Source organism: Pusillimonas sp. NJUB218, from assembly GCF_003788685.1.
Classification (GTDB): domain Bacteria; phylum Pseudomonadota; class Gammaproteobacteria; order Burkholderiales; family Burkholderiaceae_B; genus Neopusillimonas.
Genome location: NZ_NQMK01000001.1, coordinates 1 through 454577 on the forward strand (window position 1 = coordinate 1; position 454577 = coordinate 454577).

Here is a 454577-nt window from a genome sequence, read left to right on the forward strand (position 1 = left end):
CTCACGGCGCGTTTTCTTGCGTTTGCCGACGTACTCGGCTTCGGAAAAACTCAACTGGCTCATCGGGTTCACTCGGATCGGGCTGTTTTCAATAACTTATATTCTGACAGGTTCGTTGGACTTGTTCAGAGGTTCCCTAACTCGGCTGTATACCCCTCAAGATTTTGGTATCTATGGTGTTTTTGTAGCCGTTTGCGCCACGATGGCTGGGGTCGCCGGTGGTCGTTTGGAATTGGCGATTCCGGTGGCTAAGACAGCGGATGTTGCCACTACATTATTGCTCTTGACAGGGTTAGTCGCTCTTCCTGCAAGTATTGTGCTATCGGCGTTTGTGGCCTGGTTGGGGCCGCTCTTTGGGTTGGGGCCAGCCTTGGGCGGCGAAATGGCATATTGGTTGCCAGTAGCCGCATTTTCAATTGTTGTCTTCCAGGCCGTTAACTACTGGCTGTTATGGAATAAAGACTATTCAAGGGCGGCCAGAGCGCGGTGGGTGCAGGGCGGGGCTTTGGCTACCGTGCAATTAGGGGCAGGGTATTTGGCTTTTGGGTCCTGGGGGCTCTTGGTCGGCCACACTTTGGCTCAATTGCTGGGTGGGCTAATCGGGGGGGGCGCAACAGCGGCGAAGCGGGCGATGGATGTGGCTTCTCAACTGTCATGGAGAAAATGTACGGCTCTGCTGCGGGCACATCGAAATTATCCGTTTGTTATGGCGCCTGCAGCCCTGCTGAATATGTTGGGGCAACATATGCCTATCCTTTTAATTGGTGGGCTTTACGGTGTGAAGGCTGCGGGCTTCTATGCCATTGCGCAAAGGGTTTGTGGTGCACCTTTGGCGCTAGTGGGGCAAGCGATTGGTCAAATATTTGCTGCAGAGGCGCCGAACCTGATGCAGCGATCGCCCGAAAATATGTTGCTTACATTTTCCAGGCTTATTAGGTACATGTTTCTTGGGGGCGGGCTTTTTATAATAGTACTTGTCGTTGCTGCGCCTATTGTGGTGGGTTTCGTCTTTGGCAAGGAGTGGGTAGATGCTGGGGTTTTGATGCAGATACTCAGCTTTGTGTTTGTGTTGGAGTTTGTTGTGACGCCGGTATCGTTAACGTTGAGCTTTATGGGGCATCACAGCCGGCAATTATGGTGGGATGTAATTCGGCTGTCGGGTATTCTGGCGACCTTTGCATTGGCTACAGTGTTGGCGCTAAGCCTATACCAAGCCATGGTGGTGTTGGCCATCGTATTATCTTTGAGCCATATTTACCTGCTAAGGTTGATGTGGAACGGGTTAAAAAAACTGTCGCCTGAGGATGTGGGTTCGGATGCCAGTGCTTTGCGTGCGGACGAGATTGAACGATGAGAGTCAGAACGGGTGCTTTTGAAAGGTTGGGTTCCCTTTTGGCTTGGTTTCTTGGGGTTGTTTTTTTTCGCCTTTCGTTAGATGTTTCTTACGTTGCTTTTGTCAGCGTAGATCTCTGGGGGGATGGCTTTCCATACAGCCTGAATTGGGGGCGTGTGGTCGAGTCATGGGCCTTACTGGTTTGTATTGTTGTGATCACGCCCAGGCAGTTTAAAAGGCCATCAGACTTTCTGACTCTGATGCTGTGTGTGCTTTGCATGATTCCAATCACCAGTTATTACTGCTGGGCGGGGGGGGCAAGCGTTTGGTTTTGGGCGCTGGGGTTTCAGTATGTGCTGTTTTGCTTTGTTTTGGCAGGCACGAACCGTTGGAAGGTAAAAGTGTGGAGGCCCAAGTCGGGGGGGCGGTACGCCTCCGCACTCATCATCGCAATTCTGGTGCTGTGTCTGTTCCGTATACTTCAGGTTGGGGTTCTGGATCAGATTGCATTCGGCCTAGAGCCAGAGCTTATCTATAATCGACGAGCCTTTGTTTCTTCCCAGGTTGAGGTCGGGGTATGGGGGTACTTGGTCAGTTGGATGGTCAAAGTATGTGCAATATATTTGCTGGTCGACGGGGTTGCTAGTCGTAAGTGGGGCCGGGCGTTATTTGCGGGTGTGGCATGCATAATGTTGTTTGGCCTTTTTGCGCATAAAGCCATGCTGCTTGGGGCTATCACCGCAACATTGTTATTGTTGTTATGGCCGTTAATTTCAAGTCGCTTTGCGGTGGTTCCCGCTGGCCTGGCTCTTTTGATGTTGGCGATGTTTGCCTCCGTATCCATGCTTGATACCTACCTGTATCAAAGCATTTTTACTCGCCGTTTGTTCTTTATCCCTGCTCGGCTCGACTTTTTGTATTACGATTTTTTCTCGACACAACCCTCGCTACTATTTTCTAATAGCTTTTTAAAACATGTGTTTGAGTATCCCTTCGACAAACCTTATCCGTATGTTATAGGGGATCACTCGGGTATCGGGGGGGTAGATACGGCAGCTAACAATGGCTTTCTTGCGACCGGATACATGCAGTTGGGTTGGCTAGGCGTAGTTGTTTACCCGATTGTAGTTGCTGGTTTGGTAAGTTTGGTCAATGTGTTTGGTGCTAAGTCGCCGGGCTTTACCGCAGCGGTGTGTTTTTATCCATTTGCGGCATTATTTACAAGCAGCGACTTGCCGACGGCAGTGCTGACCCATGGGATTGCGCTTCTGCTGCTACTGTTGTGGCTAGACGGCGATAATTCTGTTCATGAACATGATGGGGAGTGTTGGGCTTCTCATCTACGCAATTAAAGCGTTAGTTAGGTAACTATATATATGTGTGGGATTTTTGGTGTTGTTTCGTCGGCACCGGTTGGTCAAGATGACCTTGGCGTATTGGTAACCCATGCTCAGCAACGCGGACGCGACTCCAGTGGCTTGTTGACCCTCTCGGGCGGGAACTATCATGTATTTAGAGCCGATTATCCAAGCACGAGGCTTGTTGGCGAGGTTCGGCCGTACCTATGTCATGTGGTACTGGGGCACAGTAGGCTGATTACAAATGGTTTGAGTGATAACCAGCCTGTTGTGCGAGACGGTGTTTGTGTTTTGCACAATGGTATCGTTGTGAACGATGAAGCCATTTGGCCTAAGCTTGGTAAGCAGCGCGAGCTACAGATCGACACCGAGGCAATCGCCGCCATTGCTTCAGCTCACCTCGACTCAGGACAAAGTTTGGAAACATTGCCCGAAAAGGTGCTCGAACTGTGTCGGGGAGTTGTTGCCTGCGCGTTGTCGATCCCTCGTCTGGGCAAACTCTGTCTTTTCTCTAATAATGGCAGCCTCTATATCGGGAACAAGGGGCAGGCAACATATTTTTCTTCCGAACGTTACCCATTGAGCGTCATCGGCTGTGAGAACATTGATCAGGTGCGAGATGCCGTTTTTGTCGACATCCCTATATCTTTCGACGATATTGCGGTCAGCGATCGTCGCGAACGCAAGACTAATTTAATCCCTGGGCTGTCCCTCTCGGGAAGGGAAGAGAAGCTGCTTGTCCATCGTAAGCATAATTTGCGTCGATGCACCAAGTGCCTGCTGACCGAGACGATGCCTTACATCAGTTTTGACGCCGCAGGTGTTTGTAACTACTGCCACCATTACCGTTTGCGTAATAAGCCGCGACCCAAAGAAGAACTGTTCGCACTGGTTGAGCCGTATCGACGCTTGAAAGGAGACGAATGTATTGTTCCGTTCTCTGGGGGGCGTGACAGTTGCTATGGCCTGCATCTTATTGTCAACGAATTAAAGATGCGCCCGGTTACTTATACCTATGATTGGGGTATGGTGACAGATCTTGGGCGGCGTAATATTAGCCGCATGTGCGCAGAGCTTGGCGTCGAAAATATCATCGTTGCAGATGACATTGATAAGAAGCGCAGGAACATTGCCAAGAATCTCGCGGCCTGGCTCAAGTCTCCCCACCTTGGGATGATCAGCATCTTGACGGCAGGCGACAAGCACTTCTTTCGCCATATCGAAACAGTTAAAAAGCAGACCGGCATTAGCCTTAATTTGTGGGGGGTGAATCCGCTTGAAGTGACCCATTTTAAAGCGGGCTTTCTGGGCGTGCCGCCAGACTTTGAAGAGAAACGTGTTTACTCGCATGGCGCTATGAAGCAGTTGCGCTACCAGTACCTACGTCTTAAGGCGATGATGCAAAGCCCCGGATATTTCAACAGTTCTTTATGGGACACTTTGTCGGGTGAATACTATCGTAGTTTTTCAGAAAAAACCGACTACTATCATATTTTCGATTATTGGCGTTGGGACGAGAGACAGATTGACAGCACCTTGGCTGAGTATGAGTGGGAGAAGGCACCCGATACCAATACCACTTGGCGTATCGGAGACGGCACAGCTGCTTTTTACAACTATATCTACTATACGGTGGCAGGTTTTACCGAGCATGATACGTTCCGTAGCAATCAAATTCGAGAGGGTGATTTGACTCGCGAAGAAGCGCTAGACTTGGTGCTAGACGAAAATAGGCCTCGGTACCCCAATATAAAGTGGTACCTCGACGCGCTAGGAATGGATTTCACCGAGGTGATTTCGGTGGTGAATTCAATGCCTCGGATGTATTAACGTGTCTTTGAAACCCTGTATTTGGTACGTGTCTAAGTATGTGGCCCCGCCAGCCAAGGTTAGCGCGGGTGGACGAGGTTATCTCATCATGCGGGAGTTCGCCCGCATGGGTTACCGAAGCGTGATCATCACTTCTGATTCGAACCGGCTGGCTGAGGTGCCTTCACTTGATTCACCCTACCTGCTTCAAGAGGCAGACGGCATCCAGCTGTGCTGGGTGCGAACGGCGAAATACACAGTGGCAAAATCACTGCGTCGCATCATTAGTTGGCTGGATTTCGAGTGGCGGCTTTGGCGATTACCTAAAAGTAGGTTACCCAAGCCCGACGTCGTTATAGTTTCTAGCTTGTCTCTACTGACTATTTTGAACGGTTTTCTATTGCGTCGGCGGTATCGATGTCGTTTGATAATGGAGATTCGCGATATATGGCCGCTAACAATCACGGAAGAGGGGGGCTTTAGCACCCGGAGCCCATTAGTCTTAGCCCTTGGGTTTATCGAGAAGCTGGGCTACCGCTATGCTGATGCTGTAGTGGGTACGATGCCGAATCTTGGCGAGCATGTCGCTGGTGTGTTGGGGAAACCGCGCACGACACACTGTATTCCAATGGGCGTCGATGAAACAGCTCTGGCGGCCAGCGAGCCTCTGCCAGCTGACTATGTCGAAAAATATATTCCACGGGATAAGTTTATCGTAGCGCATGCGGGCACCATCGGTATCACGAACGCACTGGACACGCTGCTTGATTGTGCCGAGTTAATGCGTGAGGATTCCCGCGTACATTTCCTTGTTGTTGGCGAAGGCGACTTACGCGAACACTATCAGCGCAAGTATGCTCACTTGGATAATCTTACCTTTGCGCCCCGAGTGCCCAAGCAGATGGTTCAGTCCGTCCTGTCATTATGTGATTTGTTGTACTTTTCGGTTCACGTTTCGACGGTCTGGAAGTATGGCCAGTCCTTGAATAAGGTCATTGACTATATGTTGGCAGGTAAGCCTGTAGTTGCGTCTTACACAGGTTATCCTTCTATGATTAATGAGGCTGGCTGTGGCAGTTACGTGCCAGCAGGCGATGTGGATGCGTTGGCTGCTGAGGTACAACGCTATGCCGATATGACGGATCTGCAGCGTAAGACCATCGGCGGTCGCGGTCGGGAGTGGATCCTTACCCATCGTCGCTATCAGACGTTGGCACAGAACTATCTGCCTATCTTGTTCGATCAGAACGATCTAAAGGTGTCGGGGTGAAGAGGCTCTTCGATCTAATCATGTCTTTGCTTTTGTTGCCTGTTCTGGCGGTGCCATTGTTGCTGCTGTGGGTCTTAATTCGTTTCAAACTTGGTAGTCCGGTGCTTTTTCGGCAGGTACGCCCCGGTATGCACGGGAATGCGTTCACGATGGTGAAGTTCCGTACGATGACGGACAAACGTGGTGAAAATGGTGAGCTTTTGCCGGACGCGCAACGACTTACATCGTTGGGGCGCTTTCTTCGCGCGACGAGTCTTGATGAGCTACCTGAATTATGGAATGTTCTGCGGGGCGAGATGAGTTTCGTAGGGCCTCGGCCTTTGTTGATGGAATACTTGCCGCTATATACCGCTGAGCAGGCCCGCCGTCACGAGGTGCGCCCTGGTATCACCGGTTGGGCGCAAGTAAACGGTCGTAATACGTTGAGCTGGGAAGATCGATTCAGGCTTGATGTTTGGTATGTTGATCATCGTAGTTTTTGGCTTGATTTGCGAATTTTATGGCTTACGGTGCGCAAGGTTCTAGCGCGCGACGGTATCAGTGCGCCTGGTGAAGCGACAATGCCCAGGTTCACGGGGGGGAAGTCGTGAAACGATTGGCACTGCTTGGCGCTGGTGGTCATGGCAAAGTTGTCGCCGATATGGCTGGGCTAGTAGGCTGGGATAAGATTTCTTTCTTCGACGACGCTTGGCCCCAGCTAATACGTAATGGACATTGGGGGATAGTGGGCGACTCTACTGTTTTGCTATCGCGTTTGTCGCAATTTGATGGTGTTTTGGTTTCCATTGGCGATTGTGAAATGCGCTGGGAAAGACATAGTGTGCTGCAATCTGCTGGTGCGGTTATGGCAACAATTGTTCATCCCGCAGCCATAATCAGCCCTTATGCGACGCTAGGCGCTGGCACGGTGGTCATGGCCGGTACGGTTTTGAACGTCGACGTCGCCATCGGTCAGGCTGCGATTATTAACACTGGCGCTACGGTTGACCATGACTGTCGCCTTGGCGATGCGGTGCATATCTGCCCAGGCGCGCATCTTTCCGGGAACGTACGGGTTGGCAATCGTAGTTGGGTGGGTGTGGGGGCAGTTGTAAAGCAAGGGATTGTCATTGGTGAAAAGGCCTTGGTAGGCGCTGGTGCCGTGGTGGTCAGGAATGTTGCCGCTGGGCTGACGGTGGTTGGTAACCCCGCGCGATCTGTCGTTGTCCCTACTAATTAGAATCGGAATAGAAAGCGATGCTGAATACGCCATTTTCACCTTGGCCGAGTTTCACTCTTGAAGAGGCCGAGGCCGTCCAGAGTGTCCTGCTTTCGAACAAGGTTAATTATTGGACCGGCAATGAGTGCCGTGAGTTCGAGCGGGAGTTTGCCGATTGGTGCGGGAGTCGCTATGCGGTAGCGCTGAGCAACGGTACGCTTGCGCTGGACGTTGCGATTAAGGCTCTTGGCATCGGGCCCGGGGACGAGGTTATTGTTACGCCCCGTACATTTATTGCTAGCGTTTCAAGCGTGGTCAATGCAGGCGCGACGCCGGTATTTGCAGACGTCGAGGCTGACAGTGGCAACCTCTCGGCGCGTACGATCGAAAAGGTACTTAGCCCTCGCACTCGTGGCGTTATTTGCGTGCATCTTGCTGGGTGGCCATGCGACATGGACCCGATCATGACCATGGCTGATGCACATGGCTTTCGTGTCATTGAGGACTGCGCGCAGGCTCATGGTGCCCAGTATAAAGGGCGTAGAGTCGGTAGCATTGGCCATATTGGTGCCTGGAGTTTTTGTCAGGACAAGATCATGACCACGGGTGGCGAGGGCGGCATGGTGACAACTAATGACGAGACCTTGTGGCGTGCGATGTGGGCGTATAAAGATCACGGCAAAAGCTACGCGGCCGTATATGAAAGGCAACACCCACCAGGATTCCGGTGGGTGCATGAAAGCTTTGGCACAAATTGGCGCATGCTGGAGATGCAAGCCGCGATAGGCCGGATTCAGTTGAATCGTATGCGTGCATGGCATGAACAACGGGCCTTTAATGCAACGACGATACTTGAAACCTGTTCTCAGCTCGAAGCGCTGTATGTCCCCGCTATACCCGAAAGCAGTACGCATGCTTTTTATAAGTGCTATGTCTACTTGCGTCCGGAGAGATTGGCGTTGGGCTGGAGTCGGGATCGTATCATTGAGGAAATTAATCGTCGTGGAGTCCCGTGCTATCAAGGTTCTTGCTCTGAGGTTTACTTGGAAAAGGCCTTTGAGGGCTCTGATTGGCGCCCTGAACCCAGGTTGCCGATAGCCAAGAGTCTAGGTGAGACCAGCCTAATGTTCCTCGTGCATCCTACATTAACGCCAGACGAAATCTTCAAGACTTGCGAGGCAATTAGATCGGTTGTGTCAGCCGCTACGGCTTGATTTGGGTTGTGGCGTTTGAAGGACAGATGGGAGTAGATTGTTTGTTCTAAAATCCAAGCGCGACGATCAAATTTTACGTCTTAAAATGTTACATGCGATGGGTTCCGTGTTTGCGGTATGGCTTGTTGCGTTGTTCTCTTAATTGCAGTTTCTTTTTTCACTATTGAGTTGCATGAAAAATTTCGCCCTCATCGGTGCCGCAGGGTACATTGCGCCACGGCATATGCAAGCCATTAAGGCTACCGGCAACGACTTGGTTGCCGCGCTAGATATTAACGACTCGGTTGGCATTATTGACAGCCATTTTCCAAATGCTGAATTCTTTACCGAGTTTGAGCGTTTTGACCGTCACGTTGATAAATTGCGGCGCGCAGATGACAACCGCAAAATCAATTATGTGTCGATCTGCTCCCCCAATTACTTGCACGATTCTCATATGAGGTTCGCATTGCGGTCGGGCGCCGATGCTATCTGTGAAAAGCCGTTGGTGTTGAACCCATGGAACATCGACGGCCTGTTAGATATAGAAAAGGACACTGGCCATAAGGTCAACACCATTTTGCAGTTGCGTGTTCACCCATCTATTGTTGCGTTGCGTGAACGCGTAAAACAAGGCGCAAAAAACGGTAAACACGATGTTGATCTGACGTACATCACATCCCGTGGGCATTGGTACTTGCAGTCCTGGAAGGGTGACCTGAAGAAGTCGGGTGGTATTGCTACTAACATTGGCGTTCACTTTTTCGATATGTTGCATTTTATTTTCGGTGAGTTGCAGGGTAATGTCGTTCATCACTCGTCCGATACAAAAGCTGCTGGGTTTCTTGAATACGAAAAGGCCCGGGTACGTTGGTTCTTGTCGGTTGATTTTGAGGATGTCCCAGAGGCGCAGCGCAATGCAGGCCAGCGTACGTTCCGTTCAATAACTGTCGATGGCGACGAGATTGAGTTTTCGGGCGGGTTTACCGATTTGCACACCCGTAGTTACGAAGAGATTTTGGCCGGTCGTGGGTTTGGTCTAGAAGAAAATCGCACGGCAATTGCAACCGTAGCTGAAATTCGCAACGCGGCAATTGCGCCGCTGGTTGGCGACTACCATCCCTTCCTAAAAAAATAAATTCCTAGGCCTGCGCGGCCTATTCGGAGAACAACAATGGATCTTGGGGATCAAAAAATCGCCATTATTGGCTTAGGCTATGTTGGCTTGCCGCTGGCGGTCGAGTTTGGTAAGCAACGTGCGGTGCTGGGCTTTGATATTAACGAAGCGCGTATTGCCGAGCTTCGGTCAGGAATTGACAGCACACTTGAGGTCACTTCCGCAGACCTGAAGGCGGCCCCGCACCTTGTCTTTAGCAGTCAGCGGGCTGACTTGGAATCGTGTGGCGTTTTTATTGTGACGGTACCCACGCCTATTGATACCGCCAACCGCCCAGACCTGACCCCGATTGTTAAAGCTAGCGAAACCGTCGGTAAAGCGCTTAAGCCTGGTGCAGTTGTTATATACGAATCTACTGTATTTCCGGGTTGTACCGAAGAGGTATGCGTTCCTATTCTGGAGCGTGTGTCGGGCCTGAAGTTTAACGTTGATTTTTTCTGTGGCTACAGCCCAGAGCGTATCAACCCAGGTGACAAGGTCAATACTTTAACTACCATACGCAAGATTACGAGTGGTAGCACGTCCGAAGTGGCGGAAGCTGTTGATGCTTTGTATGGCAGCATTATTAAGGCAGGCACCTGGAAAGCCAGTAGCTTGAAAGTAGCTGAGGCCGCCAAAGTCATTGAGAACAGCCAGCGCGATTTGAATATCGCGTTTGTGAACGAATTGTCAGTGATTTTTGATCGATTGGGCATTGATACCACCGAAGTTCTTGAAGCCGCTGGCACCAAATGGAATTTTTTGCCATTTCGCCCTGGGATGGTGGGCGGCCATTGCATTGGTGTCGACCCCTATTATTTGACCCACAAAGCCGAAGAAGTGGGGTACCACCCGCAGGTTATTCTGGCGGGGCGCCGCATTAACGATAATATGGCGCGTTATGCTGCTCGCAACGTCATTCGCCTTATGCTCAAGAATGGTATTGACGTAGCGCGTAGTACGGTCGGTATTATGGGCATAACCTTCAAAGAAAATTGCCCTGATATCCGCAATAGCAAAGTCGTTGATTTGGTCAAAGAGCTAAAAAACTGGAATGTAAACGTCGTTATTACAGACCCATGGGCGAATGCGGACGAGGTGCAGCACGAGTATGGTCTTGAACTAGGGGTTATTAACGACGCTAACCCAGTAGATGCTTTGGTGGTTGCTGTTGGCCACAACGAGTTCAGGTCTTTAACGTTACCCCAATTACGCGCCTTGTGTCGGTCGCCTCAACCGGTGTTGGCCGACGTTAAAGCTCTGTACGACCGGCATGCTGCGGTAGCGGCTGGCTTCACCGTCTTCCGTTTCTAAGCCCGCCATACGTTCAAGCGGCAATTCTTCCTCGGAGTTTTAATGAATTACAGCGTTCATCCGTCGGCCATTGTCGACGACGGTGCCCAGGTCGGCGAAGGCAGCCGCATCTGGCATTTTGTGCATGTGTGCGGCGGTGCCAAAATTGGTAAAGGCGTTTCGTTGGGCCAGAATGTGTTTGTGGGCAATAGGGTCGCAATAGGCGATAAATGCAAAATCCAGAATAACGTCAGCGTTTATGACAACGTCACGTTGGAAGAGGGGGTTTTTTGCGGCCCAAGTATGGTTTTTACTAACGTGTACAACCCACGTGCCCTGATTGAGCGTAAGAACGAATACCGCAATACGCTAGTTAAGCGTGGCGCCACTTTGGGTGCAAACTGCACCATTGTTTGTGGGGTAACTGTTGGCGCTTTCGCCTTTATTGGTGCCGGAGCTGTAGTTAACAAAGACGTTCCCGACTATGCGTTGATGGTGGGGGTACCTGCCCGCCAGTTGGGATGGATGAGTGAGTATGGTGAACAAATTCCGTTGCCCGTAGATGGGGCCGGTGAGTATCTGTGCCCCCATAGCGGGCAGCGTTATAGGTTAAATGGCAAAATTTTAAAGCGAGTGTCGCAATAACCGATTTAACGCAATCGTTAGCTTTTGCGGGTTAATTGGCGCTTCGTAGTAACTTAGGGCTGATTTTCAAAGTTACGGGTTTGCTTATCAACTCTATTAGTACCATGGCGCGTTGTTCTCCATCGTTCATCTGGTAAATTCCTTCAATACCCGAAAAGGCACCGCCGGTAATAAGTACTCTTTCACCGGTCGAAAGAAAACGTTCAGGATTGCAGTGAGCAGACGCTTCTTGTTGGCGTAGTTTCTCAATAAGGGGGCTATCTATTTTTTGGGGATCGCTGCCAAACATTACTAAACGACTGACTCCTCGAGTGGATCTGATAGGAGTCCAACTTTGGGCGTTATGGCTGTTGCCGAGTTGGATGAATAGGTACCTGTGGAATAAGGGCTCTTGGCAAATAATAAGGCGTCCACTTTTCAATCGCTCAGTCGTAATTAGCGGTAAGTAGCATGTGTATCCCTGTCGCTCAAGGTTCTGTAAGGCGCAATCCTCTTGGCGCGGTTTAGTGTGGATCAGGTACCACTGCATTCGTTATGCCTTGTTTTTACAAGCAAGTAGTGCTTATGTTGCCAGACTGCTTTGATTCAGCAGGTGGTTGGTACTCAGGTATCCATTGATGCAACAGATCGCGAACCTCTTGATCAGTAAAGTGTTTGCTAAAGTGCGAATGAATAAGGGTTGTAAGAAATGTGTCGAATTGCTGAGCAACACTGCGCGCTTGCGCAATGCGCAACTTGTCATGGTGGGTAGGCACGGTATGTTCGTTGTTCGCTAACAATTCTTCGTACAGCTTTTCACCGGGACGCAAGCCAGTGAACTGTATGGCTATGTCTTCCTCATTAAATCCAGATAGCCGGATCATATTTTTGGCGAGGTCGATAATTTTGATTGGCTCACCCATATCCAGCACGAAAATTTCCCCGCCTTTCCCCATAGAGGAGGCTTGCAGCACCAGTTGCGCAGCTTCTGGGATAGACATGAAGTAGCGGGTGATTTCGGGGTGTGTGACTGTAACGGGACCACCGTTGGCAATTTGTTCTTGAAATTTGGGTATGACGCTGCCGGTGCTGCCCAGCACGTTGCCAAAGCGCACCATTTGAAAACAGGTGGTGCCATTACCTTTGCGTTGCAATACTTCACAGGCCATTTCGGCCATACGTTTTGTGGCCCCCATTACGTTGGTGGGGTTGACCGCTTTGTCGGTTGAAATCAAAACGAAACGTTCGGCTTTCAGGCGTAGGGCATGTTGGCCTACTAGCCAGGTGCCTAGCGTATTGGTGCGTAAGGCCTGCCAGGCATTGTGGTCTTCCATTAGGGGTACGTGTTTGTATGCGGCTGCATGGAAGACGACTTGGGGTCGCCATTCGTCAAAAATAATTTGCAAGCGGTGGTTGTCTTTGACGTCGCCGGCCAGGGGCACAATGGTGGTGCCTGGGCTATTAGTACGAAACCATTGTTCAATACTGTAAAGCGCAAATTCGCTGGCATCTAAAAGCAGAATTAGAGCGGGATCAAAACGTGCCAATTGGCGACACAGCTCACTGCCGATTGATCCACCTGCACCGGTAACTAGCAGGCGTTTGCCTTTAAGTATTTCGGCGACGTTGCCTGCATCGATGTTGACGGCGGCACGGCCCAGAAGATCTTCAATTTTTACTGGTCGCATGGCATTGATTGCAACCCGCCCACTCATTAGCTCGTTCAAGCCGGGTACCGTAAATAGCTGTGCCTTGGCATGGCTGACGGCCTGTGTGACCTGCTGTAAAACGTTGCGGTTGGCTGACGTTGACGCCAGTATGGCGTGTTGTGCCTCGTGGCGAATAAGGGTTTGTTCAAGCGTATTGGTGCCGCCTTCAACCCGGCATCCCGCCACTTCCAGGCCCCATTTGCCGGGGTCGTCATCGACAATCGCAACAACTTGCCAGTCGGGGCTACGCTCTAATTCGCGTACTAGCATAGCGCCTGCCGTGCCTGCGCCTATAACCACTACGGGTTTGCCTTGGCCGCGTCTGGGGTTATATAGGCGGTGTTCTTTGTACATGCGCCAGGCAATGCGCCCACCCCCCATAAGTAGTAACAGCAGTATGGGGTACAAAAGCACAATAGACCGAGGTACTGTCACGTGTTGTGGGGCCAGAGAGGCAACAATTAACAGCACTACGGCTGAGCTAGCGACCGCTTTAAGCACCCGGCGAAGATCCGGAATACTGGCAAAAATCCACATGCCGCGATACAGGCCCGCCCATCGGCAGGCAATGGCTTGGGTGATTAATAATGGTATAAGACCAATCCCGAGTGATTTTTCGTAACCGTACGGCCACTCAAAATTGAAGCGTAATAGAAAGGCGCCCAGCCAAGCTGCGACAACGCAGAGCAGGTCGAATAGTAAAACAAGCGTAGAGCGCAACGATTTCATGTGTGACGATTTGATAATGCTTTAACTTGTGAGACAGTGTTCGGTAAGGGATTGCCTCGGTAGCAAATGTGTTTTTGCGCCGCTAAAGCGGCCAAAAAACGAAAGTTCACGGCGGATTATAGGGGGCGAGTGCGCGGGTTGAGCGTATTCACCCAATGGCGCGTAGAGACGTCGTGGGTGCCGCCAGTTTGGGCCTTGTGCAAAATTGAGTCTGTAATGTTGCTGGCCAACAGCTTGCCATACTCCACCCCCCATTGATCGAACGGGTTAATGTTCCAAAACACCGCCTGGGTGAATACTTTGTGCTCGTATAGGGCCAGCAATGCGCCCAGGGTATAGGGTGAAAGTTGCGGCAGCACAATTAGGTTAGACGGTCGCCCGCCCGGGTGGGTGCAGTGTTTGGCCAGGGCCTGGGCGTGTTCTGCAGTTAGGCCACGGGCCAAGCCCTCTTCGTAGGCTTGCTCTAGGGTTTTGCCGTTTAATAGGGCCTCGCGTTGGGCCAGGCAGTTGGCCAGCAGGCGGGTGTGGTGCTCGGGCCAGACGTGGTCGGCGTTTTGGCACACAATAAAGTCGGCCGGGGCGCCATCGCTGCCTTGGTGCAGCCACTGAAAAAACGTGTGTTGGGCGTCGGTGCCGGGCATGCCCCATACGGCGGGGCCCGTGGCCATGGCCACGGGGTTGCCGTTAAGGTCTACCGACTTACCTAACGACTCCATTTCTAGTTGCTGCAAATAGGGTACCAAGTAGCCCAGTCTGAAGTCGTAGGGGGCGATGTTTAACGACCCGTACCCTAGAATGCTGCGGTTAATAACGCCGGCCAGCGCCATTTGCACGGGGGCGTTGCTGGCAAATGGGGCGTGGGCAAAATGGTGGTCCATGGCGGCGGCGCCAGCATGCAGGCCGGCCACGGCTTCTGTGCCTACGGCCAGTGCAATGGTTAGCCCTACCGACGACCACAACGAAAACCGCCCGCCGACCCAGTCCCACAGTTTAAAGATGCGGCTGGGGTGTGCACCCCAGGCCTTGGCCACGTCGGGTTTGGCGGTAATGGCCACAATATGTTGGTAGGGGTCGGCAATGCCGGCGCCTTTTAGCCATTCGACCGCGCGCTGGGCGTTCTGCAGGGTTTCGCTGGTGGTAAATGACTTGGATGCCACCACAACCAGGGTGTCGTGCGGGTCTAGGCCGGCCATGGCGCCGGCCATGGCATGGCCGTCGATATTGGCGGCAAAGCGTACGTTGCGCCATGTGCCGGCGTAACCAAAAGCGCCTACGGCCAGGCGTACGCCCCAGTCGCTGCCACCAATGCCTATGTGTATGACATTGCGCCAGCGTCTTTCGGCGTCGGCCAGGCGCACAAAGTCGGTAACGCGCCGTCGTTCTTCGGCCACTTCGCGAACGGGGGCGGCGGCTCGCAGGGCCGTGTGCCACGCAGCGCGGCCCTCGGTAGGGTTGGCGATGCCGCCGTTTAGCAAAGCGTTGCGTCGTTCAGCAAATTGGTGGTGGTCTAACAGGGCCTGCGCGGCAACGGCAATGTCTTCCGACCAGCGCTGTGAACTGACGTCCAGTGTTATTCCTGCGGCTGGAATTAAGCGCAAAGTGTCTTTTGACAGCTGCGTTTGCTGAACGGCGCGTTCTAGGTTTTGCCAGAGGGTGGTGTGCATGGGCGTGTGGCTTTCAGGCGGCTGCGGCAACAAGGGTTGGGGAGCGCTCCAGCACGGCCATACAGGCAGCTTCGACGCGTTCGACAGACACCGATTGTATGTCGATTGTGCCCTGTGGTGGCGTTACGGCGCGGGTGTTCGGGCGCTGCCAAAACCATTCGGGGTTGGGCTCGTTAAACAGGCCTACGTAGGGGGTGCCTGTATTTTGCGCAATATGCGACGGCCCGCAGTCGTTGGCTACAATGAGCTTGGCATTCAGGCACAGGTCGGCAATGTCGGCCAGGGGGCGGCTAACCAGCAGGCGGAAGTTTGGAAGGTTAAGTTGTTGCAGTTGGGCCAGCTCGTCGGTCTCCGCGGGGCCCAAAATACAGGTAAAGGTGGTGTTTGGCCCCAGGTGGTGACGCAGGCGTAGGGCTAGTGCGGTGTAGTTGGCAATACCCCATCGCTTGAAGGTGCCGGCGCCGCCGCCCACCATAAAGACCACATCGGTGTGTTCGACGGGCGCGGCTTTTTGGCTGGCCAGCCAGGCCATGCTATGGCGTGCGGCCTGGCTAGGGTCAAACGGGCGTAGCGTGCCAAGCAGTTGCAGGTTGGCCAGGCCAATGTACTGGTCAATGTCTTTGGGCAGGCGGTGCGTCCATAAGAAGTCGGTGGCGCGTTTGTTTTTAAAGCCTAGCCGCACAGGTATGCGTTTGATGGCGCCCAGCAGGCTGTAAAGTTCGCTGCTGTGGTGCAGTGCAATGATGATTTCGGTGTCTTTGGCAATGCTGCGGTACTTTTGTGCGGCCGTGGTGGCGTGAACAAACTGATGTACCCACGGCAGTTGGGTGTAATAGTTGCCCACCGGGTCGTGCGCGACCACGGTTACCTGATGGTTGGGGTATTGCTGGTGCAACTGGTACAGCAAGGGGTAGCCCACCAATTGGTCACCCAAAGCGTGCATGCTTCGAATAAAAACTATGATGCTGGCCATGGTGTTTACGCGTGTTGCAGGTGCAAAATGTAGTTGCCAGCCGCGTTGGCAGTGTCAACAGGCAGCAGGGTGGTACGGCTGCGCAGGCCGCTAAAAAAACCGGGTTTGTGTTCGTTTAGCAGGTAAAGCTGGGTCCGGGCGGTTGTTTGTGCCAGTACGTCGCTTAGGTCAAGGCCGTCTTTCCAGTTTTCAAACACAATGTAGGCGCTAAGGCTGGGCGGCAGGGCCGTGGCAATGGCCGTTAGTACTTGTTTTTCGTAGCCTTCTACGTCAATTTTAATGGTGCCCTGGCGTGCGCCGCGGGCGTGCAGGTCGTTAAACAGCTGGCCCAGTTTTTCGGTGGCGGGTTCAACCTGTACGTCAAAAATGTCGTAATTTTTGGGGTCAAACGTACTGTAGCGGTCTTTGCCCGCCAGCAGGGCATCGTCATATTCGTTGTCGGCCGACTTAATAAAAGCCCCGCCCCAGTTGTGGGCAGGTACGTACAGTTGCAGGGTTTCTTTTTGGGTGCCCAGGGCATATTCATGAATATGGTAGGGGCGGTCGCGCAGCGCGATGCGGGCGTTGACGTGCAGAATATGCAGGCAGTTGGGGTTGGGTTCAAACAGGTGTACTTCGTTGTAATGCTGCCCCGATTGGCACGACGACAGCCCAATGTTGGCGCCAATATCCAGTAAAAAATGGTTGTGGCCAATGTGGGCCAGGTGGTCTAGCAGTTGCTTGGTTTCGGGCTCGTAAACGCCGTCGAGTATGGCGGGGGTCGATATCTGGTCGGTAGGGCGCAAAAACAGTGGCAGGGCACGCTTGGTTAGCCGTTTGTACAGGCTGTTGGCCCATTTTTGTTTACGGTGCTCGCGGCGGGTTTTAGCGTAGGCAAACTGCAGCAACGCGTTGTTTGGCGTGTTGTGGGGCATGGGCATGGGTAAACCGGAGTTGGCGCCCCGGCAATTGTGCCCAAGGCGGTGTTACAAAGTATATCGATAATTATAACGGGGCAGGTTGGCCCGGGGGGCGCTGGCTATAATGGCTTGCCCCTTTTATTGGTTGCTTGTGCTGGTAGTTACAGCGGTGGCGGCCCAGTCCAACAACTCAACATGACACAACCCGAAATCACACAAACGCAATGGGCTCGTAACCGCTACGGGCAGCGCATTCTTATCGACCCCCAAGACTTTATTGGCCGCAAGGTGCTGCGTAATGGGGTGTACGACCACGAAACCTTGGCGTTTGTCGAGCAGTTGTTTGCCCGCCTGCAGCCGCGTACGGTGCTGGATGTGGGCGCCAATATTGGTAACCATACTTTGGTGTTTAGCCGGTACGCGCAGCGGGTGCTGTCGTTCGAGCCGGGTCAAAAGGCTTTTGGTATGTTGCGCCAAAATGTACAGGTCAACCATTTGACGCACGTTAGTGCGCTTAATTTTGGCTTGTCTAACGCTAACTTACGGCAAACCTTGTATGTTGAAACGTCGGGTAATTTGGGCGAATCTAGCCTTACCTTGGCCAACTTGACCAGCCCGCATTTTGTAGAAGACCTGATCGAATTGCGGGTGGGCGACGAGGCGCTGGCTGAACAGGGGGTTGGCGACGTCGATTTCATCAAGGTTGATGTGGAAGGGCACGAGCAGTTTGTTCTTGAGGGGATGCGCAATACCATTGCGGTACAACGGCCTGTGGTCTTAATGGAATGGGAAATGGATAAAGACTGGGTGGTAGGGGCGCTGCAAGGCGGCGAGCTGCTGCCAGGTTATGTGGCTTACCCGTTAATTTGGAACACGAGTTGGGAATACTGGCGCACGCAGTCGCTGGGCTGGCTGCGCCGGTCGTGGTTACGGGTGTTTGGCCGCAAGCAGCGCGTGCCTTGTCCATTGGCGGTATGCGCAGGCTTTGGCCGGGTCAGTGATATTTTGCTGGTGCCCGAAGAAAAGGTGGGGGTAGTGGCGCCGTTGGTTTATACCGGGCGGGCGCCGTGAGCTTATCGGTGTGTTGTAAGCAGGTAAGCAGGAACAAGGAGTAAACCATGAAATCTCGCATCATGACGCGGGGAGCCCTGGCGGAGTACGGGGCCAGAAAGTCGTGGGCCAGTGTTTGGTTAGTGCCGCTTGTGTTGGCGTTGTCGGCGTGTGTGGGGCCAATTACCGATGATGACAACACTCCTGCAGGCACCGTCGAAACCATTACCGACGCCGCTAAACGCCCTGCCACTGCTGCCGAGCAACAGGCGGTTTTAAAAGCCTTGTCGTCGGTACCAGGGGCGGTATCAGTTCAGGTTGATGCGCTGCAGGTGCAAGACAGCATTGGCCCGGTACGCGCGTTTTGCGCGCGGGCCAGTGGCTTGGGCGAACGCGCCCAGGTAAAGGCGCCGACAGGTCTGCTCTCGGGTTTAAATCAGCCGACAACGCCGCCGGCCAATGTGTCAGGCATGCTTAAAACAGTCGACGGCAAAGACTTTGCGTTCGATTTTCGCTTCGGTACGTTTGCAGCCCAGCGCTGCGAAGCAATGGGGTTTTAATTTGGTTTGGTCGACCAGGTCAATTGGTTGTTTTGGTTGGTTTTGGTTTATGATGACATAACGCCGTATTTGCAATGAACCAATTTGAAGGTGTTTATGCGCACAAACCAAAACCCAAACATTGCCGGTAGCCAGGCATCTAACCTGATCGAGCTATTGCGTGCTCGTCTGGCTACACAGCAAGCATTGCCTGCCGAGCGGGTGTTGGCTGACGAGTTGGGTGTGACGCGCTATCAGTTGCGCCGGGCATTAACTGTTCTTAGAACCAAAGGTGAACTTGAGATTCCCGCTGCGCGCAAGTCGTCGCCATCTGTGCGAGGCCGTGAAGCGTTGATTCGTGATACGAATCCTCTGGAGGTGATTGAGTTGCGACTATTGCTGGAACCTGGTTTTGCGCGGTTGGCAGCACTTAGGGCAACCCCTCAAGACATTTCCCGTCTTCAAAAAGCTTGTCATACTCCGCCAGATGCCGATCGTGGCCAGACAGATCAGGCCTTTCATAAATTGGTGGCTGCGGCCTCTGGCAGCACGCTGATTGCTGATTTTTATAATTTGCTAAGGCAGGTGGGCAGTGATGCACGGCTGCATGTTTCGCGTCCGACGGCGCAAAGCGCCGAGCGCATAAAAAAGCGGGATGAGGAACATGCTGCGATTGCCGAAGCCATTGCTGCTCGAGACCCCGACCGCGCTGAAGCGGCGATGCGCGGTCATTTGCTGTATGTTCAAGCACAGATCATGAGCCGGATTAGCCCCGCATCGTACCCGGCTTCAACCCCTGCCGAGCGTGAAGTGGCCTGAGGACAGGGAGGGCTTAGCAGCACGATTCGCAGCAGACGTCGGGGTTTAGTAAGTTGTCCGGGTGCCAGCTCTTGCGACCAAAGCCAAGCGCGGCAATGAGCTGTTCGGCAAGTGTGCTTGAAGGGTCGGCCGATTCAACCGGTTGGTAGGGTGGAATGAACTGATGGGTAATACGCTCTGCCAGTTCAGGCCGATGTTTGCCGACAGCTTTGATGGCTTCTGCTCCCGAAAAGTCAATGATTCTGGTCTCCGGGCCAGCCACACGCATAAGTAGTTTCTCTATTGCTGATTGATTGGCGTCTTGCCAGTCGGCGGGTATAAGCAGCCAGTCAAGAGGCGCTTTTGGGTGGCTGTCGCACATGTCGAGATCGATCAGTATGCCTTCGGCCTGGGCGCTCTGTGCGCGCGCAAGCAAGCCTTTTGATAGGGGTGATGCGCCTAGGAACCCGATGCGTACAGCGTAAAGGCTTGACGTGAATAACGACCCTGAAAAGCGTCGTAATGGTTTCTTCCCTAAAACAGTTTCATTGTCGCTTTTTGCCAGGTTTTGAGCTTCGGTGGTCAACACGCGCCACATGATTTCTTCAAGGGGGTTTTGTGGCTTGGATGGAAAGCCGGTAGCACGAATACCGGCCTCGGTCAGGGCGCTTAAGTCTACGAATTTTGGAGTTTCGTTGGTTAGGCAGATGGCGCGCAGATGCGGCAGTTGGGCAATGATATCTCTTTCAAACTTGATGTTGTCTTCACTGGTAATGACGCCGGCGACATTCCGCATTAATTGCAGTGCGTGCTCGCTCTGTCCTGTGGGCATGCATGAAACTTGCACGTCGAAAAAGAACGAGAGACGCTGAAGCGCAGCCGACGATAGCGGGAAGGTGCTTAGAACGCGATGCTTATAAGAACCGAGCATAATTTTTGGTAGTGCTGTTGATGGAAATCAGAGAGGAGACTGCGCGTGCCCACGGATGAAATCGGCGGCACGCTCGGCGATCATGATGACCGGGGCGTTGATGTTGCCCGACGTAAGATCGGGCATGACAGAGGCATCGACGACGCGTAGACGGTCGACACCATGAACGCGCAGTTGGCTGTCAACGACGGCCATGGCGTCGTCGCTGGCGCCCATTCGACACGTGCTTGCCGGGTGATGCACTGTGATGGCTGTTTTCCTTATAAATGCGTCAAGCGCTTCTTCGGATTCGCAGGCCGGCCCGGGGGCGATTTCTTTGTCGATATACGGAGCAAGGCTGGGTTGTTTGGCGATTTCGCGTATGTGACGAATCGATGCCCGGATGGACTCCCAGTCTTTTTCGCTGGACAAAAAATTTTGAAAAATTTTGGGTGCTTGCGTGGGGTCTGCGCTGGCAAGTTCGATTTTTCCGCGGCTTTCCGGATGCAGAAGCACAGTTCGACATGCGAAGCCATCTTCAAACGGCTGCTTGAACGGTTTTAAATAGGGCCAGGCTGCCAGCGGCGCTGCAGTCAACAACATTTGAATATCAGGCGTTTGCATGCTGGCTTGGCTTTTCAGGAAAGCGACCAATCCACCCGGGACGTCGGAGGCGAAGCCTTTGCCAAACAGGTAGGCATTGATCATTGCGGGGCCAATTTTGTCCAGCCGCATCATTTTTAGGAAAGGGCTAGGCGACTTTCGTTTGTACATCACAATGGTTGACACATGGTCTTGCAGGTTTTGACCAACGCCTTTTAAATCCATTTGGCATTCGATGCCATGTCGATGTAAATGATTTGCGTCGCCTATGCCCGATAGCATGAGTAATTGGGGCGTATTAATCACGCCGCCGCTTAGCAGAACCTCGCGATCGGCATGAATGATTTTGCGCTGGCCGTTTTCAACGAGTTCGATGCCTGTGGCGCGTCCATTCTGGATAATGACTCTTGTGACAAGCGCATTAACCTTGATGCTAAGGTTTCGGCGCATTAGGGCTGGGCGCAAATAGGCGACGGCTGCACTGCAGCGTTTGCCGTTCTTAATGCTCATTTGCAGACGGCTGAAACCGACTTGGTGAGCTGTGTTGTAGTCGTCGGTCCAGCCGTGGCCTGCGGCCTTTGCTGCTTCGGCATACGCGGCGGTTAAGGGGTCTTCGTAAGTGCAGCGTTGCACGCCGATAGGGCCGCCACTACCCCGCTCGGTGTTGTTGCCTTGGGGAAAGTCTTCTTGTTTTTTGAAGTAAGGTAGTACGTTATCGTAAGACCAGTCGGGCAGGCTGTACTGACTTGCCCAGCGGTTAAAGTCTTGCGGGTTGCCACGAACCCAAGCCATGGCGTTGGTCGAAGAAGATCCGCCAACGACTTTACCCCTGGCACATTCAACCCGCCGGCCATCAACATGGGGTTCGGGCTCCGAAAAGTACATCCAGTCGTGCAGCCGCTTTTGGAAAATTTTGCCCCAACCCAACGGGATATGTATCAGAGGGTCGCGGTCCCAGTTGCCAGCCTCGATAATAAGTACCCTGGCTTCAGGGTCTTCGGTTAGGCGGTTCGCAAGCGTACAGCCGGCCGATCCGGCGCCCACGATGATGTAGTCAAAGCTTTGCATAGTCAGGCAACATTAACCTTAGGCTGCGACACGGCGCAGGCTGATGTGAATATTTTTCTCTTGGGTAAAGGCGAGCATTTCGCCGAGGCATTCGTCGCGCCCGATGCCCGATTGCTTATTGCCGCCGTAGGGTGCTCCCAGAAAGTGCTTGCCTACTTCATTAACCCAAACCGCACCGGCCTCAACGCTATTGGCAGCGCGATGCGCTCTTTCAAGGTCATTCGTCCAAATGGCGCAGGTCAGCCCGTACTCAAGTGCGTTGACCTCTTCAATCACTGCTTGTTCGTCCGTCCATTTCATGACGGCTAGAATTGGACCAAAGACTTCTTCTCGGGCAATGCGCATATCGGGTGATACGTCGGCGAAGACGGTGGGTTCAACGTAATAGCCGCTTTGTAATGCCGGATCGGCGGGCACATTTCCGCCATAGACCAGTCGGGCACCTTCGTCGTGGGCAGACTGAATGTAATCAAGAATTTTCTGGTGCTGGGCGGCGTTGATAACGGCGCCCATGGTGGTGTTGGGGTCGGTAGGGATGCCAGGGACGTATTGGGCGCAGTGTGTCTTTATGCGTTCAATAACGGCGTCGTAAATTTCAGCATGCACAAAGGCGCGGCTGGTAGATCCGCAAGACTGCCCGCACCAGGTGTAGTTCATTCCGTCAACAATGGCCTGTGCCACTGCATCGGGGTCAACATCGGGGTAGGCAATGAAGGCATTCTTGCCACCCAGTTCTAGTTGCACTGGCTTTAGCGTTTCGGCGGCTTGCCGCATGACTGCGCGCCCGGTGCCGACGCTTCCTACCAGCCCGATCATGGCGACGTCTTTGTGTGATACGAGGGCTGAGCCGACTTCGGCGCCACCAGGAAGAACAGAGAAAACGCCCGGCGGGAGCATGTCACCGATGATTTCGGCCAGTCGCAAGGCCGACAAAGGGGCTTGTTCGGGCGGCTTGATAATGACGGCATTTCCGGCTGCGAGTGGTGCTGCTGCTTTGCCGGCTGCGAACAGGAAGGGGTGGTTAAAGGCGACAATTCGTACTGCGACGCCGACAGGCTCGCGTACCGTGAGGTTGACGGCATCTGGCCCCATGGGGATGGAGTCCCCTTTAATTTCGGTGACCAGTCCGGCAAAAAATTCGAAAAGTGCCGCTGCTGTAAGTACGTCAGCGCCCATCTCTTTGACAGGATTGCCACAGTCGGCAGCATCGAGCAGAGCAATCTCTTGGGTGTGTTCACGCAGTTTTACGGCGATTTGTTTGAGGATGCGGGCACGAGCCAACGGCGGGGTATTGCGCCAGGTCTTGAAGCCTTCCACTGCATGCGCAACTGCTGCATCGGCATCTTGTTCTCCGGCAATAGCGACTTTGCCAAGGTTTTGCCCCGTCCCGGGGCTTAAAACGTCGACATAGTTGCCATCTTTCGGTTTATGCCACTGGCCACCATAGAAAAGCTCGCGGTGGGCAGGTAGCGTTAGAGAGATGCTGTGCTCGGAACGGGGATTATTCATGGCGATAGCTTGATGTTATTTACGAAGAGGGTTGGCAGCTTTTTGGAAGGTCATGTCGTAACCTGCGGTGCGGCTGGCATCTTTGGGTAGAACCTCTTGGGCCACCAGAATTTCGGCTGTGGCTTTCCATTGTTCGGGAGTAATAATGCCGATGCCTTGTTCTTTGGTTGCCGTGTCAAAAAAGGTAGAGATGTCGGCGGCCAACTGGTTCTTGAGCATGTCACGCTTGGCTGAGTACTCGGGGTTTGCTTTGATGATAATGTCGACAGCCTCGTCTGGATGATTGATGACATACTCGAAAGCTTTAAGGTAAGCCTTGGTAAAGCGCTGGACGAGGTCAGGGTTGTTCTTGATCATTTCTTCCGAAGTGAACATTCCAGAGCCGTAAGCGTTGTATCCGTAATCTGCCCCCATCAGTATCGACAGGCTGCCTTTACCGCCAGCCTTGGCTTCAAGCTCAGGAACTTCTGCGTTGATATAGCCAGGCACGGCGTCAACGCGGCCAAGCAACAAGAAGCTTTCGTAGGGTGGCGAAACCGTGCTTTGCTTAATGTCGTCAAGCGACATGCCGTTTAGCGAAAGAAAGGCTTTAAGGAAAATATAGGTTGAACCGGATGGGTGTACACCAAGATTCAGTCCTTTCAGGTCGCTGGGGCTTTTCAGGTCACGCTTTTCTTTGACGGCAATAAGGGCAAGAGGGCTACGCTGATTAACGGCGGCCAGTGCGACGGCTGGAACGTTACGAGCACGACCTACCATTAGTGTGGGCAAGTCGGCAAAGCCAAACTGTGCGTTGCCATTTGAGACAAGGCGAAGAGCGTCTGTCGAGCCCGAACCTCGGGTGATCTTTGTGATTTCAATGTTGTTTTCCTTGAAGAACCCTTTTTCGTTAGCGACGAAGAACATGGCATGGCTGCCACGAACGACATAGTCGAGCTGGATCGAAACCTTATCTGCGGCCTGAGCCGCAAAGCTTGCACTAAGTGCCATTGCTGCCCCAATTTTTGCTAAACCACTGAACAAGCGCTTTGACATAATGATGACTCCGTTTTTAAAAGTAAGTGACTACTTCATGGTGATGAACATTACTGCTTGACGTGCTGTACAGATATTGATTAACGACGGTGTTGTTACGACTTTGGTGCCCAGGTAATGAATCGCCATTCGACGAACTCGACGACGTAGTAACAAAGCATGCCGAGTATGGAAACCTCAACGACTGCTGCAAATACCAAGGCGGTTTCCATTTGCGTTGACGCGAACAGAATTAAGTACCCGAGTCCTGCAGATGCGCCCGCAAACTCACCTACGATGGCGCCGATGCTGGCGAGTGTGACCGCGATTTTTAGGCCTGACATCAGGTATGGCAATGAGTTTGGAATGCGCACGCGCCAAAGGATTTCGTTGCGGGTGGCCCCAACAGTTTTCAAAAGTGTGACCAGGTTAGGGTCGACAGATTGCAGGCCGACCAGCATGTTCAGGGCTATTGGGAAAAACGCCATAACAACGATAAGTAGTAGCTTGGGTGCCAGGTCGTAGCCAAACCACAAAATGAACAACGGCGCCAGCGCAATTTTTGGTACGTTCTGGAAGAGCACCATAAGCGGGTAAACGGCGCGACCCAGCCAGTCAAAGCGGACGATGATCAATGCCATGAAAACGCCTACGACCATCGATAACAAGAAGCCGTAGACGATTTCCTCGGCGGTAACCAGGGCAGATGCTGCCAGCAGGGCTTGCTGATTGATAAGTTCGTTCAGAATTGCGCTGGGTGCCGGTAGAACAAACGCCTCAATCGCAAATACGTGTGTAATGACTTCCCAAAGAATCAGGGTGATAGCGGTAAGAATGATGGTGGGCATAGCGCCATGCAACATAAGGCCCAGATTACTTTTTGGTTTGTTTTGGGTAGTCATGGTCGAGTTCTGAATAGTGGTCGTATTGCTCATGCTGCCGCCCTCATGCTGTGGCCGTCTTTAAGCAGGCGACGCAGGTGTGATGTGGCAATGCCAAATTTTGGGTTGGCATAGGTTGCATCGTCGCGTGGGTAGGGGATGTCGATGTTGACTGTTTCCATAATGCGGGCCGGGTTTGTTGCCATGACGTGAACGTCTTGCGACAAGAAAATGGCCTCGTCAATCGAGTGGGTAACTAGCACAATGGTTTTGCCGGTTTTTTGCCAGATCTCGAGCAAGAAGTCGCTCATTTCTTCACGCGTGATCGCATCAAGTGCGCCAAAGGGCTCATCCATCATCAGCACCTCCGGGTCCATCGCGAGCGCACGTGCAATCGATACCCGTTGGCGCATGCCGCCAGACAATTGCGACGGACGTTTCTCCAGCGCGTGGGACAGCCCCACAATGTCCAGCATTGCGCGGGCCCGCTCTGTAATTTCTTTATCTGAGCGGTCTTTGTAGGCAATTTGCATAAGCAGCTTGACGTTTTCCAGCGAGTTTTTCCACGGCATCAGGGTTGCCTCTTGGAAAACCAACCCGATCCGGCGCTGCTCAGACGCCAATTGAGGCGTCATTCCTGCAACCTGCACGGAGCCTTCGGTAGGGGGTAATAGCCCTGCCATGACCTTGAGAAGTGTGCTTTTGCCACATCCCGAAGGGCCGATCAGTGACACGAAGGCTCCGCGCGGGACGTCGAGGGTGATGTTGTTGAGCACGCGGTTCCGTTGTCCTGCGTGCGTGAAGTCGACCGACACGTTATGCGCCTGAATATGCAGGTCGGTGCCGGTTGCTTTTTGTGTTGACGAAGAATGCATGAGTAACCTCGGAATTGCGTGCTTTGAAAGGTTGTGGAGGGTTGGACGTTGACGGCGCCTTAACCCGCGGCTATTGCTTTCTGGAACGCAGGGCGGGCCTCAAGCCGTTTTACCCATTGCTTGATATTTGGAAAGTCTGGAAGGTCGTAGGGAAAGTTGATGCAACGACGAATAATTGGACCAAGCGCTAGGTCGGCCAAGGTAATTTGCGCACCCCCCACCCATGTCTTGCCGGCCAGGTGCGCCTCGAGTGTCTTGAGTTCGGCAGCAAGGTTGCTTGACGTGTCTGTGCCGCGTTCAGCGTCGGCTTTCTTTGCGTCTTTGAAGCCGGCCAGGTAAACGGGGTTGACCGTGGCAAGCAGCCAGTCCATCCAGGTTTCTACGGTGGAACGATCTGCGGGTGCGCTGGGGTAAAGTGGCGAGCCCTGTTTATTGGCCAAGTAGCGCAGAATGGTGTTTGATTCCCAAACAACGGTGTCCCCATCGATTAGTGTGGGCACCTTCTTGGTGGGGTTCATTGCGATGTATTCGGGCGTGGTTGTGTTTTCAAATTGGCGGCCATAATCAAGCCGCTCGTAGGGGGCATTAAGCTCTTCGAGTAGAAAAATGACTTTTTGAACATTGCCGGAGGTTGCTCGGCCAAGCAGTTTGTACATATGGGTGCCTCTTGAGGGTGTTGATGTGGAGTGAGGATCAAAGGGGGCGATAGGCGATGCAATCAATTTCGATTTTTGTGCTGATGGCGGCCCGGGCTTCGACGGTAGTGCGTGCCAGGCGACCTTCAGGAAAAAATTCTTTGAAGACGCCGTTGTAGCGGCCAAAGTCGCGCGGATCTTCCAGATAAGTGGTTACTTTCACGATGTCGCTCAAGTCGCAACCGGCCTCGTTAAGGACGCGACGCAGGGCTTCGAGTACTGTGCGGGTTTCGTGCTCGATCGTACCGGTAACCATATTGCCGTTCTCGTCTTTGGGAACCTGGCCCGAGACGAAAACGAAATCGCCTGCTCGAACGGCTGGGTGGAAGGGTAGATTCGGATTTTTCTTCCCATAGACCTGAATTGCGGGGTTATTCATGTAGAACTCCGATTTGCTTTAAATTTCTTGTGTGCGGCGCGGGGCGCCAGAGTTACTGGTTGGGTTAGAAGACATTGGTTTGAATGATGTCGACGCCCTGTTGGCGATCGAGCAAATAAATGAGGCCACGTGAGTCAAGCGTGACATCGTTTGACTGCGGCTGTGTGTACCCTTCAGGGGCATCGGGTTCGTAGAAGCCCACTTCTTTAGGTCTGAACGGGTCTGCAATGTCAATCAGCCGCAGGCCCTTGGCAAACCAGGCAAACGGAATAATTGAGGTACCAGTAAGACGTTCACTGGGCTGGTGGCAGCCTTCCATGGGGGGGCGAGGACTGCCATCGATGTCCACGCCATCAACCTGGAAGGTTGATATGGGCATGGGTTGACGCTCGTCGGTAATATCGTAGAACCAGGTAAACGCAGGGGGTGAAGGCCTAAGCTTGGCAACGTCTTCATCTGCAACTACTAAAATCTTTCGGCCTTTAATGAGTCCAGGCATGGGCATGGCTGTGTGTGTAGGATGCGGGTGGGCAGGGCTGCTGTTGACAGCAGCCACTAGTTTCGGCCGCGCCATGTCTTCAATGTCAAGGATAAAAAACCCGTGGTGCCAGTATGAAACGTAAAGACGGTTGCCTTCGCGCAAGGGGTGGTGACAACGCGGCATGACGAAGTTGTCCCACGGGTAGTGCTCGCCTGCTGCGACGTTTTGGCCGGGTATCCACCAGCGCCCGACCTCTTGCGGACTTGCGGGGTCGGCCAGGTCAAGGATTTTGACGATGTTGCCAACGAAGCCTGCCTCGGTGGGCGAGATGTACGCATAGCGACCATCGAAGCTGAACCGGTGTACGCCGCCACCTTGCCCTGTGACTTGCCACTTGCTGATAAGGCGAGGCTTGGATGGGGTGCTAACGTCGTAAATACCTAGTCCACCGCCAAAGTCGGGAGCGCCTTCCCGGAACTTTTCGTAATTTACGATCATGATCCCGTCCTGGACTCGCACTTTGTGGGAGTGCCATCCCATTGGGATTTCGAGCGTGAACAAATGTTTGGGGTTGCGTGGATCGGTGATGTCATAAGCCGATGTGCCGTGCGGGGGGCGCATGTGGGATACATACAGCGTATTGCCGTCACACCAGACCTGACCGCCGCCAGGGCAGTCGATGTGGCTGATGAGTGAAGTGTTCTTGGTTTGTGCCAAAGCCTGCCCCTTTACACCAGACGAAAAACATCGCCACCAGCAGTCTTGCCGAACCGCTGTAGCAAGCCAAATGCTTGCAAAGCGTTTTCGTCGCTGGCAATGAAGAGGATTGCCGGTTCGGTGCTGCTTGGGTTGCTGAATTGAACCCAGTGGCCACCGGGCGCGGCTAGTGTGTCGTGAAGGTGGCAGTTGAAAGTTTCATCGTCAATCTTGACGTTAGCCGATCCCTCCATGGGCGTGATGAGTTGGCTTGCTGTTTGTTTCAGCGGCAGCGTGGTTTCGCCCGGGCGAAGCATTTGCATGAAAAAAGTCATGGTTTTGTAAACAGGGCCGCCGTGTACCGGGTCGGTGTATTCGACTTTCAGGCCTTCATGATGGTTGTCGTCCCACTCGCGGTTGCGTTCAAGCAGTTCGCGTACAGCGTCGTAGCGATATACAAACATTGGTGCCGAGCCGCCAACACCGCGGAAGTGGTCGACAAATCGTGGCGTAAAGCCCCCGGTGCCGTAGACACGTGCGGAATAGTCGGGGGAAAACCGTGCGGATTGCTTCTTTTTCAGCGAGCCGTCTTCGACATAGTCGTGATCGAAAGACAGGGAGTTGAATGACTCAACCAGTGGGTAATCGAGTACCGATAGATTAATGGCCGGTTGGTCACCAACGTTGCCGTGGTTGTGCCAGGTATCGCGTGGTGTCAAGACCATGTCGCCTGGGCGAAACACGATATCTTCGCCTTCGACGCCAGTGAAGTTTTGTTGGCCCGTCAAGCCAAGACGGATGGCGCTAGCGGTATGGCGGTGGGCAGGCATGAGCTCGTTGGGGTCGTTAAGCCGGTATGCGGTGTAAAGGTTGGTGACTGTGGCTCGTCGCGGTTTCAGCCCTGGGTTTGTCAAGATCAATGAACGACGGTCACTGTCTTCGGTAGTAACCAGCTTGGCAGACTGCTGCAAGATGGGTTCGAGGTCATTCTTGAAGCTCCAGAGAAAGGGCAGCGCCTTGGGGCCACTTGCCATCAGTTGCTTGATTTCGTCGTGCTCGACGTCTGAGCGCTTGGCCCAGAACGGGAACATGTTTTTTGCATGAATGGCCTCGTACATTTGTTTGAGTTCATGCTCGCGGGCGTCGTTCGACAGTGAGTTATCGGCAACGGAAGTCATGTGAGTCCTTTAATGGTGTGGAAGGCAATGGATCGCTAGGTTTTAATGATCGTCAACCAGTTAATGAATTCAACCATTAAAAACCAAATGGGTCAACCGTAAATAATTAAATGGTTTTGGTTGTTATTTGGTTTTTTTTATTGCTTGTTGTGTTTGGCGTATTTATGGCACTTTTAAGTCTCTGTTTTTGATCTAAATAGTCAAACGGTTTATAATGTAAAATGTTGATTTTTAATAAAAATAAATATTTTATAGGGTTTGTACTTATTTTTCGTTGCGGTCTTTGAGCCAATTTTCAACCATTGAATATTTTTCTGTTCAACTAGTGTTTTCACTAATGAGTAAATATCGAAATATCAACCATTATTTGTTGGTTGAGGGCGCTGCAAAAAAATCCCCGCCATAGGGGCAGGGATTTTCAGTGCTCAAGTTGGAACTAGGCTATGAGAGGCTTTACTTGGCTGTTGGCATAACAAACTCTGCGCCTTTTTGGGTGGCCTCGGGCCAGCGCTGCATAATGCTTTTTTGTTTTGTGTAGAACCTCACACCCTCTTCACCGTAGGCATGCATGTCGCCGAACAGCGACTTTTTCCATCCGCCAAATCCGTGCCATGCCATGGGTACGGGTATGGGGACGTTGATGCCGACCATGCCGGCCTGTACGCGTCGGCCGAACTCACGCGCGATGTTTCCGTCGCGTGTGTAGCACGACACGCCATTACCGAACTCATGGGTGTTGATGATTTCCAGCGCTGATGCAAAATTTGGCGTTCGTATGCAGGCAAGTACCGGCCCGAAAATTTCTTCTTTGTAAATGCGCATGTCGGTAGTGACGTGATCGAATAGCGTGCCACCCGTAAAAAAGCCATTTTCGTGTCCGTCTACTTTGTGGCCACGTCCGTCTACAACCAGTTTGGCGCCTTCATCAACACCGATCTGTATGTAGTTTTCAATTTTTTCTAAAGATTGGCGCGTAACTATCGGCCCCATTTCTGCGTCTGCTTCCATGCCGTTTTTGATAATCAGGTTGCGAGCACGATCGGCGAGACGCGGGATGATCTTGTCGGCAACATCACCTACCAGAACGGCGACGGAGATGGCCATGCAGCGCTCACCTGCAGATCCGTATGCGGCGCCGATCAGGGCGTCGACCGCCTGTTCAAGGTCGGCGTCGGGCATGACGACAAGATGGTTTTTTGCGCCGCCCAGCGCCTGAACGCGCTTACCGTGCAGGGCGGCCTGCTGATAGATGTAATGTGCAATAGGTGTCGAGCCGACAAAACTGATGGCCTTTACGTTGGGGTTTTCAAGTAACGCGTCGACGGCGACTTTATCGCCTTGGACGACGTTTAAAACCCCATTAGGCAAGCCGGCTTTTAAAAGCAAGTCGGCCATGTAAAGGGCTGCCGAAGGTGCGCGCTCGCTGGGTTTAAGCACAAAACAGTTACCTGCGGCGATGGCAACAGGGAACATCCAGCAAGGTACCATGCAGGGGAAGTTGAACGGTGTTACGCCGGCGACCACGCCCAAGGGCTGTCGCAGTGTCCAGTTATCCATACCGGTAGACACTTGATCGGTGAAGTCCCCTTTGAGTAGCTGAGGGATACCGCACGCAAACTCAATGATGTCGATGCCGCGCGAAACCTCGCCCTGGGCGTCGGAGAAGACTTTACCGTGTTCGGCGGTGATGATCGCTGCTAATTGATCACGGTGTTCGTTCATGAGTTGCAGGAACTTGAACATGATGCGGGCCCGACGGATCGGGGGAGTGGCTGCCCAAGCTTCGAATGCTTGATGTGCATTTTCAACGGCAGCGTCTACATCGGTGCGTTCGGCTAGTAAAACCTGGCGGGCGACTTCGCCTGTTGCGGGGTTGTAAACAGCTTGCCGTCGCGAGCTTTGGCCTGTAGTGGTGTGTCCGCCAATGAAATGGCTGACAGTGTTTGCGTCGGTATAGCTTTTCATGGTGCTCCCTTTAAGTGATGGCATTGTTTTCTTACGATTGTGCGATGCGCTGATACGTATTTGCAGGCCAGTTTAGGGGGTGTTCGTGAGCGTGAATAGAGCGATGCGCTGGACTTATTGTTTAAAATATTAAACAATAAAGCAATGGATACGGGAACAATATCGCAATATTTGGGCCATATATATTGGCTGGCCATCTTGGCTGAACAAGGTAGTTATACGTCCGCATCACGCCGATTAAATGTCAGCAAGTCGGCAGTTAGTCAGCGCATAGCCGAGCTTGAGCGGTTGGCCGGGATTGCATTGGTAAGGCGTACCACACGCAGTGTGCGTCTTACAGAAGCCGGTCAGCAACTGGTCGAAATGACTCGTCAGTCGTTCGACCAAATTGCTGACAGTTTTCAAAGCGTCAAGGATTTGGCTGTCTCTCCTCAAGGAACGCTGCGATTAAGTGCGCCGGTGGCCTTCGGGCGACAGCATTTGGTGCCAGTGTTACCCAGGTTCTTAATGCAGTATCCGGGAATCAGGCTCGAACTGGATTTGTCAGATCACCTGTCCTCACTAGCGATGGAGGGCGTGGACCTTGCAATTCGACACACCAGCACGCCGCCGGATCTTGATGTGGCTTGGCCTTTATGCGTGACTGATTCGGTGCTGGTGGCAAGCCCTGGTTACCTTAAGAGCGTAGCGCCGCCTAAGTGTCCGGCGGACCTAATCCGACATCCATGCCTGCATTATCCTCGGCGTGATCGTGCCGTAACGTGGGTGTTCGAGCGACGGGATAGTCAGGGAGGTGACCCGGTTGCTTTAGCAGTCAGGGGGCCCCTGGCAGTGAACAACAGTGAGGCCTTAAGGGCGGCGGCCTTGGCGGGTTTGGGCATTGCGCTGGTGCCAGACTTTTCGGTCCGAGAGCACATTGCGAACAAGGCGTTGGTGCGCCTGTTGTCCGATTGGCGGATCAGCGGCAGTTATGGTGATCACCTGTATGTGATTAGGCCATACACTTTGCATGTGTCGCGTGCTACTCGGCTGATGGTGGATTACCTGAAGGAAGAGTTCAAAGATGGCTTTTCTTAAAGCTTGTCCTAAGCGCTGCTCGTCGTTATCTTCCTGGTCGTGTCGCGTGCTGTACGTCGGGCCATTGTGTCTTCCGTGCTTATCTTGACCATAGACCATAGTGTCTCTGCAAGCGGTGCCAGAGTTTTATTCTTTTGCCGAGCCAGCATTATCTTTCGGTTTTCAATGGGTGTCGGGCAATAGATTTGTAGGCCTGGCAGGCCCGTTTCCGGGATGGCCAAGCGCGGTACGATATTAATGCCAAGTCCCGCTCGTACCATTTCAAAGCCTGTTGTGACATGCCCAACTTCTTGCTCGACGCGGTAGGCAATATGGTGTCGGGCCAGTAGCGAATCAATCAAGCGCCTGCTGCCAGAGGCTTGGTCCAATAAAATCAATTTGGCATCGGACAGGGCTGACCAACGTACTTGTCTTTGGGCCCTTTCAGGTTTGCCCTTTGAGGTTATGCGGACTAGGGGGTGGTCGTCGGGGCAAACCACAACGAATGGGTCGACGAGTAGGGTTTCGCAGTGAAGCTCTCGCAGATGCGCCGCGTCTGGTTCGACAATGATGCCAAAATCGACTTCGCCCGACAAGATACTGCTTAGTACGTTTTGTTGAATGCGATCGACAAGTATGACCTGCAGGCCGGGTTCTTGTTTTGCGCAGTAGGCCAGGCAATGAGGGATGAGAGCAGCCGACAGTGTGGGGCTGCTTGCGACGCGTACCTTTCCTGTTCGATTGTTTGCCCAACTGTGTAGTTCGTTTAAGGTGTTCTCAAGGTCGTCAATCCAGCGAGGAAGTCTTTGGGCCAGAATCTGGCCCGCTGGCGTCAGTTTGACGTCTCGGGTTGTTCGATCGAACAGCCGCAAATTGACCTGCGTCTCAAGCTCGGTAATGGCTCGACTGACGGCTGGTTGCGTCAGGCCTATTAGTTCGCCCGCGCGGCTGAAATTGCGCTCGGCCGCAACGACACGAAAAACCTGGAGTTGTTTGAGACTTATATTCATGCATTAAAATTATATATCTATCTTATAAATTAATTTCCCTATTTTTAACGGATAGCGTTCAATACGAGCATGAAACGCATCCCTTTCCTTCCTGATACCTATACATTTTTACTTGTGGGCACGGTGTTGCTTGCAAGTGTGATGCCAGCTGCGGGGCAGTTTGCTGTTGTCCTTAAGTACACCACGGTGGCGGCCATAGCCTTATTGTTCTTCTTGCATGGGGCCAAGTTGCCTCGTCAGGCTATTATCGATGGGCTAACGCATTGGCGGCTACACGGCTTGATTCTGTGTTGTACGTTTGTTTTTTTTCCTCTGATGGGTTTCGCGTTACGACCGGTCTTGCTGCCGCTTGTTAATGCTGAGCTGTATCTGGGGGTGCTTTACTTGTGCATGTTGCCTGCGACAGTTCAGTCCGCTGTTGCCCTTACGGGGATAGCCGGTGGCAATGTGCCTGCCGCGGTGTGCAGTGCTTCAGCATCCACCTTGTTGGGGATTTTGATTACGCCGTTTTTGGTAAACGGTTTAATCGCGCCAACCACCGGGGCGGCATCGCCAATAGATTCGGTGCTTAATATTTTTGCGCAATTGATGTTGCCGTTTCTTGCCGGGCATTTCTTGCGACCCTACTTCGACACGGCATTTCGTAAGTCGGCGAAAGTCCTTTCCTTCGTGGATCGCGGGTCGATACTGCTGGTGATATATAGCGCTTTCAGTGCTGCTGTGATTGGGGGTATATGGCAGCAGGTTTCGTCGGCGATGGTCGTGGGGTTGGTTGTGATCAGTCTGGTGCTTTTGTTTTTGTCGATGGCTTTTGTATACGGCTTGGCGTCATGCTTCGGGTTTAACCGTGAAGACCGCATCACCGCGTTGTTTGGTGGCGCTCAAAAAAGTCTGGCAACTGGGGTGCCGATGTCCCAAGTGCTGTTTACGGCGTCAATTGCTGGCGTAATGGTGTTGCCCTTGATGCTGTTTCACTTGTTGCAACTGGTGGTTAGTTCGATGTTGGCGCAGCGCTGGCACCGCCAGCGTCGGTTGGGGCAGTTAAAAACGTAAGTTACAAGCTTTTTGTCGTGGGGGGCTGCAAGACTGCTGATGTTTTAAGCGTGCAAGACTGTGTCGATGGTCGTATTCAAGCGGCGCTTGATAAACTGACGGAACATTTCTTGAGTACTTAGCTTTAGGGCATCTTCACACCATGATTCTCGTCACCGGCGGGGCCGGTTTTATTGGCAGTAACTTTGTGCTCGACTGGTTAGCGGTTAACGACGAACCTGTCATTAATCTTGATGCGCTGACATACGCGGGTAACTTGGCTAACTTGGCGTCGCTGCATTCTGACCCGCGTCATATTTTTGTGCATGGCGATATTGCCGATGCGGCGCTGGTGGGGCAGTTGCTGGCCACGCACCAGCCGCGTGCGGTGGTGCATTTTGCGGCCGAGTCGCATGTTGACCGCTCTATTGCCGGGCCCGAGGCTTTTGTGCAAACCAATGTGGTGGGTACGTTTCGGTTGCTGGAAGCCGTACGCGCGTATTGGCAGGGTTTAAGTGCGGCCGAGCAGGCTGCGTTCCGGTTCTTGCATGTGTCTACTGACGAGGTCTATGGCACGTTGTCGCCCACCGCGCCGGCGTTTACCGAAGACCACCCCCACGCACCCAACAGCCCGTATGCGGCCAGTAAGGCCGGGTCCGACCACCTGGTGCGGGCCTGGCACCATACCTATGGTTTGCCGGTGGTTACCACCAATTGTTCCAACAATTACGGGCCGTACCAGTACCCCGAAAAGCTTATTCCGCTGTGCATTCAGCGGGCATTGGCGGGGCAAACGTTGCCTATTTACGGCGACGGGCAGCAGGTACGCGATTGGTTGTATGTGTCTGACCACTGTTCTGCCGTGCGACGTGTACTAGAAGCGGGCGAGCCGGGCCGTGTGTACAACGTGGGTGGCTGGAACGAAAAGGCGAACTTGTCGGTGGTGAATACGCTGTGCAGTGTGCTTGACGAGCTGCAGCCCCGCGCCGATGGGGCTTCGTACGCCACGCAAATAGCTTTTGTGACTGACCGCCCCGGCCACGATCGTCGCTACGCGATTGACGCCACCCGTATCGAACGTGAACTAGGCTGGCGCCCCGCTGAAACCTTCGAAACCGGCATTCGTAAAACGGTGCAATGGTATTTGGACAATACCGCCTGGGTCGCCGACCTAGCTGGCCGGGAGCGGGAAGTAGCCGTCAACCAAAAAATGCGTTAGTGGGTATGTGTACAGGCCTGGCTCGTCAAGCCGCTTGAAAGCAGTATGTGTGGCGGTAACCTCGCAAAACCAGGCCTCTTTGTACAAGGGCTGCGCTTTGCCAAAGGCCTGTGGCGTGAAAAGCGCAATGCAAGTTCCGCCTTCAGGGTCTCGGGCCGACATGTATTCAAATCCTTCGACCCCGGCCAATCGCATGTTGGCGCCGAGTTGCTGGCATTCTTCGTAGCGCGTGGGGTGGGTAAGTACGCCAGCATATTGCGTGAAGGGTGGGCGTTGTAGCCTGACCCCCTGCTGTGTTTTGTAGCTGGCGCCAAACATTGTGTGTTGTGACTGCAGCTTGGGGCTGGGTGGCGCTGCATCGATTGAGTGCCAGAATACAAACCGGTAGTATGCCGCCTCGGCCAGGGTGGTTTCGACGCTGGCAGCGCCGTAGAACAGACTAGGTTCGTGGCGCTGACCAAAACGTGAGCCCCACGGCAAGGGTGGGTAGCGAAACGGCGTTCGCAACAAATAATGCAAGGCCTGGCTGCCCTGGGGGTAGGGCGGCTTGGTCTTTTCCAGAAGGTCTTCCAAAATAGCCTGCTCTTCAAGCGTGTCGACGTAATTGCGCGTGGCAATTTGCTCTTGGCTTTCGACCAGGCGGTGCAGGGTGCCGTGTATTGGGCCAATGTGTGTGGCGCCGTTGCATTGCGCCCAGATCATTAGACTTTTCCCCTGATACTGTCGACAAATTGCAAAACCGTAACCAGACCCTGAACCGTTTTGATCTGTTGGGCGGGTATGCCGCCGGTTACCCGGTTTGGGGACGTCATGAAATGATGTGCCCAGGCTGAGTCGCCGCCGGTAAGGGCATACAAGGCCCTGGCTAACCGGACAAGTAATAATGCCAGTTCACCCTGTTTTGATTCGGGGTCGAGCTCCCCGTTGCCCTTTAAGCGACTGACGGCTGTGCGATGCATGCCAATGACATCGGCCAGATGCGACTGGTTAAGGCCCAGTTGTTGAGCGGCGTTGATGACCGCCTTGGCTAAAACGGTGTCAGGGGTAACTTGCGGTTGGCGATGTGCAGACATAACAACCCTTTGGTTGTGATATTTGCACTTAGTCTATATTAATTGTGCATATGGCACAATTGGCACAGCCTGTCTGTTAGCGCACGGGTGGGTGCTTGGGCAGCCGTCGGACCAGGATGTTTTCGGTGACGACCTTGTCCCATGCGCGGTGGACCGGGTCGAGCAGGTTGGCGGGGCGGGCAACGGGCTGGTTGGCGGGGGCGAGCTCGGCCGCCGGGTCGCAGGCCCAGACGGGGTTGGGCGTTAACGCCCACAAGCGGAAAATGTCTTGTTCGACAAAGCCTTCCCAGTGGTCGGCGCTTGTCCAGACCGGGTATTGCGTTTTAACCAGGTTGTGACAGGCTGCGTTGGTAACAAAATACCCGCGCGATTGACGCACCGTGCCGTAGGGCCGCATCATTTTGAAGAGTGTATTGCCAATGTCGCGGCGTTGGCTGCGGTAGGCCTGGGCCACGTGGGTAAGCTGCACCACAACGGGCTCGTACGAGCCGAACATGTGCTCGAGGCATTCGGCCGATTTTGTGTCGAGCAACTGCACCAGGGTTTCGGCGACATCGGCGTCTTCTTCAAGAATGACGGCACCGGGCAGGTGGTGGTTAAGAATATGCCGGTAAACATTTAAATGGCTTAGTGCCACTGTGACGTTGTCGGGCGTTAAAACGTCGCCGTATTCGGATTTGTTCTTGTGCGCGTTGATATACGACCCCAGGTTGCGATCGGTGATGTTGTCGCGTTCGACCATGGGGAAAAATGTAACACGCAGGCCCTTGGCTTCGAGGCGAGCGCGTATGGGCTCGCGGTGTGGGGCCTGGTCGGAAGAGCACAGAACGAAGCAGGGGAGCTGGTGCGACATGGTGTCGGGTGCCCGTTGGGTTTTGTTACGGTTTACTGGGTATTGTAATCCTTTGTTCGTGATTGTCGCAGAAAGTTCCCTGTAAATCGCCCGGTCAGATGGCCTGTGGGCGTCTAGCCGACAGCTAAAAATTTTTTCTGGTAGTTTTTATTGTTCTTTTTTATGGGTTTTTAACTGACGCGCGCGATTATCTTATATAGATAAATATGTCTATAAGTGTTTTCATATTGTCATAATTACAATAATGGTCATAATGCGCGTAGTTTGTCACACCGGTGACGAGCAAATCCACTTAAGGACACCATAGATGAATAAAGAAAAGAAGCTGTGGCGGTGCGGGGGTTTGGTTGTTGGGGCGGGCGCTGTGATGTTGCAGGCGGCCTTTGGCGCACAAATGGCATGGGGGCAAATGCAGTCGGCATCTGCCCCCGTTTTTTTCCCCGACGGGGTGTGGGAAATTCAGGCCGCCGACTATGTCAGTGCGGCCGATTTCCTTATTGGTGATGCAGCGTTGCTAGATGTGGCCGATGGCGCGCGGGTCACACTAAGCGGGCGCATTGCCAATGCGCCGGGTTCGCTCGACGGCCTGATCAAACTGGGCGGCGGCACACTAACGCTAACCGGCGACAGCAGCTACCGTGGGGTAACGCGTGTGTTGCAGGGCGGGGTGGTGGTAGGCGGCAATAGGGCGGTGGGGCCGGGCGTTCAGGTCAATACTGGCACCACGCTAACCTACGCACCGGGGGTAACCGTGGCCAGTAACGTGCAGTTCGATGCTATCGACATGACGACACAGCCGGTGCCTCCTGGGTATCGGGTGAACGACCCGGGTCGCAGCGCGGCGGTGGGTTGGCATGTTGACAGTGGCCAGGCTACGCATGACGGCATTGTCTCGGGTGCGGCTGCGTTCGAGAAGACCGGTGGCGGCCGTTTGGTGCTGGCTAAAGATGCTTTGGGCTATACGGGCGCTGCAGTCGTGCGGGCTGGCACCCTGGCCGTTAATGACTGGTTTGGCGGGTCGGTGCAGGTCGCCAGCGGCGCGAGGCTGGAAGGTACGGGGTCGATCGCGTCGGTTTGGGTGCGTGATGGCGCCACGCTGGCGCCGGGCGCCAGTATCGGTGTGCTTCGTGTGCCGGGTGATGTCCGCTTCGACGATGGTTCAACGTTGTCTATCGAGGTTGAGGCCGATGGGCGGCACGATGTGCTGGCTGTCGGCGGCAAAGCGCTGTTAGACGGTAACGTGCAGGCGCTGGCGGGGGCGGGCGACTGGCAGCCGTCAACCTCGTACCGGTTCTTGACGGCAGCAGGTGGTTTTGACGATACCCGGTTCGACGGCGTTAACAGTAATCTGGCGTTTCTGACGCCCACCCTGGTTTACGACGCAACGTCGGTGTCTTTGACGTTGGCGCGAAACGATGTTCCGATCGATGCCCCGGCCGTGACAGACGACGAAAATGCCGTGGCCGATATTATTGATACGCCGTCAGGGGGCGTGCCTGGGGTAAAAGACTTGCCCCAGGTTTACGACGCCATTGTGGTGTTGGACCGCGATGGGGCGCGTAGTGCCTATCGGCAATTGGCGGGTGCGTGGCCGGCTACTGTACGTGCCGGTGCGCTGGATGACAGCCGCTTTGTGCGTGAGGCGGTTCTAAGTAGCCGGTCGTGGGGTTGCGATGCTTTGTCGGCTGCGGGCAACCTTGCTGCGGCGTCGGGCGCGAAGTGCGAGGGTACCAAAGTATGGTCTAGCGCGTATGGTGCGCAGGGCAAAGGGCAGGCCGCGGGTAGTGTGGGCGATTTTCAGCGCTCGTTGCGGGGCTTTACGGTGGGTGTTCGGCATTTGGTTAGTCATTTGACCGAAGTGGGCGTGTTTGCCGGGGCAGATACGCGACGGGTTCGGCAAATGGCAGCGCCCGATGGCACGCTGGCTTTTGGTGCCTTTCAGGGCGTGGGCGATTCGGGCGGTGGCGCCGACACGCGCATTCATGGTTTGCATTTGGGGGCCGATGTCGGTGCCGTGCGCGGCCCGGTACAGATGGATGCCGGGCTTTCTGTTGCTTGGCACACGTTTAAAACGTCGCGTTCCCTTGAAATTGGCCGTTGGCGCGACACATTGCGCAGCGTTTCTAGCAGCCGCAGCATGCAGGTCTTTGGTCGACTGGCCTTGCTTGCGGGCTTGTCGCCTTTTGCGGGGCTCTCGCCTTTTATAGAGCTGGCGGTGGTGCACAGCTCGACAGGTGCGCACACCGAGCAAGGCGGTGCAGGTGCGTTGAACTACGCGCGTGCCAACGACTGGGCGGCATTCAGCGTTTTGGGTTTGACGGCGTCACATGCCTTTAAAACGGTGGGTGGTTTGGGTATGTTGCAGGCCGAGCTGGCCTGGCGTTATGCCCATGCCGATCGCCAATTCGAATCTCGGCAGTCGTTTCGCGATAGTTCACGCGGCACGATGTTTACGTCGCATGGCCATGGCATTGCTGCACATGCCTTGAAAGCCGCGTTTACAGTGTCGACCCCTGTGGGTAAGCACAGTGTGCTGCAGGCCGGTTATTCGGGGCTGCTGTCACCCAGCCGGCACGACCATGGCTTTAACCTGAAATTTCGGCATTATTTTTGAGTGCTCTGAGTTCCAGTCGTGTATAGCCCGACGCCCAAGACGCGAAACTCGGGATCCGAAATCTGGAACCCGGCGTGTGTTTAGCACATTCTGCCCCGGCTTTTGCCGGGGTTTTGCTATGATGGAAGCCGTTTTCGAATTTGCCGAGTGCCCGTCATGCAAACCGCCGCCGCCCCACAAGACTTGACCTGGACCGATGCCTTTTTGGTGGGTTATGACCCTATGGACGTTACCCATCGCGAATTCGTGGATATTCTTGGTGCCATGCTAAAGGCCGACGATGACCAGATACTGGGGCATTTGCAGGCGCTCATCGAGCATAGCGAGCGCCACTTTTCGCAAGAAGAGCATTACATGAATAGCACCGCGTTCCCCGCACGCGAGTGCCATACGAATGAACATAATGCGGTGCTTGGGTCAATGCGAGACGTTGCTGCGTACCTGCAAAACGGGGGCGACCCGTCTGAGGCGCGGCGCCTGGCAGCCGAATTGGCGCGCTGGTTTCCCAGTCACACCGATTACCTCGATGCTTCGTTGGCGCAGTGGGTCGCTAAAAAGCAGTTGGGCGCAGTACCCATCGTGGTGCGCCGGGGTATGGCCAACCACGAGGCCGATTAACGCTTTGGGTTGCTAGAACAAAGACACATGCCCGGGCTGAATAAGCTGTATCCACCGGTCGCGCAGCATGTCCATATAGCTTTCGGGGGCTAGCGTACCCGGGTAAAAACCCAAGGCCCACGCGTCGTTCATTGTCACCAACGCGGTCTTGCCGTTTTCTAAAATGCCCACATCAAGAGCGTACGAAATGGGGGCATCGAACGCCAGGTCTGACACCATTTGCGCAACCGTACTGCGCTCGGGCGCTGGGGCAGACTCTAGCCCTTTGTCGTAGCGTGCGGCACCTTTGATCAGCCCGCGGTGCACATAAAACCGCCATTCGCTTTGCCACGACACGGGCGGTGCATACCACACCGGGAAATCGTTAGGCAGGTTGCGTAGCAGCTCGACATCGTTGCGGGCCGCCAGTTCGGTGGGCGGCGCGTTGTGGTTTTGTGTGGTCAGGCTGTCGATTTGTCTGACACCTTCCATGTCGTAGACTCCACCCCGAAATGCCTTCGTAGATACGGCGGGCTTCACAAACCATTCGCCTTCAGAGGGCAGGTCGCCCTTGCGGCTTGCCTTAATGTCGCGGTGCAGCCATTTTTGCAAACGTTTGGGGTAGTTAAGCGCCGCCGGCACCTTGATGCCGGTCACCATCATGGCATACCGCATGAATTCGACTGAACCTACGGGTGTTGCCCCTTGCTTAAGGGCTGCGGCCGCACTGTCGAGCTGCTCGAGCGTTGCCCGAGCATGCGGCCAGTTACGCGTCATGCACGTTGAAATGCAGGTAAGGACTTCAACGGAACTGGGGTTATCGGGCGTGGCCTGAACGACAAATCTGCGAAGCATGTTGGTAATAGGAGGCGTAGGTTGAGCAAAGAGCACCCCGGGCGCCGGGATTGGGTAACTGCCGAGTTTACCGTGGATTACGTTTAGTCGAGTGGCTGCAATACGGGGGCAAAGCCGTGTCAATTAGGGGCATTGCCGGCGGGTACGGTATTGTCGTTCGTCTATCGCAGCTTGATTTTGTTGGTAAGTAATGCAGGCCGATTACGACCTGTGGCAAGCCGAACACTCGGGCCGAACATTTGACGTCCAGCCCGCACGCACGGGCTTGTAACGCCTACCTTTTTCCTGTTTGCTTTGCTATGGTTACACCCTGAACAAAACAACAATCGAAACTGAAGGGTGGGAGATGGATTCACGTAAGGCAATTGATACCAGCGCCGTTGGCATCATGACGGTGCTGTGCATGATTTGGGCGTTTCAGCAAATTGCCATCAAGGCGGCGGGGCCCGATATTGCGCCTATCCTTCAAATTGCCTTTCGCTCGGGCATTGCCATTGTGTTGGTGGGCCTGCTTATGCTTTGGCAGCGCGTGCCGGCGTCGTTCAGCGACGGTACTTGGCGCCCAGGGTTGTTGGTGGGCTTGTTGTTTGCCCTCGAGTTCTTGCTAATGGGCGAAGGTCTGCGTTACACCACGGCGTCGCACATGACGGTGTTCTTGTATACCGCCCCGTTCTTTGCCGCCATCGGCTTGCATTGGCGCTTGCCCGAAGAGCGACTGGCGCCCGCCCAGTGGGTCGGCATTTTGGTCGCTTTTGTTGGCGTGGCGGTGGCGTTTTTTGGCCCTGACAACAGCGACAACGCACGTCAGGCGGCCGACATGTTGTGGGGTGATTTTCTAGGCTTGCTGGCCGGCGCTGCTTGGGGGGCCACCACCGTAGTAATCCGCTGCTCAAAACTATCGAATACGTCGGCCACCATCACACTGATGTACCAACTGATTGGGGCATTTGTGTTGTTGCTTTTGGCTGCTGTTGTCTCGGGCCAGGCTAGTGTCAACCCAACGCCACTTGCCATTGGCAGCGTCCTGTTCCAGGGCATTGTGGTCTCGTTCATTACCTTCCTGACCTGGTTCTGGCTGCTACGAAAATACCTGGCTTCTCGCCTTGGCGTCTTCTCGTTCATGACCCCGATGTTCGGCGTTATCTTTGGTGTGTGGCTGCTGAACGAACCCCTGGACACCAGCTTCCTTATTGGCGCGCTGCTCGTGGGTATTGGTATCGTCACCGTCAGCGGCTACGGCTGGTTTGTGCAAGTGCTTAAAAAGCGACGGAGTTCACAGTGATTTGCGTCGCTGCATTGTTTGCTGCGTACTTGATTTCACTATAGTCCATAGCGTGCTGGCCAGTGGTGCCAGCGTTTTGTTTTTTTGCCGTGCGAGCATGACGCGACGGTGTCTGATTGGCCTGGGACAAATGACCGCTAATCCGGGCAGCCCGGTTTCGGGGACAGCCAGGCTGGGCACAACATTTATGCCCAAACCGGCGCGAACCATCTCGAAGCCGGTTGTCACATGACCAACCTCTTGTACCACTTGGTGTCGGACGTCCTGCCGATTGAGCACTTCGTCGATCAGGCGGCGGCTGCCCGAGGCCCGGTCTAGCAAAATAAGATCTGAGCCAGATAAGTCGGACCATGCGGGCGTCTTGTGACGGCCATTTTTAGGGTGAACCAGGGGGTGGTTTTCAGGGCAAACGACTACAAAAGGGTCGGTTAGAAGGATTTCGCAATCGAGCTCTCGCATGGTCGCCGAGTCGGGCTCAACGATAATGCCGAAATCGACCTCACCCGTCAGGATGCTGTCCAGGACATTTTCTTGAATGCGATCGAGCAATATCACGTGCAGCCCGGGTTCTTGTTGGGCACAAAGAGCAAGGCAGTGTGGCATGAGTGCCGCCGACAATGTGGGGCTGCTGGCTAGTCGAACTTTGCCTACGCGGTTGTGTGCCCAGCTATGCAGTTCATTCAGGGTATTTTCAAGCTCATCGATCCAGCGAGGCAGGCGTTGGGCCAAAATTTGCCCCGCTTGGGTCAGTTGCACATCGCGGGTGGTGCGATCGAACAGGCGCAGGTCTAGTTGGTATTCGAGTTCGTTGATGGCGCGACTAACTGCCGGCTGTGTTAACCCAACGAGTTCGCCGGCTCTGCTGAAGTTGCGTTCGGCCGCCACAGCGCGGAAAACCTGCAACTGTTTAAGACTAATGTTCATCCATGCTCAGTATTAATTTATGCAAAAAGATTATAAATAGATCAGATAAATTAATTTCATTATTTTTTGAAAGTGGCGTTCAATAGCGTCATGAAACGCGCTCCCTTTCTTCCCGATAATTACACGTTATTGTTGGCTGTAACCGTGGTGTTGGCCAGTTTGCTGCCGGCGTCCGGATTGTTTGCAGTCGTCCTGAAATACGTCACAACAGCAGCAATTGCACTGTTGTTTTTTTTGCATGGCGCTAAATTGCCGCGTCAGGCAATTATTGATGGGCTGACACACTGGCGCTTGCACGCATTGATTTTGAGTTGTACGTTTGTTTTTTTCCCCTTGATGGGGTTCATTCTGCGCCCGGTGCTATTGCCGTTGGTCGGTTCAGAGCTTTATTTGGGTGTGTTGTATCTGTGCATGCTGCCGGCAACGGTCCAGTCAGCGGTCGCACTGACCGGTATTGCGGGGGGTAATGTGCCCGCCGCTGTCTGTAGTGCCTCGGTCTCGACGCTGCTGGGTATCTTGATTACGCCGTTTTTAGTTAATGGTCTGATTACGCCAACGACCGGTGTCGGTTCGCCGATAGACTCCGTTATTGATATCTTCTTGCAGCTCATGCTGCCTTTCTTGGCCGGGCATTTTTTGCGTCCATATTTTGACGGCGCCTTTCGCAAGGCAGGAAAGGTGTTGTCTTTTGTTGATCGTGGCTCGATTTTGCTGGTCATTTACAGCGCTTTCAGTGCGGCCGTGGTCGGGGGGATCTGGCAGCAGGTTTCCTTTGCCATGGTGGCGAGTCTGGTTGCAATAAGCCTGATTTTTCTAGTCTTGGCCATGCTGTTTGTGTTTGGGCTAGCAAAGGCTTGTGGGTTTAGCCACGAAGATCAGGTCACTGCATTGTTTGGGGGCGCCCAGAAAAGTCTGGCCAGTGGCGTGCCGATGTCGCAGGTTTTGTTTGTTCCGTCGGTGGCTGGGGTCATGGTTTTACCGTTGATGATCTTTCATCTGCTGCAGCTAGTGGTTAGCTCGGCTTTAGCCCAACGCTGGCATCGCCAGCGCAAAGGGCTATAGCGCACAAGATGTTAATTTCAACTTTTCCAAACGTCGCCCTAAGATTTTTAGCGCTGCGCACGGTCAAGAAGTTATTCGGTAGCTTCGGCGTTTTCGGCGTCGGCGCTTAGCGGTTTCATACGGCTGGCCACCAGCAGGCCCACCTCAAATAGCAGGCATAAAGGTACGGCCAGCATGAACTGGCTAATGACGTCGGGCGGTGTGACGACGGCGGCAATAACGAAGGCGCCCACAATAACGTAGCCGCGGGCACTGCGCAGTTTTTCGGCAGTGGTTATGCCTGTTTTAACCAGCAGTACCACGGCAATGGGTACTTCGAAGGTCAGGCCAAAGGCCATGAACATGGTAATGACAAAGCTGACGTAGGCTTCGATGTCGGGCGCGGGGGTGACCGATTCGGGCGCGAAACCGGCAATAAATTCGAAGACGGTTTTGAACACGACAAAATAGCAGAACGCCATGCCCAGCAAGAACAGCAAGGTGCTGGACAAAATAAGCGGCAGGGCCAGGCGTTGTTCGTGTTTATAAAGCCCGGGGGCGACAAACGCCCACGCCTGGTAAAGCACCACGGGCAGCGCAATAACAAAAGCGGCAAGTAATGTGACTTTGATCGGCACCATAAAGGGCGTGATCACACCGGTGGCAATCATGTTGGTGCCGGTGGGTAACGACGCCAGCATGGGTTGAGCCAGGGCGTCGTAAATGGCCGATGCGCCGGGGTACAAGAACAGCGCAATAAACACGAGCAGAATCGCGCCTACGGCGCGAATCAGACGCGTACGTAATTCGATAAGGTGCGAAACAAAGGTGTCGGCGCTGCTGTCTTCAGTGGTCACGGCGTTGTTCCGGTGTTGCTGTTGGATGAGGCGGCGGGCGCCGCAGCTGCACGCTTGGCGTCTTCCGGCGCACTGGTGCTTTCCGGTGCATTGTGCAAGGCATTGGCGCTGTCTTGAGCTTGCGGCGTCTGTGCTTGGCCTGAGGCGCCGCTATTGCCATTGGCATTGTTTGCTGGCGATGTATTGTCGGCAAGCGCTTTATTTTGGGCTTCTTTGGCCGCAGCGTCGGGCTCGTAGCCGTCAAAGTCTACCAACGAGCTTTGCAACGACTTGCCGGCGTTTTCGACGGCGTCGCGGGCGGCTTTCATGGGGTCTTCGATGGTGCGCGAGGCATCTTCAATAGACGCTTTTACCGACGAGGCCGCTTCGGTAAATTGGTTTTTGACGTCGTTCAGGTCGCCCGCGTCCATCTCGCGCTTGATGTCGGTTTTGACATCGTTGACGTAACGCTGGGCACGCCCAAGCAAGTGGCCCAATGTGCGGGCCACTTTGGGTAGACGTTCGGGGCCGATGACGACCAGGGCAACAATGCCGATGATCATCAGTTCGGTAAAACTGATATCAAACATGACGGTTAACCGTTAGGGGTTGGGGAACACCGCAGACCCTGAAGATTAGGCGTCTTTCTTTTCTTTGGCCTGAACGTCGATGGTGTCGCCATCGATGGATTTTTGTGTAACTGATTCGGTCTTTTTGCCTTCTTCGGTGGCATCGGCCATGCCTTTTTTGAACCCTTTGACGGCGCCGCCAAGGTCTTCACCCATGTTGCGCAGTTTTTTGGTGCCAAAAACCAGGGCGACAATGACCAAAACGATAAGCCAGTGCCAAATGCTGAAACTACCCATGTTGCTCTCCGTGCGGTGCGAACCGCGAATGTGTGTGGTGTAAGTGTGTTGTAGTTATACGTGTACGTTTTGTGGGCTATGCGGCAGGTGCGACGCGTTGCGCCCAGGGGCGCGGGCCCCCAATAATATGAAAGTGCAAGTGCCCGACTTCTTGGCCGCCGTCGGCGCCGCTGTTGGCCACCACGCGGAAACCGCCGTCGGGTCCAGGCCGGCAACCGTTGTCGGCTGCAATTTTGGGGATGGCCGCCATCATTCTACCCAACCAGCCAGCATCGGCTTCGGTGATGTCTTGCATAGATGTGACATGGTGCTTTGGGATAACCAGCAAATGCACCGGGGCCGCAGGGTTGATGTTGTGAAACACGAGCATTTCTTCGTTTTCGAAGACCTTTTTGGAAGGAATTTCGCCGGCGGCGATTTTGCAAAACAGGCAGGTGCTCATGAATGTTGCTGAAAAATCTATTTTAAAACCCGGGGTGGGCATACGTTAAAGCCAAGGGCCATGTTGACGCCAGGTTAACGTGCCGCCCGCCAAAACTTGAGTGTATACGATTGCTCTTTTTACCACAGCTAGGGTATGCGATAGGGGGGCTTATTCGCTCCGCGCGGCTTTTTCGGCAATGCCTGAAGTGCCTTCGCGCCGGGCCAGCTCATTCAAAACATCTTCGGGCCGCAGGCCATAGTGTGCCAGTGCAACCATGCTGTGAAACCAGAGGTCGGCAGTTTCGTAGACGATTTTTTCGCGCGATTCGTCTTTGGCGGCCATGACCAGTTCGGTCGCTTCTTCGCCAATTTTTTTCAGGAAGGCGTCAGGGCCTTTGGAAAGCAGGCGGGCGCTGTATGACGACGCCGGGTCACCCCCGTTCTTGGGCAGGCGGCTTTCCAGAGTGTCGGCCAGACGGGCCAAAATATCGTTTGCAGTATTCATGATGAATCACTTTAGCAGTGGGGCGAGCCGTTCGTGCGCCAAGAGTTATTTGTAAATATGTTCAGGGTCTTTCAGGACGGGTTCGATGCTGTTCCAGACGGCGTCGTTGGGCGCTGCCAGTTGACCTGCCGCTGCGGCCGGCGCCGATAATACGTTGTCGATACCAATTGCCTGGCCCTGGTTGTCGTCAAGCCGCCGGTAAAAGCAGCTTTCGCGACCGGTGTGGCAGGCAATGCCGCCGTCTTGCTTTACCTTTAACAACAACACGTCGGCGTCGCAGTCCAGGCGGATTTCGCGCAGGTGTTGAACGTGGCCCGACTCTTCGCCTTTACGCCACAAGCGCCCGCGTGAACGCGACCAGTACACCGCGCGGCCCGTGCGAGCCGTTTCGGCAAGTGAATCGGCGTTCATCCAGGCCACCATCAAAATAACGCCGGTGTCAGCGTCTTGTGCAATGGCGGGAATCAAGCCTTTTTCGTCAAATTTGACGTCGGAAATCCAGGAATTCATGTCAGTAAGATTCTGCTTGATTAATGCTGCGCAAAGGGGCGCGACTATAACCGCACCGGAATACCGTGTTGCGCCATCAAGGTTTTGGCTTCGCGCACGGTATGGTCGCCAAAGTGGAAAATACTGGCTGCGAGAACGGCGCTGGCACGACCGGCGGTGACGCCGTCGACTAGATGCTGCAGGTTGCCGACACCGCCCGACGCAATGACCGGCACAGGTAACGCGTCGGATACCGCGCGGGTCAACTCAAGGTCGAAGCCCGATTTTGTGCCGTCGCGATCCATGCTGGTGAGCAGGATTTCGCCGGCACCGTAGGACGCCATTTTTTCGGCCCATTGCACGGCATCGATGCCGGTGGCTTTGCGGCCCCCGTGCGTAAAAATTTCCCAGCGTGGGGGCTCGCCTTCGGCCGACACACGGCGTGCGTCGATAGCGACCACAATGCATTGCGAGCCATGATAGTTGGCCGCTTCACGGACCAGTTCGGGGTTGCTGACGGCGGCGCTGTTGATAGACACCTTGTCGGCGCCGGCATTGAGCAGGCGCTGGATATCGGCCACCTGGCGCACCCCGCCACCGACGGTAAGCGGGATGAACACTTGCGATGCGACGGCCTCGATAATGGGCAGAATCAGGTCGCGGTTGTCGCTGGTGGCCGTAATGTCTAGAAAGGTCAGTTCGTCGGCGCCCTGTTCGTTGTAGCGACGTGCAATTTCGACCGGGTCGCCGGCGTCGACCAAGCCTACGAAGTTGACGCCTTTAACCACGCGGCCGGCGGTCACGTCGAGGCAGGGGATAATGCGGCGGGTCAGGCCGCTATCGGCCGGTGTGCCTGTTGTTGCCTGTGCGTTGTTGCCGGTCCCGATGCGGGCCGACTCGACGGGTTCTGACATGGCGGTCATTCTGTCTCGCCGTTCAGTTCGTCGGCCAAGGCTTGTGCCGCGCCGAAGTCGAGCGTGCCTTCGTAGATGCTGCGGCCCAGAATAGCGCCTTCAACGCCTTCTTCTTCGACGGCGCACAGGGCTTCGATGTCCTTCAGGTCGGTCACGCCGCCCGAGGCAATAATAGGAATACTGACGGCCTGGGCCAGCTTGACGGTGGCTTCGATGTTAACGCCCGACAGCATGCCGTCACGACCAATATCGGTGTAGATAATGGATTCGCAGCCGTAGTCTTCGAATTTTCGGGCAATGTCGTAAACGTCATGGCGGGTCAGTTTGCTCCAGCCGTCGGTGGCGACTTTGCCGTCGCGCGCGTCAAGACCCACAATAATGCTGCCCGGGAAGGCGCTGCAAGCATCGCGCAAAAAGCCCGGGTCTTTGACTGCGGCCGTACCGATAATGACATACGTAATGCCAATGTCTAGATAGCTTTCGATGGTGTTCAGGTCGCGAATGCCACCGCCGATCTGCACGGGGATCTCGTCATCCATGGCGCGCAAAATAGACTTGATCGCGGTCAGGTTTTTCGGGGTACCCGCCACAGCGCCGTTCAGGTCGACCAGGTGCAGGCGTCGTGCCCCCTGGTCGAGCCATTCGGTAGCCATAGCGGCTGGGTCTTCCGAGAAGATGGTTGCGTCGGCGAGGTCACCTTGGCGCAAGCGTACGCAATGTCCGTCTTTAAGGTCGATAGCGGGGATGAGAAGCATGATCTGAGTCAGTCAATCAAAAGAAGTGTGGGAGGTTGGCGTAACCGCTTAAGGGTTCCAGTCGACAAAATTGCGATAAAGGCGCAGACCCGGGTCGGCGCTTTTTTCGGGATGAAACTGCACAGCAAAAATGTTATCGGCAGCAACGGCGCAGGTAAAGGTCAAACCGTAGTGCGTTTGGCCTACGGTAAGGGCCGGGTCGGCCGGTTGCGCGTAGTAGCTGTGCACGAAATAAAAGTGAGTGCCGTCCTCAATGCCTTGCCACAGCGGGTGGGAGCGGGTGTGTTGTACCCGGTTCCAGCCCATGTGGGGTACCTTGAGCAGCTCGTGGGCCTGGTCGCCGTGCTGGCGCGATGAAGCAAACTGCGGGCCCTGAAATTTTTTGACCTGGCCGGGGAACAGACCCAGGCATGGTGTATTGCCTTCTTCGCTGGTGTCGAACAGCATTTGTTCGCCCACACACACGCCCAGCAGGGGCTTTGATCGGGCGGCTTGCAATACCGCATCGCGCAAGCCCGATTCGTTCAGGGTGCGCATGCAGTCGGGCATGGCGCCCTGCCCGGGGAACACAACGCGTGACGCGGCGGCGATGTCGGCGGCGTTACGGCAGATGCGCACGTCGGCATCGGGCGCGGCTGCTTGCAGGGCGCGGGCAACCGAGTGGAAGTTGCCCATGCCGTAATCAACAATGGCGATGGTATTCACGATGCTTACAGAACGCCCTTGGTGGATGGAATGACGTCGGTGGCGCGCGGGTCGATTTCAGTCGCCATGCGCAGGGCGCGGCCGAACGCCTTGAAGACGGTTTCGCACTGGTGGTGCGAATTGGTGCCGCGCAGGTTGTCGATGTGTAGCGTGACCAGGGCGTGGTTGACGAAACCCTGGAAAAACTCTTGTGTCAGGTCGACGTCGAATTGCCCAATGTGCGAGCGCGTGAAGGGTACATGGAGTTCGAGCCCGGGGCGACCGGAAAAGTCGATGACGACGCGCGATAGGGCTTCGTCGAGCGGTACGTAGGCGTGGCCGTAGCGGCGCAGGCCCTTTTTGTCGCCGACCGCGGCGGCAAAGGCTTGCCCCAGGGCAATGCCTACGTCTTCGACACTGTGGTGGTCGTCGATGTGCGTGTCGCCGTCGCAATGGATATCGAGGTCGATCAGGCCATGGCGGGCGATCTGGTCGAGCATGTGGTCGAGGAAAGGCACACCGGTGTTGATGCTCTGGCGGCCGGTGCCGTCGAGGTTGATGGACACGCGGATACGAGTCTCGTTGGTGTTGCGGGTGATTTCGGCGGTACGCATAATAATCTGTATAACTGGGGCTTGCGCCCCAAAAAGCTAGGTGTTGGCGGCGTCAAGCCGGTATTCGGCGCTAGCGGCGTGGGCTTGCAGACCTTCGCCGTAGGCCAGCGTGGCGGCAATTTTGCCCAGTGTTTGCGCACCCTGGTGCGAAACCTGGATAAGGCTGCTGCGTTTCTGGAAATCATACACCCCCAGCGGCGATGAGAACCGTGCCGTGCGGGATGTGGGTAGAACGTGGTTGGGGCCGGCGCAATAGTCGCCTAGCGATTCGGAGCTGAAACGGCCCATGAAGATAGCGCCGGCATGCCGGATGTTTTCGGCGACGGCGTGGGCATTTTCGGTAGAGATTTCGAGGTGTTCGGGTGCGATGTCGTTGGCTATGGCACAGGCTTCGTCGATGTCTTTGACCAGGATAAGCGCGCCGCGGTTAGTCAGGCTGGTACGAATGATGTCGGCGCGCGGCATGGAGGGCAGCAGGCGGTTGATTTCGCGTTCGACCTCATCCAGGTACTGGGCGTCGGGGCACAGCAGAATTGATTGCGCCAGTTCGTCGTGCTCGGCTTGCGAGAACAAGTCCATGGCGACCCAATGGGCCGGGGTGGTGCCGTCGGCGATGATTAATATTTCGCTGGGGCCGGCAATCATGTCGATACCGACCGTGCCGAAAACGCGGCGCTTGGCGGCAGCCACATAGGCATTGCCCGGGCCGACAATTTTGTCGACAGCGGCGATGCTTTGCGTGCCGTAAGCCAGCGCGCCCACGGCCTGCGCACCACCAATAGCCCAGGCGCGGTCGACCCCGGCGATGGCCGCTGCGGCCAGCACAATGGGGTTGCGCACCCCGCCCGGGGTGGGGGTAACCATGACGACCTCGGCCACACCGGCAACCTTGGCGGGAATGGCGTTCATGAGCACCGAAGACGGATACGCGGCTTTACCGCCGGGTACGTACAGCCCGACACGGTCGAGAGGCGTTATTTTTTGGCCCAGTACGGTGCCGTCGGCTTCGGTGTACGACCAGCTTTGGCTGCGTTGGTGCTCGTGGTAGGTGCGTACGCGCTCGGCGGCCGCTTCAAGAGCGGCGCGTTGGTCGGCCGGCAGGCTGTCAAGCGCGGCTTGCCATTCAGATTTGGGGATTTCGAGTGCGGCGACCGATTCGGCCTGAACACGGTCGAACCGATGGGTGTAGTCGAGTAGGGCTGCGTCGCCATGTTCTTGTACCTGACGCAGGATGTCGGCCGTGGCGCTTTCGATGGACTCGTCTTGTGAGGCATCGAAGGCCAACAACTGGCGCAACGTGGCAGCGAAATTTTCTGAGGCAGAACTAAGGCGTTTGATGGACAGCATGGTGACCCTGACAGCAAGAATTAAGCTAATACTATGACAAAAAAGGAGAATGGGGTCAAAGCGGCGGGTTGCAAGCGCACCCGCCGGGAGGGGAAAGCGTGGTTTATTTGTCGGCCGAGGCCCGTGCGAAGGCGTCGAGCAGCGGTTGCAGGGCGGCCGCGCGAGTTTTAAGCGAGGCCTGGTTGACGATCAGGCGTGAAGAAATATCGACGATTTCTTCGACTTCGACCAGGTTGTTGGCTTTTAAGGTGCCGCCGGTAGACACCAGGTCGACAATGGCGTCGGCCAAGCCCACCAAGGGGGCTAGCTCCATCGAGCCATACAATTTGATCAGGTCGACATAAACGCCTTTGCGCGCGAAGTGTTCGCGGGCGGCCTGTACGTACTTGGTCGCCACGCGCAGGCGCGACCCTTGCGAGACGGCGGCCTGGTAATCGAAGCCTTGGCGCACGGCCACACACAGGCGGCACTTGGCGATGTTCAGGTCGATAGGTTGATACAGCCCGCCCGGGTGTTGTGCGGCATGCTCGAACAATACGTCTTTGCCGGCAATGCCAAAGTCGGCCGCGCCGTACTGTACATAGGTGGGCACGTCGGACGCACGCACAATAATGAGACGCAGCCCTGGGTCGCTTGTCGGCAAAATGAGCTTGCGTGACGATTCGGGGCTTTCGGTAACATGAACGCCGGCCGCCTCGAGCAAGGGCAGGGTTTCTTCAAAAATTCGGCCTTTAGACAGGGCTAGCGTCAAGGGGGCGGTGGCAGAGGCGGGGCTCATGCGGGTTCCTGTTTGATGCGTTGGATGTCGGCGCCGATAAGGCGCAGCTTTTCTTCCATGTGTTCGTAGCCGCGGTCAAGGTGATAGATGCGTTCTACGGTGGTTTGGCCGCTGGCAGCCAGGCCGGCGATGACCAGGCTGGCCGACGCACGCAGGTCGGTGGCCATGACGGTGGCGCCCGACAATTCGGGCACGCCGGTAACGACGGCAGTATGGCCGTCGATGTCGATTTGCGCACCCATGCGGCGCAGTTCTTGCACGTGCATGAAGCGGTTTTCGAAGATGTTTTCGGCGATGACGGCGGTGCCTTCGGCCATGGTGTTCAGGGCCATGAGCTGGGCCTGCATGTCGGTGGGGAAGGCTGGGTATTCGTAGGTGCGGAAGCTGACGGCTTTGGGCCGCTTGTTCATTTGGCCGCGAATCCAGTCGGGGCCGCATTCGATGCTTAACCCGGCTTCGCGTAGCTTGTCGAGGACGGCGCCGAGGGTATCGGGTGCAGCCTGGCGCAGGGTGATGTCGCCGCCGGTGGCACCCACTGCGCACAAGAAAGTGCCGGCTTCGATGCGGTCGGCTACGATGGTGTGTTCGGCGCCGTGCAGCCGTTCGACGCCCTCGATGGTGATGCGGTCGGTGCCGTGGCCCTGAATGCGTGCGCCCATTTTGATGAGCAGCTCGGCCAAGTCGGTGATTTCGGGTTCGCGGGCGGCGTTTTCAAGAATAGTGCGGCCTTCGGCCAGCACAGCCGCCATCATCAGGTTTTCGGTGCCGGTCACCGTCACCATGTCGGTGCGGATGGTGGCCCCCTTTAAACGCTTGGCTTTCGCAATAACAAACCCGTGTTCGATACGGATCTCGGCGCCCATGGCTGTTAAGCCTTTAATGTGCTGGTCGACTGGACGCTGGCCAATGGCACAGCCGCCGGGCAGGCTGACTTTGGCTTCGCCAAAGCGTGCCAGCAACGGGCCGAGCACCAGAATGGAGGCCCGCATGGTCTTGACCAGTTCGTAGGGCGCTTCGAGGCTGGTGACGTTACCGGCATTCAGCGTAAGCTCGGCCGGGCCGTCCCAGTGGTGCTGTACGCCCATTTGCTGCAGCAGTCGCAAGGTGGTGCTGATGTCTTTGAGGGACGGCACATTGCGTAGCTGAACCGGGTCGGCCGTGAGCAGGCTGGCGCACAGAATAGGCAGGGCGGCGTTTTTGGCGCCCGAGATGACGACTTCGCCGTGCAGGCGATTGCCGCCTGTGATTAAAAGCTTATCCATTCGGGTTTGCGTTGTATTCGGCAGGTGTCAGGGTACGCATCGACAGTGCGTGGATTTCGCTTTTCATGCGGTCGCCCAGGGCTTTATAGACCAGCTGGTGGCGTGCAATCAGGCGTTTGCCTTCGAATTCGGGGCTGACAATAATGGCTTCGAAGTGCGAGCCGTCGCCCTGAACGTCGATGTATTCGCAGTTCAGGTTGTCGTTGATGTATTGGCGTACTTCTTGGGGGGTAGGCAACATAAGGGTTAGTTCCGCAGTTTGTAGCCCGCGGCCAGCAGGCGCAGTGTATATACGGCCAGTACGGCAAATACACCGGCTACAACGGCCAGGCTGGTCCAGGGCGAGACGTCGGATACAGAGAAGAACCCGTATCGGAAACCGTCGATCGTGTAGAAAATAGGATTGTAGTGCGAGACGGCCTGCCAGAAAGGCGGCAGGCTATGGATGGAGTAGAACACACCAGACAAGAACGTGGCGGGCAAAATCAGGAAGTTCTGGAATGCGGCGAGCTGGTCGAATTTTTCGGACCACAGGCCGGCAATAATGCCCAGTGTGCCCATAATGCCGCAAGACATCACGGCAAACACCAACACCCAAAGCAGGTTGGCCGGAGCCAGGGGCACGAAGAACATGGCGACCAGCCACACGCACAGCCCGACAGCCAGGCCACGGAAGATGGCCGCAATGAGGTAGGCCGTGAAGAATTCGCGGTGAGAAATGGGCGGCAGCAGCACAAAGACCAGGTTGCCCGTAATACGGCTTTGAATTAGCGACGAAGACGGGTTGGCAAAGGCGTTTTGCAACATGCTCATCATCATGAGCCCGGGGATAAGAAACGCGGTGTACGGCAGGGTGTCGTACACCTTGACGCGGTCTTCGAGCACGTGGGCGAAAACCAGCAGGTACAGCAGGGCGGTTAATACCGGCGCAGCAATGGTCTGGAAGGCCACCTTCCAGAAGCGCATGACTTCTTTCCAGAGCAGGGTCGGAAAGCCCGAACCCAGATCGCTGCGGGGCTTGAGTATGGGTGTGGTCATAACACCCCCAGTGCGTCTTCGCTGTTCATGATGCGTACAAAGGCGTCTTCGAGGTCGGTGCCGCCAAAGCGGGCAAGCAGGGCCTGGGTGGTGTCGAGCGCCACGATGCGCCCGCGTTTCAGCATGGCAATGCGTCCGCACAAGGCTTCGGCTTCTTCCAGGTAATGCGTGGTCAGCAAAATGGTGTGACCTTCTTTATTAAGCCGCGAGATGAATTCCCACAGGGTGCGGCGCAGGTCGACGTCGACGCCGGCGGTGGGTTCGTCGAGGATGATGACCGGCGGGCGATGTACCAGCGCTTGCGCCACCAGAACGCGGCGTTTCATGCCACCCGATAGCGCGCGCATATTGGTGTTGGCCTTGTCCGACAACCCCAGGTTATGCAAGATTTCGTCGATCCAGTCGTCGTTTTTGTGCAGACCAAAATAGCCCGACTGCAGGCGCAGGGTTTCGCGCACGGTAAAGAACGGGTCGTAGACAAGTTCTTGCGGGACGACGCCCAACGAACGGCGTGCTTCTTTGTAGTCGGTGATGACGTCGTGCCCGCACACGCTGGCGCTGCCGGCTGTGGCGCGTGCCAGACCCGACAAAATGGAAATTAGCGTGGTTTTGCCGGCACCGTTGGGGCCCAGCAGGCCAAAGAACTCGCCCGGTTCGATAGACAGGCTGACGTCGTTGAGGGCCTGAAAGCCGGGTTGGCCGCCGGCGCCGCGACGCAACAGCCCGCGCAACCCGCCGCTGCGGGGCGGGTAGATTTTGGAAACGTGTTCGAGAGAAAGAGCGGACATAGACAGAAAAAAGTGATGGGGCCCCAAGGGCCCCCGAAGCTTACCGCGTTTTAGCGCTGGTTGCGCTGATTGAGCGCCTTGATAAGCCCGTCGATACCATTTTGCGCAATTTGTTGCGCGAACTGGTTGCGGTAGTTCTGGATGAGCCAGATGCCTTCGACGTTCAGGTCGTAAATGCGCCAGCCTTCTGCCGCCTTTTCAAGGCGGTAGTCGACGCCGATGACTGGGCCATTGCTTTGCGACATGGTGGTACGAACAACGACGTCGTCGGCGTTAGGGTCGCCGCGAAAGGGCAACGGCGTGATGGACGAGACGTTGTCGGCCTGCTGCAGGGCGCCGCTGTAAGTGCGGATAAGCGTGCCTTTGAAGGCGGTGACCAGGTCAGCTTGCTGTTGTGGTGTGGCCTGACGCCAGTAGCGGCCGGCCGCCAGCCGTGTGGTCTTTTCGAAATTGACGTACGGCAGAATGTATTGGTTGACCAGTTCGTTGATGCGGGCGATGTTGCCGTTTTTGGCTTCGGGCTCTTTTTTAAGGGCCTGAAGAGCGTTGTCGGCCACGGTTTGAACGAAGTCGTTGGGTGGCGCTTTGGTGTTGACGGGCTGCTGGGCAGCCACCGATGTGTTGGCGACGGCCAGGCCCATACCCAGCAGGCCGATGCCCGCCAGGCGGCTGATACGGTTGACCAATGTGTGCAACAGGTTAGACATAAAACGTTTCCTTACTGGCTTGCAGGCGTTGTGGCTGCAGGTGCGGGGGCGTCATCATCGTCGATGCTGTAGTCGGGAACGGCCAGCCCTTGTTCGTCTTTGGGCAGGCCACGGCGTGTGGTGTGGTCGGCGTCGGCGTAACGGCCTTCGACCAAAGCTTTACGGCGCTGAATGTAGGCGTCGCGAATGAAGCTGTAGCGGTCGAGCGCGATTTCGTCGACGAGGCGGTCGGCCGGCAGCAGGCTGGCGCGCAGGTCGATAACGGCCAATGCCAATATGCTGTTACGCACAGGGATGTTGTCGATGGCGAAAATGGGCGAGTAGGGCGGGGAGATGTCGATGGCGAACCAGGCAGCGGTGCTGATGCCGTCGCGTACCGAACTGGAGCCCAGGAACGGCAGAACGACATAGGGGCCTGACTGGAAGCCCCAGACGCCCAGGGTAACGCCGAAGTCGTTGACGATGCGACGCGAACCGTTCATGGAGGCGACGTCGATACAGCCGCCCAGACCCATGGTGGAGTTGAACAGGACGCGGCCGAACATATTGATGCCGTCGTGTGCGCGACCTTGCAAGAAGCTGTTGATGGACGACCAGACGTCTTGCAGGTTGTTGAAAATGCCGTTGACACAGGTGCGGGCCGGCTTGGGTACGACGGTTTCGTAGCCGGTGGCAATGGGTTTGAGCACGGCGCGGTCGACCGTGTCGTTGAACGCGAACATGCTGCGGTTGTAGCTTTCCCAGGGGTCGTCGGGCGTGGGGTTGGCGACGTGGGCACAGCCCGAAATGACGGCGCTAAGGGCCAGGACAGAAGCCACTTTGCCGATGCGCCGGCCGGCGATTTTTTCGAAGATCTTGTTCATTATGGTTTCTTTCGGTTGGATTGCGCGCTTGGGGCGCCGTCGGGTCAGTTGGCCGGCTGGGCAGATTCGCCGTCGCTGCCTTTGTCACTGGCTGAACTATACAAAAATTTACTGATTAATTCTTCAAGAACAACCGCGCTTTGGGTGTACTGGATGGTGCTGCCCTGGGCAAGCATTTTTTCTTCGCCGCCGGGCGTAAGGCCGATGTACTGTTCGCCCAGCAGGCCCGACGTTAATATGGACGCGGACGAGTCAGTGGGAAAGGTGAACTGGGATTCGATGTCGAGGGTGACGACGGCCTGATAGCGCTCGTTGTCGAACGACAAAGCGGCCACACGGCCAACCACCACACCGCTGCTTTTTACCGGGGCACGCACTTTAAGGCCGCCCAGGTTGTCGAAGTAGGCTTGTACTTTGTAGGTGGGCGCAAACGAAAATGAACTGAGGTTGCCGGCACGCAAGGCCAGAAACACCAGGGCAATAACGCCCAGCAGAACAAAAAGGCCAACCCAGAAATCGGTTTTTTCACGCGTCATGATGGATCCGTTAATTGCTGAACATGAGGGCGGTAAGCAGGAAGTCGAGGCCCAGTACGACCAGGGCGCCGCTGACGACGGTACGGGTGGTGGCGCGGGCGACCCCTTCGGGGGTGGCCTTGGCTGTCCAGCCTTCGTACAGTGCGATCAGGGTAACGGCTACGCCGAAAATAAGGCTTTTAATGACGCCGTTGGCGACATCTTTGAAGACATCGACGCCGTCTTGCATTTGCGACCAGAAAGCGCCGGCGTCGATACCAATAAGCAGTACGCCCACCACCCAGCCGCCAATGATGCCCACCATGGAAAACACGGCGGCCAGAACGGGCATGGCGATGACGCCGCCCCAGAAGCGGGGCACCAGCACGCGGCGGATGGGGTCGACGGCCATGACTTCCATGGCGGCCAGTTGTTCGCCGGCTTTCATGAGGCCGATTTCGGCGGTGAGCGAGGTGCCGGCGCGGCCGGCAAACAGCAGTGCGGTAATGACCGGGCCGAGTTCGCGCGTTAGCGACAGTGCCACCAGCAGGCCCAGGGCTTCTTCGGAACCGTAGCGGTTAAGGGTGTAATACCCCTGCAGGCCAAGCACGAAACCAACAAACAGGCCCGAGACGGCAATAATAAGCAACGAGTAGTTGCCGATAAAGTGCACTTGCTGCGAGACCAGGCCGAAGCGTTTAAAGGCCCCGCCACTGCGCGCCAGAATTGCCATGAACAAACGGGTAAAGGCCCCCAGCGCGACGATGGATTCGCGGATGTGGCGACCGATGCTGCTGACGAAGGCGGTAAGACTCATGAGCGCCCTTGCGTGTCGAGCCAGTGTTTGAATGCCGGCGTTTCGGGGTAGTGGAAGGCGATGGGGCCGTCGGGCTGGCCTTTAAGAAACTGCACGATGTACGGGTCGGTAGATTGTTCCATTTGCCGGGGCGTGCCGTTGGCCAGCAGTTTGCCCTGACCCACGATGTAAACCTGATCGGCAATCGCGAAAGAGTCGGCCACGTCGTGCGTAATAAGAATGGACGCACAATTGAGGCGGTCGGTCAGGTCGCGGATAAGGCGGGCGGTAATGCCTAGCGAAATGGGGTCGAGCCCGGCGAAGGGTTCGTCGTACAAGATGAGTTCGGGTTCGAGGACGATGGCGCGGGCCAGGGCCACGCGGCGGGCCATGCCACCCGAGATCTCGGAAATTTTAAGATGCGCGGCTGCGCGCAGCCCGACGGCGTTGAGCTTGTCGAGCACTTTTTCGGTGACTTCTTTTTCGGGCAGTTGAAGGTGTTCGCGCAGCGGAAACGCTACGTTTTCGAAAACGTTGAGGTCGGTGAACAGGGCGCCTTGCTGGAACAAAACCCCCATACGCTGACGCAACTGCTGAAGCTGTTCGAGGGTGGTGTCGGCCAGGTTTTGCCCGAAGGCATGAATGGTGCCTTTTTGCGCAAAAATTTGCCCGGTGGCGGCGCGCAGCAGGGTGGTTTTACCCGAGCCCGAACCGCCCATCATGGCCACGACCTGCCCTCGACTCACGGAGATGTCGATTTCTTTGAGGACGGTGAAGTCGCCATAACCCAGGGCGACGTTGTCGAACCGCAAGAGTTCGCCAGAGGGCGCAACGTTGGAAGCCATAGACCCGATTAAAAAAGTTTAGCTACGGATTGTAGCTGATGAAGTGCCATCGGCTACGCCGAAAGACGTAGCCGATGGTGGGTTGACCCGCGTAATACGCTGTTAACGGGGCAGTGTGGTGACGCCCATGAGGTATTCGTCGACGGCGCGAGCGCATTGACGGCCCTCGCGAATAGCCCAGACGACCAGCGATTGCCCGCGACGCATGTCGCCGGCGGCAAAGACCTTGTCGACGCTGGTGGCGTAGTTTTCGGTATTGGCTTTGGCGTTGCCGCGGTTGTCGATGTCGACGCCAAAGGCTTTGAGCATGCCTTGAACGGGCGAGACAAAGCCCATGGCCAGCAAGACCAGGTCGGCCTGAAGCTCGAACTGCGAACCTTCGACTTCGCGCATTTTCATTTGGCCGGTGGCTTTGTCTTTAAACCATTCGACGCGCACAGCGACCAATTTTTCGACCTTGCCGCCTTTGCCTTCGAAGGTTTTTGTGGACACGGCCCAGTCGCGCTCGCAACCCTCTTCTTGGGACGAAGAAGTGCGCAGCTTGAGCGGCCAGTAGGGCCACACGACGGCTTTGTCTTCGGACTCGGGCGGTTTGGGCATGAGTTCGAATTGGGTGACCGAGGCTGCGCCCTGGCGGTTGCTGGTGCCGACGCAGTCGGAGCCGGTGTCGCCGCCACCGATAACGATGACGTGTTTGCCCTTGGCCGAAAGCTGCTTGGTAATGCGGTCGCCCGCGTTGGCCTTGTTCTGCTGAGTCAGGAACTCCATGGCGAAATGGATGCCCTTCAGGTCGCGGCCGGGGATGGGCAGGTCGCGTGGAGTTTCGGCGCCGCCGGAAAGCACGATGGCGTCGAACTCTTCTTTGAGCGATTCGGGCGTACGAACGGTGACGCCATCTTCGGCGTCGGTCTCGGCGCCAATATAAGTAGACGTCATGAACTCGACGCCTTCGGCTTCGAGTTGGGCGACGCGACGATCGATATTGGATTTTTCGAGCTTGAAGTCGGGGATGCCGTAGCGCAGCAGGCCGCCGACTCGGTTGTTCTTTTCGAATACCGTGACCGAATGGCCGGCGCGCGCCAGTTGCTGGGCACAGGCCAGGCCGGCTGGGCCAGAGCCGACAACCGCGACTTTTTTACCGGTTTTACGGGTGGGCGGTTGTGGGGTTACCCAGCCTTCGTGCCAACCTTTGTCGATGATGGCGTGCTCGATGGACTTGATGCCGACCGGGTCGTTGTTGATGTTCAGGGTGCAGGCGGCCTCGCAGGGGGCGGGGCAGATGCGGCCGGTGAACTCGGGGAAGTTGTTGGTCGAGTGCAGGACATCGAGCGCTTTTTCCCAGTGCTGGCGGTATACCAGATCGTTCCAGTCGGGGATGATGTTGTTGACCGGACAGCCGTTGTTGCAAAACGGGATGCCGCAGTCCATGCAGCGCGCACCCTGTTGTTTGGCTTCGTCGTCGGTAAGGGTAACGACGAACTCTTTCCAGTGTTTCAGGCGCTCGACGGGGGCCTCGTAAGACTCGTCGACGCGTGCAAATTCAAGAAAACCAGTAATTTTGCCCATTGTCTTTTCCTCAGGCAGCGATTTGTTCGGGGTTGGCGGCTTGCCACAGTTCTTTCAGCGCGCGGCGGTACTCTTTTGGCATGACCTTGACGAAGTTGCCGCGGGCGCGGGGCCAGTCGCTGAGCAAATCGCGCGACAGGAAACTGCCGGTGTAGCGGTAGTGGTTTTCGATCAGGCGACGCAAAATCGTGTCGTCGGTTTCGCGTTCGCCGCCACGGGTTTGGCTGTGCCAGATTTCGATCTGGCCGGCTTCGGCTTGCTGTGCATGTGCCAGCACGGGTTCGAGGTCGACCATGGCCATATTGCAGCGTTTGGCAAAGCTGTGATCGGGGTCGTAGACGTAAGCCACGCCGCCCGACATGCCGGCGCCGAAGTTGCGGCCGGTTTCGCCCAGCACCACGACCGTACCGCCGGTCATGTATTCGCAGCCGTGGTCGCCTGTGCCTTCGACAACGGCCGTGGCGCCCGAGTTACGTACTGCGAAACGTTCGCCAGCCACGCCGTTAAAGTAGGCTTCGCCGGCCAGCGCGCCGTACAGCACGGTGTTGCCCGCAATGATGTGGTCGGGGCCCATGCCGCGGAAGTCGTTGGGCGAGCGCACGATGATGCGACCGCCTGACAAGCCCTTGCCGACGTAGTCGTTGCCTTCACCAACAAGGTCGAGCGTAATGCCATGGGCCAGGAAGGCGCCAAAGCTTTGGCCGGCTGTGCCATTGCACTGGATGTGAATGGTGTCGTCGGGCAGACCGTCGTGGCCGTATTTGGCGGCCACCATACCGGACAGCATCGCGCCGACGGTACGGTTGCGATTGCGCACCGGGGTAATGAACGAGACCTTTTCGCCTTTTTCGATGGCGGGTTTGGCCCGTTCGATAAGCGTGTGGTCGAGCGCCTTGTCGAGGCCGTGATCTTGCGATTCGGTGTGGAACAAGGGGTGGGTAGACGGCACCTGATGGAAAACTTTGGAGAAGTCGAGCCCTTTGGCTTTCCAGTGTTCGATGGCCGAGCTCATGTTGAGCAGGTCGGCGCGGCCGACCAGTTCGTCGAACGTGCGAACGCCCAGTTGCGCCATGATTTCGCGGACTTCTTCAGCAACAAAGAAGAAGTAGTTGACGACGTGTTCTGGTTTGCCGGAGAACTTCTTGCGCAAGACCGGGTCTTGGGTGGCGACGCCGACAGGGCAGGTGTTGAGGTGGCATTTGCGCATCATGATGCAGCCTTCAACCACCAGTGGTGCTGTGGCAAAGCCGAACTCGTCGGCACCTAGCAGCGCGCCAATGACGACGTCGCGACCGGTTTTCATTTGGCCATCGGCTTGAACGCGAATGCGTGAACGCAGGTTGTTGAGTACCAGGGTTTGCTGGGTTTCGGCCAGGCCCAGTTCCCAGGGCGAGCCGGCATGCTTGATGGACGACAGCGGCGACGCGCCGGTGCCGCCGTCGTGGCCGGCGATAACGACGTGGTCAGCCTTGGCTTTTGAAACGCCCGTGGCAACGGTGCCCACACCGACTTCAGATACCAGCTTGACAGAAATGGAGGCCGTAGGATTGACGTTTTTAAGGTCGTGAATCAGCTGGGCCAGGTCTTCGATGGAGTAGATGTCGTGGTGCGGCGGCGGCGAAATAAGACCCACGCCAGGCACCGAAAAACGCAGCTTGGCGATGTATTCGGACACCTTGTGGCCGGGCAATTGACCGCCTTCGCCAGGCTTGGCGCCTTGCGCCATTTTGATCTGGATTTGATCGGCGCTGGTGAGGTATTCGGCGGTGACGCCGAACCGACCTGACGCGACCTGCTTGATGCGTGAGCGCAGGGAGTCGCCCGCCATCAGGGGGATGTCGGCTTCGATCAGGTCTTTGCCCAGGAACGAGGCCAGGGTGTCGCCCTTTTTAATGGGGCTTTTGCCGGTGGACATTTCGGCGCGATAACGCAACTGGTCTTCGCCGCCTTCGCCGGTATTTGACTTGCCGCCGATGCGGTTCATGGCAATAGCCAGTACCGAGTGGGCTTCGGTAGAGATGGAGCCCAGCGACATGGCGCCGGTGGCAAAGCGCTTGACGATCTCTTTGGCAGGTTCGACTTCGGACAAAGCAATGGCTTTGGCCGGATCGACCTTGAATTCGAACAGGCCGCGCAGGGTCATGTGACGACGGGATTGGTCGTTGATGAGCTGTGCGTATTCTTTGTACGTGTTGTAGTTGTTGGTGCGGGTGGAGTGCTGGAGCTTGGCAATGGAGTCCGGGTTCCAGAGGTGTTCTTCGCCGCGGATGCGGTAGGCGTAATCGCCGCCCGCGTCGAGGTCGTGGGCCAGGACGGGGTCGTCGCTAAAGGCCGCTTTGTGCAGGCGCAGTGCCTCTTCGGCGACTTCGAAAATGCCGATGCCTTCGATGTTGCTGGGTGTGCCGAAGAAGTACTTGTTGACCAGTGCAGAGCTGAGGCCGACGGCTTCGAAGATTTGGGCGCCGCAGTACGACATATAGGTGGAGATGCCCATTTTGGACATGACCTTGTTCAGCCCTTTACCGATGGCCTTGATGTAATTCTTGGTGACCGTGTCGGGGTCGCCCAGGGTAGCCAGGGTTTCGAGCGCCAGGTAGGGGTGAACGGCCTCTGCGCCATAGCCTGCCAGCAATGCGAAGTGGTGTACTTCGCGTACCGAGCCGCTTTCGACGACCAGGCCGGTGTTGGTGCGCAGGCCTTCGCGAATAAGGTGCTGGTGCACGGCCGATGTGGCCAGCAATGCGGGGATGGCGACGTGGTCGGCGTCGACCTTGCGGTCGGTGATGATGAGTACGTTGTAGCCGCTGCGTACGGCGTCGGCTGCGTTGGCGCACAGCGCGGCCACACAGGCTTCGACGCCTTCTGCACCCCATTCAACCGGGTAGGTGATGTTCAGTTCGTGGCTGCGGAACTTGCCCGACGTGATCTTTTCGATGTTGCGGATTTGTTCGATGGCCGCGAAGTCGAGCACGGGCTGTGCCACTTCGAGGCGCAGCGGTGGGTTGACGTTGTTGATGTCGAGTAGATTGGGCTTGGGCCCAATAAACGACACCAGCGACATGACGAGCTGTTCGCGGATGGGGTCGATGGGCGGGTTGGTGACCTGGGCGAACAGCTGGCGGAAATAGTTGTAGAACGCTTTGGGGCGGTTGGACAATACGGCCAGAGGCGCGTCGTTGCCCATCGAGCCGGTGCCTTCTTCGCCGTTTTCGGCCATGGGTTGCAGCACAAACTTGACGTCTTCTTGTGTCCAACCAAAGGCTTGCTGGCGGTCGAGCAATGGGGTGACGGAAGGCTCGGCCGAGCTGAATTTGGGCGCGGGGAGCGATTCGAGCTTGACGCGCAGGCGTTCGATCCATTGGCGGTAGGGGCGTGAGTTGGCCAGACGCGATTTGATTTCGTCGTCGCCGATGATGCGGCCCTGTTCAAGGTCGATGAGGAACATTTTGCCGGGCTGCAGGCGCCATTTCTTGACGATGCGGTGCTCGGGAATAGTAAGAGTGCCGGCTTCGGAGGCCATGACGACGAGGTCGTCGTCGGTGACAAGGTAGCGGGCGGGGCGCAAGCCGTTGCGGTCGAGCAGGGCGCCGATTTGACGGCCATCGGTGAAGGCCATGGCGGCTGGGCCGTCCCAGGGCTCCATCATGGCGGCATGGTATTCGTAGAAGGCGCGGCGGCTTTCGTCCATGTCGGCGTGCTGTTCCCAGGCCTCGGGGATCATCATCATCATGGCGTGGGCCAGCGAGTAGCCCGACATGACCAGCAGTTCGAGGCAGTTGTCGAAAGTGGCGGTGTCGGACTGGCCTTCGTAAACGATGGGGTACAGTTTTTTGAGGTCGTCGCCCAGCACAGCCGATTGCATGACGCCTTCGCGGGCGCGCAGCCAGTTGAAGTTGCCCTTTACCGTATTGATTTCGCCGTTGTGGGCGATCATGCGGTAGGGGTGGGCCAGCGGCCAGGCCGGGAAAGTATTGGTAGAGAAGCGCTGGTGAACCAGCGACAGGGCCGAAACGGCGCGGGTGTCGGCCAGGTCGCGGTAATAGATGCCGACTTGGTTGGCCAGCAACAGGCCTTTGTACACCACGGTGCGTACCGAAATAGAGGGTACGAAATACTCTTGCCCGTGCGCCAGCTTCATGCGGTTGATGGCGTGGCTGGCTGTTTTACGAATGACGTACAGTTTGCGCTCGAGGGCGTCGGGCACCATGATGTCGGGGCCGCGGCCAATGAACAATTGGCGGATGACCGGTTCGACGGCGCGCACGGTGGGTGACATGGGCATGTCGGTGTCGATGGGAACGTCGCGCCAGCCCAGTACGACCTGGCCTTCGTCGCGTACAGCGCGTTCGAGCTCGGTTTGGCAGGCCAGGCGCGAGGCGGTTTCTTTGGGCAGGAACACCATGGCGACGCCGTATTCGCCGGGCGGCGGCAGGGTAATGCCTTGGGTTGCCAATTCTTCACGGTAAAGCGCGTCGGGAATTTGAATAAGAATGCCGGCACCGTCGCCCATGAGTTCGTCGGCGCCGACGGCGCCGCGGTGGTCGAGGTTTTCAAGGATTTTCAGGCCTTGTTGAATAATGGCGTGGCTTTTTTTGCCTTTGATGTGGGCGACAAAGCCCACGCCACAGGCGTCGTGTTCGTTTTGTGGGTTGTACAGGCCTTGTGCGGCGGGCAGGCCGATGCGTGAGGCATCGATGGCCACTTCCCGGGCAACCGGTTGGGCAGGGTGTTGTGACATGGTTGGGCTCCTAGAGGGCTGCGCACCTGATGTTGTGTACGGGTTTACGCGCAATATTCCCGTGATGGCGTATAAATTAATGGGTTTGGCTTGTGCTGACAAGCGCTAATAATTGGGGTCTGTCCCTAATTATTATGCATGTTTGCTGGTTAAAAAATAATTGGGGACGGTCTTAATCAATTGTTGTGCATAGCTAAATTTTCGCCTTTCGGTAAGCATGGGTTTGGGGGTGGTGCTTCGGTTTGCACAAAAGCAGTGCAAAAAAACGCCCCGTTTTGGGGCGTTTTTAGGGGCATATTTAGGCTGCGCTATAGACGTTTTACGACAGTGAAGTGCCGTTGCGGTGCAAACAAACGCAGGCGCATTGGAGGGGGCGCGAGCCGTGCTCGTGGTGTCACACGCTGCTTTCTTGCGGCGTCACGTGTTTTTTGGGGCGTCCGCGTGGTGCGGGGGTAGCGCGACGCGAAGCGTTCAACGATTGCAAAAAAGTTTCGTGGCCCAGCGCCCACTGGCCGAACAGGGCGGACTCGATCTGCTCGCGCTGTGTGGTGCTTAGGCCATTAGCCAACAGTTTTCGAAAATGTGCCTGACGCTCAAAGGGCGTGTTGCCTAATTGCCAGTAGTCGGGGTGGTCGGTCGCCCAGGTGTGGGGTTTTAGGTTAAGCCCTGTGTGGTGCACGGCCGACGACCAGGGCCAGAATTCGGCTTGGTCAACGTAGCCCAGTCGAACCGGTAAGGCGTCTAGCCACACCATGACGGGCAAAATCCATTCACCGGGCTGTATCAGTGCGCTGCGGTAACGGCCGTCAAACACCCGGCCCAGTGCCAGTCGCGTGGCAAAACGCCGCCCAATTGATTGCACTAGCCGCGAGAGACCCCGCTGTGAAGTTGGTGTGGCCAGCAAGGCCAGGCGGTCGTTCAGCAAGGCCCAGCCATGTACTGTGACGCGTTGTTCGTGGGCGCATTCACGCAGCCAGGCCGCCAATTGCCCCAAGGGCTCGACCGGTGTTGGGTCGGCGGGGGCGGCCAGTGGTTGCGCAAAATGTACTTGCAGCAGTTGGGGGATGCCGGGGGCGTAAAGCCGCGCCAGTCTTGCCATAACCTGAAATGTATAGGGGTGTTGTTTTTGACGTCGCAAGCTTATTGCATAATACGGGCAGGGGCAATGCCGCTGCACGCAGGGCAATCCCAAAAATCAAATTATTTTCGTTTCGCGCTTTATTTTGTAGTGTTTACTACATAAAATGGAGTGACGTTGTCAGATTTTTTATTCAAACAGGGAAGGCTTTGGTGGTTCGTGCCAGGCATCCCGCCATAATCAGGAGTCAGTATGAAGACAAGAGCAGCCGTGGCCTGGAAAGCAGGTTCGCCGTTAACCATTGAAACCGTAGACCTGGCTGGCCCGAAAGAGGGCGAGGTTTTAGTCGAGATCAAGGCAACGGGCATTTGCCACACCGACTACTACACATTGTCTGGCGCCGACCCCGAAGGCCTGTTCCCCGCAATTTTGGGCCACGAAGGCGCTGGCGTGGTGGTTGATGTCGGCCCGGGCGTAAAGTCGCTAAAAGCTGGCGACCACGTTGTGCCGCTGTACACCCCCGAGTGCCGCCAGTGCAAATCGTGTTTGTCGCGCAAAACCAATCTGTGCACGGCGATTCGCGCCACACAAGGTAAAGGCGTGATGCCCGATGGCACATCGCGCTTCACCATCGACGGCAAGCCTGTTTATCACTACATGGGCACGTCTACATTTGCCAACCACATCGTCGTCCCCGAAATCGCGCTGGCCAAAATTCGCGAAGACGCGCCTTTCGACAAGGTTTGCTATATCGGTTGCGGTGTTACTACAGGTATTGGCGCTGTACTGTTCACCGCCAAGGTCGAGGCCGGTGCCAACGTCGTGGTGTTCGGCCTGGGCGGCATTGGTCTTAACGTCATTCAGGGTGCCAAAATGGTTGGGGCCGACAAAATCATTGGTGTCGACCTGAACCCCGAGCGCGAAGCAATGGCCCGCAAGTTCGGCATGACCCATTTCGTTAACCCCAACGATGTCGAAAACGTGGTTGACCACATTATTCAACTGACCGACGGCGGCGCCGATTACTCGTTCGAATGTATTGGTAACACCAAAGTCATGCGTCAGGCGCTCGAATGCTGCCATCGCGGCTGGGGTCAGTCGATCATTATTGGTGTGGCCGAAGCCGGTGCCGAAATCTCCACACGCCCGTTCCAATTGGTAACCGGCCGCGAATGGAAAGGTTCGGCATTTGGTGGCGCACGCGGTCGTACCGATGTCCCCAAAATTGTCGATTGGTACATGGACGGCAAGATCAACATCGACGACCTGATTACACACAAGCTTAGCCTCGAGCAAATCAACGATGGCTTCGACTTGATGAAAAAAGGCGAGTCGATCCGTTCGGTCGTGGTGTACTAAGCGACTGGCGACATCTGTCGGTGCGGTGCAGCGTCAGTGTTGAATGCTGTGTCGCATGTAGGTAGTTAAAACCGGGCCCAATGGGCCCGGTTCGTTAAAGGGGTAAAGAATGTCTGTCGAACTTGAACTTGTCAGCGAACACCGCTGTTTTGGCGGTGTGCAACGCTTTTACAAGCATGCATCCAGCGCTATTGGTTTGCCCATGCGCTTTTCGGTATTTGTGCCGTCGCAGGCCGAATCGGGCAAAGTGCCTGTATTGTTTTACCTGGCTGGCTTAACCTGCACCGAAGAAACCTTCATGATTAAAGGTGGTGCCCAGCGTTTGGCGGCCAAGCACGGCATTATGCTGGTCACTTGCGATACCAGCCCACGTGGTGCGGGCGTGCCAGGCGAAGACGACGGCTGGGATTTCGGTACGGGTGCAGGCTTTTACCTGAACGCCACTCAAGAACCCTGGGCAAAGCATTACCGCATGGAAAGCTATGTGGTCGACGAGTTGTTCAACATTGCCACCACGCAATTGCCGGGCGACGCAAGCCGCGCCGGTATTTTTGGGCACTCTATGGGTGGTCATGGTGCCCTGGTGCTGGCGCAGCGCCATCACCCCAAGTTCAAGTCGGTGTCGGCCTTTGCGCCCATTGCATCGCCAACAAAATGCCCGTGGGGGCATAAGGCGTTTGGCGGCTATTTGGGCAGCGACCAGGCCGCATGGGCGCAGTACGATGCGTCGTTGCTGATGGAAAAGTCGTCGTGCCCGTTCCCCAAAGGCATTTTGGTCGACCAAGGCCTGGCCGACAACTTCCTGGCCGAGCAGCTTTACCCCGAAGCCTTCGAAGCCGCCTGCGCCAAGGCGGGCCAGCCGTTAACGTTGCGTCGCCACGAAGGTTACGACCACGGCTACTACTTCATTTCTACCTTCATGGAAGACCACATGGCGTTTCACGCCGAGCGGTTGTAGGCGGAACGTTATTTGTTTATTTTCTCGTAACGTTCGATAAAGTTGGGGTCGCGTTCCTTCAAGTCTTCGTGACTGACGCGACCCGTTCGACGCATGTAGTCGTAAGCAAATGACACCGGGTCTAGGTGCATTTTGTCTTCAACACTTTCGTACCAGTCCAGGCTCAGTGCAGCAGCTTTCTGAAAGTCGGCTGAAGACGTTTTGCGCGCCCTGACAAAGCTGTCAAGAATTGCGGGTATGTCGCTATGGTGTGTGCGGCAAGACTCAAACAGTGCGATTGCGTCCTGCATGGCCATGCGAGTACCCGATCCCAAAGAAAAATGTACAGTTCGAAGGGCGTCGCCAAGGAGCACGATATTTTGGTGTGTCCAGTTTTCGTTACTGACGATATTGGCTGAGAACCATAAGGATCTATTTGACATCAAAGTGTTGCTGCCTAAGTCAGGCGCAAATACTTTCTCGCAGTACTGTCGACTTTCTTCGTCGGTCATCTTATCCAGCCCTGTTTTTTCCCAGGTTTCTGGTGAGATTTCAATTAGGAAAGTACTGAGGTCCTTACTGTATTGGTAGCTGTGCGCAATAAAGATACCGTCATTTGTTTCGCGGAAAATAAGCGATACGGGGTGAAATAACTGGCGCGTGCCGTACCATGCGAACTTATTGCGACGCATCTCGAATTTTGGCTTGAAGTGTTCAGCGAACTGGCTGCGCACAGCGCTATTGCCCCCGTCAGCCGCCACGATCAAGTCTGCTTCAGGCAAGGTATGGATATCGTCGATACGGCTTCCAAAATGGAATTTCACACCCAGTGATAGGCACTCTTGTTGAAGTACTTTTAGCAGATCAATACGAGAAGCCCGTGAAAAGTGGTTGTTTCTTAGCTGTACGTGAACGCCCTTATGTACAACGTCCATGTAGTCGCAGCGCTCATGGCCAGCCGTAAATTTGTCGTAGAAAGCTTCATCGGCTTTCTTTAAAAAGCTCAGCGCAACGTCCGAAAAAACGACCCCCCAACCGTAAGTTGCGTCAGCTGGATTCTGTTCGTAAATAGCAATATCATGTCTTGGCGATTGCTTTTTCATTAGCATTGCAAAGTACATGCCGGCGGGGCCACCGCCTACAATATTTATCTTCATTGATTTCCTCGTTTAAATGCCAACGTATCGTTTAACGATATGTTCGTCTGCGATTAGTGCGGCCGTGTCACCTTCCCAAGCAATACGGCCTTTTTCAATCATGTAGTGGCGATCGGCAAGTCTTGAAAGTGCCTTTACATCTTTGTCGATGACTAAAATTGATAGCCCCGCGGCTTTGATTTTTGCCAGCGTTTGCCAAATTTCTTGGCGGATTTTTGGGGCTAAGCCTTCGGTCGCCTCGTCAAGGATCAGCAATTTTGGGTTAGTCATCAGGGCTCTGCCAATGGCCAGCATTTGTTGTTCACCCCCCGATAATTGAGCGCCCCCATTGTTCCTGCGCTCTTGAAGTCGGGGAAACATTTCGTAGACGTCTTGTAGTTTCCATACTTGAGGATTGCCGGACCGTATTGCGGCCGTTGCGATCAAGTTCTCTTCAACAGATAGGCTAGGGAAAATCATCCGGCCCTCCGGCACCCAGCCAATTCCCATTGCTGCGATTCGATGCATGGACAAGCCACGAGTTTGCCGGGATGCCACTCTAACCTGCCCAGATCGTTGCGAAAGTTGCCCCATAATGGTTCGGATGAGGGTAGTTTTACCCATGCCATTCTTACCCATTAGCGAAATGACTTCACCGGCTTGGATACTGAGTGAAACGTTGAAAAGCACTTGACCTTGGCCATAGCCGCTGCATAAGTTATGAATTTCAAGCAGCGGTGTCGCACCCGTTGTGTTACTCATCGTCGTCTCCGAGATAGGCACGTTGAACGAGTTCGCTGTTGCGTACGTCTTCGGCAGTGCCTGTAAAAACGACCTTACCAGCAACTAAAACTGAAATTCGGTCAGCAAGTGCAAATACTGCATCCATGTCGTGTTCAATCAATAAAATGCCGTAGCTTGCTTTTAACTTTGTCAGCAGCTCAACCATTTGGCGGGTTTCTACAGGGCTAAGGCCCGCCATAGGCTCGTCAAGAACAAGAAGTTTGGGCTCGGCCGCCAGTGCAATTCCTAACTCGAGTTGTCGTAGCTCGCCATGCCCCAACTCGTCGCACGGGGTGTTCTCCAACCCGCCTAGCCCAACAGTTGAAAGAATGTGAGCTGCTGTGTTCTGGACTTCGCGGTATTGATTCGCTGCCTTCCAGAACTGGAAGCAATGCCCCTGCTTGGCTTTAACAGCCAGCGCGACATTTTCCAACGCGCTCATGCTGCCGAAAATGCTGGTAATTTGAAAAGAACGACCCATGCCCATACGTGTGCGCGATGATGCCGGGACGCTGGAAATATCTGAATCTTTAAAAAAAATTCGGCCAGAATCGGGTGTGATAAGCCCTGAAATTTGTCCAACCAGCGTCGTTTTACCTGCCCCGTTCGGTCCGATGAGGCCATGAATTTCTGAGGGGTTAACCGAGAGGCTGACGCCGTCGGTAACGGCAAGAGCGCCATAGGCCTTTCGAACGTCTTCAAGCTTTAGCAAAGCGTGGTTCATGGTGAAACCCCCTGTTCGGCAGGCTTGGCGTGTTGCGGCTTTTTTTCACGAGTCTTGTTTTGGAAAATGCCGTAGATACCGTTCTTCATGAAGAGCACACGAATAATAATGAGCGGGCCGAAAATAAGCATCCAGTGCTCAGTGATATCTGAGAGGGCGTGTTCAAACCCAACAAATACCGCCGCGCCAAGTATGGGGCCAATCAATGTGCCGACTGCGCCCAAAATCACCATGACCAGAAGCTCCCCCGAGACAATCCAAGAGGTATAGCCGGGATTGATGAAGCTGGTCAGGTTGGCGAGCAGGGCTCCTGAAATTGCGGTGATAGCGCCAGAGATAACGAACATAAGTAGCTTGTATGGCAATGGGTTTATGCCTACGCAAGCCAGGCGAGTTTCGTTATCGCGGCAGGCAATGGCGACTTTGCCGAATGGGGCCTTGACCAAACGTTTGCAAAGGTAAAGGCATGCCAACAAGATTGCGGCAGAAACATAAAACATGATGATAGGGTCCGACACGCTGATGCCCGGGGCAAGGGTATTTGCCGCATCTAGTGCAAACCCGTCGTCACCACCATAACTGCGCAAGCTTTGCGCCGCGTAGAACGTCATTTGGGCAAAAGCCAGAGTGATGAAAATGAAGTAAAGCCCGCTGCATCGCAATGAAATCGCTCCGACAACGAGCGCAAACAGACTGCCGAACAATATTGCCAAAGGCCACGCCAACCATGCTGATGTCACGCCCTGGCTTGCAAGTATGCCCACGGTGTATGCGCCAATGGCCATGAATGCGGCATGACCGAAACTGACCAGGCCCAAATAGCCCACGAGTAGATCCAGGCCTAGCGCGGCAATTGCGAATATTAGGATGCGTGTCAACAGCTTGACGTAATAGAGCTCGCCCGTAAGGGGTAGCAACAGCGTGAGCGCTAGAGCCAGCCACAGCAGCCAGGATCTGCGCGCGTTTAAAACTTTAAGTGCGTTCATTAATGTTTTCCTGCGCTGGCGAACAACCCTGCGGGTCGATAAAATAAAACCGCCGCCATAATGATGTAGACAAGCATGTTGGCCAACGTATTACCGGCCGCCCCCAGTAACTGGGGTGCAAAAATTCGACCGAAGGTGTCAAGCATGCCTACCAGAAGTGATGCGACGAAGGCGCCTTTTAAGGATCCAAACCCGCCAATGCAAACCACAGTGAGTGTCAGGATAAGGATGGGATCGCCCACGGCGGGCTGCATCGCAATAAGTGGTCCGGACATCATTCCTGCAAGCGCTGCAAGTAACGACGCCAAAGCAAATACAAGTGTGTAAAGTAGTGTGACGTTGATTCCCAAGCCGGCAACCATGGTCCGGTTGTCTGCGCCGGCCCTGACAAGCATCCCGAATTTTGTGCGGGTTACCAGCCACATCAGCAAGAGTCCGGTCAGTATTGCTACGCCCGTGATCGCAAGGCGGTAAGCTGGATACGGGAAACCGAAAACATCAGTGTGGCCGCTTAGAAGTTCGGGGACCTTGACGAAAACGGGTTCCCGACCCCAGATCAAAACCACGAGTTCGTTTAGTGTCAGGGTGATCCCGAAGGTCGCCAGCAGTTGGTCTAGATGGCCGCGTTGATAAAGCGGTCGAACGATCGACAACTCCAGAATGATGGCCAGTATCGCCGCACCCAGCAGCGCCGTAACCCCGGCAATCCAGAACGAGCCGGTTGCTTGTAACACTGTGCTGGCTAGGTATCCCCCCACCATGAACATTGAGCCATGTGCAAGGTTCACCAGACGCATAACGCCAAAAACCAGCGTGACGCCGATGGCCATGAGGAACAGGAGCATGCCGTATTGAAAGCCGTTGAAAAGCTGCTCCAACATAATGGAGAATGTCATCGTTCGCCCTTTTTAGTTGCTCATCGGGCACTCGGCAGCGTATCGGTCTCCGGCATTTTCCGCCGCCGTGCTGACGAGCTTCAAGACAAGGTTGCCACTACTGTCTTTGTCTACGCGTTGCGCGTAAATGTTCTGAATGGGCATATGGTTATTGTTGAACTTGAAGTTGCCGCGAACACTCGGAAATTCGGTGTTTGCGATAATCGATTGCAGCTTTTTACGATCTATTTTTCCTGCGGGAAGTTGGCCAATTGCTTTGTCTAGCAGCATGATTGCGTCGTACTGAGAAGCCGCATACGACGATGGGGGACGACCATGTTTCGCGGTGAAGCCTTGCACGAATTTTTTGTTTGCCTCGTTATCTAGTTCAGCGTTGTAGTGACTGGAAATCACCACGCCAACAGCATCGTTACCAAATGAGGGCAGGAACAATGTGTCGACTAAGCCAGCATTCGAGAAGAGAGGAGTATCGAGCCCCGATTGCGCGTATTGCTTTACGAATGCAATGGCGGCACCACCAGGATAGAAAGCAAATACACCGTCAGGTTTCGCCGCCCTGATTTGGGCTAACTCCGCGGAAAAGTCCAACTGCGCTTGCGGTGTAAATACTTTGGCTATCGATTCGCCTTTGAATTCTCGTTCTGCACCGCCAACGTGGTCCCAGCCAGCCTGGTAGTCCATGCCGATGAAGTAGGCGCGTTTGATGCCTTGCGCCGACATATAGGCGCCCATGCCTTCGCTCCATTGGTCATTTTGAAACGCGACGCTGTAGTAGGCCGGCGAGCAGTCTTTCCCGGCCAAGGGAGAAGGGCCGCCATTAGTGCCAACAAGCGTTAGTCCGGCGGCCGCAATTGGCTTCACAATAGCCATAATTTCGTTAGACGCCGTTCCGCCGGTAATAATGTCTACGTCGTCTTTGTCAACGAGTTTGGATACCTCTTGTACCGCCACACCTGGTGTCGCGCGGGAGTCAGCGGTGTATAAGTCAATATCGCGGCCACCCAGTTTGTTGCCCAGTTGCTCCAAGGCAATATCCAGGCCGCGCTTCTGCTCGGCTCCCAGTACGCCCAAGGGGCCGCTTTGCGCAGCAATAAAGCCAAGCTTGACTTTATCGGCGGCGTGGGCTTGAAGTGCAAATGCTGTAAGAGATGTTGCAACAACGATTTTTAGTTTCTGATTCATGTTTTGTCTCCGGGTTGTTGTAAGGCGGGTCAAACGGTTTGTGTTCTGGCTTTGTAGGCTTCCAGCGCCTCTCGCAGAAAGGTAGGAAGTGGGCGTGACTTGCGCTCCTCTCTAAAGACGCAAACGGGGGTAAGGCGGGCGATGAACACGGTCTCTAGAGCTTCGTTTATTGCGGTCATGACTATTTCGAACGTACTGTTGCGTATCTCGCCAATAGTGACGATGGTGTCGAACTGGTCGTCTGGTCGCAGTGATCTTTGGAAATCAAAGCTCAGTGCCCGAGTGGGCGTGCCGAAATCGTGCTGGTCTTTTCCTCTTTGGGGCGACTGACCCATCAAATGGGCATAAAAGAGTTCTGCAGTCGATATGACATATTCCCCGAATGTCACGGTGTAGACGACGCCGGCGGGGTCGCATTGCCCCCATTTGACGATTCTTCTCACCGTGAAAGGTGTGTCAGCAATGACGTGTTCTGTGCTGATCATGTGCACTCACCTTTGGCTTTGGTTTGCTCAGCCTGAAGCTGCGCTGCAATCTGGGCTCGTAACACAGCCTTGTCGACTTTTCCGACGCGCGTGATTGGAAACTCGGTAACGACTTCAATGCGTTCGGGGCACTTGAATTTCGCCAGGCCTTGGTCTGTCAGGTATGTCGCCAGCTCGACAACGCTGGGAGCGGTCTGGCCCGGGCGCAGGATTAAGAAAGCGCAACCTTTCTCTATGTATACCGGGTCAGGCATCGCAACGAGCTTGGCGTCTGCGATAGAGGGGTGTCGGCTGATAAAGCCTTCAACCTCTTCGCAGCCGATTTTTTCTCCGCCTCGGTTGATGTTGTCTCGTAAGCGACCTTCGAAAGCATAATATGTGTGGCCATTAATTTTATGGGCCGTCATCATGTCGCCAGTGCGGACGAAGCCGTCCTCAGTAAGAGTGCTTTTTGTTGCCTCAGGGTCGCCGTAATAGCCCAACAAGCTTGAGGGGCCTCGGAAACAGAACTCCCCCATTTGGCCTAGGGCAACCGGGTTATTCGTTTCAGGTTCCAGTAGCTTGAATTCGTCTAAATCGCTGACAGAGCGGCCTTGAGTGGTGTGGCGTGCCTGTGCTGGCACGCTGGCGTCGCTCCCCATCAGCAGGCCCTCGGTAATTCCATATAGGTTTGAGCAGGGCACGCCAATGTGCCGTTCCAAAGACTCGGCGCGGCTCATGGTCGCAAATAATTTCATCGACGATAAGTCGTGTTGACTTAGATCGGTGTAGGCAATTAGTTGGGGCGCGATAGGGCCAATCGAAATGCCGTGGGTAACCTTATGCGTTTCTATGAGCTCAAGCATGCGCTTGATGTCGACTTTGGGCATTAGTACCGTTGTGATACCCATGTGCAATGGCGGCATGAGAGCGTAAAGTTGGCCAGCATTGTGCATGATGGGCAGCGACCAAATCACTCGAGATGATATGTCTACCCCGTAGTGTGCTGCCCAGTTGGCGCTGTGCCCCAAGTATTCTGCATGAAACCGGGGGATGATTTTCGGTAAACCAGTCGAGCCGCCTGATAGTTGAAAGCTCAGCAAATCACGAGGGGCAATCGACACTTTTGCCAGCCTAGCTCTGGCCTTGTCAAGGGTGATGTCATTGATCAGGGCCGTCATGCTCACCGCATTCTCGGGGGCGTTGCCTCGGACCACAATAATGTGTTCCATACTGGGCGATGCCTGCCGTTGTTGGCCTGCGAAGGCGACAAGGTCGAACTGGCCGAAGTCTGCTTGAACAAAATGAGCGCGCGCGTTGCTTTTTTGGGTCAATGCACCGATTTCAACTTCGCGGTACTGAGGAATTGCACATACCGGGATGATGCCGGCCTTATAACAGGCCAACACAGCAATAACGGTTTCAATGGTTGTGCCGAGCTGGAAGATAGCTCGATCTCCGGGGACAAGCCCCAGGTTTAACAGTGCTGCACCGAGCCGTTCGGTTTCTTCGTCAAGCGTCTTAAAGTCGACGGTGCGTTCGTCAGAGATGAAGGCAGACCGGTTCGGGTGATGGGATGCGGTGGTTCGAATGCAGTCGCCGACGGTGCTGTTGAGCCATGCCCCCTTTTCAAGGTAGTAGGCCGCTTTTGCGTCGGTTTGATAAGTAACGCCAGGAATTTGGTTGTTGATTTTATGCATGTCTCCTCCGTAAGCCGCTTACGGTTCGATGCGAACAGTGTCTCGGTCGAATCGGGTGATTCTTCCTCCCAGTCCGCCCGTGAAAAGCCCGTACCATACCGCCGGCTTTAGCCCTAGCGCTTTACGTCCGAACTCGATGGCTTGGTCGGCTTCGATGAGCCAATAATCATCATTAATGGCGGAGACTGTGCAGCCGGGTAAGGCTTTTGCGGCATCGACCAATGAAGAAAATTCGTTGACGTTAAGTACTGGCAATCTGACTCGCTTGGCATCAGCATCGACCTTCAGCAGCTTGCTAGCTTTGCGTTGCCAGACCTCGTCAATGGCGCTCAGATTTTGGATGCCGTTTCGCTCGGCCTCTAGCTCGATGGCGGCCTCTATGGTGAGTTGCGCATCGTATGCGTCGCGTTGCAGCAGTGGGCGCAACTTAAGTGTCAGCTCCAGAAAATAGCCGTTGGGGTCGCGGAAGTAGATGGATTCGATTACTTCGTGTTTAGTTTCTACCGAGACATCGACGCCCTTTTCTTGCAAGCGTAGCTTCCAGGCATGTAGCTCTTCCGCTGAGTCGACTTGCCAAGCGGTGTGTGTGGCGTCTGTAACGAAGTCTTCAGGCCAAGGTTTTGTATAGCGGCGCGAAGCTATTTCTGGTGCTTCTGACGTGCCCAGATAGTAGAAGAACGCGATGGTGCTTCCTTTGCCGCTGTCGAAAAAGAAATGGAGAAAATCGGGGTGCGTGCTTGGGCCCCAGCCTCTGGCCGAAATGGTGTGAATCAGGGGCAGGCCAAGTGCGTCGCGGTAGAACTCAACAGTCTCTTTGAGTTTCCAGGTGGGGCGGGCGGTATGGTCTACGCCTTTGAGCGTGAGGCGGGGGGTGGCCTGTATTGTGTTCATGATGGTCCTTATCACCCCCGGGCAGCCCGAGGGGGTGTTCGTATGGCTTTATTGTGGGAAGTTGGCGGTTAGCCAATTGCAAATCAAACGGCCCGCTTGGTAGCGGCCGGGTTCTTCGTCGGGTGTAAGCGACCTGCCGTGGTGGTCACCGCGGACACGCTCGTGGGATTTGTTGCTGGCCCCCAAACTGTCGTAGATTTCTTTGATAATGCTTGGAAAGCACGCTTGGTCGCCGGTGTATTCGATCAGTAGGGTTGGTTGCGTGATCGCGGGGGCGGTTTTTTCGAGCAGCGCATTTGAAGACAGGCCTGACCATGTCGACAGCCAGCTTTCAGGGGAGCACAGACGTGCAAAACCGACCGACCCTAGGTTGGAGACCAGAGGGTTGTTGCCCCAGAGCGAGCCCAGCTTTCGGTCTGACGGGTCAAGTGAAAGATCGAAGCAATTTAGGTCGGCGTCCGTTCTCCAGATGGTAATGATTTGGCTATGTGAGGCCAGTTGCTTGTCCCGCTTGCCTGCTGCGCCTGCTTTGAGGCGCGCGCGCGCTGACATCCTTTCGTCGATTAATGTCTTGGCAAGGTTGTCCAGGCGGTTGACTCGTGCAACCTGTGCTTCGCGGTATTTTTTTACGAACTCAGGGCTGTAACGCGCTGATTTTGTTTTTGGGTCGTAGCCATTTTCAGGGCTAAAAGGGTCTAGTGTCGGGTCAGTCGAGAACGCGTCGTCTTCGTCGGTGATCGACGGGTCAATGCACCCCATAAGCAAGGCGCCTTGGCCGGGGTGGGGGGCAACGAGTACCAGGCCGTCAGCCTGAATCATGTTGAGTATATCTAGGTGGGTAGGGCGTCCACCTGGCGTTTTGAGAATGCGCGCAGCTGGATTGAGCGAGGCCTGTTGCATGTAGAGGCTATACAAACCGCTACCACCTGAGTTTCCCAACAAGATAATGCGCTTGAAGCCTTCGGTACGTAAGCGTTCCATAGCTGCGGCCACATCGAACAGGGCAATTTCATGTTCCAGCCGCAGGTCGTTGCCGACAGACCTGGGCCATTGCGACCATGCGGCATACCCAGCTTGGGTGATGTCCGGAATGAGGTAATGACAAGCCATGAACTCGCGTGGGTGCATGATGCAGACGACCGTGTCGGACTTGTGCGCGGGCTGATACAGCGCGCCGCCGGTAGCCGCCCCATCTCGTGTTCTGAGCACGATGTTCTGCGTGGTTGTGCCCGCGGGCAGTTCGCGTGGCGTCCAGTCGGTATTCAGAAAGCCGGCAGTTATTTTTTGGGCGTCGTTATTGTTTGGAAGAGTGCTTGAACTCATAAGGTAGCTCCTTTTTTTTTATTCTATCGACAAATTTGACTAATGTGTGAAAAATTTATCTATATAGTGGAATTCCCTAGTTCAGGGTATTTGTTGCTCACCTATAATTCAGCCTTTAATTACCAATAAAGTGTTCTATGGCCCGCAGTGTGAACTCGCCACAAAAGACCGTTCGTCGTGAATTGCTGCAAGACTCGATCATGGAGGCGGCGTCGCGACTGTTTATTCAGCGGGGTTTTCAGGGGACCAGCATGGGCGACATTGCCGAAGCCATGGGGGTGACTCGAACTGCCATTTATTATTATTTTCGTAATAAAGAAGCGATTCTTCGCGAGTTGACATCTGGAATTACTGAAATGGCGGCAAAATTGGCGGTTGGTGTGACAACCGAGCACGCAGACCCAGAGGAAACGCTGCGAAAGTTGGTCGCCCAGCACGCCAGTCTGATTCTGGCGAATCCTCTTCAGTTTCGCGTGGTTGAGCGTAACGAGGAGCAGTTATCTCCGTCTATAAAAAAGAAGGCGGAAGCATCCCGACGTATGGTGCTTGAAAGGTTCTCCGCAGCGATAGACGCAGGTATTCGAACCGGCCAGTTTCGCAACGTGAACGCAAAGGTCGCTGCATTTGCGATCATCGGTATGTGTAATTGGGGTGCATGGTGGTTCAATCCCAAAGGTGCGCTTGGGTTTGACGATGTTGTCAAAACAATTGTCGATTTAGCTATGAACTCAGTGCTGCGGGTCGAGGAGCGTCAGTTGCGCGACGGCTCAATAGGCGAGGTTGTTCGCCAGTTACGCGACGATTTAAGTGTTTTGGAGCGACGCATTTCCGAATTGCCTGGCAGTTAATGGTGTTTTCTTTTGCCGGCACCGCCCGGCAAGCTTGCCGGGTGGGTGCTGGTAACCGTCGTGCAAAAAGGCTACCTAGGCGGTGGCCTTTTTTTATTTGCTTATTACCTATAATACGTTAGCAATTTACTAACTAAACGTTAAGATTATAAAGACTCAAATCTTAACGAGGTCCTATCATGCGCTCCTTACGCTCTCTGGCTCTGGCAGCTTTGTTGCCCGCCTTCCTGACCAGCCCGGCCATGGCCGCCGAACCCATCAATATCGGTTTCTTTTCCCACTTGTCGGGTAACTTTGCCGAATACGGCACCAGTTTCAAAAACGCCATCGAGCTGTATCTGGATCAGGTCAAGGCCCAGGGCGGTATCGAGGGGCGCCCCGTTAACCTGATCATCGAAGATGACCGCAACTCACCTCAAGAAGCTGCGACCGTAGCGCGCAAGATTGCCAATACCCCTGATGTGGTGCTGGCCATTGGTTCCTGGTCGACAACGGCATCGCTGGCTGCGGCCCCTATCTTTACCGAAGCCAAAATCCCGCAAATCAGCCCAACGTCTTCGCATCCTGACTTCAGCAAGCAAAGCCCCTACCAGTTCCGGCAAAACAACACCGACGATGTGCTGGCCCAATATAACGCCGACACCATTCAAAAGCAGTTGAAGGCCAATACCGTCGTTATTCCTTATTCGCAAGATGATTGGGGCGTGTATACCGGTAAGGCGACTGCTGCTGCTATTGAAAAGGCTGGCGGCAAAGTGTTGTTGCTTGAAAGCGTTCAGCCGGGTTCGCGCGATTTCCGTCCTTTCATCAGCAAGATCAAGGCCTTGAACCCCGAAGGCGTTTTCCTGGCTTTGCCTTACCAAGAAGCTTCGATTTTTATTCAGCAATTGCGCCAGGCGGGCATCGACGTTCCGGTGGGTGGCGGTATTCCGCTGACTTCGCCCAAATTTATCGAGCTGTCGGGTAAGGCGGCCGAGGGCGTTGTGCTTCACTCTATTTTCTTTGCCGGCGACCCTGCCCAAAAAGAGTTTGTTGATGCTTACAAAGCTAAATATGGCCGTAATCCCGACCAGTTCGCCGCGTTGGCGTACGACGCCATCGGCGTAGGTCTTGAAGCTGTGCGTAGTGTGATCCGCTCGGGCAAGCCGCTGACCGGCGAGGCCGTGCGCGAGGCACTGGCTAATGGACCGGAATACAAAGGGGTAACCGGCGTGACCAAATACGATGAATTCGGCAATGTGAAAAAGGCGCCGACATTCATTGTTGTGCGCGATGGTCAATTCCAGTTGTTCTAAGGCATTACATCTTTCGGGCCGGGGCAGACTCTTTTCGGGGCTGCCCTGGCTCTTTTCATGGCGCACGACATGATCGAACTGTTTTTTAGTCAAATACTTAACGGCCTGGCCATTGGTCAGGTTTATGCGCTTATTGCATTGGGCTTCAGCCTGGTGTTTGGCGTGTCGAACCTGATCAATTTCGCGCAGGGCGCCCTGTTCATGTTGGGCGCATTTTTTGCGTTTACCGGGGTGGTTTGGTTAGGGTTGCCTTTGCCGGTGGCTGCCGTAGCCTCGGTGTTGTTGGTGACCGTGTTGGGTATGCTGCTTGAGCGGGTAGCCTTGCGCCCGCTTGAAAACGGCCCATTTATTGCGCCGGTGCTGTCAACACTGGCGATCAGCATCATCATCGACCAGTTGGCCGAGATTATCTGGTCGCCCGAGGGCCAGGCTTTTCCGGTGCCCTATGAAGAATTCACGTTGTTTATCGGCGGTGCGTACATCACCAGCACCGATATTCTGATTTTTGTATTTGGCGGCCTAGCGGCTTTGGCCCTGACATGGTTTTTGCGCGCCTCCTGGATGGGGCGCACTTTGCGCGCTACTGCGCAAGACCGCGATGCCGCCGCCCAGTTAGGCGTGCGTACGGGCGATGTCCGACGCTTGGCCTTCGGGTTGGCGGGCGCGTTGGGCGCCTTAAGCGGGATCCTCGTCGCCCTGTACTTTAAAAGCGTGTTCCCGGCCATGGGCTTGCCGTTTGGCCTGAAAGGTTTTGCGGCGGCCTTGCTGGGTGGGTTGACCAGTATTCCGGGTGCGGTGCTGGGCGGTTTGATGCTGGGGGTGGTCGAGACGTTGGCCAGCGCCTATATCGGCGAGGGGTTCCGCGATCTGGTTGCGTTTTCGCTATTGCTGGTGTTCTTGTTGTTTCGTCCGCAAGGGTTGTTGGGTGATCGTCGCCTCGATGCCCTGGGCGGTGCCGGCGGCGCGTCGGGCGCTATGCCAAGTACCAGTTTGCTGGCGTCGTCTTCCAGTCAGCGCGCGGCCTATCGTGTCCGAGACATTCCCCCGTGGGGGTTTCTGGCGGTGGGTGCGGGGCTGTGTTTGCTGCCCTTCGTCATAGACAGCAGTTATATCTTGCAGGCCGTGGTGTACGCCATGATTCTGGCGTTGCTCGCGGGCAGCGTCACGCTGGTGTCGGGTTCGATGGGGGTATTGTCTATTGGTCATGCGGCGTTTTATGGCGTAGGGGCCTATACCGTCGCGGTTCTGGGGCATACCTATGGCTTGCCCACAGAAGTCGCTTTGCCCGCCGCGATCGTCATCACCGCGATCGTGTCGGCGCTGGCGTCGTTGCCGCTGTACAAGCTTAGCGGTCACACGGCTGCCTTGGGGACGCTGGCTATTGGTCAAATTGGTTTTCTGGTGTTCATGACGTGGTTGCCGGTCACGCGCGGCCCCATGGGGTTCCTGAATATTCCTGCACCGACTTTCGAGCTGCTGGGCGGGTTGCGCCTGTCGGCCATTGGGCAGAAGTTCTGGTTGGTGGCGCTGGTGGTCGCGGTGTTACTGTTCGTGGGCCAGCGCATACTGAACAGTGATATTGGCCGGGTATGGCGCGGCATTCGCGAAGACCGTCTGGCGGCGCATGCCGCAGGCCTGCCGGTAAGGCGCTACCTGATGCTGGGCTTTGCGGTGTCGGGCGCCATGGCCGGCGCGGCGGGTGGTTTGTTTGCTTACGTTCAAAGTGTCATTACGCCCGACAGCTTCAACGTGCAGGTCTCGATGCTGCTGTTGACCATGGCAGTGCTTGGGGGGCTGGGCAACCTGACGGGCGCTGCATTGGCCGGTTTTGTCTTGACGCTGATTCCAGAGCTCTTGCGCCCGTTTGCCGAGTGGCGAATGATTGTTTACGGGGTGATATTGCTGGCGGCCCTGCGCTGGCGTCCTCATGGTTTGTTAGGAGCACGCTGATGGCACCAAGTCGCGGATTACATCTCGATCGTGTGTCTCGTCATTTCAGTGGTGTGCGCGCGGTCACCGAGGTCAGCTTTACGTTGGCCCCGGGCGAAACACTAGCTCTGGTGGGCCCAAACGGTGCGGGCAAGTCAACGCTCATCCAGCTGATCAGCGGAGTCGATCGTTTATCGTCGGGGCGCATTTCCCTGAACGGCCGGCGCATCGACAATTTGCCTCCTGAACGGATCGCCCGCTTGGGTGTGGGTCGTAGTTTCCAGACATCACGCGTTTTTCCGGCGCTGTCGGTATGGGATAGCGTCATGCTGGGTACCCAGGCCCCGATGCTGCGCAGGCCGAGCGGGCGGCTGACCGACCCGGTTACCGAGCTGCTGGCTACGCTGTTCGATACGCCGGCCTGGCGTGAGCGCCGCCGCGCACAAGAAGAGCTTGCGCGTGAAACGCTTCAAATGTTTGGTGATCGTCTTTGGCCGCGTCGCGACCAACCGGCGTTCAGCTTGTCGTATGCGAATCGGCGTCGCCTTGAAATTGCCCGTGTTTTGGTGGCGCAGCCCGATTTCATCTTGTTGGATGAGCCTGCGGCGGGTATGAATCCCACAGAAACCGCAGCACTGACTGAGCTTTTGCTGGCCTTGCGTGAGCTGCGACCCGAGTTGGGGCTGTTGGTTGTTGAGCATAAGCTGTCGCTGGTGCGAAAAGTGGCCGATCGGGTCATTGTGCTCAATCAGGGCGAGGTTCTGGCTGAAGGCGATCCTGATCACGTGCTTGATCACCCGGAGGTGGTCGAAGCTTATCTGGGGCGCCAGCGGCGCGCCAATTCATCGGATGCACATCTTGGTTGAGCAAAATTCTTCTTCGATTTCGCCTTTCTTGGTGGTGGATGACGTGGATGTCCACTACGGCGCTGTGCAGGCGCTGTTCGGCGTCAGTTTGCAGGTCGGGCGCGGCGAAGTGGTGTCTGTACTTGGCGGCAACGCGTCGGGCAAGTCCACGACGCTTAAAACCGTGTTGGGCCTGGTCTCGCCGTCGCGTGGCCGTGTGGTGCTCGAAGGTCGTGAAATTCAGGGCTTGTCGTCACCTGAAGTTATTGATTTAGGGGTCGCCAGTGTGCCCGAGGGGCGGCGTGTCTTTCCTGAAATGTCGGTGTACGAAAACCTCCTGATGGGGGCGTATCCACGTCGGCAAGAAAAAGACGCGATCCGTAGCGATCTTGCCGAGGTGTTTGACACCTTTCCCCGTTTGGCCGAGCGTCGGCGACAGGCAGCAGGCACGTTATCGGGCGGCGAGCAGCAGATGCTGGCGCTGGGCCGCGCCTGGCTGCGTCGCGGCAAATTGATTTGTATCGACGAGCCCTCGATGGGCTTGTCGCCAAAGTTCGTGGATATGGTCTACGAGGTTTTGTTTCGCTGGAAAGCGGCGGGGCAAACCATTTTGCTGGTTGAACAAAATGCGCGTATTGCCCTTGAACTGGCTGATCGTGCTTATGTTCTGCAGCACGGCCATGTCGTTCTGACCGGGGCTGCTGCCGATCTGTCGGCCGACCTCATGGTTCAAAAAGCATATTTGGGGGCAGCATGAGTTCAGCAAAAATCAGACATCTTGATACCGACGTACTCATCGTTGGTGCCGGGGGCGCCGGGATGAGTGCCGCCATTTCTGCAGCGCAGGCAGGGCAGCATGTCATGCTGGTCGATCGCAGCCTGATTGGTCGAGGTGGTGCGACCATCATGGCGCAAATGACGGTCGCGGTTGCGCTGGGCGAACAGGTGCCCGATGACTGGCGTTATCACTATGCCGATACGCTTAAAGCTGGACGGGGCTTGTGTAGCGAGCCACTGGCGCGCTTGCTGTGCGAGAAAGGTGTGGATGCCATCCGTTTGATGGACGACTGGGGCACGGGTTGGGCACGCGCCGACGGGCATATGGTGCAGGCGCATGCGCCTGGCCACGATCGCCCGCGCTGTGTTTACGTCGATTACCTCAATACCGGCCCGGCGGTGGCTAAGACATTGCGCACCCAGGTGGCCCAGAACGACGCGATTGAGCGCCTGGGCGACATTCTGGTGGTCGATTTGGTGGTACATGCCGGGCGCGTGGTGGGTGCAGTGGCCTTGCACCTGACGACGGGAGACGTGCTGGTCATACGTGCCGGCGCAGTCATTATCGCTACCGGGGGGTTGACCCGGCTGTACAAGCGCAACAGCGCGTCGTTGAACATGGGGGGCGATGGTTACGCGCTGGCCGCACGAGCCGGCGCGCAACTTATCGACATGGAATTCGTTCAGTTTTTCCCGATCGGCCATTTGGCGCCGCGCCTAGTGGGGTTCGACCCCATTATGTGGGACCCGTTCCGATACAAGCTGGGCGGCCGGCTCTTGAACGGGCTGGGCGAGGAATTTGTTGAAAAATACGGGCATCAGGCCGAGAAAGAGGGTTATACCGTCACGCGCGATGCAGCCACCTACGCCATTCTTAAAGAGGTTGAGGCGGGGCGCGGGTCGCCCGCCGGTGGTGCGTACTTAAGCTTCGAGCACGTGCCCGAGGCCGAGCTGCGCAAGGCTTTTGGCCCAATCATTGACAAGCTTGCCGCCAACGGCATTGACCTGACCAAAGGGCCCATCGAAGTGGCGCCTATCGCTCACTATCACATGGGCGGCGTCAAGGTCGATGTCGATATGCAAACCGACGTGCCCGGGCTGCTGGCTGCTGGTGAGGCTGTTGGGGGCGCTAACGGCGCCAATCGGTTGTCGGGCAATGCCATTACCGAGGCCATTACGTTTGGTTTGCAGGCGGGCCGCACGGCAGCAGCCTACAACGCGACCCAAGACAGGGTCGGTGCCGACGTTGTCGATGCTTTGGCGCAACCCGTTGTTAAAGCATTGCTGACGCCGTCTGAGGCCACGTCATCGGGCGCAGGAAGCGCCACGACGACGCGCCCCAACGTTGCGGCGCAAATTGCCCGTTTGCAAGCCATTATGCAAAGTGATGTCGGGCCGTTTCGTACAAAGCAGGGCCTTGAGCGAGCCCAGCAGGCGTTGGCACAAATGCGTGCCGAAGTGGGCGACGCGGTTGCGGGGGGCGATGGCCCGCAAGACCCCGTGCAGATCGACGCGCTTGATCTGCGCAATATGCTGATGGTCGCAGAAGCCGTAACGCAATGTGCGTTGGCGCGTACCGAAAGCCGTGGCGCGCATCAGCGTGAAGACTTCCCGGCGATGGACGATGCCTGGGTGCTGAACCAGATGCTGGTCTGGCGTGAGGGCCGCTGGGTGCTGACGCAGCGCTCGATCGAACGCCTGGATGATACGCACGCCGTAACGGCTCCGGCAGGCGTGGCGGGATAAGTGAATAGATGCGCGACGTATGGGCAGATGGCGTCAACAGTGATGCGGTCCATGATGTTGCCAATGATTAATTGCATAGCGAGATAACCATGACAGAAGCCCTTAAACAATCGGTGTTTTTGAATATTCAACGCGGTGTGGGCGGCGGCGAGTCGCGCGTTGAGCGTTTCGAGTTGCCCGAGGGCGCGACGGGTTCGTTGCTTGACGGCCTGCGTTGGGTGCGTGAGCATTTGGACGATACGCTGGCGTTTCGGTATTCCTGTATTAACGCCAACGCCTGCAAAGAGTGCATGATGGAATTGGATGGTAAGGTCGTGTACGCCTGCTTGGCTCGCATGGAACCCGGTTCGGAGCACGACGTAGCGCCGTTGCACAATAAGGCGCGTATTCGCGACCTGGTGTCCGAGATTGCACCTGTAAAAGAGCGGCTGGAGGCGGCCGATGAATGACGGGCGAGCACGCGTTCCGACGTCTGCGTTGCGTATTCTGTCTTCTGCGCATTTGGCCGAAGGGCCGCATGCATCGTTGTCCGAATTTGAGTTCGGCCTGATCGTTTGCCACAACGCGTTTTCGCGCTGGGTGGTGCGTTGCATGCGCGCCGCCGGCGGGCACGACCTGGCCGTCACCGATGTATTGGTGCTGCACCATGTTTATCATCGTCAACGCGCCAAGCGGCTGGCTGATATTTGTTTTACGTTGAACTACGAAGACACTTACGTGATTACCTATTCGTTGAAAAAATTGCAGAACGCCGGCCTGGTAGCCGGCGAGAAGGTAGGCAAAGAAATGTTCTACACCGTGACAGACGACGGGGCGGCCATGCTGGACCGGTTCCGCGATGTACGCGCCGGCTGCTTGTTGCCGGCCGTCGAGGGCGAGCTGGCCGATGCCGATCAGTTGTCGCGCATGGCCGAGCGCTTGCGCGCTTTGTCAGGTCTTTACGATCAGGCTGCCCGTGCAGCCTCGTCGCTATGAGCGCCCAAGGGCCGACCCCGGCCGACAAGGGGCGCTGGCAGTTCTGGATTGATCGTGGCGGTACGTTTACCGATGTGGTGGCGCGACGCCCCGACGGCGAACTGATCACCGCCAAGTTGTTGTCCGAAAACCCTGAGCAATACGACGATGCGGCTGTTGAGGGGATTCGGCGTTTGCTCGGCGTGCCGCCCGGCGAGCCGGTTCCGGCTGACCGCATTGATGTGGTGAAAATGGGCACCACGGTGGCCACCAACGCTTTGCTGGAGCGCAAGGGCGAGCGGGTGGCGCTGGTAGTGACGCGCGGGTTTCGTGATGCCCTGCGCATTGCTTATCAAAATCGTCCGCGCCTGTTCGATCGTGAAATCATTCTGCCCGAATTGTTGTACGAATCAGTTATTGAAGTTGACGAGCGTCTGGATGCTTCTGGTGAGGTGGTTACGCCGCTTGATGATGATCAGGCCGAGCAATTTTTGCGCAAGGTGTACGACCAGGGCGTACGTGCGGTGGCGATTGCATTGATGCATGGGTACAAGAACCCCATGCACGAGACGCGTCTGGCTGATTTGGCCCGCACTATCGGGTTTACGCAGGTGTCCGTGTCCCACGAAGTGTCTCCGCTGATCCGTTATGTCGCGCGGGGCGACACCACAGTTGTCGACGCCTATTTGTCGCCGGTGTTGCGTCGTTATGTTGACCGCGTCGCGGCTGCTTTGCCTGGGGTGCGCCTGCAGTTCATGCAGTCTAGCGGCGGCCTTACCGATGCCCACGCGTTTCAAGGTAAAGATTCTGTATTGTCGGGCCCGGCCGGCGGTATTGTGGGTATGGCCGGTATATCGCATGCGGCGGGTTTTGATCGTGTCATCGGGTTCGACATGGGGGGCACCTCGACCGATGTCTCGCATTATGCAGGCGAGTACGAGCGGGCTTTCGATACGCTGGTGGCGGGCGTTCGCATCCGTGCGCCCATGATGAGCATTCACACCGTGGCAGCGGGAGGCGGGTCGATTCTGCATTTCGATGGCGCCCGCTTGCGAGTGGGTCCCGAGTCGGCCGGTGCCAATCCAGGGCCGGCATGCTATCGGCGCGGCGGCCCTTTAACGGTCACAGACGCCAACGTCATGTTGGGGCGTATACAGCCGCGACATTTTCCGGCGGTGTTTGGCCCCAATGCCAATCAGCCGCTCGACGTCGACGTGGTGCGTCGCAAGTTTGCTGCAATGGCGGCCGAAGTCTCTGCAAAAACGGGTGCTGCGACGTCACCTGAGCAATTAGCCGAAGGCTTCCTGAACATCGCCGTGTCGAACATGGCCAATGCCATCAAGCAAATTTCGGTGCAACGCGGCTATGACATTACGCGTTATACCTTGACGACCTTTGGCGGTGCGGGTGGACAGCATGCCTGCCGCGTGGCCGATGCGCTGGCTATGCCACGGGTGCTGGTACACCCGCTGGCCGGTGTGCTGTCGGCCTATGGCATGGGGCTGGCTGCAGCCAACGCCATCCGTGAGCGCTCTGTAGAAAAGATCTGGGATGAAGCCGGCGAGGATGATGCGCGTTTGGTGTTGAATGACCTGGCGGCTGCAGCGCGCGACGACTTGCTGGCGCAAGGGGTGGCGGCTGATTGCATCCGTATCGAGCGCCGCCTGTATTTACGCTACGAGGGCACCGATACGGCGCTGCCGGTAACGCTCGACAGCACGTTGGCCATGAAGCAGGCTTTTGAACGGGCATACTCGCTGCGCTTCTCGTTCCTGATGCCCGACCGCCGTCTGGTAATTGAGTCGGCGGTGGCCGAGGCCATTGGCGATGAATCCGACAAGGCGTCCGGGGGGGTTGCCCGCGAGCCGCGCGCGACCGAAACGCCACTGACGCCTTTCGATACCGTTCAAATTCATGTTGAAGATGCCCTGCACGATTGCCCCTTGTATCGCAGTGAAGACTTGCGTGTGGGCGATGTGCTGAATGGGCCGGTAATCATTACTGATGCTAATGCCACCACCTTGGTCGACCCCGGCTGGCAAGCCAGCTTGACGACGCGCGGCGACATTGTGCTTGAGCGTGTGGTGCCGCGCCCCAAACGTTATGCCATTGGCACGCAGGCCGACCCGGTCATGCTGGAGATCTTCAATAATCTGTTTATGTCGATTGCCGAGCAGATGGGCTACCGCTTGCAGAACACGGCTTACTCGGTGAACATCAAAGAGCGATTGGATTTTTCGTGCGCGATTTTCGATGCCCGGGGTGATCTGGTGGCTAATGCGCCGCATATTCCGGTGCATTTGGGCTCGATGAGCGCCAGCATCCGGGCCGTCATGCAGGCCAATGAAGGGCAGTTGCGCCCCGGCGATGTCTACGTCTTGAATAACCCTTATGCGGGCGGTACGCACTTGCCCGATGTAACGGTGGTGACCCCTGTTTTTGATGCCGAAGGCCGGGATATTCTCTTCTACGTTGGTTCGCGTGGGCACCATGCCGATATCGGCGGCCTGACGCCGGGCTCCATGCCGGCCAACTCCACCACCATTGAAGAAGAAGGTGTGCTCATCACCAATTTCCGTCTGGTCGAGGGGGGGCGCCTGCGCGAGACGGAGTTCCGTGAGCTTTTGGCGGGCGCACGTTACCCCGCTCGCAACATCGACCAGAACCTGGCCGATTTGCGCGCACAGATTGCGGCCAACGAAAAAGGGCGCGAAGAGCTGTTGAAGATGGTTGACGCGTTTGGCCTTGATGTTGTGCATGCTTACATGCAGCACGTTCAAGATAACGCCGAGGCTTCGGTACGCCGCGCCATTGCGCGCTTGCGCGACGGCGAGTTTACGCAGCAGCTCGATAACGGCGCTGTCATTCATGTGAAGCTGACGATCGACCACGCGACAAACAGCGCGATAGTTGACTTCACCGGTACGTCGCCGCAGTTGCCCAATAACTTCAACGCACCGCAAGCGGTGACGACGGCGGCGGTGCTGTATGTGTTCCGCACCATGATCGACGAAGACATCCCCATCAACGCGGGTGGGCTGAAGCCGCTCACGTTGGTGGTGCCAGCCAATTCCATGCTTAACCCGGGGTATCCGGCTGCGGTGGTGGCGGGTAACGTCGAGACCTCGACCTGCGTGACTAACGCGTTGTATGGCGTGTTGGGCGTTAATGCCGGTAGCCAGCCCACCATGAACAACGTGACGTTTGGCAACGATCGCTACCAGTACTACGAAACGGTGTCGGGTGGCTCGGGTGCTGGCGGGCGCTTTGACGAGGCCGGGCGCCTCGTGGACGGCTTTAATGGCACCTCGGTCGTGCAGACGCAAATGACCAACTCGCGCATGACTGACCCGGAAGTGCTTGAACTGCGGTTCCCGGTTCGTCTCGAACGTTACGAAATCCGGCGCGGTTCGGGCGGGCTGGGGCGCTGGCATGGGGGCGACGGCGGTTTGCGTACACTGCGCTTCCTCGAGCCCATGACGGTGTCACTGCTGGCCAATGGCTGGACGCATCCCGCGTTCGGGGCCCAAGGCGGCGCGCCGGGGGCCTGCGGTGAAAGCCGGGTAATCCGGGCTGACGGCCAGGTCGAAACTTTGCGTCATGCTGACAGCGCTCAGTTGAATGCTGGCGATTGTTTTGAAATAGCGACGCCCGGTGGCGGCGGTTTCGGTGCCGTGTCTTAAAGGGTAAGGCGGCGCTGTTGCATTACCATTCTGGTCAGCGCCGCGCCAACCAGCAGCACGGGGGCAATAGCGGCCAGGTTCAGGTTGCGCCAGCCTAGCGCGCTTAAAAAGGTGGCTGCGCCCAGGCAGCCTATGGTCACCAGAATGAACATAGCCTGGTCGTTGATACCTTGTACTTTGCCGCGCTCGGCCGCGTTGTGTGTGGTCGACAGCAAGACGGCGCCGCCTACAAACAAAAAGTTCCAGCCCAGGCCCAGTGCCAGGCGCGAGGCGATGTAGCCGGGCAGTGCTGCATCGCTGAACGCGCCAATAAGCCCGGCGAGCGTCATCAATACAACGCCACTGAACAGAATGCGGTTTAAGCCGATGCGCGCGATCAGGGCCCCCGTAATGAATGACGGGCCGAACATCGCCAGCACCTGGGTTTGCGTCACGACGGCGATATCGGTCATGCTGAAACCCAGGTCTTTCATGGCCAGCGGTGTGACGGTGATGTACAGCGCCATGAACGAAAAACAAATGCTGCTGCAAAGCACGGCCGGAATAAAACCTGGGTGCGTGGCGATGACACGCAGGGGGCGCGCTGCGGCAGGCGGCGCAGCGTTCGCCTGTAGATCGGGTTCGGGCATGTCGATCTGGTTGACCAGGAAAGCGGCCAGCAACGACAGCGCCAGTATCACCAAAAATGGGCCGCCATAAGGTACTGCAGGCACCCAGTCGAGTGTGAGGCGGGCATTGATAGGGCCCAGAACCGCTGCGATGACCCCACCCGTCATGACATAAGACACGGCCCGGCTGCGGAATTCGGCCGTGGTGACGTCGGCCGCCGCAAAGCGGTAGTACATGGCAAAGCTCTGGTACAAGCCAATAAAGAAGTTGCCCAGGCAGAACAGGGCGAATGATGCCGTGGCGACACCCAGAAAACAAACCAGACCGCCAATGACGCCATTGATGGCGCCCATGATAAAGCCACGTCGCCGCCCGATGCGCTTCATGAGCAAGGACGCCGGCAACGTCGTCAACACCGTCGCGAACATCATCATGGCCGCCGGTAATGTCGCCAACTCTGGCCATGGCGCAAGTTGTCGACCAATGACGCTGCTGAGCGTCATGATGGTGATGGTGACGATAGTGAATAGGCCCTGGCCCCCGGCCAGCAGCAGGACATTGGTTTTTTGACTTTGGGTGATGCTCATCTCATTTGGCGCTTTAATGCGCTTTTGCGCGGGGCCGGGGCCTGCCGCGTAACCGCATAAAAAATCGGCTGCCCCCTTGGGAGCAGCCGAGTTGACGTCATTCGACCCGAAGGCCGACAGACGTTGTCTGCATTACTTCACGAGACGCCATTCGCCATCTTTAACGGTGATCAGCTCACGGCCGCGCTCGTCAAAGCCGCTGTGGTCTTCGGCGGTCATGGTGTAGACGCCCTGGGTAGCCACCAGCTCTTTCGTTTGCTCAAGCGCATCGCGCAGGGCAATACGGAACTCGGGTGTGCCGGGTTTGGCTTTGGCCGCTGCAACAGGCACTGCCTTTTCCAGCAGTAGGCCGGCATCGTACACGTTGGCGCCAAACGTCGCAGGCTTTTGACCGTGCATGGCTTCGTAGCGCTTGATGTAGTCTTCGGCAATGGCCTTGGAGGGGTGTGTCGCCGGGATTTCGTCCAGTACCAGCATCAGGCTGGCGGCCAGAATCGTGCCCTCGACTTCTTTGCCACCCAGTTTCAGGAAGGCGGGCAAGGCGGCGCCGTGGGTTTGGTAGAACTGGCCTTTGTAGCCTTGTTTGACCAGTGTGGTTTGCGGCAGTACAGCGGCTGCGCCTGTACCGGCGATCAGGACGGCATCGGGTTTGGCGGCGTAAATTTTAAGTGCCTGACCGGTGACCGAGCTGTCGTTACGCTGGTAGCGTTCGGTGGCCACCAGTTTGATGCCCTTGTCTTGGGCCATTTTGCCAAATACGGTCAGCCAGTCTTCGCCATAAGCGTCGTTAAGACCCATGAAACCAACGGTTTTTACGCCGGTTTTAACCATGTGGTCGACCAGGGCGCTGGCAATAATGTCGGTGTTTTGGGTGGTTTTGAAGACCCATTTCTTTTCAGGGGTCATGGGCAAGACCACCGATGCCGTGCCTACCGGTGCCAGCATGGGCGTTTGCGCTTCGGCTGCAAACTGGATCACGCTCATGGCATTGGGTGAACCCGACGGCCCGATCAGTGCGTCGACTTTTTCTTCGGTAATGAGTTTTTTGAAGTTGGTGACCGACTGGGTTGGGTCACTCGCGTCGTCCAGCGAAATGTACTCAACGGTCAGGTCGCCCATTTTGGTGGGCAACAGGGGGACAGAATTTTTTTGCGAGATGCCGATCAGGGCCGTCGGGCCTGTGGACGACGACACAACGCCGACCTTGACCTGCGCGAATGCGGGGGCAGTGCCCATGGCGGCCAGAACGGCCAGTGCTACCAGTTTCTTGATCATCATAGTTTTTTATTCTCCGTGAAACGGTTTGTCCGGAAGGGACGTGGGCCTGGGCCCGTTAAATGGTGATCGAGCTGACGCTCGCGCCACCGCAAACATAAAGTGTCTGGCCGGTTATAAAGCTGTTGGCCGGATCGGAAAAGAACATGACGGCGCGCGCGACGTCGTCGGCGCGACCGAGGCGTTGCACCGGGATACCCTTGGCGATGTTGGCTTCGCGTTCACTGCCCGCTTCGACCACATCGTAGAACATATCGGTTTGGATGGGGCCGGGTGCGACCACGTTGGCGGTGATGCCTTTGGCGGCAAGCTCTAGTGCCCAGGTGCGCGTCATGCCGACCATGCCTGCTTTGGTGGCCGAGTAGGCTGTGCGGGTGGGCAGGCCCAAGGCGCCTCGTGAAGACATCATGACAATACGCCCGAATTTGATCGACTCCATGTGCGGCAGGCAGGCCTGCACCAGCGCAATGGCTGCGCCCAGGTGGATTTGCGTCAGGCCGTGCAGCTCGTCTTGCGTGACGTCGGGCAACAGGTTGGGCCAGATGACGCCAGCATTGTGGATGACATGCGTCACGCCGTGCGCCTTGGCAATTTCATTGCTGGCCTGAATGGTGGCGTTGGCGTCAAGCAGGTCGACCTTGACGGTTTTCAGCTTGGGGTGAGACAGCTCGGGCTCGCGGCGTGCCATCGAAATGACTTCGTAGCCTGCGTCGAGCATCTGGCGGACGATTTCCAGGCCGATACCAGCGCTGCCGCCGGTGACGACGGCGGTGTATTGCGTATTCATGGGGTGTGCTCCGTAGTTATCGTTATGTGTTGGGCGTCAGGGCCAAGACCCGCAATGGGCTACCCGAACCGCTGCGGATTTTAAGCGGGGCGGAGAAAATCAGTGCGCCTTTTGCCGGGAGCTGATCAAGATTGGTCAGACATTGCAGCCCATAGCGGTTATTGCCGTGCATGTAGTAGTGGCAAGGGTAGGGTGGGTCGAGATGGGCGGCTTGGCCTGCATCGGTGCCCACAGATTCGGTGCCGAAACCATGCACATTGCGTTCTTTGATCAGCCACGGGACAACCTGGGCGTCGGGGCCAGGCGAGTGGCCGCCGTCGTCTTGCATGTTCAGGTAGTCGGTGGGCTTGTCGCGTTTCGACCAATCGGTACGCATCAATACCCATGCACGCTCGGGGATGCGCCCGTGTTGCTTTTCCCACTGCTCGACGAAGTCGATGGTGAGCAGGAAGTCGGGGTCTTGCGCGGCCTGGGCCGAACAGTCGATGACGCAGGCCTCGGCAATGAAGGCGTCGAGCGGGATGGTGTCGACGCAGTTGTTGGGCTGGTCTTTGCCGCTGACCCAATGCACCGGTGCATCGAAGTGCGTGCCGGTGTGCTCGGACATTGAGAAGTTGTTCCAGTACCAGGCCGGCCCGCGCTCGTCGTAGCGCGAGATTTCTTCAATGCGAAACGGCCAGGCCTGACCGAATTCGGGCGGCAGCTGAATCGTGGGGAAGTCCGGGGTCAGGGTTTCGGTCAGATCAACCATCTTGATCTTGCCGCTTAGCAGTTCACCCAAAAATTGCGTCAGTACATTTGTGCTCATGGTGTTTCCTTGTGATGCACGTTCGGGCCCCTGGCTTAGCGGCCGCCCAGTTCGCGTTCCAACCCTTTGGGGTTTTCTTGCAGCAGCTCGATGACTTCTTTGGCAACGTCGCCTACGACGGCGTCTTCGGTGCCGTCTTTAAGTGCCTGAACTACGGCCTTGGCAATGGCTGACGGTGCCACGCGCGGTGGCGGAGTCAGTTGCTCCCACTCGTGGTCGACCGGGCCGGTAAAGATGTTGACGACGCGTACGCCCGACGGGCGGAACTCGTTGCGCAGGCACTGGCTGACCGACAGTGCGGCGGCCTGCGAGGCCGACCACAGCCCGCGCGAGGGCAGGTTGATGTGGGCATATACTGACAGCACATTGACCCAGGCGACGGCATTGGCAACGCCATCGGCCGCCCGCGACGACATCGCTGGACCGAAGTGCTGCGCTAAACGTACCAGGCCCATGCAGTTGGTGTTCAGCGTGTCGTAGGCCTTCATGATGTCGCGATTGAACAGCACGCCGCCATCGCGTTCGTAATTGGCGGTATTGACCAGAATTTCGACCTTGCCGCCGATGGACTTGGCCACGCGCTCGATGGCGTCGGTGTTGCTGACATTGAGGTCTTGTACCTGCACCCGGGGGTCGGTACACAGCGCGTCGAATGCGGCGTCTTTTTTCCAGATTTCTGGGTCGCCCACGAATACGGTGGTGGCGCCGGCGTCGAGCAGGGCTTTGACAACCGCCCGGCCCACGGCAGTTTTGCCGTCTGTGACCAGGGCGCGACGGAATTTGGGGTCGCAGGCAGTTTCTCGGAGCACGGGGTCGTCTTCCATGTGGGGCGTTGGTTTTTGGGGCAAGGCAATCAGGACGGCCTGGCCGCTGCGATCGAGCTTGAGCGTCAGGCGCACGGTATCGCCGTCGTTGCAGTCGCCGTGCACGTGCGCGACCACGGAGGGACCGGCTTCCATGGCGACAGTACCCACGCGCCAGGGCAGGCGCTCGCGGAAATACGCATCGTTGCTGTGGTCGAGTGTGGTCGTGGCCAGCAGCTTGCCTTTGGGGTTAACGGCCTGCCATTTCAGGTCGGCCGAAAGGCATTGGTGGCAGACCTCGCGCGGCGGATACTGAACGGCTGCGCATTCTTGGCAGACCTGCATGTCGAAGCGCCCGGCAGCTGCCGCGGCGGTCAGACCCAGTGCGCGACGTGAGCGCATACCGGGCGGCAGCGCAGGTTGCCGTGTGCGCGCAACCGGATTTTTGCGCGTGGGCTTTTGTAATGGCGTGGTCATGCGTCACTCCGGGCCAGAAGCGCCGCCGCCGTACACAGGCCGCGGTCGTAGTTAATCATGCCAAAGCCGCTGACCAGCCCGATGCGGGCGTTGGCCACCTGACATTTGCCGGCGGTGTCGGTGAGCTGACGGATGGTTTCCACCATCCCCAGGTAGCCGCCTGCTGCACCCGCTTGCCCGGTAGATAACTGGCCGCCATTGGTGTTGAATGGAAAGCTGCCGTCGGTGGTAAAGGTATGGTCGCGCACAAACTGAGGCGCTTCGCCTTTGTTGCAAAACCCGAGGTCTTCGATTTGCATGAAGTTGATGACCGGGTAGTCATCGTATGCCTGCATGACATCGACATCTTTTGGCGCGACGCCCGCATGGGCGTAGAAGTCGTCACAATCAACGGTCCAGCCGCCGCGATACTGAATAGCATCGGCGGTCCAGGCATTATGGCGTTCGATGGTCGACAAAATGCGTACATACGGCAGCCCCAGGTCTTGCGCCCGGCTTTCGTGCATGACCAGGAAAGCGTCGGCGCCGGCACACGGCATGACACAGTCGAACAGGTGGATGGGGTCGGTAATGACGCGGGCGTCCATGTATTGCTGCAGCGTCATGGGTTTTTTCATGAGCGCATTGGGGTTGCCCAGGGCGTTGGTGCGCTGGTCGACGCACAGCTTGCCAAAGTCTTCGCGCGTGGCCCCATAGGTATTCATGTAGTGGCGGGTCAGCAAGGCGAAGCTGGCGTTCGGCCCGCCCGCGCCGTAGGGGTACGTGCCGTCTTGTGCAAATCGCGAAAACTGACTGACGGTGTTGCGAAACGAGTCGACGTGGTTGGCGTCGCCAGCCAGGCAGGCGACAACGTCGGCATCACCGGCCTGTACGGCGCGTGCCGCCCTGCGCAGGCCCACCACGCCACTGGCGCCGCCCATAGGGATATGGTCGAGCCAGCGCGGGCTCATGCCTAGGTGCTGCGTTAAGCCGACGGCGGTGTCGGGTGCCAGGGTGAAACTGGACACGCACATGCCGTCGATACTGTCTTTGGCTATGCCCGATGTTTTGATGAGATCGCGCAGGGCCTGACCCAACCACCAATGGGCGGATTGGGTGGCATAGCGCACGTAAGGAACTGTAATGGGCGTGGTGATGACCACGCCCTCGTAGCCTTGGCGCCGGGTCGTCATGCGGAAATTTCCTGGCGTTTTTTCAGGTGATTGGTGTCTACGCATTGCTCAGTACCCACCAGGGTTGGCGCCAGCTTTTTAAGTTCGCCCCGTTGAATCTTGTTCGTGGGTGTGAGCGGCAAGGCGTCGACAAAGGCCACAAAACCCGGCACTTTGTAGTACGCCAACTGCGTCAGCGACCATTTCACAATGTCGTGCGCGAGCGCTTCGCGTGCGGCTGCGTCGGCCGGCGCGTCGTTGCATACCAGACAAGCCAGAACCTCGTCACCACGCACTGCGTCGGGTACTGCCGCAACCGCAGCCGCTTTAATGGCCGGGTGGCGAAGCAGCACGCTTTCAACTTCGACGGCGGCAATGTTTTCGCCGCTACGGCGAATGACGTTCTTTTTGCGGTCGATAAAGTGTAAATAGCCGTCGGCATCGCGGCAGACAATGTCGCCAGTATGAAACCAGCCGCCTTCCCAGGCCTCGTTGGTTGCGGCTTCGTCTTTCAGGTAGCCTGCAAAAAAACCAAAGCGGGGGTTGTCGCCGGCATGGCGTACCAGCAGTTCGCCGTTTTCGTTGACGGCGGCGTCTTTGCCGGCATCATTGACCAGTCGCACTTCGACGACGGGCTCTTCTTTGCCGAAGCAGCTGGTGCCAATATGACGGGGCTCGTGGTTGGCAATGACGACTGCGCCCGAACCGGTTTCGGTCATGGCCCAGGCTTCGAGCAGCGGAAAGCCGAAGCGTTTTTCAAAGGGCTCGTGCAGGCTGCGATCGATGCCGGCGCCAAAACCAAAACGCACGCTGTGCCGGGTGTCTTCTGGTGCAGGTGCGGCCTTCATGAGAATGGCCGGCATGACGCCCAGATAGTGAATGACGGTGGCGCGCGATTCGCGCACGGTGCTCCACCAGGTTTTTGGGTGGAAGCGATCGATGGCGATCAGACAGCCGCCGGTGGTGACCATGGCCATGGTCGAGCATGCCATGGCATTCATGTGAACGAGCGGAAGCGGCGTCAGCATACGCTCGACACCTTTGTGCAGCGTGGCCAGACCGCCGATATTGGCGTACCACTGACCGCAGTACAAATAGTATTCGTTAGGCAGCATGCAGCCTTTGGGGCGCCCTGTCGTGCCCGAGGTATACATCAGGCCGCATTCGGTGTGGGTGCCGATGGGCTGGCCTGCCAGCGGCGCGGGGCGGTTGGCAGGGGGGATGCTGTCGTCCGGCCCCATCAGGGCCAGTGTCGCATTGGCGTCGAGTGCGGCTGCGGCTAGCGATTCGTGACGGCCGGGTAAAGCCACGGCCATGCAGATTTCGGAGTGGCCGATCAGGTACGACAGTTCGGCAGCGCGCATATCGGCATTGATAGGTACGACCGAAACGCCTAGTGCATTCAGCGCAAACCAATGCATGAAAAACGCGGGTCGGTTTTCGAGCAACAGCCCGACACGATGGCCGTGACCGTAACCGGCTTTGGCATAGGCGTCTTTTAGGGTGTCGATACGTTGCAGGGCGGCGCCATATGAGATTTCGCCGGGAACGATGTCGTAAATGTCGGCGGTTTCGGGCATGACGCACAGAAACGGGTTGCCGGGAAACTGCGCCGCAGTTTCGGTAAATGCTTGATAAACGGTATTGGCCACGGCCGCGTCCTTACATGAAGAGTTGAATGTTGCTCAATGCCGATTCACGGTTCAGTAGATCGACACGCTTGCGACGAATACGCAGGCGGCTCTCTTCAACACGCAACTCGTGGGTTACCCAGCCGGCATAAATGTTTTGTTCGTCGCCGCGTACTTCGGTGTAATGAAAGGCGGTGCGAACTACATACTGGCCCTGTTCGGGCTGATGCCAGGGGTGGGTGGTATCGATTTCGGGGCGCTGCAGCAAGTGGTGGCACCGACTGCGCGGCTGTTGCGAAAACGTGCGCTGACCTTTCAGGCGCTCGACCCGTACGCGCAGCAGCAGCTTGTCCTCGTCCATCAGCGATGTGTGCAGACGCGGGTCTTCCTGAGCGTAGGCCAGCGGCATCCAGTAATGGCAGTCTTCGGTGAACAGATCGAGCCAGTCTTCAAATTGCAGTGCATCGAGAATACGGGCTTCGCTGTAAACGAATTTGATAATGTCCTGATCAGTGAACTGGCTCATGTGGATTCCTTCATGGTGGCTGTCATGTAACGTGCCCAGGCCCGATACTGATTGCGCATTTGCCATTCGTTGGTGCCGTTGGTGACTTCGTTCTTGCGGTCTTCTTCGCCGGGCTCGTAGAGGCGCGCAACGTTGACCCAGTCGCGGCCGCGCGATACCAGCCCGCGTTGGGCGCGTTCGTACATTTCGAGGTCGTCGTGGCCCACCACTGACGTGGGCGCGTTAATGAGGCGGTTGTACATGACGGTGCGTTCGAGCAGTTTGTCGGGCGCACCAACCAGGCGGAATGTCCAGGACTCGACCAGCGTTTTATTGGCCGCAATAGGCTTGAAAATACGCAGGGTTTGAATAGGCCCTTTGACCATGATGTTGGGGAAGAACGTGGTGTTGTGGCGCACGTCGTCCAAAATAGCCTTGGCGCGTTCTTCGCCGTAGGCGGCCGTCATGGCTTCGAAGTAGCCAGGTACGGCTGAATACGCGGCGTGAATGGAATTCGATACACCGGTATGGCCGTGACCGTTTTCCCAGACGCGTATGCCCATGCCCTCGAAGAATTCGTAGGGCGACATGAAGGGGGCGAACTGTTCGACGGCCATAGGTTTGGGTGTGCCCTCGGGGGCTTGTTCCCATACTTTGACGGCCGTACCCGCCGACGACTCGTGCGCCACCATGGGGTGACACGTATCGCTTTGGTTGTCGACCAGCATCTTCCAGTTGCAGTTGTGCATGTAGCGCAGCACCCCGCCGGCGACTTCAAGTTTGCCCTCGGGCGAGCGGTCAATCATGTTGTCGATTGTTGACAGCGATTGACCAAAGAAGTCTTCGAAGCTTTGCCCTTCGGGGTTAAGGCGGCAGAAAATGAAGTCGCGATAGTTCTTGACGTTTTCGACCTTGGCCATGCCTTGGGCGGCTTCGCATTCTTTGAAGGTGTCGGGGTCGTAGCCGCGCTTGAGCGGCAGCGCCAGCAGGTCGCCGTTTAGCTTGAACGACCAGGCGTGGTAGGGGCAGCGGAAGAAGCGGCCCGCGTTGCCGCAGGTGTCGTTGACCAGCATGACACCTTTGTGCGGACAGCGGTTGTACAGCACTTTGACGCTGTTGTCGGCGTCGCGCACCATCAGGACGTCATCCGTCCCGACGGTGGTGGTGAAGTAATCGCCCGGGTTGGGCACCTGACTTGCATGGCCTACATACACCCAGGTATTGGCAAACAAGTGTTCCATTTCCAGTTCAAAGAGCTCTTCGTCGATGAAGAGATCTTTGTGGACCTCTGTGGGGCGAACTAATGCTTTGATCGCCTCCGGGTTGTTTTTGTAGGTCATGACAAGTCTCCGGTAGTCATTTTATTGACCAAAAAGTCAGGCGGCTGCAGCATCTCCCTGTGCAAGCAGCTTGTTCAGTTGTGTGCCTTTGTCGTCGGCCAGCGCGGCATCGCGCAGCTGCTTCAGGCGTGACGCGGCATCGGGTTTGCCGATGAGGTTGCGTGCGGCCTGGACGAGCTTTTGATACTTGCTGGTGCCACGGGCATGCGTGTCGCTGTAGCCCTTGACCAACCGACGGCAGTTGATGATTTCAACGGCCAGTTCGTAGTTGCCCGGCGCCACTTGGGTGATCAGGTTGAGCCATTCGTGGAACCCGCGCATTTCGATTTTGTGGCGCAAGGTGCTGCGACGGAAACGACGCATGCCGGCCAAACCGTAAAGCATTAAAAAGCCGGTCAGTGTGCCGCTTTGCAAGAAACGCCCTTTACGGAACATGGGTTCGAGCCACTTGCAAAGTTTGGGCGAATTTTCGATGGCTTGCCCCAAAAACGACGGCATGGTGCCGCATATTTCTTCAAGCCGCGGGTGCATGTATTCGGTCGTGTAGACCAGTTGGTCGGGCTTTGCGAGTACCTCTTCGCGTACGCGTTCGAAACGGGCTTCGCGGGTTTTCAGGTCGGCAACCCGAATGACGTCGTCGTAGGCCATGGCAACGGCAACGTAGCGGGCTGCAGCGCTGGTAAGCGCCCACTGCTTGGCATCGCCGCCGTATTGCTTGTCGAGGGCGTGAATGCCGCGCATATGCTCAAGATACTCTTTGCCATAGGCCAGGTCTTGAAACTCGAGCGTGCGGCGCAGGCCGGCCACCAGCATGGGTTGTGCGGCAGGTGCAAAGTTTGTGCGAATGTCGTCGAGCAATTGCTTGACGCGTGCGTTGGCCGCAGTTTGCGGTACGGCAGGTACCGGACGAGTGGTGTCGATGAAGTCCGGGAAGTCGGGTGCGCCCTGGGCAGCGTCGAAACCCAGCGCGAAAGCTTTAAGACTGGGCTTAACCCCTTTGCCGCTGCGCTCGATGGTGGCTTCGTAGTCGGCACGGCTGAAGGGCAGCGTGCCGCTGCCGGCGATGGCGCCGAACAGGCTGGCGCTGATCACGCTGCCGGCTTGCTCGGCCAGCGATTGCAGGTCGAAGCACATGAAGCGCTTGGCGGCTGTGCGGCCGGCTTCAATGACCTTGTTCGGGTCGGCGATGCCGTTGCCGGGGGCGGATTTTTCGCCAATGGCGTAGCTGCGGTGTGACGAAGCAATAAGGGTGCTGCGGTCGGGGGTGACTAGGCCGCGCTGGATGGCGCGGCCGCCTTCCATCAGTTCGGAGGCGACGATCAGGTCGACATCGCCCGGGGTGGGCATTAGCGCCAGCGCCGGCTGACGGCCTGCCACCTTAACGGCCTCTTCGGGCAGCAGTTCGAGGTAGTAAATTGTGGCGCCAGTACGTTGAGCAACGCCGGGCACCGATGTGGTCTGAGCCCACCAGCCGGCGTGCTCGGCCATGTCGACAATCCAGTCGGCCAGCACGCCGCCGCCCTGGCCACCCATGGCCAGGATTGCGATCTTGATGGGGGTTACGTCGTGCAATTGTGTTGTTGTCATGGTTGGGGCTTACAAAGAGTATTGGGCAAGGCGCTGGTTACGTCGGGCTTGCAGGAAGCCGATGACGCGTTGACGGACTTTGGCTTTGAACAGGTCCCACTGGGTGGGATTGTGCACAATGTCGGCCCGATAGAACGAAGGGCACAGTACGGCGGCGTGCGACACTTCGCCGCAGTTACCGCAACCGACACAGCTGTTGTCGATGTAAGCGACTGGATCTTCTTTCAGCGGATCACCGCTGTCTTTGATGGTTAGCGACGGGCAGCCCGACAAGCGGATGCAGGCGTGGTCGCCGGTGCAGACGTCGGAATCGACACCAAAGCGCTCTTTGACCATGCGCTTGCCTTCTTTGACGGCCTTGTTGAACTGCGGCTTGATGCGGCGTTGCTTGTTCAGCATGCACTCGGACTGCAGAATAAGTACTTTAGGGCCGGTGACTTCGGTGGTAAGCGCTTCTTCGAGCGTGTCGCGAACGCGCGCTACGTCGTAGGTGCGCTCAATGACCTTGACCCATTTGACGCCGACGCCCTTGACAGCTTCGATGATGGGGTTGTTGGTGGCACGGTTGGGGTTTTCGGCGCGTGACGACAAGATGTCTTGTCCGCCGGTCGCGGCCGAGTAGTAGTTGTCGATCAAGATGATGACGCCGTCGTATTTGTTGAATACGGCGTTACCAATACCCGACGACAAACCGTTATGCCAGAAGCCGCCGTCGCCCATCATCGAGATGGAACGCTTGGAGGATTTGACGTTGAACGCCGCCGTACTGGCCGTGCCCAGCCCGTAACCCATCGTGGTAGAGCCCAGGTTGAAAGGCGGCAAAATCGAGAACAGGTGGCAGCCGATGTCACAGGCGATGTGGTGTTCGCCCAGCTTCTCTTGGGTCAGCGACAGCGCGGCAAAAATCGGGCGCTCGGGGCAGCCCGTACAGAAGCCGGCGGGCCGTAGCGGCACGATCTCGGCCATGTCTTTCGACATACGCTGGAACGAGATGGGCTGCTCTTTGATCACGGGTTTCGGGCGCGTGACTTCGGCCACTTCCATGGCGGCATTGCCGTTAGCGGCTGCTGCGGGCGCCTGGGTGGGCTCGACGTCGATGACAGGCAGCAGTTCGGGGCGCTGGGCGGCCAAAAACTTTTGCAGGCCGTCGCGCATGACGGCAGTGGTGTATTCGCCCGCCAGTTGCAGTACGTCTTTACCCGACAAAATGGTGTCGATGCCCGCATGGCGCAAGATCATGTTCATGCCTTGCTCGATGTAGTTGGGCTGGCCTTCTTCAAACAGCAAGACAGCTTTTTTGTCTTTACAGAATTCGGTGACTTCGTCGTCGATCATGGGGTACGTGACGTTCATCACGTACAGCGGGATGCGGCTGTTGCCGAAGTTGTCGGCCAGGCCCAGCAGTTGCAGGGCGCGAATGACGCCGTTGTAAAGGCCGCCTTGCAAAATAATGCCGAGGTCTTCGACGTCGCCGTCGAAGTGTTCGTTCAGTTTGTTGTCTTTAATGAACTTGACCGCCGCTGGCCAGCGTTGTTTGATTTTTTCGTGCTCGTGCACGTAGGCTGCCGGTGGCAGCACAATGCGCGACAAGTCGCGTTTGGGGTTGGCCAACGCTTCGGCCAGTGTAAATTTGGGACGCTGGTTGTCTTTGGCAATGAAGCGGCCGTGAACGTGACAGCCACGGATACGCAATTGCAAAATGACCGGAGTGTTGCTGGCTTCCGACAACTGGAACCCGTGTTCGACGAAGTTGACCATGCTGTCGAGGTTGGGGCGGGGGTCGAGCAGCCACAGCTGCGATTTCATGGCAAACGCGTGGGTGCGCTCTTGCATGATCGAAGAGCCTTCACCGTAGTCTTCGCCCACAATGACCAGAGCGCCGCCGGTAACACCGCCCGAGGCCAGGTTGGCCAGCGCGTCAGAGGCGACGTTGGTGCCTACTGTCGATTTCCAGGTGACCGCACCCCGGATGGGGTAGTTGACCGAGGCGGCCAGCGTCGCAGCGGCTGTGGCTTCAGAGGCACTGGTTTCAAAGTGCACGCCCAGTTCTTCCAGGATGTCTTGCGCGTCGGCAAGCACATCCATAAGGTGGGAAATAGGCGAGCCCTGGTAACCGCCGACGTAACCTACGCCCGATTGCAACAGGCCTTTGGTCACGGCCAAAATGCCTTCGCCGCGGAATTCTTCGCCAGCGCCGATGCGAAGCTGCTGGACTTCTTTCTTGAATGAACGTTCTGCCATGGTGGTGTCCTTTACTTGAAGACGGTTGCGCGGATGCGACGTGCCTTCAAAAAAACATGAAAATTCATGTATTGGCAATATTTAATAAAAAAATCAGTCGTTTGAGTATCAGGGTAAACCATTAGTCGTCTTGACGTAGGGGTTTCGCTGGCATACGATTTTCCCCTTTTCCGAATTGTTGTCTCTTATGAATAAAGGTGCTCAGGTGGCTGATGTCAACGCCCCAAAGGCCGGGCCTAAAGAGCCTGTGCGTTTCGTGCACCGATATCTGGCTTCGGTGCTGGCGTTGGCCAGCCATAATATTTCTGCCGAATTTCATGTTGAAGTACGCAAAGCCGGGCTGACGGTAACCGAATGGCGCATTTTGGGCAGTTTGTTTGAGGCCGAAGGCGAAACGGTGGGCGATTTGGCCCGTTTGGCCATTACCAAGCAACCCACGCTTAGCAAGGTGCTGCCTCGTCTGGAAGCCCAAGGGCTGGTAACCCTCGAAACGTCGCGTGTCGACCGCCGCCAGACGGTGGTGCGCATTACCCCCAAGGGTACGCTACTTATCAGTAGTTTGTGCGATAAAGCCATGGCGCATCAGCAGCGCGTGCTGGCCAAGCTGGGCCCCGATTACGCCGACCGGATGGTCGGTTTGCTGCGGGCCATTATTACCGACTAGGCTTATTGAGGCGATGCGGGCTGCTTAGCGGCGCTGCGCGCGATGCTAAAAGCTCAGCCCTGCTTTCTGGGCGAAGGCCGCAGACCAATTCACTTTGAAGTCGGTGGATGCCCGCTCAACGAATAACGCTGCGAGCCCGTATTCTTGGGCCATTTTTGGCCCGGCGTCGGGCCCCAGGCAAAGCAGTGCGGTTGCCCAGGCGTCGGCCAATACGCATTGTTTGTGTATGACGGTGACGGCGGCCAGCGCGTGTTGCAAGGGTTGGCCGGTGCGCGCGTCCAGCGTGTGGGCGTAACGTTTGCCCTCGTGTTCAAAGTGGCGCCTGTAGTCGCCCGACGTGGCTACCGCTTCGTTGCTCAGGACAAGCGGCAAGTGTATTTCGTCGATACCGACTTGCCAGGGTTTGCCGTCGGGGTTGGTGCCGCGCGCCTTCAGCTCTCCGCCCAGTTCCACCAGGTAGTGGGTATAGCCGTGTTCGTCCAGCGTGCGCGCCATGACGTCTACGCCGTAGCCCTTGGCAATAGACGATAGGTCAAACTGCAACCCGCCGGGCTGCCAGACGCCGCGGTGCTCGGGGTTCAGTGCAGTTTTGCGCCAGCCGCTGCGCAGCAGGGCATCGCGTAGCGCTGCCGGCGCCGGGGGCCGGGTACAGGGGCCGGCCGGTCCAAAGCCCCACAGGTTTACCAGCTCATTCAGGGTAGGGTCGTAGGCGCCTTGCGTGGCTTGCGCCACCTGCAGGGCGGCTTCCATCACTGTGTAGAACTCGGGTTCTATCTGATACCAGCCGGGCTCGGCACGGTTCAGCCGGCTGATGGTACTGCCGGTGTCCCAGGTGCTCATTTGGTCGACGATGTTGTCGAGCGCGGCCTGCAAGGCGGCTTGTATTGCGCTAGGTAAAGCCGGAGCCGGATGTCTTCCGACAAGGCTTGTGCCTGTGGGGCGCAAGGCGGGGTTGTGCGGACCGATGTCCACCGCCCACGTCGTCCCCATGCTGTTACCCTGCAGGCGTATCCAGTCGCTCATAGGCGTTACTGCGGCAAGACCTCGAGTGTGGCTGTGTAAGACAAGTTGCGTGTTTTCGCTTGTTTTACGCTGGTCTTGTCATCGCTGTGTTCGATGTGCAACCAGTATTGGCCAGCTTGCGGCCAGGTCACTTCGATTTCGCCGTCTGCATTTGTCTTGGCGATGATTTCTTCAACCTGGTTGCGGTAACGCTGGGCGCCACGCACGACCTCGACATCGATGTTTTGGGCGGGTTGGCCGTCGAGCAATACGACGAAGCTTGCCTTTTCGCCCGCGTACAAATCGTTCGGATGGGTTAGCGGGCGCAGGCTCAGGCCCTGATCATCGGCTTTAATGGTCGTGGGTTTGTCGCGAGTGACAAAAGTTTCGATGCGGCCATGGCGCTGCGTGACACGCAGATCTTCGGCGTTCTGTGGTACTTCGGTTGCAAACTTCTCGGGCGTGCCCATCCAGCGTTTGTTCTTGCCGTCTTCTTTCCAGAAGGCGACCAGGCCTGCGTTGACAATGGCCAGCTGATACGTGCCGGGTTCCGTCAGTTCTACGTCAAAGCCGCTGCGCATTTGGCCCGTAAAGGTGTTTTGGGCCTGTACAGGCTTGCCGCTGGGGCTGGTGATGTTCAGGTTGCTTAGTTGCAATGGGCGGTAGTTGACATGAAATTTGTCGTTGCTGACGGCGGCGTCGACGGTAACCCACGCCTTGTCGCCCGACAGTACGGTAGACGAAGGCAACAGCCAGAAGTCGTGGGCGTTAGCGGCAGGGGCTGTCAGGGTGGCCGCCAGCAGCGACAGGGCAAGCAATTTCTTCATAAGACGGTCTCTTCCAAAGTGTGAAATGCAGTTAGGGGTTGGCGTGTAAAGTGACAGCGCCCAGTTCGTGTTTGCCTTCAGTGGCCTGGTGCTGCGTTGCTGCGGGCGGCCACGCTAGCGGCAGGCGAACTAGCTCGCGTCCGCCCTTTTCGCGTGAAGCTTCGACAACAATGTCGTATTGGCCGGCGGGCAGGTCTTTGAGTGCGGCGGCATTGGCGGGTACGCTGATTTTGTGATCGCCGACCGGGCGTGTTGCCCCTGTCACGGCGTCGTCTGGTTCGCCTTGGGTACGGCCGCTGACACGCCACCATTGGCGCAGGTCTTTCAGCCATTTCTTGCCTTCACCGTCGGCCTTCTTGTTTTCGTACCACACTGCAATGTCGCGTACGACTTTGCGATTTTCGCCCTCTAGCCAAACCGCTACGTAGGGTCGGTGGTATTCGGCGGTGTCAATTTTTGGCAGGTTGATGTTCAGTGCCAGGTCGGCCGCCACGCTGTGCCCGCCCATCAGCGAAGTCAGCAAAATAGCGGTGGTGGCGGCGGTTTTAACTGGAAGGGCCATGGTTACGGTCTCTGGTTCAGGGTCTGTGGGTTTGCGTTGGGTCGGTTTAGACGGCGTTGATGGTTTTATGTTCTAGGGGACGTAAAGCACTCGTGGACTCGTCGTCAGTGGACGAGAAGCAGCATCAGCAGCGCGGGAATCACAACGCCGGCGCTGGTAATGGGCCAGGTCATCGGGCGGTTCTTGCCGTGGATCTTCAGCAGGACCAAGCCGGTAATGGCGAAGACCAGGCAGGCAACGGCCAGTATGTCAATAAACCAGCGCCATGCGACTCCGCTATGACGTCCTTTATGCAAGTCGTTCAGGTAGGCGATCGCGCCGCGATGTATACGTTCGTACTCGAGTTCGCCGGTGGCCAGGTCAATGGCCAGCCAGGCATCGCCGCCAGGCTCGGGCAGAGATACATACACTTCGTCAGCGGACACTTCGGCCGGTCGCCCAGCAATACGAATGCCCAGGGCCTGGTCAAACCAGTTCTCGAGGTTGGTGGGCAGCACAGGGTGGCTGGTGTGCTGCGTTTTGGATGCCGATGCGTCGCCGTTAGTGACGGTATTGGCCCACGACTGAATATTGGCGTGGATGTCGTTGGGCAGTGCAAGTTGGCGTTGGGTCGTTTCGGCGTTGCCCTCGAACAGCGAAGTGTTGTTCAGCGTGACCCCGGTAATCGAAAACAGAATCAGGCCCGCCAGGCTGATAGCGGCGCTTACCCAATGCCACTGATGCATTGTTTTCATCCAGGTGTTCTTGTTGCGAGGCTTGCTGCGGGCGACGGCGTTCATTTAATTCAAAACAGGCGCTCGGGGCGCAATGGGTGGGTTCAGATGGCGAAATGTGACTGTTTTAATGCAAGGCAATACCCTGCGTTTGACCTGTTAGATCGACTGGCGCCGATTATATATTAAATAAGAATGGTTATCATCATTATTATTGTTATTGAGTCTGGTGGCTTGCGGTGCAGATTGTGGGGCGGGGCTGATCCATACTGGGGCGTTCTAGCGCTCTCGGCAGTGCATTCGGTGTTCAGATGCCGTCTGCACCCTATGGGGGCACTGCGGTCTGTGATGTGGCACAGATATTGCTTTATGTATTTCACGAAGTCTTCAAACTTCGTGCGTAGTATGGCTAATGAGAGAGAGCCTCGCGCTCACACAGCCGCTTCGGCGCGCTGTGTGAGCGCTTTTTTTTTGAACTTTCTGCTCCGACCGCTGGTCATATTGGTAACGCTCTTAGCACTCGGCCGCACAGAGTGCTAATATAAAAGTTACCTATTTCAAGGATCAGGACTGCACACGAAAATGACGAACCCATCGCAATCTTTGGCACTGTCTAATACAGCATTAACAGCGGCCATCTCGAACCCCGGTGCATTAGGCACTATCGAGGCCTATATTGCAGCGGTTAATCGTTTGCCCGTGCTTTCTGCCGAGCAAGAAACTGAACTGGGCAAGCGTTTGCGCGATGCCGCAGATCTCGACGCTGCTCGCGAACTCATCTTGTCGCATCTGCGTCTGGTCGTATCGGTTTCGCGCCAGTACCTGGGCTATGGTCTGGCGCATGCCGACCTTATCCAGGAAGGCAATATCGGCCTCATGAAGGCCGTCAAGCGTTTCGACCCCGACCGCGGTGTGCGGCTGGTGTCGTTTGCTGTGCACTGGATCAAAGCCGAAATTCACGAATACATCGTGCGCAACTGGCGTATGGTCAAAATCGCCACCACTAAGGCTCAGCGCAAGCTGTTCTTTAATTTGCGCAGAATGCGCCCCGACGGCCAAACGCTCGATCCGGCGCAGGTCGATGCCATTGCGCGCGAACTCAACGTACGTCCCGAAGACGTCAGCGAGATGGAAGTCCGTCTGACGGGGCGCGAACTGGCCCTCGAAGCGCCTCAAGACGACGAAGATGCTTTTGCCCCTGTCTCGTACTTGTCTGACGACGGCATGCAAGAGCCCTCCAACGTGCTAGAGCGCCGCGCGAGCGATGCGCTGCAAGGCCCCGGGCTGGGCAAGGCCCTGGAAATGCTCGACGCACGTTCCCGGCGCATTGTCGAGGCTCGTTGGTTGCAAGACGAGGGTGGCGCCACCCTGCACGAGCTGGCTGCCGAATACGGCGTATCGGCCGAGCGCATCCGCCAGATCGAGGCAGCAGCATTCAAAAAAATGCGCGCAGCGCTCACGGTTTAAGCTAACTGGCGGGTGCTTGATCGCCTTGCGGGCGGGTGCTTTTAAGTGTCAGGCGTCGCGTCGAGCCAGATCAGGCTTAATTAGTCGCCCTGGCGTTGGCAGCAGGGCAGATACAAAAAAATACATTTTCATCAGGTATTTGACTGAACCAAATGCCGGTCGTAAGGCCTAAACCTTATAAGACATCGTTGACATTCACCTCGTTGTGTCCGGTGTCTTGTGACCGCTTCTGCTTCTCTCAATCCCCTCCCTTCTGAAGCGGGTTTTTTAGTGGGACGCCAACCTCGGCGTCCCCTTTTTTATGTCCGCAGCCTGCGATGGTCAGGCTCTTGTTAATGGCGCGTAAGCCCGAAAAAATTACGCGCGCCAAGCCCTAGAGACGGTCTTGTCTTTGTAAACCACATAGTTATTTCGGCCGTTGTGCTTTGCGGCATACAACGCCTGGTCTGCGCGTTTCAGCAGGTCGTCGGCGTCGACGGGTGCGCTGCCATCAAAATAGGCTATGCCAATGCTCGCCGATACACTGACTGTCGCTTGGCCCAGGGTTATGGGTGTGCGAAGGGACTCTAAAATTTTGTCGAAGATAGTCGTCCCGTTGGGGCGTCGCAAGATGAGTGTGAATTCGTCTCCGCCCAGGCGAGCGACGGTGTCTTCGGCACGGACCAATGTTTGCAGCCGATGCGCTATTTCGATCAGTAAGTGATCGCCTGCGTCGTGACCATGCTGGTCGTTGACGGGTTTGAACCCATCAAGATCGAGCATGCATACGGCCAGTGTTTCGTTGGTGCGTTGTGCCTGGGCGACGGCTTGGTGCAGTCTGTCGACCAACAGCCGACGGTTCGGGATGCCGGTTAATGCATCATAAAAACCCATGCGCTCCAGCTCTTGCTCGTGATGCTTGAGCACGGTGATGTCCTGGATATAACCATGCCATGTAATGCTGCCATCGTCGTGTCGCGTGGGGGTCGAGCTGCCCTTTACCCAGATTTCGCCCTTGGTGGGGTGGTTGTACCGATAGGTTGCCGTCCATGTGTTCAGCGTAGCGGCCGAGTTTTCAATGAACTGCGTCAACTGCGGATAGTCGTCAGGGTGAACACGGTTGTAGACCCTATTGGCATCTTCTGACAATTGGGCGTAGGTGTAGCCGTACACATCGGCAATTTGGGGTGAGGCATAGGTAAATCGGCTAGCGCCATCGGCATCCAGTCGGAACTGATACAACGCGCCGGGTACGTTCTCGGCCAGCTCGCCCAGCCGTTGCCACAGGGCGCTGCGCTCTTGCTCGGCCAAAATGCGCTGGGCGTTAAGACGCTGTTCGGCTGCCCTGGCCGCAAGTAGCTGGCGGTGTAGCCACGCCAGGCGTGTCGTTTGCAGCGCTAAGGCAATCACTACCGCACTTAGCGTACCGACCAGCAGAAGGTTTTGCTGAATGAACTCAACGGGCGTCACCGACGGCGCCTGGTCGAAGGGGGGGAGCCGCAGCGTGACCATGGCGTCCTCGACGGCACTGTAGTCCCGCGGAATGGTGAAGCCATAGATACCGGCCTTGACCGCGACCGGGTCACCGGGTTCGATGGCCAGCAAGGCCGCCAACACACGCCGACTGGTGTCGCGGTCGATGTGCGGTAACGCAGCAATGGCCCATTCTGGGTAAAGCGTTGTTGACGTTACAAAAGGGAAGTTGGGCCATTTGATGGGCTCCAGTACTTCAAGCTGTGCAACGTCGGTGCGCCCTTGGGTTTGCATGGCCTCGAGTATGCCGGTACGAATAAAGCCGGCATCGGCGCGCTTGTCGAGTACGGCATCGACCACCTTGTCGTGTGGGTTGCCTAGCGCCATAAACTGGATGCGATCCAGGTCGATACCCTTCTTGCGCAGATGTGCTGCTTGTGCCGTGTAGCCGCCCAGGTACTGGCGGCCCAGAATGGCGACCTTTTTTCCTTCAAGGTCTGAAAGGGTCTTGATGCTGTCGTTGTCTTTGCGTTTGATAATGACGCCGCCCAGCTGCGAGACAGGCTGCCCGGCGTGCAGGGTAACCTGGGTGGCAATGGCCCCAGTTAACAGGTTCGAACTACGCAGGCGGATGTAATGGGCCGGGTTGGTAAACACGATGTCCAGCAGCGCGTTATCGACGGCGGTGGCCATTTCGTCTTGTTCAAGAAAGTGCAGTCTGACGGCGTGGCCAGGCAGGATTTTTTGGAGATATTCGGCTAAAGGCACCCACATCGGCCGCAAGATGTGTTCGGGGCGATAGTTGAAAATACCGATTTCCAGCGTGCGCGCTGGTTGGGAGATGTCGGGGGCGGTATTAGTGGCGTGTGCTGGCCGCGTAGCTAATGCCAGACATATCAAGCAAACAACAAATAGCAGTTTTGTTAGCCACGCCAAAATCAAATATGGCTGGTATGTAGGGCTTGCCAACCAAGGGGGCCCAACAGCATTGAAAAGGCATTTGCGCAAGATAGCCCCGGTGGTGATTGGCATAATCGCCACCCATCTTAAGCGCATTGGGCCAGTAATTACAACAGTGCTTTTATGTCGGCGGCCAGTTGATCGGCTGGAGCTGTGGCGTTGACTAGCACACGTGCTTGGCCGTTCTTGTCAAACAAATAGAACGATGCCGTGTGGTCCATCGAGTAGGTGTCGTTGCTGCGGTCGGGCACCTTGGCATAAAACGCCTTGAATGAGCGTGCCGTTTCTTTCAGTTGATCTGGCGAGCCTGTCAGCCCCGCAAAGTCGGGGTTAAAGGCTTTGACATAGTTTGCCAGCACTTCGGGGGTGTCGCGCTCGGGGTCGACGCTGATCATCATGACTTGAACGTCCTTTGCTTGGTCTCCCAGCAAAGACAACGATTGCGAGATATGCGCCAGGGCCGTGGGGCATACGTCTGGGCAATGCGTAAACCCGAAGAACACCACCAGGGCTTTGCCTTTGTAGTCGGCCAGGGTGCGGGGCTGGCCCGTATGGTCGATCATGTTCAGGCCGCTACCCAGGCCCGTGCCCGAGATATCAGACCCATGAAATTGAGGTTTCGGGTCGGGGCTGCAGGCCGCCAGCAATGTGGTCAGCCCTACGGCGCCAGCCAGCTTAAGTAACGAGCGTCGATTAAAGGTGGTGATAGTCATTAAAGCAGCAGTATCCAGTGGTCGATAAGCAGCGCCAGGAACAGCAGTGACAAGTACAGAATCGAGAAACGGAACAGTTTACGCGACAGGGCGTCGGAATAGTTACGATACAGCTGCCACGAGTACCAGACAAACAGCCCGCTAAGCACGGCAGCGCAGCCCAGGTAAATGAAGCCGCTCATGCGGATCATGAAGGGCAGCATGGTGGCGGCGAACAGCACCAGGCTGTACAAAAAAATGTGCAGCAACGTAAATTGCTGGCCGTGAGTGACCGGCAGCATGGGCAGGCCCGATTCGGCGTAGTCGGTGTTTCGGTAAAGCGCCAGCGCCCAGAAGTGCGGCGGTGTCCAGATAAAAATAATTAGCACCAGCACCCAGGCCTCGGCCGGTACCGAGTTGGCTACGGCGGCCCAGCCTAGCGCCGGCGGCATGGCGCCAGACAACCCGCCAATGACAATATTTTGTGGTGTCAGTGGCTTGAGGATAATGGTGTAGATGATGGCATAGCCCACAAAAGTGGCGAAGGTCAGCCACATGGTTAGCGGGTTGACCCAGTGGTAAAGCACCAGCATGCCTACACCACCCAAAATGCCCGACAGTACCAATACCTGCAGGTTGGTAATGGTGCCCTGTGCCGTTGCCCGACGCGCCGTACGCTGCATTTTGGCGTCGACTTCTTGTTCGATAAGACAGTTGATCGCAAAGGCGGCAGCGGCCAGCAGCCAGATGCCGATAGTTGCGGCGACAACGGGTTGCCAGGGCGGCAAGCCCGGGCTGGCCAGGAACATGCCGATAATGGCGCAAAATACGGCCAGTTGCGTAACACGGGGTTTGGTTAATACCCAGTATTGTCGCCACAGTCCGGACGAAGGAAGGGATGATGCAGTACTCATGACGCTATTGTAGTCTGACGGGCGGCCGCCAAGCGAACCAGCAGGGTGGTGCTGAACAGAACCAGTCCCGCAGCGCCGCCGTTATGCAAGACGGCAATCAGCAAGGGCCATTCGAAGAAAATGGTGGTCAGGCCGGTGAATAGTTGTGCCAGCAACAACAGCAAAATGGCGGTGGCGGGGGTGCGCAGGCCAGGCTCTTGGCGCAATTTAAGCGCCAGCAAGCCCATATACACAAACACGACAAAAGCAAAGTTACGGTGCACCCAATGAATGGCGGTAAGCGCGTGTTGGGAAATCATTTCGCCCGAAGGCAGCTCACCCAAGGCGCGGATGAGTGAGAAGCCGCCGTGCAAGTCCATAGGCGGTATCCACTGCCCATTGCAGGTTGGGAAATCCATGCACGCCAAAGCTGCATAGTTGGTGCTGACCCAGCCGCCTAAGGCGATTTGGGCGAATATTAAAATGAACCCGGCGACCATCCAGGGGTGCCAGCGCGCCGCAGCCGCTGGTATGGGTGGATGGGACTTCTCGCGCGCGGCCAGCCAGGTCATCAGGGCTAAAAGGGTCATGCCGCCCAATAGATGAATGGTGACAATAATGGGCATGAGCTTGAGCGTGACTGTCCAGGCGCCGAAAGCACCTTGTACGCACACGGCAATCAGTGTGACGATGGCCAGGCGGGGCGTGTTCCCGAGCACCTTGCGGTGTCGCCACGCCATGATGACGATACAAATGATCAGCAGGCCTAACAGGGCGCCGACGTAGCGGTGGATCATTTCGATCCAGGCTTTGGGGAAGCTGACCGGGCCATAGGGCATGGCCTCGACGGCAGCGCGAATATGGTCTGACGCGCCGATGGGTGTGACTTTGCCGTAGCACCCGGGCCAGTCGGGGCAACCCAGGCCAGAGTCAGTCAGGCGCACGAAGGCGCCAAACATGATCAGGTCAAGCGTAAGAAACCAGGTGAAGAAAACCAGCTTGCGGTAGCGGGCTTTGATGGCGTCGATCATGATTAACCAATACGCGAGTTGTAGATCAGTTTGCTGATGTCTTTACGTACACGGGGGCCACGCTCTTCCGGGGCCGTGCCGTCGTCGGGGGGGAATTCGAGCATGAGATTGCCCAGCGGGTCGATCACCCACATGGGTTGTGCCAAAGTTTCGGCCGCCGATGCGCCCGGCGACGAGACTGTGTTGCTGGGCAGGTAGGTGGCGAGCTTTTCGGGGTTTGCGCGAACGAATACGGTGCCGATGTAGGCTTCTTGCACAACTTGCGGCACTTCGGCGTCGTCGGTGATGAACCAGATGCGGGCGACGCGATCGACATTTTTGCCCTGGCTGGCATGAGAGTTGCGCAAGATAAAGAGTTTTTCGACGCAAGACTCGGGGCAGGCGCCTTGATCGGCTGTGGCCAGCACCCATTTGCCGTGCAGGCTAGCCAGATCGAAGGGCTTGCCGTCGAGCGTTGTCAGTCCAAGCTGCTCGGCCGGTGGTGTGGGACGTTGGGGGCTAACCAGTTGCCCGTAATTACTGGTCTCGCCGGGTCGCAAGCCCAGTGCCGGTACGTAGTAAGCCAGCAGCGCAAACACAATGGGTGCCATGCACAATACAACGATCCAGATCAGAGGTTGGATGGAGCGCTTGGGCGCAGCCTTGGGTGACGTTTCTGGGGTAGTGCTAACCACGGGGTAATCCTTTTGTCATGCGTTAGGGCAGCGTTATACGTGCCGGCGCCACGCGCGCAAAGCACGCCAGGCGATAACCAGCCAGGCGCCAAGTGCGATAGCGGCAAATGCAAACCATTGAACGGCGTAACCCCGGTTCTTGTCGGCATCGACCGACGGGGTGGGCCAGTTCTGAATAAGAGGGGTGCCGTCTTCAAGTGAAGCGGCAGAGGTTTGTTGCAGTACAGCCGGCACTAATTTTAAGCCAGTTACGGATTCGACGCCGGCCAGGTCAAGATTCTGGACTTCTGGCGGATAAGTCGGCCCCGAGGTGCCTGATGACAATACGGCCAGGGCGTTGTCGTCGGTGCCGGACAATTCGAACATGCGGGGCACGCGGTCGCGCAGACTACCGGTAATTGTCTGAATGCCCGTAGGGGCATCGAGCGCAGGCAGGGTACTGCCTGCGCCCAAGGGGCGAGGAATCCAGCCGCGCAGCACCAGCAGCGCCTGTCTGCCAACGGCAGGCTGAGTGGCGTCTTCAGCGATTTGCATTGGGGTGGCGACCCAATAACCGGGCCGCCCCTCGTGGTTCCGGTTGGCCAGCAGTATGGTGTAGCGGTTCAGCCACTGCCCCGTTGCCGTGGCAGGGCGCCAGTTGGTCATTTGCGTCACCGGCGTGTCGGCTTTCAGTGTAAGAGGCGGTTGTGCCTGACCTGCGGTAATGTCAGCCAATAGGGCTTCGCGTTCGGCGGCACGGCCTAATTGCCAACGGCCCAGCGAGCCGCACACAACGGCTACTACCGCCAGTGCAACTAAGGCGGAAACGATACGAAAAGAAAAGGGGGATTGGGCCATGTCTGCGATAATTATAGTTTCTTCAAAGGGGGCAGCGCATGCGCATTATTGTGATTCTGGCGTTTCTGGGCATTATTGCCAGCTTGGCGTCGGCCTTTTTGTATCTTATGCGTGACAAAGGCGGCAGCAATCGTACGGTTAATGCCCTTACCATACGCATTGGGCTGTCTATTGCTTTGTTTTTGTTTGTTTTGTTTGCCAACTACATGGGCTGGATTCAAAGCACGGGCTTCGGTCTGCAGCCGCAATAAAAAAAGGTACGTCGGGGGGCGTTTTCGCGCTGTCTGCGCGTAGGCGTATAGCGAAGGCCTGGCCATAAATTGGCGGTTAAAAAAAAACCGGCGCACTGCAAAGCAGGCGGCCGGTTTTTTTGTGCCCGGGCGTTGAGCCCGGGCTATGGCAGTACTTAGAACCAGTATACGAACAGGTACAAGCCCAGCCATACAACGTCAACAAAGTGCCAGTACCAAGCTGCGCCTTCGAAACCGAAGTGCTGATCAGCGGTAAAGTGACCTTTCAGGACGCGGAAGAAGATAACCAACAGCATCGTGGCGCCCAGAATAACGTGGAAGCCGTGGAAGCCGGTGAGCATGTAGAACAACGAGCCGTAGGCACCCGAGTCGAAGCGCAGGTTAAGGTCGTTGTAGGCGTGCATGTACTCGTAAGCCTGAACGCATACGAAGACAAAGCCCATGATGATGGTGGTTGCCAGCCAGAACGCTGTTTTACCGCGATGATTGGCGCGGATCGCGTGGTGGGCGATAGTCAGGGTAAGACCGGAAGTCAGCAGAAGCGCGGTGTTAATGGTGGGCAGCCAGAAGGGGCCAACGGTTTGGAAAGCTTCTACAACACCTGCTGGGCCCAGGTTGGGCCAGGCGGCCGAAAAGTTGGGCCACAGCATGTTTTGGTGGTCGATGTTGGCCAGCCAAGGCGTGGTGACTTCGCGCGTGTACCAAAGCGCACCAAAAAAAGCGCCAAAAAACATGACCTCGGAGAAAATGAACCAAGCCATGCTCCAGCGGTACGAGTTATCGACGCGCTGGCTGTTCAGGCCGTCTTCGGACTCGCGAATGGCGTCGCCGAACCAGCCCCACAAAACGACAAACAGCATTAACAGGCCTGCGCCAACCAAAAAGGGTGCGAAGGAAATGCTGTTGACCCACAACGCCGCACCGATCAAGACGATCAGCAGGGCGACACTGGCACGCACCGGGTGTGCGGAATCGGCGGGCACGTAGTAGTAAGGCGCCTTGTTGCCGGTTGCCGAGTGACTTGCACTCATGGTGTTCTCCTACGAATTATTGAATTTTGTACAAATACGTTAAACGGCCTGAGCGACGAACCATTGTGCCACCATAACCAAGCCCACCACAAACAAAACTGTGCCGATAACGGCCGCAATAATGAGGTGGACCGGGTTGAGTTTGGCGATGTCTTCGGTGTAACCCTTGCCCTTCCGTACGCCCAGGAACCCCCAAAGTACGGCTTTGAGGGTTTGGAAAAAATTAAGCTTGCGTTGCGAAAGTTCGCGGATGTCGTTGGTCATGCCGATACCTTAGTCGAAATGTTAGCCAATGCCGCCGCGGACAATAACCCAGCCCATGATCGCGAAGACGATGGCGGCTAGGATCAGCCCGGTAATACGGTTGCGGCGGCGTTGTTCTGGTGTCATTTCGAACCTTTGATTACTTGACGACAGGCGGTGTTTCGAAGGTGTGGAACGGTGCTGGCGAAGGCACTGTCCATTCAAGACCTTCGGCACCATCCCAGGGCTTGGCAGGGGCTACTTCGCCGCGGCCAGAGTAAGCCTTGAGCACAACGTATACGAAGATCAGCTGCGACAGACCGAACCAGAAGGCGCCGATGGTGGCGATTTGGTGGAAGTCGGTGAACTGCGCGGCGTAGTCGGCATAGCGACGGGGCATACCGGCCAGACCCAGGAAGTGCATGGGGAAGAAGGTGACGTTGAAGGAAATCATTGTCATCCAGAAGTGCCATTTACCCAGGCGCTCGTCGTACATGCGGCCTGTCCATTTGGGCAGCCAGTAGTAGGCGCCGCCAAACAAGGCAAACAGCGAGCCGGCAACCAGTACGTAGTGGAAGTGAGCCACAACGTAGTAGGTGTCGTGTACGGCGATGTCGATAGGTGCTACGGCCAGAATCAGCCCAGTGAAGCCGCCCAGTGTAAACACGAAGATGAAGCCCACCGAGAACAACATGGGGGTTTCGAAGGTCATGGAGCCGCGCCACATGGTGGCTACCCAGTTGAAGATTTTGACGCCGGTGGGCACCGAAATAAGCATGGTGGCGTACATGAAGTACAGCTGGCCGGTGACGGGCATGCCGGTGGTGAACATGTGGTGAGCCCAGACCAGGAACGACAGGATCGCGATGGCGGCTGTGGCGTAAACCATTGAGGCATAACCGAACAGCGGCTTACGGGCAAAGGCGGGCACAATGGCCGACACAATACCGAACGCCGGCAGAATCATGATGTAGACCTCGGGGTGACCGAAGAACCAGAACACGTGCTGGTACAGAACGGGATCACCACCTGCGGCGGCGTTGAAGAACGCGGTGCCGAAGTGACGGTCGGTGAGCAGCATGGTAACGGCAGCAGCCAGTACAGGCATGACAGCGATAAGCAGGTAAGCCGTGATCAGCCATGTCCAGCAAAACAGCGGCATTTTCATCAGGGTCATGCCGGGTGCGCGCATGTTCAGGATGGTAACCACAATGTTGATGGCGCCCATGATGGACGACGCACCCAAAATGTGGACGCCGAAAATGGCCAGATCCATACCCATACCCATTTGCAGGGTCAGCGGTGCGTACATTGTCCAGCCGGCCGCCATTGCGCCGCCAGGCACGAAGAACGATGCCGTAAACAGAATGGCGCCGACGGGCAACAGCCAGAAGCTGAAGTTGTTCATGCGGGCGAAAGCCATGTCGGATGCGCCGATTTGCAGCGGGATCATCCAGTTGGCGAAGCCCACGAACGCCGGCATGATGGCGCCAAACACCATGATGATGCCGTGCATGGTGGTGAACTGATTGAACAGCTCGGGCTGGAAGAACTGCAGGCCGGGCGAGAACAATTCGGTACGCAGCAACAGGGCCAGCGTGCCGCCCTCGAGCAGCATGATGAACGAGAAGATGAGGTACATCGTCCCGATGTCTTTGTGGTTGGTGGCGAACAGCCAGCGACGCCACCCGTGCGGGGCGCCGTGGGCGTGGTCATCGTGCCCGTGGGCGTGATCGGCAGTAACACTGCTCATGATGGACTCCTTCCTACTTTTCCCGGGGCAGCGCGGCCACCCCGGCAGAAAAACTTGTGAACTTGATTACACGTGCCAACAAGGGTTAGCGCAATGCCGTAACTTGTGAAGGCTGGACGATAGGGTCTTGGCCTTTACCCGCGTTGCCCCAGGCGTTGCGGATGTAGGTGCTGACCGCAGCGATTTCTACGTCGTTGAACTGGTCGCGGAAGGCGGCCATGGCCGTGCCGTTGACACCGTTCAGTACTCGAAGAATTTGCTCTTTAGCCGGGCCCATGACAATGGCGCTGCCGTCGAGGGCAGGGAATGCCGGAGGGTTACCCTTGCCGGTAGCCTGGTGACATGCTACGCAAGCTGCGGTGTAGACTTTTTCGCCACGTGCGATGAGCTCTTCTTTGGTCCATTCTTTGGTTGGATCGTCGGCAGCGCTGGCCAGTGCTTTTTGCTGCTCGGCAGCCCATTTGTCGAAGTCTTCTTGCGAAACGACGTTGACAACGATAGGCATGTAGGCGTGATCTTTACCGCACAGCTCGGCGCATTGGCCACGGTATGTGCCGACTTGGTTGGCACGGAACCAGGTGTCACGCAGGAAGCCGGGGATCGCATCTTGCTTGACGCCCAGTTCAGGCACCATCCAGGAGTGAATAACGTCGCCGGCGGTCAGCACGATACGTACTTTTTTGCCTACGGGTACTACCAGTGGGTTATCAACTTCCATCAGGTAGAACTCGCCGGGGGGTTCTTTGCCCATGCGCTGAGCCATGGGGGTCGTGAGGTTCGACATGAACTCTACGCCTTGGGCCGCGCCGTCGAGGTATTCGTAGCCCCATTTCCATTGGTAGCCCGTTACCTTGACGGTGAGGTCGGAGCTAGAAGTGTCTTTCATGGCCACAACGGTACGTGTTGCAGGCAGGGCCATGCCGATAACGATGAGGAACGGGACGACTGTCCAGGCGACTTCGACGCCCACGTGTTCGTGAAACTTGGCCGGCACAGCGCCACGCGACTTGCGGTGCTTGAAAACGGAGTAGAACATGACCCCGAAAACACCAATGAAAATGACTGTACAGATGATGAGCATCATCCAGTGCAGCCATGCAATGTCGTTGGCGATTTGTGTGACCCCAGGGGTGAGGTTAAGCTGGTTAACCTTTGGCCCCCCGGGCATATCTACTACCTGTGCACCAGCAATGCCTGCGAACAGCAAAGCCCCGGCGCCCAGTACCCCTCTCAACTTCATCATGCTGACCTCGAAATACGGTGTGCGTTCGCCCGTTGGCAACTTTAATTAATAGGCCATTAATTAATTGGCCTGCGGCGAGTGCACAATTATCAGATGGCAGGCGCGTAGAACCACGGCCTATGAAAACACCTGCCCCATTGAATTGCTCTTAAACCGCGGAATTATAACGAACCTGCGCAAGTCGTGGGGCAATTGCGCCTGCTTACACTACAATCGCGTCATGAATCTTACTCCGTCATCGTCATTTTTAGCAGCCCTGACGACCCGGTTTCAGGCCCTGCAGCAACGCATACAGCAGCTTCCCCCAGCAGGCGCTCGGCCGCTTACTGTGGCCGGTCGGGTGTCGGGCTGGGTTACGGCCCGTGCAACCCTGGCGTTGGCGGGCTTGCCCGGCGTGGCTATTACGTCCGAGGCCGTGCATATACATGCCCTGGTTGCGCGGGGGTTGCCCCTGAATCAGGTGCTCGAAACCGTCGCACACACTTTAAAGAATGCGGGTTGTTTGCGAGGTTGGCGCAACGAGCTACTTGATGTGGTGGGCGAAGGCCAGGTGTTGGGGGTCATCGAACGCGCCGCTCTGCGTCCGCTAGGTATGCTGACACGTGCCGTTCACCTTAACGCCTGGACGCCCGACGGCCGGTTATGGGTGGCTCGCAGGTCGGCCACTAAAACGACAGACCCCGACATGCTTGACACGCTGGTTGGCGGGTTGGCAGGCGCCGGAGAGTCGCTCGATACGGCATTGCTGCGCGAAAGCTATGAAGAGGCGGGCCTGGCGCCTCAGGTGTTGGGCGGGCGTACGCCGGTTCGCGTCATTACTCGTATGCACCGTCATTTGCCCGAGGGATATCAGGTCGAAGACGCGCTGGTCAGCGAGTGCGTGCTTGATGCTGAGGTCAGACCGGTCAACCAAGATGGCGAGGTGAGTGAAATCATGGCGCTCGACATCGAGGACGTCTGGGCCCGCATTTTGGCCGATGAGTTCACCCTTGAGGCCGAGCTGGTGGTGCTCGATAGCCTGATGGCGCGGTTGCGCGTCTAACTGCTGACAGGGTCCGCGATTGTCGGTGGCCGCCGTGTGTTGTTATGCATTGCGGCATTCTTGCCCTGCAGGGCAGCATTCTGCGTAAAATGGTCTTAGTTGGGCGCCGCAGGCGCTGTTTTACCGGGTTTCATTCACGGGTCTTACTACTTACAGCAGGGGGCATCATGACGAACACCAATCCTTTTGTATTGCCGGGCTTTGGGCAATCGGGCGACATGGCGCAAAACCCCATGATGGCCAGTATGGAAATGATGCGACAGGCCTGGCAGAATCTGGCAGGCGCCGGAGCAGGCGCATTGGGTGCAGGTGCCGTTGCCACCCCGCCGATGAGTCTCGAAGAGCTCGACCGCCGCATCACCGAATTGCGCACGGTCGAAAATTGGCTGCGCATGAACTTGTCGATGCTGGGCAGCACCATTCAGGGGTTAGAAGTGCAACGGGCAACCATCGCCACATTGAAGTCATTTGTGTCGCCGATGGCCTCCGGTAACGACGACGCCCCATCAGCCCTCGAAGTTGCGCTAGGGCTTAAGCCTTCAGGGCAAGCCAAAATCAAGCCGGCGTCCGAGTCCCCGCGTGCCGACACGGCCGGCGCGGCAACGGCCGACTCGTCAAGCGCTGGGTCGGGCGATGGTTGGTGGAATATGCTTCAACAGCAGTTCGATACCCTTGCCTCTGCAACGGCGGCCAGCATGAAAAATGCCGAAAGTGCGGTGACCGCCGCAACTCAGGTGGCCACCGACGCCGCTAAGGCCTCGACCTCGTCCAGCGTTTCATCTGGGCTGGCGGCCATGGCGGCGGCCTCGCCTGCTGCGGCCACGCCTAAACCGCGCGCCGCTCGTAAATCTGCGGCATCTACCCAAAAAACCGCCTCTGGTCGTGCTGCACCGCGCAAGCGCGCGGCACGTACCAAGGCTTCATCCTGATCTCTCTAACTTGTAACGTTACATGCTGAATATTGTTATTTTGGCGGCCGGTCTGGGCAAGCGCATGCAGTCCAGCCTGCCTAAAGTGCTGCATCCTATTGCCGGTAAGCCGATGTTGGCCCATGTGCTGGGCCAAGCCCGGTTGTTGGGTCCCAAGCGCATTATTGTGGTGGTTGGGCATGGCGCAGACGCAGTCAAAGCAGCGTTTGCCGACCAGGTCGACCTTGATTTTGTCTTGCAAAGCCCGCAACAGGGCACGGGTCATGCCGTCATGCAGGCTATGCCGTTACTCGACGATGATCCTCAAAGCGCTACCCTGGTGCTTTACGGCGATGTGCCGCTGGTGCAGGCCGATACGTTGCGCACGCTGCTGGCCGCTCGCGGGCAAGGGATGGCGGTACTTACAGAAAACCTGCCCGACCCCTCGGGCTATGGCCGTATTGTGCGCGACGCCGCCGGCCATGTGCAGCGTATTGTCGAGCATAAAGATGCATCGCCCCAAGAGCTTGCCATTACCGAGGTCAACACCGGTATCTTGGTGGCGCCTACGGTGCAACTTAAAGCCTGGTTGTCGCAGCTACGAAACGACAACGCCCAGGGCGAATACTACTTAACCGATATCGTGGGCTTTTCGGTGGCTGACAATGTCCCGGTAGGTGCTGCCCATCCGTCGGCATCCTGGGAAACCCTCGGCGTCAACAGCCGCGTGCAGCAGGCCCAGCTCGAGCGTATCTGGCAGGCTGAGCAGGCCCGGCGCCTGCTCGAGCAAGGCGTGACCTTGGCCGATCCGGCGCGCTTCGATTTGCGAGGCACGCTTCAATGTGGTCGCGATGTCTTTATCGACGTCGGCTGCGTGTTCGAAGGCGACGTTGTCCTGGAAGATGGGGTGCATGTCGGTCCGCATTGCGTTGTGCGCCAAGCCCATGTTGCCGCAGGCTCGCGCATCGATGCGTTCAGCCACATCGACGATGCGCGTATCGGCAGCCAGGCCCGCGTGGGGCCATACGCGCGACTGCGTCCAGGCGCAGATATCGGCAACGAAGCGCATGTGGGCAATTTTGTCGAAATCAAGAAAAGCCGCCTGGGCCAAGGCTCGAAAGCCAACCATCTGGCCTATATTGGCGACGCACAGGTGGGTGATCGCGTAAATATCGGTGCCGGTACCATTACCTGCAATTACGATGGCGTCAACAAGTTTCAAACCATCATCGAAGACGATGCCTTTATCGGGTCTGACACGCAGTTAGTGGCGCCGGTGCGGGTGGGCAAGGGCGCTACATTGGGCGCAGGGACGACGCTAACTAAAGACGCGCCGGCCGGGCAGCTTACCTTGTCACGCAGCAAGCAGGCGTCTGTGCCGGGGTGGCGGCGCCCCGTCAAAAAGCCCTGAGGTCCGATTGCCCGTAACCCATTCGGTCGAAACCTCGGCATCGCCCGCAGTGACCCCCGACGGTCTTCCCATGCCGCGCCGGTTGTGGGCGATTGCAACACTGATGGTGAGCCTGGCCATTGCGTCGCTTGATGTCACCATGGCCAATGTGGCCTTGCCGGCCATTGCTGCCGACTTGGGCGTTGCCCCGGGCCTGGTGGTATGGGTGATGATTGCTTATAGCGTCACCATTCTTGTCACGTTACTGCCGCTGTCGGCGTTGGCTGAGCGCGTGGGGTTTCGGCGGATGTTTGTGGTGGGTATTACCCTGTTCATGTTTTGGGCTGTGGCAGTTGCGTTCTCTAGTTCGTTTGTCATGCTGCTCACGGCGCGGGTCATTCAGGCTATTGGTACGTCGATGTTGATGTGCCTGTTCGGTGGGTTGGTGCGTAATATTTACCCTAGCCATCAGTTGGGATTTGGCGTGAGTCTGAATGCGATGATGGTTTCGGTTATGGCGGTGCTTGGGCCGACCATCGGTGCGTTTATCATCGAATGGTCTTCGTGGCACTGGATGTTTTTAATGTATGTGCCGTTGTGTCTAGCCACCTATTTCGGCGTTCGGTTCTTGCCCGACGTGCCCCGTACGGTGCGCCCGTTTGACTGGCTGGCTTGTGTGCTCAGCGCGCTGGCGTTTGGCTTGTTTGTTATTGGGCTCGACATGTTGGTGTCCTCTGCGTTGTGGGCGGTCATTCTTATTGTTGTGTCAGGGCTTTCGGCCTGGTTGTTGTACCGGCACTCGCGCGAGCAAGAGGCCCCTGTCGTGCCGCTGGACTTGTTGCGCATTAAGCCCGTGGCCTTTGCGGTAGGCGCCTCGGCGACGCTGTTTGCTGCGCATATGGCGGCGTTTGTGGCCTTGCCGTTTTATCTGATCAACATTATGCAATACAGCTATGCGCATGTGGGTGTGCTAATGGGGGGCTGGGCCATCGGGTCGGCCGTTATGGCGCCCGTTGCGGGGTATTTGTCCGATCGTTTTCAGGTCGCCGTACTGTGCATTGTCGGGGCAGGGCTGTCGGCTGTCGGTATGTTCTGGATCGTGCTTTTGCCGTCGGGTACCAGCCTGTTCTGGGGCTGGGTGCCGATGCTGGTCGGCGGGTTGGGCTTCGGTTTCTTTCAGTCGCCCAATAATCGGGCCCTGTTGTCCGGAGCGCCACACCGCCGCAGCGGGGCTGCGGGTGGGTTGCAGGCCACCACGCGCGTGTTTGGTCAAAGTGTTGGTACGGCCCTGGCCGCGCTGTCGTTTCATTTTGGCGGTCCGGTGGGGGCCACCGTAGCACTGGTTGTCGGCGTGGCGCTGGCGCTGGGTGCTGTGGGTATTAATGTGGCGCGTTATTTCAGTCGTGCGCCCGACTTGTCTTTGTAGCGGTTCGGGTTGTCATGCGTATTTTGTTGCTGAACTTCGAGCGAGGCTGGCGTGGCGGCGAGCGCCAGACACTGTATTGTCTGCAGCAATTGCGGTTGCTGGGGCACGATGTACAGTTGCTGGCTCGCGATGGCGAGCCCTTGGCTCAGGCCGCTCGCCAGGGTGGTTTTGTAGTGCATGGCGTAGGTTCGGTGCCAGCATTGTTGGCTTTTTTGCTGGTGCGCGGCCGGCAGTTCGATGTGCTTCATGCGCAGACCGCCAATACGTTGACCTGGTTGGCCGTGTTAAAGCCGATATTGCGTGGTCGTATTGTCTTTACGCGGCGTACGGCGTTTCCGGTGTCGTCGTCAAAGTTGCGTAAAACGCTCTGGAAGTGGCGCCGCGTTGATGGGTTCGCGGCTATTAGCGAAGCGGCTGCCGCTGAGCCCCGGCGGTTGGGGCTTGACGTGACTATTATTCGAAGCGCCGCCGAGCCCGCAGTTGCCGACTTAGAACGCATTGAAGCGCTGCGCAAACAGTATGGTTTGCATGGTCGTCGTGTCGTGGGTACCACGGCAGCGCTAACGCGTGAAAAAGATCCGTTGACACTGATTCGGGCGGCGCATCATTTGCGTAAAACGCACCCCGACGTCATGTTTGTTCATTTTGGAACCGATGGTGACGTCTCTTTTGCGGCCCGTCAGCTGGTTACCGAGCTGAATCTGGGTTCGCATTATGTCTTTGCCGGTTTTGTGTCCGGCGTTGAGTCGCTTTATGGCTTATTCGAAGTTTTTGCGTTGTCCTCAACGCACGAGGCTCTGGGCAGTAGCGTGCTTGACGCTTTTTATCAGCGCGTGCCCGTGGTGGCCACACGGGCAGGCGGGCTGAAAGAAGTGTTGGCAGAGGGCCGGGGTGTGCTGTGCGACGTCGCTGACTACCGCGCCATGGCTTCGGGTATTGCGCAACTGCTTGATGATGCCGAGCTGCGCGCCCGTGTCACCCAATGCGCCTACGATTATGTTTGGGCCGAACACGACGTGGGCCAAATGGCGCAACGCTACACGGCCCTGTACGGGTGCGTGTGTGCGTCGGGCGCGGCGCGCAACCCGTCTTCGGGTGTCGGGTAAGGTTTTAAGGCCGACGAACTTCGGGTTCGGGTAGTAGGGCCCGGGTGTCGAATTTGGCCCGGTGCGTAGCAAAAAATGTGCGGACGTTTCGAACATTGCGTTGCGACGTAAACACCCGGTGCGCCAGTGCATGGTAGGCCGGCATGTCGGCGACCTGCGCGACCACCACAAAATCCGGCCCGGGCGATACCCTGTAGCACTGTAATACGGCCTCCTCCTGAATGGTCAGGGCCTCAAAGGCTGCGTAGTGGTCAGTGGTTTGTCTGTCGAGCGTGATTTCGCAAATTGCGGTCAGGCCGATGCCTAGCGCTTCAGTATTCAGAATGGCGACTTGCTTTTCAATGATGCCCGCAGCCGTCAGGCGTCTGACCCGGCGCAGGCAGGTTGGCGGTGATGCGTGTACGCGCTCGGCCAATGTCTGATTGGTCAGTCCGGCGTCTGACTGCAGCGCGTTCAATATGCGCAGATCCAGGTCGTCGAGTTCGGGGCGTATTGTTGACATATTTTGTACCCATTTGGTGAAATTAAATTTCACAATTATGCATTGTTGAAATTTAATTTCATATTTATTATGAATGAGAAATTTAATTTCTTATTGTATTGCGCACAATACCACTATCTCATTAAGGAGTTCAGTTTATGTGCGGTATTGTCGGCGCCGTGGCGCAACGTGATGTCACCCCTGTCTTGGTTGAAGGTTTAAAGCGGCTTGAATACCGCGGGTACGATTCGTGCGGGGTTGCGGTGCATGCCGATGGCCAGTTGCGTCGCGCGCGCAGTACCTCGCGTGTGGCCGAACTTGAACGCGAAATTGCCGCCGACCAGTTGCAAGGGTTTACCGGTATTGCCCATACCCGTTGGGCAACACATGGTGCGCCGGCTACCCACAATGCCCACCCGCACTTTTCAGGGCAAAGCCGCGGCAACGCCCGCATTGCGCTGGTGCATAACGGCATTATCGAAAACCACGACGAGCTGCGTGCCGAGCTAGAGGCCGCCGGCTATGTGTTCGAAAGCCAGACCGATACGGAAGTCATCGCTCACCTGGTCGACCACCTGTACACCGATGACCTGTTCGACGCCGTGCAGCAAGCCACGCGACGCCTTGAAGGTGCATACGCCATTGCCGTATTTTGCCAAGACGAACCCCACCGCGTTGTGGGCGCCCGTCAGGGGTCGCCCCTGGTGGTTGGTGTAGGTAAAAATGAAAACTTCCTGGCTTCAGACGCGCTGGCGCTGGCCGGCACCACCGACCAGATCATTTACCTGGAGGACGGCGATGTGGTCGACCTGCAGTTGTCGCGCGTGTGGATTATTGACGCCCAGGGCCAGCCTGTTGACCGTGCCGTGCACACCGTGCACATTCACACCGGCGCGGCCGAGCTTGGCCCTTACCGCCACTACATGCAAAAAGAAATTTTCGAACAACCCCGCGCGGTTGGCGACACTTTGCAAGACATCCAGACCATCACGCCTGAACTGTTTGGCGACGGCGCGTATAAAGTTTTCAATGACATCGACAACGTACTGATTCTGGCCTGCGGCACCAGCTACTACGCCGGCCTGACCGCGCGCTACTGGATCGAGTCCATTGCAAAAATCCCCGTCAACGTCGAAATTGCCAGCGAATACCGCTACCGCGACAGCGTGCCGAACCCGCGCACATTGGTCGTTACTATTACCCAGTCGGGCGAAACCGCCGATACCCTGGCCGCCCTGAAGCATGCCCAGCGGCTGGGCATGACGCACACCCTGACCATTTGCAACGTGTCTACCAGTGCGATGGTGCGCGAGTGCAAGCTGGCTTACATTACCCGCGCCGGTGTCGAAATCGGCGTCGCATCGACCAAGGCGTTTACCACCCAGTTAGCCGGTTTGTTCTTGTTAACACTGGCGCTGGCCCAGGTAAAAGGCCGCCTGACCGACGCACAAGAAGCCGATTACCTGAAAGCCCTGCGTCACCTGCCCGTGGCCATTTCGGCTGTATTGGCCCTAGAACCTCAAATCATGGCGTGGGCCGATCGTTTTGCCAGCAAAGAAAACGCGCTGTTCTTGGGGCGCGGCATGCATTACCCTATTGCCCTTGAAGGCGCGCTGAAACTGAAAGAAATCAGCTACATCCACGCCGAGGCCTACCCCGCTGGCGAACTCAAGCATGGCCCGCTGGCTCTGGTGACCGATCAGATCCCCGTGGTAACCATCGCCCCGCGCGACGAGCTGCTTGAAAAACTGAAGTCGAACATGCAAGAAGTGCGCGCCCGAGGCGGCGAGTTGTATGTCTTTGCCGATGCCGACACCAAAATTGTTGGTAGCCCCGGCATGCATGTGATTCGTATGCCCGAAAACTACGGGAAGCTGTCACCGATTTTGCACACGATACCGCTGCAGTTGCTGGCGTATCACACCGCGTGTGCCCGGGGCACAGACGTAGACAAGCCTCGGAATTTGGCTAAGAGTGTGACTGTTGAGTGAGGGGGTTGAGCCGGCTGGGTGCGTTAAATAACAGCGTCCAGCCCTTTTCTTTCCAGTAGGCTCAGCAGTTTTAGCGACGGGCCGCTGGGCTTTTTATCCCCTATTTCCCATTTTCTGATCGTAGACGGGCTGGTGTTAAGTACGGAAGCCAACACGGCCTGGCTCAGATTGAGGCTTTGGCGTAATGCCTTGATCTGTTGACTGTCGTACTCAGGAACGGGCTCCAGACAAAGCGCATCAAATTTTTGTTGTTTTCGTTTGTCTATAAAACCCAGGCGCGCCAAGTCTGCCGCCGTGGTGTGCACGGCCTGAAGAATTTGGCTTTTTGCTTTTTGGGGACGTTCTGATCTAGTGGTCATGACAAATTTCTTCTAGGGCGCCTTCTTGGACCGATATATTCAACTGCGTTGCAAAGCATATCGTCCAATAGTTCTGTTTTGCGCATCCATCGAGCGAAATGACGCGTTTTGAACACTCGCTCATTATTCATGTCATGCCACCAAGTGGCATGAATTTCAATTTAGCTGGATATCGCCATGGCAAATTTCGGGGGCTAGACGACGGTTTTGCGATGGGCTTTTGCATGGGGGGGCAGCGTGTTTTTCAATGATCACACTCTATCTGTCTGACCTCGGAACAGGTATTCGCAAAAGTACGCCTTGTGGCCAGGCCCAGAATACAGACAGACGACGCTTGCCGGCGGGCAACGCGCTAAAATGCTCACCCCTTCATTTCTCATTTCCCCATCATGAAACGCCTGGAAAAGTCTTTTGAACACCTTCTGTTTACCAGCCGCTGGGTTATGGGGCCGGTTTACCTTGGCTTGGCGTTGGCGCTGGTCATCCTGCTGTTCAAGTTCGCCAAAGAAATCTGGGTGCTGTTCGCCGACATCATGACGGCGACGGGTGGCGAGTTGATTATTGGCGTGCTGTCACTGGTAGACATTGCGCTCATCATGAATTTGCTGATCATCATTATGTTCAGCGGGTATGAAAATTTCGTCTCGAAAATGGATGACCTGCACAGCCACCAGGATCGCCCGGAGTGGATGGGCCATATCGGGTTCTCCGACCTGAAGTTGAAGCTCATCGGCTCAATCGTCGCGATTTCGGGCATCGAGCTGCTGAAGGCATTCATGAATGTCGACAACCTGACTGACCGGCACTTGGCCTGGATGGTCGGTATCCACGTCACATTCTTGTTTTCGGGGTTGTTTTACGCCGGCATGGATCGTCTGGCTGGCAAAGGCCATTAGACGCGGGCGACAGTCGAAATGGTTGTTGCAATGGCCGGTTAAATTTGATGTGCTGGGCGGGGCTGCGCTGCGCTAAGCCAGACTCCCGCCGTGCTTTCATTTCGACTATTGTTTACCAGGGTCTTTGTAGTTTTTTAATGAGTCATCAATTTCTGCGTTAATTAGGCGCCCGTCTTTTTGTTCAACGCGACGGATGTAAATAGTTTGATTGATATCGCGAGTGTCTTTATCAATTTCAATGGGGCCGCGCGGGCTGACAAAGGTTAGGCCCTTGACTGCGTTGATGAATGCGTCCCCCGACGCGTCGCCCTTTGTTTTCTTTAGTACTTCGTGAATCAGTCGCATGCCGTCGTAGCCGCCAACAGACATAAAGTTAGGGCGGGCATTGTTGTAAGATTTGTAGTACGCCGCTGTATAGGCTTTGTTTTCCGGCGAGTTATGCGTTTCGGCATAATGATGCGCCGTCACTACGCCCAGTGCCGCATTGCCTAATGCGTCAATCGTGTCTTCATTGGTTAAGTCCCCAGTTGCAACAATACGTATGTTTTCTTGCGCAAGGCCGCGGTCGCTGAAGCCTTTCAGAAATGCAGTAACGGCTTCGCCTGCAGGTAGAAACAGAAATACAACGTCTGGTTTCGCGTCCTTGATGCGTTGGAGGTAAGGGGCGAAGTCAGAGTTTTGTACCGGGACGCGTACACTGCCTATGACTTGTCCGCCGGCCGCGTTGTAGCTTTCTGTAAAGTACCGCTCCGCGTCGTGTCCCGGGCCAAAGTCGGCCACCAGGGTAAACGCACGTTTCATGCCATTATCAACGCTCCATGGCCCAAGCGGGGCGGTGTACTGTGCCACGGCGGCCGATGTCCGGGTAATGTAGGGGGACTTCTCCGTGAGGCTTGAGGTACCAGCATTCATGATCACCATTGGCATTTTTGCATTTGCCGACAGCTGTGCGGTTGCCATCGCTCCGGGCGTTGTGGCGAACCCCGCCAGAATGTCTACTTTGTCGCCAACCATGAGCTCTTGAGCGACACGCCGCGTCACTTCCGGCGCGGCGCCCGTGTCGTCTTTTAATATTATTTGCACTTTCCGGCCTGCAAAGTTGTCCCCGTTTTCTTGCAAATAGAGCTGGACGCCGCGCTCTATTTGTTTGCCATATGATGAAAACGGTCCTGACATCGGAAGCACCAGGCCAATCTTCAGTGGTTCCGCAGCGAAACTGTTTGTGGCTAATGTCAGGCTAATTGCAATGCTGGCTGCCAGACGTTTTGTGGTTATAGACATGTTGTTGTCTCCTTGTTTTAGGTTTTACGCTGGGTAACGGATTAGCTGCTATATTTTTCAGAACCCGTTATTCCCCAGCGAGCGTTTTATGGCGACCTCAAGGTCGTTGTCTAATCGATTGCCACGCCACGCGATGTGTAGATCCGGACGGATCAGTACATAGTCAGCGCCATAGAGGTCTCGCGCCTCTTCTGAATGGATACTGATTTGTTTTATGTCTTGGGGCAGACAATGTGCAGTGAGCGCGGTAGCCGACTCGTTAGCATTGAGTGCCAGTAAGGTGAAACCCTGTGAGAGGTGGTCGTAAAGCGAGCTGCCATCCGAGAACCATACATGAGGCGCCCGATGACCGGGACGGCCGCAAGGCAAGTAGAGATTGGCGGTGTCAGGTGGTGGAGAGCCATCTTCGGTGGAAACGATGGGGGAATTTTCGTAACGGGTTCCCAACTGCACGCCTGGAATCACAAACTCTTTTGTGGCATGGTAGAAAAGGTAGTTGCCGACGGCCTGGCGCGACAATTCGCCCGCTGTTGACTCTTCCTCAATGTTTGCGGGTAAGCGTACATGCCCGATGCTGTCTGCAAACTGCCGCGCAAAATCAGTGTTTCTGTGGCTTGCTGGGCGTCGTTCTGCTTCGTAGCTTTCGGCCAGATCTGGCCCGCCGTAGCCTTTCACGAGTGCTTCAAGCTTCCACGCGAGGTTTGCCGCGTCTTCAATGCCTGTGTTGTACCCCAAGCCGCCGGTTGGTGTGAAAAGATGAGCTGCGTCGCCTGCAAGAAATACTCGTCTGTCGTGGAATTTTTCAGAAACGAGTGCAAATCCCGCTGTCCAAGCTGTATTGCTAATGAGTTCGAATGGTATATTTTCGCCGACCGCATTGGCAATACGTTGGCCGACGTCGAAATCGCTGGGCTCTTGATGGCTTTGCAGTTGGATGTTAATGACGTACTTTCCCTTTCCATCAACCGAAATAATCAAGGCACGTTGTTGATTGTTTAGGGTCCAATATTGCCAGGCTGGGGGGCCATTAATGACTTTGCTCAGTGTCGGCGCCGAGAAATACGCAGCGGCCATCCTACCCCCCATAAACTGCCTTTTTTCCCCTGCGGTGCCTACATAGCTAAGTCCAAGAAGACTGCGTATTGTGCTTCGGGGGCCATCGCAGCCAACTGCGTATCGTGCCCGTCCAAGATATTCTTTTCCTCCAGGATCAACTGAAGTGACGGTCACGTACGTTGCGCTTTGTTCGATTTGGGTGACAGTTCTGTTGTACCAGACACGATTCTGGCCAGATGCTTCTGCGGCACGCCGCAGCACGGGTTCGACGTAAAGTTGTGAGCATCGATGCAGCGGCTCTGGCGTTGGCCATGTAAAAGCGTGGTATCCAGTGCCGGCTCGTACTTGTGCCGCCGAGGGCAACGGCAGGCGTGCCAACTCGTGTGTAGATAGCCGTGTAAAGTAAGCTACATCGGTGGGGTGATCTGCTGGTAGTCCGAGGCTACGGATTTCGTCGGCCACGCCCAGTCTACGAAAGTACTCCATTGTCCGGGCGCTATTTGCGTTGGCGGCGGGGTGCGTGCTAGTTCCGGACTTGTTGTCAAAAACATGGGCTGAGAGCCCGCGCTTTCCTAACTCGGCCGCTAGATACAACCCAACGGGACCACCGCCCACAATCATGACATCACAATCAAGTTTCACGCATAACCTCCGCTACGGTTTATGGAAGTATCTGTTTTAGATGAGGTATGCGTCTATATAATTTAGATCATTAATAATATGATCTAAATTCATGAATTGATTTTGGATTGGTTATGACGAACCGCGATTTGAATTTTCTTTACGTGATAGATGCGCTATATAGCGAACGTAGCGTATCGCGTGCAGCCGATAAGCTGGGGCTCACGCAATCGGCGGTAAGTCATTGTTTGGGTCGTTTGCGCGAACGTTTTTCAGATCAATTATTTGTTCGCTCAGGCATGGGTATGATGCCAACCCCGCAGGGCCAACGCGTTGCCCTAAACGCTCGTCGAATTTTGGCGCAGGTGCAAACCGAGATCTGGGACGCCTCAGTTTTCGACCCCCTTACGTCAGATAGAAATTTTTCGATTGGCATGACCGATATGGGCGGGACAGTTGCGCTACCCAGAGTTTTAAAACGGCTCGCGTTGGTTGCCCCTAATGTCAGGGTGGAGCCCGTCGCTGTGCAGCCCCCTGACGTTGCGCGTATGTTGGAGAGTGGTGTACTTGATCTGGCGTGGGGGTATTTTGGTGATCTGACGTCTACGTTGTATCAGCAGACACTGTATAGAAGGCCGCTGGCAGGAATTTGGAGACGGGGCAGAGGCGAGGTCGCTGATTTTGATACTTTCGTTTCGGCTGCACACGTTTTAGCAAGCACGACGACGCTGACGAATGGCTTGCTTAAGCGCTTGGTGAAAGCCCGGGGGCGTGAGCTAAGGGTTGGATTGGTTTGCCCTTATATTCTCGCAATACCGGCACTTGTCGCACATTCCGACTACATTGCAACCGTGCCGGCAGAACTGGCTCAGATTTTTGGCAAACTTGCAGAAATAGATATGTTTGCTTTGCCATTAGATATACCGGATATCGTTGTAAAGCAGCATTGGCACGCTCGTAACAACGATGATGCCGGACATAGATGGCTCAGGTCCGCCGTATTTCAAATCTTGTCTGAAGACGCTGATCAGGCCAAATAGTTTATTGGTCTGGCGGTTGCATGTTACTGCAATGGCAAGGGGCCTGGGCATTGCCCTGTTTTAAAACCGCCTCCGTCTTGACAGAACCTGCTTCCAAGGCAATAGTGGCCTGGCGCGCCCGATTCACGGGCGCCATGTCATATTCAGGAGGCAAGTGTGTCACGCAAACTTATTAACCCCCCCGAACTTCATCCTGCGCCAGGGTTCAGCCACATCACGGTTGCAGAGCCGGGTCGTGTTGCCTACATTGCCGGGCAGGTGGCTTTGGCCCCCGATTTTTCAATCGTCGGGGGCGATGACCTGGGTGCGCAAACCCAGGCGGCCATGCGCAATATCGAAGTCGCCTTAAAAGCCGTTAATGCCGGCTGGAACGATGTGGTTCGGCGCACCATTTATACGCTGCACCCCACCCAGTACGAGGTGATTACCGCTGCGATTGAAGCCGTGCAGGGCAGCACCGAGCACCCGGCGCAGACCATTATCGGCGTCACGGGCCTGGCCGTACCGGGGCTGTTAATTGAAATTGAAGTGACTGTTCGTTTACCTGGTTAAGGTGACGTAAACGGGCGTGGCCTCTTTGGCTTCGCCCATTATCATGTTGAGTAAAGTTTACTTTTAATGTTTTTCTGCTGAAATGTAATATATGTTCAACATTCGTTTCGATTATGGTGCCTCTTTACGTGAGCTGCAAGCAGCGTAGTTTGATCCTAAGACTTGCGTCGGCGCGGCTTGTCGTCTGCCGAGGTGCAGGGCGTATTTGAGCGCGTTGATTGTGGTGTTTTGCAGGCAGCCGACGAATTAAAGGCATATTGCCAGCAGCACCCAGACTTTGAGACGCGGGTGGGGACGGCCATGCTGACGTATTGGGAGCACGGTCGCGCTCATGGTTTGGGACGTGCTATTAAAGGTGAAGGCGATGGACGCAATTGAGCTGGGCGACGCCATAAAAGCCGCACGTAAGGCACAACGGCTAACTCAGGCAGAACTCGCCCTGCGCGTGGGGGTTAGTCGCCACACCATTATGCAGTTAGAGTCAAATACCTACACGGACTTGGGCATTCGTAAGGTTATGAATGTCTTGACCGCCCTGGGGTTGAGTCTTCAGGTGGGGCCGTCAAAACTCCGGCGCCCAACGCTTGAAGATGTTTACGAAGAGAACGAGCGCGAAAGGCGCGAACGTGAAGCCGAGTTTCGCAAGGGGCGCGTACGTTAATGCAATACGCCTGCACTTAAGCCTCGGCATTTTCATGTACGTAAGGCAAAATCAGGGCCTTGAAATCTTCCGGGATTTCTACCGAACTGATCTTGCCCAAGCTGGCAAAAACAACCGTCAAGCGGCCTTCGACACGCACATCGTTGTCGGGGCCGCAAATACGCACCAACATTTGCATCGAACTGCGGCCTAGTTTTTTCACGACCAACCGGCTGTCGAGTACGTCGCCCAGCCGGCTGGGAATACGAAAATCGACCTGCAAATTGACCATGGGGATACCCATGTTGCGTGTGGTGTGCAGGTAGTTAAAGCCTATTTTCAGCCCATGATTGAACCAATGCTCAACGGTGTCGTGCAGCATTTCGGCGTAGCGCGGGTAAAACACAATACCGGCGGGGTCGCAGTGCTTGAAGCCGATTTCGATGGGCATGTGGTGAATGTTGGGCATTACAGGGTCCTGTAGGGTTAAGCAGTGCCCGCCATTCTAACGCCCGTTCAGTGTTGACGATTCAGGCGTGCATCAGCCGCGTCATTAGCAGCCAAAGGCTGCAGGCCTTGGCGTTTCTTTTGCAGGGTGTCGTGCGGGGCTTCGCCAAAACGTTGTCGGTAGGCGGCGGCGAAGCGGCCAAGGTGGGCATAGCCCCAGCGCAAGGCAATTTCCGAGACGGAGTTATCGGCCGTAGCATCGATGAGAGCTTGCCTGATTTGGTCAAGGCGCAGGTCCCGCACCAGTTGCATTGGGCTGACGCCATATTGCAGGCGGCACATGCGTGTGAGTGTGCGCGGGCTGGTGTTGCTGTACCGCGCAATATCTTCCAGTGTCATGTCGTCGGCCAGGTGCGCCTGTATATAGGCGCGGGCACGCTGCAAACGCTGGGGCACCTGAATGCTGTCTTCCCCCAAAAAGTGATCGTGCAGTGCGGCCGATTGCGCGCATAGCAAGTGGCGTATCAGAGCTTCTTCAGCCGTTTTAGCTTTAAGCCAACTGAGCGCATGGGGCTGTGCAACCTGCTCGCAAAAATAGCGCAATAAGGCGCTCCATTGTTCGCCGTCGGTAGCATCAAGCGCGATTTCGCGGTTAAAACGCAAGGGGCCGAGTGTCGTGGTGCCCGTCAGGCCGCGGTATTGCTCGTGCAGACGTTGCAGCGGCACTTTCAGAATGATCTGCGCAGCGCCCGCTTCCCAGGATAATTGGTGCGGAACATTAGAGGGCATGATCAGCCCGGAGCCGGGTCTGACCGACCATTGTCCTTCGTCGCACTGAACAGTGACAGCGCCCGTAAGCGGTAATTGCACGATAAGGAATTCGCCGCCGGGTCGGGTTTCTTTGACCGAGACGGCCTCGCCGTATTCCAGACGCCAAAGACTGAGGGTGTCGGCTTGCACACCATGCAGCCTGGCCGCAAGAGCGCCGCCGCCGGGTTCCAGAATGTGGTCGTTCAGCAGAGCGGCGACTCGTGAGCGTACTTCTTCGGCGTCGTGTGACGCCAACAGCATGTGATTACCCAGTAAGGCCTGGGTCCAACTTGTCATGTTCGTGGGCATCTGCACCTCCGACGCCGTCTGGGGACCTTGCCTCAGTATAGCGCCGGGCGGGGGGCTTTGCCCGCAGCGGGAGCGCGGCTGCGGGCGCATGGGGGGCAGATGAAACGCTCAGGCCACTAAGGGCTGGTGTCCGCTGTTGTCCGCCAGCGCTTCTTCACGGTAAAAGCCCATGCTCTGGATTGCCGGCAAGTCGTTGAAACAGAACAGGCAGGCGTCGTCGGTTTGCGATGTATTGACATGTTCGTGCCAGGCCCACGAGGGGACGCAGAAAACGTCATGCTCTTGCCAGTCGAAGCGTTGGCCGTTGATGATGGAGTAGCCGCTGCCTTTGGCAACCTGATACAAGAAACTGCCGGTATGCCGATGCGCTTTGCCGACAAAACCAGGCCTGAGCAACTGCATGCTGGCTCCCATGGTGGCCATGACCGGCCCCCCGGTTGACGGGTTGGTGTAGTTCATGAGGTGGCCGTCGAACGGGCTGCCGTCGGCTGCCTTGCTGTACCGCACCAGCGCCTCATAGGTCGGTTCCCACTGGTATTTAAACAGCGGCGAATAGTTCTGATTCCATTTCACTCCCTGTGGCGTGAGCCCCGGTGCGCCCCAGATGCTGACGGCATCGTCGACCGGGTAACCAATGGCTTGATGCAAGTCGGGGTGAATGCCGTAAAAGCCTGCTTCCATGGCATTGGCCAACGGGATATCGAGCCCGTCTTGCCAAATACAAGGCAGGCCGCCTTCTTCTACGCCATGTTCGTGCCAGCACCCATTGGGGGTAATGACGAAGTCGTTGGCGCCGAGTGTCATTTTGTGACCGTTTACAATGGTGTAGGCGCCACGACCTTCCATAATGAAGCGTAGTGCCGAAGAAGAGTGCCAGTGGGCCGAGGCGTTTTCGCCGGGGTGCATGACCTGTAAGCCTGAATACAGCCAGCCCACGGCGGCCGCTTCTTCTTTACGGCCGGGGTTTTCGAAGTAGATGACGCGCCGGCCAGCCTGCTCCGGCGTTACCAGGTCTACCGACTTGAGAACATGTTCGCGTAGGTCGCGGTAGCGCCAAAGCATCGGGACTGACGCCGATTTTGGTTCCCAGGGCTCGATTTTGTTGGCCACGGTCCAAAGTGCTGCGGTGCCCAGCCGTTCAAGGTCTTTGTAGTACGACACCAGTTCGGGGGTGTCCCGAACGTTGGAGCGGCCTATAACGTCTTCGCGAAATGCGTCGTAAACAACAGTGTTCATCATGGTCTCCCTGGGTAGTGCGGTAACGGGTTGGGGCAAGTCATGTGATCTGGTGCGGTGCTTGCCGTCCTGTACATACAGTACCGGGCGGGTGTGGGCTGCTTCTATCCGGTTTCAGACAACTGATGTCCAGGTTGGGCCAAATTGAGCAAAACATGGTGACGCCTGGCGAAGCCGTATTAATGACAAGACATGCCGTTTAACAAGAGTGGAAAAATGCGAAGTTTTTTATTGGCAGCAATGTGCGTGGCTCAACTCGGTTGGGGTGCAGCCGTGGCTCAGGCGTCGCTTGACCCCGTATTGCCCGAGCTGACGCTGGGCGATTGGTCTGCGTTGAGTAAAACGGCTGTGGCCATTACCGGCGATGTGTCTTTGCAAGGCAATGTGCTGGTGTTTGACGGTACGACGCGCTACAGGGTCGAGCCCACGCAAGAGGTGGGGCTGCCGGGTGGTAGCCTTGAAGTTACCGGTTTACCCTTTTACCGCCTGCGTTTGATCGATCACAAACGCGTCCCGGCGTCTCGTTTGAAACGGCCCGTATATTTGCGTAACGGCAACCCCTTGTGTGGCGACGACAACACGTATTTATACGCGCAGTTTCAAACCCACGATGTTCGCGACGTCAATAACGCGGTGCTGTCCATTCATATTTTCGAGCCGCCAAAATCGGGGGCGAAACGAAGGCCGCACTATTGTGCGGCCTATAACTACCTCAGGGAAGTGCCGGACGACAATACGCCGGCAACTTGAGGGCAGCAGGGTTAGTTGGGTTCGGCCAGCGCCCGGCTTGGTCGCGTTAGCACTTCAGGCCGCAGCAGGTTGTCGAGTGTGGCGTCGTCCAGCAACCCTTGAGCCTTTACCAACGCGCGGACGGGTGTGCCTGTTTTGACTGCTGCGCGCGCAATTTCGGTCGCTTTGCGGTAGCCGAGCACCGGGTTCAGCGCGGTTGCCAAACCAGCGGAGCATTCGACCATGGCGACAAGCCTTTCGCGGTTTGCTGTAATGCCGGCGACACAGTTGTCGGCCAGCGTTTTGCAACCGGCCTCAAGGTGGGCGATGCTTTTGAACAGACTCCAGGCGATGACGGGCTCGAAGGCGTTCAGTTGCAGTTGTCCGCCCTCTGAGGCCATGGTGATCGTAATGTCGTTGCCAATCACTTCAAATGCAATCTGATTCACGACCTCGGGGATAATCGGGTTGACCTTGCCGGGCATGATGGAGCTGCCTGCGGCGCGCTCTGGCAGGCAGATTTCAGAGAGTCCTGACTGTGGGCCCGATGACAGCAGCCGCAGATCATTGCAGATTTTTGACAGTTTGCTGGCAAAACGCTTGAGCACGCCCGAAAGCTGCACAAAGTCGCCCGTATCCTGGGTGGCTGCGATGAGGTCTGGCGCCAGGGCAATGGGCAGCCCGGAGATTTCCGACAAGTGCCTGACCGCAATCACCGCGTAACCGGGGTCAGTGTTGATGCCGGTGCCAATGGCCGTTCCCCCCAGGTTGACAACATGCATCAGTTTTACGGCATGGCTGATTTGGGCCATGTCTTCGCGCAGCATGACGGCATATGTTCGGAACTCTTGGCCCAAAGTCATGGGAACGGCATCTTGCAGCTGGGTGCGGCCCATTTTAAGAAGGTCGTCGAATTCAACAGCTTTGCGCTCAAACGTCTGTTGAAGATGTTGCATGGCGCTTTCTAAACCGCGCGCTGCAAAGCAAATGGCTATTCTCAGGGCCGAGGGGTAGACGTCGTTGGTGCTTTGCGATGCGTTGACGTCTTCAATAGGGTGCAACTGATCGTAGTCGCCTTTGGCTTTGCCCATGATTTCCAGCGCACGGTTCGCAATGACCTCGTTGGCATTCATGTTTGTTGATGTTCCGGCGCCGCCTTGCATTACATCGACAATGAACTGGTCGTGCAAATTGCCATTGATAATGTCTTGGCACGCCTGTTCGATAAAGGCGGCTTTCTCGGGGGAGATGATGCCCAGTTGCTGGTTGGCCCGAGCGGTGGCTTGCTTGACGTAAGCCAGGGCGCGGATCAGGTCGGGGTAGGCCCCGATGGGGGTGCCGGTGATGGGGAAGTTCTCTTTTGCGCGCAGGGTGTGAATGCCCCAATAAGCGTCGGCGGGTACGTGACGGTCGCCGATGAGGTCGTGTTCGACGCGTGCAATGGTTTCGGGCAGTAGATTAGGCATGATTTCAATATAAAGTTAGGTGACTTTTCTGGGCCGGTCATACCCAGTCGCATGGCTCTGTGACCCGCAACTTGCAGGTAATGGCGACGTGCATTTGCCTAATGCGCGGGATGCCGCGCAAAACGCGTTGCTGACTTTTCTGTTTTGGGTAGTGGTGGCGAAGATGGGTGAGTGCGAAGCACGTGTGTGCCCAGCTGTTTTGCGCATTTTACCGCGTCGGACCCGTCACCTGCCAGCCGGCATCGCCCTGCATGTTGCGGGGCACTTGCCGGCTTGGCTGTTTACTGTGGCGTTGCCTGAGCACGTACAGTGCCCACGGCGGTGTGCAGGGTCAGTGTGTCGGGCGCGTCGAGTGAGAAGCGTTCGAGTTTGCTTAAGTGCTGCAACAACACATCCTCTATGGCCATATCGCTTGGGGCGCAAGCCATGCGTGTGCTGCCCATGCCCTTTACGGTTAATGATTCGCCAGTAAGCGTGTAGCTGCCAAAGAACCGATTACAACCGCTGTTGCCGGCGAGCTGGCTATTTGGCAAAAAGATGATTTCGGCCGATGACGCTGTGTTGATGGGGGCGTCGTTGATGTGGGTGATGCGCCAGGTGGTGCCCTGCAACAGGCGTTCGGGGTCGCCGCCACAGCCGGTGTAGGTTTGACCGCCCTGGCTAAAGGCGACGGTTTGCGGGTGGGGCATACCGGTCATGCTGTCCGTGCATATCGCGTCTGAGGCGCGAATTTCCCAGGCGTCAGGCCCCTGGCCGGCTTGAAGTGTCTGCCCGCGTTCGGTGGTTTCCGAGACTTGCGCATCGCGGGTTTGATCGGGGTGGCCGGGTCGTGCCAGCGTAGCTTGCCAGCCGTTATAGGTGATGGCCCAAAATGGTTCGTTACCCGACGCCCGGAACGGCGGAATAATGGCGCCGGCCGGGGCGCATAGCGGCAGGGTTTGCCCCGACCACGTGACGGTGGCAAAGGGGCCCTTTCCCCACAACTCGGTGGTGTCGTCGTTCGGGGCGACATAGCGAGCCCCCGACGCCGACAGCGCTTGAACCAGCAGACGGCTTTCGTTGTTGACGATCACTTCAGCCAAATTGCCAAAGAAGCGCACTTGCAGCGGTTGGCGTGCGCAGTGCAGCGTGGTGAATGGGTGAGTGGCGGTGTTGATCTCGGTGACTTTGATGCGACCGGTTTCGGTTGCGCCAGCAACCCCGCTGGCCGCCAGCACGCCAATCAGTGCCAGGGTTGAGATTTTGGCCGTCAAGACCTGAGTGAATGGGATACGTGTTTTGACGCTGCCAGCGCGGGAGTCGAGCATTTGGATGTTTCCGTTAGGGTAAGCAGGACGCCGGACGGGCGCCTGCCAGGCGCTTCTAGATTGCCTTAAGGCTTCAATTGCCCGTCTTTGTCGTAGTCGTAACGATCAAAGTCGCGCATAACGTGCTCAATGAACTCGTCTAGTGTAATGGCACCGTCTTTGTTGGCATCGACTGCGGCAAATTGCTCGGCAGTCAGTACGCCGCTGGTTTCGGCCGGTGTCAGTCGTTGGTCACCGTTTTTGTCCATTTTTTGAAACGATTCACGCATGAATACTTCGTATTCTTCTTTGCTGACGCCGCCGCTTTTGTTGCGATCAAGAGCAGCGAAGTGTTCCGGGGTCAGGGGCGACTGCTGAACCGTGTTTTGCGCCTGGGCTGAGCCCAGCGCCAGCAGGCCGGTCATCAGTAATATTGCCGGCTTAAGTGTGAGAGTTTTCATTATTTGCACCCCATTTGGTTGCCAACATAGCCACCGGCGCCAATGCCAACGGCGGTAGCGGCAGTACGGCCGCGGCCCCCGCCAATGGTGCTGCCCAACAGGCCGCCGATGACGGCGCCACCGACAGTACCGGCAATGCAGTTGAATTCGGAATTGCCGCCGCGGCTTTGTGAGCCCGACGGGCTTTGGCATGCCGCTAGTGCGCCCAGGCTGACCAGGGCAATGAGCAAGGTAGTTTTGCGCATCATGGTTGTCTCGATCTGGAGTTGACCTACCCGGCACCGGACGGTGCGCGGGACCGTTCGTGTACCGTTATAGGCGACAGCACGCGAACGGTTGGATTATGTCACGGCAAGTTGCTTTTGCCCATGGTGTCGGGCTGGTTGGGCCAAGTATCTGACCCGTTGTTAGCCCGAATTTCGCAGCCCGGCGGCGATACCGTTGATCGTCATATGGATGGCGCGTTGGCTGCTGTCTTCTTTACCATCTTTGGCAGGCCGACGACGACGTTGCCGGTGGCGACGTAAGAGCTCGACTTGAAGGTGGTTGAGCGGGTCGATGTAGGCAAACCGTTCGCTTAATGCGTCACGCAGTATTTCATCGTTGGCCAGCAGTTCGTGACCACAAACTTGGGTAAAGCGTTCGCAGGTCAGCTTGAATTCGGCGGCGATGCGCTCAAAGACCGTGTCGCGAAGCTGAGTGTCGGGAACCAGCGTTGCGTAATGCCGGGCGATGTCCAGATCGGTCTTGGCCAGGACTTGCTCCATGTTCGATAGCAGCGTCTTGAAGAAGGGCCAGTCACGCGCCATGTCTTGCAATATGGCCAAACGGGCAGATGCATTTTTTGGGCTGCCCTCGCAACCTTGGTCGATGTATGTCGACAAGGCCGAGCCAAACCCGAACCAGCCGGTAATCATCAGCCTGCATTGCGCCCACGAGAAACCCCACGGAATGGCTCTCAGGTCCTGGATGGCTTGCGTTGTTTTGCGTGAGGCCGGGCGGGAGCCGATATTGAGACCAGCGATTTCCAGTATGGGGGTCGAGGCAAAAAAGTAGGTGTCGAACCCCGGTGTTTGGTAGACCAAGCTGCGATAAGTATGCTCGGCTACATCGGACATGAACTGCAGGACGTGACCGAAGCGTGCCATGTTCTGGTCTTCGACCTGGGCTGCCGAGGTGGCTGGCGTCAGGCTGGATTCGAGTGTCGCCGCTACGAAGTTTTCAAGGTGCCAGCGGCCGACGTTGGCGTCTTTGTACTTGACCTGAATGACTTCGCCCTGTTCTGTCAGGCGGATTTGGCCGTTGACGGTACCGGGAGGTTGGGCCAGGATAGCTTCGTAACTTGAGCCCCCGCCACGGCCTACCGAGCCACCCCGGCCATGGAACAGGCGCAGCCTGACCTTACGTTTTTTGAATACCTGCACCAGTTGGCGCTCTGCGCAATACAGTGACCAGTTAGAGGTTAGGTAGCCCCCGTCTTTGTTGCTGTCTGAATAGCCCAGCATGACTTCTTGAATGCCCTCGTGTGCGCCGTCTACGCGGGCTCGAACCTCGGGTAGATCTAGCCATTGGGCCATGATTTCGGGCGCCATCTGCAAGTCGGGGATGGTTTCAAACAGCGGTGTAACCATGAGGCCGTCGTGCTTGGGCGCAGGTTGATTTGGCACCGGCGGCGTAATTAGCCCCGTTTCTTGTTGCAGCACCAATACCTCCAGCAAGTCGCTTAACGATTCGGTGTGCGAGATGATGGCTTGCTGAATGGCGCCGGCCCCATATTTTTTGCGGCACACAGCAGCCATGCGTAAGATGGCCAGCTCTTTTTCGGTTTCTTCAGTGTAGGTGACCCAAGGCGAGACCAGCGGACGGGTTTGCGCCAGCTCGGCTCGAAGTAACGCGCGTTTGTCAGTTTCATCGAGTTGCGAGTAATTGACGGGCTGCCCGTTCCACTGAACCCCCGCCGCTGTAAACAGTTCTGTTAACACGCGCTCATGCACGTCTGAGCTTTGACGCAAGTCGAGCGTGGCCAGATGAAAGCCAAACACGCTGATAGCCTGGATGAGGCCTGAAAGTCGCAAGGTTGCAATAACGTGACCGTGGTGTTTGTCGAGAGAGTCGGCGATAAGGGTCAGGTCGGCCTGCAAGGCCTGTGGGTTTTCGTAGGCCTCGGCCAGGTAGGTTGGCCGCTGGGCTTGCTGTCGTCCGGTCAGGGCGACCGAGGTGGCAGCCAGGCGTGCATAGATATGAATTAGTGCTCGACGGTAGGGCTCGTCCAGGCGGTGTTCGGAAGTGTCCTGGCTGGCATTGGCCAGTGCCATCAGGGCCGGGTCGGCGCTACCCAATGATGTCGAAATAGAGAGTTCTTTCCCCAGGCTGTGCACTTCTTGCAGGTAGTGGCGCAAAATAATGGCCGATTGGCGCAGCAATGCTTGCTCCAGCGTTTCGGCATTCACGTTGGGGTTACCATCGCGGTCGCCGCCTATCCAGCTCCCCATTTTTAAGAATGGGGGCAGCGTTGGGAACCGGGCATTGAACGCCGACTTTCCGGGTGGGTTCAGGCGCAGGTTCAGCTCGTGATAAAGCTCGGGAATAGCGGATAAGAAGCTGCTGTTGTAGTAGCTGAGTGCGTTGTCTATTTCGTCAATTACCGTCAGTTTTTGCCAGCGCAGCATGCGGGTTTGCCATAACGTGGCGACCAGCCCCAGCAATTGTTGCTCGGTCACCTGACGTTCAATGGTCGACAGATTGCCGTCATCTGTGGCCAGCAGGCGAGCAATTTCGCGGTGCAGGTCCAGGGTGCTTTTGCGTTGCACCTCGGTGGGGTGGGCGGTAAGTACAGGCACAATGCAGGTTTGGTGCAAGAATTTTTCAAGCCGCTGTCGTCCAACCCCGCGTGCCTGCAGGGTTTGCAGTGCATGCTGCAAGCTGCCGCGCACAGCCGTTTCGGGAGCAAGAACCGCTAGGCGGTGGCGTCTGTTCTGGTCGCGGTCTTCGGCAATGTTCGACAGCTGCAAGAAATAGCTGAACGCGCGGGCGACGGATGACGCCTCTTTGGGGCTGAGCTTGCCGATGGCCTGGGTGAGGGCGCGGCTGTCGGCCGCGCTGCCTTCCCGTCTGAACGTGACGGCCGATCGGCGCAACTTTTCGACAACGTTGTAGATCGCGACGCCGTCCGATTCGCGAATTACGTCGCCCAGGGTTTTACCCAACTTGCGGATGTCTTGTCTAAGGGCGCTGCCTTTGGGCTTGTTGTCGTGTTTTGCGTCGGGCATATTTGTCGGGCTCCCAGGTTTTGTGTGTTTTTCGTTAGTGTAGCGATGCTTTCGGGCTTTATTTCTTGTTATTTTCGAGAAGGCTCGCCAGGTGAGTTACAGTTGGCGAAAGTTTATAGGTTGCCATTATGTTGTTGGATATTTTTCGGCGCGAGTGGGCGCTTTTTAATGATTTCGCCGGACCGGGCGTTCCGGAGCGTGTCGAGCGCATCGTTACGCAGCAGGCCGACAGCCTCGCCAGTCAGTTCTATGACACCATGCTGAAGGATCCGCAGGCGCAGCAGTTCCTTGATCACGAGCAAGTCAGAACGCGATTGCGCGCATCACTGATACTGTGGTTGACGCGTCTTTTCGGGCCTGTGAGCGCTGAAGCCGCCGACGATTTATATGCCGATCAGCACAAAATCGGCGAGGTGCATGCGCGGGTCGATATTCCTGTTGCGCTTGTTTTAAGGGGCGCGCGCTCTCTGAAGCGGGCATTCAATGCCTATCTTGATCGTGTTGCGCCTGACGACGATGCATTCAAGTTATCGGCGTGTCGCTTTTTTGGGGCAAAGATCGATTTGGCGATGGAGGTCATGAGTCAGGCCTACGCCAGCTCGAGCGCGCGAAAGGCGCGGTCAAGCGAGGCTTACCGACTGTTTTCCATTACTGAAAACTTGGCGACAGAGAAAGAGCGCCAAAAGGCTGCGCTTCTCGATTGGGAAAGCCAGGTCATGTATGAAACTGTACTGGGTAATGCCTCAACCCGCTTGGTGCGCGTTCGAGAGTCCGAGTTTGGCTTGTGGTTCAGGCATAAAGGCATACATGCATTTCAGGGCGTTCCCGAGGCCGATGTCATCACTCAGAGCATTGACGCGATTGATAATGTTTGTTTGGTCGCGCTCGAAACTGAAGGTGCGGTCGATGCTCAGGGGCGCGGCGATATCGTCCGTGAAATCCGCAACCATGCACGAAATATTCAACTGCATCTTGGCAGTTTGTTTGCCCGTAGCCTTGAGCTGGAATCGGGCAAAGATGTCTTGACGCGTTTGCTTAACCGCAAGTTTTTGCCGACGGTGCTGGCCCGCGAAATCGAGCATAGCCGCAAGTCTGGGAGTGGCTTTGCGGTGGCGTTAATCGATATTGATCATTTCAAACGGATTAACGACAACCATGGTCACGAAGCGGGTGATCAGGTTATTCAGCAGGTCGCTGCCGTGCTAAGCGAGCATTGTCGTGGTGGCGACTTCTTATTCCGGATGGGCGGCGAAGAGTTTTTACTGGTACTGGTCGACCTGGACGCCCAACAGGCCAGCTTATTGTGCGACCGTGTCCGTCAGGCTGTACAAAAGCATCCGTTTCTTATTCCCGATGGTACGGTGCTTGCCGTTACGGTAAGCATTGGGTTGGCGTCGCATACTGGGCATCCCGACTATCATTACTTGCTACGACAAGCCGATGAAGCGGTCTATGAGGCGAAAGCCAAAGGGCGCAACCGGGTGGCTACGCATGCAGGTGGTTCTGGCGTGGCCTGATGTGGCCTGGCTTCTAGTTAGTGGAGCGATTGAGCTGCGCTATACGGGGTGACCATGTTGAGATTTTTGTATGCGATGAGGGTCCGCTTTGCATTGATGCTGGGTATGTTGTCTGTGGGTGTGGCCCATGCGGCTTTGCCTGCAGGTTTTGTCTATCTCGAGGACACCATCCCCGAAATACGTATTGATTTGCGATACTCGGGCAGTAATAATTTTCTTGGGCGTCCCGTTGCGGGCTATGACAATGCGCGGGCGGTAGTTTCAACGCCGGCGGCGCAGGCGTTGGCGCGTGTTCAGGCCGACCTGAAGCCTTTTGGTTTGGGGGTGTTGGTGTTCGATGCGTATCGTCCTCAACGGGCGGTAGATGACTTTGTCCAATGGGCCGAAGATTTGTCAGACGTTAGAACCAAACCGGTTTTTTATCCGAATGTCGACAAACAGAATTTGTTCAAAGAAGATTACATTGCCCTGCGTTCGGGGCACAGCCGCGGAAGTACGGTCGACCTGACGCTGGTTGCGCGCGACAGCGGGCAGGCCTTGGATATGGGGTCGGCGTTTGATTTCTTTGGTGTCGAGTCTTGGCCCGAGCACCCGGGGCTTACGCCTCAGCAGCGAGCCAACCGCCTGCTTTTGCAGGCGTTAATGGTAAAGCATGGCTTCAAACCTTACCCCAAAGAGTGGTGGCACTTTACGCTTGAAAGGGAGCCTTTCCCTGATCAGTATTTTGATTTTTTACCGCGCTAATCCACCCGTCGCTCGCTGCGCCGGGTCGAATTCTGCTCACTCCGGAGATCATTATGAAAATCCTGCAAGTCGACTTTCCTACCCCTGGCCCGTTTGGCGCCGAAATGAGTGAGATGCTTAAGGGCTTGGCCGAGAGTATCGCCAACGAGCCGGGCCTGGTCTGGAAGCTCTGGACCGAAAATGCCGAAACCGGCGAAGCCGGCGGTATTTACTGTTTCGAGAATCTTGAAACCCTGAACGCCTACAAAGATATGCATGCCGCGCGTTTGGCTGCGATGGGCGTGACGGGCCTGCGCTTCAAGATTTTTGACCCGAATATCCCGCTGTCAAAAATTGACCGCTTTCCCGGCTTATAACGGGTGGGCTGATTGTGACGACAAAAGGTCTAGCCGCCGCCGTGAATTAACGGCGGTGGCGGGGCTTTACATACAGGGCAAAAATTGCCGCATGGTGGTGTCGCGGGGGAGTTCGCCGAAGCGTTCGCGGTAGTAGGCCGAGAACCGGCCCAGGTGACCGAAGCCGTGGTCGAGAGCGATATTGGTGACGTTGGCGCCAGGGCTGCTTTGTAGCTTTTGCCGCACGGCGTCTAGGCGCATATTGCGCAGCAACACCATGGGCGAGACGCCATGATATCGGTGGCACAGTGCGTTTAACGACCTTGGGCTTAAACCCGCTGCGTTAGCCAGGTCAACCAATGATATGGGGGCGCACAGCCGCTGGCGGATATAGGCCTCCATGCGTTCGAGCGGGGCCAGGCTGTTGTTTTTACAGGTGCCAGCCGATGCCGGCGCATACTGACCGACTTCAGGTTTGCCTGCTTCGGCGGTTTGATGCGTGAGCAAAAACAGGGCAATGGTTTGCTCGAAGTGTTCGAGCCATACATTGCTAAGCCCCAAATTGCTGTTCGGCAGGTCGATGGCCTGCTGAACCAACGAATGCCAGATCAGGTTAAGGCTGTCGTCGAGCTTGAACGCGGGTGATGCAAACGTTGTGCCTGCGCCGTTGGCGGGGGTTTGGGATGCCGTGTTGAAGCGTCGGCTGATAAGGTGATGCGGCACTTTGAGAATGAGCTGCTCGCTGCCTTCTTGCCAGTGAATGCCCAGATCGTGCTGCGGTGACAGAACCGCGACGTCGCCCTGGCCAAACGTTTTGCGTCGTCCGGCGATTTCGACCTCGAAGGAGCCGCGCAGGGGCGTTTGCACCAACGAAAACCCTTTGAACGGGCTGGCCTTGACGTTGACCTCGGCACCGTAGGTGAGTTTCATGACGCTGATGTCGTTGAGACGACGCTGAAAAAGCGTGGTGTCGACTTTGCCTTCGCCCAGCGTTAGGTCGTGTTCGCTAAGAATGCTGCCCAGCGTACTACGCACTTCAGACGGGCAGTCGGAGTGGAAGACGAGGTGGTCGTGTAGCCTGGAAAGGTTAAGATTCGCCAAGTGTTGCACGGTTTTGCCCGGTGGTTTGAGACGGCTGAGAAAGAGTGGCGCCACTCTGCCACACGAAACACTTTAAACGTAAAGTATCTTTTGGGCTATCAGGGACTTCCCGCGGTTTTGATGCGCTATATCCCTGATATTAAAAGGGTTATTTAGCGTTATTCGTCAGGTTGCCTGACAAATGTTTGGGCGGCGGGGTGTTGTCGCCATTGCCGCCCTAGGGGGTTACATGTCAAGCACCAGCTTGCTGCCTTTGCATCGTGACACGCAGGTGTGCATGATGTTGCCGGCTTCTTTTTCGCGGGCTGTCAGGATGTAGTCGCGGTGGTCGATGTCGCCTGACAGGACGTCGGTGGCGCACACGCCGCATTCGCCGCGCTTGCAATCGTAGAGCGGGTCGAAGCCTTCATCAATAAGAACGTCAAGAATGCTCTTGTCGGCGGGGATGGTCAGTGTTTTGCCGCTTTGGGCAAGCTCGACCTCAAACGGGTGGTCGCCCTCTTCGGCGGGGGGGGCGCTGAACAGTTCGAAGTGAATCTGGTTGCGCGGCCAACCTTGCTTTTCGGCCGTGGCGAGGATGGCCTCAATCATGGGCGTGGGGCCACAGAAATAAACGTGATCTTCGGCTTGCAGGCGGGCAAAAATACCCGCGATATCCAGCGGCTTGCCCTGCTCGTCGTCGGCGTGAACATGCAGATCGGGGCCTGCCAGCTCGGTAAGTGCTGTCAGATAGGCCATCAGGCTGCGACTGCGTCCTGCGTAATAAACGCTAATGGGGCGGCCAATGTCGCGGCAATGTGCGGCCATGCTGGCGATAGGCGTGACACCAATGCCACCGGCAATTAAAACAGCGCGCGACGTGTTCGCGGTTTCCATCGGGAACTGGTTGCGGGGCGCGCGTACATTGAGCACGTCGCCCACATTGATGTTGGTGTGTACAAACTGCGAGCCGCCACGCCCGTTGGCTTCGCGTCGAACAGCGATCTGGTAGCCGAGGGGGGCCCGGGCCGCCTCGTCGTTAAGGGCGACCAGAGAGTACTCGCGCCAGTCGGTCTTGCCGTCTGGCAATGTTACTTGTAGTGCGATGTGTGCGCCTGCGGTAAAGGCGGGCAGCGCCTGCCCGTCGACCGCAGGTTCAAGGTACAACTGGCGAATATCGGCAGTGAGCATGTCCGCAGAGGACACGCGTAACTTCAGTACTTCGGTGGTTGTGGACATGCTCATTGCAGAAAATTCCTTCAAGTTACTTCATGGGGCACTGGTTGGCGAACGGGTCGCGGTGGTTGTCCAGGACCTTGCTGACCAGTTTGTTCTGGACATTGCCCTGGGCGTCTTCTACGACCTGACGCATGTAGATGTCATGGATGGGGTATTGATTGTTGTTGAAGCGGAACTTGCCGCGTACCGAGTCGAACTTGGCGTCTTTAAGTGCTTTCAGGAAGGCCTTGTGGTCTTCGATCTTGCCGTTGACCTGACGAACGGCACCGTCGAGCAGCATGGCAGCGTCGTAACCTTGCGAAGAGTACATGCTGGGCAGACGACCATACTCTTTCTGGTAGGCTTCTACGAACTTCTTGTTGGCTTCGTTAGGCAGGTCGTGGGCCCACTGCGACGAGTTGTACGTACCCACCAGGTCTTTGCCCAGTGCGGCAATGTTCTCGGTGTCGGCCGTAAAGCCGGGGGTCAGCAATGGGGCATCTTTTTGCAGGCCGGACGCGTTGTATTGTTTGACAAAGTTGATGCCCATGCCACCGGGAAGGAAGTAAAACACGGCATCAGGCTTTGCTGTTTTCAGGTTGGCGATTTCGGCCGAGTAGTCGAGTTGGCCCATTTTGGTGTAGACCTCGTCGACGATTTCGCCGGTGTACTTACGCTTGAAGCCTTGCAGCGATTCGCGGCCGCCGGGGTAATTGGGGGCGATCATGGCGACGCGTTTGTAGCCTTTAGACGAGGCGAATGCGCCCATTGCCTGAGGTACGTCTTCGTTCTGCCATGATACGGCAAAGAAGTTGGGGTCACATTTTTCGCCGGCATAGTCGGCTGGGCCGGTGTTGGTGCTCAGGAAAACCGTATCGTTCTGCAAAATGGTGGGCAGAATCGGCAGTACAACGCTGGAGAATACGGGGCCGGTGATCACGTCGACCTTGTCGCGCTTGATGTAGCGCTCGACAGTTTGACGTGCGGCGACCGGGTTGTTTTGGTCGTCGGTGACGCTGATGTTGACGGGTAAACCGCCTAATTTGCCGCCGTTCATCTTAATGGCCAGCAGGAAGGCGTCGCGGATGTCTTGGCCTGTGCCGGCGCCGGGGCCGGACAATGTGGTCAAGAAGCCGATTTTGATTTCGTCGGCAGCCTGGGCGCCGGCAGCGGCCAGCAAGGCTGCGGAAAACACCATTGCTCGAGCGATAGCTGATTTTTTCATGATTTTCCTTGCGCGTTGAGTGGTTGAAGCGCTTCAAGTCTAGGCAAAGCAGGCACGGCGCAATATCCACAATCGGCAGACGCCTCTGTTGCGCTATCCGTTTTTAGCAGTGCCATTTTTGGCTGTCTCGGGCTCTTTTTCCGGATAGTGCCCCATGATTCAAGGCGCTAGACTGGGTTTCATCACAATTGATCTCTCGACCTATTGGGGAAAACCATGAATGAACGAACCGCAGTATTGGCCTTGCATTACCAGAACGAAGTGCTGCATCCGGACGGCAAGATCCGGGTAGGCGTAAACGATGAAAAAGTGCGCGAGCGTGTGATTAATGGCGCCACGCGCTTATTGGCGTTTGCCCGCGAACAGCAATTGCCGGTGGTGCACGTGCGTATTGCTTTTCGTCCCGACTATGCCGACTGCCCCCGTAATACGCCTATTTTCCAGAAAACCATCGAGCTTGGCGCCGTGAAGGACGGCGAGTGGGGTGCCGAATTCATGGCGCCTCTGCAACCGTTGAACAACGCGCGCGAGTTTGTGGTCACTCATCAGCGCATCAGCTCGTTTGCCGGAACGTGCCTGGACAATATTTTGCGCATGCTTGATGTGCAGCATTTGATTGTGGGGGGCGTGGCGACGCATTCAGTCGTTGAGCATACCGTGCGTGACGCTACCGATCGGGGCTACGAAGTCACCATTGCGGCTGACGCCTGCGCTGCCGGGTCACCTGAGTTTCATGATGCGGCGCTGCGCAGCCTGGCGTTTGTGGCGAAAGTGTCTAGCGTTACTGAGTTGAGCGAAGGTGCCGCGTAGGGGGGCGTTTTATAAATTTGCGCCGTCCGGCAGTGTTGCGGGACGGCGCAGTGTGAACGTTTAATTCTCGTGGTTAAACGCCCATATAGCGCACCCACAGGCTGCGGTCGGCGTCCAGTTCGGCCGACGAGCCTGTCCAGACGATTTTCCCGCGCTCCAGAATAATATGGCGGTCGGCCAGCCCGACCAGCTTATCGACATACTTGTCGACCACCAGTGTGGTTTGACCTTCGCGTTTCAACAAGTCAAGGCAGCGCCAGATTTCTTCGCGAATCAAGGGGGCTAGGCCTTCGGTGGCTTCGTCAAGAATCAGCAAGCGCGGATTGGTGGACAAGGCCCTGCCAATGGCCAGCATTTGCTGCTCGCCGCCCGACAACTGCCCGCCCATATGCTGGCTGCGTTCGGCCAAGCGCGGGAAAAGATCGTAAATGCGTTGCAGTGTCCATTGGTTGGCGCTGCCATTGCGGTTGCCGGCAAACGCCACAAGGTGTTCGCGTACGGTCAGGTTTGGGTAGCATTGCCTGCCCTCGGGCACAATGGCGATGCCCAGGCGGGCAATGGCGTCGGGTGCCATCGTATTCAGTGCCTTGCCTTCCCACCAAATATCGCCCTGTGTGGGTTTAAGCAAGCCAACAATATTTTTGAGTGTGGTGCTTTTACCCATGCCGTTGCGGCCCAGAAGCCCGATAACCTCACCTTCGTCGATGGTGAAATCCATGCCGAACAAGACCTGGCTGGCGCCGTAGCCTGCGTGCAGGTTTTTACAGGTTAACAAGTGTTTGTCAGCCATGGGCGACGGTCTCCGAGCCTAAATAAACTTCTTGAACCTTCGGGTCGTTGCGGATTTGATCGACCGTCCCCGAGGTAATGACTTTGCCGTAAACCAGCACCGAAATGCGGTCGGCCAGTTGAAACACGGCTTCCATATCGTGTTCGATCAGCAAAATTGCCATGTGCTGGCGCAGGCCTTTGATGAGTTCGACTACGCGTGCCGATTCATCGGGGCCCATGCCCGCCATAGGCTCATCAAGCAACAACACCTTGGGGTTGGCCGCCAGCGCCAAGGCAATGTCCAGTTGGCGCTGTGCGCCGTGAGGCAGGCTGCCGGCCATGCTGTTCAGGACAGCCTCGCCTTCGATGCCTACTTTGGCGCTCAGGGCTCGAGCTTTCTCGTTCAGTACGGCCTCGTTGTTACGGACGCCAAACACTTTGAAATTGTTGCCTTCGTGGGCCTGAATGGCGAGCCGCAGGTTGTCGATGACACTGATTTCTTTGAAGAGATTGGTGACTTGAAAACAGCGTGACAAACCTGCGTGTACACGTTCGTGGGCCTTCAGGCGGGTGATGTCTTGTCCGTCCAGCGTGATGCGCCCGGCATCGACGGGCAGTAACCCCGAGATAAGGTTGACCAAGGTACTTTTGCCTGCCCCGTTGGGGCCGATAAGCGCGTGGACCTCATTGGCGTTGACTGAGATGTCGACGTTGTCGGTGGCCCGCAAACTATGGAAACTTTTGACCAGGCCGGTCGCAGAAAAAAGACTCATGCCTGCCTCCGGATAAATTTAAACAGCCCGCCGTTTTGGTGACCTTGTTCGCGGCTGAACAGTGCCCACAGGCCATTGGGTGCATACAAAATGATGAGGATGACCAGCAAGCCCATGGGCCAGTGCCAGTATTCGGTGAACTGTGGCAAGAACTCTTTCAAGATGCCCCACAAGCCTGCGCCCAGAATGGCGCCCCATTTGTAGCCCATGCCACCCAGGGCAACAATCACCATCAGCTCGGCCGAGTGTGTCCAGTGAATTGTGGTGGGGCTGATAAAGCCGTTCTGCGTCATCATCATGGCGCCGCCCAAGCCGGCAACGGCCGAACCAATGACGAAGGCCTGCAGTTGCAGCTTGAACGTGGGGTAACCCAGTGCCTGCATGCGTACTGGGTTGTCGCGAATACCCATAATGGCTTTGCCGAAGCGCGAGTCGACCATGCGATTGAAGAATGCAAAGGTCAACACGAACATGACCAATACCACGGCGTACAAGGTGTTGGTGTCCATCGGATCAAAGCCCAGGCCAAAGCTGAGCGGGGTCGACAAGATATAGCCGTCGTCGCCGCCGTACTGGCGCAGTGACACCGCGATGTAGTAAACCATTTCGGCAAAGGCCAGGGTGATCATCAGAAAGTAGATGCCGCGGGTGCGCAAAACGATAAGACCGATCAGCGCCGCCCAGATCGCGGTGATGACGGTGGCGCCGAACCACAGCAGCCAGACTGACGTAATGCCGGCTTCGATCAGCGCGACCATAGCGTAAGAGCCAACGCCAATAAACCCGGCATGCCCTAAGGCGACCATGCCGCCGTAGCCGAGCAAGAAGTTCAGGCTGGTCACGATGATCATCGAGATGAGCAGGCGCATGACAAAGCCGGTGTAGTAGTCAAGCCCCAGGTATTGCGAGAAAACAGGGAAGGCTGCCAGCAAAACGATGCCGAGCAGCGGCACCCAGGCGGACGACTTTGAGGTGTTGTGACTGGGCATGAATTATCCTCGTGCGGGGAAAAGTCCGGATGGTTTGCAGCCAAGCACAACAATCATCAGGATATACATCAGAACGCTGGCCAGGGCGGGGCCCACGTCGGCGGCAACAACCGGCGACGCAACCATGCTGATAAGACCAGGTATGAAGGCGCGGCCGGCTGTGTCGACAATGCCAACCAGCAAGGCGGCTATGAATGCGCCGCGTATCGACCCGATGCCGCCAATGACAATAACGACCAGTGCGGGGATCATGAACGAGTCGCCCATGCCAACCTGTACGGCGGTGACGGGGCCGACCATGGCGCCGCCAATACCCGCCAGGGCTGCGCCCAGAATGAAAATCAGCGAGAAGACGCGTCGCACCGGTACACCCATGAGCTGGGTCATGGTGCGATTCGATGCGCCGGCACGCACCAGCATGCCCAGCCGTGTATGCGTCATCATGAAGTAAAGCGCCAGGGCGGCTACGATACCGACGGCGATGATCAGCAAGCGGAAGGCCGGGTACTCAAGCCCGCCGATCAGCTCGACAGAGCCGGCGAGCGAGGGCGGTGTGGCGGCCATGATAGGGGCCGGCCCCCAAACGTACTTGACCAAGTCATTGCAAATAAGAATGACGCCGAACGTGGCCACGACCTGATTCATGTGGTTGCGGGTGTATAGACGGCGGATCAGGCTGGTTTCCAGCAGCAGCCCGACCAGCATGGTCAGGGCGACTGCAATAAGGACGGACAGCGTGAATGAATCGGTGACGCCATAGGCTGTTGCGGCAAAATAGGCGCCAAACATGAATAGCGAGCCGTGGGCCAGATTCATGGTGTCCATCACGCCGAACACAATGGTCAGGCCCGCTGCCATCATGAATAGAATCAGCCCCAGGCCGATGCCATTCATGAGTTGTTCAATAATGGATAGGGTGCTCATGTGTGCATGTGCTCATGTTGAGGGGTTGTTGCTGCAGGCGCAACTGCGCTGCAAGGTAAAGCTGCAAGGTGGCCATTCTTGTTGAATTCGCCGGGTGTCACTATCCGAAATAGGCATCAGCCCCGAATGGTTTATCCGAATCATGCAAAAAACAGGGTTAATCCCGGTATGGTCAGGCTACGCTGCCATAAGCGGACAACCGCTGCAAGTAACGGCTATTGCGCATTTTCGCTGCGTAATAAATTGCCTCCTACGGAATGACTCTTGAACCGTTTGGAGGACAACATGAGCATCAGCAACGAGGAAATTGCGGGTCTGGTTCGTTCAGACAGCGTACATAAACGGGTATACACCGATCCCGAGCTTTTCCAGCTGGAAATGGACCGCATTTATGGTCAGGCCTGGATTTACGTTGGTCATGAAAGCCAGGTGAAAAACCCAGGCGACTACCACACCACGCGTATCGGTGACCAAGACGTGATCATGACACGGGGCACGGATGGCAAGATCAATGTGCTTTATAACCGCTGCCCGCACAAAGGGGCGCAACTGGTTGCCCAGGGCGATGGCTGTGCAGGGAAGTTTTTCCGCTGCCCCTACCACGCCTGGACATTCAAGCTTGACGGTTCGTTGCTGTCGGTACCGTTGCGCAATGGCATGGAAGGTACGACCTTCGACAAGTCTCACCCCGATTTCTCCATGCGTCCCCTGGCGCGTGTCGACTCGTATCGCGGCTTTGTGTTTGCCAGCCAGTCGGCTGAAGGCCCTGATCTGGTGACCTTCCTTGACGGTGCCGCGTCCTCTATCGATAACCTGTGCGACCGTTCGCCCGAAGGCGAGGTCGAGGTCGTTGGTGGTGTATTCCAGGTGATGCAGTTGTCCAACTGGAAGGTCTTCTACGAGAACCTTCATGACACCATGCACGCGCCCATTACGCATGAATCGTCCTTCATGGCTGCGCGTGATGAAGCCCAACATCTGGGTGAAATGCCGTTCGAGCTGCTGATTATGGACGGCAACGGTGAGCCTTACGAATTCTGGGAAAAGCTTGAGCTGCGTGCCTACAAGAATGGCCACGGCTACATGGAAGCCATTTTTGACCCCGCCGCGGCCACCCGCGACCCGGTCTCGCGCGCGCACTTCGAGTCGTTGGCGGCTGTGCATGGCGAAGAAAAGGCGCGTGCCATTTTGGGTATGAACCGCCACAACACCGTTATCTACGGCAGCGGCTCGCCCCATACAGTGTTCCAGCAGTTCCGCGTTATTCGCCCCATCAGCGTCAATCGCACACTTATCGAAATCCAGACGTTCCGCCTGAAAGGCGCGCCTGACTCGGTATTTGACCGCGCCTTGACGTACACCAACGTCATTAACTCGCCATCGTCCAACGTCATGCCAGACGATGTCGAACTTTATCGCCGTTGCCAAGAGGGCAATATGACCCGTGGCGGCGAGTGGGTCAGTCATCACCGTTATGCCGGCACCGATAAAGAAACCCCCGAAGGCACCGTGTCGGTCAATGGCACCAGCGAGCTGCCCATGCGTAACCAGTTTGCGGCCTGGAAGCAGTACATGCTGTCCGGTAACAGCGCACAGTCACAGGAGTAATCACCATGCTGCTTGATCGTACTTTTGACTTTTCCGTTGAACCTGTTTCCAGCCTTTCTCCTTCGCTGGAGACTTACCACAGCATCCAGCAGTTTCTGTTCCACGAAGCGCGTTTGCTTGATGATCGCAAGCTTGATGACTGGCTGAAACTTTGGACGCCGGAAGGCCGTTACTGGGCGCCTCGCAAACAGGGGCAAGAAAACCCGTTCGACCATGTGTCGCTGTTCTGGGAAGATGCGATGCTGCGCGAGGTGCGTGTGCGCCGTGTTAACCACGCCCGCAACTGGTCGCAGCATCCGCCGACTTACGGTAGCCGCCTCGTAGGCAATGTCATGATCGATGGCGCCGATGCTGAAGGCCGCATTATTGTGCGCTCCAGCCTGCAGCTTACCGAGTACCGCAACGAGCCGCGCCAGTTGGGCGCGACGGTGTATCACAAGCTGGCCGCCACCGAGTCCGGCGGTTGGGCGATTCACCTGAAGCGCGTCAATCTGACCAACTGTGAAGGCGTCTTCGGCATGCTTGACATGCATATGTAAATTGACTGGGCCAAGCCTTGTTGGAAGATCAACGTCAGGAGAAAACATTGACACAAGCACAAACACTGCAGTTGCCCTTGGGCGGTAAGGTTGCCATTGTTACCGGAGCCTCTCAGGGCCTGGGCGCCGATATTGCCAAGGTGTTGGCCGACGATGGCGCCCATGTGGTGCTGGTCGGCCGCGGCGCCGAGGCAGGTAATAAAGTGGCCGCCGGTATCGGTGAGCGTGCTGTTTTCTTCGAAACCGACGTGACTTCCGACGAGGCGATCGATCGGTGCATAGCGTTTGCGGTCAAGCGGTTCGGGCGCATCGATATGCTGGTCAATAATGCCTGCAGTTATGCCGATCAGGGGTTGGCGTCTTCGCGTGAGCAGTGGTTTCAAACCCTGAACGTCAACCTGATTTCAGCGGCCATTTTTACGCAAAAGGCTGTGCCGCACATGGCACCAGGGTCGGTGGTCATCAATCTGGGCAGTACGGGGGGTAAATTTGGCGCGGCGGGCCGTGCCATTTACCCGGCGTCAAAGGCCGCTATTTTGCAAATTACACGCAATTTTGCCGTCGATCTTGCACCCAAAGGCATTCGGGTTTTGTCGGTGTCGCCGGCCTGGACGTGGTCGCCTTCGACCGAGTCGATGAGTGGTGGTTCTATCGAAACTGCCGACGCTGTTGGCGCCCACTTTCACCCTTTGGGGCGAGTTGGGCGCGGCGAGGAAATTGGCCATGTCGTATCGTTCTTGGCTACCGACAAGGCCTCGTGGATGACCGGAGCCGACGTGCCCGTCGACGGTGGCTTTTCGATGCTTGGCCCCGACCGCGGCATTTCGCCACGCGCCTGGTTTGCGCAACTGGCGCCTGGGCAAGATACCGCTACTTAAGCCACGTTAGGCCGTCATTGTGTCTAGCGCGCCGTCGTTGTCGGGCGTGGCTTAGCGCGTATGGGGTTGCGCTTCTAGCGAAGCCGTTTGGGAAATAGTGTCCAGCAAATAAGGGCCGAAACGACGCTGCTGGTTGTCATTAACAGCACCATGCCGGTTGCGCCCAAGCCGGCCAGCGCACCTGAAAGCGCCGTCATGACGGCCCCCGCACCGAACTGCATGGCGCCTAGCAATGCAGATGCCGTTCCGGCCAATTGCCGTTGTTCCATTAAGGCTAACGTACTGCCTGTTGGCATAATGAACCCCATCATGGCCAAAGCGAAAAACAGGCCTGTCGACAAGATAATGACGTTCGTCCCCCCGGCTGCCAGATACAGCAGCAGTAGGGCCATAAGTCCAAAGTAAGTGGTGTTGGCAAAACGGTAGGTTGCTACAGGGCCGAAGCGTGCATGCAGCTTTGGGTTGCTGATTGACGCGGCGACCAGACCTAGCGCATTTAGCGCAAACAACAGGCTGAACTGTGTGGGCGAAAAATTGAATTGACTGATGAATACACTGGCTGACCCGGCGATATAGGTAAAAAAGCCGGCTTGGGCAATGCATAATGCCAAGGCATAAGGCAGGAACGCGCGATTGATCAGAATTTTTTTGTAGTTTTGAAGTGTCTGACCAACCAAGGTGGCCTTGCGTTCGGCATGGCCCCTCGTTTCGGGTAACAAGATTGCCGCCCCTGCGCCTAGTATTAGCCCATACATCATGAGTGTCCAGAATATGGCACGCCATGAGTCCAGTTGGGCAACCAGGTTGCCCAACATGGGCGCAAGAATGGGGCACAAACCCAGCGCGGCCAATATCAGCGACATCATGCTGCCCAGTGCTTGGCCCTTGAAAAGGTCTTTGGCAATCGCAAAGGCAATGACCATGCCAATCGAAGCGCCAATGCCCTGAACGAAGCGCAACCATTGGAATGCCACGATATTGTCGGCTAAAGCGCAGCCGATCGAGCCCAGTGTGAAAATGCCCAGGCCCAGATAAATGAGGGGCTTACGGCCGAATTTATCGGAAAGAGGGCCATACGCCAATTGACCCAGCATTAGGCCGATGAAGAACGTCATCAGGCTAAGCTGAACGGCGCCTTCGGTCGTATCTAATGCCTTGGCCATGTCGGGAATGACAGGCAAGTACATGTCGATACCCAGGGGGCCGATGGCCGTCAGGGCAATTAGAATAATCGGAAGTGAGATGCCTTGACGAGGAGCGTCGGCGTGTGATGGTGTCATTTGGGCTTGGCCGGTAACAAGATTGTTATACCTGCCAGTTCTGCGAGAGTAAAAGGGTGTATATTATGAAACCAATGGGTTTCCTAAGTCAAGATTAGTTTTAGACCATGACCTCGAAAGTGTCCTCACCGCGCCTTGGGCGCCCACCCGTCATGTCTACGCAAGAGCGCATCAAGATAATTTTTGATGCGGCCGAAAGGCTATTCGGCGAGCGTGGATATGAGCGCGTCACTATGGCCGACATAGCCGCCGAGGCGGGCATGTCGAAGAAATCGCTTTACGTATGCTTTACCGACAAGCGAGCATTGTTGACGGCCTTGGTCAGTGCATCAGACATCTGGGCAAATGCTATCGAAAAAGCAGATGGCGAAGATCCTGTGCAATTGCTGGCAATGCGCTTAAAACTGGTGGCTGACCATGTATTGTCTGAGCGGCACATACGCTTGTGTCGCGTGGCCATTAGCGAAAATGCCGGCTTGGGGGTTGCCAGCGGCATTTTCTATGAAATGGCCTTCATGGCGGGGCGACAGTCACTTATAGAGGCCGTGCGTCAAATTCCTGCATCTCAACGCGGGGCCAAACTGCCCGATGACCAGTTGGCTGACGTGCTGTTCGGCGGCACGTTGGGACGCTGCTTGCTCGAAGCGCTGGTGACAGGAAAGCAGGCCGATTTGGCCGAAGCGCATCAGTTGGTTGATCAACTGGTTCAGGCTTTATTTCTCTCTGAAGCAAGCCCATGAAACCTTGATCAGGCTTGTCCCAGGCCAATTTTGATGGCTACCTTTGCTTCAAAATGTAAAATGCTCAGGTGTTTTAAACCGGAGACCCCAAATGCAATTACTGCTTTCGGCGGGTTTGATTTTGCTTTTTGTTGTCTGGGGCGTCGTCGCGCCCGATTCGTTAGGCAGCGTATTCAATTATTTGCTTGGCACCATCAGCGTCAACTTCGGCTGGCTTTACTTATGGGTCGTGCTGGGTCTGGTGGTCGTCGCCGCTCTGCTGGTGTTCAGCCGCTATGGCGACCTGAAACTGGGCGGTGAAGACGACGAGCCAGAGTTCTCTCTGGTGAGTTGGTTTGCTATGCTTTTTGCGGCCGGCATGGGTATTGGCCTGGTCTTCTGGGGTGTGGCCGAGCCCATTTCACACTATGGCGCGCCGCCGCCGGGTATTGCTCCACAAACGCCTGAAGCGGCCAATGCCGCCATGCGCTACAGCTTCTTTCATTGGGGCTTGCATCCTTGGGCGGTGTACAGCGTGGTTGCGTTAGCCATTGCGTTCTTCTCATTTCGTCGAGGTAAGCCGGCCTTGGTTAGTGCAGCGACCGACGCCTTGCCCTGGTCTTGGGCGCCTCGGTTGTCGGCTTTGGTTAACGTGCTGGCAGTGATTGCCACAGCTTTTGGTGTGGCGGCTTCATTGGGCATCGGGGCGCTGCAAATCAACAGCGGGCTTAATGCTGTGTTTGGTTTGCAGATCAGTGCGGGCACTCAGGTCGCCATCATTGCCGTTACCACCGTGTTGTTCCTGACGTCGGCAGTGACGGGCGTGTCGCGCGGCATTAAATGGTTATCCAACATCAACCTGGTACTGGCTTTGCTGCTCATGCTGGCAGTGTTCGTGCTGGGGCCGACGGTAGCCATTATCGATACTTTCACCACAACGCTTGGCGCTTACGCCAGCGAATTTGTGCGTATGAGTCTGCGAACGACGCCGTTTCGCGAGAGCGGTTGGGTCAGCGGCTGGACAGTCTTTTACTGGGCGTGGTGGATTTCCTGGTCGCCTTTCGTGGGTCTGTTTATTGCCCGGGTTTCCAAGGGGCGAACTATTCGCGAGTTTATCCTTGGGACGGTATTTGCGCCTACGCTGGCCGGCTTCGTGTGGTTCTCCGTGTTCGGGGGGACGGCCTTGCACATGGAGATCTGGGCTTCGGTGCCTTTGGCCGAGGCGGTTAAAGCTGACGTATCGACTGCCTTGTTTACGATGTTCGAGGCCCTGCCTTTTGGCCTGCTGATGTCGGTGGTGGCGACCATTTTGGTTCTGGTGTTCTTCGTCACGTCGGGTGACTCGGCGACCTTGGTGTTGGGCATCATGAGCACTGGTGGTACTAAAGACCCCAGCACACAGGTAAAAATTCTTTGGGGGCTGCTGATTGCGGGTATTGCAGCCAGCCTATTGCTGGCCGGTGGCGTGCAAGCGGTACAAACGGCCACTATCGTTTTTGCACTACCGTTTGCTGTGGTGATTGTTCTGACGGTGTATTCGTTGTGGCGTGCCATTCGGGCCGAGTGGCGTGAAGAGCAGCGCAAGGAGCGTGAGCTTCGCCGCCGTCTTCGCGCGCTGGCCGACAAGCCTTAGGCGATGACAGGGGGAAACATGAGCCGACTACTTTTTAATAATGGCGCGGTTTGTCACGCCCATGAGCAGGCTCGCCCTAAGGCAGTAGTGGCCGTTTGCGTGGTGCTGAGCCTTACCGCCGGGATGGCCGCCGCCCAAACCGACGTGTTGGGTGCCAGTGCGCAGGTCTATGGGTCGGTGCGTATGCAGGCTGAAGCGGTTCGACCTCACGATCGAGGCGCTATGGACGACTACGTCGGACTGCGCGACGCGTATTCCCGCTTGGGGGTTAAGGCGGGCTACCGCTTCAGTGAAAATTTTGCGGTGTTTGGCCAGGTCGAAGTCCCGTTTGATACCGCCAACCTGCGGTTTCGGGACCCTTACGATCAAGGTGGGGCGGGACGCGACAAGGGGGCGCGTCTGCGACTGGCCCAGGTTGGTCTGGATACGCGCCTGGGCAAGCTAACGTACGGCCAGCAATGGATGCCTTACTACAACGCCATTGCGGCGCCGTTGGATCAGTTCAACAGCTATTACAGTGGTTTTGCTACCTATACATCGTCGCGGGTGGCCGATACCGTGTCCTACTACAGCCCCGAAATTCTCGGTCTTTCGTTTGCGGGCTCGTATTCGGCGCCGTCTGGCAACCGACGGTCTGCGGCACGTATCGACGATAGGCGGGTTCAGGTCACTGCATCGTATGCGCCATTTGCGGGTAGCCTTATTTCGGCTGGCATGGACGACCGCGGCCAGGCCGGATTTGGCCGCAATCGTATTTACGGCCTGTCGGCCTCGCACACCGAAGGCCCCTGGTATTTTGCGGCCAAATACGAATGGTTTGATTCGGGCAACCAAACGCCGGGTAGTTTTTCGCGCGATGGTAACCAGGCGGTGAATGTCATGGCTGCTTACACATTTGGCGCTAATACAGTGCGGGCTATGTTGGCCAATGTGCAAGATTACGGTGATACGATTGTGCACCTTGGGTTCGATCATCAATACAACGACCAGTTGAAGCTTTTTGCCGAGATCTATTACGAACGCAATACGGCGGCTATTACGGCCAAGCGTGGCGGTCTGGCCGAGTCGGTGTCGGGCATTAACGGTGGCCGTGTGTTTTTGGTGGGCGCCCGCTACGATTTTTAAAGAGGTAGTGCAATGTCGGTACAAGACTTATTGAAACAGGTGTTGCAGTCAGGTCAAGGCCTGGGTCAGTCGGCTGGCGGTGCGTTGGGCGATATGGCCAAAAGCAAGGGCATGGGCGGCTTTGGCGGTGGCGCCGTGGCTGGCGGTGTGCTGGGTTTGCTGCTGGGTAATAAAAAATTCCGAAAAATGGGTGGCAAGGTGGCCACTTATGGCGCGGCCGCAGCATTGGGGGCAGTGGCGTTAAAAGCCTACCAAGACTGGCAGTCGGGAAAGCAGGCGCCTGCAGGGCAAGCGCCGGTGCCGCCCGCGCCTGCTCAAGGTTATGGGGCTGTGCCCGCAGCGGCGGCACCTGCGGCCCTGGGCTGGTCTGCCTCTGATGCCGAGCAACACAGCCGTGTAGTGCTGGCGGCCATGATTGCTGCCGCCAAGGCCGATGGTCATATCGGCCCGCAAGAGCGTGAATTGATTGAAGGCGAGGTCTTGCGTGTGGCCAGTAGCCCGGCCGATCGCGCATGGTTCGATGCCGAACTGCAAAAGCCGGCCGATCCGGCTGCTGTGGCGTCCATGGCGACCACCCCCGAAATGGCTGCTGAGGTTTATCTGGCCAGTTTGCTGGTGGTCGACGAAGAAAGCTTTATGGAGCGCGCCTACCTCGATGAGCTGGCCCGTCAACTCAGGCTTGACCCGTCGCTTAAAGGCCGCCTTGAGGCCCAACTTAAAGCCTTGTAAGTCAACCCAGCCTGTAGGGGCTTAACTCTAAACCGGGCGATGGAGCCAGTATCCATGCGTCCGGTCATACTCTGGCGTTTACATGTCGTCTCAAGCTTCTTCGTCACGTCTTTTCAACAAAGACCTGGTCCTGCTGATTATCTGCCAGGGCCTTTTTTTCACCAATAACGTGACCTTCATTGCTATCAACGGTTTGGTGGGGCTCGACCTTACACCCGTCCCCTGGATGGCGACCTTGCCGATCATGGGGTATGTCGTCGGCGGCGCCTTGTCGACTGCGCCGGTGGCGCGCACGCAAAGCAGGTTTGGTCGAAAAAAGTCGTTTCAGCTTGGCTTGTTGGTGGCCGTGGTGTCGGCCTTGCTGTGTGCGCTGGCGGTATTTACCAAACAGTTCTGGTTATTGGTAGCGGCTACGGTGGTTGCGGGTTACTACAGTGCTAATGGGCAGTTGTACCGTTTTGCCGCCGCCGAGGTGGTGTCTTTGACCCTGCGCGACAAGGCGATTTCTTGGGTTTTGGCGGGCGGCTTGATTGGCGCGATTATTGGTCCCAATCTGGCACGCTACACCAAAGATGTGGCGGCATACCCCTTTATGGGGGCGTATCTGGCGCTGGCTGTTTTGGCTGTGTTGGCCATGGTGCTCATGCGCTTTATCCGTTTCCCCGATGACAAGCGCACCCAGGCGCCCAAAGAAACAGGGAGAGCACTATCGGAAATTGTTCGCCAGCCCATTTTTATTGTTGCTGCGCTGGGAGCGGCGTTTGGCTACGGCATCATGAACCTGTTAATGGCCGCGACCCCGCTGGCCATGGCAGTTGACGGTTTTGCGTTTGCCGACACAGCCATGGTATTGCAATGGCATGTTATTGGCATGTTTGCCCCCGGTTTCTTTACCGGAGCGCTCATCAAGCGCTATGGCGCCCTCGAGATCATGGCGGCCGGCGTTGTGCTGAACTTTGCATGTATTTTTATTGCATTGTCCGGCGTCAGCTTCGAGCACTATCTGGTGTCATTATTCTTGCTGGGGGTGGGCTGGAACTTCCTGTTCACTGGGTCGACCAGCCTGGCCACCCGCGCCCATACGCCCGAAGAACGCGATAAGGCGCAAGGGGCCATTAATTTTTCTGTGTTTATTGTGATGGCGCTTTCGTCGTTTAGTTCGGGCGCGCTGGTGACTACACAGGGGTGGTATTGGTTGAATATCGGCTCATTGGTGCCTGCAGCGATGGTTGGGTTTGCGCTGTTGGCCCTGTTTGTGCGCCGGGCTCGCGCGGCCTCATGATGCTTTGTCGGTGGCGGGCTCTTGCACAATAGGTAACACCATGACGCTGGATGTGGCCGACGCCAGCAACTTGTTATTGGCGTCGACCAATTTTGCTTCTGTAAAAATCATCCGTCGCCCGCCACTCACCACCGATCCTATCGCTCTGATAGGGCCGGTGTCTTTGGTTACGGCGCGGTGATACGAGATTTTGATTTCTACTGTGGCAATGGTGTAGCCCGGGTCTACTTTGCTTAGCGCAACATAGCCGCATGCAAAATCAAGCATGCTGGCAATAAAACCGCCGTGTACGACCGCATTGGGGTTGTACAGGTGCACGTCGGGTGTGCCTTCAAAAACGACTCGGCCATCATGAGCCTCGGTCATCTTGATGTCCAGTGTTTCTCCTAGGCCGCAACGAATGTCTCGTTCGGCCATGGTTTTCAGTTGTTCCAGCCCTGTCAGGTGGGTGCCCAGTTCCGCCATCTGGCTCATGATTTTTTCCTTGCTGCAAAAATAAGTAGGGCTGGCTAGTCGTGCGGCCTAGGTTTTTACCTAGGCCGTATAGCCGATTCATTTGTAAAAAAATCTAAATTTCGGCGCATTTCTGCCGTTACCCCAAAGTTACGTCATAGTTTACGACACGTACTGTCACCGGCGCCGGCGCGCGCCACGGAGAAATAAATTGAGTAAGTTAAAAATCGGAGCCCGGCTGTCGCTGGCGTTTCTGGTGATGCTTTTGTTGATTGCGGTTTTAGCGGTGGTGGGGGTGTTGCGCATGCAGGCGGCTACCGAAACGGCTGACAACATTATTAATGTTCGTGTAAATAACGAGCGATTGACGCGAGACTGGAACCGAATAATCGAGTTGAACACGGTCCGCACTGCGGCCTTGTCCTTGATTGTTGAACCTGATCAATACACGGCGTTTACCAAAGAGATTGAAAGTCTGACCGCACGCTCTGAAGAGATTCAGGCCGAGTTACGTAAAGCATTGGTGAATGAAGAGGCTATTCGCCTTTTCGAGGCCGCTCAGCAGCGTCGCGCCGAATATCGCGAGGCCCGTGCAAAGGCGCTGAAGGCTCAGCAAGAGGGGCGTTTCGACGAAGCGAATCAATTCTTCCAGAAAGATATGGACGTTTTGCGCGACCACTACATGAATGCCGTTGATGCCTTGCAGGCCAACCAGCAGAACCAAATTCAGAAGGATGGCGAACGTCTTAACAGGGACAACGAGTTCGGCATTGTTTTGATTATCGTGGTGGGTGTCGGTGCGGTGGTGCTGGGCATTTTGCTGGCGTTCTTCATTACGCGCTCTATCGTTGTGCCGCTGCGCCGTGCCGTGGGTTTTGCCGAAACTGTGGCCAAACGCGATCTGACCAGTCATGTCGAAATCCGTGGTGACGATGAGGTCGCTACCTTGTTGCGTGCGCTCAAGCGCATGAATGACAATTTGCTGGGTGTCGTGGCCGACGTCCGATCGGGGGCTGAATCGATTGCCACAGCGGCCGGCCAGGTTGCTGCGGGTAACATTGACTTGTCGGCCCGCACCGAAGAGCAGGCGTCGTCTCTGGCAGAAACCGCCGCCACGATGGAAGAGTTGACTACCACGGTGAAACAGAACGCCGATAACGCCAATGAAGCCAATCGTTTGTCTGGCACAGCGGCCCGTGTGGCCGAGCAAAGCGGCGACCGGGTGTCTCAGGTGGTGGGCGTGATGGGCTCTATCAATGCATCAGCCAAGCAAATTGTCGACATCATCAGTGTGATCGACGGCATTGCTTTTCAGACCAATATTCTGGCGCTGAATGCCGCTGTTGAAGCGGCCCGCGCCGGCGAGCAAGGCAAAGGCTTTGCCGTGGTGGCGGCCGAGGTGCGTTCGTTGGCCCAGCGCAGTGCGCAGGCCGCCAAGGAAATCAAAGGTCTGATTGATTCGGCCGTATCGATTACCGAAGAGGGCAATCGCCTGGTGGCTGAAGCCGGCACCAGCATGGAAGAAACCGTCAACAGTATCAAGCGGGTGGCTGACATCATTGCCGAAATTTCGTCGTCCAGTCACGAGCAAAGTACCGGCATTAGCCAAGTGAATGACGCCGTGGCTCAAATGGATCAAGTGACGCAACAGAATGCGGCCCTGGTTGAAGAGGCTTCCGCAGCTTCTGACAGCATGCGTGAGCAAGCGGGTACGTTGGCTCAGTTGGTGGCCACGTTCAAGATTGATCTTGACGCTATTGTCGTCGTCGACGAAGAACGGCGTCGGGCCTTGCCTCGCGCGCGTCCGGCGTTGTCGGCGTAAGCTGTCTCTGTCGTGTAATGCATGCCTCGGGCCGGTGTTATTGCCGGCCCGATTTTTTACAGGAAGTGGTCGAGCAGGCGGCGGCTATGTCGATCGAGGGATGACAGCGACTTCAGCAAGAACTGCACCCCATGGCTATCGGTGATCAGCAGGGTCGACGCGTTCAGGCGTCGGATGTCTTCTTCACCTTTGAGGGTCAGGCGAGTGGGGCCGCGGTCGGTCTCGATGTCCCAGGTGCTGGGTGTCGCGCGGCTTGATATTCGCGCAATACGCAAGATGGCTGGCGTGAACTCGCGCTGGGTCAAGTCTGACTCAATCAGGGCGCGGGTGGCCGCGTCCAGGCCCTCAAGGTTGGCCACTTGTGCTAGTTCCTTGCCTTCGGGGCTGACCAGTGAAATGGCTTCGGCCGGGGCAGTAATGGGGAAGTTGCGAACCGCCGATACCCGACAGGTTTGACCGTCGTGGCGCAGTTGCAAATGGCCCATGGCATCGCGGATCAAATCAAGATTAGTCGTCGTTGTCATGGCGTTCGCTGCCGGCCGATGCCGGTTGAAGATCGTTGAGTTGTGATTGCGCGTGATACAGGCGGGCGTAGGCGCCGTTTTTGGCCAGCAAGTCGTCGTGACGGCCAGTTTCTACGACCTGTCCCTTGTCCATGACGACCAGGCGATCGGCCTTGCGCAACGTGCTGAGGCGATGGGCGATAGAAATGGTTGTGCGGCCTTTGACCAGGTTGTCCAGGGCTGTCTGGATTTCTTTCTCAGTGCTCGTGTCGACCGACGACGTGGCTTCGTCAAGAATGAGGATGCGCGGATCAATAAGCAACGCGCGCGCGATGGAAATACGCTGGCGTTCGCCGCCGGAGAGTGCCTGACCACGCTCGCCGACCAGCGAGTCGTAGCCATGGGGCAGTCGCAAAATGAACTCGTGAGCATGTGCCGCCTTGGCTGCAGCAATGATGTCCTCGCGCGAGGCCTCGGGCTTGCCATAGGCAATGTTCTCGGCGATGGTGCCAAAAAACAGGAAGGGCTCTTGCAGGACCAGACCAATGTGGCGCCGGTACTCGGCGATGGGCAGGTCGCGGATGTCGACCCCGTCGATGCGGACACTGCCTTCTGTCACGTCGTAGAAGCGACAGATCAGGTTGACCAGCGTACTTTTGCCTGAACCGCTATGACCGACCAGGCCAATCATTTCGCCGGGCCGAATATCTAGGCTGAGGTTATGAATGACTTGTCGGCTGCCGTAACGAAAGCCGATGCGGTTCAGTTGCAACCCGCCCTCGACGCGGGCGAGGTGCTTGGGTTTGATGGGCTCTGGGACGCTTGAAACATGATCGAGAATGTCGAAAATACGCTTGGCGCCTGCTGCAGCGCGCTGGGTGTGCGACACGATCCGGCTCATGGCATCGAGCCGGATATAGAACCGGCTGATATAGGTCAGGAAGGCGGTCAGTACCCCCACCGTGATTTCTTCAACCGAAACCAGCCATATGCCAAAGCCCCACACGACCAACAAACCGATTTCGGTCAGGAAAGTGACGGTGGGTGAGAACAGCGCCCATAAACGGTTGACCCGATCGTTAATGACCAGGTTGCGGTCGTTGGCGTCGCGAAACCGTTGCACTTCGCGTTTTTCTTGGGCGAAGGCCTTGACCACGCGAATGCCGGGAATGGTATCGGTCAGTACGTTGGTCAGTTCTGACCAGACCCGGTCGGCGCGTTCGAAACCATGGCGCAGCCGATCACGTACCAGATGAATCAGCCAGGCAATGAAGGGTAGCGGTATTAGCGTGACCACCGCCAGCCACGGGTTGATCGAGAACAAAATGATGGCCGTCATGACGATCATCAGGACGTCGGTTAAAAAATCGAGCAGGTGCAGCGACAAAAAAACGCAGAGCCGGTCAGACTCTGAACCGATGCGGGAAATCAGGTCGCCTGTCCGTTTGCCGCCAAAGTATTGCAGCGACAGGGTTTGCAAGTGTTGATAGGCGGTGGTGCGCAGGTCGGCGCCGATGCGTTCGCTGACTTTGGCCAGCAGGTAGGTGCGGCCCCAGCCCAGTACCCAGGCAAGCAACGACGCCAGCAGCAGACCCCCAAGGTAGTATTTGACCAGGGTCCAGTCGATAGGTACGCCATTCTGGAAAGGGATGAGCACCTTGTCCATCAGCGGCATGGTCAGATAGGGGGGAACCAACGCGGCGGCTGTTGAAGTGATAGTCAGCACAAACCCGATGAATAAAGGCCATTGGTAGGGCCGGGCAAAGCGCCACAGCCGGAACAGCGCCCAGGTTGAAGGCGGGCTGACGAGGTTAGCGGGTGCGGTGACCTCGGGTTGGGCTGTCGCAGTGTCTGCGACGGGGTGGCCGTGCTTGAAGGCTGCAAACTGGTCAAGCAAATGCCTTGCCGCCAGCCCCTGGCTTAGCGTGTAGTGCCACCGGCCTGTGGTGGCCTTGCCATTGTGTAGGTTGATATGACCTACGCCGTGCTGGTCGACATGGTCGAGCTGGCTTTCGGATGACAGCGTGTGTGCGTCCCAATCGGCCTGTTCCGCGTGTCGTGAGAGCAGGCGTTGATTGGTCAGCACCAAGATGCCGGCCCGGAATGCCATGTCTGTGTCCAGATCAAGGGCCATCCAGCCGATCAGGCGTTCATCAGCCAGGAGTTTCGTCTGGATCTGGTCGAGCCATTCGCGCGTGTACTGCCCGGCAACGGGCAAGGTTATAGAGGTGGGAGCAGTCATGAAAGGAGCGTGAGGCGGCGAAGACCAGAGCAAAGGGCGGGTTTATGCAGATTTGCGACATTATCGCGTCAGACGTGATCTGGCGCGAGTATTTTGTTGCACAGTTGCTGCGGCAGGAGTCTAATTTGTGCACCAGAATTCTCTGGGTTCCAGCGTATCTCTTTTGCCGTCCTCCGGCTTTTTCTCATGTCCAGAAAACAGATCAATATCCTTCGGATGTTTTCTTTGCGCGGCCCCAGTATCTGGGCGTATAGACCTTTGCTTGAAGTTTGGGTCGATATCGGCGAGCTCGAAGATTACCCCTCCAACCTCTTACCTGGCTTTAACGACCGTCTGGCGACATGGTTGCCCGGGCTGGTTGAGCACCGTTGCAGTGTCGGTGAACGTGGTGGTTTTTTACAACGGTTACGCGATGGTACGTGGCCGGCGCACATCCTTGAGCATGTGGCGCTCGAGTTGCAAACGTTGGCGGGTTTCCCGGGTGGCCTGGGCCGCGCGCGCGAAACCTCGGTGCGGGGCGTTTACAAGGTAGTGGTTCGCGCGTGGTGCGAGCCCCTGACCCGCGAAGCCGTATTGGCCGCCCGTGACCTGGTTATGGCGGCCATCGAAGACCACCCCTACGATGTCGATGCTGTTGTCGAGAAATTGCGCGACATTGCGGCCGATTTGCGGTTGGGGCCAAGTACCGAGGCCATCGTCAATGCCGCCGATGATCGCGACATTCCCATGATTCGCTTAAGCGACGAGCACAACCTGGTACAGCTGGGTTACGGTGCCGCGCAACGTCGTATCTGGACAGCAGAAACCGACCAGACCAGCGCGATTGCAGAGGGCGTTGCAGGTAATAAAGATCTCACGCGCAAAATTTTGGGTCGTTGCGGTGTCCCGGTGCCCGAGGGGCAAGAAGTCGACACCGTGGATGAGGCCTGGGAGGTGGCGACTGATCTGGGGTTGCCGGTGGTGGTCAAGCCGACCGACGGCAATCACGGCCGTGGTGTTTTTACCAACCTGACCACGCGCGAGGAAATTGAAACGGCATACGCCGTAGCGGTTGATGAAGGTAGCGGCGTGCTGGTCGAGCGCTTTATTCCTGGCGATGAGCACCGTCTACTGGTTGTGGGCGACCAGATGGTGGCTGCCGCCCGTGGTGACGCGGTAAGCGTGGTAGGTGATGGCGTCAATACCATCGAGGCTTTAATTGAGCTTCAGATCAATGCTGACCCGCGTCGTGGTCGTGATGAAACTCAGCCTCTGAATATCGTACGCCTCGACTCGGCGGCACGTCTTGAAATTGGTCGTCAGGGGTATAACGCCCAGTCGGTGCCTGCCGCAGGCAAGCGTGTCCTCATTCAACGCAATGGCAATGTCTCGATTGACGTTACCGACAAGGTACACCCCACAACCCGTGATTTGGTTGTGCTTGCCGCGCGGGCGGTGGGGTTGGACATCGCCGGTATTGATCTGGTCGTCAGCGATATTGCGCTGCCTTTGTCTGGGCAGGGCGGCGCCATTGTCGAAGTCAATGCGGGGCCGGGGTTATTGATGCACCTTAAGCCTTCTGCCGGCGAGGCCCAGCCCGTTGGCGAGGCCATTATCAACCATCTGTTTCCAGGCGACGCCAATGGCCAGATTCCATTGGTGGGGATCACCGGCAGCCGCGGTAAAACGACGGTGTCGCGCATCTTGACGCATTTGCTGCGTTTGCAGGGTTATTACGTCGGGCTTGCGTGTAGCGATGGCTTGGTATTTGATCGCCGCCTGGTTAGCGCAGACGACTGTGATGGTTGGGATTGCGCGCGCCGGATTTTGCTGAACCCGGCTGTTCAGGCCGCTGTCGTAGAAAATGGCGCCCGAACCATTCTGACTGAGGGGCTGGCTTACGAACGTTGCCGGGTAGGTGTGATAACAGGCATCGAAGCGGGCGAAACCTTACCTGATTTGTATATTGAAGATGCCGACCAATTGTTCAAGGTCTATCGCACCCAGATCGATGTGGTGCAGAAGCATGGCGTGGCGGTGCTGAATGCCGATGATCCGGCTGTTCTTGAAATGGCCGATCTGTGCGATGGCAGCGTTGTGCTGTTTGGCATGTCGGCGGGCAGTGAGGCGATTGTTGCGCACCGCGCCAACAGCGGTCGGGCAGTAGTCGCAAAAGACGGTTGGATCCTCATGCTGGATGGCGCCGAGCAGTCTGTGTTGACCGAGCTGGCGATGGTGCCTGTGATCGATGGGGCAACTTCGCCGGTATTGACGCAGTCCGTACTGGCAGCAGTGGCCGCAGCGTGGTCGTTAGGCGTACAAACCGAGGTCATTCGTGCTGGTATTCAAACCTATGGGCATGCCGCTTCCGAAGGCATGGTTCAAAGCGGATCGGCTGTTTCGCCGTCCGTTCATCCTTGACGGGGTAAGTGGTCGATGGAAATTACACGTATCAGGGCATTGCGCGGCCCAAATCTCTGGGGTCGGCAGACATCTGTCGAGGCGGTGGTCGCTTGCGATTCGCAAGAGCAGGATATCGAAGCCTTGGATGGTTTCGAAGTGCGCATTCGCGCCCGCTTTCCGGAAATCGATCTGCTGAAGCCGGCGGGGCAAGAGCAGCCGTTATCGATGGCGCATGTCCTGGCCAGTGCGGCATTGCGATTGCAGGCGTTAGCCGGGTGTCCGGTTTCTTTTTGCCGGGTTGCACCCACTTTCGAGCCGGGTGTTTATCAGGTGATTGTCGAGTACACCGAAGAAGAGGTCGGTCGTCAGGCGCTCGATGACGCGCGTGATTTGTGCAACGCTGCGTTGGCCGACAAACCGTTCGATCTGGCGCTGGTGTTGGCGCGCTTGCGCGAAATGGACGAGGATGTACGCTTGGGGCCCAGCACTGGGGCCATTGTTCAGGCCGCACAACGCCGGGGCATTCCGTATCATCGCCTTACCCAAGGTAGTCTTGTGCAGTTCGGCTGGGGGCGTCGCCAGCGGCGTATTCAGGCGGCTGAAACCGACCGCACCAGTGCCATTGCTGAGGCTATCGCACAAGACAAGGCGCTGACGAAACGACTTTTGGCGTCGGCAGGTATTTCGGTACCCGAGGGTCGTATCGTTCAAGATGCGGACCAGGCCTGGGCGGCGGCACAGAGTGTAGGCTTGCCTGTGGTCGTCAAGCCGCGCGACGGTAATCAGGGCAAGGGGGTTGCGGTTAATTTGCAAACTCAGGAAGCCGTTTTGCAGGCCTTTCACGTTGCGGTCGACATTTGCAATGATGTCATTGTTGAGCGCTATTTCCCCGGGCACGACTTCCGGTTGTTGGTCGTCGGCAATCAGTTGGTGGCTGCGGCCCGACGCGACCCGCCGCAAGTGATTGGCGATGGCGTGCGCAGCATTGCCGAGCTGGTTGAAGCCGTCAATGCCGACCCAGCGCGTGGCGAAGGCCATGGTACGTCTTTAACGCGTATTCGCCTGGGTGATGAAATCGCTCTTTCAACCATGGCCCGGCAAGGCTATACACCCGATTCAATTCCCGAAAACGGCGTCTTGGTTACCTTGCGTAATAACGCCAACCTTAGCACCGGTGGCAGTGCCACCGATGTCACCGACCAGGTGCACCCCGAGCTGGCCGAGGTGGCCGTCGCGGCTGCCCGTATGGTAGGTCTTGATATCTGCGGCATTGATCTGGTGGCGCAAAACGTTTTCGAACCCCTGACACAAGAGAACGGCTGTATTGTCGAAGTTAATGCAGCGCCGGGTTTACGCATGCATCTGGCGCCCTCGTTTGGCAAGCCCCGTCCTGTGGGCGAATCGATTATTGATGCGATGTTCGCCGAGGGTGAAACAGGTCGCGTCCCGGTAACCGCCGTGGCTGGCACCAATGGTAAAACGACGACGACCCGTTTAATCGCCCATTTGTTGGGGGTTACCGGCAAGTGTGTCGGTATGACCAACTCTGACGGCGTTTATGTCGGCAACCAGTGTATTGATACGGGCGATTGCAGCGGGCCGCGTAGTGCACGGCATGTGTTGCTGCATCCTTACGTAGATGCCGCAGTGTTCGAAACAGCACGCGGGGGGATTTTGCGTGAAGGATTGGCCTTCGATCGATGCGACGTCGCCGTGGTGACCAACATCGGCGTGGGCGATCATCTGGGGCTCAATTACATCACTACGGTCGAAGACTTGGCCGCCGTGAAGCGTGTGGTGGTCGAGAATGTCGCACCCACCGGAACCGCGGTGTTGAACGCGGCCGACCCGATCGTCGCAGCGATGGCCGCCACTTGCCCCGGCCAAGTGATCTTTTTTTCAACCGATCCGTCTCACCCTGTGCTGGCCACGCATCGCGCGCAAGGTCAGCGGGTGGTATTCGTCGAGCCTGGGCGCATTATTCTGGCCGAGGGTGCTTCAGAGCAAAGTTTCGCGTTGTCAGGCATTCCGCTGACCCAGAATGGGCGTATTGGCTTTCAGGTTGAAAACGCCATGGCTGCGATGGCGGCGGCCTGGGCGTTGGGTTTGTCCTTCGAAGATATGCAAAAAGGTCTGGCGTCGTTCGTCAACGATGCGCAAACCGCGCCTGGTCGATTCAACATGTTCAGCTATAACGGCGCGACCGTGATTGCCGATTATGGGCACAACCCCGATGCAATGCTGGCCCTGGTACAGGCTGTTGACCAGTTGCCTGCAACGCATCGCAGTGTCGTCATCAGTGGCGCTGGCGATCGCCGCGACGAAGACATTACCCGTCAAACCGAGATTTTGGGTGATGCCTTTGACGAGGTTATTCTTTACGAAGACATGTGTCAGCGTGGCCGCGCCGAAGGTGAAGTGGTCGCCTTGTTGCGTCAGGGGTTGGCGGGTGCCAAGCGTGCGCAAAAGGTTGATGAAATTCACGGCGAATTCGTCGCTATCGATCTGGCTTTGGAGCGTTTGAAGGCGGGTGACTTGTGTCTGATACTGATTGATCAGGTTGAAGAAGCATTGGCACATATTGCCCGCAGGGTGGCTGAGGCGGCCTGATCGTTATACAACGACAAGGGAAACGTTTTGAAAGCTGCCTGGTATACGCAAAATGGTGCGGCCGCCGATGTATTGTCGGTGGGTGATTTGCCCCAACCCGAGGCCGGGCCCGGAGAGGTCCGGGTTCGGGTGCATACGTCGGGGGTCAATCCGTCTGACGTCAAGTTCCGTCAACGTCGCCCGCTCGATTTTGACCGCATCGTCCCGCATAGCGATGGTGCGGGCGTGATCGACCAGGTTGGGGCGGGCGTTGATCCGGCGCGTCTCGGGCAGCGGGTTTGGGTCTGGAACGCGCAGTGGGCCCGCGCCTGGGGGACAGCCGCCGAGTATGTCGTGCTGCCCGATGCGCAAGCTGTATTGTTGCCCGACACGGTCGATTTCGCATCTGCGGCCGGCTTCGGTATTCCGTTGCTGACTGCGGTTCAGGCGATTCGGTTGGCCGGTAACTTGGCCGGGCAAACTGTGTTGGTGACCGGTGCAGGCAATGCTGTGGGTCATTACGTAACGCAGTTGGCTGTGCAAGCGGGTGCGCAGGTGCTGGGCACGGCAGGCTCGCCCGAAAAAGCCGGACACGCACAACAGGCCGGTGCGCACGCAATTATCAATTACAAAACCGAGGCTGTCGGCGCGCGAGTGCTCGCGCTTACCAAAGGGCATGGGGTCGACGTCATCATCGACATGGACTTTTCGTCTACCGCAGCGTTGCTGTCTGAAAATGTTTTAAAGCCACACGGCCGCTATGTTTGTTATGGGTCGAACACTACAGGCGTGTTGCCCATCGATTTACGCACGTTGCTGTGGCACTCGAACAGCCTGCATTGCTTTTTGGTCTACGATCTGCCGGCTGCCGATCGTGCAGCGTGCCTGGACACGGTCGCGGGGTTGTTGCAGTACGGGGCGCTGCGTCATGCGGTAGCTGGTCGGTTTGCGCTTGAAGACATCGTCAACGCGCATCAAATGGTCGAGTCGGGTAAGAAGCTGGGAACGGTTGTTGTAGACATCGCACACGATTAAATCGGCGGGCTGGGGGTGTGCCTACTGCTCGTGCGACATCAGCCTGACCGAAATTTCACGTGCCGCCTGCGATAACTGGGCCAGGTGCTTTTTCACCATTTGCTCAACCGTGGCCACTTTGTGCATCCAGGTCAGGTTGACCACGGCCACGACCTCTTCCCCTGCCCAAACCGGCACAGCAATCGAATCGCGCCCGTCGTTGAATTCGCGCCGGGTTTTGTCGTAGTGCCCGCCAAAGTCTTCAGTCCGAATGCCATAGCCGCGATTGCGGGTCTCTTCGAGTAGGGCGATCACCGTTTCGGGGCGTTGCGCCAGATAGTTGCCGGGCTCGTTGCTGGTGCGTAAGCGTTGCAGCACCGCCGCGCGTTCTGCTTCGCTGCAAAACGCCAGATACGCGCGGCCGGTGGCCGAGCGCAGCATATTGACGCGAAACCCGATGGGACCCAGCGGAATATGCGAGAAATAGGAGCGAGGGCTGTTGGTTTCAATGACTTCCATGTGGTCCAGCCGGGGCACAGCCAGAATGGACGGCCAATTTACCTTTTGGCAAAGCCGCTCAAGAATAGGGGAGGCTACTTCGACCAGAAAGTTCTCGTCGTTGACTTGCGGCGGCCTAGGCTGGTAAGTGTGGCTGGCCATGAAGGCGCCGTCGGCCAGCCGTTGCCAGATCAGCCCGCGAGCCTCTAGCGTTGCAATTACCCGCGTTAACGTGGCCTTGGGTAGCCCGGTGGCCAAGTGCAGGTCGTGCAGGCTGGCGTTGCGCGAACGGTGCAGATAGTCCAGCACCTCTAGCCCTCTATCGAGTGCTCGAATGGTTTTTACTTTGTATTCGCGCATGGCGACGCTTTTCACCTGTTGAAAACTTGCTTGGTGATGCTAGCACCTTGCGTCGGGCTTGGGCAACATTGAAAAAAATACAAAACGCTTGGAGACACGCTTGATACAAGGATCTTAAGGGTTTTTACCTAGGTTCTTGTGCTGTGCTGGTGCTTTGGCACTTTGCCAGCAGGTCATGGTTTTTGAAAACCTTATACCGTTCTCCGGGTGGGTCAGATTCTAACCGGCACGTAGTGCCAACGGAGTATCGGTCATGAGCTTTACGCACGACGACGTGCAACGCATTATTCAGTTGCTCAACACCTCGCATTTCGATGAGCTCCATCTCGAGGCTGATGGCATCAAACTCGATTTGCGTCGCAACGGCGCGGGTGCTGCGCCGCTGGCGGCATCGGTCAGCTCTGCGCCGACCCGGTCTGTCGATGTTGCTGCACCTGCACCTGCCGCCTTACCGTCCGTTAGCTCTGCGGCCTCCGGCGCAGGCGCGTCGTCAGTGGCTGGGTTGCTTGACGTGCGCGCGCCCATGCTGGGTGTTTTCTACAGGTCGCCCAAGCCGGGTGCCGACCCGTTCGTCGCACCGGGCGTCAAGGTCAAGCCCGACACCGTCATCGGCATTATCGAAGTCATGAAGCTGATGAACTCGGTCGCCGCAGAGGTAAGCGGAGAGGTTGTTGAGGTGCTGGCCAAAGATGGCGATTTGGTCGAGTACGACCAGGTCTTGATGCGCGTTCGCGCAACCCAGGGTTAAGTCATGATGCAGGCAGATCAAGCCGCCGTTCAGGGGCCGATTCGTCGGGTACTGGTGGCCAACCGGGGCGAGATCGCCGTGCGCGTACTGCGCACGCTCAAGCGTTTGGGACTCGAAAGTGTATTGGTGGTATCAACCGCCGATCGCGACAGTATGGGCGCCCAGTTGGCTGATCGCACCGTATGTATTGGCCCCGGCCGCGCAACCGATAGCTATCTGAAGATCGACACGATCGTCCAGGCGGCCTTGTCCACTGGCGCCCAGGCCATTCATCCGGGTTATGGCTTTTTGTCCGAGCGTGCCGAGTTTGCGCGGGCATGCGAAGACAACCATCTGGTCTTCATTGGGCCTACGGCTGAACAAATCGAGCGTGTCGGCAACAAGCTTGAAGCTCGACTGATTGCCGAAAAGGCCAACGTGCCCATTACACCGGGCGGGCCCGTGGCTTCGCTTGACGAAGCGCTGGCGGTTGCCGATGCCATTGGCTACCCTGTGTTGATCAAAGCGGTTGGCGGCGGCGGCGGGCGTGGGCTAAAGCGTGCCGACGACCGCGATGCCCTGATCCGTTTGTTCGAATTGGCCAGTGCCGAGGCGTTGGCTGCGTTTGGCGATGGCCGGGTCTACATTGAGTGCTTTGTGACCCAGGGGCGTCACGTTGAAGTGCAGGTGTTGGGCGATGGCCAATCGGTGATTCACCTGGGCGATCGCGATTGCTCCGTCCAGCGTCGTTACCAAAAGCTGGTCGAGGAAGCCCCAGCCCCCAATCTGCCCGATGCCATGCGTGCCGATTTGCATGCAGCGGCCGTGCGCTTTGCCCAATACATCGGTTACCGCAGTGCTGGCACTATCGAATTTTTGGTCGACGTGCAGCGCGACCAGTTTTATTTTCTCGAAATGAACGCCCGTATCCAGGTTGAGCACCCCGTCACCGAACTGGTCACAGGAATTGATCTGGTGCAAGCACAGCTGGCCGTGGCGCAGGGGCATGCACTGCCCTGGACGCAGTCCGATGTTCGCGTCACGGGTCACGCCATCGAGTGCCGTGTCAACGCCGAAGACAGTGACCGCGATTTTCAGCCCTCACCGGGGCGGGTCAACGCGGCACAGTTTCCGCTGCGTTCCGGTATTCGCATCGATACTCATATGCAGGCGGGCGCGATGATCCCGCCGTTTTACGACTCGATGATCGCTAAGGTGATTGCCTATGGCGGTACGCGCGACGAAGCGCGACGTGCGTTGGCCGAGGCACTGAACGATACGGTGATTTCCGGCGTCAAAACCAATATTGCCTTGCACCTCGATGTTCTGAATACGCCTGAATTTACCGAGGGCGGGGTCGATACCGGCTTCTTGGGCCGTTATCTGGCCGATCGGACTGCGATGGCACACGAAGGTTAAACAGCATGAAACAAGACAAAGTCCAGTTTATTGACACCACCCTGCGCGACGGCAATCAAAGCCTTTGGGGGGCGACCGGCCTGACAACCGGCATGATGCTGCAAATCGCCCCTGTGCTCGATCGTGTCGGCTATCACGCCCTCGATTTCAGTACCAGTACGCACATGGCGGTCACCGTGCGTTTTCATAAAGAAGACCCCTGGGAACGTCTGCGTTTGCTCAAGTCACGTCTGAAGCGCACGCCGCTGACGTTTTTATCGACGGGCATGCGGTTTATTTCGTGGGAAACCGCACACTCCGAGGTTATGGCCTTGTCGTACCAGCTATTGGTTAATAACGGCATAGAAAGGTTCATGGTGATGGACCCGATGAACACCACGCAGGCCGTCATCGATAACTGCCAAGCCATTGCCAAGGCGGGGGCCTCTGAAATTGTGGGGGCGTTGGTATACACAGTCAGCCCCATTCACGACGACGCTTTTTTTGCGAACATGGCGGCGCAACTGGCGGCGCAGCCGTTTATCGACCGGGTGTATCTTAAAGACCCCAGCGGCTTGCTGACGCCGGAACGTGCCCGTACGCTGTTGCCGGCCATCAAGACTGCGCTGGGTAACAAGCCCTTCGAGTTGCACTCGCATTGCACCATTGGTCTGGCGCCATTTACTTACCCCGAAGCGCCGTCGCTAGGGGTCGATACCTTGCATACGGCGGCCCGCCCGGCGGCTAATGGTACTAGCCAGCCCGCGGTAGAAAACGTCGTGAACAACCTGCAGGCGCGCGGCGTGTCACATGATCTCGACCTCGATGCCATGGCCGAAGTCAGTGAGTATTTTTCGCGTCTGACCAAGGCCGAAGGCCTGCCTGTCGGGGTGCCGCAAGAGTACGACGAACGTTATTTTTCCCACCAGTTGCCCGGCGGCATGATCGGCACCATGCGCCGTCAGTTGCGCGAAATCCGTCAAGAGCATCGCCTGCCCGAAGTTTACGAAGAGGTGGTGCGCGTGCGGGCCGAGCTGGGTTATCCCATTATGGTGACGCCGTTTTCCCAGGTGGTGGGCACGATGGCGGTCATGAACGTACTGGCGCCCGAACGTTATGCCAACGTTCCCGACGAAGTCATCCGCTATGTGGTGGGGCGCTTTGGTACGCCACCAGGCGAGGTCGATCCCAATGTGCGCGATCGTATCGAGAATATGCCGCGAGCCAAAGAGCTGTTGTCTCAACCGCCCATGCCCGGCGTCGCCGAGCTGCGTCAACGTTTTGGTAAACACCTGTCCGACGAAGAGTTTTTGTTGCGCGCCGTCATGCCGGCCGACCAGGTCGATGCCATGGTTGCGGCCGGCCCCTGCAGGCAAACGTACAATCCCTCGGTAACCCCGGTCGAAAAACTGTTGGCCGAATTAGCCAAAAGGCCGGACGTTACTCATGCCCGCATCGAACGAGAGGGCTTCCTGATGGAATTGCGCAGCCACGGGGTTGCAGGAGACAAGACATGACGCAGTCGTTGTCACACGACTTGAACGCAGTAGAAGGTTTTATTTTTGATATTGACGGCACGTTGGCATTGGCCGATCGCATGTTGTCGGGCTATCAACCTTTGCCTGGGGCCATCGAGTTAATTAATTTGCTGAACCAACGTCAAACACCCTACGTGGCGTTTACCAACGGTTCAACCAAAACGCCCGCACAGCTGGCTCAGGCCTTGTCAAAAGCCGGTATTCTGGTTCAGCCCGAACGCACACTGACGCCGCCGGCCGTCGCCGTGTCTTTGTTTAAAAGCCGGCAATACAAGCGGTTGCTGGTGCTGGGTGTCGAGGGGGTATGGCGTCCGTTCGAGGAAGCTGGGTTCGATATCGTGGTTTCGCCTGAGCGCGCCGACGATGCCGATGCGGTGCTGGTAGGTTGGCACCCCGAGTTCCGTCTTGACGACCTTGATGCGGCTTGCCGCGCAATCTGGGCCGGAGCCAATTTATACACAGTTTCCACGGCCCCCTATCTGGCCAGTCGTGAAGGCCGTACCCTGGGTATTTCGGGTGCGCTCACCGCCGCCATTAGCAGTGTGACGGGCAAAGAGGCCGTCATAGTGGGTAAGCCCGCGTCAACGGCTTTCGACGTGGCCCGCAGTATTTTGGGTGTCGAAGCCTCCCGAATCGCGATTGTCGGAGACGACCTTTCGCTCGAAAACGCCATGGCCCAGCAGGGCGGCGCAGTCTCTGTGGCCGTGCATACCGGGTTGGCTACACCCGAAGATATCGATCGCCTGCCCCCAGGGCAGCAACCGCATTTCTCCATTCCCGGCGTTAATGCTTTGCTGGAGATGATTCGATGACTGAAACCGTACAAGTACCCAAGCTGCTTTGGCAGCCCACTCAAGCGCAAATTCAGGCCTCGCGTCTTGATCACTACCAATCGTGGGTCGAACAGGCCTTTGGTGTACCCAAGGGCGATTACGAGGCGCTGTGGCAGTGGTCCGTCGACCATCTTGACGACTTCTGGCTGTCGATCTGGCAGTATTTTGATGTTCAGGCCGACGGGGCCGTGCAGCCCGTCCTGGGCGATCGCGCCATGCCGGGCGCGCAATGGTTTCCCAATACATCGCTAAATTACGCCGAACATGTGTTTCGTCGCGCCACCGACCAACGGCCGGCGTTAATTTCGCGTCGAGAAGAAACGGGCGTCGAAGAGGTCAGCTGGGCGCAACTGACGCGCGACGTCGGCGCGCTGGCAGCCAGTTTGCGCGGCCTGGGTATTGGCAAGGGCGACCGTGTGGTGTCGTACATGCCCAATCGTCCTGAAACAGTCATTGCGTTTCTGGCGTGTGCCAGCATTGGCGCTGTGTGGTCCAGCTGCGCACCCGATATGGGCGTTCGGGTCGTGACCGACCGCTTCCAGCAAATTGAGCCCAAGCTGATTTTTGTCATCGACAGCTACAGCTACAACGGCAAACAGCACGACCGCGCGGCGCTGGTGTCTGAGCTGCTCGAATCGTTGCCGACCGTCAAGCATGTTGTGCATGTGCCTGGCCCCATGGCCGACCGCGAAGGCGGTGTTGCTTGGGCCGGTCGCATTCGCTGGGCCGATATGGTCGCTCAGCAGGCCCCTTTGCAGTTCGAACGCGTGCCTTTCTCCCATCCTTTATGGATCGTGTATTCGTCGGGCACAACGGGTTTGCCCAAAGCCATTGTGCATAGCCATGGCGGCATTGTCCTTACCCACCATAAAACCATGGCGCTGCAGCACGACTTGCGCGAAGGCGACCGCTTGCTGTTTTTGGGCGGTACTGGCTGGATTGTCTGGAATTTGCAGGTGGGTGGTTTGCTGGTGGGCGCGACCGTGATTTTGTATGACGGCAACCCGGCATGGCCCGACAATCAGTCGTTGTGGAAATTTATTGACGACCACGGCGTTACTTTGTTTGGTTGTGGTGCGGCGTATTTGATCAACTGCATGAAAGATAACCTGCAGCCCAACACGTTTGCCGGTCTTGCGGCCCTGCGGTCAATTAACGCTACCGGTTCGCCGTTGCCCACCGATGCGTTCGAGTGGGCTTATGCCAACATCAAGTCCGACCTATGGCTGGCGTCCATCAGCGGCGGTACCGATATTGCGTCGGGCTTTGTGGCTTGCGCACCGACCTTGCCGGTGTACTCGGGCGAAATTCAATGCCGTGAACTTGGTGTGGCTGCTTACGCCTTTAACGAGCAGGGCGAACCGGTTGTCGACGAGGTCGGTGAGCTGGTGATTACCCAACCCATGCCATCGATGCCGGTGTACTTCTGGAATGATCCGGGCAATACCCGCTACCTCGACAGTTACTTCGACGTATTTCCCGGCAAGTGGCGACACGGCGACTGGATCCTTTTTACACCGCGCGGCACCAGCATTATTTACGGTCGGTCCGATTCCACCATCAACCGGTTTGGCATCCGTATGGGGACGGCCGAAATTTACCGTGTGGTCGAGGCGGTTCCCGAAGTACGCGACAGCCTTGTCGTCGACCTTGAATACCTGGGGCGTCCGTCATTCATGCCGCTGTTTGTCGTGCTGCACGACGGCCAAACCCTGACCGATGAATTGAGCGCGCGCATTGCTGATCAGATTCGTACCAAGGCGTCGCCGCGGCACGTGCCCAACAAAATTTATCAGGTCAGCGATATCCCGCGCACCTTGACGGGCAAGAAAATGGAAGTTCCGGTACGCCGCTTGCTGCTGGGGTCGCCGGCCGAAAAAGTGGCGCATCCCGACGCCATGGCCAACCCGCAAAGCATGGGGTTCTTCATTGAGTTAGCCAAAACTTTAAATACCGAATAGCTCAAACAAATGTGGCGGCCCAAGAGCAAAAAAACAGCCAGGGCCGTCATTCAGGTAAATGTGGAACAGGAGACAACGATGACCACGAAACCCAAAGTCCTTTTGATTGCTACCCTCGACACCAAGGCGATCGAGGCGCAATTTGTACGCCAAACGCTTGAGTCGCAGGGTGTTGATGTGATTCACCTCGACGCCAGTATTCGCCGCTCGGTTACGCCGGGTGCCGAAATCACGCCGGAGCAGGTGGCTGGCGCGGCTGGCAAAACCATTCAGGAAGTGCGCGACCTGAAGCATGAAGGCAAATGTCAGGCGGTGATGATCGAGGGGGCGATTAAATCCACCCTCGCGCTGCATGCGGCAACGCCCATCAGCGGCGTCATTGCCATTGGCGGCTCCATGGGTTCGACGCTGGGCAGTGCCGTCATGCAGGCACTGCCTTACGGTTTGCCCAAGGTGCTGGTGTCCACCATGGCCTCGGGCTTTACCCAGCCTTTTGTGGGCGCCATGGACATCAATATGTTCAACCCGGTGTGCGATATTGCCGGGCTCAACAGCATCACGCGTGAAGTCTTCCGTAATGCGGCCGTCTCGGTAGCTGCCATGGCCAAGGCTTACGAGCCTAAAGCCGCGTCAGACAAACCTGTGGTGCTTATGGGGACGTTGGGTACCATTGACCGCTGTACAGTGCGTGTTCGCAAGCAGCTCGAGGAAAAAGGCTACGAAGTCCTGGTGTTTCATACGCTGGGCACTGGCGGGCAGGCGCTCGACAAACTGGCCGCCGAGCGCGACATCGTGGCCGTACTTGAGACCTCTGTGGTCGAACATAACGACTTCCTGAACAATGGCTTGTGCAGCGCCGGCCCCGAACGCTCTAAAGCCGGGTTGCGCAAAGGGGTGCCCGTGGTGTTTGCTCCAGGCAATGCCGACTTCATGGTGTCAGGCCCCGCCGATATGGCCGAGCGCCAGTTTCCGGGCAAGCGCTATCACATTCATAACCGCGCACTGACTGCTGTGCGAACCGAAGCTGAAGAGTTGCAAAAGCTGGCCAATCATTTGGCTGGCCTGGTCAAAACCGAGGCCAAAGGCCCCGTGTCGGTACTGGTGCCTTTACAGGGTTTTTCCCATCATGACAGCCCCGAGGGACACCTGCATGATGCTTCATTATGTCCTGTCTTTTATGACGCGGTCAAAGCGGCCATGCCGTCTGGCGTCACCGTCGAAAAATTCGACTGCCATCTGAACGACGAGCAGTTCGCCGATGCGGTGGTCAACGAGGTCTTGCGCCTTGTCGGTCAGCGCCATACGGCAGCCGCTTAAGCTTTGTGGTTTCAACGCCTGGGCCAGCCAGGGGCAGCGCCAGGCGTCAGGTTACAACTATGCCCACAACCCGGAGACAACAATGACAGTAAAAAAATGGACAACCCGGTTGGCCCTTGCGGCCAGCCTCTCAATGATCGGTATGGCGACACCGTCATTCGCCGATGAAGCGCCCAAATCCATTCGTATCGGGTATTCGCTGGCCAAGAGCGGCCCCAATGCCCCGGGCGGCGACACCACTGTGCGTCCCAACTACGAAATGTGGGTTAAAGAGGTTAACGCCAATGGCGGCATTATGCTCAGCGCCTATGGCAAAAAGGTGCCCATCGAAGTCATCGAGTACGATGACCGCTCCAGCACCGAAGAAGCGGTTCGTGCCATCGAGCGCCTAATTACCCAAGACAAGGTCGACTTGTTGTTGCCCCCGTGGGGTACGGCCGTCAACCTGGCTGTTGCGCCTTTGTTCGACAAGCACGGCTACCCGCAGGTGGGTACCACCAACCTCACCGACAAGGCCGATCAGTTCGCTAAGCGCTGGCCCGGCCACTTCTTCCTGTTGGGTTCGGCCAGCATGTACGCTGACGGGCTCCTCGACCTTCTGGCCAATGCCAACAAAGAAGGCAAAATCGGCAAGAAAATTGCTATGGTCAGCGTTGCCGACGGCTTTGGTGTCGACTCGGCCGCTGCCGCTCGCAAGGCTGCTGCCAAACACGGTTTCGAAATCGTGCTCGACAAAACCTATCCGGTTGGTAGCTCCGACCTGTCGTCGCTCCTGAACGAGGTCAAGTCTACAGGTGCCGATACGTTTATTGCGTATTCGTACCCACCCGATACCGTCCTGATCAGCGACCAGGCTCGCGTTGTGGGTCTTAACCCCAAAGTGTTCTACACCGGTGTAGGCACTCAGTTCCCGTTCTTCAAGGGTAAGTATGGCGCCGAAGCCATCGAGGGCCAAATGAGCCTGGGCGGCATCAACGGCGAATCGAAAGCTGTCATGGATTACCGTGCCCGTCATAAAGAAATGCAGGGTAAAGACCCCGACTACTGGGGTAGCCAGGTAACTTACGCCAGCTTGCAGATGTTGCAACAAGCCATCGAGCGTACTGGCAAGATCGACCGTGCTGCCATCCAGAACGAGCTTAAAAACGGCACGTTCGATACCATCCTCGGCCCCATCAAACTTGAAAACAATCAGTTGCGTGGCATCTTCACCGTGGGCCAGTGGCAAAACGGCGTTTTCCAGGGCGTAGGTCCTGCAAACTTGCCAGGCGCCAAGCCGGTCATCATCCCCAAACCCGAATGGAAGAAGTAATCGGGTAGTGCGGTCATAGGCATCGGGCTTGGTCCGGTGCCTTGTTTCCTGTCATTCCATAAAAACCGAGGGGCCGGCCCGGCTCGGCGGTTTTACAGGTGAACCCTATGTTGTTTGTTGAAATTGTTCTCACATCGCTGATGCTGGGCGGGCTGTATGCGCTCATAGCGATGGGGTTGACGCTGCAGTACGGCGTTGCGCGCATCATGAATTTGTCGCATGGCGAGTTCATGATCGGCGCTGCGTTTCTGGCTTACTGGTTTGTGACCAGCTTGGGCGTAAACCCGTTATACGCACTTGCCATGGTGGTTCCGGTTGGTTTCGTGGTGCAGTGGCTGGTGTACCAAATTTTGCTGACCCCGCTGGTCAAGCGGGCGCCCAACGCCGATGCGCTTGAAGTCGACAGTATTTTGGCCACGTTTGGCATTTTGTTCGTGGTGCAGGGCATTGTGCTCATTCTTTTCGGCGGTAGTTATTACAGCTACGAGTACCTGGCTATGCCGGTCAACGTACTGGGTACGGCGGTGGCGGCCAACCGTTTGCTGGCAGCGTGTGCCGCAGTGGTTATTGGGTTGCTGGTGTACACCGTGCTGGTGCGGTCGCGCTGGGGTACGGCGTTGCGCGCTATGGCCAACGCGCCAAGGTTCGCGCATCTGGTGGGTATCAATCCTCGTGCCATGGCGGCTTTTGCGTTTGCGTTGGGCGGCGCCCTAGTAGTCGGGGCCGGTGTTCTGGTGAGTATGTTCTTGCCTTTCAGTGCCTCCATGGGTGTGGCCTTTACCATGAAGGCACTGGTCATTGTCATTATGGGCGGTGTTGGCAATTTACTTGGCTGCTTGCTGGCTGGCTTTTTGCTGGGGTTCGTCGAAACCCTGGTTTCGCGGTTCGTCGATCCGGGGCTGACCATGGCCGCGACCTTTGGCATTTTCCTGTTGGTGCTGTTGCTGCGTCCCCAGGGTATTTTCGGGAGGGCCGGTAAATGAGTCGCGCAACCACAGTCTTTTCGCCGGGGTTCGTCGCAGTGGCACTGGTTTTGCTGGTGGTCGCTGCATTACCGCTATTTGTAGAAAGCGGGTATTTCTTGTCGTACACCATTAACGTGCTGCAGTACGGTGCATTGGCTACGGCCTGGACGTTGTTCTCGGGCCCTACTCGTTATATTTCACTGGCTACCACTGCTTTTTTTGGTATTGGGGCTTATACCGTCGCTGTGTTGTCGGAAGTATTGCCCTGGGGCGGCGTGTTGTTGGTGGCGGCGCTGGTGGGTATTGTGCTGGCCCTGATCGTGGGCCTGTCTACTTTGCGGTTGTCGGGTGTGCACTTTGTGATTTTCACCTTTGGCTTGTCCGAGCTGATCCGCCAGTTGGTTACTTGGTACGAAGTCAATATCACGAAGTCTATCGGTCGGTATATCTTTCTCGACATCACCCAGCAGCAAATTTACTGGCAGTTGCTGGCGTTGCTGTCGCTGGCTTTGTTTGCCGGTTGGCTGATTCGCCGTTCGCGCCTGGGCCTGGCCTTGCGGGTTATTGGCGAAGACGAGCACGTCGCGCGCCATCTGGGCATCAACACCACGCGGGCAAAGGTATTGCTGTTTGTCATTAGCGCTACCTTCATGACCCTCGTCGGCGCGGTCATGTCGCCACGCTGGACATACATCGACCCCGCCATTGTGTTTAATCCTATCGTGTCGTTCCAGGTACTCATCATGTCGTTGCTTGGGGGCGTCGGGCATTTGCTTGGTCCATTGGCGGGGGTCATTCCTTTGACGGCGCTATTCGAGGTTTTGTCTGCCAATTTCCCCAATCACTTTGCCGTTCTGCTGGGGGTTACTTTCCTCGTCATTGTTTATCTGGTGCCCAACGGCGTACTTGAACTGATCCGCGGCTGGTTGCGTTCGTCGCGCCAGGGCGGGAAAGGGGGGCAAGCATGACCTTGCTGAAAATTCGTGATTTACGAAAATCATTCGGCGGGCTGAAAGCCGTCGACGGCTTGAGCTTTGACGTTCAACAAGGCGAGGTTCTGGGCTTGCTGGGTCCTAACGGGTCGGGTAAAACCACCGCCATGAACCTCATCTCCGGCGCGCTTCGCGCCGATTCCGGCAGTATTTTGCTGGGTTCCGACGAGTTGGTCGGGATGGCGTCATATCAAATCGCCCGGTTGGGTGTGGCTCGCACCTTTCAGCTTGTGCGGGTGCTGGGGGGCATGAGCTGCCGCGAGAATGTCGAGGCCGGCATGGCGTTCCGGCCCGATCATAAGTTTGGGGCCTTGGCCTACGACGAAGCCATGACGTTGCTCGACACCGTCGGTCTGCGCGAATTTGCCGAAACGCCTGCGGGTGACTTGACTTACATCGACCAAAAGCGGCTCGAGCTGGCGCGTGCGCTGGCTCTCAAACCCCGGTTGTTATTGCTTGACGAATGGCTGGCCGGTTTGAACCCCACCGAGCTTCAGGTGGGCATTCAGCTTATCCGCGATCTGCGTGCCAAGGGGCTCACCATTATTCTGGTCGAGCATGTCATGGATGCCGTTCGTGCCTTGTGCGATCGTTGCGTCGTGATGTTTGCGGGTAGCAAGCTGGCCGAAGGCGAAACCGCAACCGTGCTTGCGCAAGAAGAAGTCATTACCGCCTACCTCGGAGCGCCTCATGTTTGAAGTCAGTCAGTTGTCGGTGCGTTACGGCAAGCATCAGGCACTAGATAACGCAGCCATTACCGTCAATGCGGGTGAGCTGGTCGTGATTTTGGGAGCGAACGGCGCCGGCAAGTCCTCTATGCTGAGGGCATTGGGCGGCATGCTGAAGCCCTTGCCGGGTGCCAGTGCCAAGCTCGATGGAACCGAGTTGTTGTCGGTGCCGCCGCATCATATTGTCGAATACGGCCTGGCGCTTGTGCCTGAAGGGCGCGGCGTTTTTGTCGACCTTACCGTACGAGAAAATCTGCAGTTGGGGGCGCTGACGCGTCGGGCCCGATCGGCCGAGGCTCAAAATTTGCAGCGCGTGCTCGAACTATTTCCCCGCCTGGCCGAGCGCCTGGCGCAACGCGTGGGCACTATGAGCGGCGGCGAGCAGCAAATGGTGGCTGTCGGACGGGCGCTCATGTCTGCGCCCAAAGTCTTGTTACTCGACGAACCCTCGCTGGGTTTGTCACCGCTTATGTGTCAAGAGCTGTTCCGGGCCATTGACCGTGTGCGCGAGTTGGGCGTGGGTATTTTGATGGTCGAGCAAAATGCCAAGCTCAGCCTCGAAATTGCCGATCGGGGGTACTTGATCGAAACAGGCCGTATCGTAGGCGAGGGCTCTGCCGAGCAATTACGTGACGACCCGGCTGTGCAACGCGCATATCTGGGGTCGCATTAGCAGGCATGCCGTCTGGCCATGTTTGCGCCGCGTTTGACTGCCGGCGCTGCGTATGCGTCGGCAGTCGACACCCTATTGCACACCCAAACTTGTAAAATCGGGGCTTCGGCTTACAAGCCCCGGTCTTACTGTTCAGGTGCGCCATGTCAAACCCCGTTCGTCTCACCCAATACAGCCATGGTGCTGGTTGCGGCTGCAAAATTTCACCTAAAGTTCTCGACGTCATTCTGGCGGGTAGTGGTGCGCAAAACCTCGACCCGCGCCTATGGGTGGGTAATGCATCGCGCGACGATGCTGCCGTGTATGGCATAGACGACGAGCAAGGGGTGGTGTCGACGACTGATTTTTTCATGCCTATTGTCGATGACCCGTTCGATTTCGGCCGCGTTGCAGCCACCAACGCCATCAGCGATATCTACGCTATGGGCGGTAAGCCTTTAATGGCGATTGCCATTTTGGGTTGGCCGGTTAATGTGCTGCCCCCCGAGGTGGCGCGCGAGGTCGTGCGTGGTGGGCGCGCGGTATGCGATGACGCGGGTATACCGCTGGCCGGAGGTCATTCTATCGATGCGCCCGAGCCCATTTTTGGCCTTGCCGTCACCGGGTTGGTCAACAAGCGTCAGCTTAAACGTAACGACACAGCTACCGAAGGTTGTCTGCTTTACCTGACCAAGCCGCTGGGTATTGGCATTTTGACCACGGCCGAAAAACAAGGCAAGTTGCGCCCGCAAGACGTGGGCCGTGCGCGTGACCTGATGTGTACGTTGAACAGCGCCGGCCACCATTTTGGCCGACTCGACGGCGTCAAGGCAATGACCGATGTGACCGGTTTCGGGCTATTGGGGCACTTGCTTGAAATGGCCGATGGCAGTGGGCTGACCGCAGAAATTGACGCCACTCTCGTGCCTCGTATCGAAGGCATTGATCACTATCTTGGGCAGGGCTGCGTGCCAGGCGGTACGCTGCGCAACTTCGACAGCTATGGCCATGGTGTAGCGGCGTTGACCGACGATCAAAAGCATTTGTTGTGCGACCCGCAAACCAGCGGCGGCCTATTGGTGGCTGTCTCACCAGATGCCAATGCTGCCTTTCTTGAAGCTGCCGCCGGGTTGGGTTTGTCGCTTTCCCCCTTGGGCCGCTTTGTTGCGCGCGCAACTCATGGGGTAGTGCTTAAGTGACCCGCAGCAACACCGACGATTTCAGGGCATTGTTTCTTAGCGAGGCACCCCTTATGGACGTGCGCGCCCCGGTGGAATTCGGGCGCGGGGCTTTTCCTGGGGCCGTTAACCTCCCGCTCATGAACGACATCGAGCGCCAGAAAGTGGGCACCTGCTACAAGCTTAAAGGTCAGCAGGCCGCAATCGAGCTTGGACATCAACTGGTCTCGGGCAAGGTCAAGGCCCAGCGCATCGAGCAATGGGCGGCGTTTGCGGCCGCTAATCCCGACGGCTACTTGTATTGTTTCCGAGGTGGATTGCGTTCACGCATCAGTCAAGAATGGCTGGCGACCGAGGCTGGTGTCAGCTACCCACGTATCGTTGGCGGCTACAAAGCCATGCGTACCTACCTTATAGGGGTACTGGAACAGGCTATTGCGCAGTGCCGCTTTGTCGTGGTGGGTGGGATGACCGGTTCGGGTAAAACCGATGTCTTGGGCCAATTGGACAATGCCGTCGACCTTGAAGGCATGGCCAACCATCGGGGGTCGAGTTTTGGCAAACGGGTCGCTCCGCAACCGGCGCAAATCAGTTTCGAGAATGCGCTATCCGTTGATTTGCTGAAGCGTCAGGCGCGCGGGCAGCATGCTTTCGTCGTCGAAGACGAAAGCAGACTGATTGGTAGTTGTGCATTGCCACTGCCGTTGCATCAGGCCATGCAGCGGTTTCCCGTGGTGTGGCTGGAAGACGCCTTCGAGTCGCGGGTTGAGCGTATTTTGCGTGATTATGTGGTGAGCCTGGCCGACGAGTTTGTCGCTGCGTATGGCCCCGAACAAGGGTTTGAGGCGTTTGCGCAGCGCATGCGTCAAAGTTTGGGCAATATCGTCAAGCGTCTTGGGCACGAGCGGTATCAAAGGTTGGCCGCGCAAATGGACGAGGCCTTGGCTGCCCAGCAAGCTGCGGGCGTTATCGATTTGCATCGGGCCTGGATCACCGGCTTGCTGCACGATTACTACGATCCGATGTATGCCTCGCAGCGCGAAAAAAAAGGCGCGCGCATTGTGTTCAGCGGTACCCAGGCCGAGGTGGTCGATTATCTGCGTCGGCACTGCGTCTGAATCATGTGGCCCGCCGCCCTAATATTTGTTTTTACGCTGGTGCTGGTGATATGGCAGCCCCGGGGGTTGGGTATTGGTTGGGGGGCAAGCTTCGGCGCTGCGTTGGCTTTGCTGGCCGGCGTCGTGTCGTTGGCCGATGTCGCCACAGTCTGGGGCATCGTCTGGAATGCCACCGGCAGTTTTATTGCGGTTGTCATAATCAGCCTGCTGCTCGATGCTGCGGGGTTCTTCGAGTGGGCCGCGTTGCACATGGCACGTCGCGGTCGTGGTAACGGCCGATACCTTTTTGTGTTGATGGTGTTGCTGGGCGCTGTCGTGACGGCCTTTTTCAACAATGACGGCGCGGCGTTGATCCTTACCCCGATCGTTGTGGCCATGCTGATGGCTTTAGGCTTCTCGCCAGCCGCAACGCTGGCGTATGTCATGGCTGCTGGCTTTATTGCCGATGCCGCCAGTTTGCCCTTGGTGGTTTCGAATCTGGTCAATATTGTTTCAGCCGATTATTTCAATATCGGGTTCGGGCGCTATGCGTCTGTCATGGTGCCAGTCAACGTCGTGTCGGTCACGGCATCCCTGATTGTTTTGATGCTGGTGTTTCGTAAAGACATTCCCCGGCAGTACGACTTGGCGCATCTTCAGTCTCCGGTCTCGGTGGTGCGCGACCGGCCAGTGTTCATGGCCGGGTGGCTTGTGCTGGCGCTGCTACTGGTGGGTTTTTTCTGGCTTGAGCCCCTTGGGGTGCCGGTCAGCGCAGTGGCTGCCGTAGGCGCTTGTCTGTTATTGCTGGTGGCGGGACGTAGCCCTGTCATTAGCACTCGCCATGTGTTGCGCACCGCCCCATGGCACATCGTAGTGTTTTCCATGGGAATGTATCTGGTGGTCTATGGGCTGCGTAATGCCGGCCTGACGCAATGGCTAACCGACGCACTTGATATGCTCGCCGGGCAAGGGCTGTGGGCGGCCACGCTGGGCACCGGGTTATTGAGTGCGGTTTTGTCAGCCCTAATGAACAACCTGCCTACGGTTTTGATTGGTGCGTTGTCTATCGACGCCAGTCAGGCGCAGGGCGCGATTCGCGAGGCCATGGTGTTTGCCAATGTGGTGGGAAGTGACCTGGGGCCAAAAATGACACCGATTGGTAGCCTGGCCACGCTGCTGTGGTTACACGTATTGGCGCGTCGCGGCGTGTTGATCAGCTGGGGCTATTACTTCAGGGTTGGCGTCGTGTTGACAGCGCCGGTACTTCTGGTCACGTTGGCGGCATTGGCGCTGCGACTTTCGATCTAAAAGACGTGGTTGCTTTTGTTGGCAGCGCTTGCCGGAGCAAGCCACCTTTTTAATCAAAGGTGGTGCTGCGGCAATGGGGGCGAGTAGCGTGCTTCTGGAACAGCGATTACTTAAGCCGTTGATCGAACCAGGCCAGGGCTTGTTGCCAGCCATCTTTGGCAGGGGCCTCGCGGTAGCTGGGGCGGTAGTCGGCATGAAACGCGTGCGGGGCGTCAGGGTACACAATAAATTTCGATGCTTTAGCTGCAGCATCGCCCTGGGCAAGGGCGGCTTTCATGGCTTCTACGGTGTCCAGCGGAATACCGGCATCTGCACTACCGTATAACCCAAGCACCGGGCCGTTTAGTTTGGCCGCCACATCGGTGGGGTGGCTGGGCGTCAGGTCGGTTTTGTCGCCTACCAGGCGACCGTACCATGCTACGCCGGCTTTAACCGATGGGTTGTGTGCGCTGTACAGCCACACAATACGGCCACCCCAGCAAAAGCCGGTAATACCTAGTGCTTGTGTGTTCCCGCCGTTTTTACCGGCCCACGCCGTTGTGGCGTCGAGGTCGCTCATCACCTGGGCATCAGGCACCTTGCTGACAATTTCGGCAAACAGTTTGGGGACTTCGGTGTACGTTGAGGGATCACCCTGGCGGGCGTACAGTTCTGGCGCAATGGCCATGTAGCCCGCTTTGGCCAGCCTGCGGCAAACATCTTTAATGTATTCGTGAACCCCGAAAATTTCCTGGACCACCAGAATGACTGGAGCATTTTGTGCATTGGCCGGCATCGCACGGTAGGCGGGCATGTTGCCGTCACTGACGGGAATGCTGATTTCACCCGCTGTCAGGCCGTTGGTGTCGGTGGAAATGGCGGTGTTGGCCATAATCGGGCCGGCGGCCAAGGTAAAGCCAGTGGCCAGAGCGGTGGCGATAAAACCGCGACGGTTGAGCGTCAGCGGCGGCAACAGGCTGTTCAGGTCGGCGTCTGGGATACGGTTCATGCAAGTCTCCGCTAGGAAAGGGTCTATGAAGCACGTCAAACAGCTTTGAATAATAAAGGTGTTTGTAAGCTTTGCCCTGTTAAAAAGCGTGACAACATTAATGGCGACTGCGACTGCGACTGCGACTGCGACTGCGACTGCGACTGCGACTGCGACTGCGACTGCGACTGCGACTGCGACTGCGACTGCGACTGCGGGTAGCGCTTAATTGCGTTGTCTCGTGGCCCTGCGCTGTCTGCTGTGTGTCTGATGCGCAGCTTAGTCGCTGGGGTCAAGGCAAAACGGCGTGCGCTTGTCGTGGCTGATCTGAACCACTTTGGTCGGGCGGCCTGCTTCGTCGAAGCGGACATAACCAATACCGGCCTGGTTGAGTAAGCGCTCACCGTGCGATGCTGTCTCGGGCTTGAAGGGCGAAACCTTCATGCGGCGGCGTTTGGTAAACCAGTTCAATGGCGATCTGGGTGAATATAGCCAGCGGCTCAGGCGATCGAGGGTATCCAGTAGTTTGCGCGGGAACTCGTTTTTAATGCCGCTGCTGGTCACTTGCCACAAATGGGGTTCGCCGCTTTGCGAACGAAGCTTTACGCCATACACGAATGAGTAGTGCACGTCACCCGACAAAATCACAAAGTTGGCGGGTGTGCGGGTATGCCCGAAAATATTCAGGATCGCGTTCGCCGTGCCCCGATGGGCCATCCAGTTTTCGGCGTCAACCAGCAATGGCTTACGAATCCAGGTAAATACTTTTTGTATGACTTCGATCAGCTTGACGCCAAATACGGGGGCCGGCGATACCATCACAACGGCGTCGTGGTGAAGCAGCTCGTTTTGAAGCTCCGACAATGCCTCCCAATCCATTAAGCCCGAAGGCCGACGCAGGTCGCGTTCCGAGCGCCAGCGTCGCGTGCGTGTGTCCATCACGACAAGCTTTGGGCTAGTGGGCAAGGTGTAGTCCCAGCGATGCAAGTGCAAGAGATGGTCGATCAGTGCATCTTGTTGCGTGGCTTCGGGTGTTGCAGACCACTGTTTGACACGCTTTAGCGTCAGACCCTCGAAGGCATCGGGGTTGTTGCCCCAGCCCTGACACAGCAAGTAGCCGATCAGGGCATTGCCAATAATGCGCTTCGAAAAGGGATGCCCGTAAGCCGTCTGTTCCCAGTCTGCCGTCAGGTTCCAGTCATCGGTAATGTCGTGATCGTCAAAGATCATGAGCGTAGGGACATGCGCCAGCAGGCGTCTGACCTTGGGTAGCCCCGCTACGAACCTGACCAGTGGTTCGCGTTCTCGTTGGTAGCGTTCGGCTTCCTCTTGCGTCAGTGTTTCGGGTGCACCATGCGCTAACGGTTTCCAGGTTTCAGGCGACCACACCAGCAAATACATGGCAATAACTTCAGCCAGGGTGACCAAGTGGTTATCAGCGTTGCTGGTGGTAAACACCGGCTTTCTGGCGCCTTCGAAAAAGCGCTTTTGAAGCGGCTCGTTGCTGCGTACGTCGGGGAGCAGGTCGTTGCGGTGGTAATAGTTGTACTGGCTGGCAAACAAAGCTTTGCTATCAGAAACCAGCGCGCCTTCAATGGTTTCGTCAAAAAGCCCCAGTGTTTCTATGAGTTGATGGATGGCGGTCAACATCGGGCCAGCAACGTCGTCTGCATACACCTGGTCGCCGGTCATCATGAGCGCGGCGGGCCAGCGCTTCGGTGTGTCGTTGCGTTCGCTTAGCCAGTTTTCGGCCGCCAGCAGCCCATCGTCTACGGGGTGATGCGGCTTGCGGCACGATCCGTGCAAAATGCGGTCCAGTCGACTGCGCAGCACAAATTTCGGCAAAAGCTCCCCCGGCATACAAAGCTCTGGGTCTTCAGCGGCGGTGCTGTGCCAGTCATCATCGCCTGCCCTGCGCCATTCAATGTCGTAGGCAATGAATTCGTCTTCGGTAAGCGGCGTGCCGAGTTCAATATCCAGCAGCTGTATGAAGCAATGGGTGCCTACCTGCACTTCGTGTTGTTGGCGCTGTGGGTCGAGGGTTAGCGTCTGTTTTTGGGCGTCGTGCAGTTGCAGTCGAAGCTGGCACGATGACTGGGTGGCCATCCAGAACACAATGCGTTGCTTCTCCAGACGCCGTAAGATCGGGCCTGCCAGTACCTGTTGGGTGGAAATGCTCATGAGTATTGTGTGTTTGCGGTGTTATGCCTTTACCTGATAGGCTGTTTTACCTACAATGAGTTCCAAATACTATTAAAGGATACCGGTTATGGATCTGTCTGTTGAAGCCGTTGTTAATACCGCATTGGCGCTCGAAGGCGCTACAGTCCAGCAAAATCAACAGATGCTGTTGCTGCGTAAAACCCTTGAATCGCAGGCGCAGGTCATGCAACAACTTATGGCACCGCTCGAGCCCAAGCTGGCGACGTCGGGTGCTGTGGGTACGCGTTTGCACGCAGTTGCTTAAGCGCTATTTGGCAGCTGCGTTGTACATAAAGGCGTTGCCTGGCTTGTAGGCTTCTGGCGCAGGTAGCACCAAACTTTTACGCCCCAAAACAGGTTAAACCGCCTGTTTTGGGGCGTAATGCATTTAATCTGACTTTTAACGCTGTAGTGTGCGTATCTTGTAAAGGCCCATCAAAATATTGTAACGGGCAACAGATTTTGTCTTAAGTTTTTGCGGTTCATTCCGTAAACAAGTTATTTGCCTCTGCACTTATGCGGGGCATCTACCCAAGTGCAGGTCCCATGCTCGTAAGTAGCTATAACTTTTCATTGGTGCTCTGGTCGCTGTTTGTTGCTGTGTTGGCGGCATATACCGCGCTCGACATGGCCGCGCGTGTCGCCTCTGCGCGTGGGGCGCAGGCGGGGGGCTGGCTGATAGGTGGCGCATTAGCCATGGGCCTGGGTATTTGGGCCATGCATTTTGTGGGTATGCTGGCGTGCAGTTTGCCTGTTCCGGTGGGGTACGACCCCGTCCTCACCGCCGTGTCTTTATTGTTGGCCATTGTGGCGTCGGGTCTTGCGCTCTGGACTGTCTGCCGTCCCTCGCTGCCGCTGCCGCGTCTACTGGTCGGGGGGCTGTTCCTTGCGGCGGGCATTGCCGGCATGCACTATCTGGGCATGGCGGCAATGCAGTTGAGCCCGGCCATTCAGTACCACATGGGCTGGTTTGTTACCTCGCTATTGATTGCCTATGGCGCTTCAGTCGCTGCGTTGTGGGCTGCGTTCAAGCTGCGCGCTGAAGGTCGTCATGTCTGGCTGCAACGTGTTGGGGCGTCCGCGATCATGGGTATGGCTATTGCAGGTATGCACTATGTGGGCATGGCTGCGGCGCAGTTTCCTGCACATGCCCAGTCTGCCGCAGGGATGTCAGATTTCAATGCTGAAGGTCTGGCCGGCATGACAATTGTCATTACGGTCATTGTGCTGGGTGGGGCGTTGCTGGTGTCGTTGTTCGACATGCGTGCTCAGTCTCAAACGCATTCCCATAGCCAGGCCACGCGCGAACTTAAGTATCTGGCGCTACACGACAGCCTTACTGGCCTGCCCAATCGCACCTTGCTCGAAGATCGAATAGACCGTGCGCTGGTCAACGTGCGGCGCGACGGCGGGCGCTTTGCCCTGCTCATGATGGACCTGGATGGTTTCAGGGTGGTGAATGACGCTTATGGCCATCATGTGGGCGACCGTTTACTGCTTGAGGTCGCGCGCCGGGTGCAGTCGCACATTCGTGGCCAAGACACCTTGGCCCGCCTGGCCGGGGATGAGTTTGTTTTGCTGATGGATATCGTCGAGCCCGCCGATGCTGCCACTCAGGCGCACAAGGTACTGTCTTTTATTAAAAAGCCGTTTCATGTGGCCGGCCAAGAAATTCATGTGTCAGCCAGCGTGGGTATTACCTTGTGCCCCGATGACGGCAACGAGCGTCACGATCTGCTCGCTCAGGCTGATGCTGCGCGCCATCATGCCAAGAACGCCGGGCGTAATACCTACAGTTTCTTCGAAACGTCCATGCATGCCAATGTGCAGCAGCAGCTCAGCCTGTTGCAAGACTTTCGAAAAGCTCTTGAGAACAACGAACTTAGCCTGGCCTATCAGCCCAAGTTGCATGTGGCGTCTGGAAAAATATCCGGGGCTGAGGCCTTGCTGCGCTGGTGGCACGACGAACACGGCCAAGTGGCGCCCGACCGCTTCATTCCGTTGGCCGAACGTACGGGCCTGATTGTGCCGATTGGCGAATGGGTGCTCGATCGCGCCTGCCGTCAAGTGCGCCAATGGCAAGACGATGGTTGGCTCGAGGCTGCGGTGGCGGTCAACTTGTCGCCCATGCAGTTTCGTCACAGTGGGCTGGTCACAACGGTGCGTACCTTGTTGAATCGTTACGGGCTCAAACCGCAGTCGCTCACCCTCGAGATCACCGAGTCTACGGCCATGCACGATACCGAATCCAGTATTGTGATTTTGCAGCGCTTGTGTGATTTGGGCGTGCGAATTGCGATCGACGATTTCGGCACGGGCTATTCCAGCTTGTTGTACTTAAAGCGTTTGCCCGTCGATGAGCTCAAAATCGACCGAGGGTTTGTGCGCGATCTGGCCCCCGAAACCGAAGATCGCGCCATTGTGGGGGCGGTTGCTGCCTTGGCTCAAACCTTGGGGCTCGAAGTGGTGGCCGAAGGGGTCGAAACTCAAACCCAGTTCGAGGTACTGTCGCAGTTGGGGTGTGATTATCTTCAAGGCTACTTGCTTGGGCGGCCCATGGCCCCCGATGCGCTCCTGGACCGGGCGATGAAACCGTCGGGTTTTCCCGACATGTACGCTTAGGGAAAGCCCGGAAACCGGCGCGTAACCTCTGCTTACACCCCGTTTTTTCTTGTTGTGCATGCTACGATTGACCGCTAAAGTTTAGGGCCGTGCTCCCGCCGGTTTTCCGTTTTTGTTTATGCTTTCAAGGATAGCTCATGCGTAAATTTGTGCGCCATGGTGCAAAAGCCCTGCTGGCCGGGGTTGCTGCTTCTGTATTGTTTTCGCCAGCGTTTGCCGAGCCTATGTCGGGTAATGGTATCAGTGTGCGTGCTGGTGCGGGCAATCATTATCAGCGGTACGAAATGGCCTGGGAGTCTCCCTCGTTTTATACCTATCAGTTCGAAAGCAATAATAGTCGTCTCGATCTGTTGGCCGAGGTAAGTGGCTCGTTATGGCGCGCCAGTGGTTCACGCGAGCCTTCAAGCATGTGGCAGTTGGGCGCCGCGCCGTTTGTGCGTTGGAGCGTCAACAACGCGTTTTACTTCGAAGCTGGCTTAAGCGCCAACGTATTTTCGCGCAGCCGTTTTGCCGATAAAGACATGTCAACCAAGTTCCAATTTGGCGAACACGTTGGGTTTGGGGCTTATTTGGGCGATGACACCCGTCTGGGGCTGCGCTACTCGCACTTTTCAAACGCAGGCATTAAACGTCCCAATCCCGGCCTGGATGTCTTCCAGGTATTGTTAAGCCATCAGTTTTAAGCTGTTTTAAGTGCTGCGCTTAGCCAGTCAATAAAAACCCCCGGGCACGCCCCGGGGGTTTTTATATGGTCTTCGACAGCAGACATTTGCTACCTTTGCATGGCTGCAGCAGGCACCCAATATTGTGTTGTTTGACGTGCATCACATCGGGGTGATTTGATCGATTGTTTTGTCTGCGCACCTTGCGCCATACTACGCGCTAACACATGGGGAAACGTATATGGCGCTTCGAGGTTTGCACAATAAATTGTGGGTGTGGGTAATGGCGGCTCTGCTCGTAGCAGCCGCTGGCGCGTATTATTGGCGATCCCTCCAGGCAGCGGGCTATGGCGAGTCATTTGTTAGTGGCAATGGCCGGATCGAGGCCACTGAGGTCGACGTTGCCACCCGGCAGCCTGGCCGCGTGGTCGATATTTTAGTGAACGAAGGCAGTTTTGTGCGGGCGGGCGATGCGTTGGCCCACATGCAAACCGATACGTTGCTGGCTCAACGCGCCGAAGCGCAGGCCGTCTACGATCAAGCGGTCAATAATGTTCAGACGGCGCAGGCCCAGGTGGCTGCTCGCGAAAGCGACCGCACGGCAGCGCTGGCGCTCGTGGCCCAACGCGAAAGCGAGCTCCGCCTTGCCAGACAAAGCTTGGCGCGTACCGAACAATTGGTGGCCGGTGGCGCCACGTCGCGTCAAACTCTCGACGAACATCGCGCCGCCGTTGTGGGCGCTCAGGCCGTTCTCGAAGCCGCGCGCGCTCAGGTCGCGGCAGCCCAAGCGGCGGTGCATGCGGCGCAATCTCAGGTCATCAGCTCGGGTTCGGCGGTTGCTGCCGTGCAAGCTACTATTAAACGCATCCAGGCCGATATCGATGATGCGGTCTTGAAAGCGCCTCGCGATGGTCGCGTACAGTACCGCATCGCCCAGCCTGGTGAAGTGTTGGCGGCGGGGGGTAAGGTACTCAACCTTGTTGACCTGGCCGATGTCTACATGACGTTTTTTCTGCCCGAAACTGTTGCGGGTCGCGTGGCGTTGGGTGCTGATGTTCGCCTGGTGCTCGATGCGGCTCCAGGCTATGTCATTCCGGCCAAAGTGTCGTATGTGTCCAGTGTGGCACAGTTCACCCCGAAAACGGTCGAGACGGCCAGTGAGCGACAAAAGCTGATGTTCCGGGTCAAGGCCCAGATCGACCCCGACCTGTTGCGTCGTCATCTCGAACAGGTCAAAACGGGGCTGCCGGGTGTTGCATGGCTCAAGATCGATGATCAGGCCTCGTGGCCTCAGGCGCTGACGGTTAACGTTCAGTAGGGTCAGGTCATGACAATGGTGGCCCGCCTTGACGCTGTTTCTTTGCATTATGGCAAGGTGGCAGCGCTGGACAATATTCGGCTCGATATCCCCGCTGGCAAAATGGTGGGGCTGATCGGTCCAGATGGCGTGGGTAAGTCCAGCTTGCTGGCTCTTTTGGCGGGTGCCCGCCGTATTCAGGTCGGCGACGTGTTTGTATTGGGCGGCAGTATGGCCGAATCCGCCCATCGTGATCAGGTGTGTCCGCGCATTGCTTATATGCCGCAAGGCTTGGGCAAAAATCTGTATCCCACATTGTCGGTCGAAGAAAATCTTCAATGCTTTGGTCGTCTTTTTGGCCACGACGCGGCCGAGCGTCGTCGCCGTATCGATGCGCTCACGTGCGACACGGGGCTGTTTCCGTTTTTGACGCGCCCGGCCGGCAAGTTGTCGGGCGGCATGAAGCAAAAACTAGGGTTGTGCTGTGCTCTGATCCACGACCCCGACTTACTGATTCTTGACGAACCCACCACCGGCGTAGACCCGTTGGCGCGACGCCAATTCTGGGACTTGATCGATCGCATTCGCCGCGATCGCCCCGGCATGAGTGTGGTGGTGGCGACGGCCTATATGGAAGAGGCCGAGCGCTTTGATTGGCTGGTGGCGATGGATGCTGGGGCTATCCTGGCAACGGGTACGCCGGGCGAGATCAAAAAAATGACGTCGACCGACGCGCTTGAGGCTGCATTCGTTGCATTGCTGCCCGACGATCGCCGTCGCGGTTATGCCCCTGTTGTATTGCGACCGCCTGCGCAAGGCCAGGTGGCCGAGGTTGCCATCGAAGCGCGCGACCTGACTATGAAATTTGGGGACTTCGTCGCTGTTGATCATGTCAGTTTCAGCATTCGCCGGGGTGAGATTTTCGGGTTTCTGGGGTCAAATGGCTGCGGCAAGTCGACCACCATGAAAATGCTGACGGGGTTGTTGCCCGCCACCGAAGGTCAGGCCTGGCTGTTTGGCCGTGAAATCGACTCTCACGATGTCGCCACCCGTCGTCGGGTGGGGTATATGTCGCAATCGTTTTCCCTGTACAGCGAACTGACGGTTGCCCAGAACCTGGTGCTGCATGCGCGCTTGTTCAGCGTTCCCGAAGCTGAAATACCCGGCCGTATGCAGGCCATGGCCGACCGATTCGGGCTTAACGATGTGCTGCACGCATTGCCGACGTCATTACCCCTGGGAGTGCGTCAGCGGTTGTCGTTGGCCGTTGCAGTGGTGCACGGCCCCGAGTTGCTGATTCTCGACGAGCCCACTTCGGGCGTCGACCCCATTGCCCGCGACATGTTCTGGCAACTCATGATTGACCTGGCCAGAGACGACGGCGTCACATTATTTATTTCGACACACTTCATGAATGAGGCGGTACGTTGCGATCGTATTTCGTTCATGCATGCCGGGAAAGTGCTGGTCAGCGACACGCCGGCAGCGCTAGTTGCAAGCAGCGGCACCGCGTCTCTGGAAGGGGCGTTTATTCATTACCTTGAGGCGGCGGTTCGGGCCGAAGCGGTAGCGAAAGTCCCGCCTGTTTCACCCGCAAAGCATAGTGAGTCTTCGCTTGAAAAGACTGCGTTACCTGTGGCGCCGGTTGCCGGCGACGCTATTGGCGGCCCTCCAGCTCATGCGGCGCCGCAGTCGCCAGACAAAGCCCGGGTGCCGGGCTTCAGTGTTTCGCGCCTGCTCACGTATGCGCACCTCGAGTCATTGCAATTGCAGCGAGACCCCGTGCGGCGGTTGTTGGCGCTGGCGGGCACGCTGATACTGATGCTGATCATGGGCTATGGCATCAGTATGGATGTCGAAGACCTGACCTTTGCGGTGCTTGACCGCGATCAGACGACATTAAGCCGTGACTATCACCTGAATATGGCTGGGTCGCGCTATTTTATTGAGCGACCACCCATCACCGATTATGACGACCTTGATCGTCGCATGCGCAGCGGTGAGCTGGCTCTGGCGGTTGAAATTCCCGCCGGCTTTGCGCGAGACCTGAAGCGCGGTCAGATGGTGGATATTGGTGCCTGGGTTGATGGCGCCAACCCTCAACGGGCGGAAACGGTACGCGGCTATGTTCAGGGGTTGCATCAGGGGTGGTTGGTTGAGCAGGCCCGTCAGCAAATGGGGCAAAGTGCCGCGGCCTTGACACCGTTTTCCATCGAAACCCGGTTTCGATACAACCCCGATGTTAAAAGCTTGCCGGCCATGGTGCCCGCCATTATTCCGCTCTTGCTGTTGATGATCCCGGCCATGTTGACGGCGCTGGCGGTGGTGCGTGAAAAAGAGCTGGGCTCGATGATTAATTTTTATGTCACGCCCGTTCGGCGCAGCGAGTTTCTTTTAGGGAAGCAACTGCCGTACATTGTTTTGGGGATGTTTAATTTTTTGCTTATGGCGGCGTTGGCAGTCACTCTGTTTAACGTGCCGGTAACCGGCAGTTTCTGGGTGCTGGCCCTGGCGGCGCTGGTGTATGTCACGTTTGCAACCGGATTCGGGTTGTTTGCCTCCAGCTTTACGCGGTCGCAAATCGCCGCCATGTTCCTGACCATGATTGGCACCATCTTGCCCGCCATTCAGTTTTCCGGGTTGCTGAACCCAGTGTCCTCACTCGAGGGGCCCGGTGCCCTGATTGGGCAGATCTACCCGGCCACTCATTTTCTATTGGTCAGTCGGGGAATTTTTAGCAAGGGGCTCGGGCTGGGCGACGTGTGGCATGCCTTATGGCCATTGGCGTTGTCGGTACCGGTTATTCTGTTGCTGGCTATCGCTTTGTTGCGCAAGCAGGAACGTTGACATGGGGCACCACGATTCGGGGCTATTCGTCTGTAAAAGGTCCCAGGCATGAGCGGCATCAAGACCATCTATCGGTTGGGCGTTAAAGAGTTGTGGAGTCTTTGGCGAGACCCGGTCATGTTGATTCTGATCGTTTATACGTTTACTTTTTCTATTTACACCGCCGCTACGGCCATGCCCGACACCTTGCACAATGCGCCTATTGCCATTGTCGATGAAGACCAGTCGCCGTTGTCGGGGCGGCTCTTTGCTGCGTTTTACCCCCCGCAGTTTGCCGCGCCCCAGCAGATTGATATCAATGAGGTTGATCCGGGGCTCGATGCGGGCCGGTATACCTTTGTGTTGAATATTCCGCCCGATTTTCAACGTGATGTTTTGGCCGGTCGTCAGCCGGTGGTGCAGTTGAACGTCGACGCAACTCGCATGTCGCAGGCGTTTGCCGGCAGCGGGTATATCCAGCAAATTCTGTCTGATGAGGTCAATGCATTTGTTCAGCGTTATCGCACCGTATCGGCGTTGCCCGTTGATCTGGCTTTGCGCATGCGGTTTAACCCCACGCTGGAGCGGGCATGGTTTGGCGCTCTGAACGAGATCATCAACATTATTACGATGTTGTCGATTATTCTGACAGGTGCGGCGCTCATACGAGAGCGCGAACACGGCACTATTGAGCACTTGCTTGTCATGCCGGTGACACCCGCGCAGATTATGCTGTCCAAAATATGGTCTATGGGCCTTGTTGTGCTGGTGGCGTCGGCGCTGTCGCTGGTGTTCGTGGTGCAAGGGGCGCTGCGGGTGCCGATTGGCGGCTCGGTTGGCCTGTTTTTGGCGGGTTCGGCATTGCACCTCTTTGCCATGACGTCGATGGGTATTTTTATGGCGACATTGGCCCGCAGCATGCCGCAGTTTGGCCTGTTGTTTGTCCTGGTGTTGTTGCCGCTCGAAATGCTGTCGGGCGGGACGACGCCGCGCGAAAGCATGCCAGTATTGGTTCAAGACGTCATGTTGGCCGCGCCCACCACTCATTTTGTGCAGTTGGGTCAGGCCATTCTGTTTCGTGGTGCCGGGCTCGACGTCGTTTGGCCGCAATTCTTGGCGCTCGCCGTCATTGGTACACTGTTCTTTGTCATTGCCCTGGGCCGATTCCGGCGTACCCTAAGCCAGATGGCATGACATCACCACTCGCCCACAAGGCCGGAGACCCGTTCATATGTTAGCCAACGACCTGTTCCAGCAAGCCACCGACTACTTTACCGACGCCTGGCAGCGCTCGGTGTTATATGCGGACGTCATGCGCCGGCGAGGCAACCAGTATCGCGCGCACATGCAAGAGAAAACACCGCATGTGCTGAGCGTACCTTTCGAATTCGTGATGAACGGGCGAGACTTGCCCGACCCGGTCAATTATGGCTTGTGCCGCATTTTGCCCGAGCCCGGCATGGTCATTGATCCCAAGAAAAGGCCGTTCGTGGTGGTCGACCCACGCGCCGGGCATGGCCCTGGCATTGGGGGGTTCAAGGCCGAAAGCGAAATTGGCGTGGCCATGCGGGCCGGGCATCCGTGCTACTTCATTGGTTTTTTGCCCGATCCGGTGCCGGGCCAAACCGTGTTCGATGTGGTGCGCGCCGAAGCAGCTTTTTTACGCAAAGTTATCGAGTTGCAACCCGAGGCCGAGGGCAAGCCAGTGGTTATTGGCAATTGTCAGGCAGGCTGGCAGATACTCATGACTGCAGCGCTGTACCCCGAGCTTTTTGGCCCCATTATTGTGGCCGGCGCACCCGTGTCGTACTGGGCGGGTTGGCGCGGGAAAAACCCAATGCGCTACACCGGCGGCATGCTGGGCGGCACGTGGCAGGCTGCCTTAACAAGTGATTTGGGTGCGGGCAGGTTCGACGGGGCCTGGCTGGTGCAAAACTTCGAAAATCTGAACCCGGCCAACACGTTGTGGACAAAGCAGCATCATTTGTACGCCAATATCGATACCGAAGTCGATCGTTACCTTGGCTTTGAAAAGTACTGGGGCGGTTACGTTTATCTAACCGAGGAAGAGATCCAGTTTATTGTCGACAACTTGTTCGTGGGCAACCGGCTGGCGACGGCCGGCATCGTGACCGACGAAGGGGTGCGGGTTGATTTACGCAATATTCGCTCGCCGATTGTGGTGTTTTGTTCCCGAGGCGACAACATAACGCCGCCACCGCAAGCGTTGGGTTGGATTCCCGACCTGTATCAGGCCGACGAAGAAATTTACGCACACAACCAGACCATTGTCTATGCCGTGCATGACAGCATTGGGCATTTGGGTATTTTTGTATCGGGTAAGGTAGCCGCCAAAGAGCATCAAGAGTTTGCCGCCAATGTCGACCTCATCGACATCTTGCCGTCGGGCATTTACGAAGCGGTCATTCATGACAAAGACGACACCACGCTGAACCCCGACCTTGCTTTTGGCGATTATGTGTTGTCGTTTCAGCGCCGCCGTCTTGATGATGTTCGCCGCATCGTCGACAACAAACCCGAAGATGACTGGAAATTTGCGGCGGTCGATAACGTGTCGCGACTGAACCTGGGCTTGTATCGCAGCTTTGTGCAGCCCTGGGTCAAGGCCTGGGCGACGCCGGCGCGCGCTGGTGCGCTGGCCGCACGCCACCCTTTGCGGGTCTCCTACGAAATGTCCTCCGACGACAACCCTTGGGCGCGGGATGTCGCGCGTCAAGCCGAAAGGGTGCGCGCAGAACGCAAGCCTGTGTCTGCCGATAACGTGTTTTGGCAGTGGCAAGAGGCTGCATCCGAAGCTATTGAGTCAACCCTCGATGCCTGGCGCGATATGCGAGATCAGGCCACAGAACAAACTTTTATGCAGGTATATGGTTCGCCCTGGATGCAAGCTGTGTTTGGCCAGGGTGTAGCGCGTGATGCCCACCCGCGGCCGCATCCGGGTACCTCGGCCGAGCATCGGCGCATGGTGCGCGAACAGGTCGAGTCCTTGTGCAGGCAAATGTCTGAGGGTGGCGTCAACGAGGCCATTGTGCGATCGATTATTTACGTCAGTCGTCACGTGGGTAGTTTCGATGAACGTAGTTTCAATATGGCGCGTCGCTTGCGTAGTACGCATGCGTTGTCCGACATGCCGTTGCCAGATTTCAAACGTATGGTGCGTAAGCAAGGTTTTCTGATGCTCATCGACAAGCAGCAAGCGCTGGACACCTTGCCCGACTTGTTGGCGGGCGTAGGTCATGCCGAGCGGCAGAATGCTTTTGAGTTTATCCAGTCATTTATCAGGGCCGCTATCCAGGTTCAAGATGATGTGGCTGAAAGTATGCAGGTGATTGCCGAGCGGTTCGGCGTCGCGGCTACCAAACTTCAAGGAGCGGATGGTGTCGCTTAAAAAGTTGGGGGGCGGCGCCCTTGTCGTTGCCTTACTGGTGCTGGCGGCCGTATGGGCCTATGGCGTATGGTTCAAGCCTGCGTCGGCTGCTTACATCGACCCGTCTGACGGCGCCATGGTCGAGGTGGGCCGACGGGTTTACCATGCGCAATGCGCTGCCTGTCACGGTACACAACTCGAAGGCCAGCCCAATTGGCGCACCCGTCTGGCCAATGGCCGCTTGCCTGCACCACCGCACGATATCTCAGGGCATACCTGGCATCACCCCGACGCTGTTTTATTTGATATTGTCAAAAATGGTCTGGTGCCCGGTGTCACGGCACCGCCAGGCTACGAAAGCGATATGCCTGCTTATGCCAGCGTTTTGTCCGACGATGAAATCCGTGCCAGTCTGGCGTACATCAAAACATACTGGACCAAGCAAGCGCTCGACGTTCAGCGCAAGCTGACGCTGCAACCGCAATAAAGGGGCGCTGTTTGACCACCATGTTCCGCTGCATCACTCATGACTAAACACACCCCAGCCCCCGAAAAAGCACCGTCGCGCTCACATCTGGCCCCGCAGTTCGAGGGCTATGAAGACGGGTTTCGTCACCGGCTGTTTGTGGTCATTTTCGAGGCTGATACTCGCCTCGGGCGTTGGTTCGATTTCCTGCTGATTGCCGCGATTTTGTTAAGTGTTGCCGTGGTCATGCTCGACAGCATCGAAGCCGTCCGGCTGAAGTATGGCGGGGCGCTGACAACGATCGAGTGGGTTTTTACAGCGTTGTTTACGGTCGAATATGTGGCGCGCCTGGCTTGCGTCAAACAGCCGTTGCGGTACGCGCGCAGCTTTTATGGTGTGGTCGACTTGCTGGCCATTTTGCCCAGTTATGCCGCCGTTTTCGTGCCCGAACTGCACGCCTTGTTCGACCTGCGCCTGCTCCGGCTGTTACGCATTTTCCGGCTTTTGAAACTGGCGTCTTATGTGCGCGAGTATTCGCTGTTGGGTCAGGCGCTATTGGCCAGCCGCCGGAAAATCATCATTTTCTTGTCGGTGGTGGCCATTGTTGTTACCGTGAACGGGACGTTGTTGTACGTTATCGAGGGCGGCCCCGGTACACCCTTCAGCAGCATTCCCACTTCAATCTACTTTGCCATTACAACCCTGACAACCGTCGGGTTTGGCGACATCACGCCGCAAACCGATGTGGGCCGCGCTATTACGTCGTTTACCATGCTTATTGGCTGGAGCATTCTGGCCGTGCCCACCGGCATCATTTCATCCGAACTGACCGCGCAGCGTTTCTGGCCTCACGTTAATACGCGTACCTGCCCCGAGTGCCTGGCCAGCGGGCTCGATGCTGACGCAAAGTTTTGCAAAAGCTGCGGTCATGCGTTGCCCGACTACGAAACCGACGATGCGCTGCGTTAGTTCGGGGAGGTCGCGCGCGGGTGGCGCCAGGGCTGCGTCGTGTACAATTTTTGCTCTGCATAATCTCCAGCGACGTCGTCTACCCATGTAACGCACGATCCCGCCGTATTTTTACGGCGCCCTTCTTTTTGCTTCAGGCCCCCGGTTTTGGCGGGGGCAATCCCTTTTTGGTTTCTTTGCCGACCGCATGACGTGTTTACGCATCGGCGCGCTGCTTATTTTCAGGTTGTTTCTAATGTCGTTTGAAAGAATGCGAGACGAATGGTTCTCGAACATTCGTGGTGATGTGCTGTCCGGGCTGGTCGTTGCGCTGGCGCTGATTCCCGAGGCCATTGCGTTTTCTATTATTGCCGGTGTCGACCCCAAGGTGGGTTTGTATGCTTCTTTCTGTATTGCGGTGGTTATCGCATTTGCCGGTGGTCGCCCGGGCATGATCTCTGCCGCAACCGGTGCGATGGCGTTGGTGATGGTGACGTTGGTCAAGTCACACGGGCTGGAGTACCTGTTGGCGGCCACGCTATTGACCGGCGTGTTACAGATTTTTGCTGGGTGGCTGCGGCTTGGGGCGCTTATGCGCTTTGTGTCGAAGTCGGTGGTGACGGGCTTTGTGAACGCGTTGGCCATACTGATTTTTATGGCGCAGTTGCCGGAATTGATCAATGTGAACTGGATGGTCTACCCCATGGTAGCGGTTGGTCTGGCCATTATTTATCTTTTCCCACGGTTGACGCGGGCGGTGCCGTCGCCTTTGGTGTGCATCGTGCTGCTGACGGCGGTGTCAATGTATTTCGGCTTCGATATTCGAACGGTGGGCGATATGGGCGAGTTGCCTGATAGCCTGCCGGTATTCCTACTGCCCGATGTGCCGTTAACGTTGGAAACCTTGCAGATCATTTTTCCGTATGCAGCGACGCTGGCTGTTGTCGGGTTGCTTGAGTCAATGATGACGGCGTCGATTGTTGATGAGCTGACTGATACACCCAGCAACAAGAATCGTGAGTGTACGGGTCAGGGCTTGGCCAATATTGCGTCAGGCTTGATGGGCGGGATGGCCGGTTGCGCCATGATCGGTCAGTCGGTAATTAACGTAAAGTCAGGCGGGCGCGGGCGTCTGTCGGCGTTTGTGGCGGGCGTTGTCCTGCTGATTCTGGTGGTGTTTCTGGATGAATGGGTCAGCCAGATTCCTATGGCGGCGTTGGTTGCCGTGATGATCATGGTCTCCATCGGTACCTTCAAGTGGTCGTCTTTGCGCGAACTGTTTACGCATCCGAAAACGTCCAGTATCGTGATGGTGGCTACCGTTGCCGTGGTTGTGGCAACGCACGACCTGGCCAAAGGCGTTTTTGTCGGGGTCTTGCTCAGCGGCATATTCTTTGCACATAAAGTGGGCCGTGTTCTACGAGTCGAATCCCGCGCCGAAAACGAAGGTCGTATCCGTGTTTATCAGGTGGTTGGACAGGTGTTTTTTGCGTCTGCCGACACCTTTGGCCAGTCGTTCGACTTTAAAGAGGCCATTGAACGTGTGCGTATTGATGTCAGTCGGGCCTGTTTCTGGGACATCACCGCTGTCGGTGCTCTCGATGCTGTGGTCCTTAAGTTTCGCTGCGAAGGGGCCGAGGTCGAGGTGATTGGTTTGGATGCCGCTTCGGCGACGTTGGTCGACCAATTTGCCATTCACGATAAACCCGGCGCCATTGATCGCCTGATGGGGCACTAAGGAGAATTCCATGAATAAAGTTGTCGCGTGTATTGATGATTCGACCCGCGCAGCGGTGGTTTGCGATTTCGCGATCTGGGCCGCTCGCTTGCTGGACGTCAAGCTTGAGTTCCTGCATGTGCTCGACCGTCACCCAGAGCGCGCCAGTATTAGTGATTACAGCGGTGCTATTGGTATTGATAGCCACGAGAGTCTGTTGGAGCAACTGAGCGCACTTGACGAAGAGCGCAGCAAACTTGCGCAAGAGCATGGTCGCCAGATTTTGCAGGCGGCGCGTCAGCGCGCCGAAGCGGGCGGTGTGTCGGCTGTGGATACCGTGCAGCGCCATGGTGCGTTGGCAGAAACCTTGCTCGACCTCGAACCTGACACCCGTTTGGTCGTTATGGGGCAGCACGAGCAGGCGGGGGCATCGCGCTGGTACCTCGACCAGAATGCCGAGCGGGTGGTGCGCAGCCTGCAACGCCCGGTGATGGTCGTCAATGGCGCGTACAAGGCGCCGGAGCGCTTTGTGATTGCTTTCGATGGAAGCGATACGGCCATGAAAATGGTGCAAATGGTGGCGGCCAGCCCCTTGCTTAAAGGGCTCGACTGCCATTTGCTGGTAGCGGGCGATCCGAGCGCTTCGGTGCGCGAAAGTCTTGCCCAGGCCCACGAAAGCCTCGAAAGCGAAGGCTTTGCCGTGAGCGATGTCGTGCGGGTGGGCGAGGCCGAGCAGGTCATTCGTGATTATGTGCTTGAGTGTCAGGCCGATGTGCTGGTCATGGGCGCCTATGGCCATTCGCGCATTCGTCACCTGATTATGGGGAGCACTACGTCTACGTTGCTGCGCACCAGCCCGGTGTCTATGTTGGTGCTGCGCTAGCGTCCGTTGTTCTACCAGGACTTTTTGTCAGGTCGTAAAACTCTTGCAATCTACGCTGGTTAGTATCAAGCCCGTTTTGGTTCAAAGGCAAACGGGCTTTCTATGCGTTGGTTTCGAGGTTGGCGCGTTGGCGTCAAGTTAATTTTGGGTTTCCTGGCTGTAGCGGCTATCGCTGCGCTTATCGGTGCGCTGGGTTTGCAGGCCACTAGCCAGGTCAATCAAATGGCCCGGCTCATGTACTCGCAAGAGGTGGCGGGCATTCGTCACGCATCGCAAACACAGTTGCGTCTGGTGGCGGCAGGTAGCGCCGCGCGGGCGGCGCTGCTGGCGTCTGACAAGGGGGCCAGCATTGGCCAGGTGTATGCCATGCGTGATCATCTCCAGGGTGCTTCTGCAGAAATCGAAAAGCTTGCTGCGCTATCGCAAACGCCTGACGAGCAGGCCACTGTGGCCGATGCCGCAAAGGCTGTCATGGGCTATGCCGAAGCACTTGAAGCGTTTGCCAGCCAGCTTGAGGCAGCAGAAATGGACGTGTCGTCTGTTGCGGCCTATGAGGCCGCCTTGGCGAACGCCGTGATGCAAGGTGAAATGGCCGAAATGATGGTCAATATGGTGGTCATGAACAAGCAGAACACGTCTGCCGCCCTGGCCGACCAAACGACGGCTGTTTACGACGACGCCGTCATACGGCTTGGCGCGTTGACGGCTTTCGGCGCTTTGCTAGCCATTGTTCTGGGAACGTTTCTGACGCGTGGTCTGGTGCGTCAGCTAGGTGGAGAGCCCGCTGACGTAGTGCGTGTCGTTAATGCTGTGGCGCATGGCGACCTGGCGACCGAGGTCGATGTACGACGGGCACGCTCGGGCAGCGTAATGTTGGCCATGGAGCGGATGCGTTTGGCGCTGAGTGCCGCTGTTGGTCAAGTGCATGCCAGCAGCAACAGCATCGCTGAAGGGGCACACCAGATTGCCGGAGGGAATACTGATTTGGCGCGCCGCACTGACGAACAGGTGGCCAGCCTGACCCAAGCTGCCGCTGCCATGGAGCAATTGGCAGGCACCGTATCCAGCAACGCGGGCGTGGCCCAGCAGGCTGCCAATATGGCGCTGACGGCACGGCATTCGGCACAGCATGGTGGTGAAGTGGTCAATGCGGTGGTGCAGACCATGAGCGATATTAGCCAGGCCTCACGTCGCGTAGTCGACATTATTGGGGTGATCGACACCATCGCGTTTCAGACGAATATTCTGGCTTTGAATGCAGCGGTTGAGGCTGCCCGTGCTGGCGAGCAGGGGCGTGGTTTTGCCGTTGTCGCCAGCGAGGTGCGTGGGCTGGCCCAGAAAAGCGCCGCGGCTGCCCGTGATATCAAGCAACTGATTCTGAACAGTACTCAAAAAGTCGACGAAGGTAGTCATATGGTTGAACAAGCCGGGCGCGCCATGTCTGATATTGTTCACGAGGTCAGTCAGGTGGCTGACCTGATTCAGGAAATCAGTCGGGCGACACAAGAGCAAACAGACGGTATCGCGCAGGTCAATGTCGCTGTGGCCGGCTTGACGCAACTGACGCAACAAAATGCCACACTGGTCGAGGCGTCTGCGGCCGCCGCCGGTGGGTTAAGTCATCAGGCGGGTCATTTGCTTGATGTCATGGGGGTGTTTAACCTAGGTGGGTGTCAGGGGCCTGCAATGGTTACATATCAACCCGTGTAACACTCGTGACGGCATGCGGTCTTTTGTTATCATCGGTTTCACAACATTGCCTGCTTAAGGAAGGCCCGCGCCCATGACCGTACGTCCCTGTTCTGCCTGCCGAGATGGCCAGCCTCTAGACTTCGAGTTCAGTTACGCTTATCAGCCCATCCTCGACGTTGGCAAGCAAGAAGTTTTTGCACATGAAGCCCTGGTGCGCGGTGCAGCGGGCGAGTCTGCGTTCTCGGTGTTGTCAAAGGTCAACGAAGATAACCGCTATCAGTTCGACCAGGCCTGCCGGGTAAAAGCCATTAAAACGGCCGCTAGCATCGGCTTGCCCTCAAAGCTGTCTATCAATTTCATGCCCAACGCCATCTACAAGCCCGAATTGTGCATACGCACTACGCTCGAGGCCGCGCGGCAGTTCAACTTCCCCATCGACCGTATTATTTTCGAAACGGTAGAGGGTGAGCAGGTGAACGATGGCAAGTGGCTGGCCAAGGTGTTGTCCGAATACCAGCGCATTGGCTTTAAAACGGCAATTGATGACTTTGGTGCGGGTTATGCGGGGCTGAACTTGTTGGCCGATTTTCATCCCGATATCATCAAGCTCGACATGGGCCTGGTGCGTAATATTCACGAAAGCAAATCGCGCCGCGCCATTGTGCGAGGCATTGCCGATATTGCCACTGAACTGGATATTGCTTTGGTGGCCGAAGGCGTTGAGGTCGTTGACGAGTACAAATGCTTGCGCGACCTGGGCATAAGTCTGATGCAGGGGTATTTGTTCAGCAAGCCCTTGTTCGAGTCTTGCGCCCAGCCCAACGGGGTTCAGTGGCCCGCTGTTTAATCTGGCGGGTTAGCCTGGCTTATGGGCCGCGTTGCCCAGTCTTGACTCATCTGACGCAATGTTTCCGTCAATCAGCGTAATCGTTCGGTCACAGACGGCCGATAACCGTGGGTCGTGCGTTACGATCAGTACCGCGCACCCATAGGTTTCATTAAATTCTCTGAAGACGTCAAACACGCCAGCCGCGGTTTGGGTATCAAGGTTGCCGGTCGGCTCGTCGGCCAAAATCAAATTGGGGCGTGTCATCAAGGCGCGCGCAATCGCTACGCGTTGTTGCTGTCCGCCCGATAAGTCCCCCGGTTTCCGGTCGGTAAACCGGTTCAGTCCGACCTGATCCAGCAACTGCAACGCGCGGTCGCGCATTTCGGCGTTGGGTCGACCCTGCCGGATCATCATGGGCATCAGCACATTGTCCAGCACATTAAAGGCTGGTATCAAATGATGAAACTGAAAGACAAACCCGATATGGCGGCTACGCATGTTGGTCAGGGTTTCGTCGTCCATGGTGCGTGTGGGTTGGCCCATCAGGTAAAGCTCGCCGGCGGTAGGTTGGTCGAGCAGGCCCAACAGGTTGAGCAGCGTGCTTTTACCCGACCCTGACGGGCCGACAAGCGCCGTAAATTCGCCGCGCCTGAGGGTCAAGTCGATGCCGTGCAGCACCTCAAGTTCGTTGGGTTTGCCTATGTTGTACGATTTTTTCAGGGCCTCCAGGGCCAATACTGGCTGGGCGACGTCAGACATATCTTATCGCCTCGACGGGGTCTAGTCGTGCGGCTCGCCACGCGGGCACCATGGCCGCCAGTACACCGGTAACCATGGCAGCTAGCATGGTGGTTGGAATCAGGCTGGGCATGAGCGGGATATAAAACAGCTTGGGGCCAAAGGTGTTGAACGACCATACCAGCGCGTAGCCCACAGCCGACCCGGCGGCCGAGCCGGCCAGCCCCAGCACGGCCCCTTGTACCAGAAATACTTGCAGCATCTGGCCACGCTGCATGCCCATGGCCCGCAGAATGCCGATTTCGCGGGTGCGCTGCGTTACGCTGATCGCCAGAACGCTGGCAATGCCGAACGCGACCGACATGGCCACAAAGAAGCTGATCATGGTGGTGGATAGCCGTTGGGAGCTTAATGCGTTCATGAGCTGTGCGTTGGTTTCGATCCAGCTTTCAGCCTTTAGCCCTGTCAGACGTCCGATGCGCGCGGCAATTTGGTCGGCCTGAAACAAGTCATTGACGGTCACGTCGATAACGGTGACGGCGCCGGGCAGGTCTAGCAGTGATTGAGTTTGTTTGAGGTCGAGATAGATATAGCGCAGATCGAGTTCGCGTACGCCTAGCTCGAAGATACCCGCAATGGTGACGGTTGCCGTGCGGCCGTCGCCTGATTCGATTCGCAATTTGCTGCCGGTTCGCATGCCCAGGTCGCGGGCCAGCAAGGCACCAATGACGGCATCACCGGCGCCAACCCGGAACTGTCCCTCGATGATGTCCTCTTGCACCGGAATAATCTTTTGATAACGCTGCGGGTCGATGCCGACCAGTGATACCGACTTCAGCACGTTGCCTCGCCGTGCAAAGGCAGGCCCCGAAATGACAGGGGAAACGGCGGTGACTTCGGGTAGGGTATCGAGCGTTTGCTGGACGGCTTGCCAGTTGTTGACAGAGCGCAGCCGTTGGGCGCGGGGGTCCTCAAGCAGCAGACGGCGTGTGTTGCTGGCAAGGGGGGCGATCAGGTTGCGTTCGTCGGGGGGCTCGACCCGAATATGCGATTGGGTGCCTAGCGTGCGATCAATGATGTTTGCCTGCAGGCCATTGATCAGGGTGGTGATGAACACAATGACCGAGACCCCAACGGCAATGCCTACCAGGATCAGTAGGGTCTGGGTCATGTTCTGACGCAGGAATTTGAGCGCGACAGTGGTTTCCAGCCAATGCATGGTGGCCGTACCTAGTTGAACTTCATGGGGGTCTCGCCGGCAGTAGACGCAGGCCGTGTCGACGCCGAGTCGGGCATTGGGACAATGTTCAGGCGCACGCGCTGGTCGGGCTCAAAGGCAGCGCCGGCACGGGCTATCAGGTCTTCTGCTGACAGCCCTTCGGTCACTTCGGTCAACGATTGCCCCCGCAAACCTGTTTTGACCTCGGTTGGGATCAGCTTGCCGTGCTCGTCACGCCAAACTGCCGTTGCGCCATTGGCCAAACGGAACAATGCATCGTTGGGTACGACGATGGCAGCGTCACGTTCGCCAGTTGTGATGGTGACGGTGATGGTCAGGTCTTGGCGCAGGAAGTCGGGCTCTGGCGTCGCCAATAGGCGTACATCGACGGTACCGCGCTCGGGGTCGATGGCGGGGGCGATGGAGCTGATATACGCGGGGAATGGGCGCTCGGGGTATGCATCGGCAATGACGACGGCTGGCTGACCGACCTTGAGTACGCCCAGGTTGCGTTCGTCGATGGGGATCAGCAACTCTGCGTTGGCGTCTGTGCTGATTTCCAGCAGTGTTTTGCCCGGCTGAACCAGGTCGCCGGGTTCGACGTTGCGTGTCAGCACCGTGCCGTCGAACTGGGCGCGTACGATAGTTTTATCCAGGTCGGCCTCGGCGGCGCGCAGGCGCTCTTGCAAGATCGACTCTTGTAGGCCATCGGGTGCAAGCGCCTGGGCATCGATGCGTGCCTGGCGAGCTGCCGCCAACGCGATGGCCACGGCATTCTCGGCCTGTTCTACATCTTCTTTGGTTACCGCGCGTGTATCGAGCAGTTTTTTGCGTCGGTCGAGTTCGCGCTTTGCTTGTGCAAGTTGTGATTCGGTGCGCGCCAACGTTGCCTGGGCCTGAGGGCGCTGTGCGGTGCGCAGTAAGTCGAGCGCAGCACGGGCCTCTTCGACGCGAGCTTTCAGGGCATCGGCGCGTAGCACCAGCAAAACGTCACCGCGCTTCACGCTGTCGCCTTCGCGCACCCGGCGTTCGGTGACAACCGCGGTGATTTCGCTGCCCACCTGGGCGCGCGAATTAGCGACGACGCGCCCTGTGGCGACAACCTGTTGAACCAACGGGGTTGTTTCGACCCTATAACCAATAACGATCGGGCCTTGCCACGTTATCCAGCCCCAAAGCCCAAGGGCCACGACCAGACCAAGCCCCAGGAATAGTTTCCAGCGTGAAGGATGTTTAGTCACCGTGCGAAACCCATGTTAAATCAGTTTGACAGTATATCGGGCCGGCCTGGGTCTTGGGCCCGCCAACGATGTATTTGCACGGGTATGTGCTCCAGATCGGACAGCAACTGTACGCCTGGCACCCCGCGTCGGTGCAAGATGGGGTGCGGGCTGCCGGCCCACAGCTCGATGTTGGGGGGCAGCATGGCGCGTAGTTCGGTCAGCCCGTCGGTGGCATGTCCGGGATTGCTGGCGGCTGAAAAGCTGACGGCGATGATGTCTGCCCGGTGCGCGCGTGCTGCGTTGACCAGGTCGTGCAGTGGGGTTTGCGCGCCCAGGCTCATGCAGGCGCACCCCTCGACCTGGAAAATGGCTTCGGCCATCAGTAAACCCAGGCTGTGGCTCTCGCCGGGAAAGGTGGACAGCAAAACACGAGGCCGGCTGTGCTGGTTGGCCTCGGGGGCAGAGGCCATCGCCGTACGCAAGCTTGTTTCAAGCATTTCGCTGCAGAGGTGCTCTTCAAAAATATGCAATTCGCCGCTAGCCCAGGCTTCCCCGATTTCATGCATAAGGGGGATCGCTACCTTGAGCACAAATTGCGATAGCCCGGTCCGCATAATGATTTGCGAGAACCGACGCCGGATTTGTGCCGGGTTATGCGACTTTAGCAGGGTGATGATGTCCTGTATTTCGTTTTGCTGCTCGGGGGCGACGTTGGCCGCGGCCGGCTTTGCAACCTCGCTTTCCCGTAGTTCTTCGCCCAGGCGGTGCAAATCTTCAAGCGTTAACGAAACGATACGCCCGGGGCGATGGCCGGCGTCGAGCAGGCGTTTGATGACGCGCAATTTTTCAACCTGATCGGGTGGATACAGCCGTTCGCCATTGATATCGCGTTTAGGGGTGGGGAAGCCATAACGCTTTTCCCAGACCCGTAGCGCGTCTTTCCCAATACGGGTGTCTCGCTCGACGGCGGTGATGTTAAGCATCAACTGATTGGCGTTTTCGGGATTGCTCATGGTGGACTCGGGTCGTTGCGCGGGTTTGTCTTGGACATATATGATATCAATTAATGTTGTCTTGGACAAAATGTTGTTAAATGCGAATTTAATCGTTAATATAGTGAAAGTATTTAATTTTGACTAGGACATTCATTGTTTTGTCCAGGGACAGGAGTCTTGTATGAAGCATGTTGCCGTCATTGGTTCAGGCATATCCGGCCTCAGTGCCGCCTGGTCGCTTGCCCAGGCTAACGAGGGGGCTCGCGTCACCCTGTTTGAAGCCGCCGATTATGCGGGTGGGCATACTCATACTGTCGATGTCACGCTTAACGATGCAAACGGCAACCCGGTCACCCACGGGGTCGACACCGGGTTCCTGGTCTTTAATCATCGGACGTATCCGCAGCTTGTCGAGCTTTTCAAAACGCTCGATGTACCAACAGCGCCTTCCGATATGTCGTTCTCGGTGCAGGCAGAGCAAGGTAGGCTGGAGTGGTGCGGAACCGACCTTAATGGGGTGTTCGCTCAACGAAGCAATATTTTCAAGCCGTCGTTTTGGTTCATGCTGCGCGAAATTCTGCGCTTTAATAAAGAAGCTACGCGGCTTGCCGAAACGGGCACCGAGGTTGAACTCACCCAGAGCATCGGGCACTTTCTGGACAGCAGGGGTTACACCGAATCGTTCCGTCGTTGGTATTTGTTGCCCATGATCAGCAGCATCTGGTCGTGCCCGGCGGGGCAAATGCTGCAATTTCCGGTGTCTACCCTGATTCGCTTTTGCCACAATCACGGCTTGCTGCAGGTTAACGATCGTCCGCAGTGGTACACCGTTAGCGGCGGCGCGCGTCAGTATGTGCAGCGCATGCTGAAGGCGATTCCAGACTTTCGCCTGAACACGCCGGTGACGGCCGTGCGTCGCAATGGCCCGGGCGCAGGGGTTACGGTATTCAGCCCTTCACACGCCGAGCACTTCGACGACGTTGTTTTTGCCTGCCATTCTGACCAGACCCTGCGTATTTTGGGTCAAGATGCGCGTCCTGCAGAACAAGCGATTTTGTCTGCGATTCCGTATCAAGATAACCATGCGGTGCTTCATACTGATACGGCCTTGCTGCCCAAGCGACGTTTGGCGTGGGCAGCCTGGAATTATGAACATCGTGATGCGCAAGATGATCAGGGCCAAGATGGTGTGTGCTTGCACTACTTGCTCAACCGGCTGCAGCCCTTGCCATTTGCCCAAGACGTTATTGTGTCGCTCAATCCCATTCGCCAGCCAGACCCGGGCAAGGTTATTGCGCATATTAACTATGCGCACCCGGCCTTCGATCTGGCCGCCCGAGACGCGCAAGAAAAATTGCCCAGTATCCAGGGCGAAAATCACACGTGGTTCTGCGGCGCCTGGACCGGTTATGGCTTTCACGAAGACGGATTGAAATCCGGGTTGGCCGTGGCGCAGGCGTTGCAAGCGCGCTGGCGCGCTACCGCCAACTTGCCGCAAGCGGCTTAGTATCATGCGCACTGCAAGTCTTCCCCCTCAATCGAAGCTTCCCGAATCGACTTCGCTGGCGACAAGCACCGCACGGGCAGTCGCAAAAATTGGTAAAGGCGTGGTGCGCCATACCCGTTTGCGGCCGGCCCGCAATGCCTTTGCCTATAAAACATGGTTCTTGATGTTGCCTATGCGCAGTTGGCGTCATACCCCGGTGGCAGGGTTAAAGCGCAATCAGCGGGGCTGGGTCAGCTTTTACGATGCAGACCATGGCGATGGCGGCCCCGATGCCTTGGCTTGGCTGGAAAATGTGCTTCTGCAGGCAGGTGTGAAGGCCGATGGCGAAGTCTGGTTACATACTTACCCCAGGGTGCTGGGTTATGTGTTTAACCCGGTCAGTTTCTGGTACGCCCACGACGCCGATGGCACCCTCAAGGCCATCGTTGCCGAGGTCAACAATACGTTTGGGCAGCGGCATTGCTATTTGCTGGCTGGCCCCGACTTGCGCTGGGGGCAAGAGCTCCGCGCTGAAAAAACTTTTCATGTGTCGCCGTTTTGTCAGGTCAATGGCGGCTACCGCTTTCGCTTTATGCAAACTGCTGGTGGCCCGTCACAAGCGCCCCGTACTGTGGTGCGTATAGATTATGACGATGACGTCGGCCCTTTATTGCAAACGAGCGTCAGCGGCGCATTGACGCCGCTGACGCCAAACAGCTTGTGGCGCACGGTCATGTCCATGCCGTTGCTGACTTTGGCCATCATTGCCAGAATTCATTGGCAGGCGGTCAAGCTATTTTGGAAACGTGTGCCGTTCTCGACCAAACCTCTGAAGAGTGCCCCTCATGACTGACACCCTGAACCCCCGTACGCCTGGTTTGTCGCAAGCCCCTGTGCATAAAACACGCCCGCCTGCGGCTGCTCGCACTATTTTGCGCATGCTCGACAACTTGGCCCACGGCACCCTGGAACTGACCCTGCCCGATGGCACTTTGCGACGCTTTGGTAGCGGTCAGCAGCCCCATGCAGCCGTCAGGCTGAACAATTGGGCGGTGTTTCCTGCTGCGCTCAAGTCGGGTGATATCGGCTTTGCCGAAACGTTCATCAATGGCGACTGGAGCACTCATGACCTTCCCGGCCTTATCCGTTTGTTCATCTTGAATCGCGACCACATGGAACGCGTCCTGTACGGATCGTGGTGGGGTAGCTTGCTGTACCGGTTTCGCCATCTGTTCAACCGCAATAGTCGTAGCGGTAGCCGTCGCAATATTCATGCGCATTACGACCTGGGCAACGCTTTTTACTGCCATTGGCTTGATGACACGATGAACTATTCGTCGGCCTGGTTCAACGGCAACACTCAGCAGTCGTTGGCCGATGCTCAGCGCGCCAAGATTCGTCGTGCCCTGGACGAGGTGCGTGTGCAGCCCGGTCAGCGCGTACTGGAAATTGGCTGTGGCTGGGGGGCTGTTGCTGAAACCGTGGCCGCCGAGCGTCGCGCCAGCCTTACCGGGGTGACGTTGTCGACCGAACAACTGGTATTTGGACAGCAGCGCTTACGCGATGCCGGGTTGGCGCAATTGACCGATTTGCGCCTTCAAGATTATCGCGACATAAAAGACGGCCCCTATGACGCGATTGTGTCGATCGAGATGTTTGAGGCCGTGGGGCAGGCCTACTGGCCCGAGTATTTCAACGTACTGGCCCGCAACCTCAAGCCTGGCGGTCGCGCCTGTATTCAAAGCATCACGATTCGCGACGACCTCTTCGAGCGCTACAGCCGATCTACCGATTTTATTCAGCAGTACATCTTTCCCGGGGGCATGTTGCCCAGTCGCGAGGTATTCATTCAGCAGGCGCAGGCCGCCGGCTTGAAAGTAGAGCGTTCGCTGGCCTTCGGGCCCGACTACGCTGAAACCTTGCGCCGTTGGCGCACGCCGTTTCAGGCCAACGAGCAAGCTATCCGGGCATTGGGTTTTGATACCCGTTTTATGCGCACCTGGGACTTCTATCTGTCTTATTGCGAAGCGGCGTTCGATACGGGTAATACCGACGTCATTCAGTTTACGCTGTATAAGCCGGAGCAATAAATCATGGCACAGGTTACGGTCTTTCGTCGTGTTGTGTCGGGCTGGTCTTTGGGGCTGGTCTTGACGATCGGCGGTTCAATGGTCGCCCAAGCTCAGCCCAACGGGGGGCTGGCTTCCTCGGTATCGTCAAGCCGTCTGCAAGAAACACCTGTGCAGCCCACAGCGTCGGAGTCGTCTGCTCCCGACGCAGCGGCTGCAGTCAAAGCACCGCCCGAAGTCGTTGCCGCACTAGGTCAGCCGCGGCTGCAGGGGCAAAAGCGGTTTCGTTGGTTTGCTTTCTCGGTGTATGACATTCGCCTTTGGTTGTCGCCGGGCGCAACGCCACAGGCGCTATACAACGCGCCGTTTGCACTCGAGCTTGATTACGCGCGCAGCCTGAAGGGTGAGGCGATTGCCCAGCGCTCAATCGAAGAAATGAGCAATCTGGATACCATCAGCTCGAGCGAGCAAGCCGATTGGCTGGCGTTGATGACGCGCGCCTTTCCCGACGTTGCCGCAGGCGACCGGTTGACGGGCGTGTGGCGACCTGACGGTACGGTGCAGTTTTTCTTCAATGGGAAAGAAACGGCGTCAGTACAAGATGCCAGGTTTGGGCGTCTTTTCTTCGGGATCTGGTTGTCCGAGAAGACCTCTGAGCCGACGATGCGCGCTGCCTTGCTGGGGCAACTGTAATGACGGCCCGCGAGGTGCACCCCGCGCCCGCGGCGGGCTTTTACTATGGCGCCCTGGGGTTGCCTTTGGCGTTCGTCGCGTTGCCGCTTTACGTGTACATGCCGGCCTATTATGCCGAACAGTTCGGGACCTCATTGGCGGCATTGGGGGCGGTGCTGTTGTTTGTCCGTATCTTCGACGCTGTCACCGACCCGGTGATGGGCTATGTGGCCGATCGCCTCTTTTCAGTCTCCAGGCGCGCGTTGCAGCTTTCCCTAGGTGTGGGGTGCTTGGTATTGCTGGCGGGCTTTACAGGGTTGTTTTTCCCACCACTGGCCTTGCATGAACCACACACGGCGTTGCTGGCATGGTGTGCGCTCATGCTGATGTTGACTTACCTGGCCTACAGTGCGCTCACCATTACCCATCAGGCGTGGGCTGCGCGCCTTAAGGGCGGCGACGAGGTACAAAGCCGTTGGGTGTCGTGGCGCGAAGCCGCCACCCTGGTCGGTGTGATGCTCGCCAGCGTCTTGCCTACCGTGGTTGGTATGTCGGCGACTGCTGTGGTCTTGGGGGTAGCGCTGTGGCTGGGCTGGTTGGCGTTGGGACGCGCGCCTGCTCCTGTAGCGCTCGACATCAGTCGCGCCGGGGCTGCTCAAGGCGCTGTCACTCATAAGCTGTCCTTGCATTATTTTGCGTTGCCCTGGCGTGGCCCTGCGTTTCGTGGGCTGATAGGCGTGTTTCTGGTCAATGGCATTGCCAGTGCTATTCCTGCGACTTTGTTGCTGTTCTTTGTCAACGACCGTTTGCAGGCGGCAGGTTGGGAAGGGGCGTTTCTGGCCATTTACTTTGCCTGTGCGGCGGCGTCGCTGCCGGTTTGGGTCAAAGTGGTTTCCCGTGTTGGCCTGGGGGCAAGCTGGGCGGCGGGCATGACCTTGGCCGTTGTCAGCTTTTTCGGGGCGGCGTTTCTGGGCGCCGGGGACACGACATTGTTTTTATTGATTTGTGCGGCCAGCGGCTTTGCGCTGGGCGCCGACCTTGCATTGCCGACGCCGTTGCTGGCTCGCGTTATTCGTACCGAGGCAATGAGCGCCGACGCCGAAGGTGCGTACTTTGGCTGGTGGAACAGTGCGTCGAAATTGAATCTGGCCCTGGCGGCAGGGCTGGTGTTGCCGATGTTGCAGTGGCTGGGGTATACGCCTGGCCAAACCGACGAACAGGGGTTGCGTTCGCTAAGTCTGGCGTACGCAGTCCTGCCTTGTTGTTTGAAACTGGTGGCGCTTTATACGTTATGGCTATGGCGTCGCCGTTGGGATAAGGAGCATTGATATGCCTGTATTTACTGCCTGGAAACGGGGCGTGCGTTGGGCCACGCTATCGGTCGCTTGTATGGGGCTGATCGCCTGCGCATCGCCCAAGCCTGCCGATTATGCAGCCGAGCGGCCCGTGCTTGATTTGCGCGAATATTTTGTGGGTGACATTGATGCCTACGGCTTGTTTACCGACCGCAGCGGCAAGGTGGTCAAACGCTTTACTGTCAAAATCAAGGCCAGTTGGGAAGGCAATAAAGGGGTGCTGGAAGAGGACTTTATTTATAGCGACGGCGAGAAGCAGCGCCGCGTCTGGTACCTGACTTATCAGGGCGACGGGCGTTATACGGGCACCGCCGAAGATGTGGTTGGCGAAGCGTCCGGCGAGGTAGCGGGTAATGCGTTTCAGTGGCGTTATGTTTTGCGGTTGCCAGTCGGCGAGCGCACCTACGACGTTTCGTTCAACGACTGGATGTACCTGATGGATGACAAGGTCATGTTGAATAAGGCGGTCATGAGCAAGTTCGGCATCCGTCTGGGCGATGTCACGCTGTCGTTTCATAAACGTTAAAGGTAACGTATGGCACTGAATCCCCGCTTCGATTATTCGGCTGATCAGGTCGTCTGGGTCGTCGGTGCCTCAACGGGCATCGGCCGTGCCGTTGCAGAAAGGTTGGCCTCAAAGGGCGTCAAGGTAGTGGTGTCGGCTCGTAATGCTTCGGCGCTCCACGCCTTCGAGGCCCGATTCAACGGGTGTCTGGCGCTCGCGCTCGATGTTACCGATGTTGCGGCAGTGCGTTCTGCGTGTAACGCCATTGTGCATCGATACGGGCGTCTAGACCGCGTCTTGTACTGCGCTGGCGTTTACCAGGCGATGCGCGCCCAGCAATTCGACCTCAGTCAAATGGTGCAGCATCAGCAGGTCAACTACATTGGGGCCCTGAATGTGCTGGCGCCGGTCATACCGTTATTCTTGCAGCAAGGCTGCGGGCATATCAGCCTGGTGTCTAGCGTGGCTGGTTTTGGCGGGCTGCCGCAAGGTCTGGCCTATGGGCCCACCAAGGCCGCGCTGACACACTTGGCCGAAACGCTTTTTCTGGATTTGCGGCCGCAGGGTATTGGGGTGTCGGTGGTTCATCCCGGGTTTGTCGAAACCCCTTTGACCCGTCAAAACGAATTCCCCATGCCGTTTTTGCAAACTCCTGAGCAGGCAGCTGATGCCATTGAAAAGGGTTGGTTGCGTGGCAGTTTCGAGATCGACTTTCCCAAACGCTTTTCTTTGATTCTTAAAGCCTTGCGTTGGCTACCCTATAGCCTTTACTTCAAGCTGGTTCATAAAGGAACTGGACTATGACGCAGACCTCGTCGCCCGGCACTGACGGGCAAACGCATTTGGTGGGGCCAGCTCGGCGCATGGCCGAATTGGCGGCCTACTACGAGCAGTTGTCCCTGGGCAACCTAGAGCGCTTAGGACGTTTTTACGCTGAGCAGGCCCGCTTCAAAGACCCGTTTAATGATGTCGTGGGCGTGGATGCCATTCAATCTATTTTCCGCCATATGTTCGATACCGTGCAGCAGCCGCGTTTTGTGGTGCACGACACTATTGTTCAGGGCGACAAGGGGTTTTTGGTTTGGTCATTTCACTTTTATTCGACCGGCGGTCGTACCGCCCGGGCGTGGGAAATAAAAGGGGGCAGTCATGTGCAGTGGGGTAGCGACGGCCGAATTGTGTTGCATCGCGACTACTGGGACGCAGCCGAAGAGCTTTACGAAAAGCTGCCCGTACTGGGCGGGTTGATGCGGTATTTAAAGCGCAAGCTTGCTGTGCCGGTAGTCCGATAGCTGGTGTTGTTGCCTAAAACCCAATAAAAAACGCCCCTTTCGGGGCGTTTTTAGCTTAAGACACGGTAAACGTGTGCTTAGGCGGCCTGGATGTTTTTAGCTTGGGGGCCTTTGGGGCTGTCGGCTGTTTCGAACGAAACGCGCTGGTTTTCGTTCAGCGATTTGTAGCCTGTACCAACGATGTCGGTGTGGTGTGCGAACAGGTCTTTACCGCCAGCATCGGGAGTGATGAAGCCGAAGCCTTTTTCGTTGTTGAACCATTTAACAATACCGGTTTGCGTAGTCATGTGACAATTCCTTAAAAAAATATGGGCCAATATGCCCTGGGCAAGACTTATTCAAGGAACGGCGACTCGAGCAAAAAGACGTACTGTTTGAACTTAAATACAACGAACTTGAAAAATCTTTGAATGAATGTAGTCGTATTTTTGCGCGTTGTCTACTACTGAATGTATTCGGGCCGACACTGTTGTGTCGGCCCGTCGTTTTTGTTGCTTAAAACCAGTGCGCGGCTATGCCAGCAACTGACGCGACTCGCCGATGGCTTGGACGTTGCGTGGGGTGACGTCGATTTCTCGGTTATTGCTGTCGACCCGGAAGGTCGAGACCAGCTTGGCCAGGGTGCCGGCCTGGTCTTGCAGGCTGTCGGAGGCGGCCGAGGCCTCTTGAACGAGGGCGGCGTTTTGCTGCGTGACCTGATCCATTTGCGAAACGGCCTGGTTTACCTGGTCAATGCCGATGCTTTGCTCTTGGCTGGCGGCGGTGATTTCGCCCATGATGTCGGTGACGCGTTTAATGCTGGCAACGGTTTCCTGCATGGTGGTACCGGCTTCGGCGACCAAGCGGTTGCCGGTTTGTGTGATGCTGACCGACTTGTCGATGAGGTCTTTGATTTCTTTGGCGGCCTGGGCGCTGCGCTGGGCCAGTGAACGTACTTCAGAGGCCACGACCGCAAAGCCCTTGCCCTGTTCGCCGGCGCGTGCCGCTTCGACCGCCGCGTTCAAGGCCAGAATATTGGTCTGGAAGGCGATAGAGTCGATGACGCTGATGATGTCGACCACTTGCTTGGACGACTCATTGATGGCGCCCATGGTGTCCACCACCTGAGCGACGACTTGACCGCTTTTGGTGGCCACGCTGGCGGCCGACTCGGCCAGTCCGTTGGCCTGACGGGCGTTGTCGGCATTTTGTTTGACGGTGGTCGTGAGCTCTTCCATGGTGGCTGCAGTTTCGGCCAGCGAGCTGGCCTGTTGCTCGGTACGTGAAGACAAGTCCATATTGCCCGCGGCGATTTGCCCTGCGGCGGTGGCAATCGAGTCGGCGCCGTCTTTGACTTCGCGTACGACGTTAAGCAGGTTGGCGTTCATACGCTGCAGGGCGGTCATGAGGGCGGCCAGTTCGTCGCTGCCCTTGACGTTAATACGGCTGGTCAGATCGCGGTTGGATACCTTTTCGGCAAAGTTGACGGCATTGGTGAGTGGGCGGGTAATAGAGCGCGTGATGGAGATGGCCAGCAGCAGCCCGATAAGCAAAGACACAGCCGTCAACCCGACAAGCAGGTTCAGTGCCAGTGTGTTGTTGTCGTGGAGTGTGTGGGCGTTACTATCGATGAGGCTTTGTTGGAACTTGAGCAGGTCTGTAATGCTGCCGTTGTAGCGATCAAGCAGGCCTTCGAGTTCGTTGTCGTAAAAATTTTGTGCGGCCTGCAGGTTGCCCTGGCGGCGTTGTTCAAGCGCATCGTTACGTTTGCCAACGTATTCATTACGACGCTGCTGGATAACGTCGTAAAGCCGTAGGGCTTCGGGGTTGGTGAGTTTTTCTTTTAGCGCAGTCTGGATCTTGCTGATCTCGGCGCTGGTGACCTTCATCTGGTCCTCGAAGTGCTGGATGGTGGCGGTGTCGGTCAGCCGGGCATTTGCGAGGGTACGTGTGGCATTGAGTGCGGTCAGCTTGCTCCATTCGGTGATCATGCGTTCGCTGGCCAAACGGGTTTCGGTCAGGTCAGAGGCCATGGCGTCGGAGCCCTGGACCCGCCAAATGCCGATGCCTGCCAGCACGGCGATGAAGAGAAGCATGACGGCAAAGCTTACAATGAGGCGGGTGCCGATTTTGAGATTGTTCATGGTGGAAACCTGGGGGGCTGGCGCAGCGGGAGCAGCCTGCGCGGTAAACGTAAAAGTGCTTTCGTAACAAATGCCTACGGCAATTCTTACAAAACGCTTCACGCATTTTATTGAAGCTTTTCGATGTCTAAAGGTCTGAAATGAAGGTTTGTATTGCGGGACTTGGCGCTTTTGGCCAAAAGCACCTGGATGCCATCGCCGCCATCGATGGCGTGGCCGTCAGCTCGGTGGTTGGGGGGCGCAGTTTGGCGCAGGCGCAGGCCGTTGCCGCGCGTTTTGGGGTGCCGCACGTCACGCTCGACCTGAACGAAAGCCTGGCGCGCAATGATGTTGATGCGGTTATTTTGTGCAGCCCAACTCAGGTCCATGCCGCGCAGGCCATTGCGTGTTTAAACGCAAAAAAGCCGGTTCAAATCGAAATCCCTATGGCCGATAACTTGCACGATGCACGCAAAATAGTCGCATTGCAGCAACAAGTCGGGGTGGTGGCCATGGCGGGCCACACGCGGCGTTACAACCCGGGGCACCAATGGATCCGGCGCCGTATTTTGTCGGGCGAACTCACGTTGCAGCATCTTGATGTGCAAACGTTCTTTTTTCGCCGCAGCAATATCAATGCGGCCGGTGAGCCACGTAGCTGGACAGACCATCTGCTCTGGCACCATGCTTGTCATACCGTTGACCTGTTTCAGTACCAAACCGGCCAGACTGCGTCGCGCGTACATGCCATGCAGGGGCCGCCGCACCCCGATTTGGGCATTGCCATGGATATGTCGATCCAGTTGCAGGTGTCCTCGGGGGCGCTCTGCTCACTCACGCTTTCGTTCAATAATGATGGTCCGCAGGGTACCTTTTTCCGGTACATCTGCGACAACGGCACGTACATTGCGCGCTACGATGAGCTGGTCGATGGGCATGGCCGCCCGGTCGACTTATCGGGTGTCGACGTGTCCATGAACGGCATTGAGCTGCAAGATCGCGAGTTTTTCGAGGCCATCCAGGCGGGGCGCGAACCGCGATCGGGCGTGGCCGGGGTGCTGTCGGCCTACGAAACCCTTGATCGCCTTGAACGCAGCTTGGCCTGACCCAAACGCCTTGGTCCCTTCAATGAAGAACAATAATGCCCAGTCACAAACTTACTCCTGAACAACTTTCTGCGTTAAAGCAAAATCTCATCGATAGTCCCTCGTACCGCGTGGCCTATAAAGACGCCGACTTCATGGAGGCCGAAGACCTGCGGCCGGTACGCTTGCAGCTTGAGCTGCTCAAGCCCGAGTATTACCTACGCAAAAACCATATCGAATCGACCATTGTGGTTTTTGGCAGCGCGCGTATCTTGCCGGCTGAACAGGCCCAGCATGTGCTGAGTCAAGCCACCGAAAACGCTGCGCGTCATCCCGAAGACCCCCAGGCCCAACAGGCACTGGCCAAAGCCGCGAAGCAGGTGCATTACTCTCGATATTACGAAGAGGCACGACGGTTTGCGCATATCGTGTCCAAACGTTTTCAGGTCAACAGCCCGTGCCAGTTTGTGGTGGTAACCGGCGGCGGCCCCGGCATCATGGAGGCCGGTAACCGCGGCGCTTTCGAAGCCGATGCCTTGAGCGTGGGTCTAAATATCACTTTGCCCCATGAACAAGAGCCCAATCCGTATATCAGCCCGACGGTGTGTTTTCACTTCAATTATTTTGCGTTGCGCAAAATGCATTTCATGATGCGGGCGCGCGCATTGGTGGCGTTCCCGGGTGGGTTCGGCACGCTCGACGAACTCTTCGAGGCGCTAACGCTGGTGCAAACCGAGAAAATGGCGCGCATGCCTATCGTGTTGGTCGGCAAGTCATTCTGGTCTCGCTTGGTCGACTTGGACTTCCTGGTCGAGGAAGGCATGATTTCACCGCAAGATCGCGATCTGGTCAGTGTGGTCGAAACGGCCGACGAAGTCGTGGCCATTCTTGAACGATTTTATCCAGACTGCGACGATTGTCGCCTTCCACCCAAAGGGGTTATATGAGTCAGCATGCAGGGTCGGGGCAGCAAGCCTCGTGGGGGGAATTGCTTTCGGGGCGCAACGGTTTGCGTTCGCTGGCCGTGGCCGGTGGCGTGGCACTGCACGCCGTCAATGTTTATATCGCCACGACCATATTGCCTTCTGTGGTGCGTGACATCGGCGGCCTCGAGTATTACGCCTGGAACATGACGTTGTTCGTCGCAGCGTCAATCATGGCATCGGCGCTGTCGGCCAAGGCCTTCGATACCTTGGGGTTGAAGAAGGCGTTTTTGGTGGCCATTGTGGTGTTTTCCGTGGGCACGACGCTTTGTGCGCTGGCGCCCTCTATGGCGCTTATGCTGTTTGGTCGCACGATTCAGGGCCTGGGAGGCGGTTTGCTCCTGGGGTTGTGTTATTCGTCCATTCGTGTGGTTTTCGAAGAGCGACTCTGGACGCGCGCCATGGGTTTGACGTCGAGCATGTGGGGGGTGGCGACGCTCAGCGGCCCTGCTATTGGCGGCATGTTTGCCCAGTCGGGTCATTGGCGGTGGGCTTTTGGCGCCATCTTGCCGGTGGCGGCCGGTTTGGCGTGGTTGGTCATCCGCGAAATCAACGAAAACACGGTTAGTAATGCCGATGCGCCCCGTCAGCGCGTGAATGTGCCTGTGGGAAAGGTCGCGCTCATTGTGTTGTCGGTGCTGGCTGTTTCAGCCGGTAGCTTGTCGACGGCAGTCACCTGGAATGCATTGGGCATTTTGGCGGGGGTGCTTATTGCCATTTACGTGGTCCGACTAGAGCAACGCCCAGGCACAGTGCGCTGGTTGCCCGAGGGCTCCTATTCATTGCGCGAACCCATGGGCAGTATCTACGCATGCGTCGCGCTCATGAGTGCCGCCATTACCGTCGAAATCTTTGTGCCGTATTTCTTACAAACCATTCATGACCTCGAACCCCTGGCGGCGGGCTATATGACGGCGATCATGTCCATGGGCTGGACGATTGGCTCCATTTCCAGCTCGGGCCGGGGCTCGACGGTCGCCCGCTTTTTAATGCGTAGTGGCCCGGCGGTGACGGCGTTGTCTTTGTTGGGGCTGTTGGTACTGGTGCCATGGCTCGATGCTTTTGACACCGGCTGGGTGTGGGTGCTTAGTCTGGCTTTGCTTGGCGTAGGTCTGGGTATTGGCATGTGCTGGCCGCACTTGCTGGCTCAGGTTTTCCGCAGCGCACCGTCGGGGCAAGAAAGCATTGCGTCATCTGGCATGATTACCGTTCAGTTGTATGCGTTGGCGCTGGGGTCGACGTTGGGCGGCATGGTCGTTAACGCGGCCGGCATGACCGACCCGGGGGGCGTGGTGGGCGCCGTGCAGGCGTCGCAAGCCTTGTTCTTGTTGTTTGCGCTGGCGCCCGCGCTTGCGTTTTGGGCCATGGCGCGGGTGGTGACCGCCAAACGTCAAAGCGATCAGGCGCGTCGGCAGCAGGCTGCCTGAACCCAGAAGCCCCGGGCGGCCGCCCGGGGTATTGGCCGTGGCCGTCGTCAGCCGGCCTTGGGTAGCCTGAATCGCTCTGGGTCGGGCCCATGGCGGGCCTCTGCATCATGCAACGCCGCAATTTCGACCATGTCTTGTTCGTCGAGGCTAAAGTCGAAAAGCGCCAGGTTTTCGCGCATGCGTTCGGGGTTGACCGATTTCGGGATCACCATGCAGTCTAGTTGCAAGTGCCAGCGCAGCACCACCTGGGCTAACGAGCGCTTGTGCTTTTGGGCAATTTGGGTCAATACGGGGTTGTCCCATAGCAAACCATGACCCAAGGGGCTCCATGATTCGGTCACTATGTTGTGCTGTGCATGAAACTCACGCAATTCGGGCTGCTGAAAGCGGGGGTTCAGTTCGATTTGATTCACCACCGGCAGCACTCCGGTTTCATCAAGCAGCGTCTCGAGGTGGTTCTTGTTAAAGTTCGACACCCCGATTGATTTGATCCGACCTTCGTCACGCAGTTGTATCAGGGCCTTCCAAGACTTAACATACAGACCAATTTTCGGCGCGGGCCAATGAATCAGGTACAGGTCGACGTAGTCCAGGTCAAGCTTGTCCATGCTTTCGTTGAACGCGGCCATGGTTTCGTCGTAGCCATGGCGGTCGTTCCAGAGTTTGGTGGTAATGAACAGGTCTTTGCGGTCAAGCCCACAGGTTTTAATGGCACGGCCGACGCCTTCTTCGTTACCGTAAATGGCCGCAGTGTCGATCAGGCGGTAGCCCGATTCAATGGCTGCCTGTACTGCTGGCGTGACCACGTCGTTTTCAATTTGCCACACACCAAAACCTACGCGGGGCGCTGTGTTACCGTCGTGGAACTTGACGCTATTTACAATAGAGGACATGCGTATCTCCGTAAAGCTTGAAACAGGGTATGCCCCTTTTTTGAACCTACGGCCAATAATGCGCAGTCATCCAGGAGCACTCTGTGAGTATACATACCGAGGTTAAGCGGCTTACCGTTCCGCAGTTAATGGCCTACAAGGGCCAAAAGAAGATTGCGTCCCTGACGGCGTACATTGCGCCTATTGCGCGCTTGCTCGACGACAGCCAGGACATGATCTTGATCGGCGACTCTACCGCGATGGTGGGTTACGCGCTGCCCGACACCTTGTCCATCACTGTCGACCAAATGGCCGCGCATGCGGCGGCGGTCGTGCGCGCCACCCGTCGGGCCTGCATTATTGTCGACATGCCCTTTGGCAGCTATCAAGAATCCCCCGAGCAGGCTTTTCGTAGTGCAGCTCGCATGATGTCGCTGAGCGGCGTGGCGGGGGTCAAGCTTGAAGGCGGTGCCGTGATGGCGCCCACGACCCAGTTTCTGGTCGAACGGGGCGTGCCTGTGCTGGCGCACGTCGGCCTGATGCCGCAGCACGTCAATACGATGGGGGGCTTCAAGGCGCAAGGGCTTAACGACGTTGCAGCCGAACGTATTTTCCAGGACGCCCTGGCACACGAAAAAGCCGGCGCCTTTGGGGTCGTGCTTGAGGGCGTGGCCGAAGGGCTGGCGCGTCGCATTACCGAGGCCTTGTCTATTCCAACCATTGGCATAGGCGCGTCGCCGGCATGTGATGGCCAAATTTTGGTGACCGAAGACATTCTGGGTTTAAGTGGCGATCGCATCCCCAAATTTGCAAAGCAGTTTGGTGATGCGGCTACGCTGATTCGCGACGCGGCGGCGCAGTATGCCGACAGCGTACGCGATGGCACCTTCCCCACGCTGGACCACTGCTTCGGCGTCAAGAAGAATGTCAGCTAAGGCGTCGCTCCATTTGGGCGACGATCAGGTTATGCAAATGAAAAGTGAAGGTAAACGGTGAATTTCCAGGGAAACGAAATCGCGCTTGTGGGTTGGGTGCTGGCCGGCGTGCTGTTGGGTGTGCTCGTGTCGGCGCTCTACTTCCGGGGGGTGTTGGCGGCGGTGCGCAGGCAGGCCGAGCTTGACCGCCAACAGGCCGATTTTCGTTTGTCCGAGTCCGAAGGGCGAGCCCGCCAGCTTGACGCGCGGCTGGCCGAGGCCGACACGCAACGTCAGCAGCAAACCTTGCGCCTGGCCGAGCTTGACGACGACAAGCAGCAGCTCGATCGTAAAGTGGCCGGGCTCGAATCCGAAACCCGTAATTTGCGCGAACGCCTCGATGAGGCCCGCGACAACGTTGTCGATAAAGAACGTGAGCTGACATCTTTACAAGGCCGGTTTGCTGATATCGACAGGCAGCTCACCCGGCTTCAGGCCGAGTACGACGAAAAGCAGGCCAGTTTCGATACCTTGCGCCAATCGTTCGATCAGTCGCGTGAACAGCTTAAGAACGAATTCCAGAATCTGGCCAACCAGATACTGGAAGAGAAGGGTAAGACGTTTGCGCAAAACAGCCAGTCGTCGCTCGACAGCTTGCTTAAACCGTTTCGCGAGCAAATTTCCGCATTCCAGCAGCGCATTAATCAGGTGCACGATGCGTCGGTGCGAGGTCAAGCATCGTTGGGGGCTGAAATCAAGCAAGTGCTGGAAGTCGGTTTGCGCATGAGTAGCGAGGCCAATAGCCTGGCGCTGGCGCTTAAGGGTGATAAGAAAACCACGGGTAATTGGGGCGAGATCCAGCTTGAGCGTACGCTTGAGCTGGCCGGGCTGGTCAAAGGGGACCACTACGATGCGCAATTGCGCTTCCAGGATACTGAAGGCCAGTACCGTCACCCCGACTTCGTCATCAAGCTGCCCGATGACAAGCATATGGTGATCGACAGTAAAGTGTCGCTGGTGGATTACGACCGGGCGCTGTCGGCGGCTACCGATGCCGAGCGCGACGCCGCGCTGGAAGCCCATGTCAAGGCCGTACGCAATCACATCGATGACTTGTCACGTAAAGACTACAGCAACCTTATCGGCATGCGTAGTCCCAGTTTCGTGCTGATGTTCATGCCGATCGAGTCGGCTTACATCGAAGCCCTAAAATTCAATAAAGACCTGTTCAACTATGGCTATCAGCGCAATGTGGTTATGGTCTCGCATACCACGCTGATGCCCATACTTAAGACGGTGGCGAACCTCTGGATGGTGTCGCGCAGCAATGCACAGGCGCAAGAGCTCAGCGCCCGAGCCGGCGAAATCTATAACCAAGTGGTTGTGGTGGCCGAAAACCTTAAAAAACTGGGCGACACGCTGGGTACCGCAAATAACCACTACAACCGCGCCGTTACATCGTTGGCGGGCCGTCAGGGGTTGTACGGCAAGGTCTCTCGCTTTAACGAGCTGTCTGCCAAAGCCAATAAAACCATGCCGGCTATCGAGCCCCTGCATACTGACATTGATATCGAAAAGCTTGAACTGTTGGTAGCCCAACCCGAGGCCGATAAAACTGCCGATGCTTGATGGGGCGCGGCGTTTTTAAGGTTGGGGCGGCTCGCCCGCCCAGGCTCGCTGCAGCAGGCCGCGCAGGCTGTTGGCTTCAAGGGGGCGGGGGTTCCAGTAGGGGTTTTTCAGGGCGATGTCCAGCGCTTTTTCGATGTCTGCCTGGGCCATGCCGATGTCTTTGAGCGCCATGGGCGCATTAATGTTTTTAGCCAACTGCCAAAGCCCCTGACCAGCGTCGTCGGTACCGAGCGCCCGTGCAGCGCGCGACATGGCCTCGCCCGCGTTTGGCGTGTTATAGGCAGCGGTGTGCGGCAGCATAATGGCGTGGGTTTCGGCGTGTGGCAAGTCAAATGACCCCCCCAGTACATGGCACAGCTTGTGATGCAGTGCCATGCCGGCCGACCCTAGGCAAATGCCGCACAGCCACGCGCCGTACTGGGCTTGTAGTCGGGCTTCTTTGTCTTGCGGCGATTGAGCAATAATGGGCAGCGCATACGCCATGGCCCGGATGCCGTCTTCGGCGATCAGCGAAATAATAGGGTTGCGGTCTTGGGCGTAAAGGCCTTCGACGGCATGTGCCATAGCGTTTAGCCCACTGGTGGCCGACATGCCTACAGGCAGTGTCAGTGTGAGGTTAACGTCGTAAATTACGGCTTTGGGTTGTATGACCGGCTGGCGTATGGTGGTTTTTATGCCGTTTTCGGTTTGCCCCAGAATGGGCGTCATTTCTGAGCCGGCGTAGGTGGTGGGTACGGCGATTTGCGGCAACCCGGTACGCACGGCAATGGCTTTGGCCAGGCCAATGGTAGATCCGCCGCCCAGGGCAACCAAGCAGTCGGCGCCGCTGGCTTTGACGTGCTCCATGGCGGTTAGCGTGACGCTTACCGGTGTATGCATGGCAGCGCCTGCAAAGACGCCGGCGCTGGCCGCGCCCAGACTTTCAGAAATTTGCTGTGCCCAGGCTTCTTGCTGCGGGGTCGACAGTACCAATGCGCGCTTTGCACCCAGTCGTTCTATTTCTGGCAGTAATTGGTCGAGTTTGCCTTCGCCAAAAACCACGCGGGTGGGCAGAGCTTCGTAGATAAAGTCGGTTTGCATGTGTTGGAGTCCCCGGCAAGTTTGCTTTTTAAACGTTGTAACCCAGTATTTGCGCCAGAGCCTTGCCGGCGTGGTCGACACTGCTGCCACGCCATGCCACGATCTGGTCGGGCCGGATCAGGGCAAAGTCGGCGTCATACAGGGCGCGGGCTTGTGGCGCGTGCACAATTTTAAGATCAAGACCGCGCTTTTGCGCATGTTGCTCGATGTCCTGTGTGCTGGCTTGGTCCGGGCTCATGCACAGCAAGGTCCATTCAAATCCGAAGGTATCGTACAGCGAGGTGGTTTCGGAAAGCCAGCAATGGGGCGGGCGGCCGCCGGGGCAGGCTGTAGCCGTGTATTCGTTGGCGGCGTCGGGTGGTGGTTGCGTACCGTCGGACACAATCGCCGCCGATCCGTCGTAACGGCCGCCAAAGGTGATGCCGGGGATATTGAATTCGGCCCGGCCGTGTCCGGCCAGATAAGCACCGGCGGCATCGCGCGCCTTTTGGCCGGCTTCGCTGTCGTCTTCAATTTCCGGGACAGGCGTGTAGAGCCCCAATGAGTCGGCGAATGTCCGGGCGTAACCTGTGTTGCGCACAGCCAGTGGCCGGCGTTCGGTTTCATAGGTCTCAAGCAAGGCGGGTGAGGCCAGCCCTTTGAGAACGGCTGCCAGTTTCCACGCCAGGTTAACGGCGTCTTCAACCGCAGTGTTGTAGCCCAGTCCGCCCGTCGGGGTGAACAGGTGTGCAGCATCGCCGCCGATAAAAACACGGCCCTTTTGCATGTGGTCGGCCACCAGCGCATGGCCTGCCGTCCAGGCACCGTGCGACAAAATTTCGACTTCAACAGGTTTGCCGACGGCCATTTGGAACATACGCCGCGCGTCGGCTTCTGTGATGTTGTCTTCGGATTCGTGCGGCTTGAGTTGGGTGTGGAAGGCAAACTCGCCCTTGCCGTCGACAGCCGCCATAAAAGCGCGACGCTCGCCGTTGAAGCAGACATTCATCCAGGCCGGAGGGTGTGGGACTTCGTCGTAAAAGGCGGGGCAGCGTGCGTAAATGGCATACATGCGTCCGCCCATGAAGTCGCGCACAACGCCCGTTTCGCCGCTGTAGCGATAGCCCAGGGTTTCGCGGGTTTTGCTGCGGGGGCCGTCGGCGCCCAGCATGTAGTCGGCGGTAATGGTTTGTTGCTTGCCATCGGCCACGCACTCAACGTCTACCTCGACATGGTCGCCCAAGTCGCGAAACGCCAGCATGCGCCAGCCAAAATTAATAGATATGCCCGGCAGTTTCTCGGCGTGTTTGCGCAGTACCTGTTCAACGTATTTTTGCGAGATACGGTGGGGTAGTTCGGCCGCGCTCCACGACCCAGATAAAGAATGGATCTTCTTCTTGGCTTCGGCAGCCGAGGGTAGCTGAAAGCGCGCCAACTCGTGGGTGGCGTAACGCGTGAAGTAAGCAATGTCGGTGGGGAAATCAGAGGGCAAGCCCAAGTCGCGGATTTCGTGTGCGAAACCCAGTCGCCGATAGTGCTCCATTGTGCGCGCCTGGGTGGCGTTGGCCTGGGGGTTGAAAGCCGTACTGGCTTTCTCGTCGATCAGTACCGCACTGACGCCACGCCGGCCCAGCTCGTTGGCCAGCATCAGGCCGCATGGGCCACCGCCCACAATCATGACAGAAGTTATGCTGGGTAAAGTCATATCGGGTTCACCAGTAGGTCGTTGGGTTATTTGTGTGCCATCGAAATCGGCATTGGCACGGCTATGCGACATAGTAAGTTTGCCTTACTAATTTGTCAACAGGCAGGACTGATGATCTTGTGTCGTTGTGTCAGTGAGGTGCGCGAAAGGCAGCGCGAATCAGCGGCTCTGGTTGTACCGACTTAAGGCCTTGCGTAATTGCGCAAATGAGGCGGCTCCAATTTCTTGGGCCATTTCTTGCTCGGCGATTTCAAGGGCATGCTTGAAGGCAGTCAACCAGGCCAGCCCCGCGGGCGTAAAGCAAACAATTTTTGCCCGGCGGTCTTCGGGGTCGGGCAGGCGCTCGACCAAGCCCAGTGTTTCTAGTTGGGCAATCAGTTCGCCGGCCGATTGCTTGGTGATGTCGGCGCGACGGGCCAGCTCGGTGGCTCGTGTGCCGGTCAGGTCGAGGTTCCGGGTAATGGTGATGTGGCTGAGCGAAAGGCCGCCGTGGCCGGCCTTTCGCATTTCGTCCAGTACGCGGTGTTCAAGCCGGGTAATGGCGTTGTTCAGCAGGCGACCTACATTTTGATGACGCCACAGGTCGTTGTGCAAATCGCCTTCAGACATAGTTACTTGGCGGCTGCAGCAGCGGCCTTGCCAGGGTCTTTAAGCTGTTCGACTACGTCGAATTCGACGTTTTGAAGCTTGCCGTCGACCTTTTTAACTTCGCGAATGTAAATGTTTTGAATAATGTCGCGTGTTTCGGGGTCGATGGTAATGGGGCCGCGCGGGCTTTCCCAGCTCATGCCTTTGGCAGCTGCGACAAACGCGTCACCGCTTGCGTCGCCTTTGGTTTTTTCAAGCACGCTGTAAATCAGCTTCATGCCGTCGTAACCGGCAACCGACATGAAATTAGGGCGCTTGTTAGGGTTGGCCTTGTAATAGTCTTGCGTGTACTTGCGGTTCAAGTCAGAGTCGTGGGATTCGGCGTACTGCATCGAGGTGATTGCGCCGATGGATTCGTCGCCCATGGCGTCCAGGACGTCTTCGTCGGTCAGATCGCCCGGGGCAATAAGCTTGATGCCGGCCTTGTCGAGGCCACGTTGTTTGTAGCCTTTAAGGAAAGACACGCCTTGTTCGCCGGCGGGCACAAACAGGAAGACCGCATCAGCACCGCTGTCTTTGACGCGTGCCAGGAAGGGGGAAAAGTCGGGGTTAGCCAATGGTGTACGGACCTGACCGACGATTTCGCCGCCGTTTTCGGTGAAGGTTTTGGTGAACTGCTTTTCAGCATCGTGACCCGGGCCGAAGTCAGCCACCACCGTGTAGACCTTTTTGATGCCGTTCTTGGCGGCCCACTGGGCCATAGGCGCCGTGGTTTGCGGCAGGGTCATCGACGTGCGCACAATATAGGGGGAACGTTCTGTAATGGACGAAGTGGCGGCATTGAGAACGATCATCGGTGTTTTGGACTGGCTTGCGATGGGCGCCACGGCAAATGCCGACGGGGTCAGGCCGAAGCCGGCCAGAATGTCGACCTTGTCTTGCACAACGAATTCTTGAGCGGCGCGTTTGCTGACTTCGGGCGCGACGCCAGTGTCGTCTTTGACTTCGATGACGACTTTACGGCCGGCGACGGTGTCGCCGTGCTGTGCCATATACACTTTGGCGCCGTTAAGAATTTGCTGGCCATAAGAAGAGAAGGGGCCGGACATAGGCAGGATGAAGCCGATTTTCAGGTCTTCAGCGGCGTGCGCCACGGTGCCCATCGAGGCGATGGACAGCGCAACGAGACTGCGTTTAAGGAATTTAGTCATCTGCATGGAGTGCCTCCGGTGGTTGTGTTTTTGTGTGCACTGATAGTAAATATGCCTTACTAAGGTGTCAAGTTTATGGCCAGTATGCGCTGTCGCGAAATGGTAATAAAATGGCCCGGTCTATTTACTGACCACGATTATTTGAGGGCATTGGTGTGCCCTGTTTTCCCGGAGACCTTGGCTTATGAGCGCTGCTACCGACGGCAAACTTACTACTGACATCAACGCCCCCGAATGGGTGCGCCACGAGCGCCTGAAAGCATGGGTTGCTGAAGTCGCAGCACTGACTCAACCCGATCGCATTGAATGGTGCGATGGCTCGCAAGAAGAGTACGACCGTCTGTGCAACATGATGGTCGAGGGCGGCACCTTGCGGCGCCTCAACCCCGAAAAGCGCCCCAATTCGTATTTGGCCTGGTCCGATCCGTCCGACGTGGCCCGTGTCGAAGACCGTACGTTTATTTGTTCGCAAAAGCAAGAAGACGCTGGCCCCACCAACAACTGGATGGACCCGGCCCAAATGCGGCAAACGCTTAACGGCCTCTTCGAGGGTTGCATGCGTGGCCGCACCATGTATGTCATTCCCTTTTCCATGGGGCCGTTGGGTTCGCCCATTGCCCATATTGGTGTCGAGCTCTCCGACTCGCCTTACGTTGTTGTCAACATGCGCATCATGACCCGTATGGGCCGTAAGGTTTACGACGTTCTGGGCACCGATGGCAGTTACGTGCCCTGTGTGCATTCGGTGGGCATGCCGCTGGCCCAGGGGCAGGCTGATGTCGCTTGGCCCTGCAACAGCACAAAGTACATTGTTCATTACCCCGAAACCCGCGAAATCTGGTCGTTTGGTTCGGGCTACGGCGGTAACGCGCTACTGGGTAAAAAATGCCTGGCCTTGCGTATTGCATCGGCCATGGGCAACGACCAGGGCTGGATGGCTGAGCACATGCTGATTCTGGGCGTTACGTCGCCCGAAGGCAAAAAAATGCACGTCGCGGCCGCGTTCCCGTCGGCATGCGGTAAAACCAATTTCGCCATGCTTATCCCGCCCGCGGCACTGCCCGGCTGGAAGGTCACCACCATTGGCGACGACATTGCCTGGATCAAACCCGGTGCCGATGGCCGCTTGTATGCCATCAACCCCGAGGCCGGCTATTTTGGTGTTGCGCCCGGCACCAACGAAAAAACCAACTACAACTGTATGGCCACGCTGCGCGAAAACGTGCTGTTCACCAACGTCGCGTTAACAGACGACGGCGATGTCTGGTGGGAGGGCATGGGCCCGGCACCTAGCCACCTGGTTGACTGGCAGGGCAAAGATTGGACGCCCGACTGCGGTCGCAAGGCAGCCCACCCCAACGCCCGCTTTACGGTGGCCGCCGACCAAAACCCGGTTATCGACCCCGACTGGGACAACCCTGCCGGTGTGCCTATCGATGCCTTTATCTTTGGTGGCCGTCGCTCCGACACCGTGCCTTTGGTTACCGAGGCGCGTAATTGGCTCGAAGGTGTTTACATGGCGGCTACGCTGGGTTCCGAAACTACTGCAGCCGCTGTCGGCCAACAGGGCGTCGTGCGCCGAGACCCGTTCGCCATGTTGCCGTTCTGCGGTTACAACATGAGCGCCTACTTCGAGCACTGGCTAAATATGGGCGAGCGCCTCGAACAAGCCAATGCAACCTTGCCTCGTATTTTCTGCGTCAACTGGTTCCAGACCGACGACAACGGCAAGTTCATCTGGCCAGGTTTCGGCGAGAACATGCGTGTTCTTAAATGGATGCTCGAACGTATCCAGGGCCAGGCCGACGGGCAAGAGCACTTGCTGGGCATTACCCCCCGCTACGATGACCTTAACTGGGAAGGCCTTGAGTTTACGGTCGACCTGTTCGAGCGGATTACGGCTGTCGATCATGCTGCCTGGAAAAAAGAGCTTGAACTGCATGCCGAGCTCTTCGAAAAGCTGAGTCACGGTTTGCCCGAAGCACTGCCCCGGCACCACAGTCAACTGACGATTCGTCTGCAGGCTTAAGCAGCGTCAATGGGCATGCTTCGTCGCTTCTGGGCAGGTCTGGTTGCCTTGCCCGTGGCGTCACAGCGCCGTTTGCAAGGCTATCGCTGGTTGTCCCAACAGCCTGCGATGCTGGTATGGGCCATGGTGGCCGGTGTCCTTGGGGCGCTGGCCACCATGGCTTTCTACGAAGGCATTCACATTTTTCAGCGTACGTTCTTCGGCCAACAGGGGGCTGTCGAAGACGTAATCCACGCCTTGCCGTGGTGGGGCCGCTTGCTGGCCCCCATGTTTGGCGGTCTGGTTGCCGGTATTTTGCTGGTCTGTGCCGGTCGTTACGGCAATAACAAACCTTCCGACTACATGGAGTCTGTCGCAATTGGCGATGGGCAGTTGTCCGTACGGGAAGGGTTGCTGCGTTCTGTCTCATCCCTGTTTTCGGTGGCTTCCGGCGGCTCTATTGGTCGTGAAGGGGCGATGGTGCACTTGGGGGCGATGGGGGCTTCCATTCTGGGCCGGTTCTTTTCTTTCAACCGCTCTCGTCTGCGTCTTATCGTGGCTTGCGGCGCAGCCGCAGGGGTGGCTGCGGCCTACGGTGCGCCCATTGCTGGCGCGCTTTTTGTGGCTGAAATTGTTTTGGGCACCATGGCTATCCAAACGGTTGGCCCGTTGCTGATTGCTGCCGGGGTGTCTAGCCTGACGGTGTCTACGTTGGCCAATCACAAAGTCAGCTATACGGTGCCCGATTTGCCCATGGTCGATGCCGTGACGGTCTTACCCCTGTTGTTGCTGGGTGTGCTGTCGGGGGTTGCGGCACCTTATTTTTTAAAAGGCCTCGATTTTTCGCGCTCGCTGTTTAAGCGCACCGGCCTGGCTTTACCGTTGCGCCTGGCCCTGGGCGGCGCCTTGCTGGGGATGTTGCTGGTGTTTTTGCCCGCGGTATCGGGCAACGGCTACAGTGTTGTGTCATCGCTGCTAAACACGCCTTGGCCCTGGTATGCGGTGTTGTTTATCATCGTGTTCAAGTTGTTGGCCACTGCTTTTACGGTGGGCTCAGGCGCTGTCGGCGGGGTTTTTACGCCTACCATTTTTGTGGGCGCCGCTGTCGGCACTTTGTTTGGCCAAGTATTGGCTTGGGTAGCCCCGTCGTTGGCATTGTCGCCTTATCTATATACGGCGGTAGGCATGGGGGCGTTCTTGTCGGCAGGTACTGGGGCGCCGCTCATGGCCGTCCTGATGATCTTCGAAATGACGCATAGCTTTACGCTGGTGTTGCCGCTGATGCTGGCCAGTGTGGTGGCCTATTTTGTTGCGCGTGCCATTGCCGAAGTCGCCATTTACGAAGTGACCCTGACGCGTGAGCGTGACGTGTTGCTGCGCAACCGTCTACGTAATACGTTGTTGGGTGATTTGGTCAAGCCGGCGGTGACGGTGGTGTCCACGCCCACGCCGGTATCGGTTGCCCTGCAAATGTTTAACGACTACCCGGTGCGTTATGTTTATGTGGTTGACGAAGACAGCGTGTTTCAGGGGGTTATTGCCCAGCAAGACCTGACCAATTTGCTACGCACTCAGAGTGACGTCAGCGAGACGACGGCTGGCGATGTGCTGCGCCTGGATTTCGTCAAACCAGCGCACCCCGACATGAGCCTGGATGAGGCGCAGGAACTGTTCGTGAATTTTTTGGGGGAGCGCTTGCCGGTGGTCACCCGGGGCGACCAGCCCAAGTTGTTGGGTGTTGTGTACAAGTCGTCGGTGCTCGAAACCTACTTTGCCATGAAGCGTTCGCTGGACAGTGGCGGCGACAGCATTTATTTTTAAGCCGATGACTGGCGCCCGACGTAGCAAAATGCATCGTGGGCACTTAAAAAAATCAGCCCGTCCAACCGTTGCCCGAGTGTCGTCCCTTGCAGGCGATCCATTACCGGCCCTTTGACTTCGGCCAGCATAAATTTAATGTCTTTTGCCTGAAGGCTGCTTTGCAATTGGGTTAACGCCTCGAGAGCGGTAGAGTCTATTTGGTTGACAGCCGGGCACAGCAGCAAAACGAATCGGATCTTCGGGTCGCGGGCGACGAGTGCTTCTATTTTGCTTTGCACCAGCGCAGCATTGGCAAAGAACAGGCTTTCGTCGACGCGTAACGCCAGCAAATTAGGCAAAGTATCTACTTTGTGGCGCTCGATGTTGCGGAAGTGTTCGGTGCCCGGCACACGGCCAACGACGGCAATATGGGGGTGGCTGCTGCGCCATACCAAGGCCGCCAGCGATAACGCCACGCCCAGAATGACGCCGGCTTCTACGCCCAGCAACACCACACCCAGTAAAGTAGCTAATAAAGAGAGTGCGTCGGCGCGGTCGTAGTGCCAGGTTTCTTTGAGTGTGCTGACATCGATAAGCGAGGTGACAGCCACAATAATGGTGGCTGACAATACCGCTTGCGGCAGGTTGTAGAACAGTTCGGTAAATGCCGCAATCACGACGGCCATTAACAGCGCCGAAACAATGCCGGCCAGTGGGGTGTTTGCACCCGCCGCGAAATTGACGACCGATCGAGCGAAGCCGCCGGTTACCGGGTAGCCACCCGACAACGCACTGGCGACGTTTGCAGCGCCCAGCCCCAGCAACTCGCGGTCGGGCACGATTTTTTGCTGGCGTTTAAGCGCGAGCGACTGCGCGACCGATACGCTTTCGACGAAGCCGACTAAAGAAATCAGCAAGGCGGGCAGCCATAACGCGGCCATGCCTTCCGATGTGGGCAAAACTAATTGCAGGGCAGGCAGGCCCTGCGGTACGTTGCCCACAATACGCACACCAGCGTCCTGGGCGAGGTTAAGGCTGCTGACCATGGCTGTCGAAACGATCACGGTCGCCATGGGGGCTAGCCGCCCTAAGAGCCCGGCCAGCTGGGCCGACACCCCGAGCTTTTGCAGCCACAGTGACAGCCATTTTCGGGCCACCACCAGAAACGCCAGGGTACCCAGCCCAATGACGGTAGTTGCCGGGTTGGCCTGATGTAAATGGGTAATTACGTCGTGCAAGATGCCCAAAACATCGGGCGACGCGCTGTTGATGCCAAACAGGTGCTTGATTTGACTGATGGTGATGAGGATGGCCGAGCCCGAGATAAACCCGCTGATGACCGGGTGGCTAAGGAAGTAGGCCAGAAAGCCCAGGCGCAGCGCGCCAAAGGCTAGCAGCATGACCCCGGACAGTAACGACAGTTGCGCCGCCAGAGCGACATACTGGGCGCTGCCCGGTGCGGCCAGGGGAGCAAGTGCGCTGGCCGTCATGAGAGAGGCAACGGCAACAGGCCCCACGGCGAGCGTCATGCTGCTGCCAAACAAGGCATAAGCAATGAGCGGCAACACGCTGGCGTACAGACCGATTTCGGGCGGCAGGCCCGCCAGCATGGCATAAGCCAGGCTTTGCGGGATCAGCATGACCGTGACAATCAGTCCGGCGGTCAGGTCGCCCGAAAGCTTGTCGGCCCGGTAGTGTTTCAGCCAGTCGGGTAGCAGTCGTTTCATGGTTTGGGTGTTGACCGTTTACTTGGCCCTGCGGTTGATAAGCTCGAAAAGGCCCATGCCTGCCAGCATGGCTGCTACAAAAATAAAGGCTTTGATTTCGCCGGAGCCCAGCGAGACCAGTGCAGGACCGGGGCAAAAACCCGCAAGGCCCCAGCCTGCGCCAAAGGCAAGGCTGCCCAAAACCAAGCGCTTGTCGATATCTTTTGCGGTGGGTAATTTAAGTGCGCCGCCCAGAAATGTCTGGGTCCGTTTGCGGGCGACCTGGAATGCAACCAGGCCCACCATGATGGCGCCTCCCATTACAAAGGCCAAGGAGGGGTCCCAGGTGCCAGTTAGGTCAAGAAAGCCCAGCACCTTGGCCGGGTTGCTCATGCCCGACAGTATCAGACCCAGCCCAAAAACCAGGCCGATTGCAAATTCGAAAATACGTAACATGATGGTGTCCTTCAAGTTAGCCGCCTTAGCCCACGACATGGCGCACGATATAAACGGTAATAAAGCCTGCGGCCATGAAACTTAGCGTAGCCACCAGCGAGCGTGGCGACAGCCGCGACAGGCCGCAAACACCGTGGCCGCTGGTGCATCCCGAGCCGAACCGGGTGCCCAGGCCCACCAGCAGCCCCGCAATAATCAGCGTTGGGGTATTGGCCTCGATCGCGATGTTGACCGGGTCGGCCAGCAGCAGCCAGAGCCACGGGGCGGCAAAAATGCCCAGAATGAAGGCAACGCGCCAGCCGAAATCGCCGGCGCCAGGGCGTAACAGCCCACCGACAATGCCGCTGATGCCCAGCACCCGGCCAAAAAACAAAATGAACAGCGCGGCCGACAAGCCGATAAGCAGGCCACCCGACAGGGATGTCCATGGGGTGAAGTTTGTCCAGTCAATGCTCATGGTGTGGCTCCGGATCGTGACAGAATTGCTCGTACAGGACTTGCATGATGGCCAACGTTTGCGGGCTGGCAATTTGGTAGTAAATGTTTTTGCCGACACGGCGGGTGGTGACCAGGCCCTCGGTGCGCAGTACGCCCAACTGCTGCGACAGTGTCGGTTGGGCGATGCCTACCAGGTCTTCCAGTTCGCTCACGCAGCGTTCTCCCTCGGTAAGCTGGCACAGCAGCAGCAGGCGATCGGGATTCGATAATATTTTCATGAGGCGGCAGGCCTCGTTGGCCGCCGAACGTATGGCTTGTAAATCTAGTGTGGCTTGTTCCATGATGTGTTGACGGTGATCAAACCAGAATGTTGTGAACTTCGATATATTATATTTACACATATTATATAAATCAATATAATGATTGCATTCTCTTCCGCTTATGCATACAAGGTGTCTCATGAACCCCATTGTTAAAGGATTCTTCGACCCGGCAACCTGGACGGTGACCTACGTGGTCTACGAAAAGCCAGGCTCAGAATGCGCCATCATTGATTCAGTCCTCGATTACGACCCAAAGTCTGGTCGTACGCGCACGCATTCGGCTGACCAGGTAATTGCGTTTGTTAAACAGCACAATTTGCGTGTGCAATGGATCCTCGAAACCCATGCCCACGCCGATCACCTTTCGGCTGCACCTTACTTGCGCAAACAACTGGGCGGGAAAATCGCGATCGGCGCCAATATCACTCAGGTCCAGGGTGTATTCAAAAAAATCTTCAATCTCGAACCCGACTTCCAGCTTGATGGCAGCCAGTTCGATGCTCTCATCCACGAAGGCGTGCCTTTCAGTATTGGTGGCTTGGTGGGCGAGGCCTTATATGTGCCAGGCCATACGCCGGCCTGCATGGCCTACAAGATCGGTAATGCGGTGTTTGTGGGCGATACGCTGTTTATGCCCGACGTCGGCACGGCGCGTTGCGACTTCCCCGGCGGTGATGCCCACGCCTTATATCGTTCGGTGCGCAAGTTGCTTAGCTTGCCGCCCGAAACACGTATGTTCATGTGCCACGATTACCCGCCCGAGGGGCGCGATGTGCAGTTCGAAACCACTGTGGCGGCGCAGCGGGCCCATAATATTCACATCCACGATGGCATTTCTGAAGACGCATTCGTGACCATGCGCACTCAGCGTGACGCCACACTCGATATGCCGACGCTTATTTTGCCGTCGGTACAGGTCAATATCCGGGCCGGCCATATGCCGCCCACAGAAGACAACGGGGTTAGCTATCTGAAGATCCCGGTCAATATGTTGTAGGCGAAGCTGTTTTACTTACTTAAAACGAGGTGAGCTATGAAGAACGTCGGCGGAATTGATCGCGCATTGCGCATTATTGTTGGCCTGGCACTGATTGTGGCCACGTTAATGGGTTATATCGGGGTTTGGGGCTGGATCGGTGTCGTACCCTTGGTCACCGGTTTGTTGGGGTCGTGCCCGGCTTATAAGTTGTTTGGCTTTTCCAGTTGCCCGGTAAAAAAATAGAAATTTCCGGCATAAGGGCGTGCTGCGATGGCGCTCTGCTCTTTTGTTTGGGGGAGTCATGAAAAGGCGGCATTTTTTGCAGTCTGCCGGTGCACTTGCGTTTTTAAGCGCGGCGGGGGTTAAGCCTTTGCAAGCACAGGCGGGTAAGGGCGCGCGTATTGTTATTGCCGGGGCAGGAGCTGCGGGTCTTAACCTGGCCTCGCGGCTGTCGCGTGCCATCGATAATGCTCACATTGTTTTGGTCGATGCTAAACGACAGCATGTTTTTCAGCCGGGTCTGACGCTGATTGGGGCGGGTCTTTGGCCGGCAAATAAAGTCATCGACGAAAATGCCCGCTACGTGCCGGCAGGGGTTGAATGGGTTCAGCAGGCAATTGCCGAATTTGACCCCGAGGCCAACCGTGTGATCACAGCCGATGGCAAGTCTATCGCTTACGATTACCTGTTCGTGGCTACCGGTCTTACCCTCGATTACAACGCGATCGAAGGCATGAGCACTGATCTTATAGGTAAAAAAGGTATTGCGAGCGTCTATGCGGGCCCCCAGGCTGCCGAAGCATCGGCCAAGGTAATCGATGCCTACATCGACGGTGGTGGCGTTGGGTTGTTTGGTCGGCCCAGCACTGAAATGAAGTGCGCTGGGGCACCCCTGAAAATGACCTTTCTTACTGATGACAAGGCGCGTCGACAAGGCCGCCGTCAGGCGCTCGATATCGTTTACAACGCTCACAACACTACGGTTTTTTCGGTTGCGCCGGTCAATGACAAGGTTAAAGCCTTGTTCGCCGAGCGCGACGTTAAAGTGAACTACGGCCATGTGCTGTCTGCTATCGACCCAGACCGCAAAGCGGCGCGCTTTAAAACAGCGCAGGGCGATGTCTGGCAAGATTACGACTTCATCCATGTCATTCCACCCATGCGTGCTCCAGATGCCGTTAAAAGCAGCCCACTGCCCTGGCAAAATGGCCCGTTCGCTGCCGATGGCTGGGTGCAGGCCGACAAGACTACGTTACGTCACCCCCGGTATGCCAATGTGTTTTCGGTTGGCGACGTCGCGGGTGTACCCCGTGGCAAGACGGCGGCCAGCGTCAAGTGGCAGGTGCCTGTGGTTATCGAGCACCTGCTGGCCGATATATCAGGCAAGACATCGTCGGCCGCATATAACGGCTATACGTCGTGCCCGATGATTACGCGCTATGGTAAAGCCATGCTTATCGAGTTCGACTACGATGGCAAACTGGTGCCATCGTTTCCGTTTATCGACCCTCTTGAAGAACTCTGGGTGTCTTGGTTGATCGACGAAAAGGCCCTGTTGGGTACATATCGAGCCATGTTAATGGGCCGCGCCTAGGAGACCACAATGAGTGACTTCAATCCACTGTCGTTGTTCTACATTGTTTCGGAAATATTTTCGGTGTGGCTTTGGCCGTTGCTGATCATTACGCTGTTGCTTTTGTGGGGTGTTGTCAGCAGCTTTAAAAAGTTACGCAGGCGCGGGCTGTCGGCCGGCGGCGCCTTGTTTGCAGGGTTGCTCGCTGGTTTTATCGCAACCGTGCTGGCGACGTGGTTGTTGCCGTACAGCAGCCACGCTGACCTTTCCGCATTCACTGCGTTTGTCGACTTTCTTGCGGTATTGGCTATGGCATTGGTTGCTGGTTTGGGGGCGTTTGCGTTGGTATTTACTGTAATGGCAAGGCGGCGCATTGCCAGCGCTCGTTCATAAGGTGCAGCTATTTGTCGCTAGGTAATCTTGTACTGCAGGCACTTCGCTAGGCCGATGCCGTATACAGCTTGAAGCCGTTGCGGCTTTCGTGTTTTACGGCATACATGGCCATGTCGGCATGGTGCATCAGTGCTTTGGCGTCTTTGGCGTGTAGTGGGTAAACCGCAGCGCCAATGCTGGCGGTTAGCTGGATAGTCTCCCCGTTGTCCAGTGCCAGTTGTGCCGTCAGGGCATTCAGCAGTCGGTGCCCCAGCGTTTCTGTATCATCCGGGCGGTTGATGTTGGGCATCACAATGGCGAATTCATCGCCGCCCAGGCGCACCAGTACGTCGCCTTCGCGTAATAACGATTTCATCCGGCGGGCCAGTTCAACCAGTGCCTTGTCGCCAGTGGCATGGCCGTATTTGTCGTTAACTGGCTTGAAATGATCCATGTCGATCAACAGCATACCGACATATGCATCAACGACCAGCGATTGCTCGAGGGCTCGGTTCAGCATGTTTCGGTTGCCCAGGCCGGTTAGCGGGTCGGTGAGTGTCTGGTGCTCCAGCGTAATATAGTCAGTCAGTTCGAGCGTGATTTTTCGCAACTGGTCGGCCGCTTCGAGGTCGACCTGCGACCACGGTTTTGCCTGCCCTCGCGCTTGTTCTACCCATGCTGCAAAAGACGTGCGCGGCGATAGCCCGGCATGGGTGTCAGCACTGACGTCGTCGGCGGGTGACCCGGCCCATTCGAGCGTTTCGCGGATTTCTTTGCGCAAGAGCACAATGAAGTCTTGGTCGGAAACTTCGATATACAACACACCCGATGCCAGTTTGACCAAGTTGTCGTTGGCGCTGAGTGCGTCGGTGATTTGGTTGCATGAAAAAATGGGACCGGCTTGCTGGCTGACTAGCCAGTCGAGCAGCGCGCGTCGGTCGGCAGCTGACGGTACATCGCCGTCGGAGTAATGCTCGTGTCGGTAACTGATCCAGACTCCGTCCGCCTCGAATATCCGACGCGCTTCGGCCATTTGGCGCTGAATCAGGCCAGTTGTGACACCATTGGCCAAAATATCTTGTTTAAGCTGTCGACGCATCAGCAAGTGCTCGTGTCGCTCGTTGGCTCGGCACAAGCGTTTAAGTCCGCTCATGTGAAGGCCGGTAGCGCTGGCCAGGTGTTCACAAAGCTGGCGGTCGGCAAACGATAGCCCTTTAGGCTCAAGGTTGTGACACGTGACCAGACCCCACAACTCACCCCCGACAATAATCGACACACTGAATGCCGAGCGAATACCCATATTGTGCATGTACTGGATATGCGCGGGGTGTACGGCGCGTAATTCGGCAAATGTCAGGTCGATGGGGTCGGACTGGGCAGAAAGAATATCTGCAGCCGTAGCTTGTGCGTCGGCAATAAGACGCTGCAGCTTTTTGCGGTAAAGCATGCGCGCGTTCTCGGGAATATCGTTGGCTGGGAAGTGTTGATGCAAATACCCCTGTATGCCCGGTTTGGTAATTTGGGCGGTGACTTTGCCGTGCCAGTCGGGCATGAACTGCAACAGCATGACGCGGTCGTAGCCGGTAACCAGCGCAATAAACTGCAGAAGGCTTTCGGCCGCTTGTTGTTCGGTCTCGACGCGTGTCAGCTGACTGAAGCAGGCAGCCAGTATGGCGCCCCGATCGCTGCTGATCAACTCGGTGTCGGACGGGTTCTCGAATTCGATAATGACTTGGTTGCGCGCACGGTGTCGCGCCATGACCAGACGTCGCCCACGAATAGCGACCGTGTGCAGATGGACGCTGGACACCCCGTGCAGGGGCGAGTTGGCCAGACTGGACGGTGGGTGAAGTTCGGGAAACAGGGCCATCCAGGGGCGACCCAATAGGTCGTGCGTGGTCAGCCCCAGCCAGTCTGAAACGTTGGATGATGCCGCAACAATGACATCATTTTGGTCGGCAATTAACAGCGCGCCATGAGTTTGGATCTTTCCCATGGATTGCAACTGCGCAGTCAGGCAATCGTCGAAGACCGGCCGGTTCATCGTCATGTCGCGGTGCTATAGAAGGTGTTGATGAATATCTTGAATCCGAGTGTAGCCCCTGCCAGTAGTTCGGCGTCATCTATGTCGGTGCTCTGATCGTTGATGATGTCGCACAGGCAAGACCAGGCGTTTGAGTTGTTGGCCAAAGTGGCCCAGTAACTGTCGGGTCCGACGCGTAGCCCAGGGTTGTGCTGTTGCAGGCTTCGTTGAATAAAGCGACTGCCTTGTGTCGCTCCTTCCAGCACGTAACGCAGGCCCAGGTAGCGCGACTGCTGTTGTGACGAGATGATGGCTTCTAGGGCGTGGCGCTTGTCAGCAGGGGATACAAACGTGTGTGTTGGCGCCAATGCTGTACCGACATGGGCGGGGGTTACTGTTGTCCCGTCGTTATTGTGCCGGGCTATTTCCAGGGAAATCAACGTCAGGCGAGACGCATAAGCCGGCAGCGCGGGTGGCCGTGCGCTGTCAAGCGCCAACAGCTCAGGCTCGACCTGGGCGTGGGCCGTATACATGGCCGCCATAACGCGTTGGTACGCGACCGACGTCAGGCCGGGTTGTAAAAGGGCACGTAACGGCGCCGACGAGTCAAGTCGGGCATGCAGTGCCTGAGTGTGGTTGCGAAGCCATGCCTGGCGACCGGCATGGCGCGCTTCATGTGCAGCGTTCATTGTCGTGTTGGCGTATGCGGGCCGGCGCCAAGGGCCTCGCGGATTTTGCGGGCTAATTGTTCGCGGTTATAGGGCTTTTCGAGCAACCAGCTGTCAAGGCCGTCGTAGTTTTCGGTGGTGAGTTGTTCGGGGTAGCCCGACGTAAACAGCACCGGCAGTTCGGGGTAGATCAGGCGGGCCTCGCGGGCCAGTTCGGGCCCTGACATGCCGCCGGGCATGGTCACATCGGTGAAAAGCAAGTCGATATCGTTATGCGCCATAAGTAATTGCAATGCCTGGGCACCGCTTCCTGCACACAACAGATCGTACCCCAAAGATTTCAGCAAGCGACAGACATGGTCTTTTACTAGCGGTTCATCCTCGACCAACAGGATTTTTTCTTTGCCGGTGGGTAATGAGGCGCTTTGAATGTGGGTTGAGGTGGTGTCGATACTTGAAGCGCGTGGCAGGTAAAGCGTGATGGTTGTGCCCTTACCGAGGGTGGACTCTATCCCGACAGACCCATTCGATTGCCGTGCAAACCCTTGCACCATGGGCAACCCCAGGCCGCTGCCTTTGCCCACGTCTTTGGTGGTAAAGAAGGGGTCGAAAACGCGTTTAAGCGTGTTTTTGTCCATGCCGACACCGGTATCGCGTACCGAAATGGCGACGTAATCGCCTTTGGCCAGCGCATCGCCCTGCTTGACCATATCGGGGGTGACATGAAGATTGCTGGTGCTAATAGTAATGGTGCCGCCGTCGGGCATGGCGTCGCGGCCGTTTATACATAAGTTAATTAGGGCGTCTTGCAGCCGGCCTTCGTCGGCAAGGGCAGGCCAGACATCGGGAGCATGCTGGCAGCGGATACGCACGCCGTTGCCTACAGCGGTGTCCAGCAAGTGTTTCATGTTGTCTAGCAGCACGGGGATATTGATGGGGCTGGGGTTAAGCTGTTGGCGGCGCGCGTAAGACAACAGTTGTGACACCAGCTTGGCGCCGCGCTCGGCGGCTTTCAGCGAGGTGTCGGCCATACCTCGCAGGGTTTTGTCGTGCTGAACGTACTCGGCGATTAGTTCGGTGTTGCCAATGATGACGGTAAGCAAATTGTTGAAGTCGTGAGCCACGCCACCGGTGAGTTTCCCCAGGGTGTCCATGCGTTGGGCCTCGTGCTTTTGCTCCTCGCGAACTTTCTTGGCGGTGATGTCTTGAAGATAGACGGTCAGCCCATCGAGGCCGGGGTAAGCCCTGACATTGAACCAGGTGCGGGTTGGCGCATAGTACTGTTCGAAGTCAGCCATTGTGTGGTGCTGTATGGCGTGCTCGAACTCCGCTTTGGTTTGTGTTTCACGCAGCGCCGGGAAAGCATCCCATAACAGCTTGCCTTTGATGTCTTCGGTGCTTTGCCCGAAGAGCTGTTCGGCCTGACGGTTTAAGAAGGTGAACCGCCATGCTTTGTCAATGCGGTACACCGCATCGGAAATCGACCGGAAAATACGGTCGGTTTCTTCTTGTGCCTGCTGCCTGGCGGCGTCGGCTGCATAGTTCTTGCGAATTTGCCGGTAGAGCAAATAGGAAAATGCCATCACCATGGCGCCCAGCAAAATCCCGAGCGATCCGTCCAGAATCGCTCTGCGCTTCCAGAGGCTCAGTGCCTCGTTGACGGAAACGCCGGCATAGACCATAAGCGGGTAGTGTTTTATTTGCCCATAAGCCACCACCCGGTCGTTGCCGTCGATTGGTGAGGTGCGCCGGTAGTCCCCCTGCAATGTTTGCAAAATAACCTGGTCTGAACCCTCGGGAGTGAATACCTGACGCCCGATGCTGGACGCCGCAAACGGGCTGCGTGTTAGCAACACACCGTCGTCGCGCACCAGGCCAATAATGTCTTGGGTCGTGTGGCGCATGTCATCGTATACCTGCGAGATGTCTTCGAGCGACAGGGTGGCGATTGCTACGCCGCTGAAGTTACCGTCGCTGTCAAACACAGGGCGGGTCAGGTCAACTACCCACTTACCGCTTATAACGTCGTGCTGGCCAATATACGGCTTTGAAATACGTAATTGCTGATTTTGGTCGTTGCGATGCTCGGCAAAGAAATCGCGGTGCCTCAGGTTATCGAGCCGGGGGCGTGTTGTTGCAATGACGGTGCCATCGCGGTCGGTGATTTGCAGCACCTCGACATAGGGAAGGTCATTGCGTCGGACCAGCAGGTAGTGGTTCAGGATGTCGGGCCCGTCGGCCACGATAACGACGGAGTGCTCGACAATGTTCGACAAGGCTTGGTCGACCATTGTGAACGTTTGCGTGCTGTGGGCCATAATCGCGTTGCGTGCGCGTGTAGCGCGCGCGTAAGTGCCGTCAATGGCGTTGTAATACGCGCCCGCAATTTCGTAGACGATGCCGGCAATAATGGCAACGGCAATAATGCCTTGGGCGACAAGCAGGCGCCTGATGTGTTTGACTTGTTGCACGAGGTGCCTCGAGAGGGATGTAGTGGGCCTGCGGGGCGTTATCGTTTTTATATTACAGGTCTTTGGGCCTTTAACAGAAGCGAAATGACCCGGCCTTCAGGTTATTTATTGCCGTTGTGTGCCAGCCTACACTGGTTGCTCAATACCGTTGCTTTTGCTAATTTTTCAGACCCCATGCCTTGTCAGGAATTAAAACGTGTCTCAAACCAATCTTTATAGTGTTCTGCGTACCGGGTTTGCCCATGACTTGTCCCGCGTGGCTATCGAAACACCTCTGCGGACCTATTCGTTTCAAGATCTGGAGGCGGGGTCGGCAAGGGTGGCAAATTACCTGACTTCGTTGCAATTGCCACCGGGAGCGCGTGTTGCGGTTCAGGTCGAAAAATCGCCCGAAGCTTTGATGCTGTATTTGGGTACGCTGCGTGCCGGTCTGGTGTATTTGCCCTTGAATACGGCGTATCGCGAAACAGAAGTGGCCTATTTCCTGGGCGATGCCGAACCGTCGATCGTGGTGTGTTCGGCCAAGAACCGCAGTTGGGTCGCGCCATTGGCAGAGCAACAAGACGGATGTCGGGTGCTCACGCTCGAGGAAGATGGCTCGGGTAGCTTGTCCGAAGCCATCGCCGGGTTGTCTGCAGCATTTGAAACAGTGCAGTGTTCGCCCGATACGTTGGCCGTCATTTTGTACACCTCGGGCACAACGGGGCGCAGCAAGGGGGCGATGCTATCGCACAAAAACATGATTGCCAATGCCAAGGTGCTCGACACTTACTGGGGCTGGCAATCCGACGATGTATTGCTGCACATGCTGCCTATATTCCATGTGCATGGTTTGTTTGTGGCGGCTCATGGCGCCTTGTTGGCCGGCGCCCGTACGATCTGGCTACCCAAGTTCGATCTTGAGCAGGCGCTGCATTATTTGCCGCGCTCAACCGTCATGATGGGTGTACCTACGTTTTATGTGCGCTTGTTGGCCGACGCCCGCCTCAATCGCGACATATGTCAGTCCATGCGGCTGTTTATCTCCGGCTCGGCGCCTTTGCTGACCGATACCTTCGAGTCGTTTCAAACACGAACGGGGCACACCATTCTCGAGCGTTACGGCATGAGTGAAACTGTCATGCTGACTTCTAATCCTTATCTCGCGACAGAGGGCCCGCGCGTGGGTGGTACCGTTGGCAAGCCTTTGCCTGGCGTGTCGGTGCGCGTGGTAAATGATCAGCTGCAGCCGGTAACTGGGGGCGACATTGGTCATATCCAGGTCCGTGGCGACAACGTCTTTTCTGGTTATTGGCGTATGCCCGAAAAAACCAAAGAAGAGTTCACCCCCGACGGCTGGTTTCGAACCGGCGATATGGGGCGCTGGGACGAACGCGGCTATTTGGTGATTGTGGGGCGTAGCAAAGACCTGATTATTTCGGGTGGTTTTAATATTTATCCCAAAGAAATCGAAAGCATTATCGACGATATGCCTGGTGTGGCCGAATCGGCCGTCGTAGGGGTGCCCCACGCGGATTTTGGTGAGGCGGTTGTGGCTATTGTGGTGCCCCGCGAGGGCGTGGCGCTGGATGCCGACCAGATTCAGGCCGCCCTGAAGGCGGGTATTGCCAATTTCAAAGTCCCTAAAAAGGTGCATGTGGTTAGTGAGCTGCCGCGCAACACTATGGGTAAGGTGCAAAAGAACGTATTGCGCGAACAGTTCCAGGCGTTGTAGCCGTGCTGCGGCATGGCCCGCAGTGGTTGCTGGGCCTGATTCAGCTTTCCAGCAGTCGGGTTAGCTCGGCCACGGCAGCTTGCGGGTTTTGGCGAGGGATGCACGCCATCACATAGCGGTCGGGCCGAACCAGTAGCCACACATCGTGTGCATTGGTGTGTTTTTCGAAATCGCCGTACACGTCGCGTACGGTGGTGGCAGCGCTTGGCGCGGCAGGAAACGCGTTGTAATAGCGCGGGGTGATGCAGATTCGTTTCAGTCCCAGCTTTTTTTCAAACGGCAGCGGCGGCAGGGCCTCAAACGCTGTTTCGGGTGTTTCCGTGAGTGCAATCAATGTAAAGCCGTGGCCCAGAATGTCGTCAAGCCGGTGTGTTTTGCGGTCGTGCTCGGTTTCAACCCAAGGTTGCGGCAGCATGCGGCCCACGCGTGTTTTCTTAAGGTCGGCCCCATCGCGCACAAAAAAGCCTTTCGAGAACCTGGGCTTGGGCTTGTAGCGCATTTGGGTGATGTATTCGTGGGCTGGGGGTATGAGTTGCAGCGCCCGAAACCCCGCTTCAAGCAAGTGCGCCTTGAGCATGGTTTCGGGCATCATGATGCGCCCCAGCTTGATCGCCATTTCAATCAATTGCCAGGCATGCTCGGGGCGTTCTTGTTGATAGCTTTCAAGCACGGCAGGCGTCATCTGGCCATTTAATACCGCAGCCAGTTTCCAGGATAAGTTAGCGGCGTCGCGCAGGCCGCTATTCAGGCCCTGGCCGGCGAAGGGCGGGGTCAGGTGGGCGGCATCGCCCAGCAAGAAAACACTGCCCTTTTTCCAGTCGGTGGCCATACGGGCATGAAAGGTGTAAACCTGCTTGCGTACAATTTCAATGCCTTCGTCGGGGCCGTGGTCGCGTAACAGTTTGCTGATGAAGTCGGGGTGGGTGACTTGTTCATCGGTCTCGCCTTCAAGCAGCATAAATTCAAACCGTCGGGTGCGGTTTGGGCCGGGCAGGTTGATGCCGGGTCTGCGCGGGTCGCAGTAAACCCGTGTTTCGCGGAAGTTGTCGCGCGTGCCTTTCAGGTCGATAATCAGCCACTTTTTTTCGTAGGTGTAGCCTTGCATGCCGACGTCAATCATGTGGCGCAGCGGGCTGCGGCCGCCGTCGCACGCGGCTACATAACGACTGGCATGCACGTAGGTGCTGCCATCACTTCGTTTAACTTCAAGCGTTACGTGGCCGTCGTGCTGGGTCAGGCCCACCACTTCCTGTTCGAACCGGACTTCGGCACGGGCAAACCGCTTGAGGCCTTCGGCCAATAGGGCTTCAAGCTCGGGTTGGGCGAAGGCGCTGCGGCGGGGGTGTCCGTACTCGGCCGATGTAGGCGAGACACGCGCAAATGGGCGACGACCTGGGCCAAGATAAACCGAGCCGTAATCCATGGCGCATCGCGCCTTTAGTGTATCGGCCAGGCCCGCTATTTGTAGGGCGCGCAGAGACTCGTCGTCTATAGAGACCGCGCGGGGCGCCTGAACCGTGGTGGCGTTTTTTTCAATGACCACAACGGGTATGTTGTAGGCGCTGAGTAGGTTGGCCAGCATCAGGCCAACAGGGCCGGCGCCAACAATCGTAACGGGAGTCATGGTTTCTGTGGTCATAGCGTGTGGCCAGGTAAAAATCAGTTTGGCAGGGCCAGGCGTTCAGAGATAAGGGACGCAGCGGCGACAATACTCATGGTCAGACGATCTTCGCGGGCGGCATCGGTGCGGGTGTCGAGCACAACAATGCTCAGGCTGTGTCTGACTTGCCCATCGGGGCTGAAGATCGGTGCGGCTATTCCGACGCGGCCTGGGTCAACCTCGCCATGAGACACGCAGTAACCTTTCTTCCTGATCTCGCGCAGCCCGGCGCTGAAAGACTTCCAGTCGTGGCCCATGTCGGCTTCAGCAATAGCGGCTGTATTGTTCTCGTATTCGCGCTTTTGCTGGCGCCATGGCAAGTGCGCCAAGATTACTTTTGATGTGGCGCCGCGATAAAAGGGCATGGGTCGCCCGCGCTCGTAGCTCGTGCCGGCGCTGGCTTTACCAATGTTTTCGTGGTGAATACACATGACATTTTTACGATACACCTGACAGATGATCAGGTCGGTGCCGTCATCCAGCGCGCTAGCCAGGCCCGCCAGTACCGGACCCGCCACTCTCGCCAGCGGGTCGGTAACGCGTATGGTACGGTCGAACGCAATGAAGGCTGGGCCCAGGCAATAGCCCTGGCCGGGCACCTCATCCAGATATTCAAATTTGAGCAGGCTTTGAAAGTACCGGTAGGCGCTGCTGATAGAAATCTGCAATTTGTCGGCTACTTCTTCAACCGTCCATAGCGGCTTTTCGTCGGTGAAAAGCCGGGGTATGGAAAGCAGTCGATCGACCGAACTTTGGCGTTCTGATGGCATGTGTCGCGCAGAAAAGTCAGGCCAGATCTTGCGCAATCGGGTTGCGCAGCAGGCCAACCTTGGTGATTTCGATTTCGCAAATGTCACCGGGTTTCATGTAAACCTGTGGCTCGCGCTTGAAGCCGACGCCGCCCGGGGTGCCTGTGGCAATGACGTCGCCCGGCTCTAGGGGCGTAAACGACGATACATATTCAATAATCTGGCCAATTGAAAAAATCATGTCGGAAATTTTGGCCTGCTGCATGATCTCGCCGTTCAGGCGGGTGGTCAGCGTTTGGGCTTCGATGTCGGAGATTTCGTCTGCCGTGACCATGTATGGGCCGAAGGCGCCTGTGCCTACAAAGTTCTTGCCGGGCGTGAATTGATGCGAATGGCGCTGCCAGTCGCGGATGGAGCCGTCGTTGTAGCAGGCGTAACCGGCTACATGGTCGAAGGCGTTTTCTGCTTTGATGTATCGGCCCGGACGGCCAATGACCAGAGCCAATTCGCCTTCATAGTCAAGTGCAGTAGACACGCGCGGCACCAGAATCGGGTCGCCTGCGGCGATCTGACTGGCGGCGAAACGGGTAAAGATCGAGGGGTGCTGCTCTACCGGGCGACCGGTTTCTTTACGATGGGTTTCGTAGTTCAGGCCGACGCAAATGATTTTGTCGGGGTTGGGAATCACCGGCAGTAGTTTGATTTCGTGAATGGAAAGCACTGGGGCAAGCGCAAGAGCCGCCTTGGCTTCGGCAAGGCCGTTGCCGCTCAGCAGTGCGCGCAGATCGGCGTAGCGATGACCCAGGATGGCGCCAAGGTTGGCGACGTGGGTATCGTCAATTTGGGCGCCATAGCCCGATTGGCCGTTGCGGCCGACAAAAGATAACAGACGCATATGGATTCCTTGAGTAAATGAAAGCGAAGGGTTAGCTGCGCAAGTATGCCTTGCCCCAACTGTTCAGGGTTTTTTCACGGTGTTGCCAGCTTCCGGTGGGGCGCGAAGCATCGCAAAGTTCAAGCTCGGCCGAAATTTCTAGCCAATTGGTGTCAGGGTCGCGAATCATGAAAAACAGGTTGTTTCCGGGGCCGTGCCGCCCGGGCCCCCAGTCCAGCAAAATATCTTGTTCCGACAGTAAGTCGGCCCAGTCGCGAATCAGGTTCCATTCGCCGGCTTCGTAGCAATGATGGTCGAAACTGCATTGGGGCGCGACAAAGATAGCCAAAATGTGGTGTTCGGTGCCAGCACGCAAAAAAGAGGAACGCAGGCTGCCATCGTCGGCGTAAACGTTATCGCTGACGGACATACCCAGCACCCTGGTGTAGAAATCGAGCATGGGCTGGATATGCGTAGTGCCAAAAGCATGGTGCTGCAATCGCGCTGGCAAACCCGTGGGGGTTGTGCGGTCGGCGGGGTCGTGACCCAACACCAGCAAATTTCCGTCGGGGTCGTGTACTGCAAAAGCTGTTTCGTCAAAAAAAGGCGAGGGCGATGCAGCAATGGCAAGGCCTGCCGCAACCACCTTGCTGCGGGCGGCCTCAAGGGCTTCGGGGCTGGGTAAGTTCCAGGCAAAGTAGCGCAGTGCTTTGGCTGTGCCTGGGCAAAAAACCATGCGTCGTTCGCGGCCCTCGCAGGCATAGCTGCCGTCCACTTGCGGCAGTACAGCCATTTGCATGGCTTGGCTATAAAAGGTCGCCAAGGCCTGCGGGTTGGCCGACTCAACGCATAAGTGATCTAGGTGGGCGGTAAACGTAGACATTGTGGGCTCCGGCAAATAAAGGCGGGTAGCGAGGGCTGAGAAAGGCAGATAGCAGCTGTGCTAAGAACGATTTTTTGCTAATTAGTAAATTTGTATTTTTATTATTTCATAATTATCAGATATTGGGAATTAAGAAATAAAAAACCACCCCGACGAGGTCGGGATGGTTAAGAAAATGACTGCGATTTAGCGCAGACGAGTCGTGGTCTTTATGCGGGGCCTACTGCCATCCCTCGACCTCGGCAACTCTTTCAAGCGCGTTTTCAAGCATGGCACGGGCGTGCCCAGCGGTGCGTTGAAGGTCGCGGTGCAAACCGGCGTCCTCCGGGCTGCGGGTCACGCATTCGGCGCTATAGGCCTCAAAGCTGTTCAAGCTCAGTATCAACTCTACCAAATGGCGTGGGCACTCACAGTAGGGGTTGTTGGCAGAAGCCAGGAAGGCCGACAGCTGTTCATCGTTAAAGCGTTGGCGTGGCGGTGTTTCGTTATTGACGGGCAAGCGTGTTGCGATGTCTGGGTTCGCCGGGCTTTGAAGCAAGGTCTGACACAGTGTGGCGATTTCGCGCGGGTCGGAACTGGCACGGGCCACCTTAAACCCCGATTGACGCAAGCGACGGATGACTTTGCCAGGCGCAAATCGGTAAAGAACAATGGCTTGGCGCGCATCGCACGACTTCTGGATGGTCGTGATCAGTGTGGCGGTTGCTTCGGTCAGTGTAGGCAGTTCGACGATTACGGCATCAACATGCGCATCTTCAAAAATATCGGCGGCCTGCTGCGGCATCATGCTGTGGCACACCACCTCCAAAGGACCGCTTTTCAGTGCATCAATAACGGTCGGGCTGGCCATGAAGGTGCCTGCTACGCCTACCTTGAAGCTGCGGCTGGGCGGCTCGGAAGGTGTGCGCATGTCTTGCAGGGTGGCCGTCGGCAGCCGGGCAACCGACCCAATCGGGTAGCCCGCATCGACCAGTTGCTTGATGAGTGTCAAGCGCTGTATGTCATCGCTGGAGTACAACCGTTGTCCACGTTCGCTCATCCGGGGCCCGATGACGCTGTAGCGCCGCTCCCAGACACGCAGGGTTTCAACAGGTACGCCTGTCAGCCGGGCAGCGGTGCCGCTGCGGTACCCGGATGGCGCGGCTTGTGGGGTAAGTGTGTGTGTAGTCATGACCAGGAACTGACCCTTTAAGTTGGTTGATTTCCGAGTCATCATATTAATCCATTCTGTCTTAGACAAGCCTGATATTTTATGTTTCGGGTCAAGCGGGCATTAATTTTTGTCTTGACCCGGCTGTTTTTCCCTATGAAGCCATACTTATTCATGCTTGACCCGGTATTTGACGTGGGGTTGTCCAGGTGCGACAGAGTTCAATTTAAACTATGTTTGTCCTAGACATTGGTGAAACAATAGTAATGTCTGCAACGTGCATGATGACGTTGAAGGCCAGACGCAGCGTGGTCAGGCCTTTGCTTCTTCTCTCTTTCAAAAGCTCAAATCAATGACACCTTCTTCCGATTTATTGACAACGCAATATCGTCAGGCGGACCGCATCATGTTGCCTGTGCTGTGGCTGTTGTTCGTGATGGCGCTGGGGCTCGCCCCTTGGTACGACACTTGGGGGATGGCCGTAGGGGTTGGCTTGCCATTAGCGGCCTTGCCAACGGCCTTCATTTTTCTCATGCCTGGTTCGCGCCTGACGCGCGTGGTGGTTGCGGCGGCTGTCATGATGTTCTGCGCGCTGCACATCCAACAGTCGCTGGGTGTTGCCGAGCTTCACTTTGGGATTTTTGTGCTGCTGGCCATTTTGCTTTGCTATCGCGACTGGCTGGTAATTGTCGTAGCTGCGGCGGTAATTGCTATTCACCACTTAAGCTTCAATTATTTTCAAGAGTTGGGCTTTGGTGTGTTGTGTTTTACCGAGCCTGGCTTTGGCCGCGTGATAGCCCATGCTGCGTATGTTGTGGCCGAATCGATCGCCTTGTGCATTATTGCGGTGTGGTTGCGTCGCGATGCCTTGCAGGCTGCCGAGTTGCGTCATATGGTCGACCGGCTGGCTCAGGGTGGCCAAGGTATCGATCTGACGTTGCCTGCCGAAAAGCCACAAAGTCCGGCAGCAGGAGCGCTTTGGGCGGCGTTGTCTTCAGTGGCCGGTGCCGTCGGTCAGGTGCGTACCGGGGCAATATCCATTCATGGCGCCGTCGATGCCATTGCCTCCGGTAACCGCGATGTACAAGCCGGTGCGCATTTACAGGCCCAAGCGGTCGAGCAGGCCGTGGCGACTATTCAGTCTATTGGCGACACGGTCAAGCACGATCGCCAGCAGGCGCTAGAAGCAGAAAAGAAGGTCGATCACGTCATGGCCCTGGCCGAGCAGGGTAGTGATGCAATGCAAGCGTCCGTTAAAACGATGCAAGGCATCAGTCAAACATCGGCAAAAATTGCCGACATCACATCAGTCATCGACAGCATTGCTTTCCAGACAAATATTCTGGCCTTGAATGCTGCAGTTGAGGCTGCGCGGGCAGGCCCGGAAGGTAGGGGGTTTGCCGTGGTAGCCGGCGAGGTACGCAGTCTGGCCCAACGTAGCGCCGACGCTGCCCGAGAAATTCGAGGGCTTATCGAAGCGTCGGTCAATCAGGTGTCCGAGGGGACAACGCGTATCGAAAGCACGGGTAATGTCATGAGCGATTTGTCTGAAGGCATCGTCAATGTTGCAAAAACCTTCAAAGAAATCATGGACGCAAACGAGGCCCAGGGCCAACGTATTCTTGAAGTGGGTCAGGCCATCGGGCAAATCAACGGCATTGTTCACGAGAACATGGCGTTGGTCGGTAAAACCGATCTATCGGTCAGGCGTCTGGAACACGAGTCGGACATGCTTGCCGAGGTGATGGCCGTGTTTACGGTTGATGCACGTGATGCGCAGCGTGCCGACGCCTACGGTCAGGAGGCTCAGCCAGGGGCGCTGACAGGCGGGCTTAGCCGATTGGCGTTACAGTAAAGCCTTGTATTCAACGTAACGCTAATGCCATGTCCAGCACATATTCCACCTCGTCGTCGGCGCCCGTTAAAGCGGGCGACGCCGATGCGCATTTGACTGAAACTACCCTTCAAAGTACCACGGTATACGAAGGAAGCTTCCTGAAGGCGCGTCGTGATGTGGTCAGGCTGCCTAATGGCAATACCGCTAGTCGCGAATACATCATTCACCCCGGCGCGGTAGTCATTATTCCGCTGCTCGAAGACGATCAGGTCTTGCTTGAAAGGCAATATCGTTATCCAGTGGGCAAAGTCATGACCGAGTTCCCCGCCGGCAAGCTCGACCCTCACGAAACCCCTTTAGCGTGCGCTCAGCGTGAGCTGCTTGAAGAAACGGGCTACACCGCCGGGCAATGGGCTTATGCCGGGGCGCTTGACCTGGCGATTGCCTACTCAACCGAGGTCATTCATATCTTTTTCGCCAAAGATTTGCGCCCCGGTCAGGCACAGTTAGATCACGACGAATTTCTTGAAGTGAAAATCGCGCGGGTCGATGATGTGCTTGCTGCGTGCGGCGCCGGTGGCATCACCGACGCCAAAACACTGACTTGCATGTTGTGGCTGCAAAACGTACGTAACGGGGCCTGGACGCTGGATTGGCAGCCTGCCTAGTTATTCGGCTCGATGCGATAGCCTGCGTTTAAGTTCGGCAATGGCGCTGTCGATGGTTGTAAGCACCGGCAAGTCTGTTGCGGCTGCTATGGCAGGCGCGCTTCGGGCCAGGCTGAATTGAGCCAATGCAATAGCCTCGCAACCCTCGGCGGCTAGTTTCTTCGCCGCTGTCACAGCGGCCGCATCGTGAGTCTTAACGTCCCCACGGTTCAATGCGTCAAGGGCGCCTTCAGCTAGCCCAGGTACCAGATCAATATGCTTTGGGAACTCGGCGGGCATACTTTGGAGTGTTGGCCCGAATGACGCAAGCAAGCCGACCTTTCGGTAGTGCGCCGCCGCTTGTGCGATCATGGCTTCGTTCGGCTTAAGCACCGGAATAGTCGGGTGTTGTTTCACCACGCCCTCAATGCAGGTTCCGAACGCCGAGCAGGTAAACAGTATCGCGTCTGCCCCCGTAGACACAGCGTAATCACCCAACGTAAGAAAGCGTTTGTGCATGGCCGGGTCGGCAATGCCGTTGTTGCGTGCCAGGTCGCTCGACAAACTGTCGTCTAGCAGGTTCATGATTGTGGCTTCGGGCCAAGCGTATTCGAAGGCGACGTTTACCGGCGAAACCGAGTGCGAAAGGGCGTGAATCAATGCAATTCGTGTCATGGCAATAAGCGTTGTTATTGAGTGAGCGGGAGAGTGGCTTGGTGCGCTTTGATCAATTTGGGCAGAACAGCCTTTGCGCCTTCGACGAAATGGTCGATCGTCAGGGTGACAAGCGTTTCAAGGTCAGTTTCAAGCGGAACATTGAAGATCCAGGTGCGTTGGCCGTAGTAGAAAATGCGGGCGTTGATTGACCAGACCAATTCGATTTCTTCGGTAAGCAGAGGGACGGAATCGACCGTAGGTAGCCCGAACTCGGCGCGCATTTCAATGGCCACGGGCTCGAGTACGCGGCTACGCAAAAACTCAAGGTATCTATGGTTGATGGTTTCGCCGCGCAAGCCCGAAAACATAAACAGCCTGACCCAGTCCCAGGTCAGGGCGGTCTTTGAATAGTCACAATACAGGCGGGTAAGCCGCTCTTTGATGGGGGCCGTGCGGTCGGCAATGATGACTTCCCAATAAGGGTTCCATCGCCCGACATAGACCTCTTGATATACGCGCTCGATAAGCGCTGCCTTTGTTGGAAAGTATTTGAAAATCAGTGACTGTGTGATGCCCAGACGGCGCGCCAGTTCGCGTGTGTCGCCATCGAACCCGACTTCGGCAAAAAAGGCGACTGCACCCTCGACGATTGCGCGTTCGCGCGCTTCGGCAGACATGCGCTTGCGGGGGGTGGGCTTGTCAATTGTCGGGGAGGGTAAAGACATAAATACTCTAGGTTGTCAGGCGAAATATGAGTTTTGAAGTAAGCGGGTGACGTTAAAAGGTTTTTAAGATAATCTGTATTTTAATGATCTATTGATCACTTGTCTTGTTGTGTCTCATCGTCATTTTCTTACTTGAACTTATGAACTATAAAACTTTTGGTCGGGGCGGCGACGCCTGGGTCACGCTGAGTCATCCTATTGGCTCAAGTCACGAGGTGTGGGGCGAGCAGGTTAAGGCGCTGGCTTCCACTTACAACGTATTGGTGTATGACGTCAGGGGGCATGGCGTCAACCCCGGTGCGACAGATAGTTTGCGGGCCCAGAATCTTGATGATCTCGTGGATGATGTGCTGGCGATTTGGCGGCAATTGGGTATCTCGAGCAGTCATTTCGTTGGTTTGTCGTTGGGTGGGTGCATTGGCGTCGGCTTGGCGTTGAGGGCGCCGGAACGTGTAAACAGCCTGATGGTCGTCAATTCTCGATTGCATATGGATGACGCCGCAAGGGCTATGTGGCAACAGCGTGCGGCGCTTGTCGAGCGTGAGGGTATGACGCCTGTTGTCAGGCCAACGCTTGAGCGTTGGTTCACATCGGAGTTTCTTGCGGCGCATACCGAAACCCTAGCATCGGTCGAGGCAACATTGCAGGGTACTTCAGCCTTGGCATTTGCAGACTGCGCAAGGGTTTTGGCGGGGCTTCAACTGCAGCCACGGCTATCGTCACTGACCATGCCGGTGCGTTTCGTAACGGGCGAGCAAGACACGGCCGTGGCCAGTCAGTTTGTTGCCGATTACGCGGCTGTCAGTGCTGGGTTTGAGCTCATACGCATGCGCGGGCCTCATCTGCTCAATATCGAGAATCCCGTCGGGTTTAATCACTGCATGCTGGATTTCATCGAAACCATCGAGTGTCAATCGTAAAGATTTCGGGAAAATACCTATACGATATTGATCATCCGATCACTAGAATTGATCAAACGATCAATAGCGGGGTGTGATTGGACGTATGGGAGCACATGTAATGAATACGGAATCCGATTTGGCCGGTTTCGATCCTAAAGATCTGAGACGTGCATTCGGGCGTTTTGGTACCGGGGTAACGGTGATGACTACAGCAGGGCCGGACGGTCGCATGGTGGGTATCACCGCCAACTCGTTCAATACGGTCTCGCTCGAACCTCCTATCGTCTTGTGGAGCCTTTCCTTACGTTCACCGAATCTGAATAACTTCAAACGGGCCGGTCGCTTTGTCGTCAATGTGCTGGCGATAGATCAGGTGCGGTTGTCCGACCAGTTCGCCCGCCCGGCTGAGGACAAGTTTGCAGGCGTCGCCTATCGACTAAACGAGCAGGGGCAACCCGTGCTCGAAGGGTGTGTCGCAACGTTGGAGTGCGTCATTATTGACGCGCGCACCGTCGGTGATCACGAGTTGTTTTTGGGGCAAGTCGAGCGCTATGCGTACGAGGCGACATCACCACTGTTGTATTGCGGTGGCGCGTATGCCCAGGCGCAGGCGCTGACCCGACTGGACGCAACGAATTAAACATTTTTTCCGGCGTGTCCGGTAATGGCAACGCCAACTCAAGGCGAGGAATCGAATGAAACTAGGTATGTTTATGATGCCCCTGCACCCGCCGGGGCGTAATCCGACAGAAACGTTGGCAGAAGATCGCGAGGCCGTCTTACTGGCCGATCGCCTGGGGTATACAGAAGCTTACGTTGGTGAGCACGTCACCGATGCGGCAGAGACCGTGACGTCTTCCATGATTTTTCTGGCTAGTCTGATTGCCGAAACATCGCAGATAAAACTGGGCACAGGCACAATCAATATGCCAAACACCCACCCCGCGGCGGTTGCGGCGCAGGCTGCAATGCTCGATCACATGTTGAAGGGGCGTTTCATTATGGGCATCAGCCCTGGCGGGTTGATGTCCGATGCCGAGGTTTTTGGCAACTACGGTGCCAACCGCAATGAGATGTTTGTCGAAAGCATAAACACGGTGTTGAAGATCTGGGAGTCCGAGCCGCCGTACGATATTCAGGGTAAATACTGGAACGTCTCCGTTGCCAAAACAATGATTCCTGAGATCGGTCAAGGCTTCATCTTGAAACCTTTTCAGAAACCTCATCCGCTGATTGTCGGTACGGCCGTCGCGCCTTTTTCGCAGGGCGTGACAGAAATGGCAAAGCGGGGGTGGCAACCTATTTCGGCCAATTTTTTGATGCCTGAATGGGTCAAGACGCATTGGCCAAAATACGTGGAGGGTCGCGAGGCAACAGGTGCCGTCGCACAACCCGATGAATGGCGTGTTGCAAAAAGCATATTTGTGGCTGACGACGAGAAGACGGCACAACGTTACGGCTTGTCGTCCGAAGGGCCCTATCACTTTTATTTCAAGCAATTGGTTCGCAAGCTGGTGACGGCCGGGGGGCGAGGCAACTTGTTCAAGACTGATCAAAGTATGCCGGATGCGGATGTGACGCCGGAGTATGTCACCAAACGTCTGGTTATCGCGGGCACTGTCGATTCGGTCGTCGAACAGTTATTGGCCTTTCGCGATCAGGTCGGAGACTTCGGTACGCTGCTATACGCATGCCACGACTGGCAGGATACTGCCTTGGGCAAACGGTCTATGCAGCTTATGGCCGAAGAGGTCATGCCGCGACTGAACGCGGCAATCGGGAAGGGGTAAAGCACTGCAGGTCACACGTGTGAAGGTGCTTTGTCGTTGTTGTAGTCAAGTGGTTATATAAATAAAACGGAGACATCATGAAATTGAGACTGTCCGGCATTGCCGCCATTGGTTTACTCAGCTTTTCCATGAGCGCGTCAGCGCAGCAAACTATCAACCTCACCATCGCATCCTCGCATCCGACCACATTCCCGCCCGTCGGCATGATGCAGAATTTCTTTAAGCCCGAAGTCGATCGGCTATTAAAAGAGGGGGGCAACAAATACCAAATCCGCTGGAAGGAAGCCTATGGCGGCACCTTGTACAAGTTGACCGACACCATGGAAGCGGTGCGTGATGGTATTACTGATATTGGTTATGTAGGCACCCTGTGGGAAGCCGACACAATGCCCTTGTCCAATCTGACATTTTTCACACCGTTTTCTACCGACGATATGACGATGCAGGCCACGCTCATGGACAAGCTGGTGCGCGAGAATGCCGCCGTACGCAAAGAGTGGGAAGGCAACAATGTGAAGTATCTTGGTCCGATCGTGACTGAATCTTATGACCTCTGGACAACCAAGCCGGTGGGTTCTTTTGCTGACTTGAATGGACGTCGAATCAACGCCCCCGGCAGCGCAGCGCGCTGGCTCCAGGGGACAGGCGCTGTCGCCGTAGATGGCGGCTTCCCGACCTATTACACCAATATTCAGACCGGCGTAACCGAAGGCGCCGTGTCATATTTCACCGGGATTCAAAGTGTGCGGGTCTACGAGGTTGCAAAGCACGTCACCGAGGTGGGCATTGGTTCCATGTTCCTGGGGGGCGTAGGGATGTCACTCGATCGTTTCAACAAGCTGCCTAAAGAAGTGCAAGAGGCGTTGTCGGCAGCCGGCAAAGCCTACGGCGATAAACTCATTGAAGAGAATAAAAAGCGTAATGCCGAGGCTCGTAAGTTGATGACTGATGATGGCTCAACGATTGTCAAGATGGCCCCTGAGGAGCGGCAGAAATGGGTCGATGCGATGCCCAATATCGCCAAAGAATGGGCTGCCGACCTGAAAGCCAAAGGTATAGATGCTGACAAAGTGTTGGCCAACTACATGGACGCATTACGTGCCTCGGGGCAAAAGCCTGCGCGTAACTGGGATCAGTAATTTAATGTGTTGATTGGCGGTATACCGGGGGTGTGTTTGACATCCCCGGGTGTGCCGCCTGGGTGCTATGGCATGGATAACAGTAAAAAGAACATAGACCAGCTCGGGCACCACGAGGTGTTGCCTTGGGTGGCTAGCCCGTTGGGTCGGTTTTTTGATGGCATGAGTGCGTTGGGTTCTGTCTGGATCGCCGCCGTGATGTTTCTGGTTTGTGCCGATGTGGTGGCAAGGTCCTTTTTTAACCACCCGATACCCGCCGTCGCAGAAATGGCAGGCTATGCCGTTGTGGGCATTGTTTTTCTGCAATTGCCTGCGGCGTTTTTGCGCAATCGCATGACGCGTTCAGACCTGGTCATGCATTGGTTGAACCGGCATGTGCGCTGGTTGGGCCTCGTGTTGCAAGTGTTGTTTGGCTTGTTCTCGGTGGCAATTTTTGCCTTATTGGCCAAGGTAGGCTGGGCGGCCACCTTGGTCGCAATCGACAAAGGTGAAAAAGCCGGTGTTGAAGGCGTTTTTTCTTTCGCGTCCTGGCCTTTGAAGGCGCTAATTACGGGTGGTTCGATCTGCTCGATTATTGCTTTGCTTGCCATGTTGTTGGCCTTGTTCTGCCGCACCAATCGCTTTGTAGCCGGGGATAAAAATTGACTGAACTGCACATTGGCCTGCTGTTAATCGCCGGCATGGTGGTCTTTGTCGCCATTGGGATGGAAATCGGTGTTGCATTACTGGGATTGTCTTTTGTTGGTGTTTGGCTGGTTCGGGACAACTGGGACGTCGCGGAGCGTTTGCTGGCGATGGCGGCCTACAGTGGCATACAAGATTATTTATTTGCCACCATCCCTCTGTTTGTCTTGATGGGTATGCTGGTGGCGGTGTCGGGTATAGGCAAAGACACCTTTGCCGTGGCTGAGTGGGCCTTGCGACGGGTTTTGGGCGGTCTGGGTATGGCTACCGTCATGGCCAACACCATTTTCGCGGCGGTAACCGGAATCAGTATTGCGTCGGCTGCTGTATTTACGCGTGTCGCCGTCCCCGAAATGCTCAAGTATGGATACACGCCTCAATTTGCCGTAGGCACGGTTGCCGGCTCTTCAATTTTAGGTATGTTGATACCGCCAAGCTTGTTGATGATTATCTATGGGGTTGTGGCCGAACAGTCCATTGGAAAAATGTTCATCGCAGGTGTTGTCCCCGGTATCTTGATGGCCGTTGCGTTCTGCTTAACTATCCTGATTCTTGCGAAGTTTTTTCCGCGTTTTACCTTTGCAAAAGGGCGCGACGCGTCAGCAAGTGTCAAGGCCCTGCAGAATGCAATGACGGGGGCGGAGGCCGCGCGATTGATTTTCCCGGTGATTCTGTTGGTGGTGCTGGTGCTCGGCGGCTTGTATGCGGGCATATTTACGCCCACTGAGGCCGGTGGCGTGGGGGCATTTTTTGCGTTGGCTATTGCGTTGGCGCGTGGCAGACTCGGCCTGAAGAGTTTCTGGCGAATTCTTGTTGAAACCGGGCTAGTGTCAGTCAGTATTCTGTTCCTGATTATCGCCGCCAATATGTACAGCCGCATGTTGACCATGGCGGGTGTGCCCGACGCAGTTGCCGGCCTCTTGGGAGCACTGGGTCCCGAAGGTTTTTTGCTGGCCTACATTGTCGTGATTATCTTGCTGGGTATGATTCTTGATTCCAGCTCGATCATTCTTATTGTGGTTCCTATCGCTGTGCCCATCGCAAGGGTCCTGGGCTTCGACCTGATCCATTTTGGGATTGTCACCTTGATTGCTGTCGAAATTGGCTTATTGACGCCACCTTTGGGGCTGTCGGCCTTCGCCGTCAAGTCATCCCTGAATGACCCGCGCGTCCCCCTAGGCACGGTCTTTTATGGTGCGATGCCATTTGTGGTCGCCATGCTGGCTGTGATGGCCGTGATCGTTGCTTTTCCGGCATTGGTGACGTCGGTAGTGCAAGGTAGTTAGCGCCGGCTGTTGCACCCCGTCATGGTGCCGAATACACCGTCGCGCCGTACCAGTTTGTGGTGCAGGGCGGCCGCGATGTGTGCAATAACCAAGGCAATAAACAGCCACGCCACTATGCCGTGAATTTCGCGCAGCAGCCCGTAAGTCTTGAGCCCTTCGGGTACTAAGGCAGGTAGCACCGTACCCCAAGGCAACACCACGGGGTTGCCTGCGGCGCTTTGCATGGCCCAGCCCGACAGCGGCATAGCCAGCATGGCGCCGTACAGTAAAACATGGGCGCCTTTGGCGCCGGCTTTTTGCAAGGCTGACAAGTCTTCAGGCAAGTCCGGCGTTGGCAGGCGTAGGCGCAAAATCAAACGAAGCACCACCAATACCAAGGCAGTCAGCCCCAGTAGCTTGTGAATTTGCAGTGCGGTGTTTTGCCAAGGGGCCAGGCTGTCGACCATCGACACGCCTAAAAATAGCAACGACAAAATAATGATGGCCATGGCCCAGTGCATCAAGCGCATGGCGAGCGGGTAAACAAGTGGCGTATTCATTTAATTCGATTCCAGCAAGGTTTCGCGGGCGCGGCGACGGTACGACTCGGCATAGGCGGCGCTGCGGGCGCGCAAGATCGGGTCGCCCGAAGGCGCGATGCCGCGGGGCAACACCAGCGGGTCGAAGTTGATGGCATTGCAATTGCCGGTGGATTGGTCTTCGGCGCGGGTAATATTGATGGTGCCGGCCGTAATCTGCTTGCGCTCGCCAGCCCAAGGAATAGCCCCGTTATCAATGACATCGGAATCGTTGGCGAATGTGAATACCAGGTCGTATTGCACGGGCCCGTTTTGCAGCCTTTTTATCAGCTCTTCTTGCAATGCATTCGGGTTGTCGCGGTCAAGCGTTGTTTCTGTGTTGGTAGAGCGCGGCACCGCGGCCCAGCGTACGGCATGCTGTTTACCGTTGCGGTCGACCAGGTAGAACGCATTAATCCCGTGAAACTGCTCTGATGCAAAGCTGGCGGTAGGTGTGTACGTCTTTTGCCATGCCAGGAAGGCTGCGCTCTCGGGGTGCGCCTGGAAGAACGCCATGATCTTGTTGCGGTCCGGCTTGCCGGTGGCGGGGTCAGGTTGCAAAGACTGCAATTGCTCAAAAAAATCGACGGGGTTGCCGACTGCAAGCACTGGCGGCGTATTCATCGCGGTACGCCACTGCTCGCCGTTGGCCTGTGCAAGGCTGAGCGCCAGGCTGCGCACAGGGGATGCGAGATCAGGAGCCGTGGGATTGCCGCCGCCAATCGAGTAGCGACCGGTAAAAGGCGTGCTGCCTTGTTCAAACAACTGAGCTGCCGAGTACGTCGCCAGATTTCCGTTCGAGACGAATTCGCCCGAAATGCACAGGCCCTTGGCGTGTGCGCGACGGAAGCCCGCGTGAGGCTTTGCCCCTTGTTGCAAGTTGACAAAGTCAGGCGCGTTAAGTGTGTCGCGCCCGAAAATGCCGCCGGCCCAGGAAAAGGCCAGTGCCAAGCCAGCGGCGATCAAGCCGACGGCGAGCGTGCCTTTAATGTGAGAGTTCATGGTGAGAAAGAAAGATTTGTTTTGTGATGATATTCAGTTCAATGAACCCGCATGTTGCAGATCCAAGTCGTCTGTTTACCCAGAATCTTCATTAGAACCATGGACGCCTGACAGGTTGCTGATTTTCCTCTATTTGCCGCAATAAAACCGGGTCATAAGCAGAATGCATAAGCCATGTCGAGAATTGCACGCCATATAGGGAGTTGCGTGAATTGCAAAGCGGCGCCGATGTCGGTAATGTAAGGAACCCGTATTTCAGTGTACTGAACCGCGGTCTATAACGAATCGAAAACGACGGAGACTACTCGTATGGTTAATTTCAACCTGAACGGCGCGCCCGTGTCGGCAGATGTAGCAGACGACACCCCCCTTTTATGGGTTCTGCGCGAGCAATTTGAGCTCACTGGCACAAAGTTTGGCTGTGGTATGGCGCAATGCGGCGCCTGTACGGTACACATCGATGGCGAACCCATGCGGTCCTGTGTCATGCCGGTCGCGGCGGTCAAGGGTAAAAACATCACAACCATCGAAGGTTTCATGCAAACCGATGCGGGCAAAGCGCTTGAAAAGGCCTGGATCGACGAGCAGGTCGCCCAGTGCGGCTATTGTCAGTCGGGTCAAATCATGTCGGCCGCTGGCGTGCTTAAAAAGGCAAAGGGACCACTGTCTCGCGAGGAAGTCCTGACCGAAATGTCAGGCAACCTTTGCCGCTGCGGTACCTATAACCAAGTCGCTGCTGCAGTCATCAACGCCCAGAAAGCTTTGTCATAAGGGGGAACGACATGACTATTCAATCTATTTCGCGTCGTTCATTCCTCGTGGGCAGTGGTTCGGCCGCTGTCGGTATCATGCTTGGGGGCGGTAGCCTTAGCGCGCTGGCTCAAGCGGCACAAGACGCCAACAAATCCGGTGGCTTCAGCCCGGTGGCGTGGGTCAGTATTGCACCCGACAACAGCACACTTATTTACTCGCCAGGCTCCGAAATGGGGCAGGGCACGATGACTTCCATTCCCGCCATTTTGGCCGAAGACATGGAGCTCGACTGGTCGACCGTACGGGTCGAAAAATCGCCCAGCATTGCCAAGCTGTTCGGTAACCCTAAGTTCGGCGGCGGTATGGTTACCGGCTCGTCGCGCACCGTGGTGGGCTACTACGACGTCATGCGTTTGGCCGGCCTGCAAGCCAAACTGGCTTTGGTCAACGTCGCAGCGCAGGTATGGGGTGTACCGGCCGATCAAATCGTGGCCGAGAAAAGCGTTCTTAAGCATGCGGCCAGTAACCGTCAAATGACGTACGGCGAAGCCGCCGCGCAGGTTAAGGGCGACATCGAAGCGCCCAAGGTCGATAAGGCCATGCTTAAGCCGATGTCTCAATTCAAAATCATCGGTACCGATCTGCCTCGCGTCGATCTACCGGCCAAGTCTAACGGTACGGCGCAATACGGTATCGATTTCCGCTTGCCCGACATGGTCTGGGCATCGGTCTTGTACACACCGGTTCAGGGCGAAAAGCCGGAAACCGTAGACGACAAGGCGGCTTTGGCCGTTAAGGGCGTCAAACAAGTCGTCATGCTGCCTTATGGTGTGGCAGTGGTGGCCGACTCGTTCGCTACGGCGCGTAAAGCTCGCAATCTGCTCAAGGTAACGTGGTCCGACACATCACCTGCTCGCAAGTACGACAGCGCAACAGCGCTTAAAGAGTTCGTCGCCCGTGCCGAGCAAGTTGCTGACGCCGGCGACGTATGGCACAAAGAAGGCGATGCCGCGGCCGTACTCAAAGGTGCCGCCCGTACTTTTGCTGCGACCTACACGACCGACCACGTGGCCCAGTGCACCATGGAGCCCATGAACTGTACGGCGCGCGTCGATGGCGAAAAAATCGAGTTCTGGGTCCCCGCACAGGCGGCCAGTATTGTGACGGGTACAGCTGCCGCTGTTGGTAAATTCAAGCCCGAAAACATTACCGTTAATGTCACCCTGTTGGGCGGCGGTTATGGCCGTCGCGTCGAGGCCGATTACGCGGTTGACGCTTTGCTTGTGGCCAAGGCCATGCCGGGTGTGCCGGTGCACGTCATCTGGACACGCGAAGACGACTTCCAGCGTTCACGCGGCCGTCCGCTAACCGCACAGCACTTGGTGGCCGGGCTCGATGCGCAGGGCAAGGTTGTGGGTTTGCATCACCGCGTGGTCTCCGAAGGCATTTACGCGCGCGTCAATCCTAAAGCGTATCAATCGGCGGGCAACAAAGACGCTCCCGTCATGGAAGCGGCCGACAGCATCTACGAGATTCCTGGACAATTGGTCGAACATTGCCTTGAAAAGCGTGGCATCGATGTGTCATTTTGGCGTGCCGTAGGGGCGGGCTACACCAAGTTTGCCCTCGAGTCGTTGCTGGATGAAATTGCCGAAAGCACGAAAAAAGACCCGTTAGAACTGCGTCTTGAGCTTCTGCAGAACAAGCCGCGTGCTCAGGCTGTGCTTAAAGAAGTTGCCGCTATGGCCGGCTGGGGCAAGCCCCGTGCCGAAGGTCGTGCGTTGGGTCTGGCCTTCTCTGATGCCTGGACAACCAATATTGCCATGATCGCCGAAGTGTCCATGAAAGACGGCCGTCCTCATATTCACCAGCTATGGGCTGCTGTCGATTGTGGTCATGCCATTTCGCCGCGCAATATTCGCAGTCAGGTCGAAGGCGCTGCTGTTTTCGGGATTTCGGCCATGATGGACGAGCGTCTGGTCTACAAGGGCGGTCAGGTACAGGAAACTAACTTCGACAAGTATCAGTTGTTGCGCGCCAATAAAACGCCACCTATCGAGGTCAAGGTTATCCCAACCGACAACCCGCCCGGCGGGATGGGTGAAGTGGGCTTGCCCCCTGTAGCCCCTGCGGTGGCTGCAGCGGTGTTCAAGCTAACCGGCAAGCGCGTTCGCGAGCTACCGTTCCCCAAAACTATTTAATCAGCCTTAGCGTTCTGCTTGATCTCATCGCGTGTTCAAGCAGTTTATACGGCCCCGAAAGGGGCCGTTTTTTGTTGGTGCAGGCGATTTGTCGGAAGCTTCTTAGGGCGATTGTCTAACCTTAGCGGTCGATCAGCACACTACCTGATTGCGCCCTTGTTTTTTGGCTTGATAAAGTGCGGCGTCGGCGCTTGAGTACGCTTGCTCAAAGGGCGTGCCGGGTGTGTTCCAGCTGATGCCAAAGCTTGCGGTTACGGGGTGCTCTGGCAAACAGTCAAAGGCCTGATTGGCCACATTGGCCCGTATGCGTTCTGCGATTTGGGCAGCAGATTGCAACGACATGTTTGGCAGCAATATGGTGAACTCTTCTCCGCCAACACGGCCAATGTTACCCATGTCGCCCAGCACAGCGCGTAGCCGTTCGACCAGCTCTCGAATGACGGCGTCGCCGACAGGGTGGCCGTAGGTATCGTTGATACGCTTAAAAAAATCGATATCCAGCATTATCAGCGAGAGCGGCGCTTGCGTCAGGTAACGCCGGGCCAGATCAAAGACCGCCCCACGGTTCAGGCTACCTGTCAGTGTGTCGTGTCGTGCTTTGTACTCCAGTTCGGCGCTTAATTGCTGCAGCTTTGTGTTGACGGTATTGAGCTCTGCTTCGGTACGATCACCATGCCGAATCAACCGATGGGTTTCCCGCATCAGTCTGTGATAGTGCGCGGTCAGGTCTTCCAGTGCTTCGCGTAACTGAGCACAGCTCGACCCGCAAGCCAGTGCCGCGTTGGCCCGCGCAAGCGCGGCCATTTCGGCCTCAAACAATGCCTTGTCCACAGTCAGCCTTGCAACGCGTGGTCTCTAAAGGTCAGGCTATCGAAATCTTCGCACAACTCCTGGCCAAACTCATAAATAGTGTCATCGTCTTCGTCGTGGTACCAGTTCAGCAGTACTGGCGTGCCGCTCGCCGCCAGTTCATTTAACGCATCAAAGAGCGAAAACAGCATTTTTGTACTTGAGCTGTTGAAGTAGGTCAGCGCAACGTCGACGATGACCGGGGCGCGGCTGTCATTCTGGTCAATGAATGCTTTGACGTTCCCAATCAATTCGCCCCAGAACAGGGCGGCATTCTCGGGGTACGCCTCGCCTTTGATGCACAGAACCCGTTCGTCGAACTTAAAGTCGATTTCTGGCGTACTGGCTGTGGCGGCAGTGAAAATATTGTTCATGGTCTTTACAGATAAGGGCAGCAAGGTAAAAGGCGCAGGGCTTGCATGCGTCAGATCGTCGCTTTAAGGCAGAAAAACTTGTTTTGGCTACCCTCAATGGGGACGAAGTCAAATTCCAGTGGTTCGCTTGCGTCGCGTGCGACGGTTAGCAGGCCCAGCCCGGCGCCTTTGCTGTCCTCAGCGGTCTCGGCGCGCAGGCTTTCCTTGTACTCGCGCTTGATATCGTCAATGGTCAAGCCGCGAAGGTGTGCCAGTTTGCCTTGCAATTGCCCGGCTACGTTGGCGTCGACAGGGTTTGCGCAATGCAGGTAGTAGCGCCCTGCTGCTGCCGAGATGCAGATCGAGCCGTGCCTGATCTCATTATTGAAGTGCTCACCGTTGCGCGTGTTGTAGGCGTCGACCGAGTAGTGAATGATGTTTTGTGTCATTTCAATGAACGACGAGAACAGCTTGCGTCGCGTCGTGTTGGCCGCGCCAACGTGTTCGGTGCGCAGTTTTACCGCGTCGGCCACGGCGGCAATAATGGTTTGCGAAAAATAGCCTTCGTAATAGAAGATGATTTCGCGTGCTTCGGCGCACTGGCAAAACAGACGCCAGTGCAAGCTATGGTTCTTCGTGGTGGGTAACGCTTGGGCGTTCATCATGGTTGATTGCTTGGAAAACGAAAGCCGAAAAGTGTGAGGTCGTCGCGACGCAATTGGGCACCCTGATAGCTGCGTAGCTCTTTCATCAGTATGTCGAAAAGTGCTGTCAGGTCTTGCGATCGATGTTTTTGCAGCGCTTGCCGTAGGCGTCGTTTACCGAATGCAATATTTTTCGGGCCGCCAATCTGGTCAATCAGGCCATCGGTGCACGCAAATAAAAGGGTGCCAGGCCGCAGTAAAGTGGTGTGGTTCGTCCAGTTGGCGTCGGCGGGTGTGTCGGGGTAACCCAGGCCGCGGCGTTCGCCGTCAACGGCAACCACATCGTCCTGGTCTGCAGCCAACACAAACAACGGCATTTTGGCGTGGGCGCTGGTTAACGTATTAAGACTGGCATCAAACCACATAAAGATGGCGTCCATACCGTCATTCGACGCGGTCTCGGCGCTGCCTGGTGCATGTTGGCCCAGCGCTTGCTTCATTCCCTTGCTGACCTCCGACATCAGGAACGCCGGATTTTGCGGTCCATGTTGGTTTAGTGCGTGTCGCAGCGAAGACGACGCGATCAGTGTAAGGAAGGCGCCCGGTACACCGTGCCCCGTGCAGTCGGCCAGCGCGGCGAACCAGCCGTTGGCAAACATTTCAAAGTGGTAGAAGTCGCCGCCCACAACGTCGCGAGGCTCCCAGACAATCGCAACATCTTGCTGCGTGGCCTGCATGGCATTCAACGACTCGCCCAGCATGGCGCGTTGAATCGTGCTGGCATAGTCAATGCTTTGCATGACTTGCCGGTTTTTTTCGATTTGAAGCTCGACCAGTGCATGCATCAGGTCAAGGCCGACGCCTATGCCGGCAAACCGATTGCCTTCTATAAACATGAACCCGTCGGCTAGCGTCTTGTCGCCGGAGGCGACCGCTTTGGCCGCCAGCGTTTCTATGGGTGTGTCAATGTCCACGATCAGGGGTGACTTGTCCATAAACGCAATGCAGCTTTTCTTTTCGTATAGCTCGCGGTAGTAGGGCTTGGACATCTGCGACATGAAGATGTTGCGGCTGATCAGGCCAATCGGCTGGTCATCCTCAAGCACAGGCAAGCTGACCAAGTCGCGATGTTCGCCCAGAATGTGCAGCACATCGGCGTTGGTCATGTCAGACGTGATGGTTGGGACGTCGATGGCAAGCCGCCGGGCAGTCGCGCGATGATTCGCTAGAGGTACCGCCGAGTGGGTGCTGAATTTGGATGTCACTGTCGCCGTCTCTGTACGCATGCATTACGTAAACAACGTAGCGTCGAATTTGTGTTGACTCGACGCTACTGCGTGAATGATAGACGCGGCATATGACGGCGGCGTGACAAGGTTAAGAACAGTGTCAGGACCGCAGCACGAGGTGGTGATCGGGGAGTTAAGGTACCGATCAAGCCGCCGTCATTTGTTGTGCTGATTATTGTTGCAGACGTTTTACTCGACGATGGCTTCAAGCGCGATGTCGAGAGTGACTTCGTCACCCACGGCGGGCGCATATTTGCCTGCACCAAAGTCGCTGCGCTTGATGACTGTCGTCGCGTTTGCGCCCACGGCTTCTTTTTTCAGCATGGGGTGAGGGCCATTGAAGAACGACGTGACCGTCAAGGTGACGGGCTTGGTGATGCCCTTGATGGTCAGGTCACCTTCGATGCTGACAGGTTTGTCGCCTTCAAAGACGACTTTGTTCGATTTGAATGTAGCGGTGGGAAACTTGGCTGTGTCAAGGAAGTCGGCGCCCTGGATGTGGCCGTCAAAGGCTTCGAAACCGGTGTCGATGCTGGTGGTGTCAATGGTGACATCGACCTTGGCGTCTTTAGCTGCCTTGTCCAGTACAACCGTGCCAGTAGTTTTGTTAAAGCGCAAAATTTGCTTCGACATGCCCATGTGGTTGTAAGAAAACCGTGGGAATGTGTGGCTGGAGTCAATGACGTAAGTTTGCGGTGCGGCCAAGGCCTGGCCAGCAAAGATGGTGGCAAACGCGGCGGCAATCAGGGTTTTTTTCATGATGATTCCTTGGAGAGGTGCAGGTTGATGGATAACGTTGGAGACGCTGTGCGTATTAACTTATAAAAAGGTTGCGGCGCGGTGACAATCCGCAAAGTGGCTATGGCGTAGTCACAATATGGAACTTGACCTGAATGTCGTTGGCCACAATGCTGAAGTCAGCCCATTCGCCTTCGCCGATTTTGAAGTCACCCCGCTTGAACGTAAATTGGCCTTCAAACTCGCCCTTGCCGTCTTTTTCGGTAAAGGTGACAGGTACGGCGATATCCTGGGAGTGACCTTTAATTGATAAGGTGCCAGCCACTTCAAACTGGTTATTGCCCAGGGCCTTGACCGAACTTGATGTAAAGGTCGCCAACGGGTGGGCCGCCAAGTTCAGCCATTCGGCCTTTTCCAGTTCTGTATTGGCTTCGGCATAGCCGGCATCAACACTGGCCAGCTTGATATCAAGCGTTACTTTGGCCGCCTCGGGTTTGGCAGGGTCGAACTGCAGTTCTTTGGCCGAAATTTCGCCAAAGCTGCCATCCATCTTGACGTTCATCTGGCTGTAGCCAAACGTGATGTGGCTGGCCGCCGGATCAAGGGTTGTGTAGGTGGCGGCCGTTGCCGGGGCGACGGTGCCAAAGCTCATTGCAAATGCCAGCGCAAGGGCAGGTAAGGTTGTCAGTTTCATCTTGGTTCCTCTGGTATGGGTTTGTTTTCACATGCGTTCATCACGCCTGACCTGTGGCCTTGGCGGTATGTCACGTACGAACGTTCTATGCTTTTGCGTCAAAGCTCGGCAGCATGCGGGACAGCAGGCCGTCTTTTTTGATGTGTTGGTGGTAAAGCGCGGCAACAACGTGGCCAATTACCGAGGCCAGTAGGGTGTAGTTCAGTACGACATGCACGGTTTGAAGCACATCGCCCAGCGCTTTGTCTTTGGGTATCAGGTCGGGCAGGGGCACGACGCCAAACCACACCACTGGGAACCCCTGCGCAGAGCTCATTAACCAGCCGCTAAGAGGGATAAGCAGCATAAGTACGTACAGCAGCAGATGCCCGGCATGGGCGGCCAGCTTGGCAAGGGGGCCTGTCGATGCCGGGAGTTCGGGAGGTTGGTGCGACAGGCGCCACGCCACGCGAACGACGATGAGGGCAAACAGCGTCATACCGGCCCATTTGTGCCACGAATACAGCTTGAGCTTGTTGGGCGACAGTGGCAGGTCTTCCATGTAGAAACCCAGCGCAAACGTACCCACCAGGCCCAGAGCGACGAGCCAGTGCAAGAAAATTGCTGTGCGGGAGTAGCGTTGCTTCATCTTGGTTCCGAAAACAAAGTTGGTCTGATGCCCGGGTAGAAAGGTTCCCATGGGCATTAAGCATTTCATTGTATTGAAAACAAAAATGGATAAAAATGGGCTTTAATGGTTTTAATATTCCCAAAAACGGGACAATAGCCCAAGCTGATGACCATGAACCTGTACGCAAACGACCTGATTCTGTTCGCACACATCGTCGACGCCGGCAGTTTTACGCGTGCGTCTGACCTGACGGGTTTGCCCAAATCCACCTTGTCGCGGCGGTTGGCAGAGCTGGAAAACGTGTTTGGTGAGCGCCTGATGCAGCGCAGTACCCGACGTCTGGTGCTGACCGAATTTGGCGAGCGCATGCTCGAGTACGCACGTCGTCTGGTCGATGATACCGAAGCAGCGACCGCGCTGGCTTTGCATCGGCAGGTGACGCCGCAGGGCATTTTGCGCGTCTCTTTTCCCCCCGAATATCACGAACTGTCTTTGGTGCAGATTTTGTCAGCATTCTCGCGCCGTCACCCCGACGTCCGGCTCGACATCGACTTGTCTTCACGTCGTGTCGATTTGGTCGCCGAGCGCTTCGATGTTGCGGTGCGTGTTGCCGCTCAGTTACCTGACGACAACGCGCTGGTCGCGCGGCGCATTATCACCTTGCACAACGGCTTGTACGCGTCGCCGGCGTATTTGGCGCTGCACGGTACGCCCCAAAACCCATCGCAGCTTCAAGGCCACACCGGGCTCGTTCTGGTCACCAGCGCCGGAGACCAGCAAATATGGCGTTTGAGCCGCAGCAACACCGACCACTGGGAAGGCTTGCCTTTGCGCACGTTGTCTGCCAATTCGGTGGGCCTGCAGCAGGCCTTGGCCGTTCAGGGACTGGGTATTGTTGGCTTGTCCGAAAGCTTCGCCCGCCCGCATGTCGATCGCGGCGAACTGTTGCGGGTATTGCCGCAATGGCATTTGCCGAAAATGAATGTGTGGTGCGTGACCCCGGGACGAAAACTGCTGCCCCAGCGAACCCTGGCCTTTATAGAAACGCTTAAAGAAGTGTTGGGGTAGGGGCAGGTGTGTTGGGTCTTTGTGCCGTGCAGCCAGGGCATACAATGGCGTCTTGTCGTTTAGCCAGTTGCTGCATATTTCATGGATACCGTAATGAGTGAATTGCCCCCTTGCCCCCGATGCCAATCGGTGTATACCTACGAAGACGGGCTTGTCTATGTATGCCCCGAGTGCGCACACGAATGGAGCCCGCAGGACACAGCGACCGAGGTCTCGCAAGACAAGGTATATCGCGACGCAGCCGGTAACGTGCTGGTCGATGGCGACACGGTAACCGTAGTCAAAGACCTGAAACTCAAAGGGTCCGGCGGTGTGATTAAGGTGGGTACCAAGGTCAAGAACATCCGTTTGGTTGACGGCGATCATGATATTGACTGCAAGATCGACGGGTTCGGTGCCATGCAATTGAAATCCGAGTTTGTCAGGAAAGTACTGTAATTACAGGGTGTGAAGATGGTTTCATTGCAAGAACAGTTTTTGAAGGCCGGTCTGGTTGACCAGAAAAAAATAAAAAAAGTCCATCAGGACAAAAGTCAGCAGAAGAAGGTCGCTCGTCGTACCGGTGAGCCGCTTGTCGACGAAGCCCGACAGGCTGCGCTTGACGAGCTGCAAAAACAGCGCGATGCCGTGCGTGAGCTCAATGCAAAACGCGATGCAGAAGCCAGGGCAAGGGCCATTCAGGCTCAGATTGTGCAGATGGTGCAACAAAGTCGCCAGGGCACGGGTGGTGGTGAGATTGCCTACAACTTTACGTTTGGAACGAAGATCGAGCGCATCTATGTGTCTGCGACCGTGCGGTCGCAGTTGGCAGCAGGCCAACTGGTGATCATTCGATTGGGGGACGCTACCGAACTAGTACCTAAGGTTGTGGCCGATAAAATTGCCGAGCGTGATCCGTCAGTTGTCGTTCGCGTGAAAAAGCCAGAGGCCAGACTCGACGAGGATGACCCCTATGCCGATTACAAAATTCCTGATGATTTGATGTGGTGATCTGTGAGCCTGACGATCAGAGCGCAGGCTTTTCTGGGCAAGGCGGCCGACCTCATCGACGTCCAGCACTCGCGCATTCTTAAACCAGTGAGTTTTTCGCCGATTCAATAAAAGAACACGCTTTCCGCGTAAGCCAGCCTGGCGACGCGGGGGGCGATGTAGCACCCGAAAAGCAAAAAGCCCGAACGCGTGATGCATTCGGGCTTTTTTAAATTTTGGTGGCCTGGGGCGGAATCGAACCACCGACACGCGGATTTTCAATCCGCTGCTCTACCAACTGAGCTACCAGGCCATCTGGTGAAGGCAGAATAATACACCAAAAATAAATTGTGTGCTTTGGGCAACGCTTTTTATTTTAAATAAATTGTCTTTATCCTTAAACGTAACTCGGGGATCAGGGTTTTCCCCTTGCCCGGGTATAATGACTGGTTGTGTCGGTTTGCTGTTTTTGACAGCCTAATTATGTCAGTAGACGTTATTACCTTCGGTCTAAATCACGTCTCGGCGCCGGTATCGGTGCGCGAACGTGTCTCTATGCCGCTTGAGGTTCTCAAGCCGGCTATCGATGGTTTGCGCTCGGCGTTTGGCGCTTCGGTCAAAGAAGCCGCCATTTTGTCTACCTGTAACCGCACCGAAATTTACTGCGCCGCCGAGCCGCATGTGTCGGCGGGTCTAGCCGACTGGCTGGCCGAATTCAACAAGCTCGAATCGCGTAGTCTGCAGCCGCATCTATACCAGTACCAGCAAAACGAAGCTGTGCGCCACGCGTTTCGTGTGGCCAGCGGGCTCGACTCCATGGTTTTGGGCGAACCCCAAATTTTGGGCCAGATGAAAGATGCCGTGCGCGCCGCCGAGCAGGCCGGCTCGCTGGGTACCTTGTTACATCAGTTATTTCAGCGCACCTTTTCTGTGGCCAAAGAGGTTCGGTCGCAAACGGCAATTGGTGCGCACTCGGTGTCTATGGCGGCTGCCGCGGTTCGCCTTGCCGAACGTGTGTTTGGCGATCTGTCGCAAACCCGTGTGTTGTTTATTGGCGCGGGCGAAATGATCGAGCTCTGTGCGACCCACTTCGCAGCGCTCGAACCGGCGCAAATGACGGTTGCCAATCGCACGGCCGAGCGCGCCGAGGCCTTGGCATCGCGTTTCATGGCTAAAACCATGAAACTGTCCGACCTGCCTGCCTCGTTGGCCGAGTTCGATATTGTTGTCTCCTGTACGGCAAGCTCCTTGCCCATTTTGGGCCTGGGCATGGTCGAGCGCGCCACCCGCATTCGTCGTCACAAGCCCATGGTCATGGTTGACCTGGCAGTGCCTCGCGATATCGAAACCGAAGTCGGGCGCCTTGATGACGTATACCTGTATTCGGTCGATGACCTGGGCCGTATGGTGCAAAGCGGTACCGATGCCCGTCGTGCAGCGGTTGTGCAGGCCGAAGCCATTATCGAGACACGCGTTCAAAACTTTATGCATTGGTTGCACAACCGCGAAATTGTGCCCACCATCGTCGATATCCATCAAAAAGCCGAAGCGCTCAAAGATGCCGAGCTGCAACGCGCTCGCCGTTTGCTGGCCAAAGGCCAATCTCCCGAAGCCGTGCTCGAGCAACTCGCACACAGCCTTACTCAAAAATATATCCACGGGTCGCTTGCCGCCCTGAACCGTAGCGAAGACACCGAGCGTCAGCAATTGCTCGACTTGCTGCCCCGTCTGCTGCCCGACGCCGAACGCCGCCGTTAGCGACCTTCCTGGTCCTTTGCTGCGCCGCGCCTTCCAACTCTTCTTTTTCGTTTCCCTATGAAAGACTCCATGCGCGATCGACTCGAGCAGTTTGCTCGTCGACTCAAAGAAATTGATGCCATGCTTGCCGAGCCCGAGATTGCCGGCAATATGGACAAGTTTCGCCGCTTGTCACGTGAGCGTGCAGAGCTTGAGCCTGTGGTGCGCGAATTCGAAATTTACGTTTCTGTCGAAGGCGACATGCAGGCTGCTGCCGACATGTTGGCTGACCCCGACATGCGTGACATGGCCGAAGAAGAGATGAAGCTGGGCAAGGCGCGTATTGCCGCCCTGGAAGACAGCCTGCAGGTGTTGTTGCTGCCCAAAGACCCTGACGATGGTCGCAGCGTGTTTCTGGAAATTCGGGCAGGTACGGGGGGCGACGAAAGTGCGCTGTTTGCCGGTGACCTGTTGCGCATGTATACCCGTTACGCCGAATCCAAAGGCTGGAAGGTTGAATTCATGTCTGAAAGCCCGTCAGAAGTGGGGGGCTACAAAGAGGTCATCGTGCGCCTGGATGGCGATGGCGTTTACGGCCAGTTGAAGTTTGAGTCCGGCGCTCATCGTGTCCAACGTGTACCCGCGACCGAAACCCAAGGGCGTATTCATACCTCGGCGTGTACGGTGGCTGTATTGCCCGAAGCCGACGAGGTCTCCGATATCGTGATTAACCCGTCAGACTTGCGCATAGATACCTTCCGCGCCAGTGGGGCGGGCGGGCAGCACATCAATAAAACCGATTCGGCTGTGCGCATCACTCACTTGCCCACGGGTCTGGTGGTCGAATGTCAAGACGACCGGTCACAGCACCGCAATAAAGACAAAGCGATGCAGGTTCTGGCCGCGCGCCTGAAAGACCAGCAGGTCCAAGCGCAGCAAAGCAAAGAAGCGGCAGAGCGTAAAAGTCTGGTGGGTTCGGGTGACCGATCCGAGCGTATTCGTACCTACAACTACCCGCAAGGGCGGGTGACCGATCACCGCATTAACCTGACGCTGTATAAGTTGGGTGCCATTATGGAAGGCGATCTGGACGAATTGACCAATACCTTGCTGGCTGAACACCAGGCCAATTTGCTGGCTGCCATGAGCGAGGCCTGAGCGGCATGAGTTGTGCGCGCGATCTGCTTCGCGATTCACCTTTGCCGCGCCTTGAAACGCAGATGTTGTTGCAACAGGTGCTGGGCGTTTCGCGTGCCTGGCTGGTAGCTCACGACACCGACCCTTTGGCAGACGACACCGTCGCCACGATTCGTGCGTTGATGGCCCGACGTGAGGCGGGCGAACCCATGGCTTACATTCTGGGCACCCGCGAATTTATGGGCCACGATTTTCAGGTATCGCCGGCCGTGCTCATACCGCGCCCCGACACCGAGGTCCTGGTTGAAACGGCACTCGAAATGCTGCAAAGCTTGTCTTTGGTACGGCCTCGCGTGCTTGACCTGGGGACGGGAAGCGGGGCGATTGCCGTATCTATCGCTTTAGCTTGCCCACAGGCCTGCGTTACCGCAACAGATTCAAGCCCAGAGGCGCTGCATGTCGCCCAGGCTAATGCAAGGCAACTGGGGGCTGTAGTGCAGTTTTTCGAAGGTAATTGGTACCAGGCGCTGCCGGCCGCGACCACCCCTTTCGATTTAATTGTTTCAAATCCGCCGTATATCCGGTCCGACGATACGCACTTGGCCCAAGGCGATTTGCGCTTCGAGCCGCGCGGCGCCTTGACAGATGATGCTAACGGTTTGCAGGCCCTTGTCAGAATCATCGAAGGTGCGCCGACCTGGCTGGCGCCAGGTGGGGCACTCTGGCTCGAGCATGGCTGGGATCAGGCTGCCGATGTTAGGCAATTATTGGTTCAACGCGGCTTTCAACGGGTCGAAAGTCGTTGTGATCTGGCCGGTATCGAGCGGATTTCCGGCGGCTATTTATAATAGACACAATTCCACTGTTTAGAGGGCACCATGAGCGAAGTTCAAGATTTCATCCGGGAAACGGTTACCAGTAATCCCGTTGTGTTGTTCATGAAGGGTACGGCGCAATTTCCGCAGTGCGGGTTCTCCGGGCGTGCCATTCAAATTCTGAAGGCGTCGGGCGTGACCAAGCTGGTTACCGTCAACGTGCTCGAAGACGAAGAGGTTCGCCAGGGCATTAAAGAGTATTCGAACTGGCCGACCATCCCCCAGTTGTATGTTGCTGGCGAGTTCATCGGCGGCTCCGACATTTTGGCCGAAATGCACGAGTCCGGCGAACTGGTCACTGCACTGAAAGAAGCAGGCGCACTTGGCTAACAAGCGTCGTCTGGTTATTGGCATTACCGGGGCTACGGGCTCCATTTATGCCGTGCGCATGCTGCAAACGCTGCGCGAAAAGGCGCCCGATATCGAAACCCATCTGGTTGTTTCGCCATCGGGCGTGCTGAACATCAAGTACGAGCTTGATCTTGATCGAAAGGCTGTGCACGCGCTGGCCGATCGCGTCTACAGCTTCCGCGACGTCGGCGCTACGCTGGCTAGTGGTGGGTTTGATACGGCCGGCATGGTTGTGGTGCCCTGTTCCATGCGTACACTGGCCGCTGTGGCGCACGGGTTTTCCGATAACCTCATTACCCGCGCTGCCGACGTCACCCTCAAAGAGCGCCGTCGGTTAGTGCTTATGGTTCGCGAAACGCCGCTGAATCTGGCGCACTTGCGCAACATGACGTCTGTCACCGAAATGGGGGGCGTTATTTTTCCGCCGCTACCGGCGTTTTATCATCACCCCAAATCTATCGAAGAGATGGTCGATCACACTGTGGCGCGCGTGCTCGAACTGGTGGGCATCGACGTACAGGGCCCCCGCTGGGAAGGCACCTGACGCCATAGGCATTTAGCCCAGTTTTTGCAGGTCGCCCACTACGTTTAGCGGGATAACCTTATGACTATGGTTTGCAGGCACTTCGGTGTCGGTATCGCTATCGTCGTCACTGAACGCCGCTAAAGCATCGCTGAAGTCTTCGGTGTCAAACGCCTTGTCGCCCTCGTCATCTGCCGTGCCATCGGCTTTTAGGCCGGCAAAGTCAAAGATGCGGCTATCCATTAAGTGCGACGGCACGACATGGGCAAGTGCGGCAAATACATTCCACGACCGGCCGGGCAACTTGCGATCCCATTCGGCGATCATGCGGTTGATCTCCTGGCGTTTCAGGTTTTCTTGAGAGCCACACAAGGTGCACGGGATGATCGGGAATTCTTTGAGTTTGGCGTAAGCGATCAGGTCTTTTTCGGGCACATAAGCCAAAGGCCGGATCACAATGTGCTCGCCATTGTCCGATTTAAGTTTGGCGGGCATGCCTTTCATGCGCCCACCGTAAAACAGATTTAAAAAGAAAGTGGCCAAGATGTCGTCGCGGTGGTGGCCCAGCGCAATTTTTGTGGCGCCCAGCTCTTTGGCGACGCGGTACAAAATACCCCGGCGCATGCGCGAGCACAGCGAACACATGGTTTTACCCTCGGGGATCACACGGGTCACTACTGAATAGGTGTCCTGGTTCTCTATATGGAAGGGTACGCCGATACGGGTCAGGTATTCAGGTAGAACGTGCTCGGGGAAGCCGGGCTGTTTCTGGTCGAGGTTGACCGCCACAATATCGAATTTGAACGGTGCGCGAGACTGATGGATAAGCAACAGGTCGAGCAGGCCGTACGAGTCTTTTCCGCCGGAAAGGCAAACCATGACTTTGTCGCCGGCTTCGATCATATTGAAATCGATGATGGCTCGGCCTGTTTCGCGGATCAGACGCTTGGTCAGCTTGTTTTCGCTGACGCTCATCTTGCGCGGGTCGCGGGGCGCGTCGACCGCGGTGGTGTCTGGGGTGGCTGTAGTGTTCATGGTGTTCAGGCCTGGCGGCTTCGTTCGACTGCGATGCCTACGGCAGCGCAGTCGGAAAACGCATTGGGTTTGCTGATACGCAGCTTGATATGCTTGATTTCCGGGAAGTCACGAAGCAGGCGCTCGGTCACTTGCTCAACCAGGGTCTCGATAAGGTGCACATGAGCCTGGGTGCACTCTTGCACGATGGCAGCACGCACCAGGCGGTAATCAAGCACCGTCTGGATATTCATGTCGTCGACAGGCTGGTGAATGTCGACGTCCAGCTCTACGTCGATGTGAAGGGGCTGGGTGGCGCGCAATTCGTGTTCCAGAATGCCAATATGAGCATCGAGGGCGAGCTGCGAAAAGTAGATCCGGCGGGTAAGCATGGGTAGTGGCATAGAGGTTGGCGGCGGCATGTTGCTGCGGCCAACGCAGGTTGGCGTAAGAAGACAGATTATAAGCAGCTAAAGTCGCGCTGCAGGCCAAGCAGGTGCTGACCCCCGTCGACCACGATAGACGTCCCCGTCATGCTGGGCGTTTCGGCCGCAAATAAAATCGCTCGGGCAATGTCTTCCGGGCTGCTGGCTTTGCCCAGCGGAGACAGTGCGTGTGTGCGTTCGAAATCGGCTTCGGATTGCATGTGGCTGGGCAGTGTCAGGCCCGGTGCGACACCTACGACGCGCAAACGGGGAGCGAAGGCTTGGGCCAGCATGGTGGTTGCGGCCTGAAGTGCGGCCTTGGTCAGAGTGTACGAAAAAAAGTCGGGGTTGTAGCTCCAGAGTTTTTGATCGAGCAAGTTGATAACAACGCCCTGGGCGTTGCTGCGGGTTTCGATATGCGCGGCCAGTTGTTGCGCCAGCAGTAGCGGGGCGGCCAGATTCGGCATGACGTGCGCCTGTAGCGACGCTACCGAGAACGTTTTTGGGTCATCGAATTCAAACAGCGAGGCGTTGTTGACGATGGCGTCGACCTGACCCAGGACATCAATGGTTTGTTTGAACACCGCCAGTGGGGCCTCAGGGTCGGCCAGGTCGCCGCCAACGGTAGTGCAGCGCACGCCTATCTGTTGTAGTTCGGCCAGCGTACGCTCGGCATCTACGCCCGAGCGGTGGTAATGAATGGCAACGTCCCAACCCGATCGGGCAAACTTGAGGGCGACTTCGCGGCCCAGGCGCTTGGCGGCGCCGGTAATCAGGACAACTTTTTGGGCTTCGGAACGATCAGTCATGGCGTGAATGCTATTTATTTACGCTTTAGTGCCCAACCTGCAGCGGCTGGGCTAAGGCATACGTTAAAGGTACGAAGTTCATCGCGGCGAAAGACGTGCACGACAACAGTGTCGTTGGCGTTGTAGGCGCGTAAAAGGCGATCGACGTCGCCGGCGTCGGCGACACGCAACCCGCCAATGGCGACCAACTGGTCGCCCGCCGACAGCCCGCCCTGGTGTGCGGCGCCACCGTTGATGACGCTGGCCAGTTCGATGCGCCCATGGCTTGTGCGCGTGCGCACATCGAGCGAAGGCGTGCTGGGGGTCGTTGTGCGTTCGAGCAAAATGCCGGCGTCGGCCAGCAGCGCCTGCAGCGGTACATCTTCGCAGTTGTCAACATAACGCGCCAGAAAGTCGGCAACATCGACGCCGCACGCCTCGTGTATTAATGAGGCCATGTCATCTTCATCAATACCTTCTTGGGTGCCTGTGTAAAAGTGCCGTCCGTAACGGCCCCATAGCAAGCGCATGACATCGTCAAGCGACGTCTGTCCGCCAGAAGTATGTCGTATGAAAAGGTCGAGGCCCAGGGCAATAAGCGACCCTTTGCTGTAGTAGCTGACCAATGCGTTGGGCGCGTTCTCGTCTTGCTTGTAGAACCGTGTCCAGGCGTCGAAGGAGCTGTCGGCAACCGACTGCCTCAGGCGACCGGGCGCCTTGGTGACGGTGTCGATTGTTTTGGCGAGCAGGTCGAAATACTTGGCTTCGTCGATAAGACCTGCGCGCAGCAGCATCAAGTCGTCGTAGTACGACGTAAAGCCTTCGGATACCCACAGCAGGCGACTGTGGTTTTCGCGATCGAGCTGGTAGGGCACGAATGCCGAGGGTTTGATGCGCTTGACGTTCCAAGTGTGGAAATATTCGTGGCTGACCAAGCCCAAGAAGTTAGTGTAGCCATCGGGAGCGTTGGTTTGCCCGGCAACGGGGAGGTCGTTGCGCGAAGTCATCAGCGCAGTCGAAGCGCGATGTTCGAGGCCGCCATACCCATCGCCAGTGACCATGGTCATGAACACATAACGGTTGCTGCTGTCCAGAAAAGGCGCCGCATGAGTCTCGGGTTCAAAAAAGCTGATCTGGGTCTCACATATTTTCTGGACATCTGCAGTGATGCGATCCAAGTCCAGGTTTGGGACGATGCCGGTAAATACGAGCTCGTGTTCGGCGCCATGGGCTTTGAACCGGGCGACTTTCGGCGTACCCATTTCAACGGGGTGATCAATCAGGGCGTCGTAGTCGGGGGCGCAATACAGCCCAAATCCGTGCCGCTTGGCGGCATTTGGGTAATGCGCGGCATCTGCTTCCGGCAAACTGGTATAGACCTTCCAGTCGGATCGGTGGGCGGGGGCTTGCAGGTCGACCAGGCAGTGAAGGTGTGTGTGGCCTTCGGGCGCCAGAAAAACGCTGGTGCCATTAAAAAAGGCATGCGTCTCGTCGAAGTGCGCGCCGCGAACGGATAGGTCCCAAGCGTAAACAGTGTACTGAACCGTTAGTGGGCCTTTGCAGGGCGCGCAGCGCCAACTGTGGTTGGTTGTTTTTTGGATGTCTACACGGCGGCCATTAACACTGGCTGCGATATGCACAATGTGTCGCGAAAAGTCGCGGATCAGGTAGCTGCCTGGAATCCACGCGGGCAGACTGAAGACTTGTCCGTCGGGGTTCGGGTTGTGCAAGGTCAGTTCGACCGAAAAATAATGACCGGCCGGGTCGGCGGGAATTAAGCGGTAAAGTAATGGTTTTGCATTCATAACGCATATATTACTTTGCAAGGAGTCAGCATGAGTGAGCCATTGGTCAAGGTCGAGACACGCGGCCGGGTCGGTCTTTTGACACTGAATCGCCCCAAAGTCCTTAACGCCCTGAGCAACGAGGTCATTGATGAGGTGGCCAATGCCATGAAGGCGTTTGATGCGGATGACGGTATTGGCGCCATTGTTATTACGGGCAGCGAAAAAGCTTTTGCTGCTGGTGCTGATATTGCCGCCATGAAAGACTGGTCTTACACCGACGTCTACAAGCAAGACTATCTGGGCCATCAGTGGGAGTACCTGCGTCGCGTGCGCAAGCCTATTATTGCGGCCGTATCCGGGTTTGCTTTGGGCGGCGGGTGCGAGCTGGCCATGCAATGTGACTTCATTATTGCTGGCGAAAATGCAAAATTCGGTCAGCCTGAAATCAAGCTTGGCATTATTCCGGGCTTTGGGGGTACCCAGCGTTTGCCGCGCGCAGTGGGCAAAGCCAAGGCCATGGATATGATTCTGACAGCGCGCATGATGGATGCGGCCGAGGCGGAGCGTGCGGGTCTGGTGTCGCGTGTCGTGCCGGCCGACCGAGTTCTCGATGAGGCGCTCGAGGCCGCCGCCGCCATTGCTTCGATGTCACTCCCTTCGGTCATGATGGCCAAAGAGGCGATTAACCGCGCCTACGAGGCACCGCTCAATGAGGGTCTTCTCTCCGAGCGTCGAAATTTTCATGCGTTGTTTTCCACCCACGATCAAAAAGAGGGCATGAACGCCTTCATCGAAAAGCGTCAGCCCCAGTTCAAACACGAATAGTGGGCAAAGGCCCGTCGGCTGTCATAGGCGGGCCACCTTACGATTTGCTTACGCTTAAAAAATAAAGTTATACTCTGCGGGTTTGACGCTTAACAAACAACGGCGGGAATGCGCGGGCAGGTTTGCGGTTACCCCAATAAGGTTTACCCCAACGTGTCATCCGCTAATCAGGTAAAATCCCCGGGCTCTGGTGCTGCAGTGCAGCTAACCGAAGCACAAAAAGCCAGCTTGCAGGCAAAGGCCAAAAAAGGTCTGCTTCGGGCCCTGGTTGCACAGGCAATCATGGCGCTTGTTGCAGTTGCAATATGCTGGCTGGTTGCGGGGGTGTATGCAGGCGCTTCGGCTTTATTGGGCGCTGCGGCTTACTTGGTGCCTAACGCGTTGTTTGCGTTGCGCTTGTTGGTCGGCCTGGTTATGGGTCGTCCTGCTAACCCAGCAGGGTTTCTGCTCGGCGAGCTCATCAAGCTAGGGGCTGCCGTTGCGTTGCTGGTGCTGGGTGTATATCTGGCTCAGGCGTGGCTAGTTTGGCCGGCGCTTATTTTTGGGCTGGTCATGGTACTTAAGGGCTACGTCCTTTTGCTAATGTTTAGCAAGTTGCCGTAGTGTGGTGCAAAAATTCATGTGCGATGTCGTCTCAAGCGGCATCGTGCTCGTTATATAGTCAACAGGGTAAGGGTTCAAATGGCTGCTGCTAGTGATATTTCGCCACAGTCCTATTATATTCAGCACCACTTAGTGCATTTGAATGGCCTCGGCGAGAAGCAATCGACAATCGCCGATTTCTCGGTCATCAACTACGACTCGTTGTTCTGGTCCATTCTTATGGGTCTTATTGTCGTGCTGGCCATGTGGTCGGCGGCGCGCCGCGCCAGTGCCGGCGTTCCAGGTCGCTTCCAGACCGCCGTCGAAATGCTTGTCGACATGGTCGCCCAAGAATCCAAAAGCATTATCCCTAGCGAATCAACGCGCCGCTTTGTTGCGCCGCTCGCGCTTACGATTTTCTTGTGGGTCATTCTCATGAATGCCCTCGATCTGGTGCCCGTCGATTTGCTGGCCTGGATCTTCAAATCTACTGGTGTTGGGGCCGAGCACGGCGACCCACTTTATTACCACCGTATTCTGCCAACAGCCGACCTTAACGTGCCTATGGGTATGTCCCTGGGTGTGTTGCTGCTCACCATTTACTACGGCATCAAGATCAAGAGCGGTGGCGGCTTCGTAAAAAGTCTGTTCACAGCTCCCTTCCATGCTCATGGCTTTGTTGGTCTGCTCCTCGTTCCGTTCAACGTTCTGTTGAACCTGATGGAATACGCCGCCAAAACCGTGTCGCTCGGAATGCGGTTGTTCGGCAACATGTTTGCCGGCGAATTGCTCTTCATGCTTATCGCTCTGCTGGGTGGTGCGTGGACAGGCTTTAATGGTGCAAGTATAGGTTTGGGTATTGGTCACATTCTGGCCGGTTCCGTGTGGGCAATCTTCCACATCCTTATCGTCATACTGCAGGCTTACATTTTCATGATGTTGGCACTTGTATATGTCGGTTTGGCTCACGAAGACCATTAATAAATTTCCGGCGCGGTTGCTCTCACCCGGGGGCAGCCGTTCGGGGCGCAAGGTTTTCTTGCAAAGCAGTTTTCTTTTGGCTTTTTGATTACACAAGGTTTTTTAACCAAGGAGTTGTTATGACCAACGTTGCTTTCGTTGCTCTGGCTTGCGGTCTTATTGTTGGCCTGGGTGCTTTTGGCGCCTCGATCGGTATCGCTTTGATGGGTGGTAAATATCTTGAAGCTTCGGCTCGTCAACCCGAGCTCATGAACGCTTTGCAAACCAAAATGTTCCTGTTGGCTGGTCTTATCGACGCTGCGTTCCTGATCGGTGTTGGTATCGCCATGTTGTTTGCTTTCGCCAACCCCTTCGTCGGCTAAGCAACAATACGCCCGCCAATACGGGTGGGCTAAGTAGTCGTAGGCAGTGCCGTAGGGCGCTGCTCGCGACTTGGACATTGGGTGTTTTGCAGCATCGCTGCGGGCACTTGTGGTATTAAAGGGACACGACCGTGAATTTAAACGCGACTCTCTTTTTTCAGATGATCGTGTTTTTTGTTTTGGGTTGGTTTACGATGAAATTCGTATGGCCGCCTTTGACAAAAGCAATCGAAGATCGCCGTCAGAAAATTGCCGATGGTCTTGCAGCTGCCGACAAGGGTAAGGCCGATTTGGCCCAGGCCCAGGCACGTATCAGTCTGATCGAGGCCTCTGCCAAATCCGAGAATCACGCCCGCATGCTCGAAGCTGAAAAGCAAGCCGCGGCCATCATCGACGAAGCTCGTCGTGAAGCCGAAGCTGAAAAAGCTCGAATCATTGCGCAGGCCAAGCAAGACGCCGAACAAGAAGTTCAGCGTGCGCGCGACGGGCTCCGTGCCGACGTTGCAAACTTGGCTGTTAAGGGTGCAGAACAGATTCTCAAACGAGAAGTCAATGCACAGGCACACGCCGAGCTGTTAAATCAGCTCAAGGCACAACTCTAATATTAGGGCAAGGCCATGGCTGAATTATCGACTATTGCCCGACCCTACGCCGAAGCGCTTTTCGCTACGGCCAAGGGCAACCAGGACGCCTTGGCATCCTGGTCGGGTTTGGTTAACGAGCTTGCCGAAGTGGCAAGCCTTGACGACGTGCGCGAAGCACTGACTGATCCGCGCCTCAGCAACGATCAGCGCATCGAACTGTTCACAGGGTTGATCAAATCACCCCTGTCAGATGCGGCACGTAATTTCATCGAACTGCTGGTCAAGAACGGGCGCATTTTGTTGTTGCCCCAAATTGCTCAGCAATTCGATCTGTTGAAAAACCAGTTCGAGGGCACCGCACTTGCCGAAATCACCAGCGCATTCGAGCTGAGCGATTCGCAGGTTCAAGAGCTTTTAACCGGTCTCGAGAAAAAGTTTGGCCTCAAGCTCAAGCCATCTGTCACCGTCGACTCCGCCCTTATCGGTGGTGTCCGCGTGATCGTTGGCGACCAGGTACTCGATACTTCTGTGCAGGCCCAGTTGGCCCGCATGCGCGACACGCTGGCCGCCTAAGCGAGCCATATAACAGGATTCAGGAGTCTGAACATGCAACTTAACCCGTCAGAGATCAGCGAGCTGTTGAAAAGCCGCATCGAAGGCTTGGGCGCGTCTACCGACGTACGTACGCAAGGCACGGTCGTTTCCGTGACCGACGGTATCACCCGCATTCACGGCTTGTCCGACGTAATGCAGGGCGAAATGCTCGAATTCCCCAATAACGTCTTCGGCCTGGCGCTCAACCTCGAGCGCGATTCCGTGGGTGCCGTTATTTTGGGTGACTACACAGGCGTTTCCGAAGGTGATCCGGTTAAAACAACCGGCCGCATTCTCGAAGTGCCCGTTGGCCCCGAATTGCGTGGTCGCGTGGTAGACGCCCTGGGCGCTCCCATCGACGGCAAAGGCCCCATCAACGCCAAGCACACCGACATCATCGAAAAGGTTGCGCCCGGCGTTATTGCACGTCAATCAGTCGACCAGCCGCTGCAAACCGGTATCAAGGCGATTGATTCCATGGTGCCAATCGGCCGTGGCCAGCGCGAGCTGATCATTGGCGACCGCCAAACTGGTAAAACCGCCGTTGCTATCGACACGATCATCAGTCAAAAAGGCAAAAACGTTACTTGCGTTTATGTGGCTATCGGTCAAAAAGCGTCGACCATCAATAACGTAGTTCGCAAGCTCGAAGAGCACGGCGCAATGGAATACACCATTGTTGTTGCTGCCTCGGCTTCTGACTCGGCCGCCATGCAATACCTGGCAGCTTACTCGGGTTGCACTATGGGCGAATTCTTTCGTGATCGCGGCGAAGATGCCCTTATCGTGTACGACGACCTGACCAAGCAAGCCTGGGCTTACCGTCAAGTTTCGCTGTTGCTGCGTCGTCCTCCTGGTCGCGAAGCTTACCCCGGCGACGTGTTCTACCTGCACTCCCGTCTGCTCGAGCGCGCTGCTCGTGTTAACGCCGACTACGTCGAAGCGTTCACCAAAGGCGAAGTCAAAGGTAAAACAGGTTCGCTTACAGCGCTGCCTATCATCGAAACTCAGGCAGGCGACGTTTCGGCGTTCGTTCCTACCAACGTAATTTCGATTACCGACGGTCAGATCTTCCTTGAAACCGACTTGTTCAACGCCGGTATCCGTCCTGCTATTAACGCGGGTATTTCGGTGTCGCGTGTGGGTGGTGCGGCACAAACCAAGGTCGTTAAAAAGCTGGCTGGTGGTATTCGTACCGACTTGGCCCAGTACCGCGAACTGGCTGCGTTTGCGCAGTTTGCATCCGACCTCGACGACGCAACCCGTCGCCAGCTCGAGCGCGGTAAGCGTGTGGTTGAATTGCTCAAGCAGCCTCAGTACCAGCCGCTGCAAGTCTGGGAACTGGCCGTTTCGTTGTTCGCCGTTACCAAAGGCTACCTCGACGATCTCGAAGTCGATCAGATTCTGCCTTTCGAAAAAGCACTCAAAGAGTCGCTGAAGTCCAAGAACGCTGCTCTGGTTCAGCGTATCGAAGACAAGAAAGAACTGTCCAAAGAAGACGAAGCAGAGCTGGTTGCCGCAATTGAAGAGTTCAAAAAGCACGGTGCTTTTTAATTTGACTGGCGAGGGTGGCAAAGCAATTTGCTTGGCCGCCCGTAGGACTACAGGAGCAGGCGTTGCCTGCTCCGCCATAACGCCCTGACAGGAATTGCGATGGCCGGAATTAAGGAAATTCGAACCAAGATCAAAAGCGTGCAAAACACGCGGAAGATCACCAAAGCCATGGAGATGGTGGCTGCATCCAAAATGCGCAAGGCGCAAGACCGGATGCGTGCTGGTCGTCCCTATGCAACCAAGGTGCGCGACATTGCCTCGCACCTGATGCAAGCGCATCCCGACTACACACATTCTTTCATGGTCGAACGTTCCGACGTGAAAGGCGTAGGCATTGTGCTTGTCACTACCGACAAAGGCCTGTGTGGTGGCCTGAATACCAACGTTACCCGTCTGGTCCTGAACCGTATCAAAGAGTTCGACCAAAAAGGTATCAAGGTTCAGGCAACCGCATTGGGTAACAAAGGTCTTGGCTTCTTGACACGTATCGGCACCAATTTGGTGTCCCAAGAAGTTCAGTTGGGCGATAAACCCAACCTCGAACGTCTTATTGGTGCGCTCAAGGTACAAATCGACGATTTCGTCGATGGCAAAATCGATGCCGTTTATCTGGCCACCAACCGCTTCGTCAACACCATGAAGCAAGAGCCGGTATTCGTGCGTTTGTTGCCCCTGCCTAGTGGCTTGTCCGATCCGTTCCAAACCGAGGGCACGTTCCAGGAGAAATCCGAAGACGCGGTCCTGAACACAAAGTATGGTTGGGACTACATCTACGAGCCAGACTCGAAGTCGGTCATCGACGACCTGCTGCAGCGTTACGTTGAAGGTCTGGTGTATCAGGCAGTTGCCGAAAACATGGCATCCGAGCAATCTGCTCGTATGGTGGCCATGAAGGCAGCGTCCGATAACGCCAAGAAAATCATCGGCGATCTCGAACTGGTTTACAACAAAACCCGTCAGGCTGCCATTACCAAAGAAATTTCAGAAATCGTCGGGGGCGCTGCCGCTGTTTAACCAAACAGAAGGGCATCCCGTCAAAGATATTTAGCAAGGACTAAACATGAGCAACGGTACCATCGTTCAGTGCATCGGCGCCGTGGTGGATATTCAGTTCCCCCGCGACAGCATTCCAAAAATTTACGACGCGCTTAAACTCGCAGACGACAGCTCCAAGTTTGCCGAAGCTGGTCTGACATTCGAAGTTCAGCAACAGCTGGGCGACGGCGTCGTTCGCACCATCGCCATGGGTTCATCCGACGGCCTGCGCCGCGGTATGGCTGTGGCCAACACCGGTGCACCTATTTCGGTGCCAGTCGGTCAGGGCACACTGGGTCGCATTATGGACGTTCTGGGTCGCCCCATCGACGAGCGTGGCCCTATCTTGTCCGAAGAGACTCGCGCCATTCACCAAGACGCACCCAAGTTCGACGAGCTCTCGCCTTCGGTAGAGCTGCTCGAAACAGGCATCAAGGTTATTGACTTGGTCTGCCCCTTTGCAAAAGGCGGTAAGGTCGGGCTGTTCGGTGGTGCTGGTGTAGGTAAAACCGTTAACATGCTCGAGCTCATCAACAACATCGCCAAGGCACACAGTGGTTTGTCGGTGTTTGCAGGTGTGGGCGAGCGTACCCGTGAAGGTAACGACTTCTACCACGAAATGGCTGAAGCCGGCGTTATCAAGATGGACAACCTGTCCGAGTCGAAGGTAGCCATGGTGTTTGGTCAGATGAACGAGCCTCCAGGCAACCGTCTGCGCGTTGCGTTGTCGGGTCTGACCATGGCCGAGAAGTTCCGTGACGAAGGCCGTGACATTCTCTTCTTCGTCGACAACATCTACCGTTACACCCTGGCAGGTACCGAAGTGTCCGCGCTGCTGGGTCGTATGCCTTCGGCGGTGGGTTATCAGCCTACGCTGGCCGAAGAAATGGGTAAATTGCAAGAGCGTATTACCTCGACTAAAACAGGTTCGATTACATCGATTCAGGCCGTTTACGTTCCTGCCGACGACTTGACCGACCCGTCGCCTGCAACGACCTTCTTGCACCTTGACTCGACTGTGGTTCTGTCGCGTGACATCGCTGCGTTGGGTATTTACCCCGCCGTTGATCCTCTCGACTCCACTAGCCGTCAGCTCGATCCGCAAGTGGTTGGTGAAGAGCACTACGCCATTGCTCGCGGTGTTCAGCAAACACTGCAGCGCTACAAAGAATTGCGCGACATTATCGCGATTCTGGGTATGGACGAACTCTCGCCCGAAGACAAGCAGGCCGTTGCTCGTGCACGTAAAATCCAGCGCTTCCTGTCGCAGCCGTTCCACGTCGCCGAAGTATTTACCGGCTCGCCCGGCAAATACGTTCCGCTGTCCGAAACGCTGCGTGGCTTCAAGATGATTGTTGAAGGCGAGTGCGACTCGATCCCCGAGCAGGCCTTCTACATGGTTGGTTCCATCGACGAAGCCCTCGAGAAAGCCAAAGCACTGTAAAAGGGACTCTTATGGCCACATTACACGTAGACGTCGTCAGTGCAGAAGAATCGATTTTCTCCGGTGAGGCGAAATTCGTGGTTCTGCCCGGCGAGTCCGGCGAACTGGGCATCATGCCTGGTCACACGCCGCTCATCTCGCGCATTCGCCCGGGTACGGTAAAGATTGTTCTCGCCGATGGTAGTGGTGAAACCAATGTTTTCGTGGCCGGCGGCATTCTCGAAGTCCAACCCGGTGGTGTAACGGTGCTTTCCGATACAGCTATCCGTGCAGAAGACCTCGACGAAGCCAAGGCACTCGAAGCACGCAAGCGTGCCGAAGAGGCCCTTCGCAATGCCAAAGACAAGGCCGACATTGCTGTCGTCGAAGCTGAGCTGGCCATGTTGGCTGCTCAGGCAGCGGCAGCTCAGAAGCTGCGTAACGCTCGCTCTTCGCGTCACTAAGCTGTCGTCTGTCTTAAAAAAGCGGCCTTCGGGCCGCTTTTTTTTGCCCGTCAAGCGCTCATGCGCGTAGTGTCCGAATGCTGATATTTCCGAATAGTCCCGCTTGAAACTCGTCCTTAAGATGCCTGCAGGGCCTGATCACAGGCCCGTAATATCAAGGGGAGAGTCATGAGAGAACGTATAGATTGCGCTGTACTGCTCGAACCGCATGATGGCTTGTGGTCCGCACTGGCCGCCGGTGAGTATCTGGGCGGCAGGCTTATCATGCATCATGTGGGTTGCGACTTGCCTGCAGGCGATTTCGACACGGGTTCGTACCTGCGCGACAACGAAGTCATGCTGCGTCGATATGACGTTTGCATTGTGGGCGTTACCGCTTCTAATTTGCCATGGGCGCGTCGTTTGTTGTCCGCTCGCGAAGGCGGCTGTGGCCAAACGCCGGTACTTGCGGTCATTAGCGGCTTAAAAGCCGCAGCAATCGACGATCTTTTATCGCTGGGTTTGGCCGACTTTATTCGCTTACCGTTGTGCTACGACGAGCTGCGCGCACGTATTCAGCAATTGCTGGTTAGTCGAGGAGGGGCGCGTTATGGGATGCAGCTGGCACGGGCAAGGGCCGTCATGCAGCTTAACGATGTGGGTCCGTCACGCGCTGGTGGGGCAGCTATGCTGTCTGGTCGTGCAGGGCAGCCTGCGGTGCCAGGCACGTCGCTGGCATCGGCTACCGGGGCAGCTTTGCCGTCTATTGACCAAAGGCAGCCCTTGCTCAGCGAAGACGACCTATGCGATACCATACTGCAGCGCACAGGTCTGGAACTCGACGCTTACGCGGTAGCCGCCGCTACGCGTACCGCGACCAATAAAGAATCGTTCCGGGCGGCGAAGGGCAAAGTCATCGAGCGATTCGAGCGCGCTTATATTGCGGCTGCACTGGGGTCTTGTGCCGGCAATATCGCCTTGGCAGCGCGCGGCGCTCAAAAGCATCGTCGTGCGTTCTGGGCGCTCATGCGCAAGTACCAAATCGATGCCAGTGTGTATCGCCCCGACCCAACAAACAATTTTTCCCCAGACGGTTAAAATCGTCATGCTTAACTTTCAAGGATTGCCGTGTCTTTTCCAAGCTTAAAAAACGACGTTTTCCTGCGCGCTTTGCTGCGTCAGCCCGTACCTTATACGCCGCTGTGGCTTATGCGCCAGGCAGGCCGCTATTTGCCCGAATACAACCAAACACGTGCAAAGGCAGGGTCGTTTCTTGGTCTGGCTCAAAATCCTGATTACGCCTGTGAGGTGACGTTGCAGCCGCTCGAACGCTACGACCTTGATGCGGCTATTCTTTTTTCCGACATTCTGACGATTCCCCATGCCATGGGCTTGGGGCTTGACTTCGTTGCAGGCGAAGGCCCGCAGTTTGCGCACCCCGTGCGTACCGAAGCCGATGTCGCCAAATTGCAGGCGCCTGATTTGTCTAACTTGCAGTATGTGTTCGACGCCGTATCGCTAATCCGTAAAGAACTCGACGGCAAAGTGCCGCTTATCGGTTTTGCGGGTAGCCCCTGGACGGTTGCCTGTTATATGGTCGAAGGGCAGGGGTCCGACGATTACCGCCTGATCAAGAGCATGCTGTACAGCCGCCCCGATCTCTTGCATCGTATTCTCGAGGTCAACGTGCAGGCCACAACGGCGTACCTTAACGCCCAAATTCAGGCGGGTGCGCAAGCGGTTATGGTATTTGACAGTTGGGGCGGGGTGCTGGCCGACGGCCTGTTCCAGCAGTTTTCGCTGGCTTACACTCGCAAGGTTGTCGATGGCCTGATCCGCGAGCAAGGGGGGCAGCAGGTTCCTGTTATTGTCTTTACCAAGGGTGGCGGTATGTGGCTCGAAGATATCGCCGCATGTGGCTGCGATGCCATGGGCGTCGACTGGACAGTCAATCTAGCGCAGGCACGTCGTCGTATCAACGACAAGGTTGCGCTGCAAGGCAACCTCGATCCAATGACCCTGTTCGGCACCGAGGCTGCCATTCGTGCCGAAGCGCGCCGCGTCATCGATGATTTCGGCCCGGTGGGTGCAGGTGGGCATGTGTTTAATCTGGGTCATGGCATCAATCGTTTTACCCCGCCCGAAGCGGTCAGTATTTTGGTTGACGAAGTCCACAGCCATAGCCGCGCAAAGCACTGATTCAACGCACATTTGGTTGCAGTGCAATGTATCGGTTTGCCGTCTGAAATTCACCCATCAAGCCCGAGTCATCGGGCTTTTTATCTAAGTTGTGCACAAATATTTTCGCGCCGCACAATTAGCGCGGTCTTCTTAGATACAATTTAATTAATATAAATAAGTAATTGATTTTTATATAATTTTTTTGAATTGCAAAAATATTTCAGTAAATTAAGTACTAACTTTAATTGACTTTCCCCAGGGTTATCAATTGCATTTTCCCCAAAGTTATCCACAGGCTTGTTGAAAACACCAGAAGGGCTTGTGTTGTCTGGCTTGGCTGCGAAAATTCTAGAAATTGCTTTAACTTTAAACAAGGCCGGATGTGATCAATGCTGACGTTGTGCCGACGCAAGAACCGACCGAAGCCACGCGATATTGGCTTGGGGTAGCGCTCGACGTCCCCCTCGCCGGGCTGTTCGACTACTACGCATTGATTCCGGTTAATGCAGGTACTCGGGTTATTGTTTCTTTCGGTCGCCGTCAAATGGTCGGCATGGTGGCGCAGGTGAAAGCAGCCCCCGACATCGCTCCTGGCAGTGTCAAGGCGATTGAAGCTGTGCTCGACGACATCCCCCCCATGTCCGACGATTGGATGCGCCTGGTGTCGTTTGCGGCTCGGTATTACCAGCGCCCGTTGGGCGAGGTAATGCTACCAGCGCTACCTGTGGCATTGCGCAAGGTCGCTAGTTATACGGGTAAAGGGGCGCGTGGCGGGCCAGTGGCCCGGGCCGACAAGTCAAAGCGTAAGGCTGCCGCAGTTTGCGCGGGTGATGCGCCGCCGCTACAGCTCAACCCCGAGCAAACACAGGCTGTACAAGCTGTCACTGCAGCGCAGGGGCATCAAACCTTCTTGCTGCATGGCGTTACAGGCAGCGGCAAAACCGAAGTGTATATGCATGCCGCGAAGCAGGTCTTGGCCCAAGGCCGTCAGGTGTTGTTCATGGTGCCTGAAATCAACCTGACGCCTCAATTCGAGCAGTCGCTAAGGGCGCGGCTGGGCCAGGTCGATAATCCCGATTTATTGGCAGTGCTTCATAGTGGGCTGGCCGATGGCGAACGGTTGCGTGCCTGGTTACGCATCGCGCGGGGGCAAGCCCGCGTGTTGTTGGGTACGCGCTTGTCCATCATGACACCCATGCCCGACCTGGGCCTGATCATCGTCGATGAAGAGCACGACACGTCGTACAAGCAACAAGACGGATTGCGCTATTCGGCCCGAGATCTGGCCGTCTGGCGGGGTCACGACCTGCAGGTGCCGGTCGTATTAGGGTCGGCCACGCCGTCTCTCGAAACTTGGCATAACGCCCAGCGCGGTCATTATCAATTGTTAAGCCTGACCCAGCGCGCCCGCGCCGTGCAGTTGCCGCAGGTGCGTCTTGTCGATACCCGGCGCCTTGCGCTCGAGCATGGGTTTTCGCCGCAGTTGCTCGACGCAATCAAAGCGCGCCTGGCGCAAAACGAGCAGGTGCTTATTTTTCTTAACCGTCGGGGTTATGCGCCAGTCGTCAGTTGCAACTCGTGTGGCTGGGTCAGCCAGTGTCCGCGCTGCACGGCCTATACCATTTTGCATCGCACTCAGGGTGGGCGTACGCATAATCATCTGCAATGTCACCATTGCGGGTATCACGCCGCAGTTCCCCGCCGGTGCCCCGATTGCGGCGATCAAGACTTGCGCCCCATGGGCCGGGGCACGCAACGCCTCGAAGAGCATTTGGCCGAATGGTTCCCTCAAGCACGTATTTCACGCATTGACGCCGACAGCACACGTCTTAAAGGTAGCGCCGAAGCCTTGTTTGCGCAGGTGCACGCGGGCGAAGTCGATATTCTGGTCGGCACACAAATGGTGGCGAAAGGTCACGATTTTGCCAAGTTGGGGCTGGTGGGCGTGCTCAACGCCGACGCCATGTTATTTGCACAAGATTTTCGGGCGCCTGAGCGCCTGTTTGCACAATTGATGCAGGTAGCCGGTCGCGCCGGGCGCCACGCTGGCGCGGGCGAGGTCATTATTCAAACCGATTACCCTGAACAGCCGGTGTACCAGGCATTGCTTAAACACGATTACCAGGGCTTTGCGCGTTACAGCCTCGAAGAACGCAAGGCCGTTGGCTTGCCGCCTTTTGCGTATCAGGCGTTGCTGACCGCCGAGGCCCGAGCCCTCAAGACTGCTGTTGCGTTCTTGTCCGAAGCGGCGACTCTGCCCGATACGGCGCCTGAGCTTTACCCTACATCCGAGGCCGTTACGCGCTACGACCCGGTGCCGTTGCGGGTGGTCAGGGTAGCCAATACCGAGCGGGCTCAACTCCTGGTCGAGAGCGATAGCCGGCCGGCGCTGCAGACTTTCCTGGCGACTTGGTCTGCGGATGTGGCGGCGCTGGCCACACGTCACCGTGTGCGTTGCCACCTCGAAGTCGATCCCCTGGAGATCTGATGACAACGTTTACGCACAATGCATCAATGCCAGTGGGCTACACGCTGCCTGTCGATTTGAATCCGGCGCAGCGCGAGGCCGTTTTGTATCTGAACGGGCCGTGCTTGGTGCTGGCGGGCGCAGGCAGTGGCAAGACCCGCGTCATTACCCAGAAAATTGCCTATTTGCTGCGAGAGTGCGGCTACGCGGGAAGGCAAGTTGTCGCGCTGACCTTTACCAACAAGGCTGCTCGTGAAATGGGTGAGCGCATCAAGAATTTGGTCGATCGCAAGGTTTCCAAGGGCCTGACCGTCAGCACGTTTCACTCTCTGGGTGTCAGGTTCTTGCGTGAAGAGGCCCAGCATGTGGGTCTGAAGTCGCAGTTCTCGATTTTTGACTCTACTGATGCGCTGGCCATCATCCAGGAGTTGTTGGCCACTACCGACAAGGCCCGGCTAAAAGCCGTTCAGCAAACCATTTCATTATGGAAGAACGCCTTGGTCGAGCCAGACCAGGCCGAGAAAATTGCGACAACGCCTAGTGATATCGAGGCTGTGCGTGTGTACCGCAGTTATAACGCGACCCTCGAAGCGTATCAGGCGGTTGATTTTGACGACCTGATACGGCTGCCGGCCAGACTGCTAGAGTCGAATGCCGAAGTAAGGCAGCGCTGGCAGGCTCGGGTACAGTACTTGCTCGTCGATGAATACCAGGACACCAACGAATGTCAGTATCGCCTGGTGCGCATGCTGACAGGTGACCGCGCCATGTTTACTGCGGTGGGCGATGACGATCAGGCCATCTATGCCTGGCGAGGGGCCACCGTTCAAAATTTGGCCAAGCTGACGACTGACTACCCAGGCTTGAAGCTGATCAAGCTTGAACAAAACTACAGATCGGTGCAGCGTGTGCTGGCTGCGGCCAACCAGGTCATCAGTCATAACCCGAATTTGTTTGATAAAAAACTGTGGTCTGATCTGGGCGTTGGCGACCCTATACAAGTCAAAGCAATGGATTCTGAAGAGATCGAAGCCGAGTCTGTTGCTTTTCGTATTTCTTCAGAGCGAGTCGAGCGTCAGGCCAACTGGCGCGACTTCGCTATTTTGTACCGTAGCAATCAGCAGGCTCGTGTGCTGGAACAGTCCCTGCGTAACTTACGTATTCCCTATACGGTATCGGGCGGGCAGAGTTTCTTCGACAAGGCAGAAATCCGCGACATTCTGTCGTACCTGCGCCTGATTGCTAACGATGCCGATGATCCATCCTTTATTCGTGCGGTGACCACGCCCCGCCGTGGGATTGGCCAGGCCACCCTGCAGGCGTTGGGTGAGTACGCCTCTGCGCAGCAGTTGTCGTTGTTTGAAGCCATTTTTTCAATCGGCACGACCGAACGCCTGTCGGCGCGTCAGCTCGAACCGTTGCAAACGTTTGGCGAGTTTATCCAGCGTATTCAGGCGCGCGCCGCCAAAGAAAGTGCTGAAGCGGCTGGTGACATTCTGGATGAACTGCTGGCCGCCATTCAGTATGAGCGTTTTTTGTACGACACCCTTGACGAAAAGCCCGCCCAGAACCGCTGGCAAAATGTGCTCGAACTTGTAGGGTGGTTAAAGCGTAAAGCCGTAGAAGACGATTTGGGCGTCATGGCATTGGTGCAGCATATTGCGCTGGTCACCATGCTTGAACGCAGTGATGACGAGGCGCCTGATGCCGTTAAACTGTCCACGTTGCATGCGTCCAAGGGTTTAGAATACCCCCACGTGTTTTTGGTGGGGGTCGAAGAGGGTTTGCTTCCGCACTTGGGCCGTGATGACGACGACACAAGCTCTGCATCCGGCGAAGATACGCTGGCCCTGCGTATTCAGGAAGAGCGTCGTCTGATGTACGTGGGCATTACGCGCGCGCAACGGACTCTGAATTTAAGCTGGTGCAAGCGTCGTCGCCGTGCGCGCGAAGACGTTGTGCGCGAGCCCTCCCGCTTTATTGCCGAAATGGGTTTGCAGGCCGGTAATGCGACCGGTGTCGATACGGCGGCCGGGTTAAGCCCTAAAGAACGCCTGGGCATGCTTAAACAGTTACTGAACAAATCGTAGTTTTTATTTTCGATGACCGTGGCTAGGGCTGCGCGTCAGGAGACGGAGTGATATGAAAGAAATCAACACCATTGGTATTGTCGGTGCAGGTGCTATGGGGCGTGGTATCGCCCAGATTGCGGCGCAGGCCGGTATTGTCGTCAAGTTGTTCGACCTGAACGCCGCAGCGGTCTTGGCTGCGCGCGAATCATTACAACAAACTTGGGACAAGTTGTCGGCCAAGGGCAAGTTGTCCGCCGAAGATGCGGCGGCATCACTCGAACGTGTTCATGCGTGCGCCGACTTGTCTGATATGGCGTCAGCCGATCTGGTCATCGAGGCTGTTATCGAGCGCCTGGATGTCAAACGCGATCTGTTCAAGCAACTTGAAGGCATTGTTTCGGCCGATTGTATTCTGGCGTCCAATACGTCGTCGTTGGCTATCACGGCTATTGCTGCGGCATGTGACAAGCCAGGCCGTGTTGCCGGCTTCCACTTCTTCAACCCTGTGCCGCTCATGAAAGTGGTTGAGATCATCGACGGCCTGCGCTCTGATCGTGAAACCGGTGATGCCCTGATGGCGTTGGCACGCAAAATGGGCCACAAGCCCGTGCGCGCCAAAGACATGCCGGGTTTCATTGTGAACCATGCCGGCCGAGGCCTGAACATCGAAGGTTTGCGCACGGCGCAAGAGTCGGTCGCGCCGTTTTACCAAATCGACGCCATCATGCGCGAACAAGCCGGCTTCCGTATGGGCCCGTTCGAGCTGCTCGACTTGACCGCGCTTGATGTCTCGCATCCGGTCATGGAATCAATCTATCAGCAGTTCTATGACGAGCCGCGCTTCCGTCCTTCGCCAATTACTGCTGTGCGATTTGCCGGCGGTTTGTTGGGGCGTAAAACCGGCGAGGGCTTCTACAAGTATCCCGAGGGTCAAAAGCAAGTGCCCGCCGAGCCCGCAGTTCCAGCCTTGCCCGCCGATCTGAAAGTATGGGTGGCGCCTTATCACTCGGTTGGTCATAAACGGGCGCTGGGTTTGCTTAAATCGCTGGGTGTTACGGTCGTTTCGTCCGAGCAGCCGCCTGCCGATGCGCTGTTGGTGGTTACTCCCTATGGCGAAGACACAGCATCGGTGGTCAGTGCATATCAGCTTGATGGCGAACGTACCGTTGCACTGGATACGTTCTTTGGTCTTGAGCAGGGCAAACGCCGTGTTGTCATGTGTTCGCTGGCGACGTTGCCGCAATGGCGCGATGCGGCCCATGCGCTGTTTGCATCCGACAATACGCCGGTGTCTGTAATTGACGACTCGGCCGGGTTTGTGGGCCAGCGTCTGGTTGCGGCTATTGTCAACGTGGCTTGCGATATTGCGCAGCAAACTATTGCATCCCCCGAAGATATCGACCTGGCTGTGTCGTTAGGCCTGGGTTACCCCATGGGTGGCCCGCTAAGCATGGGCGACACCCTGGGTGCTGCGCACATTCTTGAGATTTTGCGTGCGATGCACCGGACCACCGGTGACATGCGTTACCGTGCCAGCTTGTGGCTGCAGCGGCGTGTTCAGTTGGGTGTGTCGTTACGTACCGAACCTGCCTGCATATCGGTTTAAGTCGATAAACAGAAATAAAAAAAAGCAGCCTGCGGGCTGCTTTTTTTATGAAGAACGGTTTGTTGGTTGGGGCGGCGTTTGCGCGAAGCCTACGCTTTGTGCCCCTGCCGCGCTTTGATTACTGCGACTTCGAAACCATGTACTGAACAGCCGCGCGGATTTCGTCGTCGGAGGCTTGTGTGCCGCCCCGAGGAGGCATGGCGCCTTTACCTTTGATGGCGATGGCAACCATGGTGTCCATGCCCGTGGCAATAAGGGGTGCCCAAGCGGCTTTATCGCCCAGTTTGGGGGCGCCGGCCAAGCCCATGTCGTGGCACGAGAAGCACATGGATTTGTAGAGTTTTTCGCCAGCAGGGTCAACCGATGCTGGGGCTGCAGCAGCAGTCTGAGCGGCGGGCGCTTCTGCTTTAGGGGCTTCGGCAGGTGCAGCAGCAGGTGCGGCAGCTACAGGAGCAGCCGGCGCAGCTGCGGCAGCGGGGGCGGCTTCAGCGGGCTTTTCTTCGGCTGCGGGTTCTTTGGGTTCTTCGAATGAGGCGCCGCCTTGGTTGGCCATGTAGACCACAGCGCGGTGAATTTCGAAGTCGTCGAGGGTGGGGTTGCCGCCTTTGGCAGGCATGGCATTTTTACCCTTGATGGCGTTGGTAACCAACGTGTCTTCGCCCGAGGCAACCAGCGGTGCCCAAGCGGCTTTGTCACCCATTTTGGGTGCGCCGGCAACGCCGGCGTTGTGACACGACGCACAGGTGGTTTCGTAAACCTGCAGGCCGGTTTTGAAAACTTTGGGTGCGTTGGCATCGACCAGTGCAAAACCGGCAACGGGTTTGATGCGCTGAGCAATGGCCTCGGGGGTTTGGGCGTCGGAGCCGGCCCCGATCAGATCGCTGGAGACCACCAGGCGGATCAGCAGGAAAATGATGATGACGGGAACGATAAACGACAGGACAACCGTGACAATAAGTTGTTTGGGTGTCTTGATGGGGCCTTCGTGCCCTTCGTGGTTATCTTCGTTGTGGTGTTCTGTGTTGTTCATACTCGAGTCCTGCGTATACGGGAACAAAGGCGCTTGCCTGGATCGGTAAATCAAACTAAGTTAGCGATTATAACGGGTGTGCCGCCCAATTGCAGGGCGCGGGGCTGCGTATCGAAAAAACTTTGCCGTAAACGCGCTACAATAGCGGGCTGACGCGCCCGTAGTTCAATGGATAGAATTAGAGTTTCCGAAGCTCTCGATACAGGTTCGATTCCTGTCGGGCGCGCCAATCACATCAACCGCACCAACTGAAACCCCGGCAGTATCTTTGCAGCCCGTTCTGGGTCTTCCATGGCAAAGTCCAGGTTCTGGCGTGCGATTTCTACGTGTTCTTCGCCTAACGCCTGGGCGCGACTTCCCTGATGTTTTTCAATCGCTTGCACAATCGCGTGATGCGTGCGGTGCGCCTGCTTCATCCATTCGTGGCCTTCTTCCATTGACGACTGCATGGGCAGGGTGGCACTGGCGGCGGCAAAGGCCTGGCTATTTAGCGTTTCCATGGTGCGCGCCAGCGTTTTATTGGCGCAGCCGTCGATAATGGCCTGGTGAAAGCGGTCGTTCATTTGAGCGTAACGCGCATAGTCGTCAAGGTCCATACTGGCTTTGAACACCACGGCATCACCTTCCTCTAGGCAGTCTTTCAGAATTTTCATGGTGCGGCGCGACGCGCCGTTTTCGGCCAACAGTCGGGCCGCAAAGCCCTCAATCACCCCGCGCATCCTGATCGCGTCGGATACATCTTGCATAGTGAAGCTGCGCATGTGGTAGCCGCCGCCTGGTGAGGCTTCGATGAGCCCTTCGTGTTCGAGCGAGACGAGGGCCTGACGAACGGGTGTGCGCGAAGTGTTCAGGCGTTCGGACAGGGGGATTTCGGCTAGACGCTCGCCCGGCGCAAAGGTGCCGTTGAGGATAAGGCCGCGTAACTGTACGAGAACTCGAGATTGTTGGGAGGTCATGTTGTTTGGGTTTTGATGGATATTGTCATTGTATACAGGCCATTTATGGTGCGCGGGAATGCGTGTTTCTGTGTGCGCCTTTTGCCGTGTGCGCTGACGTGACTGGCCCGGAATTATTGTATGCAATGTGGTCTATTCGAGCGCTTTAAAAGTGATGTTGTTAGGGGTTTTCACCAATAAAGGCGCTCTTTTTGTTCGTTGTTATTGTATATAAGCAATTGATAAATATCTATTTATTGGCTTATTTTATTTGTTTTTTGGTGGTTCGCTGAAATTGCGGTGAAAATGGCTTGTTGTATACAATTGTATTCATCATTTATTGCTATTGTTTCAGGGGGCTATATGCTTAGTGCACAACAAAACGATTTCATTACCCGTGTCGGGCCTGGTGCGCCTGCCGGCCAACTGCTGCGCCGCTACTGGCAACCGGTTGCTCTGGTCGACGAACTCGAAGGGCCGCGCCCCGTGCGCCCCGTAAGGCTCATGGGCCAAGAGTTTGTTTTGTTTCGTGACGAAGCCGGCGAGCTGGGTTTCATCGATCGCGACTGCCCGCACCGTGGCGCCGACCTGGCCTACGGCCGTATCGAAGACGGCGGCCTGCGTTGCCCGTTTCATGGCTGGCTATTCAGTGTCAAGGGCGATTGCCTCGAAACACCTGCTGAACCCGAGGGCAGTAAGTTGCACACACGCATCAAGCAACGCGCTTATCCGGTGGTGCAGCGCAGTGGCATTATTTTTGCCTATATCGGCGAGGGCGAGCCGCCCGCATTCCCCGAATTTGACTGTTTTGTCGCACCCGACACGCATACGTTTGCCTTTAAGGGCCTGATCGAATGCAACTGGTTGCAAGCGCTTGAGGTCGGTATGGACCCCGCGCATGCGTCTTATCTGCATCGCTTCTTCGAAGACGAAGATACCTCTGAAAGTTACGGCAAACAATTTCGCGGTGCATCGGCCGATTCTGATATGCCGATTACCCGTGTGCTGCGCGAATACGACCGTCCCGACATTTCTGTCGATCCCACTGCGTATGGTTTCCGTTTAACAGCGTTGCGAAAGCTGCCTCAAGAGCAAACCCACGTGCGTGTGACCAATGTTGTGTTCCCTCAGGCGTTTGTGATCCCCATGAGTGCCGAAATGACGATTTCACAATGGCACGTACCGGTCGATGACACCCATTGCTACTGGTACGCAATTTTTACCAGTTTTACTGGCCCGGTCGATAAAAAACGTATGCGCGAGCAGCGTCTGGAGCTTTACGAATTGCCCGATTATGTATCGCGTAAAAACAAGCGCAACAACTACGGCTACAACATCGACGAACAAAACACCCAAACCTACACGGGTATGGGTTTTGACATCAACGTGCATGACCAGTGGGCGATTGAGTCGCAGGGGCCTATTCAAGACCGTACCCGCGAGCACCTGGGAACGACCGACAAGGGTATTGTGGCGTTCCGTCGTCAGTTGGTGCGAGCCATCGAAAGCACCCTGGAAGGGGGCGATGCGCCCATGCTCATCTCGGCCGATCAGGCGTCAGGGTTTAGCGGGCCGCCCTCTATCGACGGCATCGAAAAAGCGGGCGTTGACCCAGTGCAGTATTGGCAAGAGGCAGACCTGGCACGCCGTAAGGCCTGCGACTGGGCGGCTGCTCGCCTGACCCCACACGCCGGAGAATAAGCATGGCCTCTTTTGTTGAGCGCCACGGATTGTGGGGTGATGACCAGCGTGCCTGCGCGGCCGAACTTATCGCCCGCATTGACGCCGGCGAAATCGAAACCTTGCGGTTTGCGTTTCCCGATCAGCATGGCATTTTGCGCGGCAAGACACTCGTTGCCGCCGAAGCGAAAGGTGCGCTCTCTGAAGGCGTAAACCTGACGACGACGCTATTGCTGAAAGACACGTCGCATAAAACAGTGTTTCCGGTATTCAATAGCGGGGGGTATCAGATCCCCGGTATGCAGGGGGCGTCAGACTTCACCATTGTTGCCGACCCGGCGACATTCCGAATCTTGCCCTGGACCAACAAAGCGGGCTGGGTGCTGTGCGATGCCTACAGCACTGACGGTCAACCGTCGCCGGTGTCGTCGCGTCAGATCATGACGCGGGCCGTTAAAGAACTCGACGACTTGGGCTACGAGTTTATTGCCGGCCTTGAGGTCGAATTTCATGTCTTCCGGTTGGATGACCCCAATATGGCGTTGACTGATTCTGGTCAGCCCGGCACACCGCCGACGGTATCGCTGTTGTCGCATGGCGCGCAATATCTGACTGAAATGAGATATGACCGCGTGGACGACGTTATGGAGTTGCTGCGCGTGCAGCTGCAGGCGTTGGGGTTGCCGCTGCGCTCGCTTGAGGTTGAATTCGGCCCCAGCCAGTTCGAACTGACCTTCAGCCCTACGGTGGGGCTGGCGCCGGCTGATCTGATGATTCTCGTGCGTAGCGCCATCAAGCAAATCTGCTACCGGGCCGGCTATCACGCGACGTTTATGTGTCGTCCGCGCATTCCTAATGTCATGTCCAGCGGGTGGCATTTGCATCAGTCATTGCGCAGCAAGGCTACCGGTCAGAATGCGTTTGTGCCTGAAGTTGAAGGGGCCGACTTAAGCCCGTTGGGTATGCAGTATTTGGCAGGGCTTAAAGCGCATGCGTGCGGTGCGGCGGCCCTGGCCAGCCCCACCATTAATGGATATCGGCGCTATCGGCCGTTTTCGTTGGCGCCCGATCGTGCTGTTTGGGCGCGCGATAATCGCGCGGCCATGTTGCGCGTGCTGGGCGGCGTGGGCCAGTCGGCAACACGCATTGAAAATCGAGTGGGCGAGCCGACCGCAAATCCTTATCTGTATATGGCGTCACAGTTATACGCCGGCCTTGACGGTATTGCGCGTCAACTCGACCCGGGGCCATCGGCCGACGTACCCTACGAAGCTCAGGCCGAATTGCTGCCGCGGTCTTTGGGCGAGGCACTGCAGTGCCTGCGTAACGACGCTTGTCTGGTGGAGAAACTGGGCCCGGGCTTTGTCGATTATTTTTGCCATATCAAAGAAGCGGAAATTGCGCGCTTCAATCTTGACGTATCCGAGTGGGAACACCGCGAATACTTTGATTTGTTTTAGGACGATTTATGACGGTTATTCATTACATTCTTCGCGATGGCACCGACCGTGCCGTTGATGCCAAAGACGGTGCCAGCTTGATGGAAAACGCCATCATGAACAATGTGCGCGGCATTGAAGCTGAGTGCGGCGGTTGCTGCTCCTGTGCGACTTGTCACGTGTATGTCGACGAGAAGTTTGCGGCGTTGCTGCCGGCCCCGGACGAAATGGAAAACGAGTTGCTAGACGGGGTTGCCGCCGAGCGCAAGCCAACCAGTCGCTTAAGTTGCCAGATCAGCGTAGGGCCTGAGCTGGACGGCTTGATTGTGCATATCCCCGAGGCGCAGTATTAGTCAACGCGCTTTGCCTGAACATTAATAACGGGTTGCGAAACAGAACAGATCAGGCATACCCGAAAATCATAAAGGAGCAATTGTGGGTTTGTGGAAGAAAGCAGGGGTTTTGGGTGTTGTTGTTTCGGGGGCGTTATTGGTCGCGGGCCAGGCCACGGCACAAGATGTGATCAAGGTGGGCATGATTGCCGAAATGACAGGGCCGTTTGCTGAGTTTGGTCGCCAGATGAAAGCCGGTATCGAGGCTTATCAGAACCAGCATGGTACGACTGTAGACGGCCGCCGAATTGAAGTGATTTACAAAGACGTTGGGGGGCCGCAGCCGGAAGTGGCCAAGCGTCTGGCGCAAGAGCTTATTGTGCAAGACAAGGTCGACATTCTGGCTGGCTTCGGGTTTACGCCCAATGCACTGGCGGTTGCGCCTGTAGCGACACAAGCCAAGGTGCCTATGGTGGTCATGAACGCGGCATCGGCAAACCTGACATCGCGCTCGCCTTACATGGTGCGCACCTCGTTTGGTTACGACACCATGGTGCCGCCCATTGCCCAATGGGCGCTTGAGCAGGGCCAGAAAAAGGCTTATATGATCGTGGCTGATTATGCGCCAGGGCACGATGCCGAGAAGGCCTTCAAGCAGGCCTACGAGCAGGGTGGCGGCGAAATTATTGGTAGTGTTCGCGTGCCGCTCATGACCGTTGATTTCGCGCCGTATTTGCAGCGTGTCAAAGATTCGAAGCCCGATGTTTTGTTTGCATTTGTCAATGCTGGCAACGTGGCGCCTGCGCTGTTCAAAGATTTTAAAACCAAAGGCCTGGCGGATGACGGCATAAAACTGATTGGTACCGGTGACATTGTGTATGAATCGATTCTTGACGTGATTGGTGACAACGGGCTGGGTGCAACGACAGTCTATCCCTACTCCATGCAGCATCCGTCCGAGCTGAACCGTACCTATATTCAACAGTTTCAGGCGGCGCTTGGCGCCAAAGAGCGGCCCACGATCATGAGCGTCTCTGCTTACGATGGCATGGCCCTGATTTACGGTGGTCTGAAAAAGGCTGGTGCCAATGCCGACGGACAGGCCTTGCTTGAGGCGTTCAAGGGGTTGTCCTTTGAAAGCCCACGCGGCCCCATTGCTATCGACCCCGAAACGCGAGATGTTGTCCAGAATCAGTACATTCGTCGCCTTGAGCGTGTCGATGGAGCGCTGATGAACGTGGAGTTCAAGACGTATGAAGCCGGTCGTTGAGGGTAGGGATACGACAGCTCGTTGCGCGGCTGACGCGGCATTTGGCCTCACCCGCAGCACTGAAATCCCGGCAGTGCAGGCCAGTAGTCTGGCCTCAATGGTCGGGCAGTTCCGCCGGGGTGAGCGCTCTCCTGTGACGGTGTTGCGGCAGCTGCTGGACGATATTCAAGCCGACACGGCAGCCATCAACGCGTTTTGCTTGCTCGACCCTGATCAGGCCATGGCGCAAGCCCATGCGGCCCAGGCACGCTACCAGGCGGGTGCGCCGTTGGGTCCGCTCGATGGGGTGCCGGTGTCGGTTAAAGATCTTGTCGCCGTCAAAGGCTGGCCCACACGGCGCGGGTCGTTGTCGTCGTTGGCCGACCCGGTGGCCGAGCAAGATGCACCTGCCGTAACGCTGCTTCGCAACGCGGGCAGTGTCATCTTCGGGAAAACAACCACAACCGAATTCGGCTGGACGATTGGTTCAACCAATCCGCATGCCGGCGTGACCCGCAACCCCCGGTCGCTTGAGCATTCGGCCGGTGGTTCCAGCAGTGGCGCCGCGGCGCAGGTGGCGGCAGGGTGGGGGGCCGTTGCGTTAGGTAGTGATGCCGGCGGGTCGGTGCGCATTCCCGCATCGTGGTGCGGCGTCGTCGGGTTCAAGCCCACCTTCGGCGCCATCCCTTTGGCACCGCAAAGCGCCTTTGCCGAATTCGCGCATCTGGGCCTGTTGACACGCAGTGTGGCCGATTGTGCCTGGGCTTTTTCGGCGATGTCCGGTGCGCATCCACTCGACCCGTCCTCACTCTATCCTCGCGCAGGCCGTTCTTTGCCTGGTCGTTGTCTGCGTATCGGGTGGGCAATGCAATTCGACGCCGACGAAATGCTCGACCCGACCATTGACGCCGCATTCAGGCAATTCACTTCGCAATTGGGCGCGCAGGGGTATGAGATGCAGCCAGTCGATCTGCGCACCGAAGGCCTGGCAGAAGACATGTGGCGTGTCTGGCAGTCGCGCATATACGAATCGTTTGTCGACTGGTCACCCGAAAAACTGGCGTTACTCGACCCGCGGTTGCGTGGCGTGTACGAAGCCGGGGCAGGGCTAGGCCATGCCGCACTGACCCGCAGCCGGGCGCGTCTACGAACGTTTGCGACGCGCGTGGCCACTTTGTTCAGCGACATCGACGTACTGCTGACGCCGGCAACTTCGCAGGTGGCGCCACGCCTCGATGCCCCTGTTGCAGCGTCGCCAGATGCCGAGAACTGGTTTGCGGGTAATGGGTTTGCATTTCCGTTCAATATCGCGCAAATGCCGGCCCTGGCCATGCCACTGGGGGTGAACGCTTCGGGTTTGCCGTTTGGTTTGCAGGTGGTCGGCCGTCGCTACGAAGACGAACAAGTGTTAAGGTTTGCCGCAGAACTTGAACTTCATCTTCAACGCACTGCATGAAACCTGTCGCCATATTCCAGCATTCCGATATCGGCCGCCCCGGTTCGGTCATCGACATTATCAACGCCCTGGGTCTTTCGTATTCGATCATTGAAACGTATCGGGGCGAGCCGGTGCCCCGGCACGTCGACGATTTCAGCGGGTTGATCTTCATGGGCGGGCCCATGGGGGTGAATGATAATGACGATTGGCTGGAGCACGAGCGGGACTTAATACGTTGGGCCGATGCGCAGGATATCCCGGTGGCCGGCCATTGCCTGGGAGCGCAGCAGTTGGCCAAGGCGTTAGGAGCGACGGTGCGGCGCAATGTACGGCCCGAGATCGGCTGGCAGCCCATTGCCGTCGAGCCCGACCCGCTGGCGTTAAGCTGGTGGGGCGTGTTGCAGCCGGATAGTTTGTTAACGTTTCAATGGCATAGCGACACCTTCGAACTACCCGACCGCGCGCACCGGATTGCTACCGGAAGCCATTGTGCCAATCAGGCCTTTGTGGTTCGCGACTTGCATATTGGCATGCAATCGCATTTCGAAATGACGCCTGCTCTGGTTCACGACTACTATCAGCGCAACGGCGCTTTCTTGCGACGCGAGCATGCCGCAGGTAACCCTGCCGTGACGTCGGTTGAGGACACGCTGAGCCAGCTTGATGAGCGTACCGATGGCATGAAAGCGGTACTCCAGCGGGTATATACCCGCTGGGCACAGGGCCTTAAAGCATAAGGCTTTATTTCAGAAGATTGCGCAGCACATACTGCATGATGCCGCCATGGCGGTAGTAGTCGGCCTCGCTGGGGGTGTCGATTCGAACGATGGCATCGAAGCTGATGCTGCCGGCGTTGACCTTGACTGTTGCAGGCACTTTGCCCTGATTCAAGGTCTCGATGCCGGTAATTGAAAACACCTCTTCACCCGTCAAGCCCAGTGACTGCACCGATTGGCCGGCCGGAAATTGCAGAGGAAGTACGCCCATGCCCAGTAGGTTGGAGCGGTGAATTCGTTCGTATGACTCGGCGATGACGGCGCGTACGCCCAACAGTACTGTACCTTTGGCCGCCCAGTCGCGAGACGACCCTGAGCCGTATTCTTTGCCCGCCAGAATCACCAGTGGCGTGCCGGCTTTGATGTACTGGGTGGATGCGTCGTAAATGCTGGTAACCGGCGCATCGGGCTGAGAAAAGTCGCGTGTATAGCCGCCTTCGGTACCCGGCGCCAACTGGTTGCGCAGCCGTACGTTGGCAAACGTACCCCGAATCATGACCTCGTGGTTGCCACGCCGTGAACCGTAAGAGTTGAAGTCGGCGGGCGTGATGTTGTGGCTGGTCAGGTAGGCGGCGGCGGGCGAGCTTTTTGCAATTGAGCCTGCCGGGCTGATGTGGTCGGTGGTAACCGAGTCGCCCAGAAGCGCCAGGACGCGCGCGTTACGGATGTCGGTAACCGGTTCGGGTTGGCGCGGCATGTTGGCAAAATAGGGCGGTTTGCGCACATAGGTCGAGTTGTCGTCCCACTGGAACAGTTGCCCTTTGGGTGTAGGCAACTTTTGCCAGCGCGCGTCGCCTGCAAACACATTGGCGTAGCCGTCAGCAAACATGTCGGCTGCAATCGTGCTGTCGATAACTGCCTGAACTTCGGCCGTGGTAGGCCAGATATCTTTCAGGTATACGTCTTGCCCGTCTTGGCCTTTGCCCAGGGGCTCGGCGTACATATCGATGTCCATTGTGCCGGCCAGTGCGTAGGCTACGACCAGCGGCGGCGACATCAGATAGTTCATTTTGACTTCGGGGTGGATTCGACCTTCGAAGTTGCGGTTACCCGATAAAACTGACACGACCGACAAATCATGTTCGTTGATGGCATTACTGACTTCGGGAATGAGCGGCCCGGAGTTGCCGATGCAGGTGGTGCATCCGTAACCCACCAGGTTAAAGCCCAGTTTATCCATGTAGGGTGTCAGCCCGGCACGTTCGTAGTAGTCGGTGACCACGCGCGACCCGGGCGCAAGACTGGTCTTGACCCAGGGTTTACGTGTCAACCCTTTTTCGACTGCTTTTTTGGCCAGCAAGGCCGCGGTCAGCATGACGGCCGGGTTGGAGGTGTTGGTACATGACGTGATGGCGGCGATAACGACCGAACCATGGTCGAGTTGGCCTGTGCTGCCATCGGCCAGTTTGATGGGGACGGCCGCATGGCGACGCGTGCCGCTGGCCGCTTCGGTGTGATCGGTAGGGGCGGGGGATTGGGCTGCTTTTTCGTCGTGCGATGGTGGATCGGAGGCCGGGAAGGATTCGGCCACGGCCTTGTCGTACCCTTTGGGCTTTTGGTCGGGAACGTTGATGTAAGACGAGAGCGCCCCTTGGAAAGAGGGCTTTGCGTCGGTCAGTGCGATCCGGTCTTGGGGGCGTTTTGGCCCGGCGATAGAAGGTACGACGGTCGACAGGTCGAGTTCGAGCCGTTCGGAGTAGCGGGGTTCTGCGGCGGGGTTATGCCACAAACCTTGCGTTTTGGCATAGGCCTCGACCAGGTCGATTTGTGCCTGTGTGCGGCCAGTAAGGGCCATATAGCGCAGTGTTTCTTCATCGATGGGGAAGATGGCAACCGTTGAACCGTATTCGGGGCTCATGTTGCCGATGGTGGCGCGGTTGGCTAGCGGTACCGCCGATACGCCTGGCCCATAAAACTCGACGAACTTGCCGACCACGCCATGCTTGCGCAGCATTTCGGTAATCGTCAGGACCAGGTCCGTGGCGGTGGTGCCTTCGGGCAACGAGCCGGTAAGCTTGAACCCAACAACGCGCGGGATCAGCATGGAAATAGGTTGGCCCAGCATGGCCGCTTCGGCTTCGATGCCGCCAACACCCCAGGCGACGATACCCAGACCGTTGACCATAGGTGTATGCGAGTCGGTGCCGACGCAGGTGTCGGGGTAGGCCTGCTTGTTCCCGCCGTTGTCTTTGGTAAAGACGACGCGTGACAAATGCTCCAGATTCACCTGGTGGACAATGCCCGTGCCCGGCGGGACGACCTTGAAGTTCTGGAAGGCCTCTTGACCCCAGCGCAGAAATTGGTAGCGCTCAAGGTTGCGTTGGTATTCGATATCAACGTTTTGTTCGAAGGCCGTTTTTTGCCCGAACACGTCGACAATGACGGAGTGGTCGATGACCAGTTCGACGGGCGCCAGTGGGTTGATTTTAGTAGGGTCGCCGCCCAGTTCTTTGACCGCTTCACGCATGGTGGCCAGATCTACGACGGCCGGTACGCCGGTAAAGTCTTGCAACACGACCCGCGCAGGTGTGAAAGCAATTTCTTTGTCGGGTTCGGCTGCGGGGTTCCAGCCTGCCAGCGCACGGATGTCTTGCGCCGTGACGTCTGATCCGTTTTCGGTGCGTAGCAGGTTTTCGAGCAGGATTTTCAGGCTGTAGGGCAGGCTTGCCACATCGAGCCCGTTGCCTTTGACGGCATCGAGCCGGTAGATTTCGTAGGATTCGCCGCCGACATCAAGCTGTTGTCGGGCGCCAAAACTGTTGGTGTTGCTCATGACGCATCTCCCGGTTGGTAAAAGGGCGTGCCGCAGGGCAGCTACCCTTTTATCTTAACCCCCGGGGAGCGACCTTGCTATTGGGCAGCGGCCCAGGACGGCACGGGCGCATGAAGTGCCGCGTGGTATTTGGCGACATAAGTGTCGAATGACTCGGTGTCGCTGTTTTCGATGGCAACTTGTTCGGCCAGCGATTCGGTGGCGGTGCGCTGTAGGTTGGCGACTGTTTCGGGTGCCAGTGGTGAGGCGGTCAGGGTTTGATGGTGGGCCAGGCTTTGCGCGAGTGTGTAGTCGTGGAAGGTGCGACCACTGGCGCGCAGGTCGGCCAGCAGACGCGCGGACGGCGTTTCTTCGACGTGATTGACCTTTTGTGCCTGCACTTGCAAAGCCTGCGTGTGCAGGGTGGTGTTGTTTACAGTGTCGAGCAACTCGGCGTAGGGCCCAATGCGTTCAATCAGTTCGCGGCCCCATTCTTGTAAGCCAACGGGTTGGTTTTGACGGACCAGTTTCAGGCCGGGTTCGCGGCCGCGTTTGGAAACAATGCCGAAGTTATCGTTGCTGTCGCGGCAAAAGCCGTTGTTGGGGAAGAACGGGCTGTCTTCGACCGCGCAAAACAGCAGGAAGGCGTCCATGAAGGCGCTGGTGGTGTCTGGAATGCCTACCGGACAGAACGGGTCGATGTCGAGGCACCGGACTTCGATGTACTGGACGCCGCGTGCAGCCAGTGCTGTTGACGGGCGCTCACCGCGCTCTACCGAGCGTTTGGGCCGGATGCTGGAGTAGTACTCGTTTTCGATTTGCAGCAGGTTGGTATTTAGCTGGATCCATTCGCCGTTACGGTGCGTGCCGATGGCTTCATAGGCGGGCCAGGGGGTAGTGACGGCATCGTGCAAACGCTTCAGGAAGGTTTCGATGTCGTTGTAGCATAGCTGAAGCTCGGACTGCGCCTTGTTGTTGTAGCCTAAGTCGCTCATGCGCAGGCTGGTGGCGTAGGGCAGGTACAGTGTATCGTCGTCGAAGCGTTCGAGCTGATGCGGCTGGCCTTTGACGAAACTGGTTGAAATGGCCGGCGATGCGCCAAACAGGTACATGAGCAGCCACGAATAGCGCGTAAAGTTGCGAATCAGCGCCAGATAGCCTTTTGAGCGCTGTTCTTCGATGCTGTTGCCTTCGGTACCCAACAGAGCCCAGATGTCGTCGGGCAACGAAAAGTTGTAATGAACGCCGGCAATACATTGCATGGCTTTGCCGTAGCGTTCGGCTAGGCCGCGCCGATACACATGCTTGAGCATGCCCGTATTCGATGTGCCATACCAGCCGATGGGGATATCGGCTTCGCCTGGCAGCAATGCTGGCATGGACTGATTCCAGATCAGTTCGCCCTGAAGCTTACTGGCGACAAACCTGTGAATGTCTTCAAGTTCACCCAGCAGCGATTCGACCGACCCATGCACACCGGTAATCAGTTCGAGCAGGGCTTCGGAGTAGTCGGTGGTGATTTTAGGATTGGTTAGCGCGCTGCCCAGTTGCTGTGGGTGAGGCGTACGGGCAAGGGCGCCGCTCAGGTCGACCCGCAGCCCTTCTTTTTCGATACCCCGCATAATGCCTCGCAAGACGGAGGCCTTGGGGTGCAGCAGCGTGTGTCGTTCGGGGCGTTGGTTCATTCGGTGTATCTTCTTGATATGGGCGTATGGCAGCGGATTTTACCCGAGCCCCTACAATGTACGCCTGTGAATGTTTTTTTGCTGTATTTCCAGTAAATTTCAAAGGGGTTTTGAGGTGTTTCGTTCGGGCTTGATGGCGCTGCGCGCCTTCGTCGTAGTGGCGTTTGCCGGGCTTTTGGCGGGGTGCTCCCCCGACTACAACTGGCGCGAAGTGACGCTGGCCGACGGCCTGGTCATGGCTGCGTTTCCCGACAAACCCCGGGTACAAAAAAAGACCCTGCCCTTCGAGGGGCACGCGCTTGAGTTTTCGTTGACTGGCACGGTGTTGAACGATGCCGTGTTTGCTGTTGGTCATGCGCCGCTGCCGCCGGTTATCGGGCAAGACGCTGGCCTGCGCGAACGCCTGTATCAGCAGACGTTGCTGTCGTTTTACGGGAATTTCGGGGAGCAACCGCCCAATCCGTTGCCTCGCCCGGGCCAGCCATTTGATATCTCCGGAAAAGGTCCTGGCGGGCCATTGCGCCTTCAGGGGGTGGTGTGGGTGCATTCGTCGTCGATCACCGAGGCGTTGGTCACGGCCCCTGCCGATCGGTTTCCCACCGAGCCGGCTGCGCAGTTTTTGAATGCGGTCAAGGCGCCGGGGGGCTGACAAGGCCGCGCTAGCGTCGAGAGGTTTGTTTCTTTTAATCGCTGCGTGCGGCGCTTCAAGCGGCAACCCGATCAAGTGTGTCCAGATAGCCGGCGCGCAAAGCATGTGTAATGGCCGCCTGCCGGTTGCAGACATCCAGCTTGGTGCACGCATTTTTAATATGGAAGTTGGCGGTGCGCTCGGTCAGGCCCAAGATGGCGCCTATTTCGGCGCTGGTTTTACCAATGGCCGCCCATCGCAGGCACTCGACTTCTCGGGGTGTCAGGTGGGGGCCTTGAGTGGTTGCAGTGTCGTGGGCCGTGCCTGTCATTTTTGTTATCCTTTTTTGTATGCCGCTACCGTTGCGGTGGCCTTATCTATTGGCGCATTGAAAGAATTTGTTATTAATGTATCAATTTTTAGATCAGAATCAAAGTCAGGGTGGCTAAAAACAGCGTGGCCGAGGTGTTAGAATTTCGATTAACTTAATGTACGGCGCCGATTTGCTTGATCTGCTTGCGGGCGCCTCATAAATCCAGCTAAAGAGGTCCTTCTATGGCCCAATCACCTCATACTGCTTCCAATCTGCCGCCCGAAACCGCGATTCCTTCAGGTTCCGTCGGTATTGTTTCCCCCGAATTCATCAGTTTCGACGAGCCGCTGCACCTAGTCAGCGGGCAGGTCTTACCGCGCTACGAGCTGGCGATAGAAACCTACGGCACGCTTAACGCCGACCGCAGTAATGCGGTGCTGGTTTGTCATGCGCTAAATGCCTCGCATCATGTGGCCGGCTTGTCGGCAGACAATGTCAAAGACGTGGGCTGGTGGGACAACATGGTAGGCCCGGGCAAGGCGCTGGATACCGACCGCTTTTTTGTGATTGGTGTCAACAATATCGGGTCTTGTTTTGGTTCGACAGGCCCGGCCAGTATCAACCCCGATACGGGCAAGCCCTGGGGGGCCTCGTTCCCCATGCTTACAGTACAAGACTGGGTGCATGCACAAGCCCGTCTGGCCGATTACCTGGGCATTAAAAAGTTTGCCGCCGTCATGGGCGGGTCGTTGGGGGGGATGCAGGCCCTGGGGTGGTCAATGATCTGCCCCGACCGCGTCGGCCATTGCATTGTCATTGCCAGTACGCCGCGTCTGTCGGCCCAAAATATTGGCTTCAACGAAGTTGCGCGCAGGGCCATTATTACCGACCCCGATTTCCACGGGGGCGACTACTACGCCCATAACACGGTGCCGCGCCGTGGTTTGTCGCTGGCCCGCATGGTGGGCCACATTACGTATTTGTCAGACGATGACATGGCCACCAAGTTTGGTCGCACCCAGCGGGCGCCGGCCGAGGGTGGCGACTTCCATTACGGCTACGACGTCGAGTTCGAAGTTGAGTCTTATCTGCGCTACCAGGGCGAAAAATTTTCCACCTATTTCGACGCCAATACCTATTTGCTGATTACGCGAGCACTCGATTACTTCGACCCGGCGCGTCGGTACGAAGGTAACCTGGCCCGGGCGCTGAACCACGTTAAAGCCGGCTTTTTGCTGGTGTCGTTCACGACCGACTGGCGTTTTCCACCCGAGCGTTCCCGCGAGATTGTCGAGGCCCTGCTCGAGAACAAGCTGCCGGTTACCTATGCCGAAATCGATGCGCCGCACGGCCACGACGCCTTTTTGCTCGACGATCGTCGTTACCATGCCGTTGTGCAGGGCTACTACGACCAGATTGCCCGCGAACTGGGTTTGCCCGAGCGCACCAAAACGACGGGAGTACTGGCATGACGACCCCCACAAAACACGATACTGCGGCCATCCGCCCCGACCTTGTCCGTATTGCAGGCTGGATCGAGCCCGGTAGCCGAGTGCTTGATTTAGGTTGCGGCGACGGCACGTTGCTGGCTTATCTGCGAGATCATAAAAAGGTCGATGGCGCAGGGGTTGAGTTTGATGACGAGCGCGTCATTGCGTCAGTTCGGCGCGGGGTCAGGGTCATTCAGCAAAACCTTGAAGACGGTCTTGCCTTGTTTCGCGATCAGCAGTTCGATTCAGTCGTGCTGTCGCAAACCTTGCAGTCCATGCACCATACTGAACACATTTTGCGCGAAATGGCCCGTGTGGCGCGCTTTGGCATTGTGTCGTTTCCCAACTTTGGTTACTGGCCGCATGGGTTATCCATTTTAAAAGGGCGTATGCCGGTTACTGGTCAAATGCCCTACGAGTGGTACAACACGCCCAATATTCATTTGTGCACCATGAAAGATTTCGAAGATCTGGCGCAACAATTGGGGCTTAAAGTGACGCATGTCGCTACCTTTAACCGCGATAAAGAAATCAACTTTTTGCGTGGTTGGCGCAGCACACTGGCGGTGTACCGTTTCGAGTCTCCCAACGCCGCATCCTGAAGGAGGCTGACATCTCTTCGTTCAGCAGTGTTTATGCAAGCCCGCGGGTCTATCCTTTGCTGGTCTTGGGCTTTGCCAGTGGCCTGCCCCTGGCGCTGGTTACGGGTACGTTGCAGGCCTGGGCCACTGTATCCGGTGTTTCGCTGCAAAATATTGGCTTTCTCACGCTAGTAGGTACGGCCTACACCCTCAAGTTCTTGTGGGCACCGCTGGTTGATCGTTATGCGCCCGATTTTCTAGGACGTCGCCGTAGCTGGATGTTTTTCAGCCAGTTGCTGCTGGGCATATTTATTATTGCCATGGGCATGTTGTCGCCCTCGTCGCATTTGGGTTTGTTGGCGGCAGTGGCCGTTATTGTGGCGTTTCTGTCGGCCACACAAGACATTGCTTTTGACGCCTATAGTACCGACGTCTTGCGCGACAATGAGCGCGCCGCAGGTGCCGCCCTGAAAGTATTAGGGTACAGGCTAGCCATGATCGTTTCCGGGGGCCTGGCGCTGGTCTTGGCCGGGTCGTGGCTGGGCTGGCAGTACACCTACGCGCTCATGGGCGTGTTCATGATGTTGTGCGCCTTGGCCACTGTGTTGGCGCCCGAACCCGAAGTCATTGCGGCGGCGCCTCGCACGTTGGGTGTGGCCGTTGTTGCGCCCTTGTCCGAGTTTTTTAGTCGGCGTGGCGCAGTACTGATTTTGTTGCTGATTGTGCTGTATAAGCTGGGCGATGCCTTTGCCGGGGCCCTGTCCACCACTTTTCTTATCCGTGGTGCCGGTTTCAGCACCGAAGAGGTGGGGGCGGTTAACAAAATATTCGGCCTGGTAGCCACCATTATCGGTGCGCTGGCCGGTGGCAGCATCATGGCCCGTATGGGGCTGTATCGCTCGTTATTGCTGTTTGGCATTTTGCAGGCCGTGTCCAATTTTGGGTATTGGGTGTTGGCGGTAACACCGCCACATCTTTACACCATGGGCATGGTAGTCGCTATCGAAAACGTGTGCGGCGGGCTCGGCACTGCCGCGTTCGTGGCCCTGCTGATGGCGCTGTGCAACCAGCAGTTCTCGGCAACCCAGTTTGCGTTGTTGTCTGCCTTGTCGGCCGTTGGCCGCACTTATCTGGCGGGGCCATTTACGCCGCCTCTGGTAGAGGCCTTTGGCTGGCCGCAGTTTTTTGTATTTACGGTATTGATTGCCTTGCCGGGTTTGGTGCTGCTTTGGTTCAAGCGCGACGAAATCAGGCAGCTCGACACCACCGACCGACATTAAAAGATTCCGCTTATGCTCCGTGTTATTTCTGCCAACCTGAACGGCATCCGCTCGGCGGCAAACAAAGGTTTTTTTACCTGGTTGCCCGAACAAAACGCCGACTTTATCTGCCTGCAAGAATTAAAAGCCCAGGCCGATAATCTGACCGACGAAATGCGCAGTCCGTCGGGGTGCATGGGCTATTTCCATTACGCCGAGAAAAAAGGCTACAGCGGTGTGGGTATTTACGCCCGTAAGGCGCCCGATCAGGTGATTGAAGGCCTGGGCGTACCTGAAATCGACGCTGAGGGCCGTTATATCGAGCTGGTTTACGACGGGTTTTCGGTTATCTCTGTTTATTTGCCATCGGGCTCAAGCGGAGACCACCGTCAGGCGGCAAAGTACAGTTTTATGGATGTCTTTTACGGCCATTTGCAGCAGTTGGCGCAAGCGGGCCGCAGGGTTATCTTGTGTGGCGACTGGAATATCGCCCATAAAGAAATCGACCTGAAAAACTGGAAAGGCAACCTGAAGAACAGCGGCTTTTTGCCAGAAGAGCGGGCCTGGTTGACCCGTGTGTTTGATGAGCTTTCGTGGGTGGACGTGTATCGTCGGCTATACCCAGAGGCCACCGGCGACGCCTATACATGGTGGAGCAATCGGGGGCAGGCACGGGCCAATAATGTCGGGTGGCGTATCGACTATCAAATTGCCACGCCCGATATTGCGGCGACCGCAACGCAGGCGTCCATTTATAAAGAACAGTGGTTCAGCGACCACGCGCCGCTGATCATTGATTACGATACCCAGGTGTAATCCTCGGGTTGTTTGGCTAAAGGAAGTGTGATGCAAGGGATCAAACGCAAGGTGGTGTATGTGTCGTTATACGAGGCTATCGCTATTGCACTGACCACGACGGTGTTTTATTTGCTGGGCTACAGCATGACGGACGCGGGTATCGCCTCTGTTGTGGCGTCAGTTATCGCTGTGCTCTGGAATTTGGTCTGGAATACCGGCTTCGAGTTCTGGGAGTCACGCCAAATCAGAAAAGGGCGCAGCATTGCACGGCGCATTGCCCATGCCATCGGCTTCGAGGGCGGGTTAGTGGTGTTTCTGGTGCCGTTTTTTGCCTGGTGGTTGCAGGTGTCGTGGTGGGAGGCCTTGGTTCTGGACGCTGGCTTGATCGTGTTCTTTCTGGTGTACACCTTTGTATTCAGTTGGGTGTTTGACCGCGTCTTTGGCTTGCCTGCATCGGCTATGCCCCAGCCGGTTGCGCAGGGACAGTCAGCGCAGTAAAGCCGCTTGCGCTGCGCTGCTTCCGGGGCTGGAGCGGCCTATTTGTTTCGGGGGCTTGTTGGTCAACGGTTAAAGGCGTTTTAATGGGCGTCTGACTTTCCGGTTGATACACATCTGCCCCAGGAGCCCTGATATGCCCATTTTGCGCCGAAATTTTTTGGTAACCGTCGGGCTTTGTGCTGCCTTGGCAGTGCCGTGCAGCGCACGCAGTGCGTCACCTCATATCAATGTGGGGCCATTTCCCGGTCTCGACCAAGTTGCGCTTGCCTCCAATGGCATGACGCAGGCGTTGGCCGAATTGCCGGCCATTGTGCAAAATATTATCGACCGTAGCCAGGTGCCGGGCGTAGCCGTGGCGGTGGTTCACAATGGCGATACCGTGTTTGCACAGGGTTTTGGTGTGCGTCAGTTGGGTAAGCCAGAGCCCATTACCCCCGAGACGGTCTTTCTTATCGCGTCGTTGTCAAAATCGTTGACCGGCTCACTGATTGCCACACAAGTCAGCGCGGGCAAAGTGCACTGGGACGATCCGGTTGTCAAGTATTTGCCGGGCTTCAGGCTGGCCAACAATTACGTCAGTCAAACAGCAACTATCGGCGACTTCATGGCCCATCGTTCTGGTTTGCCTGGTGCGGCCGGAGACGATCTCGAAGACCTTGGGTACTCGCGCGAGCAAATTCTTTCGCGCCTGCACTTGTTGCCGCTCGACGACTTTCGCACCTCTTATCATTACGCCAACTTTGGCACGACGACGGCAGCTGCGGCGGTTGCAGCCGCTGCGGGCACGTCATGGGAGTCGCTTATTCAGAGCGCCTTGTTTCAGCCGCTGGGCATGACCTCAACCAGCGCACGTCATCGCGACTTTATCGGGCGTTCGAATCGGGCAGTGCAACATGCATTTGAAGAGGGTCGGTTTCAGGCGCTTTACGATCGCAATGCCGATGCACAGTCGCCGGCTGGCGGCGTGTCGTCCAATGTGCTCGATATGGCGAACTGGATGAAATTCATGCTGGCTTCGGGTCGGTACAAGGGGCAGCAATTGGCCACCGCCGAAGCGCTTTTACAGGCGACCCAACCTCAGGCGTTCAGTGGGCCGATGGCTACAGCTGAGGCCCGCCCAGGGTTTTATGGTTATGGCTTCAACGTGGGTATCGAACCTAACGGCCGTGTGCTTGTCAGCCATTCGGGGGCGTTCTTGCTGGGCACAGGTACGCACTATCGCCTGTTGCCCTCGGCCAATGTGGGTATTGTGGTGCTCACCAACGGCAGCCCGGTGGGGGTCGCCGAAAGCATCGCCGCTGAATTTACCGATCGCGTTCAATACGGCAAACCTTTGCGTGACTGGTTTAGTGCTTATCAACCCTTGTTTCAGGGCTTGCTTGAGCCGGTTGGCGATCTGGTGGGCCAGCAACCGCCGGTAACGGTTCGGCCGGCGAGCGACCCGACCGCGTATGTGGGCACGTATCACAACGAGTATTACGGCCCGGCTACCATTACAGCGCGGGGGGCATCGTTGTATCTGGCCTTGGGCCCCGGGGGGCTCAATGCAGAGCTCAAGCCCTGGGATGGCGACACCTTCGCCATTGCGCCGGTGTCCGAGAATGAAGCCAAGGGGTCGCTGTCGTCAGTTCAGTTTGATCGAATGTCGGGCAGCAAAGTCGCCCAAGGCTTTGTCGTTGAATATCTAAACGGGAATGGGCTGGGCCAGTGGCAGCGCACAAGCGCCGCCCATTAGCCGAACCGGAAGCTGGATGCGGTAATGTTTGCGAATGCGGTGACCTCGTGGTGTACACAGGTCGCGGCTTCGTTTTCGGCTGCGCCTACCGCAACCATTAGGGGTAGCAGGTGGTCTTCGCGCGGGTGCGCGCGTCGCGCGGCGGGCGCCGATTCCCACTGTTTAAGGGCATTGCTGCGCTCTGCCACCGGGCCTTCGACCACGACCTGCTGCAGCCAGGCATCGAATTGAGCCGAGGGTTCAGACCCAATCGTGCGGATTTCACGCAGGTTGTGATAGCTCAGACCACTGCCAATGATCAAAATGTCTTCGTTACGCAGCGGGGCAAGGGCGCGCCCCAACGCCAGGTGTAGCTCTGGGTCGAAATGTGTTTCTAGGGAGACCTGTACCACCGGGATATCGGCGTCTGGATACATGATTGCCAGAGGTACAAACGTACCGTGGTCAAAGCCGCGTTCAGAATCGATGGCGCAGGCCAGGCCGGCGCGGTCGAGTAGCGCGGCGATTTGCTTGACGAGTTCTGGCGAGCCCGGCGCAGGGTACTGTACTTCGTAGGTGTGTGGCGGGAAGTTGTAATAGTCGTAATACATGGGCGGCTTCGGATTGCCCATAATTAAGAAGCCGCCGTCGGCTTCCCAGTGTGCTGAGACCATGACAATGGCTTTGGGTTTGCGCGGCAACTGGTTCGGGATGTCTTGCAGCGCAGCTGTCAGAATAGCGTAGCGTTCTGCAGCTTCAGGCATCCAGGGCCAGGGGCCGCCGCCGTGCGAAATATAGTAAACGGGCATTGTCATGGTGGTTCTCGTGCAGTGTGCGGGTGGGCCTGCCGTGTCAGTTTGCTTTTCTTAAACCGTCGACACTCCAGGCGCCTGGCCCCGCAAAAATAATATAAAAGAAAATAAAGCAGAACAGCGTGGCTGCTTCGCCGCCGTTAAGTATAGGCAATAGCAGGTCGCCCTTGGGTGCGACGTGGCCCATGAAATAAGCCGCTGCGGCAAAGCCCGAGGCAATGAAAGCGGCAAATCGCGTAAACAGGCCAATAAGCAGCAAAATGCCAAAGACAATTTCAATAATGCCGGCCAGGCCGTAAATTGAAAAAAGCTGCAGGTTATCGAACATGGCGATATGGGGTATGCCCAATAGCTTGGCCGAGCCGTGCCAGAACAGCAGGTAGCCGCTGACGATACGTAAGATGCCCAGAACACGGGGCGCCCAGAGTGTGCAGGTGTTATCCATGGTTTTCCTTTATAAGAGAAAGAGAAAGAGCAACTGCGAACAGCAAACCGTGAAGCCAAGACAAAAAATTATTCTGCGACCTGTGATGCCGGCCTGTTCGGTGTCGAATCACGTGCCCAGTTTATAAGAAGGCAAAGGGGTCGTGGGGCAAGGCAGGCCACTTATGCACGATAATGTTGCTTTTCCCGTTTATTTTCCAGGTCCATCATGTCTGTAAACACCACACGTACCGACTTTGTGCGGTTCTCGCTCGAACAAGGCGTTTTGCGTTTTGGCGAGTTCAAGGTCAAGTCTGGCCGACTCAGCCCTTACTTTTTTAATGCCGGCTTGTTCAACTCCGGCTTGTCGGTAGGGCGTCTGGCGCAGTTTTACGCACAGGCGCTGGTCGATTCGGGCATTGAGTTCGATATGTTGTTCGGGCCGGCTTACAAGGGCATCCCGTTGGCTACTGCCACGTCGGTGGCATTGGCACAGCATCCGGCCATGCAAGGGCGAGATATCCCGTTTGCGTTTAACCGTAAAGAAGCCAAAGATCACGGTGAGGGTGGTGTATTGGTGGGCGCACCGCTAAAGGGTAAAGTTGTCATTATCGACGACGTGATCACGGCCGGTACGTCGGTGGGCGAGTCGGTGCAAATTATTAAGGCGGCAGGCGCCGAACCGGCAGCAGTGCTTATTGCCCTCGATCGCATGGAGCGGGCCGGACCGGACGATGCCTTGTCACCGCATTCGGCCGTGCAAGAGGTCTCGAACCGTTACGGCATACCGGTGGTCAGCATTGCATCACTCGCCGATATCATGGCGCTTATCGAGCACAGCACTGAGCTTGCGGTACACCGCGACGCTGTCGCGGCCTACCGCAAGAAATACGGCGTTTAACCCAGCTTTTCTTTCAGCAGGTCATTGACCTGCTGCGGGTTGGCCTTGCCTTTGGCGGCCTTCATGATCTGGCCAACCAGCGAATTGAAGGCTTTTTGTTTGCCCGCCCGGTATTCTTCGACGATGGCGGGATGGGCGGCCAGAACGTCGTCGACCATTTTGCTGATGGCGCCGGTATCGCTGATTTGCTTCAGGCCCTTGGCTTCGATGATGGCATCGGCATTGCCGTTGTGCTCGCCGGCCCACATCGCGGTAAACACATCACGAGCAATTTTGTTAGACACCGTGCCATCGATGATGCGTTTGATCAGGCCGGCCAGGGCATCGGCTGAAACAGGAATGGATTCAATCCCGATTTCGTCGCGATTCAGTGCCGCAGAAACTTCGCCCAGGACCCAGTTTGCGGCCAGTTTGGCCTGGCCTTCTGGCAGTTGTTTTGCTGTGGCTTCGAAGTAGTCTGCAAAGGCGCGGTCCAGCGTTAGCTGTGCTGCGTCGTAGCCGGTCAGGCCCAGGTCAGACTCGAACCGTTTGCGCTTGGCGCTTGGTAGCTCGGGCATACCGGCCTTGACGCGCTCAACCCATTCGGGGGCAATAACCAGCGGTGGCAAGTCGGGGTCGGGGAAGTAACGATAGTCGTCAGAGTCTTCCTTGCTGCGCATGCTGCGGGTTTCGTCTTTGTCGGCATCGTACAGGCGGGTTTCCTGGCGCACTTTGCCGCCGTCTTCGATCAGCTCGATCTGGCGTTGGGCCTCGTACACGATGGCGCGCTCAAGGAAGCGGAACGAGTTCAGGTTTTTGATTTCGCAGCGCGTGCCGAACTCGGCTTGCCCCTTCGGGCGCACCGAAACGTTGGCGTCGCAGCGGAAAGAGCCTTCTTGCATATTGCCGTCGCAAATGCCCAGCCAGACGACCAGGCTATGCAGTGTGCGGGCATAGGCGACAGCCTCGGCCGCCGAACGCATCTCGGGCTCGGATACGATTTCGAGCAATGGCGTACCGGCGCGATTCAGGTCAATACCTGTAGAGGATTCGCCGTGCGGGCCGGTAAAGTTTTCGTGCAACGATTTGCCCGCGTCTTCTTCGAGGTGGGCACGGGTCAGGCGCACCGTCTTTTCGGTGTCGCCCACAAAGAAGCGGATCTCGCCGCCTTGGACAACCGGAATCTCGAATTGGCTGATTTGGTAGTTTTTGGGCAGGTCGGGATAAAAATAGTTTTTGCGCGCAAAAATTGAGCGCGGCGCCACGTGTGCCCCCACTGCTAGGCCGAATGCAATCGCGCGTTCGACAGCGCCGCGGTTGAGCACCGGCAGACTGCCGGGTAGCGCCATGTCGATCTCGTTGGCCTGGGTGTTGGGCAACGCCCCATATTTGGTGCTGCTGCTTGAAAATATCTTGGAGGCCGTCGATAGCTGGGCGTGTGTTTCAAGCCCGATGACAATTTCCCATTCCATTATTTCTGTTCCGGTTTACGTTGGTGCCAGTCGGTGACCTGTTGGAAGCGGTCGGCAATGGCCAGAATCTGGCCTTCGCGGAAGTAGTTGCCAATGATTTGCAAGCCGACGGGCAGTTTGCCTTCGGTACCGCCAAACCCGCAAGGGATAGACATTGCCGGTAACCCCGCCAAGCTGACGCCCAGGGTGTAGATATCGGCCAGCCAGTCGGCGGTCGGGTCGTCGCGGTTGTCGCCAATACGTTTGGCGACCGTCGGTGTGACGGGCCCCATGATGACATCGCACTGGTTGGCAAAGGCTTGCTGGAAGTCGTTGGCAATCATGCGGCGCACTCGTTGTGCCTGCAGATAGTAGGCGTCGTAGTAGCCATGGCACAGTACATAAGTACCCACCATAATGCGTCGAATCACTTCAGGACCGAACCCTTCAGCGCGACTGCGGCTGGTCATGTCGGCCAGGTCACCGTATTGGCTGGTGCGATGGCCATAACGGACACCATCGTAGCGCGAGAGGTTGCTGGATGCCTCGGCCGGTGCAATGACGTAATACGCTGGGATGGACAGTTTGGTGCGCGGCAACGAGATGTTGACGCGTGTCGCGCCCAAGGCTTCGTATTGTTGCAGTGCGGCCTCGATAGCTGCTGCGACGTCTGCGCTTAGGCCATCACCGAAAAATTCGTCGGGTACGCCAATGCGCAAGCCTTGCAGGGGCTTGGCGCCATTTGCGTCGAACTGGGCGGCGTGCTGTGTAAATTCGTTGCGCATACGGCCGGGCGCATTGGCGACACCATCGCAATATTCAAGGCTGGTCGAGTCGCGTTCGTCGAAGCCGCTCATGGTGTCGAGTAGCTCGAGGAGGTCTTTAGCGTGGCGGGCCACCGGGCCGGCCTGGTCCAGGCTGGACCCGAAGGCGATCATGCCAAAGCGCGACACCGTACCGTAAGTGGGCTTGATGCCGCTGACGCCGCAAAGGGCGGCCGGTTGGCGGACTGAGCCGCCGGTATCGGTGCCGGTAGTTGCCGGCACAATACCTGCGGCAACGGCGGCAGCCGATCCACCCGACGAGCCGCCGGGCACGTGTCGGGTGTCCCACGGGTTGCGTGTGGGGCCGAATGCCGAGTTTTCGTTGCCCGAACCCATGGCGAATTCGTCGCAATTGAGTTTGCCCACCGATACGGCGCCTGCCAGCGTCAGTTTGCTAACGACTGTGGCGTCGAATGGGCTGGTGTAGTTGGCCAGCATTTTGCTGGCCGCCGTTGTGCGCCAGCCTTGCGTGACAAAGACATCTTTGTGCGCGATGGGGACGCCAGTCAGTGGATGCGCCCGTCCGTCGGCCAGCATCTGGTCGGCGGCGCGCGCCTGAGCCAAGGTGAGTTCAGGGTCGACGTGCAAAAAGGCATTCAGCGCTGTCTGGGCTTGGACAGCCTGGAGCGCAGCGTTGGCAAGCTCGGCCGCGCTGACTTTGCGCGCTGTTAAGGCCTGACGCAAGGCTTCGATGCTGTCGAATTCTTGAAGTGTGGACATGAGTAATATTTAGTAAGAGTTTATTCGATGACCGTGGGCACCAGGAACAGGCCTTCGGTGTTTGCCGGGGCGTTCGACATGAGTGCATCGCGACCCTGCGCCGAATGCGCGGGGGCGGGGGTGTCTTCGCGCAGCCGAAGGGCAATGTCTTGGTGGGCAGAAAGCGGATGCGCCATGGGTTCGATACCCGAGGTATCGACGGCTTGCAGTTGTTCGATCAGGCCCAAAATGCCATTGAGTTCGGTTTGCATGGTTTGGCTGTCTTGTTCTGACAGTGCAATGCGCGCAAGACGCGCGACGCGGGTAACGTCGTCTTGGGTAATGGCCATGGAAATTGTCCGGTAGAGGGATCGGTTACTAAAAATTAATGGGCCAAGAATCTGGCCCTATCTAAAATGAATTATAAGTTATCATTTACGGCTAATTCTGTTAATTGGGCCCGTGGGGCGCGTGCTAAGCTTCAAAACCGCGATGGCTGATTAATTCGCTTTAATAAACTATCTACGACTAAGCGCACATGTTCGGATTTCTCCGCAGTTATTTCTCCAGCGATATGGCCATCGACCTTGGTACGGCCAACACGTTAATTTACGTTCGCGGCAAGGGCATTGTGCTCGACGAACCCTCGGTCGTCGCCATCCGCCACGACGGCAGCCCAAATGGTAAAAAAATCATCCAGGCAGTCGGTCGCGAGGCCAAGCAAATGCTGGGTCGGGTGCCGGGCAACATCGAAGCCATTCGGCCCATGAAAGACGGCGTGATTGCCGACTTTACCGTGACCGAACAAATGCTCAAGCAGTTTATTCGTATGGTGCATCCGGGCAGCATGTTTGCGCCTAGCCCACGAATCATTGTTTGCGTACCTTGCGGTTCCACCCAGGTCGAGCGTCGCGCCATTCGCGAGTCGGCCCTCGGTGCAGGCGCCAGTCAGGTTTACCTCATCGAAGAGCCCATGGCCGCTGCCATTGGTGCCGGGTTAGGCGTGTCCGACGCCAGCGGCTCCATGGTTGTCGACATCGGTGGCGGTACCACCGAAGTTGCGGTGATCTCCCTGGGCGGCATGGTGTACAAGGGCTCGGTACGTGTAGGCGGCGACAAATTCGACGAAGCCATCATCAATTACATCCGTCGCAACTACGGCATGCTCATTGGCGAACCCACCGCCGAATACATCAAGAAAGAAATCGGCTCCGCGTTTCCGGGCGCCGAAATTCGCGAAATCGAAGTCAAGGGCCGCAATTTGTCAGAGGGTGTGCCGCGCAGCTTTACGGTGTCGTCCAACGAAATTCTCGAGTCCCTTACCGATCCGCTCAACCAGATCGTGTCGGCGGTCAAAACCGCGCTCGAACAGACACCGCCAGAGCTGGGCTCTGACATTACCGAAAAAGGTATCGCCCTTACTGGTGGCGGCGCGCTTCTGCGCGACCTCGATCGCTTGCTGCAAGAAGAAACAGGTCTGCCTGTTATCGTCGCTGAAGACCCGCTAACCTGCGTGGTTCGTGGCTGCGGCGAGGCACTTGAGCACCTTGAACGTCTGGGCACGGTGTTCATCTACGATTAACACCGACGGTGCGGCCTTGATCAATGCAGCAAAACGCAACTCTCCGGTTATTCAAGCGTGGGCCAACGCCTGAATTTCGTCTGCTGGTTGTTGTTTTGCTCAGTCTGGTTTTGCTGTTTGTCGATGCGCGCTGGTCGGTGCTCGATCCCGTCCGACGCGTGGTGTCAGTGGCCATTTATCCGTTTCAAAGGCTGGCTATGGCGCCGCGCGATGTTATCGAACTCGTCGATAACTGGATGAACGCGGCCACGCTGGCACGTACCGAAAAAGAAGCGCTTCAGCGTCAACGCATTGAGTTGGCGCAACTGTCCAGCCACGCGGCACAGTTGGCCACCGAAAATTTGCAGTTGCGTCGTTTGCTTAGTGTGACTGAGCTCGGTCAGCAGCAGTCGATTGCCGTAGAGGTGCTCTACGAGCCGGCCAACGCGTTTAATCATCACCTTATTTTTAATAAAGGCACGACCAGCGGTATAGCGCCGGGTATGCCTGTTATCGATGAGGGCGGTGTGGTCGGTCAGGTTATTCGGGTTACGCCGTTTACTTCCGAAGCTGCACTGCTGACCGACGATAAGGTGTCGGTGCCCGTTCAGGTCGTACGCAACGGGCTGCGGCTTATTGCTTTTGGCGGTAACCCTGAAGGTAAGGTTGAAGTCCGTTATTTAACGGCCAATGCCGATATTCAGCCGGGCGATACGTTGGTGACCAGCGGTATTGGCGGGCTTTTCCCAGCAGGTCTGGCGGTAGGTCGCGTCGACGAAGTCAGACACGATACGGTCAGCGGTTTTGCCGTTGCGCTTGTTACGCCGTCGTCGCACCCTGAGCGTTATCGGCATTTTCTTGTTTTAAGTACCGAGGCCGCCCGTGCCGCGGCCAATGCCGAGGGTGACAATGCGCCCTAGTAATACAACGCCTCGTTCGTTAAGCTCTCTGCAGCCACTCGATACCCGTTCGTTCGGTGGGCCAGCCAGTATATGGCTGGTGTGGATCTCAATTTTGCTGGTCTGGGTAGTGTCGCTGTTGTCGTGGCGCCTGTGGCTGCCCGCGCCCGACTTACTTCTGCTGGTTATTGCATTCTGGTGTCTCTACGAACCACGGCGTGTTGGTCTGTTTACCGCATTCGTATTTGGCTTGCTCATGGATGTTCATGATGCTGGCCCTTTGGGCGGGCAGGCTCTGGTGTACGGTTTGGTTGCGTACGGAACCGTGGTGTTAAGCCGCCGGTTGGCCCGTTTTAATGCGGTTGTTCAGGCTTTGCATTTGTTACCTGTTTTTGTGGTATCCGAGGCGGTATACGCCTTGATCAGCGCCTGGTTGGCGGGGCAGTGGGTAGGTTGGTCATGGTTCTGGTCGGCCCTGTTTACGGTTGCGCTTTGGCCCATTGCCTACATTTTGCTGCACTATCTGCCCAATCGGTTGCACGATGAAGTCGAGTCGGGGACGGCCTGAGGCCGTCTTTGCACGCATCACATGTTTGAATTCAAAAAAACCTCGCAAGCCCAAAAGCGCCGTTTGTTGCTGCGTCTTTGTGTTGCTGCCGCGCTGGTGCTGGTGTGTTTCGGGTTGCTGGTCGCGCGCCTGTGGCATTTGCAGGTCGAACGCTACGAAGGGTTGGCTGCACGTGCCGATGCAAACCGTATTGCCGTCGTGCCTATTCCGCCGCGTCGCGGCGAAATTCTCGACCGAAACGGTGTCGTGCTGGCCCGCAATTACCGCGATTACACGCTTGTAGTAACGCCGGCCCAGGTTAAAGACCTTGATCAGTTGCTCGATAACCTGTCTGCGTTGGTGTATATCAGCCCTTCGCAGCGTAAACGGTTTTTCCAGTTGGTGCAGCAAAGCAGCCGGTACGCGCAAGTTCCAGTACGCAATAATCTCAACGAAACCGAGGCCTCGTGGTTCGCCGCACACGCCTACAAGTTTGATGGTGTTGAATTAAGCGCGCGTTGGGTGCGGGAGTACCCGCATGGGCAAACTGCCGCCCATGTCTTAGGTTATGTGGGGCGTATTTCTGAAGCCGATCTCGAGCACTTAGAAGAGACCGACCAACTGGGCAATTATCGTGGCACTCAGAACATCGGCAAGAAAGGGATAGAAAAAACCTGGGAGTCGACCTTGCATGGTCGGACGGGACTTGAAGAAGTCGAGGTGACGGCGACAGGTCGCCCCGTGCGCACTTTGCATCGCGATGATCCGGTTCCGGGGGCCGATCTGGTGTTGTCGCTCGACATTGGTTTGCAGCAGCTGATTGAAGAAGAGTACAAGGGCAAACGGGGAGCCTTTGTGGCTATCGAGCCCCAGACGGGCGAGGTCCTGGCTTTTGTGTCGGCGCCTTCGTTTGACCCCAATCTGTTCATCGACGGCATCGACGTCGATAACTGGCGCGAGCTCAATGAGTCACCCGATCACCCACTCATTAATCGCCCGCTCTACAGTACTTATCCCATTGGCTCGACTTACAAACCGTTCGTCGCACTGGCTGCACTCGAGATGGGCCTGCGTACGCCAACTCAACGCATATCAGACCCCGGCTATTTCGAATTTGGGGGGCAGCGCTTTCGTAATGCGGGGTCTGTGGCCTATGGGCCGACTGATATTCATCGCGCCTTGGTGGTCTCTTCCGATACGTATTTTTATTCGCTGGGCCCCGAAATGGGCGTAAATGCCTTGCACGATTTCAGTCGGCAATTCGGCTTTGGGCAAATGACGGGTATTGACCTTGATGGCGAGAAAAAAGGCATCTTGCCGTCGACCGACTGGAAACGGCAGGCATTTCGTAAACCCGAGCAACAGCGCTGGTATGCCGGCGAGACGGTATCTGTAGCGGTCGGGCAAGGGTACAACTCGTTTACCTTGTTGCAGCTCGCTCAGGCGACGGCGGTGCTGGCCAATGGCGGGGTTTACATGAAGCCTCACCTGGTCAATCTTGTTCGTAACGCGCAGACAGGGTTGCTTGAAAAAACCGTAACAGAACCATCGCATAAAGTGCCGCTTAAGCCCGAAAATCTGGCGGTCATTACCAAGGCGCTGGCGGGCGTGGTCAACGAAGGTACGGCTCGTCGCGCGTTTGCCGGGGCGCCCTATCAGGCGGCAGGGAAGACGGGTACGGCCCAGGTTTACAGTTTGCGCGGTGCCAAGTACAACGCCGAGGCCATTGACGAACGCCTGCGCGACCATGCGTTGTTCATGGCCTATGCGCCGGCCGAAAACCCGAAAATCGCCATCGGGCTCATTGTCGAGAACGGTGGGTGGGGGTCAACCGTGGCCGCACCCATCGCGCGCAAGGCTTTCGATTACTGGTTGCGCGATTACGTCAAGCCCGTATCGCCCGATGAGAAGGCACGATCCGATCGTCGCGGTGTCACTGCTGGGGCAGGGCAATGAAACGTCTGGGACAATGGGTGTTGCGCCTCGTTTTAGCCTTCGACTGGCCCTTATTGTGCATTTTGGTGCTCATGGGGGTGCTTGGGTTGGTGATCATGCACTCGGCCGTCGGTGGCACCGACTGGCGCTTTGCCGATCAGGCCCGAAATTTTGCCTTGGCCTTTTTTGCCATGTGGGTAGCGGCTTTGACGCCGCCCAGGCTCCTGATGCGTCTGACCCCATTGCTCTACGTTTTCGGCGTGCTGTTATTGCTGGGGGTTGAGTTTTTTGGTGAAACCAGTAAGGGGGCGACTCGCTGGCTTGATCTGGGTGTTGTACGTATTCAGCCCTCCGAAATGCTGAAAATTACGGTGCCCATGATGTTGGCCTGGTATTTTCATCGTAAAGAAGGCAAATTCGGTTTTCTGGACTTCATCGTGGCCGGCATTTTGCTGGCGATCCCTTTCGTGCTTATCGTCAAGCAACCCGACCTGGGCACGGCGCTGCTGGTGTTGATGTCGGGTTTTTTCGTTATGTACTTTGCGGGCTTGTCATTCAAGCTGCTGGTGCCGGCAGGTATTGCGTTGGTTGTGGGGCTGTCGGCGCTAATCTACTTCGAGCACGACATTTGTCAGCCGGGGCTTGATTGGGTGGTGCTGCACGAATACCAGAAGAATCGGGTGTGCACCTTGCTCGACCCCAGCACAGACCCCTTAGGCAAAGGGTTCCATACAATTCAGTCTATGATTGCGATCGGTTCGGGTGGCGTGTATGGGAAAGGCTACATGGAAGGCACGCAGACGCACCTGGATTTCATTCCTGAACGCACGACCGATTTTATCTTTGCCGTTTATGCCGAAGAGTTTGGCCTGTATGGCGGTATTTTGATGCTTGTGCTGTATTTTCTGTTGATTGGGCGCGGCCTGTTTATTTCGGCCTGGGCCACAACACAGTTCGGCAGGTTGCTGGCGGGCGCTATGGCCATGATGTTCTTTGTTTATGTGTTTGTGAACATTGGCATGGTGACCGGCATCTTACCCGTTGTAGGTGTGCCCCTGCCCTTCATGAGTTACGGGGGGACGGCCTTGCTGACGCTTGGTGTTGCCAGCGGCTTGTTGATGAGTATCAGCCGACATCGGGCGCAGTTGGCGCGCTAATTAAAGACGGTTGTGCCAGCCCCGCAAGTATTTTTTTAACCGGGGCCGGTAAGGCCAGCGCGGGCCAATGTTGCAGGTCAAACCATTGTCTTTGTGGTTCGGCTTCGCTGGTAGTGGGGCTTGTGGCATTGACCTGCCAGGGCGTGATGTCGAGCTTGAAATGCGTAAAGACATGCTGTAACCCACCCATGCGCTGAGGGGCTGTGGCAACGCCACGCTGTACGCAGTAAGCCGCTAGCGCAGTCGGGCTGTCAAATTCAGGCAGGCTCCATAAGCCGCCCCAAATCCCCGAGTCTGGCCGCTGTTCTAGTAAAACGGCGTCATCGTTCAGCAAAATCAGCATGTGACACGACCTGACGGGAACTTCGGCCCGCGGCTTTGGTGTCGGTAACTGATTCTGAAGCCCGTGCATGCGGGCGTGGCAGCTTTGCGAAAGCGGGCATTGTTCGCAGGAAGGGTTCCGGCGGGCGCACGGGCCCGAGCCCAGATCCATCAGGCCTTGCGTGTAGGCGGCGATATCCAGGGTGGCCGGGGCTGCATCAAGAACATTATGTGCCAGGGCCCACAATGTTTTTTCTACCTTGGTATTACCCGGATAGCCAGCGATACCAAAATAGCGGGTGAATACGCGCTTAACGTTGCCATCCATGATGGGCGTACGCACGCCATAAGCAAACGCAGCGATCGCGCCTGCGGTAGAGCGCCCAATACCCGGCAAGGTAGCGATCACCTCTGGGTCTTCAGGAAAGCTTCCACCATGGTCTGCCTGCACCGCCTGGGCACATTTATGCAGGTTGCGTGCGCGCGCGTAGTAACCCAGCCCCGCCCAGTAGGGCATGACCTGCGCTTGATCGGCTTGAGCAAGATCCTGCAGCGTCGGAAATCGCTCAAGAAACCGCTGGTAATAGTCAATAACCGTTGACACCTGGGTTTGTTGCAGCATGATTTCGGACAGCCAGATGCGATAGGCGTCGCGCGTTTTTTGCCAGGGCAGGTGATGGCGCCCGTGCTGCTTTTGCCACTGGATGATGGTGGTGACGAAGGCTGACAGGTTTTGTGCAGGGTAAGACTGAGGGCAAGACGACATTTAGAACCGGGTGTTTCGGGTCACAGACCAGCGCGCCGACAATGCAGCCAAAACAGCCACACCGACGATAGAGCCCGATAGCCACAGACCATCGGGGAGTTGAAGTCGGATCTGCGTGCCATAACTGTTGGCCAGGTTGGCGATGGCCTGATTCAGTGGGTGCAGCGCGACCGAAGCAATGCCAATGGCGCAAACGCCGGCCAAGGCCCCTGTGAGCGCACCCAAATACAAAAAGGGGCGCCGCACGAACGACTCGGTGGCGCCCACCAGGCGGGCCACTGCAATTTCTTCGCGCTGGGTAAGCGCCTGCATGCGGACGGTATTAAAGACGGTGGCCAGTACAACCAAGGCGACACCGGCGGCCAGCATGCCTAAACCAATGCGAACAAAGTCGAGAATAGCCGCCAAGCGCTGGACCCAGTTGGCATCGTGTTGAACGCTGTGCACGCCGGGTAGGGCTTTCCAGGCGGCGGTCAGAGTGGTGGTTTTTGCCGTCAGGTCGTCGGTGTTTTTCAGGGTGACGATAATGGCGTCGGGTAAGGGGTTGCCCGGCAACACGGTCAGCGCGTCTGCCCAGTTCGGATTGCGTTTCAGGGTAGCCAAAGCTTGTTCGCGAGGCACCAGACGTGTGGCTTCGATATGCTCTTTATAGTCGTTGGCGAGCGTTTTGGCGACAGACTCGGAGGCCCCGCGTTGGGCATCGGGCGCCATGAACAGGGTGATTTCGGGCGAGATGGACACCTGCTTGACGACAGGCTGCGCCGCGGCCAAAAAGCTTGCGCCCAAGATGGGTAACGCCAGTGTGAGCGCAATAACCAGCAGGTTGGCCACTGAAGAGAATGGATGCAGCCAAAGCCGCCTGATGGCGACAGCTAACGCGTAACGATGTTGCCTTAACCAGCGTTTCATACCATTACCCCTTTGAAGTCAGCAAAGCGGCCAGCGGTAATTTGCAGGGTGCGGTTGGCGTAAGTGGCCATCAGGGCCGTATCGTGGGATGCGATCAGGGTGGTGACGCCTACCCGGTTGAAGTCGCGGAAAACGTCCATAATACGCGTTGCACTGTCGTGGTCGAGATTGGCGGTGGGTTCGTCGGCAATAAGGATGGCGGGGCGGTTGACGATAGCCCGAGCGATGGCCAGGCGTTGTTGTTCGCCGCCCGACATTTCAATGGGGTTCAGGTCTTCTTTGCCAGACAGCCCGACTTTTTCGAGGGCGGCGCGGGCGCGGGCGACCGCTTGAGACTGTTCCAGCCCCACGACCGTAAGGGGCAGGAGCACATTGGCCATGACCGAGCGGTCAAACAGCAGGTGGGTGTCTTGCAAAATAACGCCAACTGCCCGTCGTAGGTAGGGCCTGGCCCGGCTGGGCATTTTGTCGATACGGTGGTTATTTACGGTGATGCTGCCGCGACTGGGGGGTTCGAGCCCGCCAATGAGCTTGAGCAGGGTAGATTTGCCTGCACCCGATGGCCCCGAGACGAACACAAACTCGCCCGCATCAACGCGGAAATTGATGTCGGCAAGGATGTTCCGGCTGCGACCGTAAGACTTGAAAACGTGCTGAAACTCAATCATGGTGAACAGCGATGGGTAACCTGTTGATTAGACCCGTTGGGTAATCCGGGTATTCTAAGTGAATATGATATTGTGCCCATCGGCAATTTCCTAATCGGTGCTGATTTTTAATGGCTGTGTCGTCTTTTCGGTTCAATTCGCTCAAAGGCTTTGTGTCCTGGCATAACGCCCGGTTTCGCGCATTGGTCTATCAGGTGCTGCTGGTGGCCGGTCTGGCGTCGGCCTGCGCCTATCTGGTTGTCACGACCCTAAATAATCTCGAGGCTCGCAATGTGGCGACGGGGTTCGGTTTTTTGGACCACGAAGCGGGCTTTGCGATTAGCGAATCGCTGTTGGCCTATCGCCCTGCTGATACCTACGCGCGCGCCATTTGGGTGGGTTTGGCGAATACGCTGAAGGTTGCCGCTATCGGTGCGGTGTTGGCCACGATATTAGGCCTGCTTGTTGGGTTGGCGCGCCTGGCGGTCAACCCGTTGTTGTCGTGGCTGGCACGCACCTACATCGAGGTCATGCGCAATGTGCCGCTGCTGCTGCAGCTGTTCTTCTGGTACGCCCTGATTACCGAGGCGGCGCCCGGCCCGCGTCAGGCAATTGCCGTGCTGCCGGGCGTTTTTCTATCGAACCGGGGGCTAGTATTGCCAGGCTTCGACTTTAATACCCTGAGCTTCAGTGTGCCGGCTTTGCAGGGGTTCAATTTTGTCGGGGGTATTACCGTCAGCCCCGAATTCCTGGCGTTGCTGCTGGGGCTGGTGTTGTATACCTCGGCCTTTGTGGCTGAAATCGTGCGTTCGGGTATACAGGCGGTGGGCAAAGGGCAGTGGGCCGCAGGGCGGGCTTTGGGGTTGTCTGAGCGTCAGGTGTTAAGGCAGGTGGTATTGCCTCAGGCCTTGCGCATTATGGTGCCCCCCATGACCAGCCAGTATCTTAACTTGACCAAAAACAGCTCGCTGGCCGTGGCGATTGGCTATCCGGACATCGTTTCGATTGTTAACACCACTATCAACCAAACGGGGCAGGCCATTGAGGGGGTATTGATCATCATGGCCGCCTACCTTAGCGTCAGTGTGTCGATCTCCTTTCTGATGAATATGTACAACCGCCGTCTGGCGCGCGTGGCGGGCCGATGAGCCGGCTGCACCTGCTTGTCGCCACCCCGTTCAATACCTTGCTGACGGTGTTGTGCGCAGGTTTGTTGCTGGCACTTGTGCCTCCCGCGCTCGATTGGCTGTGGTTAAGCGCCAGTTTTAACGCAACCGACGCCCAAGGATGTCGCCAGGCTGGCGGGGCGTGCTGGTCGTTTATTGCACATAAATATCGCCTGATTCTGTTTGGTGTGTATCCATACGACGAGCAATGGCGGCCTTTGCTGGCCAGTGTCTTGCTGGTCGCTTTGGTGGCGTTCAGCTGCGTGCGCGCGTTCTGGCGCAAATGGTTGGCGTTGGTGTGGCTGGCTGTCTTGGTGCTGGTCGGCGTCTTGATGTGGGGCGGAGTGTTCGGCCTGAGCTGGGTCGAGAACCGGTTATGGGGTGGCTTGCCATTAACGCTTGTTTTGGCGGTTTTTGGTGTCGGGCTGGCGTTTCCGTTAGGTGTGTTGCTGGCACTTGGCCGCACCAGCGACATGCCGGCGGTACGCGTATTGTGCGTTACCTACATCGAGCTGATTCGGGGCGTGCCGTTGATCAGTTTGTTGTTCATGGCTTCGGTGATGTTGCCCTTGTTTTTGCCCGAAGGCGTCAGTATCGACAAGCTGTTACGCGCGCAACTGGCCATCGTGCTGTTTGTTGCGGCTTATATTGCCGAGACCGTGCGCGGGGGCTTGCAGGCGGTGTCCCCCGGGCAATACGCTGCGGCCGATTCTCTGGGGTTGAGTTATTGGCAGAAAATGAACAACATCATCCTGCCTCAGGCGCTTGGCACCGTTGTCGGGCCGTTGGTAGGTATTTTCATTTCTTTGTTCAAAGATACATCGCTGGTGGTCGTGATTGGTATTTTCGACCTGACTCAGGCCGCCAAGACTGCGTTGGCCGATGCCCAGTGGCAAGGTTTCAGCACCGAGGCCTACCTGTTTATCGCGGCAATCTATTTTGTGTTCTGTTACGCCATGTCGCGTTATAGCCGGACGCTTGAAAGGCACTGGCAAACCTGAGAATAGAATTGTAACAACGTCATTGCCCGAGCCTTGGTAGTATGAATGGCGATCAGGGCGGGTTCGTCCTGTCAAAAAGGAGAACAATATGAACGTGTCTATGCGATTGAATCGTGTGATTGCAGGGGTGGGTATTGCCGCGCTGCTTACGGGCTGCGCTGCGGTCAACGACACCATGGGAGGCATGAGTCAGGGCGGCCGCACGGCGACTGGCGCAGGCGCTGGTGCTGCCGTTGGTGCAGGGTTGGGCGCGATTATCGGCGACAGCAGCAAAGCGGCGCTGATTGGTGCCGGTATCGGTGCGGTAGCTGGCGCTATTGCTGGCTATAACTGGACGGGCATCAAGAACGATGTGCAGCAGTCGGGCGCCACCAGCCTGGGCGTCGACGTTGTCGAAATGCCTGATGGCACGCTCAAGGTGCTTATCCCCAGCCATGTGTCGTTCGACACCGGTAAATATGCGCTCAAGCCCGAATTGCTGCCGGTGCTCGACAGCGTTGCCCGTGCCCTTACGCAGCACCCCGAATTACGGGCTAAGGCAATTGGCTACACCGATAGCACGGGCACGGCGCAGGTTAACCAAACGCTGTCTATGAATCGGGCGCGTGCGGTGACCGACTACATTGCAGCACGGGGCATTTCGGGTACGCGCCTGATGTCTGAAGGCCGTGGCCCCAGCAACCCTATTGCCGACAACAGTACGCCCGAAGGCCGTGCCATGAATCGGCGTGTCGAACTTTTCTTGTACGCTGTGCGCTAGTCTGGCGGGTAGTGTCTTTTCAAAACAAACTGCCCCGCGTATTGCGGGGCAGTTTGTTTTTGTACAGCCTGGTAAGGCTTAAAACGGGTAGTGGCGTGGGGTGGTTTGCATAGATACCCAACGCAACTCGGTGAAAGCTTCGATACCTGCTTTACCGCCGAAGCGGCCGATGCCACTGTCTTTGACGCCACCGAAAGGCATTTGGGCTTCGTCATGAACAGTGGGGCCATTAATGTGACAAATGCCCGACTGAATGCGTGCGGCAACTTGCCAGGCACGGGCGACGTCTTTACCAAACACAGCTGACGACAACCCATATTCGCTGTCGTTAGCCACGCGGATGGCTTCTTCAACGCCATTGACCCGGACGATCCCCTTGACAGGACCGAAAGACTCTTCGCTGTAGATCTTCATGTCGGGGGTGACATTGTCGATGAGTGTGGCGGGGATGAGTGTATCGGTGGCTTTGCCGCCGCACAGCAGTTTGCCGCCCTTGGCCAGCGCATCGTCAATCATGGCGTTGCAACGTTCGACCGTCGACATGTCGACAACCGAGCCCAAGACAACGGGACCTTTGCGTGGGTCACCCAATGGTAGGTTGCGCGCTTTTTCTGTGAGTTTGGCGACAAATTCGTCGGCGATTTTTTGGTCGACAATAATGCGCTCGGTGGACATGCAAATTTGCCCCGAGTTGGCAAAAGCACCGAAGGCGGCGCCATTGACGGCATCTTCGATGTCGGCGTCGTCGAGGATGACCAGAGGTGCTTTACCGCCGAGTTCGAGGACGACAGGTTTAAGGTACTTGGCGCAGGCCATTGCAATGATTCGGCCGACACGCGTCGAACCGGTGAAGTTGACACGGCGAACGGCCGGATGCGCGATCATGGCTTCGACGATGGGGCCGGCGTCGGCGGGGGCATTGGTGACAAAGTTGACGACACCTTCGGGCAGGCCGGCCTCTTGAAGCGCTTCGATGATGAGGCCGTGCGTGGCGGGGCAAAGCTCAGAGCCCTTCATGACGACGGTGTTGCCGCAAGCCAATGGTACGGCAATGGCTCGGGTACCCAAAATGACGGGTGCGTTCCAGGGGGCCATGCCCAACACGACGCCCGCAGGCTGGCGCACGCCCATGGCCAAGTTGCCGGGTACGTCTGACGGGATAACCTCGCCGCTGATCTGGGTGGTAAGCGATGCAGCTTCGATGAGCATGTTGGCGGCTAAATGAACATTGAAGCCTGCCCACATGGCAGAAGCGCCGGTTTCTTCGGCGACAGCTTTGATGAAGTCGTCGGTACGGGCCTCGAGGGCCTTTGCTGCCTTGAGCAACAGACCCCGACGCTCGCCGGGGCCCATGGCGGCCCACGCCGGAAACGCGCGCGATGCGGCTTCTACGGCGGCAATGGCATCGTCGACGGTTGCTGCCGGGGCAGTGGTTGCTACGCTGCCATCGAGCGGGTTTTTGCGCTCGAAGGTTGCGCCGTTGCTTGCCGCCTGTTTCTTGCCATTGATTAACAGTGAGATGGTGGTCATAAGGGGACTCCGTAATGGGTGGTATGGGCGCGAAACGAAGGGCCGCACACAACCTGGCCAGCTCATCATGTTTCGCGACCTCCCAAGTGTAACTCTTCAATGTTGATTGTTGGTTTGGCAATTGCCTCGAGGTCTCTATAATCGGTACAGCCCATTTTCGGATGTACACATGCACTTTCTGACATCGTTGCTGAATCGTTGGGGCGGGTTTGCCGGGGTGACCGCAACTGTTGCCCTATGCTTTGCAACCAGCTCGCTGCCTACGCCGCTATACCCTTTGTACGAGCGGGCCTGGGATATTCCGCCCAGTCAGCTGAGCTATGTGTTCAGCGCCTATATGGCGTGTGTACTTGCTAGTTTGCTGTGTTTTGGCCGGGTGTCGGATACATTTGGACGCTTTCCTATTGTTGTCACGGCGCTGGTCACGCTCATTGTGGGCTTGGTCATGTCGATGCTGGCGCCCGGGGTACCCATGCTGCTGGCGGCCAGGGTACTGATTGGCATAGGCAATGGCATGCTAATGACCACAGCTGCGCTGGCCATGGGCGAGTCGCATCCCGATCGCGACAAGCGCAAAGCTGCCGTTGTTAACTCCACGGCAGTAACGGTCAGTTTTGGGTTGGGGCCGGTGCTGGGCGGCGTGATTGGTCAGTTCAATGTGTATCCACTCGTGTTGCCCTACGTATTTGTGCTGGTGCTTGCTGTGACAACGCTTTTCGTTGTGTTGCGCTCGCGCCATCAGTTGGCCGGGCCTGTGGGTGTGCGCCCGCCCTTGTCGGTACTGCCCAAAGTGGCGTTACCGGGCGCTGGGCGGCGTATTCCATTTTTACAGGGGTGTGTCGGCGGGTTTTTTACGTTCGCGGTGGGGTGCATGTTTGCGTCGCTGGTCCCGTCTTTATTGCCCGCCCTCGAACTCGAATGGCAAGGGCCGCTAGTGGTTGGCGTGGCGTTTTTGTTTATGTCGGTCGCATCGCTGGCCGTTCAAATGACGCAAACCAGGCATGCGCCCTTTGTGGGTCAGGCCATGGGTATGTTTGCGTTTGCGCTAAGTGTGCTGGCCCTTATGGCAGGCATGATCTCGCACAACGTGTGGGTGCTGATTTTCAGCATGATCACGTTTGGCGTGGGGCAAGGATTTGGCTTTATGTATTCGGCCATGATTGTGGGACAGTACGCCGACGAACATCGGCGCTCGGCGAATATATCGACGTTTTTCTTGTTTACCTACATCGGCGCATCGGTGCCTGTCGTGGCCTTAGGTTTGCTGGCCGACCGCATTGGGCTGGCGTCGGCCATTTTTTCGTATAGCGCGGTAACGGCGGTGTTGTTGGTGTTACTGACAGCCTCTGCGTTGGTGCTGCATCGGAGAGCCTAGCTTCGGCTGACTTTTCTTCGCTCGTGAAACTTTCTTTTGTCTTCGTACATAATGCGATCGGCTTCGCGCAACGCGGCTTCGATGCGTTCGCCTTTTTGACATAGCGCCCAGCCAATCGCCATTTGCAGAGGTGGTCCGGAATAAAACTGATTGTTCAGTTCAATCAGTTTCTCAATGCTTTCAAGCAACAGCTCGCGTTCTTCTTCGGTGGCGCCTGGCATGACAATCGAGAACTCGTCGCCGCCGATACGCATGGCATGAAAGTTTTTGCCGGCAGCCTGCGCCAATACCTCGCCCGCCCGACGCAAAAGCGCGTCGCCGGCAGCGTGACCGTGGGTATCGTTAGCCTCTTTCAGGTTGTTCAGGTCGATCATGATCACAGTCGCTGGAAACGGCCCTTTACGTTCAACCCGGTTAAGTTCGTCGACAAAGAACGCCCGGTTCTTGAGCTTGGTCAGGACGTCGTGCTTGCCCAGGTACTCGAGATAGGCTTCGGCTTTCTTGCGCGCTGTAATGTCAGTTAACGCCAGTAAAACCAGGTCCCACGAGGCTTCGTGCCCGGCAAACACCGAAAGCTGCAGGTGGATATTAAGCGGGCTGCCGTCAAGCGCGAAATTCAGTACTTCGCGCTGCATAAACAGTTTGCCTTCCCATAGGTCGATGAGCTGCTCGCGAAAGTGAGGCAGCATTTCGTCGCGGAATACATCGGGTAAATGAGCCAGCAAGTTTGACTTGCTGCCTGCCTTGAACATATCCAGGGTGTACTGGTTGACGTCGAGTACGCGGATTTCGGTCATGCATTGTTCAACGAAATCGGGATGGACGTCGGTAAAGGTGCGAAAGTCGGTAATCCCGCGTCCGCGGACTTCGTCGAGCAGTGTCTTGATGCGCGAAAAATCTTCTACCCACAGCGATACCGGCGCGTACTCGAAAATGCCGGTGGCATAACGCTCTTGTTGGGCGACTTGCGCGTGGGCGATTTCGAGTGCGGTGATATTGTCCAGCGACACCAGGACGCGGTCCCAGCGCTTTTGGTGGTCGGGCAGTACAACGGCTTTGATCAGCACGTCGAGACGCTCACCTTCGAGTGTGTAATTGACGCTCTTGCTTTCGAATTGCTCGTTACCCACCCAAAGCTGCTCGAGTTCGTCGATATGTGCCTCGAGCATGTCGTCGCGCAGCACTTCGCCAAGCCTGCTGGCCAGCTCGTCGAATGAAGACGCCTTGAACATATCGAGCGTTTTCTGGTTGACCAGCAAAACCTTGATGCAGGCGGAGCACGCCGCGACGCGACTGACGTCGGCCTCGAGGTAGGCACGCAGGTCAGACACGCCAGTTGCCCGCCATTGGGCGAAAAGCTCGAACAGCTGGCTGTAATCTTCGAGCCACAGCGAGTTGGGCATGATCTCGAAAAAGGCGGGCAGCGTAGTGCCCCAGGTGTCGGCTTGGCTGTTTTGTGTATTGCCTGGCTGCATGACGAATTCCGGAGTTGTGCTGGACAGCATGGTAACCAAAAAAAACAGGCCCCGTGAAGGGCCTGCTGTCAAAGAGTTAGAACATAGGGTGCTTAGACGCCAGGATCTTTGAACTCTTTGATGACGTCGAATTCGACGTTGTAGATTTGGCCATCGGCCTGACGCTCGGAACGACGGATGTAAATGTCTTGCACGACATCACGCGTTTCGGGGTCGATTTGCATTGGGCCGCGCGGGCTGACCCATTTCATGCCTTTCATGGCAGCCAGAAGCTGATCGCCATTGGCGTTGGGGCCGGCTTTTTTCAGGGCTTCGTAGATGAGGTGCATGCCATCGTAGCCACCCACCGACATGAAGTTGGGGCGCATGCTGTTGTTGGTCAGCTTGCGGAAAGATTCGACATAGGCCTTGTTTTCTGGCGAATCGTGCGCAGTGGAGTAGTGCTGCGAAGTGATGATGCCCAAAGCTTCATCGCCCATGGCTGGCAGCAGGTCGTCGTCGAGGACGTCACCCGTACCAATCAGCTTGATGCCCTGACCGGCCAGGTTGCGCTCGGTAAACTGCTTCATGAGGGTGGAACCCTGACCTGAAGGGACGAAAATGAAAAGAGCGTCGGGTTTCAGGTCGCGCACACGTTGCAAGAACGGTGAGAAGTCGGGGTTTTGCATGGGCACGCGAAGCGACTCGAGTACCTTGCCACCGGCGTCGGTGAAGTTCTTGACGAAAGCTTTTTCGGCGTCGTGACCTGGGCCGTAGTCGGCGATGAGCGTCACGGCCGATTTAATGCCGCCTTCCTTGGCTGCCCATTGGCCCATAGGTGCGGTCACCTGGGGCAGCGTCATTGAAGTGCGCACAATATAGGGCGACTTCTGGACGATGGACGATGTGCCTGCGGCCATGACGACCATAGGCGTTTTGGATTGCGTTGCGATGGGGGCGGTTGCAAAGGCCAACGGTGTCAGGCCAAAGCCGGCCAGAACGCCAACCTTGTCTTGTACGACCAGTTCTTGGGCAATACGCTTGGTGGCCTCGGGCTGAACACCACCGTCGTCTTTGACGATAAGTTCGATTTTGCGGCCGGCAACTTCGTCGCCGTGTTGCTGCATGTAAAGACGGGCGGCGGCTTCGATTTGTTTGCCAGTAGAGGCAAACGGACCGGTCATGGGGATAATGAGGCCAATTTTGAACGGCTCAGCTGCTTGGCTGACTGCTGCGGTCATCAGGCAGGTGGCAGCTAGCGCCACCTTGACGAATTTTTTCATTGTCTGCTCCTGGAGAGGATGGTTATAGCTTTAAAAACCAAGGTATTGCCAAAGTATGTAACCACAAAACACGCGAGGATACTACTAGCGTAAGTCCGTACGACAGACAGTATGTGGTTGAGTGTACTGAATGTCTGCACAACGGGATTGTTACTTATTTGGGAAGAGTGTGCAAGCGGTTCGGCCGTTCGCCGAACCGCTAAATTGGACAGCCGTGTTAACTGGTTGCCGGCACTGTATTTTTTTGTTGTTTGATTTGAAACCAGTGAAACGCAACCAAAAGAATCATCATGATCAAACCGATGACGTCTGTCCACCCAGCGCCTGGGTAGGCGTCTGCCGGAATAAGCATAAGCAAGCCTGCCGCCATATAAAGCACCCGCTGCAAGGCACCGACGGCGACAATGAAATAGCCGACAACGGCAATCGAGCCGGCCAGCACGCCCAATGATGCGGTAATGACGGCCCAGATGATTGTGCTTGCCGAGCCCTCCATCAGCAGCGCGGGAGAGAAGGCAAACAAGAAGGGCACGACGTAGGAGCACCAACCCACGCGTGTTGCCGTCCAGCCCACCTTCGAGCCGTCGCAACCCGCAATATTGGCTGCCGCAAAAGCGGCAATGGCCACAGGCGGTGTAATCATGGACATCATGCCAAAATACATGACGAACATGTGCGATGCCATAGGCGACAGGCCGGCTTGGATAAGGGCTGGAGCAATAAGCGTAGCCAGCAAAATATAGACACCAACGGTGGGCATGCCCATGCCAAGAATAATCGCCACGACCGACGTCATTAGCAACAGAACGACGGTGCTGTCACCGCTCAGGGCGAGCAGTTGCAGCGTCAGGCCAAACGCCAGCCCTGTCAGGTTGAGCGTACCAATAACCAGCCCTGCAGCCGCGGCAATGACCAGCAAGTCGATTGAAGCTTTGGCGGTACTAATGGCCGCGAGCAGCAGTTCGCGTAGGGGAGTGCGTTCGCCTTTGTAGCCGAAGATGAGGTTGAATATGACTAGCAGCGCCGCGGCTTGCAAGGCGGCGTATTCTGCGGCCACATTGAAAAACACCAAACCGACAACCAGAACAACAAAGGGGATGGGGAAATACCAGCCATGGCGCATGACTTCTTTGATGGCGGGCAGGCGATCCATAGGTTCGCCTTTGATGCCATGCTTGGCGGCGTCGAGGTCGACCTGGATGAAGAGCGCCAGGTAATACAAAAAGGCTGGAATGAGCGCTGCAATCAATACCGAGGCATATGAGGTTTCAAGTAGTTCAGCCATCAGGAACGCGGCTGCGCCCATGACCGGCGGCGCCAGCTGGCCGCCTGTGGAACCTACCGCTTCGATGGCTGCAGCGACGTGCTTGGGGAAGCCGGAGCGCTTCATCATGGGGATGGTAATGACGCCCACAGCAGCCACGTTAGAGACCGCGCTGCCGGAAATCATGCCGAACAGGGCCGACCCGGCAACAGAAATTTTTGCCGAACCCCCACGATATTTGCCCATGACGGCCATAGCCAGGTCGCCAAAGAAATGTGAGCCGCCCGTGCGGGCCAGAATTTGGCCCATGAGAGTAAAGGGCACCACCACAATAATGGCAATGGCCAAGGTTTGGCCCAGCACCGCATTGGTGTCCATACCCAGATAGACCAGCAGGCGCGTAAAGTCGATGGGTCGGCTGACGAATTCGTCGGGCAATAAGTGGCCCAGCATGGCGTAGGCGACCAGCACCAGTACCACGATGACCAGAGTCATACCGGCGGTGCGCCTGACGGCCTCGAGGATGAGCCCCACAATAATGGCGCTGATGACAATGGCGTCGAGGGGCCGGTAAATGACTTCGTTAACCAGCGTGGGGTAGCGGATGGCGATATAAAAGCAGGCGATCATGCCGACCAGGCCGGCTATGGCGTCACCCCAAGGCGTGGGCGTGTCTTCGGGCGAAGGGCGCGCCCGGACAAGCAGAAACGCCAGACCAAGGGCCATACCTAAAATGGCCGCTAAAAATTGTTCGTTGTACAGACTAAGCTGCAAATATAGTGGCAGCTTGAGTACCCAGGCGATGACTGTGACCGTCATCAGGGTTTGCAGGGTTAAAGAAAGCGTGTTGCGAAGCTTTGAGGGGAGTCCCCCTGCCTGCAGCCCGGATGCGATCTGATTCATGGTCACCGCCTTTGGGATAACTTACCTGTTTACTTGACGAGGCCAGCTTCTTTGTAGAAGCGCAATGCACCAGGATGGAATTCGCCAGGCATGTCGGGCTTGTACATCAGCTTGACGTCAAAGCCGCGAAACGGTGCAAACGAAGCCGCGAGTTCTGGCTGGCTTTCGTAGATGGTTTTCATGGCTTTGTAAACCACATCGTCTTTGGTATTGGTGCTGGTCAGCAGCAGGTTGTCATACGCCAAAGCAGCGGTTGGTTCGCTAACGCCAGCCAGACCGGGGCGTGGGTTCTCGACAAACGGATAGCCATACGGGAAGACTTTGTGCATGGCGTCAAGGGCTGCGGCGTCGGTGCTAATAGGCAGCATGCGCAGGCCACCGACCGAGGCGTCGATTTCGGTGACTTTGGCGGCACCTACGGCAAAGAAGAAGCCGTCGACGTTGCCTGACGCCAGTTCGTCGGCGCCACGGGCTACGTTGGGAACCAGGACCTGACGAATGTCTTTTGGTGTCAGGCCACCGGTAGCCAGCAGTGCATCAAGAATCGTGTTGATTGAACCCATGGCGGTAAAGCCGTAGGTCAGGCGCTTACCTTTAAGATCGGCTACGGTTTTGATGTCGGAATCGGCGCGAACGAATACCGCGGTTTTAAGTGGAAAGAGTACCGAGGCGACTCGTAGGTTCTTGGCGGGGCGGCCTTTGAATACGCGCTCGCCGTGCACGGCTTCGGCACTTTCAATGACGTTGGCAATGCCGAAGTCCAGTTCGCCGGTGTCGAGCAGGGGGATCAGGACGCTTTCGCCGCTGTTAGGCTGAACACGGGCTTGCATGCCGCCTTTTTCGGTAAGGACTTTGGCCAGTGCTGAACCACTTGAATAGCTCATGGTGCCCTGGCTCATGGTGCCGACGCCAACGTTTTGTGCGACGGCTGTTGCGCTGCAGGCAGCGGCGACAACAAGCCCGGCTAGAAATTTAAATTTCATGGTTTGTCTCCTCGGGGTTGGGGGGTAAAGCAATATTATTTTTTGCAAATCTTAGTCGATTTGGGCAGCGCGACGTACGCTGTTAATCATCGAAGAATTCATCAGAAAAGCGCGGTGCTTTTCTGGGTCGGTCGCGGTATCGCGCATCTCTTGCAGGCGCTCAGCCCTGATCTGCGGATCACGCTCTTCGAGCATTTTCTTATTGCGAATTGTGATGGCTTGCACATACTCGATATTGGTCAAGCGGCGCTGGCGATCGTACTGGTCAAGCAGGGCTTCGGGGGCGTCGTCCAGCATAATCCGGGCAAGTTTGTCGGCCAGATTCATGGCGTCGTGAATACCGCTGTTCAGGCCCATGCCGCCCAAGGGGTTATTGACGTGTGCGGCGTCGCCGGCCAGCGCAATGCGGCCTTTACGAAATGATTGGGCGACGCGTTGATGGACACGATAGACGCTGCGGTATGGGATTTCGTAGGTTTGGTCGGGCGACAGAAACCCCTGGATGCGGCTTTGTACATAGTCGTCTGACAGCACCTCGGCCTCGTCCTGCTCTGGCTTGATGGGGAAGGCGATGCGGTAAATGCCTGGGGGGCCATCGTGCGGCTGTACAAAAATGGCGGCCCATTCGTCGGGGTCGGCAATGTAGGCGTTGCCGGTAAACCCATGTTTTTTCAGGTCGAAGGTAGTGGCAAATACAAGAAAGCGTTCGGGCCACGTAAAACCCTCAAACTCAATGTCGGCGGTTTTACGCACAATACTGCGAACGCCGTCGCAGCCCAACAAGTAGCTGCCGCGCAGCTCGACCGCTTTACCATCGGCGCCTTCGGCCTGCACGGTGACGCCATCTTCATCTTGCGTGTAGCTGCTGCACGTATGGCCAAACATGACGCGTGCATTGGGGTATTTTTGCAGTGCCTTGAAAGCCAGATGCGACAATTTATGTTGTTCGCAATGCAGACGGAAGGGGTAAGGGGTTTCGTCTGCAATCAGGTTCAGGTCGAATTGGGCCACCAGGCCCTGCTTGCGGTCCCTGATTTGCCACTCGGGTACTTTGATCCCCATATTCAGCAATTCTTGACCAATAGATAAGGTGTCCAGCATTTCCACTGTGGGCGGGTGGAATGTTCCAGCGCGCAAGTCGGTGGGGATTTCTGGGCTGGTCTCCAGGATAATGACGTCAAGTCCTTTTTCGGCCAGCGACAGTGCTGCGACGAGCCCGACGGGCCCGCCGCCAGAAATAATGATGGGGTGATTGCTCATGTGTGTTACCTAGTTTATGCTCGACCCGAAGTTGTTTAATTCTGAACATGCTCATTTTTGAGCGTGTTCCATTCTATGGGTGTATTTTGTCGTTGGTCAACTCAGGTAAAACGCGAAGTCCGCTTTTTGCCCGGGTTAATCAAGAAGACGTATAAAAACTAGAGAGCAACGACGTATGGTTAAAAAAAACCAGGCAGTAGCGGCGCAGGCCGACGATGCCGCGACATTAGGTTTGCGAGAGCGCGGAAAACTGGAAAAAAGGCGTCGTATCAAGGCGGCCGCGCGCCAGGCGTTTACTGAAAGAGGCTACGATGCGGCCACCACGCGCGATATTGCGGGATTGGCTGAAATTGGTATTGGCACTTTGTTTACCTACGCCAAAGACAAGCGCGAGTTGCTGCTCATGATCATTAATGATGATCTGGATGCGTTGGCGGGGACAGCAGTTCGGTCGGTTGACCCGAGCGCGCCTTTGGTTGACCAACTGGCGGCTTTTTTTGAGTCGCGCTACCGGTATTGGGCCGGTCAGCCTGCGTTGGGCAGGCCTGCGGTGCGCGAGACGCTCGACTTCCTGGGCGGCGTTGCGCCGCAAGGGCCGGAAGCTATCAGGTTTTATGCGCGGCGCCCTCGCATGCTGGCGTTGTTGACCGACATTGTACGAAGCTGGCGACAGCGCGGACTTGTAGCGGCCGACGTTCCCGTTGAACTGGCTGCTTCGTTGTTCATTACTATTTACCTGACCGAAGTACGCCGCTGGCTGATGGAACCTGCGCCAGATGCTGATGAGGGTTTGCGTCGTTTTCGTGAACTGGCGGCCCTGGCGATTCGAGGCGTCGCCCCAGGGCCTGGCTTGAGTGGGGCTCCGGATACTGGGTCAGACAGGTTCTCCGGCGCTTAATTTCACTGACCTTGGGGTAAATCGGTATCGAAAAATGGTTGAAATCTAAACCAAGTCGTGCAAAATAGCGGATGCAAGATAATTTAGGTTTCAACTAAGGAGATACCATGAGCACCGCCGCCAATACCCTGGAACAACTGGCCGCCGGCAATTTCAAGGTCGTAGACCTGACCCACACATTGTCGCCCGACTTTCCCCCCCTGCAGTTGCCGCCGCAGTTTGGTCAGGTAGCTGCCTTCAAGATGGAAACCATCTCTGAGTACAACGACGCCGGCCCCGCTTGGTACTGGAATAACTTCACCTGTGGCGAACACACTGGCACGCACTTCGACGCGCCTGCACACTGGGTTACAGGTAAAGACCATCCCCAAAATACAGTCGACACTATCGACCCCAAAAACTTCATTGCGCCTGCTGTTGTGGTCGATGCCACTGCCGAAGTCGCTGCCAACGAAGACTGGATCATGAGCGTCGATTTCCTGCAAAAGTGGGAAGAAAAGAACGGTCGTATCCCCAAAGGCAGCTGGGTGCTTCTGCGCACTGGCTGGGCAGCTCGCCTGTTCAAAGACCCCGCTTCTTACGTTAACGTTCGCGAAGACGGTGCACACACCCCCGGCCCCTCACAAGAGGCTGTCGAGTGGCTCATTAAAGAGCGCGATGTTCATGGCTTTGGTGTAGAAACAATCAACACCGATGCTGGCCAGTCGTACGCATGGCCCATGCCTTACCCTTGCCATACGCTGATGCACGGTGCCAACAAATTCGGCTTGCAGTGCCTTAACAATCTCGACCAGTTGCCTACAACCGGCGCGATCATTGTTGCAGCCCCCTTGAAGATCCAGCGCGGTTCGGGCAGCCCTCTGCGCGTTCTGGCACTGGTTCCCTAAGGAGGCATAATGACCCACCAGGCCCAGGTTATTATTATCGGTAGTGGCATGAACTCGCTGGCTTGTGCCGCGTTGTTGGCCAAGCGAGGCAAGTCTGTTCTGGTACTCGAGCGTAACGACCGGGCCGGTGGTTGCATCCGTACCGAAACGCTGTTTCCCGGTTTCACCCACGAAGTCTTGTCGTCGTGGTATCCGTTGTTCATGGGTGGCGGCGCCTACGCCGAACTCAAAGACGATTTGGCCAGTGTTGGTGTCGAGTTCGTCGCCAATGACTACACCACGGGTATCGTCACCCCCGACGGCCAGTTACTGGCACTGAAGCAAGACATCGAAGACAGCGTCAAGCGCATTAACGCCATCGCCCCGGGCGATGGCGATGCGTTCGGTGCCATGGCCGGGCAATTGTTCGGTCAAGATGCGGCGCTCACTTTTGGCCTGTTGGGCAATTCGCCTTATAGCGGCAAAGTGTTGCGTTTGTTGTTCTCCGAGTGGCGCAAGCGCGGCCTCAATGGCTTGCTGCAGTTTGGCGCCGACTCTATCGAATCTTTCCGGCGCTGGTCCGAACGCGAGCTCAAGTCTGACCTGACCCGCGCCATGATCAGCCCGTGGGTGTTGCACACGGGCCTTGGGCCTGACGAAGCGTGCTCCGCCCTGATCGGCAAGTTAACGTTTGCGGCTGTTGTGGCCGGTGGCATGCCGGTTGTTAAAGGCGGTGGCCAGCGTCTGGTCGAAGGCCTGCAAACCTTTATCGAGCAGCGCGGCGGTAAAGTGCTGACCGGTGTCGATGTCGAATCGATCACACTCAACGGCTCGCGCGCTACGGGTGTCGTGGCCAATGGCCAGGCCTACCAGGCTTCCGAAGCCGTGGTGTGCAACGTAACCCCGCCACAGTTGTATGGTCGTTTGCTGCCCCGCGCGCCCGAACCCGTTCGCAAGCAGGCACAAGGTTATCGCTTTGGCCGCGGTTGCATGCAAATTCACTTTGCGCTTAATGGCCCTGCGCCTTGGGCTGACCCCGAAATGCTTAAAGTGCCTTTGGTTCACCTGACCGAAAGCATGGAAAACGTGGCTTTGGCTGTTTGCGAAGCCAACAATGGGCTGATTCCGCGTCGTCCCACAGTGGCTATTGGCCAACCGGTTGCGGTCGATCCGACCCGCGCGCCCGAAGGTAAATGGATACTTTGGCTGCAATTGCAAGAAATGCCTTCGCAGTTGCGGGGCGATGCGGCCGGCGAGATCGACGTTCCTGCCGATGGCCGCTGGAATGAGGCCGTGCGTGAAGCCGTGGCCGACCGTGTGCAAAAGCGCATCGAAACCGTTTTGCCCGGCTTGTCCGACCTGATTATTGGCCGCAAGGCCTATTCGCCTGGCGACCTCGAGGCCATGAATTGCAACCTGGTGGGCGGCGATCCTTATTCAGGGGTGTGTTCGCCAGACCAGTTTTTCTGGTTCCGTCCGTTTGCCAGCAATTCGGGCGCGAAGGCGCATCGTACGCCTTATAAAAATGTCTACCAAATCGGCGCTTCAACGCACCCTGGCCCAGGTCTGGGCGGCGGTTCGGGGCAAATTGTGGCCGATATGCTGACTAAACGTTAATTCAGCCGTTTAGGTCTTTAAGCAGGCGGCGGTGTTGTCTTACCTCAGACAGCACCGCGCCGAATGTCTCTAGCCCGCGTGCCTTCAACGCTGGTATCACCTTAAGTAAAGCATCTGCGGTGGCAATGGCATCGCCAATTGCAGTATGGCGCGCTTCTTCGGGTATGGTGATGCCCAGTCGGTGCGCCAATGCATCAAGGCTATGGCTTTCGGCCTCGCCGTACACGACTGCCGAGAGCAATACCGTGTCGAGAATGGGGTGGTCGAAACGGCAACCCGCAGCGTTTTCGTGCCGGCGTATAAACGCCATATCGAAGGGCGCGTTGTGCGCGACCAGCACGGCGCCTTCGGCAAATTTATGAAAACGTTGTACTGCTGTTGCAGTGTCGGGCGCGTCGGCGACCATGTCGTTGGTAATGCCATGCACCTGTGTGCTGGCTGCCGGGATGCTGCGGCCCGGGTTGACCAGCGTATCGAAAACCTCGGTTTTGACGCGTTTGCCGTTGATGATGCGAACAGCGGCAATTTGCACAATCTCGTCCCCTTGGTCTGGGTACAGACCGGTGGTTTCGGTGTCGAACACGACATAAGTAAGTTCGTCTAATGGGGTGCACGACACCTCGGCGTTGCCCGCTTTGGACAGCAACTTGAAATCGTAGACCACAGCACGCGGTATGGCAGGGGGGCGCCGTTGAGCCAGCCTGGCCTCGCGGATATGCAGGCACAGTTTGGGGTGCAGCCGACTACTGTTGTCGGGGACCAGCGTGGCGCCATGAATGGACAGCACGCCTTGTACGGTCATGTCGGTCAAGCCGACATCGAGCGGTGCGCTCAGGAGTTGTGCCAGCGCGTCGTCAGACAGACTTAGGCCTTCCCATGACAATTCGGCCATTGCGCCAGCGCCGTCGCTGCGGATCTTCAGGTGCAGCGCGCCGTGCGGCAACGGCAACCGGTTGATCAGGGCGGTAATGAGCGCCACCAATTGAAACCCGTCGCATCGCAGGATCAGGTCGGTGGTTTCGGTTGTTAGCGTCACGCCTTTGCTGCGTAATGTGGCTTGCAGCGTCGAGGCCAGGTCGCTGGCCCGTATCATCGCCAAAGGCCAGTCGCCGGGGCGATCGATATCAGGGCGGATACTGTGCGTGGCCAGGTCGCCTGTGATGTCTCGTAAGGTCAGAACATAGCCGATGTCTGCGGGGTTGTCGTTGTTAGCTCCGGGGTGATTCCCCAGCAGGCGCATGCGTGCGGCCAGTACCCGGCCTTCGCTTTGCGTCGAGCACAGGATGTCTGATGCGGCGTCGGGGTCGTCGGCTTCGAGTAACCGTGCATATGCATGCTCGATGGGTGCGGGATGCAGATAGTCGAACACCCGCCGGTTCAGGCCGGGGGCGACATCGGCATTGACCCCGCCCAGCAGACTGACGACTTGACCGTTGTAGAACACCAGTTGGTGTTCTGCCGAGCACAACATTAACCCCACAGGCACATCAGACAACAGTCGCTCAAGTCTGTCTTTCTCTAGCGCAAGCGTTTCAGTTTCGCGGGCAACAGCCTGATCAAGCGCGACGCGGGTATCAAGCAATTGTTGGGCCATTTCGCGCGCTGCGGGGACGAGGTCGGACAAATAGGTTGTGCGTTCGTGGGCGGGGATAGCTGTAGCCTTGCCATGAGTTAGCGTGCGCAGATTGCCGGCCAGGCGCTGGACAGGTCGGGCGATATGTTCGTCGATGACCAACCAGGCCCATGCGGTTAGCCCAAAAATGGCAAACCCGGCAATGGCGCCACCAATGATTAGTGCGTGGACGATGTCTGGATCGTTGGCTTTGTGATACCCAAAATAAAGCCCGCCCGCCAACGCGAGCAGGCAGCCCGTGCACAAGGCGGCAAAAACCCGAAAGATTCTCAGGCGGGTGCGGCTGTGTGCGGCCATGATGTGTGGGTTATGGACGGCACACGGCACTAAGTAAGGCCGCGTCGTCGTTTGCCGGCTGCCATTGTGCGCCGGTCAGGGTGCCGTCAGGGCTTAAGCTGGCGGCGCCGCCAAGGTCGGCGCGCAGTTGTTGCTTGCAATCGAAGGCTACCGTGACTGTGCGCGTAGGCTGCCAGCGTTCGATCAGGTAGAGCTCGGTGCGGGCCAGTTCGGGACGGGTTTCAGACCTTGCAATGGCTTGAGTGTCGACGGCAACGAACCGTGTGGTGACCGGCGCCAGGTATGTCCAGGGGGCCCATGGGGCGCTGCGTTCGCCAGTGCCCACAACGACAATATGGTTGGGCAGTGCGGACTCAAGTCTGGAAAACCAGGTGTATTCGTTCCAGACAGCGTAAGCAATGACCGAGGCCCCGATAGCTGCAGGCATGATCCAGCGTTCCATCTGACGCCCTGAACGGCGCATGAAGCGCCCGATAATGAATACGATGCATGCCGCCAAGGCTGCAATGGCCAGCATTGCGATGAAATCAGCCCACATGAATTGTTGTCCCTTGTTGTTGTAATTGAAGTAGCTTAAACCGGAACGCGCCGGCCGTGGCCGACGGCCGATTGCATGGTCCGCACGACGACAAAGGCGTCGCGCAGGTGGTTGCGCTCGAAGTCGGGCAAGTCGGCAGGCGTCAGGAAATTGTCGGGCTTTTCGCCTGCCCGAATAAGCTTGACCTGGTTGTCGAGGCGTAAAGTGGCGATCAGATCGTAAGCCGCAATGAGTTCGTCGGCGCCGCTGCTCGAAATAATGCCGGCGTGGCCTGCTGCCTGCAGACGTGCGCGCGTGTTGATGTCGGTCAGTTGCCCCATCAGGGCGTAAACCCGGCCCAGGTCGGTTACGGGTATTACACCATTGTGTTTCAGGTCTATTTGGTGGCGGTTGCGGGCGGTACGTACGGTAGAAAACCCGCGGATCAGGCCTAAGGGCGGGGTGTGTTTCAGGCTGTTGGCCACCATGTGTGCCATAAAAATTGTGTTTTTCGACGCTGCCAGTAATGTCTCGGCCTGCAGGTCGTGGTAAAGCGGCAGATGACCGCCAATAGGGCGCAGGTCGAACATGACGGAAGCCAGCATGTGCGACTCGGGGGCATGGCGCGTCATCCAGGTCCGGAAGTATTCGCGCCATACGCTGACTGGTTGGCACCAGCGCGGATTGATGGCCATCATGTCGCCTGGGCAATACACGTAGCCGCATGCGTTCAGGCCGTCGCACACAAAGCGTGCCAGCTGGGCAAAGTAAGGCATATCGTCGGGGCGTACGCTGTCGTCCAGAAACAGGCAGTTGTCTTGGTCCGACACACCGGTCTGCTCTTGTCGCCCCTGACTTCCGCAGGCCAGCCACAAGTACGGTACGGGCGGTTGCCCTAATCGCAATTCGGCCATGGTCAGCAGCCGCTGCGTGATGGCGTCGGTAATGTCGGTGACGTGGCGGGTAACGACCTCGTGCCGTTGTTGCCCCGCTACCAGTTGCACCAGCAGGCGCGGCAGTGTCTGCGCCAGCTTGACGAGTTGCTCGATGTTCTGGGCCTGACTGATATCGTGGATAAGCAGGGCGCTGCTAACGGCCTGAAACCGTGTGATGTCGGTTTGGGTGATGATGCCGTAAAAATGCCCGTAATGCACAATTGGCAAGTGACCAATATTGTTTTCCATCATGGTACGCAGCACGTCAGCACCCAAAGCGTTGGGGGGCAGTGTAGGCGGGTTGGGCGTCATGACCAGGCCAACTGGGGTGCGCGGGTCAAGGCCCTCGGCAAGTACCCGGTTTGTCAGGTCGCGCACTGTAATAATACCTACCAGTTGCTGGGTGTCGGCCTGCAGTACGCCTAGGCACGAAATGCTCTCGTCGCGCATGATTTGCGCGGCGCGCACCACGGGTGTGTCGGGAGAGCAGGCAATGGCCTTGCGGGTAATCAGGTCTTCGACCTTTAACGAATTGATGTCGGTAGGCCGGTTTTTAGTGCGGCTGCCGTAATAAAAATAGTGGTCGAACGCAGGTGAGTGGCGAATCAGCCGACGGAATTCGGGGGCGGGGATGAGCAGCGTTTCGGTGTCGGACCGGGCCTGTGCCGTGGTCGAGGCCAAGCCGTTGCCACTGCGCATAAGGCCGCGTTCGCCAAAGCTTTGCCGCCGCGATAGTTGCGATACCGTTGCGCCGTTGCGGTCGGTGATGTCGACGTCACCTGAGACAACAACGTATACGCCGTCCAGGGGTTCGTCGATATGGTAGATGTAGTCGCCGCTGCGGTAATGCCGCAGGCTGACCGTTCGGGCCAGTTGGGCGAGCTGTTCGCCCGGCAAGCTGTTGTAAGGGGCCAGGGTTTCAAGAAAGTCGCCAATATCAATCGGTGAGGTTGTCATGACCAGGCCTTTAAACGGTCAGGGTGCCCTGCGGCACCCTGAGTGTTGATCAATGAGGTGCCGGGCGGGCTTGCGCCGCCCGGGTCGATGGGTTAGTGGTGGGTGGCTGTGCCAGCGCCTTTAGGGATGCGGATGGACTCGACCAGATCTTGAACGTGTTGCGGCGGTGCTGCGGTAACCGAAGACACCAGGTATGCCACGATGAAGTTCAGTAGTGCGCCGACGGCACCGATAGACAGCGGCGAGATCCCGAAGACGTAGTTGGCTGCAGTGTCGGGCAGGTTGTTGGTGCCCGGAATAAAGAACCAGCCTTTGTAGACGAAGATATAAACCGCAGTAAAGATCAGGCCAATCAGCATGCCTGCAATAGCACCTTCTTTATTGATACGCTTCCAGAAGATGCCCATCATGAGCGCCGGGAAGATGGTTGCCGCCGCCAGGCCGAAGGCCAGCGCCACAACCTGTGCCGCAAAACCCGGAGGGTTAAGCCCCAGCCATGTCGCCACGACAATGGCAAATGTCATGGAAATGCGTGCGGCTGTCAGCTCGCCCTTCTCGGAGATATCGGGTTTGATAGACCCTTTGATAAGGTCGTGCGAAATAGCCGACGAAATGGCCAGCAACAAACCTGCCGCAGTAGACAACGCTGCTGCCAGCGCACCTGCTGCAACCAGTGCGATTACCCAGCCTGGCAGGGCTGCGATTTCGGGGTTGGCCAACACCATGATGTCGTTGTCGACTTTGGTCAGCTCGTTACCCTTCCAGCCTTTTTCTTCGGCCATTTTCATGATGGGCGAATCGGCAGGTGCTTTGTCGTTGTAGTACTGGATCAGGCCGTCACCGTTTTTGTCTTCGATGGCCAGCAGGCCGGTTTTCTCCCAGTTACGGATCCAGGAGAGTTCGGGTTTGCTGTCGATATCGGCACGCGAAATGGCAGGGCCGCTGGTGGCTGTGCTGGTGATAGCTGCCGGCCACATGGTGGTGGTCAGGTTAAGGCGGGCCATGGAGCCAACGGCAGGCGCTACGGTGTACAGCAAGGCAATAAACACCAGCGCCCAACCTGCTGAAGAACGGGCGTCGGCCACTTTCGGCACCGTGAAGAAGCGGATGATGACGTGTGGCAAGCCGGCGGTACCGATCATGAGCGACATGGTGAACAAGAACATGTTCAACCGATTGGGAGTGTCGGCCGTGTAGGCAGTAAAGCCCAGTTCGGTAACGACCTGGTTGAGCTTGGTCAGCAGGCTGATTTCGCCACCCGACGGGGCATAGCTACCAACTAACCCCAGTTGCGGCAGAATGTCGCCGGTAAGGTTGAGCGAGATGAACAGGGCGGGCACGGTGTAAGCAATGATAAGCACCACGTATTGCGCCACCTGGGTGTAGGTAATGCCCTTCATGCCGCCAAACACCGCGTACACAAACACAATGGCTGCGCCAATGTACAGGCCCATGTCGGTAGACACTTCGAGGAAGCGGCTAAAGGTAACGCCTACACCGCGCATCTGGCCAATCACGTAGGTGATTGAAATGATGATAAGGCAGATAACGGCCAGCAGGCGTGCCCCCCCCGAATAGAAGCGGTCGCCGATGAATTCGGGCACGGTGAATTTGCCGAATTTGCGAAGGTATGGCGCCAGCAACAGCGCCAGAAGTACATAGCCGCCTGTCCAGCCCATTAAGAAGGCTGACTGTGTATAGCCGCCTGTCGGTGCCAGCGCAATAATGCCAGCCATGGAAATGAACGATGCGGCAGACATCCAGTCGGCACCAGTAGCCATGCCGTTAAGCACGGGATGGACCCCCTGCCCAGCGGCATAGAATTCGGAGGTGGTGCCGGCCCGGGCCCAGAACGCAATGCCAATGTATATGGCAAACGTAAAACCTACAAAAATTAGATTAAGTACGAATTGATCCATGAATGTGCTCCTTATTCTTCTACGCCGTGTTCACGGTCGAGCTTGTTCATCATTTTTGCGTACACAAAAATAAGAACAATGAACACATAAATGGAACCGTTTTGGGCCATCCAGAAGCCTAGATCGGCACCGCCAACTGAAATGCCCATAAGTGCAGGGCGCAAAATAATGCCCATGCCGAACGAACATATAAACCAGATGACCAGCGATATCAGGATGATGCGGACGTTTGCCTTCCAGTAGGCGTCCGACGACGATTTGTCTACCATGCAAAGTACTCCTTGTCGTTATTGTCTTAAGCCGGGCAAACCTACACGCCCGGCCCCTCCTGCCAGGTTCGCCCTGGGGCGACGCCAAGCCGGCAAGGTAAAGGCTGGTAAACAGGCTTTACCTTGTCGTATCGGCGGTGCTGCAAGCAGCCTGTGGCTTTGGCCACACGCTGACGCATACAAAACAACCCCGCAGCTAGGCGGGGTTGAATAGTTATGATTGCTGTAGGGTTTTTTACGCCGAAGCCGACGCGTAGAACGAATGGGAGAACCAGGCCGCCGATGGGCCCGAACGATGCAATGGACGGATGGAACAGCCGCAATACGGAATGCTTCCTGCCTGCCATATAGGCACCCCCTTTTGGTGGTAACCCGCTTTTTGCGGATTGCTTCGGTGTAGCCCGAAGTGTTTGTCTCGTGCTTGCCAGTAATTATTGGTCTGGCTTTTTTTCCGATTCTATACCCATCGGTTTTGTTTGTGTAAGGTTTATTGATATGAATCCGGGAAACCCATGAGGGCCTCAAACAACAGTCATGAGAGCTTCATGCAACAGGTTTCCCGGGTTATGCTTTCGGTCTTAAACGGCCTGTGGTCAGGCCATACAGGTGTCCGATGATTTCTCTTTCTGCCATAGAAACGCTGCTGGCGTGTTGTTTTGTCCTGGTGGCCGGCCGTGTCCTTACCAGTCGTGTCGGTGTGCTCGCGCGCTACAGCATTCCAGACCCGGTAGTGGGCGGTATTTTGTTTGCCGTATTAGTCTTTTTGCTGACCGACTTTTCCGGGGTCACGGTGGCGCTCGAAGCTAATATCCGCCCCACACTGATGCTGATTTTCTTCGGCTGTGTGGGCCTGACGGCTAACCTTAAACTGCTTGCTGCGGGCGGGCCCCGGTTGATTGCGTTTCTGCTGGTGCTGATTCCGTTTGTGGTCTTGCAAAACGTCATTGGCCTGGGTATGGCCTGGCTGCTTGATTTGCATCCCCTTATGGGGTTGATTGCGGGTTCTATTACCCTGGTAGGCGGGCATGGTACTGGCGCGGCCTATGCGGGCAGTTTTGCCGACGTCAACAATATCCAGAACATCATGACGTTGGCTATGACGTCGGCAACCATTGGTTTGGTGCTGGGCGGGTTGATTGGCGGTCCGGTGGCCGAGCGGTTGCTCAAACGGCACAAACTGAAGGGCAGCTTGGATCGTGTCGATGCGGATCTTGAAGGCGGTAATGATGTTGCCGGCACAGCCGACAGCAACCGCCAGGCACCGCCCGATTCAAGCACTTACATCGTGTCGCTGACCGCGGCGTTTGTCTGTCTGGCTGGCGGTATTGCTTTGGCCGATATGGCACAAGACTGGCCGGTCAATATTCCCAATTTTTTGTGGTGCATGCTTATCGGTATTGTCATTCGCAACTTGGGTGGCTGGTTAGGGTTAAAGCTCGATGATCGGGCAACCGAAATGATTGGTACGCTTGCCCTGTCTATTTTTCTGGGCCTGACCATGATGACCCTGGATGTAGGCAGCGTGCTGGCCTTGGCCGGCCCGTTGGCCATTATCTTGCTTGTGCAGGCAATATTTGCTGCTGTTTACGCCAGCCTGGTCGTGTTCAGGGCGCTTAAAAAAGACTACGAGGCGGCCGTTATTTCCGCCGCATTCTGCGGGTTTTCTATGGGGGCCACCGCGACTGCCATTGCCAATATGCAAGCCCTGGTAAGGCGGCACGGTCCGGCACCCGAGTCCTTTATTGTGGTGCCGGTCACAGGCGCCTTTCTGGTCGACATCATTAACGTCACTGTGTTAACGACGTTCTTGTCGTTGCCTTTTGTCGGGGGGCTCTAACATGCTCAAACGACTGCTTCTGGCTGCGTGTTGTCTTGTGCTTGCCGCGTGCGGCCGGCAACCCGACGTCAGCACCTTGCGTACCGATATTGGCCAACGACTCGAAGCTACCTATGGCGAAGGGGTCTTTAAAATTGTTGAGCTCGACCGAAAAGGTTCGGCCACCGATAGTACGGCCCCAGAAGGCGAGGATCGCCGCGTGGTGTACTACGACATCGCGCTCGAATTTGATAAAGACTTCACTCTCGATGCCTGGGATCGCCCTGGCGTGGCCTCGCTAGTCACGTTGTTGGGTGCTGGGCCGCGTAGTATTTCGGGCGTGAAGTCTGGCGGAAACCTGGCTGGCGATCAGATCATCGCGCATGCCAGCGCAGTTTATGCCAAGAATGCCGATGGCCAATGGGTTTTGTCGACGCCGCCCGGAGTCAGCAATGCCCAGGCGCCCGCTATCGATACTGGCGAGCCGCAGCCGGTCTCCCGGCGCTTGCTCGCCACACTCGACGACATTTCTCGTTCGGTGGTGCGTAGTAACTCCAGCGCCGGCGAGCGCATTGTGCAGCAAGAGCTGCAGCGCTCTGTCGCGCGTATTAATGGCCGTCTTAGTCGCATGCAGCAAGGGTACCCGCTTGCGGGAGGCCCCGACCGAGGCGAGTATGTGGCTTTCGCCAGAGCGTTGGCTGCTTTGACACACGACGGCCAAACAAAAATTACACCATTAATTACTGGAGGCAGTGTCGACAATATCGAAATGCTGCGATCTGGCGATGCCGTTATCGCGCTTGCGCAGGCCGATGCGGCTGACATGGCATACGAGGGCAACGGCCCGTTTTATTCAAAAGGGGCGTTTACGAACTTGCGTGCCTTGGGCGGCTTGTATCCCGAACTGGTTCATATTGTGGTTCGCGATGACCCGGCCTACCGCGGGGTACGCAGCTTGAAGGGCAAGAAGGTGGCGTTGGGCCCGGCGGGTTCTGCGGTTCGCACCACGCTCGAACATGTACTCGAGGCACACGGTCTTCAGGCCGGCAAAGATTACACCGTGGTCGATATGCCGTTTACGGCCTCGTTGCCGGCGCTCACCGCCGGTGTTATCGATGCAACGGTGCATGTTATTGGTATCCCGGCTACGCCCCTGCGCGATGCCTTGGCCAAAGCGCCATTAAAACTGTTGCCCCTCGATGCGAAAGCCATTGAGGCTTTAATCGAAGATGAGCCGGCACTCATGGCGTTGAATATTGCCCAGGGCGTATACCCGGGGCAGGCTCAACCTGTGGCCACGGTAGGTATGGCGGCGTTGTTGCTGACGACCACAGAGTTAACCCGCGATGAAGCTATCGAACTGACGAGTCGCGTGTTTCAGGCAGGGTATGACTTGTTGGGTTATGGGTCGGCGCAAGGGGCGCAGGTGTCGGCCGCCAGCGCACGCATGGGCGTAACTGTGCCGTTGCACGACGGCGCCGACGAGGCATTATCGGCATTGGGTAATCGGCCCTAAATATAAAATATTTTAATCAAAATTATTAAATTCATTATATTGATTTAGCTTTCGGCCTGGCCGAGAATCTCTTCAACTAAAGTTTTAATCACTTTTTGAAGAGATTCTCGATATGAAGTTATGCCGGTTCTTTCCCGATCGTCTGGGTTTGGTCGAAGGCCAGACGGTTTACGATGTGACCCCCGCCCTGGCCTGCGTGCCGCAAGCGACCTACCCGTATCCGTTGGGTGATCAGCTCATTGCCAATTTGCCTGCGGTCATGGCCGAAGTTCAGCGCCTGAAGGCAACCGCGCCGGTGCTCAATTTAAGCGATCTGGCATTGCTCTTGCCTTTTGCCAACCCGGGCAAAATTATCGCGGCACCAGTCAATTACAAGAAGCACCTGCAAGAAGTGCTCGATGACCCTAACCTGCATCACAACAACCAGATCAATCATATCGAGCGGGCCGGCTTGTTTTTGAAGGCGCAAAGTTCGCTGGTTGATCCCAGTGTAGGTATTACTCAGGCTTTGCCCGATCGTCGTACCGATCATGAGGTCGAGCTGGTGGTAGTGATTGGCAAAACCGCACGCAATGTGTCGCGCGAAAAGGCGCTTGATTATGTGGCTGGCTATTGTGTGGGGCTCGACATCACAATTCGCGGCCCTGAAGAGCGCAGCATGCGTAAATCGCCCGATACCTATACCACCTTGGGGCCTTGGCTGACGACAGCCGATGAATTGCCAGATGCCGGTCATCTTGACCTGAAGCTGTCTGTCGACGACGAGCCTCGTCAATCGTCGAACACTTCGGAGCTGATTCTGGGTGTCGCCGCCCTGATCGAGTTTGGGTCGAAGTTTTACACCTTACACCCAGGCGATGTGATTTTTACCGGAACCCCAGAGGGCGTTGGCCCCGTGCACAGTGGTCAGACCATCAAAGCCAGTGTTCAACAACTGGGCGAACTGGTCGTAAAAGTGCACTAATTACTTGACCAAGGCAACCGATTTCACCTGGGCCCATACAGACTGACCCGGTTGCAATTGCAGCATGGCTTGGGCGCGTTGCGTGATACGGGCGGTGAGGGTGATGTTGTCGCGACGCAGCTGCACGCGCAGTTGTGATGGGTGGGTGTCAGGCGCTATTGAAACGACTTGGCACGGCAGGTGGTTCTGAATGCTGGTGTGTTCGGGCTTTTCTTGTGTGATGCTGACGTCGCGTGCCATTACAAGCAGCCGTACGTCTTGGCCAATGGCAAGATTGTTTTGTGATACCCAGAAATCGGCGGGACCGAGGGTGATGCGGGCCATTTGCCATTCGGAGTGCAGGTCGCTTACCCGCCCAATCAGCACGCTGCCGGCGTCATCGCCCGCAATTATCGGGTGCTCGGCATTGCCAAGTATGTCGTGTATTGGGCCGGAAGCCACCACTCTGCCTTGTTCCAGCGCGACCACATGATCAGCAAGCCTTTGCAGCTCGTTGGCTGAATGGGTGACGTAGAGCATGGGTAGCTTCAGCTGGTCGCGCAGTTTTTCAAGCCAGGGCATGACCTCGTCTCGACGGGCCTGATCCAGCGCGGACATGGGCTCGTCGAGCAGCAAGATCTGCGGGCCGCACGCGAGCGCCCGCGCAATCGCAACGCGCTGGCGCTCGCCGCCCGACAACCCGGCAGGTTGTCGGTGCAGCAGATGGCCAATGCCTAAAAGTGAGATTGCAGTGTCGAGCAGGCTTGACGACTGGGGTGTGTGCCGTTGCTTTAGCCCAAACTGCAGGTTGTCGCGAACATTCAGGTGTTCGAAAAGGCTGGCTTCTTGGAAGACATAACCTAGCAAGCGCTTGTGTGTCGGTACGAAAAGGCGTTGATCGCTGTCTTGCCAGACCTCGTTCCCAATGACTATTTTGGCGCGCTCCGGACGCTCGAGGCCCGCAACGCACCGCAACAGGCTGGTTTTGCCTGAGCCCGACACGCCATAAAGGACGGTAATGCCTTGCGCGGGTAGTACGAGATCGACCTGCAGCCGGAACCCTTTTCTGGGAAGTTCGATATTGACAAGCAGCGAGGAAGAAGGATCTGGCGTCATGATGATGAGTCTATTCAGGGCAGTACACGGGCGTTATTCTTGCGCAGAGCGGCCAGTGCAAGTAGCACAATAAAAGAGAACACCAACATGCCGCCTGCCAGCCAATGCGCCTGGGTGTATTCCATGGCCTCGACATGGCCGTAAATTTGGGTGGATACAACCCGCGTTTGCCCCGGAATATTGCCGCCGATCATCAGCACTACGCCGAACTCTCCGACGGTATGCGCAAAGCTAAGAATTGCGGCCGTAAGCAAACCGCTGCGTGCTTGTGGAAGGGCAACGGTAAAGAAGGCGTTGAGCGGGCTTGCGCCCAATGTGGCGGCCACTTCCATGGGGCGACGGCCCATGGCTTCGAAGGCGTTCTGGATAGGTTGAACGGCGAAGGGCAGTGAGAAAATAATAGAGCCGATTAACAAACCGGTGAAGGTGAAGGACAGTACACCCCAACCCATGGCCTGTGTGAACTGGCCCAACGGGCCGTTGGGCCCCATGGCGACCAGCAAATAGAAACCCAATACAGAAGGCGGCAGCACCAGCGGCAAGGTAACCAGCGCATGAATAGGGGCGCGCAACCCCGATGATGTGCGTGTCAGCCACCAGGCCAGGGGCGTAGCGACAATCAGTAAGACCAGGGTCGTCAGTGCCGAAAGTTCAATGGTAAGCCAAATGGCTTGCCGGGCCGCTTCATCAAACATCATGGCGTCGAAGATATGTCATGTCAGGGGTTCGTATGCAAACCATAACCATAACTGCGAATCACGTCGTGGGCTGCCTGGGTTTGCAGAAACTTTATCAACGAGGATGCGGCAGGGTTGTCTTTGCCCCGTGCCAGTACAACGGCATTTTGGCGAATCGGGTCGTAGAGTGCTTGAGGCACGATCCAGCTTGATCCGGCTTGTTTTTGGTCTGCAGCGTTAACTTGCGATAGGGCAACAAAGCCCATTAAGGCGTTTTCGGTGGCAACAAACTGGTAAGTCTGACCAATGCTTTCACCCACGACCAGGTTGGGCTGGAGTTGTGCGTACACCCCTAGGGCTTGAAGGGTTTGTTGCGCCGCAAGGCCGTAGGGCGCAAGTTTTGGGTCGGCAATCGCAATTTTTCCGGGTTGTGCTTGTTTTAATACATTGCCCTGGTCGTCAACGACCGACGGGTTCCGGCTGTACAACACCAGTTTGCCTATGGCGTAAGTCATTTGCGTCGGCGCCAGCGCCAGCGCCTCTTCAACAAGTTTTGCGGGCGTCTTGTCGTCGGCGGCCAGCAGAACATCGAACGGCGCGCCGTTCTTTATCTGCGCATAGAACCGCCCAGTCGACCCAAAAGACAGTGCAGCCTTGTGGCCGGTTTCAGCCTCGAAAAGCGCCGCTATTTTTTGCATGGGGGCGGTAAAGTTTGCAGCGACGGCAACCGAAACAGTGTCTGCCATGACAGTTTGGGTCGCAAAAACACCAATTAATACGGGGAAGATGACCTTACAGATATGATTCAGCATGAGCATTCTCGCTATTCCTATATTGAATAGCGAGAATGCTAGCACGATTTTTTACCGTTGTTCTAAGTATGAATAGCGAATATGATTTCAACAAACCCTGCATTCGGAGTAAACGCTTTTCAATGGTTATGTCTTCTTTACCCCTGAATACGTTGCTTGGCTACGAAGCCAGCGACAAGCGACTCGACATACTTCGGCGTATTTCTCATACGGGCTCTATTTCTGAAGCGGCGCGTTCTGCCGGCGTAAGCTATAAAGCGGCGTGGCAGGCCATCGAGACCCTAACAAATCTGGCTGGCACGCCTTTAGTTGAAAAGGCCGTTGGCGGTAGTGGCGGGGGTGGGGCCATTGTTACAGCGGCGGGACATCGATTGCTCGCTGCGGCCGATCGATTCATGCTGGCCAGACGGCAGGTCGCGGATCAAATTGCACAAGAGTATGCGGGCGATGGTGCCTCGCTTGTCAGCGGCGCGCTCGCGTTGGGCATGCGCACCAGTATGCGCAACCAACTGATGTGCCTGATTTCCGACATAAAGCGGGCAGGTGGTGCGGTTCGCGTTTATTTGTCGCTCGACGATGGTTCAACCCTTGTTTCCCGTATTACCAAAGAAAGCGCCCAGTTGCTTGCTCTTGAGTCAGGTCGCCAAGTAATGGCTATGTTCAAGGCAACGGCCGTTGAAGTGGCTTCTGCTTCAAATGAATGCGTGCATGCATCTTCCGAAAATCATCTTGACGGTGTATTGGTAAACACCGTGCGTGCAGGCAAGGTGAGCGAGGCAACAGTCACCTTGACATCGGGTGCGCAGGTGATTGGCTTTATGCAGACTGACACAACAGTCAAGAAAGGATCATTGATGACGTTGTGTGTTGATGAGGCAGCGGTCGTGATTGCGTCGCTGACATAAGATGCGCTTTGGTTGTCCGCGTTAATATGCGATCTGCCATCAAGGCAACAATTCGTCGTGGGTATCTTTAGTAAACACAAAGGGGAAAGTCATGACATATGGCAAACTGATACGTTCTACTGCTGCTGTGTTGGCGCTTGGGTTTGTGCTTGCCGGCTGCCAAGAAAAAGAAGGTCCGGCCGAACGTGCGGGTAAAGAACTCGACAAGGCAGCAGCATCGGTGGGCTCGGCCATTGAAAATGCTGGCCAAAAAGTGCAAGACGCCGCTAAGTAGCTTGCGGCAGTCTGGCGCGGCACAGGCCAAATAAAAAAGCCTGCCGGGTTTTAGCCCGGCAGGCTTTTTTTGGGATATCCAGGGGGAGATATCCTTTCATCAACGTGGGGTGCGCGCGTATTACTTGGGCATGATGACGGCGTCGATGACGTGAATAACGCCGTTGTCGGTGTTGATGTCGGTCTGGACCACATTGGCGCCATCAACCATGACTTTGCCGTCTTTCACCGACACGGTCAGCGGGCTGCCTTGTACCGTGGGCACTTGACCGGGCTTGACGTCGGCGGCCATAACCTTGCCGGATACAACGTGGTAGGTTAATACCTTGGTCAGGCCTGCTTTGTCTTTAAGCAAGGCATCCAGCTGGTCTTTGGGGATTTTGGCAAAGGCTTCGTCGGTGGGGGCAAACACGGTAAATGGGCCCGGCCCTTTCAGCGTGTCGACCAGGTCAGCCGCCTGAACGGCGGTGACCAGGGTATTGAAAGAACCAGCGGACTTGGCGGTGTCGACAATGTCTGCTGCATGTGCGGAACCCAGGGCAAGGGCCAGTGAGGCACCCATCAGAAAGCGTTTCATCGTTCACTCCTTGTTCGTTGCGAGACGGCGGGGCCGGTTTACTGTGGCCGCTGCCGTCGTTGCGGGTTGCGTCCGTTTCGTATGAACTGGACTGGTCTTTAATTTAAGGTCCCATTCAGTTGCTGTCCATAGTTTGTGCTAGACAAGGCTAAACAAAGCGGTTCAATAGCTGTTCAATATCTCTTAAAAATCAAACAAGTGAAACAAGATGATTGCACGCGTCCTGATGTAACGCCGTGCCCAGGCAACCTGGGCTTGCGCTAACATTCGCGCAAGCCACTGAGATTTTTCTACATGCAGACACTAAAACTTTCCGATTTGATTGCCCTGGGCTTCATGACGTTTGCGCTCTTTCTGGGCGCGGGCAATATTATTTTTCCGCCTCTGGTTGGCATGCTGGCGGGCGATGACATGGGTATGGCGTCGCTGGGCTTCCTGCTGACGGGTGTGGGGCTGCCGTTATTAACGATTGTGGCGCTGGCGCGCGTGGGTGGCGGTATTGCTGCGCTCACAGCGCCGATCGGGCGCGTGGCGGGCACAATGTTTGGCGTTTTGGTGTATTTGGCAATCGGGCCTTTTTTTGCATCACCGCGCACGGCCACGGTGTCGTTCGAAATCGGATTCTCGCGCTTCTTCGACGCCAGCGCGGGGCCATTGCTGGTGTATTCCGTTATTTACTTCGCCGTAGTGATGTTGATTGCGTTGTACCCAAACCGGCTCATCGACACTGTGGGCAAGTTCATCACGCCCGTGCTTATCGGGGCACTGGTCTTGCTGGGTGCTGCTGCGCTGTATGCACCGGCCGGCGACATTGGCAGTAGCCGCGGCGCTTATCAGAGCGCGCCTTTAGTACAAGGTTTTTTGCACGGCTACCAAACCATGGACGCTTTGGGGGCGCTGGTTTTTGGGATAGTCATTGTTAACGCCATAAGGGGGCGTAACGTTACCGACAGACGCTTGCAAACCTATTACGCCATATGGGCCGCTATTATCGCGGCCATTGGGTTGGCACTGGTGTATGTGTCGCTTATTTACCTTGGCGCAACCAGCGCGGGGTTGCACCCCGATGCCACTACCGGTGTCCCTATTTTGGCTGGCTTCACGCAACAGACATTTGGCCATTTTGGCAGTATTTTGTTGGCGGTTGTCATCGTATTTGCTTGCCTGACGACGGCGGTAGGGTTGATTACCGCCTGCGGAGAGTACTTCAGCGCCTTGCTGGGGGTTTCGTATCGCAAGGTCGTGGTCGTATTTTGCCTGTGCAGCATGGGCGTAGCCAATCTGGGTCTAACTCAACTGATTGCAGTTTCTGTTCCGGTTCTGGTTGGTATGTACCCTGTGGCCATCACGCTCGTGATGTTAAGCCTGATGGGGCGCTTCTGGCGATCAGCGCCTCGAGTATTTGTGCCTGCGCTGGCCGTCGCGGCTGTTTTTGGCGTTGCCGATGGCCTGAACGCTGCAGGTTTCGGTGCATGGCTACCCGAGTGGGTGAGTGCGTTGCCCGCCGCGTCTTTGGGGCTGGCCTGGTTGGTGCCGGTTTTTGTGGCTGTGGTGGTAGGTGTCTTGTTCGACCGCCTGGCGCCGGCACCCTAAGTGTTTTCCATAAGATTGACCCGTTTTATGCCCCGATAGCTTTGCCGTTTGCTATGATTTGTTCGACTTTTGTAACAAATTAACAGGACTCGGGCGTTTAGTATTTGCGCCCTCTCGAGGGATGTATGCGGCAAGGTATTTCGGTAGTTGATTCGGGCGTTGTGGCCTCGGGAAGAGCGGTCGCGCCAGCAGAATACGTGCTAAGGCCCAACGAAACCATCATTTCGAAAACCGACTTAAAAGGCAACATCACCTACGCGAACGACAACTTTGTTCGCATTAGCGGATACACCCGCGACGAGCTTATTGGTGCACCGCAAAGCATCGAACGCCATCCGTACATGCCTAAACAGGTGTTTGCCGATTTATGGTCAACCCTGCAAGACGGCAAGGCTTGGGGCGGGATGATTAAAAACCGCTGCAAGAACGGTGACGAGTATTGGGTGCTTGCTTTCGTGGCACCTATTGTAAAAAACGGTGAAGTCACCGGTTATACCTCTATTCGTGTCAAGCCGGCCGAGCAGGCCCTGGCCGCGACCATTGCGCTTTACGAGCGCCTGAATCAAGGCGACGACTCGACGGTACTGCACAATGGCGTGCCGACATCCATGTCGTTTTGGGCGCGCACCCGACGCCTGTTCCAGTTCTCGCTAAAAACCAAATTTAATTTAATGGCCTTGTTGGTCACGTTGGTGTTGGGGGGCAGCGGCGTCAACGCGGTGCTTAACGGTCGCATCAACGAACTTTATCTTCTCGTTCCCGAACTGGCCATTATTTTGGTGGGGTTGTATGCCCTGCGCCGTTCGCTTATTTCGCCGTTAACCGACGCCACTAAAATGCTGGTGTCTCTAAGCAGCGGTAACCTTTACGACCGCATTCCCGCACGCGGAGACGACGAGCTTGGCCAAATTAGCCAATGGCTGCGCATTCTGCAGGTCAATATCAAGTTGTTGGTGGGGCAAATTCAAGAAACCACCCATTTGGTCAACCAAAGCTCAGCAGGTATTGCCAGCGGTAACGCAGAGCTTGCCGAACGCACCGAAGCGCAATCGTCCAGCCTGCAAGAAACTGCGGCCGCCATGGAAGAAATCACCTCGACGGTCAAAAGCAATGCCGACAATGCCAACTCGGCCAGCGACCTGGTTCATAAAACCTCCGAGGTCGCGCGGGACGGGCGAACGTCGGTTGGGCAGGTTACGGCAGTCATGGACGAAATTTACGATGGCTCGCGCAAAATTAACGACATCATTACGGTGATTGACGGCATTGCATTCCAGACCAATATTCTTGCGCTGAATGCCTCGGTCGAGGCGGCCCGGGCAGGCGAGCAGGGCCGAGGGTTTGCGGTAGTGGCGGGCGAAGTACGTGCGTTGGCTCAACGCAGCGCAACGGCGGCCAAAGAAATTCGCGAACTGATCGTGACGTCGTCTGGCAATGTCGAGCGCGCCCACGCGTCGGTGCGTGACGCCGAAAAAACGATGGGCGAAATTCTGTCATCGGCCGACAAGGCTGCGCAGCTCATGATCGATATTGCCAACGCCAGCCGCGAGCAAAGCGTAGGGGTCTCGCAGGTCAGCGAGGCCATCGCCCATCTTGATCAGCTCAATGTCCAGAATGAAGCGCAAGTTGATGCGGTTGCCGGGGCGTCCCAACAAATGCGGCGGCAGGCCCAGTCGTTGTCCGAGCTGGTCAGCGAGTTCAAGATCGTAGCGCCCAGTCGCTAGGGTGCGTGCGCTTTAATGCGGGTGCGTGAGGTGCCCGCAGATTTCCTGGCGTCGTATATTGCCGCGTCTATCGCGGCAATACTGCCTTATGTCGACGTATAGCCACGCAAGCTGGCTAATTCAATACTGGCCGATACGCTGCCAGGTCACGTCGAGCTGATTTCTTCCTTTTCAAGCGCGTGTAGTACCCGCCGAGCATCATGAGCACGTTTCGAACGCCGCCTGCTAGTCGGCATTGAGCTCATGGACGGCTTTTGCCCATTAGTGGCTGTTTCATTTTGTTGCGATTTTAGGGGTAAAAACGGGGGGGATGCTGGGGAGAACCCACATTGCGCATGGCCGCCATTTCACTTAGTATTTTTTATGTCTTTAGTACTCACTACAATTTTTTTCGGTGTTTGCTACATTTTGAAGACAGGTTTCGAGTTTGTGGCCTCAATGCCAGGTGTTCGCAACAGGCCATTGGTAATTGCTGTATTACGTGCCTAACCGGCTCATCAGAGTTTTCGGGAGAAAAGTAATGAAGTTGTTAAAACAAATCACTGTTGCTGCAGCAATGGCAATGGGGCTCAGTGCCTTTTCGGGGTCGGCATTTTCAGCCGGCGACAAGATCCTGATCGGCGAGATCAATAGTTACAAAGCGTTGCCGGCCAACCTTGAACCCTACAAAAAGGGGTGGTTGTTGGCCCAAGAGCAGGTCAATGCCAAGGGTGGTGTGCTGGGCAAGCAGCTTGAAACCATCTTTCGTGATGACAACGCCAACGCAGGCGATGCCGTTCGTATTGCCGAAGAACTGATTTCGCGCGAGCAAGTTGATATTTTGACGGGTGTGACGCTGTCGCACGTCGGGTTGGCTGTCACAGACTTTGCCAAGCAGCGCAAGCGTTTCTTCCTGGCATCCGGCCCGTTAAGCGACAAGGTGGTCTGGGACAATGGCAACCGTTATACCTATCGCTTGCGCGCGGGTACGCATGCACTGTCTGCATCCGTAGCGCCCGCCGCCGCAGCACTGAACAAAAAGCGCTGGGCCCTGATTTACCCCAACTACGAGTACGGTCAGGCCGCCGTTGCGTCGTTTAAGTCCGAATTGAAGCGTTTGCAGCCCGATGTAGAGTTTGTGGCCGAACAAGCGCCGCCGTTTGGCCGTCTGGATGCCGGCCCCGCCGTGCAAGCGCTCGAAGACGCCAAGCCCGACGCTATTTTCAACGTTTTGTTTGGGCCAGACCTGACCAAGTTTGCACGTGAAGGTAAAACCCGTGGTCTGTTCGAAGGCCGCGAAGTGGTCAGCTTGCTGACCGGCGAGCCCGAGTACCTGGACCCATTGCGTGGCGACGCACCTGAGGGCTGGATTGTTACTGGCTATCCTTACAAGACCATTGATACGGCAGAGCATCGTGCGTTTATCGACGCCTATCAGAAGAAATATGACGATTACCCACGCCTGAATTCCATCATTGGTTATGCCACGGTCATGGCATTGGCCGCAGGTATCGAAAAGGCAGGCTCTACCGATACCGAAGCGTTAATCAAGGCATTCAAAGGGCTCGAGTTCAACACGCCGTTTGGACCTACGTATTTCCGCGAGCTCGATAACCAGTCGATGATGGGCATTTACGTAGGCCGCCTGGCTGTAGAAAACCGTAAGGGCGTCATGCCGACCGGTGAGTACATCCCCGGTGAGAAGCTTCAGCCTTCAGACGATTATGTGAAGTCACTTCGCAAGGCCGATTGAAGTCATCCAGAAGAGCCGCCACGCACGCTAACTGATTAGTCAGGCGTATTCAGTAAAAGGCGGCCTTACCGGGTAACGCGCTCTTTATCGGCGCGTTACCCGCCACTAAAAATTACCTGCTGCGAGTTGTTATGGATTTCTCAGGGTTTATTGTGCAGTTGCTGAACGGCCTGGCCGGCGCATCGTCGCTGTTCCTGGTGGCCGCAGGGCTGTCGCTCATATTCGGCGTTACGCGCATCGTCAACTTTGCGCATGGCTCGTTCTACATGGTGGGCATCTACGTTGCCTATTCTTTGGTCATGACCTTTGAAAGCGCATTGGGCTTTTGGGTGTCTGTTGTCGCCGCGGCGCTTTTGGTGGGGGTGTTTGGCGCCCTGATCGAAATATTTCTGTTGCGTCGCATCTATCACGCGCCTGAGCTGTTCCAGCTGCTGGCCACCTTTGCGGTGGCGCTCATGGTGCGAGACGCTGTGCTGTGGTACTGGGGGCCCGAAGAGCTATTGGGACCACGTGCGCCGGGGCTGGAAGGGTCCATTGAAATTCTGGGTCGGAACTTCCCGCAGTACGATATTTTCCTGATTCTTATTGGCCCGATTGTGCTTGGCTTGCTTTGGTTGTTGTTGACCAAAACCCACTGGGGGACGTTGGTGCGCGCGGCCACACAAGACCGCGGCATGGTCAGCGCCCTGGGTATTAATCAGGCCTGGCTGTTTACGGCAGTGTTCGCCCTCGGAGCTGCGCTTGCCGCATTAGGTGGGGCCCTGCAGTTGCCTCGTGAACCGGCCAACCTTGAAATGGACATCCACATTATTGGTGCGGCGTTCGTGATCGTCGTGGTGGGGGGTATGGGGTCGATTACCGGCGCCTATGTTGCCGCGTTGCTTATCGCCGAACTGAAAGCGATCTGTATGTGGCTTGGCTTGGTCGAAATATTCGGTTTGACGATTTCGTTCTCGAAGCTGACGCTGGTGGTTGAGTTTCTGGTCATGGCCGTGGTGCTTGTTTTACGGCCCTGGGGTTTGTTTGGCCGACCGCAAGCGGCGGGTCATAAAAACAACGATGGCGAAATGCCTTTGTTGCCGGGCTCGAAAATCTTCAAGATCGGTATTGGCATTGTCCTGCTGTTCCTGGTCGCTACCCCCGGGATTTTTTCCAGTGCGCCTTACATCACCGTTTTGATGATCGACATTCTCATCGCAGCGTTGTTTGCCACCAGTTTGCACTTCATCATGGGCCCTGGGGGGATGCACTCATTCGGTCACGCTGCTTACTTTGGTCTTGGGGCTTACGGTGCGGCGTTGCTGGTACAGGCCGCAGGTCTGCCCATGGAGATGGCGCTGATTGTCGGTCCGGTCATTGCTGGTCTGGGGGCATTCTTCTACGGCTGGTTCTGTGTGCGGTTGTCTGGCGTGTATTTGGCCATGCTGACGTTGGCCGTGGCGCAAATTACCTGGGCCATCTGCTTTCAGTGGGACGACTTCACCGGCGGCAGTAACGGCTTGACCGGTATCTGGCCTTCCGAGTGGTTGTCGAATAAAACGGTCTACTACTACCTGGTCCTGACGCTGGTTGTGCTGGGCATTATGTGGCTGCGCCGCGTATTGTTTTCACCCTTTGGGTATGCCATGCGGGCAGGGCGCGACTCATTCCTTCGAGCCGACGCCATTGGTATCGACGTTAAGAAAATCCATTGGTATGGCTTTGTCCTGGCAGGTGTCGTTGCAGGTTTGGCCGGCGCATTGTTTGCTTTCTCGAAGGGCAGTATTGCCCCCGAAACCCTGCACGTGAACCGGTCTATTGACGGCCTGGTCATGGTGTTGCTGGGCGGCATGCAAAACCTGATGGGGCCGGTCGTGGGTGCGGTGTCCTTTACCTGGTTGCACGACACGGTCGCGCGTAATACAGAGTTCTGGCGCGCCATGTTGGGCGGCATCATCCTGATTCTTGTGTTGCTGTTCCCGCAGGGTATTGCCGGTACGCTCAAGCAACTGGTGTCAAATATTCAAAACCGTGGTGTCAAGCCTGCGGTAGGTCTTGAAGGAGCACGGTCATGAGTTTGCTTACAGTAAACGGCCTGGGTAAGTCGTTCGGCGGCGTCAAGGCGGTCGATGGCATTAACTTTAATTTGCACGCCGGCGAGCTGCTGGCGCTTATTGGCCCGAATGGGGCGGGCAAGTCCACGACCTTCAACATGGTCAATGGCCAATTGAAAGCCGATCGTGGCTCCATCAAGCTAGATGGTCACGAGCTCATTGGTAAGCCGCCGCGCGATATTTGGCGGCTGGGCGTTGGCCGAACCTTCCAGATTGCGGAAACGTTTTCGTCTTTTACCGTCGTCGAAAACGTGCAAATGGCGCTGTTATCGGCCGATAACCGGCTGCTGTCTACTTGGCGCCGCGCTGCGGGGCACAAGCGTACCGAGGCGCTTGAGTTGCTTGACCAGGTGGGCATGGCGGCCCAGGCCGACAGAGCCTGCAGCGAACTGGCTTACGGCGACGTCAAGCGCGTTGAGCTGGCTGTGGCCATTGCCAATAGCCCCAAGTTACTGCTGATGGACGAACCCACAGCGGGCATGGCGCCCAAAGAACGTAACGACCTGATGGCGCTGACCAAACGCTTGGTGGTTGAGCGTGGCATGGCCGTGCTGTTTACCGAACACAGCATGGACGTTGTCTTTGCGTATGCCGATCGCATGATTGTTTTGGCGCGCGGGCGGCTGATTGCCGAAGGTAAACCATTGGAGATCAGGGACCACCCCAAGGTACAAGAAGTGTATTTCGGGACGGGTAAAACCTTTGAAAAAGAAGTGCAAGCGCAGGAGCCGGCATGAGTAAGTCTGAAGTTCTTCTTGAAGCACGCGGGCTGGTGGCCTGGTATGGGGCCGCACAAATTTTGTATGACCTCGACCTTGAAGTCAGGCGGGGTGAGGTCGTTGCGCTAATGGGGCGTAATGGCGCGGGCAAATCTACGACCCTTAAAGCGATTATGGGCATGCTCGAAAAACGTCGTGGCCAGATCTCGTTTATGGGCAGCGATATTTCTCGTACCGAACCCTATCATGCAGCACGTATGGGCTTGGCCTTTGTACCCGAAGACCGCCGCGTCTTTACCGATTTAACGGTCATGGAGAACCTCGCGGTGGGCCGCCAGGCGCCGCGTGCATGGCCCGATGGCGTCGCCGCACCCGAGTGGACACCGGAGCGTTTGTTCAAACTGTTTCCTAACCTGGGTGAGATGCCGCAGCGTCCGGGCGGCCGCATGAGCGGCGGTGAGCAACAAATGTTGACGGTGTCTCGGGCGCTGATGGGTAACCCGTTTCTGGTATTGCTTGACGAGCCTTCCGAAGGCGTGGCGCCGGTAATTGTCGAGCAAATGGCGCACATGATTCTTGAGCTTAAGAAGCAAGGGGTCAGTATTTTGCTGTCCGAGCAAAATATGCACTTTGCAGAACTGGTGTCTGACCGGGCCTATGTGCTTGAAAAAGGCCAGATTGTTTATCAAGACACTATCGAGGCGCTCGCTGCCAACGAAAATGTGCGCCGTACCTATCTGACTGTTTAATCCTCCTGGTGGCTGTGTTTAGCCGGGGCGCCGTAAGGTGCTCCGGCTTTTTTCATGCCAAACCGTTACTATCGGGGCGGTCGCGTTGCCGTCATCTGTGCGTTCGGCAGGTGCGTCGCAGTGCGTCTCAATTCATTGCCCATTTTGTTTTTAGTCAGTCTATGCCTGATCCGCTTTCATTTGATGTTGCCATTATTGGTGCCGGCCCGGCAGGGCTTATGGCGGCCGAAGTTATTTCAGCTGCGGGTTTGTCGGTAGCAGTATTCGAGGCCAAGCCATCGCTAGGGCGCAAGTTTTTGCGGGCCGGAGTGGGCGGGCTGAACATCACACATGCCGAGGCGTACGAACAGTTTTGCTCACGTTACGGTGATCGGCAGCCTTGGCTCCAGCCTATGCTCGACGCGTTTACGCCAACAGATGTTCGGCGTTGGGCGCAAGGCCTGGGCATTGAGACCTTTGAGGGCTCCTCCGGCAAAGTGTTTCCAGTTCAGATGAAGGCTGCGCCGCTGCTGCGCGCTTGGTCGCAGCGCTTGCACGACAAGGGCGTCACGTTCATGCTGCGGCATCGATGGCAAGGATGGGTGGACGATGACCTTTGTTTTACGAGGCCTTCGGGTGAGCTACGTGTGAAGGCTAGGGCAACGCTGTTGGCCCTTGGGGGCGCGAGTTGGCCGCAACTGGGCGCCGACGCGGCCTGGGTCCCCTTGCTGCAAGAAAAGGGGGTAAACATTGCCCCGTTGCAAAGCGCCAATTGCGGGTTCAACGTGAGCTGGACGCCGCATTTGCGTGCCAAATTTGCCGGCGCGCAGCTTAAAGCCGTGGCGCTTACCTTTACCGACACGTTGGGTACAACGCATACCCGGCGTGGGGAGTTCGTGGTGACCGAAACCGGCGTCGAGGGCAATCTGATTTATGCCCTTTCGGCGCCATTGCGTGACGTGATCTTGCAAGAAGGTGCGATTACGGTTTACGCAGATTTGGCGCCCGACCGGTCGATTGATGCATTGTTCAACGAGCTGGCACGTCCGCGCGGATCCAGGTCGTTATCCAGCCATCTGCAAAGTCGGGTTGGGATCACTGGGGTCAAGTCGGCCCTGCTTTACGAAGTGCTCGACAAAACGTCGTTGGCCGACCCCATGCAACTGGCGCAGGCTATCAAGGCGCTGCCCATCAAGTTGTTGTCGCCCAGGCCCATTGCCGAGGCGATCAGCACCGCCGGTGGTGTTGCGGCTGACGCGGTAGACGACGCCTTGATGCTGAAAGCCATACCTGGCGTTTTTGCCGCCGGGGAGATGCTTGATTGGGAGGCGCCGACCGGCGGTTATTTACTCACGGCCTGTCTGGCTCAGGGGCTGTGGGCCGGCAATGGCGTATGCGCCTGGCTGAAGGCAAGGCGACCAGCCTAAAACGGCTGAGTTGCACCCTTGTTGACGCGCTTTCCAGCACGTAGCAGCTTTTAAAGTCAAAAATTTAGGCGGCTCTGAAGATCGCGCTGATCATGCGTCGCAGCCACGAGTGCGCCGGGTCGCGTTGCATGCGTTCGTGCCAGTGTTGGCGCACATGGTAAGAGGGTAGGCTGACCGGAGGCGGCATGACCTGTACCCCATAAGCCTTACCCAGTTCGGCCGCAGCGCGGCGGGGTAAGGTGGCGATCATGTCGCTGTTGCCCACAACGGTACCCAACCCTAAAAAGTTGGGGATCCGCACACCGACTTTGCGATCGATACCCAGGCGTTTCAGGCTGCGTTCGATAATCAGGTGGCCGGTGCCCGATGTAGTCACTATGACGTGGTCTTCTCGCGCGTAGTCGTCCGGTGTCATGGTTTGATTGATACGGGGGTGCCCTTGGCGCACCAAGCAGGCAAACCCTTCTTCGAACAAGCTTTCTTGCACGAACCGCCCGTCCATATCGGGGATAAAGCCAAGCGCGATATCGATTTCGCCATGTTGCAGTTGCTCGGGCAAGGCGTGTGTAATGGTTTGCACGTCTAGCTGAATATTGGGTGCAACGTCGCGCAGCGTGTTCAAAATGGCCGGCAGAACAACAATTTGGCCGATGTCCGTCATGGCAATCCGAAACTCGCGATGGTCGTTTTGCGGATTGAAGTGCGGCTGGTAACTCAGCGTCGCTTCAAGCAATGCAATGGCGTTGGCCACCATGTCTTGAAGCTGGTCGGCAGTGGGTGTGGGCGTCATGCTGCCGCCTACGCGTACAAACAGCGGATCGTCAAAATGTTTGCGCAGACGGCCCAGCGCCAGGCTAACCGCCGGCTGGGTCAAGTCCAGCATTTCTGCTGCTCTGGACAAGTTCTTGGTCTGATAGATCGCATCGAACAGCTGCAGCAACCGCAGGTCGATATTGGCCAGCTTTTCCATAATTAAAATTAATTGAAATTATTAAAGTCATTATATTGAGTAAGAGTTTGGTCTGAAAGACAATGCATCAGAAAGGAGATGCATTCATGAGTTCTGCAGTTCGACAAGATCACGACACAGTGTTGGTCGTGGGGGGCGGTATCGGGGGCTGTGCTGTTGCACTGATGCTGGCCCGTAAAGGGCGGCGCGTACTTTTGCTCGAACAGGCCGACGCCCTGCGCGAGATTGGCGCGGGCATACAGCTTGGGCCGAACGCCTTTCGCATGTTCGACAAACTCGGCATTACGGCTGAGGTCGCAAAGACGGTCGTCTATCCCGACCACCTCGTCATGATGGATGGTCTGACGGGCGAGCAGGTGACCAGCATGCGCATGGGCCAGCCTTTTGTCGATCGGTTCGGCAAGCCCTATGGCGTTATTTACAGAGCTGACCTGCACATGGCGCTGGTCAAGGCCTGTGAGGCGCAGGCGGGCATTGAAATGCATACGGGTTGCAAGGTCGACCGCTACGAGGCGCATGGCGATAAGGTCACTGTTTATGCCGAGTCAGGGGTGTCTTACACCGGCGATGCATTGATTGGATGCGATGGCTTGTGGTCGCGGATTCGCGCACAAATGCTGCAAGACGGTCCGCCTCGCGTGTCGGGGCACATTGCCTACCGTGCCGTGTTGCCCACCGAAGAAGTCCCAGCCCATTTGCGTCGCAATGACATGGTGTTATGGGCCGGGCCCAAAAATCACTTGGTGCAGTATCCGCTGCGTTGCGGCGAGCTTTACAACCTAGTGGCGGTTTTTCATAGTGACCGTTATGTCGAAGGTTGGGACGCGTCTGCCGACCCCGAAGAACTGCACCGCCGGTTTGCCGCAAATTGCGAGCCTGTGCGTCAGATGCTTTCAAAAATTGAAACCTGGCGTATGTGGGTGTTGTGCGACCGCGAGCCAGTCAAGACCTGGACGCAAGGGCGGGTGGCCTTGTTGGGTGACGCGGCACACCCCATGCTGCAGTATCTGGCGCAGGGCGCCGCCATGGCCATGGAAGATGCGGTGTGTTTGGCCGATGCTTTGGACAGTGGCGATGATGTTCCCGCTGCGCTGCTGAGTTACCAAAATAAACGTTATTTGCGCACTGGGCGTGTTCAGCTGACGGCACGGCTGTATGGCGAGGTTTATCACGCCGATGGCGTCAAACGTGAGTTGCGCAACCTGATGCTTCAGTCACGAAACGACGAGCAGGGCTACGAAAGCCTGTCGTGGTTGTACGACGCCGCTGGCGTGCCCTGACAGGGGGTGGTAGACAAAGCAGTATCTATATAAAAACCAAAGGAGACAAAAATGCAATTAAAAAAATGGCTGGTCGCTACGGCGCTGGCAGGCGTACCTTTCGTGCAGGCACAGTCGGCTGAAGAGCTGCGTATCGGGGTTGTCACGTCAATGACCGGCGTATATGCCGTCGGCGGTCAGCAGTTGCAGGCGGGTATCAACGCCTACATGAAAGTACACGGCGACGAAGTGGCCGGCAAAAAAATCAAGGTTATTTATCGTGATACGGCGGGGCCCAACCCCGAGGTGGCCAAACGTGCGGCGCAAGAGCTGATTACCGCCGACAAGGTGAATGTACTGGCCGGTTTCGACTTTACGCCCAGCGCGCTGGCCGTGGCGCCATTGGCGACACAGGCCAAAGTACCCATGGTTGTCATGAATGCCGCCACGTCGATTATTACGGCGCGCTCGCCTTACATTGTGCGTACTTCGTTCACGACAGCCCAAACGTCTTACCCCATGGGTGAATGGGCTGCCAAGCAAGGCCTGAAAAATGTTTACATTAGTGTGGCCGATTTTGCGCCTGGCCACGAAGCGGCAAAGTGGTTCAAGAAAGCGTTTACCGAAGCTGGTGGCAATATCGTCGGTGAAGTCGCGCTACCTATCACCAGCTTCGATTATGGCCCTTTCATGCAGCGCATTAAAGACCAAAAGCCGGATGCGGTCTTTTCGTTTCTTCCGGTGGGTGAGCCCGTTATCCTGTACTACAAGTCTTGGGCGGAAAAGGGCCTGAGCGATGCCGGCATCAAGCTGATTTCTCCCGAAGGGTGGGTTGATCCTGACGTCCTTCGCGCGGCGGGCAATGCCTCGGTAGGCGCCATCTCGGGCGGCTTCTACACACCGTCCAATCAGACGCCTCAGAATCAGGCCTTTTTGAAGGCTTACAAAGAGGTCGCAGGTGATAAAACATTGCCTAATTATCTGGCTGTCGGCGCCTACGATGGCATGGCGGTTATTTACGAAGCGCTCAAGAAAACCGGTGGCGATGTCGACGGCACCCGTCTGGTTGACGCCATGAAGGGACTGGCGCTGCCAAGCCCCCGAGGCACAATTGCCATCGACCCAGACACACGCGACGTGATCAATACCGTTTATGTGCGCAAAGTTGAAATGGTCGATGGCCAGCCCGTCGCGATTGATTTCGACAAGTTCGACGCCGTCAAAGACATGGGTAAGGAGTAACCATGAATTGGTTGAAGAATGTTTGGTACGTGGCGGGTTTTACGCACGAGCTCGATCAGGCGCCTTTTGTTGCCCGTACCTTTCTGGGTCAACCGGTGGTTATGTTTCGTACGTCAGATGGGCAGGTCAGCGCGCTGCGCGATCTGTGCCCGCACCGGCTGATGCCCTTGTCCAAAGGGCGCCGAGTGGGCGACGAACTGCAGTGTGGCTATCACGGCATGCGGTTTAATGCTCAGGGGGCGTGCACCGACATTCCCGGGCAGACACAGATTCCGGCCAAGGCGTGCGCGCAAACACACCCGCTGCGAGTTAGGCACGGTTTGTTATGGATCTGGATGGGTGATGCCGCGTTGGCCAGCGACGACCTGATCCCCGATGTGCACTGGAACGATGACCCCATGTGGACCTCTTCGATCGGCTATCACCGTCTGGCTTGTGACTTCAGGTTGGTCAACGACAACCTGCTTGATTTAAGCCATGAAAGTTATGTGCACTTGCGCACGATAGGCAACGATGAAGAGGAGTCGATTGCCAATTACCCGCTTAAAGTCACCATCGAGGGCGAGCGATTGGTGCGAGCGCATCGCGACATGCCAAATATTGATCCTCCACCCTTTTTCGCTATGGTGCTTAAACACAATGGGCCTATTCATCGGTGGCAAACCGCCATCAATATGCTGCCGGGCATCAATATGACCGATGTGGGCGTCTATCCGGTTGAAAAGACCAAAGACGAGGCCCATATGATGCACGTCATGCATTTGCTGACACCAGAAACAGAAACCAGCACGCATTACTTCTGGACGGTGGCGCGTAATTTCGATCTGGATGATGAGGCATTGACTGGCAAGATTCAGGCCGCGATTTCGGCAACGTTTGACGAAGATCAGGTCGTGCTCGAGATACAGCAAAAGCAGCTTGAAGCGTATGGCAGCGCGGTACCCAATGTGGCGATTCGACTGGACGAAGCCGCTGTCCGGGCAAGACGCTTGCTTGAGCAGCAGGTGCAACGCGAGCAGCAGGTGCCGCAAACGGTACTGGCACCATTGCCTTTGTTATAAAAACTACGGGCCCCGAAGGGCCCGTAGTTTTTGGCATGCCTTTGGCCTGGCGGCAACAAGGCTTAGTCGTTGCGTTCGGTGACTTCGAGCAGGTGGTAGCCAAATTGTGTTTTAACGGGGCCTTGTACAACGCCAACCGGTGCACTGAAGACGACGGCGTCGAATTCGGGGACCATGGCGCCACGGCCAAAGCTGCCCAGCTCGCCGCCTTGCGCCGACGACGGGCACAAAGAGTTTTCTTTGGCGACTTGCGCGAAATCGGCGCCATTTTCGATAGCGGTTTTCAGTTGGTTGGCGGTGTCTTCAGACTGCACCAAAATATGACGTGCGGATGCGGTTTGCATGAGTAATCCTTAAAGCGATTTAATGAGTTGGCCTGACAGGATAACGCAAAAGTTGGGTGTTACGCCCAAAGCACTGACGCATCAATTGCGTCGATACGGGGCCGACCGCTCAGCAGCATGGCCATTTCAAGTTCGGTGCGCAGAATGTGTAAAACGTGGGCAACCCCTGCGGCGCCAGCGGCCGCCAGGCCGTATATCTGGGGCCGGCCTATCAGCACGGCACGCGCGCCCAGGGCCAAGGCTTTCAAAATGTCGGTGCCGCGGCGTATGCCACCGTCCATCAGTACGGGAACTTGGGGGCCTACGGCTTGTACAACACCAGGTAGCAGGTCGATGGCGGCGGGCAGGGTGTCGAGCACACGGCCGCCGTGGTTCGACACAATAATGCCGGCACACCCGGCGTCTATGGCTCGGCGCGCATCTGCGCCATGCGCAATGCCCTTGGCCACTACAGGTAGGCGGGTGTGCGCCACCAGGCGGGCGAGGTCGTCAAAAGTAGACGTTGGGGTGCATAGCGGCCCCGCCAAGGCCTGACCAGCAACCGCCTGTGCGGTACCCGCCCGCGCGGTCGGTGGTAGATTAACGGCCGCAATATGGGGCGGCAATACAAAGGCGGCCCTTTGCTCTTCGTTACGCAGCCCGCTAATGGGTGCGTCGACGGTGACCACAATTGCGCGATAGCCCGCCGATTCGGCCCGGCGCACTAGCGTCAGCGTGTCTTCGAATACGGGTTGCATGTATAGCTGAAACCACAAGGGGGTTTGGGCACGTGCAGCAATGTCTTCCAGGCTGACACTGGCCTGGGTGCTGACCACCATGCCGGCCCGCACGGCTGACGCACCCAGTACTGTGGCCAGCTCACCGTCAGGGTGAGCCAGCTTTTGGTAAGCGACGGGCGCCAGCAGTATCGGGTAGGGGAAAACGGTGCCGAAGAGTTCGATGGCGGTTGATGCGTTGGCGCTTGACTGCAGGGCGTTGGGCAATAGCTTGAGTCGTTGCAGGGCATCGATATTGTCTTGTGCTGTTAGACCGTCTCCTGCAGCTGCTGTTAGATAGGCCCAGGCGGCAGGCGTGACCCGTTCGCGCGCGTAGTCAATATAGTCGGTAACCGAGGCGATGGTTGGCGGTATTGTGGCTAGCGTTGGCAGCAGGGAAACTGATGTCATGGCGTCGACCACTCGCGAATGAGGTTGTGATACACCCCCGTCAATCGCGCAATTTCTGCGGGCTCTGCGTTTTGCAGTGTCAGACTCTGAATGGACTGATCCAGGTCCCACAGCAGGCGCCGACGATGATCTTCGCGCACGAGGCTTTGCACCCAGAAGAAAGCCGCTAGCCGAGCACCTTGCGTGACTGCGTTGACGCGGTGCAGGCTGCTGCTGGGGTATACCACCATGTGCCCTGCGGGCAGTTTCAGGTGCTGCGTGCCAAAGGTGTCTTCAATGACCAGTTCACCGCCTTCGTAGTCGGCCGGGTCACTAAAGAACAAAGTCGCGGAGATGTCGCTGCGTAAGCGCTGACTGGTGCCCGGCACCGCAAAAATGGCATTGTCGATATGGTTGCCGTAAGCGCCGCCGCCTGCATAGCGGTTAAACCGTGGCGGCAGAATGCGAGCCGGCAATGTGGCCGCAACGAACGTGGGGTGAACAGACAGTGCTTGCAAAATCAGTTCGCCCAGTTGCCGCGCCACCGGGTGATCTAAGGGCAACTGCTCGTTGCTTTTGACCGTGGCAGCCAGGTGACCGGCCGTTGCCAAACCGCTCTCCCAATGGGCCGAAGCAAGTGCCTGGCGACAGGTCGCGATCTGTTCCGGGGTGAGGATATCGGGAATCGTAATGATCATAATGACAAGCCGGGTCGCCCGTTTTAGAGGCGACCCGGACCAGGGCCTTAAAGAAAAGCAGTTTATGACAAGTCAGTGTCGCAAGGCGCTTAGTAGCGCATGTTGGCACTCAAGATGAACTGACGACCAGGGCCAAAGTCTGCATGATGAACACCGTTAGTGCGAATGTAGTATTCCTTGTCGGTCAGATTCAGCGCATTCAACTGTATATTCAGATGCTTGTTGACTTGGTAAGACGCCATTGCATCGAATCGCCAGTAGGCGGGCATATACACTTTGTTGGTGCCGCCACCAGCGCCGTTCTGGTTGCCGCCAAAGGTTTTGCCTACGTAATAGGCACCGCCGCCCAGGGTAAAGTCGGGGGTGACGGCGTAGGTCGACCACAGGCTCAAGCTGTGTTTGGGCGTATTTGCCAGCGGGTCGCCTTCGTTAACGCTGTCATAGCTGCCTTTCAGCAATTCGCTGTCCATGTAGGTGTAGCCGCCAAAGACACTCCATTCACGGGTAATTTGACCCGAGATTCCCAGTTCCAGCCCGCGAACCCGTGTTTTGCCGGCCTGAGCTGTGGTGTTGGCGTCGATATTAATTTGGGCATCTTTACGCTCGTTCTGGAAGATCGCCGCCGTCAGGCTTAGTTTGTTGTCGAGTACGTCCCACTTTGTCCCCAACTCGATGGTGTTGCTGCGTTCAGGTTTCAGGCTCGATGTGTCTGCGCCAAGGCTTTCCTGGTCGCCGCCAGAAATGGTGGGCGGCGTCGATGCCGTGGCATACGAAACATAAATACTGCCGTTTGATGCCGGCTTGTAGACCAGGCCGGCCTGGTAGTTGAACATGGTCCACTCGCCGTCTGCAGAACCCGTCACGGCGGGGCGGCCCGCCGTGTAATCGCCCGATAGACGATAGTTGTCTACGCGTACACCTGTATTTAACTGAAAGCGCTCGCTCAGGTCGATAGTGTCGAGCAGATAGACCGAGCGCGTGGTGGATGTCAGGTCTTGGCTTAGCGGATTGCGGGTGATGGTGCCTGTCCATGGGTCGTTGGGGTTAGGGGATAGCAACGGCGTGCAATCACGGTCGCCAACGCCAAACCCTGCAGTCACCGGGCATGTGGTGCCCGACAGCGTGGCGACGTTATAGGTGGCGTTTTCATTGGTTTCTCGGCTGAGTTCAACGCCGGCATTAAATCGGTGCTTCAGGCTGCCGGTTTCAAATTCGCCATACAGTTCGCTGATGTTTGTCAGCATGGTGGATTCTTGCCAACGCGATTTTGTGCCGCGTTTCATCCAGTAGGTATTGGTGGTGGGGTCAAGCTTTACTGTGCCATCGCCGGGGTTGGTGACCACGTAGTCATTCAGGGTTTTGCCGTAGCGCGTTGCGTTGCGAAAGGTAAGTTTGTCTGAAAGGTCGTGTTCTATTTCCACCGTGCCGATGTCGGCTTTGGTTTTTTGATAGTCACGCGCATATAGGCCATAGAAAGCGTCTCGGCTTACATCCAGAATGCCGCTGCCGTTGCCCAGGGCAGGTGCTTTGCTGGCCAGTGGTACCCCGTAGTCGGGCATACCATTGGTTTCCAGGTGGTAATAGCTTAGGGTAACGCGGGTCGGCGTACCCAGCCCGAACGACAGCGATGGCGCGATGCCTTTCTTTTTGTAGTCAACGGCTTCGCGCCCGGCAACGTCGCCTTTGGCGCCCAGTACGCTCAGGCGAAATGCCGAGGTTTCATTGAACTGCCAGTTGCCGTCGGCGGTGCCGCGCAAGTAGTGATCGGTACCAAAGCCTAACGAGCCTTCTGCAGAATTGCCCAGACGGGCGCGTTTGCTGGCCAGATTGATGCTGCCGCCACCTGAGCCGCGTCCGCCATATGCCGAATCTGCGCCTTTAATGACTTCGACCGACTCCAGATTGAAAATCTCGCGGGTTTGGCCGCCCGGGTCGCGGATGCCATCAACATAAACGTTGTTACCCGAAGACATGCCGCGAATAAAAGGGCGGTCTGCCAGGGGTTGACCGCCTTCGCCTGCACCAAAGGTAATGCCGGGCACATTACGCAACACATCTTCCAGCGACGAAGCAGCGCTATCTTGAATGACTGCCTGGGGAATGACTTGCACTGTTTTGGGTGTGTCGAGCAACGGCGCAGTGAACTTGGGCTGCGACGCTACGGGGGTCTGGTAGCTGCCTTGTTCGCGCTCGCCTGTCACTTTAACGGGGGCCAGTACCGGGGTGTTGTCGGCGGCTTGGCCGAACACATGTGTTGGAACAAACACGGCGGACGAAGCCAGCGCCAGCGCTAGCGATGGCACCGCGCGTAAAGACGTTTTGGATGGTTTCGCAATGGATGACTGCATTTATTTTCCCTATCCTTATTAATTGATAATGCGAATGATTCTCAGGTGCAGAAATTCTAAACCAAGCCAATTGTTTTTTATGCGACTTTTACAACATTGAAAATTGGCTGAATAAAAATTGAAATTCAGCTTAAATTTTGTTTAAAGAAAGCTGAATTTTTTATACTTAAAAAGTAGATATTCAGGTCCGGCACAGGACGCCTGATACGCGTTAACCTTAAGGCTGCCAGGTAAATTTCACGTTATTCAATACAGGCGTCATGGTGTTTCGTTGGTTGGGTGGGCGTGGGGCCCGTCAAAAAGAAATTGATTTTCAAATGGCACGGCTCACGCCAGCGTGCTGGCAACGTGCGCTGGCCGCGCATTCTTTTTTGCGTGGCTTATCGGCTCAAGAAGAGGCAGCGCTTAAGCAAAGAACCGCCTGGGTGCTGGCCAGCAAGTCGTTCAGCGGCGCGCACGGGTTAGCGCTTTCGTTCGAGATGCAGCTATCAATTGCGTTGCAGGCCGCTTTACCGGTCATGCAGCTTGATCCTCGCCTTTACGAGGGCTGGACAGAAATCATCGTGTATCCGGCCGGCTTTCTGGTACCCCGGACCGAGGTCGATGAGGCCGGTGTCGTGCATGAATATATTGAAGAAGCCTCGGGCGAGGCTTGGGAAGGTGGTCCGCTCGTGCTGTCTTGGCACGATGTTCAGCCGGGCCACGGCGACGAGGTCAATGTTGTTATTCATGAGTTCGTGCACAAGCTTGACTTGCAGTGCGGCGACGCTGATGGTGTGCCCAGCCTTGCATCGCATACCGAAATTTCGCCGGCACGGTGGGCCGACGTGCTGCACGATACCTGGTCACATTTCGAACACATGTTGACTGACGCCGAGGACAGTATTCCGCGCGACGTCGACCCAGAATCGGAAGCTGCCATGATTTACTTCAGCCATTTGCCGCTGGACCCCTACGCGGCCACCAATACGGCCGAGTTCTTCGCGGTAAGTGCCGAAGCGTTTTTTCTAAGCCCGCAGGGCTTGGCGCACTGGTATCCCGACTGGTATGCGCTGTTGTCGACTTACTTTCGGCAAGACCCGTTGCAGCGGTTAGGCTGAACGGGCCTGCCGTCCGTAAGTTATTGGCCACTTTTAATCAAAGTGGGCAAAGGCGGCTTCGATATCGCTTTTGTTCATACCGCAGGCCAGGCAAAGTGTTAGCAGCAGGCGTGCTTTTTGGGGCGATAGCCAGCCGGCTGGAATCAATCCGCGACGACTGATCAAGTCGATTTCCGACCCGGGAAAGCCATAGGTGTTTTTGTAAACGGGGCCGCCAGGCACTCTGGAAGCCAGCACCACCGGGATATCTTTGACCACCTTGTCAATTGCCTCCAGGACTTGTTGCGGCACATGACCCACCCCCATGGCCTCAATGACCACGCCGCTATAACCCAAAGCGGGCAGGGCGTTCAGCAAGGCGGGGTTCTCGTCCAGGCATGGCTTGATGATACAAACCGACGGAAAAGCCGAAGGTTGGCGTTTGAGGGTCGAGCGACGAACAGGTTTGCGCAACAGCCGCACACGATTTTCGAGGAAGTACCCGAGGGGGCCACCATCTGGTGACTGAAATGATGACACCAGGCCTTTGTGCATTTTTTCGACCGAAGCTGCGGCGTGCAGCTCTTCGTTTAACGCGACCAGGCACCCCATGCCTCGGGTTTCGGGGCTGGCGGCAGCGCTGATAGCGGCATACAGGTTACCGGGGCCGTCAGCGCTTAGCGCGCTGGCGCCGCGCATGGCGCCTGTCACGATAACGCCGGCATCACCTGCATAAAGCAAGTCGATCAGAAAGCTGGTTTCGTCAATGGTGTCAGTACCTTGCACGACCACAATACCGGCGATGCCGTTGGCGTCATCTTGTGCAAAGCCTTTTGCCAACCCCGCAATGTCTTCAAAGGTCAGCGATGCGCCAGGCTTCAGGAAGGGTGTCGAGACCTCAAGCTGCGCTACATCTTTGAGCGATGGAATTTGCGCGAGCAGGTCGTCGCCGGTAAGGGTGGGGGTGATGCCGGGTGCAGCGCTGGGCGCCATGGTAATTGTGCCGCCAAGTACAACGACTTTAACGCGTGGCAATGTCATCAGTAAGGCTCCTTGGAAGGTGGGGCAACTTTTAAAAAGCGGGTCAAAAGGTTGGGGGCGTGTTGATCCAGACAACGCGGGTTACGACTTCGCCTGGGTTGCGGTAACTGTGGGGCAGGTCTGAATGAAAGAAAAACGAGTCGCCGGCTTCAACCAGGTACATCTTTCCGTTCACCACAATTTCCAGCGTGCCCTCAACGACATAGCCGACCTCCTCGCCTTCGTGTTCGAGCGTGCCATCGCTGTAGCCGCCAGGCTGAACCACATGCATGTGGCCCTGCAACAAATTGCCTGGTAGGGCAGGGATGAGTCGTTCCAGCGTAATGCCAATGCCATTGTGCATCTGGTCGGTCGCCAGAACAGGTCGTTCGTGTGCGCGCACGACTACCGTGTCACGGTCTTCCGGCGATGCAAATAGCGCGGCGATGTTGGTGCCCAATGCGCGGCAAATTTTATGCAGCATGGGGATGGATGGATTGGCTTTTCGGTTTTCAACTTTTGACAGCAGGCTGGTCGAGCAATCGACCATGGTCGCGAGTTGTTGCAGGGTAAGCCCACGCGAAATTCGTGCGTGCCTGATACGCGCACCAACCAGCGTTTCTGACAGCGCAACATCTTCGTTGTCGTCATTTTCAAGGTGTTTGGCCGAATCCGTCATTGCGGATCTCCTTGTTTGTGCAGTATTCACTTTGTTACGTTTTGAATTGGGCGGGAATGTTCACTGGGCGCATTCCGGGTCAATCGAGAGTTTTCAACAGGCATTAGTATAAACACCAATTTTTCAAGTCATTCAAATTAGTTGAATATACGGCAATGGATTTTATTATGAAGATAAATCTGTTGAACGTGCATCAGGAGAAACGCGAATGGCTGGAGAATTAACACCCCCGATCCGTGCGCCTTACAGCGCCATTGTCGATCGTCCCAAACTGTCTTTGCCTAACGGCAAGAAGATGGCGGTTTGGGTCATTGTTAACGTCGAGCACTGGCACCATGCCAACGCCATGCCGCGGGCCGTGCTGCCGCCGCCCATGGGCCAGCCTTTGTTGCCTGACGTTCCCAATTGGGCATGGCACGAATACGGCATGCGTGTCGGGTTCTGGCGTTTTGTCGAAGTGCTCAAGCGCTACAACATTACACCGACACTGGCCATTAATGGTTCGGTATGCACCGCCTATCCGCGTATTGCCCAGGCAGCGCACGATATGGGTTGGGAGTTCATGGGGCACGGGTTCTTACAGGGCCCCATGCACAAAGTGCCCGATCAAAAAACAGCGATTCGCGACACCATCGAGGCGATCCGTCAGGTTACGGGCAAGCCGCCTCGCGGCTGGGAGAGCCCCGGTCTGACAGAAACCGAAGTCACCCTCGATTTGCTGGCCGAGGCCGGAATTGAGTACGTGGCCGACTGGGTGCTGGACGACCAGCCGGTGCACCTCAAAACGGCACATGGCCCAATCACCTCGGTGCCCTACACGGTCGAGATCAACGACGTCGTCATGAGCGCTGTGCAATTGCATGCTTCCGACGAACTATTCAAGCGCGGCAAATTGCAGTTTGACCAGTTGTATGCCGAAAGCGCTGATTCTGCCCGTGTCATGGCAATCAGCATCCACCCGTACCTGACCGGAGTGCCGCATCGTATTGGCGCACTCGACGCGCTGTGCAAATACATCGCTGGTCATGAAGACGTTGCCTTTCACACCGGCGAGCAAATTCATGACTGGTTTCAAACCCAACGTAAACCCGAGTTTTAAAGCACCTGCGGCAATCCGTACGTTTGCCGCAGCGTGATGACTTTGACCATGCGCCCCTGGCGCTCAGGAGACCCCTTCAATGGAACAAAAACTGATTAACGAAGTGCTCGATCGCAAAGAGCCACACTACAAACCTTACGGTTGGCACCAATGGCCCGACTATCCCTGGATGTCTTATCAGTTTCGCCGTGCTTTGGGCGAAACCCAGGAAGGCGGCGGCGCCATTAGTGAAATTTTCCAGGCTGGTGCGCGTATCGATCCTTCCGATTCCGAGTCCTGGTACCGCGAGTGGCTTCACATTGGTGATCGCAATCATGAGCGTGGCGATGCGGCAAATGCCAAAGGTCATGTCGTCACTGCGCAAAACTGCTGGTTGCGTGCCGTCGATTATTACCGCGAAGCCGAGTTCTGGCTGGAGGGTGAAGATCCGCGTCGTCTGCAAGTTTTCGACAAGTTGGAAGCGTGCACAGAAAAATGGGGGCAGTACCTGAACCCCAAATTGGAAAAAGTCCAGGTGCCTTATCTGGATGGCAAATTCTTGTATGCCTATTTCCTGCGCTCACCTGTCAACCCTTCGCCTCGCCAGCCTGTACTCATGTGCTTTGGCGGCCTTGATTCGTTCAAAGACGAAATGTGGTTCATGGTGGCTCATGGTGCCATTCAGCGTGGGATGTCGGTACTCATGGTTGACGGCCCAGGCCAGGGCGGCACGATCCGCCGCCACAAAATTGTGAATCGCTACGACTACGAAGTGCCTGTAGGCAAATGCATCGATTACCTCGAAACCCGCGATGACGTCGACACGTCGCGTATTGCCATGAGTGGTTCTAGCTTGGGTGGGTACTACGCCGCGCGGGCCGCTTCGTTTGAGCACCGTCTGGCCGCCGTGGTGTCGCATGGCGCCATCTGGAGCGTCAACGAACTGTGGGGCTCTGCCGATGACAGCCATGGTTTGGCTGGCCACATCCGCTGGGTGTTTGGCGCCAAGTCCATGAAAGAGGCCTTCGAGAAGGGCAAAGACTTTGTACTGGAAGGCGTTATCGACAAGATCAAGTGCCCGTACCTCATTTTGCACGGCGGCTACGACGTGCTGGGTGTCGATCAGGCCAAGAAGGTCTACGACTACGCCAAGCAACATGGTGTCGATGTCACGCTGGATCTGGTCGGCGAAGAAGAAACCGGCGCAGAACATTGTCAGCACGACAACCCCACTCTGGGTCAGGAGCGCATCAATGACTGGCTGACCGACGTCCTGGGCATTGACCAGCGCGCATTGCTCAAAGGTTGATCATCGTTAACCCCTTTCCCCCGGGGGAGCCGGGGGAGTCCACGCCCATTGCGGCGATCAAGGAGCTTAGACATGAAACAAAACGCACGACTCCGTCTGAAAGCAGGCAAAGCAGTTCTGGCCCTGTCTATTGCAGCACTCATGGGCTCGGCTGCCCACGCAGCCAACCCAGTCATGAAAATCGGTCACGTTGCCCCTAAAGGCGACCCGCGCGATCTGGCCTCCAACCATGTGGCTCAGATGATGAAAGACTCTAAAACCTGCCCCATGGATGCGCAGGTGTTTCCGGCGGGGCAGTTGGGCGCGACAACCGACTTGATCGAAGGTATGCAAATTGGCTCGATCGAGGCCGTTGTATTGCCGGCTTCGTTCCTCGTTGGTTTCCAACCCCTGATGGGTATTTTCGATTTCCCGTTCATGTGGCCCAGCGACTTGAACAAATTGCTGGCGGTGCAGAACTCGCCTGCTGTGCGCACTCTGCTCGACACCACAAACAAGCAGGGTATTTACTCGGTCAAGGTCTGGCACACCGGCTACAAACAATGGACGGGTAACCAGCCGCTTCGCTCAACCGCCGACTTCCGTGGCAAGCGCGCCCGTGTCATGCCCTCAGCTGTGCTTATCGAGCAGCAAAAGGCTTTGGGTCTGACCCCTGTCGACATGCCGTTCCCCGAGACTTACAACGCACTGCAAAGCGGGGCGATTGTTGCCCAAGAGAACCCAGTGTCCACCAGCTACCTGATGGGCCTGCACGAAGTTCAAAAAGCCTTGACCATGACGTATCACGGCAACCTTGATCAGATCTTCATGGTGTCCAAGGCCTGGTTCGACGCACTGCCCGAAGGGTGTCGTACCGAGCTGACAAAGGCCATTGATAGTGGTGCTGCCGTCGTTGTTGAAGAAACCAAGAAAGCCGAGGCCAAAGCTATGGCAGGCATGAAAGCTGCAGGCGTCGAGATTGTTGAGCTGACACCCGAACAGCGTAATGGCTTGCGTGATGCGACGTTGCCCGAGGTGCGTGCGTTCTTTATCCGCCAGAACGGCGACAACGGTCGTCAGATTCTGGAAAACATCGAAGCTGAAATCAACAAGGGGTAATCCTTCATGAGAGTTCTGGACAGTCTTCTTCGCGGTTGTGATGCGGTCGTCAGCTTTATGGCAGGCATTTCTTTGCTCGTTATCACTGGGGCACTTTTTGCCAACGCGGTGGCTCGTTATTTTGCTGATTTTGTTGTCATCGGCAGCGAGGAGCTGTCCAGATACCTTTTGGTTTGGATGACGTTTCTTGGGTCTTATCTATTGGTCCGGGTCCAGCGCCACATCACGGTTGATGTGTTCGTCCGGATTGTGCCGTCGCCAGTTGTCCGGCTGGTACAGATTCTGTGCGCAATTGTTGGCGCCATTACCTTGGGTTATGTCGCGTTTCTGGGTTGGGAGCTTGCGAGCTTCATCATGGGCACCGGCCAGATGAGTAGTAGTTTGCCGATTCGGCGCGGCTGGATCTACATGGCAATACCGGTTGGCTGCGGTTTGATGGCACTGGCTTACGTGTTTGAGCTGCTTGTGACTTTATTTGGTGGGGGCACTTTACCCAGGGCTGCAGATTACGGACTGCCTGATGATGTGCCCGATGTTGATACCCAAGATCAATCTGCCATTCCAACCAAAGCCTGAGAGTCAATTATGCCAACCACCGTTTTAGTTGCCGTTGCGTTCTTACTGGTTATCGTTGCGTTTCCGATATATCTGGCCATTCTCGCGGGCACTGTGCTGTCTTTTGAGTGGCTCGGTCCAGCCATGCCCGCCCGTGTTCTGCCTCAGCGTTTGGTCGAGGGCATCAATATTTTCGCGTTGCTGGCCGTACCTTTGTTTATTTTTGCTGCCGACATCGTCGGCCGCGGGCAAATTGGTGCCAAGCTTGTCGCTTTGATGGAAGGGCTTGTCGGCCACCTGCGCGGGGGCCTTGCCATCGCGACGGTGCTGGCGTGCGCCATGTTCGGCGCCATTTCCGGGATTGGTGCGGCGGCGGTAGTCAGCATCGGGCCCATTGTCTATCCCGCGTTGCTCAAGCAAGGCTATGGTCGTGGCTTTGCCGTGGGGCTTATTTTGTCGGCATCCACGCTGGCCATGGTGATTCCACCAGGCGTGGCCATGATTCTCTATTCAGTGCAAACGTCTACCTCGGTAGCCCGCGTATTCTTGGGTGGCTTGGCCGCAGGTGGTTGGTTTGTCATCTTCTTAAGCGTTTATTGCTGGTGGTATGCCGTACGCACAAAGGTCAACACCTCTGATCGCATCGGTTGGCGTCAAAATCTGACACGCGCCAAAGAAGCCATCTGGGCTATCGGTCTACCCGTTGTGATTTTCGGCGGCATCTACAGTGGCGTGTTCACCCCCACTGAAGCAGCTGCAGCCGCTTGCGTATACGCCGCCGTGGTCGAAACTCTGGTTTACCGACAGCTTTCGTTCAAAGAGTTGTTCAAGCTTTCGCAAACCTCGGCCATCATGATTTCAACATTGATGGTAGTGATTTCGGTCGGCAGTCTAATGACATGGTTCATGACATTGGAGCGCGTGCCCGTGGCCATCACGGCCTTGCTCAACGACGTTCCGGCTGCGGCAGTGCTCGCTGTTATTAATGGGTTGTTCTTGATTGCCGGCATGTTTATCGACCCGAACTCCGCGGTCATCATCATGGCGCCCCTAATTTCCCCGGCTGCCACGGCTATCGGCATCGACCCTGTTCATCTGGGCACGGTATTGGTCTTTAACCTGGCCATAGGCATGGTGACCCCGCCTTTTGGTTTGAATATTTTCATAGGTATTGCCACCTTCCGGTTGCCCTATGTGGAAGTGGTCAAGTCAACAATCCCTTTCATTCTGTTGTCGTTGTTGACCCTCTTGCTGATTACCTACGTGCCCAGTGCGCTGCTGTGGCTTCCCAACTTGGTGCACGGTGTTTAACCGTGGCCCCCTTGAACCTGTCCAGGAGTATTCAATGAATTTAGGCGTAGATGTTGTTCGTCCGGCAGTAATTGCCATCGATTTGCACCGCGGTCACCTCGACCCTGAAGTGGCCACCATGCCATTGCCGGCCGACCAGTCAAAAGCGGTGATTCAAACCAACAAGCGGTTTTTCGACAACTGCCGCAACGCGGGTATCCCGGTCATTCATCTGTTGACCTTGTACCGCAGCGTTGAGGAAATTCGGACCAACCCTTACTGGCGCACCCGTGCCGAAGACCCGACCGCTACGCGCAAGAATGTGCTCAAGCATAACTTGTGGGGCATGCCGGGTACCGAGGTGATCCCCGAGTTGCTCGACGAGCGTGACTGGGTGGTCAATACCAAGCGTCGTTATGACTGCTTCATCGGCAGCGACCTCGAATTCACACTCAAGAACAACGGCATCAACACCTTGCTGATCACGGGCGTAAACACGAACTCATGCGTGCTGTCGACTACCGTTGCCGCCTGCGTACGCGACTTTGCCGCCATTGTGATTGAAGAGTGTGTCGACACCATGGACGGCCCCGAAGCCCATGCCGCCGCACTGAAGTGTGTTCGCGCGGCCTTTGGCTGGGTCATGTCTGGCGATGAAGCGATTGCCGCTGTACGTTCTTAAGCGAGGAAGAAATGGCTGTAAAACACTGGAAAATGCTGATTGGCGGGCAAGCAGTCGATGCGCCCGGCGCCGAGCCTATCCCTGTCGAAAACCCGGCTAATGGGCAGGTTATTGCCACCGTGCCGGCGGGTGATGCGTCGCATGTTGACGCTGCCGTGGCGGCCGCACACAAGGCGCAACGCGAGTGGGGCGCACGTACGCCCACCGAGCGCGCTATCGTGCTTGAAAAGTTTGCGCGTTTGTTGCGTGAGCGCCTGCCCGAATTTATTGATTGCGAAGTAGAGCAGATTGGGCGGCCCATCCGCGAAATGCGTGCACAGGTGTCGCGCCTGCCCGAGTGGTACGAATACTTTTCGGCCGTTGCGCGTACACACGAAGGGCGCGTTCACCCATTTGGCGGGCCTTACGTTAACTACACCCGTCGTCAGCCCTTAGGGGTAGTGGGGTTGATTACACCCTGGAATCACCCCATGCTGATTCTGACCAAGAAGTTGGCGCCAGCGCTTGCAGCGGGTAACGCGGTGGTCGTCAAACCCAGCGAATTGGCGCCCATTACGCCTTTGATGTTGGCCGATGTCTTTCGCGAAGCCGGTTTGCCCGAAGGCGTTTACAACGTCATTACAGGTTACGGCGCGGCGGCGGGTAAGGCCTTGTCCGAACACCCCGACATTCAGAAGATCGATGTGACGGGTGGTACCGAGACCGGTCGCCATATTGGTGCAGCGGCCGGGCGCAACCTGGCTGGCTTTGCTGCAGAGTTGGGCGGCAAGGCTTCGGTGCTGGTGTTTGATGACACCGACATTGATCGCGCCGTCAGCGGCGCCTTGTTTGCGTCGTTTATTGCGGCGGGTCAAACCTGCGTGCAGGGCGCTCGTTTGCTGGTGCAAGAGTCTATCTATGATCAGGTGGTCAGCCGTCTGGTCGAGCGCACCCGGAACCTGCGCTTGGGTGATCCGGCTGACATCAACACTGAAATCGGGCCGGTGGTGTGCCAGCGTCAACTCGATCGCGTTATGAACTACATCAATATTGGTCGCTCTGAAGGCGCAACCGTGGCTGTAGGCGGCGAACGACCCGGCGGCGCGTTGGCCGATGGGTACTTCTTGCAGCCTACTGTATTTACCAACGTGAAGTTGGGGATGCGGGTCGAGCAAGAGGAAATCTTTGGTCCGGTAGTCTGCGCTATGCCGTTCCGCGACGAAGCGCACGCCATTGAGTTGGCCAACGCCACGAACTTCGGGCTTGCCGGTAGCGTCTGGACACGCGATATCGCTCGCGCGCATCGTGTTGCGCATTCGCTTGAAATGGGCATAGTCTGGATCAACGATCACCATCGTATCGACCCCTCGTCGCCGTGGGGTGGCTTTAAAGAAAGCGGTGTTGGCAAAGAGAACGGTATTGTTACTTACGAGGCCTATACCAGAACACAAAGTGTGGTGGTGAATCTTTCCGATGAGCCGTTCGATTGGTTCGACGAAAACAAGGCGGTAGAAAAGCGGTATAGCTGAGACTGGGCAACGGCGCGTGTCGGTCTGTCCGCACTCTGAATGCGCGGGCGCCGGCATGCGGCGTGTTGAACTTGGGTAAAGTACAGGTTGTGATTCAAACTTTCTGTATCGGTGCGGGCTGGCTTGCATATCGCCACCCCTGTGCCGCCAACGGGTTTTCTGGAACTTTGCCGTGCTTGCGTCGTTAATCCCCTACTTTCCTGCCTGGAGCCATGAGTGGCTGGGCTCGTTGTTCTTGACCTTCCAGGTGCTGGTGATTTTGCTGGTTGCCTGGTTTTTGCAACGAGGCCTGAGACGGATTTTGCTGCGCGCCAGCGAACGCTACGATTTACCCATGCACTTGATTCAGCCCACCGCCACCATTGTGCGCTGGGTCATCATGATTGCGGCCGGTTTGCTTGTGCTGGGTCGCCTTGGTGTTTCGGGCACGGTGCTCTGGACAGCCTTTACCGGCTTTGCAGCGGTTGCCGCTGTGGCGTTTTTCGCGGCCTGGAGCGTGCTCTCTAACATTTTTTGCGCCATTCTTATTTTTACCGCGCGCCCATTTCGCTTGGGTGACTACGTCGAAATTCTCGATACCGCCGAGAAGCCCGGCGCCAAAGGAGAGGTCGTTGACATCAGTTTGTTGTACGTCACCTTGCGCGACGCTACAGAAGAGAATGCCGGGGCCTTGTTGCAAATACCTAATGCGTTAGTGTTTCAGCGCGTGGTACGCCGATGGAAGGGCGGGCCGCCGCCGTTGGGCACTAGCGCTAAGTTGCCTTAAATAGCGTAAAGGCCTGCGTTGCGGCCCAACCGCCGTCGTGCGGATGCCCTGGCTAAGGTTTGCTGCGCGCCGGCCGACCTTTGTTTTTTGTGGTGCTCGGGGCAGTAGGCTCGAAGCGCTCTGCCGGTGTCTCGGCCAAAAACTTTGCAAAATCGCGGCCGCCGCCGTCGATATGCTTGCGCATTTCCTCTGCTGCGGTCTCGGCGTCGCCGGCCTCGATCGCGGCCACAACACGTCCATGTTCCTCGTGCGATCGTGCAATGCGGGCAATGTTCTCGAAAACGTTTTGCCGATATACCTGCGTGCGCTTGCGAATCAGCGCGACTTGCGACTTTAAAAACGGGTTATGGCAGCCTTCGTAAATCAGGGCATGGAAGCGGGCGTTTGCCGCACCGTACGCCGCGGGGTCTTTGCTATTGCGGCTAAGCGCGGCATCTTCGTGCGCAGCGCGTAGCGTAGCGACTTCCGATCGGCTCATGCGAAGCGCGGCAAATTTGGCGCAAATACCTTCAAGTTCGGCCAATAGTTCGTACATGGCAAACAGTTCGGGCAATGACAGGCGCGCCACGTATATGCCCGACCTGGGCACAATCGTAATAAGGCCCTGCACCGATAGCTGCAAAAGAGCCTCGCGAACCGGTGTTCTGGAAACATTGAACCGTTCGCAAAGGCGTGCTTCGTCCAGGGCATCTCCGGGCAACAGATTGCCATTGTGAATGTCTGATTCGATAGCTTCTTTGACATGGTCGGTCATGCTGGCCGACCGATTTGATGGTTTGCGGGAATCTGTCATGTCACCTTGCGCGTGTCGGCCTGCGGGTTGCGGCATGCGTATTGTGTTGGAATTAAAGGGTCGAGTTTACAGGGGCCCTGCAAGTTAAGGTTTGGGGTTAACCCCCTATGAAAAACCACCCTTGAAGTTTATGATAAACGCATTAGATATATCAGATTTATTTAATAATATATCTGTTTTATGCCGCCAACTCATTCTACAAGGCAAACCATGAGTCACTTATCCAACGCTACGTCAGGCTGTAATTGCAACTCCTGCAACGCTTTTCGCGCGATTGACATCCATGCGCACTACTACTCGCAAGCCTATATCGATCTGGTCAAAAGCCAGGGGGGGGCAGCAGGGGCCGAAGCCGTTGACCTGGGGGGAGTGCAGGCACTCAAGGTAGGTCCGTTGTTTACTGGCCCTATTGCCAATAAATTCATCGACCTTGATCTGCGTCTGGCCGATATGGAAGAAACAGGCGTCACGCAACAGATTTTGTCGCTGACACAGCCCATGGTGTATTGGGCCGACGCCGATTTGGCCGACCGGTTAAGTCAGGTGTTCAACGACTCGCTGGCGCAGGCGCACGAAAAGGCGCCCGGTAAGTTGTTTGGCTTTGCCACATTGCCCATGCAGTTTCCCGAGCGCGCTATTGCCGAGGCAAAGCGGGTGTCGAAAATAAAAGGCATCAAAGGGGTTTATTTGGGTACGGCCATCAACGACACCAATTTATCCGACCCGAAATTTTGGCCAGTGTACGAAGTCCTTGAGGAACTTGGCCTGCCCATCTTCCTGCATCCGCTCAAGGTGGTTGGCATGCAAGATCGGCTCAGCCAGTACTTCTTGGCAAACTTGCTGGGTAACCCGTTCGACACCGCCATTGCCGCGGCACATCTGGTGTTCTCGGGTGTCATGGATCAGTTCCCCAAACTTGAAGTGGCCCTGCCGCATGGCGGCGGCGCCTTGCCCTTTTTGTTGGGCCGTATTGCGCATGGCTGGTCGGTTCGCCCCGAGTGCGTTGCGCTCAAGCGCAGCCCGCGCGAGTATGCGGGTCGCTTTTACTACGACACCATTACGCACGACGCAGCCGCACTCGATTTTCTGATCAAGCAGGTGGGGGCAGAGCGCGTCATGCTGGGTAGCGACTATTGCTTCGATATGGGTGTGGCTGCACCGCGTACCCCGGTCGAAACACTGGCATCGCTCAGCGGAACGCAGAAAGACCAAATTCTTGCCGGTAACGCGCAGCGCTTGCTTAGTCTCTGATACGACATCGGGAGCTCGATAATGCTCAATGAAGGTGTTCTGGCACGAGGCACGCCGGCACTAATTTCCGGGTTTTGCGCCCCGGGGTTTAGGCATGTGCTTGATGCTTTTCGCGAAAACTTCGAGGCGCGGCGTGAAATAGGCGCGGCCGTCACGGTCTTTCATCAAGGCATAAAAGTCGTTGATTTATGGGGTGGGTTTCGCGACCTCGATCGTCAAGCGCCATGGGAAGAAGACAGCATGTCTGTTTTATTCTCGGTGTCCAAAGCCATGAGCGCGTTGTGCATACACATGCTGGCCGATCAAGGCTTGCTTAGCCTTGATGACCCAGTGGCCCGCTATTGGCCTGGGTTTGCAGATGCCGACCCGGGCAAAGAAAAGGTCTTGATCAGGCATGTGCTGTCGCATCAGTGCGGGATGTGTTTTAACGACAGCGCTCAGACCGACGACGTGTTTGATTTCGAGGCCATGCGTCGCGCGCTGACCGAACAAAAGCTGCCGTGGCCCCCTGGTACCCAGCCGGCCTATAACACCACCAACATCGGCTATTTGTTGGCAACTATCATTTTGAACGTCAGCGGGCGTTCGGTGGTCGAATTTTTAAAAGCCGAGGTCTGCGGGCCTTTGGGGGTTGCGTTTTATCTTGGGGTGCCGCCGGGGTTGTTGGATAAGGTAGCAACGCTGTATCCGGCCGAGACGGTCAACGAGCAATACCAACGCGGCCAGACACCGGGGTCCAATATTTATCGGGCCTGGAACGCAATGCCCAAGCCTTGGAACGTCGACGTGATTAATTCAGCAAAGGTGCGAACCGCACTTTTGCCCTCGTTTGGCGGTCACGGCACGGCGCGTGGGCAAGCTACTGTTTATGCCTTGCTGGCTAATTATGGCGAACTCAACGGTGTCCGGTTGTTGTCCGATGCGGCGGTGGCTCAAGCACAGACCCTGCAATGGGAGGCTGAAGATGCCATCCTTAATCGCCCGTTGCGTATGGCTTTGGGTTTTTTCAAAAACAAGCCGGGATGGGTACCCATGGGGCCTAACCCCGATGCCTTTGGTCATTTTGGTTCGGGCGGCACGCTGGCATTTGCCGATTGCGACGCCAACCTGTCGTTTGCCTGCCAGTCAAACTTTCAGTGCGGCGGCCAAAGTGTCGGTGATCGCACCGAGGCGCTGGTCGAGGCCGTGTACAAGAGCCCGCTGGTAATAGGTTGACCGCCAGCATGGCTGTGCAGCAACCCCTTGTATTGGCGTTATGGTCAGGTACTATGCCTAAAAAGTTAGGTCTCTGCCATGACACAAATCGCTACCGCTCACATCCAGCTTGTTGAAAAGAAATTTGCAAAGCCCATCGGGGGTTCCGGGGTCACGGGCGTTGACATTATTGTCGCGGCCTTGCGCGATACCGATGGCGCAACAGGGCTGGGGTTTTCGTATGTGATCGGGGGAGGGGGCGGTGTCGTCGCGCAGCTTGCCCAGGCGCAGGCCAACCGCTTTTTGCAATGGGCGGTATTAAAAACGCCGCCCGAGCATTGGGCCGACATAAAAAAGAGCTTTAACAGAACTGGCGATGGCCCCAACATGTTGGCTCTTGCTGCGCTGGACGTCGCCTTATGGGATTTGACTGCAAGGCGTCAGAACCGGCCATTGGCTCAGGCGCTGGGCGGCGGCATGGCCCCTGTGCCGGTATATGCCAGCGGCGGGTTCGGCCCTAAAGACGACCCTCAAGCCGTCGCCGAGCTGGCGGCGCAATATATGGCAGCCGGCTATGCCGGCGTTAAGCCGCGGGTCAATGCCGATGCTGGCGACGAAGCCGTCTTGCGTGCCGTGCGTGATGCTATTGGCCCGCAAGCTCGGCTAATGGCCGATGCCAACGAAAAAGGCTACGCCCAAAGCGCGGCAACACTTCTGGCATTGGCTGCCGAGTACAAGCTAAGCTTTGTTGAAGAGCCTTTACCTGCCGATGACGTGTTGGGGTATCGCCGTCTTTCTGCTCAAAATACGGGCGCGGTCATTGCCATGGGCGAACACCTTCAGGGGTTGGATCGTTTTTCGGTATGCATAGAAGACGGTATTGCTGGCGTCATTCAGCCCGACCTGGCCATGGCGGGGGGCTTGACCCCCTGTCTGGAGGTGGCCCGAATGGCGGCCTCGAAAGGCATGCTAGTTGCCCCGCACTTCTTGCCGGGGCTATTCGTAAATTTTTCGGGTGCATTTCACGGCCAGTTGTTACTCGAAGCCTTTCCTATTGTTGAAGATGCCTTCGAGGGGTGGCCTGAGCGCGGTGCCGACGGCATGCTGCAACCCCAAGACACCCCAGGCCATGGTTTGTCTTTAAAGACGTAGCGGGACAGCAGGTCAAAAGGTGTAGCTTGCCGATATTCAGCTTGGAGCGATCAATGACAAAACTGTCTATAACCCGGCGCCTTTTGGTGGGTGCTGCGTTGACCGCAGCCGTATGGGCCGCGCCCGTTACCTTGGTTAACGCGCAAGACAAGGCTGTGCAGGTTTTGCCCAGCCAACTGGGTCAACTGAACTTGACTGAAGTGACCCGTAATCTTGACCGCCCCTGGGCAATGGCGTTCTTACCTGGCAATGAAGGTATTCTCATTACCGAAAAGCCCGGCAATCTGCGTTTGTGGCGCGCTGAAGTGGGGCTGTCTGAACCCATAAAAGGCGTGCCGGCAGTTTACGAGCGTGGGCAAGGGGGCTTGCTTGACGTCGCACTGGCACCCGACTTTGAGCAGTCGCGTCGTGTTTATCTGACCTACGCTGAAGAGGGCGAAGGCAATGGCAGCACGGCTGCCGGCTACGGCGTACTGTCGGACGACGGCACAGCACTGAATGATTTCAAGGTCATCTTCAGGCAGATGCCGCGTTTATCGAGCGGTGTGCACTTTGGGTCGCGCCTGGCGTTTGACCAAAAGGGCTATCTTTATATTGCCCTGGGCGACAACAACCAGCGCCCCACTGCTCAAGATCTGGACAAGCTTCAAGGCAAAGTAGTTCGGTTGCACCCAGATGGCCGCATTCCGGATGACAACCCTTTCGTTAACCAAGCGGGTGCTCGCCCGGAGATCTGGTCGTACGGCCATCGAAACCAGCAAGGCGCGGCGTTTAACCCCTGGACGGGTGAATTGTGGACACATGAGCACGGGCCGCGTGGTGGTGATGAAATCAATATCCCCAAACCCGGTAAAAATTACGGCTGGCCGCTGGCCACCTACGGCATCAATTATTCTGGCTTTGACATCCCCGAAGCGCAGGGGACGACCGTAGAGGGAACCGAGCAGCCCATTCACTACTGGAAGGTATCGCCGGCCATTTCGGGCATGGCGTTTTACGATGCCGACCAGTTTCCGGCCTGGAAAGGGTCGTTGTTTATCGGCGCACTGCGCGGGCAGGCGTTACTTCGCCTGACGCTAGAGGGCAACAAGGTTACGGGCGAAGAGCGCTTGCTGGAGTCATTGAGTGAGCGAATTCGTGACGTGCGCGTTGGCCCGGACGGTTATGTTTATGTGCTCACCGATAGTGGCAATGGTCGATTATTGAAACTGGGTTTGTAAGGTTTTCAACTAGAATGTGCGCTGCCGCTCTGTCGCTGACGGGGCGCGTCACACGGACCCTTCATGAAAAAAACTGATCTCGAAAAAAACAAAGCCCTGAAAATCATGGGCAAACTTAATGCCAGCTTGCCTCCTGGGCGTTTTGCGGGTGCCGCTGCTGTACCCGACCGGCGTGAACAACGGCGGCTGGACCAGGCTGCGGGTCTTGTCTCGTTCCCCGTTAAACTTCAACAGTCCGTCATCACGGCCCTGAATGCCAAGGCGCAAGCCGATGGTGTGGCAGTCAACGACCTTATCAATAGCCTGCTGGCCGACGCCCTGAAGGCATAACGCATGCAAATTTGGGTTGACGCCGATGCCTGCCCTGTCGTCGTCAAAGATATTCTCTATCGGGCGGCGCAGCGTTGGCAGCGTTCGACAACGCTTGTGGCGAATCAAATGTTGCGCACGCCGCCGTCACCGTTTATTCGGGCGGTGCAGGTGCCCCGCGGTTTCGACGTGGCAGACGACTACATTGTTCAAAAAGCTTGTGCGGGCGATTTAGTGATTACCGGCGATATCCCTTTGGCCAGCCTTGTATTGGCCAAAGGCGCTTTTGCGCTTAACCCGCGAGGCGAGCATTACACGATTGAGACGATAGGCGAACGGCTGGCTATGCGCGACATGATGGACGAGTTGCGTAGCCAGGGCGTTGATACGGGCGGGCCCGCAACGTTCAGTCAGTCAGACAGACGCGCATTCGGTAATGCGCTAGATAAGCTGATGATGACTTGGTCCAGAAAGGGAACCTGAGCAAAAAACGTGGTGAGTGTTTGCCTGCTAACGGGATAACCACTCGCTTCGGGGCGTTGTCATGTCGCCCATCACAAATGCCAGGTTGGCCGCAGCAATTAATGACGCGGTTTGGGCGTCGGCGTAGGCCTGTTGCGCGGTCAATAATTGTGATGTGGCTTCGATGGCTATCGTCACCGTGCTAACACCCTCTTGGTAAGAAGATAGTGCGGCATCGTAGGTTGTTTGCGCCGCATCGACCAGTTCGCGGGCCGTTTTTGTGCTTTGCAATGCGGTCTGCAACATTGTCTCGGCCGCGATGATTTCTCGGACGGCATTACGCTGTTGATTTTCCAATAGGGTTTGGGCGTCGTCGGCGCGCAGGCGTGCCTCATGTACGCGTGCCCTGCGCAGGCCGCCATCAAAAATCGGTAAGGTCACGCCTAAAAGCACGCCGTGCGATGTCGAGGTCTGGCTGAGCCCGGGTAGGCCAACAACGTCAAACGAAGTGCGGTTATGTGCGGCGACTGCACCCAGGTATACCTTGGGCAGGAAGTCGGCCTCTGTCGCTGTGATTCCGGCCTGTGCGGCCTTCACCGCCGAATAGGCGGCCACAAGATCGGGGCGCTGCGTGAGTGCATTCTGGATGATGTCGGCGGTCAGTGGGTCAATGGTGTCAGGAAGTGAGCGCTGCTCGGGCTCGGCGACCTTCAGCTTGACTGTGGGCGAAACGCCCACGGCATTCAACAAGCCCAGATACGTGTTGCGTTCAGCGCCTTGTCTTTCAACGACACGCAGCTTTGCCTGCGCAACGGCTTGGCGTGCCAGCGCGAGCTCAACCGTTGTCGCCAGCCCTGCTTTTTGTCGCTGTGTGACCGCGGCCAGTACTTTCTGTTGGTTGACTAGCATCGACGCCGAGAGTGCGCGGTGCGTGCGTGCTGTGTTGTATTGGTAAAACTGGTCGGTGACGTCGCGTATGATTTTTTGGTGCGCAGCGTTAAATAGCACGTTCTGTGCAAACGATAACTCTGACGCCGCGTCGTATAGCGCCTTGCGCTGGCCAAAGTCGAATAGCAACCACCCCAGGGTCAGTGCGGGGACGACTCCGCTTAATTCAGTCTTGATGTCTCGGATGCCGGTAATATTTTCAGGCAGTGGGTAGCGGGTCCGCTGGTACCCGCCTACAACGTTTGCCGATAGCATGGGCAAGAAGGTCGCTTCGACCATGCCAACGGCCAGCGCAGCCTGACGTGCACGATTCCAGGCCAGACGCGTATCGGGATGCCCGCGTTGCGCAATATCGATCAATTCGGGCAGTGAATGCGTTTTTTCTAGATCAATATCAATGCCGGTGGCTAGCTGACCTAGCGCGGCAACAGGGGGAACGCTGAAGCCTTCGTTGCGACCCGTCGGCCCTAAGGTCTCGCTCGTGTTGCTCGGCTGGGCAGCGCTATCGGCTTGCCAGGCGGTATTGGGTGAACGCGGCGCACGATCGATGGCGTTGCTGGCGCAAGCGGTTAGAAGCAGGGTCATCGCAGCGGCGCCTGCGCCGCGACCATAGCTGCCCAGGCGGACCGATGGTCCGATTAAAAACAGTCGCTTTTTCGTTTGGGTTGGGGTCATGACGTTGGGCGTGACAATATGGGTGTGGCAAGCGAGGTGTGCAACGGCGCTTCGGTGGCCGGTGGGGTCGCCCACTGCGGGTCTAGCGCAGCGGAAATGCAGCGCAGTTCATAGTCGTTCAGGGTTTGCTGCAATTGGGTGGCTTCGTGAGGGTCGGTATGCAGTGTGCGCGGCTCGAACCGCCGCATTACCAGTTGCTCACGAACACCGCCCAGCGCGCCCAACAGGTTTGCCGCCTGGGAAGGCGCAAGCGTCTGCAACTTTTGCGCGTTCTTGCCGTAAACCTGCAATTTTTCGCGGACTTCGGCCAGGCCTGCACGTGCCATTTCAAGGCTGCTGATTGGCCAGATTCTTGTAAAAATCAGGTACAGCAGTGCATTGCCCAACAAAATACCAGCCACACGGTCTGTCGCGACAGAAATCTCCACATCGGGGCCAAACCCTTGCAGGACAGTCAGCAAAAAGGCAAGGCCGATTTGCACGCCCGCATAGGCAATGCGCTCTGAGCCGCTGGAGACCCAGCCCGCCACCAAAATGCCGGCAAACACCAGAAGCATCAGTTCCCCGATCGAGGTCATGTGGGGAATCAGGAACAAAATGGACGCTATGCCCATGGCTGCACCAATTAGGCAGCCCACAATGCGCAGGGTCAGTTTGTGTAAGGTTTCGCCGGTCGAGCCCAGTGCTGCCACATAGCAGGTCACCATGGCCGTGTGGATGTCCTGCCAGTCCAGCGCGGTATAGGTGATGTAGGCCAGGCTCGCCGCCAGGGTGGTTTTCAGGGCAAACCGGTAGTGTTCGGGATTGCTGAGCGCATCGGCGCGAAAAAAACCTGAATGCGGCTCTGGCGGGCCCTGGGGCACAGGGGCATCCAGTTGGTTCAGGCCTGTCTGAATCTCACGCCGCACTGCCGCCGCCTGCGTTGTATCGGAAAGCGCCGTTGCGTCGTCTGTCGGGTCGGGGAGTCGCGTGGCCAGCATTAATAGCTGCAGCGTATGCTCATGGCGCGTTCGAAGACGATGTATTTCGGTGGTTGGTAGTAAATGAAAAATGCTGATGAACTGCAGGTAACTGGCAACCGGCGCGCCGCCTTCGTGCAGGGCTTGCCGTGCCGATGCAGGCGGCTGGGTACCTGCAAGAATATCTTCTACCAGGTGAACGCGGCGTGCCAGTTCGGCAGTTAGCAGCGACGGTGCCGATCTGCCAAAAGCCATGTTGCAGGCAATCAGCAGCCCCATAGGAATCAGCGTCATCAGCCAGGCGTACAAAATACCGCGTGTGGCGACTTCACCAAACGGCGCACTGCCCAGCAGCGTCATGATGAAAGCAATGACCAGGGCAATAATGTTGCCGGCCGGACCCAGCTTTGACGCGGAGGCCAGGTACATAAAAATGAATGAGGCGCTGGCCAGTACAAATAGTCGTAAGGCTGGGATATCGATGGACAGCCGGGTGAGCCAAACCAGCAGGGCAACGACCGTTGATACGAGGATGCAGATGCCGATGGCCATCAAGGTGCTTTCACCTGGATCGGGCTTCATGACAAACAGCACCAAGTAGCATCCAATGGCGGCTAACGGGATTTGCCATGTCATAAAGGCCAGCGTCGCTAGCGAACAAATTACGCTGATGCGCCAGGCCGTCCCTAAACGCCCATCGAAGGGCGCCAGCTCACGGCCGACCTCGTGCCACAAAGCTCGATTCATTGACTTTGCGCCCTTAGCATTGCGCGTCGGTGCGAATCACAACAGAGGCCGACGCACCCGCGCGCATCAGTTCTGGTGGAGGATTTTCGAGCAAAAGCCTGACCGGGAAGCGTTGTGCGACGCGAACCCAGTTCAATGATTTCTGCACGTAGGGCAGGGCGCGCGGCAGACTAATTAAGTCTTCGGTAGCAACCCCCCAGCCAATGGAAACGATGCGGCCTGGAATATGACGTGAAGGGTCGGCCAGTGCGAACGCCTGACCGCATTGCCCGACGCGCAAACTCGCCAAGTCCGTTTCCCGGAATAAGGCGGTGGCATACCATTGATCGGTGTTGATCAGGGTAAAGACGCTTTGGTCCGGCCCCAGGTGTTCGCCGCTGGATACCCTGAGCCCGACGACCAGACCGTTGTGGGGCGCGGTGACGGTAGTATCGGCAAGTGCTTTTTGTGCCAGGCCTAGGCCGGCGGTTGCAGCCAACACGGCAGCCTGGGCGGCTTCGATCTCGCCAATCAGTTCTTTGGCGGCCTCGGATTGTGCCTGTGCCTGCGTCAGGGATACCTGAGCGTCGCGCATTGCGGTTCGGGCAGTGTCAAGCTCTTGTTGGGGGACATACCCTTTGCGTGCCAGGGGTTCGAGGCGATGCACCGTACTGCGCGCCAATTCAAGATTGGCTTCGGCGCGTTTGATTTGCTGATTGGCAATGGATGCGTTGGCCGTTTCGGCGCGAATTTGTCGTTCGCGCGAGGCTAATGTTGCTTTAGTCATGGCAACTTCTGCCTGGGCCTGGGCGACTCGCAACTCGTAGGCTTGCGGATCAAGCCTGAACAGAAGGTCGCCACGTGCGACGCGGTCGCCTTCGCGTACAGCGAGTTCGATGATCTTTCCCGGCACTGGCGTGCTGATATGGACAACGTCTGCTTCCAGGATGGCGTCTTCAGATAGCAGGTTAACGTCGATGTATCGCCACCAGGCTAATGCCGCCAGTACCGTAGCGGCAATAATGCCAAAAGCAAGCCATCGGGCGTAGCGACCATGCGCTGCATTTTGTTCGTGTGACATGAGTCTTATTGGGGCGAAAATATGTAAGTGAAGGCCAGCGTCAGCAGTACGCAAAGGCAGACATAGACCAGCAGCCGCACAGGCAGCGCATCGTCAAGACCGCTACGGATCAAGCCCTGACGGATAACAACGGTTAGCGGAATACTGATTGCGAGACCCACCAGCCAGGCTGGGAAATAGCTGCCCATGATCATGAACGAGGGGGCTCGCCCCTGACTGCAGCCCGACAGGGCAAGCAGGCACGTGAGCAGGCCAAGCCTGGCGGCGATGGCCAAAGCGAGTCTAAAGATGTGCAGGGCGCGCATTACAGTTGATCTTTATAGATACGACCGTCTTTCATGATGAGTTTCAAGTTCGTGTCGGGGTCGCCAAGGAAGTCGAGATTGACGGTCGGGTCGCCATCGGCAATAAGCAGGTCGGCAAAGGCGCCCGGCTCGATCACCCCCAATTTGCCCTGGTAAGGGCTGCGGTTGCCGGCCAGGCCAAGCAGTTCGCCGTTGCTGGCTGTGGCTATCTTTAATAGTGCCATGGGGTCGTAAAAGCGGGTAAGTTTAGCCAATTGCCGGCCATGAGATTTCAGGTTCTGGGGTGTAAACAGAATATCTGTGCCCCAGGCTGTTTTAATTTTCATGTCTATGGCCATTTGGTAGGCTCGTACGGTGCCTTCAGCCACCTCGAGTTGCTTGGCTTTTGCTCCCGGGTCGGCTTTGATGTTGGCGTCGTCGTCGGCCAAAAATGGTTGCAGGCTCCACCATACGCCTTCGTCGGCCATCAGGCGGGCGGCTTGTTCATCGGCCAACTGGCCATGCTCGATAGACCGAACCCCAGCCCGAATGGCGCGCTGTATGCCGCGCGACGTATAGACGTGCACCATGACGTAGGTGCCCCAGTCTTCGGCGGCCCCAACGGCAGCACGTAACTCTGCCTCGGAATATTGTGTGGTGTCGAGCGGGTCGTATAACGACGTGACCCCGCCACCGGCCATCAGTTTGATCTGGCTGGCTCCCAGCATAAGCTGCTCGCGCACGCGCCGCAGTACGTTGTCGGCGCCGTCGGCAATCATGGCCGCGCCCATACGCTCGGCTATGCTGAGCGGGTCGCTGTCGTTGCGTGGCACTTCGTGACGCATGCGAAAGTCACCGTGACCTGAGGTCTGCGAAATCATTGCGCCAGACGGGAAAATACGGGGGCCAACCACAATACCTTCATCGATGGCCCGTTTGAGTGCAAAACTTGGGCCACCCGCGTCGCGTACACTGGTAAAGCCGCGCAGTAAGGTGTGTTCGGCTTCGCGGGCCGCGACCAAATACACGTAGCCTATGTCGGCGGTCATGGCGGCCATTTCGGTAATGCCGCAGAACATTGAGTGCCAGTGCGCATCGATCAGGCCCGGCATGGCCAGCCGCCCGCCGCAGTCGACGATCTTGGCGTTTTCGACAGGCTCACCGACAGGGGGCAGCGCTGCGACTCGATTGCCCTCGACAAGGATGTTGACCCCGGTTCGCACGGTGTTGCTGATGCCGTCAAACAAGCGTAAGTTGGTAAACAGAACGGGGCGGTCGGGTGGCGCGGGTTGCTGCGCAATTGCTTTGCTGGTTTGAAACCCGATGAACGGGACGATGGCCGCAGCAGCACCCCCCAAAAACATTCTGCGCGTCATGGCGGCGGTTGCGCGGTTGTGCAGTGCAAGGGCGGCTTTACCGCCGCAGGTACACACATGGGGTTGGCTTTGGCCTAGGTATGCGCCATTAGCCGCAGTGTTGTCGCTATGCGTTGTAGGAACGCAGGGAGCGTTGGCCAAGGTCGAGAATTTTGGGGAGGCAGCAATGCGCATAGTAAAAGTTTCCTGCAACGCGATAATGGTTTTTAACAGCAATTGGCAAAAGACGGTGTGACCCGGGCTGGGCCCGCTACGCAATCTTATGGCGCTGTTTATAGCCTATTCAGTGGTCAAAATGGCTATTTTGGTTCGCTTTGATTAAGTTTGTTTTATTTTTTTGGTTGCCATGGCCTGCTGGCCGTTGAACGCAAAGAATCTCGGTTCAATATGATCACTTCCCGATTTCCCGTCTTGCAAGACGAAATGATTTTTAGCGCTATCCGTGCGCAGGGTGCGGGTGGCCAAAACGTCAACAAAGTCTCAAGCGCAATCCATTTGCGCTATTCCATACCGCAATCCTCTTTGCCCGACGACGTAAAGGCGCGTTTGCTTGCCTTGCGCGATTCGCGCATTACCGACGAAGGCGTGATCGTCATTAAAGCGCAGGGTAGTCGCAGTCAAGAGCAGAACAAACTAGAAGCTATTGCACGTTTGCAGGCCTTGGTCGATAGCGCGTCCAAACCACCCTTGGCGCGTAAAGCGACCCGGCCCACGTTGGCCTCAAAACGGCGAAGGCTGGAAGGAAAGCTGGTTCGTGGGCAAGTTAAGCGCGGCCGAGGACGAGTGTTTGTCGAGGGCTAGCGATTTAGTCCGGATTCAGGGGCTGGGCGAGGGTAAATCAAAAATAAGATTTCTTAGCCACTGATTGGCCCCGTCGCGGTTATAGCGCGCATGCCAGAAAACATTTACCGAAAATGTGGGTAAGTCCAGTGGGTGTGGCTGGAAGTCCAGATCAAATTGCGCCTGGTGCGCCAGCGCGATAATTCGGGGGACGGTCGCGATAAGGTCGGTAGAACGCAAGATATACGGTATGGCCCCGAAGTGCGAGACGACGGCTTTTATTTTGCGCTGAACAGCCATTTTTTTTAGTACCGTTTCAATCATGTAGTGTCCCGGGTCGGGGGACTCGACCACCAAATGATCGGCCTCCTGGAACTTGTCGGCGTCAAGTTTCATACCGGCCCAGGGGTGAGACCGTCTGTATAGGCAAACGTAGTCATGCTGAAACAGGCGGCGCTGATAGTAGCCGGCCTCAAGGTTAGGCAGTAGTCCTATGGCCAGATCGATTTCGCCTTTTTCCATTTGGGCTTTCAGCGTATCTGGCATGTAACGTACCGAACGTACGCAAATTCCAGGAGCGACACCTTTTATTTTTTCCAAGATGCGGGGCAGCAGATACGCCTCGCCAAAGTCAGTCGTCGCCAGGGTAAACGAGCCCGTCCAACTGGCGCTATCGAATGAACCCCGTTGATTCAATGCTTCCTTCAGGCTGCGTAAGGCGTATGCCACCGGATCGGCCAGTTGTTCTGCAAATGGCGTCGGTTCCATACCTGTGGACGTTCGCTGAAACAGGTCGTCGTTGAGGGTGGCCCTTAAGCGGCTGAGGGCCTGACTGACGGTGGGTTGAGCCAAGGCGAGGTTTTCGGCAGCTTTGGATACGCTGCGTTCCCGCATGATTTCGTGAAAGGTCAGCAGAAGGTTGAGGTCCAGCTCGTTCAGTTCCATTTTCGACCTTTATTCATAAACCCAATACTGGGTATTGGTGCTGGGTTCTTGCGCGCCAACGGCAATATCTTGATTATATAAACATCCGAAAAAACGGTTTTAGGTATTTTAAATAGGCCGACTGATTGACGAATGTTTATCAGAGCGGTGATGTCAAGAGAGGAGAAGTGTGATGCAAGACCAAATGCAAGAACGCCATTGGCCCACAGACGACTACACGCGCACGCCGTACTGGGTATTTACCGAGCAGGACGTTTTCGATCGCGAGATGGAGGTGTTGTTTCGTGGTCCTAATTGGAACTACCTGGCCTTAGAGTGCGAAATCGCGACGCCAGGTGATTTTGTGACGCGTTTCGTCGGCACAACGCCGGTTGTTGTGCAGCGTGCTCCCGATGGGTCGATCAGTGCGTTCGTAAATCGCTGCTCGCATAAGGGCATGCAGGTTGTGCGAGAACTGAGCGGGAATCGGCGCAGCCATATTTGTCCTTATCACCAGTGGTGTTATACGTCCGAAGGTCGGCTGGCAAGCGTCCCTTTGCAGAAGGGGGATAGTGGGCATGGGGGCATGCCTGACGACTTCGACAAGGCACAGCATGGTATGCGTCCACTCAAAGTGGACACGATTAATGGCGTCATATTTGGAACCTTGGACCCGCAGGCGCCAGCCTTACGTGACTACCTTGGCGAAAAAGTCGTGACACGTTTGCAGCACACCTTGCGCAAGCCTTTACGAGTCAGCGGGTACCACCGTCACACTTTGAAAGCGAACTGGAAACTGTTTGCTGAGAACTCTCGGGATGCCTATCACGCGCCAATGTTGCACCCCTTCTTGCCGACTTTCGGATTCATGAACCCTTCTGATCGTGGTGCGTGCGAAATCAGCGAAAGCGGTGTCCATTCAATTATCAGCGTTTTCAACGACGCAGAAGATTCGAAAACGGTTCGCGGGCAGCAGTCGCATCGTGGACCGCAATTGGACGATCCGACGCTGATGAACGGTTTTAAAGAGAACGATCTGGGTTTGAGTTTGAACATTGTGTCTATTTTTCCGAGCACGTTGTTCACCTGTGTTGGTAATACGCTGTCTGTTCGACAAATCCGCCCCAAAGCCGTGGGCGTGGTTGAGTTGCTGTATACGCATTTCGGCTTCGAGGACGATACGCCAGAGCAGCGGTCGATGCGTCGCAAGCAATCTAATTTGTTTGGGCCTGCAGGCTATGTCGCCATCGAGGACGTCGAGGCACTGGAGCTGACACAGTCGGCCATCGCCAAGGGCGAAGATCGGGGGCACTCGATTATTGAAATGGGGGGGCGTGGTGTTGATGACCAGTCGCATGTGGTCACCGAACTGCCGATTCGAGGGTTCTGGAAAGGTTACAGCACCCTGATGGGATACACCCCAAAACTCAATAGCCAGCCAGCTTAAGGAGCGCGTCATGCCAATGTCAGATATTGCGATTGATCAGATTGAGCAAGAAATTACCCGGTTGAACTATCGGTGTGCACGAATACTCGATGACGATCGGCTGGAGGAGTGGCCGGGCCTGTTTGTCGACGACTGCAAGTACGCCATTCACCCCAGAGATAACTATGTTGCGGGCCTTGAGGGGTATTGGCTGTACCTCGACAACCATGCCATGTTGCGCGATCGGGTCAAGTCGCTGCGCGAGGCCAACCTTTACAACATTCATCAAGATCGTCGCATTGTGACGGGGGTGATGTTCGATGGTGAGCAAGACGGGGTATTTCATGCTCGGTCTTCATTCCTGATTTTGCAGTCCGATGTAGAGGGGAGGGGGCGATTCTTTTGCACAGGGGAGTATCTGGACAAGATGGTTTTCTCTGGCGGCATCCTCAAGTTCAAAGAGCGCATTGTTGTTCCCGATAGTTTCAACATGCACGGGCTGGTGGCTGTTCCTCTGTAGACATTGCGTCGGTATTGGTCATCGCGTTGCAGATGGATGGAGTGTTGTACAGATGTAAAACCATATATGCGCGATTATTCGCGCCAGGAGAAATCATGTTGTCATGTGCAAAATTGTTCCGTAAAGGGTTGGCTGCTTTGGTGATGGTGTCGGGGTTGCTATCGGTTGCCGGGGCGGCAACGGCAGCACCGCTTCGGGTGCAGATCATGCCCGGGAATATCGCCAGCTTGTACGTTTATTTGGGGACCAGTCTCGGCTTTTATGAGCGAGAGGGGCTGGATGTTGAGGTGGTTCATATTGCCAATGGCCCGCAAGCCAATTCGGCACTCGTGTCCAAGAGTGTCGATGTCATCATGAACATGCCAGACAACATGATTCTCTTGAAGCATCGAGGTATCGATACTGTCGCGGTGGTGGGCAACGCCGTGCAGTACCCGTTCTTTTTAATTCAACGCAAAGGGTTGGGCTTGCCTACGGGCCAAGATTACCGGTCGGTCATGAGCCGTATCAAAGGAAAGACAATTGGTGTCTACGGTTTGGGCTCCTCGACCGACCGGTTTGTGCGTCAGTTGGCTAAAAGCGCAAACGTGAACGATGCCGATTTGAAGCGGGCAGCTATGGGCGGTCCTGCCGCCTCTGTGTCGGGTTTGGTCGCAGGCAACCTGGATGTTTCCGTCGATGTCTTGTCCAGCGGGATTTTGGTCGAGCACATGGGGATTGGGGAGTTCGTGCTCGACTGTTCAGATCCGGTGGCACAGTGTCCGCCGCTGATTACCGAAGGCGGTAAAACCTCGCTCGCCTACTTTACGACAAGCGATTTTCTGGCGGCTAACCCCGAAGCGATGAAAAAGTTCGTACGCACGCATCGCAAGATCGATGCCTGGATTAAAGACCCTTCAAATCGCGTCGCTTTCGTTAACGAGTTAAAGAAAATTTTGCCTGCACCTGCCTTGGATAATCCCGACGCTTACTACGCCGATGTGGCCGATCGAGCTGCTGCATTTTTTGGCACACGGGTCAGGTTGTCGGCGCTGGACGCGATTCAACAGAGTTTGGTCGAGAGCGGAGAGATCAAGTCAGCGAAACCTTTGGATGACATGGTTTGGTCGGCTGTCATCGATTGACGAGCCGGCATCTGGGGTGAGTGCGTGGTTTAACGATACGCTGCAGGACAACGTTGCTGTTGTCCTGCAGCGAACTTTTTAGGTAGTGGATATGGATCAGTTGCAGGAAGCACACATTAAATCTTGTTGTGAATCAGTCATCTTGAAATTTGCGCTGTTAAATGACTCACGACAGTACGAAGCCTTGTCGAAACTGTTTGCTGCCGATGGGGTGTTTTTGCGCCCGCTGTCGCCAGACACCCCAATTCGGGGGCGCGATGCCATCACGGCCGATTTAAGTCGTAAGCCGCCAGAAATGCGCTCAGTACATGTGTGTACAAATATTCTTGTCGATGTCATCGACTCAAGATCGGCAAAGGCAAGTAGCTATTTCACCGTCTATTTGCAGCACGAGGGCGCTGCAGGCAACGCCGTTGTCCGATTCAACGGGACTATTTATGTGGGCTGCTACGAAGATACGTTTGTGCTAGAAAACGGTGCTTGGCTGATTGAGCGTCGGCAGGGGCGAAATTGGTTTGAATTGCCCATGGGGTGATCAAACCAGTTCGGGGTTTTTAGCCTTGGTTTTGACGTCATGGGCGAGACTTTACGTCAGAGGGGCGCTGATGTCCGGGGACGAAGTATCATAGCGTCGTCTTCCCTGGTGTCTCAAGAGCCCTTCCGTGATGGAAAATAAAATAAAACTCGCGCTGAAACAGCAGTCTCGCCTGCCATTGTCGTTGAAAATGAAATACATGCTCAGAGCCCGTCTGGAGCGTGGGGAATGGCCCGTAGGAACGCAGATACCTACGCTACTCGAGTTGGTTAGCGAGTACGGGGTATCGCGCGCGACGATTCGCGCGGCGCTCGACGAGCTTGAACAAGAGGGACTGATCGAGCGTACCCGAGGAAAGGGCACTTACGTTATTGGCGACGTATTGAAAGAGCACTGGATGATGTTGCCGACAGATTGGGTCACCCTGATCGGCCACATCGATCGCTTGAACGTTGACTTTATTGTTCTCGAGAACAGGGTCGGGCGCTTGCCGGCCGATCTGGTCGGCGGTGATGAAGTGGTGTCGGATGATTACTGGCACACCACACGTGTGAACCTGATCAAAGGGGTGCCCTACAGCATGAGTTCGGCTTATGTGGCGCACTCTCTTTATACCCAACAGAAAAAAGCGTTCGAGCAAGAGCCTGTGCTGCTGGTTCTTGATCGCGCCTATAAGCCGTTGTTGGTTTCAGCCCGGCAGACGTTGACGGTGCGTGCCGCCGACGCCACGGTATCCCGCCACCTGAAAGTTGAAATAGGTAGCCCGGTGGTTCGCGTCGTCCGTGTTGTGCGTGATGCGCAAGACAATGTTGTCTATTGTGCCGAGGTGCTTTACCCGGCGCGACACCTGTACATCGAGAACGACCTGCGCCCCTGATTTTCCCTTGTGCGCACTGTGGCTACCTAGTTGTCAAAGGTAAGTTCGGGTGCCTGATTCAGGGTAATTACTAGCCTCAGATTCGTTGACACGATCGCCTCTATTTTATAAAGTACTTAAAACCGTACTTTCGAATATTAGGAAGTGCGCAGGGTCTTCATCAAATCTTGAGGTTGAATATGTCGATTGGAACTGCCCTCAAGGGCAAGGTATGTGTTGTCACAGGGGGCGCCAATGGCTTAGGTGCCGCGATAGCCAAGGGGTTTGTTTCAGAAGGCGCCTGCGTTGTCATCGCTGACCTTGATGCGGCGGGACTTGAACGGGTTGTTCAGTCGGTGGATACCTTGCTGCCCGGGCATATTGCAGCCTGCCTTGCAGACATCACAAAAGATCAAGACGCAGAGCAGATCGTCGCAACGGCAATGAAAGTATTCGGCGGGCTTGATGTTGTCGTCAACAATGCCGGCACCGGGGCGCAGATCATCCGGCCCGATTTTATCTCCAGGCCTTTGAACGTATGGGAAATCCCCCCTGAAAAATGGCGCCGGATCATGGACGTGAACGCGATTGGGCCCTTTTTGCTGTCGCGGGCGGCCATTCCCCTGATGTTGCAGCGTGGCGGCGGGCGCTTGATCAATGTCTCCACAACATGGGAAACCATGCTGCGTCCGGGGTTTGCTTCTTATGGGCCTTCGAAAGCGGCCTTGGAATCAATGTCGGCCGCGATGGCAACCGAACTCAAGTCGCACGGTATTACCGTAAACACTGTCATTCCTGGCGGGCCCGTAGATACCGCTCAGGTACCCGAGGATATCGGCGTCCCGCGCGAAAAACTGCTGCAGCCCGACGTGATGGTGCCTGTCATGAACTGGCTAGCCAGCGATGACTCATCGCATGTCACCTCGACGCGCTTGACCGCCGCCTATTGGCACGCCAATCGCTCCGTTCAAGAAAACATGGACGAGGCCTCAGAGCCCGTGGCCTGGCCCCAGTTGGTGAAGACGATCGTGATGTCGGAGCGAGGGAACCTGTCCTAGTCAGGACGAGCCCCTGTCTCGAATTCAAACATTAAATCAGCTTAGCAGGAAGGAAATACCGTGAGTCACTCAGTTTTGATCAATGCCCATGATGCGGGCGCGTTTTCGGCTTATGTGGCCGTACCCCCTAAAGGCGTTGGCCCCGGTTTGGTGCTTTTGCAATACATCTTCGGCGTCAACAAAGTAATGCGAGATCTGGCCGACCACTATGCCAGTCTCGGCTACTTCGTCGTTGTCCCTGACTTGTTCTGGCGCCAAGAGGCCGATGTGCGTTTGGCCGACGATCCGGCAACGGCCACGCCCGAAGAAGTAAGCAAGGCGATGGCGTTGAATGACGCGTTCAATGATGACAAGGCGTTGTCCGATTTGTCTGCAACGTATGACTTCGTGAAAAGCCATCCGGGCTGCAATGGCAAGGTCGGCGTTCTTGGGTTCTGTCTTGGTGGCCGGCTGAGCTATCGCATGGCTGCTCACGTACCGGTTGACTGCGCAGTGGCTTACTACGGCGTTCATCTAGAGCGTCATCTCGACGAGGCCGCTCGCATTGCCACGCCGATTCTGATGCATATGGCCGGCAGTGATTTTCTTGTCCCCGAGCCCTTGCGGCAACAGATTGTGCAGGCGCTCAGCCCAAACCCTAACGTGCGTATAGAAACTTACGAAGGGGTCAATCATGCGTTTGCCTTGAAAGGCGGCGCGAACTACAACGCTGCGGCGGCCGACCTGGCCAACGCGCGCTCAGAGCAATTTTTGCGGCAGCATCTGATCGGCGACCGCGCTGATGTGTGAGTGATCGCTTTTTGCTACGAACGATTAAATGAACTAGAGGAGATAACAGTGGCGCAAGAAGGGATCAGTTTCAAGCATGTCAGGCAGTACTTCATGCTCAAAGATCGTGGCAAGGTGCAGGCGGTTGAAGCGCTGGGTGGTGTTTCACTTGAAATAAAGAAAACACAATTCATCGCTTTGGTGGGCCCCAGCGGCTGCGGAAAAACGACGCTATTGAATATTGCAGCGGGTTTGGTAACGCCCCAGTCTGGGGTCGCGCTGCTCAATGGCAAACCTCCGGCGGCGGGCCGTCCCGATGTGGCCTACATGTTGGCACGCGATGCCATGTTGCCCTGGAGAACCGCGATTGGCAATGTCGAGTACGGCCTGGAGTTACGCGGAGAAGGGCGGGCTGCCCGGCGCGAGCGTGCACGTGAGCTGCTCAATGCCGTGGGTTTGGGGCGCTACGAGAATGCGTACCGGTCCGAGCTGTCGCATGGCATGCGGCAACGGGTGGCGCTTGCCCGAACCTTCGCGCTCAAGTCTGAAATCTTGCTGATGGATGAGCCCTATGGGGCGTTGGATATTCACCTGAAGATTCAGTTGGGTGAGCTGTTGCTGCAACTTTGGGACAAAGACCGTCGCACCATTATGTTTGTGACGCACGATCTGCATGAGGCCATTTCCCTGGCCGATCGGGTCATTGTCATGTGTCCTAATCCTGGTCGAGTTATTGCTGACGTTGAAGTCCCGCTTGAGCGGCCACGGTCGCTAAGCGAGTTGCAGACAGATAACCGATATCACGAACTGTATAGCCGCATCTGGAGCTTGATGAGTCATGAATACAAACACTAGTCACGGGGCGGCCCAATTGGCCCCCGAAATTGATAAGCAAAGCTGGGCCGAACAAGAGGCGGCGCGCATGGTTGCCGCTAAGCAGCGCTACCTGGTCTCGTTGTGGTTCTGGCGATTGGTTGTGATTGCCGCGTTGCTTGGCATTTGGCAGGTTGCTGCAGATACGGGCCTGGTGAACAAGTTTTTTATTAGCAGCCCCCAGGACATCGGGCGGTTTTTGGTTGAAAACCTGGGCGAAACCAAGTTCTGGGAAGACGCCTGGATCACCGTTCAAGAAACACTGTGGGGCTTTGGCATTGCGGGCATTTTGGGTGTGGTCGTTGCGTTTGTACTGGTGCAAAGCAGGATGCTGCGCGAAGTGCTGGACCCCATTCTAAGTTTTCTGAATAGTCTGCCGCGCGTTGCGTTCGCTCCTTTGTTCGTCGCGTTCTTCGGGCTGGGGATGATGTCAAAAATCGTTCTGGCGTTCAGCCTTTGCTTTTTTATTGTGCTTAATGGCGCCTTGACCGGCCTGGGCAGTATCGATCCTGACCTTCGCCTGCTGACGCGTCAGTTGGGTGCAAGCCGCCTCGAGTACTTCACGAAGTTGGTGATCCCGAACGCCTTACCCAGTATTTTCGCTGCGCTGCGTCTGTCATTGATTTACGGCTTCCTGGCAGTGGTCGTAGGGGAAATGATCGGGTCCAACCGTGGGCTCGGCCAGCAAATTGCTTACTACTCGGGCGTGTTGCGCACTGATGCCGTGTTTGCGTTGTTGTTCGTGCTGGGTTTGATTGCGACATTTGCAGTCGAGTTGTTGAGAAAAATTGAAAACTATTTGCTGCGCTGGCAGTAGTGTGTCGATGGCGTAGCGTCAAGGAGATCAGGAATGAAAGGGCTATTCAAGAAACTCGGTACAGGTATGGTGATGGGGCTGGCCTTATTGGCGAGTCAGGGCGCATCAGCGCAAACAGCGTTCAAAGTGCAGGTTTATCCAGGCAATATCACCAGCCTGTTTGCCTACATGGGCGTTGAGTTGGGCTACTACAAAAAGCACGGTCTTGATGTTGAACTCGTCAATATCAGTACGGGGCCTCAGGCTAACGCGGCGCTGGCTGGCGGCAGCGTCGATGTCATCATGACCACGCCCGACAATATGTTGTTGTTCAAGTCCAGGGGCTTTGATCCCGTCGCGGTAATGGGCAATGCCAAAGAGCCCGTCATGCGTTTGGTGGGCCACCCCGCTAAAACTTCGGTCGCACCCGGTGCCGATTACAAAACGGCCATGCAGTCGCTCAAGGGCAAAACGGTGGGTGTGTATGGGCTGGGTTCGGCAGCGCACCGTTACGTGCAATTGCTGGCACGTGATGCCGGTCTGAAACCCGATGAGCTGAAGTACACCGGTGTCAGTGGCGGCGGGCAGTCATTGGCGGGCTTGCAGACGGGCAGCATGGATGCCGTCACCGAAGTATTTGCTTCGGTCATCATGATTGAGCAACTGGGGCAGGGCAAGCTTTTGCTTGACTGCGCTACCCAGGAATGCCCCGCCTGGGCGACAGAAACGGGTCGCATGAGCCAGGCCTGGTGGACCACACGTTCGTTCCTCGAGAAGAACCCGGCAGCCATGCAAGCGTACATCAAGGCGCATCGCGAGATTGATCAATGGATTCGCGATCCTGCGAACCGGGATGCGCTGGTCGCCGCCCTGAAGAAAATTTACCCCGTACCCCAAGGGCTAGAAGCCGACACATACTTCAAGGCCGTTGCCGAGAAAGTACCCGGCTACTTCACCGTCGCGACTTATCCGAAGGCTATCGCCGATACCCAAGCCATCATGCTGGAGACCGGTGAGCTGAAAACGCCTGTAGATACGGCGGCAATGGTGTGGGATCAGGCCGCAGCGGATTGAGGCGAAAAATGAAACGAATTGAAGTTCCTGTTCTGATCGTTGGCGGTGGCGTTGCGGGTTTGACGTGTTCGATGCTGCTGGCGCGGTTGGGTGTAAAGGCTCGCTTGGTGACTTACTTTCCCGGTACGTCGCCACAGCCCAAGGCCCATATCATCAATCAACGGACCATGGAAATTTTCACCGAGCTTGGGGTGGCAGACGCAATCTATAAAGTGTCGACGCCGCCGCAGGCCATGAAATACGCAGGCTGGTATGCCGGTGTCGGGGGCAGTAGCCCTTATCATGGTCGCGAAATTGGTCGGGTAGAAGCCTGGGGCGCCGGTGGCGAGGATCCTGATTACCTGGCCGCCAGCCCGTGCTTGCCTGCCAATTACCCCCAGATGTATCTCGAACCTATTCTCAAGGCCCATGCCGAAACGCTGGCGCCTGACGGTTTGTTTTTTTACCAGGAACTGGTCGAGTTCTCGCAAGATGAAGACGGCGTCACCGCCGTAATACGCAACCGCGCTGACGACGAGTGCTACGAAGTGCGTTGTCGCTATTTACTGGCCGCCGATGCAGGTAAGACGGTTGGGCCGCGTCTGGGTATCGAGATGCAGTCCAGTGGTCAGTCTATGCGGATGAGTTCCGTGCATTTCTCTGCCGACCTGAGCACGCGTATGGGTGGCTCTGATGTGTTGACCCGTTTCTTGATCAACCCGGATTTTGGCGGGTCGTGGGCCAGTGGTGTCCTTTTGCCCGAAGGGCCGACCCGTTGGGGTAACACGGCTGAAGAATGGGTTTATCACTCGCGTTATTTGTTCGGAGATGATGCGCCGTTAGATGCAGAGCGGGTGTTGGCCCGTATGTACGAGGTCCTTGGTATCTCGCCCGATGAGGTTCATGTCCATCATGTCAGCGAGTGGGTGATGGGCGGCTTCCTTGCAAGTCGCTACCAAGACGGCCGTATTTTCTTGGTAGGTGATGCGTGCAAGAAGCATCCGCCCACGGGTGGCCTTGGCCTGAATAGCGCCGTACAAGACGCCTATAACCTGTGCTGGAAGGTTGCACATGTGCTTCAAGGGCGCGCCGCTGAAGCCTTGTTGGATTCTTACGAGCTTGAGCGCCGGCCCGTAGCGCAACGCAATGTATCGGTTGCCTTGGGCAATGCCATGCAGCATTTTCTGATCGACGCCGCCATAGGGTTGTCGGAAGAGAACAGCAAAGAAGAGAATTGGCGACGTCTGAAGCAGGTATGGGACACCTCGCCTGAGACCGAACCCGTTCGTGTCGCTGTTGCCAATGCCATTGCCAAGCAGCGCATCGGTTTTCGTCATCACAATATCGAGTTCGGCTACACCTATGACCAAGGGGCGCTCGTCAGCGATGCGAGCCCCGCCGTGCAAAGCCCTGATCCAGTCTTGCTTTACCAGCCTAGCACCCGGCCAGGTCATCCGCTGCCTCATGCGTGGCTAAGTCGCTTGGGGCAGGTTGTTCCCATTGCGTCGTTCGTCGAGGGCGGGCATTTTGTGGTGTTGGCCGGAGAGGAAGGGCAGCCGTGGGTTCGGGCCGCAGAGGCCGTTGGCGCCCGGTTGGGGCTTTCCATTCGTGCCGTTCGCGTCGGGCTTTACGACGGAGACTATCTGGACTTGCGCGGCTCGTGGGCGCGGCATCGCGGTATCGGGCCTGAAGGGGTCATTTTGGTCAGGCCCGATCGTTACGTCGCGTATCGGCAACCGGTTGCGGTTGATGATCCAGAACAGTGTCTAGAACACGTTCTGCGACAAATTTTGTCCACACATTAATCTGGCAACAGGAGTCATCCCAGTGGATCATGTGACATGTATTGTTGTTGGTGCCGGCGTTGTTGGGCTGGCCATTGCGCGCGAACTGGCAATGACCGGGCGCGAGGTTGTGATTGTTGAAGTGAATAATCGCATGGGCGAGGAGACCAGCTCGCGAAGCAACGAAGTGATTCACGCGGGCTTTTTATATCCCCCAGACTCAATCAAAGAACGGTTGTGCATCCGCGGTCGGGACTTGATGTATCGGTATTGCGAGACACATGGCGTGGGTCACCGTCAGGTCGGCAAGTTGCTGCCGGCGCTTGATGATAACGAGGTCGGCATACTCGAGCGTCTGACCGAGCGCGCAAATGTCTTGCAAGTACCTGGCGTAGAGCTGCTAAGTGCAGCCGAGGCCCGTCGCCTCGAACCAAACCTTAATTGCCAGGCGGCGATTTACTCTCCGGTATCCGGCATTGTCGATTCCCATGGGCTGATGATTTCATTATTGGCCGATGCGGAAGCGCACGGGGCAATGCTGGCGTTGGGGACATCTGTCGATGCCGTACATATTGAACCGTCCGGACGGTTTCGCGTCGACTTCACCGCCGACAATGTACCGGGCACCATGACGGCCGATTATCTGGTCAACGCGTCTGGGCTGGGCGCGCGTCCGTTGGCGCAACGCATCGAGGGTTACCCGCAGGCGCTGGTGCCCAATGTGCACTTTGCCAAAGGTTCATTCTTTAGCTGCCAGGGGAAAACACCTTTCTCTCGTCTGATTATGCCGGTTGGGGACACCCTATGGCGTGGTGGCGCATTTACGCTTGATATGGCGGGGCAAGGGCGTTTCGGTCCGAATCTCGAATGGGTGACCACCAGAGACTACTCGGTCAACCCCGATAACGTTGGTGCGTTTGTCGAAAACATCAGCCGCTACTGGCCCGACGTCACTGCGGAACGTTTGCAAGTCAGCTACGCGGGTATTCGCCCTCGCTTAACGGGCCCAGGCGAGCCGGTCAGCGATTGGGCAATTCATGGGCCCCAGGTTCACGGCATTGCCAATTTGGTGAACTTGTACGCCGTTGAAACCCCGGGTCTGACGGCATGTCTGGCGACGGCCGAGCATGTTGTTCATGAAAGTGGACTGTTGTCATGAGCTTCCATCTTTCGGGTCTCACGACAGAAATGACCGAGGGCGTTAACTCGACCCTGCGAGAGCAGTCGCGTTTGCCCTTGTCTTTGAAAGTGAAATACACCTTGCGCGGGCGCCTCGAACGAGGCGAATGGCCGGTTGGAACCTGTATCCCCCGCCTGGAAGACCTCGCGACCGAATATGGCGTTTCTCGCGCTACCGTTCGTGCTGCGTTAGACGAGCTTGAACGCGAAGGGTTGATTGAGCGCATTCGAGGCAAAGGTACATTCGTGATCGGTGATGCGGCCAAAGGGCATTGGCTGATGTTGCCGACCGACTGGGATACCTGGATCAACCACATCGAAACGTTGAATGCCGTATTTACCTCCCTGGGTTCGGGCGTTGCGTCCCTGCCTGCCGGACTCGTTCCCAACGAGACGACGACGGGCAATTACTGGTGGACCACCCGAGTCAACTGGTCTGATGGGCGCCCCTACAGCATCAGTACGGTTCATGTGTGCGAACGGTTCTGGCAGCAGCAACGCGATGATTTCGAATCATCCCCGGTGTTGTTGGTACTGAAACGCCAGTTTTCTAACGAGCTGGACCACGCAGAGCAGATGTTGACCGTACGCATTGCCGACGCGGTGATGGCGCGGCAACTGCAAATTGAAATCGGCATGCCTGTCGCGCGGGTTGTGCGCCTGATTCGCAATCAGGCGGGTGAAATTGTTTATGCCGCAAGGGTCTTGTACCCGGCAAATTACTTATACATACGCAATGACTTTGGCTTGAGGTCAAGGTAAACGTCGATTTGATCTGGAGGAAATATCTTTCAAAAAACCGGCCTTAAAAGTATTTAAAAACGAATTTAATGATTTTTTAGAAAACCTTTACTACCTTCAAATTTATTACAGAGAGCTGCCATGAAAATCACTTTGCTTGGAACCGCCGCCGCACTGCCGGACCCAGACCGTAACCAGTCCGCCATTCTTGTGACCCTCGATAACGGGAAAAACTATTTATTCGATTGCGGCGAAGGCGCCACGCGTCAGATGGTCAAAGCCAATATCAACCCGGCCGATGTGCCTTGGGTGTTTGTCAGCCATCTGCATTACGACCACGTATGCGGCTTGCCCTTCTTTGTGCTGTCGAGCTGGGTGTTCAACCGCGAGGGTGATCTGCAAGTATTTGGGCCGCGCGGCATTCAAGAATTTGTCGATCACTCATTCGAAAAAGGCGCATTCAAAATCGATATTCAGGCGCGCGCCAGCTACCCTGCACGCCAAAAGAACATCCGCGCCGTCCGACCCGTTGTCACAGAAGTGGCACCCGGCCTGATGTACGAAGATGAAGACGTCAAAGTCTATATTGACCTGGTAGAGCATATTCCAACGGAAATTACCGACTGCTTCGGCATCCGCTTCGAAGCAGAAGGCAAAGTGGTTGCGTTCAGCGGCGACACCGCACCGTGCGAAGCCATGATCCGTTTGGCCAAAGACGCCGACTTGCTTATCCACGAGTGCACCTTCCCCGAATCGTTCCTCGAACATCGTGCCCGCTCGGGTGTAGGTACCTATGCGCACACCAGCCCGCTGCAACTTGGCGAATTGGCAGTCAAGGCCAACGTCAAGAGCCTGGTGGCCACCCACTTCGGGCACTTTGACTCGCTGAGCCCCGTCATCAAGCGCGCCGCCGGTAACCATTTGCCGGTTGACTTGATGGGCCCCGAACGCCTGGACGAAGTCGCCCGCGACATTCGCAAGAGCTACCGTGGCGAGCTTCGCCTGGCACAAGACTTGATGCGCATTGATTTGTAAGAGGTAGGTTAACGAGTCAAGGTGCTAAAAGCAGACTAGTTAAGCGTCAGGTAAACAAAAGGCCGTCTTTGGAAAACAGAGACGGCCTTTTAAATTTTGGTGTTGGGTACGGGTGGGCTGGTGCGTCTTGTGATGTGTGTACCTGTACTGCAATGAAATTTCGGTACAGTTTGAATGCAGCCTATTGGCGCAGAAGTATTGTTACCCTCGCGCGAATGCTCTGCTTAGGACCAATTAGGTTTGCTCAAAGCCCTTCCTTACTCCTTCCAGCAACTGAATGGCTAATTGCTTATCAGTGTCATCGTATTTCAATTGCCTGATGAGGTACGTGTAGGCAACTGCAAGTCGTTCACGTTTACTGGTTGCCCGAGCGTCAGCCCATCGGCGACATTCCTTAACAAAGCCCGCAGCTGGGCAGTCTCGCAGGTACGCGTCGACGTCCACAAACATGGTGCTTGCCGCATCTCCTGGCCACCCTGATTCGCGCAACGGGCCATCAGAGTGAAAAAGGGCACTAAGCTCCAGTGTGATTGGATCACTCGAAGACGGGCCATCAGACATGTCACCGAAGTCGATCAAAATGGGGCGCGAATCTTCATTGACGAGAATGTTGGCGCCATGCATATCGCCATGCGTGCAGGCCCAACTGGTCCGAACGGAGTTTCGCTCAATTTCTTTGGTCCATTGGAGACCGAAGGTTTCAACAATCTGTGTATATCTCTCGTCAGATATCTGCGCGCGACGGATCTCGCACACTTGCTTTAGCTCCGTGCGCCTTACCCAGTCCGCAGTTAGTCGCTCTAGTTCTTGTATTGTATGAACGATACGGCCGTTGTCCGAAATAATGGAGAAAACGGTCTGCTCATATCCCTTTGCAAGCTGATAAAAGAGGGCTGCTTCACTTCCTCCTCCCCATCTCTGCACACGAATCTTTCGTGGCGTGGCTTCGGGTGGTAGCCGGTTTGCGAACTTATCATAACGATTTGCCTCGTCCATAATTTTGATAATGGGCCCGAGCTTCCCAATAACCCCTTGTGTTACATTACCTTGAACATCAGCAACCTCAAGCCGGAACACAGGCGTTCCAGAAAGTCCTCCAGTGATTTGCGAGACCGAACATGAAACATTATCTAGTGAACGCGCGAATACTCGTATAAGACGGTCAAATCCTTCCCGAATGTGTAAAGAGCCTTTGTCCAACTCGACGCTGCGGATTGCCCTATATGCCCCAATGTAATCCGCTAAAACATCCTCGAAACGCCGCAAATCACGTTTCAAATTGAAGTTCATGACCGCTCGCTCGACGCCGTCACCCCAAATATCCGCTTTCGCGCCTCCTTGCACTAGGTCTCCGACGTGTTCACCATATGCCCGTGCCGGCGAACCAGTAAGCACGAAGATCGGCGTGCCCGCCACTCGGGCCTGAGCTTCGGTTAAAACACGCATGCCGTGATCGGGACTATCCGCCGTTTCGGTTGCATTCCATGGAATGCTCATGTCGAGCACGATGAAATCAAAAAAGTGGGTATTTAGGAGCTCGATTGCGTGCTCGGCGTTGTCCGTTTCGACGATAGATACGCCACTCTCAAGCTTTTTCACGATCTCATGTAGCGTAGCAAGGTAGTTTGGATCGTCGTCAATAAGAAGAACGTTCATAGGTTTAGCTGCCAAGTGATAAGAAACTTCGCACCGCCGCCATTCGACGGACCAAGTTCAACTGCGCCATCCATAGTCTCCATTGCTTGGCGGGCGATAGCCAGGCCAAACCCAGAATGCCCCCGCTTGGTTGTGGCTCCTAGATCGAACCACGATCCGCCTGTTTTTGGAATTCCGACTCCTGAATCGAGCACAGATAGATAGCATTCAGTGTCTGTAACCCCCCAGTTAACAACGACTTTTCTACGTTCTCGCTCCTCAGGGTTGATGTCGCGGATTTGATAGACCGCTTCCACCTGTCTAGATGCTTCCACGGCATTTCTCAGGCCATTGCGTAGCGCCAGCTTCAATAGACGAGGTACACCAAACACCAGCATCGGGCGGGGGCCCACCGCAAGCAACTCAACAACTCCGTCAAACTGCTCGTCGAAAATCGTTTGGTCAACGAACCCAGCAAGGTCAAACTCTTCCTGTGCCGTCGACTGGGTTGCAAGCTGGAGATCTTCGATCGCTGCCAACGTTGTAGAGAGATCCAACATTCGGCTTCGAGTTTTAGAGTTGACATAATCAGCTATTTCTTCGCCGGCGCAATATTCCGCGAGCCCAAATTTATTGCCAATCTCGTGCACGAAAACACCAGTTACCCATTCCACCGCTTTGCGGTAGGCAATTGGATCAACCATCGTTATCGGATGGTTGGCCTCAAGCGGCTCTCTTTCACGACAACGCAAAATAGCTTGATCCAGCCAACCTAAGACAAAGGCCTCAGCTTCCAGGCTCTTCGCAACTAGAAGCTCAGCGACATCCTCAGCCCTTCCTTTTTCCGCAAGTGTCCGAGCTGCTGCGAAGCGCCGGAGAGGAGCGTCTTCTTTTAACCCCCGCAAAGCCTCGTCTCTTTCCATCGGCTAACTCGCAGTACCACCATAAAATTTTGCGCGATATGCAAAAGCTTCCGCTCCGCCCTCCATCACCGAAGAAATCGCAGAGACAATCTGCGGTGCATGTAGTGGTCCTTTGGTTAGTGCATACCCTCTTTTGCCGTCAGACCCCATATGCACAACTGTCTGAGCACTTCCCAGTACGGGAATATTCGGGTTATGTGTCGAGAAAAGCACCTGTCCTGAACCCGCGCTATCGAGAATTGAGCGGATTAGGGTAGCCGCGATGAAGGCGTTATCAATATGGTCTTCCGGCTGGTCCACAATCAACATCCGATTCCGGTGCGAGAGTAGTATTGGCAATATTACGGTGCATCGTTGACCTGTCGATAATTCGGCAAAGTCTTTGTAGTCCTGCCCATCAAGCAATTGAAGCTGCACGTCGTCATCGACATTCAACGTCGCAATAGAGCCTAGATCCGCTGAACGCAAGAATCCGAGGAGTTTTGCTGCTCGTTCCTCACTGATATTTGCAATCTGCGCGATAAGCCTGAAGTCGAAATCGTCGACAGCCTTCACTAAGGCTCGGGGACTTAACTGTCTAGCAAGCGGGCCAACCACCTCTCCATATTTCAAACCGCTTCCACGCAGAAGGTCCGAGATCGTTGCCGCAAATGCAGGTGCTTGGCCGTTGCGAAGGATTCTGACCTTGATGTTTGGGCCCAACCTCTGATTCAAATCTGCGGCGACGGCTTCGCGACGCCTCGCCCGGTCAGTGCGAATTGCCTCTAGGCTGTCCAACGCGGTGTCTCGTGCTTGCAGAAGCTTTGTCAGGTGCGCTTGCAAAGCCTCGGCCCGTTCGGCAGAAGCGGTCATGACCGAATACTTCTCCCGCAGTTCTTGTCCCCTCCGCATTACCGCGCCAGCACCGGCTTGCAGGGTGTCCACCTCCGTGCGCAGTTGACGTGCGCTTGCCTCCAACTGCAACTTCGAGGCATTGATGCTTTCAGACTTGGCTTTCAGTTTGTGATAAGCGTCAGCTACCACGGTGAGTGCCTCCTGCATCTTGCCTCTTGCCACTTCGATTGCACTCTTGGCAAGCTCGACCTCATTTGCAGACAAACCGGTAAACTGAATCTCGACTTTCTGGGCCTTCTCGATTTGCTGGTACCAAGCGGCAAGAGAATTTTCGATTGCCTGATGCCCAGCGAGTGACGAAGAAAAGCCCGATAGGGATGTGGAGATCTGCTGTAAAACGGCAGTCTTCTCACTAATATGTGAAGAGCCAGCCGTGAGGTTTTTTTCTGCCTCCAGCGCGGCAGCCAAGGCTGCCTCAATCTCGGGGCGCTCAGTTAGACGCTTTGCTGCCTCTTCTAGCTCACGCCTCACCTTCTCGATTTGGGAGGAAACTGAGCGGATTTCACTGGCGGGCAACGCTTCAGGGTCATCCTCTGTGACCGGTAAAAAACTGTCAATCAGCCCAATGCGTCCGCTCGGAGTCAGACCTACTGTCTCAATTTCAGTTTGAGAGAAAACAAGGGGCTTTATAAAAGGTGCACTAGCTCGCGGACCGTTCTCGCTGGCTGTCCGCGTCACGAGAATTCTCTGCCCGTCCGCCATTAACGAGACGGTGACTTGACCACTCCCCAAAATCGACATCGCATGTTCGCGACTTCGCCGCGAAGTGTCTGACGAAGTACCAGCTGCATCGAGGCAAAACCGGATCAACTCGATGAGGGACGTTTTACCGGTTCCGCGTGCGCCAATAATCGTGTTGAGTCCTAGCGTAAAAGAGACATCCAACCCCGAAAGAAAGCCTTCTTCTACCTGAATGCGTTCTATATACATGCTTCCCCTTTACTGGGACAGTTAATGTGCCGATGTCGCTTGCATCATGAGCACGGACCGATCGCACATAAATTCCTCGGTGGTGCTTTACTACGTCCATCCTTTCGTCGATGGACGGTAATTCTCAAGGGGCATTGGGTGCCCGATCAAATGTAAAAAAACCGTGTCCTCACATTAATGCGAGGATGCGCACCCGTATTACAGATCCCGGCGACAGCCTATCCTGCACTAGTCCCCAAATCCCAAAGTCTTTGTCATGACGAAGACTTTGGGAGTGCTAATGCGTCAGCGCGCGGCTGCACAAACTCTTGCAGGCTTATCTGACCATCGACGAAACGCTGAGCGTGGGCCTCATCTGCTTCACTGAGCGAGAAACCTTCTAGACCGACGGAGGCCCGCGCATAGTTAACTGTCGATTGCCGGCGGCTGCGTTCGGTATCCGATATGGTTTTGTGAGGCTGCAGCCTGCATTTACCCTTGCCAGCCATGGTGTCTCTTTGCCGTAGGTAACTCGATTTTACAAGAAGTATGGGTAATTTGGTCCAGGTATGAGCAGCCGCAGAGGTGGTGCGCTGAAACTGTCTTGTTTTACCTGCTATGGACAGCAATATCGGCTGCGTACTAGCCGTAGTTTCCAAAGAGGCTTTGCCTCTCTGGACTCTCCACCCTTGCCCCCGGGCATAGCGTGGGGCGCTCCTGCCGCGCCAAGGGGCCGTGTCCTCGCCCTGTGGGCTGCGGGCCGCACCAACCCCTTGACCCGTCATCCGCTTCATAGCACCGCTACTGACGCCGTTTTGGCCGGAAGAGGCGTCAAGGGCGGGACCGGAAGCCGCAGCCCGAAGCGTAGCGCAAGGAACGAGTGAGGATCCCGGGCGAAGCCTTCACCCTTGATGCCTCTGGAAGCCATACAGCCTGTCGGCGGGGGGGAGGACAAGGCGAAGCCGCTGGACCTGCCCCCGCGGCCAGTCCGGCAAGAACGGACGCGGGATGCAACCGAAGGGGTTGCCCAAGCGTAGTGCGGAGATATGTGCGGTCATAAATGAAAAGGCCTCGCTGATGGCGAGGCCGATGCGGACGCAACATGCACATCACTTACCGTCGACGGAGCCGCCCGTTGCCGGTCCCCAGTTCTTGCCCATGTTCTGCAAGACATGTTGCCGATAGGCTGGGTTCCACATGGTGTTGCCTGCAATCATGTGGTTGGTTCGGCCAGCAGTAACCATCATGCCTGACTGCACATCGCGGTGAGTCGTCTTAGGATTCACCACGTTGCCAATACCCTGCGCCATGCTCCTGAATGTCACAGCGTCAAAGGCGATGCCGCCAGCCAGTCTCGCCCCTAAGCCACTCGTTTTTCTCTGCGCGAAGAAGATGATCAAGGCAAGGGCGATTATCTGCACAAACGAACTGATGGGATTGTCCGTGGTCGTACTTATTACCCTGTCGAACAGCGCCTTGAATAGCTCCACACCTACAGACACGACAACCATTGTGATGGCAATTTCAAGGATGTAGGCCAGTGCCTGCTCAAACCATTTGTCGAACCATTTCGCGGTGACTGGAAACATTAGCGCCGCGATAAATAGAGGCCCAAGACCAAGCATTATTCCGAGACCGAGCTTTGCCATGATGATGGTCGCGGCCATAGGCAAATGAATAAGAAACGCGGCATGCCCATGGACCCCAAAAACAAAAGGCCGTCTCTGCAAAACAGAGACGGCCTTTAAAATTTGGTGCCCGGGGCCGGAATCAAAAGCCGCATGAATAAAGGGTTTGCGGGTGTTTGGGGAAATTTTTGCGTATCCCCATAAAAACAACAGTCTGGTGTTAGACGGGTTTGGAAGGGGCGGTCGGGAAAGGTGGGTTGTCTTGTGGCGCCGATGCATCGCCAGAGGCGATGGGATGAATTCGCTGTTTCGGCCTCTGGCTACGAGAATAGTTCTGAATGGGTGCGCTTACTTGCGGCTGGCTTTTTCGAGGTCATCAATCAAGGATTCTGGGTTATTGAAGCGGGCACGACGGTTCTTGATGATTTCCCCTGCTTCGGCCATTGCCGTACGGCTACGGGCATTTGGGGCCTTGACCGCGAACGGTAGCTCTTTGTCGGCAACAACCCGTGTCAGGAAGAGGCGAACAGCATCAGACACGGTCAAGCCCATTGAAGCCAGCGTTTTCGTGGCCTGTGCTTTGATCTTTTCGTCTACATGCACATGCACCATGGTGGTTGCCATAAGAGTCTCCAGCTGAGTGTGATTGAGATACATTGCATCGCAAATTGGTGGTGCGCCGGAAGCTCACCCGACACCCCAGCGAGGTGATTGCATCAAGGTGGTAATTCTTGATGCATCGTCGAACTGGGCGCTGACCTTCCTGTCGAACAACTAAGAAATCCTCAGTAGTTGCCTCTTCAGTCAGAGGGTGGCAACATCCGATCGCTGGCGGCAGCCTGATGCCGTAGCCGTTGGCCGTTTCTCGGGCTTCAGGCTATCATGACCAGAGTTGGTTTGTAATATCCTGGCGGAAAAAGTCAGGGTGGCAGTTTGCTAGTCGTTTGGAGAAAATGATGCAAGCAGGAACGAAAAAAATAGCCATTCAGGAAGGCGACATCCCAAGCCTTGCCAAGGATGCTGTTCGAAAGGCTTATGATCGGGCACTGAAGTCGGGCAGCAGTGTGCTTGAGGTCGTGGACGGGCAACTGGTTAAGTCGAATCCTGATGGTTCCAGGACCATTCTGAAGGCTTTGCACCCAGGCAGGGTAGTCACTCCTGGCACAAAAATTCGTCTCAGGAAGTAGAGATCGTGCCACGACTGCGGATGTTTGCCGGTCCGAATGGGTCTGGTAAAAGCACGATGAAGGAAGTTATCCCGGAGGCGCTGCTCGGCGTGTATATCAATCCGGACGACATAGAGAAAGCATGGCGACAATCTGGTTGCATTGATTTTGCCGCGTTCAAGTTGTGCGTCGATGCTGAAGACGTATTGGCCTTTTTCTGACAGTCCACCTTTCTGGCGAACGCAGGGCTCTCCTTGGAGGTTTCTCATCTTCGTCTTGACAAGGGCCGGCTATGTCTTGACCCTGCTCTGGTCAATTCTTATTTCGCCTCTGTCGTATCCGACTTCATTCGCCAAAAGTTGCTAGAGCAGAACATCGACTTCACTTTCGAGACGGTAATGTCGTCGTCAGATAAGGTCGATTTTTTGCATCGGGCCAAGGCTGCTGGGTTTCGGATTTATCTTTACTACGTAGCCACTGAAGATCCGGACATTAATATTTCGCGGGTACGGCATCGCGTTAAGATGCATGGTCATGATGTGCCTGAAGACAAGATCATTGAGCGCTACTTCAGATCTCTTGATCTATTGGTTGATGCAATTCGTCTTTCAGATAGGGCGTATATTTTCGACAACTCCAGCCAGAATAGGATCTGGCTGGCGGAAGTGACTGATGGGACTGAATTGGAGTTCAAAACTGATTTGGTGCCTCATTGGTTTGAGACGTACGTTCTCGAAAGGTTGAGCTGATTAGGGAAAGACTCTCGTGCCGAGCTATCCGGAAATTCCGGATAGTTGGATCTTTCTGCACTTTTTCTCGGCGTAGATATTCTTGATGAGCTCTCCGACGGTTCTTACATCCTTGTCGAATAGTTTGACCATCTGCGCCTGCCTGAGCCAGATAGTGTCGTTGTCAAGCGCCACCTCCAGACGGGCAAGCCCATCGGCAGAGACAAAAAGGTGGACGTCGGATGGGGTCATCGTTTGCTTTTCCGTCTGGTGAACACAATCAATCAGACCCATTGATACTACATCACTGTTTGATTACGCGGGCGGCCAGAGCGTGCGCGGCGCTGTGCGAGATGAGTGGTCACCCACTCCTCCACGTCAGTACGTCGCCATCTGGGGTTGCTGCGTTTGCCATCGTCATTGAGGCGCAGGCGGATGGCCACCGGAAATCCCGGAGCCAGGGCAATGGTTTCCCGGATATACCGGGCGGGGTAGCCCAGCATCGCGCCGACATCTTCGGCACTGAGCAGGGCTTCGGGTGACATTCTCGCCGCAATCTGTCGGGCGAGCTCGGAGTAATTGAATTCGGTTGCAACAGTAGTCATGGTTTGCATCTTCTTTGCGGCGGGCTCTGCAGACATTGGCGGCAAGGCACGGCAGCGAGTTGGTCAATAAGAACAGCTGGCCAGGCGCAAGAGGGGCTGCGCCTGGCTGTAAAGCGATGTGCGGTCTTCTCCCGCTGTCTTCAGCCCGATTACGACGCCATCGGCTGATTACAGGCGCGACACTCATCCCTGAGTGCCGACCCCCGGGCTCGTTCCCGTACAGCACCTCGCGCAAGAGGTCGGTGTTGAGCCCATGGATTTCACCTGTTTTGCTTCTACCCAGGTGCCTTGCAGGTAGTCACGCAGTCGCGTGCCGCAAGCGGCAGGGCGTGATGTTCATCGATTGCTTGTTGTTAAAGAGCGTGAATTAATAGTAGCAAATGCTTTTTAATTGAGCAATAGATAACGTAGCAATGCGATGCAATTGCCACGTTTCGAAGGTGATGTGGAGATTGGGCGGACGAATTGCCCGAAAGACGGGAGGGGAAGCCAGGGTAAGAGGGTAGCGTTGCTACTGTTGCTTTGTGTCGAGCTCTTGCGCCAGCACCAGGCCGGCCGTTACTACCGACAGCAAGGCCGGTGTGGCCCATTCGGGCACGGGCTCACTTGGCTGGCGTAGCACCAGTTCGACAATCCGCTGTACGGGAACCGACGACGCGCGGTAGCGAGCCGCGATGTCGTCGGGGCTTACATTTGCTACATGCATAGGCGGCAGGGCAGGGGGCTCGTTGCCTTCAGCCTGGGTAAACCATCCACGCATTCCGGGAATGCTCTCGATGTGGCGTATGGTTTTTTCGGAAACGGCGCGTGAACCATTGAGCATCTGCCGGATGAACGCACCATCTTTGAAGCCCAGGCGGCGGCCAAAGGCACTGCGATCACCGAGGGTGAGGTGATCAATGGCCTTGGAAAGTAGCTCGCGGCGCTGCTGGGCGATATGTGCTTCGTTCATGCGTGTAAAGGTAGCACAAGCTCTGGTAGCAGAGGTAGCGTTTTCGAGGAAAAATACCCTTTTGATACCGCTTGAGGCCGTTTTGTACCTCTGATCCACAGATAGAACGTTTTGTCCGCGAGAGTTATGGACTTTAGGTTCGCTCCGTTGGTTACGGCCGTTGGGTATGTTTCAAAAAAACCTCAAAGTGCGTCACCCCATTATCAGATGAGGCTCCAACCTGGCCGCCATGCGCCTGAACAATCGATTTCACGATGGCCAGCCCAAGCCCGGCGCCTTCGCCATTGCGGTGCCGCGACGCATCCGGTCGGTAAAAGCGCTCAAAGATGTGTGGAAGGTGCTCGGCCGCGATGGTCGGCCCTGGGTTGGTAATGCAGATCCGCACGGTATCGCTCTCGCCGCGAACGTTCACCCGCACGGTGCCGCCTTCCGGCGTGTAACGAATGGCGTTCGAGAGCAGATTGGAAAATGCTCTGCGCACCATGGCCCTGTCAGCGTGGGCCGCCAGTGTTTCGTCGCCGGTGACGACGATAGCGACTTTACGTTCCTCACACCATGCTTCGAAGAAGTCGGCCAGCTCGCGCAGTTCGGCTACCAATGGCACGGCTGCGCGCTCCGGCTCGATCAGGCCGTTATCGGCCTTGGCCAGAAAAAGCATGTCGCCAATCATCTTGGCCATGCGCTCGTATTCCTCGAGGTTTGAATACAGTATTTCGCGGTATTCCTGAGCGGTTCGTGCCCGGGACAACGCCACTTGAGTCTGGGTGGTCAGGTTCGTAATGGGGGTGCGCAGCTCGTGGGCGATATCGCCTGAAAAATTCGACAGTCGCCTGAAGCCGTCCTCCAGTCGGTCGATCATCTCGTTGAAGGCGGTGGCCATGGGGGCCAGTTCCGCAGGAACACCCGTGGAGTCCAGCCGAAGATGCAACTGCTCTGAGTTGATGCGATTGATCTGCTGGCTGATGCGACGTATGGGTGCGTGGCCCTGGTGAACGGCCAGCCAGGTGGCGGCAATCGCAATCAGGCAGGCCACGGCCGTCAGCCACCACAGGTAGCGGTGAAAGCTGTTCAGAAAATGCAGGTGAAAATCGATGTCGGTGGCCAGAACGACAGAAAACGGTTCGACCTTTTGGCCCGTGCCTGCGGCCAACCGCACCAGCACGCTGCGGAAGGTCTTGCCTTCATGCTGCCAGGGCGACACGGTTTTGTTGTTGATCTCATCCACCGGAGTCAGTTGTCCGAGTGCGGCTTCCAGGTTGGCGCCCGGGGTGGCGTAGAGCACCTGGCCATTGCTGTCAGCGACCAGGAATTCTGCGTTGTGGTGGCCGGACAGCGTGCTGTCGAAGTGAGCTTTCAGCGCGTTGGCGGCGGTTTCGTCGTCAAATTGCCGCAAGGTGGCCTGAATCGAGGTTTTGGCGGCGTTCAGTTCATGGATGTCCTGTTCCACGAAGTGGGCATTGATCGAGCGTTCCACCAGCCAGCCAAAACACAACAGCAAGGCGGTAATGCCCGCGCCGATGGAAATGGTCAGGCGCAGGGCCAGCGAGGGCGGGGATGTCAGGAGCCTGCGCATATGCCTGCCTACCTGGCTTCGGGAATGTCGAGCATGTAGCCCATGCCACGTACTGTGTGTATCAATTTGGGTTCAAAGGCATCGTCGATCTTGGCGCGCAGCCTGCGCACGGCCACATCGATCACGTTGGTATCGCTGTCGAAGTTCATGTCCCACACCTGGGATGCAATCAGTGAACGGGGAAGGACTTCGCCTTGCCGGCGAACGAGCAGTTCGAGCAGGGCGAATTCCTTGTTGGTCAGGTGAATGCGCACGTCGCCTCGCATGGCGCGGCGACGGGGAATGTCCAGCACCAGATTGGCCACCTGTATCTGTTCGCTGAGAACGGCCATGGCGCCACGTCGCAGCAGGGTGCGTACCCGCGCCAGCAATTCGGAAAAGGCAAAGGGTTTGACCAGGTAGTCGTCGGCGCCGAGTTCCAGCCCCTTTACGCGGTCTTCAACACTGTCGCGTGCGGTAAGAAACAGCACGGGCGTGGCAGATTGCGCGTCGCGCAGCGCCTGCACAATGCGCCACCCATCTACGTCGGGAAGCATGACGTCCAGAATGATCAGGTCGTAAGGCTCGGTCAGGGCCCGGTGGTGGCCGTCAAGGCCGGTTTGCACCCAGTCCACCTGAAAGCCGGCTTCGGCAAGCCCTTGCCGAAGGTAGTCTCCGGTTTTCACCTCGTCTTCCACAATCAGCAGTTTCATTGGCGTGTGATTTAGCCCTATTGTTGGTGGGCAATAAATAGAGTGATTAAATGGTTTTCCAATGTAACGCAGTCGACATGACGAAACCATGGCCAGTGCATGACAAAAATGTAATGAAATGAGCGTGCGGGTTAGATGACGCAAATGTAATGCCAACGTCATCGTGGCGAAAGACACACCTCTATAGAGTGTCAATATGTCTATAAAGTTTTTATCGAAAACCTAGGGCAATACTATTGGAGATGATTATGAAGTGCTCAATGAAGACGATGATGAAGGTTGGCGTCACGTTGGTTGCAGCAGTGGCGGTCGGATATGCGGCCGTTCCCGCATTACGCGAGTGGCTCGTGGCGTTTTCACCGTTTTTGTTCTTGTTGGTTTGCCCCTTAGCCATGGTTCTAATGATGAGAGGCATGAGCTCTCATGATCCGCATACTGCTATTTTGCCGCGTTCCGTTGAGACACCTGCGCAGACAGAGGCAGCAAATACTGATCGATCTGACCGCACTGCTGTTCATGGTTAATTTAGGGGTGGCTCTTTATCGGAGATAGGTCATGAAGCAGGTTATCTTGGTGGTGTTGGCTGTTATTGGTGCTCTTGCTTTGCTTTGGTGGCTCGGCATGGGGGCCATGATGTTATGGATGATGAATCCGTAAAGGGTTTTAGGGGTTTTCTACTCAAAAAAATTGTCGACAGTGGTTTATCGCAGTTGTATGACCCACTGTCGGAAAAACAGTAAGAATTTTAAGAGTCTGGATTTTCCACTGAGTTTATCCTAGCCAAGGCCATTTCTCACGCCCTTGGTGCGTTTCGTGTTTACCGGCATCCCCGTAATCCGAGTCATCCAGGACCAGTTCCGCATCGCAGCTCGGCAGAGCATGGATCAGCATCGCATCGGCCAGAATAGTCGTTGTGTCCACCTCCGAATGTACTAGGCTCGTATTCAGTTCTATCCCAATGTTCCCCTTTGGGACAAAACTCCTTCTCTCACTGGGTCCTTTAGTTTGAGCTTGCTGATTGCATTGAGTCTGTAGTGCCGACTTGGTGGACTGCTGCTAGTGGCAGTCCTTGCCTTCGTGCGGGAGAGTTTGGCAATTTCGTCCTTGTCATTTCACGTCGCTGTGGGTTTACCCTTCTTTGTAACTTCTCGCGGGGTGTTGTTTGCGCATGCCAGAAAATTCTGCATCAGAAAACTCAGTCAACTCATGATAAGCCGATAAGAGATGTCCGCGACATTTATCTCTTGGAGAGTGGCTGTTCACGGAGCTCTCGACGGTAAGTACGGAGGCAATTGAGCGACATGACAAAAATGTAATTCGGGCGTCATGCCAGCGACAGCTGCTGCTAGCTACAGTGTTGTTCTATCAAAAGGCACTGAGTTTTTTGTCTTTACGCAATGCTTCAGATCAATTTTTAAAGGATTAATTTCACGTGAGACTTACAGGCACTGGTTTTTCCCCCTATATGCCGCGTCGCCGTTTCGTTCAGGGCCTGGCCGCCGGCGGCGTGATGCTGGGTTTGTCGCCGTTTGCCCATGCGGCGGGAATCGTGTCTTCCCAGGCACGTACCGGCACGGCCCCCGTGCTGACGGGTACCGAATTCAATCTGGAAGTGGGGCAGTCGCCGGTGAACTTCACCGGCAGCCCGCGTATGGCGTTCACCATCAATGGCTCAATACCTGCGCCCACGCTGCGCTGGCGCGAGGGCGACACGGTAACGATACGGGTGAAGAACACCCTGAAGGAAGACACATCCATTCACTGGCACGGCATCATTCTGCCGTATCAGATGGACGGTGTGCCGGGCATCAGTTTTCCGGGCATACCCCCCGGCGAAACCTTTGTGTACCAGTTCAAGCTGGAGCAAAGCGGCACGTACTGGTACCACTCGCATTCGGGCATGCAGGAAGCGCAGGGCATGTACGGGGCGATCATTGTCGAGCCGCGCGATGCCGACCCCATTCGTGTGGACCGCGACCACATCATCCAGCTTTCCGACTGGACAGACGAGCATCCGATGCGGGTGTTGTCCAAGCTTAAGGCTCAGGGCGACTACTACAACTACAACAAGCCGACGGCCGTAGATTTCTTCCGCGACGTGTCGCAGATGGGCATGAGTGCGGCCTTGGAAAAGCGCCAGATGTGGAACGAGATGCGCATGAGCCCGACGGATCTGGCCGATCTGTCCGCCGATGTGCTGACTTATTTAATGAATGGAACGACGCCGGCCGGTAACTGGACGGGCTTGTTCCGCCCGGGCGAACGTGTCCGCCTGCGGTTCGTGAACGGCGCGGCTAACACCTTCTACGACGTGCGCATTCCTGGCCTGAAGATGACGGTGGTGCAGGCCGACGGCCAGAATGTGGAGCCGGTGACGGTTGATGAATTCCGCTTTGGACCCGGGCAAACCTACGACGTGGTGGTGCAGCCCAAGGACGATGCCTACACCGTGTTCGCGCAGTCGATGGACCGCACGGGCTACGCACGTGGCACCCTGGCAGTGCGCGAGGGCCTGACGGCACCGGTGCCCGCCCTGGATCCGGTGCAATGGCTGACCATGACCGACATGATGGGTGACATGGGGGGCATGGACCATGGTGCGATGGGGCATGGGGCGATGAACCACGGCGCTGCCGGTTCGGCCGCCATGAATCACGGCGGCATGAATCATGGCGGCATGAATCATGGTGGTATGAATCATGCGGCCATGGGGCACGGCTCGGCGGCCTCCGCCGGGGCGAGCAAAACCGTGCGTCATGCGCGAACCGAGTATGGCCCCAGCGTGGACATGCGCGTGGATACCCCGCGCACAAACCTGGATGACCCCGGCATTGGCCTGCGCGACAACGGCCGCCGGGTGCTGACTCTGGCCGATCTGCACACCGTGGGTGGCGCGATGGACCCGCGCGGGGCCGAGCGCGAGATCGAGCTGCACCTGACAGGCCACATGGAACGCTACAGCTGGTCGTTTGACGGCGTGGAGTTCGGGCAATCGACGCCGGTGCATTTGCGCTACGGCGAGCGTGTTCGGGTGATTCTGCACAACGACACCATGATGACGCACCCCATGCACCTGCACGGCGTCTGGAGCGAACTGGAAACCCCCGATGGCGCCTTCCAGGCGCGATTGCACACGATTCCGGTACAGCCGGCCCAGCGCATCAGTTTTCTGGTCACAGCCGACGCCCTGGGGCGCTGGGCCTGGCACTGCCACCTGATGTTTCACATGGATATGGGCATGTTCCGTGAAGTGGTGATTGCATGAGAACAATTGAATTTTCAAAGGATTTCAGAATCATGACTACTCAAGTAAAACTCACGGCGCTTGCTCTTTTCGTCGCGGGGATGCTGCCGTTGGGCCTACAGGCCCAGTCTCACGATGCGCATGCTGGCCATGGCGCTCAACCAGCCAGAGAGTCGGCCACACCCTCGCCCGCAGCTCAGGTGCCGATGGATCACGGTGATATGCAGATGCAGGGCGGCTCCGCTCCTGCCGATGCACGCGATCCTGATGCCTATTCCGGAGGCTTCACGCGCAACGAAGGGCAGTTCGCGCTTGACCCGCGCTATCGCTTGCGCATGTCCGACGAACATATGTTTGCCAGTTTCCGCATGGACAAGCTGGAATACGTACGGGCCAAGGGTGAGGAATGGGGTGCCTATGAAGGCCAGGCCTGGTTTGGCAGCACGTTCAACCGGCTGGTGCTCAAGGGGGAAGGGGAGTTCGCCGATGGCAAGATGCAAGAGTCACGCACGGAAGTTCTATGGGGGCATGCAGTCAGCCCGTTTTGGGATACGCAGTTAGGTGCACGCTTCGATTACGGTCGCGGGGAACCCTCGCGTCAATGGCTGGCGTTTGGGGTGCAAGGGCTGGCCCCCTACTGGTTCGAACTTGACGCTACGGCGTATGTGGGCTCGAGCGGCCGTACGGCCTTGCGGTTCAGCGCCGAATACGACTTGCTGTTGACCCAGAAGCTGTATTTGCAGCCGGCCATGGAGGTGAATTTCTACGGCAAGGACGACCCCGAGCGTGACATTGGCAAGGGTTTGTCGGATGGCAAGGTTGGCCTGCGGCTGAAGTACGAGGTCAACCGTCAGTTGGTGCCTTACGTTGGCGTGGAGTGGTCAAGCAAGTTCGGCAAGACGGCTGACATCGCGCGCGAAGCTGGTTCTGCGAGGCAAGAGACCCGTTTCGTGGCGGGTGTGAGTTTCTGGTTCTAAGTTCAATTACTAAAACTTAAAGGGTAAGTAGCATGAAGAAATTTGTACCTATTTTGATGTTGGCTTGTGCTCCTGCGCTGACTTTTGCAGCTGGCGAGCACTCTGGTGGTCATAGCATGGGCGGGCATTCCATGGGTGGACACAGTATGGGTGGGCACAGTATGTCCAGTGTGGGCAAACCGGGTGATCCGGCCAAGGTGGGCCGAACTATCGAGGTGGTGATGGATGACACGATGCGGTTCACCCCCGCTCAGATCGACGTCAAAGCGGGTGAAACCATTCGATTTTTTGTCAAAAACTCAGGAAAAATCCCTCACGAAATGGTGATTGGATCACTTGCGGATTTGAAGGCTCACGCCGAGGAAATGAGAAAAATGCCTGGAATGCAGCACGTCGAGCCCAACATGATTACGCTTAATGCCGGCCAGCGTGGCGGACTGGTGTGGACGTTCGACCAAGCGGGTACGGTGGATTTTGCGTGCCTGATTCCCGGCCACATGGAGGCGGGCATGGCGGGCAAGGTCAGAGTCAACTGATACCGGAAAAGCTGATATGTCGAGTATCCGATGGGTTGCGGTGGTGGGTGCGCTAGTGCTGGCCGCTCTGGCTGCCTCTATATATCTGACATCGTTGGAGAAAAACGCTGGCTTCATTGATCCATCGGCTGATGACGGGCGTATCACTCTGGGCAAGACGGTGTACGCAGCAAACTGTGCTGCTTGTCACGGCGCTAGTTTGGAAGGACAGGCAAACTGGCGCGAGCGACTTGCAAGTGGCCGTTTGCCTGCACCACCTCACGACAAGACAGGCCATACCTGGCACCACCCCGACAGGTTGTTGATAGACATGGTCAAGAACGGCCTGGTACCCGGTCGCACGGCGCCACCGGGCTACGAAAGCGACATGCCTGCCTACGCCGGGATACTGACTGACGAGGAAATTGTCGCAGTGATTGCCTACATAAAAAGCACCTGGCCACCCAAGGTGTTGCAGGCCCAAAAAGAAGTGACGATGCGTAATAACGAGTGATATTGATGGGGTAGTGGAATGAAGGCTATGAAAAGTATTTTGATGCTGTTAGCCGGCGCGATGGCTGCCGGCTCTGTCGCGGCTGCTCAGGCAGCAACGCACCTTACTGTGTATCAGGATCCCAACTGTGGGTGTTGTACGGGCTGGGCGAAATACATGGAGTCAGCAGGCTTTACTTTCACGTCAATCAAGACGTCGGATGTGGCTCAGCATAAGACTAGGTTGGGTGTGCCCCCCCAATTAAGCTCGTGCCATACAGCGATTGTCTCCGCGTCTGGCCAGATTGTTGAGGGGCATGTGCCGGCTAACGTTGTACACAAACTTTTGGCACAGTCGGCAACTAAGGGCGTCGCTGCGCCGGGGATGCCCGCCAACGCACCGGGTATGGGTGATCTCGATGGGAACCTTGTCACGGTCGACTTTCAAGGCAGGCCATTCTCTCGTGATTAGAGCCGTCCAAGCCGCATATTTCTTGTTTGGAGAGCATTCTTGAATGATCTCGTGAGCGTCATTGTCCCTGTCTACAACGAAGCTGAAGTGCTTGAGGCATTTCACTTGCGGCTTCGTGAAGCCCTGGATTTGATAGCAGGCATAGATAGCGAAATTGTGTACATTGATGACGGCAGTACAGACGCGTCGCGTGCGGTACTGCATGTCATACAGTCAAAAGATCCTTGTGTGGTGATCGCGCAGCTGAGTCGAAATTTTGGCAAAGAAAGTGCGCTTAGTGCAGGTTTTGATGTTGCCACTGGGGATGTGCTGATTGTGATTGATGCCGATCTGCAGGACCCACCAGAGCTGATTGACAACATGATTCAGGAATGGCGCAAAGGCTCTGATGTAGTCAACATGAGGCGAAAGAGTCGTGAAGGAGAGTCGGCCTTTAAAAAACTGACGGCACATCTTTTCTATCGGGTTATTAATCGGTTAAGCGATGTTCCAATTCTTCAGGACGTTGGGGATTTCCGTTTGTTGAGTCGTCGGGCAGCAGACGCATTGCGGTCAATGCCGGAGCGTTGTCGGTTCATGAAGGGGTTATATGCATGGATAGGTTTCCGGCAAATTACTCTAGATTATCACCGGGAGGCCAGGTATGCAGGTGCTACAAAATGGAAATATTGGGGCTTGTGGAATTATGCGCTGGACGGTATTACATCCTTCTCTACGGGGCCGTTGAAGGTGGCAATGTACGTAGGCTTGATCAGTGCCGCCACAGCATTCTTTAGCGGCATTTATTTTCTTGTGAAAGCTATTTTATTCGGCGACCCTGTTCCAGGATTTCCTACGTTGATCGCAGCCATCCTCTTTCTTGGAGGCTTGCAGTTGGTCGCTGTCGGCATAGTTGGTGAGTATGTTGGCCGGCTATATCATGAGGTCAAGGCCCGTCCTAAATACGTTCTGGATAAGGTCAGTTCTTCGGGCAGATGCAGGACAGGAGCGTGACCATAAATACATATGACATCATATTTTGCCGACATCCATTTTTTAACGTCCCATAAAGTATCGTCAATTCAAACCTGCTTGCGTAAGCGCAGAGCATTGAAGACCACCGAGGCCGAGCTTAGGCTCATAGCCAGCGCGGCGATCATTGGTGACAGCAACAATCCGCTCACCGGGTAAAGTAGCCCAGCCGCGACAGGCACCCCCAGACCGTTGTAAATGAAGGCAAAGCCAAGATTTTGCTTCATGTTGATAATGGTCTTGGTAGACAGCCTGCGGGCGATAGCTATGCCTCGAAGGTCGCCCTTTACCAACGTTACCTGGGCAGAGCTCATGGCAACGTCAGTACCCGTACCCATGGCTATACCAACATCGGCCTTGGCCAAGGCAGGCGCATCATTAATACCGTCACCCGCCATTGCGACAATATGCCCCTGGCTTTGGAGCTTTGCCACGAGATCGAGCTTGTCCTGTGGCGTGACCTCGCCATGAACCTCGCTGATATCCAGTTGTTTTGCCACAGATTTTGCGGTGGCCAAGCCATCGCCGGTTGCCATGATGATTTCGATACCCATGTCTTGAAGGCTTTTTACGGCCTCAGGTGTGCTCGTTTTCACGGGATCTGTAACGCTCAGAATTCCGGCAAGGCGCTCACCGACGGCCAGGTACATGACACTGGCTCCACTGGCCCGGGCGTCGTTGGCTTGTGCATCAAGGACAGTGGTGCCAACACCCCGGGCTTGCATCAGTGCTGTGTTCCCCAGTGTCAGGCGCTTGCCCTCGACGATGCCACTTACGCCGATACCGCTATCAGAACTGAAGTCGGTCACTTCGGCCAATGTTATGCCAGCTTCGTGTGCGGCAGCGACGATGGCCGCGGCAAGCGGGTGTTCGCTGCCTTGATCCAGGCTGGCCGCCAGCCGCAAGACCTCGCGAGAATCGTAATCCTGTACGCCAATGGCTCGATCGAAAGTTGGTCTGCCCTCAGTCAAGGTTCCTGTTTTATCAACAATCAGTGTGGTTACCTTGCGCATGTGCTCAATGGCGGCAGCATCGCGAAAAAGCACCCCTTGGGTTGCCCCACGGCCAGTGGCCACCATGATGGACATGGGGGTTGCCAGCCCGAGCGCGCAGGGGCAGGCAATAATCAACACTGCCACGGCATTAACCAAGCCGTACACCCAGCCGGGATCCGGGCCCCAGAGGCCCCAAACGAAAAAGGTAACGATAGAGACAAGGATCACAGCGACGACAAAATACCCGGCCACGACATCAGCCATGCGCTGCATGGGAGCGCGCGAGCGTTGAGCTTGCGCTACTAACTGCACAATCTGTGATAGAACGGTGGCGGCGCCGACTTTTTCCGCCTGAATCACCAAGGCTCCGGAGGTGTTCATTGTTGCGCCAATGACGTGGTCACCCACTTTTTTTCTGACTGGCAAGGGTTCGCCGGTGAGCATTGATTCGTCGATCAGGCTCGTTCCCTCGAGAACCACCCCGTCCACGGGGACTTTCTCGCCTGGGCGAACACGTAGACTGTCTCCCTCGTGTACGTGGCTAAGTGGAATATCTGATTCGGTACCGTCTTTGTCGATGCGTCGGGCAGTCTTTGGGGCCAGTCCAAGCAGGGCCTTGATGGCCGCCGACGTTTGTGAGCGGGCCCGCAGTTCAAGCATCTGGCCGAAGAGCGTAAGTGAAATGATGACAACGGCAGCCTCAAAATAGACTGCTACCCTTCCCATGCTCAGAAAGGCATCTGGAAAGGTTTGGGGTGCGATGGTTGCGGCAACGCTGTATACATAGGCTGCCGCTGTGCCCAGGCCAATCAGTGTCCACATGTTTGGGCTGCGGTTGCGGAACGACTGCCAGCACCGGATGAAAAATGGTAGGCCAGCCCATAGAACAACAGGAGTGGATAGAACGAGTTCCACCCAGGACTGTGCTTGCATCGATAACCAGTTCAGTTGATGGCCGAACATGGCGAGAACGGTAACAATTACTGTAAGAGGCAGTGTTCTCCAGAAACGACGTGAAAAGTCGTCCAGCTCCGGATTGTCCTCTTCCAGTGTCGGCATCACTGGTTCAAGGCTCATGCCGCAAATCGGGCAGTTTCCAGGCGTTGCTTGTCGAATTTGCGGGTGCATTGGGCAGGTGTAAAGAGTGCCGCTTTCTGCTGGTGGCTGCGAAGCATGACGGGGGCTCTGGGCATCATCATTACCCGTACCGACAAGTTCGCGAGGCTGGTGGTTACCTGCGTGATGATGCGCCGAATGGTGTTGATGGTTTGCCATGTCCAAATTATTTCGAGTGAGTAAGCGGATGAACGGGAGCTTTGTGGTGAAGATTTCTTTCTTGCCCCGGCCGCCGTGCTGGTTAAAGACAACAGTTTGATCATGACACAAGCTAAGTTGTTTTTTCTGACAATTCAATTTCATTATCATTACATTTGCGTAATATATGATGAATGTCTCTGTCGCTCCGGCCTATTCTGGACTAGGCTAAGGTGTGCTGCCAAACAGCATCGTTGGTCAAGCAAGAAATAGGGCGGGCGTTCGGTCGCCTAAAGCGTCCATCCTCGTTGCCCGACACTTTTCATGATTTTTCGGAGAGTCTTATGAAGAACAAACACGTATTAGCAGCTTCTTTGCTGGCATCCTTGATGACCCTGGCCGGCGCGAGTTTAGCGGCCCAGCCTGGCACACCGATGGACAACAGGCAAGTGCAGGGTGGTCCCCCTTCCAGTATGCCAGGGGCGGTGGGTGGGCAAATGCC

Annotated in this window: 425 protein-coding genes, 2 tRNA genes and 1 riboswitch (1 of these 428 running past the window's edge); of the genes, 224 read left to right on the forward strand and 203 right to left on the reverse strand. The window is 56.5% G+C overall.

Annotation, left to right across the window (positions count from 1 at the left end; all coding sequences use genetic code 11):
* The first annotated feature begins 121 nt into the window (after positions 1 to 121).
* From CHR62_RS00005 to CHR62_RS00050, 10 genes are all read left to right on the forward strand, one after another.
* The gene (locus CHR62_RS00005) at positions 122 to 1354 is read left to right on the forward strand and encodes a lipopolysaccharide biosynthesis protein (protein WP_158609075.1); all 1233 of its coding nucleotides are present in this window, start codon (positions 122 to 124) and stop codon (positions 1352 to 1354) included.
* A complete protein-coding gene (locus CHR62_RS00010; RefSeq protein ID WP_123659573.1) occupies positions 1351 to 2685 on the forward strand; it encodes a hypothetical protein in 1335 nt (444 codons plus the stop codon). Before CHR62_RS00005 ends, CHR62_RS00010 begins: the two co-directional genes overlap by 4 nt.
* Before the next feature lie 24 nt (positions 2686 to 2709).
* Positions 2710 to 4521 carry a glucosamine 6-phosphate synthetase gene (locus tag CHR62_RS00015; RefSeq protein ID WP_123659574.1) on the forward strand — a complete coding sequence of 604 codons (1812 nt, stop codon included), beginning with the start codon at positions 2710 to 2712 and terminating at the stop codon, positions 4519 to 4521.
* Positions 4522 to 4609: 88 nt separating this feature from the next.
* Positions 4610 to 5770, forward strand: a complete 1161-nt coding sequence (locus CHR62_RS00020) for a glycosyltransferase family 4 protein (protein WP_123659575.1) — start codon at positions 4610 to 4612, stop codon at positions 5768 to 5770.
* Positions 5767 to 6360: a sugar transferase gene (locus CHR62_RS00025; RefSeq protein WP_199722868.1), complete on the forward strand. Its 594-nt coding sequence runs from the start codon at positions 5767 to 5769 to the stop codon at positions 6358 to 6360. The genes CHR62_RS00020 and CHR62_RS00025 overlap by 4 nt, the downstream gene beginning before the upstream one ends.
* Complete coding sequence (locus tag CHR62_RS00030) at positions 6357 to 6989, forward strand: acetyltransferase (RefSeq protein WP_123659577.1); 633 nt, start codon at positions 6357 to 6359, stop codon at positions 6987 to 6989. Before CHR62_RS00025 ends, CHR62_RS00030 begins: the two co-directional genes overlap by 4 nt.
* Before the next feature lie 17 nt (positions 6990 to 7006).
* Positions 7007 to 8182: a DegT/DnrJ/EryC1/StrS aminotransferase family protein gene (locus CHR62_RS00035; RefSeq protein ID WP_123659578.1), complete on the forward strand. Its 1176-nt coding sequence runs from the start codon at positions 7007 to 7009 to the stop codon at positions 8180 to 8182.
* Positions 8183 to 8354: 172 nt separating this feature from the next.
* On the forward strand, positions 8355 to 9299 hold the full coding sequence (locus CHR62_RS00040) for a Gfo/Idh/MocA family protein (RefSeq protein WP_123659579.1): 945 nt from the start codon (positions 8355 to 8357) through the stop codon (positions 9297 to 9299).
* A 36-nt stretch (positions 9300 to 9335) separates the two neighbouring features.
* A complete protein-coding gene (locus CHR62_RS00045) occupies positions 9336 to 10631 on the forward strand; it encodes a nucleotide sugar dehydrogenase (RefSeq protein ID WP_123659580.1) in 1296 nt (431 codons plus the stop codon).
* A 42-nt stretch (positions 10632 to 10673) separates the two neighbouring features.
* Positions 10674 to 11255: an acyltransferase gene (locus CHR62_RS00050; protein WP_123659581.1), complete on the forward strand. Its 582-nt coding sequence runs from the start codon at positions 10674 to 10676 to the stop codon at positions 11253 to 11255.
* Between the two features lie 31 nt (positions 11256 to 11286).
* Here the strand turns inward: CHR62_RS00050 and rfaH are convergent, their stop codons facing one another.
* From rfaH to CHR62_RS00075, 5 genes are all read right to left on the reverse strand, one after another.
* Complete coding sequence (gene rfaH, locus CHR62_RS00055; RefSeq protein WP_123659582.1) at positions 11287 to 11784, reverse strand: transcription/translation regulatory transformer protein RfaH; 498 nt, start codon at positions 11782 to 11784, stop codon at positions 11287 to 11289.
* A gap of 16 nt (positions 11785 to 11800) precedes the next feature.
* The gene (locus tag CHR62_RS00060; protein WP_123659583.1) at positions 11801 to 13672 is read right to left on the reverse strand and encodes a nucleoside-diphosphate sugar epimerase/dehydratase; all 1872 of its coding nucleotides are present in this window, start codon (positions 13670 to 13672) and stop codon (positions 11801 to 11803) included.
* Positions 13673 to 13788: 116 nt separating this feature from the next.
* The gene (gene pgi / locus CHR62_RS00065; RefSeq protein WP_123659584.1) at positions 13789 to 15336 is read right to left on the reverse strand and encodes a glucose-6-phosphate isomerase; all 1548 of its coding nucleotides are present in this window, start codon (positions 15334 to 15336) and stop codon (positions 13789 to 13791) included.
* 13 nt (positions 15337 to 15349) lie between these two features.
* Positions 15350 to 16309, reverse strand: a complete 960-nt coding sequence (locus tag CHR62_RS00070) for a glycosyltransferase family 9 protein (RefSeq protein WP_123659585.1) — start codon at positions 16307 to 16309, stop codon at positions 15350 to 15352.
* Between the two features lie 5 nt (positions 16310 to 16314).
* Complete coding sequence (locus CHR62_RS00075; RefSeq protein ID WP_123659586.1) at positions 16315 to 17229, reverse strand: FkbM family methyltransferase; 915 nt, start codon at positions 17227 to 17229, stop codon at positions 16315 to 16317.
* 174 nt (positions 17230 to 17403) lie between these two features.
* Here CHR62_RS00075 and CHR62_RS00080 point away from each other — a divergent pair, with 174 nt between their 5' ends.
* From CHR62_RS00080 to CHR62_RS00090, 3 genes are all read left to right on the forward strand, one after another.
* On the forward strand, positions 17404 to 18279 hold the full coding sequence (locus CHR62_RS00080; protein ID WP_123659587.1) for an FkbM family methyltransferase: 876 nt from the start codon (positions 17404 to 17406) through the stop codon (positions 18277 to 18279).
* A 47-nt stretch (positions 18280 to 18326) separates the two neighbouring features.
* Positions 18327 to 18818 (forward strand): hypothetical protein, encoded by a 492-nt coding sequence (locus CHR62_RS00085; RefSeq protein ID WP_123659588.1) that lies wholly within the window; start codon positions 18327 to 18329, stop codon positions 18816 to 18818.
* 96 nt (positions 18819 to 18914) lie between these two features.
* On the forward strand, positions 18915 to 19616 hold the full coding sequence (locus CHR62_RS00090; protein ID WP_123659589.1) for a FadR/GntR family transcriptional regulator: 702 nt from the start codon (positions 18915 to 18917) through the stop codon (positions 19614 to 19616).
* 13 nt (positions 19617 to 19629) lie between these two features.
* Here CHR62_RS00090 and CHR62_RS00095 read toward each other — a convergent pair whose 3' ends face one another.
* The 11 genes from CHR62_RS00095 to CHR62_RS00145 all read right to left on the reverse strand — a co-directional run bounded on the left by CHR62_RS00095 (position 19630) and on the right by CHR62_RS00145 (position 31849).
* Positions 19630 to 20427, reverse strand: coding sequence for a hypothetical protein (locus CHR62_RS00095; RefSeq protein WP_123659590.1), 798 nt, complete (start codon positions 20425 to 20427; stop codon positions 19630 to 19632).
* 126 nt (positions 20428 to 20553) lie between these two features.
* On the reverse strand, positions 20554 to 22176 hold the full coding sequence (locus CHR62_RS00100; RefSeq protein ID WP_123659591.1) for a GMC family oxidoreductase: 1623 nt from the start codon (positions 22174 to 22176) through the stop codon (positions 20554 to 20556).
* An 18-nt stretch (positions 22177 to 22194) separates the two neighbouring features.
* Positions 22195 to 23685, reverse strand: a complete 1491-nt coding sequence (locus CHR62_RS00105; RefSeq protein ID WP_123659592.1) for an aldehyde dehydrogenase family protein — start codon at positions 23683 to 23685, stop codon at positions 22195 to 22197.
* Between the two features lie 15 nt (positions 23686 to 23700).
* Positions 23701 to 24720 carry an ABC transporter substrate-binding protein gene (locus tag CHR62_RS00110; protein ID WP_123659593.1) on the reverse strand — a complete coding sequence of 340 codons (1020 nt, stop codon included), beginning with the start codon at positions 24718 to 24720 and terminating at the stop codon, positions 23701 to 23703.
* Positions 24721 to 24815: 95 nt separating this feature from the next.
* Positions 24816 to 25634 (reverse strand): ABC transporter permease, encoded by an 819-nt coding sequence (locus tag CHR62_RS00115; RefSeq protein ID WP_233574770.1) that lies wholly within the window; start codon positions 25632 to 25634, stop codon positions 24816 to 24818.
* Complete coding sequence (locus CHR62_RS00120; RefSeq protein WP_123659594.1) at positions 25631 to 26455, reverse strand: ABC transporter ATP-binding protein; 825 nt, start codon at positions 26453 to 26455, stop codon at positions 25631 to 25633. The genes CHR62_RS00115 and CHR62_RS00120 overlap by 4 nt, the downstream gene beginning before the upstream one ends.
* A gap of 59 nt (positions 26456 to 26514) precedes the next feature.
* Entirely contained in the window at positions 26515 to 27111 is a 597-nt protein-coding gene (locus CHR62_RS00125) for a glutathione S-transferase family protein (RefSeq protein WP_123659595.1), read from the reverse strand.
* A 37-nt stretch (positions 27112 to 27148) separates the two neighbouring features.
* Positions 27149 to 27529 (reverse strand): RidA family protein, encoded by a 381-nt coding sequence (locus CHR62_RS00130; protein WP_123659596.1) that lies wholly within the window; start codon positions 27527 to 27529, stop codon positions 27149 to 27151.
* Positions 27530 to 27593: 64 nt separating this feature from the next.
* A complete protein-coding gene (locus CHR62_RS00135) occupies positions 27594 to 28727 on the reverse strand; it encodes an LVIVD repeat-containing protein (RefSeq protein ID WP_158609076.1) in 1134 nt (377 codons plus the stop codon).
* 11 nt (positions 28728 to 28738) lie between these two features.
* Positions 28739 to 29884 (reverse strand): cupin domain-containing protein, encoded by a 1146-nt coding sequence (locus CHR62_RS00140; protein WP_123659597.1) that lies wholly within the window; start codon positions 29882 to 29884, stop codon positions 28739 to 28741.
* 453 nt (positions 29885 to 30337) lie between these two features.
* Positions 30338 to 31849, reverse strand: coding sequence for a CoA-acylating methylmalonate-semialdehyde dehydrogenase (locus CHR62_RS00145; protein ID WP_123659598.1), 1512 nt, complete (start codon positions 31847 to 31849; stop codon positions 30338 to 30340).
* A 198-nt stretch (positions 31850 to 32047) separates the two neighbouring features.
* Here CHR62_RS00145 and CHR62_RS00150 point away from each other — a divergent pair, with 198 nt between their 5' ends.
* Positions 32048 to 32926, forward strand: coding sequence for a LysR substrate-binding domain-containing protein (locus CHR62_RS00150; protein ID WP_370318022.1), 879 nt, complete (start codon positions 32048 to 32050; stop codon positions 32924 to 32926).
* Between the two features lie 8 nt (positions 32927 to 32934).
* Here CHR62_RS00150 and CHR62_RS00155 read toward each other — a convergent pair whose 3' ends face one another.
* Complete coding sequence (locus CHR62_RS00155) at positions 32935 to 33915, reverse strand: LysR family transcriptional regulator (RefSeq protein ID WP_123659600.1); 981 nt, start codon at positions 33913 to 33915, stop codon at positions 32935 to 32937.
* Positions 33916 to 33984: 69 nt separating this feature from the next.
* On the opposite strand from CHR62_RS00155, the gene CHR62_RS00160 reads away from it, so the two are divergent.
* Complete coding sequence (locus CHR62_RS00160; protein WP_123659601.1) at positions 33985 to 34968, forward strand: bile acid:sodium symporter family protein; 984 nt, start codon at positions 33985 to 33987, stop codon at positions 34966 to 34968.
* A 142-nt stretch (positions 34969 to 35110) separates the two neighbouring features.
* The gene (gene rfbB / locus CHR62_RS00165) at positions 35111 to 36166 is read left to right on the forward strand and encodes a dTDP-glucose 4,6-dehydratase (protein ID WP_123659602.1); all 1056 of its coding nucleotides are present in this window, start codon (positions 35111 to 35113) and stop codon (positions 36164 to 36166) included.
* Here the strand turns inward: rfbB and CHR62_RS00170 are convergent.
* From CHR62_RS00170 to CHR62_RS00180, 3 genes are all read right to left on the reverse strand, one after another.
* Positions 36119 to 36868, reverse strand: a complete 750-nt coding sequence (locus CHR62_RS00170) for an RES family NAD+ phosphorylase (RefSeq protein WP_123659603.1) — start codon at positions 36866 to 36868, stop codon at positions 36119 to 36121. The genes rfbB and CHR62_RS00170 overlap by 48 nt on opposite strands.
* Positions 36868 to 37239 carry an XRE family transcriptional regulator gene (locus CHR62_RS00175; RefSeq protein ID WP_093970021.1) on the reverse strand — a complete coding sequence of 124 codons (372 nt, stop codon included), beginning with the start codon at positions 37237 to 37239 and terminating at the stop codon, positions 36868 to 36870. The genes CHR62_RS00170 and CHR62_RS00175 overlap by 1 nt, the downstream gene beginning before the upstream one ends.
* 76 nt (positions 37240 to 37315) lie before the next feature.
* Entirely contained in the window at positions 37316 to 38092 is a 777-nt protein-coding gene (locus tag CHR62_RS00180; protein WP_123659604.1) for a glycosyltransferase family 25 protein, read from the reverse strand.
* A 307-nt stretch (positions 38093 to 38399) separates the two neighbouring features.
* Between CHR62_RS00180 and CHR62_RS00185 the strand changes: the two genes are divergently transcribed.
* Entirely contained in the window at positions 38400 to 40706 is a 2307-nt protein-coding gene (locus CHR62_RS00185) for an autotransporter domain-containing protein (protein WP_123659605.1), read from the forward strand.
* 156 nt (positions 40707 to 40862) lie between these two features.
* On the forward strand, positions 40863 to 41324 hold the full coding sequence (locus CHR62_RS00190) for a hemerythrin domain-containing protein (protein WP_123659606.1): 462 nt from the start codon (positions 40863 to 40865) through the stop codon (positions 41322 to 41324).
* 12 nt (positions 41325 to 41336) lie between these two features.
* On the opposite strand, the gene CHR62_RS00195 is transcribed toward CHR62_RS00190, so the two are convergent.
* Complete coding sequence (locus CHR62_RS00195; RefSeq protein WP_123659607.1) at positions 41337 to 42158, reverse strand: ATP-grasp domain-containing protein; 822 nt, start codon at positions 42156 to 42158, stop codon at positions 41337 to 41339.
* 346 nt (positions 42159 to 42504) lie between these two features.
* On the opposite strand from CHR62_RS00195, the gene CHR62_RS00200 reads away from it, so the two are divergent.
* Positions 42505 to 43440, forward strand: a complete 936-nt coding sequence (locus CHR62_RS00200) for a DMT family transporter (protein ID WP_123659608.1) — start codon at positions 42505 to 42507, stop codon at positions 43438 to 43440.
* Here CHR62_RS00200 and CHR62_RS00205 read toward each other — a convergent pair.
* Positions 43432 to 44364: a LysR family transcriptional regulator gene (locus CHR62_RS00205; RefSeq protein ID WP_123659609.1), complete on the reverse strand. Its 933-nt coding sequence runs from the start codon at positions 44362 to 44364 to the stop codon at positions 43432 to 43434. The two genes, CHR62_RS00200 and CHR62_RS00205, sit on opposite strands and share 9 nt — an antisense overlap.
* A gap of 90 nt (positions 44365 to 44454) precedes the next feature.
* Between CHR62_RS00205 and CHR62_RS00210 the strand changes: the two genes are divergently transcribed.
* Positions 44455 to 45426, forward strand: a complete 972-nt coding sequence (locus tag CHR62_RS00210) for a bile acid:sodium symporter family protein (RefSeq protein ID WP_123659610.1) — start codon at positions 44455 to 44457, stop codon at positions 45424 to 45426.
* A gap of 71 nt (positions 45427 to 45497) precedes the next feature.
* Here CHR62_RS00210 and tatC read toward each other — a convergent pair whose 3' ends face one another.
* The 24 genes from tatC to CHR62_RS00330 form a co-directional block, all read right to left on the reverse strand.
* Positions 45498 to 46262 (reverse strand): twin-arginine translocase subunit TatC, encoded by a 765-nt coding sequence (gene tatC, locus CHR62_RS00215; protein ID WP_123659611.1) that lies wholly within the window; start codon positions 46260 to 46262, stop codon positions 45498 to 45500.
* On the reverse strand, positions 46259 to 46831 hold the full coding sequence (gene tatB / locus CHR62_RS00220) for a Sec-independent protein translocase protein TatB (RefSeq protein WP_123659612.1): 573 nt from the start codon (positions 46829 to 46831) through the stop codon (positions 46259 to 46261). Before tatB ends, tatC begins: the two co-directional genes overlap by 4 nt.
* 45 nt (positions 46832 to 46876) lie before the next feature.
* A complete protein-coding gene (gene tatA / locus CHR62_RS00225; protein ID WP_093969997.1) occupies positions 46877 to 47107 on the reverse strand; it encodes a Sec-independent protein translocase subunit TatA in 231 nt (76 codons plus the stop codon).
* Positions 47108 to 47183: 76 nt separating this feature from the next.
* Positions 47184 to 47549 (reverse strand): histidine triad nucleotide-binding protein, encoded by a 366-nt coding sequence (locus tag CHR62_RS00230; protein ID WP_123659613.1) that lies wholly within the window; start codon positions 47547 to 47549, stop codon positions 47184 to 47186.
* Positions 47550 to 47699: 150 nt separating this feature from the next.
* Positions 47700 to 48035, reverse strand: a complete 336-nt coding sequence (locus tag CHR62_RS00235; protein ID WP_093969996.1) for a phosphoribosyl-ATP diphosphatase — start codon at positions 48033 to 48035, stop codon at positions 47700 to 47702.
* A 45-nt stretch (positions 48036 to 48080) separates the two neighbouring features.
* Entirely contained in the window at positions 48081 to 48545 is a 465-nt protein-coding gene (gene hisI / locus CHR62_RS00240) for a phosphoribosyl-AMP cyclohydrolase (protein ID WP_123659614.1), read from the reverse strand.
* A 44-nt stretch (positions 48546 to 48589) separates the two neighbouring features.
* On the reverse strand, positions 48590 to 49438 hold the full coding sequence (gene hisF, locus CHR62_RS00245) for an imidazole glycerol phosphate synthase subunit HisF (RefSeq protein ID WP_123659917.1): 849 nt from the start codon (positions 49436 to 49438) through the stop codon (positions 48590 to 48592).
* 5 nt (positions 49439 to 49443) lie between these two features.
* A complete protein-coding gene (hisA, locus tag CHR62_RS00250; RefSeq protein WP_093969994.1) occupies positions 49444 to 50193 on the reverse strand; it encodes a 1-(5-phosphoribosyl)-5-[(5-phosphoribosylamino)methylideneamino]imidazole-4-carboxamide isomerase in 750 nt (249 codons plus the stop codon).
* A 48-nt stretch (positions 50194 to 50241) separates the two neighbouring features.
* Positions 50242 to 50898: an imidazole glycerol phosphate synthase subunit HisH gene (gene hisH, locus CHR62_RS00255; RefSeq protein WP_123659615.1), complete on the reverse strand. Its 657-nt coding sequence runs from the start codon at positions 50896 to 50898 to the stop codon at positions 50242 to 50244.
* Between the two features lie 5 nt (positions 50899 to 50903).
* Positions 50904 to 51491, reverse strand: a complete 588-nt coding sequence (gene hisB / locus CHR62_RS00260) for an imidazoleglycerol-phosphate dehydratase HisB (RefSeq protein WP_093969992.1) — start codon at positions 51489 to 51491, stop codon at positions 50904 to 50906.
* 36 nt (positions 51492 to 51527) lie between these two features.
* Positions 51528 to 52838 (reverse strand): histidinol dehydrogenase, encoded by a 1311-nt coding sequence (gene hisD, locus CHR62_RS00265; RefSeq protein WP_093969991.1) that lies wholly within the window; start codon positions 52836 to 52838, stop codon positions 51528 to 51530.
* Between the two features lie 103 nt (positions 52839 to 52941).
* Complete coding sequence (gene hisG / locus CHR62_RS00270) at positions 52942 to 53616, reverse strand: ATP phosphoribosyltransferase (protein WP_093969990.1); 675 nt, start codon at positions 53614 to 53616, stop codon at positions 52942 to 52944.
* Positions 53613 to 54878, reverse strand: a complete 1266-nt coding sequence (gene murA, locus CHR62_RS00275; protein WP_123659616.1) for a UDP-N-acetylglucosamine 1-carboxyvinyltransferase — start codon at positions 54876 to 54878, stop codon at positions 53613 to 53615. The genes hisG and murA overlap by 4 nt, the downstream gene beginning before the upstream one ends.
* Positions 54871 to 55119 (reverse strand): BolA family protein, encoded by a 249-nt coding sequence (locus CHR62_RS00280; protein WP_123659617.1) that lies wholly within the window; start codon positions 55117 to 55119, stop codon positions 54871 to 54873. The genes murA and CHR62_RS00280 overlap by 8 nt, the downstream gene beginning before the upstream one ends.
* Positions 55120 to 55124: 5 nt before the next feature.
* Positions 55125 to 55916, reverse strand: a complete 792-nt coding sequence (locus CHR62_RS00285; protein WP_123659618.1) for an ABC transporter permease — start codon at positions 55914 to 55916, stop codon at positions 55125 to 55127.
* The gene (locus tag CHR62_RS00290; RefSeq protein WP_123659619.1) at positions 55913 to 56704 is read right to left on the reverse strand and encodes an ABC transporter ATP-binding protein; all 792 of its coding nucleotides are present in this window, start codon (positions 56702 to 56704) and stop codon (positions 55913 to 55915) included. Before CHR62_RS00290 ends, CHR62_RS00285 begins: the two co-directional genes overlap by 4 nt.
* Positions 56705 to 56754: 50 nt before the next feature.
* Positions 56755 to 57402: a phospholipid-binding protein MlaC gene (locus tag CHR62_RS00295; RefSeq protein ID WP_370318030.1), complete on the reverse strand. Its 648-nt coding sequence runs from the start codon at positions 57400 to 57402 to the stop codon at positions 56755 to 56757.
* Between the two features lie 20 nt (positions 57403 to 57422).
* Positions 57423 to 58274 carry a VacJ family lipoprotein gene (locus CHR62_RS00300; protein WP_123659621.1) on the reverse strand — a complete coding sequence of 284 codons (852 nt, stop codon included), beginning with the start codon at positions 58272 to 58274 and terminating at the stop codon, positions 57423 to 57425.
* A 44-nt stretch (positions 58275 to 58318) separates the two neighbouring features.
* Complete coding sequence (gene mlaD, locus CHR62_RS00305) at positions 58319 to 58810, reverse strand: outer membrane lipid asymmetry maintenance protein MlaD (protein WP_123659622.1); 492 nt, start codon at positions 58808 to 58810, stop codon at positions 58319 to 58321.
* A 10-nt stretch (positions 58811 to 58820) separates the two neighbouring features.
* The gene (gene mlaE / locus CHR62_RS00310) at positions 58821 to 59606 is read right to left on the reverse strand and encodes a lipid asymmetry maintenance ABC transporter permease subunit MlaE (protein WP_123659623.1); all 786 of its coding nucleotides are present in this window, start codon (positions 59604 to 59606) and stop codon (positions 58821 to 58823) included.
* The gene (locus tag CHR62_RS00315) at positions 59603 to 60430 is read right to left on the reverse strand and encodes an ABC transporter ATP-binding protein (RefSeq protein ID WP_123659624.1); all 828 of its coding nucleotides are present in this window, start codon (positions 60428 to 60430) and stop codon (positions 59603 to 59605) included. The genes mlaE and CHR62_RS00315 overlap by 4 nt, the downstream gene beginning before the upstream one ends.
* A gap of 102 nt (positions 60431 to 60532) precedes the next feature.
* Positions 60533 to 61996 carry a glutamate synthase subunit beta gene (locus tag CHR62_RS00320; RefSeq protein WP_123659625.1) on the reverse strand — a complete coding sequence of 488 codons (1464 nt, stop codon included), beginning with the start codon at positions 61994 to 61996 and terminating at the stop codon, positions 60533 to 60535.
* 10 nt (positions 61997 to 62006) lie between these two features.
* Complete coding sequence (locus CHR62_RS00325) at positions 62007 to 66734, reverse strand: glutamate synthase-related protein (RefSeq protein ID WP_123659626.1); 4728 nt, start codon at positions 66732 to 66734, stop codon at positions 62007 to 62009.
* Between the two features lie 394 nt (positions 66735 to 67128).
* Positions 67129 to 67872 carry a hypothetical protein gene (locus CHR62_RS00330; protein WP_233574771.1) on the reverse strand — a complete coding sequence of 248 codons (744 nt, stop codon included), beginning with the start codon at positions 67870 to 67872 and terminating at the stop codon, positions 67129 to 67131.
* A gap of 192 nt (positions 67873 to 68064) precedes the next feature.
* Between CHR62_RS00330 and CHR62_RS00335 the strand changes: the two genes are divergently transcribed.
* A complete protein-coding gene (locus CHR62_RS00335) occupies positions 68065 to 69171 on the forward strand; it encodes an S-(hydroxymethyl)glutathione dehydrogenase/class III alcohol dehydrogenase (RefSeq protein ID WP_123659627.1) in 1107 nt (368 codons plus the stop codon).
* Positions 69172 to 69280: 109 nt separating this feature from the next.
* On the forward strand, positions 69281 to 70129 hold the full coding sequence (gene fghA, locus CHR62_RS00340; protein ID WP_123659628.1) for an S-formylglutathione hydrolase: 849 nt from the start codon (positions 69281 to 69283) through the stop codon (positions 70127 to 70129).
* 8 nt (positions 70130 to 70137) lie between these two features.
* Here the strand turns inward: fghA and CHR62_RS00345 are convergent, their stop codons facing one another.
* Genes CHR62_RS00345 through CHR62_RS00390 form a run of 10 tightly spaced genes read right to left on the reverse strand, consistent with a single transcriptional unit; the run spans position 70138 to position 80193 of the window.
* Positions 70138 to 71265: an FAD-dependent monooxygenase gene (locus CHR62_RS00345; protein WP_123659629.1), complete on the reverse strand. Its 1128-nt coding sequence runs from the start codon at positions 71263 to 71265 to the stop codon at positions 70138 to 70140.
* A gap of 12 nt (positions 71266 to 71277) precedes the next feature.
* On the reverse strand, positions 71278 to 71979 hold the full coding sequence (locus CHR62_RS00350) for an ABC transporter ATP-binding protein (RefSeq protein WP_370318031.1): 702 nt from the start codon (positions 71977 to 71979) through the stop codon (positions 71278 to 71280).
* 19 nt (positions 71980 to 71998) lie between these two features.
* Positions 71999 to 72751, reverse strand: coding sequence for an ABC transporter ATP-binding protein (locus CHR62_RS00355; protein ID WP_123659631.1), 753 nt, complete (start codon positions 72749 to 72751; stop codon positions 71999 to 72001).
* Positions 72748 to 73737: a branched-chain amino acid ABC transporter permease gene (locus CHR62_RS00360; protein ID WP_123659632.1), complete on the reverse strand. Its 990-nt coding sequence runs from the start codon at positions 73735 to 73737 to the stop codon at positions 72748 to 72750. The genes CHR62_RS00355 and CHR62_RS00360 overlap by 4 nt, the downstream gene beginning before the upstream one ends.
* Positions 73737 to 74618, reverse strand: coding sequence for a branched-chain amino acid ABC transporter permease (locus CHR62_RS00365; RefSeq protein ID WP_233574772.1), 882 nt, complete (start codon positions 74616 to 74618; stop codon positions 73737 to 73739). The genes CHR62_RS00360 and CHR62_RS00365 overlap by 1 nt, the downstream gene beginning before the upstream one ends.
* A 27-nt stretch (positions 74619 to 74645) precedes the next feature.
* The gene (locus tag CHR62_RS00370; protein ID WP_123659634.1) at positions 74646 to 75815 is read right to left on the reverse strand and encodes an ABC transporter substrate-binding protein; all 1170 of its coding nucleotides are present in this window, start codon (positions 75813 to 75815) and stop codon (positions 74646 to 74648) included.
* A 29-nt stretch (positions 75816 to 75844) separates the two neighbouring features.
* Positions 75845 to 76300, reverse strand: coding sequence for a thioesterase family protein (locus CHR62_RS00375; protein ID WP_123659635.1), 456 nt, complete (start codon positions 76298 to 76300; stop codon positions 75845 to 75847).
* The gene (locus tag CHR62_RS00380; RefSeq protein ID WP_123659636.1) at positions 76297 to 77979 is read right to left on the reverse strand and encodes an AMP-binding protein; all 1683 of its coding nucleotides are present in this window, start codon (positions 77977 to 77979) and stop codon (positions 76297 to 76299) included. Before CHR62_RS00380 ends, CHR62_RS00375 begins: the two co-directional genes overlap by 4 nt.
* A gap of 18 nt (positions 77980 to 77997) precedes the next feature.
* Positions 77998 to 78870: a VOC family protein gene (locus CHR62_RS00385; protein ID WP_123659637.1), complete on the reverse strand. Its 873-nt coding sequence runs from the start codon at positions 78868 to 78870 to the stop codon at positions 77998 to 78000.
* 48 nt (positions 78871 to 78918) lie between these two features.
* On the reverse strand, positions 78919 to 80193 hold the full coding sequence (locus CHR62_RS00390; RefSeq protein ID WP_123659638.1) for an alpha/beta hydrolase: 1275 nt from the start codon (positions 80191 to 80193) through the stop codon (positions 78919 to 78921).
* A gap of 137 nt (positions 80194 to 80330) precedes the next feature.
* On the opposite strand from CHR62_RS00390, the gene CHR62_RS00395 reads away from it, so the two are divergent.
* From CHR62_RS00395 to CHR62_RS00435, 9 genes are all read left to right on the forward strand, one after another.
* On the forward strand, positions 80331 to 81041 hold the full coding sequence (locus tag CHR62_RS00395; RefSeq protein ID WP_123659639.1) for a TetR/AcrR family transcriptional regulator: 711 nt from the start codon (positions 80331 to 80333) through the stop codon (positions 81039 to 81041).
* Between the two features lie 179 nt (positions 81042 to 81220).
* Positions 81221 to 82336, forward strand: coding sequence for an ABC transporter substrate-binding protein (locus tag CHR62_RS00400; RefSeq protein ID WP_123659640.1), 1116 nt, complete (start codon positions 81221 to 81223; stop codon positions 82334 to 82336).
* Positions 82337 to 82405: 69 nt separating this feature from the next.
* Positions 82406 to 84286, forward strand: coding sequence for an ABC transporter permease (locus CHR62_RS00405; RefSeq protein WP_093970093.1), 1881 nt, complete (start codon positions 82406 to 82408; stop codon positions 84284 to 84286).
* Positions 84286 to 85131 (forward strand): ABC transporter ATP-binding protein, encoded by an 846-nt coding sequence (locus CHR62_RS00410; protein WP_233574773.1) that lies wholly within the window; start codon positions 84286 to 84288, stop codon positions 85129 to 85131. Before CHR62_RS00405 ends, CHR62_RS00410 begins: the two co-directional genes overlap by 1 nt.
* Entirely contained in the window at positions 85124 to 85867 is a 744-nt protein-coding gene (locus CHR62_RS00415) for an ABC transporter ATP-binding protein (protein WP_370318023.1), read from the forward strand. The genes CHR62_RS00410 and CHR62_RS00415 overlap by 8 nt, the downstream gene beginning before the upstream one ends.
* Positions 85864 to 87633 carry an FAD-binding protein gene (locus tag CHR62_RS00420; RefSeq protein ID WP_123659642.1) on the forward strand — a complete coding sequence of 590 codons (1770 nt, stop codon included), beginning with the start codon at positions 85864 to 85866 and terminating at the stop codon, positions 87631 to 87633. The genes CHR62_RS00415 and CHR62_RS00420 overlap by 4 nt, the downstream gene beginning before the upstream one ends.
* 89 nt (positions 87634 to 87722) lie before the next feature.
* A complete protein-coding gene (locus tag CHR62_RS00425; protein ID WP_093969972.1) occupies positions 87723 to 88082 on the forward strand; it encodes a 2Fe-2S iron-sulfur cluster-binding protein in 360 nt (119 codons plus the stop codon).
* Entirely contained in the window at positions 88075 to 88608 is a 534-nt protein-coding gene (locus CHR62_RS00430) for a winged helix DNA-binding protein (RefSeq protein WP_093969971.1), read from the forward strand. The genes CHR62_RS00425 and CHR62_RS00430 overlap by 8 nt, the downstream gene beginning before the upstream one ends.
* Complete coding sequence (locus CHR62_RS00435) at positions 88605 to 92270, forward strand: hydantoinase B/oxoprolinase family protein (RefSeq protein ID WP_123659643.1); 3666 nt, start codon at positions 88605 to 88607, stop codon at positions 92268 to 92270. Before CHR62_RS00430 ends, CHR62_RS00435 begins: the two co-directional genes overlap by 4 nt.
* On the opposite strand, the gene CHR62_RS00440 is transcribed toward CHR62_RS00435, so the two are convergent.
* The 11 genes from CHR62_RS00440 to CHR62_RS00490 all read right to left on the reverse strand — a co-directional run bounded on the left by CHR62_RS00440 (position 92267) and on the right by CHR62_RS00490 (position 106071).
* Positions 92267 to 93466: an MFS transporter gene (locus CHR62_RS00440; RefSeq protein WP_123659644.1), complete on the reverse strand. Its 1200-nt coding sequence runs from the start codon at positions 93464 to 93466 to the stop codon at positions 92267 to 92269. The genes CHR62_RS00435 and CHR62_RS00440 overlap by 4 nt on opposite strands.
* 132 nt (positions 93467 to 93598) lie before the next feature.
* Positions 93599 to 94744 (reverse strand): ABC transporter substrate-binding protein, encoded by a 1146-nt coding sequence (locus CHR62_RS00445; protein WP_123659645.1) that lies wholly within the window; start codon positions 94742 to 94744, stop codon positions 93599 to 93601.
* A gap of 55 nt (positions 94745 to 94799) precedes the next feature.
* Complete coding sequence (locus CHR62_RS00450) at positions 94800 to 95528, reverse strand: SDR family NAD(P)-dependent oxidoreductase (protein WP_123659646.1); 729 nt, start codon at positions 95526 to 95528, stop codon at positions 94800 to 94802.
* 22 nt (positions 95529 to 95550) lie between these two features.
* Complete coding sequence (locus CHR62_RS00455; RefSeq protein WP_093969966.1) at positions 95551 to 96336, reverse strand: cyclase family protein; 786 nt, start codon at positions 96334 to 96336, stop codon at positions 95551 to 95553.
* Positions 96337 to 96371: 35 nt separating this feature from the next.
* The gene (locus CHR62_RS00460) at positions 96372 to 97616 is read right to left on the reverse strand and encodes an SDR family NAD(P)-dependent oxidoreductase (RefSeq protein ID WP_123659647.1); all 1245 of its coding nucleotides are present in this window, start codon (positions 97614 to 97616) and stop codon (positions 96372 to 96374) included.
* Positions 97613 to 98788 carry a thiolase family protein gene (locus CHR62_RS00465; protein ID WP_093969964.1) on the reverse strand — a complete coding sequence of 392 codons (1176 nt, stop codon included), beginning with the start codon at positions 98786 to 98788 and terminating at the stop codon, positions 97613 to 97615. Before CHR62_RS00465 ends, CHR62_RS00460 begins: the two co-directional genes overlap by 4 nt.
* Positions 98785 to 100419: an AMP-binding protein gene (locus CHR62_RS00470; protein WP_123659648.1), complete on the reverse strand. Its 1635-nt coding sequence runs from the start codon at positions 100417 to 100419 to the stop codon at positions 98785 to 98787. The genes CHR62_RS00465 and CHR62_RS00470 overlap by 4 nt, the downstream gene beginning before the upstream one ends.
* A 10-nt stretch (positions 100420 to 100429) precedes the next feature.
* Complete coding sequence (locus CHR62_RS00475) at positions 100430 to 100924, reverse strand: aromatic-ring-hydroxylating dioxygenase subunit beta (RefSeq protein WP_123659649.1); 495 nt, start codon at positions 100922 to 100924, stop codon at positions 100430 to 100432.
* On the reverse strand, positions 100921 to 102243 hold the full coding sequence (locus CHR62_RS00480; protein WP_093969961.1) for an aromatic ring-hydroxylating dioxygenase subunit alpha: 1323 nt from the start codon (positions 102241 to 102243) through the stop codon (positions 100921 to 100923). Before CHR62_RS00480 ends, CHR62_RS00475 begins: the two co-directional genes overlap by 4 nt.
* A 36-nt stretch (positions 102244 to 102279) precedes the next feature.
* Positions 102280 to 103830 carry an indolepyruvate oxidoreductase subunit beta family protein gene (locus CHR62_RS00485; RefSeq protein WP_123659650.1) on the reverse strand — a complete coding sequence of 517 codons (1551 nt, stop codon included), beginning with the start codon at positions 103828 to 103830 and terminating at the stop codon, positions 102280 to 102282.
* A gap of 9 nt (positions 103831 to 103839) precedes the next feature.
* Positions 103840 to 106071 carry an indolepyruvate ferredoxin oxidoreductase subunit alpha gene (locus tag CHR62_RS00490; RefSeq protein WP_123659651.1) on the reverse strand — a complete coding sequence of 744 codons (2232 nt, stop codon included), beginning with the start codon at positions 106069 to 106071 and terminating at the stop codon, positions 103840 to 103842.
* Between the two features lie 187 nt (positions 106072 to 106258).
* Between CHR62_RS00490 and CHR62_RS00495 the strand changes: the two genes are divergently transcribed.
* Positions 106259 to 106735, forward strand: coding sequence for a MarR family winged helix-turn-helix transcriptional regulator (locus CHR62_RS00495; protein ID WP_093969958.1), 477 nt, complete (start codon positions 106259 to 106261; stop codon positions 106733 to 106735).
* A gap of 45 nt (positions 106736 to 106780) precedes the next feature.
* On the opposite strand, the gene CHR62_RS00500 is transcribed toward CHR62_RS00495, so the two are convergent.
* From CHR62_RS00500 to CHR62_RS00515, 4 genes are all read right to left on the reverse strand, one after another.
* Positions 106781 to 107758, reverse strand: coding sequence for an FAD:protein FMN transferase (locus CHR62_RS00500; protein WP_233574774.1), 978 nt, complete (start codon positions 107756 to 107758; stop codon positions 106781 to 106783).
* Between the two features lie 5 nt (positions 107759 to 107763).
* A complete protein-coding gene (locus CHR62_RS00505; RefSeq protein ID WP_123659652.1) occupies positions 107764 to 108564 on the reverse strand; it encodes a DUF4198 domain-containing protein in 801 nt (266 codons plus the stop codon).
* A 31-nt stretch (positions 108565 to 108595) separates the two neighbouring features.
* A complete protein-coding gene (locus tag CHR62_RS00510; RefSeq protein WP_123659653.1) occupies positions 108596 to 109126 on the reverse strand; it encodes a DUF2271 domain-containing protein in 531 nt (176 codons plus the stop codon).
* 104 nt (positions 109127 to 109230) lie between these two features.
* Positions 109231 to 109905 carry a PepSY-associated TM helix domain-containing protein gene (locus CHR62_RS00515; protein ID WP_123659654.1) on the reverse strand — a complete coding sequence of 225 codons (675 nt, stop codon included), beginning with the start codon at positions 109903 to 109905 and terminating at the stop codon, positions 109231 to 109233.
* Positions 109906 to 110421: 516 nt separating this feature from the next.
* On the opposite strand from CHR62_RS00515, the gene rpoH reads away from it, so the two are divergent.
* On the forward strand, positions 110422 to 111306 hold the full coding sequence (rpoH, locus tag CHR62_RS00520; protein ID WP_093969954.1) for an RNA polymerase sigma factor RpoH: 885 nt from the start codon (positions 110422 to 110424) through the stop codon (positions 111304 to 111306).
* Positions 111307 to 111663: 357 nt separating this feature from the next.
* On the opposite strand, the gene CHR62_RS00525 is transcribed toward rpoH, so the two are convergent.
* From CHR62_RS00525 to CHR62_RS00550, 6 genes are all read right to left on the reverse strand, one after another.
* Positions 111664 to 113658, reverse strand: a complete 1995-nt coding sequence (locus CHR62_RS00525; protein WP_158609077.1) for a diguanylate cyclase domain-containing protein — start codon at positions 113656 to 113658, stop codon at positions 111664 to 111666.
* Between the two features lie 167 nt (positions 113659 to 113825).
* Positions 113826 to 114431 carry an SCO family protein gene (locus CHR62_RS00530; RefSeq protein WP_123659656.1) on the reverse strand — a complete coding sequence of 202 codons (606 nt, stop codon included), beginning with the start codon at positions 114429 to 114431 and terminating at the stop codon, positions 113826 to 113828.
* Positions 114431 to 115324, reverse strand: a complete 894-nt coding sequence (gene cyoE, locus CHR62_RS00535) for a heme o synthase (RefSeq protein ID WP_123659657.1) — start codon at positions 115322 to 115324, stop codon at positions 114431 to 114433. The genes CHR62_RS00530 and cyoE overlap by 1 nt, the downstream gene beginning before the upstream one ends.
* Entirely contained in the window at positions 115321 to 116331 is a 1011-nt protein-coding gene (locus CHR62_RS00540) for a heme A synthase (protein ID WP_123659921.1), read from the reverse strand. Before CHR62_RS00540 ends, cyoE begins: the two co-directional genes overlap by 4 nt.
* A 5-nt stretch (positions 116332 to 116336) precedes the next feature.
* Positions 116337 to 116924 (reverse strand): hypothetical protein, encoded by a 588-nt coding sequence (locus CHR62_RS00545; protein WP_233574818.1) that lies wholly within the window; start codon positions 116922 to 116924, stop codon positions 116337 to 116339.
* Positions 116925 to 117041: 117 nt separating this feature from the next.
* Positions 117042 to 117845, reverse strand: a complete 804-nt coding sequence (locus CHR62_RS00550; protein ID WP_123659659.1) for an SURF1 family protein — start codon at positions 117843 to 117845, stop codon at positions 117042 to 117044.
* A 38-nt stretch (positions 117846 to 117883) separates the two neighbouring features.
* Here CHR62_RS00550 and CHR62_RS00555 point away from each other — a divergent pair, with 38 nt between their 5' ends.
* Positions 117884 to 118096, forward strand: coding sequence for a twin transmembrane helix small protein (locus CHR62_RS00555; RefSeq protein WP_093969942.1), 213 nt, complete (start codon positions 117884 to 117886; stop codon positions 118094 to 118096).
* A gap of 155 nt (positions 118097 to 118251) precedes the next feature.
* Here the strand turns inward: CHR62_RS00555 and CHR62_RS00560 are convergent, their stop codons facing one another.
* The 5 genes from CHR62_RS00560 to coxB form a co-directional block, all read right to left on the reverse strand.
* Entirely contained in the window at positions 118252 to 119127 is an 876-nt protein-coding gene (locus CHR62_RS00560) for a cytochrome c oxidase subunit 3 (protein ID WP_093969941.1), read from the reverse strand.
* A 39-nt stretch (positions 119128 to 119166) separates the two neighbouring features.
* On the reverse strand, positions 119167 to 119391 hold the full coding sequence (locus CHR62_RS00565; RefSeq protein ID WP_093969940.1) for a DUF2970 domain-containing protein: 225 nt from the start codon (positions 119389 to 119391) through the stop codon (positions 119167 to 119169).
* Positions 119392 to 119412: 21 nt separating this feature from the next.
* Positions 119413 to 119517, reverse strand: a complete 105-nt coding sequence (locus CHR62_RS15755; protein ID WP_216820796.1) for a cytochrome oxidase small assembly protein — start codon at positions 119515 to 119517, stop codon at positions 119413 to 119415.
* A gap of 13 nt (positions 119518 to 119530) precedes the next feature.
* A complete protein-coding gene (gene ctaD, locus CHR62_RS00570; RefSeq protein WP_093969939.1) occupies positions 119531 to 121123 on the reverse strand; it encodes a cytochrome c oxidase subunit I in 1593 nt (530 codons plus the stop codon).
* 85 nt (positions 121124 to 121208) lie between these two features.
* Complete coding sequence (gene coxB / locus CHR62_RS00575) at positions 121209 to 122366, reverse strand: cytochrome c oxidase subunit II (protein ID WP_123659660.1); 1158 nt, start codon at positions 122364 to 122366, stop codon at positions 121209 to 121211.
* A 220-nt stretch (positions 122367 to 122586) separates the two neighbouring features.
* Between coxB and CHR62_RS00580 the strand changes: the two genes are divergently transcribed.
* From CHR62_RS00580 to CHR62_RS00600, 5 genes are all read left to right on the forward strand, one after another.
* Positions 122587 to 123408: an NUDIX hydrolase family protein gene (locus CHR62_RS00580; protein WP_123659661.1), complete on the forward strand. Its 822-nt coding sequence runs from the start codon at positions 122587 to 122589 to the stop codon at positions 123406 to 123408.
* A gap of 167 nt (positions 123409 to 123575) precedes the next feature.
* On the forward strand, positions 123576 to 124337 hold the full coding sequence (locus CHR62_RS00585) for a PhaM family polyhydroxyalkanoate granule multifunctional regulatory protein (RefSeq protein WP_123659662.1): 762 nt from the start codon (positions 123576 to 123578) through the stop codon (positions 124335 to 124337).
* Between the two features lie 22 nt (positions 124338 to 124359).
* Entirely contained in the window at positions 124360 to 125727 is a 1368-nt protein-coding gene (glmU, locus tag CHR62_RS00590; protein ID WP_123659663.1) for a bifunctional UDP-N-acetylglucosamine diphosphorylase/glucosamine-1-phosphate N-acetyltransferase GlmU, read from the forward strand.
* Between the two features lie 70 nt (positions 125728 to 125797).
* On the forward strand, positions 125798 to 127132 hold the full coding sequence (locus CHR62_RS00595; protein WP_123659922.1) for an MFS transporter: 1335 nt from the start codon (positions 125798 to 125800) through the stop codon (positions 127130 to 127132).
* Between the two features lie 14 nt (positions 127133 to 127146).
* Positions 127147 to 128238, forward strand: a complete 1092-nt coding sequence (locus tag CHR62_RS00600; RefSeq protein WP_123659664.1) for a glycosyltransferase family 4 protein — start codon at positions 127147 to 127149, stop codon at positions 128236 to 128238.
* 4 nt (positions 128239 to 128242) lie between these two features.
* Here the strand turns inward: CHR62_RS00600 and CHR62_RS00605 are convergent, their stop codons facing one another.
* Positions 128243 to 128740, reverse strand: coding sequence for an Lrp/AsnC family transcriptional regulator (locus CHR62_RS00605; RefSeq protein WP_123659665.1), 498 nt, complete (start codon positions 128738 to 128740; stop codon positions 128243 to 128245).
* Positions 128741 to 128877: 137 nt separating this feature from the next.
* Between CHR62_RS00605 and glmS the strand changes: the two genes are divergently transcribed.
* Positions 128878 to 130710 carry a glutamine--fructose-6-phosphate transaminase (isomerizing) gene (gene glmS, locus CHR62_RS00610; RefSeq protein ID WP_123659666.1) on the forward strand — a complete coding sequence of 611 codons (1833 nt, stop codon included), beginning with the start codon at positions 128878 to 128880 and terminating at the stop codon, positions 130708 to 130710.
* Positions 130711 to 130733: 23 nt separating this feature from the next.
* Here the strand turns inward: glmS and CHR62_RS00615 are convergent, their stop codons facing one another.
* Both CHR62_RS00615 and CHR62_RS15920 read right to left on the reverse strand, forming a co-directional pair.
* Positions 130734 to 131069, reverse strand: a complete 336-nt coding sequence (locus tag CHR62_RS00615; RefSeq protein ID WP_123659667.1) for a DNA-binding transcriptional regulator — start codon at positions 131067 to 131069, stop codon at positions 130734 to 130736.
* On the reverse strand, positions 131066 to 131200 hold the full coding sequence (locus CHR62_RS15920; protein WP_255416167.1) for a type II toxin-antitoxin system RelE/ParE family toxin: 135 nt from the start codon (positions 131198 to 131200) through the stop codon (positions 131066 to 131068). Before CHR62_RS15920 ends, CHR62_RS00615 begins: the two co-directional genes overlap by 4 nt.
* Before the next feature lie 258 nt (positions 131201 to 131458).
* Between CHR62_RS15920 and CHR62_RS00625 the strand changes: the two genes are divergently transcribed.
* Positions 131459 to 131965 (forward strand): TIGR00645 family protein, encoded by a 507-nt coding sequence (locus tag CHR62_RS00625; protein WP_123659668.1) that lies wholly within the window; start codon positions 131459 to 131461, stop codon positions 131963 to 131965.
* A gap of 105 nt (positions 131966 to 132070) precedes the next feature.
* Here CHR62_RS00625 and CHR62_RS00630 read toward each other — a convergent pair whose 3' ends face one another.
* Both CHR62_RS00630 and CHR62_RS00635 read right to left on the reverse strand, forming a co-directional pair.
* The gene (locus CHR62_RS00630; protein ID WP_123659669.1) at positions 132071 to 133246 is read right to left on the reverse strand and encodes an ABC transporter substrate-binding protein; all 1176 of its coding nucleotides are present in this window, start codon (positions 133244 to 133246) and stop codon (positions 132071 to 132073) included.
* 57 nt (positions 133247 to 133303) lie between these two features.
* A complete protein-coding gene (locus CHR62_RS00635; protein ID WP_123659670.1) occupies positions 133304 to 134944 on the reverse strand; it encodes an FAD-dependent monooxygenase in 1641 nt (546 codons plus the stop codon).
* Positions 134945 to 135057: 113 nt separating this feature from the next.
* Between CHR62_RS00635 and CHR62_RS00640 the strand changes: the two genes are divergently transcribed.
* The 3 genes from CHR62_RS00640 (at position 135058) to CHR62_RS00655 (ending at position 137176) form a co-directional block, all read left to right on the forward strand.
* On the forward strand, positions 135058 to 135963 hold the full coding sequence (locus CHR62_RS00640) for a LysR family transcriptional regulator (RefSeq protein ID WP_123659671.1): 906 nt from the start codon (positions 135058 to 135060) through the stop codon (positions 135961 to 135963).
* 156 nt (positions 135964 to 136119) lie between these two features.
* Complete coding sequence (locus CHR62_RS00645; protein WP_123659672.1) at positions 136120 to 136515, forward strand: RidA family protein; 396 nt, start codon at positions 136120 to 136122, stop codon at positions 136513 to 136515.
* Between the two features lie 364 nt (positions 136516 to 136879).
* On the forward strand, positions 136880 to 137176 hold the full coding sequence (locus tag CHR62_RS00655) for a helix-turn-helix transcriptional regulator (RefSeq protein WP_123659674.1): 297 nt from the start codon (positions 136880 to 136882) through the stop codon (positions 137174 to 137176).
* A gap of 16 nt (positions 137177 to 137192) precedes the next feature.
* On the opposite strand, the gene CHR62_RS00660 is transcribed toward CHR62_RS00655, so the two are convergent.
* The 3 genes from CHR62_RS00660 to CHR62_RS00670 form a co-directional block, all read right to left on the reverse strand.
* Positions 137193 to 137624, reverse strand: a complete 432-nt coding sequence (locus tag CHR62_RS00660) for a thioesterase family protein (RefSeq protein ID WP_123659675.1) — start codon at positions 137622 to 137624, stop codon at positions 137193 to 137195.
* Positions 137625 to 137671: 47 nt separating this feature from the next.
* Positions 137672 to 138709: an AraC family transcriptional regulator gene (locus tag CHR62_RS00665; protein ID WP_158609078.1), complete on the reverse strand. Its 1038-nt coding sequence runs from the start codon at positions 138707 to 138709 to the stop codon at positions 137672 to 137674.
* A gap of 120 nt (positions 138710 to 138829) precedes the next feature.
* Positions 138830 to 139957, reverse strand: a complete 1128-nt coding sequence (locus tag CHR62_RS00670) for a cupin domain-containing protein (RefSeq protein WP_123659923.1) — start codon at positions 139955 to 139957, stop codon at positions 138830 to 138832.
* Positions 139958 to 140173: 216 nt separating this feature from the next.
* Between CHR62_RS00670 and CHR62_RS00675 the strand changes: the two genes are divergently transcribed.
* A complete protein-coding gene (locus tag CHR62_RS00675) occupies positions 140174 to 140707 on the forward strand; it encodes a hypothetical protein (RefSeq protein WP_123659677.1) in 534 nt (177 codons plus the stop codon).
* An 11-nt stretch (positions 140708 to 140718) separates the two neighbouring features.
* On the opposite strand, the gene CHR62_RS00680 is transcribed toward CHR62_RS00675, so the two are convergent.
* From CHR62_RS00680 to ppc, 5 genes are all read right to left on the reverse strand, one after another.
* Positions 140719 to 142152 (reverse strand): aspartate ammonia-lyase, encoded by a 1434-nt coding sequence (locus tag CHR62_RS00680; RefSeq protein ID WP_123659678.1) that lies wholly within the window; start codon positions 142150 to 142152, stop codon positions 140719 to 140721.
* Positions 142153 to 142433: 281 nt separating this feature from the next.
* A complete protein-coding gene (locus CHR62_RS00685; protein WP_123659679.1) occupies positions 142434 to 143459 on the reverse strand; it encodes an META domain-containing protein in 1026 nt (341 codons plus the stop codon).
* A 65-nt stretch (positions 143460 to 143524) separates the two neighbouring features.
* Positions 143525 to 143899: an EF-hand domain-containing protein gene (locus CHR62_RS00690; RefSeq protein ID WP_093969922.1), complete on the reverse strand. Its 375-nt coding sequence runs from the start codon at positions 143897 to 143899 to the stop codon at positions 143525 to 143527.
* Positions 143899 to 144147 carry a glycine zipper 2TM domain-containing protein gene (locus CHR62_RS00695; protein ID WP_233574776.1) on the reverse strand — a complete coding sequence of 83 codons (249 nt, stop codon included), beginning with the start codon at positions 144145 to 144147 and terminating at the stop codon, positions 143899 to 143901. The genes CHR62_RS00690 and CHR62_RS00695 overlap by 1 nt, the downstream gene beginning before the upstream one ends.
* A 159-nt stretch (positions 144148 to 144306) precedes the next feature.
* Positions 144307 to 147168 (reverse strand): phosphoenolpyruvate carboxylase, encoded by a 2862-nt coding sequence (gene ppc / locus CHR62_RS00700; RefSeq protein WP_123659680.1) that lies wholly within the window; start codon positions 147166 to 147168, stop codon positions 144307 to 144309.
* Positions 147169 to 147296: 128 nt separating this feature from the next.
* Between ppc and CHR62_RS00705 the strand changes: the two genes are divergently transcribed.
* Genes CHR62_RS00705 through CHR62_RS00715 form a run of 3 tightly spaced genes read left to right on the forward strand, consistent with a single transcriptional unit; the run spans position 147297 to position 149785 of the window.
* Positions 147297 to 148685: a diguanylate cyclase gene (locus CHR62_RS00705; protein ID WP_123659681.1), complete on the forward strand. Its 1389-nt coding sequence runs from the start codon at positions 147297 to 147299 to the stop codon at positions 148683 to 148685.
* 54 nt (positions 148686 to 148739) lie between these two features.
* Positions 148740 to 149429, forward strand: coding sequence for a M15 family metallopeptidase (locus CHR62_RS00710; protein ID WP_199722869.1), 690 nt, complete (start codon positions 148740 to 148742; stop codon positions 149427 to 149429).
* 53 nt (positions 149430 to 149482) lie between these two features.
* Positions 149483 to 149785 carry a monooxygenase gene (locus CHR62_RS00715; RefSeq protein WP_233574778.1) on the forward strand — a complete coding sequence of 101 codons (303 nt, stop codon included), beginning with the start codon at positions 149483 to 149485 and terminating at the stop codon, positions 149783 to 149785.
* A 66-nt stretch (positions 149786 to 149851) separates the two neighbouring features.
* Here CHR62_RS00715 and CHR62_RS00720 read toward each other — a convergent pair whose 3' ends face one another.
* The 3 genes from CHR62_RS00720 to CHR62_RS00730 form a co-directional block, all read right to left on the reverse strand.
* Positions 149852 to 150865, reverse strand: coding sequence for an AraC family transcriptional regulator (locus tag CHR62_RS00720; protein WP_199722870.1), 1014 nt, complete (start codon positions 150863 to 150865; stop codon positions 149852 to 149854).
* A 225-nt stretch (positions 150866 to 151090) separates the two neighbouring features.
* A complete protein-coding gene (locus CHR62_RS00725) occupies positions 151091 to 152089 on the reverse strand; it encodes a PDR/VanB family oxidoreductase (protein ID WP_233574779.1) in 999 nt (332 codons plus the stop codon).
* A gap of 19 nt (positions 152090 to 152108) precedes the next feature.
* Positions 152109 to 153287 (reverse strand): ABC transporter substrate-binding protein, encoded by a 1179-nt coding sequence (locus CHR62_RS00730; RefSeq protein WP_123659682.1) that lies wholly within the window; start codon positions 153285 to 153287, stop codon positions 152109 to 152111.
* Between the two features lie 216 nt (positions 153288 to 153503).
* Between CHR62_RS00730 and CHR62_RS00735 the strand changes: the two genes are divergently transcribed.
* The gene (locus CHR62_RS00735; protein ID WP_123659683.1) at positions 153504 to 154097 is read left to right on the forward strand and encodes a cysteine hydrolase family protein; all 594 of its coding nucleotides are present in this window, start codon (positions 153504 to 153506) and stop codon (positions 154095 to 154097) included.
* 73 nt (positions 154098 to 154170) lie between these two features.
* Here the strand turns inward: CHR62_RS00735 and CHR62_RS00740 are convergent, their stop codons facing one another.
* From CHR62_RS00740 to CHR62_RS00755, 4 genes are read right to left on the reverse strand one after another with little or no spacing between them, the layout of a single operon-like run.
* Positions 154171 to 154887: an ABC transporter ATP-binding protein gene (locus CHR62_RS00740; RefSeq protein WP_123659684.1), complete on the reverse strand. Its 717-nt coding sequence runs from the start codon at positions 154885 to 154887 to the stop codon at positions 154171 to 154173.
* Positions 154880 to 155641 carry an ABC transporter ATP-binding protein gene (locus tag CHR62_RS00745; protein WP_123659685.1) on the reverse strand — a complete coding sequence of 254 codons (762 nt, stop codon included), beginning with the start codon at positions 155639 to 155641 and terminating at the stop codon, positions 154880 to 154882. Before CHR62_RS00745 ends, CHR62_RS00740 begins: the two co-directional genes overlap by 8 nt.
* Positions 155638 to 156630, reverse strand: a complete 993-nt coding sequence (locus tag CHR62_RS00750) for a branched-chain amino acid ABC transporter permease (RefSeq protein WP_093969913.1) — start codon at positions 156628 to 156630, stop codon at positions 155638 to 155640. Before CHR62_RS00750 ends, CHR62_RS00745 begins: the two co-directional genes overlap by 4 nt.
* A 3-nt stretch (positions 156631 to 156633) precedes the next feature.
* Positions 156634 to 157554 carry a branched-chain amino acid ABC transporter permease gene (locus CHR62_RS00755; protein ID WP_093969912.1) on the reverse strand — a complete coding sequence of 307 codons (921 nt, stop codon included), beginning with the start codon at positions 157552 to 157554 and terminating at the stop codon, positions 156634 to 156636.
* 285 nt (positions 157555 to 157839) lie between these two features.
* Between CHR62_RS00755 and CHR62_RS00760 the strand changes: the two genes are divergently transcribed.
* Genes CHR62_RS00760 through CHR62_RS00770 form a run of 3 tightly spaced genes read left to right on the forward strand, consistent with a single transcriptional unit; the run spans position 157840 to position 160579 of the window.
* Positions 157840 to 159162, forward strand: coding sequence for an aromatic ring-hydroxylating dioxygenase subunit alpha (locus CHR62_RS00760; RefSeq protein ID WP_093969911.1), 1323 nt, complete (start codon positions 157840 to 157842; stop codon positions 159160 to 159162).
* A gap of 5 nt (positions 159163 to 159167) precedes the next feature.
* Positions 159168 to 159701 carry an aromatic-ring-hydroxylating dioxygenase subunit beta gene (locus CHR62_RS00765; protein ID WP_093969910.1) on the forward strand — a complete coding sequence of 178 codons (534 nt, stop codon included), beginning with the start codon at positions 159168 to 159170 and terminating at the stop codon, positions 159699 to 159701.
* Positions 159702 to 159748: 47 nt separating this feature from the next.
* On the forward strand, positions 159749 to 160579 hold the full coding sequence (locus CHR62_RS00770) for an SDR family oxidoreductase (protein ID WP_233574780.1): 831 nt from the start codon (positions 159749 to 159751) through the stop codon (positions 160577 to 160579).
* 74 nt (positions 160580 to 160653) lie between these two features.
* On the opposite strand, the gene CHR62_RS00775 is transcribed toward CHR62_RS00770, so the two are convergent.
* Complete coding sequence (locus CHR62_RS00775) at positions 160654 to 161859, reverse strand: multidrug effflux MFS transporter (RefSeq protein ID WP_123659686.1); 1206 nt, start codon at positions 161857 to 161859, stop codon at positions 160654 to 160656.
* Positions 161860 to 161966: 107 nt separating this feature from the next.
* On the opposite strand from CHR62_RS00775, the gene CHR62_RS00780 reads away from it, so the two are divergent.
* The 5 genes from CHR62_RS00780 (at position 161967) to CHR62_RS00800 (ending at position 167347) form a co-directional block, all read left to right on the forward strand.
* On the forward strand, positions 161967 to 162599 hold the full coding sequence (locus CHR62_RS00780; protein ID WP_123659687.1) for a TetR/AcrR family transcriptional regulator: 633 nt from the start codon (positions 161967 to 161969) through the stop codon (positions 162597 to 162599).
* 91 nt (positions 162600 to 162690) lie between these two features.
* Entirely contained in the window at positions 162691 to 164211 is a 1521-nt protein-coding gene (locus tag CHR62_RS00785; RefSeq protein WP_123659688.1) for a BCCT family transporter, read from the forward strand.
* Positions 164212 to 164229: 18 nt separating this feature from the next.
* Positions 164230 to 165336 carry a porin gene (locus CHR62_RS00790; RefSeq protein ID WP_123659689.1) on the forward strand — a complete coding sequence of 369 codons (1107 nt, stop codon included), beginning with the start codon at positions 164230 to 164232 and terminating at the stop codon, positions 165334 to 165336.
* A 12-nt stretch (positions 165337 to 165348) separates the two neighbouring features.
* Positions 165349 to 166065, forward strand: coding sequence for a tellurite resistance TerB family protein (locus CHR62_RS00795; RefSeq protein WP_123659690.1), 717 nt, complete (start codon positions 165349 to 165351; stop codon positions 166063 to 166065).
* A gap of 82 nt (positions 166066 to 166147) precedes the next feature.
* On the forward strand, positions 166148 to 167347 hold the full coding sequence (locus CHR62_RS00800) for an MFS transporter (protein WP_093969904.1): 1200 nt from the start codon (positions 166148 to 166150) through the stop codon (positions 167345 to 167347).
* Here the strand turns inward: CHR62_RS00800 and CHR62_RS00805 are convergent.
* Positions 167342 to 167821 carry a PaaI family thioesterase gene (locus CHR62_RS00805; protein ID WP_093969903.1) on the reverse strand — a complete coding sequence of 160 codons (480 nt, stop codon included), beginning with the start codon at positions 167819 to 167821 and terminating at the stop codon, positions 167342 to 167344. The two genes, CHR62_RS00800 and CHR62_RS00805, sit on opposite strands and share 6 nt — an antisense overlap.
* Positions 167822 to 168011: 190 nt before the next feature.
* Between CHR62_RS00805 and CHR62_RS15955 the strand changes: the two genes are divergently transcribed.
* The gene (locus CHR62_RS15955) at positions 168012 to 169622 is read left to right on the forward strand and encodes a methyl-accepting chemotaxis protein (RefSeq protein WP_123659691.1); all 1611 of its coding nucleotides are present in this window, start codon (positions 168012 to 168014) and stop codon (positions 169620 to 169622) included.
* A gap of 56 nt (positions 169623 to 169678) precedes the next feature.
* Here CHR62_RS15955 and CHR62_RS00815 read toward each other — a convergent pair whose 3' ends face one another.
* Positions 169679 to 170146, reverse strand: a complete 468-nt coding sequence (locus CHR62_RS00815; RefSeq protein WP_093969901.1) for a DUF1854 domain-containing protein — start codon at positions 170144 to 170146, stop codon at positions 169679 to 169681.
* The gene (locus tag CHR62_RS00820; protein ID WP_123659692.1) at positions 170130 to 172367 is read right to left on the reverse strand and encodes an ABC transporter ATP-binding protein; all 2238 of its coding nucleotides are present in this window, start codon (positions 172365 to 172367) and stop codon (positions 170130 to 170132) included. Before CHR62_RS00820 ends, CHR62_RS00815 begins: the two co-directional genes overlap by 17 nt.
* A 186-nt stretch (positions 172368 to 172553) precedes the next feature.
* On the opposite strand from CHR62_RS00820, the gene cphA (CHR62_RS00825) reads away from it, so the two are divergent.
* Genes cphA (CHR62_RS00825) through CHR62_RS00835 form a run of 3 tightly spaced genes read left to right on the forward strand, consistent with a single transcriptional unit; the run spans position 172554 to position 178373 of the window.
* Positions 172554 to 174767, forward strand: a complete 2214-nt coding sequence (gene cphA / locus CHR62_RS00825; protein WP_123659693.1) for a cyanophycin synthetase — start codon at positions 172554 to 172556, stop codon at positions 174765 to 174767.
* 15 nt (positions 174768 to 174782) lie between these two features.
* Positions 174783 to 177359, forward strand: a complete 2577-nt coding sequence (gene cphA, locus CHR62_RS00830) for a cyanophycin synthetase (RefSeq protein ID WP_093969898.1) — start codon at positions 174783 to 174785, stop codon at positions 177357 to 177359.
* A 27-nt stretch (positions 177360 to 177386) separates the two neighbouring features.
* Complete coding sequence (locus tag CHR62_RS00835; protein WP_123659694.1) at positions 177387 to 178373, forward strand: NADPH:quinone reductase; 987 nt, start codon at positions 177387 to 177389, stop codon at positions 178371 to 178373.
* A 21-nt stretch (positions 178374 to 178394) separates the two neighbouring features.
* Here the strand turns inward: CHR62_RS00835 and CHR62_RS00840 are convergent, their stop codons facing one another.
* Entirely contained in the window at positions 178395 to 179210 is an 816-nt protein-coding gene (locus tag CHR62_RS00840; RefSeq protein WP_093969896.1) for a helix-turn-helix domain-containing protein, read from the reverse strand.
* A gap of 253 nt (positions 179211 to 179463) precedes the next feature.
* On the opposite strand from CHR62_RS00840, the gene accB reads away from it, so the two are divergent.
* From accB to CHR62_RS00910, 14 genes are all read left to right on the forward strand, one after another.
* Complete coding sequence (gene accB / locus CHR62_RS00845; protein WP_123659695.1) at positions 179464 to 179958, forward strand: acetyl-CoA carboxylase biotin carboxyl carrier protein; 495 nt, start codon at positions 179464 to 179466, stop codon at positions 179956 to 179958.
* Positions 179959 to 179961: 3 nt separating this feature from the next.
* Positions 179962 to 181356, forward strand: coding sequence for an acetyl/propionyl/methylcrotonyl-CoA carboxylase subunit alpha (locus CHR62_RS00850; RefSeq protein ID WP_199722871.1), 1395 nt, complete (start codon positions 179962 to 179964; stop codon positions 181354 to 181356).
* Positions 181357 to 181361: 5 nt separating this feature from the next.
* On the forward strand, positions 181362 to 182852 hold the full coding sequence (locus tag CHR62_RS00855; RefSeq protein WP_123659696.1) for a biotin carboxyl carrier protein: 1491 nt from the start codon (positions 181362 to 181364) through the stop codon (positions 182850 to 182852).
* Positions 182849 to 183685, forward strand: a complete 837-nt coding sequence (locus tag CHR62_RS00860) for an HAD-IIA family hydrolase (protein ID WP_123659697.1) — start codon at positions 182849 to 182851, stop codon at positions 183683 to 183685. The genes CHR62_RS00855 and CHR62_RS00860 overlap by 4 nt, the downstream gene beginning before the upstream one ends.
* Complete coding sequence (locus CHR62_RS00865; protein ID WP_123659698.1) at positions 183682 to 185667, forward strand: acetoacetate--CoA ligase; 1986 nt, start codon at positions 183682 to 183684, stop codon at positions 185665 to 185667. Before CHR62_RS00860 ends, CHR62_RS00865 begins: the two co-directional genes overlap by 4 nt.
* Before the next feature lie 78 nt (positions 185668 to 185745).
* The gene (locus CHR62_RS00870) at positions 185746 to 186984 is read left to right on the forward strand and encodes a Tm-1-like ATP-binding domain-containing protein (protein WP_123659699.1); all 1239 of its coding nucleotides are present in this window, start codon (positions 185746 to 185748) and stop codon (positions 186982 to 186984) included.
* 82 nt (positions 186985 to 187066) lie between these two features.
* Entirely contained in the window at positions 187067 to 188296 is a 1230-nt protein-coding gene (locus tag CHR62_RS00875; protein WP_123659700.1) for an amino acid ABC transporter substrate-binding protein, read from the forward strand.
* Positions 188297 to 188403: 107 nt separating this feature from the next.
* A complete protein-coding gene (locus tag CHR62_RS00880) occupies positions 188404 to 189279 on the forward strand; it encodes a branched-chain amino acid ABC transporter permease (RefSeq protein ID WP_093969888.1) in 876 nt (291 codons plus the stop codon).
* A complete protein-coding gene (locus tag CHR62_RS00885) occupies positions 189276 to 190229 on the forward strand; it encodes a branched-chain amino acid ABC transporter permease (RefSeq protein WP_123659701.1) in 954 nt (317 codons plus the stop codon). Before CHR62_RS00880 ends, CHR62_RS00885 begins: the two co-directional genes overlap by 4 nt.
* Positions 190226 to 190951 (forward strand): ABC transporter ATP-binding protein, encoded by a 726-nt coding sequence (locus CHR62_RS00890; protein ID WP_123659702.1) that lies wholly within the window; start codon positions 190226 to 190228, stop codon positions 190949 to 190951. The genes CHR62_RS00885 and CHR62_RS00890 overlap by 4 nt, the downstream gene beginning before the upstream one ends.
* Positions 190944 to 191654: an ABC transporter ATP-binding protein gene (locus tag CHR62_RS00895; protein ID WP_123659703.1), complete on the forward strand. Its 711-nt coding sequence runs from the start codon at positions 190944 to 190946 to the stop codon at positions 191652 to 191654. Before CHR62_RS00890 ends, CHR62_RS00895 begins: the two co-directional genes overlap by 8 nt.
* 143 nt (positions 191655 to 191797) lie before the next feature.
* Positions 191798 to 192832, forward strand: a complete 1035-nt coding sequence (gene selD, locus CHR62_RS00900) for a selenide, water dikinase SelD (RefSeq protein WP_123659704.1) — start codon at positions 191798 to 191800, stop codon at positions 192830 to 192832.
* Positions 192829 to 193929 (forward strand): tRNA 2-selenouridine(34) synthase MnmH, encoded by a 1101-nt coding sequence (gene mnmH, locus CHR62_RS00905; RefSeq protein ID WP_123659705.1) that lies wholly within the window; start codon positions 192829 to 192831, stop codon positions 193927 to 193929. The genes selD and mnmH overlap by 4 nt, the downstream gene beginning before the upstream one ends.
* A gap of 3 nt (positions 193930 to 193932) precedes the next feature.
* Positions 193933 to 195216: an arsenic transporter gene (locus tag CHR62_RS00910; protein ID WP_123659706.1), complete on the forward strand. Its 1284-nt coding sequence runs from the start codon at positions 193933 to 193935 to the stop codon at positions 195214 to 195216.
* A gap of 106 nt (positions 195217 to 195322) precedes the next feature.
* On the opposite strand, the gene CHR62_RS00915 is transcribed toward CHR62_RS00910, so the two are convergent.
* Positions 195323 to 196204 carry a dienelactone hydrolase family protein gene (locus tag CHR62_RS00915; RefSeq protein ID WP_123659707.1) on the reverse strand — a complete coding sequence of 294 codons (882 nt, stop codon included), beginning with the start codon at positions 196202 to 196204 and terminating at the stop codon, positions 195323 to 195325.
* 258 nt (positions 196205 to 196462) lie between these two features.
* Positions 196463 to 198364 (reverse strand): alkaline phosphatase D family protein, encoded by a 1902-nt coding sequence (locus CHR62_RS00920; protein ID WP_123659708.1) that lies wholly within the window; start codon positions 198362 to 198364, stop codon positions 196463 to 196465.
* A gap of 88 nt (positions 198365 to 198452) precedes the next feature.
* On the opposite strand from CHR62_RS00920, the gene CHR62_RS00925 reads away from it, so the two are divergent.
* The 13 genes from CHR62_RS00925 (at position 198453) to CHR62_RS00985 (ending at position 215733) form a co-directional block, all read left to right on the forward strand.
* Positions 198453 to 198650 carry a hypothetical protein gene (locus CHR62_RS00925; protein WP_093969880.1) on the forward strand — a complete coding sequence of 66 codons (198 nt, stop codon included), beginning with the start codon at positions 198453 to 198455 and terminating at the stop codon, positions 198648 to 198650.
* Between the two features lie 281 nt (positions 198651 to 198931).
* A complete protein-coding gene (locus CHR62_RS00930; RefSeq protein WP_123659709.1) occupies positions 198932 to 201007 on the forward strand; it encodes a bifunctional diguanylate cyclase/phosphodiesterase in 2076 nt (691 codons plus the stop codon).
* A gap of 137 nt (positions 201008 to 201144) precedes the next feature.
* Positions 201145 to 201690: an acyloxyacyl hydrolase gene (locus CHR62_RS00935; RefSeq protein ID WP_123659710.1), complete on the forward strand. Its 546-nt coding sequence runs from the start codon at positions 201145 to 201147 to the stop codon at positions 201688 to 201690.
* A 262-nt stretch (positions 201691 to 201952) separates the two neighbouring features.
* A complete protein-coding gene (locus tag CHR62_RS00940; protein ID WP_233574781.1) occupies positions 201953 to 202987 on the forward strand; it encodes an HlyD family secretion protein in 1035 nt (344 codons plus the stop codon).
* Between the two features lie 9 nt (positions 202988 to 202996).
* Positions 202997 to 205813, forward strand: coding sequence for a ribosome-associated ATPase/putative transporter RbbA (gene rbbA / locus CHR62_RS00945; RefSeq protein ID WP_123659712.1), 2817 nt, complete (start codon positions 202997 to 202999; stop codon positions 205811 to 205813).
* A gap of 48 nt (positions 205814 to 205861) precedes the next feature.
* On the forward strand, positions 205862 to 206986 hold the full coding sequence (locus CHR62_RS00950; RefSeq protein ID WP_123659713.1) for an ABC transporter permease: 1125 nt from the start codon (positions 205862 to 205864) through the stop codon (positions 206984 to 206986).
* Positions 206987 to 207023: 37 nt separating this feature from the next.
* Positions 207024 to 209201 (forward strand): DUF3141 domain-containing protein, encoded by a 2178-nt coding sequence (locus CHR62_RS00955; protein ID WP_123659714.1) that lies wholly within the window; start codon positions 207024 to 207026, stop codon positions 209199 to 209201.
* On the forward strand, positions 209188 to 209667 hold the full coding sequence (locus CHR62_RS00960) for a c-type cytochrome (RefSeq protein WP_093969873.1): 480 nt from the start codon (positions 209188 to 209190) through the stop codon (positions 209665 to 209667). The genes CHR62_RS00955 and CHR62_RS00960 overlap by 14 nt, the downstream gene beginning before the upstream one ends.
* A gap of 39 nt (positions 209668 to 209706) precedes the next feature.
* Positions 209707 to 210615: an ion transporter gene (locus CHR62_RS00965; protein WP_093969872.1), complete on the forward strand. Its 909-nt coding sequence runs from the start codon at positions 209707 to 209709 to the stop codon at positions 210613 to 210615.
* A gap of 235 nt (positions 210616 to 210850) precedes the next feature.
* On the forward strand, positions 210851 to 212332 hold the full coding sequence (locus CHR62_RS00970; protein WP_123659715.1) for a SulP family inorganic anion transporter: 1482 nt from the start codon (positions 210851 to 210853) through the stop codon (positions 212330 to 212332).
* Between the two features lie 10 nt (positions 212333 to 212342).
* Positions 212343 to 213194, forward strand: coding sequence for a universal stress protein (locus tag CHR62_RS00975; RefSeq protein WP_123659716.1), 852 nt, complete (start codon positions 212343 to 212345; stop codon positions 213192 to 213194).
* A gap of 102 nt (positions 213195 to 213296) precedes the next feature.
* Positions 213297 to 214904, forward strand: a complete 1608-nt coding sequence (locus CHR62_RS00980) for a methyl-accepting chemotaxis protein (RefSeq protein ID WP_123659717.1) — start codon at positions 213297 to 213299, stop codon at positions 214902 to 214904.
* 73 nt (positions 214905 to 214977) lie between these two features.
* On the forward strand, positions 214978 to 215733 hold the full coding sequence (locus CHR62_RS00985) for an EAL domain-containing protein (protein WP_123659718.1): 756 nt from the start codon (positions 214978 to 214980) through the stop codon (positions 215731 to 215733).
* A gap of 9 nt (positions 215734 to 215742) precedes the next feature.
* Here CHR62_RS00985 and CHR62_RS00990 read toward each other — a convergent pair whose 3' ends face one another.
* The 4 genes from CHR62_RS00990 to CHR62_RS01005 are packed head-to-tail and all read right to left on the reverse strand — an operon-like array spanning position 215743 to position 219908.
* On the reverse strand, positions 215743 to 216474 hold the full coding sequence (locus tag CHR62_RS00990) for an ABC transporter ATP-binding protein (RefSeq protein ID WP_123659719.1): 732 nt from the start codon (positions 216472 to 216474) through the stop codon (positions 215743 to 215745).
* On the reverse strand, positions 216467 to 217672 hold the full coding sequence (locus CHR62_RS00995; RefSeq protein ID WP_123659720.1) for an ABC transporter permease: 1206 nt from the start codon (positions 217670 to 217672) through the stop codon (positions 216467 to 216469). The genes CHR62_RS00990 and CHR62_RS00995 overlap by 8 nt, the downstream gene beginning before the upstream one ends.
* Before the next feature lie 11 nt (positions 217673 to 217683).
* Positions 217684 to 218913 carry an efflux RND transporter periplasmic adaptor subunit gene (locus CHR62_RS01000; RefSeq protein ID WP_199722872.1) on the reverse strand — a complete coding sequence of 410 codons (1230 nt, stop codon included), beginning with the start codon at positions 218911 to 218913 and terminating at the stop codon, positions 217684 to 217686.
* A 20-nt stretch (positions 218914 to 218933) separates the two neighbouring features.
* Positions 218934 to 219908 (reverse strand): MerR family transcriptional regulator, encoded by a 975-nt coding sequence (locus tag CHR62_RS01005; protein WP_123659721.1) that lies wholly within the window; start codon positions 219906 to 219908, stop codon positions 218934 to 218936.
* Between the two features lie 163 nt (positions 219909 to 220071).
* On the opposite strand from CHR62_RS01005, the gene CHR62_RS01010 reads away from it, so the two are divergent.
* Genes CHR62_RS01010 through CHR62_RS01045 form a run of 8 tightly spaced genes read left to right on the forward strand, consistent with a single transcriptional unit; the run spans position 220072 to position 227269 of the window.
* The gene (locus CHR62_RS01010; RefSeq protein ID WP_123659722.1) at positions 220072 to 221397 is read left to right on the forward strand and encodes an NAD(P)/FAD-dependent oxidoreductase; all 1326 of its coding nucleotides are present in this window, start codon (positions 220072 to 220074) and stop codon (positions 221395 to 221397) included.
* Between the two features lie 4 nt (positions 221398 to 221401).
* Complete coding sequence (locus tag CHR62_RS01015) at positions 221402 to 222229, forward strand: DUF1365 domain-containing protein (protein WP_123659723.1); 828 nt, start codon at positions 221402 to 221404, stop codon at positions 222227 to 222229.
* Positions 222222 to 223466, forward strand: a complete 1245-nt coding sequence (locus CHR62_RS01020; protein ID WP_123659724.1) for a cyclopropane-fatty-acyl-phospholipid synthase family protein — start codon at positions 222222 to 222224, stop codon at positions 223464 to 223466. Before CHR62_RS01015 ends, CHR62_RS01020 begins: the two co-directional genes overlap by 8 nt.
* 3 nt (positions 223467 to 223469) lie before the next feature.
* Complete coding sequence (locus tag CHR62_RS01025) at positions 223470 to 224138, forward strand: chalcone isomerase family protein (RefSeq protein ID WP_093969860.1); 669 nt, start codon at positions 223470 to 223472, stop codon at positions 224136 to 224138.
* Positions 224138 to 225445 carry an MFS transporter gene (locus CHR62_RS01030; protein WP_123659725.1) on the forward strand — a complete coding sequence of 436 codons (1308 nt, stop codon included), beginning with the start codon at positions 224138 to 224140 and terminating at the stop codon, positions 225443 to 225445. The genes CHR62_RS01025 and CHR62_RS01030 overlap by 1 nt, the downstream gene beginning before the upstream one ends.
* Before the next feature lies 1 nt (position 225446).
* Positions 225447 to 225998: a DUF3833 domain-containing protein gene (locus CHR62_RS01035; protein WP_093969858.1), complete on the forward strand. Its 552-nt coding sequence runs from the start codon at positions 225447 to 225449 to the stop codon at positions 225996 to 225998.
* Positions 225999 to 226007: 9 nt separating this feature from the next.
* A complete protein-coding gene (locus CHR62_RS01040) occupies positions 226008 to 226781 on the forward strand; it encodes an SDR family oxidoreductase (protein ID WP_123659726.1) in 774 nt (257 codons plus the stop codon).
* Positions 226778 to 227269 (forward strand): nuclear transport factor 2 family protein, encoded by a 492-nt coding sequence (locus CHR62_RS01045; protein WP_370318024.1) that lies wholly within the window; start codon positions 226778 to 226780, stop codon positions 227267 to 227269. Before CHR62_RS01040 ends, CHR62_RS01045 begins: the two co-directional genes overlap by 4 nt.
* 77 nt (positions 227270 to 227346) lie before the next feature.
* Here the strand turns inward: CHR62_RS01045 and CHR62_RS01050 are convergent, their stop codons facing one another.
* Both CHR62_RS01050 and CHR62_RS01055 read right to left on the reverse strand, forming a co-directional pair.
* A complete protein-coding gene (locus CHR62_RS01050; RefSeq protein WP_093969856.1) occupies positions 227347 to 227556 on the reverse strand; it encodes a cold-shock protein in 210 nt (69 codons plus the stop codon).
* Between the two features lie 225 nt (positions 227557 to 227781).
* Complete coding sequence (locus tag CHR62_RS01055; RefSeq protein ID WP_123659727.1) at positions 227782 to 229392, reverse strand: methyl-accepting chemotaxis protein; 1611 nt, start codon at positions 229390 to 229392, stop codon at positions 227782 to 227784.
* A 140-nt stretch (positions 229393 to 229532) separates the two neighbouring features.
* On the opposite strand from CHR62_RS01055, the gene CHR62_RS01060 reads away from it, so the two are divergent.
* The 3 genes from CHR62_RS01060 to CHR62_RS01070 are packed head-to-tail and all read left to right on the forward strand — an operon-like array spanning position 229533 to position 232866.
* Entirely contained in the window at positions 229533 to 230477 is a 945-nt protein-coding gene (locus tag CHR62_RS01060) for a Gfo/Idh/MocA family oxidoreductase (RefSeq protein ID WP_123659728.1), read from the forward strand.
* A 35-nt stretch (positions 230478 to 230512) separates the two neighbouring features.
* Positions 230513 to 231403: a TIGR00730 family Rossman fold protein gene (locus CHR62_RS01065; RefSeq protein ID WP_093969853.1), complete on the forward strand. Its 891-nt coding sequence runs from the start codon at positions 230513 to 230515 to the stop codon at positions 231401 to 231403.
* Positions 231400 to 232866, forward strand: coding sequence for an MFS transporter (locus tag CHR62_RS01070; protein WP_123659729.1), 1467 nt, complete (start codon positions 231400 to 231402; stop codon positions 232864 to 232866). Before CHR62_RS01065 ends, CHR62_RS01070 begins: the two co-directional genes overlap by 4 nt.
* A 47-nt stretch (positions 232867 to 232913) precedes the next feature.
* Here CHR62_RS01070 and CHR62_RS01075 read toward each other — a convergent pair whose 3' ends face one another.
* Positions 232914 to 233759: an aldo/keto reductase gene (locus tag CHR62_RS01075; RefSeq protein ID WP_123659730.1), complete on the reverse strand. Its 846-nt coding sequence runs from the start codon at positions 233757 to 233759 to the stop codon at positions 232914 to 232916.
* Between the two features lie 83 nt (positions 233760 to 233842).
* Between CHR62_RS01075 and panB the strand changes: the two genes are divergently transcribed.
* Together panB and rmuC are read left to right on the forward strand one after the other, a co-directional pair.
* On the forward strand, positions 233843 to 234673 hold the full coding sequence (gene panB / locus CHR62_RS01080) for a 3-methyl-2-oxobutanoate hydroxymethyltransferase (protein ID WP_093969850.1): 831 nt from the start codon (positions 233843 to 233845) through the stop codon (positions 234671 to 234673).
* A gap of 57 nt (positions 234674 to 234730) precedes the next feature.
* Positions 234731 to 236281 (forward strand): DNA recombination protein RmuC, encoded by a 1551-nt coding sequence (gene rmuC / locus CHR62_RS01085; RefSeq protein WP_233574782.1) that lies wholly within the window; start codon positions 234731 to 234733, stop codon positions 236279 to 236281.
* 15 nt (positions 236282 to 236296) lie between these two features.
* On the opposite strand, the gene CHR62_RS01090 is transcribed toward rmuC, so the two are convergent.
* The 4 genes from CHR62_RS01090 to CHR62_RS01105 all read right to left on the reverse strand — a co-directional run bounded on the left by CHR62_RS01090 (position 236297) and on the right by CHR62_RS01105 (position 240850).
* Positions 236297 to 237361: a maleylacetate reductase gene (locus CHR62_RS01090; protein WP_093969849.1), complete on the reverse strand. Its 1065-nt coding sequence runs from the start codon at positions 237359 to 237361 to the stop codon at positions 236297 to 236299.
* 28 nt (positions 237362 to 237389) lie between these two features.
* On the reverse strand, positions 237390 to 239117 hold the full coding sequence (locus tag CHR62_RS01095) for an FAD-dependent oxidoreductase (protein ID WP_233574783.1): 1728 nt from the start codon (positions 239115 to 239117) through the stop codon (positions 237390 to 237392).
* Between the two features lie 87 nt (positions 239118 to 239204).
* Complete coding sequence (locus CHR62_RS01100) at positions 239205 to 239654, reverse strand: MarR family winged helix-turn-helix transcriptional regulator (RefSeq protein WP_123659731.1); 450 nt, start codon at positions 239652 to 239654, stop codon at positions 239205 to 239207.
* Positions 239655 to 239656: 2 nt separating this feature from the next.
* On the reverse strand, positions 239657 to 240850 hold the full coding sequence (locus tag CHR62_RS01105; RefSeq protein WP_123659732.1) for an ABC transporter substrate-binding protein: 1194 nt from the start codon (positions 240848 to 240850) through the stop codon (positions 239657 to 239659).
* 178 nt (positions 240851 to 241028) lie between these two features.
* Here CHR62_RS01105 and CHR62_RS01110 point away from each other — a divergent pair, with 178 nt between their 5' ends.
* Both CHR62_RS01110 and CHR62_RS01115 read left to right on the forward strand, forming a co-directional pair.
* Positions 241029 to 242873: a phosphoenolpyruvate carboxykinase (GTP) gene (locus tag CHR62_RS01110; RefSeq protein WP_093969846.1), complete on the forward strand. Its 1845-nt coding sequence runs from the start codon at positions 241029 to 241031 to the stop codon at positions 242871 to 242873.
* 9 nt (positions 242874 to 242882) lie between these two features.
* Positions 242883 to 244673, forward strand: a complete 1791-nt coding sequence (locus CHR62_RS01115) for a ClcB-like voltage-gated chloride channel protein (RefSeq protein ID WP_233574784.1) — start codon at positions 242883 to 242885, stop codon at positions 244671 to 244673.
* Here CHR62_RS01115 and CHR62_RS01120 read toward each other — a convergent pair.
* Genes CHR62_RS01120 through CHR62_RS01135 form a run of 4 tightly spaced genes read right to left on the reverse strand, consistent with a single transcriptional unit; the run spans position 244670 to position 247593 of the window.
* A complete protein-coding gene (locus CHR62_RS01120; RefSeq protein WP_123659733.1) occupies positions 244670 to 246379 on the reverse strand; it encodes a SulP family inorganic anion transporter in 1710 nt (569 codons plus the stop codon). The genes CHR62_RS01115 and CHR62_RS01120 overlap by 4 nt on opposite strands.
* An 18-nt stretch (positions 246380 to 246397) precedes the next feature.
* Positions 246398 to 246814, reverse strand: coding sequence for a DUF6691 family protein (locus CHR62_RS01125; RefSeq protein ID WP_093970078.1), 417 nt, complete (start codon positions 246812 to 246814; stop codon positions 246398 to 246400).
* Between the two features lie 25 nt (positions 246815 to 246839).
* Positions 246840 to 247271, reverse strand: coding sequence for a YeeE/YedE family protein (locus tag CHR62_RS01130; RefSeq protein ID WP_093969844.1), 432 nt, complete (start codon positions 247269 to 247271; stop codon positions 246840 to 246842).
* Positions 247261 to 247593: a helix-turn-helix transcriptional regulator gene (locus CHR62_RS01135; RefSeq protein WP_093969843.1), complete on the reverse strand. Its 333-nt coding sequence runs from the start codon at positions 247591 to 247593 to the stop codon at positions 247261 to 247263. Before CHR62_RS01135 ends, CHR62_RS01130 begins: the two co-directional genes overlap by 11 nt.
* 118 nt (positions 247594 to 247711) lie before the next feature.
* On the opposite strand from CHR62_RS01135, the gene CHR62_RS01140 reads away from it, so the two are divergent.
* From CHR62_RS01140 to CHR62_RS01155, 4 genes are read left to right on the forward strand one after another with little or no spacing between them, the layout of a single operon-like run.
* Positions 247712 to 248572 (forward strand): MBL fold metallo-hydrolase, encoded by an 861-nt coding sequence (locus CHR62_RS01140; RefSeq protein WP_123659734.1) that lies wholly within the window; start codon positions 247712 to 247714, stop codon positions 248570 to 248572.
* A gap of 36 nt (positions 248573 to 248608) precedes the next feature.
* A complete protein-coding gene (locus CHR62_RS01145; RefSeq protein ID WP_123659735.1) occupies positions 248609 to 248797 on the forward strand; it encodes a DUF2892 domain-containing protein in 189 nt (62 codons plus the stop codon).
* A 58-nt stretch (positions 248798 to 248855) separates the two neighbouring features.
* Positions 248856 to 250148, forward strand: a complete 1293-nt coding sequence (locus CHR62_RS01150) for an NAD(P)/FAD-dependent oxidoreductase (protein ID WP_123659736.1) — start codon at positions 248856 to 248858, stop codon at positions 250146 to 250148.
* Positions 250149 to 250157: 9 nt separating this feature from the next.
* Positions 250158 to 250520, forward strand: coding sequence for a DUF5368 family protein (locus CHR62_RS01155; protein WP_123659737.1), 363 nt, complete (start codon positions 250158 to 250160; stop codon positions 250518 to 250520).
* A 46-nt stretch (positions 250521 to 250566) separates the two neighbouring features.
* On the opposite strand, the gene CHR62_RS01160 is transcribed toward CHR62_RS01155, so the two are convergent.
* From CHR62_RS01160 to CHR62_RS01170, 3 genes are read right to left on the reverse strand one after another with little or no spacing between them, the layout of a single operon-like run.
* A complete protein-coding gene (locus CHR62_RS01160; protein ID WP_123659738.1) occupies positions 250567 to 252549 on the reverse strand; it encodes a sensor domain-containing diguanylate cyclase in 1983 nt (660 codons plus the stop codon).
* Positions 252546 to 253211 (reverse strand): biliverdin-producing heme oxygenase, encoded by a 666-nt coding sequence (locus CHR62_RS01165; RefSeq protein ID WP_093969837.1) that lies wholly within the window; start codon positions 253209 to 253211, stop codon positions 252546 to 252548. Before CHR62_RS01165 ends, CHR62_RS01160 begins: the two co-directional genes overlap by 4 nt.
* Positions 253208 to 255661, reverse strand: a complete 2454-nt coding sequence (locus tag CHR62_RS01170; protein ID WP_123659739.1) for an ATP-binding protein — start codon at positions 255659 to 255661, stop codon at positions 253208 to 253210. Before CHR62_RS01170 ends, CHR62_RS01165 begins: the two co-directional genes overlap by 4 nt.
* A 196-nt stretch (positions 255662 to 255857) precedes the next feature.
* Between CHR62_RS01170 and CHR62_RS01175 the strand changes: the two genes are divergently transcribed.
* Entirely contained in the window at positions 255858 to 257375 is a 1518-nt protein-coding gene (locus tag CHR62_RS01175; protein WP_123659740.1) for a malonyl-CoA synthase, read from the forward strand.
* Positions 257376 to 257415: 40 nt separating this feature from the next.
* Here the strand turns inward: CHR62_RS01175 and CHR62_RS01180 are convergent, their stop codons facing one another.
* From CHR62_RS01180 to CHR62_RS01200, 5 genes are all read right to left on the reverse strand, one after another.
* Positions 257416 to 259014: a bifunctional 3-(3-hydroxy-phenyl)propionate/3-hydroxycinnamic acid hydroxylase gene (locus tag CHR62_RS01180; protein WP_123659741.1), complete on the reverse strand. Its 1599-nt coding sequence runs from the start codon at positions 259012 to 259014 to the stop codon at positions 257416 to 257418.
* A gap of 20 nt (positions 259015 to 259034) precedes the next feature.
* Positions 259035 to 259805, reverse strand: a complete 771-nt coding sequence (locus tag CHR62_RS01185) for an IclR family transcriptional regulator (protein ID WP_093969833.1) — start codon at positions 259803 to 259805, stop codon at positions 259035 to 259037.
* A gap of 16 nt (positions 259806 to 259821) precedes the next feature.
* A complete protein-coding gene (locus CHR62_RS01190; RefSeq protein ID WP_123659742.1) occupies positions 259822 to 260679 on the reverse strand; it encodes a fumarylacetoacetate hydrolase family protein in 858 nt (285 codons plus the stop codon).
* Between the two features lie 31 nt (positions 260680 to 260710).
* Positions 260711 to 261541 (reverse strand): VOC family protein, encoded by an 831-nt coding sequence (locus CHR62_RS01195; RefSeq protein WP_093969831.1) that lies wholly within the window; start codon positions 261539 to 261541, stop codon positions 260711 to 260713.
* A gap of 220 nt (positions 261542 to 261761) precedes the next feature.
* Complete coding sequence (locus CHR62_RS01200; RefSeq protein ID WP_158214007.1) at positions 261762 to 262712, reverse strand: MerR family transcriptional regulator; 951 nt, start codon at positions 262710 to 262712, stop codon at positions 261762 to 261764.
* A gap of 331 nt (positions 262713 to 263043) precedes the next feature.
* Here CHR62_RS01200 and CHR62_RS01205 point away from each other — a divergent pair, with 331 nt between their 5' ends.
* Complete coding sequence (locus tag CHR62_RS01205; RefSeq protein WP_123659743.1) at positions 263044 to 264546, forward strand: methyl-accepting chemotaxis protein; 1503 nt, start codon at positions 263044 to 263046, stop codon at positions 264544 to 264546.
* A gap of 29 nt (positions 264547 to 264575) precedes the next feature.
* Entirely contained in the window at positions 264576 to 265196 is a 621-nt protein-coding gene (locus CHR62_RS01210) for an NUDIX domain-containing protein (RefSeq protein ID WP_123659744.1), read from the forward strand.
* Here CHR62_RS01210 and CHR62_RS01215 read toward each other — a convergent pair whose 3' ends face one another.
* Both CHR62_RS01215 and CHR62_RS01220 read right to left on the reverse strand, forming a co-directional pair.
* On the reverse strand, positions 265197 to 265850 hold the full coding sequence (locus CHR62_RS01215) for an aspartate/glutamate racemase family protein (RefSeq protein ID WP_123659745.1): 654 nt from the start codon (positions 265848 to 265850) through the stop codon (positions 265197 to 265199).
* Between the two features lie 14 nt (positions 265851 to 265864).
* Positions 265865 to 266557: a TetR/AcrR family transcriptional regulator gene (locus CHR62_RS01220; RefSeq protein WP_123659746.1), complete on the reverse strand. Its 693-nt coding sequence runs from the start codon at positions 266555 to 266557 to the stop codon at positions 265865 to 265867.
* 140 nt (positions 266558 to 266697) lie between these two features.
* Here CHR62_RS01220 and CHR62_RS01225 point away from each other — a divergent pair, with 140 nt between their 5' ends.
* The 6 genes from CHR62_RS01225 to CHR62_RS01250 all read left to right on the forward strand — a co-directional run bounded on the left by CHR62_RS01225 (position 266698) and on the right by CHR62_RS01250 (position 272358).
* Complete coding sequence (locus tag CHR62_RS01225; protein WP_123659747.1) at positions 266698 to 267477, forward strand: alpha/beta fold hydrolase; 780 nt, start codon at positions 266698 to 266700, stop codon at positions 267475 to 267477.
* 100 nt (positions 267478 to 267577) lie between these two features.
* Positions 267578 to 268099 (forward strand): flavin reductase family protein, encoded by a 522-nt coding sequence (locus CHR62_RS01230; protein ID WP_233574786.1) that lies wholly within the window; start codon positions 267578 to 267580, stop codon positions 268097 to 268099.
* Between the two features lie 55 nt (positions 268100 to 268154).
* Positions 268155 to 269249 carry an LLM class flavin-dependent oxidoreductase gene (locus tag CHR62_RS01235; protein WP_123659749.1) on the forward strand — a complete coding sequence of 365 codons (1095 nt, stop codon included), beginning with the start codon at positions 268155 to 268157 and terminating at the stop codon, positions 269247 to 269249.
* 77 nt (positions 269250 to 269326) lie between these two features.
* A complete protein-coding gene (locus CHR62_RS01240; RefSeq protein ID WP_199722873.1) occupies positions 269327 to 270388 on the forward strand; it encodes a C4-dicarboxylate TRAP transporter substrate-binding protein in 1062 nt (353 codons plus the stop codon).
* Positions 270389 to 270460: 72 nt separating this feature from the next.
* Positions 270461 to 271033 (forward strand): TRAP transporter small permease subunit, encoded by a 573-nt coding sequence (locus CHR62_RS01245; RefSeq protein WP_123659750.1) that lies wholly within the window; start codon positions 270461 to 270463, stop codon positions 271031 to 271033.
* Positions 271030 to 272358, forward strand: coding sequence for a TRAP transporter large permease (locus CHR62_RS01250; protein WP_123659751.1), 1329 nt, complete (start codon positions 271030 to 271032; stop codon positions 272356 to 272358). Before CHR62_RS01245 ends, CHR62_RS01250 begins: the two co-directional genes overlap by 4 nt.
* On the opposite strand, the gene CHR62_RS01255 is transcribed toward CHR62_RS01250, so the two are convergent.
* Both CHR62_RS01255 and CHR62_RS01260 read right to left on the reverse strand, forming a co-directional pair.
* The gene (locus CHR62_RS01255) at positions 272355 to 272897 is read right to left on the reverse strand and encodes a cytochrome b (protein ID WP_123659752.1); all 543 of its coding nucleotides are present in this window, start codon (positions 272895 to 272897) and stop codon (positions 272355 to 272357) included. The genes CHR62_RS01250 and CHR62_RS01255 overlap by 4 nt on opposite strands.
* Positions 272898 to 273917, reverse strand: a complete 1020-nt coding sequence (locus CHR62_RS01260; protein ID WP_123659753.1) for a catalase family peroxidase — start codon at positions 273915 to 273917, stop codon at positions 272898 to 272900. It lies immediately after the preceding gene.
* A 309-nt stretch (positions 273918 to 274226) separates the two neighbouring features.
* Here CHR62_RS01260 and CHR62_RS01265 point away from each other — a divergent pair, with 309 nt between their 5' ends.
* Both CHR62_RS01265 and CHR62_RS01270 read left to right on the forward strand, forming a co-directional pair.
* Entirely contained in the window at positions 274227 to 274688 is a 462-nt protein-coding gene (locus tag CHR62_RS01265) for a (2Fe-2S)-binding protein (RefSeq protein WP_093969825.1), read from the forward strand.
* An 11-nt stretch (positions 274689 to 274699) separates the two neighbouring features.
* The gene (locus tag CHR62_RS01270; protein WP_123659754.1) at positions 274700 to 276871 is read left to right on the forward strand and encodes a molybdopterin cofactor-binding domain-containing protein; all 2172 of its coding nucleotides are present in this window, start codon (positions 274700 to 274702) and stop codon (positions 276869 to 276871) included.
* Between the two features lie 132 nt (positions 276872 to 277003).
* On the opposite strand, the gene CHR62_RS01275 is transcribed toward CHR62_RS01270, so the two are convergent.
* From CHR62_RS01275 to CHR62_RS01305, 7 genes are all read right to left on the reverse strand, one after another.
* Positions 277004 to 277675, reverse strand: coding sequence for a GGDEF domain-containing protein (locus CHR62_RS01275; protein ID WP_123659932.1), 672 nt, complete (start codon positions 277673 to 277675; stop codon positions 277004 to 277006).
* Between the two features lie 29 nt (positions 277676 to 277704).
* Positions 277705 to 278094 (reverse strand): DUF1987 domain-containing protein, encoded by a 390-nt coding sequence (locus CHR62_RS01280; protein WP_093969819.1) that lies wholly within the window; start codon positions 278092 to 278094, stop codon positions 277705 to 277707.
* Positions 278095 to 278144: 50 nt separating this feature from the next.
* A complete protein-coding gene (locus tag CHR62_RS01285; RefSeq protein WP_233574790.1) occupies positions 278145 to 278738 on the reverse strand; it encodes a SiaB family protein kinase in 594 nt (197 codons plus the stop codon).
* Entirely contained in the window at positions 278735 to 279982 is a 1248-nt protein-coding gene (locus CHR62_RS01290; protein ID WP_255416169.1) for a SpoIIE family protein phosphatase, read from the reverse strand. The genes CHR62_RS01285 and CHR62_RS01290 overlap by 4 nt, the downstream gene beginning before the upstream one ends.
* Before the next feature lie 213 nt (positions 279983 to 280195).
* Positions 280196 to 280765: a YceI family protein gene (locus CHR62_RS01295; RefSeq protein ID WP_123659755.1), complete on the reverse strand. Its 570-nt coding sequence runs from the start codon at positions 280763 to 280765 to the stop codon at positions 280196 to 280198.
* 100 nt (positions 280766 to 280865) lie between these two features.
* Complete coding sequence (locus tag CHR62_RS01300; protein ID WP_093969816.1) at positions 280866 to 281438, reverse strand: YceI family protein; 573 nt, start codon at positions 281436 to 281438, stop codon at positions 280866 to 280868.
* Between the two features lie 85 nt (positions 281439 to 281523).
* A complete protein-coding gene (locus CHR62_RS01305) occupies positions 281524 to 282066 on the reverse strand; it encodes a cytochrome b (RefSeq protein ID WP_123659756.1) in 543 nt (180 codons plus the stop codon).
* A gap of 153 nt (positions 282067 to 282219) precedes the next feature.
* Between CHR62_RS01305 and CHR62_RS01310 the strand changes: the two genes are divergently transcribed.
* From CHR62_RS01310 to CHR62_RS01320, 3 genes are all read left to right on the forward strand, one after another.
* A complete protein-coding gene (locus CHR62_RS01310) occupies positions 282220 to 283116 on the forward strand; it encodes a LysR family transcriptional regulator (RefSeq protein WP_093969814.1) in 897 nt (298 codons plus the stop codon).
* Between the two features lie 93 nt (positions 283117 to 283209).
* Positions 283210 to 283554 carry a zinc ribbon domain-containing protein YjdM gene (locus CHR62_RS01315; RefSeq protein ID WP_123659757.1) on the forward strand — a complete coding sequence of 115 codons (345 nt, stop codon included), beginning with the start codon at positions 283210 to 283212 and terminating at the stop codon, positions 283552 to 283554.
* Positions 283555 to 283569: 15 nt separating this feature from the next.
* The gene (locus tag CHR62_RS01320; protein ID WP_123659758.1) at positions 283570 to 284106 is read left to right on the forward strand and encodes a DUF2058 domain-containing protein; all 537 of its coding nucleotides are present in this window, start codon (positions 283570 to 283572) and stop codon (positions 284104 to 284106) included.
* Positions 284107 to 284322: 216 nt separating this feature from the next.
* Here the strand turns inward: CHR62_RS01320 and CHR62_RS01330 are convergent.
* Positions 284323 to 284398 (reverse strand) — tRNA-Phe (locus CHR62_RS01330).
* Between the two features lie 170 nt (positions 284399 to 284568).
* Here CHR62_RS01330 and hemA point away from each other — a divergent pair.
* The 5 genes from hemA to CHR62_RS01355 are packed head-to-tail and all read left to right on the forward strand — an operon-like array spanning position 284569 to position 288729.
* On the forward strand, positions 284569 to 285843 hold the full coding sequence (gene hemA / locus CHR62_RS01335; protein ID WP_093969811.1) for a glutamyl-tRNA reductase: 1275 nt from the start codon (positions 284569 to 284571) through the stop codon (positions 285841 to 285843).
* A gap of 57 nt (positions 285844 to 285900) precedes the next feature.
* Positions 285901 to 286980, forward strand: a complete 1080-nt coding sequence (gene prfA, locus CHR62_RS01340; RefSeq protein WP_093969810.1) for a peptide chain release factor 1 — start codon at positions 285901 to 285903, stop codon at positions 286978 to 286980.
* Positions 286981 to 286985: 5 nt separating this feature from the next.
* Positions 286986 to 287807 (forward strand): peptide chain release factor N(5)-glutamine methyltransferase, encoded by an 822-nt coding sequence (gene prmC, locus CHR62_RS01345; RefSeq protein ID WP_123659759.1) that lies wholly within the window; start codon positions 286986 to 286988, stop codon positions 287805 to 287807.
* A 30-nt stretch (positions 287808 to 287837) separates the two neighbouring features.
* The gene (grxD, locus tag CHR62_RS01350) at positions 287838 to 288164 is read left to right on the forward strand and encodes a Grx4 family monothiol glutaredoxin (protein WP_093969808.1); all 327 of its coding nucleotides are present in this window, start codon (positions 287838 to 287840) and stop codon (positions 288162 to 288164) included.
* Positions 288157 to 288729, forward strand: coding sequence for a UbiX family flavin prenyltransferase (locus tag CHR62_RS01355; protein WP_093969807.1), 573 nt, complete (start codon positions 288157 to 288159; stop codon positions 288727 to 288729). The genes grxD and CHR62_RS01355 overlap by 8 nt, the downstream gene beginning before the upstream one ends.
* 12 nt (positions 288730 to 288741) lie before the next feature.
* Here the strand turns inward: CHR62_RS01355 and ttcA are convergent, their stop codons facing one another.
* From ttcA to CHR62_RS01375, 4 genes are all read right to left on the reverse strand, one after another.
* Entirely contained in the window at positions 288742 to 289743 is a 1002-nt protein-coding gene (gene ttcA / locus CHR62_RS01360) for a tRNA 2-thiocytidine(32) synthetase TtcA (protein ID WP_093969806.1), read from the reverse strand.
* A 5-nt stretch (positions 289744 to 289748) separates the two neighbouring features.
* Positions 289749 to 290114: a dihydroneopterin aldolase gene (folB, locus tag CHR62_RS01365; RefSeq protein ID WP_093969805.1), complete on the reverse strand. Its 366-nt coding sequence runs from the start codon at positions 290112 to 290114 to the stop codon at positions 289749 to 289751.
* 68 nt (positions 290115 to 290182) lie between these two features.
* Positions 290183 to 290956, reverse strand: a complete 774-nt coding sequence (locus CHR62_RS01370) for an SDR family oxidoreductase (RefSeq protein WP_093969804.1) — start codon at positions 290954 to 290956, stop codon at positions 290183 to 290185.
* Between the two features lie 14 nt (positions 290957 to 290970).
* The gene (locus CHR62_RS01375; RefSeq protein WP_123659760.1) at positions 290971 to 292740 is read right to left on the reverse strand and encodes a M61 family metallopeptidase; all 1770 of its coding nucleotides are present in this window, start codon (positions 292738 to 292740) and stop codon (positions 290971 to 290973) included.
* A gap of 30 nt (positions 292741 to 292770) precedes the next feature.
* Here CHR62_RS01375 and CHR62_RS01380 point away from each other — a divergent pair, with 30 nt between their 5' ends.
* The 15 genes from CHR62_RS01380 (at position 292771) to CHR62_RS01450 (ending at position 309431) form a co-directional block, all read left to right on the forward strand.
* A complete protein-coding gene (locus CHR62_RS01380; RefSeq protein ID WP_093969802.1) occupies positions 292771 to 293547 on the forward strand; it encodes an enoyl-CoA hydratase in 777 nt (258 codons plus the stop codon).
* Between the two features lie 198 nt (positions 293548 to 293745).
* Positions 293746 to 294150 carry an ATP synthase subunit I gene (locus CHR62_RS01385; RefSeq protein ID WP_233574791.1) on the forward strand — a complete coding sequence of 135 codons (405 nt, stop codon included), beginning with the start codon at positions 293746 to 293748 and terminating at the stop codon, positions 294148 to 294150.
* 78 nt (positions 294151 to 294228) lie between these two features.
* The gene (gene atpB, locus CHR62_RS01390) at positions 294229 to 295110 is read left to right on the forward strand and encodes a F0F1 ATP synthase subunit A (RefSeq protein ID WP_093969800.1); all 882 of its coding nucleotides are present in this window, start codon (positions 294229 to 294231) and stop codon (positions 295108 to 295110) included.
* 119 nt (positions 295111 to 295229) lie between these two features.
* Positions 295230 to 295472: a F0F1 ATP synthase subunit C gene (atpE, locus tag CHR62_RS01395; protein ID WP_093969799.1), complete on the forward strand. Its 243-nt coding sequence runs from the start codon at positions 295230 to 295232 to the stop codon at positions 295470 to 295472.
* Between the two features lie 131 nt (positions 295473 to 295603).
* Entirely contained in the window at positions 295604 to 296074 is a 471-nt protein-coding gene (locus CHR62_RS01400) for a F0F1 ATP synthase subunit B (protein ID WP_093969798.1), read from the forward strand.
* Between the two features lie 15 nt (positions 296075 to 296089).
* A complete protein-coding gene (locus CHR62_RS01405; RefSeq protein WP_093969797.1) occupies positions 296090 to 296629 on the forward strand; it encodes a F0F1 ATP synthase subunit delta in 540 nt (179 codons plus the stop codon).
* 33 nt (positions 296630 to 296662) lie between these two features.
* A complete protein-coding gene (gene atpA / locus CHR62_RS01410) occupies positions 296663 to 298204 on the forward strand; it encodes a F0F1 ATP synthase subunit alpha (RefSeq protein WP_093969796.1) in 1542 nt (513 codons plus the stop codon).
* Positions 298205 to 298303: 99 nt separating this feature from the next.
* The gene (gene atpG / locus CHR62_RS01415; protein ID WP_093969795.1) at positions 298304 to 299218 is read left to right on the forward strand and encodes a F0F1 ATP synthase subunit gamma; all 915 of its coding nucleotides are present in this window, start codon (positions 298304 to 298306) and stop codon (positions 299216 to 299218) included.
* Positions 299219 to 299264: 46 nt separating this feature from the next.
* On the forward strand, positions 299265 to 300683 hold the full coding sequence (atpD, locus tag CHR62_RS01420) for a F0F1 ATP synthase subunit beta (protein WP_093969794.1): 1419 nt from the start codon (positions 299265 to 299267) through the stop codon (positions 300681 to 300683).
* Between the two features lie 11 nt (positions 300684 to 300694).
* Positions 300695 to 301126, forward strand: a complete 432-nt coding sequence (locus tag CHR62_RS01425; RefSeq protein WP_093969793.1) for a F0F1 ATP synthase subunit epsilon — start codon at positions 300695 to 300697, stop codon at positions 301124 to 301126.
* A 168-nt stretch (positions 301127 to 301294) separates the two neighbouring features.
* Positions 301295 to 302203, forward strand: a complete 909-nt coding sequence (locus CHR62_RS15665) for a hypothetical protein (protein WP_199722874.1) — start codon at positions 301295 to 301297, stop codon at positions 302201 to 302203.
* Positions 302204 to 302233: 30 nt separating this feature from the next.
* Complete coding sequence (hemE, locus tag CHR62_RS01435; protein ID WP_123659761.1) at positions 302234 to 303304, forward strand: uroporphyrinogen decarboxylase; 1071 nt, start codon at positions 302234 to 302236, stop codon at positions 303302 to 303304.
* 367 nt (positions 303305 to 303671) lie between these two features.
* Entirely contained in the window at positions 303672 to 305774 is a 2103-nt protein-coding gene (locus CHR62_RS01440; protein WP_123659933.1) for a primosomal protein N', read from the forward strand.
* Complete coding sequence (locus CHR62_RS01445) at positions 305774 to 307843, forward strand: UvrD-helicase domain-containing protein (RefSeq protein ID WP_233574793.1); 2070 nt, start codon at positions 305774 to 305776, stop codon at positions 307841 to 307843. Before CHR62_RS01440 ends, CHR62_RS01445 begins: the two co-directional genes overlap by 1 nt.
* 52 nt (positions 307844 to 307895) lie before the next feature.
* Positions 307896 to 309431, forward strand: coding sequence for a 3-hydroxyacyl-CoA dehydrogenase (locus CHR62_RS01450; protein ID WP_123659762.1), 1536 nt, complete (start codon positions 307896 to 307898; stop codon positions 309429 to 309431).
* Between the two features lie 118 nt (positions 309432 to 309549).
* Here the strand turns inward: CHR62_RS01450 and CHR62_RS01455 are convergent, their stop codons facing one another.
* Positions 309550 to 310461: a cytochrome c5 family protein gene (locus CHR62_RS01455; protein WP_123659763.1), complete on the reverse strand. Its 912-nt coding sequence runs from the start codon at positions 310459 to 310461 to the stop codon at positions 309550 to 309552.
* A 154-nt stretch (positions 310462 to 310615) separates the two neighbouring features.
* Between CHR62_RS01455 and CHR62_RS01460 the strand changes: the two genes are divergently transcribed.
* A tRNA-Arg gene (locus CHR62_RS01460) sits at positions 310616 to 310690 on the forward strand.
* Position 310691: 1 nt separating this feature from the next.
* Here CHR62_RS01460 and CHR62_RS01465 read toward each other — a convergent pair.
* A complete protein-coding gene (locus CHR62_RS01465) occupies positions 310692 to 311417 on the reverse strand; it encodes a GntR family transcriptional regulator (protein WP_123659764.1) in 726 nt (241 codons plus the stop codon).
* A 342-nt stretch (positions 311418 to 311759) separates the two neighbouring features.
* On the opposite strand from CHR62_RS01465, the gene CHR62_RS01470 reads away from it, so the two are divergent.
* From CHR62_RS01470 to CHR62_RS01495, 6 genes are all read left to right on the forward strand, one after another.
* Positions 311760 to 313097, forward strand: a complete 1338-nt coding sequence (locus CHR62_RS01470) for an aromatic ring-hydroxylating dioxygenase subunit alpha (protein WP_123659765.1) — start codon at positions 311760 to 311762, stop codon at positions 313095 to 313097.
* Between the two features lie 2 nt (positions 313098 to 313099).
* Positions 313100 to 314536, forward strand: coding sequence for a glutamine synthetase family protein (locus CHR62_RS01475; RefSeq protein ID WP_123659766.1), 1437 nt, complete (start codon positions 313100 to 313102; stop codon positions 314534 to 314536).
* Between the two features lie 8 nt (positions 314537 to 314544).
* Positions 314545 to 314868: a 2Fe-2S iron-sulfur cluster-binding protein gene (locus CHR62_RS01480; RefSeq protein ID WP_123659767.1), complete on the forward strand. Its 324-nt coding sequence runs from the start codon at positions 314545 to 314547 to the stop codon at positions 314866 to 314868.
* Between the two features lie 82 nt (positions 314869 to 314950).
* A complete protein-coding gene (locus CHR62_RS01485; RefSeq protein ID WP_233574795.1) occupies positions 314951 to 316117 on the forward strand; it encodes an ABC transporter substrate-binding protein in 1167 nt (388 codons plus the stop codon).
* Complete coding sequence (locus tag CHR62_RS01490; protein WP_123659768.1) at positions 316101 to 317552, forward strand: amidase; 1452 nt, start codon at positions 316101 to 316103, stop codon at positions 317550 to 317552. The genes CHR62_RS01485 and CHR62_RS01490 overlap by 17 nt, the downstream gene beginning before the upstream one ends.
* Positions 317549 to 318271 (forward strand): type 1 glutamine amidotransferase, encoded by a 723-nt coding sequence (locus CHR62_RS01495; protein WP_123659769.1) that lies wholly within the window; start codon positions 317549 to 317551, stop codon positions 318269 to 318271. Before CHR62_RS01490 ends, CHR62_RS01495 begins: the two co-directional genes overlap by 4 nt.
* Before the next feature lie 4 nt (positions 318272 to 318275).
* On the opposite strand, the gene CHR62_RS01500 is transcribed toward CHR62_RS01495, so the two are convergent.
* Both CHR62_RS01500 and gshA read right to left on the reverse strand, forming a co-directional pair.
* Positions 318276 to 321083, reverse strand: coding sequence for an aconitate hydratase (locus CHR62_RS01500; protein WP_123659770.1), 2808 nt, complete (start codon positions 321081 to 321083; stop codon positions 318276 to 318278).
* A gap of 77 nt (positions 321084 to 321160) precedes the next feature.
* The gene (gshA, locus tag CHR62_RS01505; RefSeq protein ID WP_123659771.1) at positions 321161 to 322747 is read right to left on the reverse strand and encodes a glutamate--cysteine ligase; all 1587 of its coding nucleotides are present in this window, start codon (positions 322745 to 322747) and stop codon (positions 321161 to 321163) included.
* Positions 322748 to 322862: 115 nt separating this feature from the next.
* On the opposite strand from gshA, the gene CHR62_RS01510 reads away from it, so the two are divergent.
* Entirely contained in the window at positions 322863 to 323396 is a 534-nt protein-coding gene (locus tag CHR62_RS01510) for a hypothetical protein (protein WP_123659772.1), read from the forward strand.
* Between the two features lie 55 nt (positions 323397 to 323451).
* Here CHR62_RS01510 and CHR62_RS01515 read toward each other — a convergent pair whose 3' ends face one another.
* Positions 323452 to 323706, reverse strand: coding sequence for a helix-turn-helix transcriptional regulator (locus tag CHR62_RS01515; RefSeq protein WP_123659773.1), 255 nt, complete (start codon positions 323704 to 323706; stop codon positions 323452 to 323454).
* Between the two features lie 154 nt (positions 323707 to 323860).
* A riboswitch (SAM riboswitch) is annotated at positions 323861 to 323939 on the forward strand.
* Between CHR62_RS01515 and CHR62_RS01520 the strand changes: the two genes are divergently transcribed.
* From CHR62_RS01520 to CHR62_RS01545, 6 genes are all read left to right on the forward strand, one after another.
* On the forward strand, positions 323931 to 325160 hold the full coding sequence (locus CHR62_RS01520) for a homoserine O-acetyltransferase (protein WP_123659774.1): 1230 nt from the start codon (positions 323931 to 323933) through the stop codon (positions 325158 to 325160). (Overlaps the previous riboswitch by 9 nt.)
* Positions 325157 to 325780: a methionine biosynthesis protein MetW gene (metW, locus tag CHR62_RS01525; RefSeq protein ID WP_093969779.1), complete on the forward strand. Its 624-nt coding sequence runs from the start codon at positions 325157 to 325159 to the stop codon at positions 325778 to 325780. Before CHR62_RS01520 ends, metW begins: the two co-directional genes overlap by 4 nt.
* Positions 325781 to 325791: 11 nt before the next feature.
* Positions 325792 to 327039 carry a muropeptide transporter gene (locus CHR62_RS01530; protein ID WP_370318032.1) on the forward strand — a complete coding sequence of 416 codons (1248 nt, stop codon included), beginning with the start codon at positions 325792 to 325794 and terminating at the stop codon, positions 327037 to 327039.
* 12 nt (positions 327040 to 327051) lie between these two features.
* Entirely contained in the window at positions 327052 to 327834 is a 783-nt protein-coding gene (locus CHR62_RS01535) for an exodeoxyribonuclease III (protein ID WP_123659775.1), read from the forward strand.
* Positions 327835 to 327864: 30 nt separating this feature from the next.
* Complete coding sequence (locus tag CHR62_RS01540) at positions 327865 to 328314, forward strand: PACE efflux transporter (protein ID WP_093969777.1); 450 nt, start codon at positions 327865 to 327867, stop codon at positions 328312 to 328314.
* Positions 328315 to 328447: 133 nt separating this feature from the next.
* Positions 328448 to 330049, forward strand: a complete 1602-nt coding sequence (locus CHR62_RS01545; RefSeq protein WP_123659776.1) for a serine hydrolase — start codon at positions 328448 to 328450, stop codon at positions 330047 to 330049.
* Here CHR62_RS01545 and CHR62_RS01550 read toward each other — a convergent pair.
* Both CHR62_RS01550 and CHR62_RS01555 read right to left on the reverse strand, forming a co-directional pair.
* Entirely contained in the window at positions 330046 to 330843 is a 798-nt protein-coding gene (locus tag CHR62_RS01550; protein WP_123659777.1) for a class III extradiol ring-cleavage dioxygenase, read from the reverse strand. The genes CHR62_RS01545 and CHR62_RS01550 overlap by 4 nt on opposite strands.
* Before the next feature lie 37 nt (positions 330844 to 330880).
* Positions 330881 to 331285 (reverse strand): DoxX family protein, encoded by a 405-nt coding sequence (locus CHR62_RS01555; protein ID WP_123659778.1) that lies wholly within the window; start codon positions 331283 to 331285, stop codon positions 330881 to 330883.
* A 207-nt stretch (positions 331286 to 331492) separates the two neighbouring features.
* Between CHR62_RS01555 and pyrE the strand changes: the two genes are divergently transcribed.
* Positions 331493 to 332164: an orotate phosphoribosyltransferase gene (gene pyrE, locus CHR62_RS01560; protein ID WP_123659779.1), complete on the forward strand. Its 672-nt coding sequence runs from the start codon at positions 331493 to 331495 to the stop codon at positions 332162 to 332164.
* Here pyrE and gatB read toward each other — a convergent pair.
* Genes gatB through gatC form a run of 3 tightly spaced genes read right to left on the reverse strand, consistent with a single transcriptional unit; the run spans position 332161 to position 335467 of the window.
* A complete protein-coding gene (gene gatB, locus CHR62_RS01565) occupies positions 332161 to 333615 on the reverse strand; it encodes an Asp-tRNA(Asn)/Glu-tRNA(Gln) amidotransferase subunit GatB (RefSeq protein ID WP_123659780.1) in 1455 nt (484 codons plus the stop codon). The genes pyrE and gatB overlap by 4 nt on opposite strands.
* The gene (gene gatA / locus CHR62_RS01570; protein ID WP_123659781.1) at positions 333615 to 335138 is read right to left on the reverse strand and encodes an Asp-tRNA(Asn)/Glu-tRNA(Gln) amidotransferase subunit GatA; all 1524 of its coding nucleotides are present in this window, start codon (positions 335136 to 335138) and stop codon (positions 333615 to 333617) included. Before gatA ends, gatB begins: the two co-directional genes overlap by 1 nt.
* A 20-nt stretch (positions 335139 to 335158) precedes the next feature.
* Positions 335159 to 335467 carry an Asp-tRNA(Asn)/Glu-tRNA(Gln) amidotransferase subunit GatC gene (gene gatC, locus CHR62_RS01575; RefSeq protein WP_123659782.1) on the reverse strand — a complete coding sequence of 103 codons (309 nt, stop codon included), beginning with the start codon at positions 335465 to 335467 and terminating at the stop codon, positions 335159 to 335161.
* Between the two features lie 188 nt (positions 335468 to 335655).
* On the opposite strand from gatC, the gene CHR62_RS01580 reads away from it, so the two are divergent.
* The 5 genes from CHR62_RS01580 to rodA are packed head-to-tail and all read left to right on the forward strand — an operon-like array spanning position 335656 to position 341216.
* Positions 335656 to 336699, forward strand: coding sequence for a rod shape-determining protein (locus CHR62_RS01580; protein WP_093969769.1), 1044 nt, complete (start codon positions 335656 to 335658; stop codon positions 336697 to 336699).
* A gap of 23 nt (positions 336700 to 336722) precedes the next feature.
* Positions 336723 to 337598: a rod shape-determining protein MreC gene (gene mreC / locus CHR62_RS01585; protein WP_093969768.1), complete on the forward strand. Its 876-nt coding sequence runs from the start codon at positions 336723 to 336725 to the stop codon at positions 337596 to 337598.
* The gene (mreD, locus tag CHR62_RS01590) at positions 337588 to 338145 is read left to right on the forward strand and encodes a rod shape-determining protein MreD (RefSeq protein WP_123659783.1); all 558 of its coding nucleotides are present in this window, start codon (positions 337588 to 337590) and stop codon (positions 338143 to 338145) included. Before mreC ends, mreD begins: the two co-directional genes overlap by 11 nt.
* A 21-nt stretch (positions 338146 to 338166) precedes the next feature.
* Positions 338167 to 340080: a penicillin-binding protein 2 gene (gene mrdA, locus CHR62_RS01595; protein ID WP_123659784.1), complete on the forward strand. Its 1914-nt coding sequence runs from the start codon at positions 338167 to 338169 to the stop codon at positions 340078 to 340080.
* Entirely contained in the window at positions 340077 to 341216 is a 1140-nt protein-coding gene (gene rodA / locus CHR62_RS01600; RefSeq protein WP_123659785.1) for a rod shape-determining protein RodA, read from the forward strand. The genes mrdA and rodA overlap by 4 nt, the downstream gene beginning before the upstream one ends.
* On the opposite strand, the gene mutY is transcribed toward rodA, so the two are convergent.
* From mutY to CHR62_RS01615, 3 genes are read right to left on the reverse strand one after another with little or no spacing between them, the layout of a single operon-like run.
* On the reverse strand, positions 341185 to 342303 hold the full coding sequence (mutY, locus tag CHR62_RS01605; protein ID WP_123659786.1) for an A/G-specific adenine glycosylase: 1119 nt from the start codon (positions 342301 to 342303) through the stop codon (positions 341185 to 341187). The two genes, rodA and mutY, sit on opposite strands and share 32 nt — an antisense overlap.
* Positions 342304 to 343212 carry an ABC transporter permease gene (locus tag CHR62_RS01610; RefSeq protein ID WP_123659787.1) on the reverse strand — a complete coding sequence of 303 codons (909 nt, stop codon included), beginning with the start codon at positions 343210 to 343212 and terminating at the stop codon, positions 342304 to 342306.
* A complete protein-coding gene (locus tag CHR62_RS01615) occupies positions 343209 to 343880 on the reverse strand; it encodes a cell division ATP-binding protein FtsE (RefSeq protein WP_093969762.1) in 672 nt (223 codons plus the stop codon). Before CHR62_RS01615 ends, CHR62_RS01610 begins: the two co-directional genes overlap by 4 nt.
* A gap of 110 nt (positions 343881 to 343990) precedes the next feature.
* Here CHR62_RS01615 and CHR62_RS01620 point away from each other — a divergent pair, with 110 nt between their 5' ends.
* The 3 genes from CHR62_RS01620 (at position 343991) to CHR62_RS01630 (ending at position 346786) form a co-directional block, all read left to right on the forward strand.
* Entirely contained in the window at positions 343991 to 345007 is a 1017-nt protein-coding gene (locus tag CHR62_RS01620; RefSeq protein WP_123659788.1) for an amino acid ABC transporter permease, read from the forward strand.
* The gene (locus tag CHR62_RS01625) at positions 345004 to 346026 is read left to right on the forward strand and encodes an amino acid ABC transporter permease (protein WP_123659789.1); all 1023 of its coding nucleotides are present in this window, start codon (positions 345004 to 345006) and stop codon (positions 346024 to 346026) included. The genes CHR62_RS01620 and CHR62_RS01625 overlap by 4 nt, the downstream gene beginning before the upstream one ends.
* An 88-nt stretch (positions 346027 to 346114) precedes the next feature.
* On the forward strand, positions 346115 to 346786 hold the full coding sequence (locus CHR62_RS01630) for an OmpA family protein (protein WP_370318025.1): 672 nt from the start codon (positions 346115 to 346117) through the stop codon (positions 346784 to 346786).
* Between the two features lie 78 nt (positions 346787 to 346864).
* Here the strand turns inward: CHR62_RS01630 and CHR62_RS01635 are convergent, their stop codons facing one another.
* Positions 346865 to 348316 carry an aldehyde dehydrogenase gene (locus CHR62_RS01635; RefSeq protein ID WP_123659790.1) on the reverse strand — a complete coding sequence of 484 codons (1452 nt, stop codon included), beginning with the start codon at positions 348314 to 348316 and terminating at the stop codon, positions 346865 to 346867.
* A 169-nt stretch (positions 348317 to 348485) separates the two neighbouring features.
* On the opposite strand from CHR62_RS01635, the gene CHR62_RS01640 reads away from it, so the two are divergent.
* Entirely contained in the window at positions 348486 to 349691 is a 1206-nt protein-coding gene (locus CHR62_RS01640) for an MFS transporter (RefSeq protein WP_123659791.1), read from the forward strand.
* Here the strand turns inward: CHR62_RS01640 and CHR62_RS01645 are convergent.
* From CHR62_RS01645 to CHR62_RS01665, 5 genes are all read right to left on the reverse strand, one after another.
* Complete coding sequence (locus CHR62_RS01645; RefSeq protein WP_093969757.1) at positions 349688 to 351166, reverse strand: GGDEF domain-containing protein; 1479 nt, start codon at positions 351164 to 351166, stop codon at positions 349688 to 349690. The two genes, CHR62_RS01640 and CHR62_RS01645, sit on opposite strands and share 4 nt — an antisense overlap.
* Before the next feature lie 92 nt (positions 351167 to 351258).
* Positions 351259 to 352428 (reverse strand): ABC transporter substrate-binding protein, encoded by a 1170-nt coding sequence (locus CHR62_RS01650; RefSeq protein WP_093969756.1) that lies wholly within the window; start codon positions 352426 to 352428, stop codon positions 351259 to 351261.
* Positions 352429 to 352645: 217 nt separating this feature from the next.
* A complete protein-coding gene (locus CHR62_RS01655; protein ID WP_093969755.1) occupies positions 352646 to 354595 on the reverse strand; it encodes a TRAP transporter fused permease subunit in 1950 nt (649 codons plus the stop codon).
* A gap of 29 nt (positions 354596 to 354624) precedes the next feature.
* A complete protein-coding gene (locus tag CHR62_RS01660; RefSeq protein ID WP_093969754.1) occupies positions 354625 to 355578 on the reverse strand; it encodes a TAXI family TRAP transporter solute-binding subunit in 954 nt (317 codons plus the stop codon).
* Positions 355579 to 355629: 51 nt separating this feature from the next.
* Entirely contained in the window at positions 355630 to 356838 is a 1209-nt protein-coding gene (locus CHR62_RS01665; RefSeq protein ID WP_123659792.1) for an NAD(P)/FAD-dependent oxidoreductase, read from the reverse strand.
* Between the two features lie 175 nt (positions 356839 to 357013).
* On the opposite strand from CHR62_RS01665, the gene CHR62_RS01670 reads away from it, so the two are divergent.
* The 3 genes from CHR62_RS01670 to CHR62_RS01680 all read left to right on the forward strand — a co-directional run bounded on the left by CHR62_RS01670 (position 357014) and on the right by CHR62_RS01680 (position 360219).
* Positions 357014 to 357736 carry a TetR/AcrR family transcriptional regulator gene (locus CHR62_RS01670; RefSeq protein ID WP_123659793.1) on the forward strand — a complete coding sequence of 241 codons (723 nt, stop codon included), beginning with the start codon at positions 357014 to 357016 and terminating at the stop codon, positions 357734 to 357736.
* Between the two features lie 107 nt (positions 357737 to 357843).
* Positions 357844 to 358623, forward strand: coding sequence for a cyclase family protein (locus CHR62_RS01675; RefSeq protein ID WP_093969751.1), 780 nt, complete (start codon positions 357844 to 357846; stop codon positions 358621 to 358623).
* A gap of 9 nt (positions 358624 to 358632) precedes the next feature.
* Positions 358633 to 360219: an NAD(P)/FAD-dependent oxidoreductase gene (locus tag CHR62_RS01680; protein ID WP_093969750.1), complete on the forward strand. Its 1587-nt coding sequence runs from the start codon at positions 358633 to 358635 to the stop codon at positions 360217 to 360219.
* A 1-nt stretch (position 360220) separates the two neighbouring features.
* Here the strand turns inward: CHR62_RS01680 and CHR62_RS01685 are convergent, their stop codons facing one another.
* From CHR62_RS01685 to CHR62_RS01705, 5 genes are all read right to left on the reverse strand, one after another.
* Positions 360221 to 362149 (reverse strand): exonuclease domain-containing protein, encoded by a 1929-nt coding sequence (locus tag CHR62_RS01685; protein ID WP_123659794.1) that lies wholly within the window; start codon positions 362147 to 362149, stop codon positions 360221 to 360223.
* Between the two features lie 10 nt (positions 362150 to 362159).
* A complete protein-coding gene (locus CHR62_RS01690) occupies positions 362160 to 362687 on the reverse strand; it encodes a hypothetical protein (protein ID WP_123659795.1) in 528 nt (175 codons plus the stop codon).
* Between the two features lie 35 nt (positions 362688 to 362722).
* Complete coding sequence (locus tag CHR62_RS01695) at positions 362723 to 364558, reverse strand: DUF294 nucleotidyltransferase-like domain-containing protein (protein ID WP_093969747.1); 1836 nt, start codon at positions 364556 to 364558, stop codon at positions 362723 to 362725.
* Positions 364559 to 364650: 92 nt separating this feature from the next.
* Entirely contained in the window at positions 364651 to 366477 is a 1827-nt protein-coding gene (locus tag CHR62_RS01700; RefSeq protein ID WP_093969746.1) for a sodium:solute symporter family protein, read from the reverse strand.
* A gap of 11 nt (positions 366478 to 366488) precedes the next feature.
* Positions 366489 to 366746: a DUF4212 domain-containing protein gene (locus CHR62_RS01705; protein ID WP_093969745.1), complete on the reverse strand. Its 258-nt coding sequence runs from the start codon at positions 366744 to 366746 to the stop codon at positions 366489 to 366491.
* Positions 366747 to 367359: 613 nt separating this feature from the next.
* On the opposite strand from CHR62_RS01705, the gene gltS reads away from it, so the two are divergent.
* The 3 genes from gltS to CHR62_RS01720 all read left to right on the forward strand — a co-directional run bounded on the left by gltS (position 367360) and on the right by CHR62_RS01720 (position 371042).
* Positions 367360 to 368583: a sodium/glutamate symporter gene (gene gltS, locus CHR62_RS01710; RefSeq protein WP_123659796.1), complete on the forward strand. Its 1224-nt coding sequence runs from the start codon at positions 367360 to 367362 to the stop codon at positions 368581 to 368583.
* A gap of 1 nt (position 368584) precedes the next feature.
* Positions 368585 to 370078, forward strand: coding sequence for a TAXI family TRAP transporter solute-binding subunit (locus CHR62_RS01715; RefSeq protein WP_123659797.1), 1494 nt, complete (start codon positions 368585 to 368587; stop codon positions 370076 to 370078).
* Positions 370079 to 370190: 112 nt separating this feature from the next.
* Positions 370191 to 371042 (forward strand): fumarylacetoacetate hydrolase family protein, encoded by an 852-nt coding sequence (locus CHR62_RS01720; RefSeq protein ID WP_123659798.1) that lies wholly within the window; start codon positions 370191 to 370193, stop codon positions 371040 to 371042.
* Here CHR62_RS01720 and modC read toward each other — a convergent pair whose 3' ends face one another.
* From modC to modA, 3 genes are read right to left on the reverse strand one after another with little or no spacing between them, the layout of a single operon-like run.
* Positions 371043 to 372137 (reverse strand): molybdenum ABC transporter ATP-binding protein, encoded by a 1095-nt coding sequence (gene modC / locus CHR62_RS01725; RefSeq protein ID WP_123659799.1) that lies wholly within the window; start codon positions 372135 to 372137, stop codon positions 371043 to 371045.
* A gap of 14 nt (positions 372138 to 372151) precedes the next feature.
* On the reverse strand, positions 372152 to 372835 hold the full coding sequence (modB, locus tag CHR62_RS01730; RefSeq protein WP_370318026.1) for a molybdate ABC transporter permease subunit: 684 nt from the start codon (positions 372833 to 372835) through the stop codon (positions 372152 to 372154).
* 20 nt (positions 372836 to 372855) lie between these two features.
* A complete protein-coding gene (gene modA / locus CHR62_RS01735; RefSeq protein WP_233574798.1) occupies positions 372856 to 373560 on the reverse strand; it encodes a molybdate ABC transporter substrate-binding protein in 705 nt (234 codons plus the stop codon).
* A 188-nt stretch (positions 373561 to 373748) separates the two neighbouring features.
* Here modA and CHR62_RS01740 point away from each other — a divergent pair, with 188 nt between their 5' ends.
* Entirely contained in the window at positions 373749 to 374531 is a 783-nt protein-coding gene (locus tag CHR62_RS01740; RefSeq protein WP_123659800.1) for a TOBE domain-containing protein, read from the forward strand.
* A 91-nt stretch (positions 374532 to 374622) separates the two neighbouring features.
* A complete protein-coding gene (locus tag CHR62_RS01745; protein WP_123659801.1) occupies positions 374623 to 374805 on the forward strand; it encodes a hypothetical protein in 183 nt (60 codons plus the stop codon).
* A 120-nt stretch (positions 374806 to 374925) separates the two neighbouring features.
* On the opposite strand, the gene CHR62_RS01750 is transcribed toward CHR62_RS01745, so the two are convergent.
* Positions 374926 to 375381: a fasciclin domain-containing protein gene (locus tag CHR62_RS01750; RefSeq protein ID WP_123659802.1), complete on the reverse strand. Its 456-nt coding sequence runs from the start codon at positions 375379 to 375381 to the stop codon at positions 374926 to 374928.
* 294 nt (positions 375382 to 375675) lie between these two features.
* On the opposite strand from CHR62_RS01750, the gene brnQ reads away from it, so the two are divergent.
* From brnQ to CHR62_RS01785, 7 genes are all read left to right on the forward strand, one after another.
* On the forward strand, positions 375676 to 376974 hold the full coding sequence (gene brnQ / locus CHR62_RS01755; protein WP_093969737.1) for a branched-chain amino acid transport system II carrier protein: 1299 nt from the start codon (positions 375676 to 375678) through the stop codon (positions 376972 to 376974).
* 125 nt (positions 376975 to 377099) lie between these two features.
* On the forward strand, positions 377100 to 378698 hold the full coding sequence (locus CHR62_RS01760) for a PAS domain-containing methyl-accepting chemotaxis protein (protein WP_093969736.1): 1599 nt from the start codon (positions 377100 to 377102) through the stop codon (positions 378696 to 378698).
* A gap of 520 nt (positions 378699 to 379218) precedes the next feature.
* The gene (locus tag CHR62_RS01765) at positions 379219 to 380430 is read left to right on the forward strand and encodes an ABC transporter substrate-binding protein (RefSeq protein ID WP_093969735.1); all 1212 of its coding nucleotides are present in this window, start codon (positions 379219 to 379221) and stop codon (positions 380428 to 380430) included.
* Between the two features lie 131 nt (positions 380431 to 380561).
* On the forward strand, positions 380562 to 382484 hold the full coding sequence (locus CHR62_RS01770) for an ABC transporter permease (protein WP_123659803.1): 1923 nt from the start codon (positions 380562 to 380564) through the stop codon (positions 382482 to 382484).
* Entirely contained in the window at positions 382481 to 383260 is a 780-nt protein-coding gene (locus CHR62_RS01775) for an ABC transporter ATP-binding protein (RefSeq protein ID WP_093969733.1), read from the forward strand. The genes CHR62_RS01770 and CHR62_RS01775 overlap by 4 nt, the downstream gene beginning before the upstream one ends.
* On the forward strand, positions 383257 to 383991 hold the full coding sequence (locus tag CHR62_RS01780) for an ABC transporter ATP-binding protein (protein ID WP_093969732.1): 735 nt from the start codon (positions 383257 to 383259) through the stop codon (positions 383989 to 383991). Before CHR62_RS01775 ends, CHR62_RS01780 begins: the two co-directional genes overlap by 4 nt.
* A gap of 161 nt (positions 383992 to 384152) precedes the next feature.
* On the forward strand, positions 384153 to 385397 hold the full coding sequence (locus CHR62_RS01785; protein WP_123659804.1) for a TIGR03862 family flavoprotein: 1245 nt from the start codon (positions 384153 to 384155) through the stop codon (positions 385395 to 385397).
* Positions 385398 to 385461: 64 nt separating this feature from the next.
* Here CHR62_RS01785 and CHR62_RS01790 read toward each other — a convergent pair whose 3' ends face one another.
* Positions 385462 to 386367: a LysR family transcriptional regulator gene (locus tag CHR62_RS01790; protein ID WP_093969731.1), complete on the reverse strand. Its 906-nt coding sequence runs from the start codon at positions 386365 to 386367 to the stop codon at positions 385462 to 385464.
* Between the two features lie 86 nt (positions 386368 to 386453).
* On the opposite strand from CHR62_RS01790, the gene CHR62_RS01795 reads away from it, so the two are divergent.
* The 3 genes from CHR62_RS01795 to CHR62_RS01805 are packed head-to-tail and all read left to right on the forward strand — an operon-like array spanning position 386454 to position 389929.
* Positions 386454 to 387647 carry a 3-hydroxybenzoate 6-monooxygenase gene (locus CHR62_RS01795; protein ID WP_093969730.1) on the forward strand — a complete coding sequence of 398 codons (1194 nt, stop codon included), beginning with the start codon at positions 386454 to 386456 and terminating at the stop codon, positions 387645 to 387647.
* A 51-nt stretch (positions 387648 to 387698) separates the two neighbouring features.
* On the forward strand, positions 387699 to 388868 hold the full coding sequence (locus CHR62_RS01800; protein ID WP_093969729.1) for an ABC transporter substrate-binding protein: 1170 nt from the start codon (positions 387699 to 387701) through the stop codon (positions 388866 to 388868).
* Between the two features lie 2 nt (positions 388869 to 388870).
* Positions 388871 to 389929, forward strand: coding sequence for an aromatic ring-hydroxylating dioxygenase subunit alpha (locus tag CHR62_RS01805; RefSeq protein WP_123659805.1), 1059 nt, complete (start codon positions 388871 to 388873; stop codon positions 389927 to 389929).
* A gap of 62 nt (positions 389930 to 389991) precedes the next feature.
* On the opposite strand, the gene CHR62_RS01810 is transcribed toward CHR62_RS01805, so the two are convergent.
* From CHR62_RS01810 to CHR62_RS01825, 4 genes are all read right to left on the reverse strand, one after another.
* Positions 389992 to 390273, reverse strand: a complete 282-nt coding sequence (locus CHR62_RS01810) for a peptidylprolyl isomerase (RefSeq protein ID WP_093969727.1) — start codon at positions 390271 to 390273, stop codon at positions 389992 to 389994.
* 59 nt (positions 390274 to 390332) lie between these two features.
* Entirely contained in the window at positions 390333 to 391439 is a 1107-nt protein-coding gene (locus CHR62_RS01815) for an alpha-hydroxy acid oxidase (RefSeq protein WP_123659806.1), read from the reverse strand.
* Positions 391436 to 392116, reverse strand: coding sequence for a Fe2+-dependent dioxygenase (locus CHR62_RS01820; RefSeq protein WP_093969726.1), 681 nt, complete (start codon positions 392114 to 392116; stop codon positions 391436 to 391438). Before CHR62_RS01820 ends, CHR62_RS01815 begins: the two co-directional genes overlap by 4 nt.
* A gap of 89 nt (positions 392117 to 392205) precedes the next feature.
* A complete protein-coding gene (locus CHR62_RS01825) occupies positions 392206 to 394464 on the reverse strand; it encodes a TonB-dependent siderophore receptor (protein ID WP_123659807.1) in 2259 nt (752 codons plus the stop codon).
* A 263-nt stretch (positions 394465 to 394727) separates the two neighbouring features.
* Between CHR62_RS01825 and CHR62_RS01830 the strand changes: the two genes are divergently transcribed.
* A complete protein-coding gene (locus CHR62_RS01830) occupies positions 394728 to 395564 on the forward strand; it encodes a zinc-dependent peptidase (protein ID WP_123659940.1) in 837 nt (278 codons plus the stop codon).
* Between the two features lie 33 nt (positions 395565 to 395597).
* Here CHR62_RS01830 and CHR62_RS01835 read toward each other — a convergent pair whose 3' ends face one another.
* Positions 395598 to 396584, reverse strand: coding sequence for an asparaginase (locus tag CHR62_RS01835; protein WP_123659808.1), 987 nt, complete (start codon positions 396582 to 396584; stop codon positions 395598 to 395600).
* A gap of 43 nt (positions 396585 to 396627) precedes the next feature.
* Positions 396628 to 397242, reverse strand: coding sequence for a cupin domain-containing protein (locus CHR62_RS01840; RefSeq protein WP_093969723.1), 615 nt, complete (start codon positions 397240 to 397242; stop codon positions 396628 to 396630).
* Between the two features lie 208 nt (positions 397243 to 397450).
* Between CHR62_RS01840 and CHR62_RS01845 the strand changes: the two genes are divergently transcribed.
* From CHR62_RS01845 to CHR62_RS01880, 8 genes are all read left to right on the forward strand, one after another.
* Positions 397451 to 398341: a polysaccharide deacetylase family protein gene (locus CHR62_RS01845; protein WP_093969722.1), complete on the forward strand. Its 891-nt coding sequence runs from the start codon at positions 397451 to 397453 to the stop codon at positions 398339 to 398341.
* Between the two features lie 79 nt (positions 398342 to 398420).
* Positions 398421 to 399629, forward strand: coding sequence for a S9 family peptidase (locus tag CHR62_RS01850; RefSeq protein ID WP_093969721.1), 1209 nt, complete (start codon positions 398421 to 398423; stop codon positions 399627 to 399629).
* Positions 399630 to 399701: 72 nt separating this feature from the next.
* Positions 399702 to 400727 carry a TRAP transporter substrate-binding protein gene (locus CHR62_RS01855; RefSeq protein ID WP_093969720.1) on the forward strand — a complete coding sequence of 342 codons (1026 nt, stop codon included), beginning with the start codon at positions 399702 to 399704 and terminating at the stop codon, positions 400725 to 400727.
* Positions 400728 to 400733: 6 nt separating this feature from the next.
* Positions 400734 to 401303 carry a TRAP transporter small permease gene (locus CHR62_RS01860; RefSeq protein ID WP_093969719.1) on the forward strand — a complete coding sequence of 190 codons (570 nt, stop codon included), beginning with the start codon at positions 400734 to 400736 and terminating at the stop codon, positions 401301 to 401303.
* A 9-nt stretch (positions 401304 to 401312) separates the two neighbouring features.
* Positions 401313 to 402593 (forward strand): TRAP transporter large permease, encoded by a 1281-nt coding sequence (locus CHR62_RS01865; protein ID WP_093969718.1) that lies wholly within the window; start codon positions 401313 to 401315, stop codon positions 402591 to 402593.
* Between the two features lie 34 nt (positions 402594 to 402627).
* Complete coding sequence (locus CHR62_RS01870; protein WP_093969717.1) at positions 402628 to 403254, forward strand: cysteine hydrolase family protein; 627 nt, start codon at positions 402628 to 402630, stop codon at positions 403252 to 403254.
* An 11-nt stretch (positions 403255 to 403265) separates the two neighbouring features.
* Positions 403266 to 404762, forward strand: a complete 1497-nt coding sequence (locus tag CHR62_RS01875; RefSeq protein ID WP_123659809.1) for an aldehyde dehydrogenase — start codon at positions 403266 to 403268, stop codon at positions 404760 to 404762.
* Between the two features lie 172 nt (positions 404763 to 404934).
* Positions 404935 to 405528: a mechanosensitive ion channel family protein gene (locus CHR62_RS01880; protein WP_370318027.1), complete on the forward strand. Its 594-nt coding sequence runs from the start codon at positions 404935 to 404937 to the stop codon at positions 405526 to 405528.
* Between the two features lie 52 nt (positions 405529 to 405580).
* Here CHR62_RS01880 and CHR62_RS01885 read toward each other — a convergent pair whose 3' ends face one another.
* Entirely contained in the window at positions 405581 to 406321 is a 741-nt protein-coding gene (locus CHR62_RS01885) for a GntR family transcriptional regulator (protein ID WP_158609079.1), read from the reverse strand.
* A gap of 210 nt (positions 406322 to 406531) precedes the next feature.
* On the opposite strand from CHR62_RS01885, the gene CHR62_RS01890 reads away from it, so the two are divergent.
* From CHR62_RS01890 to CHR62_RS01915, 6 genes are all read left to right on the forward strand, one after another.
* A complete protein-coding gene (locus tag CHR62_RS01890; RefSeq protein WP_093969714.1) occupies positions 406532 to 407572 on the forward strand; it encodes an amidohydrolase family protein in 1041 nt (346 codons plus the stop codon).
* A 21-nt stretch (positions 407573 to 407593) separates the two neighbouring features.
* Complete coding sequence (locus CHR62_RS01895) at positions 407594 to 408787, forward strand: serine hydrolase (RefSeq protein ID WP_123659811.1); 1194 nt, start codon at positions 407594 to 407596, stop codon at positions 408785 to 408787.
* 78 nt (positions 408788 to 408865) lie between these two features.
* Positions 408866 to 409918, forward strand: a complete 1053-nt coding sequence (locus CHR62_RS01900) for an enolase C-terminal domain-like protein (protein WP_123659812.1) — start codon at positions 408866 to 408868, stop codon at positions 409916 to 409918.
* A 53-nt stretch (positions 409919 to 409971) separates the two neighbouring features.
* Positions 409972 to 411138 (forward strand): PQQ-dependent sugar dehydrogenase, encoded by a 1167-nt coding sequence (locus tag CHR62_RS01905; protein WP_093969711.1) that lies wholly within the window; start codon positions 409972 to 409974, stop codon positions 411136 to 411138.
* Positions 411139 to 411201: 63 nt separating this feature from the next.
* Complete coding sequence (locus tag CHR62_RS01910; protein WP_093969710.1) at positions 411202 to 411468, forward strand: hypothetical protein; 267 nt, start codon at positions 411202 to 411204, stop codon at positions 411466 to 411468.
* 3 nt (positions 411469 to 411471) lie between these two features.
* Positions 411472 to 411930, forward strand: a complete 459-nt coding sequence (locus tag CHR62_RS01915; protein WP_123659813.1) for a YaiI/YqxD family protein — start codon at positions 411472 to 411474, stop codon at positions 411928 to 411930.
* 27 nt (positions 411931 to 411957) lie between these two features.
* Here CHR62_RS01915 and CHR62_RS01920 read toward each other — a convergent pair whose 3' ends face one another.
* The 5 genes from CHR62_RS01920 to CHR62_RS01940 form a co-directional block, all read right to left on the reverse strand.
* Positions 411958 to 413442, reverse strand: coding sequence for a TolC family protein (locus CHR62_RS01920; protein ID WP_093970060.1), 1485 nt, complete (start codon positions 413440 to 413442; stop codon positions 411958 to 411960).
* 86 nt (positions 413443 to 413528) lie between these two features.
* Complete coding sequence (locus tag CHR62_RS01925; RefSeq protein WP_123659814.1) at positions 413529 to 415238, reverse strand: FUSC family protein; 1710 nt, start codon at positions 415236 to 415238, stop codon at positions 413529 to 413531.
* Between the two features lie 13 nt (positions 415239 to 415251).
* Complete coding sequence (mdtN, locus tag CHR62_RS01930; protein ID WP_123659815.1) at positions 415252 to 416298, reverse strand: multidrug transporter subunit MdtN; 1047 nt, start codon at positions 416296 to 416298, stop codon at positions 415252 to 415254.
* A 5-nt stretch (positions 416299 to 416303) separates the two neighbouring features.
* Positions 416304 to 416603 carry a YtcA family lipoprotein gene (locus tag CHR62_RS15770; protein ID WP_123659816.1) on the reverse strand — a complete coding sequence of 100 codons (300 nt, stop codon included), beginning with the start codon at positions 416601 to 416603 and terminating at the stop codon, positions 416304 to 416306.
* Positions 416603 to 418132: an amidohydrolase family protein gene (locus CHR62_RS01940; RefSeq protein WP_093969705.1), complete on the reverse strand. Its 1530-nt coding sequence runs from the start codon at positions 418130 to 418132 to the stop codon at positions 416603 to 416605. The genes CHR62_RS15770 and CHR62_RS01940 overlap by 1 nt, the downstream gene beginning before the upstream one ends.
* A gap of 213 nt (positions 418133 to 418345) precedes the next feature.
* Here CHR62_RS01940 and arfB point away from each other — a divergent pair, with 213 nt between their 5' ends.
* Positions 418346 to 418759 carry an alternative ribosome rescue aminoacyl-tRNA hydrolase ArfB gene (arfB, locus tag CHR62_RS01945; protein WP_123659817.1) on the forward strand — a complete coding sequence of 138 codons (414 nt, stop codon included), beginning with the start codon at positions 418346 to 418348 and terminating at the stop codon, positions 418757 to 418759.
* A 15-nt stretch (positions 418760 to 418774) separates the two neighbouring features.
* On the opposite strand, the gene CHR62_RS01950 is transcribed toward arfB, so the two are convergent.
* On the reverse strand, positions 418775 to 419683 hold the full coding sequence (locus CHR62_RS01950; RefSeq protein WP_123659818.1) for a LysR family transcriptional regulator: 909 nt from the start codon (positions 419681 to 419683) through the stop codon (positions 418775 to 418777).
* 172 nt (positions 419684 to 419855) lie between these two features.
* Between CHR62_RS01950 and CHR62_RS01955 the strand changes: the two genes are divergently transcribed.
* The 14 genes from CHR62_RS01955 to CHR62_RS02020 all read left to right on the forward strand — a co-directional run bounded on the left by CHR62_RS01955 (position 419856) and on the right by CHR62_RS02020 (position 433410).
* Positions 419856 to 421109 (forward strand): SRPBCC family protein, encoded by a 1254-nt coding sequence (locus CHR62_RS01955; protein ID WP_123659819.1) that lies wholly within the window; start codon positions 419856 to 419858, stop codon positions 421107 to 421109.
* Positions 421110 to 421119: 10 nt separating this feature from the next.
* Complete coding sequence (locus tag CHR62_RS01960; protein ID WP_123659820.1) at positions 421120 to 421608, forward strand: aromatic-ring-hydroxylating dioxygenase subunit beta; 489 nt, start codon at positions 421120 to 421122, stop codon at positions 421606 to 421608.
* Positions 421609 to 421703: 95 nt separating this feature from the next.
* Positions 421704 to 422732: an ABC transporter substrate-binding protein gene (locus CHR62_RS01965; RefSeq protein ID WP_158609080.1), complete on the forward strand. Its 1029-nt coding sequence runs from the start codon at positions 421704 to 421706 to the stop codon at positions 422730 to 422732.
* Positions 422733 to 422823: 91 nt separating this feature from the next.
* Positions 422824 to 423267: a nuclear transport factor 2 family protein gene (locus tag CHR62_RS01970; RefSeq protein ID WP_123659822.1), complete on the forward strand. Its 444-nt coding sequence runs from the start codon at positions 422824 to 422826 to the stop codon at positions 423265 to 423267.
* A 130-nt stretch (positions 423268 to 423397) separates the two neighbouring features.
* Positions 423398 to 424144: a GntR family transcriptional regulator gene (locus CHR62_RS01975; RefSeq protein ID WP_123659941.1), complete on the forward strand. Its 747-nt coding sequence runs from the start codon at positions 423398 to 423400 to the stop codon at positions 424142 to 424144.
* 179 nt (positions 424145 to 424323) lie between these two features.
* Entirely contained in the window at positions 424324 to 425181 is an 858-nt protein-coding gene (locus tag CHR62_RS01980) for an SDR family NAD(P)-dependent oxidoreductase (protein ID WP_123659823.1), read from the forward strand.
* Positions 425182 to 425241: 60 nt separating this feature from the next.
* Positions 425242 to 425970 carry a dienelactone hydrolase family protein gene (locus CHR62_RS01985; RefSeq protein ID WP_123659824.1) on the forward strand — a complete coding sequence of 243 codons (729 nt, stop codon included), beginning with the start codon at positions 425242 to 425244 and terminating at the stop codon, positions 425968 to 425970.
* A gap of 48 nt (positions 425971 to 426018) precedes the next feature.
* Positions 426019 to 426804, forward strand: coding sequence for an ABC transporter ATP-binding protein (locus tag CHR62_RS01990; protein WP_233574799.1), 786 nt, complete (start codon positions 426019 to 426021; stop codon positions 426802 to 426804).
* Positions 426788 to 427639 carry an ABC transporter permease gene (locus CHR62_RS01995; protein ID WP_123659825.1) on the forward strand — a complete coding sequence of 284 codons (852 nt, stop codon included), beginning with the start codon at positions 426788 to 426790 and terminating at the stop codon, positions 427637 to 427639. Before CHR62_RS01990 ends, CHR62_RS01995 begins: the two co-directional genes overlap by 17 nt.
* A gap of 33 nt (positions 427640 to 427672) precedes the next feature.
* On the forward strand, positions 427673 to 428692 hold the full coding sequence (locus CHR62_RS02000) for an ABC transporter substrate-binding protein (RefSeq protein ID WP_123659826.1): 1020 nt from the start codon (positions 427673 to 427675) through the stop codon (positions 428690 to 428692).
* 8 nt (positions 428693 to 428700) lie between these two features.
* Complete coding sequence (locus tag CHR62_RS02005) at positions 428701 to 430476, forward strand: FAD-dependent monooxygenase (protein WP_123659827.1); 1776 nt, start codon at positions 428701 to 428703, stop codon at positions 430474 to 430476.
* 22 nt (positions 430477 to 430498) lie between these two features.
* On the forward strand, positions 430499 to 431614 hold the full coding sequence (locus CHR62_RS02010; protein ID WP_199722875.1) for an NAD(P)/FAD-dependent oxidoreductase: 1116 nt from the start codon (positions 430499 to 430501) through the stop codon (positions 431612 to 431614).
* Positions 431611 to 432396 carry a GntR family transcriptional regulator gene (locus CHR62_RS02015; RefSeq protein WP_233574800.1) on the forward strand — a complete coding sequence of 262 codons (786 nt, stop codon included), beginning with the start codon at positions 431611 to 431613 and terminating at the stop codon, positions 432394 to 432396. The genes CHR62_RS02010 and CHR62_RS02015 overlap by 4 nt, the downstream gene beginning before the upstream one ends.
* A 120-nt stretch (positions 432397 to 432516) precedes the next feature.
* A complete protein-coding gene (locus CHR62_RS02020) occupies positions 432517 to 433410 on the forward strand; it encodes an MBL fold metallo-hydrolase (RefSeq protein WP_123659829.1) in 894 nt (297 codons plus the stop codon).
* Between the two features lie 234 nt (positions 433411 to 433644).
* Here CHR62_RS02020 and CHR62_RS02025 read toward each other — a convergent pair whose 3' ends face one another.
* The 6 genes from CHR62_RS02025 to CHR62_RS02050 all read right to left on the reverse strand — a co-directional run bounded on the left by CHR62_RS02025 (position 433645) and on the right by CHR62_RS02050 (position 440023).
* Positions 433645 to 435066 (reverse strand): response regulator, encoded by a 1422-nt coding sequence (locus CHR62_RS02025; protein WP_123659830.1) that lies wholly within the window; start codon positions 435064 to 435066, stop codon positions 433645 to 433647.
* On the reverse strand, positions 435063 to 435968 hold the full coding sequence (locus CHR62_RS02030) for a sensor histidine kinase KdpD (RefSeq protein ID WP_123659831.1): 906 nt from the start codon (positions 435966 to 435968) through the stop codon (positions 435063 to 435065). The genes CHR62_RS02025 and CHR62_RS02030 overlap by 4 nt, the downstream gene beginning before the upstream one ends.
* A gap of 3 nt (positions 435969 to 435971) precedes the next feature.
* Entirely contained in the window at positions 435972 to 437792 is a 1821-nt protein-coding gene (locus tag CHR62_RS02035; protein ID WP_123659832.1) for an ATP-binding protein, read from the reverse strand.
* Positions 437793 to 438046: 254 nt separating this feature from the next.
* Complete coding sequence (locus tag CHR62_RS15925; RefSeq protein ID WP_123659833.1) at positions 438047 to 438280, reverse strand: antitoxin VbhA family protein; 234 nt, start codon at positions 438278 to 438280, stop codon at positions 438047 to 438049.
* A gap of 600 nt (positions 438281 to 438880) precedes the next feature.
* Positions 438881 to 439609, reverse strand: a complete 729-nt coding sequence (locus CHR62_RS02045; protein ID WP_233574801.1) for a type IV secretion system protein — start codon at positions 439607 to 439609, stop codon at positions 438881 to 438883.
* 138 nt (positions 439610 to 439747) lie between these two features.
* A complete protein-coding gene (locus tag CHR62_RS02050; RefSeq protein ID WP_123659834.1) occupies positions 439748 to 440023 on the reverse strand; it encodes a type II toxin-antitoxin system RelB/DinJ family antitoxin in 276 nt (91 codons plus the stop codon).
* A 329-nt stretch (positions 440024 to 440352) separates the two neighbouring features.
* On the opposite strand from CHR62_RS02050, the gene CHR62_RS02060 reads away from it, so the two are divergent.
* Genes CHR62_RS02060 through CHR62_RS02065 form a run of 3 tightly spaced genes read left to right on the forward strand, consistent with a single transcriptional unit; the run spans position 440353 to position 441314 of the window.
* On the forward strand, positions 440353 to 440586 hold the full coding sequence (locus CHR62_RS02060; protein ID WP_123659835.1) for a hypothetical protein: 234 nt from the start codon (positions 440353 to 440355) through the stop codon (positions 440584 to 440586).
* 56 nt (positions 440587 to 440642) lie between these two features.
* The gene (locus tag CHR62_RS15775) at positions 440643 to 440786 is read left to right on the forward strand and encodes a hypothetical protein (RefSeq protein ID WP_233574802.1); all 144 of its coding nucleotides are present in this window, start codon (positions 440643 to 440645) and stop codon (positions 440784 to 440786) included.
* 33 nt (positions 440787 to 440819) lie between these two features.
* Positions 440820 to 441314, forward strand: coding sequence for a zeta toxin family protein (locus CHR62_RS02065; protein WP_233574803.1), 495 nt, complete (start codon positions 440820 to 440822; stop codon positions 441312 to 441314).
* Between the two features lie 24 nt (positions 441315 to 441338).
* Here the strand turns inward: CHR62_RS02065 and CHR62_RS02070 are convergent, their stop codons facing one another.
* The 6 genes from CHR62_RS02070 to CHR62_RS15780 all read right to left on the reverse strand — a co-directional run bounded on the left by CHR62_RS02070 (position 441339) and on the right by CHR62_RS15780 (position 445530).
* Positions 441339 to 441587: a hypothetical protein gene (locus CHR62_RS02070; protein WP_123659836.1), complete on the reverse strand. Its 249-nt coding sequence runs from the start codon at positions 441585 to 441587 to the stop codon at positions 441339 to 441341.
* A gap of 5 nt (positions 441588 to 441592) precedes the next feature.
* Complete coding sequence (locus CHR62_RS02075; RefSeq protein WP_123659837.1) at positions 441593 to 441898, reverse strand: AlpA family transcriptional regulator; 306 nt, start codon at positions 441896 to 441898, stop codon at positions 441593 to 441595.
* Positions 441899 to 442409: 511 nt separating this feature from the next.
* Positions 442410 to 442850, reverse strand: coding sequence for a hypothetical protein (locus tag CHR62_RS02080; protein ID WP_123659838.1), 441 nt, complete (start codon positions 442848 to 442850; stop codon positions 442410 to 442412).
* A gap of 151 nt (positions 442851 to 443001) precedes the next feature.
* Positions 443002 to 444423 carry a heavy metal sensor histidine kinase gene (locus CHR62_RS02085; protein WP_123659839.1) on the reverse strand — a complete coding sequence of 474 codons (1422 nt, stop codon included), beginning with the start codon at positions 444421 to 444423 and terminating at the stop codon, positions 443002 to 443004.
* 8 nt (positions 444424 to 444431) lie between these two features.
* Positions 444432 to 445115, reverse strand: coding sequence for a heavy metal response regulator transcription factor (locus tag CHR62_RS02090; protein WP_123659840.1), 684 nt, complete (start codon positions 445113 to 445115; stop codon positions 444432 to 444434).
* A gap of 211 nt (positions 445116 to 445326) precedes the next feature.
* Positions 445327 to 445530, reverse strand: coding sequence for a hypothetical protein (locus CHR62_RS15780; protein WP_233574835.1), 204 nt, complete (start codon positions 445528 to 445530; stop codon positions 445327 to 445329).
* Here CHR62_RS15780 and CHR62_RS15785 point away from each other — a divergent pair.
* From CHR62_RS15785 to CHR62_RS02125, 7 genes are all read left to right on the forward strand, one after another.
* Entirely contained in the window at positions 445463 to 445639 is a 177-nt protein-coding gene (locus CHR62_RS15785) for a DUF2933 domain-containing protein (protein WP_233574833.1), read from the forward strand. The genes CHR62_RS15780 and CHR62_RS15785 overlap by 68 nt on opposite strands.
* Positions 445640 to 446580: 941 nt before the next feature.
* A complete protein-coding gene (locus CHR62_RS02100) occupies positions 446581 to 448380 on the forward strand; it encodes a copper resistance system multicopper oxidase (protein WP_123659842.1) in 1800 nt (599 codons plus the stop codon).
* Between the two features lie 32 nt (positions 448381 to 448412).
* Entirely contained in the window at positions 448413 to 449336 is a 924-nt protein-coding gene (locus CHR62_RS02105) for a copper resistance protein B (protein ID WP_123659843.1), read from the forward strand.
* 32 nt (positions 449337 to 449368) lie between these two features.
* Positions 449369 to 449872, forward strand: a complete 504-nt coding sequence (locus tag CHR62_RS02110) for a plastocyanin/azurin family copper-binding protein (RefSeq protein ID WP_123659844.1) — start codon at positions 449369 to 449371, stop codon at positions 449870 to 449872.
* A gap of 16 nt (positions 449873 to 449888) precedes the next feature.
* A complete protein-coding gene (locus CHR62_RS02115; RefSeq protein WP_123659845.1) occupies positions 449889 to 450365 on the forward strand; it encodes a cytochrome c in 477 nt (158 codons plus the stop codon).
* 156 nt (positions 450366 to 450521) lie between these two features.
* Entirely contained in the window at positions 450522 to 450815 is a 294-nt protein-coding gene (locus CHR62_RS02120) for a DUF411 domain-containing protein (protein WP_370318033.1), read from the forward strand.
* A gap of 39 nt (positions 450816 to 450854) precedes the next feature.
* Entirely contained in the window at positions 450855 to 451808 is a 954-nt protein-coding gene (locus CHR62_RS02125) for a glycosyltransferase family 2 protein (protein WP_221893400.1), read from the forward strand.
* Positions 451809 to 451876: 68 nt separating this feature from the next.
* On the opposite strand, the gene CHR62_RS02130 is transcribed toward CHR62_RS02125, so the two are convergent.
* On the reverse strand, positions 451877 to 454096 hold the full coding sequence (locus CHR62_RS02130) for a copper-translocating P-type ATPase (RefSeq protein ID WP_185780736.1): 2220 nt from the start codon (positions 454094 to 454096) through the stop codon (positions 451877 to 451879).
* 323 nt (positions 454097 to 454419) lie between these two features.
* Between CHR62_RS02130 and CHR62_RS02135 the strand changes: the two genes are divergently transcribed.
* Positions 454420 to 454577, forward strand: partial view of a hypothetical protein gene (locus tag CHR62_RS02135; RefSeq protein WP_123659849.1) — the start only. 217 nt of this gene lie beyond the right edge of the window; the window shows 158 of its 375 coding nt (coding positions 1–158); it begins with the start codon at positions 454420 to 454422; its stop codon lies off the right edge, out of view.

Bases quoted from the DNA above. Each gene is read 5' to 3' on its own strand.
- CHR62_RS01740 (WP_123659800.1), top strand. From the start codon at position 373,749: ATGGTTATGTCTTCTTTACCCCTGAATACGTTGCTTGGCTACGAAGCC.
- rpoH (WP_093969954.1), top strand. From the start codon at position 110,422: ATGACGAACCCATCGCAATCTTTGGCACTGTCTAATACAGCATTAACA.
- glmS (WP_123659666.1), top strand. From the start codon at position 128,878: ATGTGCGGTATTGTCGGCGCCGTGGCGCAACGTGATGTCACCCCTGTC.
- CHR62_RS01875 (WP_123659809.1), top strand. From the start codon at position 403,266: ATGGCTGTAAAACACTGGAAAATGCTGATTGGCGGGCAAGCAGTCGAT.
- CHR62_RS00100 (WP_123659591.1), bottom strand. From the start codon at position 22,176: ATGCAAAGCTTTGACTACATCATCGTGGGCGCCGGATCGGCCGGCTGT.
- atpE (WP_093969799.1), top strand. From the start codon at position 295,230: ATGACCAACGTTGCTTTCGTTGCTCTGGCTTGCGGTCTTATTGTTGGC.
- CHR62_RS00190 (WP_123659606.1), top strand. From the start codon at position 40,863: ATGCAAACCGCCGCCGCCCCACAAGACTTGACCTGGACCGATGCCTTT.
- CHR62_RS01665 (WP_123659792.1), bottom strand. From the start codon at position 356,838: ATGAGCAATCACCCCATCATTATTTCTGGCGGCGGGCCCGTCGGGCTC.
- CHR62_RS00460 (WP_123659647.1), bottom strand. From the start codon at position 97,616: ATGACCACGCCATTACAAAAGCCCACGCGCAAAAATCCGGTTGCGCGC.
- CHR62_RS01040 (WP_123659726.1), top strand. From the start codon at position 226,008: ATGGCACTGAATCCCCGCTTCGATTATTCGGCTGATCAGGTCGTCTGG.
- CHR62_RS01790 (WP_093969731.1), bottom strand. From the start codon at position 386,367: ATGGAAAAGCTGGCCAATATCGACCTGCGGTTGCTGCAGCTGTTCGAT.
- cyoE (WP_123659657.1), bottom strand. From the start codon at position 115,324: ATGAGTACTGCATCATCCCTTCCTTCGTCCGGACTGTGGCGACAATAC.
- coxB (WP_123659660.1), bottom strand. From the start codon at position 122,366: ATGATGAAGTTGAGAGGGGTACTGGGCGCCGGGGCTTTGCTGTTCGCA.
- CHR62_RS00360 (WP_123659632.1), bottom strand. From the start codon at position 73,737: ATGAACGCACTTAAAGTTTTAAACGCGCGCAGATCCTGGCTGCTGTGG.
- CHR62_RS00385 (WP_123659637.1), bottom strand. From the start codon at position 78,870: ATGAACACAATACAGGCCACCCCCCGCCTCACGCTCAAAGGCGTAGAC.
- CHR62_RS02050 (WP_123659834.1), bottom strand. From the start codon at position 440,023: ATGGCAACCACCATGGTGCATGTGCATGTAGACGAAAAGATCAAAGCA.
- grxD (WP_093969808.1), top strand. From the start codon at position 287,838: ATGAGCGAAGTTCAAGATTTCATCCGGGAAACGGTTACCAGTAATCCC.
- CHR62_RS00750 (WP_093969913.1), bottom strand. From the start codon at position 156,630: ATGCCCAGTCACAACACCTCAAAGTCGTCCGCCTGGGTGCCGCTGCTC.
- CHR62_RS01165 (WP_093969837.1), bottom strand. From the start codon at position 253,211: ATGAACGCTGCACATGAAGCGCGCCATGCCGGTCGCCAGGCATGGCTT.
- CHR62_RS01540 (WP_093969777.1), top strand. From the start codon at position 327,865: ATGCAAGGGATCAAACGCAAGGTGGTGTATGTGTCGTTATACGAGGCT.
- CHR62_RS01715 (WP_123659797.1), top strand. From the start codon at position 368,585: ATGCTCAAACGACTGCTTCTGGCTGCGTGTTGTCTTGTGCTTGCCGCG.
- CHR62_RS01980 (WP_123659823.1), top strand. From the start codon at position 424,324: ATGTCGATTGGAACTGCCCTCAAGGGCAAGGTATGTGTTGTCACAGGG.
- CHR62_RS01780 (WP_093969732.1), top strand. From the start codon at position 383,257: ATGAGTAAGTCTGAAGTTCTTCTTGAAGCACGCGGGCTGGTGGCCTGG.
- CHR62_RS01195 (WP_093969831.1), bottom strand. From the start codon at position 261,541: ATGTCTACGTTTACCGCCCACCTAGATCACTTATGCGTTGAGTCGGCC.
- CHR62_RS01550 (WP_123659777.1), bottom strand. From the start codon at position 330,843: ATGACAATGCCCGTTTACTATATTTCGCACGGCGGCGGCCCCTGGCCC.
- CHR62_RS01535 (WP_123659775.1), top strand. From the start codon at position 327,052: ATGCTCCGTGTTATTTCTGCCAACCTGAACGGCATCCGCTCGGCGGCA.
- CHR62_RS00870 (WP_123659699.1), top strand. From the start codon at position 185,746: ATGACCACGAAACCCAAAGTCCTTTTGATTGCTACCCTCGACACCAAG.
- CHR62_RS00655 (WP_123659674.1), top strand. From the start codon at position 136,880: ATGGACGCAATTGAGCTGGGCGACGCCATAAAAGCCGCACGTAAGGCA.
- CHR62_RS01750 (WP_123659802.1), bottom strand. From the start codon at position 375,381: ATGAAACGCTTTCTGATGGGTGCCTCACTGGCCCTTGCCCTGGGTTCC.
- CHR62_RS00585 (WP_123659662.1), top strand. From the start codon at position 123,576: ATGACGAACACCAATCCTTTTGTATTGCCGGGCTTTGGGCAATCGGGC.
- CHR62_RS01060 (WP_123659728.1), top strand. From the start codon at position 229,533: ATGAAGGTTTGTATTGCGGGACTTGGCGCTTTTGGCCAAAAGCACCTG.
- CHR62_RS01855 (WP_093969720.1), top strand. From the start codon at position 399,702: ATGAAACAAAACGCACGACTCCGTCTGAAAGCAGGCAAAGCAGTTCTG.
- CHR62_RS01720 (WP_123659798.1), top strand. From the start codon at position 370,191: ATGAAGTTATGCCGGTTCTTTCCCGATCGTCTGGGTTTGGTCGAAGGC.
- CHR62_RS00390 (WP_123659638.1), bottom strand. From the start codon at position 80,193: ATGAGTTCAAGCACTCTTCCAAACAATAACGACGCCCAAAAAATAACT.
- CHR62_RS00545 (WP_233574818.1), bottom strand. From the start codon at position 116,924: ATGGCACCCATTGTGTTTGCGCTGCTGGCTTACTACGTACCGGCACTG.
- CHR62_RS01650 (WP_093969756.1), bottom strand. From the start codon at position 352,428: ATGAAAAAATTCGTCAAGGTGGCGCTAGCTGCCACCTGCCTGATGACC.
- CHR62_RS01320 (WP_123659758.1), top strand. From the start codon at position 283,570: ATGGTTTCATTGCAAGAACAGTTTTTGAAGGCCGGTCTGGTTGACCAG.
- atpD (WP_093969794.1), top strand. From the start codon at position 299,265: ATGAGCAACGGTACCATCGTTCAGTGCATCGGCGCCGTGGTGGATATT.
- CHR62_RS00510 (WP_123659653.1), bottom strand. From the start codon at position 109,126: ATGGCCCTTCCAGTTAAAACCGCCGCCACCACCGCTATTTTGCTGACT.
- CHR62_RS02035 (WP_123659832.1), bottom strand. From the start codon at position 437,792: ATGTATATAGAACGCATTCAGGTAGAAGAAGGCTTTCTTTCGGGGTTG.
- CHR62_RS01555 (WP_123659778.1), bottom strand. From the start codon at position 331,285: ATGGATAACACCTGCACACTCTGGGCGCCCCGTGTTCTGGGCATCTTA.
- CHR62_RS01480 (WP_123659767.1), top strand. From the start codon at position 314,545: ATGACGGTTATTCATTACATTCTTCGCGATGGCACCGACCGTGCCGTT.
- CHR62_RS00455 (WP_093969966.1), bottom strand. From the start codon at position 96,336: ATGAGCACAAATGTACTGACGCAATTTTTGGGTGAACTGCTAAGCGGC.
- CHR62_RS01975 (WP_123659941.1), top strand. From the start codon at position 423,398: ATGGAAAATAAAATAAAACTCGCGCTGAAACAGCAGTCTCGCCTGCCA.
- CHR62_RS02030 (WP_123659831.1), bottom strand. From the start codon at position 435,968: ATGGAAAGAGACGAGGCTTTGCGGGGGTTAAAAGAAGACGCTCCTCTC.
- pgi (WP_123659584.1), bottom strand. From the start codon at position 15,336: ATGCACACCACCCTCTGGCAAAACCTAGAACGCGCCGTTCAGCAAACG.
- CHR62_RS01300 (WP_093969816.1), bottom strand. From the start codon at position 281,438: ATGAAACTGACAACCTTACCTGCCCTTGCGCTGGCATTTGCAATGAGC.
- CHR62_RS01030 (WP_123659725.1), top strand. From the start codon at position 224,138: ATGACGGCCCGCGAGGTGCACCCCGCGCCCGCGGCGGGCTTTTACTAT.
- CHR62_RS01110 (WP_093969846.1), top strand. From the start codon at position 241,029: ATGAGCGCTGCTACCGACGGCAAACTTACTACTGACATCAACGCCCCC.
- CHR62_RS00730 (WP_123659682.1), bottom strand. From the start codon at position 153,287: ATGAAAAAATCAGCTATCGCTCGAGCAATGGTGTTTTCCGCAGCCTTG.
- CHR62_RS00155 (WP_123659600.1), bottom strand. From the start codon at position 33,915: ATGAATATAAGTCTCAAACAACTCCAGGTTTTTCGTGTCGTTGCGGCC.
- CHR62_RS00050 (WP_123659581.1), top strand. From the start codon at position 10,674: ATGAATTACAGCGTTCATCCGTCGGCCATTGTCGACGACGGTGCCCAG.
- CHR62_RS00605 (WP_123659665.1), bottom strand. From the start codon at position 128,740: ATGTCAACAATACGCCCCGAACTCGACGACCTGGATCTGCGCATATTG.
- CHR62_RS00885 (WP_123659701.1), top strand. From the start codon at position 189,276: ATGAGTCGCGCAACCACAGTCTTTTCGCCGGGGTTCGTCGCAGTGGCA.
- CHR62_RS00450 (WP_123659646.1), bottom strand. From the start codon at position 95,528: ATGAATACGCAATACACCGCCGTCGTCACCGGCGGCAGCGCTGGTATC.
- CHR62_RS00160 (WP_123659601.1), top strand. From the start codon at position 33,985: ATGAAACGCATCCCTTTCCTTCCTGATACCTATACATTTTTACTTGTG.
- CHR62_RS01125 (WP_093970078.1), bottom strand. From the start codon at position 246,814: ATGTTACGTATTTTCGAATTTGCAATCGGCCTGGTTTTTGGGCTGGGT.
- CHR62_RS01455 (WP_123659763.1), bottom strand. From the start codon at position 310,461: ATGAACAACACAGAACACCACAACGAAGATAACCACGAAGGGCACGAA.
- CHR62_RS00090 (WP_123659589.1), top strand. From the start codon at position 18,915: ATGCGCACAAACCAAAACCCAAACATTGCCGGTAGCCAGGCATCTAAC.
- CHR62_RS01745 (WP_123659801.1), top strand. From the start codon at position 374,623: ATGACATATGGCAAACTGATACGTTCTACTGCTGCTGTGTTGGCGCTT.
- CHR62_RS02110 (WP_123659844.1), top strand. From the start codon at position 449,369: ATGAAGAAATTTGTACCTATTTTGATGTTGGCTTGTGCTCCTGCGCTG.
- CHR62_RS00815 (WP_093969901.1), bottom strand. From the start codon at position 170,146: ATGACAACGACGACTAATCTTGATTTGATCCGCGATGCCATGGGCCAT.
- hisG (WP_093969990.1), bottom strand. From the start codon at position 53,616: ATGAGCCCCGCCTCTGCCACCGCCCCCTTGACGCTAGCCCTGTCTAAA.
- CHR62_RS01795 (WP_093969730.1), top strand. From the start codon at position 386,454: ATGAGTTCTGCAGTTCGACAAGATCACGACACAGTGTTGGTCGTGGGG.
- tatB (WP_123659612.1), bottom strand. From the start codon at position 46,831: ATGTTTGATATCAGTTTTACCGAACTGATGATCATCGGCATTGTTGCC.
- CHR62_RS01675 (WP_093969751.1), top strand. From the start codon at position 357,844: ATGAGCACCGCCGCCAATACCCTGGAACAACTGGCCGCCGGCAATTTC.
- CHR62_RS01280 (WP_093969819.1), bottom strand. From the start codon at position 278,094: ATGAACAATATTTTCACTGCCGCCACAGCCAGTACGCCAGAAATCGAC.
- CHR62_RS15925 (WP_123659833.1), bottom strand. From the start codon at position 438,280: ATGGCTGGCAAGGGTAAATGCAGGCTGCAGCCTCACAAAACCATATCG.
- CHR62_RS00925 (WP_093969880.1), top strand. From the start codon at position 198,453: ATGGATCTGTCTGTTGAAGCCGTTGTTAATACCGCATTGGCGCTCGAA.
- CHR62_RS02085 (WP_123659839.1), bottom strand. From the start codon at position 444,423: ATGCGCAGGCTCCTGACATCCCCGCCCTCGCTGGCCCTGCGCCTGACC.
- gatB (WP_123659780.1), bottom strand. From the start codon at position 333,615: ATGGAATGGGAAATTGTCATCGGGCTTGAAACACACGCCCAGCTATCG.
- CHR62_RS00595 (WP_123659922.1), top strand. From the start codon at position 125,798: ATGCCGCGCCGGTTGTGGGCGATTGCAACACTGATGGTGAGCCTGGCC.
- CHR62_RS02090 (WP_123659840.1), bottom strand. From the start codon at position 445,115: ATGAAACTGCTGATTGTGGAAGACGAGGTGAAAACCGGAGACTACCTT.
- CHR62_RS01645 (WP_093969757.1), bottom strand. From the start codon at position 351,166: ATGCAGCCAGGCAATACACAAAACAGCCAAGCCGACACCTGGGGCACT.
- CHR62_RS00110 (WP_123659593.1), bottom strand. From the start codon at position 24,720: ATGTCAAAGCGCTTGTTCAGTGGTTTAGCAAAAATTGGGGCAGCAATG.
- CHR62_RS02100 (WP_123659842.1), top strand. From the start codon at position 446,581: ATGCCGCGTCGCCGTTTCGTTCAGGGCCTGGCCGCCGGCGGCGTGATG.
- CHR62_RS01940 (WP_093969705.1), bottom strand. From the start codon at position 418,132: ATGCGCATTGCTGCCTCCCCAAAATTCTCGACCTTGGCCAACGCTCCC.
- CHR62_RS01100 (WP_123659731.1), bottom strand. From the start codon at position 239,654: ATGTCTGAAGGCGATTTGCACAACGACCTGTGGCGTCATCAAAATGTA.
- CHR62_RS01950 (WP_123659818.1), bottom strand. From the start codon at position 419,683: ATGGAACTGAACGAGCTGGACCTCAACCTTCTGCTGACCTTTCACGAA.
- atpG (WP_093969795.1), top strand. From the start codon at position 298,304: ATGGCCGGAATTAAGGAAATTCGAACCAAGATCAAAAGCGTGCAAAAC.
- CHR62_RS01705 (WP_093969745.1), bottom strand. From the start codon at position 366,746: ATGGTAGACAAATCGTCGTCGGACGCCTACTGGAAGGCAAACGTCCGC.
- CHR62_RS00425 (WP_093969972.1), top strand. From the start codon at position 87,723: ATGACAGAAGCCCTTAAACAATCGGTGTTTTTGAATATTCAACGCGGT.
- CHR62_RS00515 (WP_123659654.1), bottom strand. From the start codon at position 109,905: ATGAACGCCGTCGCCCGCAGCAAGCCTCGCAACAAGAACACCTGGATG.
- CHR62_RS01150 (WP_123659736.1), top strand. From the start codon at position 248,856: ATGAAAAGGCGGCATTTTTTGCAGTCTGCCGGTGCACTTGCGTTTTTA.
- CHR62_RS00505 (WP_123659652.1), bottom strand. From the start codon at position 108,564: ATGAAGAAATTGCTTGCCCTGTCGCTGCTGGCGGCCACCCTGACAGCC.
- CHR62_RS00185 (WP_123659605.1), top strand. From the start codon at position 38,400: ATGAATAAAGAAAAGAAGCTGTGGCGGTGCGGGGGTTTGGTTGTTGGG.
- CHR62_RS00315 (WP_123659624.1), bottom strand. From the start codon at position 60,430: ATGGCTTCCAACGTTGCGCCCTCTGGCGAACTCTTGCGGTTCGACAAC.
- CHR62_RS01610 (WP_123659787.1), bottom strand. From the start codon at position 343,212: ATGAAACGCTGGTTAAGGCAACATCGTTACGCGTTAGCTGTCGCCATC.
- CHR62_RS00355 (WP_123659631.1), bottom strand. From the start codon at position 72,751: ATGAACCACGCTTTGCTAAAGCTTGAAGACGTTCGAAAGGCCTATGGC.
- CHR62_RS15775 (WP_233574802.1), top strand. From the start codon at position 440,643: ATGAAGGAAGTTATCCCGGAGGCGCTGCTCGGCGTGTATATCAATCCG.
- CHR62_RS01815 (WP_123659806.1), bottom strand. From the start codon at position 391,439: ATGACATCAGTTTCCCTGCTGCCAACGCTAGCCACAATACCGCCAACC.
- CHR62_RS00200 (WP_123659608.1), top strand. From the start codon at position 42,505: ATGGATTCACGTAAGGCAATTGATACCAGCGCCGTTGGCATCATGACG.
- CHR62_RS15770 (WP_123659816.1), bottom strand. From the start codon at position 416,603: ATGCGCGCCCTGCACATCTTTAGACTCGCTTTGGCCATCGCCGCCAGG.
- CHR62_RS01695 (WP_093969747.1), bottom strand. From the start codon at position 364,558: ATGACAACCTCACCGATTGATATTGGCGACTTTCTTGAAACCCTGGCC.
- CHR62_RS00195 (WP_123659607.1), bottom strand. From the start codon at position 42,158: ATGCTTCGCAGATTTGTCGTTCAGGCCACGCCCGATAACCCCAGTTCC.
- CHR62_RS00725 (WP_233574779.1), bottom strand. From the start codon at position 152,089: ATGAGCATGTCCACAACCACCGAAGTACTGAAGTTACGCGTGTCCTCT.
- CHR62_RS00560 (WP_093969941.1), bottom strand. From the start codon at position 119,127: ATGAGTGCAAGTCACTCGGCAACCGGCAACAAGGCGCCTTACTACTAC.
- CHR62_RS01220 (WP_123659746.1), bottom strand. From the start codon at position 266,557: ATGTCTTTACCCTCCCCGACAATTGACAAGCCCACCCCCCGCAAGCGC.
- CHR62_RS01130 (WP_093969844.1), bottom strand. From the start codon at position 247,271: ATGAGCATTGACTGGACAAACTTCACCCCATGGACATCCCTGTCGGGT.
- CHR62_RS01295 (WP_123659755.1), bottom strand. From the start codon at position 280,765: ATGAAAAAAACCCTGATTGCCGCCGCGTTTGCCACCATCTTTGCTGGC.
- CHR62_RS00880 (WP_093969888.1), top strand. From the start codon at position 188,404: ATGTTGTTTGTTGAAATTGTTCTCACATCGCTGATGCTGGGCGGGCTG.
- CHR62_RS01635 (WP_123659790.1), bottom strand. From the start codon at position 348,316: ATGACCACCATCTCACTGTTAATCAATGGCAAGAAACAGGCGGCAAGC.
- CHR62_RS00445 (WP_123659645.1), bottom strand. From the start codon at position 94,744: ATGATGATCAAGAAACTGGTAGCACTGGCCGTTCTGGCCGCCATGGGC.
- CHR62_RS01050 (WP_093969856.1), bottom strand. From the start codon at position 227,556: ATGACTACGCAAACCGGTATTGTTAAATGGTTCAACAACGAAAAAGGC.
- CHR62_RS00665 (WP_158609078.1), bottom strand. From the start codon at position 138,709: ATGACAAGTTGGACCCAGGCCTTACTGGGTAATCACATGCTGTTGGCG.
- CHR62_RS01580 (WP_093969769.1), top strand. From the start codon at position 335,656: ATGTTCGGATTTCTCCGCAGTTATTTCTCCAGCGATATGGCCATCGAC.
- mlaE (WP_123659623.1), bottom strand. From the start codon at position 59,606: ATGAGTCTTACCGCCTTCGTCAGCAGCATCGGTCGCCACATCCGCGAA.
- CHR62_RS02080 (WP_123659838.1), bottom strand. From the start codon at position 442,850: ATGAACGAAGCACATATCGCCCAGCAGCGCCGCGAGCTACTTTCCAAG.
- CHR62_RS00015 (WP_123659574.1), top strand. From the start codon at position 2,710: ATGTGTGGGATTTTTGGTGTTGTTTCGTCGGCACCGGTTGGTCAAGAT.
- CHR62_RS00790 (WP_123659689.1), top strand. From the start codon at position 164,230: ATGAGCCGACTACTTTTTAATAATGGCGCGGTTTGTCACGCCCATGAG.
- CHR62_RS00820 (WP_123659692.1), bottom strand. From the start codon at position 172,367: ATGACTGCTCCCACCTCTATAACCTTGCCCGTTGCCGGGCAGTACACG.
- CHR62_RS00130 (WP_123659596.1), bottom strand. From the start codon at position 27,529: ATGAATAACCCCGCAATTCAGGTCTATGGGAAGAAAAATCCGAATCTA.
- CHR62_RS00855 (WP_123659696.1), top strand. From the start codon at position 181,362: ATGAAACAAGACAAAGTCCAGTTTATTGACACCACCCTGCGCGACGGC.
- CHR62_RS02105 (WP_123659843.1), top strand. From the start codon at position 448,413: ATGACTACTCAAGTAAAACTCACGGCGCTTGCTCTTTTCGTCGCGGGG.
- CHR62_RS02130 (WP_185780736.1), bottom strand. From the start codon at position 454,096: ATGGCAAACCATCAACACCATTCGGCGCATCATCACGCAGGTAACCAC.
- gatC (WP_123659782.1), bottom strand. From the start codon at position 335,467: ATGGCCATTACCCAAGACGACGTTACCCGCGTCGCGCGTCTTGCGCGC.
- mutY (WP_123659786.1), bottom strand. From the start codon at position 342,303: ATGTCGTCTTGCCCTCAGTCTTACCCTGCACAAAACCTGTCAGCCTTC.
- CHR62_RS01095 (WP_233574783.1), bottom strand. From the start codon at position 239,117: ATGTCGCATAGCCGTGCCAATGCCGATTTCGATGGCACACAAATAACC.
- CHR62_RS00480 (WP_093969961.1), bottom strand. From the start codon at position 102,243: ATGACCTACAAAAACAACCCGGAGGCGATCAAAGCATTAGTTCGCCCC.
- CHR62_RS00860 (WP_123659697.1), top strand. From the start codon at position 182,849: ATGACGCAGTCGTTGTCACACGACTTGAACGCAGTAGAAGGTTTTATT.
- CHR62_RS01015 (WP_123659723.1), top strand. From the start codon at position 221,402: ATGCGCACTGCAAGTCTTCCCCCTCAATCGAAGCTTCCCGAATCGACT.
- CHR62_RS00840 (WP_093969896.1), bottom strand. From the start codon at position 179,210: ATGCGCGAATACAAAGTAAAAACCATTCGAGCACTCGATAGAGGGCTA.
- CHR62_RS00955 (WP_123659714.1), top strand. From the start codon at position 207,024: ATGTTAGCCAACGACCTGTTCCAGCAAGCCACCGACTACTTTACCGAC.
- murA (WP_123659616.1), bottom strand. From the start codon at position 54,878: ATGGATAAGCTTTTAATCACAGGCGGCAATCGCCTGCACGGCGAAGTC.
- CHR62_RS00800 (WP_093969904.1), top strand. From the start codon at position 166,148: ATGTCGTCTCAAGCTTCTTCGTCACGTCTTTTCAACAAAGACCTGGTC.
- CHR62_RS00980 (WP_123659717.1), top strand. From the start codon at position 213,297: ATGCGTTGGTTTCGAGGTTGGCGCGTTGGCGTCAAGTTAATTTTGGGT.
- CHR62_RS00380 (WP_123659636.1), bottom strand. From the start codon at position 77,979: ATGCATAAAATCAACAACCAAATTCCTGGCGTTACTTATCAAACCGAC.
- CHR62_RS01465 (WP_123659764.1), bottom strand. From the start codon at position 311,417: ATGACCTCCCAACAATCTCGAGTTCTCGTACAGTTACGCGGCCTTATC.
- CHR62_RS00400 (WP_123659640.1), top strand. From the start codon at position 81,221: ATGCGCTCCTTACGCTCTCTGGCTCTGGCAGCTTTGTTGCCCGCCTTC.
- CHR62_RS01425 (WP_093969793.1), top strand. From the start codon at position 300,695: ATGGCCACATTACACGTAGACGTCGTCAGTGCAGAAGAATCGATTTTC.
- CHR62_RS00280 (WP_123659617.1), bottom strand. From the start codon at position 55,119: ATGTTGCCTACCCCCCAAGAAGTACGCCAATACATCAACGACAACCTG.
- CHR62_RS01185 (WP_093969833.1), bottom strand. From the start codon at position 259,805: ATGCCATCAGAACGCCAAAGTTCGGTCGATCGACTGCTTTCCATACCC.
- CHR62_RS00180 (WP_123659604.1), bottom strand. From the start codon at position 38,092: ATGTCGCACCAGCTCCCCTGCTTCGTTCTGTGCTCTTCCGACCAGGCC.
- ttcA (WP_093969806.1), bottom strand. From the start codon at position 289,743: ATGAACACTACAGCCACCCCAGACACCACCGCGGTCGACGCGCCCCGC.
- CHR62_RS00020 (WP_123659575.1), top strand. From the start codon at position 4,610: ATGCGGGAGTTCGCCCGCATGGGTTACCGAAGCGTGATCATCACTTCT.
- mreD (WP_123659783.1), top strand. From the start codon at position 337,588: ATGCGCCCTAGTAATACAACGCCTCGTTCGTTAAGCTCTCTGCAGCCA.
- CHR62_RS01180 (WP_123659741.1), bottom strand. From the start codon at position 259,014: ATGACCACAGAAACCATGACTCCCGTTACGATTGTTGGCGCCGGCCCT.
- CHR62_RS00095 (WP_123659590.1), bottom strand. From the start codon at position 20,427: ATGCCCACAGGACAGAGCGAGCACGCACTGCAATTAATGCGGAATGTC.
- modC (WP_123659799.1), bottom strand. From the start codon at position 372,137: ATGACGCCAGATCCTTCTTCCTCGCTGCTTGTCAATATCGAACTTCCC.
- CHR62_RS00320 (WP_123659625.1), bottom strand. From the start codon at position 61,996: ATGGGCAAAATTACTGGTTTTCTTGAATTTGCACGCGTCGACGAGTCT.
- CHR62_RS02060 (WP_123659835.1), top strand. From the start codon at position 440,353: ATGATGCAAGCAGGAACGAAAAAAATAGCCATTCAGGAAGGCGACATC.
- CHR62_RS00440 (WP_123659644.1), bottom strand. From the start codon at position 93,466: ATGAGCATCACCCAAAGTCAAAAAACCAATGTCCTGCTGCTGGCCGGG.
- CHR62_RS15755 (WP_216820796.1), bottom strand. From the start codon at position 119,517: ATGACACCAGAACAACGCCGCCGCAACCGTATTACCGGGCTGATCCTA.
- CHR62_RS01620 (WP_123659788.1), top strand. From the start codon at position 343,991: ATGGCTGTGTCGTCTTTTCGGTTCAATTCGCTCAAAGGCTTTGTGTCC.
- cphA (WP_123659693.1), top strand. From the start codon at position 172,554: ATGTCCAGAAAACAGATCAATATCCTTCGGATGTTTTCTTTGCGCGGC.
- CHR62_RS00580 (WP_123659661.1), top strand. From the start codon at position 122,587: ATGAATCTTACTCCGTCATCGTCATTTTTAGCAGCCCTGACGACCCGG.
- CHR62_RS01515 (WP_123659773.1), bottom strand. From the start codon at position 323,706: ATGACAGGCACGGCCCACGACACTGCAACCACTCAAGGCCCCCACCTG.
- CHR62_RS01845 (WP_093969722.1), top strand. From the start codon at position 397,451: ATGGCTGGAGAATTAACACCCCCGATCCGTGCGCCTTACAGCGCCATT.
- CHR62_RS00405 (WP_093970093.1), top strand. From the start codon at position 82,406: ATGATCGAACTGTTTTTTAGTCAAATACTTAACGGCCTGGCCATTGGT.
- hisF (WP_123659917.1), bottom strand. From the start codon at position 49,438: ATGTCAGAACCCGTCGAGTCGGCCCGCATCGGGACCGGCAACAACGCA.
- accB (WP_123659695.1), top strand. From the start codon at position 179,464: ATGAGCTTTACGCACGACGACGTGCAACGCATTATTCAGTTGCTCAAC.
- CHR62_RS01840 (WP_093969723.1), bottom strand. From the start codon at position 397,242: ATGACGGATTCGGCCAAACACCTTGAAAATGACGACAACGAAGATGTT.
- CHR62_RS01500 (WP_123659770.1), bottom strand. From the start codon at position 321,083: ATGAGCAACACCAACAGTTTTGGCGCCCGACAACAGCTTGATGTCGGC.
- CHR62_RS01260 (WP_123659753.1), bottom strand. From the start codon at position 273,917: ATGAACTCTCACATTAAAGGCACGCTCGCCGTCGGCTTGATCGCCGCT.
- CHR62_RS00430 (WP_093969971.1), top strand. From the start codon at position 88,075: ATGAATGACGGGCGAGCACGCGTTCCGACGTCTGCGTTGCGTATTCTG.
- CHR62_RS00115 (WP_233574770.1), bottom strand. From the start codon at position 25,634: ATGAGCAATACGACCACTATTCAGAACTCGACCATGACTACCCAAAAC.
- CHR62_RS01785 (WP_123659804.1), top strand. From the start codon at position 384,153: ATGCCTGATCCGCTTTCATTTGATGTTGCCATTATTGGTGCCGGCCCG.
- CHR62_RS00600 (WP_123659664.1), top strand. From the start codon at position 127,147: ATGCGTATTTTGTTGCTGAACTTCGAGCGAGGCTGGCGTGGCGGCGAG.
- arfB (WP_123659817.1), top strand. From the start codon at position 418,346: ATGATCACTTCCCGATTTCCCGTCTTGCAAGACGAAATGATTTTTAGC.
- mreC (WP_093969768.1), top strand. From the start codon at position 336,723: ATGCAGCAAAACGCAACTCTCCGGTTATTCAAGCGTGGGCCAACGCCT.
- CHR62_RS01115 (WP_233574784.1), top strand. From the start codon at position 242,883: ATGGGCATGCTTCGTCGCTTCTGGGCAGGTCTGGTTGCCTTGCCCGTG.
- CHR62_RS00045 (WP_123659580.1), top strand. From the start codon at position 9,336: ATGGATCTTGGGGATCAAAAAATCGCCATTATTGGCTTAGGCTATGTT.
- CHR62_RS01225 (WP_123659747.1), top strand. From the start codon at position 266,698: ATGAACTATAAAACTTTTGGTCGGGGCGGCGACGCCTGGGTCACGCTG.
- CHR62_RS01245 (WP_123659750.1), top strand. From the start codon at position 270,461: ATGGATAACAGTAAAAAGAACATAGACCAGCTCGGGCACCACGAGGTG.
- CHR62_RS01255 (WP_123659752.1), bottom strand. From the start codon at position 272,897: ATGAATACGCCACTTGTTTACCCGCTCGCCATGCGCTTGATGCACTGG.
- CHR62_RS01800 (WP_093969729.1), top strand. From the start codon at position 387,699: ATGCAATTAAAAAAATGGCTGGTCGCTACGGCGCTGGCAGGCGTACCT.
- CHR62_RS01025 (WP_093969860.1), top strand. From the start codon at position 223,470: ATGGCACAGGTTACGGTCTTTCGTCGTGTTGTGTCGGGCTGGTCTTTG.
- gatA (WP_123659781.1), bottom strand. From the start codon at position 335,138: ATGTCCACACTTCAAGAATTCGACAGCATCGAAGCCTTGCGTCAGGCC.
- CHR62_RS00335 (WP_123659627.1), top strand. From the start codon at position 68,065: ATGAAGACAAGAGCAGCCGTGGCCTGGAAAGCAGGTTCGCCGTTAACC.
- CHR62_RS01020 (WP_123659724.1), top strand. From the start codon at position 222,222: ATGACTGACACCCTGAACCCCCGTACGCCTGGTTTGTCGCAAGCCCCT.
- CHR62_RS01215 (WP_123659745.1), bottom strand. From the start codon at position 265,850: ATGACACGAATTGCATTGATTCACGCCCTTTCGCACTCGGTTTCGCCG.
- CHR62_RS01865 (WP_093969718.1), top strand. From the start codon at position 401,313: ATGCCAACCACCGTTTTAGTTGCCGTTGCGTTCTTACTGGTTATCGTT.
- CHR62_RS01070 (WP_123659729.1), top strand. From the start codon at position 231,400: ATGAGTCAGCATGCAGGGTCGGGGCAGCAAGCCTCGTGGGGGGAATTG.
- gshA (WP_123659771.1), bottom strand. From the start codon at position 322,747: ATGAACCAACGCCCCGAACGACACACGCTGCTGCACCCCAAGGCCTCC.
- CHR62_RS01970 (WP_123659822.1), top strand. From the start codon at position 422,824: ATGGATCAGTTGCAGGAAGCACACATTAAATCTTGTTGTGAATCAGTC.
- CHR62_RS01230 (WP_233574786.1), top strand. From the start codon at position 267,578: ATGAATACGGAATCCGATTTGGCCGGTTTCGATCCTAAAGATCTGAGA.
- CHR62_RS00970 (WP_123659715.1), top strand. From the start codon at position 210,851: ATGTCGTTTGAAAGAATGCGAGACGAATGGTTCTCGAACATTCGTGGT.
- CHR62_RS01270 (WP_123659754.1), top strand. From the start codon at position 274,700: ATGACTATTCAATCTATTTCGCGTCGTTCATTCCTCGTGGGCAGTGGT.
- ppc (WP_123659680.1), bottom strand. From the start codon at position 147,168: ATGCCCGACGCAAAACACGACAACAAGCCCAAAGGCAGCGCCCTTAGA.
- CHR62_RS00075 (WP_123659586.1), bottom strand. From the start codon at position 17,229: ATGCCCATGCCCCACAACACGCCAAACAACGCGTTGCTGCAGTTTGCC.
- CHR62_RS01850 (WP_093969721.1), top strand. From the start codon at position 398,421: ATGGAACAAAAACTGATTAACGAAGTGCTCGATCGCAAAGAGCCACAC.
- CHR62_RS01210 (WP_123659744.1), top strand. From the start codon at position 264,576: ATGTCCAGCACATATTCCACCTCGTCGTCGGCGCCCGTTAAAGCGGGC.
- CHR62_RS01380 (WP_093969802.1), top strand. From the start codon at position 292,771: ATGAGTGAGCCATTGGTCAAGGTCGAGACACGCGGCCGGGTCGGTCTT.
- CHR62_RS01835 (WP_123659808.1), bottom strand. From the start codon at position 396,584: ATGACATTGCCACGCGTTAAAGTCGTTGTACTTGGCGGCACAATTACC.
- CHR62_RS15780 (WP_233574835.1), bottom strand. From the start codon at position 445,530: ATGCCTCTCATCATTAGAACCATGGCTAAGGGGCAAACCAACAAGAAC.
- hisI (WP_123659614.1), bottom strand. From the start codon at position 48,545: ATGAATTCCTGGATTTCCGACGTCAAATTTGACGAAAAAGGCTTGATT.
- CHR62_RS00290 (WP_123659619.1), bottom strand. From the start codon at position 56,704: ATGTCCGCTCTTTCTCTCGAACACGTTTCCAAAATCTACCCGCCCCGC.
- CHR62_RS00550 (WP_123659659.1), bottom strand. From the start codon at position 117,845: ATGGCCCAATCCCCCTTTTCTTTTCGTATCGTTTCCGCCTTAGTTGCA.
- CHR62_RS01240 (WP_199722873.1), top strand. From the start codon at position 269,327: ATGAAATTGAGACTGTCCGGCATTGCCGCCATTGGTTTACTCAGCTTT.
- mrdA (WP_123659784.1), top strand. From the start codon at position 338,167: ATGTTTGAATTCAAAAAAACCTCGCAAGCCCAAAAGCGCCGTTTGTTG.
- CHR62_RS00625 (WP_123659668.1), top strand. From the start codon at position 131,459: ATGAAACGCCTGGAAAAGTCTTTTGAACACCTTCTGTTTACCAGCCGC.
- CHR62_RS01820 (WP_093969726.1), bottom strand. From the start codon at position 392,116: ATGATCATTACGATTCCCGATATCCTCACCCCGGAACAGATCGCGACC.
- CHR62_RS00895 (WP_123659703.1), top strand. From the start codon at position 190,944: ATGTTTGAAGTCAGTCAGTTGTCGGTGCGTTACGGCAAGCATCAGGCA.
- CHR62_RS00235 (WP_093969996.1), bottom strand. From the start codon at position 48,035: ATGAATACTGCAAACGATATTTTGGCCCGTCTGGCCGACACTCTGGAA.
- CHR62_RS00685 (WP_123659679.1), bottom strand. From the start codon at position 143,459: ATGCTCGACTCCCGCGCTGGCAGCGTCAAAACACGTATCCCATTCACT.
- CHR62_RS01860 (WP_093969719.1), top strand. From the start codon at position 400,734: ATGAGAGTTCTGGACAGTCTTCTTCGCGGTTGTGATGCGGTCGTCAGC.
- CHR62_RS00060 (WP_123659583.1), bottom strand. From the start codon at position 13,672: ATGAAATCGTTGCGCTCTACGCTTGTTTTACTATTCGACCTGCTCTGC.
- CHR62_RS01625 (WP_123659789.1), top strand. From the start codon at position 345,004: ATGAGCCGGCTGCACCTGCTTGTCGCCACCCCGTTCAATACCTTGCTG.
- CHR62_RS02120 (WP_370318033.1), top strand. From the start codon at position 450,522: ATGGAGTCAGCAGGCTTTACTTTCACGTCAATCAAGACGTCGGATGTG.
- CHR62_RS02020 (WP_123659829.1), top strand. From the start codon at position 432,517: ATGAAAATCACTTTGCTTGGAACCGCCGCCGCACTGCCGGACCCAGAC.
- CHR62_RS01005 (WP_123659721.1), bottom strand. From the start codon at position 219,908: ATGAGCAATCCCGAAAACGCCAATCAGTTGATGCTTAACATCACCGCC.
- ctaD (WP_093969939.1), bottom strand. From the start codon at position 121,123: ATGAGCAGTGTTACTGCCGATCACGCCCACGGGCACGATGACCACGCC.
- CHR62_RS01155 (WP_123659737.1), top strand. From the start codon at position 250,158: ATGAGTGACTTCAATCCACTGTCGTTGTTCTACATTGTTTCGGAAATA.
- CHR62_RS01965 (WP_158609080.1), top strand. From the start codon at position 421,704: ATGTTGTCATGTGCAAAATTGTTCCGTAAAGGGTTGGCTGCTTTGGTG.
- CHR62_RS00555 (WP_093969942.1), top strand. From the start codon at position 117,884: ATGCGCATTATTGTGATTCTGGCGTTTCTGGGCATTATTGCCAGCTTG.
- CHR62_RS01660 (WP_093969754.1), bottom strand. From the start codon at position 355,578: ATGAAATTTAAATTTCTAGCCGGGCTTGTTGTCGCCGCTGCCTGCAGC.
- selD (WP_123659704.1), top strand. From the start codon at position 191,798: ATGTCAAACCCCGTTCGTCTCACCCAATACAGCCATGGTGCTGGTTGC.
- CHR62_RS01135 (WP_093969843.1), bottom strand. From the start codon at position 247,593: ATGGAACAAGCCACACTAGATTTACAAGCCATACGTTCGGCGGCCAAC.
- CHR62_RS00850 (WP_199722871.1), top strand. From the start codon at position 179,962: ATGATGCAGGCAGATCAAGCCGCCGTTCAGGGGCCGATTCGTCGGGTA.
- CHR62_RS00640 (WP_123659671.1), top strand. From the start codon at position 135,058: ATGACGAACCGCGATTTGAATTTTCTTTACGTGATAGATGCGCTATAT.
- CHR62_RS01895 (WP_123659811.1), top strand. From the start codon at position 407,594: ATGCTCAATGAAGGTGTTCTGGCACGAGGCACGCCGGCACTAATTTCC.
- CHR62_RS00370 (WP_123659634.1), bottom strand. From the start codon at position 75,815: ATGAATCAGAAACTAAAAATCGTTGTTGCAACATCTCTTACAGCATTT.
- CHR62_RS01615 (WP_093969762.1), bottom strand. From the start codon at position 343,880: ATGATTGAGTTTCAGCACGTTTTCAAGTCTTACGGTCGCAGCCGGAAC.
- CHR62_RS00485 (WP_123659650.1), bottom strand. From the start codon at position 103,830: ATGACAACAACACAATTGCACGACGTAACCCCCATCAAGATCGCAATC.
- tatA (WP_093969997.1), bottom strand. From the start codon at position 47,107: ATGGGTAGTTTCAGCATTTGGCACTGGCTTATCGTTTTGGTCATTGTC.
- CHR62_RS00085 (WP_123659588.1), top strand. From the start codon at position 18,327: ATGAAATCTCGCATCATGACGCGGGGAGCCCTGGCGGAGTACGGGGCC.
- CHR62_RS00495 (WP_093969958.1), top strand. From the start codon at position 106,259: ATGAATAAAGGTGCTCAGGTGGCTGATGTCAACGCCCCAAAGGCCGGG.
- prmC (WP_123659759.1), top strand. From the start codon at position 286,986: ATGAGTTGTGCGCGCGATCTGCTTCGCGATTCACCTTTGCCGCGCCTT.
- CHR62_RS00805 (WP_093969903.1), bottom strand. From the start codon at position 167,821: ATGAGCCAGATGGCGGAACTGGGCACCCACCTGACAGGGCTGGAACAA.
- CHR62_RS00795 (WP_123659690.1), top strand. From the start codon at position 165,349: ATGTCGGTACAAGACTTATTGAAACAGGTGTTGCAGTCAGGTCAAGGC.
- CHR62_RS01655 (WP_093969755.1), bottom strand. From the start codon at position 354,595: ATGAATCAGATCGCATCCGGGCTGCAGGCAGGGGGACTCCCCTCAAAG.
- CHR62_RS00375 (WP_123659635.1), bottom strand. From the start codon at position 76,300: ATGATCAGCACAGAACACGTCATTGCTGACACACCTTTCACGGTGAGA.
- CHR62_RS00935 (WP_123659710.1), top strand. From the start codon at position 201,145: ATGCGTAAATTTGTGCGCCATGGTGCAAAAGCCCTGCTGGCCGGGGTT.
- CHR62_RS01310 (WP_093969814.1), top strand. From the start codon at position 282,220: ATGAACCTGTACGCAAACGACCTGATTCTGTTCGCACACATCGTCGAC.
- CHR62_RS01275 (WP_123659932.1), bottom strand. From the start codon at position 277,675: ATGGCCGCGCTTGCGCGGGCCAACGCGGCACTGGCTTGCGGGTCGAGC.
- modB (WP_370318026.1), bottom strand. From the start codon at position 372,835: ATGATGTTTGATGAAGCGGCCCGGCAAGCCATTTGGCTTACCATTGAA.
- CHR62_RS01045 (WP_370318024.1), top strand. From the start codon at position 226,778: ATGACGCAGACCTCGTCGCCCGGCACTGACGGGCAAACGCATTTGGTG.
- CHR62_RS00985 (WP_123659718.1), top strand. From the start codon at position 214,978: ATGACCGTACGTCCCTGTTCTGCCTGCCGAGATGGCCAGCCTCTAGAC.
- CHR62_RS01630 (WP_370318025.1), top strand. From the start codon at position 346,115: ATGAACGTGTCTATGCGATTGAATCGTGTGATTGCAGGGGTGGGTATT.
- CHR62_RS00875 (WP_123659700.1), top strand. From the start codon at position 187,067: ATGACAGTAAAAAAATGGACAACCCGGTTGGCCCTTGCGGCCAGCCTC.
- CHR62_RS01960 (WP_123659820.1), top strand. From the start codon at position 421,120: ATGCCAATGTCAGATATTGCGATTGATCAGATTGAGCAAGAAATTACC.
- CHR62_RS01885 (WP_158609079.1), bottom strand. From the start codon at position 406,321: ATGACAGATTCCCGCAAACCATCAAATCGGTCGGCCAGCATGACCGAC.
- CHR62_RS01520 (WP_123659774.1), top strand. From the start codon at position 323,931: ATGGCCCAATCACCTCATACTGCTTCCAATCTGCCGCCCGAAACCGCG.
- CHR62_RS01900 (WP_123659812.1), top strand. From the start codon at position 408,866: ATGACACAAATCGCTACCGCTCACATCCAGCTTGTTGAAAAGAAATTT.
- CHR62_RS01680 (WP_093969750.1), top strand. From the start codon at position 358,633: ATGACCCACCAGGCCCAGGTTATTATTATCGGTAGTGGCATGAACTCG.
- CHR62_RS02075 (WP_123659837.1), bottom strand. From the start codon at position 441,898: ATGACTACTGTTGCAACCGAATTCAATTACTCCGAGCTCGCCCGACAG.
- CHR62_RS01450 (WP_123659762.1), top strand. From the start codon at position 307,896: ATGAAAGAAATCAACACCATTGGTATTGTCGGTGCAGGTGCTATGGGG.
- CHR62_RS01090 (WP_093969849.1), bottom strand. From the start codon at position 237,361: ATGCAAACCGACTTTATCTACGAAGCTCTGCCCACCCGCGTGGTTTTT.
- modA (WP_233574798.1), bottom strand. From the start codon at position 373,560: ATGGCAGACACTGTTTCGGTTGCCGTCGCTGCAAACTTTACCGCCCCC.
- CHR62_RS00410 (WP_233574773.1), top strand. From the start codon at position 84,286: ATGGCACCAAGTCGCGGATTACATCTCGATCGTGTGTCTCGTCATTTC.
- CHR62_RS00930 (WP_123659709.1), top strand. From the start codon at position 198,932: ATGCTCGTAAGTAGCTATAACTTTTCATTGGTGCTCTGGTCGCTGTTT.
- CHR62_RS00205 (WP_123659609.1), bottom strand. From the start codon at position 44,364: ATGAACATTAGTCTTAAACAGTTGCAGGTTTTCCGCGCTGTGGCGGCC.
- rfbB (WP_123659602.1), top strand. From the start codon at position 35,111: ATGATTCTCGTCACCGGCGGGGCCGGTTTTATTGGCAGTAACTTTGTG.
- CHR62_RS00735 (WP_123659683.1), top strand. From the start codon at position 153,504: ATGAATGAACGAACCGCAGTATTGGCCTTGCATTACCAGAACGAAGTG.
- CHR62_RS15920 (WP_255416167.1), bottom strand. From the start codon at position 131,200: ATGAATAATGAGCGAGTGTTCAAAACGCGTCATTTCGCTCGATGGATG.
- fghA (WP_123659628.1), top strand. From the start codon at position 69,281: ATGTCTGTCGAACTTGAACTTGTCAGCGAACACCGCTGTTTTGGCGGT.
- CHR62_RS00920 (WP_123659708.1), bottom strand. From the start codon at position 198,364: ATGAGCATTTCCACCCAACAGGTACTGGCAGGCCCGATCTTACGGCGT.
- CHR62_RS00630 (WP_123659669.1), bottom strand. From the start codon at position 133,246: ATGTCTATAACCACAAAACGTCTGGCAGCCAGCATTGCAATTAGCCTG.
- CHR62_RS01265 (WP_093969825.1), top strand. From the start codon at position 274,227: ATGGTTAATTTCAACCTGAACGGCGCGCCCGTGTCGGCAGATGTAGCA.
- CHR62_RS00475 (WP_123659649.1), bottom strand. From the start codon at position 100,924: ATGAGCCAGTTCACTGATCAGGACATTATCAAATTCGTTTACAGCGAA.
- CHR62_RS00940 (WP_233574781.1), top strand. From the start codon at position 201,953: ATGGCGGCTCTGCTCGTAGCAGCCGCTGGCGCGTATTATTGGCGATCC.
- CHR62_RS01690 (WP_123659795.1), bottom strand. From the start codon at position 362,687: ATGTGGGCTGATTTCATCGCAATGCTGGCCATTGCAGCCTTGGCGGCA.
- CHR62_RS01825 (WP_123659807.1), bottom strand. From the start codon at position 394,464: ATGCAGTCATCCATTGCGAAACCATCCAAAACGTCTTTACGCGCGGTG.
- CHR62_RS00975 (WP_123659716.1), top strand. From the start codon at position 212,343: ATGAATAAAGTTGTCGCGTGTATTGATGATTCGACCCGCGCAGCGGTG.
- CHR62_RS01700 (WP_093969746.1), bottom strand. From the start codon at position 366,477: ATGGATCAATTCGTACTTAATCTAATTTTTGTAGGTTTTACGTTTGCC.
- metW (WP_093969779.1), top strand. From the start codon at position 325,157: ATGACGACCCCCACAAAACACGATACTGCGGCCATCCGCCCCGACCTT.
- CHR62_RS00395 (WP_123659639.1), top strand. From the start codon at position 80,331: ATGGCCCGCAGTGTGAACTCGCCACAAAAGACCGTTCGTCGTGAATTG.
- pyrE (WP_123659779.1), top strand. From the start codon at position 331,493: ATGTCTGTAAACACCACACGTACCGACTTTGTGCGGTTCTCGCTCGAA.
- CHR62_RS01445 (WP_233574793.1), top strand. From the start codon at position 305,774: ATGACAACGTTTACGCACAATGCATCAATGCCAGTGGGCTACACGCTG.
- rfaH (WP_123659582.1), bottom strand. From the start codon at position 11,784: ATGCAGTGGTACCTGATCCACACTAAACCGCGCCAAGAGGATTGCGCC.
- CHR62_RS00140 (WP_123659597.1), bottom strand. From the start codon at position 29,884: ATGACTTCCGTTGCCGATAACTCACTGTCGAACGACGCCCGCGAGCAT.
- CHR62_RS00910 (WP_123659706.1), top strand. From the start codon at position 193,933: ATGTGGCCCGCCGCCCTAATATTTGTTTTTACGCTGGTGCTGGTGATA.
- CHR62_RS01035 (WP_093969858.1), top strand. From the start codon at position 225,447: ATGCCTGTATTTACTGCCTGGAAACGGGGCGTGCGTTGGGCCACGCTA.
- CHR62_RS01190 (WP_123659742.1), bottom strand. From the start codon at position 260,679: ATGCGTCTGTTATCTTTTGTCGGCCGCAACGGCCAATCGGGCTATGGC.
- CHR62_RS01075 (WP_123659730.1), bottom strand. From the start codon at position 233,759: ATGTCCTCTATTGTAAATAGCGTCAAGTTCCACGACGGTAACACAGCG.
- CHR62_RS00435 (WP_123659643.1), top strand. From the start codon at position 88,605: ATGAGCGCCCAAGGGCCGACCCCGGCCGACAAGGGGCGCTGGCAGTTC.
- hisB (WP_093969992.1), bottom strand. From the start codon at position 51,491: ATGCGTACCGCCGAAATCACCCGCAACACCAACGAGACTCGTATCCGC.
- CHR62_RS00040 (WP_123659579.1), top strand. From the start codon at position 8,355: ATGAAAAATTTCGCCCTCATCGGTGCCGCAGGGTACATTGCGCCACGG.
- CHR62_RS01775 (WP_093969733.1), top strand. From the start codon at position 382,481: ATGAGTTTGCTTACAGTAAACGGCCTGGGTAAGTCGTTCGGCGGCGTC.
- CHR62_RS01490 (WP_123659768.1), top strand. From the start codon at position 316,101: ATGAAGCCGGTCGTTGAGGGTAGGGATACGACAGCTCGTTGCGCGGCT.
- CHR62_RS01545 (WP_123659776.1), top strand. From the start codon at position 328,448: ATGCCCATTTTGCGCCGAAATTTTTTGGTAACCGTCGGGCTTTGTGCT.
- CHR62_RS00490 (WP_123659651.1), bottom strand. From the start codon at position 106,071: ATGGCAGAACGTTCATTCAAGAAAGAAGTCCAGCAGCTTCGCATCGGC.
- CHR62_RS00865 (WP_123659698.1), top strand. From the start codon at position 183,682: ATGACTGAAACCGTACAAGTACCCAAGCTGCTTTGGCAGCCCACTCAA.
- CHR62_RS00765 (WP_093969910.1), top strand. From the start codon at position 159,168: ATGCTGCTTGATCGTACTTTTGACTTTTCCGTTGAACCTGTTTCCAGC.
- hemA (WP_093969811.1), top strand. From the start codon at position 284,569: ATGTCAGTAGACGTTATTACCTTCGGTCTAAATCACGTCTCGGCGCCG.
- CHR62_RS01055 (WP_123659727.1), bottom strand. From the start codon at position 229,392: ATGAACAATCTCAAAATCGGCACCCGCCTCATTGTAAGCTTTGCCGTC.
- CHR62_RS00345 (WP_123659629.1), bottom strand. From the start codon at position 71,265: ATGAAGATAAATATTGTAGGCGGTGGCCCCGCCGGCATGTACTTTGCA.
- CHR62_RS00760 (WP_093969911.1), top strand. From the start codon at position 157,840: ATGAGCATCAGCAACGAGGAAATTGCGGGTCTGGTTCGTTCAGACAGC.
- CHR62_RS00995 (WP_123659720.1), bottom strand. From the start codon at position 217,672: ATGCATTGGCTGGAAACCACTGTCGCGCTCAAATTCCTGCGTCAGAAC.
- CHR62_RS00120 (WP_123659594.1), bottom strand. From the start codon at position 26,455: ATGCATTCTTCGTCAACACAAAAAGCAACCGGCACCGACCTGCATATT.
- rodA (WP_123659785.1), top strand. From the start codon at position 340,077: ATGAAACGTCTGGGACAATGGGTGTTGCGCCTCGTTTTAGCCTTCGAC.
- hisA (WP_093969994.1), bottom strand. From the start codon at position 50,193: ATGCTTCTCATCCCCGCTATCGACCTTAAAGACGGACATTGCGTACGC.
- CHR62_RS00145 (WP_123659598.1), bottom strand. From the start codon at position 31,849: ATGAAAAGCTATACCGACGCAAACACTGTCAGCCATTTCATTGGCGGA.
- CHR62_RS00530 (WP_123659656.1), bottom strand. From the start codon at position 114,431: ATGACTATCACCACCTTTAATCGACGCTCGTTACTTAAGCTGGCTGGC.
- CHR62_RS02115 (WP_123659845.1), top strand. From the start codon at position 449,889: ATGTCGAGTATCCGATGGGTTGCGGTGGTGGGTGCGCTAGTGCTGGCC.
- CHR62_RS00890 (WP_123659702.1), top strand. From the start codon at position 190,226: ATGACCTTGCTGAAAATTCGTGATTTACGAAAATCATTCGGCGGGCTG.
- CHR62_RS00035 (WP_123659578.1), top strand. From the start codon at position 7,007: ATGCTGAATACGCCATTTTCACCTTGGCCGAGTTTCACTCTTGAAGAG.
- CHR62_RS01065 (WP_093969853.1), top strand. From the start codon at position 230,513: ATGCCCAGTCACAAACTTACTCCTGAACAACTTTCTGCGTTAAAGCAA.
- hisD (WP_093969991.1), bottom strand. From the start codon at position 52,838: ATGCTGTCCATCAAACGCCTTAGTTCTGCCTCAGAAAATTTCGCTGCC.
- CHR62_RS01470 (WP_123659765.1), top strand. From the start codon at position 311,760: ATGCTTAGTGCACAACAAAACGATTTCATTACCCGTGTCGGGCCTGGT.
- CHR62_RS00915 (WP_123659707.1), bottom strand. From the start codon at position 196,204: ATGAACCGTATCCCAGACGCCGACCTGAACAGCCTGTTGCCGCCGCTG.
- CHR62_RS01475 (WP_123659766.1), top strand. From the start codon at position 313,100: ATGGCCTCTTTTGTTGAGCGCCACGGATTGTGGGGTGATGACCAGCGT.
- CHR62_RS00125 (WP_123659595.1), bottom strand. From the start codon at position 27,111: ATGTACAAACTGCTTGGCCGAGCAACCTCCGGCAATGTTCAAAAAGTC.
- CHR62_RS02025 (WP_123659830.1), bottom strand. From the start codon at position 435,066: ATGAACGTTCTTCTTATTGACGACGATCCAAACTACCTTGCTACGCTA.
- CHR62_RS01905 (WP_093969711.1), top strand. From the start codon at position 409,972: ATGACAAAACTGTCTATAACCCGGCGCCTTTTGGTGGGTGCTGCGTTG.
- CHR62_RS00170 (WP_123659603.1), bottom strand. From the start codon at position 36,868: ATGATCTGGGCGCAATGCAACGGCGCCACACACATTGGCCCAATACAC.
- CHR62_RS02000 (WP_123659826.1), top strand. From the start codon at position 427,673: ATGAAAGGGCTATTCAAGAAACTCGGTACAGGTATGGTGATGGGGCTG.
- CHR62_RS01915 (WP_123659813.1), top strand. From the start codon at position 411,472: ATGCAAATTTGGGTTGACGCCGATGCCTGCCCTGTCGTCGTCAAAGAT.
- CHR62_RS02005 (WP_123659827.1), top strand. From the start codon at position 428,701: ATGAAACGAATTGAAGTTCCTGTTCTGATCGTTGGCGGTGGCGTTGCG.
- glmU (WP_123659663.1), top strand. From the start codon at position 124,360: ATGCTGAATATTGTTATTTTGGCGGCCGGTCTGGGCAAGCGCATGCAG.
- CHR62_RS01995 (WP_123659825.1), top strand. From the start codon at position 426,788: ATGAATACAAACACTAGTCACGGGGCGGCCCAATTGGCCCCCGAAATT.
- CHR62_RS01640 (WP_123659791.1), top strand. From the start codon at position 348,486: ATGCACTTTCTGACATCGTTGCTGAATCGTTGGGGCGGGTTTGCCGGG.
- brnQ (WP_093969737.1), top strand. From the start codon at position 375,676: ATGCAGACACTAAAACTTTCCGATTTGATTGCCCTGGGCTTCATGACG.
- CHR62_RS00210 (WP_123659610.1), top strand. From the start codon at position 44,455: ATGAAACGCGCTCCCTTTCTTCCCGATAATTACACGTTATTGTTGGCT.
- CHR62_RS00705 (WP_123659681.1), top strand. From the start codon at position 147,297: ATGTTGTTGGATATTTTTCGGCGCGAGTGGGCGCTTTTTAATGATTTC.
- CHR62_RS01405 (WP_093969797.1), top strand. From the start codon at position 296,090: ATGGCTGAATTATCGACTATTGCCCGACCCTACGCCGAAGCGCTTTTC.
- CHR62_RS00175 (WP_093970021.1), bottom strand. From the start codon at position 37,239: ATGTCTGCACATCGCCAACCGCAAGTTACCCCTGACACCGTTTTAGCC.
- CHR62_RS01235 (WP_123659749.1), top strand. From the start codon at position 268,155: ATGAAACTAGGTATGTTTATGATGCCCCTGCACCCGCCGGGGCGTAAT.
- CHR62_RS01925 (WP_123659814.1), bottom strand. From the start codon at position 415,238: ATGAATCGAGCTTTGTGGCACGAGGTCGGCCGTGAGCTGGCGCCCTTC.
- CHR62_RS00010 (WP_123659573.1), top strand. From the start codon at position 1,351: ATGAGAGTCAGAACGGGTGCTTTTGAAAGGTTGGGTTCCCTTTTGGCT.
- prfA (WP_093969810.1), top strand. From the start codon at position 285,901: ATGAAAGACTCCATGCGCGATCGACTCGAGCAGTTTGCTCGTCGACTC.
- CHR62_RS01910 (WP_093969710.1), top strand. From the start codon at position 411,202: ATGAAAAAAACTGATCTCGAAAAAAACAAAGCCCTGAAAATCATGGGC.
- CHR62_RS00070 (WP_123659585.1), bottom strand. From the start codon at position 16,309: ATGGCCAGCATCATAGTTTTTATTCGAAGCATGCACGCTTTGGGTGAC.
- CHR62_RS00960 (WP_093969873.1), top strand. From the start codon at position 209,188: ATGGTGTCGCTTAAAAAGTTGGGGGGCGGCGCCCTTGTCGTTGCCTTA.
- gltS (WP_123659796.1), top strand. From the start codon at position 367,360: ATGATTTCTCTTTCTGCCATAGAAACGCTGCTGGCGTGTTGTTTTGTC.
- mlaD (WP_123659622.1), bottom strand. From the start codon at position 58,810: ATGACGCGTGAAAAAACCGATTTCTGGGTTGGCCTTTTTGTTCTGCTG.
- CHR62_RS01285 (WP_233574790.1), bottom strand. From the start codon at position 278,738: ATGATGAACGCCCAAGCGTTACCCACCACGAAGAACCATAGCTTGCAC.
- CHR62_RS01870 (WP_093969717.1), top strand. From the start codon at position 402,628: ATGAATTTAGGCGTAGATGTTGTTCGTCCGGCAGTAATTGCCATCGAT.
- CHR62_RS00230 (WP_123659613.1), bottom strand. From the start codon at position 47,549: ATGAGCACCTGCCTGTTTTGCAAAATCGCCGCCGGCGAAATTCCTTCC.
- CHR62_RS00745 (WP_123659685.1), bottom strand. From the start codon at position 155,641: ATGAGTCTTTTTTCTGCGACCGGCCTGGTCAAAAGTTTCCATAGTTTG.
- CHR62_RS00990 (WP_123659719.1), bottom strand. From the start codon at position 216,474: ATGTCTGACGTCGCCCAGCCAGTATTGGCCCTGGAGGCCCTGAAAAAA.
- atpB (WP_093969800.1), top strand. From the start codon at position 294,229: ATGGCTGCTGCTAGTGATATTTCGCCACAGTCCTATTATATTCAGCAC.
- CHR62_RS01370 (WP_093969804.1), bottom strand. From the start codon at position 290,956: ATGACTGATCGTTCCGAAGCCCAAAAAGTTGTCCTGATTACCGGCGCC.
- CHR62_RS01160 (WP_123659738.1), bottom strand. From the start codon at position 252,549: ATGACGATGAACCGGCCGGTCTTCGACGATTGCCTGACTGCGCAGTTG.
- CHR62_RS00775 (WP_123659686.1), bottom strand. From the start codon at position 161,859: ATGACACCATCACACGCCGACGCTCCTCGTCAAGGCATCTCACTTCCG.
- CHR62_RS01685 (WP_123659794.1), bottom strand. From the start codon at position 362,149: ATGGCCGCACACAGCCGCACCCGCCTGAGAATCTTTCGGGTTTTTGCC.
- CHR62_RS00300 (WP_123659621.1), bottom strand. From the start codon at position 58,274: ATGAACAAGATCTTCGAAAAAATCGCCGGCCGGCGCATCGGCAAAGTG.
- CHR62_RS01205 (WP_123659743.1), top strand. From the start codon at position 263,044: ATGACACCTTCTTCCGATTTATTGACAACGCAATATCGTCAGGCGGAC.
- CHR62_RS01140 (WP_123659734.1), top strand. From the start codon at position 247,712: ATGAACCCCATTGTTAAAGGATTCTTCGACCCGGCAACCTGGACGGTG.
- CHR62_RS00615 (WP_123659667.1), bottom strand. From the start codon at position 131,069: ATGACCACTAGATCAGAACGTCCCCAAAAAGCAAAAAGCCAAATTCTT.
- CHR62_RS00660 (WP_123659675.1), bottom strand. From the start codon at position 137,624: ATGCCCAACATTCACCACATGCCCATCGAAATCGGCTTCAAGCACTGC.
- CHR62_RS00755 (WP_093969912.1), bottom strand. From the start codon at position 157,554: ATGAGCACCCTATCCATTATTGAACAACTCATGAATGGCATCGGCCTG.
- CHR62_RS01120 (WP_123659733.1), bottom strand. From the start codon at position 246,379: ATGAAACGACTGCTACCCGACTGGCTGAAACACTACCGGGCCGACAAG.
- folB (WP_093969805.1), bottom strand. From the start codon at position 290,114: ATGCTTACCCGCCGGATCTACTTTTCGCAGCTCGCCCTCGATGCTCAT.
- CHR62_RS00675 (WP_123659677.1), top strand. From the start codon at position 140,174: ATGCGAAGTTTTTTATTGGCAGCAATGTGCGTGGCTCAACTCGGTTGG.
- CHR62_RS01145 (WP_123659735.1), top strand. From the start codon at position 248,609: ATGAAGAACGTCGGCGGAATTGATCGCGCATTGCGCATTATTGTTGGC.
- CHR62_RS00465 (WP_093969964.1), bottom strand. From the start codon at position 98,788: ATGACGACCCGGCGCCAAGGCTACGAGGGCGTGGTCATCACCACGCCC.
- CHR62_RS01760 (WP_093969736.1), top strand. From the start codon at position 377,100: ATGCGGCAAGGTATTTCGGTAGTTGATTCGGGCGTTGTGGCCTCGGGA.
- CHR62_RS00695 (WP_233574776.1), bottom strand. From the start codon at position 144,147: ATGATGCGCAAAACTACCTTGCTCATTGCCCTGGTCAGCCTGGGCGCA.
- CHR62_RS01765 (WP_093969735.1), top strand. From the start codon at position 379,219: ATGAAGTTGTTAAAACAAATCACTGTTGCTGCAGCAATGGCAATGGGG.
- CHR62_RS00105 (WP_123659592.1), bottom strand. From the start codon at position 23,685: ATGAATAATCCCCGTTCCGAGCACAGCATCTCTCTAACGCTACCTGCC.
- CHR62_RS01770 (WP_123659803.1), top strand. From the start codon at position 380,562: ATGGATTTCTCAGGGTTTATTGTGCAGTTGCTGAACGGCCTGGCCGGC.
- CHR62_RS00420 (WP_123659642.1), top strand. From the start codon at position 85,864: ATGAGTTCAGCAAAAATCAGACATCTTGATACCGACGTACTCATCGTT.
- CHR62_RS00565 (WP_093969940.1), bottom strand. From the start codon at position 119,391: ATGACCAACGACATCCGCGAACTTTCGCAACGCAAGCTTAATTTTTTC.
- CHR62_RS00780 (WP_123659687.1), top strand. From the start codon at position 161,967: ATGACCTCGAAAGTGTCCTCACCGCGCCTTGGGCGCCCACCCGTCATG.
- CHR62_RS15665 (WP_199722874.1), top strand. From the start codon at position 301,295: ATGAGAGAACGTATAGATTGCGCTGTACTGCTCGAACCGCATGATGGC.
- CHR62_RS00285 (WP_123659618.1), bottom strand. From the start codon at position 55,916: ATGACCACACCCATACTCAAGCCCCGCAGCGATCTGGGTTCGGGCTTT.
- cphA (WP_093969898.1), top strand. From the start codon at position 174,783: ATGGAAATTACACGTATCAGGGCATTGCGCGGCCCAAATCTCTGGGGT.
- CHR62_RS00325 (WP_123659626.1), bottom strand. From the start codon at position 66,734: ATGTCACAACACCCTGCCCAACCGGTTGCCCGGGAAGTGGCCATCGAT.
- CHR62_RS01315 (WP_123659757.1), top strand. From the start codon at position 283,210: ATGAGTGAATTGCCCCCTTGCCCCCGATGCCAATCGGTGTATACCTAC.
- CHR62_RS00710 (WP_199722869.1), top strand. From the start codon at position 148,740: ATGTTGAGATTTTTGTATGCGATGAGGGTCCGCTTTGCATTGATGCTG.
- CHR62_RS01105 (WP_123659732.1), bottom strand. From the start codon at position 240,850: ATGCAGATGACTAAATTCCTTAAACGCAGTCTCGTTGCGCTGTCCATC.
- CHR62_RS01200 (WP_158214007.1), bottom strand. From the start codon at position 262,712: ATGACTACACACACACTTACCCCACAAGCCGCGCCATCCGGGTACCGC.
- CHR62_RS00950 (WP_123659713.1), top strand. From the start codon at position 205,862: ATGAGCGGCATCAAGACCATCTATCGGTTGGGCGTTAAAGAGTTGTGG.
- rbbA (WP_123659712.1), top strand. From the start codon at position 202,997: ATGACAATGGTGGCCCGCCTTGACGCTGTTTCTTTGCATTATGGCAAG.
- CHR62_RS01670 (WP_123659793.1), top strand. From the start codon at position 357,014: ATGGTTAAAAAAAACCAGGCAGTAGCGGCGCAGGCCGACGATGCCGCG.
- CHR62_RS01010 (WP_123659722.1), top strand. From the start codon at position 220,072: ATGAAGCATGTTGCCGTCATTGGTTCAGGCATATCCGGCCTCAGTGCC.
- CHR62_RS00740 (WP_123659684.1), bottom strand. From the start codon at position 154,887: ATGGCTGACAAACACTTGTTAACCTGTAAAAACCTGCACGCAGGCTAC.
- CHR62_RS01375 (WP_123659760.1), bottom strand. From the start codon at position 292,740: ATGAATGCAAAACCATTACTTTACCGCTTAATTCCCGCCGACCCGGCC.
- CHR62_RS01805 (WP_123659805.1), top strand. From the start codon at position 388,871: ATGAATTGGTTGAAGAATGTTTGGTACGTGGCGGGTTTTACGCACGAG.
- CHR62_RS02070 (WP_123659836.1), bottom strand. From the start codon at position 441,587: ATGGGTCTGATTGATTGTGTTCACCAGACGGAAAAGCAAACGATGACC.
- CHR62_RS01890 (WP_093969714.1), top strand. From the start codon at position 406,532: ATGAGTCACTTATCCAACGCTACGTCAGGCTGTAATTGCAACTCCTGC.
- CHR62_RS01305 (WP_123659756.1), bottom strand. From the start codon at position 282,066: ATGAAGCAACGCTACTCCCGCACAGCAATTTTCTTGCACTGGCTCGTC.
- atpA (WP_093969796.1), top strand. From the start codon at position 296,663: ATGCAACTTAACCCGTCAGAGATCAGCGAGCTGTTGAAAAGCCGCATC.
- CHR62_RS01495 (WP_123659769.1), top strand. From the start codon at position 317,549: ATGAAACCTGTCGCCATATTCCAGCATTCCGATATCGGCCGCCCCGGT.
- CHR62_RS00365 (WP_233574772.1), bottom strand. From the start codon at position 74,618: ATGTTGGAGCAGCTTTTCAACGGCTTTCAATACGGCATGCTCCTGTTC.
- CHR62_RS00715 (WP_233574778.1), top strand. From the start codon at position 149,483: ATGAAAATCCTGCAAGTCGACTTTCCTACCCCTGGCCCGTTTGGCGCC.
- CHR62_RS01955 (WP_123659819.1), top strand. From the start codon at position 419,856: ATGCAAGACCAAATGCAAGAACGCCATTGGCCCACAGACGACTACACG.
- CHR62_RS01810 (WP_093969727.1), bottom strand. From the start codon at position 390,273: ATGCAAACCGCATCCGCACGTCATATTTTGGTGCAGTCTGAAGACACC.
- CHR62_RS00690 (WP_093969922.1), bottom strand. From the start codon at position 143,899: ATGAAAACTCTCACACTTAAGCCGGCAATATTACTGATGACCGGCCTG.
- CHR62_RS00500 (WP_233574774.1), bottom strand. From the start codon at position 107,758: ATGAGCGACTGGATACGCCTGCAGGGTAACAGCATGGGGACGACGTGG.
- CHR62_RS00965 (WP_093969872.1), top strand. From the start codon at position 209,707: ATGACTAAACACACCCCAGCCCCCGAAAAAGCACCGTCGCGCTCACAT.
- CHR62_RS00680 (WP_123659678.1), bottom strand. From the start codon at position 142,152: ATGCCTAATCTACTGCCCGAAACCATTGCACGCGTCGAACACGACCTC.
- CHR62_RS00670 (WP_123659923.1), bottom strand. From the start codon at position 139,957: ATGAACACTGTTGTTTACGACGCATTTCGCGAAGACGTTATAGGCCGC.
- CHR62_RS02015 (WP_233574800.1), top strand. From the start codon at position 431,611: ATGAGCTTCCATCTTTCGGGTCTCACGACAGAAATGACCGAGGGCGTT.
- CHR62_RS01920 (WP_093970060.1), bottom strand. From the start codon at position 413,442: ATGACCCTGCTTCTAACCGCTTGCGCCAGCAACGCCATCGATCGTGCG.
- CHR62_RS00080 (WP_123659587.1), top strand. From the start codon at position 17,404: ATGACACAACCCGAAATCACACAAACGCAATGGGCTCGTAACCGCTAC.
- CHR62_RS00785 (WP_123659688.1), top strand. From the start codon at position 162,691: ATGCAATTACTGCTTTCGGCGGGTTTGATTTTGCTTTTTGTTGTCTGG.
- mdtN (WP_123659815.1), bottom strand. From the start codon at position 416,298: ATGTCACACGAACAAAATGCAGCGCATGGTCGCTACGCCCGATGGCTT.